This is a genomic window from Streptomyces sp. 147326 (assembly GCF_045000215.1).
Classification (GTDB): domain Bacteria; phylum Actinomycetota; class Actinomycetes; order Streptomycetales; family Streptomycetaceae; genus Streptomyces.
This window is the reverse complement of sequence record NZ_CP134201.1, coordinates 277,512-729,787: the sequence shown is the minus strand read 5'-3', so window position 1 is coordinate 729,787 and position 452,276 is coordinate 277,512. Positions and strand designations below refer to the sequence as shown.

The window sequence follows — 452,276 nt, the reverse complement described above, 5'->3', positions numbered from 1 at the left end:
CCTCGCGCGACAGGTAGAGCCTCTGCACGTCGGAGATGTGGCGCTCGTCCTCGACGATCAGCACGAGGCCCTTGGACTCCGAACCCGTCATCACTGCCTCTCACGTGCGGAAACACCGTCGATGCTAACCCCGTCGACTCGGCGTTCCGGCGGGCGCGCCGCCACCCGTACATTTCCCGAACAATCCGTCGGCCCGGCGCCGTCAGACCTCCGGGAACACCGGGGCGATTCCGAGCGCGGGCGCGATGGCCCGCCAGACCGTCGACTGGGCCGTGGCGAGGTCGACCCGGGGGTCGTCCAGCATCAGGCGGATGCCGAGGCCGTCGCACAGGGCCAGCACCAGCGTGCCGATCGCGGCGACGTCGCAGTCGGTGAACTCGCCGGACGCGATGCCCCGTTCGACGGTTCCGGTGACCCACGCGTGCAGCTGGTCGTACAGATCGACGGCGAGGGTCCGGGCCGTGCCGTCGCGCAACGCGCGCACCCACAGCTCCTGCCAGAGCTTCCAGTCCTGGCGGAGCTCCTCGTCCGTGGGCAGCATGCTGCGCACGATGCGGGCCAGGACGACCGCGGCCGGGTCCGTGCCGGTGTCGCTGCCGGTGTCCGTGCCGGTCCGGGCGAAGGAGTGCGTCATCGCCTCGGCGAAGAGCTTCTCGCGGGTGTCGAAGTGGTAGTGCAGCAGGGCCTTGGAGACGCCGGCGTGCTCGGCGACCTTGCGCATGCTGACGTACTCGAAACCGATGTCGGCGATCACCTCGCACGCGGCCGTGAGGATGCGTTCCCGTGTTTCGAGTGCGCGCTCGGCCTTGGTCACGTTGGCTGCTCCCGTGTCGGCGCCCATTGGGTCGGTGGGTGGGTGGTTGAGCGGGTGGAGGTTGCGCGGGTGGTGGGTGGAAGGTCCGGCGGCCGGGCCCGCCGGACCACCATCCTCCCGCATCGGGCCCCCGGGCCCCGGCCGTTGGACCGCGGCGCCGGGAAAGGTCGGAAATAGGGTGGGGAACAGGGTCAGGAATGCGGTCAGGAATGCGGTCAGGAATAGGTGTGGAAGCCCCGGCCCGTCTTGCGGCCGAGCAGGCCCGCGTCCACCATCCGGGCCAGCAGCGGCGGCGGGGCGTAGAGCGGCTCCCGGTACTCCGCGTACATCGACCGGGCGATGGCCTGGACGGTGTCCAGCCCGATGAGGTCGGCCAGGGCCAGCGGCCCCAGCGGGTGCGCGCAGCCCAGGGTCATCCCCTGGTCGATGTCCTCGGCCGAGGCGATCCCGGACTCGGCCATCCGCACCGCGGCGAGCAGGTACGGCACGAGGAGCGCGTTCACGACGAACCCGGCCCGGTCCTGGGCGCGGACGACCCGTTTGCCCAGCACCCCCGAGGCGAACTCCCGTGCGCGCCGGGCGGTTTCCTCGCCCGTGAGCAGGGAGGGCACCAGCTCCACCAGGGGGAGCACCGGAACGGGGTTGAAGAAGTGGAGGCCGACGACCTGGGCGGGCCGCGAGGTGGCGGCGGCCAGCCGGATGACCGGGATGGAGGAGGTGTTCGACGCCAGCACCGCGTCCCGGCGCTCCACCACCCGGTCCAGCCGCGCGAACACGTCCAGCTTGGCCCGCTCGTCCTCGGCCACCGCCTCGACGACCAGGTCCCGGTCCGCCAGCAGGGACATGTCCGTGGTCAGCGTGATCCGGCCGGTCGCGGCGTCCCGGTCGGCGGCGGTCAGCTTTCCGGCCGCCTCGGCCCGGGCCAGGGAGCGGACGATCCGCTCCCGGCCGGCGTCCGCCGCGCCCCGGTCCGCCTCCACCACCACGACGTCCCGTCCGGCGCGGGCGCAGACCTCGGCGATGCCGGAGCCCATCAGCCCGCAGCCCACGACCCCGACGCGCTCCACGTCGGTCACCGGGTCACCGGCAGCTGCAGAACGCCCGTGCCGCGCTTGACCAGTTCACCCGCGACGATCAGGCGCTGGATCTCGGAGGTGCCCTCCCAGATGCGGTCGACGCGCAGTTCGCGGTAGAGCCGCTCGACCGGGTACGAGCGGTCGTAACCGCGGCCGCCGAAGATCTGCAGGCACCGGTCGACGACCCGCCCGGACGCCTCGCTCGCCGACAGCTTGGCGATGGCTGCCTTGGCGTGCAGCGTCTTGCGGTCGATCCCGCCCTCGTCGACCTCCCAGGCGACCTGGTGGGTGTAGGCGCGGTTGACGGCGATGTCGACGGCGCAGTCGGCGAGCATGCCCTGGATCAGCTGGAAGTCGGCGATGGGCGAGCCGAACTGGCGGCGCTCCACCGCCCAGTCGCGGGCGAGTTCCAGGGCTCGCTCGGCCGCCCCGATCGTCCGAGCGGCGATCATCAGCCGCTCCTCGGTGAACCAGGAACGGGTGATGTCGTAACCGTTGCCCACCTCCCCGAGCACGGCGTCCGCCGGGACGCGCACATCGGTGAAGGTGAACTCGGGGTGCTCGTAGACGAAGGTGTGCATCCAGCGGGGCACCCGCGTCATCTCGATGCCCGGTGTGTCCTTGTCGACGAGGAACAGGGTCGGCGCCCCCTCCTCGCCGGCGGCGGCGAGCACGATCATGAAATCGGCGTGGTCGCCGACGGTGACGAACCACTTCTCGCCGTTCAGCACCCAGCCGTCCGCCGTCCGCGTCGCCGTGGTCTTCAGGCTCTGCGGGTCGGAGCCGGCCTCGGGCTCGCTCACCGCGTAGCAGTCGCGGCGCTGTCCCCGGATGACGGGGACGAGGTACCGCTCGCGCTGCTCGGGCGTGCAGAAGGACAGTGCGTTGGCGGGACGCCACACCATGTCCCAGAGGGCCCCGGTGAGCCGCCCGAGCTCGGCCTGGACCGTGACCTGCTCCAGGATCGTGAGGCCGGCGCCGCCCCACTCCGCCGGCATGTTGACGGCCTGCAGGCCGCTGTCGAGGACGGCGTCGCGGATCTCGGTGTGGGCCTGCGGGGGCAGGCCGTTGTTCTCCTCGCAGTCGAGCTCGTACTTCGTGATGAACTCGGTGAGGGCGCGCGCCGAGTCCCTGAGCTCTTCCTGACGGGCGGTGAGACGGAAGTCCATGTCTGTGGTCCTTGCGATCGCGGGGTGCGGTACGGGTGCGGTACGGGGGCAGGTCTGCGGCAGGAGCGGTCAGGAGGCGGGCAGGGCGAGGGCCCGGGTGCCGCGCTTGATCAGCTCGTTGGCGATGATCAGGCGCTGGATCTCGGAGGTGCCCTCCCAGATGCGGTCGACGCGCAGTTCCCGGTACATGCGCTCGACCGGGTACGAGCGGTCGTAGCCGCGGCCGCCGAAGATCTGCACGCACCGGTCGACGACCCGGCCGGCGGCCTCGCTCGCCGCGAGCTTCGCCGTCGACGCCTTGGCGTGCAGGGTCTTGCGGTCGGTGTGCGGCTGGTCGGCTTCCCAGGCGACCTGGTGGGTGTAGGCGCGGTTGACGGCGATGTCGACGGCGCAGTCGGCGAGCATGCCCTGGATCAGCTGGAAGTCGGCGATGGGCGAGCCGAACTGGCGGCGCCGCACCGCCCAGTCGCGGGCCAGCTCCAGCGCCCGTTCGGCGGCGCCGACGGTACGGGCGGCGATCATCAGCCGCTCGTCGGTGAACCACTCCTTGGTCAGCTCGTACCCGTTGCCGACACCGCCGAGCACGTCCTCGTCGGCGACGAACACATCGGTGAAGGTGAACTCGGGATGCCCGTTCACCGCGGAGTGCATGAAACGCGGGACCCGTGTCATCTCGACACCCGGTGCGTGCTTGTCGACGAAGAACAGGGTCGCGGCCCGCTCCGGGCCCGCATCCGCCTGCACCAGCAGGAAGTCGGCGATGTCGCCGCAGGTCACGAACCACTTCTCGCCGTTCAACAGCCAGCCTCCCGCGGTCCGGGTCGCGGTGCTCGTGCCCGAGCCGGGGTCGGAGCCCGCACCGGGCTCCGTGACCGCGAACGCGTCGAACCGCTCGCCCCGGATGACGGGCAGGAGGTACTTCTCCCGCTGCGCCTCGGTGCCGTACGCGAGGACGTTCGCGGGCCGCCAGGGGATGTCCCAGAGGCAGTTGGTGACCTTGCCGAACTCCTCCTCGACGATGACCTGGTCCAGCAGGGACAGGCCGGCGCCGCCCCAGTCGGCGGGCATGTTGATCGCGTAGACGCCCGCGTCCATGGCGGCGCGGGTCAGTTCGCGGACCGTGTCGGCCGGCAGCGGGCCGCCGGCCTCCTCGGACCGGTCCTCGTACCGCATCAGGAGCTGGGCGTAGGCGGCGGCGCGGGCCTTGAGGTCCGCCTGCTCGGGGGTGTAGCGGAAGTCCATGGTGCGGTGTCCTCCGATGGAAGGGGTGAGGGGGAGCGGGGAAGCGGGGGAGCGGGGACCGGCCGGGGTCAGCCGAGGACGGCCCGGGCGTCCAGGGCCAGGGCGCCGTCCGGGCGTACCAACAGGGGGTTGACCTCCAGCTCGGCGATCTCCGGATGGGCCGCGGCCACCGTCGTGATGCGTTCGATCACGGCGGCCGCGGCGGCCACGTCCACGGCCGGCCGGCCGCGGACGCCGTCCAGCAGCGCCGCGGTCCGCAGCCCGCGCAGCAGGGCCTCGGCCCGCCCCGCCGGTACGGGCGCGAGCGCGAAGGCCACGTCGCGCAGGGTCTCGGTGAGGACGCCGCCGAGCCCGACCATGGCCACCGGCCCGAACCGCGGATCACGGTTCACGCCCACGATCAGCTCGATGCCGTCCGAGAGGTCGGCCATCGCCTCGACCGAGTAGGCGGGGGCGCCGAGCCGGGCGTGCATCTCCCGGTACGCGGCGAGGAGCGCCCCCCGGCCGGCCAGCCGCAGCGCGACGCCGCCCGCGTCCGACTTGTGCAGGAGGTGCAGGGCCTTGAGCACGTACGGGCCCTCGAACTCCCCGGCGGCGGCCAGCAGTCCGGCCTCGTCGGTGATCTCGCGCGCGGCCGGGAACGGCACACCGGCGGCGGCGAGCAGCGTACGCACCCCGTGGTACCCGGTGTCCCGCAGCGGCGCGGCCGGAGCGGGCAGGGCGGGGAACCCCGGGAGCTCCCCTGCGCTGTCGGCCGCCGCCCGGCCGGTCATCGCCGACAGCGCGCGGGCCGCGTCCTCGGTGGCGGCGAACACCGGTACCCCGGCTCCGGCCAGCACCCGGCAGCTCGGCGACTGCGGATACATCGACTGCACGACCAGCGGCTTCGGTGCGGCCGCGAGGTGCGTGACGATCTTCTCCGCGGCCAGCGTCTCCCCTTCCGCGAGGACGGAGCCGCCGGATGCTCCGCTGCCGAGGCCGCCTTCCGAGGCGGCGTAGCCACCGAAGTAGCCCGTCATCAGGACGGCGTCGACCTCGTCGGCGGCGAGGAGCTCCGCCACCGTGTCCGCGTACGAGAGGGGCTGCTGCTCGCCCATGCCCGCCAGGTCGACCGGGTTGCCGACCGCGGACTGCTGCCACAGCACGGTCCGCAGCCGTGCCTGGGTGGCCGCGCCCAGTTCCGGCACGCCGAGTCCGGCGTCCTCGGCGGCGTCGGCGGCGATGGCACCGTGGCCTCCGCCGTCGGTGAAGACCGCGGTCCGGGCGCCGCTCGCGCGTGCCTTCGTACGGGGGTGGCCGGGTCCGGCACTCAGCGCGGCCAGGACCACCGTCATCTCCCTTGGCGTGCGCACCAGTTCCACGCCCGCGTCACGGCAGGCGGCGGCCACCACGTCGGCCGAGGTGGTGAGCGCCCCGGTGTGCGACTGGGCGCTGCGCGCGGAGGCGGTGCCCCGGCCGGCGGTGAGCAGGACCACCGGCTTGCCCGCCGCGGCGGCGGCCCGGGCGAAGGCCCTGCCGTCGCCGAAGTCCTCGGCGTACACGGCGATCGCCGTGCTGGCCGCGTGGCGGGCGCAGTCCTCGACGAGGTCGACCAGGGTCACGTCTGCCTGGTTGCCGAGCGAGACGAACCGGGAGAAGCCCAGGCCGTGCTGGGCGCCGCGGAGCTGGAGTTCGAGGGCGAGGTTGCCGCTCTGGCTCAGCAGGGCGACACCGCCGGGTGCGAAGCGGTCCGAGGCGAGGTAGAGCTCGGTCGTGTTGTCGGCGATGCCCAGGCAGTTGGGTCCGACGAGGACGGCTCCGGCTTCCCGGACGCGGGCGACGACCGCGCGCTGGCGGGCGCCCTCGCCGACGGCTCCTGCGAACGGACCTCCCTGCTCGCCGCCCTCCGCAAGCACGCCGCCGTACCCGCCACCGGCCACTACGAATACGAGGCGTGGGAGGGCCTGCGGGTCGCCGAGGGATCGGCGACCGTGGCCCTGCGCATGGCCGAGGGCCTCGGCGGACGCATCCGTACGGGCTCACCCGTCGAGGCGGTCGCGATCCGCCGGCCCGGCCACTGCACCGTACGCCTGGCCGGAGGCGAAACCCTGACCGCCGGCGCCGTCGTCAGCGCCCTCCCCGTCGGCCCGCTCCGCTCGGTCGCCGTCACCGGCGTGTCCGACGAACGCCTCGCCTCCCTGCACCACCAGCGCCACGCCCTCGCCGCCAAGTTCACCGCCGCGTACGACAGGCCCTTCTGGCGCGAGCGCGGCCTCAGCGGCCTCTCCGAATGCGAAGGGGTCCTCGGCAGCACCTGGCCGCAGAGCGAAGGCATCCTCTCCGCCCTCGTCCCGCCCGAACGCTACGGCGTCCTCCTCGGCACGCCCGCCCCGCTGCGCCCCACCGAACTGCTCGCCGACATCGCCCGCCTCTACGGCGACGAGGCCCACCGGCCGCTCGCCACGTACCTGCGCCTGTGGGGCACCGACCCGTGGACCCAGGGGTACGTCACCCAGTGGACCCCCGGCGACGTCATGGCCGTCGGCCCCCGGCACGGCACCCACGAACCGCCGTTCTACGTCTGCGGATCCGACCAGTGGGTGGCCGGATACATGGAAGGCGCCGTCCGCACCGGACGCGCCGCCGCCGAGGAGGCACTGCGCAATGGCTGACCCCCTGCACAACCACATCGGGGGAGCGGACCGCCCCGCCGCCTCGGGCGCGACGATGCCCCTGACCGACCCCGCCACCGGCCGGGTGCACCGCCACGCCCCGCGCTCCGGCCCCGCCGACACGGACGCGGCCTGCGCCGCGGCGGCAGCTGCGTACCCGCACTGGTCCGCCACCACCCCGGCCACCCGCCAGCGCGCCCTGCTCGGCATCGCCGACGCCATCGAGGCACACGCGGACGCCCTCACGGCCGCCGAGACCACGGACACCGGCAAACCCCCGGAACAGTTCCGCACCGAGGAACTGCCCGCGATCGTGGACGCCGTCCGCTACTTCGCCGGCGCCGCACGCAACCTCCCCGGCGCCGTCGCCGCCGAGTACACCGAGGGCCGCACCTCCCTGCTGCGCCGCGAACCGGTCGGCGTCTGCGCCCAGATCACCCCTTGGAACTACCCGCTGATGATGGCCGCGTGGAAGATCGCCCCGGCGATCGCCGCCGGGAACACCACCGTGCTCAAGCCCGCCGACACCACGCCCTCCTCCGCCGTGCTCCTGGCCCGGCTCGCCGCGGAACACCTGCCGGCGGGGGTGCTCAACGTGGTCTGCGGCGACCGGGACACCGGCCGGGCGCTGACCGCCCATCCGGACGTCGCCCTGATCGCGGTCACCGGCAGCGTCCGCGCCGGCCAGGAGATCGCGGCGGCCGCGGCGGCCGGCCTCAAACGGGTCCACCTGGAACTCGGCGGCAACGCGCCCGTCCTGGTCCACGAGGACGTGGACGTGGCGGCCACCGCCGCCGCCCTCGCGGCGGTCGCCTACTACAACGCCGGCCAGGACTGCACCGCGCCCACCCGGCTCCTGGTCCACCACCGGATCCACGACGCCTTCCTCGCGGCCTTCGCCGCCGAAGCGGCCGAGCTCCGAACCGGCGTCGACTTCGGGCCCCTCAACAACGCGGCCCAGCTCGCCTCGGTGCAGACCCTGCTGGACCGCCTGCCCGCGCACGCCGAGATCGTCACCGGCGGCGGCCGGCTGCCCCGCCCCGGCTTCTTCCACGCGCCCACCGTGGTCGCCGGGGTCCGCCAGGACGACGAGATCGTGCAGGAGGAGACCTTCGGCCCGGTGGTGACCGTCCAGCCCTTCGCCGACGAGGCCGAGGCCCTGCACCTGGCCAACGCCGTCCGCTTCGGCCTGGCCGCGAGCGTGTGGACCACCGGCCACGACCGGGCGATGCGCGCCACCCGCGCCCTCCACACCGGCATCGTCTGGGTGAACACCCACGGCACCACCGTCTCCGAGATGCCCCACGGCGGGGTCAAACACTCCGGCTACGGCAGCGACCTCTCCCTGTCCGGCCTCCTGGACTACACCCAGGCCAAGCACGTCATGCTCTGACCTCGGTGCTTCGCCCCCTGGCGTCCGACGTGCCCGTGCGCGGCCCGCGGGGCACCCTGGAGGCATGGTCCGAGCCAACGACCAGGTCGAGACTCTGCTCCAGGAGTACGCGGACCTCATCGCGATCCGGGGCGGGGAGGCCTTCAAGGCGCGCGCCTACGAGAAGGCCGCCCGGGCCGTCGGGGGCCACCCGGAGGACGTGTCCACGCTCGACGCCAAGGGTCTGCGCGAGATCCCCAACGTCGGCAGGTCGGTCGCCGACAAGATCCTCGAATACCTGCGGACCGGCCGCATGACCGTCGTCGACGAGGCCAGGGCGTCCGTGCCGCCCGGAGTGCGCGAGCTGATCACGATTCCGGGGCTCGGGCCCCGCAAGGCCATGGTGCTGTACGAGGAGCTGGGCATCAGCTCCGTCGACCAGCTGCTCGACGCCATCCAGCAGGAACGGCTGCGCGATCTGAAGGGCTTCGGCGAGCGGACCGAGGACAACATCCTGCACGGCATCGCGGTGCTGCAGAAGGCCGGCGAGGGCCGGATCCTCGTCAGCGCGGCCATGGACGTCGCCGAACAGCTCGTCGCCGAACTCTCGGAGATCCGCGGCTGCGTCCGGTGCACGTACGCCGGGTCCCTGCGCCGCATGAGGGAGACCATCGGCGACGTCGACATCCTGGTGGCGGCCCGCCGGTCGGCCCCGTTCATGGACGCGCTCACCGCCCTCCCCCAGACGGCCGAGGTCATCGCTCACGGGCAGAAGAAGACCTCCGTACGGACCGCCACCGGCCTCCAGGTCGATCTGCGCGTCCTGCCGCCCGCCTCCTGGGGCGCCGGGCTCCAGTACTTCACCGGATCCAAGGCGCACAACATCCGCACCCGCGAACTCGCGGTGCGCCAGGGCCTCAAGCTCTCCGAGTACGGCCTCTTCGACGCAGAGAGCGGCGAGAACATCACCTCCGAGACCGAGGAGGCGGTCTACGCCAGGCTGGGGCTGCCCTGGATCCCCCCGACGCTGCGCGAGGACCGCGGCGAGATCGCGGCCGGGCTGCGCGGCGAACTCCCGGACCTCCTCACGGAGAAGGACATCCGCGGCGATCTGCACACCCATACCGACCTCACCGACGGGCTGGCCCCGCTGGAGGACATGATCGCCGCCGCTGCCGCCCGCGGATACGCCTACTACGCGGTGACCGACCACGCCCCCAACCTCTCCATGCAGCGCATGACCAGCGAGAAGATCCTCGCCCAGCGCGAGCGGGTACGGGCACTGGACGGCGCACACCACAGGATGCGGCTGCTGCACGGCACGGAGCTCAACATCGGCCCGGACGGCACCCTGGACTGGCCCGACGAGTTCCTCGCGGACTTCGACATCTGCGTGGCCTCCGTCCACTCCCACTTCAACCAGAGCCGGCGGGAACTCACCCGCCGCCTCATCCGCGCCTGCGAGAACCCGAACGTCGCCGTCATCGGCCACCCCACGACCCGGAGGATCGGCAAACGCCCGGGCATCGACGCCGACTTCGACGCCGTCTTCGAGGCCTGCGCGCGGGCGGGCACCGCGCTGGAGATCAACGCGCATCCCGAACGGCTCGACCTGTGCGACGAGGACGTCCTGCGCGCGAAGCGGTACGGAGTGAAGTTCGCCGTGAACTCCGACGCGCACGCCACCACGCATCTGCCGTACATGCGCTACGGGGTGGCGACCGCGCAGCGCGGCTGGCTGACCGCGGACGACGTCATCAACGCGTGGCCCCTGACGCGGCTGCGGCGGTTCCTGAGCAAGAAGGGTGCCTGAGGCCGGCGGCCGCTGCCGAAATGGGCCGGTTACGCCGGAAGTACCGTCAGCGCGCGAGGACGGCCCGGGCGAGGAAGTGCTGTTCGGCGTCGTCGTACGCCGTGAGCCGCCAGCCCGTGGCGTCGAGCTCCGGCCGGAGGTTGGGGTCGGCGAGCGGGTCCTCGGGGCTGAGGGGCCGCCCGTGGCGGGCGGCCCGCTCGGCCCGGCCCGCCGGATGGAAGAGGACGAGGGTGCCGCCCGGTGCCCTGACGCGCGCCCATTCGCGCAGGGCGGTGCGCGGGCGGGGGAGGTGGTCGAGGAGCCCCGCCGCGAAGACGCCCCATGCAGGGGCTTCCTTGCGCCACGGCCGCCACGACTGCGAGAGCCGCAGGGCAGTCGAGGAGCGGGCGGCCGAAGCCGTGCCGCTCGTCCACGAGGTGGATTTCCAGGATCCAGTGGCAGATGCGCCTCGAGCGCTGGAGGGAGGTACCAGGGCGGCGGGCCGCGACAGTCACAGGACGCGGGAGGCGATGGCCCGCGCGCAGTCCAGGGACTCCGTGTGCGTGGTGTCGACCTGCATGTCGTAGACCACGCCGCGGTGGGCGAGCTCCGCCTGGGTGGCAGCCGTTCCCGGGGTCCGGTCCCCGCGGGCGATCTCGCGCCCTGCGGCGACCGTGCTCGCGCACGTGACGCCGACCCACAGCACGTCCAGACCGTCCAGGGCCTTCCGCCACCGCTCCTGGGAGGCCGCTCCGCCGAGGAAGACGTCGTCGACGATGATCCGGGCGCCCGCACGGGCCATCGCGGCGACTCCCGCCATCCACGCCGCTTCCAGCCGCCGGAACTCCGATCCGATCTTCACGCCGCCGTCCGCGGCGAACTCGATTCCCGCGACCGACGTCTGCAGGGAGGCGGGCATCGCCTCGATCAGCGAGTCGATGGCGGCGGCGAGCCACGGTTCCGGCAGGACCGCCTGCAGGCAGCGGACGATCCCGGACTTGCCCGAGCTGGACCCGCCGTTCAACACGATCACTTGAGTCGTCATCAGGTCACGGTAGGGGCGACCGCCGCGGCGCCCGAAGCGATTTTCGCCCGGGACGTCCCTCGCGGCGGCCGGCGGCCCGGACGGCTGACCGGCTACCGCGGGCCGGCGGGCGGGTACCAGCCGGGCCAGGTCACGGGAGGGAGGTGCCGCGCACGCTTCTTGTTGGCCTCGTGCGCGAGGGAAACGGCCCCGGAGACGAGTGTGGCGGCGAACGACAGGGCCGCGGCGGTCGGCTGCCAGTAGCCGGCGTCTCCCATCAGGGTCAGCCACATCCCTCCCGTGGCTGCCGCCAGTACGACCAGCAGGGGAATCCTGGCGCCGAGTGACAGCCGGCGGCTCACCGCGACGAAGAAGTATCCGACGGCGCCACCCGGCGCGACGGCGAGGAACAGGCCCACGACCAAGAAGACAACCAAGAAGATGATCACGTCGCACTCTCTCCGGGCGCAGAAGCAGCCCATGCCGAGGGGGAGTGGACCGTGCCCACGCGGCACCGCCCACCGGCTCCCCGCCGGAGATACTGCCAGAGGACTTGAACGCGTTCAACATCGGGGGGCGGTGGTACCCGGACCGGGGTGAGCGTCGTCGTCGAGCACCTGCGCCTGGGACCGGACGACACCGTCCTCGTCAACGGTGCGGGCGGGGGAGTGGGACACTGCGCGGTCCAACCGGCCCGACTCGCGGGCGCCGCCCGGGTGATCGCCGTGGCCTCCGGGCGCCACGAGGCGTTCCCGAGGGAGCTGGGCGCCGACCGGTTCGTGGGCCACACGCGGACCGCGGCCGCGGACGTCGTACGGGACGTGGACGTGGACGTGCTGATCGTCACCGTGGGCGGCCCGGACGGCCATCGGTCGCTGCCCGTGCTGCCCGTGCTGCGCCGCGGCGGCCGGACCGCCCCGGTCTTCCCCGGCGAGTACCACCCCGAACGTGCCGCGGCACGACCGTGCCGGGCGGGGGCACCTGCAGGGCGGGATCGTCCTGCAGGTGGGAGCTCCGTAGCCTCTCCGCAGCCCTCGTGACCACGCCGCTCCAGCGCCGGCGGTCAGCCGCGCACGTGCAGGCCGAAGCCCGTGCGGCCCGCGGGCTCCAGACCCTCCTTCAGGTGCAGCGAGGGGATCTCGTAGTCACCGAAGTTCTGCCGCCGGAACGCGATCGGCTCGGTCGACTCCAGGGTGAGCAGGCGTTGCTCCCAGGCCTTGGCGGCGACCGCGTAGTCCTCGCCGCTCATCCGGTCGGAGCCGTACAGCACGAACGGCGGCAGCGACTCGATGCCCGGGTAGTAGAGGATGCCGTGGTGGATCGGGAACAGCAGGTCCTCGATGGGGCCGTTGATCCCGCGGGCGGCGTAGTGCGACTCCGGGCCGCCGACGGTCACCGACAGCAGGGCCCTCCTGCCCGCGAGGGTGCCTTCGCCGAAGCGCTCGCCGTACTTGGTGGCGCTGTGCTCACCGACGCCGTACGCGAAGCGGTAGGTGAACACCCGGTCCACCCACCCCTTGAGGATCGCCGGCATCGAGTACCACCACATCGGGAACTGGAAGATGATCGTGTCGGCCCACAGCAGCTTCTCCTGCTCGGCGAGGACGTCCGGGGTGAGCGTCCCTGCCTCGAAGGCCCGGCCCGAGTCCAGGGCGACCTTCAGCGGACTCGAGGCGTCGGGGCCGTAGTCCGCGGCGTCCACGACCGCCTTCCAGTTCATCGCGTACAGATCGCTCACCCGTACCTCGTGCCCGGCGGCCTCCAAGGTGGACACCGCGAGGTCCTTCAGCGAGCTGTTGAGCGACTTCGGCTCCGGGTGGGCGTGGACGATCAGCGTCTTCACGGGAAACTCCTTCGGATCGGATGCCTTCGATCCTGGACGCCGCGGCGCCCGGCGTTCAGGGGCGCCTCTTCCGTAGGACGGGACTTCCTGGTACCGGCAGGACCACCTTCACGGGCGCCGCCGGGGCCATACTTGGGGCATGGATGATCTCGCGGGCTTCCTGCGGACCCGGCGCTCCCGGGTCGACCCGACCGCTGTCGGCATACGCACCGACAGCCGCCGCCGCGTCGAAGGGCTGCGCCGCGAAGAGGTCGCGCACCTGTCCGGAGTCAGCGTCGACTACTACGTACGCCTGGAGCAGGGCCGCGCGACCCAGCCCTCCGAGCAGGTCCTCGACGCGCTCGCCCGCGTCCTCGGCCTCGACGAGACCGAACGCGGGCACCTCTGCCGGCTCGCCCGGCAGCGCTGCCGCCGCGCGAAGGCACCGGGCGGGAGGGTCCGGCCGGAGCTGCTGCGCGTCCTCGACCTCGTCGTCGGCGCACCCGCGCTGATCATGGACCACCGCATGGACGTGCTCGCCGGGAACCGCCTCGCCGGGCTCCTCTACGGCCGGCCGGTGCCGGGCCTGAACACCGCCCGGCACATCTTCCTCGAGGAGGCCGAGCGCGGCCTCTACGCGGACTGGGAGACGTGCACCCTCGACGTGGTCGGGCACCTGCGCCTGGCCGCCGGCAAGTACCCCGAGGATCCCCGCCTGGCCTCGCTCATCGGCGAACTGGCGATGGGCAGCGAGCGCTTCCGCCGCCTCTGGGCCCGCGCTGACGTGCGCGCCCGCACCCATGGACGCAAGGCGTACCGGCACCCGCTGGTCGGACTGCTGGAACTGCACCAGGAGAACTTCGCACTACCGGACGAAACGAGCATGGAGCTGCTGGTGCTGTCCGCGGCCCCCGGCAGCCCCGCCGAGGACGGGCTGCGCCTGCTCGCAGGCCTGGGCGCGGACACCGGTGACGCACATGTGCACCCCGCAATGAACGCTCAGTTCCGCGGGTAAACCGACGACGCACGCCCCATTCCTTTGATGGCCGGAAATCCTCCAACCGGCCTGCATTTTGCGCTCTTTACCGGGACAAGGCGGGCCGGTAGCGTCCATCGACCGAAAGGTCACACCATGCTGCACCGGGGGAGCGGAACTGGTGTCGGACGCGTTGGACTTGCATGTTCTCGGACGGCTCGACGGACAATTGGCGGGGCGACAGGTCGATTTGGGATCGCCGAAACAGCAGTTGGTCCTCGTGGTCCTGCTCCGGCACGCCGGGCATGCCGTCAGCGTGGACCGACTCGCCGACGCCCTGTGGGGAGACACCCCGCCCGCCTCCGCGACCGCGAACATCCACCTCCACGTCCACCGGATCCGCAGAGCGCTGGGACCGGGCCGGCTGCAGACCGCGCGGCAGCGCGGATACGTACTGGAGGTGGCACCGGAGGAGGTCGACGCGTGGCGCTTCCTCACCCGCATGCCCGACATCCGCCGCGCCCTGGAGCGGGGCGACCTGGCGCGGGCCTCACGGCTCAACCGTGAGGCCCTCGCCGAGTGGCGCGGTCCGGCGTACGCCGACTTCGCCGACCATCCGGCCCTGCGCGACGCTGCCGCCTACCTCGCCGAACTACGGCTCGAGGCCATCGAGCAGCAGATCGACATCGACCTGGCCCTGCGCGACCACGCCCACCTCATCGGCAGGCTGCGGCTGCTGCTCGCCGATCATCCGTACCGCGAACGCTTCCACGAGCAGCTGGTCCTGGCCCTGTACCGCACGGGGCGGGCGGCGGAGGCGCTGGAACAGTGCCGCGACACCCGGCGGCTCTTCGCGGAGGACCTCGGACTGGACCCGGGCGCACTGCTGCGGGAGCTGGAGAAGCGCATTCTCGACGGGGACGAGGAGCAGGACCTGTAGGCGCGGCCGCGCCGTTTCCCTGCCGGAAATCTCGATTCCCCATTTAGGCCGGGCAGCCGCGAACGGGCGTCATCAGGTCCGGTGCCATGGGGGACGCATTGTCCTCCGTATACGCGTCCGCCACGGCGTCCGAATGAGCGGCGCGGCAATTCTCGGTGACACCGCCCGCCGGGCCCCATCAGCGCGCCGTGCTAGTGGGACCTGACCCAGGACTCGCCGGCCTGGGTCTTGTGCCAAGCCTCCGCGATTCCGCCCCAGTTGGCGGTGATGCTCACACTGCGCGACTCGTGGACCTCGTCGGACCACTGCCCGTTGGAGAACTTCACCCTCAGCCAGGCGTGACCGGCGCAGTCGCCCGAGTCCTTCCTGGTCCACGCGTACTCGTGGCCGGCCGAGAGGCCTCCCGTGTAGACGCATCCGCTGCGCTTCTTGTAGAAGGAGCCGCTGTGCGCGACGGCGGGCTGCACGGCAAGCGAGACGGCCGCGCCGACGAAGGCGAGGACGGCGGTGGCGTTCCGGAGGGTGCGGCTCACTGATTTCATGACGAGGCCTTCCGACGGCTCGAAGGAGGCGGCCACCCGGCGACACGCCGGCCGGCCCGATGCGTGCAGCCTCTCCGGCGGCCCTATATCCTCCCTACACGCCGGGATATGGACGGGCCCGTGAGAGCCTTCGGGGCATGAGCGCGATCACTCCCGCCGAGAACCCGGAACTCTGGTCGTTCCTGGAACTGCTGCAGCCGGGGGAGGTGCTGGCCGGCACGGTCGCGGCCATCGAACCGTTCGGGGTGTTCGTGGCGCTGGACGAAGGCCCCGAGCACCCCGTCTTCCCCGGAGTCGGGTTCATCGGCATCCCCGAGCTGTCCTGGCGTCGCTTCGAAGAGGCATCGGAGGTCGTCGAGGTCGGGCAGCGCGTCGCATGTGAGTTCCTCCAGTTCGACACGTGGAACGGAGAGGCCAGGCTGTCCCTGCGGGCGATGCAGCCGGACCCCTTTCCGGTGTTCGCCGACGCCGTTGCCGCGGGCCGGGTACTCGAGGGGAAGGTCACCAAGCTGGTGCCGTTCGGGGTGTTCGTCCAGGTCGCCGACGGCATCGAAGGACTGCTTCACCTCCGGGAATTCGCCGGAGAGCCCGTCGAATCCCCGGAGAACGCCGTTCGGGTCGGTGACCCGGTCAGGGTGGTCGTCACCGCGACCGACCGGGTGCGACGCACGGTCTCCCTGTCCCAGCGACAGGTGCCGACCGGCCTCCGGTGACGGTCAGGGGCCCTCGGGCCCCGCGCCGTTCAGGAGCCGGGTGCGGCGTGGGCCGGCGGGCCGGTAGGGGATCGGGTCGCCGAGGTGCTGGAAGTGGACGGCCGCCGGCCGCCCGGCCGCGTACGCGTCGAGACCGGCCCGGCAGTACGCGATGATCGGCTCGGGCAGGTCGTCGAGCCGGTACCAGCCCATCGCGTCGCACACCTCCGGCTCCCGCACCGCCGGCGCGCCCGCCCAGCGCCGGACCTCGAAGAACAGGCCGAGCCGGGCGTGGCCCCGCGGACCGCGGTGGTGGACGGTCACCGCCGACGCCACGTCCGCGAGGTCGATGAGGACGCCCGTCTCCTCCCGGGCCTCCCGGACCACGGCCTCGACCACGTCCTCGTGCGGGCCGTCGAGGTGCCCGGACGGCAGGTGCCACATCCCGGCCGCGTAGACCCGGCCCGCACGCCGCGACAGCAGGACCTCCGGCCCCCGCTCGCCGTCGCGGCGCAGGATCAGGTGCACGTCGACCGGGAGGGTGTACCGGCCCACGGCTCCCGGGTGCCCGGCGGCGGTCACAGCCAGCCCATCTCGGTGTAGAGCCGGCCCGCCCGGATGCCCTCGATCGCGGCCCGGGCGTACGGCACGATCGGTTCCGGCAGTGCGTCCGCCGGCCACCAGTCCCAGCTCACGCACTTGTCCGGCTCGCGGACCTCCGCCGTCCCCTCCCACCGGTGCGCGCGGAAGACGAGTTGCAGGCGCGGCCGCGAGCCCGGGGGGTCGACCAGGTGCATGACGTGCGCGAGCTCGACGTCCTCGGCCCGCAGCAACAGACCGGCCTCCTCCCGTGCTTCGCGGACCAGGCAGGCGATCGCGGACTCCTGCTCGCAGTGGCCGGCGAGGAAGTGGTGGTTCGACGCGCCGAAGGCCGAGTCGGGGTGGCGCAGTCCGAGCAGCACGCGGCCTTCGCGCTCCAGGTAGAGGTGGGCCCCGACGATGTTGAGGAGGGCCCGGCCGCCCGGTTTCCCGGCGGGCGCCGTGGCCGCCGTACGCGGGCCCGGTTCCGCCCCGTCCACCCGTGCCCGGTGCTGGTCGATGACCTGCTGCGTCCACGTGCACATCGTCAGGTGCGCCGTCGTACGGGCGTCGAACCAGCGCAGCATGATCCCCTCGCTGAGCGGGAGGGCGTCGGCATCGCCGTCCCAGGCGCCGAGATAGACCTGGATCCGGCCCGTGGTGCCGTCGGGGCCGTGGCAGTCGACGACCGTGAACGGTTCCAGCGGCACCGTCAGCCCGGTCTCCTCCTTCAGCTCCCGCGCGATCGTCTCCCGCGCGGTCTCGTTCCCCTCGCGGCCGCCGCCCGGGATGCTCCACGTCCCCGGATCGCAGATGTGGGGTTTGTTGGCGTCGCGCAGGTGGAGCAGGTACTGGCCGCGCGAGTTGACCAACAGGGCGGCTGTACCGCTCGGTTCGGCGGAAGGGGTGGACGACATGGCGGTCTCCTTCTTGTGCCTCGAATCCGGGCCCGTCCCGGGCGACATCCTGCCCCGCTGCCCGACGTCGAATGCGCGGCGGTCGGGTACGTCGACTTTCGGCGATCGTTGTGAGCGAATAGAGCTATTCGATTGATGGATCTTGACGCTCGGAATCTGGATTCATAGAGTCGGCGCGGCCTCACTCAGCCACAAGGAGCCCCAGATGCCCGTTCGCCGCCCGCGGACCCTGCTCGCGATGGCCCCCGAGCTCCGTTCCCGCCTGCTGGACGACCTCGCCGCCCGCCGGCTCCGGGAAGTGGCCGAGCTCGAACCGGAGCTCGTCGTCCACGACTTCGGCAGACCCGACGCCGCGCAGGCGCTCGCGGAGGCGGAGGTCCTGCTCACCTTCTGGGGCGCCCCCACGGTCGACGCCCGGGCGCTGGCGGCCGCGCCGCGCCTCAAAGCCGTCGTGCACGCGGCCGGCTCGGTCAAACAGCTGGTCACCGAAGCCTGCTGGGACCGGGGCGTCGTCGTCTCCTCCGCCGCGCTGGCCAACTCCCTTCCCGTGGCCGAGTACACCGTGGCGATGGTCCTCCTCTCCAACAAACGCGTGATGCAACTGCGGGAGGAGTACCGCCGCGTCCGGGGCAGCCACCACGACTGGCACCTGCGGTACGGCCACGTGGGCAACTACCGCCGTACCGTCGGCATCGTCGGCGCCTCCCGGATCGGCCGCCGGGTGATCGAGCTCCTGAGCCCGTACGATCTCGAACTCCTACTTCACGACCCCTATCTGAAGGAAAATCAGGCTCAGACAATCGGCGCCCGTGCCGTCGGGCTCGACGAGCTCTGCCGGGTCTCGGACGTGGTCAGCCTGCACGCGCCGGAGCTGCCGGAGACGCGCTCGATGATCGACCGCCGGCGGCTGGCACTGATGCGCGACGGCGCCACCCTCATCAACACGGCCCGCGGTTCCCTGGTCGACGGGGCCGCGGTCACCGACGAGTTGGTCTCCGGCCGATTGCACGGGGTCATCGACGTCACCGAGCCGGAGGTCCTGCCGGCCGACTCCCCGCTGTACGACCTGCCGAACGTGCTGCTCACCCCGCACATCGCGGGCTCCCTCGGCAAAGAACTGCACAGGATGGCCGATTCCGCCATCGACGAGATCGCCCGCTACGCCGCCGGGCTGCCGTTCGCGCACCCGGTGTACCGCACGGACCTCGACCGGACCGCTTGACCTGCATCGGTCCGCCTGACCTGCATCGGTCCGCCTGACCGGCAACGGACCGCCTGGCCGGAATCGGGCTACCTGACGGACCATCGGCGGCCGCCGAAATGATCGTATTGAGCAATTAGTCAGATGGTCTTGACCTTCAAGACACCTGAGCGAATGATTCACCCGTTCAGCCCACTCGCCAAGGAGCAGTTCACATGAAGGCCTGTACCGGGAGCAGTCCTCGGGGCTCGGGTTCGGCGGCGTCGAGCGCACCTTCGCCGGCCTCGCGAACTACTCGGCGGTGCTGGCCGATCCGGCGTTCCGCACGTCGTTCCTGAACGTCGCCGCGTACTGCCTCGCCTACATCCCGGTGATGATCGGCGGGGCGCTGGGCCTGGCCCTCCTCGTCGACTCCGCCTACGCCCGGGCCAGGCGCTTCTTCCAGCTCGCCTTCTTCCTGCCGCACGCCGTGCCGGGACTGATCGCCGCGATCATCTGGATCTACCTCTACACCCCCGGACTCAGCCCGGTGATCGAGTGGATCGACGGCGCGGGCGGCAGCTGGAACTTCTTCGCACCCGGCAACTCCCTCTCGTCGATGGTGAACATCGCCGTCTGGCAGTGGGTCGGCTACAACATGGTGATCTTCTTCGCCGCGCTCCAGGCGGTTCCCCACGAGGTCATCGAGGCCGCCACGGTCGACGGCGCCGGCGCCTGGCGCACCGCCCTCGGCATCAAGGTCCCGATCATCCGCTCCTCGGTGGTCATGACCGTCCTGTTCACCGTGTCGGAGCGATCCAGCTCTTCACCGAGCCCGAGCTGCTCTCCGAGAAGGCGCAGGCCCTCGGCAACGACTGGTCGCCCACCATGTACATCGTCAGCAAGGCTTCATCGACCAGGACTACGCGAGCGCCGCCGCCGCGTCGCTGCTGCTGGCCCTGGTGGCCGGGGCGCTGTCCTGCGCGGTGACCCGGATCGGGAAGCGGTGGCAGGAAGCATGACCACGGAGACCGTCCACCCCGGCGCCGCCGCCGACCCCGCTGCCGCGCCGCCCTCCCGCCCCACGGCGACGGGCCGCCGCCCTGACCGGACCGGCCCCCGCGCCCCCCGCGCCTGGGCCTCCAAGGCCGCCGTGAACACCGTACTGATCATGCTGACGCTCTACACGCTGATGCCGATCAGCTGGCTGCTCATCGCCGCCACCAAGAACCGCCGCGACCTCTTCGCCTGCTCCGCGCGCCGAACCGGACGTGTGGGCGGCGGAGTTGAGCCAGTCCGGGCGGCTGCGGCCGGTGCGCCTGGTGAGGGTGACAGTCGCTATGTAATGTCACATCGCATGATGTTCTTACGCCGCGCGGCATCGGCCGCCGCCCTTCTCGTCACCGTCCTCCCCGTGGTGGTCGCCTCGCCCGCGCACGCGGCCGACGGCGGGTCCGCCTGCCGCCCCCCGGCGTCCGTACCGCTCGACGCCGAACAGGCGCGGCTCGCGGACGCCCGTTCCACCGCCCTGGTCGAGCGAGCCGGGTTCGGGGACTTCGTACGGCGGTTCCCCGCCGCCCTGTGCACGACGCGCAGCCCCGCCGAGGCCGAACGGCTCCTCGTCTCCTGGGGGCAGGCCCTCTGGCAGGCCTCCGTACTGCGGGCCCAGGGCCAGCGGCCCGGCGGCGACCTCACTCCCGGGGACGACCGGCCGCTGTACTGGGCGCGGCTCGGCATGACCGCCGAGCTCGCACGCTGGCAGCCGAAGTTCACCGTCGATCGGGCGGCGCTCCGCGCCCGCTTCGAGGACGCCTCACGCGGCCTCACCGACAACGCCTTCCGGACGGCGCCCGGCGTACGAAGGATCTTCATCAGCGGGTTCGACCCCTTCGGGCTCGACGCGGAGATCCGCCGCGCCAACCCGTCCGGATCGGCCGCCCTGCAGCTCAACGGTCGGCGCGTGACCCTCGCCGACGGCAGCCCGGCCGAGATCCGCGCCGTCGTCCTGCCCGTCCGGTACGCCGACTTCGACGCCGGCATGGTGGAGCGGGCGTTCGCCCCGCGCCTGGCCGCCGGTCCCGCCTCGGCCGACATCATCACCACCGTCAGCCAGGGCTACCCCGGCATCTTCACCCTGGAGGACTGGGCGGGGCGGGCGCGGTCCGCCGACCCGTACCCCGACAACGCGCGCGCCCTCTCCGGCGGCACCCGCGAGCGTCCGGTGACGGCCCCCGGCCTCGGCCCGGGCCCGGAGTTCATCCGGACCACGCTGCCCGCCAACGCGGTGACCGCCGCCGTGCAGACCCCGTACCCGGTCCTCCTCAACACCGAGGTGACCGAGATCCCGGCGGGCGGCACGGCCCCCGTCGACCGGGCCGACGGCCCGACGCCGGGCTCGCGGGCCGTCGCGGGTGGCGGGGGCGGCTACCTGTCCAACGAGGTCGCCTACCGCTCCAACCGGCTGCGCGCCGAACTCGCCCCCCACCTGCCCGGCGGCCACCTCCACACCCCGGTGCTCACCGGTCTGCCGGCCGACCCCCAGCTGCTGACCGGCCCCGAGTTCGAACGCAACGAGAGCGCGATCACCGCGGAGGTCCGCGCCGTCCTCGAACACGCCGCCGTACGGCGTTAGCCGCCGCCCCGCCTGCGGTGCGTCACCCCGTCATGAGGCAGGATGGCAGCCCGTTCCGGATGCGCACACACGCCCGAACGCGGCTCACAGCACGACGAACTGACAGGTGACAAGGTGACGACACACCTCATACGACGGCCGGCAGCGCCCGCCGCCACGCCCCCGGGCCGGGGCCGCGCAGCGGAGGGGGTCCGTTGAACCGCGATCTCATCCTGCACGACTGGCTGGTCGCCGGCATCGCGTTGGCGGCGGGCGCCGCGGCCGGGCTGCTGCTGCGCGCCCTCCTGCGGTGGCTGGGCCGGCACGCCGAGCGGACCCGGTGGCGGGGGGACGACGTCATCGTCGACGCGCTGCGCACCATCGCGCCGGGCGCCGCGCTCATCGCGGGCGCCGCGGTGGCCGCCACGACCCTGCCGCTCACCGCGCGGGTCTCGGGATTCGTGAACCAGTCCCTGACCGCGCTGCTGATCCTCATCGCCACGCTCAGCGCGGCGCGGGTCGTCGCGGGCCTCGTCCAGTCCGTGGCGGGGGCGCGCACCGGGGTGGCCGCGTCGGCGTCCATCTTCGTCAACATCACGCGGATCGTGGTCCTCGTGATGGGCGTGCTCGTCGCCCTGGAGACCCTCGGCGTGTCCATCGCGCCGCTGGTCACCGCCCTCGGCGTGGGTGGTCTGGCGGTGGCCCTGGCACTCCAGGACACCCTCGCCAACCTCTTCGCCGGCGTGCACATCCTCGCCTCGAAGACCGTACAGCCCGGTGACTACATCCGGCTCACCAGCGGCGAGGAGGGGTACGTCGTCGACATCAACTGGCGCAACACCGTGGTGCGCAACCTGTCGAACAACCTGGTCATCATCCCCAACGGGCGTCTCGCGCGGACGAACATGACCAACTTCACCCAGCCGGAACAGCAGTTCTCGATCCTGGTCCAGGTGGGAGTGGGATACGAGAGCGACCTGGAGCACGTCGAGCGGGTGACCCTCGAGGTCGTCGACGGGGTGATGGCCGACATCAACGGCGCGGTCCCCGACCACGAAGGGGCCGTCCGCTTCCACACGTTCGCGGACTCCCGCATCAACTTCACCGTGATCCTGGGCGTCGGCGAGTTCAGCGACCAGTACCGGATCAAGCACGAGTTCATCAAGCGCCTGCACCGGCGGTTCCGTGCGGAGGGCATCTCGATCCCCGCCCCGACCCGCACGGTCGCCCTCCAACAGGACGAGCTCCCGGTGTCCTCGCCGCGCACACCGGTACCCCACCAGCGCGGGGCGTCACCGTCACCGGCGTCCGCAGACGCCTCGCCACCACCGGCAAGCAGAAGTGACGCCCTCACCCAGGTTCCGCGGCCCTGAGAGGGCTTCCGCTTTCCGAACGTGATCGCTTGGTTCGGGAAGGAGGGGCGTGAACTCTGTCTGTAGGCGGGAGAGCGGAGGCAGTTTGCCCGCTCATCTTGTCCGTGGAGGTGGCCATGCCGTCGGTGCTCGGGATGCTGGAGGCTCGGGAGAAGAAGGCCCGCGAGGAGGTCGCACGGTTGCGGGAGGAAGCCGAGCGGGTGCAGACCGCGCTCGCGGCGGCGGAGAACACCCTGACGAGGCTGGCCGATGCGCGGGAAAACGGTGGCCCATGTCCTTCGTGAACAGCCCGTTCAGGATGACGGGTTGACCCGCAGCGCGGTCGCCGGCTCGGTCGTTCCGCACCGGGCCAGGGACGCCGTCATAGAGGTGCTCGCGCCCGAGTATCAGCAGACGACGGGATGCGGGTGAAGCAGATCTTGGCGGGCTTGGGGTGGGATTCGGCGCCGGCCCGGATCGAGGGGGGCGCGCTCACGGTGAAACTGAACTGCCGGACGTTCCCCCTCTGCCGGAGGGCTATTCGATCCGAGCCCAGCATGACGAGGCCAACGCGACCGGCGCGTTCGAACCGGTCGGCACCCGTCCCGACCACCGCCGTCAGGGCCTGGCCCTGGCCGTCTGCACCGCGGTGCTGCATGCCTTCGCCCGTGCCGGTGGCCGGCGCGCCATCGTCAATGCGCGGGGCGATGCCGCCTATCCCGTCCCCAAGCGGCTCTACGAATCCATGGGCTTCACCACGTACGCCCGTACCCACACCTTCGTCGGCAGGCCTACGGACTGAGGTGTTCTGCCGACCGGACGGCACTCGTCTGCGCGACCGAACCGCGAACGCCTACGCGAACGTGCCGGCCATGGACGTGACGCTCAGGGGCCCCAGCGGGGTCGTGCGCAGCGTCGCGAAGCCGAAGTGGCGGTAGAGGGGGACGTTCGCCGGGTCCGCCGTGGTCAGGTACAGGCCTTGGGGGGCGGGTGTGGTGGCCAGGACGTGGTCCAGGAGGAGGCGGCCGGCGCCGCGTCCGGTCAGGTCGGGACGGACGCCGACGAACTCCAGCGTCCAGGCCCCCGGGGGTGCGCCCCCGTCGGTGGCGTGCAGGTAGCGCAGGGTCCGGCCGAGGGCGCGCGGCCCGCAGCGCAGCCCGGTACGGGCCGCCCAGACGGCGCGGGCGCCGGCCGTCGGGATCGCGCCCGGCGGGGTGAGGACGGCCGCTGCGAGGAGCCGGCCGTCCGCTCCCGCGAGCGCGGTACGGCGGGCCCCGTCGAGGCCGGCGTGAGTGCGCAGGGTGGCCCGGAACCAGTGGGTGCGTACGGGGGCCGAGTCGCCGCAGATCCAGGAGACGGCGGGCTCCCGGGCGAACGCGGAGGCCAGCAGGTCGGCGCAGGCGGCCGGGTCGGGCTCGGTGTCGATCCGCCAGGAACGCTCGGCCCCGGTCTCACGCATCCCGCCTCCGTTCCAGCGGCGCCTCGGGCACGAGGTGGCAGACGAGCAGCTTCAGGAAGAACAGCGGCGCGAACCAGGCGAGCGCGGCGGGCACCGGCAGCCAGAAGAGGTTGACCACCACGGCCGCCATCAACAGGGCCATCGCCACCACCCGCCTGAGGTGCACGGGCGCGAATTCCACGACCACTGCCCCGCCGAGCAGCAGCGCGGCGTTGGTCAGCGTCCAGGCGAGGTCACCGGACAGGACGACCAGCCCCATCGCGGCGAGGTGGATCAGGTGCGCGGAGACAAACAGCAGTCGGGCGCGCCTGGCTCCGGGGCCGGCGCGGTGGTACCAACGCTTCGCGGCATTGGTGGCGTTGGTCAGCACTCCGCCGATCAGGTCGAGCCCGGCCAGGGCGACCACGACGAGTTGCGCGGTGGACCAGTCGCGTGCGGCCCCCGAGGTCCACAGGCCGCCGGCCAGGAGCAGGGCGCAGCCGAGGAGGCCGAAGGTCTCCACGACGGACTCGGAACGGGACTTGCCGGGGCCCGTGAACCGCTCCAGGCGTCCCGCGAGGCCGGGCGGGGTGGCCGGTATGTCCCAGGAGATCCGCAGGTCAGCGCGCATCGGTCGACTCCTCTCCGGCAGCGGTGGCGGCCGTGGTGACCGCCCCGCCCCACAGGCCGTGCAGCAGGCTCCACAACTGTGCCGAGGTCTCGTCTTCCTGGAAGTCCGCGCCCTCGGCGAGGGGCTCGGCCCCGGTCGTCATGCGGGCCAAGGCCCAGGCATCGGCGGCCCGGATGACCGCCGCGGTCACCGACACCAGCAGCCCGTGGTCCACGTCGGTACGGATCACCCCGAGCCGCTGCCCGTCCGTGACGAGGGCACCGAACCAGTCGAACCACGGGCCCGCGTGGGTGCGCCCGATGGCGGCGTCGGCGAGGGCGAGGTCCTCGGGGTGGTCCCGCAGGTGGGTGGCGAGGGCGACGGAGCCGGAGGCGAACCGGGACCGGAAGTCGGCCTCGTCACGGGCCGGGATCCAGGGGCCGAGGGCGTCGAGCAGTCGCTCGAGCACCCCGTCGAGGACCGCGGTGAGCAGGTCCTCGCGGCCGTCGAAGTAGTGGTAGGCGGCGGTCTTGGAGACCCCCGCGGCTTCGATGATCTTGTTGTACGAGGCGCCTTCGGTGCCGTGCTCGGCGAAGTGCCGGCGCGCCACCCCGAGGATGAGCTCTCGGCGCTCTGCGGACAGGCGATCGAAACGGGGGAGAGGCATGACGGTACGGTACCACTGGAGTGTACTACTAGTACACCCCAGTGGTGCACCTGCCGCACGGGCTGCAGCCCCCGCCACCGCTGGCCGTCGCGGCGGTGGCGACCCCGCGGGTGCTCGCGGAGCTTGCCGGCACTGTCCTCGACGGTCGCCGTGATCGCGGCGAGGAACCTCCTGCCTCTCGCCGTGCGGCATTCGGGGACGTGCGCGTGGCCTGCTTGACCGGTCGGGCCGCCGCCCGCAGAGTCGGAACGCGATGTCGTGACAGCGCCGCCCGACCCCGTACTCCGGTTCACCCGTCCGAAGGCGGCAGACGGCCTTGGCCTCCGGGAGGGACTGCACTGATGGTCCTCGACCTGGTCGTGATCGGTATGGCCATCACCCTGGGGCCTCTGCACAACAGCGCCTTCATCCTGCTGCTCTCCTCGCGGCGTGGCGTCCGCAAGGGCCTGGCGTTCCTGTTGTCGTGGCTTGCCAACCTGGTTGTGGTGATCGCGTGCGTGGTGCTGCTGACCGGTGGTGAGCCCCCGGCCCGCCACACCGCGCCGTCGACCGCCGCGGCGTGTGTGAAACTCGCCATCGGCCTGGGCCTGGTGCTGTACGGCGCACACCGGCGCCGTCGGCCGCCCCGCCCGCACGGCCCGCCGCGCTGGACCGCTCGGGTGGACGGCGCCTCACTGGCCACGGCCGCCGGGCTGGCCTGGCTGCTGCAGCCTTGGGCGCTGGTCGGTGCCGGCGCCGCGACGGTCGTCGCCGCGGACCTTTCCTCCCTCACCGACTGGCTCGCACTAGCCGGCTACTGCCTGCTGGCCACGCTCGGCCTCATCGTCATGGAGACGTACACCGTCTGGGCGCCGGCGGCCGCGGGCGCCAGGCTGAACGCCCTGCGGATGTGGCTCGAGCAGCACCAGGAGCAGCTGATCGTCACGCTCTCGCTGCTCGTCGGCCTGTGGCTGACGGCCCGAGGCATCTATGAGCTGGTCGCCTGACCGTACGTGCGACTTGGGCCTGCGTGCCCTTCCGCGCCCCGAGTGCAGGACCGTCACCAAGCCGGACCCCCATGGACGTGCCGGCTCCGCCGAATGCCACCCGACTTGCCCGCTACCGGTGCCAGGGCGGCGCGTGAACCGTCAGGAATTCGTGCCGGCCCGGTCGGACTCGCTGCGCAGAACGCAGAATTCATTGCCTTCGGGATCGGCGAGGACGGCCCAGCCCGAACCATCGGGATTCCGGTGATCAGCGACAAAGGTGGCACCGAGGCCCAGCAGCCGGTCCACCTCCTGATCGCGCGAGGTCTCAGGGCACAGACACAGATGGATCCGGTTCTTGATCGTCTTCGCTTCGGGCACCTGGTTGAAGTACAGCACTGGGCCCTCCGCCAGCACCACCTGCGTCTCCCGATCACCCGGCCTGTCCTCCGGATCCAGCGGACGTCCTGTCACGCTGCTCCAGAACCGGGCCAGCTCGTAGGCATCCGCACAGTCAATCGCCACGTTCTGCAATACCGAGACCATGCGCGCGAGCCTTCCTGATCTCCACGCCGAACGCCACCGAATTGCGCGTCGAGACGCGCTGGCCGGGCATTAGCCGCTACGCAACCGCTACGCAACCGCCACGGGCACGACCCGCGCCGCAGCGGCGACGGGGCGACGGCGATCAGGTCGGGCCGTGGTCGTCGCCGGGACTGGTGCGGGCACGTTCGACGAACAGGCCGACCCCGACGGGCAAGGAGCACGGTGTGACGCCTCTCGACCGGCGACCCGTTGGGTTTCTGAAGGACCGTGTGCGGAGCGCGGTAGACGGATAGCTTGCGAGGACATGCCGTATTCGGAGAGTGAAGGCCTAGATGAAGAAGCTTCAGAGCGTGGTGCTTGCGGCAGCGGTCATGGTGGCGTTGGGAGCCTGCGACTCGTCGCGGAAGGAGAGTGCGCCCCAGCCCAAAGACGGCATGCCCTCCGCAACTGGTCAAACGGGGCCTTCGACGCCCAAGGCCGAGCAGGCGCAGGTTCCGCCCGCGTTCGACGGCAGCAAAGGGTGGGCCGTGATGCAGGCGGAGCGGTTAACCCAGCCGACCGTTGCCCCGCACTCTCAGCTGGTGCTGCTCCTCAAGTCCTACGAGGACGGCGCTGCGTTCGGTGTGGAAGCTCGCGACGCCAGTACTGGAGCCGTCCGCTGGTCGAGCGCTCCGTGGAAGCCGAGTGAGCGCACGGCCGAGGTCCAGGCAGACGACGTGAAGCTCTACGTGACCAGCAAGGACGGCAAGGACTATGCGGTCCTCGTGGCCGCGGTTCAGGAGGGGAAGGATGCGATCTCCCGCGGCAACGCCATCGCCAAGGCCTCGGTTTTCCCTGCTGATTCCTCTGGCAAGAACGTGGCTCCGGCGCGACAGGTAAGCGTTCCGGGGATGGGGAGCGGCGCCCACCCTCACGACGCGAACGGCACTCTCGCGTTCGGCAACGACAAGGAAGTCACAATCGTCGACGTGACGACCGGAGTGCTCTCCTCGCCCCAGGACTCACGCAGCCGGGACTACCGGCTGAGGATCAACGGGTCCATGAACGGAACCTTCCAGATGACCGACGCGTGGCCAGGGCAGGCAATCGTCCCCGCCGGAGCGCGAGAGTCGAGTGGGATCGAAAGCGGAACGTCGCACGGTGTGCGCGGCGGATACGTCGTGGCCCAGTGGCCGTCCAAGGACGAAGCGTATTCCGGGCTCGGACTGCCGATGAACCATGTGTGGGCACTGCATGACGAAAGCCGGGGCAACCCTGTGTACGCGCTGCCATGCAACGGCGTGAACGAAAGCGCGGTGGGATCGGCGAACCGGGCCGTACTCAGTGACAACGGGCGCTATCTCGTGACCGCGTACACGGCCTTCGACCTCCAGGCCAAGAAGGGCTACTGCTTCGGTGGCACCCAGGACACCGCCCGGGTGGACTTCATGGGGGTGGACAACGCCGGCACCGCATACGGCAAGGCCAGGACGCCGGGCGGAACGGGCATACCCGTCTCCGTCGACATAGCCACCGGGAGCCACGCCGAACTCAGCGGCGTCACCCTTCCCACCCGTGTATCCGGCGATGTGGCCCTGTACGTATCGACGCCGCAGAACGAGAAGGACCCTGCGGCTGACCTCGCCCATCACGCCGTCCTCAGCGTCTACCCCAAGCGCTGAACCGCTGGCCCACACCCCGAGCAGCACACGCTGTCTGGATGGGTTCGCCGTAGTCCGGAGAAACAGGTCCGTGGCAACCGCTAGCGCATCCCGATTGCGACGCGGCGGGGACCTCGTAGACGTCGATGGGGTCCTCGCCACCGGGCCACGTGCTGAGGAGTGCGGGTACGCGATATCACCCGGGCCGGCGGCACAGGTGCCGGGAGTGGCCCCGCAGGGTGCAGAAACGCGCTGGAGCCGGGATACGCGAGCAGGATCGCCCAGGGCTTCTCGGGCGGGATCGTCGTGACGGTGGTGCTGACCGTGGTCTTCCGCATGCCCTTCGCGCTGGGTGGTGCCGTCGGCCGGGCGGAGGCCGAACCGGCCCGGCTTCTACGGATGTTCTGCGGCGAAGCCTTCGGCTCGCAGCTGGGCCGGGTCGGGCAGCAGTTGGTGGTGCGCGCGCACGATGTGCACGGGCGCCGCGCGGTCGCGGCTCGCGTTCCGTGCTTCCACCGTCGCCGGCGGCACCTCGAAGAGGACGGCCACGGCCGCGCGCTGCCGGTAGCGTGCGCGGGCGATCAGTCCGTTCCTGACGTAGGCGTGCGCTTGGTCGAGTCCACCAACGTGATCAGCCCTTGGGCGAACCGGGCGTCCAGGAGCAGGTTCTGGATCTCGACGGCGACCGGGGCGGCGGCCTGATCGACCTCGGAGTCGGTGGCCACGAAATTCCGCGGGTCCATTTTCGATCCTTCCGGTGGGTGGGAGCCGCCGGGCTATCAGGGAGCGGGCCGGGCGGCCGGGCATCCGAGCCGGATCCTGGGTTGGACACGATCAGTTGCGTGCTCCAGGCCATGGCGCCCTGACCTGGCCCGGCCGCCCGCCCGGCCTCGCTCGGCGCGCTGCCGACAAATTCGATCATGCTCGGTGCAACCACCAGGAACGCCCTGTCGTCCTCGGCGACAGGGCGTTCGCGCGATCCGAAAAGATGTTCGTATCCATCACCGGTGTGTGTATGCTGAACGCGCTTCACTTTCTGAACAGGTTCAAGAACAAGGGGGGACCGGTGCAGCGTCACCGCGTCATGATTTCGGCTGCCGTCGTCGCGGCAGCCATCGGCTTCGTACCGAACGTGGCCCAGGCCTCAGACCAGCCTGCGGACCGTGCGGGCAGCGTGGCCGCCAAGATCGATTCCGCGAAGGCCGCGGCGGCGAGTTCCGCCGTCTTCCACAGCCCCGCCGAGCGCACCGTGCGCAAGGCCACCACCGCGCCCGCGGATGCGGGCAAGAACGGCAAGGCGGCCGCCGCTCCGCAAGCCGCCGGCGCCGTGAAGGACAACCCGGGCCTCGCGGTCGACCTGCTCGCTTCGGGCACCACCGCGCACGGCATCAGCCTCGCGTCCCAGATCAGCACCAGCGTCGAGTCCTCGATCCGGGTCGACATCAACTGGGGTGACGGTCAGACCGAGACCGCCCACACCACCAACGCCAAGCTCCTCAAGTCGAACCACAAGTTCGCCGAGATCGGGACCCACAAGGTCACGGTCACCCTGACCGACCTGAACAACAACGTGACCGCCACCAACAGCGTGGACGTCCAGGCTTACGGTTCGAAGTTCACCCCGCACGGCCCGACCCGGCTGCTGGACACCCGCGACGGCACCGGCGCCGCGGCCGGCCCGGTCCTCCCGTACGGCACGACCCGTGTGAAGGTCGGCGGCAACAGCGGCATTCCGGCCGACGCGACCGCCGTGGCCCTCAACCTGACCGTCACCAACGCCCGTTCCGGCGGTCACATCACGGCCTACCCGTCGGGCACGGAGCAGCCGAACACCTCGAACGTCAACTTCGTCGCGGGCCAGACCGTGCCGAACATGACGATCGTGCCGGTCGGCTCGGACGGCTACGTCGAGCTCGTCAACCGCAGCTACGGCGACGTGGACGTGATCGCGGACGTCACCGGGTACTTCACCCGTACCAACGCCAGCGGCTACACCTCGCTGGACCCGGCCCGCATCGTCGACAGCCGCGAGGGCCTCGGCACCTCGTGGGGTCAGGTCGCCGGGCAGAGCACGTTCCCCGTCCAGATCGCCGGCAAGGCCGGTGTCCCGTCCTGGGGCGTCACCGCGGTAGCCCTCAACGTCACGGTCACCAACCCGCGGAACGCCGGCCACCTGACGCTCTTCCCGAGCGGGCAGCAGGCCCCGTCCACGTCGAACGTGAACTTCACGCCGGGCCAGACGATCGCGAACTCGGTGATCGTCCCGGTGGGCTCCGACGGCAGGATCAACGTCCGCAACGGCTCCTGGGACCCGGCCGACGTGATCGTGGACGTCGTCGGCTACTACAGCCCCGACAGCAAGGCCGCCTACCTGCCCGTCAAGCCCACGCGGTTGTACGACTCGCGCGAGTGGTCCCCGGTGCCGGGCCAGGACTACAGCTACCTGCCGCTCGGGGACGGCAAGCCGTGGGTCACGGGCTACGTCCTGAACGCGACGGTCACCAACACCCAGGGCGACGGCCACCTCACGGTCGCTCCGGACTCGAACACCTGGGCCCAGTACATCGGCGGGACCCAGATCCGGCCGACACCGCCCAACTCCTCCAACCTGAACTGGACGAAGGGCGCGACCGTCCCGAACCTGGTCCAGGCGAGCACCGGCAAGCACGGGGTCATCGACCTCTGGAACCGCAGCTGGCAGCCCACCGACATGGTGGTCGACATGTTCGGTCTCTACGAGTACTGATCCGCCCGGCGGGCCGAGCCCTCACGACCGTGCCCCGGGAACAGCCAGTGCGGCTGTTCCCGGGGCACGTCCCTTTCCGGAGGGATCCGGGCCCCACCGAGAACCCGAGCGCCGACGGCGCGAGCGAGCGCGACCACCTGCCGGCTCCGCCGCGAGCAACGAGCAACGAGCAACGAGCAACGAGTAACCCCTGGCATCGTGTTCCGCATGGGTGAACTGGTTGACCGCGTTGACGAGCAGGACCAGGTGCTGGGAGTCGTCGACCGAGCCGAGGCGATCCGTCAGCGCTGGCTGCATCGCATCGCCGCGATCGTCTGCCGCGACGAGGACGGACGATTCCTCGTCCACCGCCGCCCGGACGACTCGTCCCGCTTTCCGGGCCGGTACAACTGGATGCTCGGCGGTGCCGCCGATGTCGGCGAGTCGTACGAAGAGGCGGCCGCCCGGGAGCTGTCGGAGGAGGTGGGCGTTCACGCCGCCCCGCGCTTCGTGCTCAAATTCCTCCGCACGGGCGCGATCAGCCCCTACTGGCTTGGACTGCACGAGGTCGTCATCACATCGCCTGTGCGGCCGAGCGCCGAGGAAGTCGCCTGGCACGGCTGGCTCACCGAGACGGAACTCGAAGCCCTTGTTCGGCAAGGGGAGTTCGTTCCGGACGCGCGCGAGGCATTCGACCGGTACCGCGACCTGAGCCGGGCGGAGCGACCCTTGCGTTAGGTCGTCATCGGGCCATCTCCCGTTGGGTTCGTGGGGATCACCTCGTCGGTATGTGTGAACTCACCGACCTTGCGCTCCATGCGGTCGGCACCGCCACCGACCAGCCCTTCGGCACCGGAGCCGGGGCCGCCGCGCTCGCAGCGGTAGCGGCACGGACCCGCGATCGTTCGTCGCCCATAACTGTCCATGGAATTGGCTGAATTCAAGCCGCTCATCGCAATTTACGCGCCCCGCCGGGAAATGCGGCCGCTTAGGCTCCGGCGAGGCTCGAGCGGCTCCGGGGAATACTGGGGAGCGGCCGGAACACCGGCCGTAATACCCCCGTGGCCGGTTTCGGCCGGCAGCGACGTGACTGAGTCGAACCGGACTTGCCGAGGTAGCGAGCAGAAGTCCCACGCGCTTGCCGCCGTACGGACGACCTCGCCATGCTTTCCGGGCCATCCGGTCGACAGACGTTCAGTGCACCTTCGGCTTTCCGCTTCCACATCCCGGGAGACTTGTATGTCCGACACCGCACGTACCCCCGAGACCGAACTCCACGACCTGGAGCTCGACCTCGGCGACCTCACCGTCACCTCGATGCGGGACACCGCCGCGCTGCCCGAGGGCGGGGCGTCCTGGGGCTCCTGCTCCTGCCAGGGCTCGTCGTCCTGCGCCCAGCCGCACGCCTCGGTCGCCCTCGAGGCCTGACCCCGTACACGAGAGGAAACCCATGACCGACAGCACGCAACCCTCCGGTTACGACCTCGACGACCTCGACCTCGGTGAACTCACCGTGACCTCCATGCGGGACACGGTCGCGCTGCCCGAGGGCGGCGCGTCCAACGGCGGCAGCTCCTGTTCCTGCGGCTCGTCCTCCTGCGCCCACCCGCAGATGCCCGAACTCCCCGTGTAGGGCTACGGGCGCACCACCGTACGACCGCACCCCCGCACCACCGCTCGGCAGCCGCTTCCCGCCGCGCCCCGCGCCCGGCGGGAAGCCCGCGCGCCGCCCCCACCCACAGGACGGGAACCCATGCCGCAGCCGCACCCCACCCCCGGCGCCGACGGCTACCGGGTACGGTCCGCGCCCTACGCGCTGGCCCGCGCCACCGTGCTCGCCCACCCGGCCCAGCATCCGGCCCCGGCCGCCTTCCGGGCCCTGCTGGCCCGCCTCCACCGGCTCGACACCCAACTGGCCCTGACCGCGGCACCGCTGTGCGACGACCTGTACGACGCCCGCGACGGCCACCCCGCCGACTTCCACCGCGACGTCGTCCTGCCACTGCGGCGGGCCCTGCACAACGGCCGCGAACCCCGCCCCGCCGTGCTCGCCCGCCTCGGCGACCTGCCGGCCCGCCTTCCCAGGCTCGACGCCTGGCTCACCCTGCGCGCCGACCGCGACGCCCTCCTCACCGCCCTCGACGCCGCCACGGGGCCCGCCCTGGACGCCGAACGCGCCGTGCTCGCCGCCCTCTGCCGCGAACCCGCCCTCGCCAAGGCCACGGCCCTGACCAGCGCCGACCTGCTGCGCGCCGTGAACCGTGCCGCCACCGGCGCGGCCGATCGCCGGGCCCGCAAGGAGGAGCCAACGGTGTTGCGCTACGCCCTGCGGGCCAGCACCAAGACCAGTCCGCTGTCGTGGTTCACGGCGGTCGGATGGGGCCTGCTGGCCGGCGCCCCCGCCGACGGTCCGGCCCGCCCGGTGACCTCCTGGGGTGCCGCACCCGTTCTCGACGGTCCCCTGCGTTCCGTCGTACGGGCCAACCGCACCCTGACGACCGCCCTGACCCTCGCCCTCCTCGACGCGCCGCACCGCCGCACCACGCTGCCCCACCGCATCACCAGCACCGCACGGACCGCCGGCGGACGGGCCGCGTACTTCCGCGACCAGCCCTCCTTCGCCGGCGGCCGCTACCTCGTGCCCGCCGAGGACGAGGCGGAGGTGGCCTCCGGAGGACCGCTGCGCCTGCTCACCGGCCTCGCCGAAAACCCGGTACCGCTCGCGGAGCTGACACGGCATCTGGCCGCGGCCCTCGGTCCGGTCGGCGGTGGCGGCGGTGGCGGTGACGGCGGTGACGGCGGTGACGGCGGTGACGGCGGTGATGGTGGCGATGGCGGCCGGGACGCGGCCGCCGCCTTCCTCGACCAGCTCGTCCGGGGCGGCCTGCTGGTCCCGCAGGACCCCGTCCCCCCGCAGGAGCCCGACCCCCTGCAACGCCTCGCCGCCTGGGTACGGTCCTTCGCCCCGGGCCACCCCGAGGACGCGGAACGCGCCGACCGGATCGCCGAACTCGGTGCGCTGACCGCCCGGTTCGCCGCCGCCCCGGCCGCCGAGCGCCCCGAACGGCTCACCGTCCTCACCCAGCGCTGGACCGCCGAGCTGGCCGCCGCCGGCCGGCCGGTCCCCCTCGCCTCCGCCCCGCTGACCGTCCTGTCCGAGGACGTGGTCGCCCCAAGCCCGCTGGCGCTCGACGGCTTCCTCGGCGCCGCCGACCACGAGGCGCTCGGCGAGGTGACCGCCCTCGCCGAACTCTTCGACCTCGGCCATCTCGTCCGCCGCGCCGTCCGGGACCGCTTCGTCGCGCGCTACGGCGCCGGCGGACGCTGCGCGCACCCCTGGGAGTTCGGCCCGGACGTCACCGCCGCCTGGGAGTCCGCCGGACGGATCGCCCTCCTCGATCCCGCCGACCGGGACGCGTTCCCCAGCGCAACCGAAACGCTCGCCCGGTTGCGTGCGGAGGTCGCCGACGCCCTGCGGGACCAGAACGGTCCCGCCGGCCGCGACACCTCCGATCCCCTCGACGCCCCCGATCCCGTCGACGTCTTCGACGCCTTCGAGCCCTCCGATGCCTTCGACGAGGCGGTGCTGCCCGCGGACATCCTCAAGACCCTCGGGGAGCAGCTCCCCGCCCCGACCGTCGAACGGCCCCTCAGCTACGCCTACTTCCTCCAGCGCGACCCCGCCGCCGGGCTGCTGGCCGTCAACCACGTCTACGGCGGATGGGGCCGGTTCGCCAGCCGCTTCCTGGACTCCCTGGACCCCCGCGCCACCGCCGAGGTGTCCCGGCAGATCAGGCGCGGCCTCGGTTCCGGCGCCCGGCCCGCCCAGATCCGCCCCGTCGGCGGGTTCAACGCCAACCTCCACCCCCTCCTCGTCCCGGACGAGATCGGCCCCGACCGTCGTCGCACCCCGATCGCCGAGGCCGACCTGGAACTCGTCCACGACGAAGCCACCGACCAGGTCCGGGTATGCCTGCGGTCCACCGGCGAGCCGCTCGACGTGCTGTACCCCGGCTTCCTCGCCCCCGTGCTGCTGCCGGCCCGTATAGCGCCCCACCTCGGCGACCACCCGGGCGGGGTCGTCGACTTCCGGCCCCTCGCCCCCCGCCGGGCCCTGGCCGCACCCGGCGGCAGGGTCACCGTCAGCTCCCGGCTCCGCCACCGGCACGTGGTACTCCAGCGCCGCCGCTGGCTGCTGCCGTCCGGCGTGGTGGCCCGGCTGCGCGCCGACCTTGCCGCCGACACCGGCCCCGGACGGGTCCCCGCGGCCGCCGCGGCCCACTGGCGGGCTCTGCTCGGCCTGCCCGAGCAGGTCTTCCTGCACCCGGTGGCCGGCGCCCCCACCGGCCGGGCCACCGAGGACTTCCTGAGCCGTCTGGCCCGCCCCAAGCCGCACCTCGCGGACCTCGGCAACGCCCTGCACCTGCGCTGCCTGGCCAAATGGCTGTCCCGGCACAGCGACGGCGTCGTCCTCGAAGAGGCGCTGCCCGCACCCGGCGGCCAGGCCACGCCCGTCCGGGCCGTCGAACTCGTCCTGGAGGTCTACCGGGACGGACGCCCGCGATGACCCGCCCGCCGAGTCCGCCGAGCCTGCCGAGCCCGTCGAGTCCGCACCACCAGGAGAGGAGCCTGCCGGACATGCCGTCGCCCGACCCCGAAGCCCCCGCAGGAGGCGACCCGCGCGACAGCAGCGCGCTGGACGTCGTCGCGTACTACCACCACCCGGTCAAGGCCCCGCTGCTGCGCGAGGTGATGCTGCCGCTCGCCGCCGACGCCTCCGCGGACGGGGCCGCCGCCCACGTGGAGCGGCACTGGCTGCACGGCCCGCACCTGCGGCTGCGCCTGCAGGGCACCGATCCCGCCCGGGTTGCCCACACCGCCGAGGCCGCGGCCGCGCGCGTCCGCGCCTGGCTGCGCGCGCACCCCTCGCACAGCGACCTCACCGAGGCCCAACTCCTGGAACGGGCCGCCGAGGCCGGGCGCGCCGAACTCGTCGCCCCGCCCTACGGGCCGGTCCTCCCCGACAACACGGTCCGGATCGAGCCCGTCGACCGCTCCTCCCTACGCGATCTCCTCGGAGCGGACGGGACCGCCCTGCGGGAGGACCTGCTGCGGTCCGGCCTGGACGCCCTGCGGGCCGGCGCCGCATTCCTCGGCCGGCACGGGGACACCGACCGGGCCCGGCTCCGCCTCGCGGTGACCGCCCTCACAGCCCACGCCTGCGCCCACCCCGGCGGGCTGACGGGCGGGCACTGGTCGTACGTCTCCCACCTGGAGGACTTCCTGCTCCACGACGACCCGGACGGAAGGCTGCGCGCCACCTTCGAGCGGCACGGGGAGCAAGCCGGGGACACCGTGACCGCTCTCGTCGGACGGATCGCCGACAGACGCACCGACGACTGGGAACAGGCCTGGGCCGGCTTCTCGCGGGGCGCCTGGCGGCTCGCTCAGCAGCGTTACGACGCCGGCGCCGACCTGCACGGAGACCCCCTCGCCTACCGGGTCCGGGCAGCCGCCACCGGGGACGCCGCCGCGCACGAGCGCTGGAACCAGGACATCCGCACCCGCTACAGCGAGTTCCACCGACTGCTGCGCCGTGCCGACCCGGAGGGCGCGATGTGGAGCCGTCCCGACTACCTCGTCCACCGGGCCTGCACGAACGCCCTGTACCGGCTGCTGACCGTCTGCGACGTCCGCCCGCTGGAGCGCTATCTCGCCGCGCACCTGGTCGTCCGCGCCGTGCCCGCCCTGACCGGCTGCGACTGGCGCACCGAGATCGGCGCCGTCATCGACGCGGTGGAGGCACGGACATGACCGGCGGGAACACCGGCGGGAACACCGGCGGGAACACCGGTGCGAACACCGGCGGGGGCCGCGGCGCGAGGGGCGGCGACCGGCTGCGCCCCGGCACCGCCGTCACCCCGTTGCGCGCCGGCCTGCACCTGCGGGGGCGGCGCGGCAGCGTCACGCTGGAAGGAAGCACCGCCGTGCCGGTGGTGTGGGGCCTGCTGGAGGAACCCCTGCGCTCCGGCCGCCTCGCGGAGTTCCGGGAGGGCCTGGAGCCCGGCTCGGCCGTCCGCATCGCCGTCGACACCCTCGTCGGCCAACTCGCCGACCACGACCTCCTCGTCCCCGGACCGCGAGCCGCCGCGAACCCGGACACCACCGCCCCCTCGAATCCGGACACCACCCGCGCAGTGGACCCCGCCGTCGCACGGTGGATCGACGCCACCGCCGGGCAACCCGCCGACGCGGCCGCCGCCCTCGCCACCGCCCGGGCCGAGGTGCTGGCCCGCGACCCCGCCTCCCCGCTCGCCGCCGCCGCCGTACGGGCGCTGGAGGCCGGCGGTCTGCCCGCCACCCGCACCCCCGCCCCGGGGCTACCCGGGGACCGGGTCCTGCTGACCGTCCGCGGTGGTGCCTGCCGGGACCGGGCGGTCGCGGCCGGACGGGGCGGCGCCACCGGATACGTGACCGCCCCCGGCAGCGCCGCCCAGGCGCGCGCCGACGCGGCGGCCCTGGAAGCCCGGCTCGCCGGCGGCGCGGGAGCCGACCAGGGCGGTACCGCGCTGCCATTCGACGGGGTCCCGGGCGCGTTCGCCGCGCTGCTGGCCGGAGCCGCCGCGCACCGGCTGCTGTGCGCGGCCGCCGGACTGCCCGACCCGGCCGCCGAGGGGGACGACCCGCGGCTGCTTCCCGGCATCCCCGCCGTCCTCCTCGCCGACGCCCGTCCCGCGCGCGCCGACCACCACAGCTGGCTCGGCCCCGAGCGGATCGACGCGGACCGCCACGTCCGCCTCGCGCCCCCGACCGGGCTCGGTGAGGCACTGCGGCGGATCACCGCCCTCGGGGAGCGCCGCTGCGGACCCCTGCCCGGACCGCTGCCGGGGGAGCTGCCCCAACTCCCGGTGCCCCTCGCCGCCTGCACCCTGTCCGGCCCCGCCACCGGGAACGCCGGAACGCCCCGTACGCTGACCGGCGGCGGGCCCCGGCTCGACCTGGCCCGGCTGGAACTGTTCTGCCGGGCTGTCGAACTGCTGCTCGGGGAAGCCGCGTTCACCGTCGGGGCCGACCCGGGGCACGCCCGCGGTCGCACCCTGCGCCACGCTGCCGCACGCCGTCTCGCCGCATCCGTTCCGGACGGCCGCACCGCGGTGGACCCGGCCCGGTGGTCCAACCACCCGCAGCTCCGCCACTGGTGGACGACCCTGACCGACCGGCTCGGCATCGCCGCGCGACTGGAGGTGCACCGGGCAGCCCCCCGCGCGGAGGCGTACCGGGCCGTGGTCCGCCGTACCTGGGCGGCGCCGGGGCGCGGGCCGGGCCCGGTGCTCGGCGAGGCCGTCGAGGCGACGCCCGGCGACGCCGCCTCCTTCGCCGCGCTGGCCGCCGTCACCGCCATCTGCACCGCCGCGGCGGGGGCCCCGGTCGGCCGACCCCGGCCCTCCGGCGGCGCGGTCGCCCCGCTGGCGGCGGCCGGAGGGCGCACCGCGGCCTGGGAGGACCTCGGCTGGACAGGAGGCTGGCTCGCCGACCTGGCCGGGCGCGAGGAAGCCTTCCAGCACACCCTGCACCGGCTGTCCGGGCCCGGCCCCGTGGTCACGCCGGACTCCGCACGGGGCCTCGCACCGGACCCCGAACTCGCCGACCTGCTGCGCTCCTTCGGCTTCACCGTGCTGCGCATCGCCGAGGAGGCCCGATGACCGCCCCTGCCGTCGTCCCCGCTGCCGCTGACGCTGCCGTCCCCCTACCCCTCCCCGTGCTGGACGCCGCCGAGGCCCTGGCGACGACCACCGGCCGGGCCGCGGTCCTGCTGACCCGGTGGACGCTCGGCCTCGCCGAGGAACTGAGCCGCCACGCCCTGCGACGGCCCGTGGCCCTGGTCCCGGTGCGCTTCGACGGGGCGTTGGCAGTGGTCGGGCCGGTGCTCCGGCCGGGCGGCGCGGCCTGCCTCGTCTGCACCGAGTACCAGCGCCTGGCCACCGCGGGCGGCCGGGTCCCGTGGCAGAGCCCGAAGCTGACCCTGGCCGGGGTGCCCTCACCGGCCCTGACCCCGGCCGTCGAGGCCCTCGTACAGGAGCTCCTCGACCAGCCGGACCCGGCCCCGGCCCCGGACCCGGCCCCGGCCCCGGACCCGGCCCCGGCCCCGGACCCGGCCCCGGAGCCGGCTGCGAACCCGGACTCGGCCGTCGTCCACGTCGTCCACCAGGGCCGCGGCACCTGGTCCACCCACCACGTCCGCCCCGTCGGCGGCTGCGACGTGTGCCACCCCCTGCCGTCCGACACCCGGACCCCGCTCCGCCCGCTGCCCTCGCAGCCACGCCCGCTGCCCGACCCCGCCGTCCTGCGCGGCCCCAACCCCCGTACGACCGGCGCCGCACTGCGGGCCGCCCTGTACGACGAGAGGTTCGGGCCGGTGCGGCTGCTGCGCCGCTCCGAGGACTCGGCGTTCAGCCTCACCAGCGCGATCGTCGCCGACGGCCGGTCCGTCGACGACGGTGGCCACGGCCGGGCCCGCACCTTCGCCGACAGCGAGCGCATCGCCCTCTTCGAGGCCGTCGAACGGTACGCGGGCATGCGTCCGACCGGCCGCCGCACCGATCTGCTGGCCTCCTTCGCCGAGCTGGGACCCGACCGCGCACTGGACCCCGAACGGCTCGGCCTCCCCGACCCCGCCCACCACGGCCACCCCGGCTCGCCCACCGTCCCCTACACCCCGGACCTGCCCCTCCACTGGGTGCGCGGCTGGTCCCTCACCCACCGCAGGCCGACCGCGGTCCCCGAGCACGTCGCGTACTGGGACGTGCCCGGACCGGACCGGCCGCGCGTCGTGTACGAGTCCTCCAACGGCTGCGGGCTCGGCAACTGCCCCGAAGAGGCCGCCCTGTACGGGCTGTTCGAGGTAGCGGAGCGCGACGCCTTCCTCATGGCCTGGTACGCGGCCACCCCGCTGCGCCGCGTCCGCCTGCCGGCCGACGACACCGACACCCTGCTGCTCGCGGACCGTGCGGCGGCCGCGGGCTACCGGCTCCTCCTCCTGGACGCGACCAACGACTTCGGCATCCCGGCCGTCCTGGCGGTCTGCCGCTACGAGGGCGGCCACCGGGACGCGCCGCGGATGTTCCTCGCGGCCGGCGCCCACCACGATCCGCGCGCCGCCATCCGCTCCGCCGTAGCCGAGGTCGTGACCAACGTGCTGGAGGCACCGCACCGTTCCTTCGCCGAGGGAGGGCCGCGCGATCCCGAGCGACTGCGGCCCATGCTGGAGCGCCCGGAACTCGTGCTCACCCTGGACGACCACGTAGGGCTGAGCGCCCTGCCCGAGGCCGCCCCCCGCCTGGGATTCCTCTTCGCCGACACCCCGGTCGTGCCGGTCGCCGAGGCCTGGCCCGGTGCACCCGCGCCGGTGCCCGACCTCTCCGACCTCCTGACGCGGACCGTCGACCGGCTGGCCCGGGCCGGCCTGGAGGTGATCACCGTCGACCAGACCGAGCCGGGACTGCGCGAGCGGTTCGGCCTGCACTGCGTGAAGGCCGTCGTCCCCGGCGCACTCCCGATGACCTTCGGGCACGTCAACCGGCGCACCCGCGGCCTGCCCCGGCTGCTGGAAGTGCCCCGCCGCCTGGGCCGTACCGGCCGGCCCGGCCGCCACGAGGAACTGCCCCTGCACCCGCACCCCTTCCCCTGACCCGACCCCACCGACATGCGACGACGAGGACCGGACGACGTGACGACGACCGACACCGACACGGACACCGACACCGACACGGACACCGACACCGACACCGACACGGACACCGAGACGGACACCGAGACGGACACCGACACGGACACCGACACGGACACCGACACGGACACCGACACCGGCACGGGCACCGCCGCCGGCACCTGGCAGAGCCACCACCTCTTCCTGCACTCCACCACCGAGGACACCGACCGCTTCCTGGTCCGTGCCGCGGCGCCGCTCCTCGACGGCCTCGTGGCCGCCGGCGAAGCCGCCGACTGGTTCTTCATCCGCTACGGGCAGGACGGCCCCCACCTACGGATCCGTGTCCGTACCACCGCGCAGCTCCCCGAACTACCGCACCTCCTGGCGCGGGAGGCGCGGCAGACGCCCGCCGTGCCCGGCCCCTGGCCCTCCCGGCACGGTGAGATCCGCGCCGTGCCCTACGTACCCGAAACCCGGCGCTACGGCGGACCGCAGGCGCTGCCCGTCGCCGAGGCCCTCTTCGGTGCCTCCACGCGCACCGCCCTCGACGTACTGCGGGCCCTGCCCGCCGGGAGCACGGCCGCGTCCCGGCTCACCGCGGCCGCGGACCTGGCGCACACGACGGCGTACGCGCTCGGCATGGACCGACTCGCCGCCGCACGCTGGCTGCGCGCGCACGCGGCGGGCTGGCGCTGGGTCACCGAGGTGCCGCTGCTGTCCGGCGCCGCCGTCCACAGCCGGGTCAACACCGTGCACGCGGCGCAGCGCACGGCCCTCAGCGGACGCGCCGCGGACCTGCGCGACCGCCTCCGGGCGGGCACGGCGGCGCCCTGGCTGGCGCACTGGGCCGAAGAGGTCCGGGAGGCCGACTCGGTGCTCGACGGCCTGGGGGAGCGGACCCGGGCCGGGGTCTGGGGCTCGCAGCTGCACATGCTGTTCAACCGGCTGGGCGTGACCCCCGACGAGGAACGAGCCGTGTGCCGGCTGGCCGCGCGCACCCTGCTGGACACGGACGGACCGGCCGGGTTCTTCCCGCCCGGCCACACCGCCCCCGACCTGCAGTACCTGGAGCGGAGCAAGTTCCAGATCGGCCGCGGCGAGGACGCGGCCCTGCGCCCGTTCGCCACGGCCGAGGACAACGGGCCGGCCACGGCCGCGGCCGCCGAAGTCCCGCTCCCCGCCGACCCGTTGCCCGAGGTGCCCCTGAGCGCCGTCCTCGCCGCCCGCTCCTCGCTCCGCGGCGCCCTCACCGGCCCGCTCGACGCCGGCACGCTCGGCGCCCTGCTGTGGCACTCCCTCGCCGAGAGCGGCCGCAGCGAGCAGCGTCTCGCGGACGGCACGACCCGTACCCTGGCCCACCGCCCCTACCCCAGCGCAGGCGCCCTCCACACGGCACGCGTCCGCCTGCTCGTCCTCGACGTGGCCGGGCTCCCGGCCGGCACCTACGACTGCCTCCCCGAGCGCCGGACCCTGCGCCGCATCGGCCCGGTGGCGCCCCTGGAGGACATCACCGCCCTGTCGACCTACCTCTCGCGCCCGTCGGCGGACCCGGACTGGATCGGCATCGCGCAGGCACCGGTACTCCTCGCCCTCTACGCCGACCTCGGCCTGCTGCGCCGCCGCTACGGACTGCGCGCGCTGCGCCTGGCCCTGCTGGAGACCGGCCACCTGGCCCAGACCCTGCTGCTCACGGCGTCGGCCCTGGGCCTGGGCGGGACCCCGCTGGGCGGCTTCCACGACGACCTGGCCCACGAACTGCTCGGACTCCAGGACCCGGACCAGCCCCTCCAGTACCTCCTGCCCCTCGGCCGTCGGCCGCACCCACGCGACAGCTGATCACGCCCCGGGCGGCACGACACGGGTGGGTGCGACCGGGCCGAGCCCGCCGTGGCGCACCGCGTCGGCTGCCGCCCGGACCGCGGCACTTGGACCGCCGGGGCCTGTGCTGACGGGTCGGGGTGGTGCATGCGACCATCCCGGCATGCGCCTGATAGCTGACGGGACCACGCCGATCGCGCGGTCGGTCCTGGTGGAGGACCTCGAAACCGACGACGGCTACGCCTTCGAGCTGGCGAGCCCGCTCTTCCTGACCGGAGGTGACCGCATCGGCTTCGAGGGCGACAGGCTCGTCGTCGTGCGGGTCGGCGCCGGGCGTCTGACCCTGCCCGGCGGCTGGGCCACTCGTTGAACGCCGAGCCGGTCATCGACATCGCGTTCATCGACGCCGACGAGGGCAGCTACCCGGCGTACTACGAGGAGATCGTGCGTCGGCTGCGCCCCGGTGGGCTGGTGGTCCTGGACAACGTGTTCCTCGGCGGCCGCGTCCTCGATCCCGCCTACCAGGAAGAGCACCACCTGGCGATGCGCGGCCCGAACGACCTGATCGCGGCCGACGAGCGGGCCCACCTCGCCCGTTGGCGGGCTGACCGGGCGGGCAGTCATCCGTTCTGGCCGGGCCGGCTTGCCCCGGGTCGAGGTGGGCGTGCCCCCAGACTGGGCGTGCCCCCAGACCACGTGCGTGGTGATCTGTCGCGAGGCGGCCGAGCTGGACGCGCCCCGTCGTGCGTAGGCGATTCCGGCCCCAGCGGTGAGGGCCGCGGCGGGGCGGTCCACGGCGCCGAGTGCGTTGACGTCCTTTGGGCGCCAGTCGAAGCGATGTGACGGGACGCCAGGTGTTGCGAGACGTCCGCCCTACGTCGCCTTCGGGCGGGGCACGGTGAGGTAGGTCGCGCCGGTGAGCGCCGGCTTGACCGTGACCGTGAGGACCGCTCCGTACCGGGTACGGAGGGCCGATACGGTGTCAGGCCGCTCCGGGCGGGTGTGGCACCGCGAGTAGATCGGCGGGGCCGGCGGGCACACGGACGCGTCCATGGCCCCGACCTGGCCCGACTCCGCCGGTTCTCCGGGCCGGGGCGGATGGTCCCATAGGATGCTGATGTCCCCGACCTCGGAACTCAGGAACGGGGTGGGCATCAGTCGTCCGTCCTGGAAGACGCCACCGAACCGGTGGTACTGCAGCGCGTGGTCGAGCGTGCCGGCGGACGGATACCCGGGGGCGTTGCCGTTGGGACGCCACTGTGTGATGGCCGCGCCGTCGATGCGTCGCAGAACGTCGGTGACGTCACCCTCCACGCCGTAGACGGCGCTCACACCCATCGAGCAGGTCATCAGGTGAACGGTGGCCTGCTTCTTGAAGCCCCCGTCACTGGGGCCGGTGCACCCGTCCTCGAGCACGTCGTACCCGTACCGCAGCCCCCCGACGCGGTCGAACCGCTCAACGAGCGCGCGGATGCGCGCCTCTTCCGAGTCCCGCTTCAGCTGTGCGCCGTCCGTGGTGGCCATGGCCCGCAGCTCGCCAACGTCGGGCAACGTTGAGCAACCGCTCGTCATGGCCACCACCACTGCACCCGCGACGGCCAGCACCCCGGCGCCCCCCGGGCCACGCCTCGATCCCATTGCCCACCCCACGCCACCCCACCCCGCCTGCTTGATCCTCCTCCCCCCACTCTCGCGGCTGCCCCGAGCGGAGACATGAGTACGCGTACTCATGCCACCCGGCGCCACCGAACCCGATCACCCGAGCCGGCGATCACGGCGGGGCCGCCGGGCGTGGTCGCCCGTGAGGCGGCAGCGCATTGGAGTGGCCCGCGCCGCCACCGATGGCGTGGCTCCGGACCGGCTCGCAGCCGCCGCCTAGGGTCGACGGAACCGAGCCGGCACGAACTACGGCCGGCCATTGCGGAAGAGGTGGCTCATCGTGGAACGCGTCCCGGCCGACCCGCACGGACAAGAGCCCCCAGCACCCGCCCGCCGGATCCGCCGACCGCTGCCCCGCCGCCTCGCCGCCATCACGGGACTGCTGCTTCTGTGCGCGCTGCCCGCGCGAGCGGTGGGCGTCACCCAGCCCCACGACGCGCGCCCGCACACGTCCTCGCCCGCTGTTCGTGTCCGACTACGGCAACGACCGCGTGGTCACGCTGCCCAACGGCGGCGGCCAGACCACCGTCCCCCTGGACGGCCTGGTACGCCCGACGGGCCTGGCCTGGGACCGTACGGGCAGCCTCTACGTCTCCGACACCGGCAACAACCGTGTGGTGCGGCTGCTCCCGGACGGGGGCGGCCAGACCACCGTCCCCACCGACGGCCTCTCGCGTCCCCTGGGCCTGGCCGTCGACCCCGTCGGCGACCTCTACATCGCCGACAGCTTCAACGACCGCGTGGTGAAGGTTCCCGCCGACGGCACCGGCCAGACCACCGTCCCCACCACCGGACTGCTGCACCCCTGGGGTCTGGCCCTGGAACCCGACGGGGACCTCTACATCTCCGACTTCGTCAACGACCGCGTGGTGAAGGTGTCCGCGGACGGCGGCGGCCAGACCACCGTCCCGACCACCGGCCTCTCGCAGCCCACCGGACTGGCCCTGAGCACCACAGGAGACCTTTTCATCTCCGACAGCGGCAACAACCGCGTGGTGAAGATCGCCGCCGGCACCGGCACTCAGACCACCGTCCCCACGACTGGCTTGAGCAGCCCGCTCGGCCTCGCCGTCGACCACCGCGGCACCCTCTACGTGGCCGACGCCTTCAACAACCGTGTCCTGCGCGTCCGTCCCAACGGGACCCAGAGCACCTTGAACTCCACCGGCCTCAACACCCCCACCGGCCTGGCTCTCCCCCCGGTCGCCCGGACCCCACACGCAGCCCCGGCGGAGTGACGCAAGCCCTCTTAGGCTGAGGCCCCTACCGGCCCCTACCGGCCCCTACCGGCCCCTACCGGCCGCCACGGCAGCCCGGTGCAGCTCCACCCGGCGCGCCGTGCCCCTCGCTGGGGCGTCTCTCAGCCCGTCTAGGCTCCGCCCATGGATGTGTGCGAGCGGTGGGCGGAGTGGAACAGGCTGCGCGGCCGGCTGCCTGTGTGGCATCCGGTCGGGTTGGTGGTCGAGGCCGACGGGCCGGTCGTGCGCCGGCACTACGGGACGCATGGCACGGCCGAGCACGCCCCCCTCGTGCCCGGGACGGACATCGCCCGGCTGGTGCGCTGCCAGCAGGAGGCCTTCGCGGAGCGCGGTGAGCCGGGGGAGTGGAAGGTGTACGGGCACGACTCGCCGGACCTGGGTCCGGCGCTGACGGCGGCGGGCTTCACCGGGGGCTGGGAGCGTTCCGTGCTGATCGCCGGCCCCCTGCGCGCCGAGGAACGCGGCTCCCTGCCCTCCGAGGTGCCCGAGCGCGCTGCGCAGCCGCCCCGGCAGGGGGTGCACAACCTGTATTCCGTCCGGGAGCAGGCCGAGCGGGCGTGGAAGGTCGCCGTCGGGTCCCCGGGCCCCCACGCCGTGCCCTACGCGGAGATGATCGCGGACGGTGCCTCGGATGACGGTGACGTGTCCATCGAGGTCCTGTTGGAGGACGGCCTCGTCGTCGCCGTCGCCTGGATGCACCCCGAAGAGGGCTGCCCCTTCGCCGTCGTGGGCGGTCTGACCCGCGACGAGGCGGATTTCGTCAGAGCCTGCACGGACGAATGGCGCAGGCGCTGGCGGGGCACGGCACTCCTCGCCGAGGCCGACGGGCCTCTGCGCGCGCGGCTCCTGGAAGCCGGCTTCACCGAGGCCACCACCGTCCGCTCCTACCACTGGCGCCCGCCGGGCACCCCCGAGACCACCCGCCCGGCACAGTTCCTCGACTGGCTCCACGACGACGGTCCGCTGTGGGACCGCTTCTACGCGGACTTCGACTTCAAGCCGAGCACCACCTACCGGCCCGCTATCACAGACCCCTCTCCGTCAGCCGTCTGGAACCTGCACTCCCACCACCGGCTGGTCCCGGACCTCCCCGCGGAGGTCGACGCGATCGTCCGCCGCGGACTCCTCGCCGCCACCAAGCCCGGGGAGTTCGTGTACTGGCTGGACTGGCAGCACAACGGCTACCGCTACGACCCCCGCCGCACCGACCTCCCCGGACGGCCGCCCCGGCCCGGCGAAGGCACCTGTCCCAACGGCGACTACTACCTCCACCTCACCCATGACCTGCGCCTGGGTACCTTCGGACACCCTTGGGAGCAGACCCTGACCGTCTGGGGAACCTCGCTGCTCGCAGCCGTCGGGGCCGAGCTGACCGACCTGCTCGGAGAACCGGTCAGGCACCGCCACTGAGCGCGACCCGGCTCCGCGGCCGGACACGATCACCACAGCAGTCCGGGAACGATGTTGCAGCGCGTCCCTGGACAGGGGCTCTGACACGGCCGGACCGGCCGGTCAGTACCGGAACAGCACTCCGCGCCAGGTCCATCCCGCGTTGAGGACCATGGTGCGCAGGGGCTCCCTCACGTCCCGCGTGTCGAAGCGCAACGTCTCGACCTTGTGCCGACGGCCGTCGGCACCACGCTGGAACTCCCACTGCCGGTACACCTTGAAGCCCCCACGGCCGTACTGCTGACCGGAATCGTGCGACGGCTCCCACCGCTCCTCCAGGACGAGCACCTCGTGCTTCGCCGGCACCAGGCGCATGCGGGTCATGAGCGTCAGCTTCGCCGTCGGGATCTTGCACTCCGCCACCAGGTCGGCCTTCTCCTTGGGGAAGGCATGGCGCACGGTGAACGGTACGTTTCGGCCGTTGAGCGCGAGCAGCGCTTCCCGGAGCTCCATGGTGGGCAGGGGGCTGACCCCGCCGGCGGGGTACTTGGTGCCGGTCCACTTGTCCCAGAGGCGGCCCATCGTCAGACCCCCGCCCCGGTGTCCGTGCGCACGAGGTCTCGGCGGTCGTCGTCGGCGACGGCCTCCTTGGACCCGGCGGGCGCGAACGGCACGAGCGGCCCGCTGTTCAACCGCAAGCCCACCTGCTGGTCCGCACGGCCCGCGCGCTCACGGTCCCACTGCTGGTCGAAATCTGCTGCCATGTCACATCTCCCCCGTCGGGTGCTGATCATATGCATGGCAACTGCACACGGAGCGGCGGACGGGTGATCGGGCAGAGGGCGCTGTCGGCTGTGGCGGCGGCGATGGCTCCGGCGTCGTGGCCCTGCCCGGCCCGGCACGCGATGTGCCCGGCCGGGCAGGCGTTCAGAAGTCCCAGCTCTGGCTCCGCGCGCCGTTGCAGCTCCAGCTCACCAGGAGCTGGCCGATGTCAGGCCGGCCGGCCAGGATGTCGAGGCACTTTCCGTTCACCCGGTTACGGATCTCGTTCCCGTTCCGGTACCACTGCTGGTTGGTGCCGCCGCATACGCGGGCGAACCCGTCAAGACAGGGCCGGCCAGCAGCCCGGTGACCGCCGCCAGCAGCATCGGGGCCGGCTTGGGCGGTCGGCCCGTAGGGTCGTGGTCATGGCCCGCACCACACCACCGCGTCCGTTCGCCCCGGAAGTCCTCTTTCCCGCTCTGGCCGCTCATCGCGGCACGACCACCCGGCTCCATCCGCGGCCGGGCGAGCCGGCCGTGACGGACAGCCATGTGGGCGGGCCGCTGCTCTGGCCCGCGGACGCACCGTGGCCGGTGTGCACGCATCCCCACCCGCGTGACCGGGGTCGGCGCCCGCAGGACATCCGGCTCGAGCGTTTCCTCGGCGAGTTCTGGCTGCGCGGTGGCGGCAGGCCGGCCGGCGAGGAGAAGCAGGAGCTGCTGCGCGCGCTCCAGGACGAATACGAGGTGGCGGGACTGGAGGACACCGAGCCGATCCCCCTGCTCGGCGTGGCCCAGTTCCATCGCAGGGACATCCCCGATCTTCCGGCCGGGCCGGACGGCTGCGACCTCCTCCAGCTGTTCTGGTGTCCCTTCGACCGCCACGGTGAGACCGGCTACGGAATGCACGTGGACCTGCGCTGGCAGCGCTCGCACGAGGTGACGGATCCGATCACCCGGCAGCCCGAGCCGGAGGTGGTCGGATACGACGGATACGTGCCCGAGCCCTGCGTACTCCATCCCGAGCAAGTGACCACGTACCAGTACGGGGGCCTGCTTCCGAGCGAACTGGAGGCCGCCATCACAGGCTGGGAGCGTCAGCCAGGGCTACAGGGCGGTGCCCGCCCCTGCTACCAGTACGAGCTCTCCATCCCCCCGGGCTGGAGGATCGGCGGCTTCGCGTCCTGGCACGTGACCGACCCGTACCCGATGGACTGCGCCTCCTGCGGACAGGCCATGGCGCTCGTCCTCACCGTCGACAGCTCCGAGTGGGACGGCGGCACGTACAGCTGGATCCCGCTCGAGGACGGGCCGTCCGCCAGAGAACTCATGGAGGGCACGCCGACGAAGGTCACCGTCGGGCGCTGGGGCGAACTGAACGTCTTCGGCTGCCCGGCCGACCCCGCCCACCCGCCCCGGTGGAGCGTCCAGTAGGCCGCCTTGCGCCCCACCCCCCCCGTTACCTCGTAAGGCTTCGCAATGAAGCCTCGGCCCTTCGGCCCGGCATGACTTCCCCCGTGCTGCTCATGATCCGCCGCCTTCCGCCTTCCGCCTTCCGCCTTCCGCCTTCCGCCTTCCGGCTGTCCGAGCGTGCCCGGATTACGGTCGTGTTCGGGGTGTGCTCGGCGAGCGTGCCGCGGGCCTGCTCATTCATTGCGCAGCTCGGCCTCTATCTCTTTGATCTGAGGCGTTGCAGCGCAGGGCCGCCTCCCGCGGCCGCAGCACCCCAACCCTGGCGGCACGGACACCGGCCTGCTTCGGCGGCCAACGAGTTCGCCGTCGAGGACAGGGCCGCCGGGCAGCTGCTCGCCGGCGGCGACCAGGTCGGGGGACGCCTCGTACTCCGGCTTCCCGATGACCCCGAGTTCGTACGCCAGCCGCTCGACCGCGCGCCGGTCCCGGTCCAGGCCGCGCGCACATGCCCGCCTCGCACCGTCGGCGCAGCAGCCGCCCGCCGCTGTCCCTGAGCCGCAGGGTGCCGGAGTCGATGCACGGTACGGGTACGTAGTTGCCGACGCGGTGGCGCCGTTACCGGGGAGGGTCTCGCCTTGGCTGGCGACGTCCTTCATAGCGGGCGGCGCCGGCGGCTTGGGCGGAGCCGGGCCAGCCCTGCTATTCGAAGGCGGTCCTGGCCGCGAAGTCGTCCAGGCAAACGGTGCCCCGGCTGGTGACCTGTTCGCCGTCCGGTGTCGTCGCCGTCCGCCAGAGCTGCGGCTGCCGCTGACGGGGGGCGGGAGTGCACAGGGCGCCGATGTCGTTGACCAGCGCCGGGGTCTTCGTGCTCTCGCGGGTCCACTTTCGGGCCTCTTCGAGGGGGTCAGCTGCCGCCTTCACGTTCTGCTGTCACGACTCGGTCTGCTCGTTGGCGGCCCCTTCCGGCAAGGGCTTGCCCGCCTCCTCCAGCGGAGACGGCCCGCCACAGGTTTTGGTCGTCGTCGGACTGCGTGCTCTCGCCGGTGACATGGTCTCCTTGCGATTTCCGCGCGACGCTCGTGGCGAACCCTGCATGGCCGAGTGAGTGACGAGGCGGTACGGCAGCGATGTACGGCTACACAAAGTAGCCGTTTGGCTGCCTTGGGTGAAGGTAGATCGATCGTTGCGACCGTGCCTGGTTCGTCCGTAGGGAGCAGTCGAACGGGCGCCGCGCGCAGTGGTACTGCCCATCCGGGGGTGCTCATGGCGCCCCGAGCGCGTTGTTGGCCACAGGGCGTCGCAACTCGGCTCAGGGGTCACACAGGCGTACGGCGAGGGCGGCGATGTCGTCGTCCAGGCGTCCCCTGCTGTAGCGGAGGAGGTCGCGGTGAAGAGCCGTGAGCAGTTCGCGGGGCGGTGTCGGGGGCTGTCGACGCATCCAAGCCGCGAGCGGGAAGAACTCGCCGTCGCGGGCGCGGGCCTCGGCGATCCCGTCGGTATAGAGGAGCAGCAGGTCGCCGGGGGTGAAATCGAAGGTGTCGACCGTGTACCGATCGCCGATCAGCTCCGCGAGGCTGAGCAGTGGCGAGGGGGTGGCCGACTCGAGGACGTGGAGTCTCCCGCGGTTCAGGAGCAGCGGCGGGGGATGTCCGCAGTTGAGGATGTCGATGCGTTTCCCCTCGTGCGGGATCTGGACGAGAAGGGCGGTGGCGAAGCGCTCCATCGGCCCCTCGGGTGGAAAGGCGGCGTTGTAACGCATACTGCTGGCGTCCAGCCTGCGCGCGATGTTGATCATGTCGGTCTCGCCGAAGGCCGCCTCCCGGAAGGCGTTGACGATCGCCGCGGCGGCTCCCACTGCCGGCAGGCCCTTGCCCCGCACGTCACCGATGAGCAGCCTGACCCCGAACGGCGTGTCGACCACCTCGTAGAAGTCCCCGCCGATCCGGGCCTCCGCCGCGGCCGCGAGGTACAGCGACTCGATCTCGACGTTCCCGATGCGGCGTGGCATAGGGCTCAGCACCACCTGCTGCGCCGCGTCGGCGACGAGTCGTACCTGGATGAGGGTGCGCTCCCGCTGGAGCCGGACATGGCTTCCGTACGCGGCGGCCACGGTGACCGCGACGATCCCCGCGGCCGTCCACCACGTTCCCAGATCGGGGAAGAGGAAGCCGAGGCCGATCATCAGGAAGAGGCAGACCGTCCCGAGCAGGACGGTGGGGAGGACCGGCCACATGGCGGCGGCCAGGGCCGGCGCCGCGGGCAGGAGGCGGCTGAAGGCCATTTCCCGCGGAGTGCCGTAGGCCAAGCTGGCGATCACGATGGTCAGGATGACCGGCGACAGCCGTACAAGCCTCCCCCGGCCGTATCGCCGACGGAGCCGCGGCCGTCCGGACTCGATCACACTTCCCAGACTATCTGCGCAATGAGGGCATAGCGCTCTGACGAACAGAGTCGGCTGCCTGTCCCTCCCGCTCCCCAGTCGGTGAGCGCGCCCCAGGGGTGCCGCCGGACCGGGGGCACACCTCGCTGAACCCGCCTCGATTGCGGACCAAAACTGTCCGCAAGTAGGAGGCACTCTGAGGGGGAGCGGCTGCTCTACGTCCCCTTGACCAGTACGGCCTGGCTCACCCCGCGCGCGGCCCGGATCGCCGGTCTCCACCTCTTGGAGGCCGTCCCGCACGCTGGGACCCGGCCGGCGTCACCGGCCAGGACCGAAGCGGCGACCCCGACGCCGTCCAGGCCGCCCTCCAGGGCTGGTACGGGAGGAGCTACCCCGACGCGATCCGGGCCCAGAGCGGAGCGCTCGGCCCGTCCCAGCCCGCATCCAACGGCGCACCGGCCCTCGACCGGCTCGCCGCCTCCTTCGGCCGGACGGTCTAACCCTCCGACCGGATGAAACCGGGGTCCGTCGCGGCGATGAGTCTGCGGGCACCCGCAGGTCTATCTCTTGACGGAGACAACCGACTCATCGGGAGTAAGCCATGGGCCTCATCGAAATCGAGCTGTTCGCGACCCTCGACCTCGTCGGGCAGGCGCCCGGCGGCCCCGACGAGGACCCGGCGGGGTTCCCGTTCGGCGGCTGGCAGGCGCCCCTGCTGGACGAGGTCGCCGGGGCGCAGGTCGATGCCGCGTACGAGGGCACCGACGCCCTCCTGCTCGGCCGGCGGACGTACGACATCTTCGCCGCCTACTGGCCTCACCAGGAGGGCGGCGAGGACGGTGAGTTCGCCACGCTCTTCAACAGCGTCCCGAAGTACGTGGCCTCTCGCGGCACGCCGGACCTTTCGTGGGCCGGGTCCACGCAGCTCGGCCCGGACCTCGCAGACGCGGTGCGTGAGATCCGTGACCGGCACGAGCACGTGAAGGTCGTCGGGAGCCTGAACCTCGTGCAGACCCTCCTGCGCGAGAAGCTCTTCGACCGTCTCGACCTCTGGGTGCACCCGATCGTGCTCGGCGTCGGGAAGAAGGTGTTCGACGATGGCGCGGTGCCCGCCAACTTCACGCTCCTCGCACCCCCGGCACCAAGCCCGAAGGGAACCGTGTACCTGCGCTACGGGCTCGCCGACGGCATTCCCGCGACGGGGGACATGAGCGCGCCCGATCGCGGTACCGGGAGCGCCGGCTGAGGCCACCCCGCGCCTGGGGTGATCAGGCGTGGACTGCGCAACGAGGGCTAACGAGGGCTAACGAGGGCCAACTAGGGCTACGGTCGGATGACGATCGTGCTGACGGTGCCATTGCCCCAGACGGTGGTGTTCATCATCATCCGGCCGTCCAGCGAGGCCACGGTGAACTCTGGAACAAAGCGGTCGGTGAAGACCCTCGCGAACCCACTCCTCAAAAGAGACACCTCGCTCCTCACCAGGTCCCAGGCATCGAGCAGCCGGATCCGGAACCAGAGCAGGTAGGGCTCATCCTCCGGATCGCCCCCGATGGCCTCCAGGGTTGTCGCGAGGAGAAACTCGCGGTCGTGGTCCAAGAGCCCGTAGTCCCTGGCCATCCGGTACCAGCTTGAGTTGACCATGTCGGCCATCTCCGAGGCAGTCACATCGGCTACCTCGTGCGGATGGGAGTCGAAGCGTCCGTGCTCGGGCCGGGCACTCGCGGGTGAGTGGTGCGGCGGCAGCGGTGGCAGCTGAACCTCTCCCTGGACCCGCTCGATCAATCGGAATCCGGCGGGCATGAGCAGGCTGCCTATCTCGGCATCAGTGAGCGTCACAGAGGCACAGTAGGCGCAGGTCACGTCGCCGTCGCCGGAATTTCGGTGCGGACCGCTGAGGCTGCGGAAGACGTTGCTCGGAGCCGAGGCACGTCCGTCTCCGCATCCTGCGCGGCGACGTCGGTAACGGGCCGCCTCGGCCGGAGCCGTCGACGCGATCCGCTCGGTGATCGCGAACCTCGCGGCCATCCCAGACCCCGCCGACCGTGACCGCGCGGTGGCCGCCGTCCTCGACGCCGTCCCCGGTCTCCAGGCCGAACTCCGCGCGACCAGACAGGCCGCCGTCGTCGAGCTGCGGGCCACTCACTCCCTGGCCGAGGTGGCCGACACCCTCGGTATTTCCATGCCGCGCGTCTCTCAGATCGCCTCCGGCGTCAGCCGCCGCCTGTGAGGAGAGCACCAGCATGACCACCATGACCTGTCCATCGGTGTGCGCAGCGGCGGCACACGACCGGCACGGTCAGGGTTCGAGCTCAGGTTCGGCACGGCTGCCCAGCGTGGCGATCTCGGCAGCAGAGGCGTTGCCTCCGGTGCACACCACGGCGATGCGCTGTCCGGCAAAGCCGTCAGGATCAGCCAGTACGGCTGCCAGCGCGGCCGCGCCGGCACCTTCGGCAAGGGTGTGTGCATGACTGGCCAGCAGCCGCTGGGCTTCGAAGATCTGCGCGTCGGACACCAGGCGAAAGTCGGCGAGGCCCGCACGCATGAGCTGCTGCGGCAGCGTGAACCCACGTCCCGTGGCCAAGCCCTCGACAGCGGTCCGGTTCGGACGCCGCACGCAGGCGCCACCCCGCCATGAATCATGTGCCGCGGGTGCGGCGGAGGACTGCACCGCGACGACCCGGCATGCCGGTGCGAGCTTCGCGGCGACGAGGCAGGCCGCGGCGGCCCCGGTGCCGCTGCCGACAGGTACCACTATGGCGTCGAGGTCGGGCCGAGCCTCCAAGACCTCCAGGTACGTGGTGCCGACCCCGGCCAGCAGGGCCGGGGTGTCGCCAGGGCTGACCAGGTGCTGACCGTCCTGCGCCGCCAACTGCTCGGCCCGCTCCTGTGCCGAGGCCATGTCCTCGCCGTGCAGAACCGCCGTGGCGCCGAGCGCGCGAACGGCACGCACCTTCTCCACGCTGGCCGTTACCGGCATCACAACCGAGCAGGGTGCCCCGAACACGGCACATGCGTAGGCCAGCGACAGCGCATGGTTGCCTGTGGAGTAGGTCATGAGCCCACGGGCTCGCTGCACGGGGGCCATGGTGGCGAGCAACGTGAGTCCGCCGCGCACCTTGAAAGCCCCAACCGGCTGCACGTTCTCATGCTTGACATGGACGGTTGCGCCGGTCACCGCATCGAGCGCCGGGTAGGACCACATCGGCGTGACGGGCAGATGCCCGATCAGGAGGTCCCGTGCGGCCAGGACTTCGGCAAAGGTGAGTTCGTGTTCCATGCCGCCATCGTGGGCCGGACCGTCCCATAGGTCCAATGCCATTCTTCGTTGAGACTCATCAATGGGATTGATACTTTCCATGGCATGCTCGACGTCACTCGTCTGCGGGTGCTTGCCGCAGTTGCCAGATACGGTTCGGTCACCGCCGCGGCCCGGGAACTGAGCTATGCCCAACCCTCGGTCAGTCACCACCTGGCCCGGTTGGAGGCCGAGACCGGCAGCAAGCTCGTCCAGCGGGTGGGCCGCGGCATTCGCCTGACCGACGCGGGCCGGATGCTGGCTGAGCGCGCCGAGGAGATCCTCGGCCGCCTCGACGCGGCAGAGGCCGAGCTTGCCGCGCACACGGGGCTGCGTGCGGGCCGGGTCCGCCTGGCCGCGTTCCCCTCCGCCCTGGGTACGTTCGTCCCGCGGGCCGCGGCCGCGTTCACCGCCGCCCACCCTGATGTCGAGTTGCGCCTGACCGAGGCCGAACCGCCCGATGCAGCACGGCTGCTGCGATCGGGCGAGGTCGATGTGGCGCTGCTGTTCACCTACCCGGACGCACCACCGGCCGACGACGGGCTACGCCGAACGCCGCTGCTCACAGAGTCGATCTACCTCGTCACCCCGACCAGCCTGCCCGGCGACACTCTCGCCGACCACGCCACGCGTCGGTGGATCGCGGGGTGCGAGCGGTGCCGGAACCACCTGGTGCGATCCTGCGCCGCTACCGGTTTCACGCCTGACATCGCCTTCACCACCGACGACTACGTAGCAGTACAGGCACTCGTCGCGGCCGGGCTGGGAGTCACCACGCTGCCGGCCCTGGCCCTGACCGGCCAACGCAACCCTTCGGTAAGGCTGGTACGCCTACCCGATCAGCAACGGTTGATCAACGCTGCCGTGCACGGAGAAGCACCCGACCCGCCGGCCACTGCGGCGCTGCTGGAACACCTCACGCAGGCCGCCGCGACGACACCTTCTCCGCACTGAACCCTCCCGGTGGCTACAGCTGGGAACACGGCGACAGCCAGCGGTATTCGGTCTGTGCCTCCTCCTCCAGCCATCCGTTCACGCTGGCCAGGCCACGCTCGTTGATTTGCGCGTCGTGGATGCCGATTGCCCGCTCCGGCCGGACTGCGCGCACGAAATCGATGGCCTCGCCCGTTCGCATCCAGGACGCCTGCAACGGCACCAGCAGGGTCTCCACCGGAACGTCGGGCACGTGGAGGGAGTCCCCGGGATGGTAGAGGCTGTCCTCGACCACGTACCCGAGGTTCACGCAGTCCGGCAGGTTTCCGTAGATGCGCGCGTGCCTGCCGCCGTGCGCCGTGATCCGGTACCCGGCCGCGGTGAAATGTTCCCCCGCGCTCACCTCGATGGTGTCGAGGCCGGGCAGGACCGCCCCCTTGGGGACGTACACGGGAACGCCGAGGCCGGCCAGTCGCAGAACGTCGATGTGGTCGACGTGCTCGTGGGTCACCACCACCGCGTCCGCGCCCCGCAGTGCCCGAGGCTCGCTCCAGATGCCCGGATCGATCACCAGGACTCCGAGGTCCTCTCGCTCCAACCGAATGCAGGAATGGGTGTATTTGGTGAGACGCATGCACCTGACGCTACGTCCGGAACAAGCGTCCGGCAACGCATCACCGGTCGCCGCGAAGACAGGCCGGGCAGCCCACGATTCGCGACTCCCCGAATGAACTGCCTTTTACGGTCGGGACAGTTGTCGGGACTGAAGCGTTCCCGGGCCGTCAGGCGGCGGGGCCTCGGCGGCCTCCCGTCGATCACAAACCGCACAGCCGGTAAAGCCTTGGCCCCTATGGAGTGAATCGTGCCAGAACCTCGTGACCCCTGGCCGGAACCCTCCATACGTTGGCCCCTCTTCGCTCATCACCACAACTGGGGGGCCGGTGCGCAACCACCGACTCGTAATGACCGCTGCCCTCGTGGCAGCCGGTCTCGGCATCATCCCGGGCACCGCGCAGGCCGCGGATCCCGTACCCGTCGCGGCCGGTGTGGCCGAGGCGATAGCCAAGGCATCCACCTCCGAGGGCTTCCACAGCCCGGCCGACCGCACGATCCGCACCACCCTGCCCGGCGCCGCCACGGCGAACGGCAAGGCGAACGCCAAGACCGCCGCACCGCAGACCGCGCAGACCGCGCAGACCGCGCAGGCCGCGGTGGAGGCGGCCGACGCGGGGGCCAACCCGGCTCTCGCGGTGGACGTCAGCGGCACCAGCTACACCGCGCACGGGATCGAGCTCACCGCCCTGATCACGAGCGCCGACTTCGCGCTCGGCGTCGTCATCGACTGGGGCGACGGGAAGACCGACACGGTCACCGCCCAGGGCAACGCCGAGCTGCACCACTCGCACACGTACGACAAGTCCGGCGAGTACCAGGTGAAGGTGACGGTGACCGACACCGCCAACGCCGTCCAGGCCGCCAACGGGGGTGCCTTCCTCACCCCCGGCTCCGACTTCACCCCGCACACTCCGACCCGGCTCCTGGACACCCGCAACGGCACCGGCGCGCCCGCGGTCAAGGTCGCCGGACTGGGTTCCGCACGGGTGAAGGTGGCCGGCAACGCCGCCGTCCCGGCGGGGGTCACCGCGGTCGCCCTCAACGTCACGGTCACGGAGACCGTCGAGAGCGGGTACGTGACCGCGTGGCCCGGCGCGGGCTACGAGCGCCCGGGGACCTCGAACCTGAACTACACGGCCGGCCGGTCCGTTCCGAACCTGGTGATCGTGCCGGTCGGCGAGGACGGGTACGTGGAGCTCTACAACGGCGGCCCGGAGCCGGTCGACCTGATCGCCGACGTCACCGGCTACTTCACCCGGGCCTCGGCCGGCGGCTACACCTCGATGACGCCCGCCCGGTTCGTGGACACCCGTGAGGGTCTCGGCGCGTCCCGGGGCCGGCTCCCCGCGCGCACGGCGTTCGCGACCCGGATCGGCGGCCTGCAGGGCGTGCCCCAGGGCATCACGGCCGTGGCGCTCAACGTCACGGTGACCGAACCCGGGGGGCCGGGCCACCTGACCGCCTACTCCGGCGAGGGGCCGGTCCCGACGGCGTCGAACCTGAACTTCGTGCCCGGTCAGACGGTGGCCAACGCGGTGATCGTGCCGGTGGCCGCGGACGGGACGATCAAGGTCTTCAACGGGTCCTGGATGCCGGCCCACGTGGTGGTCGACGTCGTCGGCTACTACAGCAAGGACAGCAAGGCCGCCTTCCTGCCCTTCACCCCGTTCCGGACGCTCGACACCCGCGAGGAGGCGTACGGCTGGCCCGGCGGCAGGTTCCGGGCCCGGGAGTACATCACACAGGGGTTCACACCCGGCGACGCGACGGGTGTCGAGGCCTACGTGCTGAACACCACCGTCACCGAGACCGGCGGCACCGGATACCTCTCGGTGGCCCCGAGCCCGTACGCGCTGCCGGCGGAGGGCGGACCCGCCGCGCCCGCCGGGCCGCGCCCAGGCTCCTCCACCCTGAACTGGACGGCCGGTACGACCGTCCCGAACCTGGTGCAGGCGAGCGACGGCGACCACGGCGTCATCACCTTCTGGAACCAGGGCTATCAGGACGCCGATCTGGTGCTCGACGTCTTCGGCGTCTACCAGTCGAAGTGATCCACCCGGGGGGTGGCGTGCGCGAGCGGGCCACCCCCCGGCCGGTCCGCCGGCTCCTGCAACCGGCCGAGGCGTCCAACTGTCGAAAAGCCGTCCGTGACCCCTATGGCCCCGGTTACGGTCTGTGCCCATGAGGTTCCTGCACACTTCGGACTGGCACCTGGGCCGCCGGTTCCACGGAGAAGACCTGATCGACGCCCAGCGCAAAGTCCTCGACCACATCTGCGACACCGCCCGCACCGAGCAGGTGGACGCTCTGCTGGTCGCGGGTGACGTCTACGACCGGGCCATTCCCAGCCTGGACGCGGTGCGCCTGTTCAGCCACGCCCTGCACCAGCTGGCGGACCTGGACATACCCACCATCATGATCAGCGGGAACCACGACTCCGCCCACCGCCTGGGCGTCGGCGCCGGCTTGCTGGCCCGGGCCCGGGTCCACCTGCGGACCGACCCGGCCGACATCGGCACCCCCGTCCTGCTCGAGGACGCCGGCGGCCCGGTCGCCGTCTACGCAGTGCCCTACCTCGAACCCACCCTCGTACGCACCCACCTGGACGCCGAGGCAGCCTCCCACCAGGCCGTACTCACCGCCGCCCTGGACCGCGTCCGCGCCGACCTCGCCACCCGCCCCGAAGGCACCCGCTCCGTCGTTCTCGCCCACGCCTTCATCACCGGCGCCGGCGCCCCCGCCAGTGAAACCGACAGCGAACGCAACATCAGCGTCGGCGGCATCGCGCACGCCGGGGCCTCCGTCTTCGCCGGCATCGACTACGCCGCCCTCGGACACCTTCACCGCCCCCAACGCGTCACCGACACGGCGCACTACAGCGGCTCCCCGCTGGCCTACTCCTTCTCCGAAACCGGGCACACCAAGTCGCTGACACTGGTCGACCTGCCCGCAGGCACGGCGCCCACCGTCACCCGCTCGGCGCTGCCCCCGGACCTGCGGCTTCCCCTGGCACGTCTGACGGGCCGATTGCAGGACCTGCTCACCGACCCGGCCCACGAGCCCCTGACCGAGTGCTGGCTGCACGTCACGCTCACCGACACCGCCCGCCCCTACGAACCGATGGCGCGCCTCAAGCAGCGCTTCCCCCACACCCTGCAGCTCGAACACATCCCCGCCGCCATCCCCGCCCAGGCCACCACCACCCCCACGTACAGCGAGCGGCTGCGCGGCCGCGGCGACCTCGACATCACCCACGACTTCATCGCCGCCGTGCGGGGCACCGAGCCCACCGAGGACGAACGCGCCCTCCTGCAGGAGGCGATCGACGACTCCCGCATCAGCGCCCAGAAGAAGGAAGCCGTCTGACATGCGCCTGCACACCCTGCACCTGCAGGCGTTCGGCCCCTTCGCCGGCACCCACACCGTCGATTTCGACGCCCTGACCCGTGACGGACTGTTCCTGCTCCACGGCGACACCGGAGCCGGCAAGACCACCGTCTTCGCGGCGATCTGCGTCGCCCTCTACGGAGAGCCACCCACCGACCGCAAACTGAAGCTGCGGAGCGACCACGCGCCCGCAGACCTGCTGACCGAGGTGGCACTCGAAGTCACCCTCGCCGGAAAGCGCCTGCGGATCCGACGTGTCCCCGCCCAGCCGAAGCCGAAGGTCCGCGGGGAGGGAACCACCCAGCAGGCGGCCGAGACCCACCTCAGCGAGTGGACCACGGACCCCTTCGGACAAGGCCGCTGGGAAGCGCTGAGCAGGTCCCACAGGGAAGCCGCGGACGAGATCAAGGAACTGCTGGGCATGAGCCGGCAGCAGTTCTGCCAGGTCGTCCTCCTGCCGCAGAACGAGTTCACCAAGTTCCTGCGCGCAGGCGCCTCCGACCGCAAGGAGCTGCTCGGCAAGCTCTTCCACACCCACCGGTTCGGATCCGTCGAGACCTGGCTGGCAGGGCGGAAGAACACCCTCGCCACACAGCGCGATGAGGCCCGCACGGCCGTCATGCGCCTGACCGAACGCATCCAGCAGCAAGCCGGGGACGACCTCGAACCCGAACAGGGCGCCCCTCTCGCCTCCGACCCCGCCACCCTCACCGGTCCCGCCGTTGCCTGGGCCACCGCCCTGCACGCCAAGGCAGCCGCTCACGAGCGCGACGCGGCCACCGCCGCCGTTCGAGCGGAAACGGAACTGGCCGCCTTCCGGGACAGCGAACGCGCCGTACGCGACCTCGCCTCCCACCAGGAGGCACACCGCCAAGCGCGCCACCAGCTCGCGACGCTGGACGAACAGACGGATCGGCAGGCCGACCTCGGCCGGCAGCGACAAGACGCCCTGCAAGGGCAGAAGGTCGCCCCGCTGCTGAAGGCCGCGACCGCCGCCGCAGATCGGAGCGTCCGTGCGCAGGAAGAAGAACGCCACGCCCGTACCCTCCTGGACCCCGAGCAGGCGACACTCGACGCCGCCGAGCTCACCCGCGCCGGACAGCACCTGCGCGCCGACATCGGCGCACTCCGCGCGCTCCTGCCCGACGAGGCGGCCCTGCAGCAGCACAGGACGGACTTGCGGAAACTGGATGACGAACGCCAGGAATTCGCCCAGGACCTGCGCGACGCCGAAACCTGGCTCAACGACGCGCCCCAGCGCCGTACGGAGCTCCGCGCCCGCCTCGAAGCAGCCCGCGCCGCCGAGGAAGCCAGCCGTGAACATTCCACCGCAATGACCCTGCTCGCCACCCGTATGGACGCGGCGAAACGCCGAGATGCCCACGTCGAACGGATCGGCAAGGCCGAGCAGGCACTCTTCGCGGCACAGACCGCGGCGAGCAAGGCCGCCCAGGAACACATCGACATCCGGCGCAGGCGCACGGACGGAATGGCCGCCGAACTCGCCCTCCAACTCGCCGACGGCGAACCCTGCGCGGTCTGCGGCTCCCCCGTCCATCCGAACCCGGCCGCCCCGCACCCCGACCAGCCCACGGCCGCCGACGAAAGGGCCGCCGAAACCCGCCACACGCAAGCCCAGGACACCCAGCGGACCCTCCAGGACGCACTGCAGCAGCTCCTCGAGCAGGCGGCCGCCGCCCGGGGCGAGGCGGGCGGAGACACCGCCCTGGCCGACCTCACCAGCGAACACACCGCGCTCGGAACCCGTCTGGCAGCAGCTCTCGACGCCGCGGCCGACGCCGGCCCGGCAACCGAGGAACTCCACTCCCTGGAGCAGCAGCACATCCAGACCGACGGTGCCCGAACCACCGCAGCCACCAGAATCGCCGCCGCCGACGCCGGCTACGACCTCCTCGCCACCCAAGTCCAGGAACTCGACCAGAAGCTCGCCACCGCCCGCGCCGGTGCCCCCAACCTCCCGCTGCGCATCACGCACCTCACACAGGCAGCCGATCGCCTCACCACCGCAGCCGAACACGCCGTCGCCGCCTTCCGCACGGCCGCGGAACACGGGCAGGTGACCGGGCAAGCGGAACAAGCCGCCCGCTCGGCCGGCTTCGACTCCCTCGACGCCGCCGCACGAGCGCTGCGCTCCGACGAGGAGATCCGCGCGCTGGAAGAAGAGATCAACCAGTGGCGCGAACGACGGGCGGTCGCCACGGCACGCCTTCAAGAGCCCGAGCTCGCCGCGGCCGCAGGCATGCCACCCGCCGACCTCGAGGAAGCCACCGCGCAACTCGACGCCGCCACCAGCCGTCACACCCGGGCCGCCGCCGAAGCCGCGCACACCGCCGAACGCACCCGCGCGCTCGCCGGCCTCCTCGCCCGGCTCGCGACCCACATCAAGACCCTCGAACCGCTCGAACACGCCTACCGGACCGTCGACCACCTCCATGGCCTGGTCAACGGCACCTCGCCCAGCAACCAGCTCCGCATGCAGCTCGAGGCCTACGTCCTGGCCGCCCGCCTCGAAGAAGTCGTGGCCGCCGCCAACACCCGCCTCACCCGCATGTCGGAGCACCGCTACACCCTCGTCCACTCCGACGACCGGGCCTCGCACGGCGCCCGCTCCGGCCTCGGCCTGAAGATCACCGACGCCTGGACGGGGAAGGACCGCGACACCGACACCCTTTCCGGCGGCGAATCCTTCTTCGCCTCCCTCTCGCTCGCCCTCGGTCTGGCCGACGTCGTCACCGCCGAATCAGGCGGCCGGGCCCTCGACACCCTCTTCATCGACGAAGGCTTCGGCACCCTCGACGAGGACACGCTCCACAAGGTCCTCGACGTCCTGGACGACCTGCGTGCGCACGACCGCACGGTCGGCGTCATCAGCCACGTCCCCGAACTCCGCCGACGCATCACCCACCGTCTCCACGTCCGCAAGACCACCACCGGCTCGACCCTCGTCCAGAAGACCGAAGCGGCACAATGACGCCCTGGCCGGTCCTGGACCGGCCGACCCGGGCGGACCGGACTCACGGCCGCTCCGCTCCCTCGCGCTGGGCTGACCCGGGGCTCAGCCCAGCGCGACCTCGGTCCGCTGGGTGGCCCCGGCCAGACCGGTGAGGTCCCCGAAGACGAGGGTGAGGGCCGAGCCGGTGGTGGCGGAGGTCAGCGCGGCCGGCCCGGACAGCACGGACGTCACCGCCCGGTGCCACGTCACCGTGAGAGCGGTCCGCATCCGCATCGGATCGGAGACGCACAGCGTGGCCCGGCCGTCGCCGTGCTCCCGTACGAGGACACACGCGGGGCCGTCGGCGGTGAGGGCCCCGACCGTCCCCGCGAACCGGAAGTTCACCGCGGTGACGCCCAGCGGGGCGACCCCGACACCCTGCTGGGCGTTGTCGTTGGCGAGGACGGTGGCGGCCGTGGTGGCACCCGGCATCAGGACGTAGGAGCAGGCGGCATCGACCGGGTCCACCCCGTGGTCGAACCAGAGGGTCAGATAGCGGCGGGTGACCGGGTCGGTGGTGCCCACGGTGTTGATGTCGTGGACGAAGCGGTCGACGGCCGCGAGGTGACCGGCGAGCTGCGCGGGGGAGAGCTGCCCGTGCAGGAGCGTGCAGATGTCCAGCAGCAGTCGTGGTGAACCGATCTGGAAGTCCCACCAGTTGCCGAACGGGCTCTTCGCCGGGTTGTAGACCTGCTGGTGGAGGTGGTCGAGACCGGCCATGATGTCGGCGGCCAGCCCGCCGTCGCCGGTCGGACCCGTACCGGGCTGCGCGTACGCCTGGGCCATGGTCCCCAGCCGGGCGTAGCTGGCGGTGATCGAGGCGGAGAGGGCCAGGGGCAGGTCGGGCCAGAGCGATCCGGCGGCGGCCGCCATGGCCGCGCGCTGCTCGGCGGCCTGGCTGCCCAGCAGGGCCAGCTTCCCGGCGAACGGCGCGGCGGCGGGGTCGAATCCGCCGCCCAGCAGCATCTCGCGCCACCTGTCGCGGAGTTGGTCGAACCCGTCGCCCGCGGCGGAGGCGGCACCGGCCGTCGAGAGGGTGAAGGCCGAGGGGATTCCGGTCACCAGGGCGGCGTTGCCGGAGAGGCGGAGGAAGGAACGGCGGGACCATGGAACGGACATGGAGCCTCCAGAGCTGGGGGATGCCCTGTCGACCGTTTCCAGCACGCGTGCGAAATGGCGCTCAAGAAGCGCGGAGGAGCGGACCGTCTTGACCGATCGGTCGCTCCGGTCACCTCTCAGGATCCGACGGCCTGCCCGAACGTGAAGAAGCCGTCCGGGTCCACCCGTCTCTTGATCTCGACGAGCCGCGGATAGTTGGCGCCGTAGTACGCCGTGCGCCAGTCCGGCAGGTCCGGGTCGATGAAGTTCTGGTACGCCGTCTCCGTCACGTACGGCGCCACCGCCTCCCGCAGCCCCGCCAGCCAGCGGAGGTTGGCCTCCACGGTCGCCGCGCTGTCGTGCCCGGACCAGGAGGTGTCCATGCTGACCAGGCACAGCGCGTCCCGGTGGACGAACGCGGTGTCGGCCGGGCCCACCCGGTTGATCGCGCCGCCCCACGTGTAGAGAGCCAGACCGCAGCCGTCGGGATTGGAACTGCCCGGCCTGCGCTGGAGCCACGCGAGGACGGTGGCGACGGCCTCGGCGGGCAGCGGCTCGGTGGCGAAGTGCGTCCGTACCGCGAAGGCCCCGGCGGAGGTCTCGTGCAGCAGGTAGTCCTGCGCCTCCCAGAACGAGCGGTCGGCGATGTCCGTGCGCACCGGGCGGGTCAGCGCGAGCGCCGGCGCGAGGAGCTCGCGCAGCTCGCTCGCGGGGCCGAGGTGCAGACCGACGGCCGACACCGTGGTCTGCGGTCCGCCGGCGGCGCTCACGCCGAGCCTGAGCGAGAACTCGTCCGGTGCCTTCCGTGCGATCTCCTGCATCACCGTGAAGACCTCGGGGGCGTCCGGCCCGTCCCACAGCAGCAGGCAGGTGGACACGTCGGAGACCGGGACGGCCCGGAAGGTGAAGGACAGGTTGATGCCGAAGTTGCCGCCGCCACCGCCGCGGCAGGCCCAGTACAGGTCGGGGTTCTCCTGGGCGTCGCAGGTCAGCAACTGCCCGTCGGCGGTCAGGAGCGTGGTCCGGACGAGCGCGTCCGCGGTCAGCCCGAGCTTGCGGGAGGTGGACGAGGAGCCCCCGCCGAGGGTGAGGCCGGCGATGCCCACCGAAGCTCCGTTGCCCAGCGCGAAGGCCATCTCGTGGGGCTGGACCGCGGCGCGGACGTCGGACATCCGCGCCCCGCCCGCAGCCGTGACCAGCCCGGTGGAACCGTCGGCGGACACGGTGTGCAGCGCGCTGAGATCGAGGACCAGGCCGGTGCCGGCCGAGTAGCCCGCGTAGCTGTGGCCGCCGCTGCGCGCGACGAGGCCGACGCCCGTCTCGCGCGCCCACTCGACGGCGCGGCGCACGTCGGCGTCGTTCGCCGCGGAGAGGACCCCGCTCGGCGTGTTCGCGGCGAAGCGCTGGTTGAAGGGGGCGCTCGACGCACGGAAACCGGGGTCGCCGGGGCGCAGCACGCGGCCCGCCACGCCCTTCTCCAGCCGCCCCCAGTCCGCCTCGGAGGCGCTGTGCGCCGCGCCCCCGGCCGCGCTCGTGTTCACTGGACCTCCTCGATGTAGGAGATGCCGGTGGCGGCGTGCGGGCCGTAGCGTTCCCAGACCTCACGCAGCCGCAGACGGCCGTCCTCGGCCACCTCGGGTGTGTTGACCGTGCGCCCGCAGACCACCTCGCCGCTCGCGAAGACGATGGTGTACCCCATGGAGAGGGTGCCGTCCGGCTCGCAGGTGCCGACGGTCCACCCGCGGCGCACCTCGCCGCCGATGACCTCTCCCCAGACGAGGTCTCCCTGCTGGTGGTAGACGGCGACGGTCCGGACGTCGCCCTTCGGCTTGCGGAACTTCCGCCCGTCGTAGTTGATCACAGGGCCGGGTCCGGTTGCCGGGCGAGGAACTCGGCGGACATGTCCGGGCCCCACCAGATCGCGTAGTAGGAGAAGTCCTCCTCGTGCTCGTTGACGATGTGGTGCTCCACTCCGGCCCTCATGACGGCGAGGTCCCCGGCCGCCAGCGCGTGCCGCCGGCCCTTGCAGACCACCTCGGCACGGCCGGACATGACGATGAAGATCTCGCGTTCGTGGTGCGCGTGCGCGTCCGTCACGTCGCCCGGGCGCAGGACGCACCAGGCGCCGCGAAAAGGGGTGTCCAGTCCGGGCCACGGATGGAGCAGCCTGAGGTCCAGCCCGTGGTCCCGGACCAGGTTTTCCGGCTCCCGGGGGCGAATGGTCACGTCGGCTTGCTGATGGTCGGTCAACGTCCCACTCCGATCGACGTCCTTCAATTCCGGCGGTGCGCGACGTCGATCAGGCTAGAAGCCGGTGACTCCCTTTCGACAGGGGAATCATTCCCTTGTCGAAAGGGAATTGGCGGTACGGGAGATTCCGGGGCCGGTGGATCAGCCGTGCCCGAGACCGGCGTCCCGGGCCAGAACGATGGCCTGTGAGCGATCGGCGACGCCCAGCTTGCCGAATATCACGGAGACCCGGTTGCTGACGGTCTTCGAAGCGAGCACGAGCTCACGGGCGATCGTGGAATTCGACTTCCCCGCGGCGATGCGTTCCAGCACGTCCCGTTCCCGGTTGGTCAGCTGCGGGAACGGATAGAAATACTGCTGCCCGCTGGTCGGGCGCATGAGGGCGCCGAGCCGGCCGGCGATCGATTTGTCGATGATCGCCTCGCCGGCCGCGACGGCCTGGATGCCGCGCAGGATCTGATCCGCGTCGGCTCGTTTGAACAGATAGCCGCGGGCTCCGGCCTGGAGCGCGGAAGTGATGGCTTTGTCGTCATCCGCGCCACTGAAGACGAGGATGCCGGTTTCGGGCCATAATCGGAGGATCTCGGGTATCACCCGTAACCCGGCCGATTCGTCCATCAGCGGGTCCAGTACAAGGACGCGGGGGCGGCAGCGGGACGTCTCCGCGATCACCTCGTCGGCCGTGGCGGCCTCCCCGACCACCGATATGCCCCCCGACCGTTCGAGAACGGAACGGACCCCGTGGCGGATCGCGGGCTGGGCGTCGGCGAGAACGACGGTGACCGTGGTGCGGACTCTTCGGACGACGGGGAGATCGTCCACCGTCAGAAGCGGCGCGTTCTCTCTTCGTGCATCAGCATGTGACGAAAGTGGCCAGAGTAATCTCGCGGTGTTTGTTTTCTGGTTCATTCGTACCTTCCCCCCACTCGATCGTGCAAGGCGGTCCACGCTGACCGGCCGGTACCCAGAATGGTCCAGACGTCAGTCCACCGCAACGGTGAGGAGGGATTCCGAGAGTGTGATAGTTATGTCCATCAAGGCATCACTATTCGCACCATATTCGTGCGCTTCGCATGTGCATCGGCGAGAGAAATCGAGCAATGTCACGCGCCGACGGATCCGACCACTCCGACATCCTGTGCACGGCGCAGGATCGCTTCCCGATCCCGCCAGTGCGCCCAGAATGCTCCGGTGTATCCGAGGCCGTTCAGACTCGTCAGGAACGGATTGTCCGCGTAGTTGTTGTCGTGCTCACTCGACCCGGCCAGCGTCGGCAGCATCACCCGGTGGTGGTCGGCGGGATCGACGAGTTCCCACAGCAGATCCACGGACCGGCTCCAGCGCCCGGAGGGATCGTTCACCGTACCGGCGTCCTCCAGGAGGTCCGGCGAAAAATAGCAGACCAGACGGAAGTTGCCCGACTCGTCGAACATGAACTGCCGCTCGTACTCCACCGGCCCGGAACACTTGGACCACGGTTTCAGGACGATCGGCCCGGTGGCGGTGTTGGACTGCAGTCCCGGCACCGTCCGGACCCCGTCGCACTCCTCGGCCATCGCCATGCCCAGCGGCGTGTGGGGGAAGAGCCGCAGTCCCAGCGAGAACCCGGTCACGGTCGCATCCAGCGCCATGAACGCCTCTACGCATTCGCGCATGGTCTGCGGGGTCTCGCCGGGCATTCCGAACAGCGCCTCGACCATGGTCAGCATGCCGTTGGCGTGGCAGAGCCGGACGAGGCGCTCGGTGTCGGCGAAGGTGTAGTAGGTGGTGCCCTTCTCCGTGATCTTCCAGCCGGTCAGCATGTCCTTGCGCACGTGGTCCGAACCGACGTTCACCCCGCGGCAGCCCGCCGCGGCCAGCAGCCCGGCGAACTCCTCGTCGAAGGGCGAGGGCTGGCAGTAGACCCACAGCCGCAGCTCGTTGAGGGGGTTGGCGGGGTCCGCGTGCTTGCGCCGGACGATCTCGCGCAGCAGGTTCTTGGCGTGGGAGATGGACAGGTTGAACTCGCTGTCGGTGGTGTGCTGGTCGAGGATCCCCTGCGCGGCCAGGGACTGCATCTCGTCCACCACGGCGGCGACGTCGCGCCGGCCGGTCCGGATGCCCTTCGCGTCCGGCTCCACGCAGTGCGAACAGCGGTAGGTGCAGCCGTTCTTGGTCAGGATGCCGGCCAGACCGCCGCGCTGGTAGTACAGCAGGTTGTCCACCTTGTGCGGGGCGCCGGAGCGGCGGACGTACGTCCCGGCACGGTCCACCTGCCAGGTCCGGTCCTCGAACTGGCCGGCGGGCCGCGGCTGCGCCGCGCGGCGGTTCGACAGGGTGAGCGCCGGCGGCGGCACCCGGGTGACCCCCTCCGGGGTGTTGCGGATGAGACCGCTGACCGTGTCCGTTCCCCGCCCGGTGACCAGTGCGTCGGCGAGATCGCAGATGATCTGCTCACCCGGCCCCTTGACGCCGAAATCGATGCCGAAGTAGTCGACCAGGGCGAAGGGCATGGAGGAGAAGCCGATGCCGCCCCCGACGATCGGGGCGTCCGTCAGCCGCTTGATCTCGGTGATGATCTCCTTGTGCTCGCCGACGAAAGGGCGCTGCTCGAAGGCGTACACGGTGTCGGTGTTGCGGATGGTGACACCGACGAGTACGGGGCTGCGCGCACCGAAGTACTCGGAGAGGCAGGTCTTCCAGTCCTCCCGGTGGAAGGTGAGGTCGACCACCTCCACCTCGAAGTCGGCGGCCTCCAGCGACGTGGTGAGCACGTCCAGCGCGTACGGTGCGATCGGTGGGTGCACCTTGTTCGGATTGACCAGCAGCACCAGGCCTCGGCCCATCGGATGTTCTCCCCCCTGGCCTGCACGCAGGCGAATTGCGTTACTTGACGATGCCGAGGCAGATCCCGAACTCGGGCTTTCCGCCCAGCAGATAGGCGCCGGCCGACTGGAGAATGCGGTCCTGCGCGGTGGCGTGCTGGCACATGGTCGTGGTGTCGCGCATCCAGCGGTCCATCGGCGACGACTGGTGGATCGACCAGGTCTGGAGCAGGTCGCAGAGCCTGCTCACGATCGACCGCGAGGTGCGGAAGGCGTGCACCCAGGCGATCGGGGACGCGGCGCGCTCCTCCGGAGCGAGGTCGTCCAGCGTGCCCCCGGCGGCCAGCACCTCCCACTGGCGGCGCTGGCTCCCGTACACCCCGTTGCGGGTGGCCAGGAAGTCCGCCTCGCACTCGGCGAGCGTCACCTGGGCCCGGAAGTGGTCCTTCCACGCCACCCCGGTCATCCGGTCGACCCGCGTCCTGGCGATCTCCCGGGCGTGGTCCAGGGCGGCCCGGGCCACCCCCAGGGCCACACCGCACATGCTGCGCGTGAACGCGTCCGGCTGCGCGAGCGGCCCCGGCCGGCCGCGCACCTTGCCGAAGCTGTACGTACGCTCCTCCGGCACGAACACGTCGGCCATCGTGTAGTCGCAACTGCCGGTGCCGCGCATGCCCATGGTGTGCCAGTTGTCGATGACCTCCACCTGCGCGCGGGGCACCAGGAACTGCCTCGACTCGTGCGGATTGCTGCCGTCCGGGCTCGCGTACGGCTTGCCGTCCTCATAGACGAACGCGCCCGAGGTCACCCAGTCGCAATGGGTGATCCCGCTGCCGAACGACCACCGGCCGGACAGCCGGAAACCACCCGGCACCCGTTCGGCGTGGCCCGTGGGCTGCAGCAGCCCGGCCATGATCGTGTCCGGGGTGGGGAAGACCTCCTTGGCCACCCTCTCGTCGAGGAAGGCGCTGAAGATCCCGCTGCTCGCGCCCATCACCGAGCACCAGGCCGCGGAGGCGTCCCCGTGGGCCAGGGTCTCGACGACCTCGGTCTGTTCCATCGTCGTCAGGGCCAGGCCGCCCAGCTCACGGCCGAAGGCCATCCGGAAGACCCCGGCGCCGCGCAGCATGTCCACGACGTCCGCAGGCAGCCGCCGCGCCTCTTCGATCTCCGCCGACCGCTCCCGCAGCAGCGGTGCCAGTTCCTTCGCACGAGCGAGGAGCTCCGCCGCGGTGGCGGGCACCCCGGCCCCCGGGGTCCGGGTCATGGTCATGTGAACACCCTTCGATTCGGCCCTACTTGACGATGCCGAGGCTCATCCGGAACTTCGGCGGCCGGCCCAGCAGGTAGGCGCCGCCCGACTCGAGGATCAGGTCCGAGGCGGCGACGTGCTGGCACATGGTCGCGGTGTCGCGCATCCAGCGGTCCATCGGCGAGGACCGGTTGATCGACCAGGACTGCAGCAGGTCGTAGAGCCGGTTCACGATCGCCCGCGAGGTCCGGAAGGCGTGCACCCAGGCCAGCGAGGACGCCGCCCGCTCGGTAGCGGAGAGGTCGTCCAGCGTGCCGCCCCCGGCCAGCACGTCCCAGTGCCGCTGCGAACTGCTGTGGACCCCGCTGCGGGTGGCGTTGAACTCCGCCTCGCACTCGGCGAGGGTGACCTGCACGCGGAAGGTGTCCGCCCACGTGGCGCCCGTCATCTTGTCCACCCGGGTCAGCGCGGTCTCCCGGGCGTGGTCCAGGGCGGCCCGGGCCACCCCCAGCGGTACGGCGCACAGGCTGCGCATGAAGGAGTCCGGCTGGGCGATCGGGGTGTCCGTCCGGCCCCGCACCTTGTAGAAGGTGTAAGTGTGCTCCTCGGGCACGAACACGTCGGTGATCGTGTAGTCGCTGCTCCCGCTGCCGCACAGACCCGTGGTGTCCCAGTTCCCGACCACCTCCACCTGGTCGGCCGGCACCAGGAACTGGCGCGACGCGTGCGCGTTGCTGCCGTCCGGGCTCGCCCACGGCTCACCGTCCTGGTAGATGAACGCGCCCGAGGTCACCCAGTCGGCATGGGTGATCCCGCTGCCGAACGACCACCGGCCGGTCAGCCGGAATCCCCCGGGAACGCGTTCGGCATGGCCGGCCGGCGCGATCAGCCCGGCGGTGATCATGTCCAGGTTCGGGAAGACCTCCTTGACGACGGCGGGGTCCAGGAAGTTGCTGATCGCTCCGGTCATCGCGCCGATCGCCGCGCACCAGCCGGCCGAGGCGTCCCCGTAGGCGAGGGTCTCCACGACCTCGGCCTGCTGCATCGACGTCAGTTCGGGCCCGCCCCACTCGGGGCCGAAGCACATCCGGAAGACCCCGGTGTCGCGCAGCATGTCCACGACGTCCGTGGGGAGCTGCTTCGCCTGCTCGATCTCCTGCGACCGCTCCCGCAGCAGTGGGGCCAGCGCCTTCGCCCTTTCGAGGATCTCCGCCGCGGTGGTGGGCGCCTCGGCCCCAGGGCTCCAGGTCGTGCTCATGGGTTCCCCCTCAAGTGATGGTGTGGTGACGGTCATGCGTCCACGTCGAGCAGCCCGGCCGGCATCTCGAACGGCGCGTCCGGCTCCGGCGGGCCGATCGGCTCCGCGTCCAGTACGACCAGTGCCTGCGCCGCGTCCAGCCGCTCCAGGCAGGTCTGTGTGTCGTCGGCCTCGCACACCACGAAGGAGTGGCGTGCCAGGTAGCCGCCCGGCGGCAGCCGCAGGGTGGTGCCCGGCTCGGCCATCGGCGCGGCCGTGACCAGTCCGGGCGCCTCGGTCGGCACCGTCACCGAGCGCAGCACGCAGTCCCGCTCCGGACAGCCGAACCGGATGCCGGCCACCGCCCGCCGTGTGGGCCGGGTGTCGGGACGCCGGCCGGTGGCCACGTCGAACAGCACCTCACCGGGCTCGATGCCGGTGGCGGTCCTGCCGAGGAAGGGGATCAGGTCCCCGCCGAGGCGGCCGTTGACCTCGATGACGAGTGGCCCGTGCGGGGTCAGCCGCAGTTCGCTGTGGGTGATGCCGTCCTCGATGCCGAGCGCCTGATGGGCCCGGGCCAGCGTGCCCATCAGCTCGGGGTCCGCCAGCAGCGGGTCGCCCGCGTCGACCAGGTGGCCGACCTCCTCGAAGTACGGCTGATCGCTGCTGTGCTTGCGGGCCACGAACATCGGGAGGTACTCGCCCTTGTGTACGGCGCCGTCGACGCTGATCTCCGGGCCGGGGGCGTACCCCTCGACCAGGGCGCTCGCACGGTACGGCCCCGGATCGACCTCGCTAGCGGAAAGGGCGATCCGGAACGCCGCCTCCACCTCGGCCGCGTCGGCGGCGAACACGACCCCGATGCTCGCGCCCATGGCCCGTGGTTTGACCACGACCGGATAGCCGATCCGCTCGGCCGCGGCCCGGGCCTGTTCGACCGTGGTGGTCAGCTCGAATCCCGGCTGGTACAGGCCCGCCGCGGTGAGCTCGGCCCTGGTGCGCTCCTTGTCCCGGCAGCCGCGTACGCCGGGCACGGACAGACCCGGCACCCCGAACTCGGCGGCGAGCAAGCCCGCGTCCAGGACCAGCGGCTCGTCCCAGCACATCAGGCCGGTGATCCGGCGCCGCGCGGCCACCTCGCGGGCCGCCGCGCCCATCGCCTCGGAATCGAAGACGTTGGCGACGATGATCTCGTCGAAGTAGTCGCGCTGCCAGGTGGGTCTGAGGTTGTTGAGCAGCACCATGTCCAGGCCGGCCGCGCGGGCGCGGCGGCGGATCGGCGCGATGAGGTACTCCCGGTACACCTTCAGCCCGCTGCCGACGACCAGCAGGGCGCCCTCGCCGGTCCCCATCACGCGCTCCTGGGTGCGGTGGCGGTTGCGCGGCGGGCGAGGAGGTCGGTGAGGATGTCGTGGGAGCGGTGGGCGAGGACGCTGATGAGGGAGTCGGCGATGCCGTGGGTTTCCTCGTTGACGCCTTGGAGGTAGACGGCGCCCCAGGCGGATTCGCCGAGGTCGACGCGGTAGTTGCGGCTCACGGTGACCTCGTCGAGTCCGACGCGCGCCGCCAGGTCCCGTACGAGGGCGGGCTTGCGCGCGTCGAAACCGGTGCCCAGCACCACCAGGTCGCACCGCAGCGGTTCGATCTTGCCGCTCAGCCGGTCCCGCAGATCGAGTACGACCTCCCCGCCCTCGGTCCGCGCCCCCACGACCTCCGTCATCGCCCGGACCTCGGAGCGCTGCGGACCCAACGCCCGCTGCCGGTAGAGCATCGTGTAGAGCTCGTCGAGGAACGGTGGTGCCAGGCCCGCGTAGTTGGTGAAGCGCATTTCGTCCAGCAGTTGCGCGCGTACCTCAGGCGGGCTGTCGTAGAACTCGTCGACGAAGGACGGGAAGAAGAGTTCGTTGACGAATTTGCTGGTCTGGTAGTTCTGCAGACCGATCGAGCGGACCACCATGGTGATCCGGCTCGCCGGCAGGTTCTCGTGCAGTGCGAAGAACATCTCTGCGGCGCTCTGTGCTCCGCCCACGACCACGGCGCGGACGGGTTCGTCTTTCGGGATCTGCGCGATCCGTGTCCGGTACTGGGCGCTGTGGATGAGCCGGTCCCCGGGGAGCGCGGTGAAGACATCGGGTACCCGTGGATCGCGTCCGCCGCCGATGACGAGGTCGCGGCAGCGGATGGTGTCTCCGCTGGTGAGCCGTACTTTCCAGCCTGATACCGAGCCGTCGGCCTCGTGCACGGGGTCGACTTGGGCGGCGCGGGCGTCGTAGCGGATCTGTACGCGTTCCAGGGAGGTGGCGACCCATTGGAGGTAGTCGGAGAATTCCCATCGGAAGGGGTGGAAGGTGCCCAGGTTCACGAACTCGTCGAGTCTGCCCTGGGAATGGAGGAAGCTGAGGAAGGTGAATCTGCTGCTCGGGTTGCGCAGGGTCACCAGGTCCTTGAGGAAGGAGACCTGGCTGCGTGCCCATGGCATCAGCAGGTCGCGCTGCCATTTGATGTCCGGGCTCTGTTCCAGCAGCAGTGTGCCGTCGGCCAGTTCGGCCGAGCCCGACTCCTCGATGGCCACCGCGAGCGCCAGATTCGCCGGCCCCGCACCGATCGCCAGAACACCGACTTCCCGGTCAGTCACTCTTCCCCCTCGATGTCGATTCGGACCATGCCGGCGGCGGTCTCGGCCCGCCGGAGCGCCTCGGCCGAGCTGTCCGCGGTGGCCATGACGATGCCCGCGCGGTCCCAGGAGTGGTGCAGCCCCGTGAACCGGTGACCCGGCCCGACGGTGACCGCGGCCAGGAACACGCCGTCGGCCTGCCGGGCCGCCTCGACGCCGTGCACGGCCGCCACCCGGCCCGGCCCGGCCGTGAGGAACCGGACGGCCGCGCCGCCCTTCGCCCGCCGGGGCAGTTCGCCCGGCGGATCCTCGCCCTTGAGCACCGCGTAGTAGCTGCGCAGGAGTTCCACCGGATAGGCCAGCTGGATGGTGTCGAGGATGCCCCCGCCGGGCAGCCGGCCCGCGCATTCCACGAGGTACGGGACGCCGTCCGAGACGATCCATTCGCAGTGGACGATCCCGTCCTGGAAGCCGACGGCCCCGACGAGCCGGGCCGTCTGCCCACCGAGCAGGCCCGCGAGCTCCTGCGGAATGTCGGCCGGCACGGTGTGGGCCATCTCCACCGGGTGGGCCCCGGGGAACAGCTGCTTGGCCGTGACGTTGACGAAGAGCGCGCCGCCGTCCCGTACGAGCATCTCGACGCTGTACTCGGGCCCCTCGACGTACTGTTCGGCCAGCATGGAGAGCTCCATGGGCCGGTCGGGCACGAAGACGCCCTCGTCCTGGACGAGGCAGTCCGCCCAGGCCCCCTCGACCTCGGCCGGGTCGTGGATCACCCGGGTGCCCACCGATGCCTGACGGTTCGCCGGCTTGAGCACGACCGGGCCCGGCCGACTGAGAAGGAAGGCCAGGACCTCGGCCGGGCGCCGTACGGGGACACTGGCCGGGTTGGGGATGCCGGCGGCGGCGCTGACCCGCCGCAGCAGCGCCTTGTCGCGCAGGATCTGCGCGGCGCCGAGACCGGCGCCGGGCAGGCCGTAGCGCTCCGCGAGCCGGGCGGCGAACGGCGTCGCGTACTCGATGGCGGGGACGACCGCGGCGGGGGCCAGCCCGGGGTGGGCGTTGAAGAACTCGTCGGCCTTTCCCGCGAGGTGGTACTCCCACTCGATGAGGCCGCGGACGAAGGCCACCCCGTCGATCTGGTCGCGGACCCCCCGCTTGCGGACGACGTCCGGCTCCTCGACGTAGACGACCGAGCCGTCCCCCTGGAACTCCCCGATGGCGGCCATCGTGACGCCCACGAAGCCGACGACCAGGACCGGCCCGTCCGTTGCGGGCCGCGCCCTCACGAGGCACCTCCGACGACTTCGGGCCTGCCCTCGTCCGCGTGCACCTCCGGGTCCTCCGTGGGGGCCGGTTCGGGCGGTTGCCGTACGCCCGCCAGCGCGAGCAGCCCGGCGATGGCGGTCACGATGCCGCACAGCAGCCAGAAGCCGCTGCCGAGCGCGGTCCAGGCGTAGACGCCGAACAGCGGGGCGACGGCGCCGGCCGCGCCGCCGACCGCCTGCATGGTGCCGATGTAGCGGGCCTTCACCGACGAGGGGAACGTCGCCGGGTGGGCGAACATGCTCGGCGCGGCGATCATGATGCCGGACACCACCAGCACCGCGCCCGCGATCGTGAACGCCCCGGACCGCGAGGACAGTCCGTAGACCGCGAGTCCGAGCGCCTCCACCAGGTGGCCGGTGATGACCCGGACGTGCTTCGGCAGTCTGCTGAGGTACGCGGTGATCTTGAGCTCGCACGTGATCAGTACGACGGACGACACGGTGAGCACCGTGCTGTAGAAACTGGTCGGGTAGTCGTCGGCGACCAGCTCCAGCGGAAGCGCGATATGGCCCTGGGCGTAGGTCAGCGAGCCGAGCAGAACGGCGGCCAGGTAGTAGAGGTACTTGCGGTCGCGCAGCATCGCCGCGTACGCGGAGCCGGTGCGCCGGGCCTCCTCGGCGTCGGCGCCCTTGCCGTCGCCCCCGCCCGCGGCCGCGTCGGCCGCTGCGGTCCCGTCCCCGGCCGCGCCCTCCTCGTCGGCCTCGTCCTGTGCGGTCTTCTTGGGGAGCAGGGCGAAGGCCAGCAGTGCGTAGACCAGCGCGGTCCCGCCGTCGATCCAGAACAGCAGGTCCCAGTTGACCAGGATCAGCCCGGCGGCGATCAGTGGCGCGAGGGCCGCGCCGATGTTCAGCGCGATCCGCATCATCGAGAACGCCATGACCTGGTACCGGTCCGGCATCAGATCGCTGAGCATGACGGCCGCGGCCGGCCGGTAGGCCTGGGTGAACAGGCCCGCCAGCCCGACGACGACGAGGAGCGGCCACAGCATCCCCGGCCCGCTCAGCCACGAGATCGCCGCCACCAGCGGCGCCGAACCGGCCATGGCCGTCACGATCGTGGCCCGGGGCCCGAACCGCTGGGTGAACTCACCCCCCAGCATGGTGCCGAAGATGGACCCCGCGCTGTAGGCGACCAGCGTCAGACCCGCGGCGGCCACCGACATGCCGCGGAAGGTCAGGTACAGCACGAGGAACGTCTGGACGAACGCGCCGAGCTGGTTGACCAGCACGCCCCCGAGGAGATACCGGACCGGTGCCGGGGTCGCCTTCAGCGCCTCGAACACACCGATCGGAGTGTCCTCCTTCTTCATGCCGCTCCCTTCGTCAAGGCATCGACGATCCGCCCCGCGACGAGCGGGGCCTGACTGAAACCGGAGCCGCCGCAGGCCGCCCGCGACCAGACGGCGGGACCCACCCGGGCGAGCAGCGCACCGCCGGTGTCCGCGGCGCTCACGTAGTGGCACGGTTTCACCGCCGCCACGGTGTAGCGGTCCAGGCCGGCCAGCGGCGCCGCCCGGGCCAGCCGGGCCACCCAGGGCGACTGGTCCTCGTCCGCGCAGTCCGCGGTGGTGCCCACCGCCCGGGACACGGCGTCGGAGCTGATCTTCAGGAGCGTGCCGTCCCCGGGCGGCATCGCCCAGGCCCGCCCGTCCGCGCCGAGGCCGCCCGCCGCGGGCGCCCCCGCCCACCACCGTGCCGCGTCCGCGGGCGGCCTCAGGTACACCATGGTCTGGCGGTGCAGTACGACCGGGTGTGCGACCAGATCGCGGGTCCACGGGCCGGCGGCGATCAGCACCAGGTCGGCGCCGAGTTTCTCCCCGCCGCTCAGCAGGACGTGGGCGGAGTCCACGTCCACGTGCGTGACCGTGCTGTACGGCCGCAGGGCCACCGCGGGATGTCCGGTCAGCCACCGGACCGCGGCCCGCAGGACCCGGTCCGCGAGCAGCACTCCGGCGTCGGCCTCCCGTACGCCCGCGGAGCCGGCGGGGAACTCCAGGTACGGCAGGTGCTCCGGCTCCACCGTTTCCACGGACACCCCCGCCGCGGCGGCCGCCGCGGCCACCGTGGTGAGCTGCTCCCGGGGCCAGGCGGTCACCACGCCGACGCGCCGGTAGAAGCCGGTGCCCAGCAGGGTCTGGAGTTCCAGCCACCGGCGCCGGGCGGCGGCCATCCGCCGGGTGGCGTCCGCGTCGTCCGGGCTGAAGGTACGGATGACCCGGTGCTGGTCCGCCGAGCTCGACTTCGGATTGGGGATCGGGCCCCGGTCCAGCAGGGTCACGCGGTGGCCCGCCAGCGCGCATTCCACCGCGGTGAGCAGCCCGGTGACGCCCGCTCCCACGACGACTACCTGCCGGGAGGCGGCCGCCGCCCTCACGGCCCCGTCTCCGCCAGCCGTGGCAACCGTACGGGCGTGACCCGAGTGACGGGAGCGGCGTCCGCGGCCCGCGGTGCGGCGGGGATCGCCGGGTCCGGGAAGGCCTCCCCGGCCAGATCGATCAGGACCGGCCCGGCGCAGCGCAGGAACACCTCCACCTCGTGGCAGAAGTCGCCCGCGTCATCGGGTCCCACCTCCCACTGGTCCAGCCGCGCCAGTTGCTCGGACAGGGTGAAGGCCACCGAGGTCAGGCTGAACCGGCGCACGTCGTAGGCGGCGGCGAAACGTTCCAGCATGAGTCCGGCCGCGGCCCTTGACCGCTCGGAGACCGGAAGCGGTCCCCGTCCCGTCCACGAGGCCACCTTGTCCGCCACCCGGTTCCACGGCCGCACGAGCCGTGCCCCGGTCACCTGCTCCAGGGCCTCGCGGGTGAAGTTCGTGCGCTGGAAATCGGGGCTGGTCGCGGCGAGATAGAACCGGATGAGGTCCCTCGGCACCTCGGCGGCCAGCTCCCGCCCGGTCACGACGTGACCGCGGCTGGTGGAGAACTTGTCGTGGTCCAGCTCGTAGAACTCGTTGGTGACGAAGTGCCCGGGCAGGACGTAGCCGCCCAGTGCCAGCAGCATCGCGGCCCCGACCACCGCGAAGGCGAAGCCGGCGTCGGAACCGAAGAAGTACACCACCTCGGAGCCCGCGTCGGAGAACCACAGCTCGTCCTCGGCGGCGAGCACCGCACCACGGTGCTCGGCGGCCAGCGCGGTGCAGTGCATGCTCCACGCGATGGTCTCGGCGTCCGCGTAGATCACCTGCCCGGCGACCTCCGGGAAGGGCGCCGGGATGCCCCAGGCGATCGGCAGCGTGACGGGATAGTCCGGGAGCGGCCGGGACAGGATCTCCTCGATCATCTGCGCCAGGCGCGGCCGCATCGTCGCGCTCTGCCCCGCGAAGTACTCCACGAGCGCCTCGCGGTGGTCCTCCAGCGGCAGCACCAGCACGTGCTGCTCGCGCAGTTCCACCGGATCGTCGGGATCCAGGGTGGAGCGCGGTCCGATCAGGTCGCCGGAGGCGATCCAGTGCCCGCAGTTCTCGCACAGCCCGGCGCAGCCGTCGGCGAGGCACACCGGGCAGCCGCCCCGAACGTACGCGTCCGTGAGGTACTCGCCCGTGCGCGGCGCGTACGGGAACCGCACCGCCTGCAGCCGGAGCTTGCCCGCGCTGTGCAGGCGCTCGAAGAAGTGCCGGACCGTCTTCACGTACCGGTCGCCGAACCGGACGAAGCCGTCCGGCCGGATCCCCGCCGCCGCCAGGGTCTCCTCGACCTGCCCGGCCGACCGCACGCGCAGGTCTTCCGGCTGCACGCCCAGTCTCCGCGCGGTCGTCACGATGTAGTTCTGCGTGAAGTGCACGCCCGTGCCGAAGAGCACGTCCCGGCCCGCGGCGCGCGCGTACCGCGCGCACACGTCCGCGGCCAGGAAGGGGCCGGCCAGGTGGCCCAGGTGCAGATCGCCGTTGGCGGTCGGGCCGGGGGCGATCACCAGCGTCCGCTTCATCGCGCGCTCCTGGGTTCGGTGGCGGTTGCGCGGCGGGCGAGGAGGTCGGTGAGGATGTCGTGGGAGCGGTGGGCGAGGACGCTGATGAGGGAGTCGGCGATGCCGTGGGTTTCCTCGTTGACGCCTTGGAGGTAGACGGCGCCCCAGGCGGATTCGCCGAGGTCGACGCGGTAGTTGCGGCTCACGGTGACCTCGTCGAGTCCGACGCGCGCCGCCAGGTCCCGTACGAGGGCGGGCTTGCGCGCGTCGAAACCGGTGCCCAGCACCACCAGGTCGCACCGCAGCGGTTCGATCTTGCCGCTGATCCGGTCCCGCAGATCGAGCACCACTTCGTCACCGTCGAGGCGGGCACCCACCACCTCGGTCATGGCCCGGACGGCCGACCGCTGCGGGCCGAGCGTTTTCTCCCGGTAGAGAATCGTGTAGAGCTCGTCGAGGAACGGTGGTGCCAGGCCCGCGTAGTTGGTGAAGCGCATTTCGTCCAGCAGTTGCGCGCGTACCTCCGGCGGGCTGTCGTAGAACTCGTCGACGAAGGACGGGAAGAAGAGTTCGTTGACGAATTTGCTGGTCTGGTAGTTCTGCAGACCGATCGAGCGGACCACCATGGTGATCCGGCTCGCCGGCAGGTTCTCGTGCAGTGCGAAGAACATCTCTGCGGCGCTCTGTGCTCCGCCCACGACCACGGCGCGGACGGGTTCGTCTTTCGGGATCTGCGCGATCCGTGTCCGGTACTGGGCGCTGTGGATGAGCCGGTCCCCGGGGAGCGCGGTGAAGACATCGGGTACCCGTGGATCGCGTCCGCCGCCGATGACGAGGTCGCGGCAGCGGATGGTGTCTCCGCTGGTGAGCCGTACTTTCCAGCCTGATACCGAGCCGTCGGCCTCGTGCACGGGGTCGACTTGGGCGGCGCGGGCGTCGTAGCGGATCTGTACGCGTTCCAGGGAGGTGGCGACCCATTGGAGGTAGTCGGAGAATTCCCATCGGAAGGGGTGGAAGGTGCCCAGGTTCACGAACTCGTCGAGTCTGCCCTGGGAATGGAGGAAGCTGAGGAAGGTGAATCTGCTGCTCGGGTTGCGCAGGGTCACCAGGTCCTTGAGGAAGGAGACCTGGCTGCGTGCCCATGGCATCAGCAGGTCGCGCTGCCATTTGATGTCCGGGCTCTGTTCCAGCAGCAGTGTGCCGTCGGCCAGTTCGGCCGAGCCCGACTCCTCGATGGCCACCGCGAGCGCCAGATTCGCCGGCCCCGCACCGATCGCCAGAACACCGACCTCCCGATCAGCCACACTTCCCCCTCGATCACAGTGATCCGACTCACGGACGGGCAGTAGCGAGGCTAGATTTCCGCCGTTCCCGATCGATAGGGGAACTTGTCCCTTCGACTGGGGAATCTCAGCGGGGAAAACGGTGCCGTCGGCTCAAGCGGTCTGATAAACATGGCTCGCTGCGCATCGGTCCCTGCACCGGTTCCCGCACCGGCCGTCGCAGCGATCCCCGCACCGACCGCCGTGGCGCCCGCCCGAGGCGCCCTTACGAGAGTCGCCCGCGCCCATGACGGATGACCACTACTGGCTCCGGCCCGGGATGGTGGCCGCCGTGCCGCTCGACGAACCTCCGGCCGTCGTGAGCATCGGGGTCGGACTGCACGGGGTCACCAGCTCCCTCGACGTCTTCCGGCTCCCGGAGCTGTGGCAGCTGCACCTTTACCGGTACGCCGCCGAACTCACCGTCGACGGGGTGCCGCACGCCATCCGGCCCGGCCATGTGAGCCTCGTACCGCCGGGCGCGGTGGTGCGCTACCGCTACCGGGGCCGCTCCGAGCACCTGTACGCCCACCTGCGGCTGCCCGGGGCCGACGAGGCCGGGCCGACCGAGCCGCGCCCCGGCGAGCGGCGCCCCTGCGGGCCGCGGGCCGTGCCCGTGGTCCAGGACGCCGGGGCAGGGACCCCCGCACTCTCCGAGCTCCTGCTGCGCGCCATCGCCGCCGCCCCGGGCGCCCCGCGCCGGGCGGACGCCGAGGTGTGGGGGGCGCTGTGGCGGGTCGCGGAGCTCGCCGAGCCCACCGGCCCCGGCGCCCGGCCGCACGCCTCGGCGGCGGCCGCCATCGCCTTCGTCGAGTCCCACCTGGCCCGGCCGCTGCGGGTGCCCGAAGTCGCGCGGGCCGCCGGGATCTCGCACAACCACCTCATCCGGCTGTTCCGCAGGGAGACCGGCGGCACGGTCGTGGCGTACATCCGGCGCCGCCGGATGGAGCGGGCCCGGCATCTGCTGCGCGAGTCCACCCTGGCGATCCCCGCGATCGCGGCGGCCGTCGGCATGCCGGACCTGCAGGCCTTCAACAAGGCCTGCAGGCGCGAACTCGGCGCGTCCCCCCGCGCGATCCGCACCGGTCCGGGCCCGCGAGCGGGTGCGGGTGCGGGTGCGGGTGCGGAGGCGGAGGCGGATGCGGAGGAGGCGCCGGCCTACGACCGGCCCGTGCCGCGGTAGAGCTCCAGCTCCCCGTCCAGTTCCACGGCCAGTACGGTCGTCAGGGGATCCGCGTCCGCCGCCGCGGGCGCGTCGATCCACAGCACGCCCGGTACGTCGTGCAGGCCGCCGGTGACCCGGTGGGCCGGCTCCGCGCCCGTGCCGACCACCCGTACCCGCTTCACCGCCGTGCGCAGTCCGCGTACCGACACGGTCTCCCGGGGCGGGCCGAAGCAGAAGTCGGTGAAGTGGCGCACGAGCTGGTGCACCGACTTGTGCCGGTCGTCGCCGCGCTGGAAGCCCCACGCATCGCTGACGGTCAGGCACAGCTCCCACGGCCCGTCCGGCGGCAGCAGCGGCACCCCCTGCTCGGGCGTGGCGTAGTCGCCGTGGCTCGGCATCCGCGCGGTGAGCACGGTGTCCGGACTGCCCCGCAGGATCCTCGCGGCGAGCGCTCCCAGACCCCACTGCAGGTCCGGCCGGAAGCGGTCGACCAGCTCACCGACCTGGCCGTCACGGTACGCGAGGTAGCGCGCCCAGGCCGCGGGATCCTCGACGCCACCCTCCGGCACGACCAGCGGATGCGTGGCCACGTCCTCGTTCGGCGGCTCGGGGTGGACCACGCTCGCGTAGTCCGGGTGGCTCCAGTCGGAGTGCGAGTACAGCCCCACCCGCAGCCCGCGCTCGCGCAGCGCCCCGGCCTACCCGCCCAGCAGCCCCCGCCCCGCGGGCGTGTTCCGCACCACGTCGAGGTCCCCGTACGAGGTGTCCCACAGCGCGACCCCGTCGTGGTGGCGGGCGGTCAGCACGGCGTACCGTGCTCCGGCCCGGGCGAAGAGGGCGGCCCGGCCCTCCGGGTCGTAGGCGGAGGCCGTGAACCGGTCGAGCTGCGCCATGTACGCCTCGCGCGACAGCTGCCGGGAATAGAACGACCAGGATTCCGGGACACCTTCCACCGCGTAGATGCCGTAGTGGACGAAGAAGCCCAGCTTGGCGTCACGGAACCAGGGCTGCATCGGCATGCGTTCACGTCCTCGTCGAGGGGATGGCGCGGCTCGGGTTCCGCCGCTCCCCGACGCCAGGCCGCGGTCCCCCGGACCGCGTGGGGCCGGATCACGGAAGTGGTCGGTTCCCACCCTGTGGCCGACGGGCTCGGCAGCGAATTGACGGATGCCGGAAGCGCGTTGCACCGGCCGTCTCGAACAGGACTCCGTCGAACTGCCCCACGGCCAGGGGGCTCCGATGCCTCCAAACGGGGGCCGCAGGGGCACCCCTTCGAGGGAACCGGCGGCCTGAACCACGGCGGGCGGCCCTCAGCTGCCGAATGAAAGGGGGCGGTCCCCCTCGGGGCCGCGCGGTGCTCCGGCATCGCTGAGCGGTTACAAGGAGATGTCACGTGTCGCGTGTTCTGAAGAGTGCGGGTCTCGCCCTGGTGATGAGCCTGGCGGTCATCGGCGGTGCGTCCTCGGCGTCGGCGGACGCCGACGCGAAGGGTGTCGCGATCGGCTCGCCGGGTCTCCTCTCGGGCAACGTGGTCCAGATCCCGATCCACATCCCGATCAACCTGTGCGGGAACAGCATCAACGTGATCGGCGCGCTCAACCCGGCCGCCGGCAACGTCTGCGTCAACGCCTGACGGTCGTGAAGCCCGGCTCATCCCGGTCGCGGACAGCACCGGGATGAGCCGCACGCGCCGCCGCCGTCAGGACAGGGTGCGGACCTGCTGGTCGCGCAGTTCGTAGCGGGCGGCGACCACCGCCAGTTCGCCCGCCGCCACCTTCCCGGCGAGATCGGGCTCGGCCGCCAGCCGGCGGCGCACCGCCCGTACGTGTGCGTTGATCGTCGCGTCGACGCGGGCGTCACCGTGCCGGCCGTGGTCGATGGACGGCCGTATCTGATCGGCCAGGTACTGGATGTGGGCGGGGAGCGGCTCGCCCGTCTCGTCCGCGTGGACCGCCGCGGCCACGGCTCCGCACGACTGGTGCGCCAGGACGAGCAGCAGCGGTACGCGCAGCTCCAGCACCCCGTACGCGATGCTCCCCAGCACCGCCTCGACGAGCACCCCGCCCGCCGACCGTACGGTCAGCAGGTCGCCCAGCCCCTGGTCGAACACCAGCTCGGGCGGCACCCGCGAATCGACACACCCCAGCACGATCGCGAACGGCTGCTGGCCCTCGACGAGCCGGCGGCGCAGGTACGCGGACTCGTGCGGGTGCTCCTGGCGCTGCGTGCGCCAGCGCTCGTTGCCGGCCGCCAGCCGGCGCAGCCCCTGCGCGGGGGTGGTGACGCGCTCGGCGCTCTCCTGGTCCCGAGAATCGGCGGAAGCCGGAAAGGCCGAACCGAGCGCCAGGCCCGCGCCGGCGGCGGCCGTGCCCGCCGCGGCGGTGCGCAGCAGGGTGCGGCGACTGCGCGGAACAGCGGCGGGGGTTCGTGTGTTCGAAAGCATGGCCGGACGGTAACCCGGCACGCAGGGGCGGGAGTTGGGCTGCAGGTGCATTGGCGGGATCCGCTCGGTGTCACTACGGGGCGTTCCCGGGGGGTTCGGGCGGTGCGGGAAGGGGGTCGTGGGCGGCCCGGCGGGCGGCGATCCGGCGGGCGGCGGCCTGTGCGCCCGAGGCCATCCGCCCCGCCTCCGCGCAGAGGGCTGCCTCGCCGCTGTCGGTGAGGCGGTAGTACCTGCGCAGTCGGCCCCGGTGCACCTCCTCGCGGTCCGGCACGATGAGCCCGTCGGCCACGAGCCGGTCCAGCGCCCCGTAGAGCGTCCCGATCCGCACCCGGACCTGCCCCTGCGAGAGGGCCTCGGCCTCCCGGACGATGCCGCCGAAGCCGCCACCGTTCTCGGCGTCCCCGGTCCGCGGGACGGGCCGGGCGCTGCTGCTGTCGTAGACCTCGACGACGAGGGCCTCCGGCCGGCAGGCCATCCGCAGGAGCCATCCGCAGTCCGTGTGGCGGACGGCGTTGCCCAGCAGCTCGCTGACCACGAGCAGGACGTCGTTCACATCGGCCCACGGGCACCTGGCCCGCAGGAAACGCACGGCGGCGCGTCGCGCCAGGGCGGTGTCCGCACGGGAAGAGTCGAGGACCAGCATGAGAAGCGACTCCTGCTCGGGAGGAAATGGCTGTAAGTGGGCCGAACGGCCATGTACCAGCGTCCCGCCCCCGGGCCCGCACGACCATCGGCATTTCGGCCGGGGAACGGGGGCTGATGGGCCGATGGGCGGCCGGGCCGTGCCCGCGCTCAGGACCGCGCCCCCGGGCGTGCGAGGCTGTGCCCCGGCACAAGGAGGAGACCACACCATGCACACGCCGAGCCGACCCGAAGACCTCGACCACCCCGAGCTGTTGTGGGCGAGAGCGGTGACCATGGCCATGGTCGACGCCGCATGCTCGACCAGCACCGAATTCTCCCTGGACGACGAAGGCCTGTGGTGCCACTCCACCGGCGCGGGCGGCTGGTGGCGACTGACCGTGCTCCACGGGGAACGCGCCGTGTTCTGCGGGCAGGACCCCGACGGCAGCCACACCCACGCCGCCGGCGAGCAGATCGACTTCCTGGCGGGCGGCCCCGCGTGGCTGCCCTGGGAGCTCCTCCGGGACGACGCCGCGGGGAACCTCTTCGGCTTCGTCTACTGGTGGGAGGGCGGTGCCTGGCACCGGATCCCGTACCCGGACGAGCTGAGGGAGGACGGGCTGGACGGGGCGGCCCCCTGGGTCGGCTCGCACGAGGAGTTCCTCGAACTCACCGTGGCCTCGTACGACGCTCCGTACGACCGGGCGCGCGGCCTGGGCGAAGCAGTGGCCCGCTTCGCGGCGCTGGCGCACGAGCGCAAGGCCGACGCGGACGCCGTGGCGGCCCTGCTGGCTCCCGGCCACGCCGAAGGCCGCCCCGCCCCCCGGCCGGAGGTGGCGCTCGACCTCGCCACTCGCGCGGGCATCCTCGCGTAGCACGCGAAGGGACCGCCGCGCGTCGTGTGCGGCGGTCCCGTGGGCCGTTCGGCGCGGCCACTCGAGTGCGGCTGCTTGAGCGCGAGTACCTGAGCGCGACTACTTGAGCGCGGCGAACGCCTTGGTGAAGGCCAGCGGCTGCTGGAGGATCGAACTGCACGTGGCGTCGGCGTAGTTGACGGCGCCCGCCGCGCACTGCTTGTCGCGCGTCGAGGACCACATGGCCAGCCGGCCGATCCCCTTCGATGCCGCGAACTGCACCAGCTGCGTCGCGTCCTCGACGGTGAAGATCTCGCTCGTGACGTCGTTCACGCCGATCATCGGCGTGACGGCCACGGCCTTCCACGCCGCGGCGTCGGAGAGCCCGAGCACACCCTTGATCTGGGCCTGGGTGGCCGTCGCGGCCTGGATCGCGTACTGCCCCATGTCCCCGCTGTACGCGGGCCCGTAGTCCATCGCCATGATGTTGACGGCGTCCACCCGCACACCGTTCTTCTTGGCGTCGGCCAGCAGCGCCACACCGGGCTGGGTCAGCCCCTCGGGCATCACGGGCAGGGTGAAGGCGACGTCCAGGCCGGGGTGGGACTTCTGCAGCCGGGCGATGGCCTGCGCACGGCGCGCGTTGGCCGCGGTGTCCGGCAGGGCCGCGCCCTCGATGTCGAAGTCGACCTTGGTGAGCTTGTACTGGTCGACGACCTTCCCGTACGCGGCGGTCAGCTCGTCCACGGTGGCGCAGTTCAGCGCCAGTTCGTGCCCGGCGGCCCCGCCGAACGACACCCGCACGTCGCCGCCCTCGGCGCGCAGCGCCCCGATCTGGGCGGCGACCTTGTCGCTCGCGAGATCCGTGACACCGCCCCACAGGGGTGCGCAACCGCCGCCGGAGGTGATGAAGGCGAGGTGGAACTCCTTCACGCCGGTCTTGGCCGCGGTGTCGACCAGGTCGTAGGCGGGGTAGAGGGAGGTGTCCACGTACGGGGCGAAGCGCGCGCCGCTGCCGCCGGGCGCGGGAGCCGGGGCGGTGGGAGTGGGCGTGGGGGAGGGCGCCGTGGTCCTCGTCGGCGCCGCGGAGGTGGCGGGCGCGGTCGGCGCCGTGGTCGCGGTGACCGTGGGACGGGCGGTGGGCCGCCCGCTCGGCTGGGCCGTCGCACCCTGATCGACCGAGCACTTCACCCCGTTGATCAGGCACCCGGTCGGGTTGCCGGGGGAGTCGGACCCGCTGGTGACGAAGCCGACGGTGACGGAGGCCCCGGCCGCGAGCTGCCGGTTCCAGCTCGCGGGCTTCACGGTGACGCGCCGGCCGGAGACCGCGTGGGTGCCGTTCCACAGGGAGTCGATCTTCGTGCCCGCCGGCAGGTCGAACTGGAGCGTCCAGTCCGACTGGACCTGGCCGGTGTGGTTGGTGATGACGTACTGGCCGGTGTAACCGCCGCTCCAGGAGCTGGACTTCGTGTACACGGCGCCGACGGAGGCCGCCTGGGCGGTTCCGGTGAAGGCGAAGGCCGCGCCTCCGATCACCGCCGCCGCCACGATCGCTCCCGTGACCTTCGCCCTGCGGCTCGTCCTGCGCCGGTGCCCGACTGTGCTGCCCATCGCGTGCCTGCCTCTGTGTTACTGGGGAGTTGGAGGATGCGGCAGCACGCTAGCCGCACCGAAACGGACATTCGTTCGTTTCGGTGCGCCCCCTGTGAGCCTTAGGTTCCGCTTAAGGCGGCGGTAAGGAGGGGCTGAGGAACCTATACTCCCCCTGCTCGGCCGACAGGCTGCACAAGAGAGCGCGGGGGAAGCATGGCGGAGTACGTGGAGATGTCGCTGGGCATGGGCGTCCTGGCCGTGGCCGGGCCGACGTTGGTGGTGCGGCTGGTGTCGCTGCCCCTGCTGGTGCGGGCCCAGCACGGGGTGCGTGAGCGGGTGTCGGCGGCCGGGGGCGCGACCGTTCCCCGGCCGGGGGTCTCGGCGGCGGCTCTCGGGGAGCTGGCGCTGGCGTTCGTCGGCGGCATCGGCCTGCTGCTCTGGATGACCTCCGACGTCATCCCCGGCTTCGACCTGCTGTTGCAGTCGATCGCCACGGGGAACGCGCGCACGCTGGCCCTCCAGTTCGCCCTCCCCCTCGCCACGGCGCGGCTCTGGTTCCTCGGCGCCGCGATCCCGGTTCTGCTGGTCTGGCTGCTGCTGTGGATCCTGACGCAGCGCAATCTGCTGACCGCCGGCCCGTCCGCGTCCGCGCAGGCCTGGGCCTCGCCCGCGGTGCGCCTCCGGCTGGCCGCCCTGCTCGCCCTCCGGATCGTGCTCGGAGTGTTCCTGCCGGCCGGACTGGTCATGGCTGCCCTGTTGTGCGAGATCGTCGCCCTGGTGGCCAGCGGGAGGAGCCGACCCGTGGGTGGCGGCACCACCGCGGTTCCGCTCCAGCCCGCGCAGCCCGCCCCCGACGCACGGACGGCCGCGGCCGCGCAACCCGTCCACGCGCAGCCCGTCCGAGTCCAGCCGGTCCACGCCCAGCCCGCCCACGCGCGGGCGGGCCACCTGCCGCCCGTCCCGTCCGCTCCGCCCGCGCAGCCGGTCGCGTACGTGCCGACGCAGGTCGACCGGGGCGTCGGCGCCGCCGGCAGTGCCGCTGCCGGGGTCGCGCCGCAGATCGCGTACCAGGAACTGCATCCGAACGAGCCGCGGACGATCGGCGGGTACCAGCTGCTCGGCCGGATCGGGGCCGGCGGGATGGGCACGGTGTACCTCGCCCGCCGCGAGGGGGCGGTGACCCAGGTGGCCCTGAAGACCATCCACCCCGAACTCCTCGACCACGCCGAGCTGTTGCAGCGCTTCGAGCGCGAGGCGGAGGTGCTGGCCATGGTGTCCGGCGCGTACACCGCCAGGGTGCTCGACTCCGGTGTGGACTCCGGACGGCCGTACCTGGCCATGGAGTTGCTGGACGGGCGGCCGCTCGACGTGCACCTGCGGGAGCAGGGGCCGATCCGCTCGCCCGAGGCGCTGAAGGCCCTGGCGCTCGCGCTGGCCGTGGCCCTGTCCGGCGTACACCGGCTCGGTCTGGTCCACCGGGACCTCAAGCCCGCCAACATCATGCTCACCACGGCCGGACCGCGCCTGCTCGACTTCGGCATCGCGGCGATCGTCGACGGCACCCGGCTCACCCGTACCGGCGGCGGCCCGGGCACCCTGACGTACATGGCGCCGGAGCAGTTCGGCGACGAGCGCGTCGGCACGGCCGCCGACGTCTGGGCGTGGGCCTGCTGCGTGGTGTGCGCGGCGCACGGCACCAGCCCGTTCTCCGCGACCAGTACGGGCGCCGTGATCCGCCGGATCGTGGACACCGGACCCGAGCCCGCCGCGCTCGCGGCCGTGCAGGCGCTCGACCCGGCCCTCGCGGCGGCCGTCGCGCGGGCGCTGACCGCCGACCCGGCGGCACGCCCGGCCGACGGCGCGGCCCTGGTGGAGCTGCTGACGGCCGACCGGGCGCAGGAGCGCCCGACGCCCGACGCGCACGCCGTCCGCGAGCAGATCACCCAGGGCTGGCGCACGCTGGCGCTCTGATCCGGGAAACGGGGCCCGACAGGACCCGGTTCCGGCCCCGGCCGGCGCTCACCCGTGGGTGGTGTCGATCACGCAGAAGCGGTTGCCCTCGGGATCGGCCAGCACCACGAAATCGGGGTCCTCGGGGTAGGAGTCCCAGTCCACGTGCCGGGCCCCCAGCGCCACCAGGCGCGCCACCTCCGCCTCCTGCTCCGCCGCGTCGGCCACGTACAGGTCGAGGTGGACGCGCGGGCGTTCCTGTACGGGCGTGACGCTGCGGCCCAGCGCCAGGCCGGGCCCGCCGCCGTCCGCGGGGACGAGGACGGTCCAGCCCTCGTCCACCTCGCCGTCGCGCGGGGCGTAGCCCAGCGCCCGGCTCCAGAATTCCGCGGCCCGCCGCACGTCCGCGGCGCCCATGACGATCGTTCCGATGGTCAGCATGATCCGATTCTGGCAAACCCCGGAACCGGTCCTACACGAGCCGCTGGATCGCCACCATCGCGGCGTCGTCGCCGAGGGTGTTGCCGGTCGCGTGGGCGAGCAGGTCCCGGCACAGGTGGTCCAGCAGGGCCTGGGGGCGCATGCCGGAGCAGGCGGCCACGCGCTCCGCGAGCGGGTAGAAGGTCCCGTCCCCGTCACGCGCCTCCAGGACGCCGTCCGTGTAGAGGAGCAGGACGTCACCCGCCGCGAAGGCGAACGTCTGCGCCGTGACGGGCGCGGCCACGAGCCCGGCGAGCCCCAGCGGCGGCCCGGGGTGGGACACCTCCAGGCCTTCGACCCCGCCGGCGCGGCGCAGGACCAGCGGCGGCGGATGGCCGCAGCTGACCAGGTGCAGCACCGGTTCCTCGTCGGGGACCTCCAGGACGGCCGCGGTCACGAAGCTCTCGCCGTCGTCACCCGGGGCGCCGGCGGGGCCCTCGTCCTCCGAGCCGTCCAGGTCCGGGGAGACCGCCGCCTCCAGGTAGTTCACCAGGCCCGGCAGCTCGGCCTCCTGGTGGGCGGCCGCCCGGAAGGCGCCCAGGACGAGCGCGGCGTCCCCGACGGCCTCCAGGCCCTTGCCGCGGACATCGCCGATGATCAGCCGCGTCCCCGTGGCCGTACGGGCGGCCGCGTACAGGTCGCCGCCGATCCGGGCCTCGGCCGCCGCCGCGAGGTACACGCAGGCGACGCCCAGCGGCCCCATCCGGTCGCGCAGCGGCCGCAGGACCACCTGCTGGGCGGTCTCCGCCACCGAGCGCAGCTGAACCAGCTCCTTCTCGTGCACCTCGCGCAGGTGGGCGAAGAAGGTCACGAACACCGAGATCATGACGAGCGCGATGATCTGGAAGGTGTGGTTCAGATCGGTCAGGCTGGTGCGCGTCGTCGCGACCACCACCTGGGCCAGCACGGCGACCAGGCCCACGAAGCCCGTCATCCGTGGCCCCGCGAACGAGGCCGTCACCGCGGGTGCGGCGACCAGGAACGGCCCGAGGTGGACGTCCGGCGGAGCGAGGACGTCGACCAGCGTCACGAGGGCGATCAGCGCGAACGGGACCGCCAGCTGCAGGTGGCTCACCTGCCGGGCTCGGTGGTGCGGTGGGTGGGACGGCCGGAGATCCATCCCACCTGCATACACCGCGAGGCGATCCCGGTACCCGAAGCCAGGCCGTCGGGGACCCCGGGGCCTGTCGTTCGGATCAGGCCGGTCCTACGGCCGACGGCGGGGCTTTCCGCTCTTGCCGCCCTTGCCCGCCTTCGCGCCGCCGGAAGCACCACGGGGGTTCTTGCCCGTCGGCTTCCCGGACGCGGTCTTCCGCTGGCCGCCGGAGCCGGAGCCGGAGCCCGTTTCGGGGCGCTTGTGCTTCGCCTTCGGCTGCGGCGGCGTCGGGGGCCGCCCCCGCGTGCTGTTCACGGTCCGGCCGCGGACGATCCCGATGAACTCCTCCACCAGATCGGTGGTCTCCTCCTGCGGCCACGACAGCGCGACCCGCGACTCGGGCGCGTCCGAGACCGGCCGGTAGGTGAGGTCCTTGCGGTGGTGCAGACGGGCCAGCGACTGCGGGACGACCAGTACGCCCACCCCGGCCGCGACCAGCTCGATCGCGTCCGCCGTCGTCGCGGGGCGCTCGATCGCGGGCCGCCCCGGCAGCTGCTCCCACACGAGGGTGTCGTCGAGGGGGTGCAGCACGATCTCGTCGGCCAGATCCTGGGTGGACACCTCTTCGGCCGTCGCCACCAGGTGGTCCTTGGGGACCACCACCACCGTGGTCTCGGTGTAGAGCGGGATCGCGCTGAGGTCCGTACGGTCGACCGGCAGCCGGACGAACCCCGCGTCGGCGCCGCCGCCCCGCAGTACGCCGAACGCCTCGCCGGGGGACACCGCGACAAGGGTCAGAGGGACGTCGGGCAGCCGCTCGTTCCAGATCCGCACCCACTTGCTGGGTGTCACCCCCGGGACATAAGCGAGCCGGAACGAATGGGGTACTTCCGAGCCTGTCACCCCGCCAGGTTACCGGTCGTGGTCGGAGGTAGCGCACACGCTCGATACTCTTGACACCATGACGTCGCACCAGAACACCCAGACGATGAAGCCCGCGACCGCGGCGAAGAAGCTGGGCGTGTACCTCGAGGCCACCCCCGCCGAGTTCCAGGAGGGTGTCGTCTCGCGCAGCGAATTGAGTGCGCTCCAGGCCGATCCGCCCCAGTGGCTGACGGAACTGCGCGCCAACGGTCCGCACCCCCGGCCGGTGGTGGCGGCCAAGCTCGGCGTGTCCATCGCCGGCCTCGCCCGCGGCGGGGTCACCGAGCCCCTCACCACGGAGCAGATCGAAGCGCTGAAGCAGGAAGCCCCCGAGTGGCTCCAGCGTGAGCGCGCAACCCAGGCCGAGGTCCGCAAGGAAACGGTCCGCATCAAGGAGAAGAACGCGGAGCGTGCCGAGAAGGCCCGCGAGCAGCACTCCTGACCCGCGGCTCCGGTTTCCGTCAGGCCTGGTCTCCCCCCGGGGAGGCCGGGCCTGACGCCTTTCTCCCGTTCAGGCGCAGTCGAAACGGTCCTTGTACGGGCGGCCCGGGCAGGTCCGGCACTCGAAGAGGTAGACCCCGCCCAGGTCTCCCAGCACCAGGCCGGGACCTTCGTACGCGACACCCTGATCCTCGACGGGAGTCCAGGTCAGCCGGGACGCGGCGTCCGCCTCGGTGCTCTCCACGGTCAGCAGATGATCCATCGGCTTCCCGCACCCCGAACAGTCCGGCCATTCCGGGTCCTGGCTCCAGCCGGGGAATCCGCCCAGCTTGATCCCCGGAGCGGTGGACAAGTGGTACTGGTAGTCCCACCCCGTCTCCGCCTCCACCTGCTCGAAACGCGGCTCCAACGCGTCCCAGAGCCCGTCGGCGAGGTCCCAGCTCGGGTACTCCGTGACCAGCTCCGGATGGACGACGCACGGCTTCGGTACATGTCCGTACGGTTCCTCGACGGGGAGCGGCGGCGCCTCGCGGATGTCCCCGACCCCCTCCGCATCCCGCCAGTGCACCTCGGGAACGACCCATCGGCCGTCGTGATCCCGCGGGCACCACAGCACCTGCAGCAGGTCACATCCAGCGGGGAACGGCACGATCCCCAGCGCGTCGGCGGCGTGCAGCTGGACCACCGGCACCATCGGGGAACGGTGGTGCTCCGGACACACCGGCCAGGCCTCGTGCGCGGGCCACAACAGCGGACCGCCCACCGAACTGTCCTGCCGCGCCGGGCCGCCCGCGCGGGGATGCAGCCGTAGCGCCTGCCTCCGCAGCGGGGCGACCTCGGGGAAGAGCCCCTCGACGTCCACGGGGCGGGGAGGAGTACGGCGGCTCACCGGCCCCCGCCCGTCGTCAGCCGGTGCAGGGCCCTGGTGAGGCGGGCCTGCCTGCTCTCCGGGGTGAGGGACTGGAGCAGCGGCAGGATCAGCTGGTAGCGCCCGGTCCTGTCGAGCGCCTCGAACGCCTTCCGGGCGCCGGGGTGCGCGTCGAGGGCCGCCGCGAGATCCGGTGGCACCGTCGCCGTCTTCTGCGACTCGTAGGCGCTCGCCCACCGCCCGTCCGCCTGCGCCCTGCGCACCTCGGCGAGCCCGGGCTCACGCATCCGCCCCGCGGCCGTCAGCGCCGCCACCTTGTCCACGTTCACCTGCGACCACAGGCTCTTGGGGCGGCGCGGCACGTACTTCTGCAGGTAGTACCGCTCGTCGAGGGCGCGCCGCTGGCCCGAGATCCAGCCGTAGCACAGCCCGACGTCGACCAACTCGTCGTCGGTGACCGACGGGATGCCGGACTTCTTCTTGGCCACCTTGATCCATACGCCCTCGTGGCGCGTGTGGTGCTCGGCGAGCCAGCCCTCGAACGCCTCGGCGTCCGCGAAGCCGACGATCTCCACCCCGCCCAGTTCGTCCATGCGCTCAGGCTAACTCCCGCCCCGGCCCGTGACCGCCCTCACCGGGGCGACCGTACCCCGGGCGCCGGCCGCGAGCTCGTGCAGCACCTCCTCCAACGAGGGCCTGCGGGTGTCGAGTTCGAGAACCACGATCCCGTGCTCGGTGGCGAGCGCGCCGACCCGCTCCGCCGTCATGCCGGTCACGGCGAGCCGCCCGGGCCCCGACAAGCCGGCCCGGACGGCCGTGGCACCCTCGGCCTCCAGTACGGCGGCCAGCTCCGCGCCGCGCGGAGTGCCCACCACGACCCGGGCCGCGGCGCCCCGCGCGGCGAACTCGTCCGCGGACTGCGCCGCGACCACCCGGCCCCGCCCGAGGACGACGATCCGGTCAGCGGTACCAGCCGCCTCCGCCGCGCGCTCGCCGGTGATCGCGACCGTACGGCCCTCCGCGGCCAGCGCGCGCAGGAGCCGGCGGGCCCACCGCACCCCCTCGGCGTCCAGCCCGGCCAGCGGCTCGTCGAGCAGCAGCACGGGCGGATCCCCGAGCAGCGCGGCGGCGATCCGCAGCCGCTGCCGCATCGCGGGGGAGTACGTCGCCACGCGCCGCCGCGGCTCCCGCGCCAGGCCCGTCTCCTCGAGCACTTCGGCCACCCGGCCGGACCCGATGCCGTGGGCGCGGGCCAGCGCCCGCAGGAAGGCCCTCGCCGTGCGCCGGCCGAGCAGCGCGTCCGGCTCGGGCAGGGCCCCGACCTGGTGCGGGCTGCGCGGGCGGCCGCGCAGCGGGACCCCGCCCACGGCGACCGTGCCCGCCGTGGGGGAGTCCAGCCCCAGGATCAGACGCAGTGCGCTGGTCTTGCCGGCCCCTGCGGGCCCGAGGACCGCCGTGACCGTCCCCGGACCGGCCGTGAGGGACAGCCGGTCGACTGCTGCGCGGTCGCCGTGCATCTTGGTGAGATTCTTGACCTCGATCACGTGGCCCACCCTGCCGGGAGACCCGGCCCGAGGGCATCGGGCCGTCGGCGGCAAGTGCGGGGGCACCACCACCCTGGGGTGTAAGCCCGGGGGCCGATGTCCGCACGTGGGCCCGCTGGTTACGGTCACGGCATGGACACCCCACCCAGAAATGCGAAGAGCACGAAGCGCGCCGAGAGCGCCGACCAGCGTGTGCAGGGCTCCGGCGGCCCCGCGCCGAAACCGGCGTCGGCCGCCGCGGCGTGGGGCGGAGCCGCCCTCTACCTCCTCATCCCGGGCCTGCTGATCGGCGGCGTCCCGTACGCGGCCGGGCCGCTCCTCGGGGCGGTGCTGCTGCTCGCCGTGACCCCGCTCTTCGGGCTCCTGCGACGTCGGCCCCTGGTGGCGCTGACCTTGACCCTTCTCGGGGGCGTGCTCGTCGCGGGGGCCAGCAGGGACCACACCCCGGGCCGGTTCCTGGTGTTCATGGCCTCGGACCTCGCGCTCGGCTTCATCGTCGCCACGCGCTCCCGGCGGGACGCGCTCATCGCCACCGCCATGGTGGTCGTCATCGAGCTCCCGGCCGTCGGACTGCTGTCGGTCGGGCCCTACGACATGATGAGCACCGGCCTGATCGCCTCCCTGTCCCTGGGCGCCGTCTACATGACCGGCCTGCGGTTCCGCGAGCGCCGGGAGCACACGGTGGAACTGCGGTCGAAGGAGGTCTCCGAGGCGGTGACCGCGGAACGGCTGCGCATCGCACGCGAGTTGCACGACATGGTCGCCCACAGCATCGGCGTGATCGCCATCCAGGCCGGCGTGGGCAGCCGGGTCATCGAGACGCAACCGGCGGAGGCCCGCGCCGCCCTGCAGGCCATCGAGGCCACCAGCCGGGAAACCCTGTCGGGCCTACGCCGTACGCTGGTGGCACTGCGTCAGGCGCAGCCGGACGGCCTCCACGGGCAGGCGCCGCTCGGCCCCGCCCCCGGACTGGCAGAACTCGGCGCCCTCGTGGCCACGACTGCCGCCGCCGGGGTACGGGTCAACGTGCGGCGGGAGGGGGAGGAGCGCCAGCTCCCGCCCGACATCGACCTGTCGGCGTACCGCATCGTGCAGGAGGCGCTGACCAACGTGGTCCGCCACGCGGGCACCGGGCACTGCCGGGTCACCATCGGATACGGGGAAGAGGAGCTGACCGTGGAGGTCGTCGACGGCGGGCGCGGGGCGCCCGACGGCATCGGGAGCACGGGATTCGGCATCACCGGGATGCGCGAGCGGGTCAGCCTGCTGCACGGCCGGTTCACTGCCGGGCCGCGTTCCACCGGCGGGTTCAGGGTCCAGGCGGTGCTGCCGCTGCCGGTCACGTCGGCGGCAGCCGTGGCCGAGGGCGAGGGAGCGGCCCGGTGAACGGGGTTCCCGCGCGGCCGGTCCGCGTACTGCTCGTGGACGACCAGCCGCTGGTCCGCTCCGGCCTGCGCGTACTGATCGCGGACACCGCCGACCTGGAGGTCGTCGGCGAGGCCGGGACGGGCGCGGAGGCGGTCCGCCTCGCCGCGGAACTGCGCCCCGACGTGGTCGTGATGGACATCCGGATGCCGGGGATGGACGGGATCGAGGCCACCCGGCTGATCACCGAGAGGAGCGGGGGGAACGGCGGCGCCGGGGGGACCGAGGGCGTCAGGATCCTCGTCCTGACCACCTTCGACGAGGACGACCACGTCTACGGGGCGCTGCGCGCGGGCGCGAGCGGGTTCGCCGTGAAGGACATGGCCCTGGAGGAGATCCTCTCGGCGATCAGGGTCGTCGCCGCCGGAGACGCCCTGATCGCGCCGGGCGTGACGCGCCGGCTGATCGCGGACTTCGTCCGGCGGCCGGGGCCCCCGGCGGCGGAGCCGGCCCTCAGGTCCGTCGCCGGCATCACCGAGCGGGAGCGGGAGGTCCTCACCCTGGTCGGGCGGGGCCGCTCGAACGGGGAGATAGCCGAGGAGCTGTTCATCTCGGCCGCCACGGCCAAATCCCACGTATCGCGGCTGTTCACCAAGCTCGGCGCCCGGGACCGGGTCCAACTCGTCATCACGGCCTACGAGATGGGGCTGGTCGCGCCGCCCCGATGAGGGGCCCGGGCGCCGGAGCAGGTCACAGCGGGTAGGAGCAGGTGGCGGAGAAACGATTCCTCAGGCGGCCACGGTGTCCGTGCGGGCCTCGTCCCGCCGCCCGGCGGACGCGGTCGGGCGCGAGGCGAACAGCCCGTCCACGGCGAGGGCGCCGGGGCCGGTGAAGACCAGCAGGAGGAAGGCCCAGCAGAACATCGCGGAGGCCTCGCCGCCGTTCTGCAGCGGCCAGAGCGCACCGGGCTGGTGAACGGTGAAGTAGGCGTACGCCATCGAGCCGGAGGCGACGAAGGCGGCCGACCGGGTGCCGAGGCCCAACAGCACCAGGACGCCGGCGACCAGCTGGATGGCGGCGGCGTACCAGCCCGGCCAGGTGCCGGTGGCGACCGTGCCGCCGCCGTGGGCGCCGCCGAGGACGCCGAAGAGGGAGGCGGCGCCGTGGGAGGCGAACAGCAGTCCCGTGACGATCCGGAACAGGCCGATGGCGTAGGGCTGGGCGTGCTGGAGACGTGTGTTCATGGGGGAGGTTCCTTCGGTTGGGGACGGGTCCCGAAGTCGTGCCGAGATGCTCAAGCGGAGCGAGCCAAAGGTTAGGTACACCTAACTGGCCTGGCAAGCGCGAGTTTCGGCCAGAGGCCGAGGGGATCCGACGCTACCCCGCGGGCGGAAGGCGGCGCCGGCGCCGCGCCCGGAGTTCCCCTCCCCGGCGGCACCTCACGATGGAGGCGGTCGCCGAGGGGCGCGGTCACAGGTCCGCAGGCCCAGTTCGCGGTCCAGCCAGCCCCGCGGTACGGGAACGGAGGGAGGACCGTGCGCAGCTCCTCAGGCTTCATCGTGGGTGGCGGGCCGGAGAGGGGGTTCTGTGGGTAGGGGCAGAGGCAGTCAGGTGACCGGGGCGCCGCAGGGGCGGTGCCGTGCGTGGGAGGAGGGGCAGGCGGGGGAGCGGCCGGCCACGCCGGGTGCGCAGGGGCTGGTCGCGGCGAACGCGACGATGCTCTCCCTGCAGACGCCCGAGGACGTGCTGGATACCCGGTTGCGGCGGGAGCTGTGGGACCGGACCGGCTGACAACCAGGCAGAATCGAACCGGCACTGAGCTCACCATCACCCACAGCTCCCGAGCAGACCCGTGCCGTCTCGGGAGGCAGGAACCTCAAGCAGCCGCTCCGGTCGCGGGTCAGGCACGGCGGCTCCACGGCGGCTCCGCCTGCGCCGACTGCGGCTGCACGCGGCCCGAGTGCACGGCCGCGGCACGCTGGGAGCCGCCCGGCGCACCAATGAGCGCCGGTACGGCTGTACGGCCTCGGCGCGGCGATCGGCAGGATGATGACCCGGCGCGGCCTGGTCGCCGCGGCCGCCGGCGGCGGCCGCGCGCACTCCGACGCCATCGTGGCCGCATCCGCATCCGTGCCCGGGTCGCGGACGCGTCCATGCCATCGCCTACATGGACACCGGCCGCCTGAAAGATCGTCCCGACGTCCCGGCCTGGGGCACGCAGCTGCGCTGGAGCACGCCGAAGCCGATCTCGGCGGCCGACGAGAAGGTGCCGAGCGCGAACGTACGCGCCGGGCACGTCCTGGCGCCCGCGCCCATGAAGGCCCTCGGCCCGGCGCCCCGCAGCCGTCCGCACGCGTCGTTGGTGCAGCGCCGGACACCGCCGCAGGGCTACCGCTGTGCGTTCGCAGCGCACCGCCAGTCAGGGCGGCCAGGACAACGGACTCTGCGCTTCACGCCGCCGTTGAGAGGCGGGTCCGGGAGGGCGTGCGTGAGCCCGAGACGCTCTTCGCGGATGGGCAGGCCGAGACGACCCCTCTGCGCGAGGAGGCAGGCCGGCAGCGCGCGAGCAGCTCGCCGTATGCGCTAGCCGTAGCCCGGGTGCGTGCCGGGAAGGCCGGACTCACCCCGCTGCCGGTGCCGTCGCTGTTCAGCTCTTGCGGGCCAGCGGTTGCCCGGCGAAGCTCACCCCTGCCAGGCCATGGGCCAGGAGGTTGCGGATGTTGCCGTGATCAGTGTCGTTCGGCGTTGCCAGCACACTGCGGTAATGCTCACCGAATGCCAGCAGAGCTTCCTGGTCGCTCAGCCCTTCCAGCAGGGCCAGTCCCAGTGTCTTGCAGGAACCCTCGTTCTCACCTGCGGCATTTTCCAGTTCCCCGTTGCGGAACGCCTGCGGCTGATACTCGTAATGCGCGGTGACGAAGGCCAGGGTGTCGGCGAACTCGTGTTCACCTGACGCGAGGCTTGCCCGCAGCGAGTTCAGATCCGTCATGTCGGTTCCTTTGGGTTGGACGGACGATCCGATTGCCGTCCGTGACCGGGGGACAATACCTCCCTTGAGGCCAGCCGGTGGGAATCGGGCCACATGTCGGAACGAGCGGCATCTCCGCAGGTCACGGTGTGCGTCTGTGTGATCCACCGGGAGCCGGTGAGAGCCACAGCTGCGTTCGAGGTTTCGGGCAACCTCACATGACTCACCAAGTGAGTGCGAGCGCGCCTGCGCCTACGCGGGCAGCGCAGGGAACACGACCACCGAGCCGTCCTTGTCGCGGGCAATCTCAATCGCCACGTCTGTCGTGCGGCTGTTGACCGTGACGCCGTCACCCAACTTGTGGATCCGGTGTGCCGCGCTCATGAGGCGATCGACTTCACCGGTCGTGAAGACGGGTCGCAAACCGTTCGGGCGTGCCAGTTCCAGTGCCGACAGGCGTACCAGGACACTGGCGATGCCCGCCTCCAGTTCGTCGAGGCGCTGCTGATCGCGCTTGAGTGCGCGGGTGAAGTTTTCGAACGGATTGCCGGCGTCGCTCTGGGCGTGCTCGACGGCCTGGAGGACGACCACCCGCCGCTTCAGCGCGATAGCCAGGGAAGCGAGTTCGAGGTGGGTGCGGAACGTGCCGCCATGGTCGTCGACGCCGGGGAACGACTTGGTCAACGTGCCGAGTTCGACGGCCTCGCTCTCGGGCAGTCCGTCCAGCGCGCTCTGCCATCGGGCAAGGCGGCGGTCGGCTTTGCCCAGCGCCGTGTTGATGGCATGCACCGCCGAGTCGAGCCCCAGCGAGACACCGAGCTTGCCCTGGTCGAGCAGAATGGCAGTGGCTTTGTCGATGGCGTCCCGGCAGCCGTCGAGTTCGCTGTGCTCGTCGTCGAGCTTCTCCTCCTGAAGTTGCTCCAGCAGTTTCGTGATGTGTTCGATGGCCTGCTGGCGCTTGTGGTCGGCGTGTGCGCTCACCCCCACCGCCACGGCCATGAGCACGAGCGGAGCGGCCACGGTGAGCGCCGTGCCGCCGGCGGCCGCGGCACCGGCGGTCGCACCGGCGCCGCCCACCGTGCCCGCCGCTGCCGCTCCTCCGACCGGAACGAACGTCGCTTTGGAGGCGATCCTGCCCGTCGAGTCCACCAGCTCACCGTAGATGCCGCCGGCCGCCCCCTTCGGCACCATCGGGCGAACGATGCCCTGCCCGAACTGGGCGGCGACCTTCGCCGGGACCACCATGCGATACAGACTCTCGCCGGAGACGGTCGCTCTGGCCACCGTAAGGGAACTTCGCGCCGATTGCGTGATGAACTGTGACAGGTGCTGCGCCAGGGGACTGGCGGCGTCGAGCGGGATGCCACGGCCGCGGTCGATCTTGTCGGGCAGCGGATGTACCTCAAGTGTGACGATCGGCTCGTCGGCCAGGACGGCCAGTACTCCGCGCAGTTCGGCCAGGCGCTCAGCCGTCATCAAGTCGCCGGCGGTCAACCCAGGCACTCGGACGTCAGCGGTCGCCAGCGTCCACACGGGCACGGTCGTTTTGCGGTCGTCAGTCATCGTCTCCCCCTCGTTCTCCGACAGCAGCCTACGTCTGACGTCGAACTCGAACGGCGCATGGTCGTCCTCTGCGGATCACAGCGCCCTACAGTCGCCCGCCGCACATCGGACCGCTCCGGAACCGGGTCGGCTCCCTCGCATGCCCGTAGCCGAGGTGATCCCATCACCGCGACTCCACCCACCCGTTCAGCTCCTCCAGATGCCGCGGCACCCGACTCCCGTGCCAGCCCAGCACCAGCCGCTGGGAAGCGGGGGCCATCCTCAATATTGTGATGGTATGTCAGATCTACTTCGCGGACTTGGACCATCTCCGCGGCCCTGGGCAGGGCGGGCAGATGACCGGGCCAGCCAGCCAGGCGGGCCAGGACGGAGGCTGTCTTGAAGGCCAAGTGGCCGTGCCGGGAACAGCTGGTCCGGTCGGCGCGGTTGCATCGACTGAGGGACCGGCGCCGCACGGGCGGGGAGCACACAGGCCACAAGATTGTCCGCCCCACCAGGACCCGGCCCCCAGGATCGCGGTACGCCCGCCGCGAGCTCGGACCAAGAAGTATTTCTGCAGGAGGACTGTTTCATGACTGACCGGCCCTTGACGCTCATGGCAGTGCACGCCCACCCCGACGACGAGGCCACCGGAACCGGAGGGGTCCTCGCGCGGTACGCGGCGGAAGGCATCCGCACGGTTCTCGTGACGTGTACCGACGGCCGTTGCGGTGACGGACCGGGGGGTGTCAAGCCGGGCGATCCCGGGCACGACCCGGCGGCCGTCACCTTGATGCGCCGTCAAGAACTCGAAGCGAGCTGTGACGTCCTGAAGATCAGCGATCTGGAGATGCTGGGCTATGCCGACTCCGGGATGATGGGCTGGCCGAGCAACGACGCCCCCGGATCCTTCTGGCAGACCCCCGTGGAGGAAGGCGCCGCCCGACTTGCGGAACTCATGCGGCACTACCGACCCGATGTGGTCGTCACTTACGACGAGAACGGCTTCTACGGCCACCCCGACCACATCCAGGCCCACCGCATCACGATGGCGGCGCTGGAGATGACCGCGCTGTCACCGAAGGTGTACTGGACGACGATGCCCCGCTCGGGGATGCAGCGGTTCGGGGAGATCATGCGCGAGTTCCATGAGGACATGCCGGAGCCGGATCCCGCCGAGGCCGCCGCGATGGCCGAGATCGGCCTCCCCGACGATGAGATCACCACGTGGGTGGACACCACCGCGTTCAGCGGTCAGAAGTTCGATGCGCTGGCCGCACACGCCAGTCAGGGCGAGAACATCTTCTTCCTCAAGATGGGCAAGGAGAGGTTCGGCGAGTTGATGGGCATGGAGACCTTCGTACGTGTCCAGGACGCGACCGGCGCGGCCGTACCCGAAAACGATCTCTTCGCCGGACTGCGCTGATCCGCCCGTCCGACCGACGGCCGGGAAAGCTCATCGGCCGCACGGCTCGATCGAGCGGGCCCGGGAGCTCCCGGCCGCCCGACGGCTCCCTGCGGGAGCGGTCGGGCGGCTATCGCTCCCGACCTCGCCGAGCACGTGGCAGCCGTCGGCTTCGCCCCGGACTTCGGCCGACCGTGTGCCCCGACTCATCGGCTGGGGCGACGAAGGCACGCCTGGAGCAGGCCTGCGTCGTGGCGGCCGCCAATGCTGCGGCGGGCCGTACGGTCGTGCGCGCCCGGCGGATTCTGCCTCCCGGCGCCCTGCCCGCACCCGCACCGGCCGATGCCGGCGCCCCGGCACGGCAGTCCCGTCCGAGCTGAGTCGGTACGCAAGTCTCGCCGGACGGCTATGGCCGCGTGATCGCCGCGCACCGTGAGGCTGCACCGGCCCGGTGGGAGGACACGGCCATGGCGGATGCGGTGGAGCGGCAGACTTGGGAGATGCGGGAGAAGTGGGAGAAGTGGCAGCCGCAGATCCGCGCGAAGGCCTGCCTGGCCGGGTCACTTCAGCGCTTGGGGGAGAGATCGGTGGTCTACACGGAACCCATGGCGCGAGCCGTCGTGGAGCCAGCCATGCAGGAGCTGATGCGCCTGTGCACCGACGGCCGAGAGCACTCCACGACGGTCGCCTTGGGCGGAGACGGCTTCACCATGTACGGCCACGTTCGCGTACGCCCAGGAGAACCCGGACATGCCGACGTTTCGCTCGCTTGCTGGACCGCCAATATGGACACGGCTCGCTATTGCGGCAGTGACCCTCCGAGCGAGGACGAAGCCCGTCTGCCCCCCGAGGGCACGGCCACGCCGGACGAGTCACTCACCAACCGTGTGATCGGCCATTTGGTCATCCGTATGAACGCCCTCGACGGTCCTCGTCCGGACCGTGACGGCCACCTCACTATCACCGTCCCCTTCGCTTCCCAGTAGCAGACCGCGGGTTGCGCTGCTCGATGACGGGCGCCGCGACGACCTCCTGGCCCCCGGGCAGCACGACCCGGATCGGCACGGGGACCGCAGGCTCGGCGGCGAGAGGGGGCGACGGCGGCCACGTGCCGCGAGCGGAAGAATCTCAGAACTCACCGTCGACACCTGTGACCGCCGGAGGTCCCAGGGGCGCGTCCTTCTCCGAGAACCCCAGCTCCTGGAGGGTGCTGGCCAGCAGCCGCACGGCGTCGTCCTCGGCGGTGGCCTGGTCTGAGGCCTCGACTTCGAGCCGGACGGAAAAGGTACCGCCCTCGTGGAGGGTGAGCAGTTCCACGTCTTCAGTCTCGCTCAAGTCGGTGTGGTACGAAGCCAGCCTCCTCGCCAGCCCGGAGCGTGCTGCATCGTCGACGTCCCTCAGGAACGTGCCGGGCACGGTGATGACGTAAGTGGTCACTGCTGTCTCCTGTCTGCTGGCAAAGGCCGGGTTGTGCGGATGCCCCGGTGTCGCACGTCAAATCCCCTTAAGCTCAGCAGAGCGGAGTGGCGGATATCGCCCCGCGGCCCCGTCCCGGCGAGTCTGGGTTTCTGGGCCAGGTCAGTGCTGCGACCGTTCACGCTCCTGGGACCTCCTCTCGGCGTGCCTGCGAGGGCCGTATCCGAGTCCACGCGGAGAAGCACCAGGCGCAGCCCGCCCCGAGGCTACGTGACGGGCAAGTCGCTCGGACGAGTGAGCGTGGAGGACACCGCTCCCGGTAGTCGGCCTCCCGCCCCCACGATCGCAGGATGGCAACCCCGACGCAGGGCCCCTCCTGAGCATGCTCTCGGTGACAACGACGGCCCTCGATATTCCGGAGGCATAGTGATGACCCAGGCTCCCGAGTCCCTCAGCATCCGCGTCCTGATCCACCACACCACCACGGACCGACTGCTTTCGGAGGTCGGCGTCGAGGCGGTGGCGGGCGACCAGGTCGTTGCCAAGGCACGGACCGACGGCGGGGGCTTCGCCGCCCTGGAGATCGGTGAGGACCTGTGGCGGGAGCCGCTCACCGTGCGGATCGACCACGGTGACCGGCGCGGCCAGGAGGTCCCGGTCACCAGGGAGGCACTGTTCGACGAGGAACCCATCAGAGTGGCCGTGTGTGGCGAGGACCATGTGGACCCGGGCCGTCTGGCCATACTGGCCGACCATCTGGTCGCCACGCGCCGGGTGCTCGCGGACAACCTGGCCGACGACCTGACGTGCCCGCCCCCCGACAGCATGATCCGCCTCCTGACCCCCGGCGAGCGGGCGCGGCTGCTCGACGACCTCAGCCGCGCCGACGGTCACGGGGGCGAGGGAGCCGCCACTGGCCTGGTGGATCCGGACGCTCTGCGCAACGGCACCGTCTCCTACCTCCCGCTGCCCGAGCTCGACACGCACTTTGACTTCGACACGATCGACCTGGACGACACCACGTGGCCCAAGCCGATCTGGGGACTCTTCCCCTGGGCGCTGCCCGACGACCAGGCCTACCGTGACTACCTCCGCGGCGTGTTCGTACTGTTCGCGCATCAGCAGAAGCGATACCGGCCCAGACCTCGACCCGTCGCTCGCTCACTCACTCACCCCTCCTCGCTCCGAACAGCCTGCCGTCGGCCCGAGGAACGCCTCGCTGTCATCTCCGTAAAAAGCGACTTGAGCGCACATCTCCATCAGCAGCCAGGGCGCCCCGGAGGGCCGGGCGGCCACTCCTCGGAAGCCACACCCAGCCCTCCCCGGCCGCCTTACAACTTACGGAGGACCATCAGGGCTCTGCGCGTCCCCGCTGATCAGCTTCAGGCGCGGCTCGGTGACCCCGTCGAGGAGCACGTCCAGCATCTCGTCCATGCAGGCAACAACGCCGGACCGCCCGTCGCCCTCGCGCCGGCCCGGTGCTGGAGGTGGGGGCGGCATCCGGGTCCGTGGGGCAGACAAAAGCCCCTGGGGCCCGACGGGCCCGGCAGGGGCTGATCAGTTGGAGGGTGGCTTCACCGTGTGTGCCGGTACCGGCACGTGGAGCTACGTTGCTGGGCTCAGGTTCAGCCGGAAGCGGCCGGGCTTGCCTCCACGGGGGCCTCCTCCGTGGCGGGGGCCTGCTCCGTGGCCGGAGTCTCCGTCGCGGGGGTTTCCGTCGCCGGGGTCTCGGTCGCGGGGGTTTCCGTCGCCGGGGTCTCGGTCGCGGGGGTTTCCGTGGTCGGGGTCTCCGTGGTGGGGGTTTCCGTGGTCGGGGTCTCCGTCTTCGGGGTCTCTGTCTTCGGGGTTTCCGTGGTGGGGGCGGGCTTTTCGGGCTTGTGCTCGCAGTACACCGTGCCCTTGTAGAACTTGCAGCCCGGCATGTTCTTGACGTCCTTGATCTTGCCGTGCTTCTTGCCCTGGTTCTTCTTGCCGTGCTTCTTGCCCTTGTTGCCCCGGTTGTCCTTCTTGCCCTTGCTCCCATGACCGCTCTTCGCGTGGTCGGCGACCAGCGTGACCGCCTCGCTGACCTGCGGCTTGGCCGGCGCAGCGAATGCACTGGTGGGCAGCAGCACGCCTCCCCCGACAATCGCGGCCGAGACGGCGAACATCGAGAAACGCTGCTTCCGAGAAGTGCGAGCCATGAGAATTACTCCAGTAAAAGGGGGGTGGGGGGAAGTTTCGAAGGATGATCGCTGTGGCGAAATGTCTGGTTTGTCCTTCTGCTAAAAGACTGGCCTCCGGACTTCACGACACTGTCCGCCGACTGTCACAGGCGCGTGACAGGCCCCCCTGGCCGGGCGGCGCGGGTGCGGCCACCACGCGAGGGCGAGGGCCCGCCGCGCAGCGCCAGGGAGTGCGGGTGCCAGGTGACCGGGCCCTGCCCGCCCCCGGCCGCGCCGCAGCGCGGCCGGGCACGGGCGTGTCGTGCCGGACTGCCGAGCCCGCCCAGTGCGGCGCGGCGGGAGGCAGTGGTGTGCGGGAGTCGCCGATACCAGAGCCGGTGCGGCCGGGGCCCGTGCCTGCCGGTGCATATATGGGGCGTGGGTTAGGTCGCGGGCGGCGGCGAAAAGAGCGTTTTCGCGCCGTGTATTGCCTTGCTGGCGTGTTTGGCGCTGGTGGCGGGCCGGATGGTGCCGGGCTCGTAGCGGGCGCGGGCTCGGCCGATGACCGCCTCGATGGCCAGGGCGTGGTCGTCGCCCGGGGCGAGGGTGAGCTGCTGGAGGCTTCGCTCGCGGGGCGAAGGTCGTGTGCGCGCAGGCTGATGGCGCGGACACGGGCGCGCTGGAGGGCGAGCAGGACGTAGAGCTCGTACGCGGTAGCGGCGATCGGCCGGCTGTGGGCCGTGGCTTCCGTGAGGGTGCGGCTGCGGGTGCAGACGCTGCGGTGGGCGTAGCGGACGGACAGGGCCAGTCCGCCTGCGGCTTGTTGCCCCGTCGCGCAGGCGGGCGGCGACCTCCTCGGCCAGATCGAGCAGGGTCCGGCGGTGTTCGGCCGACACCAGGACGTCGTGCTCGAAGGCCCGGTCGGCGGCCAAGGACTTCGCGATCGGCTGCGTCTGGACCGTGCGCGGGTCCTGGCCGCGGGCGTGGGTGTGCAGGGGGCGGCCGGCGGCGCCGAAGAGACGGACGAGGGTGGGCATGGGGGTCTCGGCGAAGTCGCCGATGGTGTGCCGGCCGTACGTGCGCAGCTTGCCCGTGGTCGCCGGGCCGACGCCGTAAAGGGCCGCGACCGGGCGCGGTCTCAGCCACCGCTCGACGTCCTTGGCGTCGATCACGGTGGTCGTGCCGGGCGGGGTGGCCGCGGCCGCCATAGTCGCCAGCATCCTATTGGAGCTCCGACGGGTTCCCGACCCTGCCGGGGCTGCTTGTTCTGCCTGTTCAGGCTGGTCAATGGCTCGATCTGGCAGTACACACCGTCGTGTGAAAATTCGCCCGTTTCTCCTTGATTCCAGGAGTTCTCCTCGTAATTTGCGTGCTTGTGGTGGATTCCGGAACTCGCCGCTTCACGCTGATCGGCGGGGGCGGTGCATCGAGCGAGCCGGCCGGGCTGGAGCCGGGGCTGGCGCCCAGGGGGACCCGGAGCGGGCCAGTCTGGAGTTGTCCCGGCGTGCGGTGCGCCGGCTGAGTGGGGAGGCGAGAAGCAGTGAAGTGGAATCCGCGGTGGGTGGCGGCCCAGCGGGACATATGGCGCGCCAGCCAGCTGAAGACCGCGTTCGAGGAGGTCGGGTTCACTCCGTCGCTGAGCAAGGTTGCGGCCCTGTGGTCGGGGATGCCGGTCACCCTGCGGCTGGACGACCTTGACATGATCTGCGCGGCCCTGGGCTGTGAGGTGGCCGACCTGCTGCAGGCGGAACTGGTCGCCGCCGCGGGCGCTGCGCCGGAGACGCTGAAGCCGGCGGTCGGCCAAGGCCCGCAGGCCGGCAGCGGGAGCCGCCCGGTCCCGCGGCAGCCGGGCACCGGCCCGGCACGGCGCGCGCTTCCGCCGAACTGATGCCGGTGGCGGTGGCGGTGGCGGTGGCGGTGGCGGTGGCGGTGGCGGTGTCGTGCGGGCTGTGCGCGACGTGGGGCGTGGTCACGAGCATGAGGGTGTGCCGGGAGTGCCGCCGGGAGACCTACGACGTCCCGGACGCGAAATCCAACGCGCACCTCACCGGCGCCCGCCGGCTCGCCGACCACGCACCGCCCCCGTTCCAGGAAGGCATCCACCGTTGGATCGACGTGCTCTGCGGCACCGCGTCCCGGCCGAGCTGGCCCCTGGCCCCTGGCCCCCTCCACCGTCCGCAGCTCCGTCCGCAAGGCCGCCCCCTGCCTGCAGGCCTGGCGCACCGCCGGCATCGACGACTTGCGCGCCATCATCACCGACCACATCCAGCAGCAGGCACCCCTGCTCGGCGAAGCGAGGAAGTTGCTCCTTGGAGCACTCCGATCCCTTTTCCGTGCACTCAAACGAGAAAAGCTGATCTTCCGCGAAGGCTCGTGGGGAGTCGGGGACAGCACCCGCAGCTCCTGCAAGCGCTTTAGTGGAACCGGCAACAAATGACCATTCAATAAAGCCTGGCTGGTCGAATTTCGGATGCACGCCTGAGGTGAAGGACGTAGTCTATAAGGGGTGGGCAAGCGGGTGCTACATGGCCGGATAAGCCGTTCCCAACCATACCGTCAGGGCCCGTTCTTACGGTGCCCTTGCGCACTCTACGTAAGTGGCCACTCGCATCGCAAACCGGGCGGGCGGGCTCGTCCCCCGGTAAGGAAGCTCTTCCAGGAGGCGCTTATGAGGCGCGCTGGACAAATTACGCTCACTCCTACCTGGACTCCCCAGACTGGTCAGATAGAGTTCCTATGGGACGACAGTCAAATCTCAGGCACTAATCCAAGAGACAAGTGGTTTGGGACGCTCGCTTTCATTGGTGGTGGGATCAGCCAAGAAGGAGAGTGGGATTGGGAACCTGTCGCGTAGACTTTGCACCTTTGGGTGCCCCAACCGAATGTTGAAGGGTTTCGGCACTTGGTTGTAAGACTTGATCAGTTCACGCTGCCGCTGGCCGCGGGCATGACTGGGCCCGGCATCCTTGCACCAGGTCTCGCACCAGTCACCGGAGAATTGGCTCTGACATGGCTGGGGTTCGTCCACTGAAATCTTTCAGTGTTGCCGTTCCAGGGTGAGGACCTTCGTATCCGCCGGGATGTCGTGAATGCAATCGGGAGCATTTTCCTGCAGGTGAGGCACGCACGCTGATCAGAATGGTCCCCGCAAGGTAGCCGCTGTCGCCGGCGGCGAGGTCGGGCGATACAGCACACGGTGCGCTGCATAGGCTGGAAGCCGCGGGATGTACAACTTCTCCTTCCGGCCCGAGCTCGATCCTCGCAGGCAGAGTCCGCAGGGTGACGCCAGCTTCGTACTTTCGAATCGAGCAGCGAATCCATTCGATCGATATGTGGAGGAGTCATGGCAGAGGGAGGAATGCTCGCCATCATCTACGGGATTACATCAGACGGCGATTTGCAGTGGTACCGCCATACCGGGTGGGAGGACGGCACGAATCGCTGGACGACAGGGGAAGGTGGAGAAAATGTCAGCGGAGGCTGGAACATCTACAGGACCGTCTTCGGCGGCGCCGGCGGAGTGATCTACGGAATCACACCAGGTGGGGATCTCCAGTGGTACCGCCACGACGGCTGGACAGATGGCACAAACCGCTGGACGGCAGGGGGAGGTGGAAAGAACGTCGGCGGAGGCTGGAACATCTACAACACCGTCTTCGGCGGCGGCGGCGGAGTGATCTACGGAATCACACCGGGTGGGGATCTCCAGTGGTACTTCCACGACGGCTGGTCAGACGGCTCAAACCGCTGGACGGCAGGGGGAGGTGGAAAGAACGTCGGCGGAGGCTGGAACATCTACAACACCGTCTTCAGCGCCGGCCGCGGAGTGATCTACGGAATCACACCGGGTGGGGATCTCCAGTGGTACTTCCACGACGGCTGGGCAGACGGCTCAAACCGCTGGACGGCAGGGGGAGGTGGAAGGAACGTCGGCGGAGGCTGGAACATCTACGACACCGTCTTCAGCGGCGGCGGCGGCGGCGGAGTGATCTACGGAGTCACACCAGGTGGGGATCTCCAGTGGTACCGCCACGACGGCGTGAAAGACGGCTCAAACCGCTGGACGGCAGGAGCCGGTGGAAAGAACGTCAGTGGGGGCTGGGACATCTACAGCACCGTCATGAGCGACACCGTTTTGCTCGTCGGTGACTTGTCCCCCTTGTCTATACCTACCGTTCAACACGTCCCCGTCGGCAAGCTCGATCCCAATGCCCCCGGTGTGATCACTTACAAGCGCAAGACTTTCGACGCGAACGGAGTCCTGAGAGTTAAAGAAGGGCTGGTAGCGGCTGGAACTCCTGTGCCGGTCGGCCCCCTGCACGTGCCTCGAGAGAGCTTCTCCTACCGACAAACCTTCGTCGACGAGTCTGGAGCGCTGAGAGCGCGTGCCGGAGACATAACGGTGACGGCTGACTTGCGACTGCAGATCGGCATCGTGAAACTTGAAGGCTCGGTCGACGGAGAGACTCTCACCGCAAAGGGTTACGCCGAAGTAGTCACGGTCAGGGTTGACGGTCAGGCCTCGTTTGGTGCTCCAGGTGCTGGGGGGAGCGCTACCGGACATGCCGTGGGGCCCAATGCCCATATGTCCGGGGAGGCCGGCCCGAATGGGGTGGGTGGGGAGATCGGCCTGTCCGCGGGCGAGATCGGCGGGCAACTCGGTGTAACGATCGGAGGCCAGCCCTTCGGCATCGGCGGTGAGATCGGACTCAAAGCAGAGCTAGGTCTGCACTGGGCGGCGACAAGCACTCTCAAGCTGCCTCTCATCACGATCAGCGGCCCGAATCCGCTGGCCGGGGTGACATCGTTCGCTGTAGGCGCCGTAAGCGACCTCGCTCGAGACCCGGTAAGGACCGTGGAGCAGGCGATCAGCGACATCGCCGGTGTTGGCACGGACGCGGTCGAGGCGGTCGGCCAGATAGTCGAAAGCATCGCCGGCATCTTCGGGGACGACGACGAAGACGAACACATTGTCACCACCGACCAGCCGCAAGGCCCGCGGCCGGACCTGCGGAATGCGCCGCCCGGCACAGTCATTGTTGACTGACACGATCGGCGCGGTCAAAGAGTGATGGGGCGATTTGAGAGGATCTTCTCCAAGCCAGCGGCGTGGTAGGTCTGCGTCGTGGACGGGTGGGCGTAGCCACGAACCCATTGCACATGGGTCAGCGGCAACTTGAGGTCACGCGCCATCCGTAGACGGAGGATGCCCTGACACGTCGGCGATCGCAGCTGCGGGCGGCAGGGCCTGGACCGTCAGGGTGAATCGCTGGAGGACTTCGACCAGCTCGTCGAACCCCCCAGGCGGCCGGAGCCGGATATGCAGCAGCACGGCGTCCCACCCTTCCTTCGATGCCCGGGGCTACGAAGGCCGTCGAACCCCCCTGTACGAAACAGGTTCAAGACCCGGCGAGCGGTGAGTTGGCCGCACAGGCCCTGCAGGAATCGTCGGACCCGTCGGACCCGTCGGATTCGGTACGGGGCGATGGCGCATGTCGTCTGCACACCGTGCAGTGCCAGAGTGCGCAGACGCAGGAGTGCCGCGAGTCCTTCGGGGTCGCGCTCGATTCTCTGGGGGGCGGAGGAGTTGCCGTGGAGTTAGTCTCACGTTGATGCAGCTCAGCGACTTGGTGGCTGAGTCTATGCATCACGACACCTGTGGTGCTAGCGCTCGATCCGGTGAGTACGTTGCCGAGGAAGCACGTTCGACGCGGTTCAGGACACCCCACACTCCGGGCAGGTGGCAGCCCTGTTACCTTGCACCGCCCGGGCCCTCGCGCCTGCCCGCCGCATCCGCCGCCAGTGCCGCGAACGGCACACCGAGGGGTTCAGCCGAGATACGCGCCAAAGGGGCAATGAGTTGATCTTGGTGTGACTCAATGCGTGGTCAGCGCAGTGATGCCGCAGTAAACGCGTACACCTCGCCCCGGCGGCCGGAATGGTCTGCCGCAGGTCGCGACGGTCACGGCCGGGGCTCCGTCGCAGTAGATCCGGCATTTACTGCGGCAGTTGCGAACGCGTCCCCGCGATCGAGCACCCGCCCTAATGTGCTTCTGCAATGCGGACTTGAGGTGAGGGGACTGTCAGTGCCCGACGTGGACCAAACCTGGCGCCAGGCTGTTTGCCTGGGTCATGCCCCCAGATCCTCCGTCACGGGCAGGCACTCGGCGAGCAGGTCGACGACGTCGCGCCAGGCTCGCTGCGCGTGCTGTGGGTGGTAGCCGACGCCGGGGACCGCGGGGTGGTCGACCGGCGGGTGGTGGAAGGCGTGCAAGGCGCCGGCGTAGACCGCGAGGCGCCAGTCGACGCCCGCGGCCTGCATCTCGGCGGTGAACGCGTTCCGTTGCGCGGGCGGCATGATCGGGTCTTCCGACCCGACCCCGGCCCACACCGGGCAGCGAATGCGCGCTGCCTCGCCCGGTCGGCCCGTGGTGGTTGCGTTGACTGTCCCGATCGCGCGCAGGTCGACGCCGTCGCGCCCGAGTTCCAGCGCGATGGCGCCCCCGGTGCCGTAGCCGACGGCGGCGATCCGGTCGGGGTCGGTTCGCGGTTCGGTGCGCAACACGTCGAGTGCCGCATGGCCGATGCCCCGCATCCGGTCGGGGTCGGCGAGCAGCGGCAGGCAACGGGCCAGCATCTCCTCGGGGTCGCCCAAATAGCGCCCGCCGTGAAGGTCGAAGGCCAGCGCTATATATCCCAGTTCGGCGAGCGCATCGGCCCGGTGGCGCTCGACGTCGCTGAGTCCCATGCCCTCTGGTCCGAGCAGCACCGCGGGCCGGCGGTCGAAACCGGCCGGGAGCGCGAGGTGCCCGATCATCGTCAAACCGTCCGCCGGGTACTCGACCGTACGCGTCGTGATCGTCGTCATGAGACTGGACTGTAGTGATCGTCGAGCCCGGTTCGGTCGGTGTTCCGCCGCTGGCAGAACAGCGTGCGTGTCCCTCGTGTCCCTCTGAAATACGGGGGCCGAGCGCTCAGGGCTTCAAGATCATCTCGTTGCCCCTTCGGCGCGTACCTCGGTCACACCCCACCGACGTGCAGAACACCGCCGCCTTCACCGTCGGCACCAATGGGTTACCACAGTCACGGCAGAGCCGCGGCCCGGGATCGTCGTCCGTGACCACGACCAGCCTCAGCCAGGGCGCTCCATCCCTGCCCACGGGACCACCATAGGGGCCCAGTCAAGGCAAGCCGAAATCCCGTGGAGCCCACCTGTATGGCGTGGAATGATCTTGGCGACTGCCGACGAAAGGGAAGGCTGAAAACGTGTACGTACCGTCATCTGCACGAGCTCTCGATCATGACGAGCGTGAGCTCGTGGAGCTGGCACGCCGCACCATAGACGCGCATACGGACGCCGGGCCCGACGAAGACGGGATCCACACGATGGGGGCTGCGGTCATGGCCGCCGACTACCGGATGTTCGCTGGCGTGAACCTCTACCACTTCACCGGCGGCCCCTGCGCCGAACTCGTGGCTCTGGGAGCCGCACGAGCCCAGGGTGCCCGCCAGATGCGCTGCATCGTTGCCGTGGGAAACCACGGGCGGGGGGTCATCGGCCCGTGCGGGCGCGATCGGCAGGTCTTCGTGGACTACTACCCCACCATGCGCGTCATCGTGCCCACGCCCGCGGGGCCCAGGTCCGTTCTCGCCGCCGACCTGATGCCGCTGACTCAGCGATGGACCCCGGAAGGCATGAACGGTCTCGACCCATCGCTCTACCAAGACCCCGAGACGGCCGGTCCCCCGATCATCCGGTTCAACCCCCGCTACCTAGAAGACGTCCGCTCTGGCGCCAAGACCAAGACCACTCGCTTCCGGGACCCGGCCCAGCTCGGGCCGGCACGGCTGGTGTTTGAAAGCGACCCCGAAGTCGTCCTGCCGGCAGAGGTGACCGGCATCAGGCACTGCCTGGTCAGCGACCTCACCAACCAGGACGCCCAAGCCGAGGGGCTGACGACCGCAACCGAACTCCGGGAAGGCCTCAAGGGCCACTACCCAGATCTGGCGGGAACCGACGAAGTCGACGTAATCACCTTCCAGATCAACGACAAGACAGGCGCCGCTTAAACCGCGGAGGCACCAGCGACGACTGGGACGACCGCAGCAGCGAAGAAGACGACGCCAGCGAAGAAGACGACGCCAGCGAAGAAGACTCTGAAGCTGGTCGACGCATGATGACGCCCGACCGGTTGGGGTGGGATGCGGCCAAGGACCATGCCAGTGAGTTCTCGCTGCGGGGGTGGTCGCCCCCGCAGAGCAATCCGGCTACCCGGATGCTGATGAGTTGAGGGCACGAGTCAGCTCTCGGTTGGCTGCGCGAGCGGCCTCCAGCTCCTCCGTTCGCTCGTTGAGCTCCCCTTTCGTGTGGGCGAGATCTTGTTCTAGCAGCGTGATGCGTCGTTGGAGCTGGTCGACGTCGACAGGTGCCCCGAGCCCGGAATCGGCCCAGACACTCTCGCCAAGCTGAGACGACGGTCGGTTCTCCAGCCGGCGAACCCGTGCTGCCAGTCGCTGGCCGCGTTCGAGCGCGTACGCGAGGTCGGTCTGGGAGCGAAACCCGGCTGACTGCTGCCATTCGTCCGTCCTCGACCGCGGTGCCAGCAGCGAGGTGGACACGTTCGAGCAGGTCCTTGTGCGGTAGAGGAAGGTTCGGTCGACGCGGGCCGCGCGGGCGAGCCCCGAGACGGTGATGTCACCCCCGGCCATCACCGCGGTATCGAGGGCCTTGAGGACGCGTGCGCGGCGTCGGACCGAGTCGGCGCGCTTCCCGTCGATCATGGGGTTGGCCATCCGGTGGGCCTTTCCGGGCGAAGATCCTCGGGCGGCCCGATACGGGGCAGTCCGAGGGCCACGACACGACGGGTTCGGCGGACTAGCGCGACCGCGTCCTGGATGTGGAGCTTGTCCTCGTCGGTCAGCTCTTCGAGGTCGACGCGGTGGACCAGGCGCCGGACCCGGGTGATTGTCGCATTCCCGGATGTCGGGAGTTCTGTGGCCCGCTGCCGCCCGGGGAGTGGGGACTGCGCGCCATCAGCGCGGTGTCGGCTCGCGGGGTCAGATGAGGGCGGCGGCCAGCAGGGCGAAGGCGGCGATGATGACGGCGACGCGGACGTAGTGGAAGCGGTCCCAGCGGTTCATCTGCTGCTTCCAGTCGGCGGGCCGGTTCTCGGGGGTCCACGTCTTGCTCCGGTTGTTGATCGGGACGAGCAGCAGGAGCGACATGATCACGCTGAGGATCAGCAGTGCGCCGGCGGTGACGACGAGGCCGGCGCCGGGGCGGTGCCATCCGGCGATGGCCCATACCGCGACGAGGGCGAGCGAGCCGATGTACCAGACCGGCATCACGGCACCGAGCATCCGGCCCCCGTGGGCGCGGCCGAGTTGGCCACTGTCCTCGGGGAGGGCGTTGAGGATCGGGTTGATGACGAAGGCGACGGAGAACTCCACCCCCACCATCACGCCGACGACCACGGTGGTGAACACCTCGAGCGCGTTGAGCATGATGACCCCTCCAGATATCTAGCGTTGCTAGCTGATGAGACAACGCTAGTACTACTGCCGCTCGATTGTCTAGCGATGCTAGGATCGAATCATGTCGGTACAGGAACGCAAGCAGCGCGAACGGGCGGAGCGTGAGCGCCTCATCGTGGCGACGGCCCGCGAACTCGCCGAGCGGCAGGGCTGGGACGCGGTCACCACCCGCCGGCTCGCCGAGCGCATCGAATACAGCCAGCCCGTCCTCTACAGCCACTTCCGGGGCAAGCGCGAGATCATCGGCGCCGTCGCCCTCGAAGGCGCCGCCGAAATGGCCGCGGCGCTGCGGGCCGCGGCCTCCGCCGCAGACGGCTCCCGCACCCGGGTCACCGCCCTCGCCCGCACCTACCTCGACTTCGCCGAACGCAACCCGGCGGTCTACGACGCCATGTTCCAGCTAGACGGCGGCCTGGCGTTCGCGCACGAGGACACCCCACAACCTCTGAAGGACGCCTTCGCCGCCCTGCTGGAGACTCTCAGCGAGGTCGCCGGCGACGGCGTCCACCCGGGACTGTTCACCGAGGTGTTCTGGGCGGCCCTGCACGGGCTGGCCACCCTGACCCGGACGGGACGGCTGCCGCCTGGAGACGCCGAGCGGAGGGTGGAACTGCTGGTGAACCGGCTCGCCATGGTCTGACACACCGTCCCGGCGGGCACGCAGTCGGGGGTCCTCTGGCCCCGTTGCCTGCCTGCGGCATCGCTTCCGGTCGCTCGCGCCCACACGGCGCAGCCGCAGATCGCCGGGCCCCCTACCCAAGGCGGGCACCCGCCCCGGAAGCCGCGGTACTCATGATCACGACCCGATACGCGCCCTAGAACTGGGCCCTGTCCCCGACGTCCCTCACCCTCTCGCAGGACCTGCCGGTCCGTTCCCCTGTGACGGACCGGCAGGTGCACGTCTCCCCCCGAGCCTAGGACCGGGCCGCGCCCCCGCATGTGCATCGTGTGCAGGCTCCGTTGATCTTCCGTGCAGACGGTCGAGCCCCGGAGCGGCGTGGCCCGCCGGTCGGCCCCGCCCGCTGGCGCCGCGCGCAGCGGTGCGGTCCGCTGGTGGCGTGAGCATCCCTCCCGGCCGCGGCTGGTGGACCGGACTCCCGCCCGCGGCGGGAGCCGCCGTCATGGCGGCCGGCATCATCTCCGTCGGCCTGCACCTGACCGGGTACGAGACGGCCTCGCTGGTCGCCCTCGTCCTCTCCGTAGCCCTGTGGCTCGTGCTCGCCGCCGACTTCACGGCCCGGCTGGTGGGCGACCACGGCCGGTTCCGCGCCGAGGCCGACACCCCGGCCGCGCTGACGGCCATCGCCGCCACCACGGTCATCGGCACCCGGCTCTCCCTGCTCGGATGGCAGACGATGGCGGCCGCCCTGCTCGCGATCTCCGCGGCGCTCTGGCCCGGGCTGCTGCTGAACGTCGTACGGCACTGGGGGCGGCGGATGCCGGGGGCGGCGTTCCTCGGCTGCGTGGCCACCCAGGGCCTGGCCGTCCTCGCGACGGCCGTCGCCGCCGGCGGCCACGACTGGCTGGACTGGGCGGCACTGGCCGCCTTCTGCCTCGGGCTGGTGCTCTACGTGGCGGCCTTCCTGCGCTTCGACCTCCGCGAGGTGGTGGGCGGCGCGGGCGACCACTGGGTCGCGGGCGGGGCGCTGTCCATCTCCGCCCTGGCCGGATCCAAGCTCACGGCGTCACCCGTATGGACGGGCACGGCGCACGAGGTCCTGCGCGACGTCACACTGGCGGTGCTCGCCCTGTCCCTCGTCTGGTACGTCGTCCTCCTCATCGCCGAACTGCGCCACCCGCGGCCGCGCTACGACATCCGGCGCTGGGCCACCGTCTTCCCGCTCGGCATGACCGCCGTGGCCTGCCTCTCCGTGGCCGACCCGGCAGGCGTCGGCTGGCTGCTCCCGCTGGGCGAGGTCCTGCTGTGGATCGCCGTGGGCGCCTGGCTGCTGACCTTCGCCGCGCTCGTCTCCTCCCACGCCAAGGCCCGCCTCGGCCCCCGGCGCCCGCCCGGCCCGGAAACGACGGCCCGATGACGACGCCTCACCTCCTGCCCGGGCACGAGCCGGAATGCACCTCGGCGGTCGCGAACAACACGCCTCCGTCGCGCACTGGTCCCGTACCGGACGTACGACCTGATCACCTGCGTCCACGGCAGCGCCGGCCCGGCCGTCGGGCCCGACTCCACCGGGCAGCCGCCTTCGCCTCGCACTACGAGGCCGTTCCGGTGGCGGCCGTGGGGGCCCCTCAGTAGGGTCCCGGCATGGCATACACGTTTCAGGTGACCATCGACTCGGCCGATCCGCACACGCTCGCCGACTGGTGGGCGGACGCCCTCGGCTGGGAAGTGGAGCCCAGCGACGAGAAGTTCATCCGCAGCATGGTCGAAGCGGGGCAGGCGACCGAGGCGGACACCGCCACCCACCGCGGCACCCTCGTCTGGAAGGCGGGCGCGGGCATCCGGCACCCGGAGGGCCTGCAGCGCGCCCCCCGCATCCTCTTCCAGTTCGTCCCGGAGTCCAAGACGGTCAAGAACCGGGTCCACCTCGACGTCCGCACCGGCGCCGACGACCCGCGGGCCGTGGTCGAACGTCTCATCGCCAAGGGCGCCCGGCACCTCCACGAAGGCAGCCAGGGCCCCAGCACCTGGACGACACTCGCCGACCCCGAGGGGAACGAGCTCTGCGTCTCGCGCTAGACGCCCCTAGGCTGCCCTCGTGAACGTCATCCTCTTCGGCGCGACCGGCATGCTCGGCCGGGGCGTCCTGCGCGAATGCCTGCGTGACGAATCCGTCGAGAGCGTCCTGGCCATCGGACGCACCCCGCTCGGCGTGAGCCACCCCAAGCTGCGCGAGCGTGTCCAGGCGGACCCGTCCGACCTGTCCGCCGCGGAGGTCGACCCGACCGCGTACGACGCCTGCTTCTTCTGCCTCGGGGTCTCCTCCGTCGGCATGAAGGAGGAGGAGTACCGGCGCGTCACCCACGACCTGACGCTCGCCGTGGCCCGGCCGCTGGCCGCCGCCAACCCCGGCCTCACCTTCGTCTACGTGTCCGGCGAGGGCACGGACAGCACCGAGCGGGGCCGTTCCATGTGGGCCCGGGTCAAGGGGAAGACCGAGAACGACCTGCTGGAACTGCCCTTCCGCGCCTACATGTTCCGCCCCGGCATCGTCCAGCCGGTGCGCGGCGTGCCCTCCAAGACCCGGCTCTACCGCGTGCTCTACGCGGTCACGGCGCCGCTGGTCCCGCTGCTGCGGCGGATCGCGCCGAACCTCGTCATCACCTCCGACACCTTCGGCCGTGCCATGATCGCCGTCGCCACGCCCGGCACCCAGGTGCCCGGCCACATCCTGCGCCCCGCCGACATCAACCGCCTGGGCGCTGCCCCGACCAGGCAAAACTGAGTACCGGACACACCCTTCCGCAGGTGAGAATGAGCCATCTCAATCCGGGAGGAACCCATGAGCCAGGAGACCCTGACTCTGCATGACCTGCTGCCCGCCCAGGCGCTGGCGGCCTCGATCGACGCCGGGTACGTGACCCGCAAGTCGCACCCCGAACTGCCGCTGTCCATCTACACCTACACGCGGACGGCGCAGTACGAGCGCGTCTGGGACCAGGTCACCACGCGCTGCCGCGGACTCGTCGCCGACGACACCACCGGCGCGATCGTCGCCCTGCCGCTGCCGAAGTTCTTCAACGTCGGCGAGCACGAGGCGGGCATGCCGTACGCGCCCGCCCTCCCGGACGAGCCGTTCGAGGTGTACGACAAGGTCGACGGCAGCCTCGCCGTGGTCTTCCACTACGCGGGCCGCTGGCGGGTCGCCTCCAAGGGCTCCTTCATCAGCTCCCAGGCGACCTGGGCCCAGCGGCGCCTCGACGGCAAGGACACCTCCGAGCTGCGCCCGGGCGTCACGTACCTCGCGGAGATCCTCTACCCGCAGAACCGCATCGTCGTGAACTACGGCGACCGCCGGGACCTCGTCCTCCTCGCGGCCTTCGGCCCGGACGGCGCCGAGGTCCCGCTCGCCGAGGCCGCGCCCCACTGGGAGGGCATCGGCTCCGTCGTCAAGGTGTGGCCCGCCATGCCCCTCGACGAGCTGATGGCGCTGACCGAGTCCAACACCATGCCCGGCGGCGCCGCGGCCACCGGCACCGACGCCGAGGGCTTCGTCCTGCGCTTCGCCTCCGGTGTGCGCGCCAAGGCCAAGCTGTCCGAGTACGTGCGGCTCCACGGGGTGCTCACCGGGGTCAACGAGCGGGACATCTGGCGCAGCCACGGCATCCAGCGGTTCGCCGGCCTGCCCGTCAACCGGCTCGCGCAGGGCCTCAACTGCACCGCCGCCGAGGTCGAGGCCTCGGGCGGCAAGCCGCTGGACGCGCTGCTGCAGCAGGTGCCCGACGAGTTCGACGCCTGGGTGCGCGAGGTGATCGCCCGCCTGGAGGCGCGGGCCGCGGCGCACGAGCGCGCCATCGACGAGGCCTACGCGGGCCTCGTGCACCTGGCCGCCGACCGGGGCGCCTTCGCCCGCGCCGTCAAGGAACTGCCGGACCGGGGAGTCCGCCCGGCGATGTTCCTGCGGCTCGACGGCCGGTCGACCGAGCTCACCACCTGGCGCCACGTACGGCCGGAGGTGGCCGACTCGTACACCACCGACGAGGAGGGCCGGGAAGAGCCGGAGGGAACGCGCCGGCCCTCGACCGGGGCCGCGCCGCCCGCCGCCGTACCGGCCGCCGCCCGTCCGGTGGCCCGTCCGCCGGCCCCGGCACCCGCCGTCCGGCAGCCCGCCGCGCGCAACGACGTCGCGCGGGAGACGGGTCCGCAGGATGCCGAGGGCGTGGCCGAGGAGGCCGTGCTGCCCGTCGTGCACGTCATGACGGGACTGCCGGCCTCCGGCAAGACGACCGCGGCCCGTGCCCTCCAGGCACGGTCCGGCGGCCGGATGCGCCGGGTCAACCTCGACGACCTCCGGGCCATGCTCGACCTGCCGGACCCCACGCGGAGCCGGTCCTTCGCGCACGAGCAGACCGTGCTGGAGGTCCAGGACGCGGCGGTCCGCGCGGCCGTGGACGGCGGCTTCGACGTGGTCGTCGACAACACGCACCTGACGAAGCACATCCCGAAGCGGCTCAAGGCGGCCGTCGGCGGGCTCGCGACCTTCGTCGTGCACGACTTCACCGACGTCCCGCTGGAGGAGTGCCTGCGCCGCGACGCGGCCCGCGAACGGCAGGTGGGCGAGGAGATCATCCGGATCCTGGCCGAGAAGCACGAGAAGGCCCGCAAGGGCGGCTGGCGGCTCACGGCGGAGTGGCTGAACGGGACGTCCGGCACGGCGGCCGTGCCGCCCGTGACCGCGTACGTCCCCGATCCGGCGCTGCCGGCCGCGGTGCTGTGCGACATCGACGGCACCCTCGCGCTGACGGGCGACCGCGGGCCGTACGACTTCTCGCGCTGCGAGCTCGACCTGCTCAACGAGTCGGTCCGGCACGCGCTGGACGCCTTCAAGCGGGCCGACGGCGACGCCATCGTGCTGCTGTCGGGGCGCAGTGAGGAGCACCGCCCGCAGACCGAGTCCTGGCTGCGGCGGCACGGCGTGCCGTACGACGAGCTGTGGATGCGGGCGGCCGGTGACACGCGCCGCGACGACGTGGTGAAGGCGGAGCTCTTCGACGCGCACGTACGCCACCGCTACGCGGTGCGGATGTCGCTCGACGACCGGGACCGCGTGGTCGCGGTCTGGCGCCGGATGGGCCTGCCCACCTGGCAGGTCAACTACGGGGACTTCTAGCCGTCATGCCGGGCGTGCTGATCGTGGACGGCGCGAACGTCGTCGGCTCGGTTCCCGACGGCTGGTGGCGGGACCGCCGGGGCGCGGCCGAGCGGCTGCGCGACCGGCTGGCCGGGCGGGGCGGCGACGAGGAGATCATCCTCGTCGTCGAAGGCGCCGCCCGGGGCGTCGAGTCCGTTCCCGGGGTACGCGTGGACGCGGCCCCCGGGAGCGGCGACGACCGGATCGTGGAGCTGGCCGCGGCCCACGCGGACCGCGGCTGCGTCGTGGTCACGGCGGACCGGGAACTGCGCGAGCGGGTCCGGGCGTACGGCGCGGAGTGCGTGGGGCCCCGTACCGTACGCCCGGCGGACTGACCCGGGGTCAGCGGCAGTACCTGACCTCGGAGAGGTTCTTGACGTAGCGCGCGGAGACCCAGCGCTCCTTCTCGTAGGCGGCGCGGCCGGCGCTGTCGGTGCCGTTCAGCAGGTCCTCGTCGTCGTACAGCCGGTACCAGATGCGGTTGCCGTCGACCTTCTCGCCGTACTTCTTGCACTCGAGCTCGAGCTTGTTGCTCGGGTACACGTGGCCGAGGGACTGCGACTGGGTGGTCGGCTTGCTGCGGACCTTCAGCGGGCCCTTGGAGACGACCTTGCCGATGGCGTGCCTGTAGTCGGGGTAGGTGCCGGGCTGGCCGTCACCGACGACGATCTCACGCGGCGGCACGCTGTCATCGTCGTCCGCGACGGCGGCGCCCGCTCCGGCCAGACCGAGAACCAGGCTTCCGGCGGCGAGAGCGAGGATGGTTCTGGTGGGCTTCAGCATGAGCCGGCTCCTCTACGAAGACGTCCGCCCGGCCGCGTCGCGCGGCGCGGTGGTGGCAACCAGGCGGTTGCCAGGGACGACTATGACGAGGGCGCGAGCCGTAGCCCCGCTGGCTCACCGAGCTTTAGCCCGATATGACCAATCTGTCCCGTCGCGGCGAGGCGGCCGTGCCCGCCCCCGAACGGGCACGGCCGCGCAGCGGGGCCCCGGGGGGACAGGGCCGGTGCCGGCCGGTGAACCGGCGCAGGCAAATCTACGGGCGGACCGCGCCCGGCCGCGCCCATCCACGGGGTGAGACCGGCCTACCACCTTGGGTGTCGACGCTATACAACCAAGGGTGTACACAAGGGGGGTTGATGTGCACTTCGTCAGACATCCGGCCGCGGTCCGGATCCGCGCCGGGCTTCCGGCCGCCGGCGAGATCGTCTACGCCGCCGGCCCGCTGCGCCCGCGCGAGGTCTCGGCCCGTGCCGCGACGGGGAGGGGGTGACGCGGATGCCGTCCGTACTCGTCGTCGATGACCAGTTCCTGATCCGGTCCGGACTGACCGCGCTGCTGACCGCCGCACCGGGCTACGAGGTCGTCGGCGAGGCCTGCGACGGCGAGGAGGCGGTCCGGCTCGCCGCCGAGACCCGGCCCGACGTCGTCCTCATGGACATCCGGATGCCCGGCACCGACGGGATCGCCGCCACCGAGCGGATCCTGGCCGGCCGGGAGGACCCCTCGGACGGCGGGCCCAAGGTGCTGGTCCTGACCACCTTCGACTCCGACGAGCACGTCTTCCGGGCGTTGCGGGTCGGCGCCAGCGGCTTCCTCGTCAAGGACACCCCGCCCGAGCGGCTGCTCGCCGCCATCTCCACCGTGCACGCCGGCGAGATGCTGTTCAGCCCCCGGGCCCTGCGCGGACTGATCGACACCTACGCCGCCCCGGCCGCCCGCGCCCCGCACCCCGGCCTGGACACCCTGACCCCGCGCGAGCACGAGGTGCTCGCCCTGGTCGGCGCCGGACTGTCCAACGCCCAGATCGCCGTACGGCTCGTCCTCAGCCCGGCCACCGTCAAGACGCACGTCCACCGGTGCATGAGCAAGCTGGCGCTGTCCAGCCGCGCCCAGGCCGTCGTCGTGGCCCACGAGTTCGGCCTCGCCGCCCGAATGCCCTGACCGCGCGGCTCCCCGGATGCGGGCGGCGGCGGCCCGGGCGAGAGTGGGTGCCATGGGTATCGAAGACTACGGCGGCGGGGCCGGGGCACAAGAGACCGGCGTACTCGTCGTCACGACCAACGACGTCCCCGGCTACCGGGTCGAGCGGGTCATCGGCGAGGTCTTCGGCCTCACCGTGCGCTCCCGCCACCTGGGCAGCCAGATCGGCGCGGGCCTGAAGTCGATGATCGGCGGCGAGCTGAAGGGCCTCACCAAGACGCTGGTGCAGACCCGCAACCAGGCCATGGAGCGGCTCATCGAGCAGGCGAAGGCGCGCGGCGCGAACGCCGTGCTGATGATGCGCTTCGACGTCACCGACGCCGCCGACGTCGGGACCGAGGTGTGCGCGTACGGGACGGCCGTGGTCCTGGTCCCCGCATCCACCTGACCCACCCCCTCCGGACGCTCCGCGCGCAGTTAAGTCCAGGACGGCGCTCCGCTTTGTCCATGGGCCTGCCCGGCCCCGGTCCGCAAGCTGGCAGATCAGTGAGCGGACCGCCCGGGGCTGCGTGCCGAGCGGTCTTCCGCCAAGGAAGCGCCGACTCCCGGAGGTCCGATGCGCACCCCCCTGTGGCCCGCCGCAGCCGCGGTGGCCGGTCTGGTCGCCACCCTGCTCGTGGCCGCGCCCGCCGCCCCCGCCGTGGCGGCCGCACCCGTGACGATCACCTCGCCCGAGCTGTCCGTGAGCGTGGACAGCGGTTTCCCCCGGGTCATCGGATACACCCGGCGCGCCACCGGGGACCTGCTGCACGGCAACGAGGACCCGCTGAGCGCCGTCCTGGTGAACGGGACCACCTACACCCCGGCCGTGACCTCGGTCCCGTCCGCCTCCGCCGTCGACTACGCGCTCACCTTCTCCGGCGTGACCATCAGGGCCCGCATCTCGGTGGCCGGTTCGACCGTGGAGTTCAAGGTCACCGCGATAGAGGACACCGCGGCCCTGCGCGTCCGCAGCCTCGCGATCCCCGACCACCACCTCGTCAGCGTCCGCAGCGACCAGCCGGGCGCCGCGCTCTCCACGGCGACCATGCACACCGCCACCACCGGCACCGGGGACACCTTCACCCCCGTGACCGCGAGCACGCCCGTCGAGGCCGCCGCGACCACGGTGATGTACGGACTGGTCAACACCGGCAGGCTGGCCGCCGCCATCGACTCCAACTCCCTCTACGACACGCCCTCCGGCTCCACCGCCCGCGAGAACGGCCGGATCAGCAAGCGGGTCACCGACAAGGGCGCCTACCGCCGCGCCGGACTGTGGAGCGGCGCCTGGCTCCACCGTCCCGCGGGCGCGGCCGACACCGACACCGAGCCGCTCCCGTACGCCCGTATCGCCGTCACCGCAGACCGGAACGCGGACTCCGTCGTGGACTGGCAGGACGCCGCCGTCGCCTACCGGGACATCTGGACCCCGCCCACCGGCTGGCAGGACACCGCCGACCGGGTCGTACAGCGGATCCCCTTCAACTTCGCCTCGCAGGCCACCCATCCCTTCGCCCAGACCCTCGACGAGACCAAGCGGGTCGGCCTGGCCACGGACGGCCTCGGGCAGTTCGTCCTCCTCAAGGGGTACGCCTCCGAGGGCCACGACTCCGCGCACATGGACTACAAGAACATCGGCTCCAAACTGGGCGGCGCCGCCGGCCTGAACACCCTCACCACCGCCGGTCACGCCTACAACGCCGACTTCGGCGTGCACATCAACGCCACGGAGGAGTACCCGGTCTCGGCCACCTTCGACCCCGCCCACCACAGCGGTGGACTCGGCTGGGACTGGCTCGACCAGTCGTACTACGTGGACACGAGGAAGGACGGCCAGTCCGGCGGGCGGCTGAAGCGCCTGCGGGACCTCAAGGCCGCCGCCCCCGCACTCGACTTCCTCTACGTGGACGTCTGGTACGGCGACGGCTACGTCTCCCGCCGACTCCAGCGCGACATCGCAGGGCTCGGCCTCCAGCTGGCGACGGAATTCCCCCACACCCTCACCGAACAGTCCCTCTGGCACCACTGGGCGGCCGACGTCGACTACGGCGGCAGCGACCTGAAGGGCATCAACTCCACCATCGCCCGGTTCATCGCCAACCACGCCAAGGACGACTGGATCGCCCGCGACCCGCTCCTCGGCGGCGCCGAGGTGACCGCCCACGAGGGCTGGCAGGGCAAGAAGGACTTCACCGCCTTCCTGAACACGACCTTCGCCGTCAACCTGCCGACCAAGTACCTCCAGGAGTCCCCGGTCGTGAAGTGGACCGCCGACACGGTCACCCTCGCGAACGGCACCACCGTCACCACCACCGTCACCACCACCGGCACCGAGCGCCGCGTCACCACGGCCGGCCGCACCGTCCTGTCCGGGGACGCCTACCTGCTGCCCCGCGGCGGCAAGCTCTACCACTGGAACGACAAGGCGGGCGCCACCACCTGGACCCTGCCCACGGGCTGGACCGCTCCCAAGCTCTACCGGCTCACCGACACCGGTCGCCGGCTGGTCGGCGACCTCGCCGTGAGCCAGGGTCAGATCACCATCGACGCCGCCGCCCGCACCGCCTACGTGGTCACCGACGGCGCCGCGCCCGCCCAGGCCGACCCGAAGTGGGGCGAGGGCACGCCCGTCAAGGACCCCTCCTTCTACGCGGGCGACCTGAACGCCTGGACCGTCACCGGAACCGGCGCCGCCGTCGCCCGCAACGCCCAGGGCCAGAGCGAGCTCACCTTCGCCCCCGGCACCACCCCGGCCGTCTCCCAGCAGCTCACCGGGCTCGCCCCCGGCACCCACGCCGCCTCCGTCTGGGTCTCCACCCCCGCCGGCCGGGCCGCCACCCTCACCGTCACCCCGGCCGGCGGCGCCGTGGCCTCCGTGTACGCCGACTCCTCACCGCTGGCCAACAGCCTCGGCGGCAGCGAGAAGAACGGCACGAAGATGCAGCGCATGAAGGTGTTCTTCGACGTCCCCGCCGGGCAGTCCACCGCCACCCTCAAGCTGTCCGCGGCCGCCGGATCCGGCACCGGCACCGTCTACCTGGACGACGTACGCGTGGTCCCCTCCGCCCGCACCCCGCTCGGCGGCCACTTCTTCGCCGAGGACTTCGAGGACGCCGACGCCGGCTGGGGCCCCTTCGCCTTCGGCGGAGCCGGCGGCTCCGCCACCGACCCGCGCACGCACATCGCCCAGCGCAACGCCCCGTACACGCAGGCCAGGTGGAACGGAAAGCCGGTCGACGACGTGATCGGCGGGCAGAACTCCCTCAAGTCGCACGAGGAGCGGACCGGGCTCGTCTACCGCACCCTCCCGCAGACCCTGCGGCTGACCCAGGGGCGCTCGTACAAGGTGACCTTCTCCTACGAGAGCGGCTTCAGCGGCGACTACCGGTTCGTCACGGGATCCGGGACCACCGAGACCGCCACCGCCCTCGACCAGGCCCGTACGCCCACCACCTTCACCCGGACCTTCACCGCCGGAGCCGACGCCTGGATCGGCGTACGGAAGGTCACTCCCGAGAACTCCCACAACGAGGCAGACCTGATCCTCGACGACCTGACGGTGGACGACCTCGGACCGGCCGGCGGCGGCGAACTCCTCGTGCCCCAGAGTCGGATGAGCGTCAAGGCGGTCGACAGCCAGGAGACCGCCGGGGAGAACGGAGCCGCCGCCCACGTCCTCGACGGCGACGCCGCCACGATCTGGCACACCCAGTGGTACGCCGCCACCGCACCCATGCCGCACGAGATCACCCTCGACCTCGGCGCCGCCTACGACGTATCCGCCCTGCACTACCTGCCCCGCCAGTCGCAGAGCAACGGACGCGTCGCCGGCTACCAGGTGTTCACCTCCACCGACGGGACCACCTGGGGGACGGCCGCGGCCGCCGGGACCTTCCCGGACACGACGGCTCAGCAGGACGTCTCCTTCACGGCGCGCACCGCCCGCTACGTCAGGCTCAGGGCCACCAGCGAGGTGGCCGGCAATCCGTGGACCTCGATCGCGGAACTCAACATCGGATACCGGCCGTAGAAGCGGGCTCCGGCAGGCAGACTGGGTGCCGTGACGACATTGCACAAAGGCGCCAACCTGCCCGTCGGAGCCACCTCCGTGCGGGCCGTGCTCTGCTGGTCGGCCGGGCCCGGCGTGCCGGACGTGGACGCGTCCGCACTGCTGCTGACGGCGGCCGGACGGGTCCGCTCCGACGACGACTTCGTCTTCTACAACCAGCCGCGGCACGCGTCCGGAGCCGTGCGGCACCTCGGCAAGCAGCCCGGCACCGACACCATCGGGGTCGACCTGGGAACGCTGGAGCCCGGCATCGAGCGCGTCGTGCTGTGCGCGTCCGCCGACGGCGGCACCTTCGGCCAGGTCCCCGGGCTGCACCTGCGGCTGCTGGACGCGGTGTCCGCGGCCGAGCTGGCCCGCTTCGACATGGAGGCCGGCCCGGAGACGGCCTTCCTGAGCGGCGAGCTCTACCGGCGGGCGGGCGTCTGGAAGTTCCGCGCCGTCGGCCAGGGGTACGCCAGTGGTCTGGCCGGGCTGGCGCGGGACTTCGGCATCACCGTGGACGAGGAGCCGCAGCCCGCCGCGCCGCAACCACCGCAACCGCCTGCCCCGCGGCCCGCCGCCCCGGCGGTTGCCTCCCCGGCGGTCCCCGCGCCGGTCGTCTGGCCCGCCCCGGCCCCGGCCGCGCCGGAACCCCCGCCCCCGCCGCCGGCCCCGATGGTACGGATGGCCAAGGGCGAGGAACAGCTGCCGCCCGCCGTGCGCGAACTCCTCTCCCTGCGCAAGCAGCAGGTCGCGGTCAGCCTGCGCAAACAGGGCGTCACGACCCTGACCGCCCGCGTCGTCCTCGTCCTCGACGCCTCCGGTTCGATGGCGGGCCACTACACCCGCGGCACCGTCGCGGGGGTCGCCGAGCGGATGGCCGCGGTCGCCGCACAGCTCGACGACGACGGGCAGATGCAGGCCTGGACCTTCGCCACGAACCCGGCCCGCCTGCCGGACCTGGAGATCGGCGAGCTCCCGGACTGGCTGCGTCTGCACGTACGCGTCGGCCAGATCGGGCTGTTCGGGCGCCGGAAACCGCCCAAGGGGCTGGTCCCCGGCCAGATCGACATGCGCGCGGTCGGCATCGGCAACGAGGAGCAGAAGGTCATCGCGCAGGTGCGCGCCTTCGTACGGGACCACCCGGTGCCCGCCCCGACGCTGGTGCTCTTCTTCTCCGACGGCGGCGTGTACCGCAACGCCGAGATCGAGCGGCAGCTGCGGGAGGCCGTCGAGGAGCCGCTGTTCTGGCAGTTCATCGGCCTGGGCCGGGCCCAGTACGGGGTCCTGGAGTACTTCGACACCCTGCCCGGACGGCGGGTCGACAACGTCGGCTTCTTCGCCGTCGACGACATCGAGCGGCTCTCCGACCCGGAGCTGTACGACCGGCTGCTGTCGGAGTTCCCGTCCTGGGTGCGCGCCGCCCGCGCGGCCGGCATCCTGCGCTGACGGCCCGCGGTCGGCAGGTCGGCACCGTACGCCTACCGGGCGGGCCCCCGCACCGACTGCTGGGCGCGGAAGCGTACGGGCGCCATGCCCACCCGGCGGCTGAACAGGCGGCTGAAGTAGGCCGGGTCCTCGTAGCCGACCCGCCGCGCGATGCCGGCGACCGGCAGGTCGGTGCGGGCCAGCAGCTCCTTCGCCCGGCTCAGCCTGATCCCGAGGAGGTACTCCTTGACGCCCTCCCCGGTGCTGCGCCGCACCGCCCGGCGCAGCTGCGGCAGCGGCATCCCGAGCCGGGCGGCGTGCTCGGTCACGGATATCGGCAGCAGGGCGTCCCGCGCCAGCGCGTCCATCACGGCGTCCCCGTGCCCGGACGTCTCGGCACGGGCGTAGCGCAGGGCCACGAGCAGCCCGTGCACGGCGGCCGCGGCCTCGACCTCCAGCAGCGGTCCGCCGCGCCGGGCGGCCCGGACGATCCCGTCGACGACGTGCTGCACTCCGGCCGTCGCGCCGAGCGGCACCAGCGGGCGGTCCGGGGTGACGTAACCCAGGTCGGTGTACGCCGCCACGGCGGGCCCGGCGAAGTCCACGAAGCACTCGTCCCAGCCGGTCAGCGGATCGGGCCCGTAGTGGTGTTCCACCCCCGGCACCAGCCACAGCAGCGCGGGCGCGGCCACCGGCTGCGGCGGCCGGCCCCCGTGGCTGAACCAGCCCCCGCCGCGGGTGACGACCACGGCGACGTGGTGGTCGAGCGCGCGCGGGCCGACCACCGGCAGCACGCCCTGCTGGACGCCCACCCCGAGGCAGACCAGGCCGAGTCTGCGGTGGTTGGCGGTGGGGGAGAAGTACCGCATCCAGCTGCTGTACGGGGGCGCGTGGCGAGCGGGCGTCGGCATCTGCGGATTGTGATCCACGAGTCAGGGCGCCCTCAAGGGGATGCGGCCGCCCGGTCACCGCGGGGCCGCGTCCCGGTCACCGTGCCGTGTCCGCCCGGTCACCGTGCCGCGTTCGCCCGGTCACCGTGCCGCGTTCGCCCGGTCACCGTGCCGCGTTCGCCCGGTCACCGTGCCGCGTCCGCGCGGGCATCGCGGGGCGTCCGTGCGGGCGTTGCGGCGGTCCGGCCCGGGCGCAGGCCCACGGCCAGCCCCGCGACCACCACCAGCAGGCCCAGCCACACCGCCGGTCCCGGGACCCCGCTGCCGGTCAGCACCCCGGCGCCGGCCGCGGCCACCGGCGCGACCCCGGTCAGCAGCCCGGCGCGGCCCGCGCCCACGGCGGCCACCGTGCGGTACCAGAGCAGGAACGCCACCGCCGTCACCATGACGGCGAGGTACCCCGCCGCCGCCCACTGGACCGGCCCGAGCGAGCCCAGGTCGGCGGGGCGCTCGAGGACCACCGCGAGACCCGCCAGCATCAGTGCCCCCAGCCACACCGCGTGCACGGACACCCCCCACGCGCCGTGCCGGCGCAGCACCGGCACGGCGAGCAGGGTGAACCCGGCCTCGCAGCCCAGCGCGAGCGCGGCCCAGCCCACCCCGGCGGCGTCCGTCCGGCCCGTCCCCTCGACCAGCACCGCCCCGGCCACCACCACCGGAGCCGCCAGCAGCACCTGGCGGCTGGGCCGCCGCCCCTCCAGGAACGGGCCGATCAGCCCCAGCAGGATCGGTACGGAGGCCACCGCGACGGCGATGACGGCCGGTTCGGCGTGCGCCACCCCGCGCACGACGGCCACGTTGAACAGCACCAGCCCGGTCGCCGCGATACCGGCCAGCCACAGCCACTCCCGCCCGCGCGGCCGCAGGACCGGCACCCGCGCGGCCCGGGCCAGGGCGAACAGCAACAGCGCGGCGGCGGCGTACCGGACGGCCTGCGTGGCGAACAGCGGGGCGTCGACGAGCGAGCGGGAGACGGTGACGCTGCTGCCGACCAGCGCCATTCCCGCGATGCCGGGGGCCAGGTCCCGGAAGGAGGTGGAGGCTGCTGTGGCGTTCGTGGCGGAGGTTCTCTGCATGAGATCCAGCGTGGCCGCACAATGGTCCGGTGAGCAGGTCCAATGAAGGCGTGATCCAGGGGTCCAAAAGCCCGAGCGGCTCGGACTTCCTCCAGCTCGACCTCGGCCAGGCCCCGCCGGGCGGCCGCACCGACTGGCTGGCGGGCCGGCTCCGCGAGGCCATCGCCGACGGCCGGCTGCCCGTCGGCAGCCGGCTCCCGGCCAGCCGCGTCCTCGCCGCCGAACTGCGCGTCTCCCGCGGGCTCGTCACCGAGGCCTACCAGCGGCTCGCGGAGACCGGCCAGGTCCGCGGCCGCGGCCGGGGCGGCACCGTGGTGGTCGCCGCCCCGCCGCCGGCGGCGGGGCCGACGCCGGCCCCGGACCGCGGCGGGCTGGTGGACGCCCTGCGCGCCGTGCCCTGCCGGATCGACCTCTCGCCGGGGGTCCCCGACCTCACCGCATTCCCCCGTGCGGCCTGGCTGCAGGCCGAGCGCCGGGTGCTCGCGGGTCTGACCCCGGCCGACTTCGGCTACGGCAACCCCCAGGGCGCGCCCGCCCTGCGCGAGGCGGTCGCCGGCTGGCTGGCCCGCAACCGCGGCATCCGCGCCGACCCCGGCGAGGTGGTGATCGTCGCGGGGGTAGCCCAGGCCCTGGGGCTGCTGGCGCAGGTCCTGCGCGAGGAGGGCGCGCACCGGGTCGCGGTGGAGGACCCCGGCTCGCTCGGGGCCCGGCAGCAGCTGGAGTACGGGCGGCTGGAGACCGTTCCCGTACGGGTGGACGAGGCCGGGCTCGACGTGGCCGGGCTCCGCGCCAGCGGGGCCGGGGCCGTGCTGCTCACGCCGGCGCACCAGTTCCCGACCGGGGTGGTCCTCGACGGCGAGCGCCGCCGGGAGCTGCTCGGCTGGGCGGCCGCCGGGGGCCTGGTCATCGAGGACGACTACGACGCCGAGCACCGCTACGACCGCGCCCCCGTCCCCGCGCTGCGCGCCCTGCACCCCGAGGCCGTCTGCTACGCCGGGAGCGTCTCCAAACTCCTCGCCCCCGCCCTGCGCCTGGGCTGGCTGCTGGTGCCGCCGCGGCTGCGTGACGCGGTGACCGCCGCCAAGCGCTACGCCGACCTGGGCAACCCGGTCCTCGCCCAGCTGGTCCTCGCCCGGCTGATGGACTCGGGCGAGCTGGAGCGGCACCTGCGCCACGTCCGGCGCCGCCACCGCCGCCGCCGCGACGCCATGCTCCGGGCTCTCGCCGGCCACCTGCCGGGGGCCCGGGTGCACGGCGCGGCGGCCGGCCTGCACCTGATGGTCACCTTCGACGCGGCCGGCTTCGAGGACACGGCCCTGGCCTCGGCGGCGCTGGCCCTGGGCGTCAAGACGCACCCGCTGTCCTGGCACCGCATCCGGCCGGGCCCGCCGGGCCTGATCCTCGGCTACGCGGCGGGCTCGGCCGGCGAGATCGAGGAGGGCGTCGCCACCCTGGGCACCGCCCTGCGGGGGCTGCCGGAAACCGGGCGATAAATTTCTTCGGATCGGCGGCAACCTCCCGGAGGGTCGCGCGTCGTGCGGGGGTGAAGGGCGCAGTCCCGCGTCCTCGACCCGACCGTGGAGAACCACCGTGAAGAACCTGAAGCGTGCCCTGTGCGCCCCCCTGGCCGTCCGCCGGACGGCCGTGATCGCCGCCGCGGCCGGAGCGGCCGTCTCCCTCGCCGGGCCGGCCTCCGCCGCGAGCGTCAGCTCGCCCGCTCCCGCTCCGTCGGTCAGCGTCCCGGCCAGTGCCTCTCCCAGCGAGAGCGGGGCCAAGCCGGTTCCCTCGGTCAGCACCCCGCCGAGCGCGGGCCCGGGCGCGAAGAGCGCGGCTCCCAGCGCGGCCCCCAGCGTCTCCGCGTCGGGCCCGGGGACGCCCGGTCCCAAGCCCAGCGCCTCCCCGTCCGAGGCGGGCCCCGCCGGCGAGGGGGCCGAGCTCGCGCATACTGGCTCCTCGGCGACCACCATGGCCCTCGGGGCGGGGGCCACGGGTCTGGTCCTCGCCGGCGCCGGAGCCCTGTACGCCGTGCGGCGCCGCGCGAACTGAGGAATTCCGTGCTCCACCTCGCACCACCCGTCGGCCCCCTCACGCCCGGCTTCGGCCGGGCGTGGCGGGGCCTGTGGTCGTTGCTGCGCCGGGAGCGTTCCGCCCCGCCGGCCTCCCCGCGCTCGCACGGGTCCCCGTACGGGCCTTCGTACGGATCCTCGTACGCCTACGGGCACACGGGCCACGGCGAACCGCAGCCGCCCACCGTCACCGAGCTCTACCACGCGCACCGGCTGCGGATGGTCCGCCTGGCGGTGCTGCTCGTCGACGACCTGGCCACCGCCGAGGACGTGGTCCAGGACGCCTTCACCGCCCTGTACCGGCGCCACGGTGAGCAGATCACCGAGGTCGACAACGCCCTCGGCTACCTGCGCACCGCGGTCGTCAACACCTCGCGCTCCGTACTGCGCCGCCGGCGCACCGTACGGGCCTGGACCCCGTCGCCGGAGGCCGACGTGCCGTCGGCCGAGGACCACGTGGTCCTGGACGAGGCGCACCGCGAGGTGCTCGCCGCGCTCGGCCGGCTGACGGCGCGCCGCCGCCAGGTCCTGGTGCTGCGCTACTGGGCCGACCTCAGCGAGGCGGAGATCGCGGCCACCCTCGGCATCAGCCGGGGAGCGGTCAAGTCCAATGCGAGCCGCGGCCTGGACGCGCTGGAACGGATTCTGGAGGGACGGATATGACGCGCGACGGCGAACGCCTCGCCGAACGCCCAGTCGAGCGGCGGCTGCGGCAGGCCCTCGACGCCCGCGCGGACAGCATCGACGTCCGCCGGCTGCGCCCCGCGGATCCGCCGGGACCGCAGGTGAGGCGGCTGCGGATGGAAAGGCTGCGGCGGTTCGCCCTGCCCCTGGCGGGCCTGGCGGCCGCCGCGGCCGCCGGGATCGGGTACCTGCTGCTCGCCCCGGATCCGGTGCCCGGCCCGACGCCTCCGGCCACCCCGCCGAAGGTCACGGGTCCCGGCCCGTCCCCGGAGTCCTCGCCGACGCCCTCGCCGAGTTCCGCCGGGTCGGCGCGGCCCAGCCCGGGCGTGGACGCGTCGGGGCGCCCGGTGGGATCGGAGTCCCCTGCCGCGTCGGTGCGCCCGCCGACCGCGCCCGCGTCGAAGGGTTCGGGGTCGGTGTCGCCGTCGGCGGTGCCGTCCACCCCGTCGGGCCGGGCGGTGACCTCCTCGCCGCCGGCCACCGGGGGTCCGCGCTAGGAGCCGGACGCGGCGCCGGTCTCCGGCGCCGCGGCCGCCCGGCTCAGCGGCGGAGGTTCTCCACGGCCGACACCAGCGGGGCGAGTTCCGGGTTGCGCGAGGCCTCGTCCAGAGCCTCGCGCAGTGCGGTGTCGTTCGTGGGCCGGGCCGCGGCCAGGAGGGCGAGGCCCGCCTCGCTCACGTCCGTGTAGATGCCCCGGCGGTCGGTGTCGCAGATGTAGCGGTTCAGCAGGCCGCGGTCCTCCAGCCTGCTGACCAGCCGGGTCGTCGCGCTCTGGCTGAGCACCACCGAATCGGCGACCTGGTGCATCCGCAGGTGCCCGCCCGGCCCGTTGTGCTGGCGGCTGAGGACGTCGAGGAGCGAGTACTCGCGCACGCTCAGGCCGTGCCCGGCCTGCAGGGCCCGTTCGATGTGCGTCTCGATCCGCCCGTGCAGGAGGGAGAGGGCGCACCAGCCCTGGGAAAGGGCGGTGAGCGCGCTGTCCGTGGCCGTCATGGGCTTCCTCCGTAGAAGCGTGCTGCCGTGCGGGTGTGTGGTCCCAGGATAGGACACGTCTGCAATAGCCCGCGCTTGCAAATATCCCGCGTCTGCAATTAATGTGGACGCACGTAAGCGGCGACCGCAATCGTGTGCCGCGTACGGCACCCGCACCACCACCTCCCCCTGAAGGGCACCTCCCCATGCCTCTCGCACTCCTCGCCCTCGCCGTCGGGGCCTTCGGGATCGGCACCACCGAATTCGTGATCATGGGCCTGCTCCCCGAGGTCGCCGCCACGTACGGCGTCTCGATCCCCACCGCCGGCTTCCTGGTCACCGGCTACGCCCTCGGCGTCGTCCTCGGCGCGCCGCTCATGACCGTCCTCGGCACCCGCATCCCCCGCAAGCGCATGCTGATGCTGCTCATGGGCCTCTTCATCGCGGGCAACGTGCTCTCCGCCCTCGCCCCCGCCTTCGGTGTCATGCTGGCCGGCCGCGTCGTCGCCTCCCTCGCCCACGGTGCCTTCTTCGGCATCGGCGCGGTCGTCGCCGCCGAGCTCGTCGCCCCCCAGAAGAAGGCCGGAGCCATCGCCATGATGTTCACCGGCCTGACCGTGGCCAACGTGGTCGGCGTCCCGCTCGGCACCCTCGTCGGGCAGACCCTCGGCTGGCGGTTCACCTTCCTGATCGTCGCCGCGCTCGGTGTCGCCGGCCTGCTCGGCATCGCCCGCCTGGTCCCCGACCTGCCCCGGCCCGAGGGCGGCGTACGGATCCGCCGCGAGCTCGCCGCCTTCCGCAACGTCCAGGTGCTGCTCGCGATGGCGATGACCGTCCTCGGCTTCGGCGGCGTCTTCGCCGCGATCACCTACATCACCCCGATGATGACCAACGTCGCCGGTTTCGCCGGCTCCTCCGTCACCTGGCTCCTCGTCCTCTTCGGCCTGGGCATGGTCGCCGGCAACCTGATCGGCGGCCGGTACGCCGACCGCGCGCTCATGCCGATGCTGTACGTGTCCCTCGGCGCGCTCGCCGTCACCCTGGCCGTCTTCACGCTCACCGCCCACACCAAAGCCGGCGCCGCCGTCACCGTGGTGCTGATCGGCGCCCTCGGCTTCGCGACCGTGCCGCCGCTCCAGAAGCGGGTCCTGGACCAGGCCGCAGGGGCGCCCACCCTGGCCTCCGCCGTCAACATCGGCGCCTTCAACCTCGGCAACGCGCTCGCCGCCTGGCTCGGTGGGCTCGTGATCGCCGCCGGACTCGGCTGGACCGCCCCGAACTGGGTCGGCGCGGCGCTGGCCGCCTCCGCCCTGGTCCTCGCCCTCGTCTCCGGCGCACTGGAACGCCGTACGGCCGGGAGCGCCGCCCGCGCCGGCCGGGTCGTCGCTGCGGCCGCGGCCCGTGAGGCGACCGCCGCCGCACCCGCCCGCCACTGATCCACCCCTCACCCCCGTACGCAACCCCCGCTAGGAGAAACCGGCATGTCCACCCCCACCCGCACCGCCGTCGCCGCCCTGACCACCGAGGATGCCGAGCTGCTCGTCGGCGTCGCCAGGTCCGCCGCGGAAGCGGCCGGGGCCACGGTCAGCGTCACCGTCCTCGACGCCGGCGGCCACCTGCTCGCCTTCCGCCGTGACGACCGGGCCGTACTGATCTCCGGCGAGACCAGCACCCGCAAGGCCTACACGGCCCTCCAGCTGAACGCGCCCACCGCCGACCTCGTCGACGCGGTCCGCCCCGGAGGCCCCTTCCACACGCTGCCCACGGCCCTGGACCGTCCCCTGCTGTTCATCGCGGGCGGGCTGCCCGTCCACCGCGACGGCCGGCTCGTGGGCGCCGTAGGCGTCGGCGGCGGAGCCCCCGACCAGGACCACGCCTTCGCCGCCGCGGCGCTCGACGCCCTGATCTGAGACCCCCGGGTCGCGCGCCCGTGTCCCCCGTGCCAGGTTGGGTACGGGGGACACAGGTGCATGATGCGGAAACCGAGGCTTCACAGGAGGGTCCACACCATCGCGACGGCAACGGCCGCCGCGCTGGTGACGCTCGCCGTCCCGAGCTGCACGGCCGCCTCGGACGAGGCGCGCACGCCCGCCGCCCCGGGCTCCTCGACGGCGACCGGCCCGGCCGAGGCCGCCCCGACACCGCCCACCCCCACCCCCGCCCCGACGCAGTCCTACCCGCTGTCCACCGCCCCGCGCACGATCCCCGCCGTACGGGAGCACGTGCCCGCCCGCGGCCCCGGCTGGAAGCCCGCCCCCGACGCCCGCGTGGTCGTCGCGCAGGGCGACACGGCCGCGCTGTCCGACGAGGCCCGACTGCTCGCCGGGGAACTGGGCCTCAAGTACGGCGACTCGGCGGCGCCGCGCGCCGGCGACGTGGAGCTCTCCCTGGAGGGCGCGGGCACCCCCGAGTCGTACACCCTCAACGTCAAGGACGGCACGGTCCGGATCAAGGGCCCCGACGAGGCCGGGGTCTTCTACGGGACCCGCACCCTCAAGCAGGCGGTGAAGAGCGCCGGTTCGGCCCCCGAGGGCACCGTGAACGACGCCCCGGCCAAGCCCCAGCGCGGCCTGAACCTCGACATAGCGCGCAAGCACTTCACCCCCGACTGGATAGAGGACCGGCTGCGCGAGATGGCCGACCTCAAACTCAACCAGCTCGGCCTGCACTTCTCCGACGACCAGGCCTTCCGCATCCAGTCCGACACCCACCCCGAGATCGTCTCGAATCCGCACCTCACCAAGGCGCAGGTCCGCGAGATCACGGCGCTCGCCGCCCGGCTGCACATCACCGTGGTCCCCGAGATCGACTCGCCCGGACACCTGGGCGCGGTGCTGCGCGCCCACCCCGACCTGCAACTGCGCGACGTACAGGGCAGGGCGGTCAAGGGAGCGGTGGACATATCCAACCCGGCCGCCGCGAAGCTCATCGACGAGCTGCTGCGCGAGTACCAGCCGCTGTTCCCCGGCGGAGCCTGGCACCTGGGCGCCGACGAGTACCAGGCGCTGGTCTACCGGGACCCGCAGGCCTCCTTCCCGCAGCTCGCCCGCGCGGCCCAGCAGCGGTACGGACCCTCGGCGCGTGTGCAGGACCTGGCGACGGGCTGGCTCAACGACCGTGCCGGCGTGGTCCGTCCGTCGGGCAAGGCGCTGAAGGCGTGGAACGACGGCTTCTTCGCCGGCGGGGTGACGAGCGCGGCCAAGGACATCCAGGTCGAGTACTGGACCGGCAAGGAGATCGGCGCCCGGCCGCCGCTGGAGTACCTGCGCGAGGGCCGCAAGCTGGTGAACCTCAACGACGAGTACCTGTACTACGTGCTCGGCGAGCCGAACCAGTTCACCTACCCCACCGGCCGGCGGATCTACGAGGAGTGGACCCCGCTCGTCCTGCGCGGCGCCACCGCCGTCCCGGCCTCGTACGGGAACCAGATCCTGGGCGGGCGCCTCGCCGTCTGGGCCGACCTGTCCGGCGCCCAGACCCAGGCCCAGGTGGCGGAGGGCATCCGGCTGCCGCTGGCCGCGCTCTCCCAGAAGGTCTGGGACTCCCGCGCACCCCAGCTGCCCTGGTCCGGCTTCCAGGCCCTCGCCGACCGGCTCTGAGCGGGGACGCAGGTCCGCGATCTGCAACAGTCCGACACCGGGCCGGTGACGAACGACTTTCGGCCATCGTTCCGGCCTGATCCCGGCGCTACGTTGACGCTCCGCTTCGACGTGGCAAAGGGAGACGACATGAGAGTGGTGCGCAGCCGGAGACGGGCTCGCGGGCGGGCCGGACTGACCGCCCTCGCGGTGTGCGGGATGCTGACGCTCACGGCTTGCCAGGGCGCTGACGACGCGGGCTCGTCCGGGGCCGGCCCGTCCGGCTCGTCGGCCACGGCCACGCCCTCCGCCGGCTCCTCCGCCACCGCCGCGACGCCCTCCGTGTCGAAGTCGCCCGCGAAGGCCACGGCGACCGCCACGTCGGCGAAGAAACCCACCTCCGCCGCTCCCGCGTCCAGTGCCACCTGCGACCACAAGATGCCGATCGCGCCCGACCTGATCGCCGTCCGCCGGTACACGCCCGAGGGCGCCGCGCACCATCTGATCGTCCATCACGGGAACTGGGGCTGCACTCCCGATGGGGGCGGGACGTACTTCGAGCCGGTGGGCAAGGAGACCTTCCTCCCGCTAGCGGACAACGCCGATATCACCGCCACCGCCCCGGTCGTCGAGGGCTCGGCGCCCGAGAAGATCAGCGTCCAGCAGCTCGTCGACTGGGTGGTCGCCCACCCCGACTCCGGGCTGCCGTTCCGCTACCACCTGGGCGCCGACGGGGCGATCGACACCCTCGACGAGGTCTACCTGCCGTAGGCCGTCCAGCCGCCGCCGGACGGGGCGGCCGCCGTGACGGCGGCCGCGCCGGGTCACCAGATGGAGCTGACCCACTCCGGGTGGTCGATGAACGGGTTGCGGTTGTGCTGGTAGGTGTCGAATATGACCTGGTTGCGACGCTGCTCGAAGGCGTCCGGCGGGTCCATCTGGTTCCACTGCTTCAGCAGGCTGATCCGGCCGAAGAGCGGCGCGGAGCCGTTGTTGACCTTGTCGTTCATCTCCAGGTCCGCGAAGCCGTCGTCGCCGTCGTAGCGGACGGCCATGTAGAGCAGCATCCGGGCCACGTCGCCCTTGACCGCGTCGCGCGGCTCGAAGGAGTCGGCGTCGGTCAGGCTGCCGGGAGCCTCGCTGACGGGGCTGCCGCCCTTGTCGAAGTCCTTGTTGCCCCGGGTGCTGTTGACGGTCACGTCCTCCGGGCGCAGGTGGTGCAGGTCGGTGCCCGGGCCGGTGGCGGTGCCGAATTCGCCGTGGCTCTTGGCCCAGACGTGCTCGCGGTTCCAGTCGTTGACCCCGCCCCCGTTCGTCGCCTTGGACTGGGAGCGGCCCGAGTAGACGAGGATGACGTTGTCGGAGTTGGCCGGGTCCTGGTCGGTGACCTTCAGGGCGTTCCACACCCCGTCGTAGGTCACCTTGGACTGGTTCTTGATGATGTTGTGCAGGGCGGTCTTCAGCGCGGCCCCGGTCTTGCCCTGGGCACTCGCGTAGTAGTCCGCGTACGGGTCCACTGCGGCGGCGGCCGTCGGGTGCTCGGCAGTGGTCGTGCGCTGCTGGCCGGCGGACGCGGCCGCCGGTATGGCGAACAGGGCGGCGGCGGCGAGGGCGGCCGCCCAGGGGGTCAGGCGCGAGATTCTCATCGGGTGGGGGGTACCTCTCCATACGCACCGTCCCCGCCCGGGGAATTGGCGGAGTGTCAGTGGCAGAGCGAGGGTCACATTGTCATGTGCCCAACAGGTGAAAACCACGTGTCGGTAGTGGGGGATCTTCGTGTGTGCCGGCTGTCCGCCGCGGGCAGGGTAGCGGTGGCCCCGGGCGGGGCCGGACCGACCACGACCAGCCCCCTCTGGAGCAGCCCATGGCAGTGAAGATCCTCATCGTGACCGGCGACGCGGCCGAATCGCTGGAGGTCCTGTATCCGTACCAGCGCCTGCGCGAGGAGGGCTACGAGGTCCACATCGCGGCGCCACAGGTGAAGAAGCTGCGGTTCGTGGTCCACGACTTCGAGGAGGGCTTCGACACCTACACCGAGAAGCCCGGCTACACCTGGCCGGCCGACCTGGCCTTCACGGAGGTGGTCACGGAGGACTACGCCGCACTGGTGGTGCCGGGCGGCCGGGCGCCGGAGTACCTGCGCAACGATCCCGAGGTGCGGCGCATCCTGGCGGCCTTCGCCGAATCGGACAAGCCGATCGCCCAGATCTGCCACGGCCCGCTCATCACCGCCGCCGCCGGGGGCCTGACCGGCCGCCGCGTGACCGCGTATCCGGCGCTGGAACTGGACATGAAGGCGGCCGGGGCGGAGTTCGAGGACTCCGAGACGGTGGTCGACGGCACCCTGGTCTCGGCCCGGGCCTGGCCCGACCACTCGCGCTGGATGAGGGAGTTCCTGACCGTACTGCGCAGCAAGGCCCCGGTGGTCTGACCACCGGGGCCGGGAGCGGGGCGGGGGAACGGCCCCGCCCCGCCTGCCGTCAGCTGACCGTGGTGATCGCCGGCGCGGGCTCGTACTTGTAGTTCGGGCCGAAGTTCTTCTTCACGGCCGTCTCCCAGGAGCCGTCCTGGACCATCTTCTTCAGCGCGTCGTTGATCTTGCGCTGGAGCTCCTTGTTGCCCTTCTTGACGCCGATGCCGTAGTTCTCGTTGCTGAGGTTCTGGCCCGTCAGCTTGAACTTGCCCTGGTTGCCCTTGCGGGCGGCGTACCCGGCCAGGATGGCGTTGTCCGTGGTCATGGCGTCGACCCGGCTCTCCTGGAGGGCGACGACGCAGTCCGAGTAGCCGCCGAGCTCCAGCAGGGCCGCCTTCGGGGCGAGGTTCTTCTTGAGGTTCTCGGCCGAGGTGGAGCCGGTCACCGAGCACATCGTCTTCGTGTTGAGGTCCTCGGCCTTGTTGATGGAGGTGTCGTCGGCGCGGGTCATCAGGTCCTGGTGCGCGACGAAGTACGGGCCGGCGAAGTCGACCTTCTCCTTGCGCTTCTCGTTGATCGAGTAGCTCGCGACGACGAACTTCACCTCGTTGTACTGGAGGAGCAGCTCGCGGTCGTTGCTGAGGACCTGCTTGAACTCGATCCGGTCCGGCTTGTAGCCGAGCTCCTTGGCCACATAGGTGGCGACGTCCACGTCGAAGCCGGAGAAGGTGCCGCCGGCCTCCCGCATCCCGATGCCCGGCTGGTCGAACTTGATGCCGATGGAGAGGGTCCCCTGGTCCTCGTCCTCGCCGAAGACACACCCGGAGGCGGTCAGGGCGATGGCGATCACTGCGGCGACCGCACCGGCCTGGGGAACCTTCATGCTGCACTCTTTCCTGGGGAAACGCGGGATGCGCCACCGGGATCACCGGGGCGCGTGGAACCGCGGAAACGCGGGTGACGTCGAGACGTGTGTACGAGGAAGCTAGGAAGCCCGCGGGCGCAGCGTCACTAGATTTGAGCGAAACTTGAGGATAACGATCCGGTTCAGCCGCAGATCCTGCGGTGGAACGGGGCCGGAGCGGGAGGAGGGGGCGGGCGTGGGAACAGGGTCCGTACGTGTGGACGGGAATGCGCTGCTACTGGGCGAAGGGGTGCAGATCAGGTTCATCCGGACGCTGAGACTCCCCGAGTCGGGTACCCACGCACTGCCGCCGGGGCTGGGGGAGTTCCCGCTGCGACGGGTGGAGGACCACCCGGACACGGTGCCGCCCGAGTGGCTGGCGAAGGGCGGCTTGATGCTGCCCGTGTACCTGCGCGAGGCGATGTGGCTCAGCTTCGGCGGGACCCGTGAGCCCGCCGCCCTCCAGGTCGGGGTCGGAAAGGTGTGCGCCGTCTCCGGCGAGCGCTGGACGGGAAGCCTGGCGCGCGACCCGCAGAACTACGTGGTCCTGCCCCGGCAGCCGTGGCTGGACGGGATCAACTCCGGGGACGGGACGGTGCGCCAGTTCGTCGCCGTCCCGCTGGGGCTCGGGGCCACGGTCGAGGGGCAGGTCACCGGCGAGGAGGCCACCGGCGGCGTCCAGCTCCAGACCTTCCCGCTCGGGGCGGCGGCGCTGGCACGGTGGCGCCGGGCCGAGCGGGCGCGCCTGGCGCCCCCGCGGCCGGTCGGCGCCGAGGGTCTCTACGGGGCTCCGCCCGCCCCCGGCTCCACGGGCTCCACCGGCTTCGCGGGCTACGGCGGCCCGGTGCCCGCGCCGATGGCGGCGCAGCCGGGCGCGGCTCCCGGCGCGCCCCGTCCTGTGGGCCGGACGGGGCCGCCCGCGGCTCCGGCGATGGGGCTCGGCGTCGGCGGCTCCATGCGTCAGGAGGTCTACCAGGACGAGCGGCCGCTGGCCGACTGGGCCGGGGAGCCGGCCGGGCGGGTCTTCGTCCACCTCGTGCCCCCGCCCGCGTGGCGCCGTATCACCGGGGAGGACGCCCCGCCCTCGCCCGTCGACCGGGCCGCCTACACCCGGGCCGGGCTGCCCTGGTTCGACTACTACGACGAGACCGCCGCCGACCTCGCGCCGGCCGGCGCCCTGAGCGGGGTCAGGCCGGTGGGGGAGTGGCTCGGCGCCGACCACACCCCGTGGGAGGAGCCGTCGGCCGGGCAGGTCGAGCCGCTCGGGAAGGCCCCGAGGCCGGGCAAACCCGTACAGGACGGCGACTGGTAACCGGCCGGGAACGTACGGTCCTCCGGATCACGGCGGGGTCCCGTGGGATCATGCGGGGGCAAGTCCTGGTGAACGAAGGGGGAGTTCGGTGACGGGTGTACGCAAGGGCCTGGCCAAGGTGGAGTTCGCGCTGCGGTGGGACCCCAGCCCCGCGGGCACGCCCGCGAGCGACCTCGACATAGTCGCCGCGGTCTACGCCGCCGCGGACCTCCACGGCACGCCGGCCCAGCTGGTTCATTTCGGCAGCCGGTCGCCCGACGGCACCATCACCCTGAACCGGGAGAGCCAGACCGGGCAGGGCTTCGGCTTCGACGAGGTGATGACCTTCGAGCTGGACCGGATGGGGTCCGATCTGCGCCGGGTGGTGGTCGGCGTGGTCATCCAGGGCGCGGGCACGGACACGGGCGCCGCGGGCCGCGCGAAGACCTTCGCCGACATCGCCGGCACGGGGTTCCGGATCCGCGAGGGCCACACCGACCTCGCCCAGAGCGACTTCGCGTCCGTGCCCTCCGCCACCGCGGCCACCGTCGTCGAGTTCACCCGCGACGCTTCGGGCGCCTGGTCGTTCGAGGTGCGGCTGCGCGGGTTCGACACCGACCCGGAGGAGTTCGCCCGGGTCATGGGCGGTGTCCGCTGAACACGGCCGCCGGGGCGGGCACGGTGCCGCACAGACCGGGCGGCGGCCACTCCTCGAGTGAGTGGCCGCCGCCCGGTCCGGGTGGCGCGCTGCCGCCGTCCCCACGAGGCAGCGCGGGCGGTTCGCCGTCAGGTCATCGGGACGGCGGCCCGCCGGTTCAGGGGGTCCGTCCGGCCGGGGGCCGGGCGGGGAGGGAAGGTGCGAGACCCAGGGACGGGAGCATGACCGCGTCGACGAACCGGACCAGGTAGTCGGCGTCCGCGTACCGTCCTTCCAGCACCGGCCGGATCCGGAGCACGCCCATCAGCTGGGCGGGCAGGAACTCGACGGCCGGATGGTCCGCGGCGATCTCGCCGCGCGCCACGGCCCGCCGCACCATCACGTCGAACGCGGCGAGCTCGGGCTCGACCAGCGCCTCGCGCAGGGCGGCCTGGAGTTCCTCGTCACTGAGCACGGCGTGCCCGAGGGCCTGTGTCAGCCGGGTGTCCCGGCCGGAGGTGCCGGCCGCGATCCGGGCCGCCTCGCGCAGGTCGCCCGCCAGCGTCCCGGTGTCCACCGCGACGAGGGTGCCGCGCCGGCCGGCGCGCAGGGCGGCGGCGACGAGCTGGGGCTTGGTCTTCCACTGGCGGTAGAGCGTGGACTTGCCGCAGCTGGCCCGGGCGGCGACGCCCTCCATGGTCAGCGCCTCGTAGCCGTGCTCGCGCAGCTGCTCCAGGACGGCGTCGTAGAACTCCTGCTCCCGCTCCGGGGTGATCTTGGAGCGGCGCGCGGGGGTCGGCGTCGACGTCATGGCTGCGGCTCTCCTCGGGGGCTCCTCGGCGGCGGTTCCACTACGGAAGTGTACGGGAACGCAACCGTATCGGTACACCAGCGTATCGATACGCCAATGTATCGATACACTGGCGTGTCGCAGTGCGCGTAAACAGGAAGAGAGACCGGGGGATGACCTCCCACACCACACCTGCCGGGCCGGAGGCCGGGCCAGCCGGACCGAGAGCCGCGCGCCGTCGCCTCATACGCGAGCTGCTGCTCGTCGCGGGTTTCTTCATCGTCTACAAGGCCGGCCGGCTGCTCTCGACGGACCGCACCGAGGAGGCCTTCCGCAACGCGGAGCGAATATGGGACGCCGAGCGAACCCTGCGCCTGCCCGGTGAAGGCGCGGTCCAGCGGCTGCTGCTGCACGGGGACGCCCTCGTGCACACCGCGAACACCTACTACGCGGTCGTCCACTTCCCCGCGACCGCGCTCTTCCTGATCTGGCTCTACATCCGCCGCCCCGCGCACTACCTGTGGACCCGCCGGGTCCTGGCCGTGCTCACCGGAGCCGCCCTCGTCCTGCACCTCGCCTACCCGCTCGCGCCCCCGCGGATGCTCGAAGCCGCGCAGCTCATCGACACCGGGCAGGTCTACGGGCCCACCGTCTACCGGGCCGCGCCGGACGCCGACACCCTGGCCAACCAGTTCGCCGCGATGCCCTCGCTGCACTTCGGCTGGGCGCTGATGCTCGCGCTCGGCGTGATCGCCGCCACCAGCGCCAAGTCCCCGGGCGGGAAGGCCCCCTCCCGGTGGCGCCTGCTGTGGCTGCTGCACCCGCTGCTGACCCTGCTGGTGATAGTCGGCACGGCCAACCACTACTGGCTCGACGCCGTCGTGGCCGCGGTCCTGCTCGGCGCGGCCCTGCTGCTGGTCCCGAGGCCGCGCGCGAGCGGTCCCCACGCCGACCCGGGTACGGACCCGCGCGCGGACGCAGACATGGACGCCGACGTACGGGGGCTGCCGGACCGGCAGGGTGCCGCGGCCGCCGTAGGGGCCGGGCAGTGAACGACACCGTCCTCGCCCTCGCGCTCTGCCTCGCCTCCGCCGTGGCCTACGCGGCCGGCGCCGTCGCCCAGGAGCGCCTCGCCCGCGCCGCCGTCGCACGCAGCGCCAAGGCCCTGATGGGCTCCGGCGCCTGGTGGTGGTCGGCCGGGCTGAACGCGTCCGCCGCGCTCCTGCACGCGTCCGCCCTGCGGTACGGACCCCTCACCCTGGTGCAGCCGCTCGGCGCGCTCACCCTGGTCGCCGCGGTCCCCCTCGGCGCGCGCCGCGCCGGACGGCGGGTGGCGGCCACCGAATGGCGGGGGACCCTGGCCACCGTCGCCGGGCTCGGCCTGCTGCTCCTCCCGGCCTCCGGGCCGGCCCCCGACGACACCCTCACCCTGGCCGAGGCGCTGGCCGTCTCCGGGGCGACGGCCGCCGTGATCCTGGCGCTGACCGCGGCCAAGGACCCGCGCTCGGGGCTGCGGCACGCGACGGCCTCCGGGCTGGCCTCCGCGGCGGCCTCCGCACTGACCCAGACCGTGGCCGTGGCGGGCGGCCGCGGCGGGGCCCTGCTCAGCTTCCGGGTCGTCGCGGTGGCCCTGCTCGTCGTGTTCTTCGCCGTGGGCGGGATGCTCCTGTCGCAGCGGGCCTACCGCGGCGGACTCGGAGCCCCGCTCGCCGTGGTGAACCTGGCCAACCCGCTGGCCGCGGCCGCCATCGGCATGGTCCTGCTCGGCGAACGCCTCCAGGGCGGAGCGCCGGGGATGCTGCTGGCCGCGGCCGGAGCCCTCCTGGCGGCCCGCGGGGTGGTCCTGCTGACCCGGACGCCCTCCGCCGGGGCGGTTCCCCCGCGGACGGTGCCCGACGTGGCGCCGGCCGCCGCCGAGCCCGTCGGACGCGTGGCGGTCTGAGCCGGAGAGAACCGTTTCGGCCACGGTCGCGTCCTCCCCGGTGAACCTCCGGGCGTAAGGAACGGCCGGACGGCGAGCGAACGACCGAACCACCGAACCACCGAAGCGGAGTGACTGGGCATGGGGATCGTCAGCTGGATCATCCTGGGACTGCTGGCCGGCGGCATAGCCAAGGTCCTGTTGCCCGGCCGGGACCCCGGCGGCCTGATCGGCACCACCCTCATCGGCGTCGCCGGCGCCTTCATCGGCGGCTGGCTCTCGGCGAAGGTCCTGGACAAGCCGATCCAGACGGAGTTCTTCGACCTGGCGACCTGGGGTTCCGCCATCGCGGGCTCGCTGGTCCTGCTCATCGGCTACCGCATCCTGTTCGGCAACTCCCGGGACTGACCCGGCTCCGCGGGCCGGGACCCGCACCACGACCCGTCAGGTTCCGGCCGATGTCCGGGTGCGGGCCGGGCACGGTATCCCTCGCCGCGCCGGACGAAGGCCTACCCTGGCCGGACCACGCGACGTACGAGAACGAGCAGCGAGGAAACCGGTACCGACATGAGCGTCACCCCCGTCCCCACGGCCGATCTGTACGACGAGTACGGCGAATCCCTCGGCATCTGTGCCACCGCGTTCCGCCAGTTCGGCGGCCGCCGCCTGTTCGCCGGTCCCGTACGGACCGTCCGCTGTCACGAGGACAACGCCCTGCTGCGCGGCCTCGTCCACACTCCGGGCGAGGGCGCGGTGCTCGTCGTGGACGGTGGCGGCTCGCCCCGGACCGCCCTGGTCGGCGACCTCCTCGCCGGCGCGGCCGAGAGCAACGGCTGGGCGGGCCTGATCATCAACGGCTCGGTCCGCGACAGCGTCGCCCTCGGCGGGCTCGACCTAGGAATCAAGGCGCTGGGCACGGTCCCGCGCAAGAGCGGCAAGACCGGCGAGGGCGCGGTGGACGAGCCCGTCACCATCGGGGACGTCACCTTCTGTGCCGGGGACACGGTCCACGCCGACGACGACGGCGTGGTCGTCCTGCGCGGCTGACGGCGAGAACAGGCCAGGGTCCGCGCACCGGCCCTGGCACGGCCGGGCCGTGCCGGGTTTCACTGCGGGTCCATGAGACGACACAGGATCACGGGCCTGCTCGGCGCGATCGCGCTGGCCGCCGGCACCCTGGCCGCCGCGGGACCCGCGTACGGCCTCACCCCGGCGGACCGGCCGCCCGCGCACGGCCTCACCCTTGCCGCCGCAGGACCCGTGCACGGCCTCACCCGGGTCGACCCGGCGTCCGTGCCCGGCCGGGCCCCGGCCGACCCGCCGCCCGCCGAGTTCGGCACCGACTGGCACGACCCCCTCACCCCCGGCCCGCCCGTCGCCCGGCCCGCGACCCGGTCCTGCGAGGTGACCCTCGCCGAGGCGCAGTTCCGCGACTTCACCCCGTACCAGGGCAGCTACGCGCCGGCCGCCGCCTGCGGCACCGGCCCCTGGGCGAAGGTGGTCCTCCGCCTCGACGGCAAGGTCAAGGGCCGCCAGTACGACCGGCTCGGCCACCTCTCCCTCGGCGGCGTCGAGATCCTGCGGACCTCCACCCCCCAGCCCTCGCCCGACGGGATCACCTGGTCCGTGGAGAAGGACGTCACCCGCTACCGCGACACCCTCGCCCGCCCGCAGCCCGTCGAGATGCTCATAGGCAACGTCGTCAACGACACCTACACGGGTGTCATCGACGTCAAGGTGACCCTGACCTTCTACGCCGCCGAGGGCGGCGCCGCGGCCCCCGACACCCCCGACCGCGTCCTGCCCCTCACCTCCCCGTCGGTCACCACCCCGCGCAACACCGAGCGCCTCCTCGCCGAGGTGTACGCCACCGGCTCCGGCGGCGGCTGCGAGGAGTACTGGTACATGACCGCCCCGGACGCGGCCCCGTACTCCTGCAAGGCCGCAGACGGCCCCCACCGCGAGGTCCGGGTCTCCGTCGACGGGCAACTCGCGGGCATCGCCGCGCCCTTCCCCACCGTCTGGACGGGCGGCTGGTCCAACCCCTTCCTCTGGCAGGGGTTGGGGAAACGTTCCCGCAGGTGAAAGGCTCGCAGCACGCGCAGTCGGGCATTGATCGGGCACATGGGCGCACCGGGTGCCCGCCGAAGTGATACGTGCAGGGCCGAAGCCGATCAGCCGAGTCGTCATGGCCCGATAGCCTGGCACAACCGGAGCCATCACCACACCTTCCGCAGTCAGTTGAGACATGATCAGGCCGCCGTCATGAAGTTGCCCATGACCTCCAGTCCCCGGACGCCGGCGTCGGGGATGAAGTGCGCGTAGGTCTCCAGCACGGTCTCCACGGTGTCGCCCATGTACTCCCCCACCGTCACCGGCGTCTCGCCTGCGCCGAGCTGCACCGAGGCGTAGGTGTGCCGCAAAGCGTGGAATGTGAACGGCGCCGTGCCATTCCAGGCATCCCGAGGCGTCCCGTCCGCCCGGTACAGCCGCTCCACCAGCCCGGCTTCCTCCAGAGCCGGATTCCAGTTGTCGGTCCGGAAGATGTTGCTGGTGATCGGGTTGCCGTACGCCGTAGTGGTGAGCAACCGGACCGTCACCTGCGGCCTCTGCTCCCATGCCATGGTGGGTTCGCTCGCGTCGACCCAGGGCAGCGTCACCTCTACGGATGGGAATGCCTCCATGTGGGCGAGCAGAGCCTCCTCCAACTCCGTCGGCACGGGCAGACGGCGGGTCTTGTCCCTCTTCGGCAGCTTGAACCAGTGCCGCGCCCCGATGCTCTGGAGCTGCCGGTCGACATACAGCCAGCCGTCCCGCAGATCGTCGGGGCTCCACGCGAGCGCCTCGCTGGGGCGCAGGCCAGCGGCGACGCCGAGATCAGCGAGGGCGCGGTACCGCGGGTGGAGGGCAACACGCACATCCCGGAACACCGACGGGCCCCACGCCTCCTTGTTCGTCGGCGGCCTTTTCGGCGGCCGAGCAGAATCCAGCCCCGGGAAGGGATTGCGGGGAATGCGGTTTGCCTCGCACGCGGCCTGGAGGATCTTCGACAGGTTCTGCCACGCCGTGCGGACTGTCCCCGACGCGACCTGCTTGCGCAGAGCGAGCTTCCAGGCGTTCAGTTCTTCCGTGCCGATGTCGAGCAGCCGCTTCTCCCCGAGGTAGGGCAAGATGCAGGACTTCACACGCTGTTCGGTGCGCTCCCGGGTACCGGGCAGGATCTCCGCATTCGGCCACCACACGGAGCCTTTTCCAACCTCATGGTGAGGCGTGGTGAAGGACGAGGACGGCCTTCACGATGTCGGTGATCCGGTTGGTGCTGCAGCGGAGCTTCCGCAGTAGGCGCCAGCCCTTCAGGGAGGCCATGGCCTGCTCGCCGACGCACCGGATCTTGGCGTGGGTGCTGTTGTGCCGTCGCTTCCATCGCTTGAGCCGGCGGCCCCGGAAGGGGACTCGGATGTGGCGGCCGGCGCCTTGGTAGGCCTTGTCCGCCCAGCACTTCAGTCCCGCGGCGGCGAGCGCGTCGACGATCCCGTGGCTGCGGGAGGCCGTCAGGTCATGGGTGGATCCGGGCAGGGCCGGTGACGCCCAGAGCAGTCGGCCGAACGGGTCGGTGAGGACCTGAACGTTCATGCCGTGCCGTTTGTGTTTGCCCGAGTAGTAAGGGGGGGTCGGCGGCGATCCGGTCGATCGGCAGCAGGGGGCCGTCCAGGATCACGAATGCCTTCGTGCGGGCGGTCTCCATCGCCTCGGCCAGGGTCGGTGCCGCAGAGGATTTCGCCGCCTCCACGGCAAGGCCCCTCAACCGGCCGGTGCACCGAAACCCAGCACCGCAGGCGCAGGCCGGCCAATCGGCATGAAGAACAAGCACCTTGCACGCGAACGCACCGTCGGGAAACAGGACCAACCGGACCTCACGGCAACCATCGCAAGCAGCAGAGCTGGATAAACGTCAAGCTTAGAGCTCGTAACAGGATCTTGTTGAGATGCCCTGGTCGGGCGTAACCAGTGCGATGATTCGGCCGTTCGTGAGTGCGTGAGCACTCGGCCGTGGATCGTGGACGACGACTTGTGGGCACTGATCGAGCCGCTGCTGCCGCCCTGGCCTACGAGGTCGCCAGGGCCGCGGCCGGTGGCAGACCGGTTGTGTCTGCAGGGCATTCTGTACGTCCTGCACAACGACATCGCCTGGCAACTCCTGCCGCCTGAGCTGGGGTTCGGCTCCGGACAGACCTGCTGGCGAAGGCTGGAGCGGTGGCAGCAGGCCGGAGTCTTCGACCAGCTGCACCGGATCCTGCTCGCCGAGCTGAACGCGGCCGGCCGGCTCGACTGGTCGAGGGCGTGCGTGGACGGCTCTCACATCCGCGCGAAAAAGGGGGAGCCGACACCGGTCCGTCGCCGGTCGACCGGCGGAAGACGGGCAGCAAACACCACTTGATCTGCGACGGACGCGGCACCCCGCTGAAAGTCATCACGACCGCGGCGAACGTCAACGACGTCACGCAAACCCTCGCCCTGGTCGACGGCATCCCGCCGGTGGCGGGCCGCCCCGGCCGTCCCCGCAGACGCCCGGACGCTCTGCTGGGAGACAAGGGGTACGACTCCAATCCCAACCGGGAATAGCTGCGCAGACGCCGGATCCTGCCCGTCATCTCCCGCAAGGGCGCCCCGAACATCAAGGGCATGGGCAAACTCCGCTACGTCGTCGAGCAGACCTTCGCCCTCCTGCACCAGTTCAAACGACTCGCGGTCCGCTGGGAACGCCGCACCGAACTCCACGACGCGCTCGTCTCCCTCGCCTGCAGCCTCATCTGCTGGAGACGCCTCAACAAGCCCGATTCATGATCGTGTTACAAACTCTGAGAGGGCGTTATATGACACCGTCTGGCGGTGACCGCATGGCTCAACTGCCTTGAGCGCTGCGACGGCGAACGCTGGAGCGGGGTGGTCCCCAGTGCGTCCACTCCTCCAGGTCCCAGTGCCTGCGCCTCTATCAGATCACCGGATCGTTGGCCTGGTTGTGTCGTTGACTGATGTGCAGTGGGCCTGGATCGAGCCGCTGTTACCGGACCGGACTCCGCAACAAGGCGAACGATGGAGGGATCACCGACAGGTGATCCCTCCATCGCCTGGAACTACCGGACAGGATCTGCGTTCTCCTGGGCGGCTCGCTCGGCGTCGAACAGCGCGGACCGCGCCGCGTAACGTCGTGTCGGGGAACCGGGCGCACAGCTCCCGGCCCTCCTGCGTCCAGTCATGCAGGTCCCGGCCCGGGTGCTGCGGCCTCCAGCTCAGCGGGCTCAAGTCACGCGCAGCTTCCGCACGTCGCCGACCCCGGTACAGCTGGTTTTGCCCTCCTTGTAGAGCTCCTTGATGGCTGCGCGGATGTGCTTCTCCCAGGCTTCGTGGAGTACCCCGGCCAGGACCTCGCCCAGGTGGCTACCCACGACGAAGCTGCCGTGCTTGTGGAGGAGGTCCTCCAGGTTCGCGCGGATCGTCTTGATCCACCCGAGGCGGCGGATCTCTTCCTCCTGGCGCGGCTGGCTGCTTCGTGGAAGAGCCAGAGGCCGTCCCTGTGACGGCTGAAGTAGACCAGCTTGTAGGCCACCTGGAGGTTCGCGCGGTTGCGGACGTCTACGGTCCAAGTGCCTGCGCCGACGGCTTCGCCGACCCGCTTGGCGAAGCCTTTAGTAATGCGGTCGACGGCTTCCGGGTTGTTCTCGGAGTCCAGGAACTCCTGCTGCCACCAGTCTCCACCGCAGGCGGCGTCCAGAGCTTTCAACTGGGCCGGCTTCCCGGGGGTGTCCTTATTGTTGGTGAGCAGGCCACCGATGCGGCGCACGGCGTTGGCGTTGAAGTTCAGGAGGACCTCGGTGGGCTGGCCGCCGGCGGGACGGCTCCCGAAGATCCGCTGGGTTAGGGCGTCGAAGGGGATACCAAGGCCGAAGGGGTCGAGGAAGGCAAACAGGGGTGACCCCTGGGCCGCTTCCAGGACGTGGTCCAGGTGCCTTTCGACGCGGCCCTGCAGAGCGTGGGCCGCCAGGCCCTGCTCGCAGGCTTCTGCTACGAGCGACGACAGGGACTGGTAGTTTTTGCGGTTCTTCTCGATGAAGTAGCAGTCGAGCTTGCGGAAGGCCGCGATGGCGGCAGCGGACTCGAGGATGAGGGCCGGTGAGCCAGGGGTGCCGTCGTCGTACTGGCCTGGGCCGGCATAGCCGTCTAGGTAGACGACCCGGCCGTCCGGGGCGTACTTGCCGACCTTGCTTGCGAAGGGAACCACGTACTTGTCGAGCACCGCTTCATCGGGTTCTTCCAAGATTCCGCCCCTCATCTCAGAATGTCTGGGACAAGTTTGCGGTGGGTGAACCCGGTGCACGACGACGGGGATCGGCATCTGGTCCCAGGTTCGTCCGTCCAGGGTTCGACCGCCGGCCTTGGGCGTGTGGCCGCCCCACTGCTTGAAGAAGAACGCGACCTGCTCGTCAATGCACAGATCGCGAATCTGGGCGGCCCAGACTGGGTCCATCGGCCGGTGGCGAGGCCCTGACTCACCACCGGCGATCACCCAGTGAATGCCGTCGAGCCTCAGGCCTTCGAGCGGGCCCAGCAGGGGCTCGCAGGAGAGAAACCGGACTGCAGCAGGTACCTGGCGCAGTTCGTCGACTCTCGGAAGTTCCTTCGCGGTCTCCACAGAGACGCCCATCCACACGTTGGTCGGCCACTCCAGGCGGTGCGCGACCTGACACAGTCGGCCGGCCCGCTTGGTGAGGACCTGGTAGGTGTGCTGGGGGGTGTCCGCCATGACCTCGAAGACACGGCGTACGAAATCCAGGGGCACTCGGGCGTGGAAGAGGTCCGACATGGAGTTCACGAACACCGTGCGGGGGCTCTTCCACCCGTAGGGAACGTCCAGGGCGTCCGGATGAACCGTGAGATCGAAGCCTGGACCTGAGGTCCGCGGATCACCGTCGTTCTGGTATGTGGCCGCTCCCATGGCCTTCAACCGCTTCGCCAGGGTCAGTGCGTAGCAGTTGTCGCAGCCCGATGAGACGCGGTCGCAGCCCGTCGTCGGGTTCCAGGTCGCCTCGGTCCACTCGATCGAACTTCGGTCACTCACCGGTTGCCTCCTGTCTGGCCGCACCCGGCTTCGGCGGGTCAACGAAGGTTGCCGGGAGCGTGGCATCCGCCGTCCAACCACCCTTATGCCCATGGTTCTTGGTCAAAGTTCCTTTCTGGAGCAGGGCAGCGAACGAGACGTCGTGCCAAACCATCTCCTCAGCTGGTCACGAACCGATGCCGTCGGTGGCGGCGTCCTCGAAGAGCTCGCCCTCGGCGATGTACTCCCAGAACACCGGTGAGTTCGGTGACCATCCGCCCTGGGTGCGGAGCTTCTCGACGCGCTTGCCGTTCTTGCGGCCGGTGGTGACCAGTCCGCGTCGGCCGGAGTGGACGGTGATGCGGCGGCCGGTCATGCCGGCGTACCGGGCGGCCCGGGCCATGGCGCGCCCGACCCCGTCCGGGGAGAGTCGGCGGGCGCCGAGGTTGCCCCACTGGTCGACGTAGACGAAGGCCGGGCCGCCGGGGTCTGCTCCGGCGGCGGTCTTGGCGTGCAGCCACGCGTTCCAGCAGCGGACCGGGCAGCTGTCGGGGTGCTCGCCGTAGGTGACGCGCACGGTGCGGCCGGGGCGGCCCTTGACCGGTGGAACGTGCACCTTCAGGCCCTCGTCGGTCGGCACGACCTGGACGTCGTCGAGCTCGGACATCTCCTCGTTGCGCCCGGCGACGGCGAACTTCAGGGTGTTGAGGGCCCGGTCCCGCAGCCGGGCCAGTTCCGGGACGAGGTAGGTCCGGCGGGGGCTCCAGGCGTCGGCTGCCCGGGCGGGTTCGCGCGGAGCGCTGTTCATTCTCCGCAGGTCGTCGGGGGAGAGGGCGGCTGCCTTGCCGCGGCCGCGGGCCTGCCGGCCCTTGTCGAGCTTGAGCGGCTTGAGGTTCCGGCGGGCGGCTTCGGTGGCATCCTTCGGCACGGTGTACTTCCGGCGGCGGGCCTCGGAGGTCACTCCGGTGATGCGGCGCTCGATGGAGTTGGGGGCGGCCTCGACCACCTCGTCGAGCCAGGTCACGAAGGCGACGAAGGTGCCGACCGTGACGGCGCTCAGCGGCAGGCGGACGCCCCGCTGTTCGGCCAGCCAGACGTGGAACTCCTCCCACAGCTGCCAGTCCCGGGCGTACCCGGTGCGGGTCTTGGACGGCCGGATCCGGCCGAGGTGCTCCTCGGCGTCCGCATCCAGCGCGGCCAGGACGGCAGCGGCCGGGTCGTACGCCGTGAGCGTGCCCGCGGCCGGAGCGTCATCGACGAGTTCGGCGTCGACCACCTCCACCAGCACGACCTCGCGCGAGGCGGGGACCGCCGTTCGCCCCGAGCCGCCGCCGGCTCCCTGGCCGTCGGCCGCAGCCTGCCCATACCGGCGCCCCGCCGGCGGGGTTTCCTGATCCGGTGGCGTGCTCACGGGGCCGTCTGCCGGATCGAGGCGGCCTTCTCTCGTTCCTCCAGGAGCCGGTAGACCTCCTGGAGTTCCCGGTGCCGGGCCTCGGCGTCCGGCTCGGCGTCCGCCCGGTCCAGCCGTTCGTACAGGTCGCGCAGGTGTTCCGCGGAGCGGCCCGCCTTTCGCCTGGCCGCCTCCGTGAGGCCGTCCTCCCCCTGGAGCCCTTGCGCGTGGGTGAGCAGAAGCTGGATCCGCTGGCGGGCGCCGTCAACCTCGTACCGGTCGCGGAAGGCGTCGAACCGCTGCTTGAGGGAGACGAGGTCGTCGTCGAGGGCCTCGGGCGTCAGGTGTCCCTCGGCGACCAGGGCCTGGGCGAGTCGGTCCTGGGCGCGGCCGAGTTGGGCGGTGGCTTCCTGCACACCGCGCTGGGCCTCGCGGACGGCGCGCATGGCCTCGGTGACCGACACCGATCCCTCGGCCCGGTCCGGACGGTACACCCGGAACATGCTGGAGACGTCGCTCGGCGGGCGTTCTAGACCCGCCCGGTACGCATCGGCGACGGCCACCGCCACGTCGTGATCCCTGTCCATGCTGGTCCGGGATCCGGCCATGCGCAGGGGCACCCGCCCGTCCGCCCGGGCGCTGTGCGACCACTCCTCGGCTTCGACCCTCTCCAACATCCTCAGCCAGCTGGAGACCTTCTCCCGAGGCGCGGCCAGCCGCTCGATGCCCCCTTCGATTTCGTGGTCGGGCAGCTGGAGCGTCTCGGGATGCGTCTTGACGGTCCACAGGACGTCCAGCAGCGACTCCAGCACGCCGGGGCTCGGCAGGCGGTTGCCGCTGAGGTAGTGGAACAGCGTCGACCTGGCCATCGGCACCAGCCGAGCGAGCGCGCCGGTGGGCGTGCCCTCGGGCAGGCTGAGCGCCACCAGCTCGCGCAGGTGGAGCGTGAACAGGCGTCGCAGCGGCGGCACATCGTCGGCGACCGGCTTCATCCTGCGGCCCGGGCGGTTCTCTTCGGACACCGAATTCTCCTTTCTGACCTGCACGTTAGGAAAGTCTCAACTGTTGTCTCATGCTCGTGAGACAATTAGCGGAGCGTGAGAGAACCGCTACCGCCCCGTCACTTCTCTTGCCCGGGAGTCCCCGTGCTCACTGTCGCCGTCGACGCCGCCGCCAGCGGCCCCTACACCGTGATCGCCGTCCTGCTGGGCGCCCTGATGGCCGTCGCGGTCTTCTTCGGGGTCCAGCAGCCCAAGCCCCGCGGCCTGGCGGCCGGGTTCTGGCTGGCGGTCATCACCGCCGGCCCGGTGGGGGCCGGTACCTACTACTTCGCCGTGTCGGTCATGTCGAACCTGAACCTGCTGTAGTCCGTCCCGCCCGACTCCCGGGCGACAGGACGTCCCCGTCCGCTGGGGCCCGGCCAGTTGGCCGGGCCCCAGCCGCGTTGCGCGCCGCGTCCGCCGCGGGCCGCTCACGCGCCCGGCTCCTGCGCTCCGTGTGCCGCGGGTGCACCGAGGTGGCGGGCGAAGCGCTGGTGGGCGGCCTGCTTGCTCACGCCGAGGGCCTTGCCGATGCCGGTCCAGGACTCCCCGCCGCGCTGGGCGGCGCCGGCCGCCGCGCGGCCGGCCTGCTCGGCGAGGGCCTCCAGCCGGGCCACCGCGCGCAGGGCGGCGAGCGGGCGTTCCTCGGCGAGTTGGGCCAGCAGGGTGCGGGCCTCGTCCAGCAGCGCGGCCGCCTCGTCGGGGACGGCGGCGGCCGTCGCGGGGCGGGCGTGCACTGCCTCCCACTCGGCGAACGGGCCGCGGCCGTCCTCCCAGTTCTCGGTCGTCTCGGTGTCGCCGAAGTCGACTGGGTGAACCATGGCGCCGCGCCACTCCGCGGCCGTGCGGCCCCGGCCGTCGCGGCAGTCGCAGCCCGCGCGGACGCCGACGGCGAGCGGGCGGCCGTCCCGGCCGTCGAAGCACCACCAGGCGGCGTTGCCCGTGCCGGGGTTGTCCGCGGCGGTGGCCTCACGGCCGTCGGCGAGGACCGCGACGGCGTACCCCTCGTGCCGCCCGTCCTCGGTGGCCCACCCCATGCGCGCACGCCTCCTCGCCTCGTGACCGACCGTCAAGGTTTCTTGACGGTCTTGACGTTCTCACACCCGGCGGACCATCGTCAAGGATCCTTGACGCCTCCGGGTGGTGCCCGTTTTATCGCCTCGGATATGGCACGTTATCCGAGGCGAGACGCACCGTGCCACCACATCACCCGGAACTGATGGAGAAGCCAGTTCCTCCGGGATGAAGGGAGGTTCGCGGCGGGCACCGGGGCCTGGCCGTCGCACCCGTGCACGCGGCCACCAGCGACCGGACCGGGTGGCCCGCAGTGAAGTGAAGGTGCACCACCTCGTACGGATACCAGTCCGACTGCCGGTACTCGCAGCAGGCCGGCGGCGGAAGGAGCGGATTGGCGACGGCAGCCCGCCGGGGTAGGGCCGATTGGCGGCAGCATCGGCGGTACGCTCATTCCCGCACGATGGGAGGGGACCCTGGTGATGCAGCCACTGGAGGCCGGTGATCCGGAGCGGATCGGCACGTACGAACTGGTGGGCCGCCTTGGCAGCGGCGGCATGGGGGAGGTGTTCCTCGGCCGTTCCGCCGACCAGCGGCTCGCCGCGGTCAAGGCCGCCCATGCCGAGTACGCACACGACGCCGAGTTCCGGCGTCGCTTCGCCCGCGAGGTCGAGGCCGCCCGACGTGTCGACGGCCGCTTCACGGCCGCGGTCCTCGACGCCGACCCCAGCGCCCCGCGGCCCTGGCTGGCGACCGAGTACATCCCAGGTGTCTCCGTCACCGAGGCTGTCGTCTCCGTCGGTCCGCTGCCGGAAGCCTCCCTGCGGGCGCTCGCCGCCGGCATCGTCGCCGCCCTGGAGGCGATCCATAGCGCCGGCCTCACCCACCGCGACCTCAAACCCTCCAATGTCCTGCTGGCCGACGACGGCCCGCGCGTCATCGACTTCGGCATCGCCCGGGCCGGCGACCACACCCAGATCACCACAACCGGCATGACACCGGGGACTCCCGGTTACATGGCGCCCGAGCAGCTCCGCGGCGGTGACGTGGGTCCGGCCGCAGATGTCTACGCGCTCGGCGCCACCCTGGTCTACGCGGCCACCGGCCACGGCCCGTACGGGCAGGGCGATGCGCTGGCGATGATGTACCGCACCATCGAGAGCGCACCACTACTGGACGACGTGCCCGCCGCACTGCGCCCGACCGTCGCCCGCTGCTTGGCCAAGGACCCTGCCGACCGCCCCACGGTCCCGCGGCTGCGGGCCCAGTTCGCGGTCGGCTCCACCCTCGGGCACGGAGGGTGGCTGCCAGCCCGGCACAGCACGATGATGCTGGGACGGAGGGAGTCGGCCCACGCGGCAGCGACGGCCATCCGGCCCTCCTCGCGCACCGGCCCCGCCGACGTGTCGGCGCCGGGAGTGTCACCCCGGCGGGGCCTGTCCCGGCGCTCCATGCTGCTCACCGGGGCAGGCGGAGCCCTGGCGGTCAGCGGCGGGGCGGTCGCCCTGTTGTTCTCGCTCGACGGCCAACCGGGCGGCAAGACTGGCGCAGCCGCCGGGAGTCCGAGCCCGTCTGGGGTCACCGACGTGAACGGGACGCGTTCCCCGGGCGGCTCGACCTCGCCGACAGGGGCCTCGTCGCCGGACGGCACGGCTTCAGCAGGCGGGCCCGCCGGGGTCGGGGCGCTGCCCGTGATCACCTCGGGCCAGGGCTTCGGTGAGAAGCCGACCCTCGCCGTGGGGAGCGGCCCGGCCCCCACCGAACTCGTCGTCCGGACCCTGGTCCGGGGCAGTGGTGCCACCATCGGCAAGGGCGACTCCGTAACCTGCCACTTCATTCTGCAGCCGTGGGACAGGGCCGAGGTTCTCGACAGCTCGTTCGCCCGCGGCGAGCCGTTCACCGCGCAGATCGGCGTCGGCCAGCTCATTGAGGGCTGGGACACCGCGCTCCTGGGCAAGCGGGCGGGCAGCCGCCTGCAGTTCGCGGTGCCGCCGGCACAGGGATACGGATCCCAAGGGCATGGCAAGATCAAGGGCACGGACACGCTGGTGTTCGTGGTCGACATCCTCGTGGTGAACAGGTCGTAGCCGAGCCGGTGAGTAGCTTCTCGTCCTTCAGCAGGCCCGATCGCCGGGCGGTGCTGATCGGGATGTCCACCCACCACCTGAATCGGTATTGCTGGACTTGCACCATGCGACCTCGCTGTCGAGTCCCTACTCAGCGATCAGCGTCGCAATCAGCAGCCGAGTCGTCGTCGGGTGCCGGGCGGCGAATCGTCTGAAGCCACGGACGGCAGAGGTCTGAAAGCCACACCCGGCACCCCTGGGTGAGCCAACCCTACGAATGGCTCGCTCATCCCGATCAACAAGGTAGGGAGGACTGACCCACCACCACGGTCGTCTACGAGCCGGCCGCGGCCCGGTGGCTGGGGCGGCGCCCGTACAACCGAACGCACTCCCACGCCTGTCAGGACTACCTCGCAGGGATGAGGTCTACGGCAAAGGCGAGGGTTGACCGATCCGCTCCGGTTCCAGCGGCTGCGCCTGGGCGTGGGGCCCGCTGCCGTACTCGGGTTCGGTGAGGGGTCGGCGGAGCGGCCGCCGGATGACCGGGCTCGGGCCGAGTCCAGGCGTTTCGCCGGTGAACCGGCGTGCCCGGGCGGGTGAACCAGGTGCCGTTGGCTTGTTGCTGACGGCGCGGAGTGGGGCTGGTCGCTGCATTCCGCGAGCGCGGCTGACGGTTTGCCAGCGGGCTGGGAGCCAAGCGTCCACGTGTCGGTGTGAGGTCTGGGCTGGGCCGGCACACCTGACGCCGCGATGTTGCATGCGATGCAACCGCCGCGCGTGGGGAGGCCTGCCGATCACGGATCCCTCGATCGCGCCGGCTTCTCTGCCCCGTCCTGCCGGTCCTTTTCGGCAGACCTAGACTGAGCTGCGAGAACCCGACGGGGGAACAGAGTCATGGGCGTGGACGTAGGTGCGAGCAGTGCAGCGGACGGTGAGCCGCCCCTGATCTCGGCGGTCCGGGCCGGAGACGCCGTGCTAGTGGATGCACGCGTGATCGACCGTCGGGATCGGACGGTCTGCGCCTGACGCCCTTGGCCGACTGGACCTCGCCCACCGGCCCCCGTCTCAGTTGCGGACCTGCCATGCCGGGTGCGGCCGGCGGGGGGCACGGCGCTTGTAGGTGTCGATCGTGAGGAAAAGGGCTCCCGAGGCGGCCGTCGCGGCGAACGACAGGATTGCGGCTTCCGTCCGCCACCCGGGAATCCCTACGAGCATCAGCCAGGTCGCCGCCGTGGCCCCGGCCGTGAACAGCAGCAGCGCGATCCTGGCCCTGAGCGACATGCTGCCGCTCGCCGCGACGCAGGCGTATCCCAGAACGGTGCCCGGGAGGAGGGTCACGATCGCACCCAGGATCAGGAAGACAAGAAGGGCGATGAGCACGGTGCACTGACCTCCGGACTGTATCCGCGTTCCCCGCCGGTGGGGCGGGGTCGTCGACCGCCATCCTGCCAGATGATTTGAACGTGTTCAATGCGTGTGTGGGGAGTGGAACTCCTGGCCCTTGCCGCGGCCTGACGACGCGCCAGGCCGAACGAAGCCATCAGCCGGAACAGCCTGGTCCTGGGGCTGGAGGTGTCGGGGGCTTCGCGGGTGCCCAACGAAAGCTGCCACAGGCGTGACGCGAAGACCTCGTGACGCGCTCACGAGAGGCCCGCCATGTCCTCCTCCGGTAGGGCCGGGACCGGAGGAGGCGGCCCCGGGGTCGGCGGTCGGTAGTGACACTCAGGGCGGGGCCAGTGCAGCGGCTCGGCGCGGCGGTGGCCGTCGTGGCGGTGGCGGCGCCGGCCGCTCCCTCCGCCACGGCGGCCCCGGCCTACAAGTGCGCCAGCAGCACGAAGGGCATTGACGACACGAGCTATGACGGGCCGTGGCCGGACAACTGGAAGGTGACGGTACGGACGTGCGCGGCCCGGACCGGGGGCGCCGTGTACGCGTACGCCGAAGTGCGCTGGGACGGGGCCAGCTTCTACCCCGTGGACGACCCGACGATCTTCGACGGGGCCAAGCTGCGCGTGCAGATCAAACAGTCCCGCGAGGGTGCCGATTTCGTGGTGGCCGAGAGGGATTTCCCTGGCCTGGAGGCGCGGCTGGAGGACAGCACGTCCAGCGGGGCGCGCTCCGGCACCTACCGGACCGCGACCATCAGCCACCGGGCCGGCGCAGCCGCGCTCGGTGACTCGGTGTTGTTCCTGGACTGGCACGGCGACGGACGTGGGTACCAACGCCACGACTACACCGCTTCCCCGACCGTTTGACCTGTGATCAGTCGCCGGGGGGCGGGTGCGTCGTTCTGGCCGTGGGTGAGGATCGGCAAGAGGGCCTCGGCGGCGTCGCACGCTGTGCAGGCGATGGTGCCGGGCCGTGCGAGCGCGTCGAGCGCTTGCATGGTGCCCAGTGGGTGCGCGCGGTCGGTGGCGCCGGAGCAGCCTTCGGAGTGGATGGTGGCGGGCCGGCCGTGGGTGCGGCCGTCGAGCAGCCACGCCCACCGGGTCGGCGTCGAGGTGCGGGTACAGGGGTGGGCGGGGACGTGCCCGAGGTCGACCCCGGGCAGCGGGCGCAGCTGCTCTCGGCGGTGACCCACGTGCCGTACTCGGCCGGCTCGACCCCGTCCCCGGCGGCTGTCTGCGACAGGGGGACGCCGATGCGGTACATCCATAGGCCGGAGTCGAGCTGCTGTCGCTCGTAGAGCCGTACCCGCTCGATGGCCTGCCCGTCGGGGAGGACCAAAGTGATCGGGGCCGACGGAGAAGCATCGGACACGGTCAGGAGCGGGCCGGCTGTTCCTGCCGGGCCTGCTGGCACTGCTTGCAGAGGGGATTTCTCTTGGGGTGGATCAGCTGTGGTGTGACGTGGTGTGAGGTGGGTTCGTTGATCTCCTGGGACTCGTTCTCGGGGGGTGTGGCTCTGCGGCGGGTCGTTGCACGGCTCGAAGCAGGAGTTGCGGATGCGGGCGTTTCCCGTGGTGATGCCGTCCGGGCAGAGGTACTGGACGGTCCTTGATGACGATCTGGAGGTCGTTGCCGTGGCCGATCGCTGGCTGCGGAACCTTCGGTTCGGGCGGGACCGGGCCGAGCTGACGACGAAGTCGTACGCCGGCGGGGTCGCCCTGTACTTGAGATGGTGCAGGGCGACGGGCCGGCAGTGGCCCGAGGCGGGCCGGGATCTGGGCCTGTTCATGGTCTGGCTGAGGTACACCCCGGCCGCCGTTCACGGGGTGGTGCCAGTGGTGCAGCCCGGCCCGGGGTCGGCGGCGGTGCGGGGCGAGCGGCGGATCAACCGGGTGCTGGTCGCGGTGCGGGGGCTGTTGTCGTACGCGGTCACTGCTGGTGAGGCACCGCGTGGGGTGTTGGGGCAGATCTACGAACTCGCCGACAGCCGGGATCTGCCGACGGAGGCCACCGGCGAAGACGGGGGCCTGTTCTACCGGATGCGACCGGTTCACCGCCTGCGGGAGCCGGTCGCCGAGGTGGACCGGGCGGCCGACGCCGAGCTGGTGGCGATGTTCGTCGCGTGCCGCAGCGCGCGGGACCGCCTGGTCGTGCTGCTGCTCGGGCGGGTGGGTTTGCGGCGCGGGCAGGCCGCCGGACTTCGCCGCAGCGACGTGCATCTGCTGCCGGACTCGTGGGGGCTGGGCTGCGAATACCCGGGGGCGCACGTGCATGTGCGGCGGAGGGAGAACTCCAACGGTGCCTGGTCGAAGTCCCGGCATTCGTGGGTGGCGCCGCTGGACTTCCTGACGGTGTCCGCGTTCGACCTGTACTACGAGGAGCGGCACCGGCTGCAAGGGGATAGTGGCAGCGACTTTCTGCTGGTGAATCTGTTCCGGGCGCCGCTGGGCGCGCCGATGTCGCCTGAGGCGATCGGGGAGCTCTTCGAGCGGCTCGGGAAGCGGGCAGCGCTGGGCCGGCGGGTGGGTCCGCACATGGCCCGGCGGGCGTTCGGGTCGAACGTCGCGGACGCGGGCGGTGCGCCGGACGAGGTGCAGGCCCTGCTGGGGCAACGGAGCCCGGACTCGTCGGGGCCGTACCGGTTTCCTGATCCGGGGCGGGTGCGGGCGGCTGTCGATCGGGTTCCGACGCCGCGGGCCGGCGCAGGGCGGGAGGGGAGCCGGTGACAGTCGGGACGGTGCCTATGTGGCCGGCGATCGAGACGCCTGCGGGTGAGGCGTGTTTCGAGGAGATCGTCAGCGCTCTCGATCCGAAGTTCCTGGAGGTGGTGGACTGGTGCTGGGAGCGTCGGGTGATCACCTTCCCGAGGGTGCATCCGGTGATCGGGCTGGCGGACTGCCCGGTACCGAACTGTCCTCTGGCCATCACGGTAGCCACCTGGCCGATGTGCCGGGGCTGCCTGGAGCGGTGGCGCAACACCGACCTGCCGTTGGAGGAGTTCCGCGGCATGCCGAAGCCCTTCTCCACGGGGGCTGGGCAGCAGCCGTGTGCTGTGTTTCGGTGCGAGCGGCCACGGGACACGGCTGCCGCCATGCTGTGCGTGGCGCATCGTCTGCAGCGGATGCAGCGGCTGGGCGGGATCGGGCTGGAGGAGTTCTTGGCCCACCCGCGGGTCGTGGGCCTTGCCGGGTTCGGCCCGTGCCTGATCGCTGCCTGCTACCTGGACCGGGTCGGCAGCAGATATCCGTACTGCAAGACCCACACGCAACGCCTGCGCGTGGTCCGTGAGGAACGCGGGTTCGACGAGGCGTGGTGGCGGCGGACGGAGAGGGCGGTCTGCTCCACGCGGGAGGTGAGCCTGCGGGGTCTGCCGGATCTGCTGGTCGCCGAGGCGTTGTACGCGTTGTGGTCCAGGGTCGAGAACGGGTACAAGCTGCGGCCGGAGATCCTGCGGCCGCTCTACGACCGGATGCGCGCCCTGCAGGTGTCCACGTTGGAGCAGTTGACCGCCCCGGAGGCGGCGGGGTTCGGCCGTGAGCACGCCACGATGATCCGTGCCGCGCAGGTGGCGCTCGTCCGTTTGAACAGCACGCCGGAGACGGAGCGGGTCAAGGACGTGTGGGACATGGCCGTGTTCGGGCACGCGAGCACGGTGCCGTTCACCGCGATCACGCAGTCGGCGCTGCGGGAGGCGATGAAGGTCTGGGTCTACGACGATCTGCCGCGTCGGCGGAACAAGAACGCCGTCCACCACGCCCGCGAGATCGTGGCCGCGGTGGCGATGCTGTCCGAGAGCCTCCTCGGGGCAGCGGGGCTGCTCAAGGGGCAGACCGCGACCACCCACTGGCTGGCGATGGACGACCTGGAGACGTTCGGTGCCACCTACACCGCGGAACGCGTCGTCCGGCACGACAAGATCATCACGTCGGCCGGGATCTCCGCCGGTATCGACCTGGCTCTTGGGCTGTGCACGTTGCTGAGCGACGAACTCACCGCCCGGGCCATTCAGCTCCTCACCGAGTACGACCCCCAGCCGCCGTACGACAGCGGCTCCCTGGCCACGGCGACGCCCGAGGTCGTGGCCAGGGCCCGGGAGCTCATCGGCGGCTGAGCCCGCTCAGCCCCAGCGTGCGCGCGGCAGCCCGGTTCGGGCCGTCAGCTCCCACCTCGCAGGACCCGCGTGCAGGGCCGTCCACAGGAGTCCGCATCAGAGTTCGCCGCTGACCGGCGACGGTGCAGCAGTGTGGATCCGGCCGTCGGCGGCGAGGACGATGAGCAGGCCGGGCTCGGGCTGCTCCCCGGCGACCGTGGGTGCGTCGGTGACGGGCTGGAAGGGGTGCGCGAGGGGGCCGGGCAGGGACGGCGCACGGCGTCCCTACCCGGCCCGGGGGTCAGCTCCTGCCGAGGAGCTTGTTCATCTGCTCGATCTCCGCGGACTGGGCGGTGACGATCGCGTCCGCCATGGTCTTGGCGTCGGGGAAGACGCCTTGGGCCTTCTCCGCCTTCGCCATCTCCACCGCGCCTTCGTGGTGCTTGATCATCAGCTCCATGAAGGCGGTGTCGAACGCTGCGCCCGAGGAGTTCTTCAGCTTCTCCATCTCCTGCGGGCTCATCATCCCGGCCATGCCGTGGGCGGAATGGTCCATCTCGCCCTCGGCGGGCACCTGCTCGCCCCAGGAGGTCAGCCACCCCGACAGGGTCTTGATCTCCGGGTCCTGGGCCTTCCTGATGTCCTCGGCGAGCTTCTTCACCTCGGCCGACTGCGCGCGCGAGGGCGCCAGGCCGGCCATCTCGATGGCCTGGCGGTGGTGGGGGATCATGCCCTTCGCGAACGCCACGTCGGCGGCGTTGTGCTGCCCCTGCGAGATCGGTGCGGAGGCGGACGGCGAGGTGGCGGTGTGGCCGTTGTGGCCGGCCGAGGCGTCGTTGCCGTTGCCACAGGCGGCCAGCACGAGGGCGGCCGACACGGCGACGGTCGCGGCGGCGCTGCGGCACAGGAGGGAACGCTTGCTGATCATGGTGGTGCTACTCCTTGCTGCGCGGCCCGGTCAGCGGGCACACGCGAGGAACGGATGAAGAGAGCTCGCAGCACGAACCCCGCCACCGGTCAGGGGGCATGGGGTCGTGCGGGCGGCTCTATATCCGCAGAAGCTGCAGCTCAGCCAGATCAGGCGGCGCCCGACCGCTCCACGCACCGGCTTCGGCGCCGCCAGGCAGGGCCGAGGGCGCCAGGGGCACGTCGAGCGCCGCGGCCAACGGCGGCGGCGCGTACGCAGAGCCGACACCCGCGGCCGCGCACGTCCCGTCCGCGTGGTCCAGGTGTTCCGTGCCCCCGGCCGAGTGCGAGCACGCCCCGTCCGTCACGGCCTCATGCACATGGGAGCCGGGGGCGCCGTGAGGCGCGTCGGCCGGTACGGCGTGTCGGGCCTGGGCGGGGTGGCCTGCGGCGGCAAGCACGGGGGTCGGGCCGAAGCCGTGCATGGCCAGGACGCCGGCCAGGACCGCCAGCACCAGCAGCACGAAGCCGCGCCCCGCAGGGCGGCGGCTCGGTGTGCGCTGAACGGCGGCGATCATAGGTTCATCGTAGGGGGCGGCCGGTGCCGCGCGTTCAGGAGCGGACCATCCGGGCGACCCCTCGCACGCCTCCCCACCCTGTCGCGGGCCTCGCCGCCGCGGCCATCGCCTTGGCGGCGGCGCAGGCGTGCAGGTCAGCCGCCGAGAAGTACGGCCAGCAGCCGCTGCGTGGTCGCCCCGGTGTCGGCGGTCCGTCCGGGGCTGCGGGTCATCAGCAGGTGGTGGGTCGTGCCGACGAGGGCGAGCGCGATGGCGCCGGTGTCGCTGCCTGCCGGGATCCGGCCGGCGTGCTGTTCCGCCTGGAGGTAGGTGGTGACGGCGTGCTGGATCGCGTCGAACGCCGGCGCGCCGGACTGGAACCCCTCCCGGGTGTGCAGTGCGGCTGCCGGGCGGGTCATCGCCAGCCCCACCACCGCCGCGGGCAGCGCCTCCATCAGGTTGAGGACGACCTCCTGGAGGTTGCCGGCGACCGTGCCCTCGCCCACCTTCGCCTCCAGCGCCTCGGCCTGGCGGGCGCTGCGTGCGAACCGGTCCAGGAGCAGCTCGGCGACGAACTCGTCCAGGCCGGCGAAATGCGTGTGCAGGACCCCCTTGCCGCAGTCCGCCTCCGCGGTGATCGCGCGGCTGGTCAAAGCCGCCGCACCGTCGCGGGCCACCACCCGCTCCGCAGCCGCGAACAATCGCTCGCGCAAATCCGGAATCGCCACTCCACGAGGTGACACAACCGCCCCTTCCCTCAACCCCATTGCAAGTATGGGCATCCGCCCATACTGTTTGGGCACTTGCCCATACTAGGGCCGGGGCGCCGTGCCGCGCCCCGGCGGGAGGGAGTCACCCATGGCTCATTTCGCCGACACCGCGCAGGCCGAGGCGTGGAACGGATACGAGGGCGAGCAGTGGGCCCGCAGCCAGGACCGCTGGGACGCCGTCAACGACGGCTTCAACCAGCCCCTCCTGGACGCCGCGGCCGTCAAGGAAACCGACTCCGTGCTGGACGTGGGCTGCGGGGCCGGACGCACCACCCGCCTCGCGGCCCGGCGCGCGGGCCGGGGCCGCGCACTGGGGCTGGACCTGTCCGGCCCGATGCTGGCGAAGGCCCGAGAGAGCGCCGTACGGGAAAGGGTGGAGAACGTCTCCTTCGTCCAGGGCGACGCGCAGGTCCACGCGTTCGATACCGAGGGCTTCGACGCGGTCATCAGCCGGTACGGCATGACCTTCTTCGCCGACCCCGCCGCCGCGTTCGCCAACCTCCACCACGCCCTGCGCCCCGGCGGCCGGCTGGCCTTCGTCTGCGCGGCCGAAGCCGAGGCCAACCAGTGGCTCGAGGCGATGGCCTCACTGGAGGGCATCGTGCCGCTCGGCGGCTTCGGCAAAGCTGGCGGCCCCGGCATGTTCTCCCTCACCGACCCCGACCGCATCCGCACCCTGGTCACCGCGGGCGGGTTCACCGACGTCGACGTACAGCGCATCGAGGTGCCGGGCAAGTGGGGCGCCGACGCGAAGGACGCCGCGGCGTTCCTGCTGGACTCCGGCCCCGGCCGCCATCTGCTCGGCCAGGTCGCCCCGAAGCAGCAGGCCCAAGCGCGCCAGGCGCTGACCGATGCCCTCAGCCGTTATGAGGCGGACGGGGCGGTGTGGCTGCGCAGCAGCTCATGGCTGGTCACCGCCGCACGCGGCGAGGCCACACCGCGCTGACCGTCGCCCGGCAGGTCGGTGGCGGCTCAGGAGCGGACCATGCGGGCGATCGGGACGCTTCGGCGATCTCGCCCTGCGCCTGATTGTCGCCTTGCACGATGGGATCGGCCATGCAGGACTCGAGGTGGTCCTTGTTGGCGGTGTAGCCCGCGACCCCGTCCCTTCACCGATTACCCCGACGGGATGCGGTGATGTGTTCCGCCGCTGAGCCCCGCGCCCGCAGCTGCCCCCGCCCGGCCACCAGGCGGGGGCAGCTGCGGGCGCGGGGCTCAGCCGGTACCCAAGGTCCCTCGATCCAGCGATGGCGCCACACCCGTCGCAATCGATACCGTCAGGCGCACCGTCGCTGAGCTGCACCAAGCCCTTGCAATACACCTCGCACCACACTTCCAGCCCCAGAGAAACCGCTTCCCGCCCACCCTGTAGCGGCACGTGGAGGTGTGGCTTCTCTGCACCAAGTCACGGGGGATCGGCGACTCTCCAGGAGACGGCCCTGGCCCATCCGCTCTACGCGAGCCCGGCGACGGCAGGCACCGCCAGGGCCAGGGCGATCCCGACCGGCGCCCAGGTCTCCTGCCCGCCGACGTCGACGCGCATCCCGTTCTCCGCAATGACCGTGGTCCGTACGCCCTGGCGGCTCAACTCCGCCTCGACGGCGGCCTGGGTAACGGTGGCGGACGAGCGGGATGCTGAGGAAGGCGAGCGCGATCAGGATCTGGAGAGCGGCGATCGTGGTGTTCATCGGGGGTCCTCGTTTCGGTGTTCCTGCCTGGCGACGACGTCACGATGACGCGCCGGGCTGACCGGACCGAACAGCTCACCGACAGCCCGCTGACACGCTCCCGTCGTCCTTACCGCGATCACGGGTTGCCGATCGGTGCCCCCTATTCGAATCAAATCCGATCGAACGCTTTTGTGGAGGTCAAACATGTTGATCATCTGTCGACCCGGAGCTCAGGGGAGGGAGGCACCGTGGGATACGCAGATCTCTCGGTGGAGGCCGAGCGGCTCAAGAGCCTCGCCCGCGACCTCGACGCGATGCAGGAAGTTCTGACGAAACAACTGCTGCGCATGGACGAGATCGTGGACGCCATCGAGGCGCGGTGGCGGGGGCCGGCAGCGGAGGCGTACCGCGCCCGGCATCGCGCGGCAGCGGAGGACGCCGTAACGATCAGGGGGACCATGAAGCTGCTCGCTAAGACCGTGTCCTATGTGGTGAGGCGGACGAGTCGCTTGTAGCAGCAGATGGCGGCGGCGAGGCCGAGAAATGCCAGGTAGTTGCGGGAGTGGCGCTCGTAGCGGTGGTTGAGCCGACGGTAGCCGGTCAGCCAGGACATGGTCCGCTCGATCACCCACCTGCGCCGACCGAGTCGTTCCGATGACTCGACGCCCTTGCGTGCGATACGGACCCCGATCCGTTTGCCGCGTACCCATTTCCGCAGGTGGGGAACGTCGTAGGCCTTGTCGGCGTGGAGGCGTTGGGGTTTGAAGTGGCGGCCGCGGTGGGGGTCGTGTCTCGTTTGGTGACCCATGATCATGGGCTTCAGTGCGAGGCCGTGGGTGTTGGCGGCGGTGACGCTAACAAGGAGGGGCAGTCCGTTCGCATCCGACAGGACGTGCATCTTGGAGCCCGGCTTGCCCCGGTCCACGGGACTCGGACCGGTGAGTTCGCCCCCTTTTTGGCCCTCACGTGGGCGGAGTCCAGGACGGCCCGGGAGAGGTCGAGCAGGCCGGCGTCGTCGAGCCGGTGCAGGATCTCCTCGTGCAGCCGGCCCCACACTCCGGCCCTCGACCAGATCAGGAACTGGCGGTGAGCCGTCGACTTCGATATCCCGAAGCACGGTGGCAGTGACCGCCAGGCGCACCCGCTGACCAGCACGTAGATGATCGCGGCGAACAGCGTTTCATCAGGCGTGTCCTGCGTGCCGCCACCCTGCGGCCGCACCTTCGACGGTGGGATCAACGGCTCCGCGATCTCCCACAACCCGTCCGGAACAATCCAACTCCACGTACCCCGCCCCATGACGGACTCAACGACCGCCTCACCACATAGGACACGGTCTTACTGCGGCATCATCCTTCTGGGCCGCCGACGAGTACAAATCCGATAAGTCGACCTCGAATCGGAACGACTGCTACCGCTATCCGCTGCACCGCCGGCCCTCGTGCCGACCGCAGACCTGAGCGTTACGCAGCGCTACACGCCACCTGGCCGTAGCTATGCGAGAACAGGGCCGAGTCGCCAGTAAGCTTAGGGCCCCGATTTCTCCCTCCATGGCAGCTCCATCCCCAAGCCGCTACGCCGCCTGGCCCAGCCGCCACAATCGTACTTATGGAAACTCGATGCCTCTCGTGCAACCGTTTCGGTTCTGTTGAAAATTGATGAACTCGTTGCGGCCCGCCGCAAGCACCACGTCGCAGACCGCATACCAGAGCGGAGAACGCGCCTCAACCCGCCACGTGCCCGCTTTCAGGTTCGACAGGTTAACTTGCGCGTTGCCGGATGTTGCCCCGGGTTGAGCTTCCCACCGGTCGGTTTGCTGGAAGGAGGTCTCTCCCATATCGGACGTGCCTGCTGGTGAAGTTAGCTGCCCACTGAAGGTGACAGAGCCGGTGGAAGGCTGCGTGCCGCCACCACCCAATGGGGTCCTATAGTTTATCGACACATAGGCCGGGGCCGTTGGCGTCGGCGCCCCGAGTCGATTGCAGTTCTTGGACCATTTCAAAGCAATACTGAAAAACTGCCAGCAATGCACAAGATGCGAGGATGTGGCCGTGTTGAACAGACCGAACGGGCTGTTTACGGGGACATTCGTACCTGCCGGGCCTCCGGTCAGGATCCATTCGGCAATCGGGGAATTTGACCACCCGAGGCTTATTCCTCCAAGGAACGAGCGCCTACGATATCGCAGGTACCCGCCGCCGTTAATCGCAATCGGGATCGCCTGTCCAAATTTGACTTCTACTCTTGGACTGAAAGGATCCCCGAAAGATATAGTCGCTCTACCACCATTGTCGGTCCACGCCAGGTCGATTGCGCTCCGGCGTTCAGCGTAGATGAGGTAGCGATTGATATGGGTATTTTTTAGATAAGCGTATATCGTCCCGGTGAACAACACGTTTCTACCGGCGCGTTCAATAACCCATTCTTCGAGGGGAGGCATGGCCGCTCCTAGCTTCCATGAGAATCCTAGGCTCATACCAGCGTGCCTCAGTCTCGTCAGATGTTCCTGACGGCACGGCCATGTGGGTGAACCAACGAAGGTGACCATGGGTGACAGACGATGACAGGGGCGGCGGTCGTCCGTCGAGCGGGGCCAAACGGGGGCCACACGAGGCGAACGCACGAGGATCGTCCTGGACGATCGCGGACGATAGTCCAGGCGAACGAGCAGGTCAGCGAGCAGCGGCCGGAGCTGGGGCTGGGGCGGCCCGCCGCCCGCTACACCCGCGCGGCGCTCGACTGGATTTCGGCGGATCGCGTGTGCCCAGGGCCTGACGTCCGTGCGGTACTCGGCCACAGGGGTCCCCCTCTTCAATATCGCCCGGGTCGACTTCCTCTCTGCGGTTGGTTGCGGGGGACCGGCTGGGGAGTCGGTCCTGGTGTGGGTGGGTTGAGCAACCCCGCCGCGAACCATCAGAAGAACCCACGAACGGGTGACCCGGCAGCAGGCCCGCGAGCCTCAGATCACCACCGCAGATCTACGGCACGTTTCCGGCGTATTCCGGCCGCCCTCCTTGCTGGTCGGGCCTGTCCGGGAACGGGTGCGGCCACCGGTGATCATCGGTGTGTGAAGACAGAAGATCAGTCGGTGGCCGCAGGTCACAGCATAGATCCTGCCCAGTGGCAGGAGACGTTCGAGGTCCTGATGAGCCGCATCGCGGGGCGGTTCGTCCGGGTGGAACCACGGCGTCGGGCACGGGAGTTCGTGCTCGGGTTGCTATCGGACCTGCCGCGCAAGAACTGCTGGACGCTCGCCGAGCACACAGGTGATGCGACCCCATACGGCCTGCAGCACGTGCTGTCGAGGGCCAAGTGGGACGCCGACGCGGTACGCGACGACATCCGCGACTTCGTCGTCAGGAAACTGCACGATGACACGGCGGTGCTGGTCGTTGACGAGACCGGCGACCTCAAGAAGGGCGCCGCCACGGTGGGCGTGCAGCGCCAATACACCGGCACCGCCGGACGTATCGAGAACAGCCAGGTCGCCGTCTACCTCGCCTACTCCACCCTGCGGGGCCACGCGGCGATCGATCGGGAACTGTACGTTCCGCGCTCCTGGACCGAGGACACGGCCCGCTGTCAGGCCGCCGGGATACCCGACACCGTCCGCTTCACCACGAAACCCGCACTCGCCTCCCGCATGATCGGCCGAGCACTCGACGCCGGCGTTCCCGCCTCCTGGGTGGCCGGGGACGAGGTCTATGGAGGCAACCCGCACCTGCGGAACGAGCTCGAGAGACGCGAGATCGGCTACGTACTCGCCGTCGCCCGTGACCACCAGATCACCACCAACGCGGGCAAGTTTCGCGCCGACGCCCTGGTCAAGAAGCTGCCGAGGCGGGCCTGGCAGAAACTCTCCGCCGGGGCCGGAGCCAAGGGCCACCGCTTCTACGACTGGGCCCTGGCCGACATCACCGACGACCGGCCCGGCCACCACTAACTGCTCGTCCGCCGCAACCGGCGAACCGGCGAACTCGCCTTCTATCGCTGCTACTCAGCCACCCAGGTTCCGTTGTCCGCCCTGGTGCACGTCGCCGGACGCAGATGGACTGTCGAGGAGACCTTCCAGTGCGGCAAGGGGCTGGCCGGACTGGACGAACACCAGGTCAGACGCTGGACGTCCTGGCACCGCTGGGTCACCCTCGCGATGCTCGCCCACGCCTTCCTCGCCGTCGTCCGTGCCGACGAACATTCCCGCCACCCCGGGCCGGACGACCTGATACCGCTTACCTGCAACGAGATCCAGCGCCTGTTCATCACGCTCGTCGTCCGGCTCGTCCACGACGTAGGCCACCGGCTTGACTGGTCCCAGTGGCGACGTCGCCACCAGGCCCGATCCCAGGCCAGCCATTATCAGCGACAAGCCGCTCAGGCATGAAGATCGCGATCTACAACTGGAGTACTAAGAGCGTGTCCTATGTGGTGAGGCGTCGTTGACGTCGGTATGGGGCGGGATACTTGGAGTTGGATTGTTCTGGACGGGCTGTGGGAGATCGCGGAGCCGCTGATCCCGCCGTCGAGGGTGCGGCCGCAGGGCGGCGGCACAGCGGATACGCCTGATGAGACGCTGTTCGCGGCGATCATCTATGTCCTGGTCAGCGGGTGTTCCTGGCGGGCCTTGCCGCCCTGCTTGGGGATATCGAAGTCGACGGCCCACCGCCGGTTCCTGATCTGGTCGAGGGCCGGAGTCTGGGGCCGGCTGCACGAGGAGATCCTGCACCGGCTCGACGACGCCGGCTTGCTCGACCTCTCCCGCGCGGTCCTCGACTCCGCCCACGTCAGGGCCAAAAAGGGGGCGAACTCACAGGTCCGAGCCCCGTGGACCGAGGCAAGCCGGGCTCCAAAATGCACGTCCTGTCGGACGCGGCCGGACTGCCCCTCCTCGTCGGGCTTTCTGCGGCCAACACCCACGACAGCCAAGCGCTGAAGCCCATGGTGCTCGGTCACCAAACGAGACACGACCCCCACCGCGGACGCCACTTCAAACCCGCCCGCCTGCACGCCGACAAGGCCTACGACGTCCCCCACCTGCGGAAATGGTTACGCGGCAAACGCATCGGCGTCCGCATCGCACGCAAAGGCGTCGAGTCCTCCGAACGTCTCGGCCGGCGAAGGTGGGTGATCGAGCGGACGATGTCCTGGCTGACCGGGTATCGCCGTCTCAACCACCGCTACGAGCGCCATCCCCGCAACTACCTGGCCTTTCTCGGCCTCGCCGCCGCCCTGTGCTGCTACAAGCGACTCGTCCGCCTCACCACATAGGACACGCTCTAAGGGTCGCGGTTCTGCCGCACTCGGCGTCCGCGGGCGACTCGGGGGGTCTCCTCCCGGGTCGTGGCATCTGGGAGAGCCGCGCAGGCCGGCGGAACTTCGTGTACTCGCGGCTGATGTGCTGGGTGGCACTGGAGCGGGCGATGCGGATGGCGAACCGCCGCGACCTGCCAGCCGACCTGCCCCCGCTGGCGGGAGTCCCGGGACGCGATCTACCGGCAGATCATGCGGCGCGGCTCGTGGGCTTCCTTGCTGGTCAGGACCTTGGGTCGTAGGTCGGCGTCTCGTTGTGAAGGTCAGCGCCGGGCATTTTGAGGATCGTCTTGTGGTATTCGCCGCGCCGGTCGTCGACGAAGGCATGCTCCGCGTTGTGGCTGAGCTGCTGCAGGAAGCCGGCGAGTTCTTCCCACAGGAGAAGCCATTCACCCTCGGGGTACTGACGTTTGAGCCAGGCGTCGAGGGCCCGGTCGCAGGCTCCCTTGTGTGCGGCGAAGAGCGGAGTCTGCTGCATGGGCTCGCCGTCTTGGCGGTTCGTGCGTCTGGCCCAGAGCAGCCAGGTTACACACAGTCATCATGATCCGGACCTCGGTCACGGACTACGCCACTCCGGTCACCTGTGCCATCGCAGCGGCCAGGCAGGCCAGGACGCCTGTCGGAGCGGCATTCACGCCCGTCGGGCCGCTGGCCCCGAACGTCGCTGACCCTGGCGGCCGGCAAGGGGGCTGAACCGGTCACGGCCGTGGGGCACCCGGCTGGGCCGTTAGGCCGGTCATGATCAGAGAGCACTCATGATGACCCTCGCGGCCGCCGCCACCCTTGGCGTCACCACCCTCCCAGCCACTGCTGAGACCTCCCCGCCAGGACGGCGACACCTGCGTGGGCGCCACTCTCGCGAAGAGCGCCACGCCACGTCTCCCCGATTCCACGAGAGCAGCTGGTCGGCAGCGTCGTCCGATGAGATCTCCCACCCCCTGACGGCTCTGGAGCGTCGTCGTGAGGGCTGAAGAGGCGTCCACGCTCGAGGGGGTGTTCGGCGGATCAAGGCAGGGGACGGCCCCATCGCAGAAAGGCCAGAATGGCCATGACGCGAGCGTTGACCACAGGCTTTCCCTGCTCGTCCTTGGGGAGTTCGGCGAGCTCCAGTTTGCGGTAGAGGGAGGTGATGATCCCCTCGACGGTTCTGGGAACGTAGGAGAGCGTCGAGGCGATGGCGGTGTTGCTGAGTCCCCCTGCCATGAGTTCGAGAACCCGCCGCTCGGTGGGGCTCAGCCGGTCGATGGGGTCATTGTGGCGTTTGCGCGCCAGGAGAGCCTTGACCAGTGTCTGGTCGATCCTGGTGCCGCCGCGGGCCACGTCCCGGATCGCCTGCACCAGGCTGTCCATGTCTTCGACCCGTCCCTTGAGCTGGTACCCCACCGGTCCGTCGAGGGCGGCAATCTCCTGGGCCCATGACACCTCCTGGTACTGCGAGAGCGCGAGAATCGGCAGGTCGGGATGACGGCGCCGCAGTTCACGCGCAGCCGTCAGCCCCGCGTCGCCCTCAGGAGGCTGGGAAGCGGTGGGAGGCATGGCGATGTCTATGATCACGATGTCGGGAGTGCACTGCTCGACGAGTTCCAGAAGCTCTGAGGTCGTCGCGGCCTGTCCTGTCACCTCGACGTCGCCGTAGTCGAGGAGGGCGCGGACCAGCAGATCGCGATAGAGGCCGCTGTCTTCTGCGACGGCTATACGCATGGCAGTACCACCTTGAGTGTCGTGCCACCCTGAGGGGGGCTGTGAATGGCGAAGGTGCCGCCGTGGACCGTGGCGCGTTCCTGCATGCCGCGCAGCCCTCTGCCAGCGGGACGGTGGCCGGCCCCGCCCCGTCCGTCATCGCGGACCTCCAGAGCGAGCCGACCCTCCGAGTCCGCGATGACCGCGATGATCTGACTGGCCGCAGCGTGCTTGTGGACGTTGCCCACGGCTTCGCTGATGATGAAGTAGGCCGTCAACTCCACCTCGGCCGGCCAGCGAGTGGGAGCCACTTTGAGGGTCAGCGGGATCGGGGAGTGCTGAACCAGCGGGTCGAGTGCGTCGCGCAGGCCACGGTCCAGTGCGGAGGGGTAGATGCCTTCGGTCACTTCCCGCAGCTCGTTGACGGCCATGTGCAACGACTTTGCGATGGCCTGCAGTTCCTGGACCACCGAGGCGTGGTCGTGGTGTTTGAGGGCCCGGCCGACCAGGTGCTGAAGTGTGCTGAGCCGGTGTTGTGATCCGTCGTGCAGCGCGAGACTGAGGGCGCTGCGCGCGGCCGCTTCGGCTTGCATGATGCCGTGCAGTCTCGCCCGATTGTCGGCCTGCAGACGGGCGTTGTCGAGGTGGAGTACCGCGGCGGCCACGACGGCGTTGAGAAGCTCGCGACGGATCGGTCGCTCCACGAGGAAGGCGTCGTGGACGAGATAGGCGAGGGGCTCACCCGGCGGCCCTACGGGAGTTCTCGCGCGCCCTTCCGACCACAGCGGCGGCGGAGAGGGGAGGCCGCTTTCGTTCACGTACTCGTTGGAGTTCGCGCGCCGGTAGTGGAGAGTGAGCGTCGGATCCTCCAACGCCTCGGCCAGCACGTCCCGCAGCGGCCTTTCCCTGTCCGAGGACAGCTGGGTGAGCATCCGGCTCACGCTCCGGTGCGCGATCTGCACGCGGAGGGATCCGAGGAGTACCGCGCCTCCCAGAACGAACAGGGAGCAGGTGTAGGCCAGCAGCATCGCGCTGTGGAAGGCGGCCGGTGCTCCGGCCACGGCTGCCAGGCAGCCTGCAGCGAACACCGCGCCGATGAAGGCGACGGCTGCCCAGAACAGTCCGCGTTCCCGCCGTGCGGGCGGAGGCTCGCACCGCCATCTCCGGATGACCAGTACCACGACGACACCGGCGAGAACGATCGCCAGTACGCTGCCCACAGGCGCCCACACCGAGTACTCGGCGTCGGGGTCGCCGGCCATCTGCGGTTGCAAGGGGTCTTCGGTGAGGGCGCGCAGGCCCTGGGTGACGAGGACGACCGCGTACAGAGCGACGACCGTACACCGTTCGGGACGGCGTCGCAGCCGGCCGTCGGGGTAGGCGAGCAGGAGATGAGCGAGCACGACCGCGTTCAGGTAGAACAGCCAGAACCCGATTCCGTTCAGTAGGGGGTACCCGCTGAACTGCAGGTCGCCCAGGTACCAGGTGAATCCCATGGCCACCAAGAGCTTCGCCATGCGCGACCCTCCGGGCTGGCGGGTCCATACGAACAGGCCGGCGGCAAGGAAGAGCACTCCGGCGACTTGCGCGGGGACGGCGACCCACCACGGATAGGGGGTCTTCTGCCAGGAGATCAGGATCGCCGCGACGCTGAACGCGGAGCCGAGCGCTCCGGCAAGGACCGGTTCCGTGAAGTCCGCGCCGGTGGCCGCGTTGTGCCATCGTCTGGAGGTCTGGGCACCGCCCGCTGCGTGCAGGTCGCCGCGATCGTCGAGATCCATATGTCAACTGTGCCGCCTCGCACCACTGTTGACCATGACATCAGAGCAACTGGCGGCGGTTCAAGGGATACCCCCGCGGCGGGCTCCAGGGTTATCCCTGTTCCGATCGTCGGGCTATGCCCGATGCAGGCTGCCCGGCCGGGTCCGCACACTGGAACCACGGAAGGCTGTGGAGCCTTCATCGTCGGAGTGGGGGAGTTCCCGCTGTGAGCCAGTTCGTGAAATTCCTCGAAGCCATGGCAGCGATTCTCGGCCTGTGGTCCTTCATCGGCGGAACCGAACAAGTGGTGGAACACGGCTGCTATTGCGTGGCACCGTGGGAAGAAGAGTACAAGTACTGGGTCACGGCCCGCTTCCGTCCGGTGGACCCTGCCAACGACGGCATCTGCTCCGGCCAGGCATGGGACAACGACTGCTATCCGTCGTACTACTACATGCCGTGAACTCCGAAGCGGCGTCTGCCTCGGGCCGGCGGGCCGGCGGGCCGGTTCGGCCGGGACTGAAGCCTGATGAGTACCCGGCCAGGGCCTGTCCGGTGGATCGTGGCAGCCGTTGGGTCAGCCATGCTGCGACCCGCCGGTCGCAGCCCGAGCTGGTCGTGCTCAGGTGGCCGTTTCGCTGGGCTCGAGGACGGCCTCGACGTCGACCATGACATCGACCGTAGCGCTGACGACCACTCCGCCGCGGTCGACCACATCGTTCCAACTCACCCCGAAGTCAAGTCGATTGATGCGCGTCGTGGCGACGAAACCGGCCCGTCGCCTGGGCCCGAGGTCCCGCCCCTCCTGACCGGGATCACGACGCGGAAACGCGACCAGGCCACCCACGCGCACCACAGCGACGTCCGTCGTCCGCCGATCTGCGGGCCCTCGCCCCAGTTCCACTGCAGCCATAGCCCCGGCTCGGTGATCCACGGCCGGTAAACGCGGCGCTGACCGGCCCTGAACTGGGCTTTTGCCTCTGCGGCCGTGCGGCGGGTGGTGCGTTCCCCACCCGTGAAGCCCATCGCCGTGATCCTTTTGTGGACCACGTTCGCGCGGATCCGCCCGTTCGAGCGGACCACCAGCTCCTCGATTTTCGGCAGGAAGACGTCGATGGCCCGGTCGCGGAGCCGGGGGGCGTCGGGATGCTGTCCAGCGGCCCGCATCTTCACATATCGGGCCACCGTGTGGTGGTCGCACCCGGCGAGCTCGGCCGCCGAACGGTAACTGCCCGTGAGGTCGTATGCCTCAAGGATTTCCATGATCTCCCTGCTGTTCTTCACCCGCTCGAGCTTCGCCGACCGGGTACGTCTGGGCCGAGCGGGGAGATATCTGGCCATCCGCGGGGAAACCCATGGCCATCAGTGGGGCCGTGCATGGCCGCCTATGGGGAGTATGTCGAGGCCACGGTCAGACGACGAAGACCGTCAGAGTCTGCTGGCCCATGCCGAGTTCCTGCCCGATTTGATGCGCCGGCCTGAACCGGTTACGGGGCCCAAGCCCGTAGCTGCAGTCCAGTCACCGAGGGGTTCAGGACGAGCGCGCCCGGAGCCCCGGTGCCTAGACTGGAAGAAGAGGACCGCACCGTGACGTCAGCCCGCATACGCAAGGTCGGCTACGGCGCATCGGTCGGCGTTCGACGAGACCGGAGAACCGCTTTCTCCTGTCGGCATCGGTTGAATCGGGTTCAGACGCGGATTCCGTGAAGTGGATCGAGTTCAACCGTCGCCGAGACCTCCGGGAGTCTCGTGCGGGCGGACCAGTGTCCTCCTCCGGCCGCCGTGGCCGAATCTGAGCCGGACAGCACGACCCGAGTCGGCGATGGCGCGAGACTGCGGTCCCGGCCGGTAACGGAGGCCTCACTGGCAGCTGTTCCCCAGCGGCGGATGTGTCCGGGGCAGAGTTTCCTCCTCGATTCGGACGAACCCCACGAGCTGCGCAACGCTGAAGGTACTCCTGCAAAGGGGGAGCAGATGGTTCGGGTGAGCAATGAGCAGATGCTCCGGTTCCACGAGGAACTCGACCAATATGTCGTCTACCAGCCCGATGGCCGAACCCGGGTGGATCTCAGAGCGATCGCGTCTTTGGTTCGGAACGACGGCGACGCAGCACGCCGCGTGATCGAACTCTACTGTGCCGCTGCCGCGGGCAGTCCTAACCTCCTGAAGTTGGCGGCGCTACTGGCCGGTGCCTGTGCTGTCGAGCTGGATGACCAGGAGCCGCTGCGCCAGGTGGAGGGCAGGGCGGCTTCCCTCGGTGCCGAGGAAGTTCTTCGCGACATGGAGCAGGAGGCGGGGCTCCAACGGGACTCCTCGCCCCGACAGGCCGCGGCGGCCTGGTGGGCTGAGCAACCGGACGGCACGGTGGCGCTCTGCGACGGTTGCGGCGATGGGTTGGCCCGCGGGCAGGGTTACGCCCTCGACTCGTTGCAGGAGCACCTCTTCTTCGACATCTGGATCGATCAGGGGGAAGTCCTGCTGTGTTCCCGGTGCTACCTGCGGCAACGGAGAGGCGTCGGCAGTGATGAACGACGTCAATGACCTGCTGGGTCTGTGGATGCGTGGAGAGCTGACGGAGAAGGAACTGCGAGGCTGGGCCGAGCGGGCGGCACCGCGGTTCGTACTGGACACAAGTGACCTCGACGCGTACGCGGAGTGGGAACTGCGTCGCCGGCGCTTCGTCAGCGGCCTCCAGTCATGGCTGGAGAAAGCCCGGGATGCGGACCTTGAGGAGTCGCTGCGCGCATACACCGGTGTGTGCGCAGTCGGCAGGGCCCTGGGGGTTCCGGCGATCGCAGGGTGGTCGCTCTGGCTCGGCCGCCATCTTCTGATGGCGAACCGCCCGGCTGCCGCCGTACCAGCGCTGGAGGACGCAGTCGCCGGGCTCTCGGAGCTGGTCGGCGAGGCCGACATGGAACTCGCCGCTCGTGACGCGCTCATCGACGCGCTCATGCATATCGGCAGGACGGAGGAGGCGTGGGCACAGACGGAAGCGTTCTCTGACCGCTCCCGTGCTCTCGGGTATCCCGTCTACGAAGCTGCCGCACTGCGCCAGCGCGGGCGGCTGATCGCCCGTCTCGGAATGAGTGACCCGCTTCCGGCGTTGCGCCAGGCCGTCGAGCTGCGCCGCGGGCTCGAACCGCCGCCCGAGTGGCTGACGCGAAGAATGGGTGAGTTTCTGGAGCCACTGGGGCGCCTCGCTCGTGAGCGAGGGAGCTACATGGAGGCGATGAACGCCTTCATGGAGTGGGCTGATCTGGATCCGGATCCGCTGATCCGCGCGCGGGTCACCAGCGAGCTGGGACACACCTGTCTCCGTGCAGGTGAGGATGTCCGTGGAGCCCGGTACTTGGAGCAAGCGGCGGAGCAGGCACGGGACGCCGGCTATGCGCGGGGGGCTCGCCAGTGGGAGATGCAGAGCGCGGTGGCGTTGGGCCGCCCCTTCGACGCCACTGTGATCAAGACAGCCGTGACCAGCGAGACGGAGGCCTACGAGGCGTCGGCACTTGCGAGCGCTCTGGCTGAGGCCAAGCGTGTGGAGGATGCGGCTCCGGTGGCACGCCGAGTGCTGGTGTGGGCCCAGCAGCACCACAATACCGAGCTGGAGATCAACATGCGTATGGTGCTCGCCGGGGACGCGATGTGGCGCGACGACCCGGCTACCGCGATCCGGCTACTGCACCGTGCTGTCTACCTCGCAGACCGCTTCGGCTGGCAGGCGCATGGAGTCCGGCTCCGCTACAAACTGACTCAAGCGTTCCTCCGCAACGGCAAAGAGGAGGACGCCTTCGAGGTGGCAAAGACCGGGATCGCGTGGAGCCAGACCCACCAGTCGACTGCGCCCTCCTCGGAGGAGCGTCAGCAGATCGCGGCGGCGGCCGTCCCGCTGTACGAGGTGTACGCGAGGCTGACCGCCGAATCACAGCCAGCGAACTTCATGGCCGCCACCGAGCACAGCCGTGCGGAGAACCTGCTGCTGTGGGCCGTCCAGAGCGATCTGACGGGTGGGGACGTCCCCGAAAAGGCGGACCGATTGCTGAACGACCTGCGCGCCTTGGAGGTAGAGCAGGAAGTCCTCCACATGGCTCGGACCGTCGAACTGGAAGGAAGCATTGAACGGGACGAAAGACGGCAGGAGCTGTTGGTCGCACTCCGCGGGCTTCTCGGTGAGACGGCAGACAGCGTGCTCCTGCCGCGAAGCCACCGTGCTCAACCTCTCGAATCGGCCGCAGAGCTGGTGGGGACCTCACAGCCCGCGACCTCGGTCGTCTACCTGTACTCCACTATCGAAGGGGTCTGCGTGGCCGTCATCGCGGACACCGCCGAGCCCGACCGCATCAGCGGACATTTCGTGTCCTGGCCTCGGGCCGAACGTGACGAGCTGTTCTCGGAATGGCACCAGAAGCTGCCGGACGGCTCCCGGAATCTCGAACAGCTGCTGAATGGCGGACCGCTCGACGCGCGGGGCCGCGCGCTGTCCGCCACTGCTGTTGAACAGATGGTGCGCGGGCTCGACCGGTACCTGGTGAAACCGCTGCATGATCTACTCGCCCCTCTCACCGGCCATGACCTGATCGTCATTCCGCACGGTGAGCTGACCCTCGCGCCGCTGTGGGGGCTGCTGGACACCGCCTCCCCCGGCCATGCACTGACCCTCGCCCCGAGCATGGCGTTGCTGCGTCAGTGCCTCGGCAGGGACCGGTCGGCCGAGGGCGGCGTTGTGACCGTCCCGGATGCAACTGGAACCCTCGACCATGTCCCCACAGAGCTCCGGGCCGTCTCGCGCTGGGCGGCCGACCTGCCAGGCGATTGCGCCGCCCGGTCTGTCGCAACGTTCGAGCAGCTGATCACGGCGGCGCGAGGAGCCCGGCTCCTCCATGTCTCCGCGCACGGTGTCCACGACGAGTCCAACCCCTACTGGTCCGGGCTGGTGTGCGCGGCCGATCAGGCGCCCTACCGCGTGATCAGCCGATACCTCAACAGCAGCGGTTTCTCCGACCGGAAGGACCCGGACGGCTACCGGCTGCTGACGGTTGCGGAGTGCATGGCCGAGCTCCGGCTGCGCGCTTGCCGACTCGCCGTCCTGTCCGCATGTCAGTCTGGCGTGTCACGCCTGCACGGCGCCGGCGAGATGACGGGACTGCCCGCCGCCATGCTGATCGGCGGCGCCCGCTCCGTGATCGCGACGCTCTGGCACGTCAGCGACTCGGCGTCCACGGTCCTCATGCACCACTTCTACTCGTATTTGGACTACTCCGCCGACGACTGGCACCCGGCCAAGGCCCTGGCCAGGGCGCGCCGACGACTGGCGACGACCAGCCGCGAAGAAGCCATCGAGATCCTGGGCGGGGAAAAGAGAGTCCCTACCGGCGATCCACCGTTCACCCATCCGGAGTACACCGATGCGTTCCAGTGCTACGGAGCGCCATAACCATGCGGAGGAGAGCATGTCGGACAGACTTGTACTGGCAGCGGGCCCGCCGCAAGACGTCGACGACCAGGTGCTTTTCAGGCTCGCTGAAGCCTTCGAAGCAGCCAGCCCAGAAGACAAGCGAAGAGGGGACGGAGACATCGACAACCCGTTCGATCTCGCTATCACCGCTCCGCGCGCCCTGGACATCTCCACACTCTATGAGCATGCCGGCCAGGCGGTACCGGCGAACATCCAGGCGGCTCTCGGCCCGAAGCGAGCGGTATTGCTCGTGCACAACATCACCCCGTTCGCACGTCCAGGCACCCGTCCTCCCCAGCTGTGGGGGCTGGGTTACATGGTCCGCTCCAGTAACGTCCAGGCCGCGACGGTCTCGTTGCTGCCGGAGGACGGGACCCGGGACAGGCTAGCCGTCGGGGCGAACGTCGCCGTCGGGCTCAGCACCTCGGGATCGCTGGCCATCCCCGACGAACAGCTGAATCTGCTCTCGCAGCTACCCGGTGTCACGGTGGAATCCGCGAGACTATCCGCCACTGCCGACGTCCGTTTCGCGGTGGCGCTCGACTGGCGGCTGACCGTCACCAGTGTCCAGAGCGGGCCCCTCGACTCGGGCGGAGCGCGGTGGAACCTCTACGAGAGCGACGGTGGCCTGCTCACCGAACACCACGTCCTGCTGCACACCTTGCTCTTGCCCGAGGACAGTAACGACATCACGGTCCACGTTGACACCTGGATGCGAACGTCCGCCCGATGGTACGGCTGGCGCAAAGGAAAGCACTGGGACTATCCACAACAAAAGTTCACCGTCGAACTGGGCTGACGGGCGGCCTGGCGCGGGCCGGGGGCCCACGAAGTCCTGCTCGCCGATCTATCCGCCGTCGTGGACACCGCCGCCCCACGACCCCCACCGAGGCCGCTACTTCAAGCCTCGACGGCTGCATGCCGACAAGGCTTACGACATACCTGAACTGCGGAAATGGTTGCGTGGCAAGAGGATCGGCGTCCGTATCGCCCGCAAAGGCATCGAGTCTTCCGAACGGCTCGGGCGTCGCAGGTGGGTGATCGAGCGGACCATGTCCTGGCTGACCGGCTACCGCCGGCTCAACCACCGCTACGAGCGCCACCCCCGCAACTACCTGGCATTTCTCGGCCTCGCCGCCAGCCTCTGCTGCTACAAACGACTTGTCCGCCTCACCACATAGGACACGGTCTAAGAAGCCATCTCATTTGGGTCGTTGGGTAGGCTGTCGGTCGTGGTGGGGATTGTTGAGCGGCTTGTGCCGGATGAGTTGTGGGCGCTGTTCCAGCGGGTGGTGCCGGAGGCGCCGTCGCGGCCGCAGGGCGGTGGTCGGCGCCGGCACGGTGACCGGGAAGTGCTGGCGGCGATCGTGTTCGTCGCCACCTCGGGTTGTACTTGGCAGCAACTGCCCGCGACCTCGTTCGGGCCGTCGGGGGCGGCGACCGCTCACCGGCGGTTCTCCGAGTGGAGCAAGGCGCGAGTGTGGGCCAAGCTCCACCGCCTGGTCCTCGACGAGCTCGGCGCCCGAGGCGAGCTGGACTGGTCCCGCTGCGCGATCGACTCCGTCAACATGCGGGCCCTGAAAAGGGGGATCTGACAGGTCCGAATCCTGTCGACCGGGGCAAGTTCGGGTCGAAGATCCACTTGATCACCGAGCGGACCGGTCTGCCCCAGTCCGTCGGAATCTCGGGGGCGAATCTGCACGACAGCCAGGCCCTCGAACCCCTCGTCCGCGGCATACCCCCCATCCGTTCACGTCGCGGCCGCCGACGACGCAAACCCGGCAAGCTTCACGCGGACAAGGGCTACGACTACGCCCACCTGCGACGATGGTTACGCGGACGCGGCATCAAGCACCGCATCGCACGCAGGGGCATCGAGTCCTCGCAGCGGCTGGGCCGCCACCGCTGGACCATTGAACGCACCATGGCCTGGCTCGCCGGCTGCCGCCGCCTCCACCGCCGCTACGAACGCAAAGCCGAACACTTCCTCGCCTTCACCAGCATCGCCTGCACCCTCATCTGCTACCGAAGATTAGCCAAATGAGATGACATCTCAGTACGAGGAACAGCATGTCGCCGTACCGCTCCAGCTTGGGCCGCTGATGCGCGTGCACGGCGTCCTCCACCGCCAGGGGGTGCAGGCCGAAGGCCTCGGCGACCTCCTGGAGCTGCTCTTCGGTGGGCTCGTACGGAGGCGCGGTGACGAAGACGGCCGGCAACCCCCGCCGCAGCTGCGCAGATCGTTTCACTCGTTCATGACGCCTCCATTCCGAGGTCCGTAAACGAACCTACGGGGCAGCCCCTTGGTCAGCATCCCGCTGGAGAGCCATATCAGCATGTAGCTCTTCAGGGGGACGAGACGCTTGTCGAGCAGGCCCACGACATGACGCCGCGCTGCCGCCCTGCGCCCCGGAGCCGATCAACTCCTGCCGACGGGCCACCGACGGCTGTGTGAACGCCCGGTCTGACCATCCGGGCGGACCGTGTGAGGCGCTGTCAGAGCCCCGTGTCAGGATCCTCCCCAGGTCGGTGACGTCGATGCCGTCCCCGGATGCGACCCATCGGGCGCACCCGGGGCAGCCTGGCGCCCGGCCCGGGCCACCCACCCGGGGCGGCGTGTCAAGAAGGGGTGCGGATGGACAACGACGACGTCGCGGAGGCGTGGCGCCCGGTCACACCGCTGTCACGGCTTCGGGAGCTGGCCGCGCAGGCTCCGGGGCCGGCCCGGATCGTGGCGTCCCGGATAGGGCTGCCGGCCGAGCTGGCCGAGGAGGTGGCCGTTCGGGCCGTCGCGGGCGGCCCCGACTGGTTCGGGGTGCTGCGCGCGCTCGCCGCCCACCCGGCCACCCCGGCCGAGCGGCTGGCCGAGTTCGCCGCCCACCCGGAGGAGTCGGTGCGCCGAGTGGCGGCGGTGCACCGTGCCACCCCCAAGTCGTCGCTCAAGGCGCTGGCCCGGGACGGATCGCCGGCGGTACGCCGGGCCCTGGCCGGACGCGAGAGGCTCCCGCGCAAGCTGGCCGCGTCGCTGGTCGCCGACACTTCCGGCGAGGTCCGGTTGGCCCTGGTCCGGCGGGTCGGCGCCTGGCCGGAGCACCTGCGGGCCCTCGCCACCGACCCGGACGCGCGCGTTCGCCGGGTGGTGGCCGTACTCGGCCACGCCGGGGACGCGGACCTCACCGATCCGGACCCGGGGGTGCGCCGTACCGCCGTCGGCAAGCGCGCGGCTCCGGAACTCGCGCCGTGGCTCGACGCCTTGGCGCGGGACCCGGACATCCGGGTCCGGGAGCTGACCGCCCAGCAGTACCACAACTGCACCCCGGCCGTGCTGGCCCGGCTCGCGGCCGACGCCGAACCGTGCGTCCGGGCGGCAGCCGCGGCCAACGCGTTCACCCCAGTTCGGCAGCTCACCGAACTGGCCGGCGATCCGAGCCTGGCCGTGCTCGTCGCGATCAGCCAGAACACGACGGCTCCGCCCGAGACACTCGCCCGGCTGGTCGAGACGATCACGCACTCGTTCGGTGACGGCCAGAACGTCGCCCCCTGGCAGGAGGAGGACGTCCAGCGCCTCGCGTACGCGGCACTGGGACACCCCGCCACCCCGCCCGAGTCACTGCGCACACTGCACGCACTGGAGCTGTGGCCGTACTTCCACCCCGGGAACGCGATGGACCAGCCGAACTGGCCGGCGGACCTGATGGTCGAGTTCGGGCTGACGTACTGCGCGGGCACCGTGTCGGGCAAGGCGGAAATCGAGAGCTTCGCGGCGATCGACGACGCGCGGGAGACCGAGCCCCCGGAAGACGTGCTCGCCGCCATGGTCCGCAGCCCCGTCTACTACCTGCGCCGCGCCGTCGCCAACCGGCACACCCCTTCGGAGGTGCTCGCCGAATTCGCCCGCGATCCCGCCCGCGCCGAGGACACCGGCCTCCTCAACGACATCGCCAAGAACCCGGCGACCCCGGTCGAGATCCTGCTGGCCTGGGCCCAGGCGGGCGTGCGCCAATACGGCATGCTGAAGAACCCCGCCCTGCCCGAGCCCGTGCTCGCCGCCATCGCGGCGGGCACGGACACCTCGGACGCCGCGCAGGCCCACTGGCTGCTGGAGGTCCGGGCGCTCCGGGCCGGAACGGAGACCCCGTGCTGACCCTGTCCTCCTGGCGGGCCCGGTTCGACCGGCTCGCCGACACCTCCGCGGTGATCGAGCGGCTGGGCTCCCAGGCGAACATGGCCGACTACCTCCGGAACACGAGCATCGGGTGGTACCACCACGAGGGCGACCTGGTGGTACCGGAGGACCTCGACCTCGACGTCGCGCTGGTCGTCGACGGTGACCTGATCGTGCACGGTTTTCTGGACGACTACGTCTCCGGCATGGGCATGCTGGTGGTGCTCGGCGACCTGGTGGTGCGCGACCTGGTCTCCCGGGGCTCGGTGTACGTCGGGGGCGACCTGCGGGCGGAGGGCATCGTCTACGGCTACTACAACGACTACACCTTCGAGGTGGAGGGCGCGGTACACGCCCGGGCGCTGGTGCTGTACGACAAGTCCGCCTCCTACAAGGCGGGTGAGCTGGAGGTGGAGGTGGAGTCCTACCACCCGCCCAAGGAGCAACTCCGGGCCGCCCGCGACATCTTCGTACCGCAGGTGTACGACGGCGGCGCGAAGCGCGCCAGGCAGGGACGGCCGCCGAAGCTCCGCCGCCCGAGCTACCAGCGGGTCTGCCGCCGACTGCGGGAGGGTAAACCGCTGTTCCGCAGCGCATAGAAGCGCCGCGTGCTCCGTGACGACAACCGTCCCCAGCGCGGCGCCGTCCTCATCCGGCCTCGGGGGTCGCTGGAACCGTGGTCGGCGCTGAGATTGATCATGCTGGCTGTGGTGGTCGGAGAGACTGGGTCGTGTCCTTCCCGCCGCCGTCCCCGTTGGTCGGGTCGACGCGTGCATCGGCTTGGACCCCACGTCGGGCCGATGCAGTCCGCGGCCCCAGATTCCGCGCTCTGGCATCGAGGCCGCGCCAGCTTGGCATACGACGGCCCTGATCCCCCGAGCGGTCAGGGCCTTCGTGCTGCCGGGCGTTGTCCGTACAGCCCGGCCGCCGGCAGACTGCTGGGGCTGCCGGACCGGGGCCCGATGCGCCACAGGCTCCAAGGGCTCAGGAGCAGCAGTCACAGCCCGACTTGCAGCCGCATCCGCCGCAATCTCAACAGGGTCTGGCGCGGCGGCCTGCGCAGTCGGTGCGCAGCAGTCCTTGCCCTGCCAGACGTCGCGGCCTTCCTTGAGGGCGATGGCAGCGATGACGAGGGCGGCAATCGGGTCGGCCCAGGTCCAGCCGAGGGTGGCGTTGAGAAGGAGACAGACGAGCAGGACGGCCGACAGGTAAGTGCACCGCAAGGTCTGCTTGGGGTCGGCGACCGCGCCGGCGGAGCCGAGTGCGCGGGCCGTGCGGCGTTGGGCGGCGGACAGGAAGGGCATGACCGCGAGGGAGAGGGCGGCGATGACGATGCCCGGCCGGCACTCGCCAGGCGGTCGGGGTGGAGGCAGCGGGGCCGAACACGTCGCGCTGGTCACGCAGTACGGCCAGGTCTCGGATTGCCTAGCCTCCGTCGGCGAGCATCACCGCCAGGTCCACCACGACGCGGCCCAGGTCGTGCCCGGTCCCGTGCGGCCGCAGCCGGTGCAGAGCGCTACTGAAAGCGCTGGTGGGCGTGGTGGCGTCGGCCGGATCCGCGAGCAGACGTGAGCTGGCGTGGTTGACCACCCCGTGCCCGTCGGCGCTGGCCATGGGCTGCGAAAAACTCGTTGGACGGGAAGGCCGGGCAATGCCACTGTCTGGCTGTGACCATGATCAAAAGCTATTCCGGAGCTGTTTCGCTGCCCGACGGCCTCGCCCTGCGACAGGCGAGGCCCGCAGATCTTGAGCAGATCGGCGCGCTCCTGTCCGAGCGCGGTGAGCCGGACGACGCCATCGACCACCGGCTGGTTGTCAGCGACCCCGACGCGGGCTTGTCCGCATGTGCCGTGGTCGTCGACGGCGACCGGGTCGTGTCCACCGCGACGCTCCTCGACGAGGAAGTGCGCATCGGAGGCGTCCGCCTGCCCGCCGGCCAGGTAGAACTGGTCGCCACCGACACCGAATACGAGGGACGCGGGCTCGTAAGGGCGCTCATGCACTGGGCTCACGAGCGTTCTGCCACCCGTGGCCACCTCGTCCAGGCCATGATCGGAATCCCCTACTTCTACCGGCTGTTCGGCTACGAGTACGCCATCGACATACCGCAGGCCCTGAACGTGAACGCCCTGCCGCCCGGCGATGGAACAGCCACGCTCCGTGCCGCCCGCCCCTCCGACATCCCCTCCATGGCAGCCCTGCAAGCCTCGGCCCAGAGCGGGTTCGATGTGACCATGCCGCACTCGGAGGCGTGCTGGCGATGGCTCCTGGACCACGAGGCGAGCAACCTCTGGGTTCTCGAGCACGCCGACACGGTCATCGCCACCGCGCGCACCACCCCTCCCGGCGAGGAGATGCTCCTGGCCGAGGCCGCGGCACGCGACGAGGCGGCGGCACGGGACCTCCTGAGCGGCGTCGCCGCCCTGGCACCCGGCGACCAGATGCGCATCGTCCATCGGGCCGGCACCGTGACGGGCAACGCGTGGCAGGAGTTCGTCGAGCACGAACCGCACCGGAACGCAGAGCAGTACTACATCCGCATCCCCGATGCCGCAGCGCTGCTCGACAAGCTGCGTCCGCTGTTCTGGCAGCGCCTCACCACGGCCGGGATCGACCGCACCGGCCGAGACATCATCATCTCCACCTTCGGCGCCCACCACCGGATCCCGGTTCTCGCCAACGGGCTCGGCGAGGTCGTCACCGGCGGCCCGATACAGTCGCCGGGATCTGTGGAAGGCGCAGGGGTGGCGCCCGACCATCTGGCCGCCCTGCTGTTCGGCCCGCACGGGATCGAGGGGCTGACCCGGATCCGCCCCGACGTCTACTCCGCGGACGAGGAGCTGTTCCAGGTGCTCTTCCCGCCACTCACCGCCGACGTACTCAGCTACTACATCCCGTACTAGTGTCCTGCGCCGGAAGTTCCTAGGTAGTTCGGCTCAGGCTCGAACGGCCAACGCGCCTGATCGACGTCCGGAAACCCCGGTCGCCGAGGCGCGGCAGATCTACCGACGGACTACTGACGCAGGTCACTGGGCCGTCTTCGTCTGATTATGGTCATGACCATGGACGAGATGATCGGCGTTGGCCCTGGTGACGAGGAGCTGGCCCACGAGGCGGCGGCGGTCGCTGTTTCCTGGGTTCTCGAGGGAGGGCTGACGGGGCAGCAGGATTCGCAGTTGATCAATGTGGGCCGGCACGGAAGCTCCCACGATTGGATGGGGGAGGCGATGTTTGTCGGCAGATGGGCGAAAGCCCTCCGCGACGCCGTCGACGGTGCCACCGACGACGAAGAGGGCCGACAGCGCGTGGCCGTGGCGAAGGACACCGCACTCCGGGAGCTGCGGGGGCACCTGCTCTTCCTTATCGACACGTGGTGGAATATGCCCAGCTCCAACCACCCCGGCGCCCGCGAATCCCTGCGCAGGATCGTCGCCGCCAACGGTTCCAAGAGCGGCCGACCCGACGGCCTAGTTGTGTTGTCCCGGGACGTTGGTGACACGCGTACTGGGTTCTTGAAATGAGTGAGGGCCTCCGGGTTCGGTGTGGATTGCGACATCTCCACCGATCCGAGGAGGCCCTCGTGGTCCACCGTAATGCCCCGCTGACCGAGACCGGACGACTTCGGCTGGCCCGCTGTGTCGTGGACGACGGCTGGCCCGTGCGCCGGGCAGCAGAACGCTTCCAGGTCAGCCACACCACCGCGGCCCGCTGGGCCACCCGCTACCGCACGCTGGGCGTCGCCGGAATGAGTGACCGGACCAGCCGCCCCCACCACCAGCCGCGACGGACCCCGGCCGCAGTCGAGGAACATGTGCTGCGGCTCAGGCGCGAATACCGGATCGGACCCCTGCGACTGGCCGCCCGCGCGGGAATCGCGCCCTCGACCGCCCACCGCATCCTCACCCGCCACGGTCAGCCGGCCCTGGCCGCCCTGGACCGGGCCACCGGCGAACCCATCCGCCGCTACGAACGCTCCCGGCCGGGCGAACTGATCCACGTCGACGTCAAAAAGCTCGGCAGGATCCCCGACGGCGGCGGCCACAAGACCCTCGGCCGGGCCGAAGGCAGGCGCAACAAGACCGGCACCGGCTGGGCCTACCTTCACACCGCCCTCGACGACCACACCCGCCTCGCCTACACCGAAGACCTGCCCGACGAGACCGCCCCCACCTGCGCAGCCTTCCTGACCCGCGCCGTCGCCTGGTTCGCAGAACGAGGCGTCACCGTCGAACGCGTCCTGACCGACAACGCCTGGGCCTACAGCAAGAACACCTGGCGCGACACCTGCCGTGATCTGGGCATCAGCCCGCGATGGACCAGGCCCTGGCGGCCGCAGACCAACGGCAAGGTCGAACGCTTCCACCGCACCCTGCTCGAGGAATGGGCCTACCAGCAGCCCTACACCTCAGACGCCGAACGACAGACCGCGTTCACCGACTGGATCGACTGGTACAACTACCACCGACCCCACACCGGCATCCAAGGCCAAACACCCGCCAGCCGCGTCACCAACCTGTCCGGACAACACACCTAGTGTCCTGCGCCGGAAGCTCCTAGTAGTGCTTTGTTAGGTGGTGTCGTATGGCTGCCATGGGACGGCTTGCTGGCAGGTGGGGCAGGTGCCGGTCCAGGTGGCGATGAGGTGTTGGAGGAGGTCCAGGGCCTGGTAGAGGATCAGGCCCTGGCAGGGGCTTTTGGGTTCCTCCGCTGTTCGGTCAGGAACAGGTGGGCGGCGGTGACGAGGGTGACGTGCCGGTGCCACCCGGTGAACGAGTGGCCCTCGAAGTGGTCCAGGCCCAGGGCCGTTTTCAGCTCGCGGTAGTCGTGCTCGATCCGCCACCGGGCTTTCGCCAGCCGGACCAGGTCCTTGGCGGGGATGTCCTCGGGCAGGTTCGAGATCCAGTACTTGACCGGCTCGTCGTGGCCTTCGGGCCACTGGGCGATCAGCCAGCTGAGCGGGATCGTGCCGTCGGCGGCGGGTTTGGGCCGTCGGCCGGCGAGGCGGACGCGCAGGAGTACGAAGTGCGAGCTCATCGCGGCCTTGGAGCCCTTGCGCCAGGTCAGGGTCCGGCCCCGGTCCCGGCCCGCGGCCATCACGTGTTCGCGTAAGGAGACCGGGCGGGTTCGGTAGCGCGGCAGAGGACGCGGCCCGAGGCCGCCGTATGCAGGCTGGTGCGGTTCGGCGTCCTGCCCGTGGGCGGTCATCTCGGCTTTCACCTGGAGGACCCAGGCCAGGCCGCGGTCTTCCAGGCCGTGGCGGAAGTCGGCGTTCGCGCCGTAGCCGGCGTCCGCGACCAGAACGGCGGGCCGCAGCCCAGTGCCGGCGAGTTCGTCGAGCATGTCCAGGGCCAGCTGCCACTTGGGCCGGTGGTGCTCGGTATCGGGGATCCGGCAGGTCCGTCGGCGGGCCTCGGCTTCGGGCCCGTCCCAGGTGGCGGGCAGGAACAGGCGCCAGGACAGCGGGCACGAGGCGGTGTCGGATGCGGCGTGGACGCTGACGCCGATCTGGCAGTTGCCGACCTTGCCCAAAGTGCCGGAGTACTGCCGGGCCACCCCGGGCGAGGAACGGCCGTCCTTGGGAAAGCCGGTGTCGTCCACCACCCACACCTGCGGCCGCACCGCCGCCACCGCCCGCCACGCCAGCCGGGACCGCACCCGGTCGACCGGCCAGGTCGAGGACGTCATGAACTGCTGCAACCGCTGGTGATCGACACCGAGCCGATCAGCCATCGGCTGCATCGACTTCCGCCGACCATCCAGCAGCAGCCCCCGCAGATACAAGGCACCCTTCGCCCGCTGGTCCCGCCGCACCAGCGGCGCGAACACGTCCGACGCGAACTCCTCCAGGCGAACCCTTAGAGCTCGTAACAGGATCTTGTTGAGATGCCCTGGTCGGGCGTAACCAGTGCGATGATTCGGCCGTTCGTGAGTGCGTGAGCACTCGGCCGTGGATCGTGGACGACGACTTGTGGGCACTGATCGAGCCGCTGCTGCCGCCCTGGCCTACGAGGTCGCCAGGGCCGCGGCCGGTGGCAGACCGGTTGTGTCTGCAGGGCATTCTGTACGTCCTGCACAACGACATCGCCTGGCAACTCCTGCCGCCTGAGCTGGGGTTCGGCTCCGGACAGACCTGCTGGCGAAGGCTGGAGCGGTGGCAGCAGGCCGGAGTCTTCGACCAGCTGCACCGGATCCTGCTCGCCGAGCTGAACGCGGCCGGCCGGCTCGACTGGTCGAGGGCGTGCGTGGACGGCTCTCACATCCGCGCGAAAAAGGGGGAGCCGACACCGGTCCGTCGCCGGTCGACCGGCGGAAGACGGGCAGCAAACACCACTTGATCTGCGACGGACGCGGCACCCCGCTGAAAGTCATCACGACCGCGGCGAACGTCAACGACGTCACGCAAACCCTCGCCCTGGTCGACGGCATCCCGCCGGTGGCGGGCCGCCCCGGCCGTCCCCGCAGACGCCCGGACGCTCTGCTGGGAGACAAGGGGTACGACTCCAATCCCAACCGGGAAGAGCTGCGCAGACGCCGGATCCTGCCCGTCATCTCCCGCAAGGGCGCCCCGAACATCAAGGGCATGGGCAAACTCCGCTACGTCGTCGAGCAGACCTTCGCCCTCCTGCACCAGTTCAAACGACTCGCGGTCCGCTGGGAACGCCGCACCGAACTCCACGACGCGCTCGTCTCCCTCGCCTGCAGCCTCATCTGCTGGAGACGCCTCAACAAGCCCGATTCATGATCGTGTTACAAACTCTAAGCCTGCCTAGCGCGATAAGTCCCTAGTTTCGTGAAACCGTTGGCTGTTCCAGCACCGTTTGCCCAGGGACTCGCGGCCAGCCCAGAGTTGCCTGAGTCGCCTCACCCCTTGTGCGTGTGCGCCGATGGAGACGGCCGGGTGGAGACACTCGAATGAGCGAACACCGATGTGCAGCAGCGGTTCACGCCAGGATGTCGCCCTATCGGGCGATACCACCACACCTGTCGTGTTGGCTAGCCTTGCCTCGGCTGGCCCTGAGCTGCATAAACCCTGAAGTCGGCGTCACCGCGACAGCTCATCCCCCAGAGAATCGACGTCCTCCTTGTCGGCCTGGACCATCGGGTACTGGCCGCCCGGGGTCGGCTGCACGGGCAGCCGGTCCAGCAGGCTCGAGTTGGAGAGGATCACCCCGCACGGGTGCATGGCGATGCCCCGCGGCAGCTTGTCCAGGCCTTCGGCCAGCTCCCACAGCGGCCCGAACGAGCTGGCCTCCGCCGCGAGCCGCTTCAGCTCTGGCAGCGTGGCCAGCGCGTCGCGGATGTCGCAGGCCCGGATGTGCGGGAACGACTTCGCGATCCGGTCGACCACCTGGGGTGCGATGCCCAGCGCGAGGCCGGTGTCGCGCAGGGCGTGCCGGGCCCGGTAGGTCTCCGGCATACCGGTCACCGCGACGCGCTGGGTCCCGAAGCGCTCGATGATCCGGTCGTAGACCTCCAGCCGGCGCGCGGACTCCACATCGACGTCGATGTCCGGCAGCGACGACCGGCGCTCCGACAGGAAGCGTTCGAAGAGCAGGTCGTGGTCCAGCGGATTGGCCGTCGCCACGAACAGGGCGTGGTTGACCATCGAGCCGGCGCCCGAGCCCCGGGCCGCGACCCGGATGCCCATCGCGCGGACGTCCGCCACCACCTGGGCGACCGCCAGGAAGTACGCCTCGTACTCCAGCTTCCCGATGACCCCGAGTTCGTACTCCAGCTGCTCGACCGCACGCCGGTCGCGGTCCAGGCCGCGGGCGAACATGCCCGCCTCGCACCGCTGGCGCAGCAGCCGCATCGCGCCGCCCGGCCCCGGCTCGGCCCCTACAACCTCCGGCTCGGGGAAGTGCGGCTGGCCCAGCCCCAGGTCCGCGACCGGATCTAGGACGCACTCCTCCCCGGCCCGCACCGTCTCCGCCAGCAGCGCCGCCGCGCGGCCTGCACCGCCGCCGGACGCCTCCGCGATCCGCTCCGCGTCGGCCCGCAGGGCGGCGGGGTCCTTCAGCCAGCGCTCGCCGCAGTCCAGCATCCGGCGGTCGATCGGCCGCAGCAGCCGGCCCGCATCCAGCACGTCAGCGATCCGGTGCTGCGCCGGATCGGCGTACCGGACCGCGTTCGTCAGCACCGCACGCACGCCGAGCTGGTCGGCGAGCCCGACAGTGCGGGCGGCAAGCCGCAGCGAGCCCGGCCCGGTGCCGGGCACACCCCAGCACACCGCCTCCAGCCGCAGGTTTGGCCCCGTCACCTCCCGCCACGGCGCGAGCAGCCGCTCGGCGAGGTCCGGCCGCCCCGCCGACAGGGCGCGTACCGGCTCCGAGACCGGCCCCAGCAGGACCAGCAGGCCCTCATCCGCGTACCGCCCGAGAGTCTCCCAGGACACCACCGGCGCTTCCCCGGCCGCACCGGCGTGCGCGGCCGATACCAGACGGCACAGCCGCGCCCACCCGGCGGCGCTCCGCGCGAGCAGCGTGACCCGCAGAGGGGGCTCCATCACGTGCGCGCCACCGCGCACCGGAGTGCGCAGGCGGGCTGCGGATCCGGGGCGGGCGGGGGCGTGGGGGGCGACGGCGACGTCGACGCCGAAGACGGGGCGGATGCCGGCGGCGGTGGCCGCCTTCGCGAAGCGCACGGCGCCGGTCACGGTGTCGCGGTCGGTCAGCGCGAGCGTACCGATCCCGCGCTCGGCAGCCTTGCGGACCAGGTCGCGGGGGTGGGAGGCGCCGTAGCGGGCAGAGTAGCCACTCGCCACGTGGAGGTGGACGCCGCTGATCATGCCTACCTCCTACGAATACACGATTTCAGCCGGTATGGCCGAAACCTCTCCCTCCAAGATATCGAACGGAAATCGAACAGCACGAATCGGTTACTCCGAAGTAGGGACGCGATCAGCGGTTGTGACTGTGCGCGATAGTTGGCGCTTGAGCACGCTAGTTGGCGGCTGCGCGCGATAGTTGCCTGGCAGGCTAGCGGGTGGAGCGGCCTGGGCAGGCGCTTTTCCACGATCTGCGGTCTGCATGACGTTCCGCGCGGTGTGCTGATGACATGACGGGTGCTGACCTCGGGTGCGTGTGGTCTCACTGCTGCGGGTTCGATGAGCTGGTGGTGCCGTACGTGGTTCCGGGTGGAGAGGCTGCGGATCCGAGGCTGGATTGGGCGGGACGCTGGGCTGTGACGTGGCGTGTCGACGGCGCCGAGGTCATCTGTGCGGTGCGTGATCTCGCCGCGTTTCCCTGGTCGCGGGCCCGGCCATGGTGGTCTGCGGCGTGCAGCGCCCTGACTACCCGGTGGCTCTGCCTGGTCCGGATCGCGCATGATTCAATCTCTGGTGGATTCGACGGGGGTGTGGCGTGGGGGACTGGCGGACCGATCCGACGTTCGCGATGTGCAGGGCTCTGGTCGACGGGGCGGATCTGGCGTCGTTCGCGGGAGGCCCGTTCGACATCCGGGCTGTGACGGCGACCATCCGGCCCGAGACCATCGACGGAGCCGTCCTCGACGGCCTTCCCTGGGGGAACTTCCCTCACGGGGAGGATGCCCGGGAGGCCGTTCGCCTGCTGCGGACCAAAGACGGATCGGCACGTAGCGCGATGGGTGTACTGATCGGCATGTGCGCCGACGACAGCCGGGCCGCCGCCGCTCTCGCCGTCCCGTTCCTGATCCGGATCGCCACCGACCCGCACCATCCACACCGCACCGCCGCCCTCGGCGGTCTCGCCGCCCCGGCCCGCGCCCGTTACTTCGGTGTCGCCTCCCGCGCCGAACTCCTCCTCCACCGCCCCGGCCCCCGGCACGACGACTACGACGACTACGGCGTTGAGGTGACCGGCTACCCGGCAGGCTGGTCGGTGGCCGCTGCCCGAGCCGCGATCACCGCCGGAACCCCCTTGCTCCTGCCTCTCCTCGATGACTTTGACCCTGCCGTGCGCATCGACGCCTCCTACGCTCTCGCCACCGCAGCCGACCCCGGCCATACGGTCCGAGCCGCGTTCGCTACCCGGTTCGCCAAGGAGCAGGACCCCATGGTCCTGGCCGCCATGATTCTCGCGACCGCAGAAACCACACGTGCCCACCCGCACCCACCGGCCACCGCGTGGATCCGCGAGGTGTGGCAGGACCCGGCGCAGGCCCCCGAAGTCCGTCTTGCCGCCGCGATCGGCTGGCTCTGCCTGACCGACGAACCCGCCCCCGACGCCCTGCACACCGCCATCGACGTCCTGGCCACCGAAGAACGCGCCCGCGCCATGGAGGCCCTGCCCTGGATGGCTGCCGTCGGCGGCAATGAGCCGGGGCTCCTGCGCTGCGTCCGCTGCATGCTCCACCCGGAACACCCCGAACCGTACAGCGACGACCCCTGGTCCCCAGGGCGCTGAGCGACGAGTGGCCGGCCCCCGACCACGTCGCCCGCACACCCGCTCGCGTTCTGTGCATCGCAGTTGTCCGTCGGGGCCAACTATCGCGCTCAGTCACAGCGGTTGTGACTGGTTCCTGCGGTAGTGGACTTTCGGCAGTGCCGCGGCGCGGCGGAGTTCCGTAGGGTCGCGTCCGTGAGAACAGTGATCATCGCCCGGGTGCCGGCACCGGTACTGTCCGCAGGCCTCTTCATCGGGGCGGTGGCGGCCGTTGGCACAGGTGTCGCCACTCTGTGGTGGGGCATACCGGCGGCGGTCTGCGCCTTCCTCGCGGGCTGGCAGCCGGGGCGGAACCGGAGCACGGGGGCAGCCTTGGCCGGAGTGCTCGCGGCCGCCGTGGTGGCTGTGCTCCTGGTGCCGGCGTGGCTGGGCTGGGCGAGCCAGTTCGTGGGGTTGCTGCTCGTGGCGGCGATGCTGCCGTGGTTCGCGGGCCGGTTCCTGCGCCAGTACCGCGAACTGGTCCGGGCCGGATGGGAGCGGGCCGCGCGGCTGGAGCGGGAGCAGCATCTGGTCGCCGAACAGGCCCGGCTGCGCGAGCGGACCCGGATCGCGCAGGACATGCATGACCTCCTCGGCCACGACCTGAGCCTCATCGCCCTGTCCGCGGGGGCACTGAAGCTGGCCCCTGGTCTGTCTGAGGACCACCGGGCCACCGCCCGGGACATCCGCGCCAGGGCGGGAGCCGCCGTCGACCGGCTCGGCGAGGTGATCGGTGTACTGCGCGAGCCGTCGGATCTGGCTCCGGGGCCCGAGCCCGGCGCTGGGCTCACCGAACTCGATGGCCTGGTGGACCGGGCGGCCGCGGCGGGGCTTGACGTCCGGCTGCGTGTGGAGGGCGAAGCGGCGGCCGGTGACGCGCTGCTGGTCGTCGAGCGGGCCGTGCTGCGCGTCGTCCAGGAGGCGCTGACGAACGTTGCCAAGCACGCGCCCGGGCACCGGGCGACCGTCGTCGTCCGGCACGCGGAAGGACGGACCGAGGTCAGTGTGACGAACGAGCCGGTGCCCACCGTGTCTGCGCCCCACCATGACCGCGCCGCTCGTACCGCACCAGGGTCCCGGGTCTCAGCACCCGGCGAGGGCCACCGCTTCGGGCTCATCGGCCTGGACGAACGCGTCCGACTGGCTGGTGGCACCTTCACCTCGGGCCCCGAGGGCGGTGGGTTCGCCGTCAGGGCCAGGCTTCCGCACCGTCCCGGGGCCGTGCCCCCGCCCCGCCGCGCCGAGCCCGGCGATCCAGGTGACGTGCTGCCTCCTGAGCACCGCAGTGCCCGTCGCCGGCTGGGCCGTACCGCCGCCGCGGCCGTCCTGGTGCCGCTGTGCACCTCCGCGTTGCTCATCGGCGGGGTGCGGGCGTGGGACACCGTGACGGCACGGCAGTCGGTCCTCGCACCGCAGGACTACGCCCTCCTGCACGTCGGCCAGCCACGCGCGGACGTGGCGCCGTACCTGCCCAAGCGCCAGACGACCCGCCGCCCGGCAGCACCCACGCCCGCACCACAAGATGCGGCCTGCGAGTTCTACGTACAGACCGGCGACCCGTTCGACGACCGCTCGGGGGACATCTACCGTCTCTGCTTTCGGGCCGGACGCCTGGTCTCCACCGACAACTACACCGGGAAGGCTGTCCGATGATCCGAATCCTGATCGCCGACGACGAGCCCATGATCCGCGCAGGCGTCCGCGCAGTCCTTGCCACCGACCCCGGCATCACCGTCGTCGCCGAGGCAGCTGATGGCCACCAGGCGGTGGAGCTCGTACAGCGCCACCGCCCGCAGGTGGCCGTCCTCGACATCCGGATGCCGGGGACCGGCGGTATCGAAGCCGCCGCCGAGATACGAAGGACCGTCCCCGAAACGGGGGTTGTGATGCTGACGACCTTCGGCGAGGACGAGTACATCCTGCGCGCCCTGAGCGAAGGTGCCGCCGGCTTCCTGATCAAGTCCGGCGAGCCGGAGGAACTGATCGCCGGTATCCGGGCGGTTGCCGACGGCGCCGCCTACCTGTCACCGAAGGTCACGGCCCGGGTCGTCGCGTATCTCGCCTCTGGCGGTGCGGGAGCCCAAGCCAACCGCCGTTCCGCGGCCCGCGCCCGCGTCGAGGCCCTGACCGCGCGGGAGCGGGAGGTGCTCGGCTTCCTCGGCAGCGGGTTCTCTAACGGGCAGATCGCGCGCCGCCTGCGCCTGGCGCAGGGGACGGTGAAGGCCCACGTCAGCTCGATCCTCGCGCGCCTCGGAGTCGACAACCGGGCCGCGGCGGCCGTGGTCGCGCACGAGGCCGGCGTGGTCCCGGTGTCGTCCGACCGGCTGCCGTACGTGGACAGCTGACACCGCCCGCATGGCAATCGGCCGTATGAGGAGCCGCACGGTCACCACGGCCGTCGCGCCGAGCGCCGCGGCCGCCAGGACGTCGTGCGGATAGTGCACCCCGACCAGCACCCGCAACAGGGCGGCCACCCCGGCCACCGGCAAGGCCAGGGCCGCGAGCCGAGGCCGTACCAAGGTCACGCCGACGGCCAGCGCGACGGCCAGGGTGGCGTGGTTGCTGGGGAACGACCAGTCGCCCGGCTCGGGACACGGCACGAGGACCGCGGCCCCTGGCAGGGCACGACACGGACGTTCCTCGTCGACAAGGAGTTTGACCGCCTCACTCAGTCCGTAGGCGACGACGGTCCCGGCGGCGGCCACAGCCACCCCGGCCAGCCCCTCCGCATCCCTGCGGCGCAGGGCGCTCCAGCCGACCCAGGCCAACAGCAGGCCCAGGAACAGCAAAGTGCCCTCACTCGCCGCTTCCAGGACGGTCTCAGCCCACGGCGGCCCGTCCGCCACTCTCCCGGTCAGCGCCCGGTATGCCCGCACCGAGAAGCCCGCAGTGACGTGCACCGGCTCGTTCGTCCCCAGCACACCACCGGGCGCCAGCCAGACCACGGCCGCTGCCCCTACCCCGGCCGACCCGACCGCCATCGGTAGCCGTCGACCCCATCCATATCGCTTGATCGAATCCATGCTGCCCACGGTAGGAACACCGCAGGCGGGGCACCCTGGCCGAATGACAGCCCGATACCCCGACGATCGTCAGGGTTGACCGGTACAGGCTGAAGAGACAGGACTAGGACTCCGGGGCCACTCCAGCACGGTCGCGCCGGGCGACTTCGTGCGCGAGGCCGCCGACCTGATCGGTCTCGCCGAGCACGTCCAGCGCCAGGCCGTCCTCCACGAGCGCGCCCGCGACACCAGCTGGGAGGAGATCGGCGAGGCCCTGGGCGTCACGCGACAGTCCACTCACACCAAGTTCGCCAACTACGTCAACGCGTTGCACGAACCGCTCGACAAGCCCGAGCGGTGCCACCCCGACGGCACCGCAGACGACAAGCGAATCCCCTACGGCTTCCGCTACGCCCCGAGCAGCGCCGTCCCGGCCAACGGCATTGCAGAGAAGACCGCCTGCACCCTGGACCGGTGGCTGCGCCAGCACAGCGGTCAGACGACACCTGGAGCGACCAGGTGCACCCGGTCAGCGACACAGGCACCACCCGTCCTCAGATGCCGGTGGGTGTGAACGCATCAGATGCGTGCGCTGGGGGCGCGCGCGATGCTGGTAGCAGGTGATCGTTGACTTGGGGACTCAATACCGCCGGAGCGAGTAATGTGCGCATTAATTTATCGCGTCTCGGATATGCAGATGTTTTTGCGTGAAGACGGTATCTTCAGCTCAGGGCCCAACGACGGTGATGAAGTTATCGATCTGTCAGAAGCCCCCGATTTGCTGGGAGTCGAGTACGTAGGCAGTCATATTCGTCAACTGGCACAGTTCCGATCAGGCGGCCTTCCCTACTATGAAGAGCCCTCCTATAAAGCTCTGAAAGAAGCATCCGACCTGGTTACCTTTGGGTCCAGCCTCTTTGAGCTTTTCACGGAGTTGAATAACTGGCTGTCCCACGCTCCTCCGCCCAAGGATCCTGCTCTTGTACTTCTGGCGCAATTGAACGCCAAGATGCAAGCCATTGAGGACTTTCAGCTGGCAAGCTGGGTCACATCGCGGGAGCAACATCTGGCCACGTTGCGCGCCTACTCGCACACCGCTATAGTCGCCGCGAGAGAATATGCGGAGGTGTGGTGGAATTGGCACGGAGATGGCGAGCCGTTGGATGAGCCGTACTGGGCAAACGTGATCCATTCCGCCTTGCACGATTCTGCTCTGGCGGTCAGTGAGTTGATGCAGCCAGCCTCCTGGATGCGCCCGCAGAGCCTTGCCGCAATTTCCAACAAGGGTGACCCGACCCCTTACCCAAAAGGTTGGATGACGAATCTTCCAGATCGTGCTGAAGCGGATGGCCTATTTCGTGTCTGGGATTACAGGTGGGCCCTGCCGGCTCTGACGTATGCCATAGCAGCAAGGATTATCGCCCTAAAAGCAAGATATTCTCCGGGCGCTCTGCCTGGCATCCCGGCGGTAGCGGCGGAACTGGAAGGGTACGCCCAATACCTCGGCGAAATATGGAAGCGCATGAACGCCGGTATCCGCCGTGGCCTCAGCTACGCCACTTGGCCTCATAGGCAATACTCGGACTTCGTCAACAATGGTTGGGTGCCAGCTTTTGTAGTAGACCTCAATGGGGGAGAATGGGTCGGAGGGGTAGCGTTCTGGCCCGACCTAGACAACCGAAACCTGTGGTGGTGGAATGGCCAGCTACCTCCAACCGAATACATCCCGAGCGGAGTTGGGCTCGGGACAGAGCAGTGGGTCGCGAAGTTCGTCACCCTCATCCAACATTGGGGATTCGGTCACCTGCAGGAGGCCACGGGGATGGGCGAGCTCATGATGTTTATTGGCGACATTTGGAACCTGCACGACGGGTACTATCGCAGCGCACCGTTCAACACCTGGCAGCGTTCCATAGACGACATCACCTCGGACGAGGACCTCCGAAAGGATGCCATTACAGCGGCCTTCCTTTCGGATGTAGATCCCACACTGCGGCTGAGCGAGAAGGACTCCAACGCCTTCTACATCTACAGCGCCCTACGCTCCCATCGCGGCGAAGCGGAGAAATCCGTCGAGCAGTGCGCAGAAGATCTCATTCGCATGGGCAGATCCCTTCAGGTGGGTGATAGCCGCAGACGTCCGGGATCTCCCACGTGTGATCGTATAACCTCTGGCGCCGCGCGGCGTACCGCTTGACCGAACGGTTTCGGTGCCCGCGATCAGGTGGCACCGCGAGCGGGTCCTTCAGAAACAGGCCGACATACCGCACGGTGCGCATTTGGAGCGCGAATCCGAAGAGTCGACAAGACCCGAGGCGCCGGCCTGCTCATCGCTCAGCAATTCCACCGGCACGAGCCGGACCTGTGTTCGCGAGGCAGCCCCGAGCGTCAGTCTGTGCATGACGCAACGGTCCTGTCAGATCGGTTGCGACAGAGCCTGAACGTCAGCTGTCGCCGGACAGTCACCCAGCAGCGGAGGGTATCCCCGCAGCCTCTCCAGGTGCGTGACTCAGCTCTGGGGCGAGGCCTCAACTGGGGTTCGGGCAGCGCGTATTCTCCGACGTGATCTTTCTCCGTCTGCCCGATCCCGAGTGAGGTACCTGTGCGTGTTCCTGTGCGGCCGTTAGCGCTCGCCCTGCCCCTGACCGTCGCTCTGCTCGCCGGATGCGGCCGGGCAGCCGACGACGCAAAGTCGAACAGCAGCACACCCCTGGCGGCCGCAGCCTCGTCGGCGCCGGCGAAGCAGACCCTGGCGCCGCACGATCCCCCGCAGTGGTTCGATGCGCAAGGGCAGGTGCCCTTGCCGGAGGCGGCCACGAAGGGCCGGACCAACCTGGCCGGGCAGGTCCGCGGCGGCGGTGAGGACCTGCCGGTGCTCCTCCACGAGGACCGGGCTTTCGTCGTCTCCCCCACGGGCGTTCAGGTCATCGACCTTGCCGACGGCCGCACCGTGGGCGAGGAGACCGCCCGCGGCGACGTCCTGGGACAGGACACCGACGGGTTCATCCTGCCGCCGGTCCTGGCCGGCAGCGAAGTGCTGGTGCCCTTCCTGCTGACGGTGCCCGCCTCCGGCACCCACACCGCGGGCGCGATGGTTGAGCTCGTCGCGGTCAGCACGGCGCCCCCGTACAAGGCCGCCTGGCGGACGACCGTCAAGCTGCCCGAGTGGGCGCTCCAGTCCTCCGGCAAGGTGCAGGCCGCGGCCATCGGTGCGGAGAATGGCACGGCCGTCGTCACCGTGACGGGCGGCGGCGACGCCGTGTCGTACGGCATCGACACCGCCTCCCACGCCCTGCGCTGGACGCAGCCCGGGCTGGAGACCGTCCAGACCGGCGCGGGTACGGCGGTGGGCCTGCTCCACGTCGAGCCGCTCACCTCCGTACCGCTCGCGGTCGACCTTGCCACCGGTACCGAGAAGTGGCGCGGGGTGAAGACGTACGCCGCGGTCATGAACGGGGCCGGGCCCGGCACGGTCCGGGTCGCGGGCCCGCAGGTCGGCGACAAGGGCGACCAGCTGCTGGACGTGACCAGCGGGAAGGCCCGCGCCACCATGCCGCCGGGGATGCGAGCGGTCGACTGCACCTACGACCGCGCCGCGACGCTGGTGTGCACGAAGGGGTTCGCAGTCGTGGCCGTGGACGCGGCCACCGGCAAGCTGCTGTGGGCCCTCAAGGACGGAGACCAGGGCCGCAAGCCCCCGACCGTGACCACCGTGTGGCACGGGCGGCTTACGGCCGTGGAGCGGGCGGCCCTGTCGTTCTCGACGCGCGGACCGGCACCGACATGCCCACCAAGCCCGAGGCCGCACCGCTTCTCGTGAACGAATACGCCGGGCTTGTGCTCGACGACAACTGCCTGTTCAGCTTTCCGGCCGGCGGCTGAACACTCCCACTCCTGCGCAGCGCGTCAAACGGCAGTACCAGTCCCGAGGCCGCCTACCGGCCCATGGCCTCGGAGAGTTGGTCCCAGCGGACGGTGACAGAGGTGGCCTCACGGCACCCGCACGGCATCCGCAGCCACACGGTCGTGTCCGCGCGGGCCGCGAGTTCCGTGGAGCCGTCACCGAGCATCAAGTCCAGCTCCCCGAACGCGAAAGCACCCCGCATCGCCCCGGCTGGGCAACGAACAACGCGTCTCGCGCTGACCTTGCGCCCGCACTCCAAGGTCCTGGCCGGCCATCTCGAAGTGGTCGACCAGTGGGAAGACAACGCCCTGCTCGGTGTGCTGTGATCTGCCCCTCACTCCGCGGGTGCTGTGGCTAGAACAACGAGTTTGTAGCAGTCCACGCCTGGGACGAGATCGATGAGGACGGCCTTCCAGTCCACCTTCTCTTTCGTGCCTGCGTTTTCGATTATGGCGTAGCCATCGAGCCCATTGCTAACCCACTGGATGACCGTTCCCCTCTTGCCAAGTACGCGCGGGTGAGGTGCGATAGCCAAAGCGGCATCCTTCAAGCATCCCACTGTTACTTCCGCCTTTTTCACTTCTTTCTTTTCGGCATCGGTCAGCTCATCTTGATTTCCTTCGATCTTATAGAACTCGCCGCAGAATCCGCCGCTCTCGGCCTCGGCCCAAGGCCGATTCGCCCTCTCGCATTCGCGCTGGGCTTCGGACTTGCCGGTGGTCGCGGTGCCCTGTTGCTGCCCGTCGATCTCGCTGTTTCCGTCGGTCTGGCCCATGCCGTCGCGCTGGGGGTCGGTCTTACTGGTGCCCTGCGGGTGCTGGCTGCCGGTGTCGGTGCCCTGCGGGTGGCTGCCATCCTGCTGGGAGCTCGTGTCGGTGCCCTGCGGGTGGCTGCCATCCTGCTGGGAGCTCGTGTCGGAACCGCTGGTGTCGGTCCCGGACTGGTCACTGCCGGGATCGTCCTGCGCTGGCATCGACTCCGCGACTGGGGCTTGAGAGGCTGCCGTAGCGATGGTTGCACCTGTTGAGAAGGCAAGTGCTGCAGCCAGGCATGATGCGCCGATACACGTAGGAATTCGACGGCGCCGCTGAGTGCTGCTCATGATGGTCCCCTGTTGTAAAAAAGCATGACGGGGGGTCCGGACTGACTCGCAGATTCCCGAGGAAACCACTTTCACCCCCCGGGGCGTGTGGACAGGAGCCAGTCCCCATACATGCCATCCTTCACCTCTTAGCTGTTGATGGCAAAGGAAGCAAGTGGCCGAATTTCACTGAACGTTCAACTGTGATGAATAGCAGCCTCCCGGTCCCGAGACGACGGCGCGGCCTGGGGTGCCCCCGACAAGGTACTAGCTGCATAACGAACGCATGTGCGAACAGGGGTGGGGTATAGATCCCGGCCTCGGAGGCGGTGCCGCTCCGCAGGAGGCTCGGCAGGAGTGGATTTCGTGGTGCCCCCGGGCGGTGCCACTCAGGTCATCGCCGTCCACGAGCGGCGTCAAGGGTCGGGCGTTGCCCCGGCCGGGAGAAGTGACAGCGGGCTCAGCGGGCGGCCTTCTTTTGCCTGTTCCGTAAAGTACAAGGTGCCTTCGGTCGCCTCCCCGCCCCCGACCGCGAGGAGGGGCGACCCGCCGACCGGTCTTGCTCGGCGATCTACTGCTTCGGCCGATGCAGCCGCAGGCCCTCTTCTACGCTCATCCCCTGACGCGTGGGGCGAGGCTGGGGGCAGGGTGCAGGCGAGGGGTGCGTGGGCGGGTTCGGCGGTTGCGGCCGCAGCGGCAGTGGCCGCCGCGGCGTCGGCCGTGGTGACGAACTACGTGACGGATGTGCTGCCGGGCCGGGCCGAGGACCCGTGGGTGGTGTGGCCCGCTTTCATCGTCTCCGTGGTCGTCGCGGCCGCGCTGGCCGTGGTAGGCCGTCGCATCGAGGGCGGTGGCGGGCCAGGGCCCGTGCGGCTGGTGCCGCTGGAGCGGGTCCTGGCCGGCGGGATGGAATCTCTGTCAGCCCCCCACGGGGACGGACCCGTCCGCGGGCGTACCGACGAGCTCGCGGCACTGCGGCGCATGCTGAAGCGGCCCGCCGAGCGACTGGCGGTGCTGTGCGGAGTGGGCGGGGTGGGTAAAACCACAATCGCCTCCGCCCTGGCCGACATCGCCCGCGCCGAAGGCGTGCGCGTGTTCTGGGTGCGCTGGCGCGGACAGGCCGAGCTCGCCGAGCAGATGGCCCGCATCGCCCTGAAGTGCGGACTCCCAAAGGACCAGCTGGAGGAAGCGCGGGCCGGGGGGGGGTGTCTCTATGTCCTTCGTCAAGGATGTGGCGCCGGGTTTGAGGCTGTTTGGGGCGGTCATGCGGCGAGAGTGACGCTGGGGGTCCGGGATTCGTAGAAGGTTCCGTCGCGGAGCATGGCGAAGAGGACGCTGATGCGTTGGCGGGCGAGGCGGAGGAGAGCCTGGGTGTGGGTTTTGCCGCGGGCTCTTTGCCTATCGTAGTAGGCGCGGGAGGCCTGGTCGGCGTTCATGCAGGCGAAGGCGGAGAGGAACATGGCGCGTTTGAGCTGCCGGTTTCCTCCTCTGGGTGCGTGTTCGCCGTGGATCGAGGTCCCTGACGACTTCGTCGTGGGGGCGAGGCCGGCGTAGGAGGCGAGGTGGGCGGCGGTGGGGAAGCCGGTCCCGTCGCCGACGGTGACCAGCAGGACGGCGGCGGTCCTGACTCCGACTCCCGGCATCGAGGTCAGGACCTGGTGAAGAGGGTGAGCCACCAGCAGGGTGCTGATCTGGGCTTCCAGGGCCCGGCGTTGGTCGTGGACCGCGGCGAGCGAGCGGGCCAGCGACGGGATGACCACGTCGAGGGTGCCGGTTCCCGGGACCACGACGGTCTGTTCGTCGAGGGCGTCGAAGACGTCGTCGATCAGCCGGGCCGCCATGCGGGGGGCCTTGGGACGGATCACCTCAACGAGTCTGCGGCGGCCGGCTTTCCGCAGAGCGTTCGGGGATCCGTATCGCTCGAGGAGCCAGGTGACGGCGGGGTGGTCCAGCCGCGGGCCCAGGACCCGCTCGAGGCTGGGGTGGAACTGGGTCAGCAGACCGCGTATCCGGTTCGAAGTGCGGGTGGCCTCGGCCGCGAGGTCCTGGTCGAAGCCGGTCAGCACCGTGAGCTCGGCGGTGATCTCGTCGGTCAGCTCCAGCGAACGCAAAGTGTGAGGCATCGTCCGGGCCGCGTCCGCGATCACCGCCGCGTCCTTCGCATCGGTCTTCGCCTCGCCTGGATAGAGGTCGGCGATCCGTCGCATCGCGAGTCCGGGCAGGTAGGCGACCTGGCAGCCGGCGTCGCGGGCGACGGTCAGAGGCAGGGCGCCTATGGATGCGGGCTGGTCCACGATCACCAGGACGGTGCCGAACTTGGCTTTGAGCTTGTCGAAGACGGCCCGCAGCTTCGGTTCGCTGTTGGGCATCGCCTTGTCGAAGACCTTCTTCCCGGCCGGGGTGAGCCCGTGGCCGTGGTGGGCGGTCTTGCCGACGTCCATCCCGAGGAAGACGCCCACGCCTTCGGTGTCTAACATCGCACCCTTCCCAGGTGTTGACCGTGCCGGCCTCGGCAATGGCACCGTGCTCGCGCATCCACGTTATGTAGACCTGCCGCCCACGTCTGTGCCCGGCATTGCGCCGGACCGGGCGGTGGCCGGGTCTCTCATCAGCGTCTCCGACGGCACCCCTCGGACCCGGCGACACCACCCCCCAGGTCATGCCTTCGACAGAGGGGACACAGTCATACCGGGCCCGGAGGCCAGCGGCCCCATTGCAGGACCGCGAAAAACATAACGGGGGGGGCGGGCCTCCCCGATGTCCGGCCTCGGGACTGGTGAGATCGCATGTTGAAGCGTCGCGTATTCCTCAGCGGTACTGCCTCACTGTCACGGTGAGTAGTGGGCGAGAGCCTTGGTGATGGGGAGGGAGCCAGGGCAAACGCCAGGTTCTACGCCGAGCAGCGATCGGTTTCAGCGGCGGGATGTCACGCTCAAGGCCTCTGTCTGCTTAAGGAACCAGACGCGGCCGCGTGGGGCGTGCCGCACACGGTGGAGGAGCTCGGGCATGGATCCGGTGACGGCATGGGGACTTGGGGTATGGCTGGCTAGCTACCTCGCACAGATCAGCTACCAATGGATGAAGGTTCGGGCAGAAGTCCGGCACGCTGAGCTGTATCACCACGGGTTGTCCGAGCGAATCCGTTTCCTGCCGTCTGGCAGCCGACTGTCAGAGAAGACGGGCGACAGTCAGGTCGAGATCACCGTGGGTGGGGTGGTCGCTCCTCATGAGGAGATGCGAAATGAGTGAACTCCCCGGTACGGCTGGGCAGATAGAGCCGACTGAGCAAAGTGACCTATCTCGACTTCTTTACGAGGAGGCGACTCTCCAGCGCCTCCTTAGAGTTTGTAACACGATCATGAATCGGGCTTGTTGAGGCGTCTCCAGCAGATGAGGCTGCAGGCGAGGGAGACGAGCGCGTCGTGGAGTTCGGTGCGGCGTTCCCAGCGGACCGCGAGTCGTTTGAACTGGTGCAGGAGGGCGAAGGTCTGCTCGACGACGTAGCGGAGTTTGCCCATGCCCTTGATGTTCGGGGCGCCCTTGCGGGAGATGACGGGCAGGATCCGGCGTCTGCGCAGCTCTTCCCGGTTGGGATTGGAGTCGTACCCCTTGTCTCCCAGCAGAGCGTCCGGGCGTCTGCGGGGACGGCCGGGGCGGCCCGCCACCGGCGGGATGCCGTCGACCAGGGCGAGGGTTTGCGTGACGTCGTTGACGTTCGCCGCGGTCGTGATGACTTTCAGCGGGGTGCCGCGTCCGTCGCAGATCAAGTGGTGTTTGCTGCCCGTCTTCCGCCGGTCGACCGGCGACGGACCGGTGTCGGCTCCCCCTTTTTCGCGCGGATGTGAGAGCCGTCCACGCACGCCCTCGACCAGTCGAGCCGGCCGGCCGCGTTCAGCTCGGCGAGCAGGATCCGGTGCAGCTGGTCGAAGACTCCGGCCTGCTGCCACCGCTCCAGCCTTCGCCAGCAGGTCTGTCCGGAGCCGAACCCCAGCTCAGGCGGCAGGAGTTGCCAGGCGATGTCGTTGTGCAGGACGTACAGAATGCCCTGCAGACACAACCGGTCTGCCACCGGCCGCGGCCCTGGCGACCTCGTAGGCCAGGGCGGCAGCAGCGGCTCGATCAGTGCCCACAAGTCGTCGTCCACGATCCACGGCCGAGTGCTCACGCACTCACGAACGGCCGAATCATCGCACTGGTTACGCCCGACCAGGGCATCTCAACAAGATCCTGTTACGATCTCTTAGCGAACACAATGACAGGCTCCTTAGCGACGTATACGTGGCCTGCTTGCGGGCCGGCATCTGCGGACGGCTACGGCCACAATCTTTCCGCCAGCATTTCGATGATCTGTATGAAATGCAGATGCCCTCTCTGATCGCCTTCCTGATGAACGCTGGCGCCAATTCGTACGAGGCGGCCGACGCCGCCTACGAAGCCTTCTGCGTAGTTCTCCCAGATAAATGGAGGACTCTGGAGCACCCGCGAGCGTATCTGCGGAAAGTTGCTTACCGCCTCTACCTTCGTCAGGCGGCCAGCCGCACGAGCCCGTGCGACCCGGTACCTGACCGTCCTGGTGGCAGGTGCCCAGTAGTGGAAGTGATCGCGTCCGAGGAGCGGCAGATGGTGCTCGATGCGCTCGCGCAGCTATCCCGGGCCGAACGGCAAGTGATGGCATACGCATTGGATGGATTTAGCCACCAAGAGACCGCTGCCATCCTCGGGAAAACCCCCGTAGCCGTCCGAAAGAACTACCAGCGCGCTCGCGCGAGCCTGATATCCCTTCTTGTGTCATACGAGATCTGGGGAATATCCCTCAGGCGCCCGGGCTGGCAACGCGCTCGGCAGACTGGTAGGCGCGCATGTTGAGGTGTCGCGTATTAGTCAGCCGAGGCGTGTGCACGGCCCGATGAGATGACCGACAGTGATCCGGGAGTCTCGTTCTCTGCTGTTGGACCTCGTCTTGTGACTGCGAGCTTCCGCTTACTCCAGATAGAGAGCTGCCAAGCGGGGCAGTCGGCGGGTCATTTCGTCGTGGTCATCGAAATCGAAGTTCCAGGTGGGGTCCAGCTCCCGGTAGCGGATGGTGGGTGGGCTCGCTGGGAGCTGATCACCGGTCGCCGAGATGTGTGCGTTCCAGGCGATGCCCAGCATGTCCTCACCCTCCAGGTCGACGCCGTCGGCTGCGGAGGCTTGAACGACGGGCAGTTCTGCCAGGGCATCGGGATCAGCGACTACGCGCTCGAATACTTCACAGCCCTGAGCGATCAGCCAGCCGCGGAAGTAGTCGAAGCCGTCGTCAGAGCACCCACCGTTGGCAAGGTAAGCAGCGGCCCAGAGAGGATTGCTGTAGGAGTCAACCATCAGGTCCCACAGAACCTGCTCAGCTGCGACGATCTCCTCGACCGGCCGGGAGGCCAGCAGCGAGGTCGCCTCGCGAGCGACCGCTTCGCCGTCGTTCGGGTTGGACGCCTGATTGCGGGCTGCCTCAATGAGCTGCCAGAACTGCTGCTTGTTCATGGAGGCAGAGCCTGCCACCTGGTACTGACATCGGGCCGGTCGCGGGAGCTTGGCTCACCAGAGCAGCCACGTCGCTCCTGTCAGCGTGTGTGGTCGCCAGGTGCATATCGACTCCAGGTTCCTCCGGCTTCGGTGACCAGGCGGGTGGCGGTCTTGTCGTGGTAGCCGAGTGCCTCCGCGATGATGGGTGCCGGGGCTTGGAGGACGAGCTGGCGGATTGCGGAGGTCCTGCCTCGTTGCGGCGGGACGCCGATCTTTCGCGTTCCACGCGTCGCTGCACCCGACCGTCGTCGTACGTCTGTCACGCTGATCGCGGAATCACCCTGTTCGCCAGACGCTGGCCCGATTCACTGGATGCCGGCTCGTCTGCGATCGATGTGCCGGCGCGGTCGGTGCCCGGCACGTCCTTGGCGAGCCGGCCTGCGAGTGCGCTCACCGGGCATCGACCGGGTGAGGACGCCGAGTGTGAGCAGAGCGAGCGCCGGCAGCACGGCGACGATGATTCCCATCGGCAAGGCGTCGGTGGCGCCACCCGCGCCGGCCAGCGGAGCAAGTGCCCCGCCGAACATGAACTGGCTGAAGCCGAGCAGAGCGGCTGCCGACCCGGCGTGTCCGCCGTGGTCGGCCAGGGCCTGGGCCGCGGCGTTCGGCATGACCAGGCCCACGCTGGAGACCAGGACGAACAGGCCAATCAGGAGCACGGGCAGGGGTGCCCGTGTCAGCACCGCGCCCAGGACCGTGGTGCCACCGGCTGTCGCGCCCAGCAGACCGGCGAGCAGCAGCACGCGGGCGCCGGCCCGGGCCACCAGCCGGCCGCTGATCTGGGCGGCCGCAATGAGTCCGGCGGCGTTGACGGCGAACACGGCGCTGTACTGCTGCGGTGACAGGCCGTGGATTTCCTGCAGGACGAACGGCGAGCCGGAGATGTAGGCGAACATCGCCGCGAAGACCAGGCCGTTGGCCAGGACGTACCCGGTGAAGACCCGGTCGCTGAGCAGCTGCCCGACGACAGCCAGCAGCGGCTGGCGTGACGCGGAGAACCGGGTCTCCGGCAGTCCTGCGGCGGAGGCCGCCAGCATCACGGCGCCGAGTACGGCCAGGCCCACGAAGATCCCCGGCCAGGCCGTGACGCGCAGTAGCTGGCCGCCGAGGACCGGCGCGAACACCGGCGCCAGGCCGGTGATCAAGGTCAGTGCGGAGAAGAGACGTGCGGTGCGGGTTCCGGAGGTGCGGTCGCGGACCATGGCGTTGGCGATGACGATGCCGAACGCCCCGCCGATGCCCTGGACCAGGCGTAGGCCGATGAGTGTCCGGACGTCGGGCGCCACCGCGCAGAGCGCGCTGGCGATCGTGTAGAGGGCGAGGCCCGCCAGCAACGGACGCCGCCGGCCGTAGGTGTCGCTCAGCGGCCCGGCGATCAGCTGCCCGATGGCCAGCCCGGCCAGACAGGCGGTGATGGTGAGCTGGGTGGCCGCGGCGCTGGCGCGCAGGTCGCCGGCGAGGTCCGGCAGTCCGGGCAGGTAGCCGTCGATGGACAGTGGTCCCAGGGCCACGAGCGCTGCGAGCAGGACGATGAATCGGGTGTGCCGGCCGGCGGCGTCGTTGCTCATGGCTCAGTACGCCACGGTGATGCGGCGGCGGATCGCGGTGCCGCTCTCGATCGTGTCGGCCAAGGCGATCGCGTAGTCGGCGTACGAGATGCGGCTGTTGCCGTCGTCGTCGGTGAGCAGGGTGTCCCCGGCGCTGCGGTAGGCCCCGGTCCGCTCGCCCGCTCCGATGACCGCGGCGGGCGACACGTACGTCCAGTCGAGGTCGTGCACGCCGCGGTAGAGGTCGAGCGCTTCGGACTGGGCCTGGGCGTTGGCCTTCCACAGCGCGGGGAAGTCCGGGTCGTCCATGACCCGGGAGCCGGTCGGCGTGCGCAGGCTACCGGCACCGCCGATGGTGACCAGGCGGGTGACGCCGGCTCGGCGGAGTCCGTCGATCAGCGCACGGGCGGCACCGACGATCGTGGCGCGGTCGCTTTCCTGGCCGATCCGGGGGCCGACGGCCGACAGTACGGCGTCGTGGGAGGCGGCGAGGCCGGCGACCGCCGCGGGGTCGGTGACGTCACCGGTGGTCACGGTCAGGGCCTTGTGCTTGAGTCCGTCGACGTGGCCGGCTCGGGTGACCGCGGTGACGGTGTGGCCGCGACGCAGTAGTTCCTCGGTGGTGGGCCGGCCGATGTTGCCGCTGGCACCGAACAGGACGATCTTCATGTGTTGCTCCTTGTTTCTGATGGTCAGAGGACGGGCTGGCCGTCGGCGATGATGGCCGCGGTGATGCCCCGCTCGTTGGCGGCGTGCTGGAAGCGCTGCTCGATGTCGGGTTGTTCGGTGTAGAACGGCGGGTTGTGGAACAGGCCGTAGTGCATGGCGCAGACGGTGCCGGCGCCGAGTGCGACGGCGGCCTCGACGCCCTGCTCGGGGGTCATGGTCGCCGGGACGTTGGCCGCGTAGCCCTCGAAGTGGGCGATGACGCCGTTGACCGGGACGAACGCGACGTCGAACGGGCCGTGGTCGCGGGCGATCTGCCACCAGCTGCCGTGCCACTGGGTGTCGCCGCAGTGGATGACCCGCCGGCCGGCGCCTTCGACGACCCAGGCGACCTGGTCACAGTCGTTGCCGCGCCAGTCCAGCGAGGTCACCGGGGTGACGGTCAGCTTTCCGATGCGCCGTGACTGGCCCAGGTCCTGGGCAACAGGGGTGATGCCCGCCTCGCGCAGCCCGGCCGCGCTTGGGGTGTGACAGCCGATCGTGCCGGTGGCCGCGATCCGGGCGATCAGGTCGTGGTCGTAGTGGTCGGGGTGCAGGTGGGTGATGAGGGCGTGGGTGCCGGGCGGGGTATCGACCGGGTCGACCGACCGGTGCGGCGGCCCCATCACCGGCGCCAGCGGAGCGACGTTCTCGAGCGGGTCGATCAGCAGGCGGGTGTCGCCGAGACGGATCTCGACGCCGGCCCAGGCCAGCCGACGCACGGAAAGGGTGGTGGTCATGGGCAGCGACGCTAGACCGACGTTGTTGAGAAAGTCAACAAGAGAGTTTTGAATCTCAACACCACGATGTAGGGTGGTGGCATGCGCACCTACGGGCAGTACTGCGGCATCGCGAAATCACTGGACACCATCGGCGACCGATGGACCCTGCTGATCGTCCGCGAACTGCTCGCCCTGGGTCCGTGCCGGCACACCGACCTGCGCAACGGGCTGCCCGGGATCGCCAGCAACCTGCTGGTCGACCGGCTCCGCGAACTCGAGGAAGCCGGCCTGATCCACCGCGAGGCCGCCCCGCCGCCGGTGGCCACCACCCTGTTCTCCCTCACCGAGCGTGGCCGCGAGCTGGAGCCGGTGCTGCAGGAACTGAGCCGATGGGGAATTCCGCTGTTGCGTGAGCCGGCCGGCAGCGACACCTTCCGCACCCACTGGCTGGACATGCCCGCCCGGGCACTGACCGACCACTGCCCCGACCAGCCGGCAATCGCCCTGCAACTGCACGCCGACGGCAACGAAGACCTGGTCATCGAAGTCAAGGACGGCTCGGTGCACACACACGCCGGCCGGGTCGACCACCCCACCGCGTCACTGACCGGACCGCCGCACCTGCTGGCCGCGACCCTGCTCGGCGACCTCGATCTGAGCGCCGCAGTACAGCAAGGCCTGCGGCTCAGCGGTGAACGCGAGGCAGTACTGCGCATCCTGCCCCGCTGATCCGGGTGTGAGACTGGTAGATGGTAGGCCCGCATGTTGAGGTGTCGCGTGTTCCAGCTTGGACGGCCCTCGTTGGTCACTCTGGGTGGCGAGGCCGGTGTTCGTGGTCCGTCCTCGGACGGATAGGTTCACCGTGGTGTGTTCGAGCCACTTCTGAAGGGGTCACCGGCGGACATTGTCGCGATCATGGAGGCGCTGGCCGAACAGGGCATAACCGTGCTGTTCAAGGCAGATGCTGAGCGGATGGCAGAGAGGCGGAAGCCCTGGACGTTCGTGGCCAGTGGCGCCCCGTTGCGTGACGACATCCTCGTGCGTACCGATGCTGCGTCGGTGGAGCAGTGCCTCGAAGCCTGCCTGCCCCGCCTGCGCGAACTGGGCTTCACTTTCCCCGAGTGACGAGACATGCCAGCTGGAGTGGAACGAGAACTCACCGTGTGTGGTCACCGGAGGCGTATCGGCTCCAGGTTCCGCCAGCCTCGGTGACCAGGCGGGTGGCGGTCTTGTCGTGATAACCGAGTGCCCTCGCGCCGTAGTGTCCGTCTCGTCCAGCATGTGTTGCGCAACGGCCGCCAACTGGCTCGGGCTGTTGCTCATCCACCGCCGCTCCAGGAAGCGTGCGACGTCCTCGGGCACGGACTCGTCCTTGCTTCGCACGAACGGCCAGATGTCGGCCAGGGACATCGATTCCACAACGGAGAGCAGCAGGTGCAGGCGTTCCCGCTGCCAAGAAGAGACTGCGCCGGGACCGAAGTTCATCAGAGTGACCGACGCCCAGAGAGGGGTCCCCCTGAGTTGCGATGACCGCCGCGCGGACGAGACTTCCCCCGTACGAATGGCCCAGCAGATGCACCGGGCCCGCGCCCAGGGAACGGGTAACGGCTACCAGATCGCTGGCCAGGTCGTCCTGGGAGTACGAGGGCGTCGGCGAGGCGTCGCCGGTCTCGTACTGACCTCGGCAGTCCACGGCCAGCACACGTACGCCGTCGGCGCTCAGGGCGGGCAGCATGGGGAGGAAGTCCTCTTTGCTGCCCATGAAGCCAGGTACGAGCAGGGCCATCCCCCGCACGGGGGCGTGCCCAGCAGTGGGACATCCAGGGTGGCGAAGGCACCCCGCTCCGTTCGAAGACACACCGGGCGCGCGTGGTCCGGGGTTTCTAGGCTCAGCAACTGGCTCATGAACAGCATGATAGGCACGGCCGCCGAGCCGACGAGCCACTGTTTCGAGCGGCGGCGGACACACAACCTGACTGCCCCGAGGTGCAGTTCGAGGGTCGTTCTACCCTTCGGATTCTCCGCGTGGTTCAGGTATCCTCACGTGCGGTTCATCGCGATGCCAGCCACCGAAGCGCCCGAGGGCCTTCCAGAACCTCTTCTCACTGTTCCGCTCGGTCTGCCTACTGGACTCCCAGGTGAGGATCTCCCGCCAAGCACTACCTCGACTCCGGCTACCCCTGGGCCGACCTGATCACCGCCACCGCCGGGCAGTGCATCACCATGGTCACTTCGCTCCTGGCCGACAACTCGCCCCAGGCCAGAGCTGCCGAGAGCTTCGACGAGAGCACCTTCTGGATCGACTGGAAAGCCCGTCAGGTCCGCTGTCCCGAAGGCTCCACCAGCTCCGGCTGGTGTCCGGCCACCCGACACGGCCGTGACGCCATTGTGATGGACTTCGCCTGCGCCGACGGCCGCACCTGACCCTCCCGGGACAAGTGCACTAAGAGTTGTCGTCAAAGTGTCACGCCCACATCAGGAGTGATGCGAGGGTGACGGCTGCTTGGTAGGACTGGGCGGTCTTGTCGTATCTGGTGGCGATGCCGCGCCACTGCTTGAGTCGGTTGAAGCACCGTTCCACGACGTTGCGGCGTTTGTAGACCTGCTTGTCGAAGGCCGGCGGGCGGCCTCCTCGGCTTCCGCGCCGGGCCCGGTTGCGGACCTGGTCGGACCGCTCCCGGATGGTGTGGGCGATGCCGCGGCACCGCAGCCAGGCCCGGATCGCCTTCGAGCTGTAACCCTTGTCGCCGATGACGTGGCCGGGCCGCACGCGTGGCCGGCCCGGCCCGATTCGGGGCACCCGTATCGCCTCCATCACGGCGGTGAACTGGGTGCAGTCGTTGGTGTTCCCGCCGGTCAGGACGAAGGCCAGAGGTTGGCCCGCTCCGTCGCAGGCCAGGTGGATTTTGCTGGTCAGCCCGCCGCGGGACCGCCCGAGCGCCGGGCTTCGAAGCCCCCTTTTCGGGCCCCGGCAGCGTGCTGATGAGCCCGGACGATGCTGGAGTCGACCGACACCAGCCACTCGATGTCACCCGACGCGTCGGCGTTCGCCTGCGCGGCCTGGAGCATCCGCTCGAAGGTCCCGTCACCCGCCCACCGGCGGAAACGGGTATGGAGACTGGCCCACAATCCATATCGCTCGGGCACGTCGCGCCACGCGACCCCGGTCCGGAACTTCCAGACGATCCCGTTCAGGGCCGTCCGGTCATCAAGCCGCGGCCGCCCCAGCACGGGCCGGGGCAGCAACGGCTGCACGAGTTCCCACTCGGCGTCGGACAGTTCATGGCGACGTATCACGACTCCATGATCCACAATCCAAGATCACTTTGACGGCAGACCCTAGCTCCGTCCGCGGCACCCGCATGCTCACCCCTGCAGCCCCGCGAACTCCACGAACGCACCGCCGCGGCCCGCGCCGAACGGGACACCGAGTCCTGGAGAACCAAGTACGCCCTCCGCGCGCGTGTCGAGGGCACCGTCAACCAGGCCCTCGACGTCGCCGGCATCCGCCGGGCCCGCTACCGCGGCCTGCCGAAAGTCCGCCTTCAATACGCTTTCCCCGCCACCACGCTCAACATCGTCCGGCCCGACGCTTGGTGGGCCATCGACCCACTACGTACAGCCCGCACCAGCAGACTCGAACGCCTCAGCCACCGACTCGCCCGCTGACGCATTCAGCAACGGAGTCTCTAGTGCGTTGTCCACGAACGTTCGCCGGGGTTGGTCAGGCGGCTTGAGGCCGTGGCCGTCCCCAGCGTTGTTGGCGTTCGCTTCGGACCTTGGCGCGTTCGCGGCGTTGGGCGGCCAGGACGTCGGGGTGGCGGGCATTCGCGTTGCGCCATCGCAGGTAGTCCTGGAGCTTCCGGGCGAGTGCCGGGTGGTTGGGGTGGTTGGAACCGCCCGTGACGAAGTTGCGCAGTGGCCCGAACTGGGCCTCGATCGGGTTGGCCCACGACGCGCTGGTCGGGGTCAGGCATAACTCGACCTTGTGTTTCCTTGCCCAGGTCCGGATCGCCGGAGTCTTGTTCGCCGAGAAGTTGTCCATGATCACGTAGATGGGGGGCGCCGTCGGGCCTTGCGGCACGGATCGACTTCAGTGCCGCGAGGCTGTGGTCGCCACCCTTGCGGCGGCGGGTCACACCCCACAGCTGGTCGTCGCCGATGGAGTAGCAGCCGTGGAAGTAGCGGATGCCGTGGGTGCGGTGGTAGGTGGCCGGCAGCCGGTCCGGTTTCTTCTCCTGGGCCCAGGCGGAGCCGTGGCAGGGGCGGATCGACAGGGGGCCGAACTGGTCGAAGGCGAAGCACCGGTCCAGGAAATGCCTGGTCACGTGCTCGATACGGTCGAGTCTGGCGTCCTTGTCGGGGTCCTTGGACTCCTTCCAGGTGCGAGTGCGCTGGAAGGAGATCCCGTGTTCGCGCAGGATCTGCCGCAGCCGTTCACGGCCGATCTGGACCTTCCTGATCCGGTTGCGGGACAGGTAGTCGGTGAGCTTGCGAAGACTCCAGTGTGTGAACGGACGTCCCAGCTTGGCGGGGCGGGTCTTGGCCGTCGCGATGATGAACTCGCGTTCGTCATCGCTGATCAGGCGGGGACGGCCTCCCGCCCACCGAGGGTCCAGCGCGGCCAGGCCCTTCTCGTTGAACGCGTGGATCACATCGCGGACGGTGTCCTCATGAGCGGCGACCAGCCGGGCGATCGCCGTCACCGGAGTGCCCGACGCCGACGCCATGATGATCAGAGCCCGTCTGACCCGCACCGACTCATGTCTGCCCCGCCGGACGATCCGCTGCAGTCTCTGTCCCTCTTCATCGGTCAACCGCCTTGCCCTGACCGGCTCCGCCATTCACGACCTCACCCTCAACAACGGTCACGTTGCCATTAAGAGTGAGGCTGGCAGACCCCCGGCGCGAACACCAACCACCCCCTTCACCCGACCCGGCCAACGTTCGTGGACAACGCACTAGGGACCGCAGCGGCCCCATCGGGGCGGCATGAGGACGCGCCCCTTGGTTCTGACGCACCGTCGGATTCCGGGCACTCCCGGGCACCTGGCGGTGCGCAAGATCGGGGAATCCACGGGGTGACCTGGGGCTACTCCGGGCACACCAAGTATGGTGATATCCCGAGGGATTGCTGTGAAACCGCAGGTCAGACGTGCTCCCCTAACGCCACACAACCCCTTCCTCTGGTACGTCACCCCCGGCCCGCGCGCCTTCGACGTCCAGCCGGTCCGCTACGACCTCACCCCCTATGCCGCCCTCCTCAACGACGGCCGCCCGCACCGGATCGAGGTGTCGGTCGCCGGGGTTCCGGCCGGCCAGAGCGGCTGGAGCACCCCCACCAACCTGCTGCTGTGGCAGGACGAGGCCCGGCAGGTCGTCACCGGCGCCCTCACCCGGCACGAGCAGAGCGCCCCGGAGGGCCACTCCCGCTGGACGCCCGCCGCACCCGGCGGCCAGCACCGCCTGGACACCGAGGGCAGCCACCGGCTGACCGTGGCCGGGCACCTGAACACCTCCCACGGCCGGGTGGCCACCACCGTCACCCGCACCGTGCGGGGCACCTCCGTCCACCGCTGGACCGAGGGCGAGAACCTCGACGCGCTCGACGCCACCTGGACCGACGAGGAGAGCGTCACGCACGGGCCGGTCACCACCCGGACCGCCCGCACCTACACCATGGACGGCGAGACCACCCTCGGCGCCGGTGACCGGCTGCGCACCGTCCTCGCGCTCGGCGACCGCGCGGACACCGTCACCCTGCGCGGCGGGCGGCCGGTGGACTCCTCCCGGCTCGACGACCAGTACACGGGTGACGCCACCTACACGGCGAACGTCCCGCGCGACCAGCGCCACGCGGTCGCGACCACCTCCGCCCGCTACCGGCTGTACGGGTCGAAAACCCCCGGCGGGTGCTACGACCGCACGGTGGACACCGTCCAGGGAACGGTCGTGGTGGACCGCCGACGCTGCTGACGGTGGCGGCGCCTACGATGATCCGCCATGGACACGAGTGAGGCCGGCAGACAGCTGATCGACGGGCGCTTCGAACTGGTCGCGCCCCTGGGCAGCGGTGGCATGGGTACCGTATGGCGGGCGCGCGACATAGCCCTGCACCGAGAGGTCGCGCTCAAGGAAGTACGCCCGCCGGACCCGGCCACCGCCGCCGCCCAGCCCGGCCTCGCGGACCAGCTGCGCGAACGCGCCGTCCGCGAGGCCCGCGCCCTCGCCCGCCTCGCCCACCCCCACGTCGTGACGATCCACCACATCGTCGAACCGCCGGAAGGCGCCGACGGGCACCCGTGGATCGTCATGGAGATGGTCAGGGGCGGCTCCCTGTACGACCGCCTGGAGTCCGGACCGATGCCGCCCGTGGAAGCGGTGCGGCTCGGCCTCGACGTCCTGTCCGCGCTGCGCGCCGCGCACGCGGAGGGCATCCTCCACCGTGACGTGAAGCCCGCCAACGTACTGCTGCGCCCCGACGGGTCGGCCGTCCTGACCGACTTCGGCATCGCCGCGCTGCACGACTCCACCGGGCTCACCGCGACCGGAGTGCTGATCGGCTCACCGGAGTACATCGCACCCGAGCGGGTCCGCGGGGAGGAGGGGCTGGCCGCCTCGGACCTGTGGTCGCTCGGCATGCTCCTGTACGTGGCAGCCGAGGGGGCCAATCCGCTGCGCCGGGCCACCAGCCTGGCCACGGTCGTCGCCGTGCTCGACGAGCCGATCCCGGCGCCGGTTCGCTCCGGCCCGCTGGGGCCCGTACTGGAACGGCTGCTCGTACGGGACCCGGCCGCGCGGCCCGACGGAGCGCAGCTGGAACAGCTGCTCCGCGACGCGAGCGCTGCTCTCGGTACCGGCCCCGGCCCCGCGCCCGTCGTCCCGCCGTCCGTCGCCTCCCCGGTGGTGCCGGGCCCGTACGGGCAGTTCGGTCCGTACGCGCCGGCCGGCACGCCGCACACCCCGCCGCCCTACGGTTCCGGTGGCTCCCCGTACGCGGCGGCCACGACGCCCGTTGCGGTGGCGTCCGCCCCGCGCAGGCGCCCGGCCCTGATCGGCGCCGCGATCACCGCGGTCCTGGCGGCCGGCGTCGTCGGCATCGTCCAGCTCCTGCCCGACGGTAACTCCGGCGGCGACGACGCGAAGGGCGGCGCCGCGAGCAGCCCGGCCGTCGCCACCCCCGCCGCACCGTCCGTGCGGGACGCCTCCTCGGCCCCGTCCCCGAAGGGGAGCGCGCAGAAGGCGGACGCGCCCCGGGGCAGCATGATGACGCCGGAGAACGTCCGCACCGCCCTGGACGCGTTCAAGAAGCAGGCGGGGACGACCACCTTCGTCGACATGACGCTCTACGACGGCTACATCCTCGCCTCCATCCCCACCGCCGCCGGCGCCGAGACCGTCGACTCCTGGCAGTACCGGGACGGGGCGGCCTCGCGCACGGGCCCGGACGGCACGGTCGAGGAGGGGGAGCCGCTGATCGACATGGCCACGGTCAACTGGGACGCGCTGCCCGGCATGCTGGAACAGTCCAAGAAGGACCTGAAGATCGAGAAGCCGACCTCGCGCCACGTCATCGTCGACCCATGGATGATGGACCAGGTCCCCTCCATCCGCACCTACCTCAGCGACGAGTACGGGCGCGGCGGCTACGTCCTGTGGAAGACCGACGGCAGCCTCAGGAAGGTCACCGTCACCTGACCCCGCGTGCCCGCACGCACAGGGCCGCACGGAGCCGAGCGAGGGCGCTCACGCGACGCGCGCCCTCCCATCCGCCCACGCGTACACCGAGGAGCTCGACCACCATGCCCAGCTGGCGCACCACCCTCACGGCGGCCGGGATGTCCGCCCCCCGGCTGCGGGACGACTACACGCATGCCGCCCGCCGGGTGCTCCGCCGCGAACCCGCCCCCTACCTCGCGCTCCGACTGCTGGCCGCGCCGCCGCTGGTGCCGTACCTCGCCGCGGGGCTCGCCTTCATGAACCTGGTCGACGACGTGGCCGAGACCGGCACCCCACAGCAGCGGGCCGCCGGACTCGCCGCGCTGACCGAGCGGACCGAGGCGGCCCTGACGTCCGGGGACAGCCCCGACCCCGTGCTGCGCGCCTACGCCCACGCGGTGGACTCCCGCGCCCTCCCCGCGCACTGGGTCTCCCGCTTCCTGGAGGGCGCCGCCACCGCCGAGGCCGCCTTCGACGGCTTCGCCGCCGAGGAGGACTTCCAGGACTATCTCGACGCCTACGCGTGGCCCGGCGTACTGGTCTTCACCGGACTGCAGTACCAGGGCGGCCCCGACCCCGAACAGGCCGCCGGCTGGCGGCGGTTCGTCGACGCCGCCCAGCGCGTCGACTTCCTCGCGGACCTCTGCGGGGACCTCGCGGAGGGCCGGCTCTGCATTCCGCGCGAGCGGCTCGCCGAGCACTCCGTCACCCGCGCCGACCTGGAACAGGCCCGTGACACCCCGGGCGTGCGCGCCCTCCTCGCCGCCGAGAGCCGGCGTGCGCGCACGGCCCTCGACGCCACCCACGGCATCCTCGGCCTCGTCGAACCCGGACTGCGTCCTGTCGTCGAGACCATGAGGGAGCTCATGGAGCACCAGCTGACCCGCGTGGAGCGGGCGGGCGTGGGTGCCCTGCGCCGGGACGTCGGCTACGGCCTGGCGGCGCCCCTGCGGATCCTCGTCCGCGCCGCCCGCCGGTCCGCGCCGCCCGTCACCGAAGCGGGTTCTAGTAGGGCCCGTTGACGTTGTCGATCGAGCCGTAGCGGGCTGCCGCGTAATTGCAGGCGGCGGTGATGTTGGCGACCGGGTCGTAGGAGTTCTGCGAGGTGCCGGGCACGTGGTAGGCCCGGAAGGTCGGGTCGATGACCTGGAGCAGACCCTTGGACGGGATCCCGTTCTGGGCGTTGATGTCCCAGTTGTTGATCGCCATCGGATTGCCGGAGGACTCGCGCATCACATTGCGGTGAATTCCGTTGTAGCTACCGGGAATTCCGTGCTTGGCCATGACGTCGAGGGACTCGCGGATCCACCCGTCGAGGTTGTTCGGGTAGGCGCTGGCGGGCTTGGCAGCGGGCTTGGCAGCGGGCTGGATGGCGGGCCGGGCGGCGGACCTGCTCGCACGGACGGTCTCCGCCTGGGTGCCGAGCTGCAGTTTGATGCCGGGCCGGATGATCGACGGGTTGTCGCCGATGACGCTCCGGTTCGCCGCGTAGAGCTGCTTCCAGCCGCCGCTCACGGAATGCTCCGCCGCGATCTCGGAAAGAGTGTCTCCGGCGACCACGGAATACGTCGTGGGAGTGGCGGCGCGGGCCGCGGGGGCGGCGGTCTGGGCCGCGGGAGCGGTGGCCGTAGGCACCGCACCTGCGGTGGTCGCGCTGATCAGCGGCAGAGTGAGGGCCGCGCCACCAGTGCCGGCCAGGGCCAGCTTGCGGGTGATCGGGTGGTGCTTCGGCCGACGGTGCTTACCCTTTGCAGGCATGGGGGAATTCCTCGCGTGGGGGGACGGGAGAGCCCGGGCGGGCGGCCTATTCGGCGAGCGGACCACCTGGAGTGAGGTGACCGTAAGTGAGCCCTGAGGGCGGGAACAAGCCCCGAATTCCACCCATAGATCGACATCCCGCTATCAGCCCGTTAAATGACCATGAAGGCTCCTCGGTGAAATAGCCGATTCCCTTTCCGGGAAAAGGGAATCGGCTGTCCTGCGGAAATGATGTTGGCCCCTCCGGCGTGACTCACATCACGGGCCGGGGCGCCTTGCTCAATACGGGCAAGTCCAGTCTCGATGCGGCTTATTCGGGCTACAGGCGCTTAGGTGGCGAATCGCCCATCACGGACTCTTTCCGGCATGAGCCGCCTGCTGCGGCGGGCCGGCGGGAAGCTCGCCCAGCCGCTCCAGGGTGGCCGCCACCGCCGCCTCCGAGGCGGGCGGCAGTGGAAGCCGTACGCCGGGGCTCGGAATGCGGCCCTGCGCGTGCAGCACGCCCTTGACCACCGCCGGATTGGGTTCGGCGAAAGCCGCCGCCGACATCCGGGCCAGCGCGTGCCCCAGCGGCCGCGCCCGGGCCACGTCACCGGACCGCCAGGCCGCGGCGAGCTCCACGAACCGCTCCGTCGCCAGATGCGCCGAGGCGAGGATCCCGCCCGCCGCGCCCAGTGCCAGCAGCGGAGACAGGTACGCGTCGTCGCCCGCCAGCACCACGAACCCGGCCGGCAGGTCCCCGAGCAGTGCCACCGCGTCCTGGTCGATTCCGCCGCCCGCGTACTTCATCCCGGCGACCCCGGGGAGCGCCCCGAGGGCCCGCAGCGCGGCCGCGTCCAGCGGCTGCCCGGTGCGATAGGGGATGTGATAGACGATCAGCGGTAGGGGCTCACCTCCGCCAGTCGCGCGAAGTGCGCCAACACCCCCGGCGCGGAAGGCCGTACGAACGCGGGCACGGTCACCAGCGCCGCCCGCGCCTGCGGCCACCGCGCGAGCCGGGCCAGCGAGGCCTCGGCGGCCCGGGTGCCGCTCGCCCCGGCCCCGACCGTCAGCAGTGCACCCCGCTCCCGGCAGACCTCGGCGCACACGCCGGTGACGAGGTCGCGCTCCGCCTCGTCGAGGGAGGCCGCCTCCGCGGTGGTGCCGAGGGCCACGATCCCGGTGGCGCCCGCGTCGAGCACCTCGTGCGCGAGCGCCTCCAGGGCCCCGGCGGCGATCTCCCCGGCGGGGGTGAAGGGGGTGACGAGCGGTACGTGGATCCCGTGGAGCGGGAGGTCTTCCGCGATGTGCCGTGTCGTGTGCCGTGCCATGTCCTGTGCCATGTCCTGTCCCATGACGAAGAGCCTCACCCGCCCGGAGCGTCAAATCCAGTTCGCGTTCCTTACCCGAACCGTAAGCTGAACCGATGCTCGATGTACGACGCCTGCGCCTGCTGCGCGAACTCGCCCGCCGCGGCACCATCGCCGCAGTCGCCGAAGCGCTCGCCTTCAGCCCTTCGGCCGTCTCCCAGCAGCTCGGCGTGCTGGAACGGGAGGCCGGCCTGCCCCTGCTGGAGCGCACCGGCCGCCGGGTGCGGCTCACCGCGGCGGGGGAGAACCTGGTCCGGCACGCCGAGGCTGTCCTCGAACGGCTCGAACAGGCCGAGGCCGACCTCGCCAGGGCCCGCGGCGGCCTGGCCGGAGCCCTGCGGATCGGTGCCTTCCCCACCGCCACCCGGGCCATCGTCCCGGCCGCCCTGGCCGACCTCGCCCGGCACCACCCCGCCCTGGAGCCGATGGTCTCCGAGACCGACCCGGCGGCGGTGGCGGACGCCCTGCGGGCCGGCGACCTGGACGTGGCCCTTGTCCACGAGTACGACTTCGTCCCCGCCCTCCAGGAGCCGGGACTGGCCACCGAGCCGCTCTACGCCGAGGCGATGTACCTGGCCGCGCCCGCCGGGGAGACCGCCGAGCCGTCCGAGGGGCAGCCGGCCGAGGGGCACGACCAGGGCGCGGCCCTGCGCACCCACGCGCGGGCGCCCTGGATCACTGCCACGCCCGGCACCCTCTGCCACGCCATGACCGTACGGGCCTGTCAGGCCGCCGGTTTCACGCCGCGGGTCCGCCACCAGGTCGACGAGTTCGCCACCGTGCTCGCGCTGGTCGCGGCCGGCCAGGGCGTGGCCCTCGTACCGCAGCTCGGGGTCACCGGCCCCGCGGATCCGGCCGTGCGCCTCACTCGTCTGCCCGTGCGGCGCCGTACCGGCCTCGCCTTCCGCAGCGGGGCCGGCGCCCATCCCGCCGTGGCCGCCTTCGGTGCGGCACTCCGGGCCGCCGTACCACCGGATCTGGTCGGGTCGCGTGCCGAAACGTGACACAACTCCCTTACCGCGTGCCGCCCGTGTACGTTCGTTGATCCATACCGATTCGATCAGAGCGGGGTACGACGTGACGCATCGCGTACGAGGGGTCATCGCACGGAGCAAGGGCGCACCGGTGGAGACGACGACGATCCTCGTGCCCGACCCGGGACCCGGCGAGGCGCTCGTCAGGGTCCAGGCCTGCGGGGTCTGCCACACCGACCTGCACTACCGCGAGGGCGGGATCAACGACGAGTTCCCCTTCCTGCTCGGCCACGAGGCCGCCGGGATCGTCGAGTCCGTCGGCCCGGACGTCACCTCCGTGGCCCCCGGCGACTTCGTCGTCCTCAACTGGCGCGCGGTGTGCGGCACCTGCCGTGCCTGCAAGCGCGGGCGGCCCTGGTACTGCTTCGCCACGCACAACGCCACCCAGCCCATGACCCTGGAGGACGGCTCCCCGCTGTCCCCGGCCCTGGGCATCGGCGCCTTCGCCGAGAAGACCCTGGTGGCGGCCGGCCAGTGCACCAAGGTGGACCCGGCCGCGGCCCCCGCCGCCGCCGGACTCCTCGGCTGCGGGGTGATGGCCGGCCTCGGCGCCGCCCTGAACACCGGCAACGTCGGCCGGGGCGACTCCGTCGCCGTCATCGGCTGCGGGGGAGTGGGCAACGCGGCCGTTGCCGGGGCCCGGCTCGCGGGCGCGTCGAAGATCATCGCGGTGGACCTGGACGACCGGAAGCTGGAGTGGGCGCGCGGCCTGGGCGCCACCCACACCGTCAACGGCCGCACGGAGGACGTGGTCAAGGCCGTTCAGGGCCTGACCGGGGGCAACGGCGCGGACGTGGTCATCGACGCCGTGGGCCGCCCCGAGACCTACCGGCAGGCCTTCTACGCACGCGACCTCGCCGGGACGGTGGTCCTGGTCGGCGTGCCGACCCCGGAGATGAAGCTCGAACTCCCGCTCCTCGACGTCTTCGGCCGCGGCGGCGCCCTGAAGTCCTCCTGGTACGGGGACTGTCTGCCCGAGCGTGACTTCCCGCTGCTGATCGACCTCTACCTCCAGGGCCGGCTCGACCTGGACGCCTTCGTCTCCGAGACCATCGCGCTCGACGGGGTCGAGGACGCCTTCGCCCGGATGGAACGCGGCGAGGTGCTCCGCTCGGTCGTCGAGTTCTGACACGGCGCCCGCTGGCCGGGCCGGACCCCACCGGAGACCCGACAGGGCCGGCCCGGCCGGCAGGGCACCCCATAGACTCGGCGGACCGCCACAACCGCGCCCCCGCCGCCACCCGGCCGGGGCGCGGAATTCCGTACCTCGTACCCCAGGGGGCCGCCCGTGACCATCGCCCACAGCTACCGCCAGCCCGGCACGGTCCTCACCGACCACCGGTTCACCGTCCCCCTGGACCACGCCCGCCCGGACGGGGAGCGGATCGAGCTGTACGCCCGCGAGGTCGTCGCCACCGGCAAGGACCCCGAGACACTGCCGTGGCTGCTGTACCTGGAGGGCGGTCCGGGCTTCGGCGCCCGCCGTTTCATCGGCCGCCAGGCCTGGCTGGAGCGGGCGCTGACCGAGTACCGGGTACTGCTGCTCGACCAGCGCGGAACCGGCCGGTCCACCCCGGTGAACCGGCAGACCCTGCCCCTGCGCGGCACCCCCGCCCAGCAGGCGGAGTACCTCTCGCACTTCCGCTCCGACTCCATCGTGCGCGACGCCGAGGCCGTCCGCCCCGGCCTGACCGGCGGCGCGCCCTGGACAGTGCTCGGCCAGAGCTTCGGCGGCTTCTGCGCGACCCACTACCTCTCCACCGCACCCGAGGGCCTCAGCGCCGCCCTGATCACCGGCGGCCTGCCCTCCCTCACCGCCACCGCCGACGAGGTGTACGAGGCCGCGTTCCCCCGCATCGAGCGCAAGAACCTGGCCCACTACGCCCGTTACCCGATGGACGTGGAGCGCGCCCGCCGGATCGCCGCGCACCTCGCGGACCACCCGGCGGAACTCCCCGGCGGCCACCGCCTCACCGTCGAGGGCTTCCAGTCCCTCGGCATCCTCCTCGGCGGCGGCGACGGCAGCCACCAGCTCCACTACCTGCTGGAGGACGCCTTCGTGCCGACCCCGGCCGGCCCGGCCCTCTCCGACGCCTTCCTGGAGGGCGCCCGCGCCCTGCTCTCCTTCGCCGGTCACCCCCTCTACGCGCTGGTCCACGAGGCGATCTACGCCCAGGACCCGGCCACGCCCACCGCCTGGGCGGCCGAGCGGGTCCGCGCGGGCCACCCCCGTTTCGACGCGGCGAAGGCCCTCGCGGGCGACGAGCCCGTGCTCTTCACCGGCGAGACCATCCACCCCTGGCACTTCACCACCGACCCGTCCCTCGTCCCGCTCCGCGAGACCGCCGAGCTGCTGGCCGCCCGTACCGGCTGGCAGCCGCTCTACGACCCGGCGCGCCTCGCGGCCAACGAGGTACCGGTGGCGGCCGCCGTCTACCACGACGACATGTACGTGGACACGGCCCACTCGCTGGCCACCGCCCGCGCCGTACGCGGCCTGCGGACCTGGGTGACGGACGAGTTCGAGCACGACGGCGTCCGTGCCGGCGGCCCCCGCGTCCTGGACCGCCTGCTGTCCCTCGTACGCGACGAGGCGTGAGCCGTTGTCCGCGCAGGCCAAGACGTCGAGAGCCGTCTCGCTGGCCCTGGGCGGACCGGCCGTGTCCGGTGGAATGGCCGGAACGGCGACGACCGCCGCCGCCGCGCAACCGGCCGGGTCGGCACCTGCGTTCAGCAGGGCCGGCCCGGTGACGCTTCCCCGGGCGGTTCCACGAACGCGCGGGTCAGGTGCGCGGTGGCCACCAGGGCGCCGTGCTCCCGGGCCCGCGCCAGCAGGGCTTCGCGCGAGGCCCGGGCGGTTTCCCGGTCGCGCTCGTGGGAGTACGGCACCGACGGGTCGCCCAGCTGCACGGCGTGCACCAGTACGTCCCACCTCGTGCAGCCGGCCGGCCGCCCGCAGAACCTCGTGAAGGTGGGTCAGGACCACGGCCTCCACGCCGGCCGGGTCGATGCCCGCCGCCGCGAGGGCGTCCGGCAGCCGCCCCGGCACCGGCGCCCACGCGGCGGCGGGGGACCGGGCCGGCCCGACCCCGGCGTCCACCGGCACCCAGCGGCCGCCGGGCCGGGCGATCGCGAAGCACCGGAAGTCCAGCCGCCACGCCCCGTCCGGTCCGGCCGCGCCCGGATCCAGCAGCGCGGCCCGGGCCCACGCGGCCTCGTCCGCCCCGGGGAAGGCGGTGCGGACCGGCTCGAAGAAGATCCCCGTGGCGTCGAGCAGCGCCACCACCTGCCCATGACGGTCCATTCGCCTATTGTGCGAGACATGACCGAACAACCTGATCTGCAGCCCGCCTTGCAGCCCATGCCCACCGACTGGACACGCGCCCTCGCGGTGGTCGCGCACCCCGACGACCTGGAGTACGGGTGCGCGGCGGCCATCGCGGACTGGACGGACGGGGGCCGGGAGGTCGTCTACCTCCTCGCCACGCGCGGCGAAGCGGGCATCGACAGCATCGCCCCCGCCGACTGCGGTCCCCTGCGGGAGGCGGAGCAGCGGGCCAGCGCCGCGGTCGTCGGCGTGTCCGAGGTGGAGTTCCTGGACTACCGCGACGGCATCGTCGAGTACGGCCTCGACCTGCGCCGGGACATCGCCGCGGCCATCCGGCGGCACCGGCCCGAACTGATCGTCACCCTCAACCACCGTGACACGTGGGGCGGCGCGCAGGGCGGCGGCTTCTGGAACACCCCCGACCACAAGGCCGTCGGCCGGGCCGTCCTGGACGCTGCCGGGGACGCCGGGAACCGCTGGATCTTCCCCGAGCTCGTCGAACGCGGCCTGGAGCCGTGGAACGGCGTGCGCTGGGTCGCGGTGGCCGGATCCACCACCCCGACGCACGCGGCCGACGCCGGTCCCGGGCTGGAGCGTTCGGTGAAGTCCCTGCTGGAGCACAAGGCGTACATCGAGGTGCTCACGGACCAGGACCCGGAGGAGTACGTCCGTACCTTCCTCACCGGGAACGCCCAGCAGGCGGCGGCCCGTTTCGGCGGCCGTCCGGCCGTGCCGTTCGAGGTCTTCCCCCGCTGACCGGCCACCCCTAGTCTGACGGTTCGTCAGTTCATCAGGTCGTCAGCCATCGGGCCGGGGGTGCGGGACACGGTGATCGACACCATCTCCACGGAGATCGCGGAGGGTGAGGAGCGGATCCGGCTGGAGGTCGCGGACGGCCTAGCGGTCCTCACCCTGTGCCGCCCGGACAAGCTCAACGGCTGGAGCTGGGAGTCCACCCGCCAGCTCGGCCTGCTCGCGGACCGGATCCGCTTCGACGCGTCCGTCCGGGTGGTGCTGCTGAGGGCCGAGGGCCGGGCCTTCTGCGCGGGCATCGACGTGACCGCCCCCGGCGGCGGCATCACGGGCGGATCCGCCGCCGAGCGCACCCGCAACTACTACGAGGGCATCCGCTGGGTCCACGAGCGCTTCGGGGTCCTCGCCCGCCTCCCGCAGCCGGTGGTGGCCGCCGTCCAGGGCTACTGCCTGGGCTTCGGCTTCGAGCTGGCGCTGATGGCCGACGTCCGGGTGGCCGCCGAGGACGCCGTCTTCGCCCTGCCGGAAGCCCAGTTGGGCGTGGCGGTGGACGCGGGCGGCGACCTCCGCATCGCCCGCGAGGCGGGCGCGGGCTGGGCCAAGTACCTGGCCCTGACGGGCCGCCGCATCGACGCCGCCACGGCGCAGCGGCTCAACCTGGTCCAGCTGGTCGTTCCCGGCGAGGACCTGGACTCCGCCTCCCGCGCCGTGGCACGGGAGATCGCCGCGAACGCGCCCCTCGCGGTCCAGGGCATCAAGCGGGCGGTCGACGGATACGCCGACGCCGCCCTTCCCGCGGCCCTCGACCGCGTGGCGATGACCGCGGCCCTCACCCTCACCTCGGAGGACTGCCGGGAGGGCTACACCGCCAAGGCGGCCCGCCGGCCCCCGCGCTTCAGCGGAGGCTGAGTACGGGCCGCGTCGAGAACTCCTCGTACATGCCCTCGCCCTCCGGCCCGTACACGAACTCGGCCATGTACGGGTTGCGGTTGGCGGTGGCCAGCGGCAGCCAGGCGAGCAGGTCGCCGTATCCACCGCAGACGGCCTCGCCGCCGTCGCCGCCGTGCACCGCGGCCGGGTCCCCGCTCAGCTCCGTGCCGTAGCTGTCGTAGGCGATGTGCAGTCCGAAGGCGTTCGGTTCGTGCCGCGCGCCGCCACTGCCCCCGTACGACGGCTCGTCCAGGGGGCACTCGTTCCCCCACCGGAACAGGGTGCCGGCCCCGGCCCCGCACGCGTGCTCCCACTCGTCGGCGCCGGGCATCCGCAGCCCGCGCGCCGCGAGGGCGCCCGGCATGCCGGAGGGGTGATCGGTCAGGGCCTCGTCCTCCACGGCCATGAGCACGGTGGCCAGCGTCGCGGTGCGCAGCGGGCTGAGCACGCCGGCGAGATGGGACTTCAGGTCGGGCTGCCCGTACCCGTACCCCTCCTCCACGCTCTCCGCGAAGTCGGCGCTCTGCGCGGGGGTCGCCGTGAAGGCGTCCGGGTCGAACCCCAGCCACACCGTGCCGCCGGGTATGAGGGCGAACTCCTGCCCCGCGCGCTCGATGCGGACGCGGTGCAGGGGCCCGCCCAGGTGCTCGACGGCGTCGAGCAGCACCACCCGGCCGCCCACCTGCGCGGCGGCCTCGTGTGCGATGCGTCCGGCGGCGGCCGGGTCGAGCGCACGCCAGCGGTCAAGGGTCAGATCGGCGAGAGACATGGTGCGATCCTCGCACCGGCCACTGACAACCGGCCTCAGGGGACGAACGGGCCGCGGCCCAGCTGGGTACGGACCGGGACCACCGCGGGGTTGACCAGCGACCGGCGCTGCCAGTTCGCCCCGTCGACCACCAGGGTGTGGCCGGTGACGAAGCGGGCGTAGGGCGAGGCCAGGAAGGTGGCGGCCCAGCCCAGTTCACGCGGGGCGCCGACCCGCAGGGCGGGCTGCCGGGCGTCCTTGGAGTCGGGTGCGGCCCGCTCCAGGCCGCCGCGGATGTCCTCGGTCATGTCGGCGTGCGGGAACAGCCCGGGCACCAGCCCGTTGATCTGGATGCCGTACGGGCCCCACTCGACGGCGAGCGTCTCCACCAGGTTCTTCACCCCGGCCTTGGCGGCGGCGCTGTGGGCGAAGCCGGGCCCGCCCGTCCAGGCGTACGAGGCGCCGATGTTCACGATCGACCCGGGGGTGCCGGCGGCCAGGTGGCGGCGGCCGAACTCGCGGGTCACGAACCAGGTCCCGGTCAGGGTGATGTCGACCACCGCCCGCCAGGCGTTCGGCGACAGGTCCTCGGCGGGGGAGGGGAAGTTCGCGGCCGCGTTGTTGACCAGGACGTCCGGCGGCCCGAGCGCCGCCTCGGCAGCGTCGAAGACCTCCGCGACCCGCTCGGGATCCCTGATGTCGCAGACCGCGGCCGTCACCCGGCCCGCGCCGGGTACGGCCGCCAGCTCCTCCTGCGCCGCCTCGAGCTGCCCGGAGCGCCGCCCGGCGATCACCAGATCGGCGCCGAGCCGCGCGAACTCGGCGGCGATGGCCTTGCCCAGCCCGGTGCCGCCGCCGGTCACGAGGACCACCTGCCCCGCGTACGTACCGGGGGGCAGGGCGGCGGCGCCGAGCGGCGGGGGCGCGGGCAGGCCGCGCGGAATCTCGTCCGTCATGGGGCATCGATAGCGCGCGGGCGCCGAGATCACCATGCCCAGGACGGGATCAGCTCTTCGGCGCGTACGCCTGCTTGCTCGCGCAGGTCCAGATCACGGCGCTGCTCGCCCCGGTCTCCCGGTCGCTCGCGGTGCCGCCGACCCGGTCGTCGTCGGTGGCGGCGAAGGCGCGGCTGAGCGGCACGGCGCCCGGGGCGCCCGCCGGGAAGGGGAGCGCCAGCGGAGCGCCCTTCCCGGGCCAGTAGACGGCCTGGAAGTAGCTGGGCCAGCTCTCCTCGAAGTTGGTGGCGGTTCCGACGGCCACGTTCGTGGTGGGGCTGGTGCCCGAGAGCTCCAGGTCGTGGTAGCCGTTCAGCCGGCCCGGGTCGGCGGGCAGGGCGTCGTACGGCTTCTTCCAGACGGCCGGGGTCAGCTTCGGGTCGTTGCGGTAGTAGTAGTCCTCCAGGCCGACGACGCGGCCGCGGTCGTCGATGTCCCTGCCGATCGTGGAGAACGAGTGGTGATAGCCGTTCCACACCTGGAGGCCGTAGGGCGGGTAGCCGCCGCCGGCGGGCCAGACCACCGGGAAGGTCTTGGTGACCTGGATGTCGTTCTCGGCGTCGAAGTAGGAGCCGGTGGCCGTGCCGACGATGTCGCCGCGCTTGTTGATGCCGTTCAGCGAGGTGATCCTGGTGCCCGGGATCTCGCCCGCGGGAACCGGCAGTTCGCGCACGACCTCGCCGTTCACCCACTCCTTGGCGACGCCGTTGTCCACGGCGACGACCCGGCCCGACTCGTTGACGTCGACGCCGACGTCCTGCCACTCGGGCAGGGGCGTGGTCAGGGCCTCGGAGGTCGCGGAGCCCAGCTGGTGGGTGAAGGCGATGCCGGCCCGGTCCGAGTCGCGGGTGGCCGTGCCCACCATCAGCCCCTTGGCGCTGACGGCCTTCACGCGGCCCCGGTCGAAGCCGGCGGGCAGCGGGACGGCGTGGACCGTGTGCTCCGCGCCGGTCCAGTAGGCGGGCCGGCGGCCGCTCTCGCCCACCACGAGTCCGCCGGTGCCGAAGCCCGCCACGGCGCCCCCGCTCAGCCCCGGCAGGGCGGGCAGCAGCTCGATGGCGGGGCTGCACGCCGCGGTGCCGGCGGCCGAGGCCGGTCCGGCGGCGGTGATCAGCCCTGCGAGGACGGCGGCGGCCCCCGCCGCGGCCGTCACGCTTCTCATCCCGATTCCGTTCACGGTGCGAGTCCCCCCGATGGTGCGGGTCATATGCGCTGCGGCATCTGCCTGTTGATCGATGTCGATCACTGTTGATCTACGGGACACATGCTGCACGACAAACAGGCCCCACGCCCACACCTTCGGAGGCGATGGGTTCACAGAAGGGCAAGCGACCGCTTAGTATGCGCGCGGAGCGTGATTCCTCGACGGCGGCTGGAGGCCCCGGATGCAGGCATGGCGAGTACATACCCCCGGTGAGCCCCGTGAGGCCATGCGCCTCGAAGAGGTTCCCGAGCCGGTGCCCGGTGAAGGCGAGGTGAGGCTCAAGGTGCTCGCGGCGAACGTCAACTTCCCCGACGCGCTGCTCGTCCGCGGGCAGTACCAGATCCGGCCCCCGCTGCCCTTCACCCCCGGCGTCGAGATCTGCGGCGAGACCGAGGACGGCCGCCGCGTCATCGCCAACCCGAGCCTGCCGCACGGCGGTTTCGCCGAATACGTCACCGCCCCGGCGCGCGCCCTGCTCCCGGCCCCGGACACCCTCGACGACGCCGAAGCCGCCGCCCTGCACATCGGCTACCAGACCGGCTGGTTCGGCCTGCACCGCCGGGCCCGCCTCCAGAGCGGCGAGACCCTCCTCGTGCACGCGGCCGCAGGCGGGGTCGGCAGCGCCGCCGTCCAGCTCGGCAAGGCCGCCGGGGCCACCGTCATCGGAGTCGTCGGAGGCAAGGCCAAGGCACGCACCGCCGAGGAGCTCGGCTGCGACCTGGTGATCGACCGTACGGCGGAGGACCTCGTCTCCCGCGTCAAGGAGTTCACCGGCGGGCGCGGAGCCGACGTCGTCTACGACCCGGTCGGCGGCGACTCCTACACCGCCTCCGCCAAGTGCGTGGCCTTCGAGGGCCGGATCGTCGTCGTCGGCTTCGCGAGCGGCACCGTCCCGGCCCCCGCCCTCAACCACGCACTCGTGAAGAACTACGCCATCCTCGGCCTGCACTGGGGGCTCTACGCCACCAAGGAGCCCGCCGCCATCCTCGCCTGCCACGCCGAGCTCACCCGGCTCGCCGCCGAAGGCGCCGTCAAACCGCTGGTCAGCGAGCGGGTCCCGCTCACCGCTGCCGCCGACGCCGTGCAGCGCCTCGCCGACGGGACCACCACCGGCCGGCTGGTCGTCGTACCGGCACTGGACGGAGGCCCGCGATGACCGCCGCGGTCACCACCGCCGAGGAGCTGCGCGCCCGGGTACGGGACCTGCTCGCCGCGCACCCGCCCCGGGACACCGACCGCACCGACTTCCTGCGGGCCCGCTTCGACGCCGGACTCGCCTGGGTCCACTACCCCGAGGGCCTCGGCGGACTCGGCGCACCCCGCACCCTCCAGGCCGTCGTCGACGCTGAACTGGAGGCCGCCGGCGCCCCCGACAACGACCCGCGCCGGATCGGCATCGGCCTCGGCATGGCCGCGCCCACGATCCTCGCGTACGGCACCGAGGAGCAGAAGAACCGCTTCCTGCGCCCCCTGTGGATCGGCGAGGAGGTCTGGTGCCAGCTCTTCAGCGAGCCCGGCGCCGGATCCGACCTCGCCGCGCTCGGCACCCGCGCGGTCCGCGAGACCGGCTCCGGCGACTGGATCGTGGACGGCCAGAAGGTGTGGACCTCCAGCGCCCACACCGCCCGCTGGGCCATTCTGATCGCCCGCACCGACCCCGGACTCCCCAAGCACCAGGGCATCACCTACTTCCTCTGCGACATGCACGCCCCCGGTGTCGAGGTCCGGCCGCTGCGCCAGATCACCGGCGAGGCCGAGTTCAACGAGGTCTTCCTCACCGGCGTCCGCATCCCCGACAGCCACCGCCTGGGCGCGGTGGGCGAGGGCTGGGCCGTCGCCCGCACCACCCTGATGAACGAACGGGTCTCCATCGGCGGCATGCGCATCCCGCGCGAGGGCGGCATGATCGCGCCGGTCGCCGCCGCCTGGCGCGAGCGCCCCGGGCTGCGCACCCACGCCCTCCACCAGCGGCTGCTGGAACTGTGGGTCGAAGCCGAGGTCGCCCGCCTCACCGGGGAACGGCTGCGCCAGCAGCTCGCCGCCGGACAGCCCGGCCCCGAGGGATCGGGCATGAAGCTCACCTTCGCCCGGCTCAACCAGGAGATCAGCGGCCTGGAGGTCGAACTCCTCGCCGAGGAGGGCCTCCTGTACGAGGACTGGACCATGCGCCGGCCCGAACTGGTCGACTTCACCGGCCGCGACGCCGGCTACCGCTACCTGCGCGCCAAGGGCAACAGCATTGAGGGCGGCACCAGCGAAATCCTCCTCAACATCGTCGCCGAACGGGTCCTCGGGCTGCCCCCCGAGCCGCGCGACGACAAGGACCTCGCGTGGAAGGACCTCTCCCGATGACAGCACGGACAACGCCGGCAGCGCCGACCACACCGCCGGCACTGCCGACGGCACCCACCGACCTGCTCTACTCCGAGACCGAGGAGGAGCTCCGCTCCGCCGTACGCGCCCTCCTCGCGGACCGCTGCGACGCGAAGAGCGTCCTCGCCCGGGCCGAGACCGGCCGGCCGCACGACCCGGCCCTGTGGCACACCCTCGCCGTCGAGATCGGCGCCGCCGGGCTCCTCGTACCCGAGAAGCTCGGGGGACAGGGCGCGAGCCACCGCGAGGCGGCCGTGGTCCTGGAGGAGCTGGGCCGGGCCGTGGCGCCCGTCCCGTACCTGACCAGTGCCGTACTGGCCGCGGAGATCCTGCTCGGCTGCGACACCCCGGAAGCCGCCCCGCTGCTGCGGGAGCTGGCCTCCGGCCACACCGTGTGCGCACCTGCCGTGCCGCTGACCCTCGCCCCCGGGGCGCCCCTCCCGCCCGCGGTCCGGGACTCCGGTGGCGGGGCGCTGACCGGCACCGTCACCTCCGTCGCGGACGCGGTGGCCGCCGACGTGCTGCTCGTGCTCGCCGACACCGGGCTGTACGCCGTCCCGGCCGCCTCCGCCGAGCTGACCCCGCAGGTCCCGCTGGACCTGACCCGCCCGCTCGCCACCGTCACCCTGCGGGCGGCCACCGGAACGCGCCTCGCCGACCCCGCGACAGCCCGGGCAGCCGTGGCCGGAGCCCTGCTCTCCGGGGCCGGACTGCTCGCCTCCGAGCAGCTCGGGCTCGCCGAATGGTGCCTGACGGAGACCGTCGGGCACGTCCGCACCCGCCACCAGTTCAACCGGCCCGTCGGCTCCTTCCAGGCCCTCAAGCACCGCCTCGCCCGGCTCTGGCTCGACGTGGCCTCCGCGCGGGCGGCGGCGAGGGCCGCGGCCGACGCCCTCGCCACCGCGGCCCCCGACGCACCCCTCACGGTCGCCGTCGCCCAGTCCTACTGCTCGGGCGTGGCCGTCCGCGCCGCCGAGGAGTGCGTCCAGCTCCACGGAGGCATCGGCATGACCTGGGAGCACCCGGCCCACCTCTACCTCAAGCGGGCCAAGGCCGACTTCCTCGCCCTCGGCACGGCGGGCCACCACCGCGGCCTGGTCGCGGACTTCGCCGAGCTTCCGGCGCCGTAGCCCTACCAGAGGTGGGGTACGGGTACGACCGATGACGGGTCCGCCGGCCATTCCCGATAAGGCGGAACGCTCTGTTCCGGGCCGGCGGACAGGGTCGTCACGCGTTTGGCGATCTTCCCGTCGTGTTCGCCGCCGATGTAGTGGAAGGCTGTCTCCAGCAGTCCGCCAGTCTCGGGGTCGATGACCAACCGGACGCGCGAACGACGGGTGTCCACCTCGACGGCCGTTCCGGCACGCCCCGTGCTGTCCTTCACCGGTCCGACCAGCCGCAGTCCCGGCATCTCCGCGAGGACCTCGTACACGGCGGCCCGCTGGGGTGGCGCGAGAGGCGCGTACCGGAGCAGGTTCTCCATGGAGTGCAGGCGGTCCGCGCCCGGGTCGTGCGCCGGCTCGGACCGGGGGCCTCCTGGGGCGTACCGCGCGAGGACCACCTTCAGGGCGGCCGGGTCCGCGGGCAGCTGCTTCACCTCCTCCCAGGTGAGTCCCGGGAACCCGTGGGGGGACTGCGGCCACCGGTACTGCTTCACGGCGGTCTTGAAGATCTCACCGTCGCCGTCCTGGAGGAAGAAGGAGTCCGGCCCCGCCCAGGTGCTCCGGTCGTGCACCTTCGGCGTCTCGGAACGTCCCGTCTCCGGGAACGCCGGCTCGCCCCAGACGGTCGTCGACGTGTGGACCTTCCAGTACGGCGCGTCCTCGGCGGGGCCCTTCGCCTCCGTGGCGGCGACCTGGCGCAGGAAGTCGGCGGCACTGGCAGTGGCCACCGGAGGCGAACCCCGCAGACTGCTGACCGGGTAGACGCTCACGCCCGCGGCAACGGCGGCTATGGCCACGGCCGAGACCAGCAGCCTGCGGGTCCGCAGGCGCCGCGGCGCCGCGACCGGGCCGCTCTGCTCGGTGGCCGCCGCCGCGCGTACGGCCAGCAGCGCGGCCTCCACGACCGCCGGGCCGGGACCGGGCACCTCGCCGGCCGCGCGCAGCCGGCCGGCGTCGGGGAAGTCCAGGAAGTCCGTCGTACGGTCCGTCATGCCATCTCTCCAGACAGATGAAGGGGGTGGGAGGAGCCGAGGGCCGTCCGCAGCCGCGCGCGGGCCCGATGGAGCCGGGAGCGGGCGGTGCCGGCCGGGACGCCGACCACCGCCGCGGCCTCGGTGGGCGTGAGCTGCTCCCAGGCGACGAGCAGCAGCAGGTCCCGCTCCACGGCCGGCAGCCCGGCGAGGGTCTCGCGCAGCAGCGGCCCGCAGGCGGCGGCGTCCAGCCGCTGGTCCACGGAGTGCCAGGGATCGCTGCGGTCCGCGTCGAGCGGATGCCGATCGGGCCGGTCCCGGGCGGTCCGATGCCAGTGACCCGCCAGGACGTTCCGGGCCACCCCGAACAGCCAGGCCCTTGCCGTGCCCCGAGCGGCGTCGAATCCGGCGCGCCCCGCGAAGGCCTGCAGCCACACCTCCGCCAGCAGGTCGTCCGCCGCGTCCGGCGCTCTGCGCGCCAGATAGCCGTGCAGGTGTGCCGACAGCCGGACGACCAGCGCCTCGAAGGCGTCCGTGTCCCGGGCCGACCTGGTCAGCAGTTCGTCTTCGTCCGCGTTCACACGCGTTCCCCTCCCCGGCCGCGTGTCGTAGCGGCCTCACCCCGGCACCCTGCGCGACCTCATCCTCGACCGGCACCCGCTCTACTGGACGCACGACCGGGTGCTGCTCGTCCTCATCGCCTCCGTGGCCGTCCTGACCATGGTCTACCTGCGCCGGCGGGAGCTCCCGCACCGTGCCCTCATGCTCGTCGACGCCGTCGGGCTCGCGGTCGTCACCGTCATCGGGCCCGCGCCGCCTTGGACGCCCAGGTCACCCCCGTCGCCGTCCTCATCCTCGCCGTCCTCAGCGGAGTCACCGGCGAGGTCGTCCGCGACGTGCTCTGCGGGGAGTTCCCGCCGCTGCTGCTGCGCGAGGAGGTGTACGCGACAGCCGCCCTCGCCGGCGCCGCCGCCTACCTCGGCCTGCACTGGGCCGGAGTCCCGGACACGGCCAACACCGCCGTCTCCGCCGCCCCCGTGGTCACCCTGCGCCTGGCCGCGGTCTTCCGCGACCTCCACCTGCCCCGCCTGCAGCGCGTCGCCAGGTGATCCCTACGCTCACCGCATGACGAAGACCATCACCGCGCTCGACGCGGCCGGACTCCGCGCGCACCGCGACGAACTCGCCGCGCTCCTCCTCGCGGTGGTCGAGGGCGGCTCCTCGCTCGGCTTCCTCGCCGGCCTCGACCACGACGGAGCCGCCGCCTGGTGGGACTCCCTGCTGCCCGCCGTCGAGGAGGGATCCCTCGCCCTGTGGGTCTCCCGCACGGGCGACGACGGGCGCATCGACGGCACGGTCAGCTGGTACCGGGAGTCCAAGCCCAACGGCCGCCACCGCGCCGAGCTGCGCAAGCTCATGGTCCACCCGGCCGCCCGCGGACGGGGCACCGCCCGCTCCCTGCTCGCCGAGGCAGAGACCGCCGCCGCCCGCGCCGGGGTGGTGCTGCTGTTCCTGGACACCGAGACGGGCAGCGGGGCCGAGCGCGTCTACCGCGCCGCGGGCTGGACGGAGGTGGGCACCATCCCCGACTACGCCACCGATCCGGCCGGCCGCCTGCACCCCACGACCCTCTACTACAAGCGGCCGTGCGGCACTCACGGGTGACCTCGTCCGCCGCGCGGCGTTAGACCCGTAGCCGCCGGCCACCGAGCGAGGGAGACCGTATGTCCGCTGCATCCGCCGCCGCACCACTGACCCGCCGCGCGGTCCTCCGTACGGCCTTCACCGCGGCCGTGCTCGCCGGTACGGCCGCGGCCCTGGCGCCCGTCCTGCGCGCCCGGCGCCCCCGGCAGACCCTCACCCCGGCGCCGCTCGCCGAGGAGGAGACGTACCGCGGCAGGCACATCGCCGTCGACGTCGCCGGGGTCCGTATCGACGGCCGCCCGCTGCACGTCATGCGCCGGGCCGACGGCAGCTACCTCAGCGGGATCAACCACTTCCAGTCCTACGCGACGCCGATGGAACTGGCCCGTGCCGCCGTCGACGAACTCGGCACGGCCCAGCTGGCGTTCGCGGCCGCCCCGCACCACGGCTGACACACCCACGGGAACGGGAGGAGCCCCGCATTGCACACCCGGCAGAACCAGAAGAACCTGACCAGTGCCCAGAAGAAGCGGTTCACGACCGCGGTGCTGGAGCTCAAGCGCAACGGCACCTACGACGCGCTGGTGCGCACGCACGACAAGTACTTCGTGCCCGACCGCGACCGCAAGCTGCGCGTCGGGCACATGTCACCCTCCTTCTTCCCGTGGCACCGGCTGTACCTGCTCGATTTCGAGCGGAAGCTGCAGGCGCTCGACCCGGCGGTGTCCATCCCGTACTGGGACTGGACCACCGACACCAGCCCGGTCTCCTCCCTCTGGGCCGACGACTTCCTCGGCGGCACCGGCCGGGCGAGCGACCGCAAGGTGATGACCGGGCCGTTCGCCTACGACAAGGGCAACTGGACGGTGACCGTGGGCATCACGGAGTCCGCCTTCCTCACCCGCAACCTCGGCCGGCCGCAGAACCCGATCAAGCTGCCCACCGCGGCCGAACTGCAGTGGGCGATCGACGACCCGGTCTACGACACCTCGCCGTGGGACTCGACCGCCGGCGCGGGCGGCTTCCGCAACAAGCTGGAGGGCTGGGCCGCCCCCAAGAGCGAGCGCTGGCGCAACCACAACAAGGTCCACCAGTGGATCGGCGGCCACATGACGGGCGGCACGGCGCCCAACGACCCGGCTTTCTGGCTGCACCACGCCTTCGTGGACCTGATCTGGGACCGCTGGCAGCGCAAGCACCCCACCGCCGGCTACCTGCCCGCCGCCCCCCTCGCCCGCGGCGACCTCCAGCAGGGCCGGGTGATCTCCCTCGACGAGCCCATGCCGCCGTGGAACATCACCCCGCGCGAGATCCTCGGCCATCAGAACCTCTACCGCTACGAGTGAGACGGCGGGGGGCGGCCTGCGAGGATGCCTTCGGTACCCGTCCCGTGGCGCTCCGCCACGGGTGGAACACCACCAAGGAGTCCCGATCATGAGGGTCCGCCCCTACGACGCCGTGCTCTGCGACATCGACGGCGTGCTCCGGCACTGGCCCGCTCCCGGCCTCACCGACCTCGACCACGTCCACGGACTACCCGCGGGCACGATCGCGGCGGCCGCCTTCGCGCCGTCCCGCCTGCACCCCGCGATCACCGGGGAGGTGACCGATGAGCAGTGGCGCGCCGCGGTGGCCACGGACCTCGCCGACGCATGCGGATCGGCGGACCGCGCCCGACGCATCGTCAGCGCCTGGTCCGCATTCGTGCCCCGTGTCGATCAGGAGGTCGCATCCCTCCTCACCAGGGTCCGCGAGGTCGTGGCCGTCGCCCTGGTGTCCAACGCGACCACCCGATTGGAGTCGGATCTCGCCCGGCAGGGCCTGAACGGCCTGGCCGACGCCGTGGTGAACACCTCCCGCATCGGTGTCGCGAAGCCCGATCCGCGCGTTTACCGCACGGCCGCCGCGCGGGTCGGAGTCCCCGTCCACCGCTGCCTGTTCATCGACGACACCGCCGACAACGTCGTCGCGGCCCGCGAAGTGGGGATGGCCGCCGTCCACTACCGCCGGATCGAAGACCTCGAGGACGCCCTGTCCGCTCTCCTCCCCACGTGAAAGGGCCCCCGCCGGTCCGGCGGGGGCCCCTTCGCCGATCAGGCGATCAGGCGATCAGGCGATCAGGCGATCAGGCGATCAGTGGCCGTAGCCCTCGCCCTCGGTGTGGTGCTTGTCGTCGTGGCCCGACGCGTTGACGCAGGTGTTGCCGAACGCGGGGTTCAGCAGACCGATCACGTTCACCGTGTTGCCGCAGACGTTGACCGGGACGTGCACCGGAACCTGGAGCAGGTTGCCCGACAGGACACCGGGGGAGCCGACCGCCGCACCGTGCGCTCCGGCATCGGCGACGGCCAGACCGGCACCGGCGACCACGGCGCTACCGGTGACAGCGGTAATGGCGAATGCCTTCGCGATACGCGACATCAAGATCTCCTCGTGAGATGGGGGGCGCCGCAGAATCTGCGGCATTTGACATGGCATACAACGCAGGGGCGGCCGAGGGGTCACGGCCGCTGGGCCTACCCGGTGACGGGAAAACGCACCGAGGCGAAATACGGCCGCACCTGGCTGACGTCGCCGGGCCGCAGCACCCCGACCACCCGGCCCGCGCAGCCCGGGTCCCGGTAGAGGGTCGCCGTGCCCCGGGTCCCGTTCGTGACCGCCCGGGCGCCGCCGCCCTCCGCCTCGACACAGCCCCTCGGCGCGGTGAGTCCGTGGACCTGGTCGTCCTGGCCGACGTACTGGAAGTCCGGCCCGGTGGCGGCCAGGGCCGGGCCGCCGACGAGCGTGGCGCCCGCGAGCAGCAGGACGGGCACCGTGGTGTGGTGGATACGCAGAAATCGCATGCCCGTCCAACCTGGGCGGGCCCGGGCACGGTCACGCCTTGTCACCCGTTGGACGGCTGTGCGACCGTGCGCGCAGCACCAGGGTTCAGGAGGACGGGATGAGCGCAGTGGGCGACGCCGGAGCCGCAGCCGGCGGCCGGCCGAGGGTCAGGACCGCGGCCGGCGTGGTCGAGGGCCGCACCGCGGCCGACGGCACCGCCGTCTTCCGGGGCGTCCCGTACGCCGCCCCGCCCGTCGGCGACCTCCGCTTCGCGGCGCCCCGGCCCCCGGCAGCCTGGGACGGCGTGCGGGACGCCGCCGCCTTCGGCCCCACCGCGCCCAAGGTCCCGTACCCGGACACGTACGCGGCCCTGCTGCCCGACCCCGAGATCCCCGGGGACGACTGCCTGACCGTGAACGTGTGGACCCCCGATCCGGCGCCCGGAGCCCGGCTGCCCGTCATGGTGTGGATCCACGGCGGGGCGCACACCCGCGGCTCCTCGGCCGTCCCCGTGTACGACGGCTCGGCCTTCGCCCGCGACGGGGTCGTGCTCGTCTCCTGCAACTTCCGCCTCGGCGTCCTCGGCTACGGCCTCTTCCCCGACGCCCCCGCCAACCGCGGCCTCCTCGACCAGATCGCCGCCCTGGAATGGGTCCGCGACAACATCGGAGCCTTCGGCGGGGACCCCGCCCGCGTCACCGTCTTCGGTGAATCAGCCGGAGCCATCAGCATCGGCGCCCTCCTGGCCGCCCCGCGCGCGGCCGGGCTCTTCGCCCGGGCGGTCCTGCAGAGCGGAGCCCCCGAGGTCCTGCCGCGCGACAAGGTGCGCATCATGGTCCGGCGGATGGCCTCGCTGCTCAAGGTGGAAGCCACCGCCGAGGCCTTCACGGCCACCGCCCTGCCCACCCTGCTCGCCGCCCAGGCGGCCGTACTGCGCCGCTCGGGCCCGCTCCTCGGCGGCCCCGCCTTCGGCCTGGTCGCCGATCCCGCCACGGTCCCGGGGGACCCGCTCGACGCCTTGACGGGCTCCGGCGCCTCCGGCGACGTGCCCCTGCTCCTCGGATGGACCAGCGACGAGTACCGGCTCTGGCTCGCCCCCACCGGTGGGATGCGGCTGCTGGACCGCCTGGGCCCGCTCGCCGTGGCGCTGGCCCGGGCCCGCGCCGGCAAGGACCGGGCCGACGTACGGGCGCTGCGCACCGCCCTGCCCGGGGCGGGTCCGGCCGAGCTCGCCGGCCAGCTGCTCACCGACCGGCTGCTGCGCGACCCGCTGCGCAGGCTCGCCGGGGCGCGGCGGGCGGCGCCGAGCTACCTGTACGAGTTCGGCTGGCCCTCCGGCGTCCCGGGCCTCGGCGCCTGCCACGCCCTGGAGATCGGCTTCGTGTTCGACACGCTCGCGGCGCCGGAGGCCACCTGGCTGGCCGGGCCGGGCGCCCCGCAGGCGCTGGCCGACGAGATGCACGCGGCGTGGGTGCGGTTCGCGGTGACGGGCGACCCGGGCTGGGCGGCCTGGGACGGCAACGGCCCGCCGAAGGCGTTCGGCGGGCCGGAGCCGGAACCTGAGTCGGTGCCGGAGGGACGGACGTCGACGCTTACTCGACGGGTCCTTCCATGACCTTGCTGATGAACTGGACCGGTCCCTCACCCATGTTGGGGACGTAGGTCTTGGCGTTGTGCTGGCCGCCCTTGATGACCCTCAACTCGGAGTGGACGGGCCCCTTGTTGCCGTAGGTGGCGATGAACTTCTGCACGTCCGGCAGGGTCTTCTTGTTGTTCTCGCTGTCGCCGACCTGGAAGGCGAGGTAGACGTCCGGACCCTTGCTGTCGATCAGCTGCTTCGCCAGCACCTCCGGGTTGTTCTCGGCCTTCTCCTTTTCGTGGCCCTTCCACAGGGAGGAGTCCGGGACGATGTCCGGGCCGGAGGCGATCACGGCCTTGAACTTGTCCGGGTGCTTCAGCACGGCCTTCAGACCCGCGAACCCGCCGGTGGAGGAGCCCATGAAGGCCCAGCCGTCACGGGACTTGACGGTGCGGAAGTTCGCCTTCACCAGGTCCGGGACGTCCTCGGTCAGCCAGGTGCCCATCTTGGGCTGGCCGGGTATGTCGGAGCCGTCCCAGTAGATGCCCTTGTCGTCCGGCCCCGGGTTGAGCACCGGCATGGCCAGGATGAAGGGCTTGCTCTTCCCCTCCGCGTACCACTTGCTGATGCTGTTCTGCAGACCGAGGTCGGTGCCCATCCAGTAGTTGCTGGGGTAACCGGCACCGCCCGGGAGGGCGATCATGACCGGGAAGCCGCTCTTGGCGAACTTCGGGTCGTTGTACTCCTTGGGCGCCCAGACCCAGACCTTGCCCTTGAAGCCGGACTTCTTGCCGTCCAGCGTGGTCACGGCCACGTGGGTGCCGTCGGGCAGGGTCATCGTGTTCTTGAACTCGGCGGCCGGGCCGGTCGGCATCAACATCTTGGAGTTCGCCGGCTGCTGAGGTGCGTCGTGCTTCTTGCCGCTCCCACCCGCGGGCTGCTGCCCGAAGGAAACGGCGGACCCCTTGTCGGTGAAGGGGGGTATCTCGAAGTGGTTCATCACGAGCGCCGATATGCCCGCGAGCGCGAGGACGGTGGCCCCCGCGATCGCCCAGCGCCGGCCCCGGGACTTCCGGCGCGGGGGCTCGGGCTGCTCGTGTTGGTCCTGCGGCTCGTACTCGTACTGCGGCTGCTGCCCGTACGGAGGCTGCGGCCGGCCGTGGGGCGGCTGCTGCGCGCCCCCGGCCTCGTACGGCTGCTGTCCGTACGGCTGGCCGTACTGGTCGCCGTAGGGCGGCTGCGGGGTCTGCCCTTGCGGCCGGTACGGCTGGTACTGCTGCCCGTCGGGTGCGTACGACATGTGCGGTGGCTCTCCGGCTGGTGCTGCCCCAGAGGGGCGGGGTGGTCTGGAAGCTGGATCCTTCCGTTCGAAGGATGAACGAAAGCATGTCAGGGTTCCCCATTTTGACTTTTCTTGGGGTGCCCTGGGGGAGGCCATTGCCTGCCGCCCGCACGGCACATGGAGTTCCCCTGCCCGCCTCCGTACATCCCTGGCTCATGCAGGGGCCGCTGGGTATGGTGCCCCCGCCCAGCCCCGGACCCCCCACCCCGCCCGGAGTCGCCCCATGACCTTCCAGCGTCGGATCCTGCTGCTCGCCACCGCGGTACTCCTGCTCGCCGCCGTGGGCATGCTCGCCGTCCTGCGGGCATCGTCCCGGGCCGAGGAGAAGGACCACGCGCAGGCGGGCGGGCCGCGGATCTCCGGAGGCGCCGTCTCACTCGACCCGGGCCGGGGCGGCCGCCGGATCGCCTTCCGGAACATGGCCTGGGGCCCGCACCGCGACGAGCTCGCCACCGTCCCGGCCGGTGCGCCGGAGGGAGCCCGCACCGCGTCCGGGGTGAGCTGCTTGCGCTTCCATGCGGCCGGCGGCTCCGGGATCTGCCTCCGGGTCGACCGCAGCGGGGTCCAGGACGGCTACAAGGCCGTGGTGCTCGACGCCCGGCTGAAAGAGGTGTCCGCGCATCCGCTCAACGGCGTGCCCACCCGCGCCCGGGTCTCGCCCGGCGGACACCTCGCCGCCTGGACCGTCTTCGTCGGCGGGGACTCGTACGCGGGTACGAATTTCTCGACCCGGACCTCGGTGCTCGACCTGCGCACCGGCAGGCTCGACGTCTCGCTGGAGGACTTCGAGATCCTCAAGGACGGCAAGCCGTACCGCGCCGCCGACGTGAATTTCTGGGGTGTCACCTTCGCCGCCGACGAGCGGACCTTCTACGCGACGCTGGCGACCGGCGGCCGGACCCACCTGGTCCGAGGGGACCTGGGCTCGCGCACGGTGACCACCCTGCGCGAGAACGTCGAGTGCCCGTCACTGTCGCCCGACGGGACCCGGCTGGTGTTCAAGAAGCGGGTGCCGGACTTGCCGGCCGAGGCGCCGTGGCGGCTGTACGCACTGGACCTGGCCTCCGGGGCGGAGACCCCGCTCGGTGAGGAGCGGAGCGTGGACGACCAGGTGGTGTGGACCGACGACCGGAACGTCGTCTACGCCCTGCCGGGGGACTTCGGAGCCGACCTGTACTCCGTACCGGCCGACGGGAGCGGCACCCCCACCCGGCTCATGGACTCGGCCCTCGCCCCGGCCTTCCTCGGATGAGGAGGCCGCGGCGGGGGACGTGAAGCCCGCCCCGGCATCCGGCCGATGGCAGGCCGGAGCCGGGGAGGACCGTTTTTCCGTTTGTCTGTTCCGGCTAGGCCGGGACCAGCGTCTTGCGGCGCCGCTTGCGCTGCGCGCCGGCCGACAGCCTCAGCTCGATGATCGACCGCACGGCCGGCCACTCCTCGTCGAGGATCGAGTAGAAGGCGGTACTGCGGACGGCGCCGTCCAGCCCCCGCGAATGGGCCCGGCGGACCCCCTCGCAGGTGAAGCCGAGACGTTCCATCGCGACTCGCGACCGGCCGTTGCGCGCATCGGCGCGCAGCGAGATGCGCCTCACACCCCAGGTCTCGAAGGCATGGCGGAGCATGAGCAGCTTCGCCTCGGTGTTGATGCCGGTTCCCTGGGCCGCGGGGGACAGCCAGGTATTGCCGATCTCGGCGGCATCCGGGATCGCCGTCGCCGGATCGCCGAACGGGACGCCCGGCACGGCGGGCCACACCAGCGGCCCCTGCCAGTAGTCGAGTTCCAGGAACCGGGTCGAACCGACGACGCGCCCGTCAGTGGCTCTGACGATGGCGAAGGGGAGCGATCGACCCGCCGCCTGATCGGCGAGGGCACGGTCGATGTACTCGTGGGACGCCTGCACCCCATGGGGTACGGGGGTGAAGGCGTAAGTCGTACGATCCTCGGCCCCGGCCACGGCCAGAGCCTCGGTGTGGTGGGGGGCGAGGGGCTCGAGCCGCACGGTGCGGCCCGCGAGATGTACGGGTACGGGCACGGAGCCTTCGGTCCTTCTGGGCGGTGGGGTGGTTGCACAGTCTGCGTCCATGACGTCGCCCCCCGTGCAAAACACGAGTGAAAGGCAACCGGCTGTCAGGTGAACGCGAGTGGCTCAATGTAGCCCCTTAATGTCCTCTCATGAACCCCCAATTTGGCAATGGTGTGACGCTGATTTTCGATGACTTGGGTCCCCGCGGCGGAGCGCCCGTAATCCTGATCCACGGACATCCCTTCAACCGCACGATGTGGGCCCCCCAGACGGCCGCGCTCACGGCCGCCGGATACCGCGTGATAGCCCCTGACCTGCGGGGATACGGAGAGAGCCCGGTGCTGCCGGGCAAGGCCCTGCTCGCCGATCTCGCGGACGATCTCGCCTCCCTCCTCGCCTCGCTGGGCATCGAACAGGTGGTCGTCGGTGGTGTGTCCATGGGCGGTCAGATCGCGATGGAGTTCCGACTGCGCCACCCGGGTCTGGTACGGGCCCTCGTGCTCTCGGACACCTCCCCGGTTCCGGAGACGGACGACGGCAAGAAGCTCCGCCGGGAGACGGCCGAACGGCTGATCGCCGAGGGCCTGCGGCCGTACGCCGAGGAGGTCATTGACAAGATGCTGGCGCCCTACAACGTGACCGGCATGCCGGAGGCCGCCGCACGGGTGAGCGCCATGATGTGCGCGACCGACCCGCAGGGCGCGGCCGCCGCCCTGCGCGGCCGGGCCGAGCGCCCCGACTACCGGCCCGTGCTCGCCGAGACCACGGAGCCCTGCCTGGTGCTGGTCGGAGCGGACGACGTCTACACCCCGGTCGCGGAGGCCGAGGCCCTGCACGCGCTGCTGCCGAACGCGGTGCTCACCGTCATCGAGGGAGCCGGGCACCTGCCCGGGGTGGAGCAGCCGGAGGCCTTCAACCGGGCGCTGCTGGAGTTCCTCGCCGGGCTCTGAGCCGTCCGCCGCAGTACGTCCGCTGTACGTCCGCAGTACAGCCGCACGCGCTCGGCCCGGCCGGGGGATCACCCGGCCGGGCCTGAGATCATTGCGGGCATGGACGACGTACTGCGGCGACTGGCCGCCGTGGGGCCCTTCTTCGCCGTCCCGTACGGGACGGAGCCGCCCGGGCCCGGCTTCCGGCCGCTGACGGCGCTGTACGGGGAGCGGCTCGGGCCGTACGTGACCGAGGTGGGCCGGCGGATCGGCAGCGGGCCCGGCCGGGTGGCCGCCTCGACCGCGCAGCTCGGCATCGCCTCCCGGCTGTGGTCGCTCGGGCTGGGGTGCGCGGCGCTGGCCGGGCGGGTGCCGGACCTGGCCGCCGACCGGGTGTGGTGGCGGCTGCCGGCCGCGGGGTCGCTGGAGCTGTGGCTGCCCGAGCCCGCGGACCGGCCGGCCGAGACGCTCGGGGACACGGTCCTGGGGAACCTGGCCGTGCTCGACGCGGGTCTGCGGGAGCGGTTCGGGGTCTCGCCGAAGGTTCTGCGGGGGAACGCGGCGTCCGGGCTGGTCGGGGCGCTGCGGGTGCTGAGCGACCGGGTTCCGGGCGGCGCGGCCGTGGCGCTGGCGGGCGCTCTGCTGGCCGAGGGCGGGCCCCTGGCGGGTACCGGCACCTTCATCCACGAGGAGGGGCTCGGGGTGGCCTTCGTACGGCGCAGCTGCTGCCTCTACTACCAGGTGCCGGGCGGTGGGCTCTGCGGGGACTGCGTGCTGCGGACCCGGTAGACGACCCGGCCGCGCGGCCGTTCGGATGAGCGCAGGGTGTGGCAAGCTGCGGGGCCCCCGGGGCTGCTCCTACGGTCCGCTGCATGACTGCTCCCTCACCGCACCAGCCATCCGAGCTGTCCCGCCGCGCCGCGCTCACCGGACTCGCCGCCGGCGCCGGCTCCCTCGCCCTGGGCGGTGGCGCCCCGGCGGCCGCCGCCGAGCCCCGGCCGTCCGGCTCGGCCGAACCGTCCGCCGCGGACCCGGACCCCGCGCCGGGGGCGATGAAGCTCTTCGCCGACCCGGGCTTCAACTTCGCCGGCCTGCTCGCCCTCGGCGGGGCCGGCATGCGCTCCTCCGAGGTCGGCGAGGTGCTCACCGCGGTCAACGCGATCAACGCCGCCGGCCTGTCGGAGCAGACCTTCAGCGACACCTTCCGCTCCTGGGGCGACAAACTCGCCGCGCCGCCGGCCCTCGGCCGGGGCGGCCACGAGACCCCCTCGCAGACCCGGCGCTTCCGCTCCCTGCGCGCCGCCCAGTACTACGCCCAGGCGCTGTTCTACGTCCTCGGCACCGACCACCCCGGCGACGAGAAGGCCGTGTACCAGGCCGGACGCGCGGCATGGGACACCTTCGCCCAGCTCTGCAGCCCGGCCGCCGTGCGCGCGAAGGTCCCGTACGGCAGCACGCACCTGCCGGTCTGGTTCTTCCGCCCCGACGGGCCGGAGACCCCCCGCCCGACCGTCATCCTCACCAACGGCAGCGACGGGCAGAACCTCGACATGTGGACCTACGGCGTGTCCGCGGCCCTCGACCGCGGCTGGAACGCCCTCGTCTACGACGGCCCCGGCCAGGGGCAGCTGCTCTTCGTGGAGGAGACGCCCTTCACCACCCGGTGGGAGAAGGCCGTCGGCCCGATCGTCGACTGGCTGGACGCGCGCAAGGACGTGGACAGCGCACGGATCGCGCTCACCGGCCTCAGCATGGGCGGCAACCTCGTGGCCCGCGCCGCCGCCTTCGAGCACCGGCTCGCGGCGGTGGCCTGCCAGCCGGGCTGTGTGAGCCCCTGGCTCGGCTTCGACAAGGAGCTGCGCGACATCGTCACGGCCGACAAGGAGGAGACCAACCGGATCTGGAACGAGGAGGTGGTTCCGGAACTGACCCCGCAGCTGGCCTTCACGGTCAAGAAGCGCTTCGAGATCTTCGACCGCCAGGCCCTGCTCCAGGCCCGCGCGGGCAAGGTCCTCACCGACGTCTGGACCCCGTCCCAGGTGGCCATCGGACTCGACGTCACCAAGGTCGTGCCGCTGATCAAGGCACCGGTGCTCGTCCTGGACTACGACTTCGAGACGTTCTACCCGGGCCAGCCGCAGCAGATGTACGACCTGCTGACCTCGCGCAAGGAGTACGTGAAGATGACGGAGGCCACCGGGGCGCAGTTGCACTGCTCCCCGATGGCCCCCCAGCAGCACTGCGAGGTCGTCTTCGACTGGCTCGCGGATGTGCTCAGGTCCTAGGACCGCCTTCTCAGAAGGTCAGGTTCCAGGCGTCGATCTTGCCGGTGTCGCCGCCGGCGTTGTCGTTCACACGGAGCTTCCAGGTGCCGTTGGCGACCTCGGAGGAGGCGTTGACGGTGAAGACCTGGTTGATGTTGTCCGTGCTGCCGCCGGCCCGGTTGTGGACCGTGTAGACGGTGCCGTCGGGAGCGATCAGGTCGACCTTCAGGTCACCGATGTAGGTGTGCACGATGTTCACGCCCACCTTGAGGGCGGCCGGGGCGTTGCCGGTCACCCCGCTGACGGTGATCGGGCTCTCCACGGTGGTGTTGTCGCCGATGGCGAAGTCACCGGGGTTCTCGAAGTACTTGCCGGGCGGCGGGGTGGAGCCGACCGCCTTGAGGGCGTCGACCTGGCCCTCGCCGAAGAAGCCGTTCTTCGAGGTGGTGCCCTTGCACCGGCTGTCCGACGGGCAGGCGACGTCGTTGGCCTGGGTGGCCAGCTTGTCGCGCAGCTGCGCCGGGGTGATGCCCGGGTTGGTGCTGGCCAGCAGCGCGGCCACACCCGCGACGTGCGGCGAGGCCATCGACGTGCCGCTCATGCTGCCGTACTTGCCGCCCGGCAGGGTGCTGTAGATGCCGGTGACGTCGCCGCCGGGGGCCGTCACGTCGACGACGTTCAGACCGTAGTTGGAGTACGAGGCCTTCGCGGTGGTGCCCATCGCCGACACCGTCACCACGCCGGGGAGTTCGGTCGGGATGTCCAGGCAGGCGTTGGTGATGGTGCGGGTGACCGGGGTCGAGTCGTTGGGGGACTCGGTGTCGGTCGTCTTGTTGGCCAGGTCGATGTTGGAGTTGCCGGCCGCCGCGACCTGCAGCGAGCCCTTGCCCTCGGCGTACTCCTGGGCGCGCTTGACGCCCTCGATGATCGCGGCCTGGTCGGCGTTGTCCGGGCAGTTGAACTGCCACGGGTCCGTGTAGTAGCTGTTGTTGGTGACCTTGAAGCCGTGGTCACCGGCCCACATGAAGCCGCAGACGGTGTTCTCGGCGAAGAAGAGCGAGGAGTTCGGCTCGGCGATGCGCACCGAGGAGATCTTCACGCCCGGCGCGACGCCGATGACGCCCTTGCCGTTCTTGGCTGCGGCGACCGTACCGGCCACGTGCGTGCCGTGGCTGCCGACGTCCCGCCAGGCGCCGGCACGGGTGTCCGGCTTGCCGTAGGCGCAGGATGCGGAGTCCGCCGCGTTGAAGTTCGGCGCCAGGTCCTGGTGCTGGTCGTCCACACCGGTGTCCAGGATGCCGACCTTGACGGAGGCGGAGCCGGTGGTGACGGCCCAGGCCTGGTCGGCCTTGATCTGCGTCATGTCGGCGCGGACCGGCTCGCCCGAAGGCGTCGTGGACTGCGCCGGGTTGGCGGGCAGCGCCGGGTTGTAGGCGTCCGCCGGCACGTCGGAGGTGCGGGTGGCGCCGACCTGCTGGACCCCGCCCACACCGCGCATGGTGGTGGCGAAGGTGCTGGACGCGGAGTGGGCGACGATCACGCCGATCGCGTCGTAGTACTGGAAGACCGTACCGCCGTTGGACGTGACGGCGCCCCGCACCGCCGTGGTGTCACCGGGAGCGGTGATCACGAGGTAGGCGCGGGTGCCGGCAACCCAGGTCGCACTCTGGGAAGTCGGGGCCGAGGCCTGGGGCGCCGCCGCAGCGGGGGCTGAGGCGGGGGAGCCGGAAGGGGAGACCGGGGCGGTGCCGGCGAGCGCGGCGGGAGCCCCGAAGGCGAGTGCCGCGCCGAGCGTGGCGGCCAGCACGAGGGTGCGTCGAGGTCGGCTGGATATGTGGGGTATCAATGCGTCCTCCGAAGACCCGGTGGTCATGCCGGGTCGTACGAAACAAGTGGTGGACGCAAGATGTCATGCACACAGCCTGCTGCGGAAGTACCTTTTGCAGCATGGGGGTTCGTTTATCGGTGGCCGAATTCCGACTATGGGTGCAACTGTGCGAAATGCGGCGGGCCGGCCGGGCTGGGCACCGTGGGGGCGAGCCCTGCCCGGCCGGCCCGTGCGGGCGGACCGGCTAGACCGGTACGCCGTCCTTGGGAACGTGCGAGGGGACCGGTACGGCGGCCGCCGCCGGCTCCGGCTCGGCCGGATCCGTCCGGTGTCCGTCGTCGACCAGCGTGGTCTCGTCGAACGGCATCCGCCCGGCGAGGACTTCGGCGGCCCGCGCGTGGTCGAACTCCTTCGTCCACGTACCGATGAGCACCGTCGCGACCGCGTTGCCCGCGAAGTTGGTCAGGGCCCGTGCCTCGCTCATGAACCGGTCGATGCCCACGATCAGGCCGACCCCGTCCACCAGCTCCGGCCGGTGCGACTGCAGTCCGCCCGCGAGGGTGGCCAGGCCCGCGCCGGTCACCCCGGCCGCGCCCTTCGAGGCGATGATCATGAACAGCAGCAGGGAGATCTGCTCGCCCAGGGCGAGCGGCTTGCCCATCGCCTCGGCGACGAACAGCGAGGACATCGTCAGGTAGATCGCGGTCCCGTCCAGGTTGAAGGAGTACCCGGTGGGCACCGTGATCCCGGTGACCGGCCGCGACACCCCCAGGTGCTCCATCTTCGCGATCAGCCGCGGCAGCGCCGACTCCGACGAGGAGGTCGACAGGATCAGCAGGAACTCCCGGCCCAGATAGCGCAGCAGCGCGAAGACGCTGACCCCCGTACACACCCGCAGCAGCGTGCCCAGGACCACGAACACGAACAGCAGGCAGGTCGTGTAGAAGCCGATCATGATGACGGCGAGGGACTTCAGCGCGTCGATGCCGGTGGCCCCGACCACCGCCGCGATGGCCCCGAAGGCGCCCACCGGAGCCACCCACATGATCATCGCGAGGACCCGGAACACCAGCTTCTGCACGTGCCCGATGCCCCGCAGCAGCGGTTCCCCCGCCGTGCCCATGGCCTGCAGCGCGAACCCGCAGAGCAGCGCCACCAGCAGCGTCTGGAGCACCTCGCCCCCGGTGAAGGCGGACACCAGCGTGGTCGGGATGATCCCGAGCAGGAACTCCGGCGTGCTCTCGGCGCCGCCCGCCTTGGCCTGCGCCTCGCCCGCGCTGCGCGCCGCCTCGGTCAGGTGCAGCCCGCTGCCGGGCTCCAGCAGGTTGCCGACCAGCAGGCCGATGGCCAGTGCGACCGTGGACATGACCATGAAGTAGCCGAGTGCGAGCCCGCCCACGGCGCCCACCTTGGCGGCCTTGCGGACGGATCCGATGCCCAGCACGATCGTGCAGAAGATGACGGGCGAGATCATCATCTTGATGAGGTTGACGAAGCCGGTGCCCAGTGGCTTGAGCTCCACGGCCACGCCGGGTGCGGCGAAACCGACGGCGATGCCGAGCAGCACCGCGCCGATCACCGCGATGTAGAGATAGTGCGTTCTGTCGCGTCTGGCGGCCACGATGCCTCCCGGTGGTGAATGCGTTCCGGGAGACCATCGCCCAGGGCTGTGACCCCGGTCACCCTTGCGTTCATTGAGTTCACGAGCCGGTGCACACTGAGCGGCATGTTCCGCTTCCCCCGACCGCCGCGCAGCCTCGCCGGACAGCTCTTCGCCATGCAGGTGCTGCTGGTCGCGCTGGTCGTCGCGGGCTGCGCCGTCTACGCGTACGTCACCGCCCGGGGCCAGGCCGAGGACGCCGCCCGGCGGCAGGCCGGCGCCGTGGCCCACGCGGTTGCCGACTCACCCTCCGTACGGGATGCCGTTCGGGGAGCGGCCCGCGGCAGCGACCCGTCCGTCGAGCTCCAGCCCTACGCGCAGAAGGTCCGCGCGGACTCCGGGGTGGACTTCGTGACGATCATGGACCTCGACGGGCGGCGGTGGACCCACCCCGACCCGCGCCGGATCGGCGAGCCCTTCATGGGCAACACCGCCCCCGCGCTGCGCGGCGAGACCTTCAGCGAGACCTACACCGGCACCCTCGGCCCCTCCATCCGCGTGGTCACCCCGCTCGAGGACGACGGCCGGATCGTCGGCCTCGTCAGCGCCGGGATCACCGTCCGCGCGATCAGCGACCGGCTCGGTGCGCAGCTCTCCGCCCTCGCCTGGGTCGCGGCCGCCGCCCTCGCCCTCGGCGGGGTCGGCACGTACGTCGTCAACGCCCGGCTGCGCCGCCACACTCATGGCATGAACGCGGCCGAGCTCAGCCGGATGTACGACTACCACCAGGCGGCCCTGCACGGGGTCCGCGAGGGGCTGCTCATGCTCGACGGGCAGCGCAGGATCACCCTGATCAACGACGCCGGACGGGAACTGCTGGGCCTGCCGGGCGGGGAGATCACCGGCACCGGCGTCGCCGACCTCGGTCTGCCGGCCCCCCTCACCGGAGCCCTGCTCGCCGACCGGCCCCGGGTGGACGAGGTGCACCTGACCGCCGACCGGGTGCTGGTCGTGAACAGTTCGCCGGTCGCGGGCGGCGGCCGCCGGGGCACCGTGGTCACCTTGCGCGACCACACGGAGCTGCAGGCGCTGACGGGCGAGCTGGATCACGAGCGGGGTTTCACGCAGGCCCTGCGCTCCCAGGCCCACGAGGCGGCCAACCGGCTGCACACCGTGGTCTCGCTCATCGAACTGGGCCGTGCGGACGAGGCGGTGGACTTCGCCACCGCCGAGCTGCAACTGGCCCAGGCCCTCACCGACGAGGTGGTCACCGCGGTCGGGGAGCCGGTGCTGGTCGCGCTGCTGCTGGGCAAGGCCGCCCAGGCGCACGAGCGGGGAGTGGAGCTGGTCGTCACCGCGGACAGCCGCAGCCTCGCCGACGGGGGCGGGCTGCCGCCGGCCCGTGACCTGGTCACGGTGCTGGGCAACCTCATCGACAACGCGGTCGACGCCGTGACCGCCGTGCCGGGCGCCCGGATCGCGGTGACGCTGCGGCCGGAACGGGACGAGCTGCTGCTGCGGGTCGCCGACAACGGACCCGGGCTGCCCGAGGGGGTGGACGTGTTCCGCCGGGGCTGGTCCGGCAAGGGGGAGGGGCGCGGCCTCGGTCTCGCCCTGGTCCAGCAGGTGGCCCAGCGCTACGGCGGCACGGTGACCGCAGCGCAGGGTCCGGGCGGCGGAGCGGAGTTCACGGTCCGCCTGCCGGTCGCGTCCCCGCAGGGCGCGGCGGCTGCGGATCCGGCCGCCTTCCCGCGGGGCGGGGCGGCCACGGATGCGGCCGCCGGGGGTCCGCGGTGAGCGGGGGCGACGTACGCGTCCTGGTGGTCGAGGACGATCCGGTCGCCGCCGACGCGCACGCGCTCTACGTGGGCCGGGTGCCCGGCTTCAGCGCCGTCGGCGCCGTCCACTCCCTCGCCGAGGCCACCCGGGTCCTGGAACGGACCCGCGTCGACCTGCTGCTGCTCGACCTCGGGCTGCCCGACGGACACGGCCTGCGCTACGCACGCGGGCTGCGCGCCGCCGGGCATCCCGTCGACGTGATCGTGGTGACCTCGGCGCGGGACCTGGCCGTGGTGCGCGAGAGCGTCTCACTCGGCGTGGTCCAGTACGTACTGAAGCCCTTCGCCTTCCCGACGCTGCGCGAACGGCTCCTGCGCTACGCCGAGTTCCGCGCGACCGCGGGCGAGGCGGCCGGCCAGGACGACGTGGACCGGGCGATGGCGGCCCTGCGCGCGCCCCGCCCGGCCGAGCTGCCCAAGGGGCTGAGCGCGCCGACCCTGGACCGGGTCGCCGCCCTGCTGCGGGCGGCGCCCGAGGGGCTGACCGCGGCAGGGGCGGCCGAGGCGGCCGGGATCTCGCGGATCACCGCACGCCGCTACCTGGAGCACCTCGTGGACACCGGCCGCGCGGACCGCACTCCCCGGTACGGCCAGGTCGGCCGCCCCGAACTGCACTACCGCTGGCTGGCGGCGGCCGGTTCGGTGTCGAACGTGTAGAACTTCCGGTGGTCCAGCATGTCGGCCGGGGTCACGTCGTTCCACGGCCGCATCGTGTCGTTCAGGTCCACGACGTTCGCCGTGCCGGCGGCCGGCAGGTAGGTGGACTGCGGATGGCGCGCCTGCCAGTCGGCCCACAGCTTGTCGATGAAGGCGTGGTGCATCCAGAAGACCGGGTCGTTCGGGGAGACCCCGGTGGACATCTGCCCGCCGACCCACACGTGCACCCGGTTGTGCAGGTTGGCGCCGCGCCAGCCCTCCAGGTGGTTGCGGAACCCGTTGGAGGAGCTGTTCCAGGGAGCCATGTCGTAGACCGGCATGGCGAGCACGGAGTCCACCTCGGCCTTGGTCGGCAGCTGGGCGACGCCTGTGCCGAGGGCGCGCCGCAGGTACGCGCGCCCGTCCACCCGTACGTCTATGTTCCACTTGCCCGTCGCGTAGGCGAAGGGACCGTCGAGGACCTGTCCGTCGCGGGCCCGTCCGGTGCCGCCGAGGAAGTCGGGGGCCCAGAGCGAGGAGCGGGAGGTGCGGTCCACGGTCCAGTCCCAGTAGGGGAGCGAGACGTTCGCGTCCACTTTCTGCAGCGCCGCCTCGAATTCCAGCAGGAAGCGGCGGTGCCAGGGAAGGAAGGACGGGGAGCGGTGGCCGACCCGGTCGCCCGAGTCGGTGTCGCTCATGATGAAGCCGTTGTGGGTGGTGACGAAACGGTCGTAGCTGCCGGTGCGCTTGAGCTCCAGCAGGGCCGAGGTGAAGGCGCGCTTCTCGTCGGCGGTCAGCGTGGCCTGGTTCTTGCGGACGGTCATGCCGCACCACCGAAGGGGGCGAGGGCGGCGCCCTGGAGATCGCGCACCGCGGCGCGGGCGAGCAGGGTGGGGTCCGAGAACGTCTCGTAGTGGTTGATCACGCTGATCCAGGTTCCGTCGGCGTTGCGCATCACGTGCAGTTCGCGGCCGTCTATTCGTACGGTCGGCTGGCCGGGGGAGTGGTGGCCGCCGTGGTGGCCGCCCTCGCCCGGGGTGATCTGAATGCGGCGGCCCTTGTAGACCTCGTCGACCGTGCCCGGGGGTGTGGACGCGGTGGGGGTCGCGGCGGCGCTTGTGGCGACGCTCGCGGCGGTAGCGGTGAGGCCTAGGACGGTGAGTGCACCGGCAGTTGTACCCAAGGCCTGACGGCGGGTGATCTTGTTCATGGCCTGAGAGGTATCAGGGCAAAGGAAACGGTGGGCCGGTATCAGGACATCCGCGGATAAGTTGCCCGTAGAACAAGTTGGATGATCTTCCCGTATGAATCGGCTCCTGAGGTTCGAACGGGAAGATCTGCGGGATCGAGTCTACTGGACAGTAATTTCTTCGTGTGTCCAGGGCCTGTATGCGGAAGGTCACACCGCAGAGTCGGCTGGAAGCGGAGCGTCATCTGCCGTTCGCGTCGCTTCGCTCTCATCCCGGATCGATGGGGTTTGTCACCTATAGTCCCGATATGGCTCTTCATGAGACGAAGGACACGCGCTCCCGTGACGCCGATACGGACGTGTTCGCGTCCGCGCTGAGCGGCGAGGTCCTCCCCAAGTACCGGATGCCCGAGGACCACTCGCCCACCGAGGTCGTCTACGAACTGCTCCGCAACGAACTCCTCCTGGACGGCAACGCCGCCCAGAACCTGGCCACCTTCTGCACCACATGGTCGGACGAGGGCGTCCACCGGCTGATGAACGACTGCCTCGACAAGAACATGATCGACAAGGACGAGTACCCGCAGACCGCCGAGATCGAGTCCCGCTGCGTCAACATCCTGGCCGACCTGTGGAACGCCCCCGCCGGCGCCACCGCGACCGGCTGCTCCACCACCGGTTCCAGCGAGGCCGCCATGCTCGGCGGCCTCGCCCTCAAATGGCGCTGGCGCGAGCGCCGCCGCGCCGCCGGCCTCCCCACGGACCGCCCCAACCTGGTGTGCGGTCCCGTTCAGGTCTGCTGGGAGAAGTTCGCCCGCTACTTCGACGTCGAGCTGCGCCAGGTCCCGCTGGAGTCCGGCGCCAACGGCCTGCTGCCCCATCAGCTCGCCGCCTACGTCGACGAGAACACCATCGGCGTCGTCGCCATCCTCGGCGTCACCTACACCTGCGTCTACGAGCCCGTCGCAGAGATCGCCGCCGAACTCGACCGGATCCAGGCCGAGCACGGCTGGGACGTCCCCATCCACGTGGACGGCGCCAGCGGAGGCTTCGTCGCGCCCTTCCTCCACCCCGACGTGGTGTGGGACTTCCGGCTGCCGCGCGTCGCCTCCGTGAACACCTCCGGCCACAAGTACGGGCTCACGCCCCTCGGAGTCGGCTGGATCGTCTGGCGCACCGCCGACCTGCTGCCCGCGGACCTCGTCTTCGACGTCGACTACCTGGGCGGCGACATGCCGACCTTCGCCCTCAACTTCTCCCGTCCCGGCGGCGAGATCATCGCCCAGTACTACCTCTTCCTGCGCCTGGGCCGAGGCGGCTACCGGCGCGTCCAGCTGGCCTGCGCCGAGACCGCCCAGTACCTGGCCCGGGAGATCGCGCAGATGGGCCCCTTCACCCTCCTCTACGACGGCGAGGGCGGCCTCCCGGCGGTCTCCTACAGGCTCGCCGATCCGGAAGCGGCCGGCTTCACCCTCTACGACCTCTCCGACCGGCTGCGGATGAGGGGCTGGCAAGTGCCCTCGTACCCGCTGCCCGCCGACCGCGAGGACACGGTCATCCAGCGGGTCCTCGTCCGGCACGGCGTCACGCGTGACCAGATCGCCCTGCTCGTCGACGACCTGCGCCGGGCCGTGGAGCACCTGAAGGCCTCACCCCCGCCCGTACCGACGGCGGCGCCCCGCTCCGGCTTCCACCACTAGCCGCCGCATGGAGGAACGGCCGTCCGACGTGTGGGCGGAGGGGGACGCCTACGAGCGCTACATGGGCCGGTGGAGCCGTCAGGTAGCCGAGGTGTTCGTGGCACGGCTCGGCGGCCCGGGCGGATTGCGGTGGCTGGACGTCGGCTGCGGCACCGGAGCGCTGACCACGGTGGTGACGGCTCGGTGCCGGCCACGCACCGTGGTGGGACTGGACCGGTCCCCCGGATTCCTGCGCGCGGCCCGGGCCACCGCGCCCGCGCCGGCCTCCTTCGCGGTGGCCGACGCGTCGGCGCTGCCGTTCCGCGACGCGGTGTTCGACGCGGTCGTCAGCGGACTGGCCCTCAACTTCCTTCAACCGCCCGGGGCGGCGGCCGCCGAAGCCGCCCGGGTGGTCAGGCCGGGCGGGCTGGTCGCGGCGTACGTGTGGGACTACGCCGAGGGCATGGCCCTCCTGCGCCGCTTCTGGGACGCCGCGGCCTCGGCCGATCCGGCGGCCTCCACGCGGGACGAGGGCCGGCGGTTCGCGCTGTGCCGCCCCGGTCCGCTGCGCGCGCTCTGGACCGGGGCGGGGCTGGTCGACGTGACGGTCGCCCCGATCGAGGTACCCACCGTCTTCAGCGGTTTCGCGGACCTGTGGGAGCCCTTCCTGTCCGGCCAGGGACCGGCTCCCGGCTACGTCGCGACCCTCACCCCCGCCGCCCGGGACCGGCTGCGCACCCGGCTCGCCGCGACCCTCCCCACCGGCCCGGACGGCTCGGTCTCCCTCGTCGCCCGCGCCTGGGCGGTCCGGGGCCGACGACCGTGAGGCGCGCACGTCCCGGTCGCCGCAGAAGAGTGACCCGGGTCACATCGCAGGGGTGTCACGTACGGCGGCGGCAGCTTGTCCCATGGACATGAACGAGAAGAAGAACGTACTGCTGGCCGGCGCGAGCGGGGTCCTGGGACGCCACATCACCGAGGCGCTCACCCGCGCCGGCCACACCGTGATCGGCCTCGGCCGCGGCGCCGACGCCGATGTGCGGGCCGACCTGATGGACCGCGACCGCCTGCTGCGCGCGGTCGACGGGCTGGCGGTCGACACGGTGGTGCACGCCGCGACCGCCCTGCGCAAGGCACCCGCGCGCCACCGGGACATGTTCGCCACCGACGACCTCCGGGTCACCGGGACCGGGCACCTGATGGAGGCCGCCCGCGCGGTCGGCGCCCGCCGCGTCATCGCCGAGTCGATGGTCTTCGGCTACGGCTACCGCGACTTCGGCGACCACGTGATCACCGAGGACGCCGACGTGTTCGGCCCGACCGGCGACCCCGCCGTGGAGCGCCACCTCGAAGGCATGCGGGTGAAGGAGGCGCTGATGCTCGGCGCCGAGGGGATCGAGGGGATCGCGCTGCGGTTCGGGCTCTTCTACGGGGCAGGGGCCACCGAGAGCCTCGTCGAGATGCTGCGGGGGCGCAGGCTCCCGGCGGTCGCCGACCACGGACGGGTCCTGCCGTGGGTCGACCTCGCGGACGCCGGGCGAGCCGTGGCGCTCGCCGTCGAGGGCGGCCGCCCGGGGCAGGCGTACAACATCGTCGACGACACCCCGATGGGTTTCGGCGCCCACGTCCGGACGACCGCCGAGGCCTTCGGAACCCCGACGCCGATGAGCGTCCCCGCCTGGCTGATGCGGCCCGCCTCGTACGCGTACAGGATGGTCAGGACGAACATGCGGGTGTCCAACGCCAGGGCGAAGGCCGAGCTGGGGTGGACCCCGAGCCGTCCGGGCTGCGCCGAAGGACTGCGCGTGCTCGCCGCGAGGTGACCGCTCTTGATCGATCGGCACGCCGATGTCACGGTGGCGATCATGACCGATCATTTCGAGGAGCACCGGCGCGTGCTGTTCGCCGCCGCGTACCGCATGCTGGGCAGCGTCGCCGACGCCGAGGACATCGTGCAGGACGCCTGGCTCGCCTGGAACCGCACCGACCGGACGGCCGTCGAGCACCCCAGGGCCTACCTGGTGCGCACCGTCACCAACCTGAGCCTGAACCGGCTGAGGTCGGCCCAGGCCGTCCGGGAGGCGTACGTCGGGCCCTGGCTCCCCGAACCCCTCCTCACCTCGCCCGACATCGCCGAGGAGGCCGAACTGACCGACACCGTCTCCATGGCGGTCCTGGTCGTACTGGAGACCCTGACCCCGACCGAGCGCGCGGTGTTCATGCTCCGCGAGGTGTTCGGGTACCCCTACGCGGAGATCGCGGAGGTCGTCGGGAAGTCCGAGGCGAACGTCCGCCAGTGCGCGCACCGGGCCCGCGAACACGTCCAGGCCCGGCGCCCCCGCTTCACCGCCGGCCCGGCCGAACAGCGGGAGATCGCCGAGAAGTTCCGCGCGGCCTGCTCGGGCGGAAACCTGGGCGAGGTGCTCGAACTCCTCGCCCCCGACGTCGTCACCTGGTCGGACGGAGGCGGGGTCGTCACCGCCGCCCGCCGTCCGCTGTACGGCGCCGACCACGTCGCCCGCTGGTGGCTCGGCGTCCTGGCCAAACCGCAGGCCGGCGAGGGGGAGATGCGCGTCGCCGAGATCAACGGCGAGCCCGGCCTCCTGCTCGTGCTCGACGGCGTGAACGTCGGCGCGATGACCTTCGAGGCCGTCGACGGCCGGATCACCGCGTTGCGCATCATCGTCAACCCGGAGAAGCTGCGCGGCATCCAGGGCCGCCCCTGAACGGAGGCGGCGCCCCGCGGGGCGCCGCGCCCGGTTGCCGTCGCGCCCGGCGGCCCCCCGGGGTTACCGGGCGCCGAAGTTCTGCGTCCACCAAGGGCCGCCGGCGCCCTGGTGGATGCCCACGCCGAGGTCCTTGAAGGAGCAGTTGAGGATGTTCGCGCGGTGGCCCGGGCTCTTCATCCAGGAGTCCATGACCGATTGCGCGGTCTGCTGGCCCTTGGCGATGTTCTCGCCGTAGGTCGACCAGCGGTAGCCGGCCGAGGTGGTCCGCTGCCCCGGGTCCGCGCCGTCGGGGTTGGTGTGCGAGAAGAAGTCCCGTGCCGCCATGTCGTCGGAGTGCCCCTGAGCGGCCGCACGCAGCTGCGGGTCCTCCTTGAGGGGGCCGCAGCCGGCGGCGGCCCGCTCGGTGTTGACCAGGGCCAGGACCTGGCCGGCGATCCCCGGCGGGGCGGGCGCCGGCTTGGGCGCCGAGGGGCGCGGGCTGGGCGAGGTGCTGCGGCTCTGCGCCGGACTGGGGCTCGCGGACGGGCTCGGCGAGGCGGAGGCCGACGCGGAGGGCGAGGGGGACGCCGAGGGGGACGGGGAGGCCGACTCCGAGGGGAGCGCGGACTCGGTCGCCGACAGCGCGGCCAGCGGGGCGGCGGGCGTGGCCCCACCGTCCGTCGGCTCACCGGAACCGGGGAGTCCGCCGAGGTACACCAGGCCGCCGCCCGCGACACAGGCGGCCAGCACCGCGCCGCCCACCACCCGGCGGCGGCTGCTGCGCCGCCGCTTGCGCAGCTCGCCCCGGCCACCGCCCGCACTGTCGACCGGAGTGAGCTGGGTCGCCGTGTCGGCGAAGTCCCCCTCGGCTCCGTCGGCGAAGGCCGCGGCGACGGGGGCGAAGCCTGCCGCCCCGGCCGTCCGCACCCCCGCCAGCAGGGCCGCCGAGACCGGTACGAGGGCCAGGCCGGCCAGCAGTCCCTCCGCCGGAACCAGTCCGCTCCACAGGCCGGAGCACCGTACGCATTCACGCGCGTGCCGGGCTATTCGCTTGCGCCACAGAGCAGAGGGCCGGCCGTCCCAGCCCGCCATCACGGCCCGCAGCTCCTCGCACGGCGGATTGGCCTCCAGCGCGCGCTCCACCACCCGGGCCGACTCCAGCTGCGCCTTCATCCGCTGGACCCGGACCGCCGTGTGCTGCGGGGACAGCTCCAGCGCGGAGGCCACCTCCGCCCGCGTCAGTTCCCCGGCGCACTCCAGCCACCACAGCGACAGCAGCGCCCGGTCCTCGGGCTCCAGCCAGCGCGTGGCCCGGGCCGTCTCGCGCCGCTGGCCCGCCAGGTTGAGGCGTACGACGGTCAGGTCGACGAAGTCGGCGCCCGGGTCGGCGACGTCGTAGGCCGCCTCCAGCGTGCTCTCGCCGAAGCCGCTCTGCCGAGCCTGCCAGTGCGCCCGCACCCGGTTCATCGCGATCGCCACCAGCCAGGACCGGAAGCTCTCGTCCGCGCGCAGGCCGCCCAGCCCGTCGAGCGCCCGCAGCATCGTGTCCTGCACCACGTCGTCCACGTCGCAGGAGCCGCCCAGGGCCCGACCGACGATGTTGTAGACGAGCGGGAGATGGGTGCTGACGAGCTCGTCCTGCGCGCGGGGGTCGCCCGCGCGAGCCGCTGCCACCAGCGCTGCCGTGTGCTGAGTACTCATGTGATGTTCCCTGTCCGTACCGGCGGTCGATGATGCCCGATACCTGGGAGACCGTCGAAGGGGGCCTCGATAACACTTCTCCCGAAAGTTTTTCGGGAAGTCGTCTCCCCGGCCTCCGGAGCGGGCCGTGCGGGCGAAGGGACGGGACGCGGAACCACATGGAAGCACGGCCGGGGGCGGAGGCCGCAGCCGGGGTCCGGGCCGGAGCCGGGCGTCTGAGCGCCGCCCTCGGCCCGTTCGGGCAAGGGCGGCGCTCGGGTCGCGTACGGATCTGCCAGGTCCTGTCTCCTTGGCCATGGCACGGTCGCAAGGAGCACTCTCGCAGCCGCCCCTATGAGGTCGTAGGTTCCCCACACAACTTGGGCTCGGTAGACCTGTCCCCACAGACAAGGGAGACAGCCCATGCGTCGTACCTCCGTCGTCAGGCTCTTCCGCCTGGCGGTGATGTTCTTTCTGACCGCTGCCCTCACCTCTGCAGCAACCTTGAACGCGCATGCCGAGGACGAGGGCGGCGGCAGCGGAGGAAGCAGCACCAAGGTCTCTGCATACATCGACGGCGATTGGTTCGGTGAGGAGAGGCCCTATTACTGCGGGCCGGCAGCAGTTCAGACCGCGCTACAGCGCCGCCTGAAGACCGTTCCCCCCAGCCAGAACCAGATCGCTTCCGTACTGACCACGAACACCGGTGGAACGGACTCGTCCCGCCAGATCATGTGGGGTCTCAACAGCTTCGGCAACACCGACTGGTACCACGCCATGTCCATCAGCGAGCAGATCACGCCGTACGAGCGGGAGTCCTGGCGCAACGACGTGGTCTACAACATCGACCACGGCTATCCGGTGGTCGTGAACCTCATCGGGCGCAGCGGCGCGCACCCGCCGAAGTGGCCGGACCGCCTCGTCTACCACTACGTGACCGTGGTCGGCTACCTCGACAACGGACGCCAGCTCCGCGTAGTCGACAGCGCCGCGGGGGGCGGGGGTGGGCTGAGCAGCGATTGGGCTCAGGTGGACAAGGAGTGGACCGCTCCCACCGATGACGTCGCGCGCTGGATGCAGGGCAAGGGCTACGCCGCGCACCCGGCTCCCGGCTCGGCTGCGGGCCGTGGTCCGGAGACGGGGCCCGTGCTGCCTTCCGCCGGCAGCTACGTGATGTGGGGCGACAGCGCCAATGTCCGCAAGGACCCCGGGACCGGCGGGGCCGTCGTGACCACGTTGCGGCGCGACACCATCGTGCGGGTCCAGTGCCAGCGGCACGCCCAGTTGGTGTCCGCAGAGGGCACCAGCAACGATGCCTGGTCCTACCTCCCGGAGTACCAGGGCTGGATCACGAACATCTACCTCTACGGTCCGGCGTGGCTTCCAGGCGTGTCCGAATGCCCGCCGTCCATGGGCGGCGGCGGGGGCAGTACCTACCGGACGTGGGACACGGTCAATGTCCGCACTGCTCCCGGCTCGTCGGCCTCCGTCGTGAAGACCCTACCCGGCGGGACGACGTTGAAGATCCAGTGTCAGAAGCACGCTCAGCTGGTGTCCGCGGAGGGAATTGGCAATGACGCCTGGTCCTACCTCCCCGACCACGGCGGCTGGATCACCAACATCTACGTCCAAGGCCCCGCCTGGCTGCCAGGCGTGGCCGAATGCGGCGCGGACGTGGGCGGCGGAGCCGGCGGCACCGTACGCACATGGGGCTCGGGCACCAACGTCCGCTCGCAGCCGAGCACCGCGAGCAATGTGCTGCGCACCCTGTCCGGCGGGGTCAGGCTGAACGTCCAGTGCCAGAAGCACGGGCAGTCGGTCTCCGCCGAGGGAACGGTCAACGACGCCTGGTCCTACCTGCCGGAGCAGAGCGGCTGGATCAGCAACATCTACATCGAAGGTCCGGCCTGGATCCCCGGCATCCCCGAGTGCGCCGGAGCAATCGGCGGACCCAGCGGCGGCAGCTACCGCACATGGGGCGACGGCGCCAACGTCCGTACGCAGCCTTCCTCGGCTGGCGGCCTCGTGAAGAGCGTCCCGGGCGGTACGACCCTGTTCGTCGCCTGCCAGGTCCACGGCCAGTCGGTGACCTCGGAAGGGACGACCAACGACGCCTGGTCCTACCTGGCGGAACACGGCGGCTGGATCACCAACATCTACATCGAGGGTCCTGCCTGGATCCCCGGGGTCCCGGACTGCGACACCCTCGCGGTCAACAAGCTGGAACCCCGCCCTTGAGACCCCTTCTCGACCGACCTCTCACACAAACCCCATGGAGGAACCGATGGACCGACAGAGCACCGTCCGCAGAAGCCCCCGCAGCAAGGCTGCACTGGCCCTAGCCCTGCTGGGCCTCGCCTCGGCGCTGACCATGGTGGCGCCGGCGACGCCCGCGCAGGCGGCAGGCTGCGGAGTGAGCGGCGGAACGCTCTGGTGCGGCAACCGTCCGGTCGCCATGCACTTCGGCCCGGGCTACAGCAGTGAGGTCGGCGACTGGCTGACGTCCACCTACAGCTGGTTCAGCTGCTGGACGTACGGAGGGAACCACGAGGGTGGGAACAACACCTGGTACGGGACCCAGGGCGACGGCGTCGGCATGTTCGGCTACGTCCCCGCCGTGGCACTCAACACCAGCTCCCAGTTCGACGCGAACCCCGGAAACTACGGGCTTCCCTACTGCTGAGTCGAACGCAGGCGCCCGAGCCGTGGTCTCTCGGCTCGGGCGCCTCCCCGTCCTGCTCGTCCCACCAGCCTGGACTAGGGAGAAGTGTCCGTGCAGACAGGCACCTTCGGATCGTCCCGTGTCCGGACAGCCGGCAGCCAGGCGCGCCCATCCGGGGTCGAATCGAAGCGGACGCGGTACCAGCGAGGCGTGCCGATGCCCAGCTCGTCCTCCACCCGGTCGCCGTCATTGACGACGCAGTCGGTCCTCAGCACGTCACCGTGCCAAACCCTTTGAGAGACCACGTTGCCGGCGTCGTACTTGCGGTGGGGGTCGCGTGCGAGCCCGAGACTGCACGCACGCAGCCGCTCCGTCTGCTCTTTGCACTTGCCGTCGATGTTGAACACGTGGATCTCGACGCCGGCGGGCCGGCCCGGATCACCGTGCCAAGGCCAGCCGAAAACCGCGAGGCCCAGAACTGCGGCGGAGACCGTCGCAGCGGCCGCCGCCGCCACCGCCACCCTCCGCCGGGGACGGAGGCGTACGGGCGCCGTCGCCTCGCCGGCCGCGCGGATACCTGGAAGCAGCGCCCGCATCGTTGTGGCCGCACGAGTCTCGGGATCGGCCGCCAGACACGCTGTGACGATCTCCTGCCAGGCCGGTGACAGGTCCGAAGCGAGGCGCAGCCGGCTGCGACCGGCAGCGTACTCGTGGACTGCCGCTGCGCGGGCGGCTGGTGTGGAGCCCGGGAAGGGGAAGGCGCCGCCGGTGAGCATCTGGTGCGCGGTGACGCCGAAGGCCCAGATGTCGGTCGCAGGCCGGGTGATGACACCCCGTTCACCCAGCTGTTCGGTCCGGCGTTCCGGCGGCAGATAGTCCGGGGAGCCGAGCGGGGGCGCGTAGCCGTGGGTGCCCTCCATCTGCGAGACGAGCCCGAAATCCGCCAGGCGTGCGGTTCCGTCCGCCATCAGGAGGATGTTGCCGGGCTTGAGGTCGCCGTGCACCCAGCCGGCTTCATGGAGGTAGGCGAGCGCCTCCGCGACCTGGAGCAACAGGACGCCGAGCACGGCCTGTCCGGCCGCGTTCGCGTCCGCACCGGAACTCCCCGACAAGACGTCCAGCAGGCTGCGGGACGCCCGCTCCATCACGAGGGCGACGGCGCCGTCGAGTGCGGGCGAGCCCGGATCGGAGACGACTGCCGTATCCAGCAGACGAATGAGGTACGGGTGGTCGGTCGCGTGGCTGAACTCGACTTCCCGACGGGCGGTCTCCGCGAGTTCCCTGGCCTGGCGCGGGGCGAGACCAGCCGTGGACATGAACTTCACTGCGGCCTCGACCGGCTCACCGCCGTGCTCCGGGCCCGCGAACCGGGCCAGGTACACACTTCCCCAGCTGCCGGCGGCGAGAAATCCCCCGATCTCCCACTCCCCCACCCGGTACCCCGCAGGAACGGGTACGTCACCCAGCGGGAGGGGACTGCCCCCGGGCTGGTGAGGCCCGACGCCGGTCACAGCTCACCTGCGCTATGAGTGGCACGGGAGGACAGCAGGTTCAGGTGTTCCTCACGCACGAGTCCGAACCTGAGGGCGAGGGACACGAGAGCATCCCGCTTCCCGTCCATCCGAAGACCATCCGAAGCAGGCTCACGGACACGAAGCTTCTTCCGGGCCAGATAGTCGATGTGAAAGGCGATCCCGGCCTCGGTGATGTCCTGGCACATGGGATGGCCACGTAGGCGTTCGATCAACTGCCGTGTCGTGGGGATCGCGGAAACCGACACGTCGCGCAGCCTCGGTTCGCACAGTGCTATCAGAACCAGGAAATACGTGGCGCTCGTGTCGAGCGGAAATGCCGTGAGCGTCGCGGCCCCGGCAGGCGAGGTCGGAGCCGCATCGCAATACATGTGGGCAGGGGCGAATACCTGAAAGCTCTGAGCACTCCCTTGGGTCGGCAACACCACTCGCGCGAACTCGAAGGGGACGGGCGCACCGAGACGCCGGGGAGCGACACGAAAATATTCGCCGGCGCCTTCGGGATTCTCGACGATGTAACTCGCTGAACTGCTGAAATTGCTGATCTGCCAGTGATCGTCGCATGCCAGTATCTCTCCGGCCAATCGCGGAACAGCGGAATCCGCCAGCATGATCTCAACCGGCTGATCCACCGCACCGCGACCAAAACGTGCGACTGCTCCCGGTCCCAGCTCTAGGGTGACGGGAGCATAATTTTCGCCCGAAGTGTGCACAAGAATACTATTCACCCATGTCCCCCAAAATTTGCGAAATGCGGTGGTCGGCCCGCTGGGCTCCAGGCTCATAGAGCGCCTCTAGAATCAACATCGCAACAGAAGATGGCAAGGTGATGCACGTCACGAAGTGGATGAAGTGCACGAAAGTTATAGACGGGGGGCGTTTCGCCCGCTTCCGGCAGGCTGCATCTACCACCGGCTTTCACAACGGCGGCGGGCCGGCTGCCAGTTGGAGAGAAGGCGCCCGCCAAGAACCCTACCGAGGGTCCGCGAGCGTTTGTGGCGGCCACTGGCCCCATCCTCCGCCGGTCACGGTTACCCTGCCCGTGACCCCCGCACGCCCTGGAGCGCGTGGGCGCTCTCAGCCTCCTCGCCCGTGAACGTCCGGGCGTGTCCGGATCGATCAGGAATCGAGAAGCGCGGTTCACGGAGCCGCCTCTAGCCTGCTCACCATGGACATCACCATTCACACGACTTCTCTTCCGCACGACGACCCGGACGCGTCGCTCGCCTTCTACCGCGACGTCCTCGGCTTCGAAGTCCGCAGCGATGTCGGGCAGGGCAGGATGCGCTGGATCACGGTCGGCCCGGCCGGTCAGCCGGGCACGTCGATCCTTCTGGCGCCGCCTGCCGCCGATCCCGGCATCACCGAGGACGAGCGCCGCACGATCACCGAGATGATGGCCAAGGGCACCTACGGCTGGATCCTGCTGGCCACCCCGGACCTCAACGCCACGTTCGAGAAGGTGCAGGCCGGTGATACGGAGGTCGTCCAGGAGCCGACAGAGCAGCCGTACGGCGTCCGCGACTGCGCGTTCCGCGACCCCGCGGGCAACCTGGTCCGCGTTCAGGAGCTGCGCTGAGCTGTGCGGGTCGGAATCGCGACGAGGCGTAAGGAACGCGGCGGCGCACCAGAGCGGAAGCGCCTGCCCCGACGCTCGAAGACGTCGATGGAAATGGAAGACGAAGGGGAGGGTTCTCATGTGCAAGCCTGAATGGCGGCGTGCCCGCGTCCAGGCGCAGCGTCTGGCTGATCTCGCGCGGCTGCGCCGCGTCCGCGACCGGATCGACAGGGAATACGCGCAGCCGCTGAACGTGGAGGCGCTCGCCCGCGATGTGAACATGTCCGCCGGGCACCTGAGTCGGCAGTTCCGGGCCGCCTACGATGAGTCGCCGTACGCGTACCTGATGACGCGTCGCATCGAGCGGGCGGCAGCGCTTCTGCGGCGGGGCGACCTCAGCGTCACCGAGGTCTGCTTCGCGGTCGGCTGCGCGTCGCTGGGAACGTTCACCACCCGGTTCACCGAGCTGGTCGGCATGCCGCCCGGAGCCTTCCGGCGCCAGGCGGCGGATGCGGCGGCCGGCCGTGCCGATGCTGCGGGTACGGCCCGCGATGCGGGGTCGGCGATCAAAGTGGAGGGGATGCCGGCGTGCGTGGCGAAGCAAGTCTCAAGACCGGTCAGGAATCGAGAAGCCCCGGCCGCCACACAGCCCCTAGCGTGATGGTCATGGCAACCACCACTTCCACCGCAGCCAACACGTCCCTCGCGTCCGTCACCCTTGAGGTGGCCGACCCCGAGGCCGCCCGCCGCTTCTACAGCGACTTCGGCGTGGACACGTACATACGCCTGCGGGCGTCCGAGGCGCACTCCACCGGATTCCGCGGCTTCACCCTGGCGCTCACGGTGTCCGGGCCGGCCACCGTCGACGGCTTCGTCGGCGCCGCCGTGGACGCCGGCGCCACGGTCCTCAAGCCCGCCGCGAAGTCGCTGTGGGGCTACGGCGGCGTGGTCCAGGCCCCGGACGGGACGATCTGGAAGATCGCGACCTCGGCGAAGAAGGACACCGGCCCCGCCACCCGCGAGATCGACGAGGTCGTCCTGCTGATCGGCGTCGAGGACGTGAAGGCCACCAAGCAGTTCTATGCCGGCCGGGGCCTGACCGTGGCCAAGAGCTTCGGCGGCAAGTACGCCGAGTTCGCCCCCGGTCAGTCCAGCCCCGTCAAGCTGGCGCTGTACAAGCGCCGCGCCCTGGCCAAGGACCTCGGCGTCCCCGCCGACGGCACCGGCTCGCACCGCATCGTCCTCGGCAGCACCGCCGACACCTTCACCGACCCGGACGGGTTCGCCTGGGAGGCTGCCGCGTCGCTGGCCCCCACGCCGTCCTGACTCCCGGCCCTGTCATACCGATTGACCGGCGAACACGCGCCGATGTGACGTCCGGGCCCTGGCCCGGACGTCCGGCACGCGTACCTCTACAGCGCAAGGAGTACGACATGAAAGCGCACGTCAGCTCGATCCTCCTCGGCGTCCGGGACATGGACCGGGCCAAGCAGTTCTACACCGAGGGGCTCGGCTGGAAGATCAAGAACGACTACGGCATCTCGGTGTTCTTCGAGTCGGACGGCGCCTCGCCGGTCGGCTTCTACGGTCGCGAGGGTCTGGCCGACCAGGTGGGCACGGACCCGGAAGGCAGCGGTTTCAGCGGGCTGGTTCTGACCTACGTCGTCCGCAGTGAGGCACGGGTCGCGGAGATCATGGCGGAGGCCCAGAAGGCCGGTGCCACGGTCCTCAAGCCCGCCGGTGCTCTGCCGTGGGGCGGGTACGGCGGCACCTTCGCCGACCCGGATGGCCATGTCTGGAGTCTCGGCTACAGCGCCTCGGGAGCCGACCAGCCCTACGCCGAGTAGCCGCCATCTCTTGCCTCACAGCCGTCCAGGACGTTTTGGGCCCACGTCGAGCCACCCGAGCCCATGCGGGGCCTGAAAGTTCCGCCCGAGGTGATAGCAGCGCTCGGCGGGGGCACGCGGGCACGCGCGTGTCCGATGCCCGCCCGTACGCCTGCTGCTGCCGGATCCTTACCTGTGCTTACGGGGGTTTCATGTCCATCGAGGTCCCACCGCCCGGCCCGCGGCCGCCGCCCGGATATGTCTACCTGCCGCCTCCGCCTCCGCGGAAGGAGCGCGTGGCGAGGGCTCAGGCACGGACCTGCACCACTCACGTGTGGCTGTCGGCAGAGTGGGCACGACAGGGGGCCGGTGCCTCCAGCACAGCGCCTTCCCGGGGACCCCTGCAGGACCGCCCCGCCGGGCGGGACGCGGCCAGACCTCCCCGCCCAACGTGCTCACGGAGTGGGGCCGAGGCCTGTCTGCAGCCGTCGGCGGTCGGGCCGGCCGACGGCGTCCGCGTCGGTCAGCGGGTGCGGAAGCTGCCGGTATATACGTCCGTACGGTTCTGTGGTGCGTCGGAGTTGGTTTCGGTGAGCACCGCCCGCACTCCCTTGCCGTCTGCGACCAGGCCTTGGTAGTCGCCGAGGAAGTAGCCCCCGGCGAACGGCGCCTGCAGCCAGTCGAAGACCCGTGAGATCCGTCGTTCGGTCCGGAGCTCCGGGTTTCCGTGCGGCAGTGTGGCCAGCTGATAGGCGGTGGGCAGGGTGGTGGTGTCGCCGGGCTCGAGGAAGCGCAGGTCGTAGTAGGTGAGCGCGACCGTGCCCCGCTCGTCGACCGCGATCGACGGGGAGAAGGCCGGCACGCCCTGCGGGCTGATCAGCTCGGGGGTTCCCCAGGTACGTCCGCCGTCGGTGGAGCGCACGAGCTGGACGGAGTCGAAGCTGCCGCCGGAGAAGTCCGAGCCCTCGTAGGCCATGTACAGCGTGCCTGTCTTGGGGTCGACGGCCGGGCTGGGCAGGGTGGCCGCGGCGCGCAGCAGCTTGGTGGGGTCGTTCGGGTCGACCTCCGGTACGGAGGTGTCCCGGGCCACGGTGGCCGGGGCGCTCCAGGTTTCTCCGGCGTCGGTGGAGGTGACCACCTCGTAGCGGGCTTCGGTGACGGTGCTCAGGTCGTCGGAGTAGGTGATCCGGTCGAAGAAGTCGTACAGGGTGCCGGTGCGCCGGTCGGCGACGATCAGATGGCCGATGGTCTGGGTGTTGGGCACGGCGCTGGTGTCGACGAACGGCCGGGCCTTGCTCCAGGTGCGGCCGCCGTCGCGGGTGAGGGAGATGTAGCCGGGACCGTCGAGGGAGCTGGGGCCGGGCGGGTCGTTGTCGAGGCGGTTCCAGACCTGGTAGGCGGTGCCCTTGCGGGTCGGGTCGGCGGTGAGTGAGGGCTTGTCGTTGAAGAACGGCTGCTCGTCGACGTGCGTGGTGGTGAGGTTCTGCCAAGTGCGGCCGCCGTCGCGGGACGTGACTGCCAGGAGGGCGCTGCGCGTGCTCTTCGTGAAGTCGACGCCTTCCCCGCTCGCGTAGACGGTGCCGTCCGGGCCGGTGCTCACCCAGGGGTCGGATGCCCGTTCGTAGTCCGCGCCGCCGGGGGCGCACAGGCTGAACGGCAGCGTGCTCCGGTGGAAGGCCTGGCCGTCCGTGGTCCAGGAGGCCGCCAGGCCCCGGGCGCCGCCGTCGTTCCAGCGGTCCTGCTGGAACACGGTGACCACGCGCTTGGGGTCGCGCGGATCGACGGACAGGTACGGCTCGACCTCGGTGGCCGGGTAGACGATGCTGTCGGGGGACCTCGCTCCGATGGTGCAGTCCGCGTACGGGTCGCCGTGGGACACCTTGAGCAGTGGTGTGCCCTCGGGGTTGCGGTCTGCTGCGGCGGGAGTTGCACCGGTGACCGTGACGAGCAGGAGCGCGGCGGTGGTGACGGCCGTCAAGGGCAGGAAAACGCGCATGCGGGATCTCCTCCGGGCCTGTCGGCCGGGGCACGGGACCGCCGTCATCGGGGCGGCCTGGGGCGCGGAGGTGTACCGGAACGCGAGGGTGGGGCGACTCCGCTTTGTCCTTTTCGGCGTTGCAGCCGGTGCCCTTGATGGGCCGAACGACGGAGTCATCCCCGAGGTCGTCGAGGAGCACGGCGGAGCCGACCGGCGGGTGCACCGTGCCGGTCGGCTCCTTGGTCGTGCTGTTACGGCGCCGTCTCGTAGGTCCCCGGAGAGGGCCGTGGGCCGCGAGCCGGTTGGCGATGCCGGCGTGGTCGGCCTTGGCTCAGACGGAGCGGCGCGATCACCGCCCGCGCCAGAAGGAAGACTCCGTCACCGTCGGCACATCCAGGCTCGAGGCCGGCGGGACTGCTCGTTCTTCTGCGCCTGTGCGAGACCTGCCGAGTGTCAACAACACTCGTGATCAATACAGCCAAAAAATGCGAACGACCTCGTCGGTCACTGTATGACGACATGGCCGGCCGAGGCCGTTCAGGACGGCGGCGAGCGCGGTGTTCAGGACGGCGCGGACCGTCTCGAAGCGGTGACGTCCTTGGCTTCGAGACGGTCGGCGTCCACCATCGCGAGTGCCGCGGTGTCGAGACGGGCGCGGGCGATCCACCCAACGGTGGACCGGGGGCCGTCACCCCATACGCACCGCGCCGGGTGCACCGGCCGGACTGGTTGCCCAGCCGTGCGCCGACCGGTCAAGTGATCGCCGGCTTGGTCCCGTCAGGCAGCGCGCAGGCGTCGCCGGCGTAGGGGCGTGAAACGATCTGTCCGCCAGCGGCCGTGCACTCGTCTCTGGAGATGTTCGGAGACGAGGCGGCCCCGGCGCTGACAGCGCCGACGGCGCTCACGCCGGCAAGGGTTGCCGCGGCCAGGGCGAGGCCCAGGATTCTTCGCATGCGCATGACTTCCTCCTCCTCTCAGGCGCCTTCGTTCGGCCCTCGGGAAGGACAAGTCTCAAGACGACGGCGCCCTCCTACTCAACATGGGCGCTCCGCATGAGGCCCGCGAGGCGAGGCTGGGCGCCGCGTCCGGGCGGTGACTGCCCGGCCCCGGAGAGGCATGACGTCACCGGCCTCGACCGGCCGCATCGTTACGCCGCGTGCGCGTCGGTAGAAGCGGGGCGACGTCGATGTCCTTGGCGTCGAGACTGCCCACCGGCGCCGCGTTGTGTCCGGGCAGGCCGGGGGTTGGGGAGGAGACGGGCCGTACCTGCCTCCGACCGGTGCCGGCGGGCGGCTGCCGCGCGTGGTCCTCTAACGCGGTTCGTGGGCCGCCGCCCGGCAGGCACCGGTCGCGGCGCCGCCCGCCACTCCGGCGCCGGTCAGCCCGGTCACACAACTCTGCAGGTCTCCGACCACGCCACGGCTGCAGGCCGCTGTGACGGAGTCGGAAGCGGTGGCACCGGCCAGTTCGGCCATCTGTGTGCAGGCGGGGATGTCCGCCCGGACCGCGGGAGCGGCGAGGACCGCACCGCCGAGGGTGAGGGTCAGGCCGGTGAGGGCACCGGCGATACGGGTCGACGTGCGCATGGGACGCACCTGCCTTCCGGGTTGGTCGCGCGGTCCTGATCCGGGCGGGCCGCATACACGCGGTAAGGCCGCCTGGCGACGCTCGGTGAGTGGTGCCCCCGGCCGGCGGGCTCACACACTGACCGACGATTCTGCGTCGCTTCCATTGAGCCGCACCGGGACGTGGTCGCCAGGCCGAAGGAGAGGGCCGCGGACCGGATGGGACGCAATCGGACCTCCACTCGCGGGCCCCTCACTCCAGCGTCGCATCTTCTCCCGCGCCCGTCCTGGGCACCCGGGGGCGGCCGCGCTGAGTAACTGCGATTGTGCGAAGCGCGGTAGCCGGCCCGTCCGGCCGACCAGGGGGATCGGACGGCCCAGGGTCCCGCCCGGCCTGCCCCCTGCACACCGCCGGGCGCGGCTCGGCCGGGGAGGCGGCCGGCCTTCGCTTCCCCGCGAGGTGCGCCGCGGACCAAGCGACGTCCTTGCGAAACGACTACGGACGGGTGTGTCCGAGGCCGGTGTCGCGTTCTGGGTTGACGACACCGGCTTTCCGGACCCGCAGAGAAATTCCCGGCTCGACACTGACCCGGCAAGCCATGCTCAAGCGGGTCCATCAGCGTGCGACTGCACTGCGTCGGCTCATGCCGCAGTTGCTCGGTGCCGAGGGCTGGCGGCTCATTGCCCGTTGTCGCCAAACGTGAGCCGGCATGGGCGCACCTCGACCTCGTTCACCTAACAGGCCATCTCGTTGGGCATGTTCGCCAAGTTGCTGCGGTGATCGTTGAGCGGCTGGTGCCGGATGTGCAGTGGGGTGACCGGGAGGTGCTGGCTGCAACGACTGCAACCACGTGCGACGACGGTTACGCAGCCGCTAAATCACGCTCGGATCGCCCGCAAGGGCAATCTCCAGCGAACGGCTGGGCGAGCACCGCTGGACCGTTGAACGCACCATGGCCTGGCTCGCCGGATACCGACGTCTCCACCGCCGCTACGAACGCAAGGCGAGCCACTTCCTGGCCTTCACCGGCATCGCCTGCACCCTCATCTGTTAGCTGGTCGAGGGCTTCGGGATGCGCCGCCAGCTCGGTGTACCCGACTTCGCCTACGAAGGCCGCCCGCGTCCTGGCAATGGACGAGCCAGCGCGGATCCTGCCAGGCGTGGAAGCCAGGGGTGCGGCGGGTGACCTCATGCAAGACGTCCTCGCTGACACCGTCGAGTCCGTAGGAGTCGGTGAATTCACCCGCGAAGCGTTCAGCAGCGCGTCCCGTCTGCGATGCACCAAGGACAGAATCGTCAGCTGACGTCCTGGGCGGTGTAGAAGATGGCCGTGTGGATCCAGCCCGTTTTTGCGCTTGCAACAGGCGCACGTCTCGGGGGCCGCCCGGACGGACCCACTCGCGAGGTGGTCTGGGTGACAACGAAAAAGGGCAGGTCGGGCTCCCGACCTGCACCCTGATGGCCATGCATACGGACCTCATAGTGTCGGACTCCTCCTGGCCCAGCTAGTTGAGACAGCTTGTACGGGCGCGTTTTCGCAGGTCAACACGGCTCTTAGCATGGGGCCGGTTGCGCACGCTGCCCCCTCCGGAACAACGAAGGGACCACCCATCCGGCCGGGGTGGTCTCTTCGTCCAGGGCCTGTCCGACGGGTCGCGTCACCGGCCCCGCACCCGACAGCGCCGTCACACCCGAATGGCCCAACATGACGTGCCACCCACATGGGTGAGAAGCTGACTAGTGCCCCAATCGAGGCAATCCGTGAAAGGGGAACCAAATGCGCATTCGACGAATCTTCGCCGCCGTCATTGCCACGGCAGCCCTCGCCGGACTCGGTCTGACAGGCGCCGCCACCGCCACCGCCCAGAGTGCCCCATCCGTCGTCACCCCTTCTGAGTGCAAGCAGGGCGGCGGAACGCCCGCGATCAATGAGGCGGGCAACTACTGCAAGGGCGGTACGTACGACGGGGAGCAAGTCGACTAGTTCGTTTCCTTCGGATCATCTGATCGTTGGTTGATGTGTGTCGTTGACTGACGCCCAGTGGGCGAGGATCGAGCCGTTGCTGCCGGGCCGGTCTCCCAAGCGGGTGGGCGGTGGCGTGATCACCGGCAGGTGATTGACGCGATCGCGTTCAAGTACCGCACCGGCACGCCGTGGATGGACCGGCCCGAGCACTTCGGGTCGTGGGAAGGCGCCCACAACCGGCTGCGGAAGTGGGCCGCCGACGGCACCTGGGAGAAGGTCGTCACCGCCCTGCTCGCCCAGGCCGACACGGAAGGCGACCTCGACTGGGTCGTCGCAGTCGACTCCACCATCGTCCGTGCCCACCAGTACGCCGCCGGGGCCCGCCCAAACGGGCCCCGGCCGGCGAGCCGGACGATTACGCCCCCGGACGGTCCCGCGGCGGGGACTGACCACCAAGATCCACCTCGCCGCCGACCGCCGCTGCGGCCGCTCGCGTTCGTCCTGGTGCCGCGGCCAATCGGCCGCCCCAGAACCACGCCTGACGTGGTCCTGGCCCACAAGGCCTACTCCTCCCGCGCGATCCGAAGCCATCTGCGCCGGCGCGGGACCCGGGCGGTGATCCCTCAGCCCTCCGACCTGGTCGCCAAGCGCAAGAAGCGAGGCCGATCTGGCCAGCCGCCGCCCTCCGGCGTTCGACCGCGAGGCAGACCAGCGGCGCAACACCGTCGAGCGGTGCATCAACAAGCTCAAGCAGTGGCGCGGTCTGGCCACCCGCTACGACTGTGAGGATGTTCGGGTGCCGCTTCGGGCGGTGGCCTGACCCGCGATACGACTGGCCCTGGTGCCTTGGTTTTGATCTGTCGGCCACTGTCCGGAGCGGTACTCGCTGCCGCTGGACCGGCGGGCGTGTCCCGATAGGGGCCTTCGCGAGAGGCACCGTCACAGTCCTGACCGCCCTGACCCCGATCCAGCGATGGCCGCCCCGCTTCCCCATGGCTGCAGGAGACAGGTGACCGTGACCAGGATGACCCAGCCCACCCCTCTGGACCCAGGCAGCCCTGACATCGTGCTGGGTGTCGTCACGCACAAGGACGTCCACGTTGCTGCCGTGGTCACGGCCGCTGGCGCCTTCGTCGAGAGCCGGAGCTTTCCGACGACCGCCCAGGGCTACGAACAGTTACTGGACTGGGCCCGGACACTGGGCCACCTCAGCCAAGCCGGCGTGAAGTGCACGGGCTCATACGGTGCCGCACTCAGCCGATATCTGCAGGGTCAGGGCATCACCGTCTTCGAGGTGAACCAGCCCGACAGAGCCACCCGCCGACGCCGCGGCAAGAGCGACATCGTCGATGCCGAGGCCGCAGCCCGCGCAGTGATCACCGGCAGGGCGACCGCGACCGCGAAGGCCCGGCGACGGGCCGGTGGAGATGCTCAGGCTGTTCAAGATGGCCAAGGCTTCCGCGATCAAGTCCCGGGCTCAGGCGATCAACCAGCTCAAGTCCGTTCTCGTTGCCACCGACCCCGAGCTCCGCGAGTCTCTGGCCGGCCTGAGCAACCCCAAACTGATACGCGCTTGCGCCGTGCTCGACAGCTTGGCCTCCCGAACAGCCGGTGCCGCCGCCCACACGCTCAAACTGCTGGCCCGGCGGATCCAGCACCTCACCGAGGAGATAGAAGACCTCACCACGCGGATCAGAGACGTCATCACTCAGCACAACCCGGAGCTCCTCAAGTGCTACGGCGTCGGCCCCGACACTGCCGCGACGCTACTGATTGCAGCGGGTGACAATCCCGAGCGCTTGCGCAGCGAGGCCTCGTTCGCAGCCCTCTGCGGCGTCAGCCCAGTCGAGGCCTCCTCCGGGAAAACCCAGCGTCGGCGCCTCAATCGGGGCGGAAACCGGCAGGCCAACTCCGCCCTCGACACCATCGTGCTGGCCCGTCTCCGCTGGGACACCCGCACCCGCGGCTACATCGACAGGCGCGTCTCCGAAGGCAAGACCCGCCGCGAAGCACTCCGTTGTCTCAAACGCTACGTCGCACGCGAGGTCCACCGGCTCATCACCCGCACCACCACCCACGTCCTGGCCGCTTGACTTCCATAGGGGCATCAACGGGGCTGTGCGGGTGCAGGTCTGTGTGGTGAGATGCGGATATGGAGGCTGTGCTAGCCAGCTTGATCGCTGTCTCGGGAACCCTGTTGGGTTCGATCGTCACCTTTGCCATCCAGCGTCGTACGAGTGCGCAAGCAGAGGTCTTCGCCCGTTCCCAGCAGCTACGACAGGAACGTCTGACGACTTACAGTGCCTACGCAGGAGCTGTTACAGCACTCAAGCAAGCCACCATCGCCCTCTGGCTCCGCCTGCAGGAAGCCCCCGACAGCCCCGAGACGCGACACGCCTTCACGGAGTGCGACCGACTTGGCGCCGCCACAGAGAACGCCCAGTTCCAAGTCCGTCTCCTCGCCGAAGACTCCACGCTCGTCGCTCTTGCCGCCTCGGCCTTCGATGCCATCACTCCAATACGAACGGCATCCACCAGAACCGAACTGGCCACCCGCGAGCAAGACCTGCAGGACGCCCTCAACGCCTTCATCGCCGCAGCCACTACCCAAATCCGTTGATCCACAAGACCTGGGGCATCCACGACAGCCCGCTGATCACTCCACCGAAGGCGTTGACCTCCCAGTACGGGGCCGCTGTTCGGGAGGCCCTGCCTTCATGCCCCGAGCACAGGAAGATCACCCAACTGGGAACCCGCGTTCGACCGCCGGACGAACCTTGCGATACGACAACGGCTTCTCAGGGCTGCCGGGCGCCGAGCAGTATGTGTGAGACTCCCTCTGAATGATCACTCGGGGGGAGTTTCGCGTTGAACGCGCTGTTGAAGAGGGTGTGGATCGGGCTGGCCGCGACCTTGATCGTGAGTCTGGCCGCCGCGGTCATGCCGGACCACATCCAGATAGACGACGACGGGCGCATCCACCTGGGCGCGCCCGCGCCCACGCCGTCCCCATCCACGGCCGCGCCCACACCGGAGTCCACGTCACCGCCACTCACACGGGACGCCGTGGACGAGGTGATCCGGACCGCGGTCAGCGCGGCGGGCCTCGACCCGGCGCAGGGCCGCCCGCTCGGCGCGGCCGGCGCCAACTCGAACAGGACTGGCTGGACGGCCGTCCGTGAGAAGACCGCCGCACAGTCGGAGATGAACGCGATCTGCGCCGACCTGGAGCGCCAGGGCTGGACGCTGAACCCGAACGGCGACCGCCCCGACGCCTCCCGCAGCTACAAGCGCGGGGGCTGGCACCTGCTGGTGAGCACGCGCGGGAAGACCCAGGCGCCGTCCACCACCTCCGCCTTGACCGACTCGCAGACCTACCTGACCCTGGCCGGGCTCCAACTGAACCTTTCCGACATACCCCTCCCCGAGATCACGGTCCGCATCGGCTGACCCCTCACAGAAGCCCACCCCGTCTTTCCGGGACACCCAGGCGCCCTGCGCCCGGCCGAGTTGGCCGGCCCTGCGCGGGAGCACTCGTCCCACCTGTAGCCGCGCCCGACATGGCGACGTCGCTGCTTTCGTCGCCGCGGCTGCCTGAGGGGCCAACCTGGAGGGCGCGCAGGAGCCAGCCCACCAGGTAATGGACCTATCGACACCAGTCAGCAGAAAGCGCCAGCCCGTCCGCACCGGCCCTCTCAGTCGAACAGGCCGAGAACTGCCAGCTGCTTCCGCTGCTCCTCCGGGAGTGATCCCTGCCGGCTGCGCATGTTGCTGCGCCACACCCCCAGCCGTACTTCGACGTCCTTCCCGTCGTAGCGCACGACTTCAACATGCGAGCGCGGAATCCTCGCCGGCGAGACTTCCCGCGCGATGTACTGCTGGAGGGCTTGGAGGCCTTTCTGGAAGGCCTCGCCGCCCGCAAGCGGCCTTACTGATCGTTTCAGAATGAGTTGAGCTGCGCCTCTTGTGCTCGACGATCTTGCTCGGCAGGGTGTGCGGGTGCGTGCTGATCTTGTGCCCGATGACCTGTGGGAGCGCATAGCTCCACTGCTGCCTTCGACTCCCGAGCGGCGCCATCGTTACCCAGGGCGCCTGCGTGTTCCGGATCGGGTGGCGCTCGCGGGCGTCATGTATGTGCTGCGGACAGGTGTCGCATGGCGTGACGTTCCCGGGGCTGTCGGCTGTTCCGGGGTGACTGCATGGCGTCGGCTTCGGGACTGGACCGAGGCCGACGCCTGGCCGCGCCTGCATGCCGCACTACTGACCGAGTTGCGTCGCGCGAGCCTGCTGGATGTGGACGACTGCGCTGTTGACGGCTCGCACGTGCGGGCCCTCAAGGGGGGATCATGTCGGTCCTTCGCCCGTGGATCGTGGTCGTCCCGGCTCCAAGCACCATCTGATCGTCGACCGACACGGAACCGTCACGCTCACCGGCGGAAACCGTCATGACGTCACCCAGCTCCTCCCGCTGCTGAACGAGGTCCCGCCGATTCGGGGCCGGCGACGGCGGCCCCGCCGCAAGCCCCGGCGTCTGTATGCCGACCGTGGCTACGATCGACAAGTACCGCCGTCTGCTGTGGAAGCGCGGTATCAAGCCGGTGATCGCTCGACGCGGTGTCGCCCACGGTTCCGGACTCGGCAAGGTGCGCTGGGTCGTCGAGCGCACCTTCGCCTGGCTTCACCACTTCAAGCGCCTGCGAATCCGCTACGAGCGCCGGGCCGACATCCATCTCGGCCTGCTCCAACTCGCGTGCAGCATCATCTGCCTGCGTCGGCTCCGCGCCTCAGGATGAAGAGGTGGCTGGGACGACAGGGTCCGATGGCCAGGTGAGAACGGTCAGCTCAGGCCACTGCTGTAGCCAGCGGGCCGCCTTGGCCTCGTACACCTCGCGCGGGGCAAGCACTGGGTTGGGGCGCACGACGAGGTTGAACACGTCGGAGAGCCCGTGCGGCGCATAGACGCGCCATCGGCCGCCCGGCTCCAGGCGCACGCCCAGGCAGCAGGTGGTCGCAGCGAAGCTGTCGATGGCCGCCTCCGTGGAGGCATGAGGAGCGCACGCGACGCCGAACTTCTGCTCGTACCAGAGGTGGACGCGGGCCTCGTTGCGGACCTCGACCTCCGCCGGTAGCCCTGCGAACGCTTCGCCGGCGGCCTTGATCACCGTGTCCTCCGCCTCCCATGACAAGTCGCGGTCGTCAAAGTAGAAAACGTCGTAGTCCTTGATCCCGCTGGTGGGATGCCTGTCCGTGACCACGTTCCAGACGGTCTGGAACAGACAACCCGCCGTCACGTACCAGTTGGGCAGCCCCAGTCCTGCCGTGCGGTTCAGCACCTCCATCAGTACCTCGTTACGGGCCAGCGCAGACTTCAGGGCGGCAAGCTGCTCGTCGAGCGGGAGGCGACCAATCATTGCCCATGCCTACCACGTGACGGGCCTAAAACCCCGCAGCCCCTTGTGCGGGGCCCTCCCGAAGGACCTGATTCTGAAACGATCAGTTAGTCGGGGGCCACCTTGCAGGCGCTCACCGCGGTCCCGTTGGTCACACTGCTCGCGGTCAGGCCGGTCACACACTTGGCGTGGTCGCCGGACTGGGCGTCGTAGCACGCCGTCCGGATGGCGGCCGAGGCTTCACCGCCCTGCAACTCGCGTTCGACCTGGTTGATGCAGGCCGAGACGTCCGCGTGGGCGGCGGGGGCCACGAGGGCCGCGCCACCGAGGGCGAGGGTCAGGCCGGTGAGGACACCTGCGAAACGGGTCGACGTGCGCATGGGATGCACCTGCTCTCCGGGGGTCGTCGTCGCGCGGCCCAGGACTCTGGTGTGCCGGATCCGCGCTGGAGCGGCGCCGAGCGCACGGGGCCGGTGTACGGCCGCTGTGCCCGGGCCCCCGCACCGGACCGGCTCGGCAAAGCCTCCCCTTCCACTTTCGACGCTAGAGCAGCCCCCCGCCGCACGCACCCGCTGGCGTCCTCTTCCGGACCGGCCGCAACGGGGCTTCCCTGCGGCTTCCGTGAACGATCGCCTTGGCGTCACAGCAGCGGAGTCAGGGCCTCCGTGGCCGCCCGCAGGGCGGGTGCGTACGCCTCGATCTCCTCGCGTGAGACCAGGAACGTGACGGTGGTGATGCTGACCCCGCCGACCGGCCGGCCCGACGGGCCCAGGATCGCGGCGCCGATGCAGCGGATGGTGGGCTCGTTCTCCTCGTCGTCCAGCGCGTAGCCCCGGGCGCGGACCTCCGCCAACTGCGCGTGCAGGGCCCGCGCGTTGGTGAGCGTCCGCGGTGTGCGGCGCGGCAGGCCGGTTGCGGCGATCAGGTCCCGCACCTCATCGGCGGGCAGATGGGCCAGGATGCTCTTGCCGATCGCGGTCGTGTGCAGCGGCATGCGCATGCCGACGCGCGAGGCCGTCCGGAAGGGCTGGTCGCTCTCCAGCTTGCGGATGTAGGTGATCGTCTCCCCGCTGTGCAGGGCGAGATGGACCGTCTGGCCGGTGTTCTCCCGGAGTTCGCCCAGGATGCGTCCGATGCTCGGCGGCTCCCCGCCGCCGACGAGGGCGGCCAGGCCGCGCAGCCGCGCCCCCACCCCGTACCGGCTCTCGGCCTCCTGGCGTACGAAGCCCTGCTCGACCAGCGAGGCCAGGATGCGGAAGGTGCTCGACTTGGGCACCGCGGCCGCCGTCGCCACATCGGTCAGCCGGTGCGGGCCGCCGGGCGCCGCGACCGCCTCCAGGACGCGCAGGGACTTCTCCAGCGCGGAACCGGCCGCGGAGGTCCGCCCGCGTCCGCCGGGCGCACCCTCGGGGACTTCGTCCACATCCGTTGACACGGGAACTCCCGACGTGGGTAGGGTCTAGACCAAACAGTTCCGTTGTACGGTACGTCGTTCCGCTACGTGGAACAAGCGGGAGGTCTTCCTTGTCCAGCCACCCGTACGAGGTGCTAGCGGCCCAGCGGCTGCTGCCGGTGCTGCGCGACGCCGACGCCGACCAGGCCGTCCGCCGCGCCACCGCCCTGCTCGCCGCCGGCTGCCGCGCCGTCGAACTGACCACCTCCACCCCCGGCTGGGCCGAGGCCCTCACCCGTACCGCTTCGCTCGACGACGCCCACGGCCGCCCAGCCCTCATCGGCGTCGGCACTGTCACCACCGCCGCGCAGGCCGGTACCGCCCTGGACGCAGGCGCCGCCTTCCTGATCTCCCCCTACCCGGCCCCCGAGGTCCGGGAGGTCGCCCGCCGCCGCCGAGCCGTCTTCATCGAGGGCGGGTTCACCCCGGGCGAGATCGCCGCCGCCGTCCGCGCCGCGGGCGCGGCCAAGGTCTTCCCGGCCCACGTGGGCGGCCCCGGATTCGTCCGCTCCCTCAGGGCCGTCCTGCCCAGAGCGGTGATCATCCCGACCGGCGGCATCCGGCCCGCCGAGGTCCCCGACTGGCTGGCCGCGGGCGCGACGGCCGTCGGCATCGGCAACGGCCTGCCGGCCGACCCCGTCGAACTGGCCGCCGTATTCGCCGGGCTGGCCTGTCCGCGCCCCGCGTACGGCGACGGCGACACGCATGCGGATGCGGGTGCGGGTGCCGACTTCGGCTCGGACGCGGTCGGGGAGCGTTGACCGTGTCCCGGCGATCCGACCCGGCCTACGACGTCCTCGTACTCGGCGAGGTCCTCGTCGAGATCCACGCGGGCACCGCCCTGCGCGAGGCCGCCGACGGCACCCCGGCCCGCATCTCCTACTCCGGGGACGTACTCAACGCGGCGGCCGCCGCGGCCGCGGCAGGGGCCCGGACCGCCCTGCTCGCCGTGGTCGGCGACGACGAGCTCAGCACCCCGCTGCTGCGCCGGGCCGCCGAGCTCGGCGTGGACGTCTCCCACGTGCGCCGCGCCCCGCACCCCAACGGCGCCTACCTGCTCTCCGCCGACACCGACGGCGACCGTGAGTTCGTCTACTGGCGTACCCGCAGCGCCGGTTCCACTCTCGCGCCCGCGCACATCGACTCCTGGCGCGAGCTGCTGACCCGCTGCGGATCGCTCGTCACCAGCGGCATCACCGGCGCCCTGTCGCCGAGCAGCCGGAGCGCCGTACTGGCCGCCGCGCACCTCGTGCACGGGGCGGGCGGACACCTCTCGTACGACCCCAACTTCCGCTCCCGGCTGACCGGTCGGGCCGAGGCCCGGGAGCTGCTCGCCCGGATCGCCCCGCTGACCGGGCTGCTCAAGGCCTCCTGCCCGGCCGACGCGCGGGCCCTCGTGGACACCGCCGATCCGCGCACCGCCGCGGCCCGCCTCCGCGCGCTCGGCGCCCGTACGGTGGCGGTCACCGCCGGCGCGGACCGGCTGCTGCTGGACGACGGCACGCGGGCGGCCTACCACCCCGTGCCCGTGAACCCCGCACCGGTCGACGCGACCGGTGCGGGCGACTGCTTCACCGGCACCACCACCGCCCGGCTCGCCCTCGGCGACACCCTCGCGGACGCCGTGGCGTACGGCACGGCCGCGGCCTCCCTCTCGGTCTCCGGCCGCGGCGGCACCGGGCACGTCCCCTCCTTCGAGGAGACGGCGGCCCTGGCCGCCGCCCACCGGGCCGGGACTTAGGCCGTCTCTTTTGGATCTTGCCTGACCCGCGCCGCTCCCCCAGCTACCACTGGGAGGTACCCCCAGGCACCGCACCTCGCCGCGTTGTCGGGGCACCCAAGTACGTCCAGTACTCGGGCACCCCTCCGCCTTGCGATGCACGGCACCAGACGACGCGGGCTTAACCGACAAGATCCAAAAGAGACGACCTAGCGGGAGTCGGGCTCGGCGACCCACCCGGCCGCCAGGACCAGCCGCGATGTCCGGTGGACGGTCAGGAACCCGAACGGCCGGTCGAAGCGGACCTCGGCCCGGCGCGCCCGGTACCGGGGCCGCGTCGCCGCGCAGCCGGCCGCGGCCCCGAAGGCGGTGACGGCCGCGGCCTCGAAGCCCTCGGCGTGGAACCGGGCCAGTGCGGACTGCCGGGCCGAAGCGATGGCCAGCGCTTGGGAGCTGATGCCGGGGAAGTGACCGTGGTCCCTGTCGGTGGCGGCTTCCAGCCCGAACAGCCGGGCGTGGTCCAGGAGGTCGTGCTCGGACCGCACCTCGAAGGTCACCGTCTCGATGTCCAGCCGGGGTTCGGGAGAGTGGTCGGCCACGGTGCCGACGGCCAGTCCCGGACCGGGGCTCCCGTCCGGGAGCAGGCTCGTACCCGTGGCGGGGAGGGCCCTGGTGACGGCGGCGATCGCGGTGGTGAGCGTGTCACCGACCGGCGCTCCGGGCTCGCCCAGCACGAGGTGGACGTCGACTCCCGCCGCTCCGACGACCTCCAGGAGGGTGACCGCACCGGACGGGCCGTGCGCCACCCGGGCCCGGTCGAGCAGGGAGGTGCTCCGGAGCAGCGTGCGCACGGGCCGGCCGGCCCACGGCCCGGCGGACGGCTCTCCGTACGCCTCGTCGAACGGCTGGATCCACCTCAGCCGCAGCGTGAGCGCGGAGGCGAGGACCAGCAGGCTGTCCTCGTCGAGGGGCACCGGCATGCGCTCGATCAGCCCGCCCGTACGGTCCGACGCCCACGCGTCGAGCGCCTTGGCGTCGGCGTCCGGGTCCCCGGTCAGCGTGCCACGGGCGCCGGCCGGGAGCTTCGCCGACCAGTCCTCCGCCAGCGGGAGTCCGGCCTTGGCCCACAGCCCGGTCGCCGTCCGCAGACCCCGTACGCGGCCAGCGCGGCCGGCAGCTCCCAGGCGGCCCCGGCCGCGGCTTCGGCGGGTATGCCCACGGCGTGCGCCAGTTCGGCCCGGGCCGGACCGCCCGATCCGTCCGCGAGCAGGGCGAGCAGCGGCCAGACCCCGGCCGCGGTGAACACGGTGCCCGTGTCCCCGGCCGGGGCCTGGGCGGCGGCCCAGCGCGTGGTCAGGTGGTTGACCGCCCGTACCGTCGAGTTCCGCATGCGGGGGAGCGTACGTGGAGGGACACCGCCGGGCCGGATGGATTTCCGCGGCCCGGCGGCGCCGGTCAGCGTCCGCGCAGCCCGCGGTCGACGGCCGTCATCAGCTCGCCGTCGGAGGTGTCCGCGTCGAGCGACCAGAACATCGCGCCGCCCAGGCCGTGTTCGCGGACGTAGGCGGTCTTGGTACGCAGCACCTGCGGGTCGTCGTAGGTCCACAGGGTGGTGCCGTCGAACAGCCAGGCATGACCCCCGCGCCGGTCCCGGTGGACCTGGTAGGTGCCGGAGTCGGCCAGCTTCTTCAGTGCCTTGTAGTCCTCGTACCCGGCGGACCAGGTGGCCGGCGCCGGGCCCGTGGCGGGCTGTCCCATGCCGTCCCCGCCGCCGCTGACGCCGGTCCAGCCCTGCCCGTAGAAGGGCATGCCCATCACCAGCTTGTGCGCGGGCGCTCCGCGCAGGCGCCAGGCGTCCACCGTGCCGTCGACGCTGAAGTCGCCCCGGGCGTAGAGCGCGGACTGCTGGGCGGTCCTGGACTCGCCGGAGACGTGGAAGTCGTAGCCCTGGAGGGTCACGAAGTCGAGGTCGCGCATGATCCGGCGGACGTCGAAGCCCGCGTCGATCTTGGCGGGCGCGGTCGGGACGAAGGCGGTCAGCTCGTACTTCGTCTTCCTCCGCTGGCTGTTCGCGTACGCGTCGAGCTGGGTGCGGAACTCCTTGACGAGCTCGGTGAAGTTGCGCTTGTCCTCCGGCCGGAACTTCGTGTCGGTGTCGCCCGCGGATCCGGGCCACTCCCAGTCGAGGTCGATCCCGTCGAACACGCCGGCGGCCGCTCCCGCGCCGCCGCGGCTGCCGTTCTGCGGGAGGTTGCCCTTGATGTAGAGGTCGATGCAGGACTTGACGAAGGCCTTGCGGGAGGCCGGGGTGAGCGCGGCGTCCGAGAAGTGGGTGGACCAGCTCCAACCACCCAGCGAGATCAGCACCTTGAGGCCGGGGTGCCTGGCCTTGAGCTCGCGCAGCTGGTTGAAGTTGCCGGCGAGCGGCTGCTCCGGGGTGTCGGCGACCCCGTCGACGGAGTTCCCGGCGTCCAGCGGGCGGACGTAGTCGGCCCAGGCGTCGGCCTCGCCGGGTACGTTCCCGGTGAAGCACGTGCCCTGCGGGCTGACGTTGCCGAACGCGTAGTTGATGTGGGTGAGCTTGCCGGCGGAGCCGTTCGCCTCGAGGTCCTGGACCTGGAAGTCCCGCCCGTAGACGCCCCATTGGGTGAAGTAGCCGACCTTCCTGTACGAGCGGCCGGGTCCGCCCGCCCCGCCGCCGTCCGCACCGGAGGCGGGTGCGAAGGCGGTGAGCAGGGAGAGGGAACAGGCGGCGACGGCCAGCCTGCCGAGCATGCTGCGGCGCATGGGCTTCCTTTGCGGAGGCGGGGAGTGGGCGTGAGCGCGTGCGCGGTGCATGCCGGAAACTATTGGTCTGGACCAGAGCGGTCAAGGGGGGTGGCCGAAACTCGCTCCCCGGGGCCCGGGAGGCACGCTCTACGGGCGTGAGTCCGAGCGCGGGTCCGGGCGCCGGACCACGCTCTACGGGCGTGAGTCCGGGCGCGGGTCCTGCGGGAGGCTCCACTGGCCCACGTCGTCGGCGAGGCCGCCGTTGAGGGCGAACTGGACCGCGGCCAGGCCGGCGTCCTCGGGGAGCCGGAAGGTGATGAAGCCCTCCGTCGTGCCGCCGGGGTCGAGTGTGACGGTGTCGGGGAAGTTCGGGCCTGCCGTCGTGGGGACGTTGAGCCCGGTGAACCGCTGCCCGTTGCTGTCGAGGAGGTGGGCGGACGGCGCGGGGGAGTCCCGGTAGACGGCGGTTCCGGTGTTCTCCAGCCGGAACCGGGCGGCGACGAGCCGGTCGGATCCGCCGGGCGGGGGTGTGGGCGCGAGCTCCGGATCGGGCTCCGGGTTGGGCACAGGCTCCGGCTCCGGTTCGGGGTCGGCCGGGCTCGCCGGGTCGACCACCTGCGTGAGGGTGACGTCGAGCCGCTGGCCGGGCTCGTTCCCGGCGAGCGAGATCGTCTCGCCGGAGCCGCCGGGGGCCGCGCCCAGCAGGGCGGGGGCGAGGAGGGCGAGCGCCACCAAGGAGCCGCGGAGGCGGCCGCGACGCCGCGGCGCACAGCCCGGACTGCGGCCCGGCTCCCGGCTTCGGGGTGCGGACGAACCCCCCGTCGCACGGTTCACCCTGCTCACGATCCTCCGCGCCCTCGGCTCCCGCCACCCACGGCCCGCCGCCCCGGGCCCGTAGGGTGGGCGCCGGACGCGGGAAGGGCTTGAGGAAGAGCTGGGGAAGGGCTGGGGAAGGCTCATGGAAGAACGCCTCGTGCGGTCCCTCGAATCCGGCGATCCGCTCGCCGTCGCCGTCACGGCCGCGATCCGCGGCGGCGACCTGCCGGGTCTGCGGGACCTCCTCGACGCGCACCCGGGACTCGCCTCCGCCCGGATCGTCAAGCGCGGTGCGGCGGCCGGCGAGCGCAGCCTGCTGCACATCGCCACCGACTGGCCCGGCCACTACCCCGGCACGGCCGCGGTCATCCGTACGCTCGTCGCCGCCGGAGCCGACCCGGCGGCCCGGTTCGCGGGGGCGCACGCCGAGACCCCGCTGCACTGGGCGGCGAGCAACGACGACGTGGCCGCCGTCGACGCCCTCGTCGCCGCCGGGGCCGACGTCAACGCCCCCGCCGCCGTCCTCGGCGGCGGCACCCCGCTCACGGACGCCTGCGGCTTCGGCCAGTGGCGGGCCGCGCGCCGGCTGGTCGCCCGCGGAGCCCGCCCCGACCTGCAGGACGCCGCCGCCCTCGGTCTGCTCGACCGGGTCGAGGAATTCCTCGCGGTCGGCGCCGCCCCCGAGGACATCACCAGCGCCTTCTGGCAGGCCTGCCACGGAGGGTGGCTGTCCACCGCACGCTGTCTGCTGTCTCACGGAGCGGATATCGACTGGATCGGCTACGACCGGCTCACCCCGCTCGACATCGCCCTGACGAGTGAGAACGCCGAACTGATCGACTGGCTGAAGAGCTCCGGCGCCCACACCGGCGAGCGACTCGCACCCGGTTGAGCGAGAAATAGAGTGGATCTCCGGGTCGGACCGTGCCAAGGTTGGTCCCACCGAAGGGGTGTAGCTCAGCTGGTCAGAGCGCCGGTCTCCAAAACCGAAGGCCGCAGGTTCAAATCCTGCCGCCCCTGCCACGCCGAACCGCGGGTTCGGGAAAACGCCCGGACGAGAGCTCGACTCTCGTCCGGGCGTTGCCGTTCGACGGCGTCTGCGACTGTCCCTGCTTTCCCGCAGCCCCCCACCCTCGGCGTGCCGGACTCCCCGCTGCCAGGCAGGCTGGATGCATGGCCGAGCAGACGAAGGTCACCGGACCGATGACGCCGACGGTGCGGGAGGCGAGCCGGATGCCGAAGCGTGACGCATCCCGGCACTGGGGCGTGCCGCCACAGCCGCCGGACGGCCTGCTCCCTCCCGGGGACGGCCACCCCGTGGACGCCGCTCTGCGCACGGCGATCCTCGACTGGACGGTGGGCCAGTACGTCGTGACCGGCTGGCGGGTGGAGTCGCGCTCCCCGACCCAGGCGGTCCTCGTGCGCGGACAGCCCGTGAACCACGTGCTCCACGCCATCCTGACCGTGTTCACCTGCCTGCTCTGGGGCATCGTGTGGATCGCGCTGGCCGTCGGAAACCGGGTCGAACGGGTGGCGCTCACCGTGGACCACGACGGGCAGGTGCAGGTCATGCAGGGGCCCGGGTGATCCGTGGTCGCCGAACACGTCTACCTTTTCGTGGATGGAGAGCACGCGGGGAACCGAGGACGAGTGGGCCGGGCTGAAGTACGGGACGGTCGTCGCGGAACGCGTCCGTGAGGCATTGCCCTGGAACCGCGCCGTACCCGAGCGGATCCTGGTGCGGCTGCTGGACACGACCCCGGGCCACCTGCTCTGGCGCCGTGACCTGCCCGAAGCGGTGCTGGACGCCGCCGTGGACCACCCGGAGTGGTCGGTGCGCGCCCGGCTCGCGGAGACATGGGTCCAGCGGGGGATGTCGGCGGAACGCTGGGCCCGGCTGCTGCTGGCCGAAGAGCCCGGGCGGCGGCGGTACGCCCTCCTCACGGTCGCGGCCGCGGCAGGGGCCCGGCTCACGGACGAGGCGTACGAGGTGCTCGCCAGTGCCGTCCGGTGCGGTCCGGGAAGCACTTCTCGAACTGCCCGCCGTGCCCGCGGCGGCGGCGGTGGCCCTGACCGCCGACCCGGTGCCCGCCGTCCGGGCGGCAGCCTGCCACGCGGCCTGGCCGGACCTCGATGCCGTGGTCCGGGCGCGGCTGGCCGCGGATCCGGTCGAGCGGGTGCGGGTGGCGGCCGTGGTGGCCCGGCAGGACGAGGAGCCGATCACGGAGGCGGACTTCGAGGCGGTCAGCGCTGCCCATGACGTCGCCGCCCTCCGGCTGGACCGGGACCTCGCCGCACGTCTCTGCGCCGACGCGGGCCCGGAGGTGCGCCGGCGCCTCGCCGAAAACCCGTACCTGGACCGCGACTTGGTCGAGCTCCTCGCCGCCGACCCGCAGGACGACGTACGCCTCGCGGTGTCCCTGCGACCCGAGCTGACGGAGGAGCAGCGGGCAGCCGTGGAGGCGGACATCGACCCGAGGCGGATGCGCCGCCCGATCCCCTGGGTGGTGGCGCTGCACGAGGACGAGGAGGCCATGCGCCGCCTCGCGGCCTCTAGTCACCTGCTGCTGCGCAGCAGTGTCGCGACGGCCCGGCGGCTGCCGCCGGACGTGGTGGAACGGCTGGCCCGCGACGAGGACCGGGTCGTACGGCTCTTCCTCGCCGAGCGGTGCGACGACGCGCCGGCGGACATGCTTCTGGAGGTGTGGCAGTGGTGGAACGGCAGCCTCTCCACCCCCGACCGGCCCTACGGACATCCGAACTTCCCGCGGCGCGACCTGCTCCGCTACGCCGAGGACCCGCATCCGCGGCTGCGGCAACTGGCGCTCGACGACCCGGACTCGACGCCCGGGCTGGTGGAACGGTTCAGCCGGGACGAGGACCCGGAGGTCCGGCAGCGCGCCGCGGCCGACCCCCGGCTGTCGGTGGACTCCGCGGTGCGGATGCTCGACGACCCGGACAGCGGCGTCCGTGCGACGGCCGCCCGGCATCCGCGGCTGCCCGTGCCGGTCCTGATCGGGCTGCTCGGTGAGGAGGAGACGGCGGGGGCGGCGGCGCTGAACCCGGCGCTGCCGGTGGCGGTCATGGAACGGATGGCCGCCACCGGCTCATGAGGCGGGTGTGGTGATCCCCCGGTGTGGTGGTGGCCGGATCAGCCGTTCGTGCCCGGTTCCTGGTAGCCGTACGGGCGCGTGATGATCTCCATCCCGTGCCCGGCCGGGTCGGTGAAGTAGACCCCGCGGCCCCCGTCGTTGTGGTTGATCTCGCCGGGGTGCTTGCCGTGCGGATCCGCGAAGTACGGGACGCCCGCCGACCGGATCTTCTCGAAGGCCGCGTCGAACTCCTCCTCGGAGAGGAGGAACGCGTAGTGCTGCGGGGTGATGGACCCGGCCGGGATGGTCGCGAAGTCCAGGGTGACGCCGTTGCCGGTCTCGACGGGGATGAAGGGTCCCCACTCGCTCCCGACCTGGAGGCCGAGGACGTGCGCCAGGAATTCGGCGGACTCCCGGTTGTCACGGGAGTGGATGATCGTGTGGTTCAGCTGTACGGACATGAGTGAATGCCTCCGAAAGGCACATCACGGGCGCCTCCATGCCTCACCCAGCCGGTGACCGACACGCGATGCCGTGATCACGATCCTAGGCACCCCGTCCGGACGAAGTCCACCCCTCACCTCCGCGTCCCCTCCGCCCCTCCGCCCCGGATCCACTGGTCTCAGGAACCCCCGTACACGGCCTTGACGTTGTCCTGCGCCGGGTGCGACCGGCCGGCCGGCCCCGCCGCGAAGACCCGCAGGAGGTTCTCCGTCACCCGGGTGGTCAGCGCCCCGGACCGCGCGTCCAGTCCGTGGTTGCTGCCGCTGCGGCCGTCACCCGTCGCGTCCAGGGCCTCCACCCACCGCATCGTGCCGGTCGCGAACACCCCCGCCCCGCTCGCCACCGTGTAGTACGCCGTGTCCTGGTGGCTGGGGCGGCCCTCGCACACCACGGGTGAATGGGCCAGTATCTCGATCGGCCGGGGCGTCGGGAAACCGGTGTTGACCTTGTCGTACTCCACGCCGACCAGGTGCTCGAAGCGGTCGCCGGACCGCGCGCCGGTGCCCTCGAACAGCCAGTGGCCCGGGTTGGTCACCACGTACGGGGCGTCCACCGGATAGCCGTCGTAGATCACGCCGAGCAACGAGCTCTCCGGGTCCGCCCCGGGCGCCGAACGGAAGTCCACCGTCGCCGGATGGCCCCGCTTGAACCCCGGGTCCTGGTCGTAGGAGGACTTGTAGCAGACCAGTGTGCGCTCCGGTCCCAGGTCGGAGGCCTCCAGCCGGATCCGGCGGAAGCAGCAGTTCGCGCCCAGGACCGCGATGTTGGTGCCGGCGTCGCGGGCGGCCGTGAAGTGGGCCCGCTGCTCCGGGGACCAGTACTCGTCGTGCCCGAGCGAGAGCACCGCCGCCGCACCCTCCAGCAGCCGCTTCTCCCGCGCCACGTCGGTGGTGGTCGCGTACGCGAGGGGTATGCCGAGCCGCTCGGCCAGCGCGATCAGCGGGGCCTCGTACACCAGGAACAGGCCCGCGCCGTCGTCGTACTCGTACGGCCGGTCGAAGGTCACGCACAGCGAACGCGAGGCGTAGCCGCCGCTGGGGCCGTCGTAGCTGCCGTAGCCGCCCCACCGGTTGTACGCCTGCCAGGTGGCCACCGCGTTGACCACGACCGTACGCCCGGCCGTAGCCGCCGACCGGACGGTCACCGGCACGAAGCGCTGCCCTTCGCCGCCCTGTGCGTCGAGCCGCAGCAGGTAGCAGCCCTCCGGCCAGTCCTTGGTCTCGACCGTGGCGGTACGGGCCCACCGCGTGCGGACCATCCGGGTGCCCGTGTCCACCGTGTGTTCCGGCTGGCGCGCCCCCGGCAGGGCCTCGGAACGCCACACCAGCCGGGCGCGGGCCCCGCCGTACCAGCCCATCCGGTAGGCGGAGACGGTGAACCGGGGCGCGGTGGTCGACACGTGCAGACCGAAGGACTCGCCGGGCAGGACGCTTACCTTGTCCGCGAAGCCCTCGATGGCACGCGCCGGACCGGCCTTGGTCACCGGCCAGTCGGCATGGCCCTGCTTCGCGTTCTCGGCCGTGACGTCGAAACCGTGCGCACCCGCCGCCGACGGCTTGCCGCCCGGCGCCGCGGGGCCGCCGGCCCGCTCTCCGCCCTGCCCACCGGCACCGCCGTCCCCGCCCGCGCAGCCTGCCACCGCACCGAGCCCCGCAGCCGTGGCCGCCCCCGTCGCGATCGCGAGGAACCGCCGCCTGCCTGCGCCTTCGCCGTCCCCTGTCGGCCCGGCTATGTGCTCCTGATCCATGCTGGGCACGTTATGTCACCCTTGGGTCCCCACCCTCACCACCCCCTCCCGCCCCTCCTGACCTACGCTGACCTCTTGTCGTTTGTGCACCAACCGACCCCGGGGGAAAGCGATATGACGTACAGCGCCGCACATGAACCGGGTACGGTCCGGCAGCTGTGGCAGCTGCTCGAACCCGTACACGCCATCGTCTACTTCGCACCCGAGGCCTACGAGGAGGCCGGCGCGCTCGGCTACGCCACCGACGACCGGTGGCCCATGTACTTCGCCTTCCGGGCCGCCCCTCTCGGCCCGGCCGCATCGGAACTCGTGAACGCCCTCTTCTTCAGGTTCAGCCCCACCATGGTGGAGCGGTACCTCGCGCAGACCTGGCACACCGCCCCGCCGGCCCGGGTGCTCGCGGCCCGGGCCGTCGCCGCGGACCGCTCCCTGCGGACCCTCCTCGGCGCGCGGACCGCCTCCCCGGAGCTGGCCGAGGCGGCCCGGCTCGCCCGGCGCGCCGCCGAGGCCGCCGTCACGGCGGGCCGCCCGCTCGGCGCCGCCAACGCGGCCCTGCCCTGGCCCGACGCCCCGCACGCCGTGCTCTGGCACGCGGCGACGATCCTGCGCGAGCACCGCGGAGACGGCCACCTCGCGGCCCTCCAGGCCCACCACCTCGACCCGGTCGAGTCGCTGGTCCTGCACTCCGGCGCCGGAGCCGCCCCGGCCGAGTGGTTCGAGAGCCGTCAGTGGTCCGCCCAGGAGTGGAACGCCGGCCGAGCCCGGCTCGCCTCCCGGAACCTGCTGGCCGAGGACGGCACGGCCACCGGAGCCGGACTCGCGATGCGCACCGCCGTCGAGAAGCTCACCGACGAACTGGCCTCGGCCCCATGGTCGGCGCTGAGCCCTCAGGAAGTGGCCCGGCTCGCGGAACTCCTCCTCCCGCCGGTCCTCGACATCGTCGGCGCCGGGATCCTCCCGACCCAGAGCACCCTGGGCATCGGCATGAAGTACGACTACGAGGGCTGATCCACCACCCGCTCCCTCCGTCCGCTCAGTCCACGTGCTTGCGGTAGCGCTCGATCACCTCCCACAGCACCTCCGTACCGTCCCGGACCCACAGAGCCGGGCTGAAGATCTCCACCTCCACCGGGCCCCGGTAGCCGGCCGCGTCGGCCAGCTGCCGGAAGCCCCGCAGGTCGATGGATCCGTCGCCGAGCTGTCCCCGCCCCAGCAGCACGCCCTCCGGCAGCGGGGTCACCCAGTCGGCCACCTGGACGGACACGATGCGCCCGCCCCCGCCGGCCCGGAGCAGGTCGGCGGGCAGCCGCTCGTCCCACCACAGGTGGTACGCGTCGGCCACCACCCCCACCTGCTCCGCCGGGAACTGCTCGGCGATGTCCAGGGCCTGGCCGAGGGTGGAGACCACACAACGGTCCGAGGCGAACATCGGATGCAGCGGCTCGATCCCCAGCCGAACCCGGTGCGCGGCGGCCCACGGCGCCAACTCGCCCAGGATCTCGGCTATTCGCCCGCGCGCCCCGGCCAGGTCCCGGTCGCCCGCGGGCAGCCCGCCCGAGACCAGGACCAGCGTGTCGGCGTCCAGCTCGGCGGGTTCCTCCACCGCCCGGCGGTTGTCGGCCAGCGCGGCCGCCCGGCCGGCCGGATCGGCCGCGGTGAAGAACCCGCCGCGGCACAGCGAGCTGTCCGTCGCCGGCTTCGACGACCTGCCCATCTGCGCGGACACCGCCCCCGCGCTCACCACCGTCCGGGTACCCCTGCGCGAGGCCGGCGCGCTCGCCGCCCAACTGGTCACCGGCCGCCGGCCGCAGCCGCCGGGCGGTATCACCACGCTGCCCACCGAGCTGATGGTGCGCGCCTCCACCGCGCCGCCCCCGACCGTGGCGGGCCGCCCGTGAAGTACGCCTTCTCCACACTCGGCCTGCCCGGCGCGCCGCTCGACCGCAGCGCGGCCCTCGCGGCCTCCCATGGGTTCGACGGCCTCGAGCTGCGGGCCCACCCCGAGGAACCCCTGCACCCCGACAGCCCGGCCGCCGAGCGCGATGCCGGACTGCGGACCCTCAACGCCGCGGGCATCTCCGTCCTGGCCGTCGCGGGCTACGCCAGGGTGGCCGCCCCCGGCGCGGACGAGCCGGTCCTCGCCGAACTGCGCGCCCTGGTCCGCCTCGCCGCCGATCTGGAGGCCCCCCACGTCCGGGTCTTCCCGGGCGGGGCCGGCCTGACCGAGGCGGCGGCCGACGCCCACGCCGTGCGCCGCCTGCTGACAGCGGCGCCGTTCGCCGAGCGCCACGGAGTACGGCTCCTGCTGGAGACACACGACTCGCACCGCACCGCCGCCGCGGCCGCCCGGGTGCTCGACCGCGTCGCGCACTCGGGCGTCGGCGCCCTGTGGGACGTGCTGCACACCTGGCTCGGCGGGGAACGCCCGGCCGAGTCCCGGCGGGCCCTGGCCGCGCACCTGGGCTACGTACAGGTGAAGGACGTACGGTCGGCGCAGGACCTGACCCCGACCGGTCTCGGCGCCGGAGTCCTGCCCCTCCCCGAGGTAGTGGCCGCGGCACCGACGGACGGCTGGCTCTGCTGGGAGTACGAGAAACGCTGGTACCCGGCGGCCGCAGACCTGCCCGGACAGCTCACGCGGGGCCGGGAGTACTTGCAGAGCCTGGTGACCGGACAGTCCGCGGAAGGCGGCCCTGAGGGCGCTTCCTTCGGATCGCGTTGACGGCCGGATGAAGGTGGCGGCGAGGTGGAGGCGGCGATCCGTGCGCATGCGGCCGGAACTGGGGCCTCCGCCGCCCAAGGGCCGGCCGGATCGGATGAAGCCGGCTCGGGCGCAGTGGACGGCATCGACGGGATTCTGCATCGGGTGCGGACCGGTGTGCAGTGGTGTGACCCGAACGGTTCGGCCCGTGGAAGACGGTCTATGAACGCCACCGGTTGTGGTCGGCCAGCAGTACCTGGGAACGCCTGCTCCAACAGGTCCAGGCCGCAGTTGCCCCCGCAGCCACCCGGGTTCGAGGACTTCCCCCGCGGAGCTCGGCGACGCGCGGACGGACCGCGGACCACTGCCGGTTTGGGTTCGGCAGGGTGGACGCAGCCGAGCAGGTCGTGGTGGGGGCAGAGCCCCGCGCGGGCGATGCCGGCTCCCCGGGCGTTGGCCGAGACGCCGGCTGCGGCGCGAGAGCGGGTCCGGTAACCCGTCGTCGTGGACCGGGCCCGGGAGGGTGCGGGGTCGCACTGCGTCAGGTCAGGTACCGGCCGGCCTCCGAGGGCGCGCCGCCGCATACGCCCGCCCCCGTGGACGATGGATCAAGAGAGGGGTTGGGGACGAAGCGTCAGCCCGATCGCGGCCTTGCGGAGGTCCTTGACAGTCTCGTCCAGAATCTCAGCGATCACATGGCGGGCGGACCAGTCGTCCGCTCCCAGGCGTACCGCGTCCGGGTGGACGGACGTATGAGCGCGGACGCGATCGCCCGCTGCAGGGGCTACTCGTCCGCTTGTGCCGGGGCGAACCGCACCGAGCGTAGTTCCCCTCGTGCTTGAGGCTCGCCATGTGGCTGGAGAACGACATAGTCGCCGGCACAGTCGGGCTCCGTCCAAGCGGTCGCGACGGCGTTCGTGTTGTTGGCCGGCGCGAACGCTGGCGAGGAGGATCCCGGATCCGCGACCTCGGGAAGTGTGATGCACTCCCCGCGCGGAGGGTCCACGAGACTCACGCGCAATGGCCTACCGTCCAGCCCGATGACGGCGTACGAGAACTCGCCGCGCGCTACACGATCCGATGCGGGCACCGAATCCCCTTCCCCTGAGATGAGCCGAGTAATGCGCACATGCCATCTCAAAACTTCGCATAACCGAGACGGCCCTGCCGGCACCCCGCGCTGACCGCACGGCACGGCGGCGACTTTCACCCGTCCGGCCCGTCCGGCCCGTCCGGCCCGTCCGGCCCGCAGGGGTCCAGGCGTGGAGCAGGCTGAGGGGGCCTTCCTGGTCGCTGCCGGTTCCTTCGTACCACCAGTAGTGCGCCGGCCGCCGAGGCCAGCCGCTCCTTCGGCTACCCCGCGGTCGGCGACGGTGGGCCGACGGGCCAACCCGAAAGAAGCAGCCGTCTCACTGCCTGACCCAAGGCCGCCCCGTCGGCTGCCCAGGTCGCCCGGCCTGGCACGACTGCGCGGTTCAGTCGGCGAACCAGCAACCGAGGCGCTGCTCGCATCGCGGTGAGGTCCTCGGTGGTCAACCGGGGCGCCCGGCCGTGCCGACCCGCGTAGGTTGCTGGTCCAGCTTGGCGCGCGCAGATGGGATGCCGGATCCACGGCTGCCGGGTGGTGCCGGTGCGGTCAGACCTTGGCCCGGAACCGGATCACTCCCGTTCGGCGAAGCCCCCAGAGCCTCCGTGCCGTGGAGTCGACGTCCACAGGAGTTCGTCGGGCCTCGTTGAGCCGACGGTGGAGGTCCCCTCCTGTGGACTCTCCGTCGACGAGTGCCAGAAGCTGCATGTTCTCCAACGGCACGCTCTGCGTCCTGATTCCCCACGGCGTGGGCACGCTGAAGGAGAGCGTCGAGCGCTGGTCGGGAACAGTGACCATCCGCCCGTCCGGCAGCGGAACGCCCAGGTCGTAGCCTGTGGCGGCCATGACGGGCACAAGACCCAGCACGGATCGGAACGCCGGGGCCGGCCCGCAGAGCAGTTCCGGGTCGGGCTCGATGAGGAGATCCTCCAGGACCAGGAAGTCGAGACCCAGCTCGAGCATGGTCCAGACGGCGTCCTCTGGGGTTTCCACGATCGGCTGGCCGGGGCCGTTGAAAGACGTGTTGAGGAGCATGGGGATGGACGTATGCGTCTCGAACCGCCGGATGAGCCCGTGGAAGAGCGGTTCGCTCGCCGCGTGCACCGTCTGGACGCGGGCGCTGCCGTCGACGTGCGACACGGCGGGAACCCGCTCTGCTGCCGCATCGCGGAACGGCCATGTGCGCAGCATGAACGGGCTGTCCGTCTGCTGTTCGCGCACGTGGAACCAGTCGCTGACGTTCTCGGCGGTGACCGCGGGGGCGAAGGGCCGGAACTCCTCGCGCCGCTTGATTTCCGCGTTGAGTCGTTCCTTGATTCCGGCGCGGCGGGGATCGGCCAGGATGCTGCGGTGGCCGAGTGCGCGAGGGCCGAATTCGCTGCGCCCCTGGAACCATCCTCCGATGTCGCCGTTCGACAATCGGTTTGCGGCCATGTCCAGGGTCGTCTCGGCCGAGCGGGCCCGGAGCCGGATTCCCGGAACGGAGTGTGCGACGCGGTCTGTTTCCTCCTCGGAATAGGGCCGGCCCAGACCGTCCGCCCGCAGTCTGACCGCGGTGTGCGTACGGGTGAGCTCCCACAGTCCGTGGTAGGCGGCGCCGACCGCCGGTCCGCTGTCCTCGGCGAAGGGGGGAACGAAGACCTCGTCGAAGCCCGACTCCTGCCAGAGTTGCTCGTTCACCACGCAGTTGAGGGCCACTCCGCCGGCGTAGCACAGGTTCCGTGACCGGCTGCTGGCCCTGATCCGGCCGAGGATGCCGCAGATTGCGGTCTCAAGTGCGGCCTGAACGGATGCGGCCAGGTCGGCGTACTCTTCGCGCCGCTGCGGCCAGCGGTCGTCATGGGGGAAGGCGCGGGGCACGGTCCTGCTGAACTTCACCGTCGGGCCGTCGACGGAGAGGAAGTCCTCGGGAGCGAACTTGGCCCGGCCAAAGGGTGCAAGCCCCATTACCTTGCCGGCGTCCAGCGCGTGTCCGAAGATTTGCTGGGCGACTGCCGAGTACATGCCTCCGATGCTGGCGAAGTCCAGCATTCCGATGCCGTCGCGCAGCAGCCACCTTCCATCGGGCACCAGCTGTTTCTCCACCGGGGCCACGGAGGTGCCGGACATCTCGTAGACGGAGACGATCTCCCATCCGTCGAGCGGGCCGACTACGGCCGCGCGCTCCGCGGCGGAGAGGTCCTCGGCGGGGGAGCCCACGCCGTCCACGACGAGTACCACGGCCTCGTTGAACCCGGACACCGCGTAGGCGCTGAGCGCGTGTCCGAGATGGTGTGAGATGTGGGTCCACCGGACGCCGTTCGCGACGACTTGGAGCTGTGGGTTGAGCGTGATGTCGTTTTCGGTTGAGTCGGCCGGGCCCTGGGCGCACAGCACGACGAGATCGAGTTCCCTCGGCGTGATTCCCGCGTGCCGGAGGCAGTAGTCGATGGCGAGACTCGGCCTGGAACCCGCGATGCGGTCCCTCTTCGTGCCGGACAGACGTTCTTCCTGGACGGCCACGACGATCTCATCGCCGTGGAGGAGGCACGCGCCTCCATTGTGCGAGGCGCTGATTCCCAGAACCCACGGTTTCCCGGTGATGGTCTTCTCCCTCCTGCGTTCGTTCCGGGCGGATTCAGCGGCACTTGGTGGCGCAGCCGTCACAGCGGCGACATAGCACGAGATCCGCGCACCGGAGACCTCCGAATGCTACCTTCTGGGCATTCTTCGCGAAGGTCATGAAAAGGTGGTCATGCAACAGAGAACTGCTGAAAGCGTCTCAGGTCACGCCGTTCGAGAGGTCACTGCCTTCACCGCCGACGTGTCCGCCGCCATCACTCGTGACTGGGACCGGGCCGGCAAAGCCCGTGAATCCTTCGCTGCTATCGCCGCCCGTGCTTTGGCCGAGGGATTCGGACGCCACTCCATCAGCCGTGCCGATGTGGCGCACTGGGGCCTCACCGCGGACAACCTGCCCTACCAGGCCAGGTTGGACCACACGTTCGGCCAGCCACCGCTGACTCTCTTCTGGAACGGCGAGTTCCATATCGACGCACTGTTCTGGCTCGACAGCAGCACCGCCGTCCACAGCCACAGCTTCTCGGGCGCCTTCGGGGTCCTTGCCGGACGCAGCCTGCACACCCGCCACGTGTTCACCCAACAGCGTCGCTTCTCACCGCACTTCGCCCTCGGCGAGCTCCAGCCGACAGAGGTGGAGGTCCTGGTCCCCGGGGAGGTACGGCAGATTCTGCCCGACTCCAGCCTCATTCACTCCGTCGTCCACCTCGGCCTGCCCAGCGTGACCATCGTGGCCCGCACCTGCGCGAAAGCGCAGGCAGAAACGGAGTTCGCCTACTTCCCGCCCACAGTGGAGCTGGATCCAGCCCGCACCAGCCCACAGCGCACGCGCCGCACACAGCTCCTCGCCATGCTGGTCCGGTCGGGCGCGGCCGGTCTGATGGACACGACCGAGGCCTTGCTGCGCGCCTCCGACCCCCACACCGGCTTCCTCGCGGCGGCGGAATTCGCACGCTCGAGGGAGGGTGCGGCACGTCTGCCCGAGGTACTGGCCCTCTGCGAGAAGCAGTGGCCGGGAACGGGGGAGCCGTTCGCGGCCGCGCTGACCACCGACATGCGTCGCAAGCGGGCGGTGCAACTCCTCTCCAGGGAACGGGACACGGAATGCCGTCTCCTGCTCGCATCCCTCGCCGCGCTGGACGATCGGAGGTGGATCGACACGGCCCTGCGCTGCGCCGCCCCGGACACCACCGCCGACGCGCTCATCCAGCGGTGCGTGCGCAGTTGGGGCGAGCGGGACGTGCTGCGTGCTCCTGACCAGGACGGAAGTCCCTATGACAACCCGGTCCTGCGCCCCCTCGCTTCCCTCCAACGGACCCCTCTACGGTCACAGCAGGTTCCCGCTTGACCCCTGGTCATGCCATCGGAGAGAGTCATGCAGGTACCGAGCTCCCTCTCGCCCGAATCCGGCGGGAGTCACGTCCTGGCCTTCTTCGCGCGCTCGGCCCTCGCACACGCGCACAAGCCCGCTGTGCGGGAGGACCACGGGCGTACCCTCACCTACCTCGAACTCGACCGAGCGGCCAACGGGCTCGCCCACGAACTGACCGCCCACGGTGTCGGTCCGGAAGACATCGTCGGCATCCTGTTTCCGCGGTCGGCCGATTGGGTTGTCGCCGCCCTCGCCGTACTCAAAGCGGGCGGCGCCTTCCTGTCCCTCAACGCGGAGGATCCCGTCGACCGGCTGCTGTTCACGATCCGTGACGCGCAAGCGCGTGTACTGATCGGCGAACCGGACGCCGAGCGCCTCGGTCAGCTATCGGATCAGGCCGTGGTCATTTCTCCCCGCAGGGCAGTGCCTGCGGCCGCACCGCCCCCCACCGTTCCGGACCCGCCACCCGGCCGGGCCGCATACGCGATCTACACCTCCGGATCCACGGGCCGGCCCAAGGGAGTGCTCGTCGAGCACGAGGCGTTCGCCAATCAGCTCGGCTGGCTCCGGGCCGAGCACCCACTCGGTCCGGACGAGTGTGTTCCCTTCAAATACACCGTCGGCTACGACGCCGCCCTGTGGGAAGCCTTCGGCACCCTGGTCTGCGGGGGCACACTCGTCGTCGCGGACTCCGGCGCCGAGCGCGACGCGGGATACCTGCTCGATCTGTGCCGACGCCACGCGGTGACCGTGCTCAACCTCACGCCGACTCACCTCCATGCCCTCCTGACCCACCCTCGGTTCGACGGACTGGGCAGCGTACGGCGCATCCACTGCGGGGGCGAGGAACTCACGGCCGCGACCGCACTTCGTTGCCTGCGGACGACGCGGGCCGCGCTGTTCAACATGTACGGCCCCACCGAGACGACGATCACGGCCACGTCCCACCGCGTCGAACGAGACTCCATCGGGACAGCGGTCGCGCTGGGCCGACCAGCGGCGCACACCCAGGTGTACGTCCTCGGCCCACAGCTGGAGCCCCTGCCACCCGGAAGCGTGGGGGAGATCTGCATCGGCGGAGTACAGGTCGCCCGCGGGTACCTGGGCCGCCATCGTGACGGTGCTGAGAGCGCGCGATTCGTGCCCGATCCCTTCCGTGGCCAGGGCAGCGGCCGGATGTTCCGGACAGGGGACCTCGGCCGGTACGCCCCGGACGGAACGCTCTGGTACCACGGCAGGAGCGACGACCAGGTCCAGCTGCGCGGGCAGCGCGTCGAGCCACGAGAAGTAGAGCTGTCCCTCATGGAGCACCCGGACGTCCGCGAGTGCGCGGTGACGCCCGTGGAGCGGGACGGAAGACCTCGAGCACTCCAGGCACACGTGGTGTGCGTTCCGGGCCGCCGGCCGACGTTCGCCGGGATCCGCTCCTTCCTGGCTGAACGGCTCCCCGCGTCCATGGTGCCCGCCCGCTTCACGGTTGTGGGCGAACTCCCGCGGAACGCGGCGGGAAAGCTGGACCGCGCGGCACTCGCCGGAGCCGGGGAGAGCGTCCTCCTGCCCGGCGCCGACGAGGAGCGAGGACCCCTCAGCCCTACGGAGGCCGTCGTCGTTGCATGTTTCCGGCACGTTCTGGAAGACGACACCGTCTCGGTCGCCGATGACTTCTTTCACCGCGGTGGGGACTCCGTAGGCGCCGTCGAACTGGTCACACGGCTCGGCAGGATGCTGGGACGGACACCTGAAGTCCGTGACGTCTTTCTGGCGCCGACGCCCAGGAAGCTCGCCGACCGGCTCCGCGGGGCCGGCGGCCCCCGAACCGGTGACCCCCTGCCGGGCGGCCTCCTTCCGAGCCCCGGTACGGCGGAGTCGCCCCCGTCATCCACCCAACGAGGGTTCCTGGAATCACGCGCAGCCCATCCGGCGCATCCGGTGCACCACGTGCGTCTGGCCGTCCGCCTGACCGGCCCCTTCGACCCCGCACAGTTCGCCTGGGCCGCCGAACAGGTGCTCTCACGGCACAGTGCACTGCGCACCGCTTTCCACCGCACCGATGACGGCTGGCTGCAGAGGGTCCACGAAGGCGCCGGATCGCTCTTCTCCCTCAGGAGCGTGACGACCGAGGTACAGCTCCGCTCGGAAATCGCCGAAGAGACGGAGCGGGAGTTCGACCTGGGGCGGCCGCCACTCGCCCGGGTGACCGTCTTCCGGCGCGCGCCGCATGACCACGTCCTCGTCCTGGTCGCTCACGGAGCCGTCGCCGACGCGTGGTCGCTGGAACTTCTGCTGCGGGACCTGAGCCGCTACTACTTCCACCGCGTGCAGGGCTGCATGCCTCCTGCGCCACTCCGCGCCGGCTATCCCGAGTACGCGGAATGGCGCCGCAGCAACGCCTTCCGTGAGGCGGTCCGGCCGCAGGCCGACCAGTGGCGGGAACGGTTGCGCGCCTGCCCTCCGCCGGCTGACCTGGCAGATCTCACGCCGCCTGCCGCCCGGTCCTTCCGTACGACCACCGTCGGCGCCGTGATCGGGCGGCAGGCTGCCCAAGCCGTGGAACTCACCGCCAAGAGGTGCGGCGTGACCTCGCAGTCCGTGCTCCTGGCGGCATTTCAGCTGACCGTGGGTGTCCACACGCAGACACAGGACGTCCTGACCTGGATGCCCGACACCGGAAGGCTGGGGATGCCCGGCCTCCAGACGATCGTCGGACCGCTGGCGCAGATGCTCCCTCTGCGCTGCGTGTGGTCGGGCGAGGACACCTTCGAGAAGGTGGTGCGCGCGGTGGGAGCGCGCGTCGCGGACGCACGGGCCAACCACCTGGGGACCGCACACCTCTGGACGCCCGAACAGATCAGCGTGGCGTTCGATCACCAGGGTCCGGCGGTGCTCCGGCCAGGCACGGTGACCCTCACGCCGATGCGACTCCACGCGGGTCTCGCGCCCAGACCGGTGAGCATGCTCACCAGTGAGGTCAACGGCACCGTCCGCACACAGCTGGTCGCCGACCGGGAACTGGTGAGCCTGACGACCCTGCACGCGCTGTCAGAGGACTACACCCGGCTCGTCGGCCTGCTCTGCCGCGAAACGGGCCGGCAGGTCGGTACGCTGCTCCCGACGTCGGGCGCTCACCCGCTGTCAGCGTTCCGGAAGTAGCTCCAGGAGTCCCCGCTCGACCAGCCCTTCCACGAGTTTCAGCCTGGTTTCGTCCGTCGGACAGCCCGGCAGCTCGGCCACGGTGAAACTGCCGCACGTCTCCAGGTAGCGCAGGACCTCCTCGGCGACTCCAGAACCCTCCAGGCCCGATCCCGCGAACGACATCCGCAGTCCGCCCGGATACCGGAGCAACACAGGCAGCGCGTCCTGGCGGACCCTGACCACCGACGTCCGCCGAACGTCGGGCCGTCCCGCCAGTGAACCCGGGCGCTGCGAGGGCAGCGGGGTGATCCACTGCAGGAACTCCTCGACGAACGCGTTGCACGTCGCGCCCAGGCTCTCGACGCTCGGCACACGGTTGAGCCGGTCCGCGAGACCCTCCCGCAACGCTCCGTGGCTCTCCGGCGACCACACTCCGGCCGGCAGCGCCTCACGCAGCTCGGTACGGTCACGCAACACCCGAGTGGCGAGATCGAGCCAGGTGACCGGATACAGATCGACCGTCAGGTGGATCGAGGTGCTCTCCTGGCATTCGGCCTCGTGCACCCAGCCACGCGGAACGTACAGCACATGGCCCGGTTCGAGCAGCACCTCGAGGTGCGGCTCCCCGAGCCGGTCGTTCCGCAACGCACCGCGCTCGATGGGGAACTCCAGCTCCGGAGCCCAGATCCGCCACAATTTGCTTCCCGCCACCTGCAAGGCCAGGACGCTGTGGTCGTCGTAGTGCGGCCGCAGTCCCACCGAACCCGCGGGAGTGAGATACAGATGCGATCCGGCATGCCGGGACAAGGGGACACGGTTCTGCAGGAAACCGTGCTCCACCGCGCGGCACAGTCGGGCAGCTGCGGGGTGCCGCTTCTGGACCTTCGCCAACTGCAAGGTGTAGCCCTCCCGCACCGCGGCGAGCACCGCGGGCAGGGAGGGCGAGGCGTCACGGGTGGTGAACGCGCCGGGTTCGACCGAGCGGCCGCCCTTGACCAGCCGGATCCAGTCAGGGTCGCCGTGGCCCAGCGAGGCGACGAGGAACTCGATGTCCGAGCAGGAGATCAGCTCCCCCACCCCCGGCACGGGGCCACTGTGGAGGACCTCCCGGTCCCAGTGGTGGCCGAAAAACGTGTCCAGGGGCATCGGCGCAATGAGGTCCGCCAGGCCGAGCGTGTCGGTCATTGCCGCTCACGCCGCGGACCGGCGGGCACTTCGGACGGTTCCCCGCTCAGCAACTGGGCCCTCCGGGAGTGCTGATGCAACCCTGCCCGCACGACTCGAGCATGTCCCTGCTCTGGTCGAACAGCTCGGGGAGGCAAAGGCCCTCCAACCGGATCACGAACTCCGGGTCGACGGCCATCGCGATCGACTCACCGTCGACTTCGATCTCCGCCGTGGGCACGGAAACCGTGATGTTCTCCGGAACGGAACCCGTACCGGCTTCGCCGCTGCCTTCGATGCGGTACTTCTTCTCGGGAGACTCGCTCATGTCAGTCCTCCTTCACCGGCCCCGTGGGCCGTTCCGAACGAAGCGACAAGATTTCGGTACTTGTCGCGCTTCTTGTCCGGCGTGCACGTGGTGAGCAGCCGGGACCCCGTTGCCCGCCCCGCCAGCACCCGGCAGCTTCCACCGCACAGGTAGCGGATCTCACACGTTCGACACCCCTCGACGTGATCGACGTCGACCTGCCGGGCCAGCCCGGCCAGGAGCCGTGTGATGTCCGTGAGCGCCATGTCATCGAGATGGCAGACGGCACCATCCAGCAGGTGACAGGGATGCACGGAGCCGTCGGGCGCGACCACGATCTGCTCGCCGTAGCCACAGCCGGAGGTGTGCCGGGTGATCTGGGGCGGGCTGTCCCCGTTGACGGCGTTCAGAAAGGCATCCACCTCATGCTTGGGCGCGATCTCGGTGTTGTCGACCTCGACCCCTCGCCCGTATGCCATCACGCCGTAACTGAGCCTGAACGACACGCTCGGGGCGCCGGCGTAGCGTTCCCGGATCCGGTCGAACTTCTCAACCCACTCCGCCCAGGCGGACGGCACGATCGTCATGCCGACCCGGGTCTCCGTCCCGCGCTCAGCGAGGGCGTCGAGAGCGCGGATGACATGATTGAACGTGTTCTTGCCGCGGACCACGTCGTTCGATCCCGCGTCCGGTCCGTCGAGGCTGATCTGGACCTGGTCGACCTTCGCGTGGATCTCGTCGGCCAGCCGGGGCACTTGAATACCGTTGCTGAACAGCGTGACGTGCAATCCGAGGTCCCGTGCGTTCCCCATCAGCTCCAGGCAGCCGTCGTGCAGAAGCGCCTCGCCTCCGGTGAACAGGACACGCTCTCCGCCCTGTGCGGCGAAATCCCTTACGAATCGCATCCACCGGGACGTCGGAAGCTCGTTGCTACGGTCGACCCTCGGGCTGGAATCCGCATAGCAGTGGACGCACTCCAACTGGCAGGAGCGGGTCAAGTGCAGCCGGGCGAATCGGGTGACACCGAGGCGTGTGCGATCGCGGTAGCCGGTGAGGCCGCTGACGAGGCCGGACGCGGAAACGACGGAGATGGTCCCGGAGACAGCCTCCCACCCGACGGACGCCGCCACATGACCCGGCGCCTCGCCCTCCACCAGCCGGCACATGATTTCGTGCTGGGCCTCGTCGAGAACCGCCAGGGCTGCTTCCTTTACACCCACCCACGCATGGCGGTCCCCGACTGCCTCATGATGCAACTCGCTGACGAACGGCATGGCGGACCGGAGAGGAAGGCGCAACTCGAGAGGGGAGTCAGAGCCGCACTCGACCTCATCCGCCCCTTCCGCCGCAGCGCGTCGGACGAGGTCGTGAAGCTCTTGTCGAAGCCCCTGAGCAGGCAGAGCGGTGTTCGCCGGCTTTCGTGAGGGGCATGCCCCACACGATGACGCCGTACCCGACGGAATAATGGTCAGTTCCCTCATACCGGACCTCCACGGTCTCGTGCCGATGGGAAGCTAGCACCGCCGAGATGCCTCGATCGTCCACGCATTCGCCTGTTGGGCCGGATTGATGACTGCATTCCTCCGAACGGTTCAGTGGCGCCAGGCCTGCGCCCCGGGCGTCGGGTGAACGGGCGCAGTCGGGGGACCTCCGATCGGTGGTTTCCGCTCCGCCCATCACCCCGTCCTCCGGATGCCGCGTTCGCGGAGCCCGCTGCGCGGAGTGCTGCGCCGCTAGGCTCGTGACCAGTCCGGCCTGGTGCGTCTTGCCGAGTCACGCTTCCGGCGGGGGTTCCCGAGGTTGCCCGACATCGTGTGCCGCCCTCCGCGGTCCGTCGTGTACGGACGCCCCTGTGCCGCGCCGTCCCTCCGGGCGCGGCGCCGCGCCTTGCCCCAAGGGCCAGCCGCACACAGAAAGAGGCCTGATCATGCAGCTCACCCTCCTCGGCGCCGCAGGAGCCATCGGCCAGTAGGTACTGCGGCAGGCCCTCGAGGCCGGGCACCGGGTCACCGCACTCGTCCGTGACGGGGCCCGGCTGCCGCAGCGCGACGAGGAACGCGTTGGCGTCGTCATCGGCGACGCCGCCACCGCCGCGGACGTCGAAGAGGCGCTCGGGGCAGCCAGGCCCTCATCTGTGCCCTGGGACCGGGCAAGGACTGCAAGTCCACTCTCGCCACCCGCACCGCCCGTCCCGTCCTGGAGGCCATGGCCGCGGCCGGCGTGGAGCGTCTCGTCTGGCTCTCGGCTCCCGGCTCGGGCGACACCGCCCGGCGCCAGTCCCTCTTCCAGACCGCGGCGTCGAAGCTGCTGATGGGCACGCTCATGGCGGACAAGGGCATCGCCGATGAGACCGTCGCGCGCAGCGACCGTGAATGGACCATCGCCCTGCCCGTGATGTTCGGCAACCGCCGGACCACGGCCGGCTACAAGACGATCCCGCTGGACGGAACCCACGGACGCGTCGGCGGGAGGATCAGCCGCGCCGACGTCGCGGACTTCCTGCTCTCCGCCGCGACCAGCGACCTATGGGTCCGTCGGCGCGTCATCCTCACGCGCTGAGCCGTCCGAACGGCCGGACCGCCCGGGCCGACGTCTCGGAGGCCGTCGGCACACGCGTCCAGGATCGCGACGAGCAGGTCGAGCGAGCAAGGTGCCCCGTTCTGGCGTTCGTTCCGTATTCCGGTCAACGACTCGGTGCCGGCCGCCCGCACCCCTCCGCGATTCTGTTCCACCCCGCCGCGTCCCTGGGACACCGCCGGCGGCCGAACGAGGCCGTGGCCTTTGAGGCGGGAGGCGATCGACCCGCGTATTGGCACGAAGCTGCGCTGGGACCCGGCCGCCGATGAAGCCGAGCGGGCGTCGCGGTCGTCCCCGGGGTTGCACTGGGCACCGCGCGGCCTCGACGCAGCCTTCCGCGGTGGACCGATAGGTTGTGCGCCGCGGCCAGGCTGACTTGATCCTCCTGCAGAAGCGCTCGGACACGGCCTGGGCGCGGGTCCGGCGGATCCAGGACGGGCACGGCCGGCCGACCCAGGCGGGAGGCGGGTCGCACGCGGCAGACGTCGAGGGCGCCTCAGAGGGGAAGTCCGAGGAGGGAAGGACCTGCAGGTCTGGCCTGAGGCCGCCCCGCATTGACCGGGCTTGTCCCCACAGGACCTGATTCGGACGGACCCGTTCGCGAAAGCGCGTGGCTATGTCGTCACGGGTTCGAGCCGCAGCCGCCGGGTCGGCCAGGGGGGTGACTCCGGCGGGCCGAACCAGACCCGGACGTCCTCCCCGGTGCGGACGGGCAGGAGAGGGTAGTCGTTCTCGGCGTGCTCGGTGCGGTGCAGCGCATGGCCCGGGCCCAGGTGCCGGGCGGCGTACGAGTCGAAGGCGTCCGCGTCGGACGGATGGCAGACGGTCGCGACCACCTCACGGGTGCCCGGCTCCGTTGTGAAGCCCGGGCCGCGCAGCAGCAGGACGTCGTCGCTGTCGATCATGGTGGCGTTGGCCGCGTCCCGGTGCTCCCGCCAGACCGGGCCGGTGTAGAAAGCCTCCAGCGAGCGCCGGCGGCGCGTCATGTCGGGGAACGCGCGCAGCCAGACGAAGCGGTCCGGGTCGTCCAGGTCGCGGAATCGGCCGCCGACGGTGATGCCGACCGACTGCTGGCCGAACACGAACTCGCGCTCGAACAGGTCGATCAGCGTCTCCCGGGCTCCGGGGTGCAGCGTGTACTGCCGGAGTTCGACGATGCTCATGCGCCAGCGCACCCGGTGCGGGTGAGGTCCATGGTCCAGTTGAGCTCCCAGGTGCGGCCGTCGTCGGAGGAGAACTCCTGCTGCCAGCGGGCGGTGTCCGGGCCGAGGCGGTACCAGGTGAAGTGCACCCGGATCGGGCGGCCGTCGTAGGTGTCCTCGCCGTGGAAGTCCCCGCGGTCGCCGGTGAAGCCGCCGACCACCGGCGGATCCAGGCGGCCCATCCGGCTGTCGGACCAGTGGATCGACCAGCGCCCCGTCTCGCGGTCGAACAGCCGCAGGGTCACGCCTTGGCGGCCGAGCGTGGGGAAGGTGATCTCGTCGATGTTGCCGGCGCCCCCGAACAGCGGCCGGACCACCGCGTGACCGGGGAACTCTTCCCAGGTGGCGGGGCCTGGGCCGAGCGGTGCGGTGAGACGGCGGTTGGCCACGTCCCAGGAGCCGTGCAGGAAGTCGAAGTCGTCCATGTGTCGCAGGCTAGGGCGCTTCCCCTGACATCCACTGTCAGTGGATACTGTGCGGAATGCGCGCGAGCCGACTGGTCACCCTGCTCCTACTGCTCCAGAACCGGGGCCGGATGACGGCCCAGGAGCTGGCCGGGGAACTGGAGGTCTCCGTCCGTACGGTCTACCGGGACGTCGAGGCGCTCGCCGCCGCCGGCATCCCGCTGTACGGCGCGGCTGGACACGAGGGCGGCTACCGGCTGGTCGACGGCTACCGGACCCGGCTCACCGGACTGACCGCGGACGAGGCGCAGGCCGCGTTCCTCGCCGCGCTCCCCGGGGCCGCCGCCGAGCTCGGCCTCGGCGAGGCGCTCGCCACCCCCCAGCTCAAGCTGCGGGCCGCCCTTCCGACCGAGCTGCGCGAGTACTCCGGGCGGATCCAGGAACGCTTCCTGCTCGACGCCCCCGGCTGGTACGGCGATGCCGACCGTACGCCTCACCTCGCCTCGGTCGCCGCCGCGGTGTGGGCGCGGCGGGCGGTGGTACTGAGGTACCGGCGCTGGCGGGCGCCGGAGGAGATCGAGCGGCGGGTGGAGCCGTACGGGCTCGTACTCAAGGCCGGCCGCTGGTACTTGGTCGCGGGCGGGCCGTCCGGGATCCGCACCTACCGGGTCGACCAGATCCTCGGACTCCGGCCGCTGGAGGAGCAGTTCGTCATTCCGGACGGGTTCGACCTGGCCGGGCACTGGCACAGCCATCTGGCCGACTTCCGGGCACGGCTGCACACGGGGGAGGCCCTGGTGCGGCTTACCCCGGAGGGCGCCCGCCGCCTCGGCGTGACACCCACGAGTGACGGATGGACGGAGGCCCGGGTGCCCATCGAGTCGATCGACCATGCCCACGGAGAGTTCCTGCGCCTGGGCACCGATGTCGAGGTCATCGCGCCGGCCGAACTGCGCGACCGCATCGCCGCGACCGCACGGACCCTGGTTACCCGCTACGAGGGTTGACCCTGGGCAGGGGGTTCGCCCGACCGGGGCGCCGCTCCCGCAGGACCTCATCGGCCCGGACGCCGCGCCGACGGAACCTGCGACGGACTGATGGCCGGATCCCAAGACCGTCAGACCGGCCTCATAGCGTCGAAGGCGAGGGTCAGGAGCCGCCAGGCCCCTGAAGAACGCGGGAGTAGGTCATGGGTGAGATCAGTGTCGGCAGGCAGCACCTTCACCGGCTGCCGGCCGACAGCACAGGCGCATACGGAGCCCCGTACCAGCAGCCCTTCGCCGAGCTTGCCAACACACCCCGCGGCGGCCGGTCACCTGAACCGCCGCGAGAGCGGCCAGGCGGAAGCCGGCGCCTCAGACGACTGATGCCCTGAAGGGGTCGGTGGGAATGATCCCTGCCTCTTCGAAGCGCTGCTCCAACGCCTCGTGACCCTGGCCCCTGCGGAACTCGATCTCGGCGGCCGTCACGGGCAGGGTCCACAGGATCCGGACGTGTCCCTGGGGCAGCGGGCAGTGTTCGAGATCGGGCCCGTGGAGATAAGGAAGGCTGATCAGCAGGTGGTCGCAGGTCGAACCCGGCACCCACGGTTCACCGATCGGCATGCTGTGCTCCAGGTCGAGCCGATGCCCTCCACAGTGGTAGTAGGCGATCATCGCCATGAGCTCGATGAACCGCTGGTCACGGACGTGGGCGGTCATGACGAACTCGAGCCCGTGCCCGTCCTCCTCCATCGCGGCCCAGCACCCGGCGGTCACATAGGCCCAGCTGTCGCTGCGGGGGCCGGGCGCTACGACGAGAACGCGCAGGTCGGCTACGACCTCTCGCCGTTCCGGCCCGAGGTCGTACTCGACCACCTCAACGGAATGCCCCTCGAAGAACGCCCGGACATGTGACTCAACGGCCTCCGCGGCCTGCCCCCTCGCATCACTCACCGAACGATCATCCCAGATCACTTACAGCGCCCTGGAGCGGCAGACGTCAGCGGCGAATACGCCGCACAAGGTGGTCGACGGCCTGCGCGCCTCCCAGGCGCCGAATGGCGCAGTATTCGGACCGGCGACGCCCGCCGTCACCCGCCGCCATGGTCGTGGGGGAGCCCTCGGCGCGCTGGGGTGAGTCCCGGATGCCGTGCTGGCGGGTCCGCTGCACTCTGGGTTCATGGCGGACCAGACGGAGATCGTGATTCACCCCGTGTCGGCGCAGGGCGGGCGGAAGGTCACGGTGCACGCGCTCGGCGTGGACGCGGACCTGGGCCGGGCGTTCACACTGGGGGACGTGGCGGAGTTCTTGCGTCGGGCCGGGCTGGAGGATGTGGAGCTGTCCGAGGACGGGCCGATCCGGTGGGAGGGGGGCGGCCCTGAGGTGTGGAGCGGCGACATCTGACGACGGCGGGCGCCGCGGGGTCCGGGGTCTGGGGTCAGGGGATGCGGAGGTCGTTGAGGAGCCGCTCGTGCAGGGCCTTCAGTGCCTTCTCGTGGGTTTTGGGGCCGAGGGTCAGGGCCTGGACGAGGTGCGTGTCGTCGGCTATGAGGCGAATGAAGCCGGCGAGAGGCTCACCGTCTGTCTCGGAGGTCAGTCGCGCGTCGAGGGCAGGACGGCCGTCGAATGTCACTTTGTGCACGTTACTGCTGGTCAGAGGTTCGGCGGTGTTCTGCATGTACGACTCGAGAACGCGCTGGAGATTGTCCTCGAGCGGGTACTGGTCGCCCGGCATGTCGTGGACGGCGAAGCCGACCGCCCCGTCCGGGGTGTCCACGAGGTACACGCGCGCGTCGACCTCCTTGCCTTCGATGGAAACGGTCGCCTTCCGGACGGTGGCCTTCCCGGGAAGCTCGGCGGTGATGCCGCTGGGTGGATCGGTGGTTTCCACCCATTCCACGGCGGGCGCAGCGGGTAGGGCCGTGACGTGCAGCGGCGCTGGGGCGGAGGGGGCGGCGAACGCGGTGGCGGAACCCGGCACACCTCCTGCGATCAGGACCACGGAGACCGAGAGCGTCACAAGGCGCGGTGTCCGAGAACGGTGAGTCATGCCGATCACTTCCCCTGCGTGCTCGCTGACCGTCGGCTCGGTCGCCGGCTCCCGAGCCCTCTCCCAGCGTCCATCCCGATCACTGCGGATGCACCCGGACGACATGGATGGCACCCGACTCCCGGCCAGGCGCGGACGGCACCGTGCCCGGGGCGGGCATGGATCCCCGATGCCTTGGAGACGGTCGAGCGCATCGTTCAGGGGTGCGTGACGGCGACGATGCGGCCATCCGTACTCTGCCGGCCGAGCTGTCCGTGGTCGCGGGGACACCGCTGCTCCTGCTGGATCTGCGTGAGCGGCTGTATCGGCCGCGGTGAGGTGCACAGCTCAGGCGCGGCGGAACACGTGGCCGATATTCGTCGGCGGCGCCACGACGTGCCTGGCCCGGCGGGGTACTTCACGGCCCCTGGTCGAGCCGCTGCCGCTCCACGGCGTCGTAGATCGGCTATCGCATACCTGCGGTATTCGCCACCCGCTGCGCTGGAGGTGCTTGCGTCTGGACGTGACCGCCTACGCGCCGGGCTCGGGGAGGGTGCGGCTGCGGCTGCCGGCTGAGAGGTTGGGCGGGCGAGTCTGCGATATGGACGTACGAGCGGACCCCTATGGTTCGGTCGCAGGAGCGGGCGGTGTCGGGGTGCGGCCCCCGTCGCGGCCCTGATGGCCAGAGCCGCACCCCGTACAACCGAACGTACCCGCAGCTGACCCGTCCACGTACACGACGGGGCAGCCGGTCGTGCCGAGCGGAATCTCGGGGCTGCAGTACGGGCACGGCTCGATGCCCTCGGTGAGCACCCGGCGGGCTTCCTCGCAGCTGATCGGCTCGCCGGGACGCCCGGAGCCGTCGGCGTCTTGCCCGGCTCCCGACAGGGCACGACTGCTTCCTCGGCATGATCGCCCGTGCAGCTCAAGGAGACGGCCCGGTGAGGAAGCGAGGAAGCGCGGACGGGTGGCTTTGTCACGGGTCGTGGGTGCAGGAAGACATTGCGTGAGGGCTATCGGCAGGGTTCGGCCTCGGTGGCACATCGTCTCCGAGGCCGTCGTCGAGGTTCAGTTCAGGACGGGGTTCTCGGAGCGACCCTTGTTCGTCGATGAACACGGTGGGCCTCGACAGGAACGCGTCGGCGTTCACGGGTCCGTCTTGCTCAGGTCTTCCCGGCTGTCATTCGGCTTGAAGCCATCACGCTCATGCATGCGAATCGCATGGGCGAAGGAGGCCGCATCGTGCGAGAGAGCGAAGCCGACCGGGGCCGCGTTCCTGCGCGAGGCGGCCTCTCCTCCCCGGGACTCCTTCGTCCAGGACGTCCGTATCCACTGGACGGTGATCTCCATGTGCGTACCCCCGTCGAGTCGTCGAGGGACTCACTCTCTGCACGCCCGGCCCCGTCCCGGACGGCCCCACCGCACCCCTGCCGGTCAGCAGGTCGTCCACGCCGTCCTCCGCGAATTCCGGCGTGACCGGGGTGAATGTCCGTCCCCTGCGCGGCCTTCGAGCCCAAGCGGTGCACGGTCGTCTCGTGGGGCCGCCGCGCCTATGAGGTCGGAGACAACGGGATCAGGTCGGCTGGTCCTTGGCGGCGGCCGAGTTCGTTGGCGCGGACCACTGCGAGGAAGGCGTGGGCAAGCATCGCGAGGGTGACCCAGCGGGCCCAGGAGGGGTAGCGGCGAGCCTGATGCTCGTCGAGCCCCGCCAGCCCCTTCTCGCTTGGGAAGGTCTCTTCCACCCGCCACCTTGATCCGGCTACCTTCACCAGGGTGGTCAGTGGCGCTGGCCGGGTGGAATGACAACGGTAGTAGGGGAGTTCGCCGGTGGTGCGGTTGCGGCGGATCAGCAACTGGCGGTGGCCTGGTGTCGGGTTGGCGAGCTCGATGACAGCCCAGTCGTAGAACCGCTGTCCCTTCGCGCCGCGTCCAGCGGACAGCTTCTGCCAGGCACACCTGGGCACCTTCTGGACCAGCGCGTCGGCCCGGATGATGCCCGCGCTGGTGGTCACTTCGGTCGAGCAGGCCACCGCCGGGACGTACCCCATGCCGCGTTTTTCCAGCGCGGATCGCAGCTTCGGGTCGCCTCCGTAGACCTCGTCTCCGGTCACCCAGTCCACGCGGTGTCCGGCGTCCATGAACCGTTCGATCATCGTGCGGGCCAGCTCCGGCTTGGTTGCGAAGACGGTTTCCTCGCCGAGCCCTGCCGCCCGGCAGCGGTCCGGGTCGCGCGTCCAGGAGCGCGGGACGTACAGCTCCCGGTCCACCGCCGCGTGTCCCCGGGCGCCGGCGTAGATAAGGTAGACGGCGACCTGGGAGTTCTCGATCCGTCCCGCGGTGCCTGTGTACTGGCGTTGGACCCCGACGGGGTGGGTGCCCTTCTTCACGTCGCCGGTCTCGTCGACGACCAGCACCGCGGCATCGGCGTGGAGGTGCTCGACGACGTATTCGCGGACGTCGTCGCGGACGGCATCGGCGTTCCAGGACGCCCGGCACAGCAGGTGCTGCATGCCGTGCGGGGTTGCCTCGCCGGCCCGCTCCGCGATCGTCCTGCAGTTCTTGCGCGGCAGGGCCGACAGCAGGCCCAGCACCAACCGCCCGGCCCGTAGGCGAGGTTCATAGCGGGCGAACCGGCCCGCGATGCGCCCCATGGCCACCTCAAACGCCTCCCGCCAACGTGCGGGATTTATGCTGTGACCAGTGGTCACCGTCTCGTCGTCGGTCCACACACCCACGATGATCAACGGCTGCCGCATCTGTTCCCGTAACGGCCCCACCAGCAAGATCACAATCCACACAGCTGGAGCACTGCAGTCCGCTTACGGCCCCGCGGGCCTTTGAGAGCGCTCTGCATCGTCCCGCGAACCCCTCCTTCAAGGGGCGCGGAAATCCGTGGACGGACCCGCGGAAGATCACGTACTGTGTGGCTTCACGCCCTGAGATGGATGGAAGGAGGCGAGTGCCGTGCAGTTCACACCTTTCCAGCGCTCCCTCTTCCGCTATCCCGGCGTAGCTCGTCAGTTCTGACCGGGAGCGCTCCTAGCAGCCTGTATCCCGGAGGAATCCATGACCGATACGGTCATCCGCGCGCTCTCCGCGAGCGACGCACATCTTTTCGACGCACACCCCGACCCCCTCGGCGCTGGTGAAGGCCACCGGCGTACCCGGTTCCGCCCCGACTGGAAGCGCGTCGCCCTGCGCGACGGCGAGGTCGTCGCACGCGGTGCGTGGTGGGGCGGCCCCGACGACTCGGAGCCCGTCAACATCAACTGGTTCGACGTGGCCGAGGGCGAGGAGGAGGCCGGGGCCGAACTCCTGCGCTCCGCTCCCTGGCAGGTCGAACTCGAGATCAACCTGCCCGGCGGCTGGCGGGAAAAGACCCACCTGCGCGCCGGAGCCGAGGCGCGCTTCGCCGCCGCACGAGCCGCAGGGTACGAACTCCTGGTGGAACGATTCCTGTACCGCTGGACCCCCGAGCGAGGTCTGCCCGAGCGGCCCGGACGCCTGCGCTTCAGCGCCGAACCCGACGACACCGTGTTCTTCGACGCGTTGCGCCGCATCCACTCCGCCACCCTGGACGCCCACGCGCTCAGGGCCATCGAGGAGGGCGGCCTCGACCAGGCCGCCCAGGAGGAACTCGACTTCTTCCACTGGTGCCCCTCCCCACGGGAATGGTGGCAGATCGCACACACGCCGGAGGGCGACCTGGCCGGCATCCACATCCCGGCCCACAACCCCTCCGGCCCGACGATCGGCTTCATCGGAGTCGTCCCGGAACAGCGCGGTCGCGGCTACGCCTACGACCTCCTCGCGGAGTGCACCCACCTCCTCGTCGAGCAGGGCGCGGAGTTCGTCAGCGGAGCGACGGACCAGGCCAACTTCCCCATGGCCGCGAACTTCGCCAAGGCTGGCTTCCCCGTCGTCCGTGAACGCATCAACTTCCACCCGGCGGGCCAAGCGGCCTAGCGAGGAGTAGCACGCGGTGAGCGGTCCGGTCCGAGGGCAGGTCCGGACCGCTTGCTGGTGCCCGACGGCATGCCGGCCGACAGTGAACGTGCAGGATCTACGCTGCGGAGTGGCCACCGTCTCGTCGTCAGTCCACACCGACGATGATCAACAGCGGCCGCGCGCGTTCCCTTACAGGCCCCACCAGCAAGATCACGATCTACAGCTGGAGTATTAGGCGCAGCGATCCACTCGACGGAGATTCCGCAGGAACAACTGGTTGGGAGGTGGGCCAGTCCTGACGGTACGTCCCTGACCTTCTTGAAGGAGCACACCTTCGCCGGATCGGGTTTCGACAAGGTCGAGGCGGCCCTGGCCGCAGCGCGTGAGAGCGGCGACCAGCTCCAGGTCGGCTGGGCCCTGGGCTACGCCGCCGGCGCGCTCCACCGGCTCGGACGAACCAGCGAATCCATCACCTGGCTCGAAGAGGCCGCCGACCACCTCAGCAGGCAGACCGGCCCACAGAGCCGCCTCGCCGAACTCACCGTCCTCAACACCCTCGGCCAGCACCTGCGCCAGACCGGCCGCGCCGAGGAAGCCCTGACCATCCACCGACGCAGCGAAGCCATCTGCCAAGCCGGCGTCCCCGGAAAGCCCCAGGAACTGATCGGCCTCTACCTCGCCGTAACCCGCCAGCACATCGGCAACGACCTCGCCGCCCTCCACCGATGGAACGAAGCGGAACGCCCCCTGAGCTACGCACTCACCCACTTCCAGGCAGCGCAGATGCCCGCCTGGAGCGAACCGGCCCGCCTCGACCTCGGCATCGTCCTGCGCCACCTCACGCGCCACCACGAAGCCCACGCGGCCCTGACCGCCGCACACGACTCGCTCGTCCGGCTCAACAACCCACGCACATCCGAAGCCGCCGACCACCTCCACCAACTCAACCGGACACTTGACGCTGCAGGTCACTCAACCGACTGAGGGGGGCGAAGACTGCACACCCCTCGGCGGTACTGCCGCCGTCATCCTGCCTGTGCCCGCTCCGGCCGCTGTCCCCGGCCAGCCCGGCGATGTCGAGCGCGGTTACTGGTGGGGCAGGAGCGCGCGGAAGGCCACCGACCCTCGGTGCCAGCGAGGGCCGACCACCAGCCCCGCGGCAGGTACACCATGTCCACTGCCTAGGTGTGTTGTCCGGACAGGTTGGTGACGCGGCTGGCGGGTGTTTGGCCTTGGATGCCGGTGTGGGGTCGGTGGTAGTTGTACCAGTCGATCCAGTCGGTGAACGCGGTCTGTCGTTCGGCGTCTGAGGTGTAGGGCTGCTGGTAGGCCCATTCCTCGAGCAGGGTGCGGTGGAAGCGTTCGACCTTGCCGTTGGTCTGCGGCCGTCAGGGCCTGGTCCATCGCGGGCTGATGCCCAGATCACGGCAGGTGTCGCGCCAGGTGTAGCCCGTAGACCGTCTGCCAAGGACCGTACTCGTCCGGCAAGTCCCGCCACGGGGCCCCGGTCCGCACCCGCCAGCGGATCCCGTCGATCACTCGTCGTCGCTGGAGCTCAGACCGATGGAGGTGTCCCTGTTCCGGCAGCCGGCGACGTCGATTCCGGAACGGCGCCTCGGTGCACCCCGAAGTCGCTCGTAGCGGGGGACAGCCCGGCAGCGCGGACCCGTTGCCGCCTGAGAGCCGGGACACCCAACAGCCCGAAGCCAAGGGCCGCCGCTATGAGATGGCCGATCGTGGTGAAGTCAGGCAGCGGCCCGGTCCAGTCGGCGCCGCCGAGAGGCCATGCGAGAACGAAGACGGCCCAGGGGAGGCGCCCACGGCGCGGGAAGGCGAGCGTGCCGACCGCCAGCACGGTCTGGGCGCCGTAACTGACCCCGTAGTCCAAGGCCTGCCGCACGCCCGCTGGATACCAGCCGTGCTGCAGTGCGACGGTGATGACGACGGCGGTGAGCAGGGTGGCCGCGACATGCCCGCCGAGGAACACGGCTACGGCGCGCGGCTTTCCCCACCGGCGCTCCGCCCAGGCCAGGAAGCAGCAGACCCCGAGGCCCAGGGTGATCAAGGTACCCACGAAGTCGGTTGAGGTGACATCCGTGAGCGTGCCGTCGAAGAACAGCGCGCTGCCGAGCAGTGCGGACAACGGATGATCTTGGAGGTTGTCCAGGTTGGTGCTGAGGTAGCCCAGCACGGTGGCCGCCCGATCGGCGGACAGTCCTTGGCTGACCCAGGCGTGGCTGACCAGGAGCAGGCAGACATAGGCGAGGGTCAGCGGCGCACGGCGCGGGTACCCCCGAACGGCGCGGAGAGGTCTGCCCAGAGGACCCCACAGTGACTGAGAGTTCATACCGTGGCATTCTCCAGGTCGAGCCGACGGTGGGGATCGGCGGGTGACGGCAGCCATCCCGGCCGGGGCCGTGCCACCAGCCCATCCCCGGTCGGTCGGCCGCGGACCGGATGACGGAGGCATGGGGCACGCCGTTGCCGAGGCGCCGGCCGCGCGTGACACCGGCCGCGGTCGGCCATCTGGCCCGGGCCGGACTCCACTACGGTGCCGCTGTACCTCGCCGAGGACGGCGCGCTGCTGCCGATGGTCCGGCCGCTGGTGGACCGGGGCACGGTGCGTACCGCCCGCGCGGGCCGGCGCTCCCCGCTCGCAGGCCTCGACCTCGTCGTCTCCCGGGCCAGGGCCGGGTGCTGCTGACGGGGGTCGGGTAGATCGCCAGGCGGGGCGGCCGCGGACGTTGCGGAGCGCGCGGGCGTCACGGGCCCTCCCGAGTGGCCTGTTGACGGATGGTCAAAGGGACTGGTGGGAGGGGGTTTCCCGGAGGTTTCCCGTTTCCCGTTGCGATGGGCGACGCGTGCTTCCTCGACACGGAGGGGTGGCGGGGCACAGTCTCGGAGTGCCCGACGGACGGCCGGTACGTGCTCCGTACGACGAGCAGGCCGCGAAGACAACGACGAGCATGACGCCCCGCGGGACACCGCGTGGCAGGGACGGGGGACCCGGACATGGCGATGCGGAGAACGGCGGTGGCGGCGGTGGCGGCGCTCACCCTCCTGGCCACGTGGGGAGGTGCCGGCAGCGTCACGGCGGCCTCGGCACCGAAGGCGGCGGGGGCGGCGGGGGCGTGCGGCGTGCTCGCGCCCGGGGCCTCCGCCGTGGCGGAGAGGGCCGTAGGAGCCGCGTGCGAACAGATCGGCGTCTGGTACACCTGGGGAGGCGGCCACGGGCAACAGCCGGGGCCCACGTACGGCCAGGTCGACCCGAGCGATCCGGACAGCGCACACGACCCGGAGCGGCTGGGCTTCGACTGCTCGGGACTGGTCCGCTACGCCTACGCCCGCGCGGCCGGCGGCGACCCGCTGTCCGGCAACGCGTACCACCAGTTCCATTCGCCGCAGGTGGAGCAGCGTTTCACGGCTGCCCAGGGGACCGGGCCGCTGCTCCCGGGGGACCTGCTGGCGTGGGGGTCGGGGGGCTCCATCCACCACATCGCGATCTACCTGGGCGCGGGGAAGATGGTCGAGGCCCGGGAGTCGGGCACCCGGATCACCGTCAGCGACGTACGGCTGGGCGGGGACTACGCGGGAGCGGTCCGCATCGCGCCGGCGGCGGCACCCGGCACGTTCAGCACGTGGGGCACGGATGTGTGGACCCACAAGGAGCCGTCCACCACCAGCCCGCGGGTACACCGGTTCCCCGGCCCGACCACGGTGCGCATCGAGTGCCAGAAGCACGCCGAACCGGTCACGGCGGAGGGCTACACCAACGACGCCTGGTCCTACCTGCCCGACTACGGGGCATGGATCACCAACATCTACATCAAGGGCGCCGCATGGCTGGACGGCGTACGCACCTGCCCCTGAGCACTCTCCGTACCACTGATCACGCACGCACACCCATCACCCGGCTCCCGAGGGAGCCCTTTCGAGGAGGAAGCATGTACGCAGGCAGGAAGATCGCCCTGGGCCTCGCCGCCGCAGCACTGGCGGGCGGCATGGCCGCCGTGACCGGGCCCGCCGCGGCGACGCCCACCACCGGGAAGAGCGCGGCCGCCGAATGCGGCGTCCGCGCCGACGGCAAACTGTGGTGCGGCAATCGGGTCGGCGCCAAGGGCTACGAGCACCGCCGGTACAACTCCGCGGTGCGGGGGCCGCTGAACACGAGCCCCAGCTGGTTCCAGTGCTGGGGCCGCGGTGACCAGCACGCCGGCGGCAACAACGTCTGGTACTGGACCCAGCTGGACAACGGGCAGTGGGGCAACGTCGCGGCCGTCGACGTCCACACGTCGGTCGACCCCGCGCCGGGCTTGCGCGAGTGCTGACGCACTGAAGGCCGCCACCGGCCGGACGCCGGCTGCGTCAACGATGGTGGGGCCCTCCTCGGCTAGGCCGAGGAGGGCCGGGGTTCGTCGCTGCCGCCCGGCCCGACCACACCGGCGAACCCCTCTCCGGCACAGCCGTGCTGGAGTGCGTGCTGCGAGCCTCGACGGCCGAGGTGGCGACGTGGCCCGCATCCTCACCGACGCCGCACGCGGCGGGGGTCGGCGTCGACCGGTGGCCGCCGGTCGCCGGCATCGTGCAGAGCCTTCCATGCGGCCCAGCGTCCCCGGGGTGCTGCGTTCCGGCGGAACCGGCTTCGCCACAGCGGCACCCCCGTCTGGTGAACCGTTCGCCCACGCAGAAAAGCCTGACGGGCAGGAAGGCCGTGCTCGGCGAGGACGCCGAGAAGCTCGCTCCGGGCTGATCGGCCGAGCGGCCGAGCGGCTGCGCGGCTGAGCGGCGTGCTCGGCGAGGATGTCCTGGGCGAGTTGAGTGGCAGGGGCGGACTGGCCGGTTCCGGAGGCGCTCAGGCCGTGATGCCGCACAAGCGGCCAGCGGTGCGACGACCGCCGGTCCGCTGACCGCGGGCCGGATGGATCATCCCGTCGCCGGGTCCGAACTGCTCAAGCAGGTGGAAAGGTTGCGGGAAGCGCTGGCGCCGGTCTGTGGCCCGCGGGCCCACGGCGCTGGCCCCGGGGCCGGCGTCCGTCAGCCGTGCTGGTGCTGTTCGGGCAGTCGGCTCTCGGGGTGGGCCCACAGCAGCACGTTGTCGGGCCGCGCGTCGCGGAAGAAGTCGAGCACGTCCTGGTCCGAATGGCGCAGGCTGAAGTGGGTGAGGACGAAGAGGGTGTCCGGGTGGGCCTCGACGACGGGCTTCAACCGGCTCCACACGGTGTGTCCGACCCGGTCGGCCCGGGCCAGCTCGGCGTCGTCGAGGAACGTGCACTCGGTGATGATCACCGGATATTCGAACAGCCACGGGTTGTCTTCGAAGACGCTCACGTGGGTGTCCCCGAGGAAGGCGAACAACGGTCTGAGGAGCTCTCGTTCGACCTCGGCGCCCTCCTTGCGGCGCAGCGCGAGGATACGGCCGAACTCCGCACCCCGGCCCTGTTCCGCGAGGCCGCGCCGCAGTTCCTCGTACTCGGGCAGCAGTGCCTTGCGGCGCTCGGAGAACGCGTAGCCCACGCACGGCACCTTGTGGACGCACTCCACCACCCGCACGTGGTGGCCGCGGCGACCGAAGGTGAACTCGTCGCCACCGCGCACCCCGTGCAGCCGGCAGCCCGTGGCGAGCGAGGGGTCGTAGGCGGGGCCGTGGTTCAGTTCGGCGGAGGCCCGGAGGAAGGTCTCCACGTAGGGCGCCGACGCGGCGGGCAGGTGAATGTCGACACCGTCGGGCCGGGCGGCGAGGTAGTCGAGGTCCTTGGAGTGGTCGTGGTGGGTGTGGGTGAGGAAGACGGTCTCCGGCTGACGCCCTTCCGCCAGTCCCGCGTCGAGCGCGCAGCGCAACTCGGGGATGTGGAAGAACGTCTTGTCGTTGGCGCGCGAGTACCCGGTGAGAGTGAGCTCGGTACCGGGTATCCGCCAGGTCTTCCACTGGCGGAACGGGTGTCCTCGCTCCAGCCGTTCGGGGTGGGAGGGTGTCCGCGAAGGGGCCAGGGTCATCGGTGCCTCCGTCGGACCGCCGTGATCAGGTGAGGGGCCGATCGTAACGGGCGGCCCGCTGGTGCGGCCCGTGGTTTTCCCGGCACGCTCGCGCGCGGACATGCCTCACGGACCGTCACCGTACGTGTCGGCTGGGGCGTACCCTCTTCCCCGTCTCGCACGAGCCTGACCGCCTCGGATAGCAGCGTACTCACGCACGTACCCCCCTCCGCCGTACGCTCACCATCACCGCTGCGACCAGCAGCACCCGCAGTGCGCCGGCGAGGACGAGCGGGTCCACAAGGGGATCAGCCCGCAGCCTCTGAGCCACGCTCGCTCGGGGTCGGCCCGGCCCGGCCCGATTCGGGGCATGCGCATCGGGAGCCACAATGCCTGGGTGGCATCAGGAGAGTTCGGATTCGATACGGCGTGGCGGGCGGCACCGGAAGCGGTACGTAGGGCCCTCGGGCTCGCATACGAGGCGCTGGTCGCCGATGGCCTGGCAGTGGGCGCGGTGCTCACGGACGCGGCGGGCACGGTGCTGTGCGAGGGGCGCAACGAGGCGTATGAGAGGGGGCCGGGAGCGGGTCCGCTGCGCGGTACGCCGCTGGCTCACGCCGAGATGAACGTGCTCGGCTCCGCCCGGACGGGCTGGGAGTTCGGCTCCGCGGTGCTGTGGAGCACGCAGGAGCCCTGCAAGATGTGCGCGGCGGCGGCGGAGTTCACGGGGGTGGCAGATGTGCGCTACCTGGCGCCGGACCCGTGGGCGATGGCGGACGGCTCCGCTGGTTCCTCCGGGGCGGCTCCGTTCGGCGGGGCGGTGTGGCTCCTGGCGGCGAACACGATGTTCCTGCGCAGCGTGGTGGTGGCCGCGCCGGGCCCTGCCGAGCCGGAGATTCTGACCCACCACCGTTGCGTCGAGCCTGAGACGGCGGCCCTGCACGGCGCCGTCCGGCCAGGCCTGCCGACGGCGGCCTCGGTGGGGGAGTGGCTGGAGGAGATCTGGTCGGCCCTCTCGGCGGCGGCGGCGGCGAGCCGGGCACTGCTCACGGGTTGACGCGGCGGCAGCGCCGGCCGCGCACTACTGGATCCCCCGACGGATCCCCCGACGGATCCCCCGACGGAGTGCCCGGCCGAACCGCTGGCCGGCGTGGGTGACAGGCGGTGGAGGGCGGGTTCTCGCCGGCGACGTCGCTGCGCGCGCTCGCTTTCGCCGATGGGAGCCGGCTGCGGCAGCAGCGAGGGGAAGAGAATGTTGCAGCGCGGCATCAACGCGGCGGAGGATTTCCGGTGGGGCTGCTGGAGCATCCAGCCCCGGCGACTACGGCGCCGACGGACTGACACCGCCCGGTTCATCGCGGCATTCGTGATAGACGTACTGATCGATGTCGAGCGATGCCCGGGCCGCACCCATCCAGGACATCAGATCGGCGCTGAGCACAATGCCCTTTTGCTGTGGGTCGTCGAGGTCGCTGATCTCCTGGACGATCTCCAGGAAGACGGATGCCTCTCCCGCGTCGGCGAGTCGCCCGAGGGCCGTGGCGAGATCCGTGCCCCACCCGAGGACCGCCGGCTCCAGATCCTCCGGCCTGCCCCGGCCTTCCGGCGCACCTGCGCGCCGGAACCAGGTCGAGTGGGACCGCGGAGGCGACTGCGGGCGCCTGCGGCTCCCGATGGACGTCGACTCGTCGGGTTCCGCGCCCAGCCTCCTGGAGATCTCCTCCGGCTGCAAGGACTCGCTGACGACTCTCAAGTACATGCGGAACGCGCTCACGGCCGGTACCTGCAATGCGTCGGAACCAAGATCCTTCCGTCCTTGCTCATGAGAATGATCCGGTTGTTGATCTTCGCAGCGGTGCCGTCGGGAAACCAGTTCGGTGGACGGCTCGCCGATCGCGTCGGTGGGGGTGGGGGGCGGCGCGGACGGCCCGTCCAAGGAGGGGTTCAGGGACGGGCCGTATGGAGCAGCCGGGGTCAGGAGGACTGGGGCGGCTTCGTGGCGCCGGGCACCGGGCCGACGAGCTTCGGGTTGTCCTCCCAGGCGGGTTCCATGGGCTGGATGTCGACTACGGTCACGCCGGTACCGGGCCGCTGCTCGCCGATCAGTTCGCCGCGGTGCTGGATGACGAACGGGACGGTGAGGGGTTCGGCGTATACGGCGTCGTTGACGTAGACGTCCTCGGTGTAGTCGTAGCGGGCCGAGGACCAGCACCCTTCGCATCCGGCTTCGGGCTTGCCCTCGTACGTCCACCGCAGGGTGACGCGGTAGGTGATGGGGTCGTTGATGTCGGACGCGGAGGTGAAGACCAGCTTGCCGCGGCCGGTGCGGTGGTCGGTGGCGCACAGGTTGAGGGTGACGGTGCCGTACCCGGGGACGCTCTCGGGGGTGGGGAGTTGGGGCACGGGGTGCGGGCAGCCGGGCGCGGGGGTGGCGGTCCCGCCGCCGGTCGGGCGGGGGCTCGGGTCGTCGCCTCCGCCTCCGGGATGGCCGGTGGGGGTGTTGCCGGGACGCGGGGCGACGGTGGGGATCGGGGTGGGGGTGCCCGACGGCATGACCGTGGGGCGTGCGGTCGGTGAGGCGGACGGCCCTCTGGTGGGCTGGACGCTGGGCAGGGGACCGGGGGTGTCGTCGGCGTTGACGGGCCCGGCGAATAAGGCGAGGACGGCAGCCGCGCAGGTGGCGACGGCGGCGGCCGGTATCAGCTTGCGGTTCACGGTTTCCATTCGGGTTGGGGCGGCCCCCGCCCCGGGCGGGGCGGGGCGGGGGAAGTCTGGTCACGACGCGCGAGCGGCGCCGTTCCGGTCGTGGCGGCCGGCTCGCAGCCCCCGGGCGTTGTGGTGACCGAAGTGTTCGCGCGCTTGATCCTGGAGGCACCTGCGGGGCAGGTCTCGCGGCACGGCTCGATGAACGGGGGAGCGCAGGCGAGCGCGCTGCAGGGCGTGGATCCGGGGTCGCCGGATCGCGGGGTGTGCGGACCGTCCTACGAGGGGGTGCGGATCCGGAGGGCCTTCACAGGCGGGACACCCCACCGCGAGGGAGGGTCCGGCATCTTGGTGTCGCCCCGCAGGGCGGCGAACGGCGCGTCCATCTCGCCGGTATCGGCGACCACGGCCACCGGGTAGGCCGGGTGGCCGCGCCGTCTGGCCACCGCCAGGACGGGTTCCCACCGCTCCGGCCAGAGCATCCAGACGTGCCTCCCGGCGAACCGGGGCCCGAACACGGCAAGCTGCTTACGGGCGTTGTCCGGGCCGGTCAGGCCCCGGAGCAGCCCGTGGACGCCGTACCACTTGCCAGACCTCCAGAAGGTCGAATGCAACATCGGACAAGGTCTTGCAGTGGCCAATATGGCCGAGGTGACGGCCGCCGCAACGCCCCACCAGCACAACGGACCGTGACGGGCCCACAAGATCAGTGCCGGAGCCCGGAGGTGTGAGTGGCCGACGGCACGTCGTGTGTCAGAGCTGATCCCGCCGCAGCTCCACGTATGTCCGCTCGCCGTGTGCGTCCGTGAGGTCGATGGTGATGCTCTCCCACTCTTCGGCGGGTTCCTCCGGTACCTCGCCCGTCTGGTACTCGGCGTCCGCCAGCAGTTCCGCGGTGACCCGTACGCCTGTGAGGCGCTCGGTCAGCGCGAATACCGCCGCCTTCCTGTCGACGCCGGGGTCTTCGTCACCCGTTGGGTTGAGCCCGACCTCCCTCATCACGGCGTTCAGATCATCGGGAGTGCTGCCGGTCCTGTCCGCCGGCCACTCGAAGGTGGTCCGCAACTCCCCGTCCTCGTACCAGTGGAAGAAGTCCATGGGCTTCCCCCCGTTGCTCGAATGGGAGACGGCCCGCGTCCCGGTGGAGAGGGCCTCCATGATGGTCGGCCGTGTTCCCAGATCGCCGCCGAACTCCAGAGCGAGGGTCCAGTCCCCTCCCTCGCCGGGGACCGTGAACGCTCCCGCGAGGAAGGACTCGGGCGAGCCCTCGTACCCGAACCAGATCTCCGTGTGCTCCTCGATCAGTTCGCTGACCCCCTCACACACATCTCGTGGCTCGGCCCCCGCCACTCTGAGCAGTTCCGCCGGCGAGACTCCCCGCACCAGCGTCAGCGTGTACCCGAGCTCCTCCATCGCGTACTTGAACAGGGAGGACGAGGAACGTATCCAGCCGTAGTCGGCTGCGGTGGCTCGGGTCATACAGCGCATCCTGCCAGCGCCCACTGACACCACGGCGCGCTGCGGGGCGGCTGAGGAGGGGGCCTGGGGCGCCGGGTCGGGGTCGCGTCGAGCTCGCGTGCCGTTCCTCCTCGACACCCGTTCGGCCTATCACTTCACAGAGGGGCACCCCGTCGACGGCTGTTGATGCCGGGACAGGTGTGCGCGCCGTGGTACGGGATAGCAGAGGCCAAATCGGGCCATGATCGCGAGAGGTGCCGCCTGTGTCTCAGGAGCAACGCAAACAGAGGCAAAGGCTGCGGCTGCCCGTGAAGGCGGCCCTGCCCGGCCGCCACCCGCACGAGGACAAGGCGGCCGTCACCGACCGGGTGGTCTTCGGCGTGACGGCCGTGCTGACCCTGGGCTTCGTGATCTGGGGCGTCACGGCCACCAGCTCGCTGGAGAGCGTCTCCGACATCTTGCTGAACGGCCTGATGCACAACGCCGGCTGGGCGTTCGTCCTGGCCGCCTCGGGGTTCGTCGTCTTCGCGCTCTGGCTCGCCATCAGCCGGTACGGACGGATCGAGCTGGGCCAGGAGCACGAGAAGCCGGAGTTCAGCACCGTCTCCTGGGTCGCCATGATGTTCAGCGCCGGCATGGGCATCGGCCTGATGTTCTACGGCGTCAGCGAACCCCTCGCGCACTACACCACTCCGCCGCCGGGCACCGACCCCGCCGACTCGGCGGACGCCATGCAGACGGCGCTCGCCACCACGCTCTTCCACTGGACGCTGCACCCGTGGGCCATCTACGCGGTGGTCGGCCTGGCCATCGCGTACAGCACCTTCCGGCGCCGCAGGCGGCAGACGATCAGCGCCGTCTTCGTCCCGCTCCTCGGCAAGAAGCGCGCCGAGGGCGCTCCCGGCCGGGTGATCGACATCCTGGCGATCTTCGCCACGCTGTTCGGCTCCGCCACGTCCCTGGGACTCGGCGCGCTCCAGATCGGCAGCGGCATGCACGAGGTGGGATGGCTGAGCAAGGCCGGGACGGGGCTGCTCGTCGCCATCATCGGCGTGCTGACCGTCTGCTTCGTCTTCTCCGCCGTCTCCGGCGTGGAGAAGGGCATCCAGTGGCTCTCCAACATCAACATGGTGCTGGCCGTCACCCTGGCGGTCTTCGTGTTCGTCGTCGGCCCCACCATCCTGGTCCTCGACCTGATCCCCACCTCCCTCGCCGCGTACTTCGAGGAGCTGCCCCAGCTGATCGGCCGCACCGAGGCGTCCACCGGCGGCGGTGACGTCGCCGACTGGCTGAGCAGCTGGACGGTCTTCTACTGGGCCTGGTGGATCTCCTGGACGCCCTTCGTCGGCATGTTCATCGCCCGTATCAGCCGGGGCCGTACGATCCGTCAGTTCGTCGGCGGCGTCATCCTGGTGCCCAGCACCGTGAGCCTGGTCTGGTTCGCCGTCTTCGGCGGTACGGCCATGCATCTGAAGGAGCAGGGAAAGCTGGGCGCCGCGACCACGCCCGAGGCGCAGCTGTTCGGCGTGCTCCAGGAGTTTCCGATCGCCGGAGTGATGAGCCTGCTCGTGATGGTCCTGGTCGGCATCTTCTTCGTCTCCGGCGCCGACGCGGCGTCGATCGTGATGGGCACCCTCTCCCAGAAGGGCACCTTCGAACCCGCCCGGTTCGTCGTCGTCTTCTGGGGCGTGGTGACCGGTGGCGTGGCGGCCGTGATGCTGCTCGTCGGCGAGGGCAAGGGCGACGCCCTCGCGGGCCTGCAACACTTGACGATCCTCGTCGCGGCCCCGTTCGTCCTGGTGATGATCGGCATGTGCTGCGCCCTCTTGCGGGACCTCCGCCAGGACCCGCTGATCGTCCGCAGCGAACTTGCCGAGGAGGCGGTGGAGGAAGCCGTGATCGCGGGCCACGAGAAGTACGCGGGCGGGTTCGAGATCCGCATCGGCCCGGCGCAGGACGAGGCACCCGGGGAAACGAAGGGCGACCGCGACCGCAAAGACCCGGGAGCCGCGCCCCCGGCCCCCTGACGGGCACATTCGCCGTACGCCGTACGCCGTACGCCGTACGCCGTACGCCGAGCGATGGGGTGCCGGACGCGCCGCGCTGCAACAGGTAGCCGGTCGGCATGGAGGCTCGGGAGCGCTGGTTGCGGCGGGTGCGGGTTCGCGCGGGGCTGGCCCGGGGGAGCCTGCGGCAGGGCCTAGTAGCGTTTGTCCACCTTGATGAAGGTGCCCTGGCCGCTCCGCCACATCTTGTGGGCGCCGGAAGCGTAGCTGCTGGTGCCGGGGTCTCCGGGGCCGATCATTCCTTCGCCGCCGGTGGCGCCGGCGGTCGTGGCGTTGACGGAGTGCGGCGCTGCCGGGGCGGCGGATGCGCTGGAGGACACCGAGACGGCTCCTGCGGCCAGGGCGGTCGTGGCGGTGAGCAGAGCAATACGTCGGGTGCGGCTGCGGATCACGGTGATTCTCCTAGGGGGCGGTCGGCCCGATGGGGAGGGCGCCCTTTCCTGCTGGGCCCGTGGCTCCATTGAGCCCCAGAGGCCGAGGCGCGTCATGCCGCTGAATGTCGGGACTTGACACCTCGCTCGCCGGGGGTGTCGAGGAGGACGCCGAGTCGTTCCCGTGGACGCCGGGGAGGCGGTCTGTGGAGACATGCGGCGAGGGTCCGGAGCCGCGCGTACGGCGGGCCGCGCCCCGCCCGCGCCCGTTACCGGTGTGCCACCCCGCCTCGCGGCGCCGCTGCGCGCTGGGCGACACGTCACCGGGCCCCGGTTGAGTCTCCCGTGGGGGGAGAGAGCAAGCTGGGGGCATGGACAGCGACGTGCTCTATTCCATCGGAGAACTATCCCGCAGGACCGGCCTGACGGTGAAGACCATCCGGTTCTATTCCGACACGGGCATCGTCCCGCCGACCGACCGGAGCCCGGCGGGCTACCGGCTCTACGGCCCCGACGCACTCGCACGCCTGGACCTGGCCCGCACGCTGCGCGATCTCGGGCTCGATCTGGCGACCGTGCGCAAGGTGCTGGACCGGGAGGCATCCGTCGCGGAAGTCACGGAAGCGCACGCCAACGCCCTGGACGTGCAGATCGAGACCCTCCGCCTGCGCCGGGCGGTACTCCGCGCAATCGCCAGACGCGGCCCCACCACCATGGAGATGGATCTCATGCGCCGACTCGCCACGCTTTCCCAGGCCGAACGACGCCGACTGGTGTCCGGCTTCATCGACGACGCCTTCGAGGGCCTTCATGCCAACCCGGAGTTCGTGACCCTGATGCGCTCCGCCCTGCCCGAGCTCCCCGACGATCCCGCGCCCGAACAGGTCGAGGCCTGGGTGGAACTCGCCGGACTCTGCCAGGACGCCGACTTCCGCGTGATGTTGCGCCGCACAGCCGAGGAGCAGGCGGAAGAGCCTTCCCGGCAGGACGTCGGCGCTCTGCACGACGCTCTCGACCGGGCGATGCGTGAACGCATCGACGAAGCCGTGTCCGCCGGTCTCCTGCCGGCCTCCGCTCGAGGTGCGTCCCTCGCCGACTCACTGGGCAGCCTCTACGCCCACGCGTTCGAGCGTGCCGACGCGAGCGATCTGCGCCGCTGGCTCCTCGCCCGCCTGCAGACGACCGCCGACCCGGACGCGGCGCGCTACTGGCAGCTCCTGGCAACGATCAACGGATGGCCCGCCTCACCCACACTCGCTCCCGTCCGCTCCTGGTTCACCACCGCCTTCGCCACGCGCGATGACGACCGTCAGAAGGCTCTGATGCGATGAGGACGCGCGACCTGAAGTTCGGCTTGTACGCGGACGAGCAGGGGCTGGCCTGGGTCAGGCAGCTGGTTGAGGACGTCGTCGGCTCCCGGAGCGCCCGGATCATCAGTGAGACCGCCGCACACACTCTTCCCGGGAGCGGGCTGGCGACCGCTGACGTCTACGACCTCCTGGCGGAACAGTGGGCCGTGGAACATCCCGCTCAGAGCAGCGGCGCACGGCAACCGATCGAACTGCGCGTCCACTTGGTGTGTTCCCTGCGGACCAGGCGGGCGATCCGCAAGGAAGTGATCAAGGCTCTGTGTCCAGAGGGAACGGCTCCCCACACCTGCCGTGTTCCCTGGATGGCTGCCTGACCTCGGTCACGAGCGGATCGTGAGGCGGGGGAGGAGGTCCAGGTGCTGGCGGGGGGCGGTCTCCGGGGTGGCGGCCGAGAGACGGTCCAGCAGGAGGGCGGCCGCCCGCGCGCCCACCTCGTGCTTGGCCGGTGCCACTGCCGAGAGGGGGACGTCGGCCATGCCGGCCACCTCGTCGTCGTAGGTGATCACCGCCAGGTCCTCCGGCACCCGCACTCCGCGCGCCTGGAGCCGCGGGATCAGCATGATCGCGTCGGTGTCGCTGTGGACGAGGGCGGCGGTCACCCCGCCCGCCGTCACCGCCTCGCAGAGGTAGTCCAGCGTCCGGGCGAACAGGTCCGCGTCCGAGAGCGGGCCCGGACCGGCCGACGGCCACGGCGGGGCCGGTTCCAGTCCGAGCGCGGACACCGCGGCTTCGTATCCGGCCCGCAGCCGCGCCGTGGTCGGCGTCGCCCGGCTGGCGAGGGCGATCCGCCGGTGACCGAGCTCCACCAGGTGCTGCACCGCGCGGGCCGCACCGTGCGCGTGGTCGGAGGCCACCCGGTCCAGCGAGGCCGCCGGATGCCCGGGCGGTGCCCAGCGCTCCACCAGTACCGTCGGAACCGGGAGTTCGGCAGTCCAGGCACCCTCACCGGGCCCCGGCGACCCGGCCTCCCAGTTCGGTGTCAGCAGCAGCCCGTGCGCCCCCGTGGACAGCAGCCGGTCCGCCTGCGTCCGGTCCTCGCCCGGCAGGTACCGGGTCAGTCCGACGGTCAGCCGCGCACCCCGTGCCTCGACCGCTTCGCGGGCCCCGCGCACGACATCGGCGTAGTAGTACTCGGTGGTCGGGACCACCATGCCGACCACCAGGCCCTCGGCGGCGCCTCCGCCTCCGCCTGCGCCCGCACCGGCAGCGGCCGAAGGAGCCGGAGCCCGGCCCGGGTCCACCCGGCTGATCCCCCCGTGCATCCGCTGGATCTCGCCCCGCGCCGCCATCGCCTCGATGTCCCGGCGCAGGGTGACGGGGGAGATGCCGAGCTCCCGGGCCAGGTCCGCCACGCGCACGGTGCCGCGTGCCCGGACGAGTTCGAGCACCTGTGCCTGACGCTGGTTCACGTGTCTTCTCAAGGTGTCCCCCTGCGGTCGTCCGGAGTGGCTGGTGGCTGGTGTCAGCGACATCATAGGGAATCGAATCGATCGATTCGATCGGATCCGATCAATTGGTCATTGACGGCCCGCTCGGCGCGTTCATATATTCGGCGGCGTTCCGTACTTCTCGGCATCTCGACCTCTCCCGGGAGTCAGCGCATGCTCACGTACGACCAGGACGGATTCCGGCGCGCGGGCCGCCCCCACCGCATCGTCTCGGGCGCCCTGCACTACTTCCGGGTCCACCCGGACCTCTGGGAGGACCGGCTCACGCGCCTGCGCGCCCTGGGGGCGAACACCGTGGACACGTACGTCCCCTGGAACTTCCACGAGATCGCCCCCGGCAAGGCCGACATCACCGGCTGGCGCGACCTCGGCCGGTTCCTGCGCCTCGCGCAGGACCTCGGCCTCGACGCCATCGTCCGCCCCGGCCCGTACATCTGTGCCGAATGGGACTTCGGCGGCCTGCCCGCCCGCCTCCTCGCCGTCGACGGGCTCCACCTGCGCTGCTCCGACCCGCGCTTCGAGGCCGAAGTGGACGGCTGGTTCGACCTCGTCGTCCCGGAGCTGCTGCCGCTGCTCGCGAGCCGGGGCGGCCCCGTCGTCGCCGTGCAGATCGAGAACGAGTACGGCTCCTACGGCAACGACACCCGCTACCGCGCCCACGTGGAGCAGGCCCTCGTCGAACGCGGCGTGGACTGCCTGCTGTTCACCGCCGACGGTCCCGAGGACGCCATGCTCCAGGGCGGCATGCTCCCCGGCCGGCTCGCCACCGCCACCTTCGGAGCCCGGCCCACCGAACGCCTCGATGTCCTGCGCCGCTACCAGCGGACCGGCCCGCTCGCCGCCATGGAGTTCTGGATCGGCTGGTTCGACCACTGGGGCGAGGACCACCACGTCCGCGCCGTCGATGACGTGGCCGGTTCACTCGACGAACTCCTCGCCACCGGCGCCTCCGTCAACCTCTACATGGCCCACGGAGGCACCAACTTCGGCTTCTGGGCCGGCGCCAACCACACTGGATCCCGCCCCGGGGACGCCGGCTACGAGCCCACCGTCACCAGCTACGACTACGACGCACCCATCGGCGAGGCCGGCGAACTCACCCCCAAGTTCCACGCGTTCCGCGAGGTCATCGGCAAGTACCTGCCGCTCCCCGACGCACCCCTTCCCGAGCCGCCGCCCCGGATCGCCCCCGCCCTGGCCACCCCCGCCGGCACCGCGGACCTGCTCGACCGCCTCGACCTCCTCGCCGGGCCTCCGGTGCTGCGGCCCGCCCCCGAGCCGATGGAGCGGCTCGGACAGAGCCACGGCCTGATCCACTACCGCACCGCCGTCACCGGCCCCCGGCCCGCCATGCCCGTCAGGATCGACGGACTCGGCGACCGCGCGTACGTGTTCGCCGACGGAGTGCCCCTCGGCGTCCTCGACCGGAACAGCCCCGACGAGGGGCTCGACCTGGCGGTCGGAGAGGGCGGGGTGGTCCTCGACGTACTCGTCCGGGCCCAGGGGCGGGTCAACTACGGCCCGCTCCTCGACGACCGCAAGGGCATCTGGCGCGGCGTACGCCACGGCCACCAGCAGCTGTTCGAGTGGGAGATCCGGCCGCTGCCGCTCACCGGCACGACCGGACTCGACCGGCTCGACTGGTCCGGGAACCGCGCCGCGGCCCCCGCAGCGGACCGGCCGGCCGGACGTCCCGCCTTCCACCGCTTCACCCACGGGCTCGCCGACGGGCACGGGCCGGCCGACGCCTTCCTCGACATGTCCGGCTGGGGGACCGGCTTGCTCTGGCTGAACGGCTTCCTGCTCGGCCACTACGACACCCCCCGCGGCCCGCAGCGCACCCTCTACGCCCCCGGACCCCTGTGGCGCGACGGCGAGAACGAGATCGTCGTTCTCGAACTGGAGCGCCCCGGCACCGAACTGCCGCTGCGCGACCGGCCCGACCTCGGCCGCACGACGGTCGTCACGCTCCAGTAGCCGTGTCCCCCACCGGGCCGAGGCAACCTGCGTCCCCCGATGTCCCTCCTCCCTGACAGAACGGTCAGTCGAGACACGGGGAGTTGGGGACGTGAACAGCCGGATCACTCGGATCAAACGGATCAGCCGGATCGGCCGGCCCCGCGGGATCGGCCGCACCGCGCCCGCGGCCGCCTTCGTCGTATGCGCCGCGGCCCTGGCGGTCGGGGCGGCGGCCGCGCCGTCCTGGGCGAGCGGGTGGGCCGCCACGGAGCAAGGCGGCCGAGCGGGGGAACTCGTACCGGTGATGGCCAAGGACGATCCGCAGCACCAGGCCCGCGTTCCCAAGGGGCGGCAGCTGCGCGTCGTCAAAGTCACCAGCCCGGTCCTGACGGAGGAGCCGGAGGACCATCAGATCGGTTACAACGGCCGGTCCTACCTGGGCTGGGCGCGGATCAAGGCCGGCGCGCGGCCCGGCGAGTATCCCCTCTCCGTCACCTTCGACTACGTGAACCCGCTCGACTCCGACGACACCGAGGGGAGCCGCCCGTACGTCGCCGGAGGCGGCACGATCACCGTCGTGGCCGGGGCCGGGGCCGGGGCCGGGGCCGGGGCCGGAGAAGGCGACGAGGAAGGCGGCGCCGGCCGCCCCGAGGTCTGGGCCCTGGCCGGCGCCGCGGTCGCCGGGCTCGCGACACACGGTGTTCACGTCGCTCGGCGCCGACGCCGTACCGCCGCCGAACCGGGCCGCCTAGACTGACCACTTGGTTGATCATGTACCCGACGAGTCTGAGGAACGAAACGCATGCGCTATCTCCCCCTGGGCAGTTCAGGTCTGCAGGTCTCCGCCGTCGGCCTCGGCTGTAACAACTTCGGTGGCCGCCTCGACGCCCAGGCCACCCGCGCCGTCGTCGACGCCGCCCTGGACGCGGGCATCACCCTCCTCGACACCGCCGACATCTACGGCAACGCGGGCGGCTCCGAGGTCCACCTCGGGCAGGCCCTCAAGGGCCGCCGCGACCAGGTCGTCCTCGCCACCAAGTTCGGCTACGACGGCGTGGACATGAAGTACGGGCCCGCCGCCGGATCCCTCGGCGGCCGCGCGTACATCCGGCGGGCCGTCGAGGAATCGCTGCGCCGCCTCGACACCGACCACATCGACCTCCTCCAGCTGCACAGCCCCGACCCGGCCACCCCGATCGCCGAGACCCTGGCCGCGCTCACCGAGCTCGTCGCCGAGGGCAAGGTCCGCTACATCGGCCACTCCAACCTCTCCGGCTGGCAGCTCGCCGAGGCCGCCCACGTAGCCCGGGAGACCGGCTCGGTCCCCTTCGTGTCGGCACAGAACGAGTGGTCGCTGCTGGAGCGGTCCGTCGAGCGCGAGCTGGTCCCGGCGGCCCTGCACTACGGCGTCGGCGTGCTCCCGTACTTCCCCCTCGCCAACGGCCTGCTGACCGGCAAGATCCGCCGCGGCGCGCCCGTCCCGGCCGGCTCCCGCCTCGAAGGCCGCGACGCGTACCTCACCGACGAGCGCCTCGACGTGGTCGAAGCCCTGGCCGCGCTCGCCGAGAAGCACGGCCGCACCGTCCTCGAACTCGCCATCGGCTGGCTCTCCGCCCAGCCCGGCTGCGCCTCCGTCATCGCGGGAGCCACCTCCGCCGAGCAGGTGCGCGCCAACGCGGCCGTCGCCGACCGCCCGCTCGACGCCGAGCTGCTCGCCGCGATCGACGCGATCCCGGGGGCGCGGAAGCCGGAGTGACGGCCCGCGGGGTCAGACGGGCGCCCCCGTCAGGACGTCCACCTTGCCCGTGTCCAGCGAGTAGTACGCGCCGACGACGGCCAGGGCGCCCTTCTTCACGAGGGGCGCCAAGTCGGCGTCGGCGCGCAGCTCGTCCACGGTGATCCTGATCTGGTCGTGGACCATGGTGTCGACGGGAAGTCGGCGCCCGGGTTCTCGACGGTCAGCCGGTAGGCCGGCTCCACCGCCTTCACGATGGCCTGGAGGTTCCCGGGCAGCGGCGCGCCGTCCTTCAGCGCCTCGTACGAGGCCTCGATGGCGCCGCAGCGCCGGTGCCCGAGCACCATGATCAGCGGAGTGCCGCCCGTCATGGGCCCGTACTCGACGGAACCGGTGACCACCGGGCCGATCGCCTGCCCCCGTTCACCCGGCGCGCGTACGCGGCCTCGGGCGCGGCCGGGCGCGGCTCCGGGGCCGCGGCCGTCGCCCTCGAGGCCGCCGGTCAGCACGGTCCTGCGGCCCGGACGTCCTGCTGGGTGCATGGACGGCATCCCTCGGTCGTGATGACCGCGATGGTCCGGGGCGCCGGGGGTGAACGGACCGCAGCCACACGCGTGCGCCGCCGCATTGCCCACGTACGGCTCACGGCGGCTCACGGCGGCGGTCCGCCGCGCGGGCTCAGGACACGATGTCCTTGCGCGAGAACCCGCGGAATGCGAGGGCGAACAGCACCAGCGCGTACGACACCGACACCACCGCCCCCTTGACCATCCCGCCCCACTCCAGGTGCGGCTGCAAGGCGTCCGCCCACGCGAACTGCCAGTGCGCCGGCAGGAACTCGCGCCACGATCCGAGCGCCGTCACCGCGTCCAGCACATTGCCGACGATCGTCAGACCGACGGCCCCGCCCACCGCGCCCAGCGGCGCGTCCGTGCGCGTGGACAGCCAGAACGCCAGGCCCGCCGTCACCAGCTGCGACACGAAGACAAAGGCCACCGCCAGCGCGAGCCGCGGCACGGTGTCCGCGGCCGCCAGCGCCCCGCCCGCCGGGAGCTTCAGCGGCCCCCACCCGTACGCGGCCGTGCCCGCCGCCAGCGCGACCACCGGCAGCAGCACCATCGCGGCCAGACTGAAGCCCAGCGCCACCACCAGCTTGCTCCACAGCAGCCGCATCCGCGGCACCGGCGAGGCCAGCAGATAGCGCAGCGAGGACCAGCTCGCCTCCGAGGCCACCGTGTCCCCGCAGAACAGGGCCACCGGGACCACCAGCAGGAACCCGGCCGAGACGAACAGACAGGTCGCGGCGAAGTTCGCGCCCGAGGCCGTGGCCGTGTCGATCAGGGTGACCCGGCCGTTGCCGCCGTCCCGGCTGCCCGGACCGCCGCCCACGGCGAAAGCGATCATCAGGATGAACGGCAGCGCCGCCAGCACCCCGCCCATCACCAGCGTCCGCCGCCGGCGCCACTGCCGCAGCGCCTCCACGCGCAGCGGCAGCGTACGGCTCGCCCGGTAGCCCGGGGCCACCTCCTGTACGGCGCTCACGCCGAACCTCCGATCAGGGTGAGGAACGCGTCCTCCAGTCGCCGGTGCGGCCCCACTCCGGTCACCGGCACCTCCAGCCGTACGAGTTCGGCGATCAGCCCCGCGGCCGTCGCGCCTTCGAGCCGTACGAGCAGCCCGTCGTCGGCGGCCACCACGGAACCCACTCCCTCCAGCGCCGCGACCTTCTCGAGGCCCACCGCGTCCACCGGCTCCGCCAGCGTCACCAGCAGCGTGTCCCCGCCACCGGTGATCTCGGCGACCTCGCCCGCCGCGACCCGCTGTCCGCGGTCCATGACCACCAGGTGCGTACAGGACTGCTCCACTTCCGACAGCAGGTGGCTGGAGACGATCACCGTCCGCCCGCCGGCGGCGTAGCGGATCATCACGTCCCGCATCTCCCGGATCTGCGGCGGGTCCAGACCGTTCGTCGGCTCGTCCAGGATGAGCAGGTCCGGCATCCCGAGCATCGCCTGCGCGATCGCGAGGCGCTGGCGCATGCCCTGCGAGTACGTGCGCACCGCGCGCTCCAGCGCGTCGCCCAGCCCCGCGATCTCCAGGGCCTCCGCCATGTGCGAGTCCTCGGCCGGACGGCCGGTGGCCTGCCAGTACAGCTCCAGATTGGCGCGGCCCGTCAGGTGCGGCAGGAACCCCGCACCCTCCACGAACGCCCCGACCCGAGACAGCACCGGAGCGCCGGGCCGCACCGCGTGCCCGAACACCCGGATCTCCCCGGCGTCCGGCGAGATCAGCCCCATCAGCATCCGCAGGGTGGTGGTCTTGCCCGCCCCGTTGGGGCCGAGCAGCCCGAGCACCTGCCCCTTCTCCACCCGGAACGACAGGTCCCGCACCGCGTACCGGTCCTGCGCCTTCGCGTACCGCTTCGTCAGTCCGGTGATCTCCAGGGGTACGTCGGCCAGCGCGGCCTCCGGCTGCGCCGGGCCCGGCCGCGTCCCCGCGGCACCCCGGCCGGTGCGCCGGATCCCGAGCAGCCCCGCGGCCAGCGCCGCCGCGCCCAGCGGCAGCCACCAGGTCCAGGCGGGCAGCCCGGCCGAGGCGGTCCGTACCCCGCTCGCCACGGGCACGGCCAGCGGGCCCTCCACGGAGACCGTGTAGGCGGCCGGCGCGGCCGGGGTGGCGTAGCCCAGGTCGGTGGCGGCGACCACGAGCCGCAGCCGGTGCCCGGCCACGGCGGAGTGGTCGATCGCGGGCAGCCTCAGCTGCACGCTCACACCCTGCTGCGCGTTCTCCACGCGCACCGGGGCGACGAGCTGACCGGGCAGCACCTGCTGCCGGCCGTCGGGCCCCACGTCGTACATCTTGCCGAACAGCACGGCCGACCCGTCCGCAGCCGTCGACCTCACGTTCAGGGTTACGGTCGGGGTCCCGGTGACCCGGACGTCCTCGGTCAGCGGCGCCGACTCGAACCGGGCGTTCTGCCCGGGGAAGTCCAGCGAGAGACCGGCCCCGAAGGCGGCGAGCTGCCCGCCGATACCGGGCAGCGAGGACAGGGCCGGAGGCGCGCCGCCCGCCGGATTGGCGAAGGTCTGCTCCCGCCCCGTCAGGGCGAACTGCCGCGGGCCGGAGACCAGCCCGGGGTAGCGGTCGCCGCTCGCGCCGCGCAGCGTCACCTGGCCGTCGGTGGAATCGATGCCGCCGGAGCGGGAGACCCGGAACGCCGGGCCGGTGTCCGCGCCCTCGTCCCCCTTCAGGTGGCGGTCGAACCAGGCCGCCACCCGGTCCTCGACCCGGTCCGCTTCGCGCATGCCGCCGTCGTGCCCGCCGGCCGCCCAGTCCACGGAGACGGGGGCCCCGTTCGCCGCGATGGCCCGGGCCATGGCGTCGGCCTGGTCCAGCGGGAAGAGGGAGTCGTCCTGGCCCTGCACGATGAGGGCCGGCACCTTGATCCGGTCGCCGACGGCCGAGGGGCTGCGCTGTTCCAGCAGGGCACGCGCCTCGGGGTCGGGCTTCCCGGCCACCGCGACGCGTTCGTACATCGCGCAGAGCTCGGGCTGGAACCGGCCGCAGCCGGGAGCGGCCGACGCGTCCGGCCGCCCGGGCCGGGCCTGCTGCATCCCGCCGGTCGAGCCGGTGGTGAAGAAGATGCCGGACCACAGCTTCTTGAAGACGCCGTTCGGGAAGAGGGAGTCCGCGAGGTTCCAGTAGGTGATCTGCGGAGCGATCGCGTCCACCCGCCGGTCGTACCCGGCGGCGAGCAGCGAGATCGCCCCGCCGTACGAGGCCCCGGACACGCCGACGCGCGGATCGCCGTCCGCGTCGAGCCGCACCTCCGGCCGGGCCGCGAGCCAGTCGATGAGCCGGGAGACGTCCTTGACCTCGTGCTCGGGATCGTTCAGCCCGATCCGGCCGCCGGAGCTGCCGAAGCCGCGCGCCGACCAGGTCATGACGGCGTACCCGTCGCGGGCCAGCCGCTCGGCCTGCGCGCGCACGTCGTCCTTGCGGCCGCCGAAACCGTGCCCGAGGAGCACGGCGGGACGTTTCTCCGCACCGCCGCCCGCAGTGAAGTAGGAGGTGTCGATTCCGGCGCCGGGCATGTCCAGGACCTGGTCCTGGCGGTGCACGGCCGGAGCGTCGCCGGCCGCCGACGCGGCAGACCAGGTACCGGCGCCCGCCACGACGGCGAGCGCGGCGGCGCCCGCGAGGAGGCGGTCTCGGCGGCGCCGGGGCATTCGGAGCTTCATATTGGCACCCTAAAGGGCCGGTACGCGGGCTCCGAGCACCCACAGGCGTAACCCCAGACCTTCTCAAGGACCATGCCGCGCCCCGGGCGTACCGCACCTGCGGTATGCGCCCCCGACCTGCGCGGTACGAAGGGGGGCGGGAGGATGGCCCCATGCTGCTGGCCGAGGTCGCGCGCGTGTCCCGGGAGGTCGCCGCCGCCTCCGCCCGCTCCCGCAAGACGGCCCTGCTCGCGGAGCTCTTCGCCGCCGCGCCGCCCGACGAGGCCGGTCTGGTCATCTCCTACCTCGCCGGGCGCCTTCCGCAGGGCCGCCCGGGCATCGGCTGGCGGGCCCTAGCCCAAAAGACCGCACCGGCGCCGGAGCCCACCCTGACCGTCCGCGCAGTCGACGCGGCGGTCACCGAACTCGTCGCCGTCGCGGGCCCCGGCGCGCAGGCGGAGCGGCGCCGGATCGTCGGCACCCTGCTGGGCGCGGCCACCGGGGCCGAGCAGGCGTTCCTGCGCAGCCTGCTGTCCGGCGAGGTACGCCAGGGCGCGCTGGACGCGGTGGCCCTGGAGGGCGTGGCCGCTGCCGCCGGAGTACCGGCCGCCGACCTGCGCCGGGCAGTGATGCTGGACGGCTCGCTGCCCCGCGTGGCGGCCGCGGTACTCGCCGAAGGGGCGCAGGCGCTGCGCTCCGTCACCCTGCGCGTCGGCCGGCCCGTACAGCCGATGCTGGCGGGCACCGCCAAGTCGGTCGCCGAGGCGCTGGCCGTGCTCGGGCCGTGCGCGGTGGAGGAGAAGCTCGACGGGATCCGTGTGCAGGTCCACCGGGACGGGGACGACGTACGGGTCTACACGCGCTCCCTGGACGAGATCACCGGGCGGCTCCCGGAGGTGGCCGAGCTGGCCCGGTCGCTGCCGGGGGAGCGGTTCATCCTCGACGGGGAGGTCATCGGCCGCGCGGCGGACGGCCGCCCCGTCCCCTTCCAGGAGATCGCGAGCCGGGTCGGCTCCCGCGTCGACGTCGAGGCCGCGCGGCGGACGCTTCCGGTCGTCCCCCACTTCTTCGACGTCCTGGCAGTCGGTGACGACGTCCTCCTCGACCTCCCGGTCCGGGAGCGGTACGAGGCCCTGGCCGCCCTCGTGCCCGAGAACGCCCGGGTCCGGCGCCTTGCCGTGGAGGATCCGGGCGCGCAGGCGGCCGAGGCCGAGGAGTTCTGGTCCGATGCCCTGCGCCGCGGCCACGAGGGGGTGGTGGTCAAGGCCCTGGACTCGGCCTACGCGGCCGGCCGCCGCGGCAGGCACTGGCTCAAGGTGAAACCGGTGCACACCCTGGACCTCGTGGTCCTCGCCGCCGAATGGGGCCACGGTCGGCGCGCCGGACTGCTCTCGAACCTGCACCTGGGGGCGAGGGCCGCCGACGGCACGTACGCCATGCTCGGCAAGACCTTCAAAGGGCTCACGGACGAGATGCTGCGCTGGCAGACCGGGGCGCTGCGCGCACTCGCGACCTCGGACGACGGCTTCACCGTGCGGGTGCGGCCCGAACTGGTGGTGGAGATCGCCTACGACGGCCTGCAGCGCTCCCCGCGCTACCCGGCCGGAGTGGCCCTGCGCTTCGCACGGGTACTGAGGCACCGCCCGGACAAGGAGGCGGAGCAGGCCGACACGGTGGAAACGGTGCTCGGGGAGGGGCGCGAGCCCTGACCGTCGGCCGGGGGCCGCGGGCAACCGGAGAGGATTTGCCTCAGAGGCAAGGCGGATTGCCAGGAAGGCAAGACTCTGGCTCAATCGGGGCATGAAACCCGGTCCTGCCCCCGGCCCCGAAGACGCGGCCGACGAGTTGCCCGCCGTGGCGCCGCAACTGCGCGAACTGCGCCGCCGCGCCGGACTCACCCTGGAGGCCGCCGCCGCCCGGGCCCGGCTCTCGCCCGCCCACCTGTCCCGGCTGGAGACCGGCCGGCGCCAGCCCTCGCTGCCGCTCCTGCTCGGGCTCGCCCGCACCTACGGTACGACGGTCTCCGAGCTGCTCGGCGAGACCCCCGCCGTCGCCGACCCCATCGTACGGGCCGGCGGTCCCGGCGCCCGCGAGGCCGACGGGTGGACGTACTGGCAGGCGGGCGGCTCCGGCCGCGGCATGCAGGCGCTGCGCGTGCACGTCCCTCCCCCGGACTCCGTCCGGGGGCACCCCCAGGGCCGCGGCCAGGGCGAGCTGGTCCGCGTACACCCCGGCGAGGAATGGCTGTACGTCCTGGACGGGCGGCTGCGGCTGCACCTGGGCGAGGCCGAGTACCTGCTGGAGCCCGGGGACAGCGCGCACTTCGACTCGCTCACCCCGCACCGGATCGCCGCGGCCTCCTCCGGGGGCGCCGACCTGCTGTTCGTCCACACCCTGCTGCAGAGCAGCCTCGCCGGGCTGTGCCTCGGCGGGACCTCCACCACGCACCACCGATAGCCGAGGAGCCGTACCCATGTCCCAAGGAGAGAACCCCGGCACCGTACGGGCGCGCATCGAGGCGAAGTTCCCGCGCGGCCTGGTGATCCGGCTGATCGCCTACTTGTTCGTCGGCCACCTCTTCGCCTTCTTCGTCTACCTCCTCTTCGTCCTGGGGGGCCAGAACCAGTAACCCGCACGCAAGAGGGACCACGAGGGCACGGCGCGAGACGGCGCCGCGAGACTCTAGGAAGTTGCAGGTCCTGTGGCTACCCTCCGCGCATGATTTCCACGGTTGTCTGGGGTACCGGCAACGTCGGCCGTCTGGCCATCCGCGCCGTCGAGGCCCATCCCGCGCTGAAACTCTCCGCCGTCATCGTCCACAATCCAGCCAAGGCCGGCCGCGACGCGGGCGAACTCGGCGGCCTCGACCGCCTGTTGGGGGTCGAGGCCACCGATGACATCGAGGCCGTGCTGGCCACCCGCCCCCGGGCCGTGGTGTACGCCGCGTCCGGGGACATCCGCCCCGACGAGGCCCTCGCCGACATCACCCGGGCGATCCGGTCCGGGGCGGTCGTCGTCAGCCCCGCCCTCTATCCGCTCTACGACCACCGCAGTGCCCCGCCGGAGTTCCGCGATCCGGTGCTCGCCGCCATCGCGGAGGGCGGCGGCTCCCTCTTCGCCTCCGGGGTCGACCCCGGCTGGGGCAACGACGTGCTCCCGCTCCTGCTCAGCGGACTCGGCACCACCATCGACGTCATCCGCTGCCAGGAGATCTTCGACTACTCCACCTACGACCAGCCGGACTCCGTCCGCCACCTCGTGGGCATGGGCCACCCCATGGACTACGAGCCGATGATGCTCATGCCCTCGATCCCGACCATGGTGTGGGGCGGGCAGATACGGATGATGGCCCGGGCCCTCGGCGTCGAACTCGACGAGATCCGCGAGACGTCGGAGCGCCGCGCCCTCGACACCACCGTGACCACCCGGACCATGGGCGACTTCGAGGCCGGCACCCAGGGCGCGATCCGCTTCGAGGTACAGGGCATCGTCGAGGGCGAGCCCCGCATCGTCATCGAGCACGTCACCCGCATCCACGCCTCGTGCGCACCGGACTGGCCCGTGCCGCCCGACGGCGGCGACGGCGCCCACCGGGTCGTCATCGAGGGCCGGCCGCGCATCGAGGTCACCATCGAGGCCACCGACGAGGGCGAGAACCGCTCGGCCGGCGGCAACGCCACCGCCGTCGGCCGCCTCGTCGGCGCCATCGACTGGCTCGCCGAGGCGGAACCCGGACTCTACGACGCCCTCGACATCCCGCTGCGCCCCGCCACCGGCAGACTCGGAAGGAAAACGTCATGAGGATCGACATCCCCGAAGGCCAGCACCCGATCGAGTACGTGTGGGGCGACATGGTCCCCGGCATCGGCATGGCCGCCGCGAACTTCTCCCTGTCGGTGTACGCCCACACCACCCTGGGCCTGCGCGAGTTCGAGGCGGCCCGGCTGCGCGTCGCGCAGATCAACGGATGCGTCTTCTGCCTGGACTGGCGTACCGAGCGGGAGGGGGAGAAGGTCGAGGAGGAGTTCTCCGGGGCCGTCACCGAGTGGCGCACCACGGACCGCTTCGACGAACGCACCCGGCTGGCCGCGGAGTACGCCGAGCGGTACACCCTGGACCACCACGGCCTCGACGACGAGTTCTGGGACCGGATGACCGCGCACTACAGCCAGTTGGAGATCGTGGAGCTGACGATGAGCATCGGGTCCTGGCTGGCCTTCGGCCGGCTCAACCACGTGCTCGGTCTCGACAGCGTGTGCGTGCTGCCCGGCCACTGAGCCGAGCGGGGCGGAACGGGGAATGACAAGGGGCCGTTCGGTGAATCCGAACGGCCCCGGCCGCTGGGGGGAGGACGCGGCCCTACCGGAGGTCGGTTGCGATGATCTTCTCGATGTTGCGCTCGGCGAGTGCCGTGATGGTGACGAACGGGTTGACGCTGGCGTTTCCGGGGATCAGCGCTCCGTCGATCACGTACAGGCCGGTGTAGCCGTGCAGGCGCCCGTAGTTGTCGGTGGCCTTGTTCAGGACGGCGCCACCGAGCGGGTGGTAGGTGAGGGTGTCGTTCCAGATCTTGTTGCCACCGAACAGGTCGGTCCGGTAGATCGTCCCCTCCTTCGAGTTGATCTTGTCGAAGATCGTCTTGGCCATGCTGATGGACGGCTGCTTCCAGGCGGTCTGCCAGCTCAGGTCGGCTTTGCCCGTCGCGGCGTTCCAGGTGAATTCGGCGCGGTTCGGGTTCTTCGTGATCGACAGGTAGAAGGAGGCGTACGTCTCGATCCCGGTGGGGAGCGGTGCGACCTCGGCGAAGGCACCGCCGGCGTCCCAGTTGTCGATGCCGGAGCAGGGGATGGTCGACTGGAGCTTGCCGGTCGGGTCCCACAGGTGGTTGGCGCGGCCGCACATGACGTTGCCGTTCTCGCCCCAGCCCTTGCCGACCTCGTTGTTGAGGTTCGGCAGCGCCCCGGTGGCCTTCAGCTTGACCAGGAGCTTGCTGGTGCCGACGCTGCCGGCCGCGAAGAACACCCGGTCCGCGGTCACGGACTTGGTGGCGACGGTGTCGCCGGTGGTGTTGATCTGGTCGATGGTGACCGTGTAGCCGCCGCCCGCGGCGGGGGACACCGAGGTGACCTTGTGCAGCGCCGAGATGGTGACCTTGCCCGTCGCCCTGGCCTGGGCGAGGTACGTCTGCACCAACGACTTCTTGCCGTGGTTGTTGCCGTAGAGGATCTCGCCGGCCAGGGCGGACTTGGTGGCGGTGCCGGCGGCCTCCCGCTTCATGTAGTCCCAGTCGTACACGTCGGGTACGAAGGTCCAGGCGAAGCCGGAGCGCTGGGCGTGCTTGCGGCCGACGCGGGAGAACTGGTAGCAGTCCGCGGTCTCGAACCACGCCGGGTCGACCATGCCCACCCCGAGACCCGCGTTGGCCCGGGGGTAGTAGGTCGCGTACATCTCGTCGGCGTCCACGGACGGGAGGACGGCGGCGAAGTTGGCGCGCTTGGGCGTGACCGCCATACCGCCGTTGACCAGGGAACCGCCTCCGACGCCGCGACCCTGGTAGACCGTGATGCCGGCGAAGTCCTCGGCGTCCAGGATCCCCGTGTACTTGGGGACGTCCTTGTCGATGGGGAAGCCGAGGAAGTTGCTGAGCGGCGCCTTGGTCCGGGTGCGGAGCCAGAACGACCGGTAGTCCGGGCTGGTCACCTTCGGGAAGATCTTGCCGTCCGAGCCGGGAGCGTCCCAGGACATGCCCATCTCGATCATCTGCACGTCCACACCGGCCTGCGCGAGCCGCAGCGCCGCGACCGAGCCGCCGTAGCCGGTGCCGATGACCAGGGCCGGTACGCGGGCGCCGTCGGCGATCGGGGCGGCCGCGGAAGCCGCCCGGGCCGGAGCGATGTGACCCGCCAGGGCCACGGCCCCGAGAATAGAACTCGTTCTACCGATGAATCCACGACGGGAAATTCCTCTGGGGCCATTTCTGGGCAGGGTTTTGTCACTCATGTGACGTTCCTCACTCTCGGTGGAATGGGAACGAGTTCTACTGCCGGGTGCATGTGAAGTCACTACATACGTCTAGGTAACTTTCGGTCATCGTGCGGCCGGGGAACGGTTTCCGGGCGCCGTACCCAGCCCAGGACGAGCACGGACACGACCGCGGCGACGGCGCACCAGGTGGAGGCGAATTCCAGCCGCCACGGCGCTGAGCAGGCCAGCGCCCCGGGGCCAGCACCGCACCGAGGGCCCGCAGCCGCCTGTCCCGGCGAGCAGCAGGGCGCCGAGCGTGGCGAACGGATGGCCCGTCAGTACGACTGGCATCCACGGAACATTCACGCCGTAGCCGATGGTGCGGCCCCGGACCTCGGCGGTCACCGGCCGGGTCGCGAGGCAGTACGCGAGCACCGCGGCGGTGGCGAGACCCACGGCCACCGGCCCCCACAGGAGCAGCGGCAGGGCGACCGCGGCCCAGGCCGCGGCGGCCGCGGAGCAGCCGCCGCCCGAGCTCCAGACGGCGGCCCCCACCAGCACACGGGGATCAGCCGGACCCGACCCGGACTCAGTCGAGTCCCCGCTTCTCCTCCCGCGGGGATTCGAGCGGCGGGGCCGTCACCGCGCAGTACGTGTGGCACTGCGGGTGGCACGCCTCGGGCGCGGGGGAGCGTACGGTCGCCCAGGAGACGGCGGCGCCGGCCACGAACGCCCCGGTGCACCAGAGCATGGCCCGCCCGAAAGCGGCGTCGAACTGGGTCGCCGAGCGGTACGACTCCGGGCCCATCCCGGACAGCAGCGGCAGCGCCGCCACCGCGAGCAGCCCGGCGACGCGCGCCGCCGCGTTGTTGATGCCGCTGGCCAGGCCCGCCCGGCCGGGGTCCACGGAGGCCAGCACGGTCGACGTCAGCGGGGCCACCAGGGCGACCAGGCCCATGCCCATCACGACCATCGCGGGCAGCACGTCCTGTACGTACGAGGCCTCGGGCCCCACCCGCAGCATCAGCAGCGTCCCGGCCGCGCACAGCAGCGGCCCCACCGTGAGCGGGATGCGCGGCCCGATCCGCTCCCCGAGCTCACCCGAGCGGGCCGACAGGAGGAGCATCAGGAGGGTCGTGGGCAGCATCGCGGCCCCGGCGGCCAGCGCCGAGTAGCCGGACACCACCTGGAGCTGGAGCACGACGAGGAAGAAGAACCCGCCGATGGCCCCGTACACGCACAGGGTGACGAGGTTGACGGCGGTGAACAGCCGGGACGCGAAGATGTCGGGCGGCACCATCGGGTCGTGCCGCCGCCGCTCCACGGAGACGAAGGCGATGCCCAGCAGGACCCCGAGCACCGCCGCGATGACCACCGCCGCCGTTCCCGACCGGGCTTCGATCAGTGCGTAGGTGACCAGCCCCAGCGAGGCCGCACCGAGTACCGCCCCGGCCACGTCGAACCGCCCGTGCGCCTGCGGGTCCCGTGATTCCGGTACGTGCCGCAGTGCGACCGGCACGCACACCGCGGCGAGCGGCACGTTCAGCAGGAACACCCACCGCCAGCCCGGCCCGTCCACCAGCCAGCCGCCGAGAAACGGTCCCACCGCCGCGCCCACCCCGCCGAACCCCGACCACAGGCCGATCGCCCGCCCCCGGTCGTCGGCGCGGATCGACGCCTGGATCAGGGCCAGGGAGCCGGGCGCCAGCAGCGCCCCGCCGATGCCCTGCAGGGCCCGGGCGGCGATCAGCACCCCGGCGTTCGGCGCGATCCCGCACAGCAGCGAGCCCACCGCGAACCACACCACGCCGAGCACGAAGATCCGGCGCCGCCCGAAGCGGTCACTCAGTGAGCCGCCCACCAGGATCAGCCCGGCCAGGGTCAGCAGGTAGGCGTTCACCGTCCACTGCAGCACCGCCAGATCTGCGTCGAGATCCTCCCCGATGCGCGGCAGCGCCACGTTCACCACGGTCCCGTCCAGCATGGCCATGGTCGACCCGAGCACCGTGGTCAGCAGGATCCAGCGGCCACGCGCGGACGCGATCGGGACACCGGCTCCGGACGGCTCGGCGGGCGCAGTCATGTCTTCAGGCTGGCCCGCGCGGCCGGGAAGGGCCAGCGGGAGGGCGTTGTCCGAGGCCGGGGACGGCTCGATCCGGCTCAATAGGCCCTCTTGTAATGAACATGACCTCTCCTTCACCATGACCCGCGCACGTCACGCGCACCCTTCCCGCACAACCCGCACACGGCGTACGAGGAGACACCACGTGGCCCAACGCAACAACCGGTCCTCACGAGCCTTAAGGCCCACAAGGTCGACAAGGCCCGCACGGTCCTTACGCGCGGCGCTCGCCGCCCTCACCTCGGTCCTGCTGCTCCCGCTCGGCGCGGGCGTCGCCGCGGCCGCGCCGGACCCCGGTCCCGCCGCACCGAGTGCGGCCGAGCGCAAGATCGAACCCAAGCTCCGCGCCCAGCTCGACGGCTCGGCCAAGGCCGTCTTCTGGGTGTACCTCGACAGCGCCGCCGACCTCACCGCCGCGGGTAAGCAGCAGACCCGCGCCGGCAAGGCAGAAACGGTTCTGCGGACCAAGAAGGACCACGCCGCGCGCAGCCAGGCCGGGATCCTCAAGGCCCTGGAAGGCGCCCAGGCCGAGTACACCTCGTACTGGATCGTGAACGCCGTCCGCGTCGTAGGCAGCGAGAAGCTCGCCGGAGCCCTCGCGGCGCGCCCCGAGGTCGCCCGGATCGACGCCGACGACAAGGTCGAGCTCCCCAAGCCCGCCGAGGGCAAGCGGGAGAAGGTGGCCGCCGACGCCGTCGAGTGGAACATCGACCGGATCAAGGCCCCGCAGGTCTGGGACCAGCTCGGTGTCCGCGGCGAGGGCATCGTCGTCGCCAACATCGACAGCGGCGTGGACTACACGCACCCCGCCGTGAACAACCAGTACCGCGGCAAGAAGGCGGACGGTACGTACGACCACGCCTACAACTGGTTCGACCCGGCGGGCGTCTGCTCCACCGCGGCCCCCTGCGACAACAACGACCACGGCACCCACACGATGGGCACGATGGTCGGCGACGACGGCGGCGCCAACAAGATCGGCGTGGCCCCCGGCGCCAAGTGGATCGCCGCCAAGGGATGCGAGTCCAACTCCTGCTCCGAGGCCTCCCTGCTCGCCTCGGGCCAGTGGATCGTCGCCCCGACCGACCCGGGCGGCCAGAACCCCCGCCCCGATCTCGCCCCGCACATCGTCAACAACTCCTGGGGCGGCTCCGGCGGCGACACCTGGTACCAGGAGATCGTCAACACCTGGCGGGCCGCCGGCATCTTCCCGGCCTTCTCCAACGGCAACGCCGGCCCGGGCTGCTCCACCAGCGGCTCCCCGGGTGACTACGCGAGCTCCTACAGCTCCGGCGCCTTCGACATCAACAACGCGATCGCGTCCTTCTCCTCGCGCGGCGCGGGCCCCGGCGGCATCATCAAGCCGAACATCGCCGCCCCCGGCGTGAACGTGCGCTCCTCCGTACCCGGCGGCGCGTACGAGGCCTTCTCCGGCACCTCCATGGCCTCGCCGCACACCGCCGCCGCCGTGGCCCTGCTCTGGTCCGCCGCGCCCACCCTCGAAGGCGACGTCGCGCAGACCGAGTCGCTCCTGGACGGCACCGCCCAGGACACCGACAGCAGCCAGTGCGGCGGCACGCCCGCCGACAACAACGTCTTCGGCGAGGGCAAGCTCGACGTCCTCGCCGCCGTGAACGCCGCCCCGCGCGGGGCGATCGGCGCGCTCGGCGGCACCGTACGCTCCGGCGGCCAGCCGCTCGCGGGCGTGAAGATCACGGCCGACGGCCCGATCGACCGTACGGCGACCACGGCCGCCGACGGCAGCTACGCCTTCCCCTCCCTCTCGGTGGGCGACTACACGCTGACCGCCGCCAAGTTCGGCTACGGGCAGCAGACGGCGACCGCCACGGTGACCGAGAACGGCACCGCCACGGGCGACTTCACCCTCACCCAGGCACCCTCCGGAAAGCTCACCGGCACCGTCTCCTCGGCCGCCGGACCCGCCGCCGGCGCCTCCGTCGCCATCGCGGAGACCCCGGTGACCGCGACCGCCGACGCGCAGGGCCGCTTCGAGGTCACCCTGCCGCACGGCACGTACGACGTGAACGCCACGCACGCCTCCCGGTGTGTCACCGGCGGCACCGCGAAGGTCACCGTCGCCGGCGACGCCACCGTCGCGGTGAACCTCCCCGAGCGCACCGACGGGTACGGCTACGCCTGCGCCACCGCCGGCGACCGCCCGTACGCCGAGGGGAGCCGGCAGCTCGCGCTGACCGGCGACAACACCACCGAGCGCGTCGACCTGCCGTTCCCGCTGCCGCTGTACGGGAAGACCTACGGCCAGGCCTGGATCGGAACGAACGGCACGGTCAGCTTCGGCGGCAACAACACCGGTGACATCAACGGGGACATCCCGAGCACGGCCACGCCCAACGCGGCCCTGTACCCGTTCTGGGACGACCTCGTCGTCGCCGCCGCGGGCAGCGGCTCGGGCGTCTTCACCGGCGTCACCGGCACCGCCCCGCACCGCAGTTACGTGATCGAGTGGCGCCAGGTGTCCCACTGGTCTGCGCAGGCCGACAAGTTCTCCTTCTCGGCGGCGATCGGCGAGGACGGCACCGTCTCGTACTCCTACAAGGGGACCGGCGGCACCGGCATCAAGGGCGGCTCCACGGCCACGGTCGGCGTGGAGAACGCGGCCGGCACCGACGCCTTCAAGTACTCCTTCAACACCGCGGTCATCACGGACGGCCTGTCCATCGAGTTCCGGACCACCAAGAGCGGTGTGGTGGCCGGCCGGGTGCTCGACGCCAACGACGGCAACGGCGTCGCGGGCGCCACGGTCACCGTCGGCACCGGCGACACGGCGGTGTCGGCGACCACCGCGGCGGACGGCGGATACGTCGTCCAGAGCCCGTCGGGCTCGCTCCCCGTCTCGCTGGCGGCGCCCCAGTACGAGTCCGCCACGGCGACGGTGAACGTCAAGGCCGCCGACGTCACGGCGGTGACGCAGTCCCTGCGCACCGGCAAGGTGACGGCGTCCAAGCCGTCCGTGGAGATCGTCCTCCCGGCGGACCAGAAGCGGACGCGGACCCTGGACCTGACCAACCCCGGCCTCGGCACGGCGTTCACGGTCTCCGAGGACGCGGCCTGGCTGACGGCCGCACCGGCCGGCGGTGACCTCCCGACGGGCGGGAAGATCCCGGTCACCCTTTCGGTGGACACGACCGGACTCACCCCCGGTACGGTCCTGACCGCCGACCTGAAGATCACCTCGGCGAGCGGCCGCACCCCGGTCCTCACCGTCCCGGTCAAGGCCGTCGTCCCGCGCTACCAGGTCGGCGTGGACGCGGGCTCCGGCTACGGCAGCACGGACGCCCTGGGTGACGCCTGGTCCCCGGACCGCAAGTACACGGCCGGCTCCTACGGCTACCAGGGCAACGGCTCGGTCCAGTCCACCGGCCGCACCGTCGCGGGCACGGACGAGCAGCGGATGTTCCGCAACGCCCGTGAGGGCATGTACGAGTACCGCTTCGACAACGTGCCGAACGGGACCTACACGGTGGAGTTGGGCTTCGCGGAGCTTTCCTCCACCAAGCCCAACAAGCGCGTCTTCGACGTCCTGGCCGAAGGCACCCAGGTCCTGCCCTCCCTGGACATCTCCCTGGAAGCGGGCACCTACAAGGCCCTGACCCGCGAGTACACGGTCAAGGTCACGGACGGAGTGCTGAACATCCGCTTCGTCACCCACAACGGATTCGGCAAGCCCCTGCTGAACACGCTGCGCGTGACCGACCGCCCCGACAAGAGCTGACGCTCTGAGGGGGCGGGGCGCTCACGGGCGCCCCGCCCCCTTCGCGTCCCCCGCCCCATTCGGGTGGCGGGGGACGCGAATGCGCCACGACGTGCCGGGAGGCCCGGCCGGGCTCGATAACGTGGGGGACCATGACGCTCCTGAGCGACCAGGCAGACGACATCCGGGCTCTCGTCGAGTCCGCCGACCCCGGGGCGGTCTGGGCCGTCGGCGGCGCCGAAGGCGTCCACGCGGGGTCCGACTCCGCGGGCGCGGCCACCGGAGACGCCCGGGGCACGGTCTTCGACGTCGGCGGGCTCGCCGCCGTCCTCGCGCTCTGGCCCGTCGTCGGGAGCCTCGTGGACGAGGGCGCGCTCCACTTGCACACCCCGCTCGCCGTCTACGGGGACGAAGCCGCCGTCGGCGCCCCCGCCGGCACCACCACCCACCACCTGCTCACCCGCCCCGGGGGGACCGCCGCCCTCACCCGCCTCGCCGAACACGTCTGCGGCAGCCCCCTCGCCGACCTCGCGGTCACCCGCGTCTGGCACCCCCTCGGCATGGACGGGACCCGGTTCGCCGAAGGCACCCTCCGGGCCCCCCTCGCCGACCTCGTCCGTTTCCTGCGCCACCTCCTCGCCCCGGCGGACACCGGCGGCTCCCCGGGCACCGCCCACGGCATCACCCGCGCCTGGACCGCCGAGTCCCTCCGCATCCGCACCGGCGAACTCACGCCCGCGCGCGGCCTCCTCTGGCACCCCGCCCCGCACGGCGTCTGGACCCACCACGCCCCGCAGGACGGCGGCCCCGCGCTGTGGGTCTCCCCGCGCCACGGCCGTTGGGCGGTCCTCCTCCCGGCCGGCGCCCGCGGCCCGCTGCGCACGGCCTTCCGTGAGGCGGTCTTCGCCCCAACTGCGCTGAGATGACGGCCCGTTGTATGCGATCCTGGGTGCCGCCCCAGCAGGAGGTCCCGGCCGCATGAAGAAGACCCGCCAGCGCGACCGCGACGTGCCCGGGCCGCCGCCCACCCCGTGGGACGAGATCGCGCCGGGCCTGTGGATGGGCGGGCACTACTGGACCGACCCGGCGGGGGAGCTGCACCCCGTCGTGGTGGCGGACGAGTTCGACCTCGTGATCAGCCTCTTCGCCCGGACCGGGCACGGCCCCGGCCCGCGGGCCGAGCACGTCGTGGCGGAGATGCCGGACGCCGGACTCACCGCCGCCCAGCTCCGCACCGTCCAGCGCCTCGCACGCACCGCCGGACTCGCCCTCGACAGCGGCCTCACCGCACTGGTCCGCTGCCACTCGGGCTACAACCGGTCCGGTCTCGTCGTCGCCCAATGCCTCGTCGACCGGGGCCTCGCACCCGCCGAGGCCATCGCGCTCGTGCGCCGCCGGCGCTCCCCATGGGCCCTCCACAACGAGACCTTCACCTCCTACCTCACCGCCGGACTCGACGCCGCGGCGCTGCTCGTCGGGCTGGACCCGCTGGCGTAGTCGGGGCGCGGAGTGCGCAGGCGGGACGTACGGTGATGCCGATGTCACCGACCGTTGTCGGTCCGGCTGCGGAGGTACACGGATGCGTACGGTCCAAGGGGTCGCCCTGGACGGGCTGCGGGCCCGGATGCGGGCCCTCGCGGAGCGGACCGGGCTGCCGGTGCGGTCCGCTCCCTTTGCCGCGCGGGCGGCCGGAGCGGGCGCCGCCCGCCGCCGCACCGGGCGCGTCGGCCGGTCGCCCCGGGGCGGGATGCCGCTCGCGGACCGTGGTCCGGCCGGGAAGGGGCTCGGCGCGGGCACCGCCGACCGCCGGACATCCGTAAAGGAATCGTTTCGGCATCCGGCCGCCACCCCCTCCGCGCCCTCCGCCCCCGCCATCCCCGGTGTCCCCGGTATCCTCCGTGGCCTTCTGGGCGGCCTCGCCCCCGCGCGCCCGCTCCGCCGCCCGGGCGCCGTCCGCGCGTCCGCCGCCGCGCTGCGCGCCCTGCGGGCCCGGCACGGAGACGCGCCCGCCCTCGTACGCACCCGCTCCGGCCGGACGGTCCTCGTCCTCCTCGACCCGCAGGACCTGCGGCGGTTCTACGAGGAACCCGTCAGCGTCCTCGCGGCCGACCCGCCCGAGAAGTGCCGGGGCCTGGGCGCGGCGGAGCCCGCCGGCACCGGCTGCTCCCGCGCCGAACTGCGCACGGAACGGCGCCAGATCAGCGCCGAGGTACTGGCCGCCGACCTGCCCGTGCACCCCTCCTGCGGACCCTTCCTGGCAGCCGTCGCCGAAGAGGCCCGGCACCTGACCGCCACCGGCACCCTCGACCTCGCCCGCGCCCGGCACGCCGTGAACCGGGCCGCCCGGCGGATCGTGCTCGGCGACGCGGCCGCCGCGGACGAGGAGCTCGCCGGCTGGCTCACCCAGCTGCGCGCCGAGGGCAAGGGCCTGCGCGGCGGCCGGGTGCGCTCCGCCCGCACCACCCGCTCGGTGCGGGACAAGGCCCGCGCCCGCATTCAGGAGTACGCCCGGCACGCCGACGGCGGCACCCTCGTCGGGCGGGCCGCCCGCCGCGCCGACCCCACCGGCACCCTGGACACCGTGGGCGAGGCCGAGCACTGGCTGCTGGCCATGGGCGCCGTCCCCGAGACGCTGCTGCGCACCCTCCTGCTGCTCGGCGCGCACCCGTCGGAGCAGGACGCGGCCGCGGCGGAGGCGTTCGCCGAACCCGCGGACGGCCCGGCCCGGGGCGAACTGCCCAGGCTGCGGGCCTGTGTACGGGAGACCCTGCGCCTGTACCCGGTGGTGCCCGACCTGATCCGCGTCACCCGCGCCGAGACCGAATGGCGGGGCGTGCGCTACCCGGCCGGCACCTCGGTGCTGCTGCCGGCCGCGTTCCACCAGCGCGACCCCGAACGGGTACCGGCCGCGCACGTGTTCGTGCCGGGCCGGTGGAAGAACCCGCGTGCCGACCAGGACATCCGGATGGCGCCCTTCAGCCATGGCGGCGGCCGCTGCCCGGGCGGCCAGCTCGGCCTGATGATCACGGCCGCACTCTGCGCCGAGGTGCTGCGGGGCCATCGGATCGGCGCCGCCCGGCCGGTCCTGGACCCGGTGGGACCGCTGCCCGCGACGCTCGACCCGCGCGGCATCCGGCTCACCCTCACCCGCCGCTGACGGCGCCGCACGCATCCGCGGCATCGCCGCCCCGCTGCCCGACCGTGCTCGCCGCCCGCTTCCCGAACTTCCGCGAACCTCCCGAACCTCTCCCGAGCCCGCCGAACTTGCCGAACCCCACGAGGATCCCATGTCCGACGCCGCGACCTCCGCGTCCACCGACCCGGACGCCGACCTGCTCGACGCCCCGTGCCGCACACTTGCCGAGGCCGCCGATGCGGTCGGCGAAGCCGCCCGCTACGCCTCCGGTCTGGCCCTCGGCGCCCGGCTGCCCGCGGCCGCCCTCGCCCGCGGCGGCAGCGCCCGGCGCGGCTGGCGCACCCTGCTCCGTACGCTGACCGACCCGGCGGGCCTCGGCTGGGCCCCGCGCGGCCGCGGCGTGGCCCGGGCCGGCCGGCTCGCCGGAATCCTGACGAGCCGGGAGAGCCTCGCGATCAGCATCGCCGTCTGCGGACTCAGGGCCCGGATCCGGGCCGCGAGCGCGGGCCGTCCCGGGCTCCTGGACGATCCCGGTGCGGCGGCGGTCCTGCGGGCCGTCGGGGCGGGCCGGCAGGCCGAGGCCGTCCGCCTGTTCCGCACGATCATGCGCGACCAGGGGGCCGAGCACGCCTTCTCCCTCCTGGCCCCGTCCTTCGCGGACATCCTCGCCTGGAAGGCCCTGACCGACGCCAACCCCTTCAACGACCACGCCGGCTGGCAGGTCGCCACCGGCCGGGCCGAAACCGCCGAACCGCTGCTCGGGCTGGGCGCCGCCTTCTGGGCCCTCTGCGACCGCGGCCAGGGCCTGCCCGAACGACCCCCGACCGGAACCGCGTCCGCCCGCGGACCCGCCCGGCGCCGGGTCACCGGCCCACCGCTCCGGCCGGCGCCGCGACCGCCGGACGGCGGCCTGCGGGGCCACGCCACCGCGCTGCGCACGCACGCGGCCCGGCTGAGCGGTGCGGCCGCCGCTCCGGACTGGCACGGCCCGGAGGCCGAGGTCCTGCGCGCCGAGGTCACGAACCTCGCGACCCGTTGCGAGACGGCGGCGGACGGCCTCGCCCTCGCCGCCGCCCAACTGCAGGGCCGGCTAAAGGACCAGTGACAGCAGCAGGACGCAGCCCAGGCCGACCACCGAGATGATCGTCTCCATCACCGACCAGGTCTTCAGGGTCTGACCGACGGTCATCCCGAAGTACTCCTTGACCATCCAGAAGCCGGCGTCGTTGACGTGGCTGAAGAACAGCGAGCCCGACCCGATGGCGAGGACCAGCAGCGCGGTCTCCGTAGTGGACATGCCGGCCGCGAGCGGGGCGACGAGGCCGGCCGCCGAGATGGTGGCCACCGTCGCCGAGCCCGTCGCCAGGCGGATGGCCACGGCGATCAGCCAGGCGAGCAGCAGCGTCGGAATGGCCCAGCCCTTCGACAGGTCCAGGATCATCTGGCCCACGCCCACGTCGATCAGGGTCTGTTTGAAGCCGCCGCCGGCGCCCACGATCAGCAGGATGCCCGCGATCGGTCCCAGGGACTTCTCCACCGTGACCGACAGCTGCCCCTTGGTGAAGCCGGCCGCCCGGCCGAGGGTGAACATGCCCACCAGTACCGCCGAGAGCAACGCGATCAGCGGGGAGCCCGCGACGTCGGTCACGCGCTGCACCGGGTCGGCGGGGTCGTTGACCACGATGTCGACCAAGGCCTTGACGAGCATCAGGGCCACCGGCAGCAGCACGGTGAAGACCGTTGCCCCGAACCGCGGGCGGTGCTCCACGTCGGCCGGGCGCTGCGTGACCATGCGCTCCGGCGCCGGGATGTCCACCCAGCGCGCCGCGTACCGGGAGAAGAGCGGTCCGGCGATGATCACGGTCGGGATCGCGACGACCACGCCGAGCGCGAGCGTGACCCCCAGGTTCGCGTGCAACGCGTCGATGGCGACGAGGGGTCCGGGGTGCGGCGGTATCAGCCCGTGCATCACGGACAGGCCGGCCAGCGCCGGGATGCCGATCCGCATCAGGGAGTGGTTCCCCCGCTTGGCCACCAGCAGCACCACCGGGATCAGCAGCACGATGCCGACCTCGAAGAAGAGCGGCAGCCCGATCACCGAGGCGATCAGCACCATCGCCCAGGGCATGGCCCGGCCCTTGGCCCGGGCGAGGATCGTGTCCACGATCTCGTCCGCGCCGCCCGAGTCCGCCAGCAGCCTGCCGAGGATCGCGCCGAGGGCGATCAGTACGCCGACGCCCGCGACGGTGGCGCCGAGCCCGGCGGTGAAGCTGGCGATCGTCTTGGCCAACGGCGCGCCCGCGAAGACCCCGAGGGCCAGCGAACCGACCGTCAGGGCGAGGAAGGCGTGCAGCTTGAGGCGGGTGATGAGCAGGACGATGATGGCGATGCCCGCGAGGACGGCGATCCCCAGCTGGGTGTTCCCGGCCGAGGTGATCGGACCGGTGGCGGCCGCTGCCAGTGTCTCGGCACTGAGACTGGTCACGGTGACGTTCTTCCTTCTTCTGTTCTGCGTCAGTTCTCGGGGGTGTGGTGTCCGGGGGCGCCGTGTTCGGCCGTGCCGAGCCGGCGCAGGGCGGCCAGGGCGCGTTCGGTGATCTCCTCGGGGGATCCGGACACGTCGACGACGACGCCGAGTTCGTCGTCCTGGAGCGGTTCCAGGGTGGCGAACTGCGAGTCCAGCAGGGTCGTGGGCATGAAGTGGCCCTTGCGGTCGGCCATCCGCTTCTCGATCAGCGGGCGCTCACCGGTGAGGTGGACGAAGAACGCCCCGGGGGCCGCGGCACGCAGCCGGTCGCGGTAGACGCGCTTGAGCGAGGAGGCGGCGACCACGCCGCCCCGCAGCCCGGCGCAGTTGCGGATCCACTGGCCGATGGCGTCTAGCCACGGCCACCGGTCCGCGTCGTCCAGCGGGGTGCCGGCCGACATCTTCGCGACGTTGGCCGCCGGGTGGAACGCGTCGCCCTCCGCGTACGGAATGCCGAGCGACGTCGCGAGCAGCCGGCCCACGGTCGTCTTGCCCGTGCCGGCCACGCCCATCACCACAATGACGCGCTGGGTGCTCACGCCTACCTCGCTGTCCTCGTCGACATCGGTTCGTGCGGCACCACTGAAGCGCATTAAGTACTACTTATTCAAGGGTTGCGTGGCAAACGTCGCATCTTTTGTTGGCGGGGGCGTCACCGTACGCTTACGCCATGACCACCGAAGGCAGTCCTGGGCAGGGGCTCCACTCCCACGTGCTGGACACCCTCGGCCTCGCGATCACGGCGGGGGAGTACCCGCCCGGCAGCGTCCTGCGCACGGACGAGATCGCCGAACGCTTCGACGCCTCCCGCACGGTGGTACGGGAGGTCGTCCGCGTCCTGGAGTCGATGCACCTGGTCGAGTCGCGCCGCCGGGTCGGCGTCACGGTCCGCCCCACCGACGAGTGGAACGTCTACGACCCGCAGGTGATCCGCTGGCGGCTGGCGGGCACCGACCGGCCCCGGCAACTGCGCTCCCTCACCGTGCTGCGCTCCGCGATCGAGCCGGTCGCGGCCGGGCTCGCCGCGACCCTGGCCACGCCGGAGCAGTGCGCCGAACTCACCGAGGCGGCCCTCGGGATGGTCCGCACCTCGCGCGGCCACCAGCTCGAGGGGTACCTGCGCCACGACATCGCGTTCCACCGGGTCGTGCTGAACGCCTCCGGCAACGAGATGTTCGCCCGGCTCGGGGACGTCGTCGCGGAGGTCCTGACCGGACGCACCGAACACGCCGTGATGTTCCACGATCCCGACCCGGCGGCCGTCACCCTGCACGTCCAGGTGGCCGAGGCGGTACGGGAGGGAGACGCGGCACGGGCGGAGGCGCTGACGCGGCAGATCGCGGTGGGCGCGCTGGAGGAGCTGGACGTCCTGGCCCCGTAGGGGCCCGGCGGTGCGGCCGCGTCGCCGCGTCACCTGGTCGCCGGAGACGCCCGCCGGCTGGGCCCGCCCGGTCTCCTCACTCCGCGCCGAGCCGGCCGCCGATCCATTCGAGGGCAGGCGGAATCTCGCGGTTCCAGGTGTTGAAGCTGTGCCCTCCGCGGTCGAGCGTGATCGACGAGACGCGCGCCGGATCCTTCACCGCCTTGACGAACTGCTGGGTCGGTTTGTAGTTCGCCTCGCCCTGCAGTGAGGTCGTCACGAGGAACGAGGACGCGCCCTGCGGCCGGTTGGCGAGATGCCACAGCAGGTCGGATCGTTTCTCCTCGTCCTTGTCGCCGTGGAAGAGGTCGCCGGAGTACTGGTCGATCTCCGGCTTGTAGTCCGCCGAAAGGCCCACGCCGGCCGCGTAGGTCTCCGGATGCTGCACCGTCATCTTCAGGGCGCAGTAGCCGCCGGTCGAATCGCCGATGATGCCCCAGCTCCGCGCCGAGGTGCCTGTGCGGTACGTGCTCGCTATGGCCCGGGGGACGTCCGTACCGAAGAAGGTCTCGCTCTGCGGGCCGCCGCCGCGGACGTCGACGCACTGGGTGTTCTCGGCGGAGACGGTGGGCCGCATCATCACCAGGATCATCGGCTGCGTCTTCTTCTCCTTGGCCAGGGTCCAGGCCGTCTTCGGGTAGCGCAGCCCCTTCAGCAGGTTCTCCGCCGTGCCCGGGTAGCCCGTCAGGACCACGGCCGCGGGGAACTTCCGCTGCTCGTTGCCCTTCTGGAAGTACTCCGGCGGCAGGTACACGTAGGCCTGGGCGGCGCTCCTGGAACGTTCACCGTGCAGGGTCACCTTCTCGATCACGCCGCTCACCAGCGGATTGCCGCCGCCGGGTACGTTCGGAGCCTGCCGCCCCAGCACCTCCACGGCCACCCCGCCGCGCACGGCCTCCTGACGCGCCCGTCCGGCCAGGTCCGCCCAGGAACCGTAGATCAGCAGGCTGCGGTTCGCCGCGAGCGCGACCGACGCGAACAGGAACGCCTGCACGAGGACGATCAGCCCCATGCGCCCCAGCACCCGTGTCCGGCTCCCCCGTGCCAGCCGCGGCCAGAGCCAGACGGTGACCGCGAAGGCCAGTGCCGTGCCCAGCACGGCACACAGGAGGAGCGCACTACTTGTCAGACCCATGGATCAGCGGAACCTCTGCGACGTCTCGGTCTGGACGCACCGGTCCAGAGCACCGCCAACCGGTGCGCATCAGGCTAGACAGGTACCGGGGCCAAAGCGTTCCACCGAGCGGCGGGGGGTTCGCAAGGTCCCGTCGCCGAAGGCGCGTCGGCCCACCACGCGCCCGGGGTCACCCGCAGCCGCAGCCGCCGCATCCCCCTCCGCAACCTCCACCGCCTCCGCATCCACCGCCGCAGCCGCCCGCGGCGGAGTCCGGGCTCCTCGACTCCTTGCGTTCCCGCTCCCGTTCGCGCCTTCTCTCCTCGGCCAGGCGCGCCGCCTCCCGGACGGCCTCGCGGTACGAGCGGCCGGCCGGCTTCCAGCCGCCCAGCCCGTGCCGGCGGCGCGGGAGCAGCGAGGCGGCCGTGACGTAGGGGACGAGGCGCGTGCCGCCGTCGTAGACAGCGCTCTCCAGGACGACCTCGGCCCCCTCGTACACGGCTCCGTACACGACCGCCTCGAAGGGTTCCGCGCGGGCGTCGATGTCGTGGTGGTCCGTGCGCAGGGTCCGTTCGGAGCCGGAGAGGAGGATCCGCCGTCCGGTGAGGATGTCCCGGGCCTGTGGCCGTTGGGCGATCAGGGGAGGCCCGGCCGGGGTGTCGGCGTCCGGGTGGAGCCAGTGGTGTCCGGACGCGGAGACCCGTACGCCGACCAGGAGCGCGGGCTGCGGCCGACTGTTCAGGCGACGTGCGGCCCGGCGGCGGGCCAGGCCCCGGCCGAGCACGGTGGTACCGGGGACCAGGAGCACCAGGGCGAGCATCTGCAGGCCCCACGGGTCGTACGGGTGCGCGCTGCCCGAGGCCCGCACTTCCAGGAGGGCGCCGCCGGTGAGGGCCGCGGCGGCCCCGAGGCAGAACGCGGAGCCGAGCCGGATCGCCGTCCGCCCGCGGCGCCGGTGTGCGGCCGGAAGCGGGTCGGGCAGCCGGAAACGGGCGGATCCGGCCGCAGCCAGGGCGAGTTCGCGCTGGCGGCGGCGGGCGTGGAGGCGGACCAGCGACCCGGCGAACGCCCACGCGGCGAGGGCGAGGACCAGGCCGCGGCCGATCCCGCCCGCCGCGTCGGCGGTGACGGGCAGCGCGAGGGCGGCGTCCGCCGCGATGACGGGTGCGGCCAGCAGGGTGGCCACGGGTAAGTGGCGGAACCAGAACGGCAGCGCGATCAGCAGGACGCCCAGGGCGTAGCCGCGCCAGTCTTCGCCGCGCCCGGCTTCCGCGTCGCCGAGGGCGGTCAGGACGATCGAGAGGAGGACCAGGCCGCCGAGGAGCCGGCCTCCCGCGACGGGTGCGAACGCCGCCGGGACGCGGGCGCGGAGCCAGCGCTGGGCGTCCTCGACGCCCCACGCCGCGACCCCGCCCTCCGGTATCCCGGCGGTCGGCAGGTGCTTGACGTAGTCGGTCACGGCGCCAGTATGGGAGCGCCGTGCCGCGGCCCAGAAGAGGCGGCCGCGGCACGGAATCGCTACGGCCGCTTCCGGGCCGACGGCGGGATCGAGGCCCGGGTCGGGACCGGTGTCAGGCGTCGAGCACGGCGAGTTGCAGCTCGTCGAGGCGCTCCGGCTCCGCGACGATGTCGATCTCGGTGATCAGGCCGTCCTCGACGGTGAAGTTGAGCACCAGGAACAGTCGTCCCAGCGGTGCCATCGCCAGGCCGACCACACCGTTGACCAGGGCGGGCTGCGTGGACTGCGCCCGCTGCATGGCGGCCATCGCGCCCGTGGCGACGGTGACGGCGCCGCTGAAGAACAGGGGTTGGGGGGTGGGGCCGACGGCCCGGTCGGCGCGGAGCACCACATCGGGGTGGAGCAGCGAGACCAGTGCGTCGAAGCTCCCGCCGCGGGTGGCGGCCAGGAAGGCCTCCACGACGCCGCGCTGGCGGCTCAGATCGGCTGCGGGCACCAGCGGGGCCCCCTTGACCCGGCGGCGGGCGCGGCTCGCGAGCTGGCGGGTCGCGGCCGGGGTCTTCTCGATCAGCGGGGCGATCTCGTCGAAGGGCACGGCGAACAGGTCGTGCAGGACGAACGCCAGCCGCTCGGCCGGTGCGAGCGTGTCGAGCACCACCAGCAGGGCCAGCCCGACGGAGTCGGCCAGTACGGCCTCCTCCTCGGGGTCGACCGTGTCCTCACGGCTGACGACGGGGTCGGTGGGATAGGCATCGATGGAGTCCTCGCGCCGGGAGTCGCGCGAGCGCAGCATGTTCAGGCACACGCGCGACACGACCGTGGTCAGCCAGCCCCCGAGGTTCTCGACCTCGCTGATGTCGGAGCGGTTGAGACGTATCCACGCCTCCTGCACGGCGTCCTCGGCCTCGGCGAGCGAGCCGAGCATCCGGTAGGACACCGCTCTCAGATGAGATCGGTGCTCTTCGAACTGCTCGGTCAAGCCGGAACTGTCGTCCACGGGACATTCCTTCCTCACGGCGGATCCTCAAAATAGATCATGAAGAAATCGCCCGAGTCAGGGGGGAGTTGGGCCCGGGGCCTGGCACCGACCCGCCGGGACCGGCCGGGTCGGGCGGCGCCGGCATCCGCCGCTGCTGGATAATGGCGCCGAACAGCAGAAGCACCGGAGACGCCGGGGACACGTGGTGGCCCGGCAGGAGAGGGAGCCCCCGATGGAAGCGCAGCACTTCGAGCGGATCACCGCGTTCATCGAGGCACGGCTCACCCCGCTGTTCGACGCCGAGACGGGCAGCGAGTACGGCTTCGGCATGGACGACACCTCCCGTGCGCTGCGCGCGCTGCGCAACTCCGTCCTGGAGGCGTCCGCCATCAAGGGCCTCATCGAGCAGCGGGCCACGGCCGAGCCGGCCACGCGCCGCGTCATCGACCAGTCGATCGAGCACAACTGGGACGTGCTGCGCGGCATCGCCCGCCAGTGGGAGGACCACGCCGACTTCCGCCACGAGTTCAAGCACCACGCGTGGGAGCTCGACCACCACCACGCCGCCGCGGACGCCTGAGCCCCTCCGCCCTCACCCCGGCGGCGTGCGGATTCCGCGTGCGGCGATGGCCGTGCGCAGGCGGGCCGCCGCGGCTGCCGTCTCCTGCGGCGACGGCGACAGCACACCGTGCTCGGTCATCAGGGCGTGGAACTGCTGCCGCTCGTACGGCACTCCGGGCGGCAGGGCCGCGATGTGCCAGTGGAGGTGGGTGTTCCCCTGCTGGCTGCCCAAGGAGTAGAGGTAGGTCCGCTCGGACGCGTACACCTCCTCGACCGCGAGGGCGACCTCCCGCACGACGAGCATGATCCGGGTGTAGGCCGCCGCGTCCAGATCACGGACGGCGTGCTCGACGTGTGCCTTCGGTGCCACCAGGACCTTCCCGGGGAGCGTGGGCCACCGGTCGAGGAAGGCCACGTGGTGCTCGTCCTCGAAGACCGTCTCGTGCGCGTACTCCGGGTCCCCGGCGAGGAACGCGCAGACGAAACACGGCCCGCCGCGCGTCCGCTCGACGTACCGCCCGAGATCCATGGCCGCGCGTTCCACCGGTCCCGGCGCGGCTTCTCCGGACAACACACCTAGCCCGCCGTCTTGCGCGGGGTGGTCTGCTGGACCGCCCAGCCGTTGCCGTCCGGGTCCGAGAAGTAGACGAAGGAGCCCCACGGCAGGTCCTGGATCTCCGTCACCTCGACACCCCTGCCGCGCAGGCCCTCGTACGCCTCCTCGATGTCGGTGACGACGACCTGCATGTTGTCCAGCGATCCCGGGGTCATCCGGGTCAGCCCCTTGCCGATCGCGATCGAACAGGCCGAGCCCGGCGGGGTCAGCTGTACGAAGCGGATGTCCTCGCTGACCGTGACGTCGTGGTCGGCGTTGAAACCGAGCTTCTCGTAGAAGGCCTTGGCGCGGTCGACATCGGTGACGGGGACGGCGACCAGTTCGAGTTTGATGTCCATCACAGCATCATGCTCCCGGCACCGGTGCCGCGCCGCCCGAAGCCAGGTCGGCCGGCGTGTCCGCCGCCGCGAACTGGGTGCGGTACAGCTCCTCGTACCGGCCGCCCGCGGCCAGCAGCTCGGTGTGCGTGCCCCGTTCCACGATCCGGCCTTCCTCGACCACCAGGATCAGGTCCGCCGCCTGTACGGTCGACAGCCGGTGCGCGATCACCACCGCGGTCCGGCCCGCAAGGGCCTCACCCAGCGCCTCCTGCACCGCCGCCTCCGAAGTGGAGTCCAGGTGCGCGGTGGCCTCGTCGAGGATCACCACCCGCTGCCGGGCCAGCAGCAGCCGCGCGATGGTCAGCCGCTGCCGCTCCCCGCCCGACAGCCGGTAGCCGCGCTCCCCGACCACCGTGTCCAGCCCGTCCGGCAGCGAGGCGACGAGCCCGTCGAGGCGCGAGCGCCGCAGGGCCTCCCAGATCTCCTCCTCGGCGGCCTCCGGCCGGGCCAGCAGCAGATTGGCCCGTACCGACTCGTGGAAGAGGTGCCCGTCCTGGGTGACCATGCCGAGCGTCTCGCGGATCGAGTCGGCCGTGAGGTCCCGTACGTCGATCCCGCCGAGGCGCACCGCACCCGCGTCGGCGTCGTACAGCCGCGGCAGCAGCTGGGCGATGGTCGACTTGCCGGCGCCGGACGAGCCGACCAGGGCGATCATCTGGCCGGGTTCGGCGCGGAAGGACACCTCGTGCAGCACCTGCGTACCGCCCCGGGCATCGAGGGTGGCGACCTCCTCCAGGGAGGCGAGCGAGACCTTGTCGGCCGAGGGGTAGCCGAAGGAGACCCCGTCGAACTCCACGGCCACCGGACCCTCCGGCACCCGGCGGGCGTCCGGCTTCTGCGCGATGAGCGGCTTCAGGTCGAGGATCTCGAAGACCCGCTCGAAGCTCACCATCGCGCTCATCACCTCGACGCGGGCTCCGGCGAGCGCGGTCAGCGGGGCGTACAGCCGGGTCAGCAGCAGGGCGAGGGCGACGACGGAACCGGCGTCCAGGGAACCGCGCAGGGCGTAGAACCCGCCGAGCCCGTAGACGAGCGCGAGGGCCAGGGCCGAGACGAGGGTGAGGGCCGTGATGAAGGCCGACTGGGCCATCGCCGTACGGATCCCGATGTCCCGCACCCGCGCCGCCCGGGCCGCGAACTCCGCGGACTCGTCGGCGGGCCGTCCGAACAGTTTGACCAGGGTCGCGCCGGGGGCCGAGAACCGCTCGGTCATCTGGGTGCCCATCGCGGCGTTCAGCGCGGAGGCCTCCCGCTGCATCGCCGCCATCCGCGCCCCCATCCGGCGGGCCGGCAGCACGAACACCGGCAGCAGCACCAGCGCCAGCAGGGTGATCTGCCAGGAGATGCTCAGCATCACGGTGAGGGTCAGCAGCAGGGTCACGGTGTTGGCGACCACCCCCGACAGGGTGTTGCTGAAGGCCCGTTGGGCGCCGATGACGTCATTGTTGAGCCGGCTCACGAGGGCCCCGGTCCGGGTACGGGTGAAGAAGGCGACCGGCATCCGCTGCACGTGGTCGAAGACCGCCGTCCGCAGATCCAGGATCAGTCCCTCGCCGAGGGTGGCGGAGAGCCGGCGGGTCAGCAGCCCCAGCCCGGCCTCCGCGACCGCGATCAGCGCGATGAGCAGGGCGAGCCGGGTGACGGCGGCACTGTCCCGGCCGTCGACGATGGCGGTGACCACCCGGCTGGCGAGCACCGGGGTGGCCACCGCCAGCAGCGCGGTCACCACGCTCAGCAGGAGGAAGAGGGTGAGCCCGCGGCGGTGCGGGCGGGCGAAGGCGGCGACGCGGCGCAGGCCGGCCCGGGAGAGCGGGCGGCGGTCCTGCTGGGCGTTGATCGCGCTGTGCAGCGAGGTCCAGGCGGTGACTTCCATGTCCATGACCCGAACGCTAGGACCTCAACTTAACCTGAGGTCAAGGTTTCGGTGCCGGACCGCCCGCAGGTGTCGCCAACTCCTGCCCGTACGAAGGATTTTCGCCTTCCCCGTCCACTGTCGGTGCCCGGTGGCATCATCGGTTTATGACGCAGGGATCCGAGTCTGTACGCTTCGGCAAGCGAACCGCCGACACCGTCCTGCAGCGCTTCGATCGGTGGGCCCGCGACACTCCCCGGGCCCACGCCCTCATCGCGGGCTCCGAGAGCCTCACCTACGGGCAACTGGACGAGCGGGCCGACCGGCTGGCGCAGCGTCTGCTCGCCTCCGGCCTGCCGCCCGGCGGCCTCGTCGCCATCGGCACCGCCCGGCAGGCCGAACTGGTCATCGCCCTCCTCGCCACCCTCAAGGCCGGCGGGACGTACACCGTCGTCGACACCGAGACCCCGCGCACCGGGCAGCGTCAGCTCACCGTGGCCGAGCCCTTCGTGCTGCTCACCACACTCGCCCACCGGGCCGCCCTCGACAACGGCAGCGGGGTGAAGGTGATCAGGCTGGGCGCGGAGGCCGCCGCGATCGCCGGACAGCGGAGCGAAGAGCCCGCGGACCGGCCCTCTGGGCGGTCCGCCGACCAGCCCGCCGACCAGCCCTCCGCCCGGCCTTCCGGACAGCCCGCGGCTCAGGCGGCCGCGTCGCCGCCGCCCCCGGCGCCCGGCCGTACCGCGGCCCTCCTGTTCACCGGGGCGGCCGAGCCGCGCGCCGTCCCCGTCAGCCACGGTCTGCTGCTCGCCGCCCACGACAGCTGGGCCGAGGTCGCCCGGCTCACCCCGGCGGACCGGCACCTGATCGCGGCCGGGACGGACGTCACCGCCTTCGCCGCGGGTTGGACCCGGGCCCTGTGCTCGGGCGGCGCCCTCGTCCTTCCCCGGCGTTCCCCGTGGAACCGCGAGGACATCCGCGCGGCGGTCGGAACCGAGCACGTCACCGTCCTGCACACCGACCCGGCCACCGCCCTCGAACTCCTGAAGGGGGAAGAGGAGCCGGGCACCGCCTTCCGATCGCTGCGGCTGCTCGCCGTCTCGGGCGACCGCCTCTACCTCGACGACCAGGCGGCCCTGCAGGTCCTGCTCCGGCCCGGCGCACGGGTGCTCAACGTCTACGGGCTCGCGGAGAGCGCGGGCATCGGCACCTGGTTCGAACTGCCGCAGCTGCCCCGGCCGCTCGACGACCCGGAAGAGCTCTCCCTGCTCGGCACCCCGTTCCCGGGCTGCCGCGCCGAGGTGCGCGACGGGCAGATCCGCCTCACCCCGCCCGGCGCCGGTGACGCGATACCCACCGGTGACCTGGGCCTGCTCCGCGAGGACGGGCTGCTGGAGTTCGGCGGCCGACTGGGGGACCGCATCACCCTGCCCGGCGGGCGCTCCGTCGACCCCCACCCGATCGAGTCCGCGATCCGCAGCCACGAGGGCATCGGCTCGGTGATCGTGAACGGTGTGGACAGCGCGCGCGGCCCGCGCCGACTCGTCGCCTACGTCGCCCCGCCCGCCGGAGGTTCCACCTCGCGCGCGGCAGTCCCGCTGCCGGACATCGAGGAACTGCGCGACCACCTGGCGGGGAAGGTGCCCAGGGAGGAGACCCCGCGCACCGTGATCCGGCTGCGCGCACTGCCCCGCAACCGGGCCGGACGGGAGGACCGGGCCGCCCTGCCGCTGCCCATCCTGCCCGCCGCCAAGGCGGTGGGCGGTGGTGGGAGCACGTCCGGGAAGTACGGGGCCGCCCCGGGCGGCGAGGGACTTCCGGCCTCCTGTGCCGGCGGCTGCGGGGGAGTCGGCCTGGGCTTCGTCGCCCTGATCATCACGAACCTCCTCTGGCCCGGATCCACCGACCTCACCGGGGTGCCACAGCCCTGGGCGTTCTTCTTCTCCGTCCTCTACCTGTTCGAGTGCGCCGCCTTCGGCGTCGGGGTGGTCTTCCTCTTCGGGGGCCGCGCCCGGATGCGGAGCCGGGGCCGCGGCCGTCGCATCACCGCGGCCGCCCATCTGGCGGTGTCCTACCTCCTGCTGGCCTGGTGGCCGCAGGACAACCTCTACCGGCTGGCCGCCAAACAGGACTGGCCGCGGCAGGCCGCGCTCGTCTACACCTTCAACATCCCCCTGATGATCGCGGGAGCCGTCGTCGCCGCCTACCTCGTCGCGAAACCGGCCGATCCCTTCGACTTCGACGAGGACGAGGACGAGGACGACTGACCGATCAGGGGCCGGCGGGCGGAGCGGGCCGGGTGGGCCGACGGTCTACCGGGTGAACGCGGTGAACTCCGCCCCGACCGCCCGGGCCCCGGCCCGCACCAGGGCCTCGGCCGCGTCCAGCGTCTCCCCGCGGTGCGCGGCCACCAGCACGCCCAGCCACGGCGCGGGCTCGAACGCCCCCGTCGGGATCGCCGGGACGAAGACGGCCCCGAGCTCCGCACAGCCCCGCGCCAGGGCCGCGCACAACTCGTCCAGCTGCGCCTCGGGCAGCCGCGCACCGAGCTCCACCCGGTCGACGATCCGTACGAGGTGCCCCGCGCCCCGCAGCGCGTCGAGCCGGGCCGCCACCATGAAGGCGGCGGACGGTCCCGTCAGCCGCAGGTTCGTCTCCGTCGGCGCGAGCCGGCCCGCGCCGTCGGCGACGAAGTCCACGTCGAACCAGCCCCGGTAGCCGGACTCCGCCAGCTCCCGGCCCACCGCCGCCCCGAAGGCGGCGATCGGCTTCTCCGCCCACGCGGGCACCACTCCCGGACCCACCGTGGCGCCCTGGTAGCAGCCGTCCTTCACGTCCATCACCGCCCCGCCGACCTCGTGCACCCGCCCCGCCCCGTCCACGAAGCCGTCGTAGGTGAGATCCCGCGGGCCGTCGGCCTCCGCCGGACCGGCCACGTACTCCTCCACCAGCAGCGGCCCGCGCGGCAGCCGCCGCAGCACGGCGCGGGCCCCGCCCGCGGCCCGGACCCGATCGGGGGTGACCACCGTGGTGCCCGAACCCCCGACACCGTGCTCCGATTTCAGAACACTGCTCTCGCCAGCCCTGGTCCGGGCCGCGAGCAGCCGGGCAGCCGCCCACCGGCCGGCGGCCCGCCACTGCGCGGGAAGCACGATCCCGGGATGCCCGCCGTCCGCCAGGATGCGCCCGAACAGCGCGTGCGCCGCGGACTTCGACTCGTAGCGCAGCTCCCCGGCCCGCCACGGCCGGCCCGCGAGCCGCCCGAACGGCCGGGTGCGCCCCCACGGTACGAGGGGCAGCCCCGCCCCGGTCAGCAGCCCGGCCAGCGCCGGCCGGGCCCGTACGGCCTCGCACAGCCCGGGATCCCGTTCCGCCAGGCCGTCGTACACCTCGACCCCCGACCAGCCGAGCTGGCGGCAGACCAGGTCGGTCCAGCCCCTGGGGACGGGCCGGGGCAGGACCAGGGCCGCCGGGTGCGGGCTGTAGAAGGCGGCCAGGCAGGCGTAGTGGTGCGCGGCCGACTGCTCGCGGTCGAGGGAGGCGTCGGCGAACTGCGCGTTGAACTCCGCCACGTTGCCCACGTGCACGGCCCGCCCGCCTCCGGTCCATGCCCGCGCCCAGCCGGCGAGCGGGACGGGAGCCGCCTCGAACCGCACCAGGGCCGCGCCCGTCCGGTCCGGCGGCGCGGCCGGGGCCACCGCCCCCACCGACCCCGTCGCCACCGCCCCCATCGCCCGGTAGAACCCGGCGGCGTGCGGGTCGGCGTCGATCACCAGCCTGCGCACCCCCAGCTCCACGGCCCGGCGCAGTACGTCCCGGTACAGCAGTTGCCCCACGCCCTGCCCGATGGCCGTCGGCTCGACGAAGAGCAGCCCCAGCGCCGCCAGCGGGGGAGCCCCCTCCAGGGAGGCCAGCCCGAGCACCGTCCCCCGCCCGTTCTCGGCCACGACGATCCGGCGGGCCGTCACCTCGTCGGGCCGGATCCGCAGTTCCGGCGCGCACGCGGCGAGGAAGCCGGCGTCGTACCCCCAGTGGGCCTTGGACCGCATGACCAGCCGGGTCAGGGCCTCCGCCTCGGCCGCCCGCGCCGCCCTGACCTTTACCATCTGCTGACCTCCCCGTGGTCCGCCGGAGAGCCGTGCGATAGATTCGGCCTCTCCACGGCACATACTTTCCCACCCACGCGGAGACAGGCTTCTCAATGAGCGACATCATCAACGGACTTGGCCGCACCAGCGCCTACGGCGCCCTCGGCCTGGTCCTGCTGATCCTCGGCATCGTCCTCGTGGACGTGCTGACGCCCGGGAAGCTTCCGAAGCAGATCTGGGAGGAGCGCAACCGCAACGCGGCCCTGTTCCTCAGCTCCGCGCTCCTCGGCATCGGCGGCATCGTCTTCACCTCGATCTGGACGACGTACCAGGACTTCGGCAAGGGCCTGGCGTCGACCGCGGCCTTCGGCGTGCTCGGCCTGATCCTGATGGCGGTCGCCTTCCTGGTGCTCGACCTGGTGACCCCCGGCAAGCTCGGCGCCATCGTCGTCGACCCGGAACCCCACCCGGCGGTCTGGGTCTCGGCCGCCTGCAACCTGTCCGTGGCGGCGATCGTCGCAGCCTCGATCGCCTGACGCGGAGCACCCGTACGCGACGAGAGCGCCGCTCCCCGGAGGGAGCGGCGCTCTCGTCTTCGTATGCGGGGGCTACGCGAGCCCCAGTGCGAACACCGCGAATCCCGCCGCAAGCAGCCCCGCCACGGTCCGGCGCAGCGCACGGCCCCCGCGCACACCCTCCGGCGGATGTTCGAACCGGCGCGCGTACCGGGCGATGCCCACCAGCAGCGCCGCGAACACCGGCATCCACGCCACCCGCGCCGCGATCCAGCCCAGGCTGTCCGGGGCCGTCGTCAGCCCGGCCAGCTCACCCGCGAAGGAGCCGGGTACGGCCGCCGCCAGCATGGCCGTCTGGTGCCAGCACAGGATCGTCATCGCGCACAGGTTGATCACGACCACCGGAGCCCACAGGGCGGGCCGGGCCAGCAGCTTCGCCAGCCGGTCGCGCAGCAGGATCGCCGCACCCGACTGAGCCGAGGCCAGGGCCAGTACCAGGAGCGACGGCGGATGCGAGTTGGTCCGCGCCGCACCCGGTACGCCGACCATCGACGCGGGATAGTGGAACACCGCCAGCAGGGCCGCGAACAGCAGCGTCCCGCCGGCCAGCAGCAGCCAGGCCCCGCGCCGCCCGATCCGCCGCTCGCCCCACGAGACGCCCAGCTGGTACGCGAACAGCCAGCCCGGCAGGATGTTCACCAGGGACAGCCAGGACGGTACGGAGCCGGCGAGCGGCCCGTAGCGCAGGAAGTCCACCACGGCCACCGAACCGAGCAGGGGGACCGCGGCCCAGCCGCCGAGGCGGCCCGCCGCCCGCACGCAGTACGGGGTCAGGGCGGTGACCACCACGTACACCCCGACGAACCAGAGCGGCTGGATCACCAGCTTCGCCCCGGTGCGCAGCGAGGCCTCGGGCACCCCGGCCGCGTACAGGACCGGCGCGGCCAGCGCCCACACCGCGGTGACCCCGAGCACCGGCCGGCCCAGCCGGACGATCCTGCCCCTCAGCCAGGCACCCGTAGAACCGGGCCGGCGCCGGTAGGAGAGTGCCGAGGCGTACCCGCCGACCAGGAAGAAGACACCGAGCATCTGCAGCACCCAACTGGCCGGAGCCAGCCCGCCGAAGGCCGACAGCGGGCTGGCGTTGTGCAGGCCGCCGTCGGAGTCGAGGGTGAAGCCGCCGAGCAGCCAGTGGCCGGTCGGCACGGCCAGCAGCGCCAGGGCGCGCAGCCCGTCGACCGCCCGGTCGCGGTGGGCGGGGGTCTGCCGGTCGATCCGCCGGGCGGCGTTCCTCAGCGGGGCCAGGGCGGCGGACGCGCTCATCGGGCCTCTCCGTTCGCGATCGCGGCGAAGGCCGCCAGGGACTGGGTGCCGGGCGTGAAGTAGCCGGTGTGGCCCTGGACATCGGCGGCGGGCACCCGGCGGGCGCCGAAGGCCGCTGAGGTGGGGTCGGCGCCGTGGCCGATCCCGGCGAACTCGACGTTCGGGACGTCCGCGATCCAGTCGGAGGGGCCCCGGGCCGCCCAGACGCGGGCGCCGGTGCGCAGACCGGCCGCGGTGTCGGCGCGCATCCCGGGGGAGCCGAAGGCCACGATGTCGGAGGCGTCCGTGTGCCGGGCCGCCAGCCCGCACACGACCGACCCGTAGCTGTGGCAGAACAGCACCGGATCGGGCGCGCCGACCGCGTCGAGTCCGTCCGTGAACCGGGCCAGGCGGGTCGCGCCGGCCGTGGCCAGCCGGCCGTCGGCCGCGTCCAGGCCGACGCCGACCGGAGTGGTGTAACCGATCCACGCGACGACGGCGGTGAACCCGCCGGTCGCCTCGCGCAGTGCCCGCGCCATCCCGGCCGGGCCGGTGCTCGGCTTGCGCCGGGCGTCGTAGGCGGTGGCGTCGTTGTCCGACCCCGGCACGATCACCGAGACGTGCTCCGTGTGCTCCAGGTCCCCGAACACCTCGGCGACCTGGCCCCGGCCGCGCGGGTCGAAGGCCAGGATCTGGCGGTCCGGCGCGGCGAGGGAGGCGTACCGCGCCTCGCCCGTGGCGGCGATCGCGATCCGGTTGGCCTCGTACCGCAGGGGGAGCGGGGCCCCCTCCAGGTTGCCGACCACCAGCGGGTGGTCGCGCAGGAGTTGCCGGCGCGCCGCCTCGTCGAGCCCGGCGAAGAACCGGGCCACCTCGTGCGGCGTCGCGGTCGCCGGATCGGGCAGGGCCCGGCCGGACGCCGTACCGGCCCGCCAGCCGGCGGTGCCGGGCGGCGGCCCGGTGACCGCGGCCTGGCTCTCGCCCGAGGCCCATCCGGCGGTCCCCCCGACGACGGCCACCGCCAGCGCGGCCGTGACCAGCGTCCTTCCGAAGCGGCGCATGCCCCTTCTCCTCTCCTCGTGACGAGGAGGAAGGTAGGAAGGAGGTACCGGCGCGTACGTCGCACCGTGGTGCCAAGTCGGATGTCATACCCCGGTAGGGGGTGGAGGAGACGGGCTACCCCGCCGGGAACCGTCCGGCTGCCCGGCCGTCCGGCCGTTCCGTCAGCCGGAGTCGCCCGGCCGGACCAGTCCCGCCTCGTAGGCGAAGATCACGGCCTGGGCCCGGTCCCGCAGGTCGAGTTTGGCCAGCACCCGTCCGATGTGGGTCTTCACCGTCTGCTCCGCCAGCACCAGATGCCCCGCGATCTCCTGGTTCGACAGGCCGCGTGCGATGAGTTCCAGTACCTCGGTCTCCCGCGGGGTGAGGCCGTTCAGCCGCAGCGCCGGGTCTTTTCGGGGAGCCGGCCGCTGCTGGACGAAGTCCGCGATGAGCCGCCGGGTCACCGACGGCGCCAGCAGCGCCTCGCCCGAGGCGACGACGCGTACCGCCGCGATCAGATCGGCCGGCGGGGCGTCCTTCAGGAGGAAGCCGGAGGCGCCGGCGCGCAGCGCCTCGTACACGTAGTCGTCGATGTCGAAGGTGGTCAGCATGAGCACCTTCGGCCGGTGCACCACCCCGGGTGGGGGATCGAGGATCTCCCGGGCCGCCGTCAGCCCGTCCATCTCCGGCATCCGCACGTCCATCAGCACCACGTCGGGGTGCGTGGAGCGGGAGACCAGCACCCCCTGCCGGCCGTCGGGGGCCTCGCCCACCACGTCGATGTCGGCCTGCGCCGACAGCAGCGCGGCGAACCCGGCCCGCACCATCGCCTGGTCGTCGACGATGATCACGCGGATGGTCAATTCCCCTCCTCGTTCAGATGGGCCGGCTCGCTCGGGGCGTTCAGGGGCAGGCGGGCGGCGACCCGGAAGCCGCCGTCGGGCAGCGGACCGGTGTCCAGCGTCCCGCCGGTCAACCGTACGCGCTCCCGCATCCCCACCAGGCCGTGCCCCGTGCCCGAACTCTCCAGCGCCACCACGGCGTCCCGGGCCGGACCGTTCACCACGAGCACCAGCACCTCGTCCGCGTCTACCGTCACCGAGACCCTGGTGCGCGCCCCCGGCGCGTGCCGCACCACATTGGCCAGGGCCTCCTGCACGATCCGGTACGCCGACAGGTCCACCGCCGGCGGAGCCGCCCCGGCCGCCCCCGCCGCCAGCGACAACTCCACCGGCTGCCCGGCCCGTACGGTCGCTTCCACCAGCTGCTGCAGCCGGTCGATCCCCGGCTGCGGGGCCCGCTCGCCCTCCGCACCGCCGTTCGCCCCGTCACCGCGCAGCACGGTCAGCAGCCGCCGCATCTCGCCCAGCGACTCCCGGGCACTGGCCGCGATCGCCGCGAACTCCTCCTGTACGGGCTCGGGCATGCCCGGCAGCCGGTACGGCGCCGAATCAGCCTGGACGGTGATCACCGACATGTGGTGGGCCACCACGTCGTGCAACTCGCGCGCGATCCGGGCCCGTTCCTCCAGCAGGGTCCGCCGGGCGCGCTCCGCCTCGCTGATGCTCTCCTGCTCGGCGATCCGCTGCTGCGCGTCGCCCAGACCGCGCAGCGCGCCCGTCAGCACCAGCATGACCCCGCTCAGCACGAAGAGCAGGGCGGCGGAGTTCATCACGCCCTTCGGCTGGAAGAAGCCCAGCACCGCGCCCAGCCCACCGGTCACCAGCCATACCCCGACCAGGTTCCGGACGGATTCGCGCAGCCCCAGACAGGCCATCAGCAGCAGGTAGCCGACGATGGTCATCGGCGGCCACGGCCAGGCGTGCCCGGCCACGTTGCCGGCGCCGATCAGCAGGACCGCGCCGACGAGGTCCGCCCCCAGGACGAGGCCCCAGGCGGGCAGTGGCCGGACCACCGCGAGCAGCAGCGGCACGGTCTGCGCCACCCCGAGCGCGCCCGCCCAGCCGCCGTCCACCCCGTAGTCGTTGGTCAGCACGGCGATGGTCACCGGCAGCAGCGTCACCACGAAGATGCCGACGACGGCGTACGGCAGCATCCGCTGCCAGCGCTTGGGCGCCTGCCCCAGCAGGGGCTGCGTCGCCCGGGCGGGCGTGCGCAGCACCACGGCGAGCTGTCCGAGCGCGCCGGGCACGCGGGCACGGGGTGATCCGGCCGCAGGGGCGCGGGTGCGGTCGCGGTTCCGTCCGAACAGCCGGGTGCGGGGTGTGTCGCTCATGATCGGACCAGCCTATGCGCCGACGGGCCCCGAGCCGGGGTACGGGTAGGCTGCTCGCCGGGCGATCATGGGGGAAGACAGACATGGGTGGGGCAGCCGCGCTGGAGAAGCTGGTGCCGGTGCTGCTGGCCTTCGGCGGCGGGGTGGTGCTCGCCCGCCGCAAGATCGTCCCGGCCGAGGCCTCGAAGGTCTTCTCCGACTACGCCTTCCTCTTCGCCGTCCCCTGCTATCTCTTCGGCAACATCTACGCCAGCGACCTCGCGGCCCTCTTCAACTGGCGGGCGATCGGCGGCTACGCCGGGTCGGCGGCCCTCGCGGTCGTGGCGGTCGCCGTGGCGGCCGTCGTCCACGGCATCCGGGAGCCCCGCGTCGTGGCGCTGCGGGTGATGGCCGGGGTCCAGGTCAACACGGCCTACTTCGCCGTCCCCGTCTTCATCACCGTGTTCGGGACGGCGGCGCCGATCTTCCCGATCCTGCTGTTCCAGGTCTGCGTCCTGTCCCTGGTCGTCATCGCCCTCATGGAACTGGGCCGCGCGGGCCCGGCCGCGGGCGGCCCGGCCCGGCGCCTTGCCCGCGCCGTCGGTGCCTCGCTCACCACTCCGGTGGTCCTCGCCTGCAATGCGGGGATCCTGCTCAACCTCCTGTCGGTGAAGGTGCCGGGCGTGGTCCTGGACGGCGCCGCCTTCGTCGGCGACAGCGCCTCGCCGGTCGCCCTGTTCGCCCTCGGTCTCCACCTCGGCGGCCTCGGCCTGCACCTGCGGGGCACCACGCGCGAGGAGCTGGCCCTCGTAGGCTTCAAGTGCCTGGCTTTCCCGCTGCTGACGTGGGCGGTGTGCGGGATGCTCTTCGGCGTCCGGGGCGAGTGGCTGGCGTACCTCGTCCTGATCGCGGCGATGCCGACCCCGCAGAACCTCTTCATCTTCGCCCAGCGCTACGACGTGGGCGTCGACCTCTCCGCGTCGCTCGTGATCAAGAGTTCGCTCGTGTCGCTTCTGCTGCTGCCCTTGTGGCTGCAGACTGTTGCCGCATGAACGCATTCCCGATACCGCGCGGCGCCGTCACCCTCGGACTGCTCGCCGCCTGGACCGTGCACGACCTCGAAGAAGTGGCCGCCATGGGGCGCTGGACCCGCACCCGGGTCCCGGTGCTGCGCGAGCGCCACCCCCGCGTCCCCGACCGGGTCTGGCGGAGCATGGAAGCCGTGGACGGCCGCGAGTTCGCCACCGCGGTCGGCGTCATGGCCCTCGTCGTCGCGGCCGCCTCTGCCGACGGCCACCGCACCGGCGGGCGCTCGGCCTTCTACCAGGCCTCCCTGAACGGCTTCGGCCTGCACGGGCTCGTCCACCTCGCGCAGGCCGCCGCGACGCGCGGCTACACGCCCGGCGTGGTCACCTCGCCGCTGCTCGTGATCCCCTTCACCCTGTGGGCGCGCGGCCGGCTGCGCCGCGACGGGGTCCTGCGGCCCACCCGGGCGCGCGACGTGGTCCAGGGCCTGGCGCTCGCCGGGGCGGCCACCGTGGCCTCGCACGCCGTGGCCCACCGGATCCTCCGGGCCACGACCGCACGCTAGACCGTCCCGCGGGGCGGGCCGGTGCACCGTGCGGGACGCCCCGCCGTGCACCGGCTCGCCCCGCGGGCATCCGGTCGTACCCCCGGGCGGGACCGGCTCGTTGACCCGGCATGGAACTGCCGACCATCGCGGCGCCGGGCGTCGGGGAACGGGCCGACGCCGTGGCCGATGCCGCCTGCCACCTCTACGACACCATCGCGCCCTGGGGCATCGGAGCACCCGGAGGCTGGAGCCGGACCGCGGCCGAGGACGCCGCCGAGGCGATCGAGACCACCGCCCACGCCCTCGCGTCCATCGACCCGGGCGCGGAGGTCGTCCTCGCGCCCGTCCACGCCGCCCTCGCCGACCTGCGCCGCCGGCTCGGCCTCGCCACCGCCGACGTGGCCACCGGCGACGGGCTCCCGGCGATGCCGCGTACGGTCGGGAACCCGCGCAGGACCCGCTGGGTGCGGGTACTCACCGCACCTTCGCCCCGGCTACCGCCTTCTCGTACAACTTCCTGATGTCCGTGCCGAAGTAGGAGCTGTACGAGGTGTCGGCGGTGTCCCCGCCCGTCTTCCAGCCGCCGATGACGCCCACCACGTCACCGGTCCCCGTCTGTCCGTTGTAGCGCAGCAGGAAGGGGCCGCCGCTGGTCCCGCCGGGGTAGCCGGTGCAGCCGATGCGCAGGAACGATCCCGGGATCCGCGCGTCCTTGCTGGTGAACTTCGTCGTCCGGTTGACGCACAGGCGCGGACGGGCGGCGGAGGACGGGTAGCCGATCAGCGACACCTTCGCGTGCGCGTAACCGGCGCCGGTGACCAGCCGGTTCCCGCCGACCACGTCCTGCACCGGGAAGCCGCGCGCGTCGGGTCCCACCTGGGCGAAGGCCACGTCGAGGGCGGCGGCCCGGTCGGGTCCCTGGGAGCGGTAGCGCGGGTCGATCCAGATCCTGGAGCGCCCGGCCGCGTCCCGCAGGACGGGGAACATGCCGTACGGCTGCGGTTTCGCCTTCGTGTACCGCGGTACGAAGGCCACCTGCTGGGTGTCCGAGCCGAGCAGGCAGTGCGCCGCGCTGAGCACGAGGTTGCGGCCGGGGGAGGCGACCACGCTCGCGGTGCAGAAGTAGGATCCGCCGCCCTTGACGAGGAACATCCGGCCGACGACCGGGATGCCGTCGAAGTTCTGCCCGATGCCGGGGTCGGTGACCGGCACCCGGGGCACGACGGGCCGCGCGGGGGCGGGAAGCAGGGACGGCTTCGGCGTCGGCCTGGGCGTCGGCTTCGCAGTCGGCGTCGGCGTCGGCGTCGGCTTCGGAACGGGCAGTGGCAGCAGGGTCGGAGTCGGTGTCGGAGTGGGAGCCTCGGGGGTGGGGACGGGGACGGGGACGGGGACGAGCGGCGACGGGGCCACGGACGGCTCCGTCGCGTCCGGGACCGGGACCGGGACCGGGAGCGGGACCGGCATCGGGGTCGGCGTCGGGATCGCGATCGGCGCCGGGGTCGGGGTCGGGGTCGGCGTTCCGACAGGCGTCGGATCCACCGGTTCCAGTGGTTCCCCCGGCTCCAGCGGGGCGAGGGGCTCCAACGGCGGTTCGGGCGCCACCGGTTCGGGGGGCTCCGGTGTCGCGGGGGGCAGCGGGGCGGCGGCGGCCATCCGTTCGGGCGTCCAGAAGGTCTCGGCCTCGCGGGCGGACCAGCGGCCCGCGCTCACGGAGGCAGTGGCAGTGCTCCCGGCCTCGGCCACCGGCAGTGGACCTCCGGGCACCAGCAGCGCGGCCGCCAGCACGGCCATCGTCACCATACGTCGCATTCCGGACACTCCCTAAAGGGCCTGGGGGAAACGGAAGAGCCGGTCCGGGTCGTAGGCACGCCGGACCTCCTGCAGGCGGGCGAGGTTCGGGCCGTAGTAGGCCTCGCGCCAGCCGGTGAGTTTCGGGTCGGTGTAGTTCTGGTAGGCGCGGCCGCTGGCCCAGGGCCGCAGGTCCTGCCAGAGTCCGTCGAGCCAGGCCTCGTGGCGGGCCACCTCGGCGGCCGGCGCGGACTCGGGCCAGCGGACGAGGTACTGGGCGAGGAAGGCACTGTCGCGGTGCGCGAAGGCGGTGTCCGCGACCGCGACCCGGTTCAGCGCGCCACCGCAGACCCCGTCGAACTGCACCACCGCGAGCCCGCCCCGGGGAACTCCCGCCTCGGACCCGTACCCCCGCACCGCGTCCAGGACCGTGCCGATCGCCGCGTCGGGCAGCCCGGCGCCCGCCCAGAAGTCGGAGCGGGCGGCGTAGGAGTGCCGGTCGAGCCGCCCCTGCGGGTCCCGGCCGGGCAGGGTGCCCGGCAGCCGGCACTGGGCCGCGGTCAGATCCAGGCAGCCCGACATCGCCCGCAGGGTGTCCGCGTGACTGCGTACGACGGTCCAGTCGTCCCGCGGCGCTCCGCCGACCAGGTCCGCCAGCCGGGTCAACTGCCGTTCCAGCTCCCCGCGCCCGTCGAGGCACACCACCCGGACCGCCGGGGGCGCCACGGCACCGGCCCCCGTACCGGCACCGGAACCGGAACCGGCTTCGACGGTGAACTCCACCTGGCTCCAGAACGGGTCCGGCAGCCCGGCCAGCCAGCGCTGCCAGCCGCGCAGGACGTCCGCGGAGTCGCCGCCGGGCCAGTGGAGTTCGGCGAAGGCACAGTCCCGGGGCGCGGGGTGCGGGCGGAAGCGGAACTCGGTGACCACGCCGAAGTTGCGGCCCCCGCCGCCGCGCAGGGCCCAGAAGAGTTCCGGATCCCGGTCGGCGGCGACCTCGCGCACGCGCCCGTCGGGCGTCACCACCCGGGCCCCCGTGAGCCGGTCCGCGGTGGTCCCGTACGCCCGCGAGGCCAGCCCCAGACCGCCGCCGAGGGTGAGCCCGGCGATGCCGACGGAGGGGCACAGCCCGGTCGGGACGGCCAGTCCCCGTCCGGCCAGGGCGGCGTGCACGTCCCCGAGCCGGGCCCCCGCGCCGATCCGTACGCCGTCCCCCTCGACCGCCACTGCCGCCATGGCCCCGGTGTCGACGACCAGGGCGCCGGCGCGGGTGGACCAGCCGGCGTAGCCGTGCCCGCCGCCGCGCGGGACGACGGCCGCGCCGGAGCGGCGGGCGAAGTCCAGGCAGACGGCCACGTCCGCGGCGTGCGCGGGGTAGGCCACCGCGGCGGGCGCGACGGCGTCGTAGCGGGGCTGGAACAGCCGGCGGGCCTCGGCGTAGTCCCGGTCGCCGGGGAGCACCACCCGCCCGTCGATCCCGCGGGCCAGCGCACCGTAGTCCGGGCCCCGGGCGGCCGCGCCGACGGTGGCGAGGGCCGCCGCGGCGGCGCTGCCCAGGACTTGGCGGCGATGGAGGCTCATACCTCCTTCCTGCCACCGCCCGACCCGATCCCCGCGAAGGCGGGCCCACACACACCCGGCAGCCCCCCGAACGGCTCATGGCCGAAACGGTTCGGCTTGACGTATGGACGGACCGGTCCGGACGGCATCGGCCCCCTAGGCTGCGCCCATGCCCCTCGTCGACCTCAGCGCGCACACCGAAGACTTCAACGCCGACCCGTACCCCTTCTACGCCGCGCTGCGCACCGCCGGCCCCGTCCACGAAGTGGTGCTGGGCGGCGAGCGGACGTGGCTGGTCGTCGGCCACGAGGAGGCCCGGCAGGCCCTGAGCCACCCGGCCCTGTCGAAGAACTGGTTCGGCACCGGGCTGTTCGGGGACGCAACCGTTCCGGCGGTCGCCACGAGCATGCTGGACGCGGACCCGCCCCACCACACCCGGCTGCGCGGCCTGGTGGCCCGGGAGTTCACCGCCCGCCGGATCGGATTCCTGCGCCCCCGCGTCCAGCAGATCACCGACGAACTGCTCGACGCGATGGCGGCCCGGCCCGACCGGCGGGCCGACCTGATCGGGTCCTTCGCCGTACCGCTGCCGATGACCGTGATCTGCGAACTCCTCGGCGTGCCCGGCCTCGAGCGCGCGCGGTTCCGCGCCTGGTCGAGCGAGATCGTCGCCCCGCTGGACGGTGTGGGCGCGGACGGGCGGGTCCTGGAGCAGATGACCGCGTACCTCTCCGAACTCGTCGCGGCCAAGGCGGAGGATCCCGGCGAGGACCTGCTCAGCGCCCTGATCCGCACCCGCGACGAGGACGGCGACCGGCTCTCGCCGGACGAGCTGATCGGGATGGCCTTCCTGCTGCTGGTCGCGGGCCACGAGACCACCGTGAACCTGGTGGGCAACGGCGTGCGGGCCCTGCTCGCGCACCCCGACCAGCTCGCCGCCCTGCGCGCCGACCCGGACGGTCTGATCGACGGCACCGTGGAGGAGATGCTGCGCTACGACGGCCCGGTCCAGCAAGCCACGTACCGCTTCGCCCGCACCGGCCTGGAACTCGGCGGCACCTTCGTCCCCGCCGGTTCCTCCGTCCTGGTCGCCCTCGCCGCGGCGGACCGGGACCCGGCGCGTTTCGCGGGGCCCGGGCCCGACGTGTTCGACATCCGGCGATCCGGCCCGGGCCACCTCGCCTTCGGGCACGGCATCCACTTCTGCCTCGGCGCCCCGCTCGCCCGGATGGAGGGGCGCATCGCGATCAGGGCCCTGCTGGAGCGGTTCCCGGACCTGGCCGAGGACCCGGACGCGGGGCCGCGGGACTGGCTTCCGGGCGGGCTGATGCGGGGCGTGACCCGGCTGCCGCTGCGCTGGTGAGCGAGGGCCGTCCGCAAGCCGGGCGGCCGCCCCCGGGTCACCCCTTGCGCGCCAGCAGGAAGCCCTGCGGGGACTCCTCGAGGGCGTCCGGCTCGCGGACCAGACGGGCCACCTCGGCCAGTTCGGCTCCGGCCAGCAGGTCCGCGACCAGGTCGGGCGGCGTCCAGTACACGTCGAGTTCGAACGGATGCCCGTAGGCGTGCTCCAGCCGGATCCTCTCGTCGCCCGCCTTGAAGGCGATCAGGACGTAGCCGCCCGGCGCCAGCACCCGGGCGAACTCCGCGAACACCGCGGGCAGTTCGGCGGGCGGGGTGTGCACGGTGGAGTACCAGGCCAGGACCCCGCCGAGCACCCCGTCGGCGACGTCCAGCGCGGCCATCGAACCCACCTCGAACCGCAGCCCCGGGTACGTCCGGCGGGCCACCGCCACCATCGCCGGTGACAGGTCCACGCCGAAGGCCCGTACGCCGAGCCCGTCCAGATGCGCCGTCACCCGGCCGGGGCCGCAGCCCAGGTCGGCGACCGCCCGGCCACCGCCGCCCCCGTCCCCGCGCACGCCGGCGCCGCGCACGTACTCGGCGAAGGCGGCCAGCACGGCCCGGTCCAGTGGCTTCCTGGCCAGCTCCGTGCCGACGAGCCGGGCGTAGTCGACGGCGACGGCGTCGTACGACGCCCTCACCGAGGTCAGGTCCGAGGTGTCCGTCATACCCCTGGACAGTAGCCGCCCGCATCAGTCCGGGGGACCCCCGGCCGCGGTGCTCCGGCTCACCCTCCGGCCAGCGGATTGGGCAGTTCCGCCCACTGATCGCCGGGGATGCCGGGGCTCAGCCGCATCAGGGTGAGCGCCTTGGTGGGCAGCGGCCCGGTCAGCAGGGCCTCGGTGTCGGCGGTCGCCGGCAGCGTGGTGACCTCGGCGAAGGCTTCGGCGAAGGCGCCGGCCGAGCCCGCCGTGGCGCCGAGCGCCCCCGTCAGCAGGGACCCGAACAGCTTGCGCCGCAGCACGGTCACGTCGTCGGTGATCAGTCTGCCGGACAGCGGCGGCACCGGCAGGCCGTGCCGGACGAGCCGGGCCGGGCTGATCCGGATGTCGGCGAGGTCGCGGTAGACCAACCGGAGCGGGGCACCGGTGGCGGACAGGACCACGAGGAGGTTCTGGCCGTGGGCCTCCAGGGCCACCCCCAGCTCCAGCACCCGCAGGCACACCGACAGCGCGAGCCGGGCGAAGTCCGCCCGCCAGGCCGCCGAGCGCGCGGGCGGGAACGAGGCCAGGGCCGCGACCGGGAGCACCCGCTCACCGGCCGCGGCGTCCGCGTGGACCTCCGGCGGCTCGCGCAGCACGGCCGCCAGGTCCGGAGCGTGCGCCGTCGCCGCGCCCAGGGTGCGGGTGATGTGCAGCCGGCCGTCGAGCCGCTCGGACAGGCCCTGGGCGAAGGCGGACACGGCCGCCGCCGTCTCGATGGAGTAGACGGAGATGTCCCGTACGGAGGAGGTCAGCCGGGCGCTCAGCGCCGTCTTCACGTGGGGGCCGCCGTCGGCGGGCGCCAGCGTGCGCAGGGCCATCAGCGGGTGCGCCGCGAAACCGGGCCGCACCCGCTCGTGCCGCAGTACGTGCGCCGCCTGCCACGGATGCACCGGGACCAGGACCCGCCCCGCGCCCCGCAGCGACTCCGGCCAGTCGCCGGTGACCAGGCACTTTTCAGCCGGTACGGCGACCAGGCCGAGCTCCACCACCGGGCGGTGCTCGGGCGCGTACGCCAGCTCCTCGGCCACCGAGAAGCCCGGCCGGGAACGGCAGTTCGGGTGGTACGGATGGCCGTCCACCACCCGCTGCTCCCACTCCCAGGTGGCCCCCGGGGCGGCATCCTCCCCGGCGGGCGCCTGGCCGGCCCGGGACAGTGCGAGGGAGGCCGTACTGCCGTCGAGTTCGGCGGCGAACTCCTTCCCGTGCACCGGCTCCAGCGCCGTGACCAGCGCCGCGGCCTGCCCGTAGGCCCGGCCGTCGAGCAGCAGTTCGCTCACGTACGGCTCGGTGGCGTACGGATCCGGCAGCGGGCCCTCCAGCCGGGCGCCGCCGGCCAGCAGGAGCGCCAGGCCGTCGGGCCCGCGCTCCCGGCCCATGACCCAGGGCAGCGGTTCGAAGGCCAGCGCCCGCCACAGCCGGGTCAGCACGGCCGCCCGGGCACCGCTCAGGGCGGCGGCGTACCCGGGGCCGAGCGAGGGCCGCACACCGGCCAGTTCGGCGGCGAGGGCCTCTTCGGCCGGGGAGGAGGGAAAGTACATGCTGGGCTCCGGCATCGGAATATCGCTTTACGGGATGATCAAGTAATCATTGCGGATACCGACGATCACGACCGGTGGTTACGCCTCGCGGACCCCCGGCGCACCGGATGGACCGAATGGAATCAGTGGACCTCAACGCCGCCGCCGACGCGTACGCCGCCACCCCGCTCCTCAACTGCCTGCTGCGGGAGACGGCCGACCCCGTCGCACCCACCGGGAGCGGCGGCCCCGCCGAAGAGTACGGCGCGGGCGGGGCGGTGGGCGTGGGAATCCACCGGCTGCGCGGCAGCGGGCGGCTGCTCCGGGTGCGCGGCGGACGCCGGCCGGTGCGCCCCGAACTGCGTACGGCCGCGGGCTGGCATCCGCTCGGCCACGCCGAACTGGTCAAGCTCGTCTCCGACGAACTGGGCCGGTACACCGGCGTCCCCAACGACGAGCTCCCGGTCGAGATCACCGACAGCCGCGACGCGATCGCCGCACTGCTGGCCGCCCGGGCCGGGGCCGAGGCCCCGGAGGACCCGTACGTCCTGTCCGAGCAGTCCCTGGTGATGGGCCACCCGCACCACCCCGCCCCCAAGGCCCGGGGCGGCGCGCCGGCCGGAAGCTGGCTGCCGTACGCGCCGGAGGCCCACGCCCGCTTCCCGCTGGTCTTCCTCGGGCTGCGCGAGGACCAGGCCGCCGAGGAGGGCGGCCCGGCCGCCACCGAAGCGATCGACTCCCTGGCCGACGCCCTCGACGGGCCGCGCGCCCCGGCCGGCTACCGGCTGCTGCCCGCCCATCCCTGGCAGCTCGACCTGGTGGGCGACCGGCCCGCGGTGCGCGAGGCCCTCGCCGACGGGCGGCTGCTGCGGCTCGGAGAGGGCCGCCGGCCCGTCTGGCCCACCGCCTCCATCCGGACCCTGTACGTACCGGACCCGGCGGCCGACCTCTTCGTGAAGTTCAGCCTCGACGTCCGGATCACCAACGACGTGCGCCGGCTGTGGCGGCACGACCTGCTGAAACTGCGCCGCACCGACGCGGCCGTGGAAGCCGGTTTCGCCGCGCTGCGCCGGACCGGTTCGGACGCGGCCTGGCTGGCCGACCGCGGCTACCGCACCGCCTCCTTCGCCTTCGAGGAGCTCGCCGTCCTCGTCCGCGACGGCCTGCACGCCCACACCGTGCCCGGGGCCACCCCGCTGCTGGCCGCCGCGCTCGCCGAGGGCTGCGCGGGGAGCCCGCCGGCCGGCGCCACCGACCCCGCCCGCTGGTGGCGGGCGTACCTGCGCCAGGTCGTGCCGCCCGTACTGGAGCTGTTCGCCCGGCACGGAGTCGTGCTGGAGGCCCACCTGCAGAACACCTTGGTCGCCGTCGACGCGGAGGGCATGCCCGTGCAGGCCCTCTTCCGGGACGCGGAAGGGGTGAAGCTGCTGCCGGACCTGCCGCGCGCGGACGCCTGGCAGCGCCTGGTCTACTGCCTGGTCGTCAACCACCTGGCGGAGGTCGCGGGGGCGCTGGCCGAACGGTATCCGGACATCTCGTCGCTGTTGTGGCCGGCGGTACGGGAGGAGCTCCTGCGCTACGACGCCGCGCGCGGGCTGCCCGAGATCGCGGAGCTGCTCGCCGCCCCGACCCTGCCGGCCAAGACCAACCTGCTGCTGCGCTGGACGCGGGCGGACGGTGCGGACGCCCGCTACCTGCCCCTGCCCAACCCGCTGCGGGAGCGAGGGTGATGTACGGATCCGGCCAAGGTGGGCCGCGTTCCCGGATCCCCCCTCACGAAAGGTATAGACCAATGCTAGGTTGGTCGGGCAGACCGCGCAGTCCTTGACCACCCGTCAGAGGAGAAGCCATGCCCTCCCCTTCGCGGGGCGGCGGCCCGGCCGCCGTGCCCAAGTACCAGCGGATCGCCGCAGCACTCCGCCGCGATCTCGAGCGCGCCGCACGCACCCCCGGCGGCAGACTGCCCTCCGAGCGCAGCCTCGCCGCCCGTTACGAGGTCAACCGGCAGACCATCCGGGCCGCCCTCCAGCACCTGCGCGAGGACGGCCTGGTCGTCACCGGCCGCCGCGGCACCCGGCCCGCCGTCACCGCCGTGGTGGTCCCCGTCGCGGCCGGGCGGGAGGGCGGGCCCGCGGTCGAGCCGGCGACCGTGCGGCCCGCCTCCGCCGTGCCCGCCCTCACCCGGGTCCGGCTCACCCTGGTCGCCGTCCCGCCCTCGCTCGCCGGTCTGCTCGGCATGGCCGGCGGGGACCGCACCCTGGTCCATCACCATCGCGAACGCGGCCCGGCCGGGGAGACCCTCCGTGACGCCGTCACGTACTTCAGCCCGGGCGCCCTCGCGCGCGACCCCGAGCTGACCGGCTACCGCAACCGGGTGGCGACGCTCCGTGACGACGAGCTCATCCCGCTGCAGCGCTGGCTCGACCGGGCCGCGGCGGGCGGCCGCGTCGCCGAGACCCTCACCATGACCCGCACCACCCACCCGCCGGCCGTCTCCCCGGCCTGCGGCCTCACGGTGCGCCGCACCCTGCACGACGCCTCGGGGCGGCTGCTGGCCGTCACCGACCTGGCCTTCCCCACGTGGGACCGCCTGACCTTCCACCGCGACCGCCGGGACCCCGCGACCACCGGCTTCCGGGTCACGTAGGTCACACCCCGGGCCGCCCGGGCCCCGGCTCACCCGCCGGACGTGCGGTGTGTGCTCCGACACGCCGCGGGCGCCGGCGCGCCGGGCCCGGCGGGAGTTCCGGTCGCCGGGCGTCCGCCCCAACTCCGTCCCGGTGGCTGCGCGTCGCCGCCCGGCCCGTGCCGCGGCCCCGCGCGCCGCGGTTCCCCGCGCGGCAAGTGACCTGAATCACGCTGGTGTTTGCGCTGGTGAATGCGGGGCATCGTGGACTGCTGGAGCGGAACCACGTCCTCCGGCCTTGGTGCCGGAGGCGGGGCGCACACGGGCCGATCCCGTCCCGCTCTACGGCCCGCCGGTCCGCCGGCGCGCGCCGTCTCCGTACGACCCGTGAGGTTCATGTGTCCACGCTCCGAGCCGAGCACGTCTACAAGGTGTTCGGAAGACGACCCGGCGACGCGGTCCGCGCACTCGAAAGCGGCACCGACCGCAACGAATTGCGCGCCGACGGCACCACGGCCGCAGTGATCGACGCCTCGTTCAGCGTCGAACCCGGCCAGATCTTCGTCGTCATGGGTCTGTCGGGGTCCGGCAAGTCCACGCTGCTTCGCATGCTGAACGGACTGCTGGAGCCCACCGCGGGACGCATCCTCTTCGGCGGCCAGGACCTCACCGCCCTCAGCGCGGGCGAGCTGCGCCGCGTACGGTCCACGAAGATCTCCATGGTCTTCCAGCACTTCGCGCTCTTCCCGCACCGCAACGTCCTGGAGAACGCCGGCTACGGCCTGGAAGTCCAGGGCGTCCCCCGCGCCGAGCGCGACCGGCGCGCCGCCGAGGCCCTGGCCCTGTGCGGCCTGGAGGGCTGGGAGAAGTCCTGGCCCGACGAGCTCTCCGGCGGCATGCAGCAGCGGGTCGGCCTCGCCCGGGCCCTGGCCACCGACGCGGAGCTCCTGCTGATGGACGAGTCCTTCAGCGCACTGGACCCGCTGATCCGCCGTGACATGCAGGACCAGCTGCTGGAGCTCCAGCAGCGCTTCAAGAAGACCATCGTCTTCATCACCCACGACCTCAACGAGGCCATGCGCATCGGCGACGGCATCGCCGTCATGCGCGACGGCCGCATCGTCCAGCAGGGCACTGCCGAGGACATCCTCATCCGCCCCGCCGACGACTACGTCGCCTCCTTCATCCAGGACGTCGACCGCGCGCGGGTGCTCACGGCCGACGCCGTCATGGACGCGCCCGACGCGGACGCGGACGCCTGCGGCTGCCCGACCGTCCATGGCGACACCCCCCTCGCCGACCTGTGCGCGGTCAGCGCCCGGGTCCCGCACGCGGTCGCCGTCACCGACGCGGAAGGCGCCGTCGTCGGCTCCGTGCCGCAGGACCGGCTCATCGCCTTCCTCGGCGACGAACAACGGCCCCCGATGGCCTGCGCGGAGGTGGCAGCCTGATGCCCCGCCTGCACCTCGGCGCCTGGGTCGACAGCGGTGTCGACTTCCTCCAGCGCCACCTGTCCTGGCTGTTCGACGCCATCAGCGCGCTCGTGACCGGCCTCTACGACGGCATCGACGCCGTCCTCTCCGCCCCCGCCCCGCTGCTCTTCGCGGGCATCCTCGCGGTCGGCGCCTGGTGGCTGCGCGGGCTCCTCGCGGGCCTGCTGGCCTTCGCCGGCCTCGCGCTCATCGACTCCGTCGACCTGTGGTCCGACGCGATGTCCACGCTCTCCCTCGTCCTGGTCGCGACCCTCGTCACGCTGGTCTTCGCGATCCCGCTCGGCATCTGGGCCTCCAGGTCCGACCGGGTCAGCGCCCTCCTGCGGCCCGTCCTGGACTTCATGCAGACCATGCCGGCCATGGTCTACCTCATCCCCGGGATCATCTTCTTCGGGGTGGGCGTGGTGCCCGGCATCATCGCCACCATCATCTTCTCTCTGCCGCCGGGCGTACGGATGACCGAGCTCGGCATCCGCCAGGTCGACGCGGAACTGGTCGAAGCCGCGGAGGCCTTCGGCACCACCCCGCGCGACACCCTCGTCCGCGTGCAGCTGCCCCTGGCCCTGCCGACGATCATGGCGGGCATCAACCAGGTCATCATGCTCGGCCTGTCCATGGTCGTCATCGCCGGCATGGTCGGCGGCGGCGGACTCGGCGGCGCCGTGTACCGCGCCATCGGCAACGTCGACATCGGCCTCGGCTTCGAGGCGGGCATCTCCATCGTCATCCTGGCCATGTACCTCGACCGGATGACCGGGGCGCTCGGCCGCCAGGTCTCCCCGCTCGGCCGGCGCGCCCTGGCCAAGGCGAGGGCGGCGGCCACCGGCGCGGCCAAGGTGTGGAACCACCGCCCCCGGCCCGCCTACGCCCTCAGCGGCGTCGTCGTGCTCGCCCTCGTCGCGGGCGGCCTCAGCACCTTCGGCGGCTCCACCGCCGAGGACGGACCGGCAGGCGCCGCGAACATCGGCAAGGGCCGCACGGTCTCCGTCGGATACATCCCCTGGGACGAGGGCATCGCCTCCACCTTCCTGTGGAAGGAGCTGCTGGAGCGGCGGGGCTTCAAGGTCGACGCCCGCCAGCTGGAGGCCGGCGCCCTCTACACCGGCCTGGCCGGCGGCCAGCTCGACTTCCAGACCGACTCCTGGCTGCCCGTCACGCACGCGCAGTACTGGGAGAAGTACGGGAACAAGCTGGAGGACCTCGGCTCCTGGTACGGACCCACCTCGCTGGAGCTGTCCGTGCCCTCGTACCTGAAGGACGTCCGCTCGCTCGCCGACCTCAAGGGCAAGTCCGGTCAGTTCAAGGGCCGCATCATCGGCATCGAGCCGAGCGCCGGAGCCATGTCCATCCTCAAGGACAAGGTCCTGAAGGAGTACGGCCTCGAAGGCGAGTACCAGGTCGTCGACGGCTCCACCCCCGGCATGCTCGCCGAGCTCAAGCGGGCCTACGAGAAGAAGGAGCCCGTCGCGGTCGTGCTCTGGTCCCCGCACTGGGCGTACTCCACGTACGACCTCACCAAGCTCGAGGACCCGAAGGCGGCCTGGGGCAAGGGCGACGGGATCCACACCCTGGCCCGCAAGGGCTTCGCCGCCGACGAGCCCGAAGTGGCCCGCTGGCTGAGCTCGTTCAAGCTCACCGAGGAGCAGCTGACCAGCCTCGAGGCGAAGATCCAGGAGACCGGTAAGGGCAAGGAGCAGGAAGCGGTCCGCGCCTGGCTGGGGGACCACCCCGAGGTCGACCAGCTCGCCTGAACCGACGAGCTCGCGTGACACCGAAGGCGCCGGCGCGCGCAGGACCGTAGGAGGCCCTGCACGCGCCGGTGCTTTCGTGTGTCCGCGCGGTGGTTCAGCCGACCAGGACGCGGTCCGGGGACTCCTTCGGACCGGCGCCGGCGCGGGCGCGGCGCGGCCGTACCGGCCACCAGACGGCCCGGCCCAGAAGGGCGGCCAGCGCGGGCACCAGCACGATCGACAGGACGAAGGCGGAGAGCAGGATCCCGAGGGCGGTCGCGAAGCCGATCTGCTGGGTGGACGGAGCGGGGGTGACGGCCAGGCTCCCGAAGGACGCGGCCAGCACCAGCCCCGCCGTGGCGATGGCGGGCGCCGTGTGCCGCACCGCGCGGCCCACCGCCGCCCGCGCCGGACCCGGTCGCTCCATCTCCTCCCGGATCCGGTCGCTCATCAGGATGTTGTAGTCGGTGCCCAGCGCGACGACGAACAGGAACAGTACGAGCGGGAGGGTGAAGTCCACCCCGGGCCGGTCCAGCGCGCGCTGGAACACCAGGGTCGCGGCGCCGAGGGTCGCGGCGAAGCCGAGTCCGACCGCGGCCAGCAGGATCACCGGCGCCAGCAGGCTGCGCAGCAGGGCGAGCAGGATCAGCGCGATGAGCACGGCCGCCACCGGGAAGACCACCTTCAGGTCCTTGTCCACCGCGGTCGAGATGTCGGCGAAGAGCGCCGGCGTACCGCCCACGTGCGCCTCGGTACCGGCCGGCGCGTGGGCCCGCACCGCGGCCCTGACCGGGCCGGTGACCAGGTCCCGGGCTTCCTTGCGCTGCGGGTCGGCCGTCAGGAACAGGTCGATGCGGGCCGCCCGCCGGTCCTGGCTCAGCACGGTGTCCGCGACCTGGCCCACGCCGCCGACCCCGGCGAGGGCCCTGGACAGCCCGCCCAGGCGCTCGACGGTGAGCGTGCCGCCGTCGGAAGCCGTGACGAACACGCTGGTCGGGTCCGACACCCCGGCCGGCAGGGCACGTGAGATCTCGGCGGCGGTGACGACCGCGGCCGTGCGCTCCGCGCCCGCCCCGCCCTGCCCGTAGTCCATGCGCATCCCCATCACACCGGCGGCCAGCGTGCCGAGCAGCGCCACCGAGGCCAGGACCAGCGCCAGCGGCCGACGTGCCACCCGGTCACCCAGCCGGGCGGCGGAGCCCGCGCGGGGAGCGTGCTGCAGGGCCCGGGAGGGCCAGAACATCCTGCGCCCGGTGACCGCCAGCAGGGCCGGCATCAGGGTCAGGCTGCCCAGCAGCATCACCAGGACCGACAGGGCGATGGCCGGCCCGAGCACCCGGAACTGGCCGAAGGAGGCGACCCCGAGCGTGGCGAACGCGGCGACGATGGTCAGCGCCGCGGAGGTGATGGCCGTACCCACCCGTCCGGCGACCTCGGAGGCCGCTTCGCGCCCGGACTGTTCGGGATGTTCGCGCAGCTGCTCCCGGAAGCGGAACAGGAGGAAGAGGAAGTAGTCGATGCCGATGCCCACCAGCACCACACTGATCAGCCCCGGCGTGGAATCGGCCAGTCCGGTGCCGGTCAGCAGCGCCGCGCCGACCACGACGCCGGCCGCGGCGCCACCGATGACGGAGACCGCGAGCAGCGGCAGCAGCGCCGCCAGGACGCTGCGGAAGACCAGCACGTGCAGCAGGACGATGACCCCGAGCATGACCGCCCCGACCACCTTCGTCCTGGTCTTCTCGGCGTCCGCCGTGTCCACCCGGTCGGCGATCCCGCCGGTGAAGCCGGTCCGCAGCCCCTCCTCCGCGAACCGGTCCCGTGCGGAATCCCGGAAGGCGCGGTAGGTGTCCTGCACGCCGGGATCGGCGGGATTTCCGGTCAGTTCGACGGAGAGCAGGCGGAAGGAGCGGTCGGGCGCCGTCATGGCCGGGCTGACCCGGGGGATCTGCGAATGGTCCTGGGCGAGGGGCATCGTGTCCTCGGTCCTGGGCATGGTGACCCGCGTCCGGGCCAACTGCGCGGCCTGCGCGTCGATACGCTCCTCGTCGGCGGCGCCGAGCGGCGCGTCGTCCGAGCGGGCCACCAGCAGGGTCAGGAGGTTGGCGTCCGGCTTCACGCCGAACCGGTCCTCCGCGATCTTCAGGGCGGCCGCCGAGTCGTAGTGCGCGGGCAGGAACCCGCCGTTGCCGGGCTGGGTGGCGCGGAAGACGAACGCCTGGCCCGCGATGGTGGCTGCGATACCCAGGACCGCCCACAGGGCGATGACCTTCCATGGACTTCGCGTCGAGAATCGGGTCAGGGCGCGGATCACTGGACTCCTCCGGTCTGTGCGGTGCCGGCCGGGGTTCCCGGCCTGACTCCAGACCATCAGCGGGGAGCGGGGAAAACGTCGGGGCAGGGGAGGATCCGGACCGCGGGACCAGGGTCCGGCCGGGGGCGCCGACCAGGACCGGAGTCCTGGTACGGGCCCACACCGGGGACGGGTGGCAGGGGGCGCGGCCGGTGCCAGAATGGATCACCGGAGAGCGCGGCCGCGCGAGCCCGGCACCTGCCGGGAGGGGCGGCCGGCGGGGGGAGGACCGGCAGCATGGGTGTGGGTGTGGGTGTGGGTGTGACGGTGGGGGCGGAAGGGGGCGGCGTCGTCGCGCGTGCGGGTGCGGGCCGCGCCACGGGCCGGGAGGCGGACCGCGACGCCGGCCGGGCAGGCGCCCCGGGTGTGGAGCCGGGCGCGGACCGAGGCGCCGACCGCTCACCGTGGACGCGCAACGACGCACTCGTGGCGGTCGCGGCCGGCACCATCGACCTCGTCGGATACTCCCTGGGCATGCAGACCGAGGGCCGGGTCCTGAGCGTGACCGCGGCCGTCTCCCTCGTCGTCTCGGCGATGCCCCTGATCGCCCGGCGCGCACGGCCGGTGACCGTGCTCGCCGCCGTACTGGCCCTGGGCGTGCTGGTGAACCTGACCACCCCGCCGACCCCGCACTTCACCCTCACCCTGATGGTGGCCCTCTACACGGTGGCCCGGTTCAGCCGCCCCGCCGTCGCCGTGGCAGCGGCGGTCGCGGCGGTGCCGCTGATCTCCGCCGGCCAGGGCGGCTGGCCCCTGCCCTTCGGCTGGTCGGGTCTGGTCGCGAACGCGATCGGCACCCTCGGCGCCGTCGGCGCGGCCGCCGTGGTCAACCACCGGCAGCGGGAGGCCGAGATCCACCGGACCCTGCTCGCCGACCGGGCGGTGGCCGAGGAACGGCGCCGGATCGCCCGCGAACTGCACGACATCGTCGCCCACCACATCACGACCATGCAGCTGATGGCCGGCGGAGCCCGGGCCAACCTGGCGCACGATCCGGAGGTCGTCCGGGAGGCCCTCGTCACCCTGGAGGACTCCGGGCGGATGGCGCTGCGCGAGATGCGCCAACTCCTCGACGTACTACGGGCCGGAGAGGAGCCGGAGCACACCCCGCCGGCCCCGCAGCCCGGGGCCGGCGACCTCGACCGGCTCATCACCGAGTCCCGGCTGGCCGGCACGGAGACCGAGTTCACCGTGGACGGACCGGTCCGCCCGCTGCCGCCGACCGTGGGCCTCACCCTCTTCCGGATCGTCCAGGAGGCCCTGACCAACACCCGCAAGCACGCGGGGCAGGCGCGGGCCCACGTACGGCTCACCTACCGGCGGGACGAGGTGGCCGTGGAGGTGCGCGACGACGGGGCGCGAGCACAGGCGCCGGCCTCCCGGCCCGGGGCGCGCCCCGGGTACGGTCTGATCGGAATGCACGAGCGTGTCGCCCTGCAGGGCGGAACCCTGGAAGCCGCCGCACTCGACGGCGGGGGCTTCCGGGTGGCGGCCCGCCTCCCGGTCCCGGTCCCGGGCGCCGGGGAGGGCGAGAGAGAGGAACGGCACCGATGATCCGCGTGCTCATAGCCGACGACCAGCCGCTGGTGCGGCGCGGCCTGGCCCTGATCCTGGGCCCCGACCCGGAGTTCGAGGTCGTGGGCGAGGCCGAGGACGGGGCCCGGGCCGTCGCCCTCGCCCACGAGCTGCTGCCCGACGTGGTCGTCATGGACATCCGGATGCCGGTCCTCGACGGAGTGCAGGCCACCGAGGAACTCGCGCGGACGCTCCCCTCGACGCGCGTCCTCGCCCTCAGCACCTTCGACATGGACGAGTACGTGGTCGCCGCCCTGCGCGCCGGCGCGTACGGCTTCCTGCCCAAGGACATCTCCCCGGAGGAGCTGATCGCCGCCGTCCGCATCGTCCACACCGGCGAGGCCGCCGTCGCGCCGCGGCTGCTGACCCGGCTCATCTCCGCCTACGTACGGACCCCCGTGCGGCCGCGGTCGTGGGCCGCCGAGACCCCGGCCGAACTCACCCCGCGCGAGCTGGAGATCTGGCGCCTGCTGGCCGGCGGCCGGGGCAACGCCGAGATCGCCCTGGACCTGGACATCAGCGTCTCCACGGTCAAGAACCACATCACGGGCATCTTCGGCAAGCTGGGCGTCCGTGACCGTGCGCAGGCGGTGATCGCGGCCTATGAATCGGGCCTGGTGGCGGCCGGTTGCACGAGCGGTTGATCACCAAGTGCCCGCAAGAGCACCGGAATTTTCCTGGTGACCACACCTCTGACCAGCCAAAACACTGGATGATTCGCCCGTGCGGAGACGGGCACGTCCATGGCACAGTGCGATCAGCCAGACCGCACGCACGACCAGGGAGCCTCCATGCGCGATCCGCACGCCACGCCGCTCGTGGCCGCCCCCGACCGCGTGCCGGAGGCGGAGCCCGGCCCGCTGCCCCGCTGTCCGGTGTGCGACGGCCCACCGGAACGCATCTCCTGGCGCCAGCGCCCCGGTCGGCCGGTGACGCTGGTCTTCGACCCCTGCGGCCACCGCTGGTCCTCCCCGGCCCCACCGGTCCTGGCGGTCACCCCGCCGCCGGGCCCCGGACGCACCGCCTGAGGACGCGCGCGAGCGGCGCTACGCCGGCGTCCCGCCCTCGTCCACGTGACGGGCGCCGAGCCAGGCCGTCTCGAACGCGCTCCGGCCGATCTCCATCCCGACCAGATCGGGATCGAACAGGTCCACGACGGGCGGGTTGAACGGCCAGTCGTCCGGGCCGCTCCTGACGCCGGTGCCGTCCGGGGCCGACTCGACCTGGCGCAGCCTGCGCCCGTCGGATCCGACCTCCATCAGATGGACCGTCGGGTCCTCGCCGTCCTCGCCGTCCCACTGGCGCCGCAGCCACACGACCTCCCTGCCGGCGAGCGCGCCGAACCCCTCGCGTCCGCGCTGGGCGTCCCGTTTGGCCCGGAAGTCGTCCAGGGCGTCGGACATCCCCGTCCCGTCGGCCGCGACCTCGTCCAATCCCCAACTCTCTGCCCGCTCGATCGTGCCCGCGTCATCGACGACCTCGACGTCCGCGAACGTTTCGAGCACGTGGCGGGCCGATGTCGCGTGGACCCACCACCACGAGCCGCCCATGCCGTAGTCGTGCAGAACGAGAAAGCGCGACGTGGGCGCCAGATGATCGGTCACGTGGGCCGACGTTAGCCGAGCGTGCGTCGTGGCCGTTGGGGTGGGTGGGTGCGTGGGTGGGTGGTTGGGTCAGCGGAGCGGGTCCGTCGCCAGCCGGGCGTGCAGTTCCACGTCGTGGCGGACGCCGTCGTAGGCGAGCTTCTGGCGCTGCAGCCCCTCGACGGTGAAGCCCGCGGCACGGGCGACGCGACAGGACGCGGGGTTGTTCACCCGATGCCCCAGTTCCAGCCGGAAGAGCTCCGCGTCGTCGAAGGCCCACTGCGCGAGGGCCCGGCAGGCCGCGGAGGCCACGCCCCGGCCACGGGCCGCGGCGGTCGTCCAGTAGGACACCCATCCGGTGGCGTGCTGCCGGTTCACCGAACCGACCGAGGCGTTGCCGAGTACGGTCCCGTCACCGTCGACCACGGCGAAGGCGAAGGCAGAGCCCTCCGCCCAACGACCGCCACGGTCGGCGATCCACAGCCCGGCAGCCCGAACCGATTCCACCGGCTCACTGCTCTGACTGCGCATGAGGGGGTCCGCGAACGCGGCCCTCACCGCTGCGGCGTCTCCCGGTGCCCAGCGTCGCAGCACCAGGCCTGATGAGGTTTCGACATGTTCTCGCACGGGACGAGTATTCCTGCCCGGTGCCCGGTGCCCGGTGCGTGCCCGGCACCTCCCTTGACATTGCCCTCATGTTCACCGTCCTGATGTTCAAAGATGCGTGATGTCAGCCGACTTCGAGCATCATCCTTCATTCGGAGGCGGCGGACCGCTATCTTGCCGGGAGCATGCCAAAGAGCTGTGTCCGCGACGCGGACCGCACGAGGAGCTGCCCCATGAGACTGCCGAGCATCCGCAGGAGCCAGCGCCGACACGACCGGAACGACGGGCAACGCCGGTTAGGGGCCCGGGCCCGCCCGGCCCGGCGGCGGAGCCGCCGCACCCCGGGCGCCGCCCTGCTCGCCGCCGCCCTCACCGTCGCGGGCCTGTCCGCCGCAGGCCCCCTCGCCCCGCCCGCCACCGCGGCCCCCGCCGGGGCCACGGCCACCGCGGGCGACGTCACCGGCTTCACCCGGTCCGGGAACACCTTCACCGTCACGGCCTCCGGCGGAGCCAAGGCCCGCGTGGTCGTCGCCCGCGCCGACATCTTCCGCCTCTGGCTCTCGCCCGACGGCACCTTCACCGACGACCCGGCCGGCTCCGACCTCGCCACCACCACCGACTTCGGCTCCGTGGCCACCTCCTACTCCGACGCCGGCACGTACTACCGGATCACCACCGGAGCCCTCTCCATCCGCGTCAACAAGGCACCCCTCCGGTTCTCCGTCTACCGCGCCGACAACACCACCCCCGTCTGGCAGGAGACCCAGCCCACCAGTTGGACGGGCAGCCAGACCACCCAGTACCTGGCCCGCGGCGCGGACGAGCAGTTCTACGGCACCGGCCTGCGCCTGGGCGAATGGGCACTGCGCGGCAAGACCGTCCCGATCGCCGTCGACAACAAGTGGCGCGAGAACGACAACGCCAGCCCCGCCCCCTTCTACATGTCCACCAACGGCTACGGCGTCATGCGCAACACCTGGGCCCCGGGCTCCTACGGATTCAACGCCCCCACCACCCTCACCCACGACGAGAAGCGCTTCGACGCCTGGTACTTCACCGGAGACTCGCTCAAATCGGTGCTCGACGCGTACACCGACGTCAGCGGAAAGCCCTTCATGGCGCCGATGTGGGGCTTCGAACTCGGCAACGCCGACTGCTTCAACGCCTCCAACCCCGACTACCAGGGCGACCACGACCGGCCGCGCCACCAGACCACGCCCGACGTCGTCGGCTACGCGACCGACGCCCGCGCCGCCGACATGCCCTCGGGCTGGTTCCTGCCCAACGACGGCTACGGCTGCGGCTACACCGCGCCCCTCAAGTCCACCGTGGACGCCCTGAAGGCCAAGGGCTTCCAGACCGGCCTGTGGACCTCCACCGGTCTCGGCTCCATCGCCGACGAGGTGGGCACGGCCGGCAGCCGCGGGGTGAAGACGGACGTGGCGTGGATCGGCAGCGGCTACAAGTACGCCTTCGACGGTGTCCAGCAGGCCGTGGACGGGATCGAGAAGAACTCCGACGCCCGCCGCTACGTCTGGACCGTGGACGGCTGGGCGGGCACCCAGCGCAACGCCGTCGTCTGGACCGGCGACACCCACGGCACCTGGGACGACATGCGCTGGCACGTCCCCGCCCTCACCGGAGCGGGCCTGTCCGGCCTCAACTACGCCGCCGGCGACGTCGACGGCATCTTCGGGGGCAGCCCCAAGACGTACACCCGCGACCTCCAGTGGAAGGCCTTCACCCCGGCCTTCATGACCATGTCCGGCTGGGGCGCGGCCAACCCCTCCGCCGGCTACCAGGACAAGCAGCCCTGGCGCTTCGCCGAGCCCTACCTCTCCATCAACCGCAAGTACCTGCAGCTCAAGATGCGGCTGATGCCGTACCTCTACACGATGAGCCGCGTCGCCCACGAGAGCGGCGTGCCCAGCACCCGTGCCATGGTCCTGGAGTACCCCGACGACCCGGTGGCCCGCGGCAACGCCACCAGCGGCCAGTTCATGGCCGGCGACTCCCTCCTCGTCGCGCCCGTCGTCTCCGACACCTCGGTCCGGGACGGCATCTACCTCCCCGCCGGGACCTGGACGGACTACTGGACGGGCAAGACGTACGCGGGCCCGGGCCGCCTCAACGGCTATCAGGCACCGCTCGACACCCTCCCGCTCTTCGTCAAGGGCGGCGGCATCGTGCCGATGTGGCCGAAGATGAACCACACCGGGGAGAAGCCCGTCTCCACCCTCACCTACGACATCCACCCGCGCGGCAGCTCCTCCTTCAGCCTCTACGAGGACGACGGCCGCACCCGCGCCCACCAGTCCGGCGCCTACGCCCGACAGCAGGTCGACGTCAGCGCCCCGACGGTCGGCTCCGGCACGGTCACCGTCAACGTCGGCGCCCCCAACGGCAGTTACGCCGGCAAGCCGGCCTCCCGGGGCTACGAGTTCACCCTCCACGTGGCTTCCGCGCCCACGGCCCTCACGGTGGACGGAGCCGCCGTGGCGCGCCTGACCTCCAAAGCCGCCTACGACTCCGCCGCGACCGGCTGGTTCTTTGACCCGGCGGACCGCTCCGGCGTGCTCTGGATCAAGACCGGCTCCAAGGCGGGCGCCTTCAGCGTCTCGGCCACCGGCACCCGCCTCCCCGCGGCCGAGACCCTGCCCTCCTCCGCCCCCATCGACCGGTCGGCCTGGTCCCTGGCCTACGCCGACAGCCAGGAGACCGGCGCGGAGAACGGCGCCGCCGCGGGCGCCTTCGACGGGAACCCGGCCACGCTCTGGCACACCGCCTGGTCCGGCCCGAAGCCCGCCGCGCTGCCGCACGAGATCCAGATCGACCTCGGCGCCCGCTACGCGGTGGACGGCCTCGGGTACCTGCCCCGCCAGGACGGCGGCGTCAACGGCCGGATCGGCGGCTACGAGGTCTACGTCTCCGACACCACAGCCGACTGGGGGCCACCGGTCGCGAGCGGCACCTTCCCCGACACCGCCGCCGCCAAGACCGCCGCCCTCTCCCCGAAGACCGGCCGCTACCTCCGCCTCAAGGCCCTCACCGAGGCCGGCGGGCGCGGCCCCTGGACCAGCGCCGCCGAGATCAGCCTCACCGGCCGCCCGGCCCCGCTCCCCGCGGACGCCACCCTCGTCAACGCGGCCTCCGCAAGCTGTCTGGACCTGCCGCACAGCTCCACCACGCCGGGCACCGAACCCACCCTCTACACCTGCCACGGCGGCCCCAACCAGCGCTGGACCCTGCAGAGCGACGGCCGTCTCACCGGCCTCACGGGGGTCTGCCTCGACGGCGCGAACGCCGCCCGCGTCACCCTCCGGACCTGCGACGGCAGCGCCGGCCAGATCTGGCAGGCCGGACCTCAGAGCACGCTGCGCACCGCCGGCCGATGCCTCACCCCGGCCGGCTCGGGCACCGCCAACGGCACCCCTCTCACCCGCGCCGCCTGCGACGACACCCCGGCCCAGCGGTGGACCTTCACCCCCTGATTCCCTCAGCCGCCGAGCACGGCCTGGCAATCCCGCCAGGCCGGCTCGCTCAGCAGCCCCCGGAACCGGCCGAACAGCGAAAGGAGTTCGGCTCCCCACGCCTCACGGAAGGCGGGATCGATACGCGCCAGGTCGAGCTCGTTGGCCGCCGACAGCTCGGCGAGGTCCCGCCGCAACTCCATGGCGGGGGAGTGGACGCGGCCGGTGAACCGGTCCCGGAAGGCGGCCTCCTCGCGGGCGAGCGTCGGATACGAGGCCGGCCGGTCGCAGGCGGCGTAGAGGTACACGATCCCCTCGGCCTCCTCGCCGATCACCCCGGCCAGTTCGGCCCGCCGGGCGAGCGGCAGCAGGGCGGTGGGGAATCCGTCCGTACCGTAGAAGGCGTGGCACAGGCCCGCCCGTTGTAGGGCGGGCCGCGCGCCCCAGGACGCGAGCAGCGCCCGTACGCGCTCCAGGTGCGCGAGCAGGGTCCCGCCCGGGTGGGCGAGGTCCTGCGCACCGAGCTCCCGCAACCACACGACGGCGCGGTCCGGCATCGGTACCCCCTCGGGGTCGTGGTGGTGGGTCGGCACCCGTCCACACCTTTCGCCGGGGGTCCGGACCCCGTGGCGAAGGCGGGGACGGGTTGCCGCCCGGGCCCTGCATCGATCTTGATCCAGCCGAAACCCCAAGTCAATCCTCCGATTTACTCCCCACATCCAAGCGATACCTTGGGTCTCATGACCCTCGACGATCTCCGTGTGTTCGTGGCCGTCTGCCGTGCCGGCAGCCTCAGCGGCGTCGCCCGCGACCTCGGCTGCACCCAGTCGGCCGTCAGCCAGCACGTCCGCCGCCTGGAGAAGCAGACCGGCGCGAGCCTCCTGGAGCGCCACGCCCGCGGTGTCGTCCCCACCGAGGCGGGCCGGATCCTCCAGGCCGCCGCGGCGGACGGCATCGCCGGTCTCGACGGTGCCCTGCGCCGGGTGGACGACCTCGTACGGGGCGGCGGCGGCTCGGTGCGCGTCACCACCGGCGCGACGACCGTGCGGCACTTCATGTCCGAGGCCGTCGTCACCTTCCGCCGCCTCCACCCCGGGGTGAGCCTGGAGTTCCAGACCGAGAACTCCAGCCGCAGCTGCTTCGACGCCCTCGCCGCCGACGACCTCGACCTCGCCTGGATCACCATCGGCCGACCGGTCCGCGGCATCGAACAGCGCCCGGTCATGGAACTGCCCTGGGTGCTCGCGGTCGGCGCCGACGACCCCCTCGCCGCCCGCCCGTGCCTCGATCCCGCCGACCTCGCCGGCATCCGACACATCCGGCTTCCGGAGAACTCCGCCTCCCGCGCCCACCTCGACGCCGCCTTCGCCGAGTCGGGCATCCACGTACGCTCCGACACCAGCGTGGCCGACTGGGACACCGCCCTGCTGCTCGCCGAACTAGGCCTGGGGCACGCCGTCGTGCCCGCGCTGCCCGGCTGGCAGGTCCCCGGCTCCGACGGCCCGCTGCGCCTCGTGCCCATCCCCGCCCTGCCACCCCTCGCCGTCGGCTGGGCGGTCCGCCGATGGGCCGCCCTCGCCCCGCCGGCCCTGGTCTTCGCCGACGAGGTCGCCCGCAGCTGCCGGGCGCGCGCCGCCGGGCAGCAGTGACGCCGCGACCAGTCCCACGGCGGCCAGCGCGGCCAGGGCCGGCAGCGACGGGCCCTGCACCCCGGCGCTCGCGGCCACCGCGATCCCGAGGGCCGGGCCGACGTTCATGGCCGTCTGCTTGAGCCCGCCGACGACCCCGGCGTACCCGGCCGGGGCTTCGCCGACCACCGCCCCGGTGGCGGTGACCATGACCGTGGTGAACCCGGCGCCGAGCACCGCGAAGGCCACCCCCGACGCGGAGCCCAGCCCCGCGATCCCGGCGACCACCAGCCCCGTACCCGTGAGCGCGGTCCGCCGCGGCCCGAACCGGCGCAGCGCCGCCCCTGCCACCGGCGCCCCCGCCACCATCAGCGCGGTCAGCGGCAGGACCCGCAGCCCGGTGTCGAGCGGGTCCAGCCCCTGGACGTCCTGGAGCCGGAAGGTGGCCGTGAACAGGGCCCCGAACATCCCCGCGGAGACCAGCAGCAGCAGGGCCATCGAGGCCGTCACCGCCCTTGTCCGGGCCACGGCGCGCGGTACGAGGGGAAGTTCGGAACGCCGCTCGCGCCGTACGAACAGGGCCGCGAGCACGGCGGCCGCCCCGAACCCGAGCACGGTCGGCGTACCGGTCCATCCGTACGCCGGTACGCCGACCAGCGCGTGCACGAACACCGCGAGGGCCGTCGCCAGCAGGGCCGCACCGGCCATCTCCAGCCGTCCGGTCTCCGTACGCGGCGGCGCGGGCGCCCGTACGGCGAGCGTGAGCGCGGCGATCACCACGGCCACGGGCACATTGATCACGAACACGGCCCGCCAGTCCCAATGGGCGACCAGCAGGCCCCCCAGCAGCGGGCCGGCCGCCGCGGCCACCCCGATCGCGCTGGTCCGCACGGCGACCGGAGTGGCGAGCCGGTCGGGCGGATAGGCCAGTCTCAACAGTGCCAGCGTCGCGGGCTGGAGCAGCGCACCGAACACGCCCTGCACGGCGCGCAGTCCGATCACCCAGCCCACGCCGGGCGCGAGGACGATGCCGGCCGAGGCCGCGGCGAATCCGAGCACGCCGACGAAGAGCAGCCGGGCATGCCCGTACCGGTCACCGAGCCGCCCGGCGACCACCAGGAACGCGGCCACCGAGAGCAGGTAGGCGGTACTGGTCCACTGGACCTGCGTCACGCTCGCCCCGAGGTCGCGCCCCAGGCTCGGCTGCGCCACCGTCAGCACGGTGCCGTCGAGAGCGACGATCATCGCGCCGGCCACGCTGACGAGGAGTGAGATCCGCTGCCTCACGCGGGTGCACCCCCGAGGTGCGCGTCGACGGCGGCGCGGACCATGCGCTCGACGCCGGCGGCCCGGTCCTCACCGAGGACCAGCGGCAGGCTGCCCCAGCGCCACAACTGCGCCACGCCGTGCAGGTTGGCCCACAGCGCGGCCGCGGTGACGGAGGGCTCGGCCGCTCCGCAACGGGAGACGAGCGCGACGAGGAGGTGGAACAGCGGCAGGGTCGCATCCCGCAGCCGGGGCTCGTCCGAGGGAGCCTGGTCCGTGCTGTCCAGCAGGTCGTGCCGGAACATCAGCTCGAACATCCCGGGTCGCTCCAGCGCGTAGCCGACGTAGGCGCACCCGATCGCCCGAACCTGCTCCCGGGCCGAGGACTTCACGGCGTCGGCGTCGGCGTCGGCGTCGGCGTCGGCATTGGAGCCGGAGCCGGCTTCGGCGGTCACGGCCGTGATCCGCGCGCCGAGATCCGCGAACCCGCGCCGGGCGATCGCCGACAGCAGGGAGTGGTGGGTGGGGAAGTACCGGCGGGGTGCGCCGTGCGAGACGCCTGCCCTGCGCGCGATCTCCCGCAGCCCCAGTGCGCCGGTTCCTTCGCTCGTGACGAGCTCCGCACCTACGTCGATCAGCCGTTCCCGAAGGGGTCTCTCCTGGTCCATGCGCCCTTGTCTACCAGCTGGAGTAGACAGTGTCTACCAATTTTGGCCGTGGCGGAGACGGCTGACGGGGACGCACGGCGCGGCGCGGAGGATGATGGAGTGGCCGGGGGTGAAGCCCGAGCGTGAACCAGCCGACCGGCGGAGGAGGTGCACGTGCCATGACGGAGCACGACGGCGGTCCGGCGGCGCGGAAGCTGGAGGAGGGCAGGCTGCTCAAAGAGCTGGAGGCGATCCACCGCACGCGCCACGAGACCCTGCTGCACGGGTCCGACGACGCGCTCGTCACCCACACGAAGCGGATGAACGAGCTGGAACACGAGTACGTACGCCGCCACCCGCAGCGGGCCCAGACCCCGGGACGCACCCGCTCGGGAGCCCGTGCCCGCGGGGGCGAGTAGTCGTCGCGGGCCCGGCTGGTACCCGGCGGCCGGCCCCGTACGGGCCGGACCGCCGGAGTCCGGCTCACCGCGCGGCGTAGGGGAGCAGGGCCATCTCGCGGGCGTTCTTGATCGCGGCGGCGAGCCGGCGCTGCTGCTGGGCGCTGACCCGGGTGACGCGGCGGCTGCGGATCTTGCCGCGGTCGGAGACGAACTTCCGCAGCAGGTCGGTGTCCTTGTAGTCGATGTGCGTGATCTTGGCGGCGTCCAGCGGATTGGGACGGGCCTTGACGGGCTTGCGGGGGTCCAGGCGGCGGGCCATGCGGATTCCTTCTTGCGGGGCGGGTGACGGTACGCGTTTGCGGGACGGTGACGCTCTACGAGACGGGGTCGAGCAGCGCGCCGAAGGCGGTCGGCAGGCGCTTCCACGCCTCCCGCCCGGCGGTGTATTCGGCGTCGGTCAGCAGGCACGAGTCGAGGAGCCGCGCCAGCCCTTCCCGGTCGAGGCCGGGTGAGGTGAAGACCAGGTGCTGGCAGCAGTCGCCGTGCTCGGGATGCCAGCCCAGGGCGGCGGCCGCCCTGCGCACCGGAGGCACCATCTCCCAGGCGGCGTCCGGCAGCGAGGCCAGCCACGGACCCGTGTTCTCCACGCAGAGCGCGCCAGCCGCGGCCTCCCAGGCCAGCAGGGTGTCGGGCCGGTCGGCGAGCCAGAAGCGGCCGCGGCTGCGCGCGGCCGCACAGGCGAGGTCCTCCAGAGCCTCGTAGAGCCGCTCCGGGTGGAAGGGGCGGTGGCGGTGCCAGACCAGGGTGGCCACTCCGGCCTCGTCCGCCTCCTGGGGAAGCAGTGCGCAGGCCGGATGCTGGGCGGCGGCCGCCGCCTCGGTGTCGAATCCGGCGAAGGCGAGCCGCGCCAGCTCACCGGACCCGGTCTCCACCCGGCGGGCGGTGGGGTGGAGCTGGGCGAGCAGGGCGCGGTCCTCGTCGTCCGCGTCCGCACCGTCGACGAGCGCGAGGACGGGCGCGTACTCCAGCTGCCGGGCCCAGGTGTCCCCGACGGTCCGCTGGTCGGTCGCCGCCGAGGCGAGCCCCGCCTCCGTCAGGTCGTCCCCGTTGGCGAGGTACGGCAGGACGAGGGCGGGCTCGACGGCGGTGATCACGTTGGTCAGCTCCAGTGCCCCGCCGCCGTGCGCGGCGACGACCTCGGCCATCGCGCGGGGCTCGACGGAGTCCCACAGCTCGACGACGGCGAGCCGGGTCCGCCCGTCCGCGGCCAGCCGCCGCAGTTCCGGGACGAGGTCCTCGCGCAGGGCGCAGCACGCGCAGCCGTTGACGAGCGGGGCCTCGCCCCGGGACAGCTCGCCCGAGGCGTCGCGCACCAGGCGCCGTACGGTGCCCCCGGCCGCCGTGGCCAGGTCGTGGTGCAAGGAGACACTGCCGGGCACGGTGGTGAGCAGTTCCCGCACCGCGCTCCGGCGGGCGTCCGTGTGGAGCCCGCCGACGATGACGACGGGCAGGGTCACGGCTTGCTCCCGTACCGGCGCTGGAAGCGCTCGACGCGGCCGGCGGTGTCCAGGACGCGGGCGGTGCCGGTGTAGAAGGGGTGGCTCTGCGAGGAGATCTCGACGTCGATGACGGGGTAGGCGTTGCCGTCCTCCCACTCGACCGTCTTGTCGCTGGTGGCGGTCGACCGGGTCAGGAAGGCGAAGTCGGCGGCCTTGTCGCGGAAGACGACGGGGCCGTAGGCGGGGTGGATTCCAGGCTTCACGGGTGCTCTCCGAGGGCTCAGGGGGTGGGGTCAGCGCTCTTCGCGGAAGTCGACGTGCCGGCGGACCGTCGGGTCGAATTTGCGCAGCACCAAGCGGTCGGGGTCGTTGCGCCGGTTCTTGCGGGTGACGTACGTGTAGCCGCTTCCCGCGGTGGAGCGGAGTTTGACGATCGGGCGTACTTCGTTGCGTGCCATGCGGCTAGTATATGGCAATGGTTTCCATTATCAATAAAGTCCTCGACGAGGGGCGCCACGTGCGGCTCACGCTCAGGGCGAACGCGATCAAGGTCATCGATGTCATGGGCGTCGCGGATGCCGAGGGCGCGGTGGCCCGGGTCGGCGTGAGCGGGGAGAAGGCCTGATGGCGAAGAAGAGCAAGATCGCGCGGAACGAGAGGCGCAAGGCGGTCGTCGAGCGGTACGCGGCCCGGCGGGCGCAGCTGAAGGAGGTCCTGTGGCGGCCCTCCTCGACCGAGGCCGAACGCGCCTCCGCGCGTGCGGAGTTGCGGCGTCAGCCGCGCGACGCGAGCGCCACCCGGGTGCGCAATCGCGACAGCGTGGACGGGCGGCCGCGCGGGCACCTGCGCAGGTTCGGCCTGTCCCGCGTACGCATGCGCGAGCAGGCGCACGCGGGATTCCTGCCGGGGGTCACCAAGTCGTCCTGGTGACGGCCCGGCGACGGGACCGGCCCGCACCCTTCGAGGGGGTGCGGGCCGGCCTCGTTCGTCCACGGCCTACGGGCCGCGGGTAGAAGAGCAGCCAGTCGAAGCCGGCGAACACGTGCGTGCCGAAGATGGAGACCCATCCCCGGCGCGAGCTTAGCGCCGCGCGCGGCGAGTCATCTTTGCCTTGAATGAGACAATCTTGTATCGTTCGAGGCGAAGGAGGCTCACGATGGTGCACGAAGAAGAACTGCTGGACGGCGCGGCCCGCGTCCTCGCCGGCGATCACAGCGCCTCGATGGTGCAGATCGCCGCCGGCATCGGGACCAGCCGCGCCACGCTCAGCCGTCGCTATGCGACCCGAGAGGCCCTGCTGAAGGCCGTCGCGGTCCGCGCGATCGAGGTGGTCGACGGGTGCCTGGCCCCGCTCGACCTGGCCGAGAGCGCCGACGGGCCCGCCTTCGACGCCGCGCTCGAGGAGCTGGTCCTCGCCCTGATGCCCGCCGCGCACCTCTACGGCTTCACCTCGCGCGACGCCACCGTGCTCGCGGACCCGGAGTTCCGGGCCGGCGTGGACCGGCAGGACCGGCGGGCCCTGGCCTTCCTCGCCCTCGGCCAGCGGCTGGGGCGGCTGCGCGCCGACCTGCCGCCGTACTGGATCTGGTACTCGCTCTGGGGTCTGCTCGACGCGGCCGCCGAGGGCGTGCGCGACGGCCACCTCGCCCCCCGTCAGATCGGACACCTGGTCCTCACGTCCTTCCTCAGCGGGACGCGGCCGGCCGCGCAGCCCCCCGCCGGCGACCCCGCACCCTGACCCGCGCGCCACCGCGCGCACTCCTGAACCACCCTGAACGGAACCCGATGCACACCCCCGCGCTGGACCCCCGCAGGTGGATCGTCCTGGCGATCCTCTCCGGCAGCCTCCTGCTCATCTCCATGGACACCACGATCCTCAACGTGGCTTTCCCCTCGCTCGTCGGCGACCTCCAGCCCGGCGCCGTGCAGCAGTTGTGGATCATCGACGTCTACGCGCTCGCCCTGTCCGGCCTGCTGGTCACCGCGGGCGCGCTCGGCGACCGCTGGGGGCGCAAGCGGCTGCTCATGGCGGGCTTCGGCATCTTCTCGCTGGCCTCGCTCATAGCCGTGTTCTCCACCGAGGCCTGGCACGTCATAGCCGCCCGCGCCCTGCTCGGCATCGGTGGCGCGGCCATCATGCCGTCCACCGTGTCGATCCTGCGCACCGTCTTCACCGACGCCAAGGAGCGCGCCTTCGCGTTCGCCGTCTGGGCGGCCGTCTTCGGTGGCGGCATGGCCTTCGGACCGGTGGTCGGCGGGCTCCTCGTCCAGGACCACGGCTGGCACTCCGCCTTCCTCCTGAACCTCCCCGTCGCCGCCGTCATCGTCGCGGCCGGCCTGCGCTACCTGCCCGAATCGCGTTCCCCGCGCGGCACCGGCACCTGGGACTGGTGGGGCGTGGGCCAGTCGGTCGTCGGCATGCTCTCCCTGGCCGGGGGCATCAAGCAGCTCGGCAAGAGCGGGGTCGCCGACCCGCTGCCCTGGGCCCTGCTCCTCGTCGCCGCCGTCACTCTGACCGTCTTCGTGCGCCGCCAGCTGCGCCTGGACAACCCGCTGCTGCAGGTCCGGCTGTTCGCCAAGCCCGCCTTCAGCGTCGCGGCCACCGCGATCTTCCTGCCCATGGTGGGCATGGGCGCGATCCTGTTCCTGGTCACCCAGTGGTTCCAGTACGGCGAGGGCTACACCCCGCTGCAGGCCGGAGTGCGCCTGCTGCCCGCCCCGCTCGCGCTCATCGTCGCCTCGATGGTGGCCCCCTCGCTGATGCAGCGCTTCGCGATCCGCCACGTGCTGGGTGCCGGGCTGGTCGTCCTGGCCCTCGGCATGGCCCTGCCCTGGACCCTCCAGCAGTTCACCGACCTGGGCTACCCGGCCTTCGCGGCCGCCCTGACCGTGATGGGCGCAGGCGCCGGCCTCGCGACCACCGTGGCCTCGGTGACCCTGGTCTCCGCCGCACCCGCGGCCGAGGTCTCCAGCGCCGCCGCCATCGAGGAGACCTGCTACGAGCTCGGCTCGGCCATGGGCGTCGCCGTCCTCGGCTCCACCGCGGCGGTGCTCTACCGGGACAACCTGCCCGCCCTCGACCTGGACGGCCCCACCGCCGCCGCCGTACGGGACTCCGTCGGCGAGGCCGCGCACACCGCCGAACGGCTGGGCGGCACCGTCGGCCAGACCCTGCTCGACACCGCCTCGCAGGCCTACACCCTGGCGATCACCCCGGCGTTCCTCCTGGCCGGCGGCCTCGCGGTCGTCGCGGCGGCCACGACCTGGGCGCTCATTCCGCGCGACCTGCGGCCCACCGAGAACCACTGAGCCGGGCGGGCCGGAACGCGGGCGCGGCAGGCGCCGGGCCCAGGGTGGTGGTGCCCGGCGCCGCCCGGTGGCCCAGCCCCGTGCGGTAGGCGTCCATCGCCGCCTCCACCCGGCCCGTACGCCGCATCAGGTCGCCCAGCAGCCGGCACAGATCGGCGAGGTCGCCCGTCGCCCCGCTGCGCTCCAGCAGCGCCAGCGCCTGCACGTAGTGCTCCTCGGCGGACTCGGTGTCACCGCGCTCCTCGGCCATCAGGCCGAGGAGCCGGTGCGCGCCGCCCGCGTGCACGGCGCCGTGGCGGTCCCCCAGGTCCAGCAGCGCGGAGAGCAGCCCGGCCGCTTCCTCGTACCGGCCGAGCTGCCGCAGTACGTCGGCCAGTTCGACCTCCACCTGGGCCGTGTAGAGGCCCGCGCGCCGGGCCGACAGCATGTCCCGGGCCGTGCGCAGCTCCCGCTCCGCCGAGGCGAGCTCCCCGTTCTGGGCCTGTACGTAGCCGCGCATCCAGTGGCAGTGCGCCAGATCCGTCCGCAGCCGCAACTGCCCGTAGATCGCCTGGGCCTTGGCGAGGGAGGCGTCGGCGTCGGCCACCCGCCCCTCGGCGAGGAGGGTCCGGGCCACCTGCCGGTGCATCCCCGCCACCAGCGCCGGATCGTTGACCTGCGGAGCCAGTGCGAGCGCGAGCTCGGCGGCGTGGGCGGCGCGGGCATGGGCCCCCATGTCGATGTACGGCCCGATCACCGCGGCGTGGAGCAGCACCAGTGCGTCCGGATCGGACAGTCCGCTCGCGCCCAGCTCGTCGATGGTGGACTCGAGGAGGTAGCAGGCGTAGCGCAGCTCGCCCGCGAGCAGGTGCGCCACGGCGCGGCCGCGGATCGGCCGGGCGCGGCGGGTCAGCGGCTGGTCGGCCAGCAGGCGTTCGGCCGTCTCGAAGTGGGCGATCGCGTCCGGCAGCTCACCGGCCTCCAGGGCGCATTCGCCGAGCCCGAGCCGGGCCTCCGCCTGCTCGGGGACGAGCCCGAGGTCCTCGGCCTCGGTGAGCAGGTGCCGGTAGCGCACGGCGGCCTCGGCGGCTTCGCCCGTGGCGAGCGTCTGCTGCGCGTCGGTGAGGGCGAGCCTCAGCTCGGTGGCCAGGTGGGCGGGACGGCCGGTGGTCAGCTCCTCGTACGAGGTGCCCAGGCGCGCGGCGAGGAAGCGCAGCGCGGTCTCGGAGGGGCGGACCTTGCCCGACTCCAGGGTGGAGATATAGGCCGAGGTGTACGCGGTATCCGCCAACTGCCGCTGGGTCAGACCGAGTTCACCGCGCATGCGCTGAACCCTGCGGCCGATCAGAGCCGGTTCGTCCATGAAGTCCCCCTTGTTGCTCGAACTCCCCAGTATTCAGGGGGAGCAGGCATTGCGCACCTCTCGCGCGCCACCTAGTTTAAGCAATCACTTCACCAGATTTATCAGAGTGCTTAACTTCCGTTTCCGGGGGAGGACTTCATGGTTCGAGTCAGACGTCCGGCCGTCCGCACGGCGCTGCGCGCGGCCGTCGCGACGGTCTGCGCGACCGCAGCGCTGGTGGCCGCCGGGCCCGCGGACGCGGCCGACCCGCCGGCCGCCAAGAGCCGGGTGGAGGTGGAGATACCGGGACCCGAGCAGGGCGGCGACGCCGGATCCGGCCACGCCCGGGTGCCGGTCGCGGGCAGCCCCGCGAAGAGCGCGGGCCGGCTCTCCCCGGCGCAGCGGGAGGCGGACGGCGCGGTCACCAAGCTGATCGACAACGGCTCTACCGCCGACCGGCTCGACGTCGTGGTCATCGGTGACGGCTACACCGCCGCCGAGCTGGCGCGCTTCCACGCCGACGCCGAGCAGAAGTGGGCCGAGGTGACGGCCGTCGAGCCGTACACCACGTACCGGAACCTCTTCAACGTCTGGACGGTCGACGCGGTCTCCGTAGAATCCGGCGTCTCCGGCGACCCCGACGCCGCCACCGTCCGCGACACCGCCCTCGGCTCGTACTTCTGGTGCGAGGGCATCGAGCGGCTGCTCTGCATCGACCAGCCCAAGGTCGACGCGTACGTGGCGAAGGCACCCGCGGCCGACCTGGTCGTCGTCCTGGCCAACAGCGCCAAGTACGGCGGGGCCGGCTACAACGAGCCCAGCGCCACCCTCGGCTACGAGGGGATCTCCACGGCCTCGGCGGGCCATCCGAAGTCCGGCCAGGTCGCCATCCACGAGACCGGCCACTCGCTGGGCAAGCTCGCCGACGAGTACTTCTACCCGGGCGTCCCGGACTACGAGAAGTACACCGGCCCAGAGCCCGCCGAATCCAACAGCACCGCCCTGACCACCGATGGGATGACCGCGCAGCGGGCCAAGTGGTACCGCTGGCTCGGCGAGCAGTCACCCGACGGAGGCACGGTCGGCGCCTACGAGGGCGGCAACTACTTCGTGACCGGACTCAACCGGCCCACCGACAACTCGCTCATGCGGGTCCTGGGCAAGCCCTTCAACCTGCCCGGCGTGGAGTCCATGATCGCCGGGTTCTACCAGCACGCGCGGGTCGTCACCCCGCTCACACCGACGGACCGCACCCTGCGGATGCGGCACACGGCGAAGGCGGCCGTACCGCGGCTGAACGGGGCGGACGGCCGGCAGCTGGTGGTCCGCTGGTACCTCGACGGCCGGGAGCTGAAGCGCTTCGAGGGCCGCACCGAGGTGGCGGTGGCGGAGCTGTGGCTGTTCGACCTCCGGACGCACCGGCTGTCGGTCACGGCCGAGGACCGTACGCCCTCGGTCCGCGACCCGAAGATCGCCCGTACGCTGCGGTCCACGGCCACCTGGACGGTCAGGCTCTGAGGGGCATCCCACCCGTCACCCTCACACCCGGCGCCAGCAGGCCAGCGCCCAGGAGAACAGCCCGAACAGCACGAGCCCGGCGGCGATCAGCACGAGGAGCCATGGTCCCGCCGGGGTCTGGGCGAAGGCCCGGAGGGTGTCGTCGACGCCCTTCGCCTGCGAGGGGTCGTAGCGCACCGCCGCGTAGACGATGAAGGCCCCGGCCGCCGCGAAGAGCGCGCCGCGGGCCATGCCGCCGGTGACGCCGAGGAACTCGACCGCCTTGCGGGCGCCGTCGGGCATGCGGTCCATCGCCAGCTGCTTGCGGAACGAGCGCCGGGCCGCCTGTACGGCGATCACGATGCCGCCGACGGCGATGGCCGCCCCGGCCGCCCCCACCCACCACGGGCCGCCCGGCAGGTCCATCACCTTCGACGTCACGTCGCGCGACTGCTCGTCGCTGGAGCGCCCGCCGCCGGAGCCCGCCGCGAAGGACAGCACCGAGAACGCGACGACCCCGTAGAACACGGTCCGGGCCGCCGCCGCCAGCCGCTTGGAGGCCTTGTCGCCGTCGGGACCGGCGGCGCCGAACACCGCCTCCGACAGCCGCCACAGCATCATGCACACGAAGCCGATGCCGACCGCCCACACGAGGAAACCGCCGAGCGGCTTCTCCGCTAGCTCCTGGAGTGCGCCCGAACGGTCCGCCTCCTGGCCGCCCGCGCCGAACGCCACACGGATCGCGAGCACGCCGATCAGCACGTACAGCACGCCGCGTGCGACCAGGCCGCACCGGGCGACCACCTCCCGGCCCGTACCGCCCCGGGACCCGGTCCGGGCGCCCTCTCTCGCCGCTCGGCCGACCATGGGGATCAGCCCCCCTTCCGCTCGGTCCGGCGCGGCTCGCGGACGCGTACGCGCCGGACGGCGTGCCGGACATCTCTCCGTGCGGCTACCCGCGCGCCACCCCTCCATGCGGGCGGCCGAGCCACCGCGCGACGGGAACGCACCGGCCGGCGGCCGCGCGACGGATCGCGGCGGCCACCGGCCGGGGTGCGGGGGACAGGCGCGGGGCGCGGGCTCAGGGCTACATGGGGTCCATACCGCGGTCGTCCATCCGGCCCTCCTGCTCGCTCTGCTCATGGAGGCGGCGGGCCTTCTCCTTCAGCCGCTGGCGCTCATCCGGGTCGGTCGAACGCTCGGCCGCGTCGTCCAGCTCCTTGGCCTTGGCGCGCATCTGCTGGGACCGTCCGCGGGATTCGCCTGAAACACTCATGATCGCTCCTTGGATCAGTGGGGAGAGCGGGCGGATTCAGCGAACCAGCACTGCCGCGCGCCCGCATCTCGAAGCGTCACCGAGCGTGATCCACAACCCATGGCCCCCCGGCCGCGCGCGAACGGCTGCCCGCGGTCGGCCGCGCGCGAACGGCCCTCCACGGATGCCGGACCGCCGACATTCGGCGAACCTGTGGTCGTGAGCCGAACCGACCCGGCGCAGCACGCCGCCCCCGCCACCCGCACCCCGATCACGTTGCGCGTCAACGGCACGGACCGCGCCCTGCGGCCCGACCACCGCGCCACCCTCCTCGACACCCTCCGGGAGGAACTGGACCTCACCGGGGCGAAGAAGGGCTGCGACCACGGCCAGTGCGGCGCCTGCACCGTGCTCCTCGACGGGCGCCGGGCCTACAGCTGCCTGCTGCTCGCCGTCGCGCAGGACGGCGCGGAGGTCACCACGGTGGAGGGCCTCGCCGCCACCGTGCCGGGCGGCGGCCCGCACCCGCTCCAGCGGGCCTTCCTCGCGCGGGACGCCCTCCAGTGCGGCTTCTGCACACCCGGCCAGCTCTGCTCCGCCGCCGGAGCCCTCGCGGAGGCCGAGGCCGGCCACCCCTCCGCCGCGACCCCGGCCGAGGCCCTGGCCGCGCCGGGCCCCGTGACCCTGACCGCGGAGGAGATCCGGGAACGGCTCAGCGGCAACCTCTGCCGGTGCGGTGCCTACCCGGCCATCGTCCAGGCCGTGACGGACGCGGCCGGCGGGGCGGACGCGACGGGCGCGGCGGGCGTGACGGGCGCGAAGGGCGTGACGGACGCGACGGGCGCGAAGGGCGCGGCGGCCACGGCAGGCGGGGCCGGCGCCGCGGGAGTGATCGCGTGAAGCCCTTCGGCTACGTCCGGGCCGCCAGCCTCCAGGAGGCCACCGAGGCCCACGCGGCCCACCCCGGCTCCCGCTACCTCGGCGGCGGCACCAACCTCGTCGACCTGATGAAACTCGGCGTCGAGACCCCCGCCACCCTCATCGACATCTCCCGCCTCCCGCTGCACGCCATCGAGGAACTGCCCGGGGGCGCCCTGCGCATCGGAGCCACGGCCCGCAACAGCGACGTGGCAGCGCACCCCCTCGTACGCGCCCGGTACCCGGCCCTCGCCCAGGCCCTGCTCGCCGGGGCGTCGGCGCAGCTGCGCAACATCGCCACCACCGGCGGAAACCTGCTGCAGCGCACCCGGTGCACCTACTTCCAGGACGTCTCCAAGGCCTGCAACAAGCGCGAGCCGGGCACCGGCTGCGCCGCCCGGGACGGCATCCGCCGCGACCACGCCGTGCTCGGCCAGTCCGCCCACTGCATCGCCACCCACCCCTCGGACCTGGCCGTGGCCCTCGCCGCGCTCGACGCCGGCATCGAACTGTACGGAGCCGGGGGCGCCACCCGGACCGTGGCGGCCACCGATTTCCACCGCCTCCCCGGAGACCGCCCCGAGCAGGACACCGTCCTGCGCGACGGGGAGATCGTCACCGCGGTGCTCGTGCCCGCCGCCGCCCCCGGCGCCGTCTCGCTGTACCGCAAGGCGCGCGACCGGGCCTCGTACGCCTTCGCGCTGGCCTCCGTCGCCGCGGTCCTCGACCTCGACGACGACACGGGCCGCATCCGGCGGGTCGCCCTCGCCTTCGGGGGGCTCGCCCACCGGCCCTGGCGGGCCACCACGGCCGAACGGGCGCTGACCGGGGCCGAGCCGACCACCGACGCCTTCCGGCAGGCGGCCGAGGCGGAGCTGGCCGGGGCCCGGCCCTCGCGCGACAACGTCCACAAGGTCGTGCTCGCCCGCAACCTCGCCTGCGACGCGCTCGGCACCCTCCACGCACGCGCCCGCCGCAGCCCGTAGCCACACCCCACAGCCGCACCCCGAAGAGGAGCCGGCCATGCCCGCGCACACCGCACTCGGTACGCCCACCGTCCGCGCCGAGGGCCCGGACAAGCTCACGGGCGCCGCGCGCTACGCCGCCGACCACACCCCGCCCGGCTGCGCACACGCCTGGCCCGTGCCCGCCACCGTCGCGCGCGGGCGGGTCACCGCCGTGGACGTCGCCGCCGCGCTCGAACTGCCCGGCGTCCTCGCCGTCCTCACCCCGTACGACGCACCCCGCCTGGGCCCGGCGGACGACCCCACCCTGCGGGTGCTCCAGGACACCGCCGTCCCGCACCGCGGCTGGTACGTGGCCCTGGCCGTCGCCGACACCCCGGAGGGCGCGCGCGCCGCCGCCGAGGCGGTACGGATCCACTACGCGCCCGAACCGCACGACGTCGATCTCCGCGAGGACCACCCCGGCGCGTACGTGCCCGAGGAGGTCAACGGCGGCTATCCCGCCGAGCGGGAACAGGGCGACCCCGACGCGGCGCTCGCCGCCGCGCCCGTCCGGATCGACTGCACCTACAGCGTGCCACCCCTGCACAACCACCCCATGGAGCCGCACGCCGCCACCGCCGTCTGGGACGCCGGGCCCCGGCGGCTGACCGTGTACGACTCCAGCCAGGGGGCCGACCTGGTCGGCAGGACGCTGGCCACGCTGTTCGGCCTGCCCGAGGACCACGTCCACGTGGTCTCCGAGCACATCGGGGGCGGCTTCGGATGCAAGGGCACCCCGCGCCCCCACGTGGTCCTGGCGGTCATGGCCGCCCTGCACACCGGGCGTCCCGTCAAACTCGCCCTGCCGCGCCGCCAGTTGGCCGCCACCGTCGGATACCGGTCGCCGACCCTGCACCGGATCGCGCTCGGTGCCCGCCGCGACGGCACCCTCACCGCCCTCACGCACACCGTCACCACCCAGACCTCCCGCGTACGGGAGTTCGTCGAACAGGCCGCCGTACCCGCCCGGGTCATGTACGCCGTTCCGGACATCCGCACCACCCACCGCGTCGTCGCCCTCGACGTGCCCACCCCGTCCTGGATGCGCGCCCCGGGGGAGACCCCCGGCATGTACGCCCTGGAATCGGCCATGGACGAACTGGCCGACGCGCTCGGCATGGACCCCGTAGAGCTGCGGATCCGCAACGAGCCCACGAACGAACCCGACAGCGGCCGGCCCTTCAGCAGCAGGAACCTCGTCGCATGCCTGAGGGAGGGCGCGGACCGGTTCGGGTGGGCCGCCGCGCGCACGCCGCGCGCCGAGGGGCCGCTGCTGGTCGGCGCGGGCGTGGCCGCCGCCACCTACCCCGTGTGGATCGCCCCCTCCACCGCCCGGGCCAGTGCCCGGCCCGACGGAACCTACCTCGTCGAGATCGACGCCACCGACCTCGGGACCGGCGCCCGGACCGTCCTCGCGCAGGTGGCCGCCGACGCCCTCGGCGTGCCGCTGGCGTCCGTAACGGCGGCCATCGGCCACACGGGCCTGCCCGCGGCCTCGCTCGCCGGGGGTTCCGCCGGAACCGCCTCCTGGGGCTGGGCCGTGCACGACGCCTGCACCGCCCTGGCCGCGGCCCTGGCCCGGCACCGGGGGCCGCTGCCGCCCGAAGGGCTGTCCGCGTTCGCCGACACCACGGCGTCGGTCCGGCAGAAACCCCCGTACGCCCGCCACGCATTCGGCGCGCACTTCGCCGAGGTGCAGGTCGACACGGTCACCGGCGAGGTGCGCGTACGCCGCCTGCTCGGCGTGTACGCGGCCGGGCGCATCCTCAACCCGACGACGGCCCGGTCGCAGTTCATCGGCGGCATGGTCATGGGCCTCGGCATGGCCCTGACCGAGCACAGCTCCGTCGACCCGGCCCACGGCGACTTCGTTGAGAGCGACCTGGCCGCCTACCACGTGCCCGCGAACGCCGACGTCCGCGCCGTCGAGGCGCACTGGATCGACGAGGACGACGCCCACCTCACCCCGGTGGGCGGCAAGGGCATCGGCGAGATCGGCATCGTCGGGGTCGCCGCCGCGATCGGCAACGCCGTCCGCCACGCCACCGGGCGCCGGCTGCGCGAACTCCCCCTCACCCCGGACCGGGTACTGGCCGCACTCGGCTGACAGCCCAGACCGGAGTGGACCGGAGCGGACTGGACCGAAGTGGAGCGGGCCGGGCGGTCAGCCGAGGTCCGTGTCCGCGCCGAGCAGGGTGGTGAGGGTGAACAGGGCCCCGTCCGGGTCGCGGAGCGTCACCCACCGCTCCACCGCGTTCGAGGTGATGTCCGAGACCGTGCGTCCGCCCAGCGCGACGGCGGCCTCGATCGCCGGCCGGAGCCTGGGCACGCGGAAGTGGACGTGCCAGCGGGGCCTGGTGTGCGGGGAGTAGGAGGCGAGCTCGACGGGGCCGCTGTTCAGGCGGGCCACGGGCTCACCGTTCTGCCGCAGCACGACCTGGTCCTCCTCGTAGGAGACCTCGCAGCACCCGGGGCGTTCGGTGGCCCATTCGAGCACCGCGCCGTAGAAGATCGCCGCGTCGAGGGCGTTCCGGGTGCGCAGTTCCAGCCAGGCCGGCAGCGGTCCCTTGCCCGCCCGCCAGTCCGCGGCCACGGCGCCCTCCCAGATCCCGAAGACGGCGCCGTCGGGGTCGGCGACGAGCGCGGCGCGGCCACCGGAATCGAAGGAGACCGGGCCGACCGCGATGGTGCCCGTCCGCTCCCGGATGCGGTCCACGGCCACGTCGGCGTCGTCGACGGCGAAGTACGGGGTCCAGGCCGCCGCGACCCCCAGATCCGCGGCCAGCGCTCCGATGCCCGCCACCGGGACCCGGTCCAGGTACGCCACCGAGAAGGCCTCGCCGAGGCGGGCCGGCCGGAATCTCCAGCCCGCGACCGCCCCGTAGAAACGCTGGGCCGTCTCGAGATCGCGGGTCATCAGGCTCACCCAGCAGGGCGCCCCGAAGACCTCTCTCGTAGAAATCTCCACCGCTTGCTCCGTCCCTGAGGGGCCCCTCGGTACATTCTGGTCCTTTTCGTCCCGTTCCTCGCGGTCGGTGGTGAAGGACGCACACGGAAGGTGTCCGAGAACCACGCTCCGTGTCGGTCCCGGTGGGTGGCGTCCGACGATAGCCTCGGTGCCGGACGCCACCCCGCAGCACCGGAAGGCAGGTCTCCCATGGCCGGTTCCCAGGTCCCCGTGATCGATCTCGGGCCGTGGCGGTCCGGCGGAGCGCAGGACCGCGCCCGTACGGCCGCCCGCGTCGACGAGGCCCTGCGCGCGGCCGGCTTCCTGCTCGTGACCGGCCACGGCGTGGACCCCTCACTGCCCGCGCGGATCCGGGAGGCGGCGCGCGCCTTCTTCCGGCTGCCGCCCGCCGCGAAGGAGCCGTACGCCGTCACGGTCGGCGGCCGGGGCTGGCTCGGCCCCGGCGCGGAGGCGAACAGCTACGCCGAGGGCACGGCCTCGCCGCCCGACCTCAAGGAGTCCTGGTCCCTGGCGGCGGACGATCCCACCGGCGACCCCGCCGTGGACGCCGAGTGGTTCCGGCCCAACGCCTGGCCCGCCGAGGTGCCGGTGCTGCGGCCGCTGGTGACGGAGTACCTGGGCCTGATGCGGGCCCTCTCCGACGAACTGCTGGAACTCCTCGCCACCGCCCTCGGCCTCGCCGAGGACCACTTCACGCGCCACACCTCCCACCCGACCTGGGGGTTCAACGTCAACTGGTACCCCGGCACGGAGACCGTCGGACCGCCGCTGCCCGGCCAGTTCCGCATCGGGGCGCACACCGACTTCGGCACGGTCACGGTCCTCGACCGGCAGCTCGGCGCGGGCGGTCTGCAGATCCACACCGACGCCGACGGCTGGCAGGACGCGCCCTACGATCCGGCCGCCCTCACCGTCAACATCGGTGACCTGATGGCCCGCTGGACGGGCGACCGCTGGCGCGCGGGCCGCCACCGCGTACTGCCCCCGCCGGCCGACACCCCGGCGGAGGAACTGATCTCGCTCGTCTACTTCTACGAATGCGACGCGCACACCCGGGTGGAGTCCCTCCCGGCACCCGTCGGCCGGGTGGTGCACGACCCCGTCGACTCCCACACGTACCTGCGCGGCAAGCTCGACGCGATCAGCGTCACGGAGGGGGGCGAGACCTGAGGCGGAGGCGGAACCCTGTTCGGTCGGACTCCCCGCGGCCTATCCCTCGTCCGCATCGTCGGGCACCCAGCGCAACACATCGCCGGGCTGACAGCCGAGCGTGCGGCAGATCGCGTCGAGTGTGGTGAACCGAACCGCCTTCGCCCGGCCGTTCTTCAGTACCGCGACGTTGGCGGGACTGATTCCGACGGCGGCGGCGAACTCGGCGACCGAGAGCTTGCGTTGGGCGAGTTGCACGTCGAGGTCGACGATGATGGCCATCAGACCACCTCGGCGAGTTCACTCTTCATGTCGTTCGCCTTGCGCAGCAGATTGCGCATGATGACGATGAGCATGACCAGGCAAGCCCCGATGCCGGTGGCCGCGGCCGCGGCGGCCAGGGCGCCGATGAGCTCCATGCCGTCATCGGGGGAGGGGATGCCGGCGTGGCAGGTGGCAGGTGACGGTGAGAGCCAGCAGCGTCGCGGCGATGGTGGAACCGATGATGGTGTCGACCCACCGGAAGGCTGCCGACGAGAAGATCGCATCACGTTCGACCATGGTGAGCAGCTTCCACGCCGCAGCGAGGACGGCCTGGACGCAGGCGACTCCCGCGATGGCGGCCACCGTGTAGGGCAAGGCGTACGGGGCGTACGGGGGGAAGCGGTCGACCTCGTCGGCTGCCGTCGTGGGGATGATGACGAGCTGACCGAAGAGGCCGAAGAGGATCGCCATGGCGATGCCACCGCGAAGCGCCGTGATGAAGAAGCGATGCATGCATCGATAATCGATCGATAGTGATCGATAGTCAATAGATCGTCGTCGCCGTCGATCGAGCCGGGGCGTGGTCAGTCGGTGTCGGTGGCGGCCAGCACCACGATCTCCGGGCCGCCGGGCCGCAGGGCCGCGACGGCGAGATCCCAGGCGACTTCGTGGAACCACATGGACGAGACGGCGTCGGGGCAGAACCAGCGCGTCTGCCGGACGAGCTCGGCCGTGTGCGTGATCGGGGCGTCCGTCGGAGCTCCGGCGAGGCCGCCGAGGGAGCGCCGGGCGGCAAGCCTTCCGTACGCGCCGCCGGGGCCGAGGCCGTAGGCCGGGGCCCGAACCGCGGCGGTGAGAAGGATCCGCAGCACCTCGCCCGGAGTCGACGGATGCAGCCGCGCAGGGGCTCCGTCCGCGGGCCAGGGGATGAGAGGCAACTGCTCGAAGACGGCGGGAAAATCCTCAGGCGCGACCGGATCCGGCGACCAGAACTCCTGTGCGGCGATCTCGCCGTTGGACTGATCGCGCCAGTGCCGTACGACCGCGCCCACGGTTTCCGCGAGTTCCGGAAGGCTGGTCTCCGTCATGTCGATGCCCGCCGCGCGCTGACGCATCTCCGGTGTGGTGTGCAGTTCGGCCGCCTCGTACGACACGACGGGCGAAGGGTGAACCGTCCAGGTCCAGTCGTCCGCCGCGTCGGCGGGCCGGCGTAGCCCCTGCTGCTCCTCGGGCAGGAGGTGCGAGGGCGGTTCCGCGAGGGGATGTCCTTCGGAACGGAGCGTCCCGGCGAAGGACACCATCGCGGGATGCTCCTCGACCCGGTCCGAAACGAGTACGAGTTCGTGGAGCAGGCATGCGGCGAATTCCCGGGAGTGCACCGACCCCGATTCCCGGGCGAAGACCAACCGCGCGATGTCCTCGATGCGGTGGCCATGGGCCACGAGCGAGGCCAGGCGCCGTTCGGATCGAATCCGTCCGGAGTTCTCGGCATACGGTGATGCGGGCACCCGCAGCAGGGTGCGCAGGCTTTCCGGTCCCGGGTGGGCGGCCAGAGCCTGGTGTGCGTAGGCGAGGATGGTTTCGCACCGGCCGCTCGCGTCCTGCCCTGCGGCGGTCCTCGCAGAGGCCGCCACTGCGAGGTCTCCTACCCAGCGAACGCGCCGGCGGATACCTGCGCGTCGATTTGCCTGTGCCACGTGGAGCGGTCCGTGTCATCGGCTGCGTTCAGAGCCGCGGCTCCACGGGCGATGTCCTTGCTCATGACCGGGGAATTCCTGTTTTCGGAGGGTGGAACGGGATGCCGGTGGCGCCTGCACATCCTCACGAGTGCTGTGACCGCACCTGGCCGGCCGTCCGCCGGCCGATGCCGTGAAGCCCGGCTGGGGCCGTGGGGCCGTGGGGCCTACGGCTGGTAGCCGCCGGAGACCTCGACGTCCTGGGCGGTGATCCAGCGGCTCTCCTCGCCGACCAGGGTCGCGATCAGCGAGCCGACGTCGTCGGGCTCGCCGACCCGGCCGAAAGCGGTCTTCGCGGCGAGGGCCGGTACGACCTCGGGGAAGCGGGTGAACGCGTCGTCGGCGAGCCGGGTGCGGGTGGCCCCGGGCGAGACCGCGTTGACGCGGATGCCGCGCGGACTGAATTCCTTGGCCATGTAGCGGGTCAGCACGGTCAGGCCGCCCTTCATCGATGCGTACGCCGCGTAGCCGGGCTCCAGCCCGGAGGTCGCGGCCGCCGCGTTGCCGCTGACGTTGACGACGGAGCCGCCGTCGGCCATCAGCGGGAGGAGCCGTTCGTATGACCGGGTGAGGGCTCTTCCAGTGATTGGCGGGCGCTTGCGAGCCGAGTACCCGGCGGGCGGGGTACGCAGTCTTTCGCAGCGACGACGCCGAGCACTGTTGAGGGGACCAGCCATGTACGCAGCAGTCCGGAGGTACGAAGGCGTGACCGACCCGGCCGAAGCGGGACGCCTCGTCGACGAGGGGTTCGTGCCGATCATGCGTCAGGTCCCCGGATTCGTGGCCTACTACTGGGTCGATGCCGGCAACGGGGTGATGGTTTCGACCAGCGTGTTCCAGGACCGTGCGGGCGCCGACGCATCGGTCGAGAGGGCGGCGCACTTCGTGCGGGAGAACCTCGCTTCGCTCCTCCCCAACCCGCCGCAGGTTACAGCGGGCGAGGTCGTTGCCTCCGCGTAGCGGCGTCGGGCGCGCGCACCCGCTTCAGAGCGCGATCGGCCGGGTCCGAGGGGCGGAAGGCCAGGTCCGCTCGGGGGGTGTGCCACGTTCGCCTCCAGGAGCCGAAGCGGAGCGGCAGATGCCGCTGCCGGGAGGCGGGCTGGGGCCGCGCGCGGCCGACCTGCACCTGCCGGAGGCCGTCCTGCACGGCCGGCACCTCGCCGGCGTTGTGCGCTGCCGTGCGGTGCCCTTCTCTCGCCCGGCCCGGCCGGCCCGGAATTCCCTGGCACGAGCTCTTCGCCGCCGACGCAGCCGCCCGCCGCGGCGTCATGCAACGCATGTACGCCGACGGCCTGGTCCTTTCCGAGCGGGACGGAGCCGCCAGTTGCATCAAGCGGCGCGCCGAGGACGCGCTCCGTGAGGGCCCTGGCGCCCTGGCCCCCGCCACGGTCGAGAGCCGGCGCTACGCCCTCACCGATGCGCTCGACGACCTCGCCGACGCCACGGACGTCGTCGAGCGCCTCGCCGTGGCCGGCGTCGTCCTCAACACCGCCGCCGACCTCCTCTTCGACCACCACCGGGCCTGGACAGGCGGCGGCAAGTGGCTGCCCCGCCGCCTGCTGCAGGCCGACCCCCAGCGCGGCGGAGCTCTCCTCGACGGCTACTGCCGCCTCTGCGAGAACGGCGAATCCGAGGACCTCGCCGACGCCGCGGCAGAGATCCTCATCCTCGCGGGCGGTCCCCTCCGCGAGGGCTACGCTCGAACCTGGCACGCCGCCGCCGAGCCCCAGCCGGGATAACGCACCTGGGCCGGTGGTCAGGGCTGCAACGGGAGGGGGGCTTTGGCGTCCGGTGTGTCTGGGCTCGCGAGGTGGAACGACCTCCCCCGAAGCCAGTACGAGCGGGCCGCGATGGTCAGGGCGATGCCGTATACGGCGAAGGCGACCATCCCGATCCAGCCGACCAGCAGCGCGTCGCCCGAGGAGTGGAAGTCGCCGCGCCGCATCGTCACTGCGCCGGCCGTTGCCAGGGCCAAGTATCCGACCCCCAGGACGCCGTACGGGGCGAGGGTGGCGGCGCCGAGCAGAGCCGGGGCGAGCGGGAGCCAGCGCGGCACCCGTCGGCCGCGGAGGTACGGAGTCCAGCGTGGGAAGACCTGCCCCCACGGGCGGACCAGGCCCCAGAGCAGGAAGACGCCGAGTACGGCCAGCAGCGCGGTGGGGTCCAGGCCCCAGGACTCCAGGGTGAGGAAGATTCCCGAGGCGCCGTTCCGCTCCGAGACCGCGAGCATCTCCTCACCGGTGATCCCCGCGAACGTGCCGCCGGACGCCCAGAGCAGCTTCATCGCCGCGTACGGGACGAAGGCCAGCGTCCCCGCCCAGGCGGCGAGTTGGACGAGCCGCGGTGCAGGGGACGGTGCTCGTACGGCCGTACCGGCAGGCCGGCGGCCGGACCGGGCCGTGGCCGCGAGCAGGACCGCCCCGACCGCCGCCAGGGCCTTGTTCGCGGCGGAGACCTGGCTGTCCACTCCCTGACCGAGCATCAGCGTGATCACATCCATCAGCAGACTGAACGCGGTGATCCCGGCCAGCCCACAGGCGACCCAGAGCAGCACCCGTAGGGCCGGCCCCAGCCCGAACCACACCACCGCTCCGCTGACGAGCGCCGCCACCGCACCCACGGCCAAGACCACCCAACCCAGCCCGGAGGCCCCGGAGTCGCCGCCGTGGAAGAGCAAGGGGGTACCGCTCAGCGCGCACGCCAGGCCGAAGCCGGCATAGAGCACCGCCCACAGCATCGTTGCCCGGGCCACCCAGCTCGGCCATCGCTGCCACCAGCTCCAGAGCGCCTTCATCGTCCATTGAACACGGGTCATGTTCCGAACAGTGCAGCGACCGCGGCGGGGTGGCGTCAGCTGCCGGAACGATCTCTCTCCCCCGGCCGGGGGAGGGGTCCCTGGAGGGCGGCTGCTCTACGGACTGGTGCGGGAGGCCAGCGGGCGCGACCTAGTCGATCTGGAGCTCGCCCATGCGGCTCCAGCCGGTCGCGCCCTCGATGGTGGTGCTGACGATCTCGGGCGTCCGGGTCACCATCGGCCGCATGGTCTCCAGCGCGGCGCGGAAATGCTCGGAGGTGACGTGCGCCTCGGCAGCGTCGTCCTGGAAGGCCTCGACCAACACGAAGGTGTTCGGCTCCTCCAGGCTGCGCGACCACTCGAACCAGAGGTTCCCGGGTTCGGCACGGGTGGCGTGAGTGAACGGCGCGACCTTGTCGGGCCACGCGTCGACATATTCGGGCTTGACGGAGAATTTCACCACAATGAAGATCACATGGGCATTCTATGCAGGTTGCTTCGCAACCTACGCCTGCAGTACAGCCTGCGGCGCGGCCGGTTGGCGTACGACGATGACGCAGGGCCGCCGCTTCGAGGAGAAATGACATGCGCACCAGCGAGGAGTACCTCGTCGAACTCATCCGGAGCAGCGGCCTCGAAGTGGTCACGGCCCAGGGCAACGACCCCGGACCTTCGGTCGAAACGGCCTGGCGGGCCATGGCGGGTTTCGGCGTGGAGCCCAGTGCCTCCTTCCCCTTGAAGGGAGACCTGGGTGGAGTCCACCGGCTGTGGCTCGAACACGCCCGCCGAGCCGGTGTCATCGACGAGGACGGGACGTTCCTCCTCACGGCGGTCGTGACGGGGAGTTCCGACGTCGGCTGGGTCCGGGTGCGTCTCACGGACGGTGCCGACGTCGCCCGCCTCGTGGATGACCAAGGGCGGATCGAGTTCATCGCCCGGTCCGGCTCCGGCGACCACATCTGCGGCGTTACCGCGGAGGAGTACGACTACTGGATCGTCAGCCTGACCCTCACCCATGCAGTGATCACATGGATCCCGGGCGACACCACGGTCCGGTGGAGCGGTCCCGCCGGGACCGTCGAGAAGTCGTACGAGCGTCCGCCGCGGGCCGTCATGGCGTGGCGGGAGCACGGCGAGACGCTGGTGCTGGTGGTGGAAGCGATCAACGGCGCACCGTTCACCCCGTCGGACAACGCGGTGGTCTACCGGGCCGACGGCTCGGAGTTGAGGAGAACTCGTCGTTCTCCGGGTCGACGGCAAGCTCCGACAGGTCCAGCAGCGCCGTCTGCTGCCCTGTGCCGAGGTCGTACGCCGCCAGCCCGTCGCGGTCGTCGTCGGGGAAGGTGCTCGGGCTCCAGCGTCGGCGCGACGACGCTCACCATCCGTCCGTCCGGGCTGACGGCCGGCGCGGAGGGTGCCCGGGCGGCGCCGTGCCACGCGTCGTGGAGAAGCTCCCATCGCGGGCCGCCGTCGGGGCCCAGCGCCCGCACCGATGCCACCCCGGCCACCACGATCTGCCGTCGGGCGTGGGAACCGCCCGCTCCTGTTCCTCCGTCCGCAGGGCGGCGGTCGCGCCTCCGGTCCTCCCCGCAAGGAACTCCTCGCGGTCGTGGACCTCCGCCAGCCCCGGCGTGCGAACAAGGAGCCGCCCTCCGGCGACCGCCTCGACCGTGCCCGGCGCCCGCGTCGTGCCGAGCGGTACCACGTCGATCCGTCCATCCCCCGTCGTGTTCATGAGGTGCATGCTCGCAAGTGCCGCGCGGGCGCCGCCAGCCGTTCCTCGTGCCGAGGGCCCGGGGCGCCCGGTCTTCCCGCGGGTGTTCATACTTCGGGGTGACCGGGGGTGAGAAACCCTCCTCCGGTGGGACGGGCAGATCCTCCGCAGTGGTGACGATCGGTCAGGCGCCGGTGCATAGCGTCGGTTCCATGAATCGACGCAGAGCAGTCGCCTCAGCCGCCTTACTCGCCCTCCTCCTGCCCCTCCCGTTCGCCGCCGCCGGCACCGCGGCCGCGGCGGACGCCCCGTCCGCTGCCGCGCCGAGCCGCACCACGGTGGAACTCCCGCGCCCCACCGGCCGTTTCGCGGTCGGCCGGGAAGACCTGCACCTGGTGGACCGCAGCCGCACCGATCCCTGGGCCGGGTCCGGGCCCCGCGAGCTGATGGTCACCATGCGCTATCCGGCGCAGCGTGCCACCGGCGGCGCCGCGCGCTACCTCACCGACGAGGAGGCCCGGCTGCTGCTGGTCGACCGCAAGCTGGACCAGGTCATTCCGGTCGAGGCCCTGACCGGCACGGTGAGCGCCTCCCGGACCCACGCCCGTCCCGTCGCCGGACGGTACCCGCTGATTGTTCTCTCCCCGGGCTTCACCGCCCACCGCGCCACCCTCACGGCGCTCGCCGAGGACCTGGCCTCCCGCGGCTACGTCGTCGCCGCGGTCGACCACGCCTACGAGAGCGTCGGGACGGCCTTCCCCGGCGGGCGGGTGCTGGAGTGCCTGGCCTGTGAGAAGACCGAAGCGGGGACCGGCATGCAGACGGTCAGCGACACCCGCGGCCGCGACGTCTCCTTCCTGCTGGACCGCCTCGCCGGACGCCACCCCGCCTGGCGCCACGCCGGCCTCATCGACCCGAACCGCATCGCGATGGCGGGCCACTCCATCGGCGGCGCCTCCGCGGTCGCCGCGATGGCGATCGACCCCAGGATCCGGGCCGGGGTGAACATGGACGGCGGGCTCCACACCCCGGTCCCCGAGGCCGGGCTCGGCGGGCGCCCCTTCATGCTGCTCGGAGCGCAGGACAGCGGCCCCGGGGGCATGACGTCCTGGGACCGCGACTGGTCCAGGATCGACGGGTGGAAGCGCTGGATCACCTTCGCGGACTCGGGCCACTTCACCTTCACCGACTTCCCGGCCATCGGCGAACAGCTCGGCCTGCCCGACCAGGGAGCCCCGTTGCCCGGAGCCCGCTCCGTCGAGCTGACCCGGCGCTACGTCGCGGCCTTCTTCGACCAGCACCTGCGGGGTACCCCCCGGCCCGTCCTCGACGGTCCGTCCGCCGACGCGCCGGAGGTCGGGTTCCACACCCCCTGAACCGGTCCTCAGACCACGGTCACCGGGTGCCGCACGACCGCGTCGAAGAGGTAGCCCTGCGTGTTGTGGACCGAGGTCTCGGGCTGCGTCCGCCCGCTCGCGTCGGTCGCCCGGGCCAGCAGCGCCGTCGCGCCCGTCGTCCGCGGGGTCCACGGCACCGACCAGCGCACCCAGCCGCCCCGGCGCGGGGCATCGTGCGTCCGGGCCCGCCGCCAGTGGCCGCCCCCGTCCGTGCTGACCTCGACGCGGGTCACGGGGGCCGCCGCCGACCAGGACCGGCCGGTCAGCAGCCGGGTCCGGTGCACGGGAAGGACGGCTCCCAGCTCCAGCTCGAAGGCGCTCTTGAGGGTCTGCCGGGTCAGCGGGGCGCCGCCCTGCGCCGGGTGCTCCGGCCCGAACAGCCGGTACATGTCGGTGTTCCACGGCGAGTACAGCGGCTCGTCGCTCACCTCGATGTCCCCGACCCACTTGATCGAGGAGATCCCGACCCAGTCCGGTACGACGAGGCGCACCGGACCGCCGTGGTCGGGCGGCAGCGGCTGCCCGTTCATCTCGTAGGCGAGCAGGACGTCGTCCAGCGCCTTCGCCACCGGCAGCGGGCGGCGCACCCGGCCCAGGTTCACCCCGTTCGCGATCACCTCGTCGTCCAGCCCGCTCGGCAGGACGTCGACGGCCCCGCGGGTCACCCCGGCGAGCCGCAGTACGTCCGACAGCCGCGCCCCGCGCCAGCGCGCGACCCCGATCGCGCCCAGGGTCCAGGCGGTGCCCGTCACCGGCTGCCCCTGCTGGGTGGTGTAGAAGCTCCGGCCGTTGCCCGCGCACTCGATGAACAGCGTCCGCTCGACCGCCCGCAGGGCCCGCAGCCGCTCGTACGAGAACTCCACCGGGCCGCCCGCGAGCCCGTCGCCCCACACCTTCAGCCGCCACCCGCCGGCATCGACGCGCGGGGTGGAGGTGTGATTGCGCACGAAGAACCGGTCGATCGGGGTGAGCGGGCCGGTGCCGCGCAGCGCCGCGAAGTTCGTCTCCGCGTTCGTGCCGCGGAGCGTGAACAGCTCGGGCGGCAGCGGCTTCACGGTGACCGGGCCCGCGGCCGCCACGGGGCCGGCCGGGCCGGGCGGGACCGCGGCCGCGACCGGTGCACCCGCGGCCGCGGCCGGTGCACCCGTGGCCAAGCCCAGCGACCCGGCCGCGGCACCCACCGCGAACAGCTTCATCAGATCGCGGCGGTCCACCCCGGCGGAGCGGGCGCGGCCGCGGGCCCACTGCCGCAGGCGCGTGCGGTCGTAGTGGCTCTCGTCCGACAGATCGAGCGGCATGGCAGTGCACTCCTTGGTCGCGGTTCCCGACGGACCGTAGAGGTCCGGGGCGAGCCGCGGGAACCTTCCCACCGGGATGGCCACGCACTCGAAACACTGCCGCAACGGCCGATTACCGCTGGTCGGCGGATTTTCGGCAGGATGTGGGGCATGACCGAGATCCGTACCCCCCGCCTCCTCCTCCGCCGCTGGACCGACGACGACCTCGTCCCGCTGTCGGAGATCAACGCCGACCCGGAGGTGATGCGCTGGATCGGTGACGGTTCCACCCTCGGCCTGGACGAGACGGCCGAGGAGATCGAGCGCTGGGAGGAGGAGTGGGACGACGAGGGCTTCGGGCTCTTCGCCGTCGAGCTCCTCGGCTCCGGCGAGCTCATCGGTGCCGTGGGTCTCTCGGTGCTCGAGAACCTGCCGGACGCCCGGGCGGACGTGCAGATCAGCTGGCGCCTCGGCCGCCAGTACTGGGGCCAGGGCTATGCCTCCGAGGCCGCCCACGCCACCTTGGAGTTCGCTCTGCAGGACCGCGGCCTGGACCGGGTCGTCGCGATCAACCGGATGAGCAACGCCGATTCCGAGAACGTGATCCGCAAGCTGGGCATGGCGATGGAGCGCGACACCACCGACCCCCGGTACGGGACCTCCGTGCGCGTCCACGGCATCGACCTCACGGAGTACGAGGCCTGATCCCGCCCTGCCGCATGAGCCGATCGGCCGACCCCGGGGTCGGCCGGACCGCTCCCGGGCTCCGTCCACCGGGCGGACCGGCCGAGGGCTCCGGCGCGGCGAGCATGGACCGGGGGAGCGGGAAGTCGTACGCGGCCCTCCCGCCCCGGAGCCGAGAGGGACACCATGAACGCGCACGACCGACTGCTCCTCGACGGCGTCCGCGCCGGTGACGCGGCGGCGGTGAGCGCCGCGCTCGCCGCGGGCGCCGCCGTGGAAGCCCGCGACGAACAGCTGCACACACCGCTGCTGCTCGCCGCGCTCGGCGACCACGTGGCCGCGGCCGCGGTGCTGCTCGCCGCCGGAGCCGATCCCGAACTGGCCGACCAGGACGGGGTGACCTCGTACGAGCACGCCGTGCGCCGGGGCTTCGAGGGCATGGCGCGGATCCTGCGCGCGGCCGGGGCGGCCGGGGACGAGCCGGGAAGCGGGTACGAGCGGGAGGCCGGCCGGTGAACCGCCGCGCACGCGGCACCCGTACCGCCCTCTCGGCGCTCGCCGCGACCCTGCTGCTCGGCGCCTGCACACAGGCCGGGACCTCGGCGACCTCTGCGAACCCGGCGAGCTCCGCCTCCTCCGCGGCGCCGAGCCCGGCGCCGTCCGCGGCCTCCCCGCTGCCGGCCACCGCGCCGGCCCCGCAAGGGCTGCTCCTGACCGCCGACTTCGGGGCCGACACCGTCACCTTCGTGGACCCGGAGCGCGGAGCGGTCGCCTCCGTCGTCGTGGGCAGGGCCCCGTACGGGCTGGCCGTCGGCGCCGACGGCCGCGCGTGGGTGGCCACGGCCGAGGGCCTCGCCGTCGTCGACACCCGCACCCGCGCCCGGCTGGCCCGCATCCCGTACCGCACCGACGCCGGCCCGGTCACCGACGGCGAGTACCGCGGCGGCGGCATGGGCATCGCGCTGTCGCCCGACGGCGCGCACGCGTACGTCGGGGTCAACGTCCCCGGCACCACCGGCGTCCTGGAGGTCGTGGACACGGCGGCGCGCCGGGTCACCGCCGTCGTACCGGTGGGCCGGCGCCCCTTCGACGTGGACGTGTCGGCCGACGGCGCCGAGGTGTACGTCACCGGCCACGACTCCTTCGACGTCACCGTCGTGGAAGCCGGCTCGCTCCGGCCCCGCCGGATCGAAGTCGCCCCGTACGGCACCGACGGCGGGCTCGACTCCTGGCTGAAGCCGCACTACGCGGCCGTCCGCCCGGCCGACGGGAAACTGCTGCTCCCCTTCGAGGGCGAGCGGCTCGCCGTCGTCGACCCGCGCAGTGGCCGTACCGCCATCGAGCCGATGACCGCCGACACCCACCAGCACGGCGCCACCGTCACCGCCGACGGCCGCCTCCTGGTGGTCGGCACCGCAGCGGTGGAGCCCGGCACGGGCAAGGGCCCGTCACTGACGGTCCGTTCCCCGGACGGCAGCGAGCGGGTGTACCCGCTGGAGGGCCCGCACGAGGACGTGGCCGTGACCCGGGACGGCCGGACCGCGTACGTCACGGGCGGCTACACCCGTGACGGCCACTGGAACGGCCTCACGGTCGTGGACCTGGAGACGGGCGCCGCCCGCCGCCTCCCGGCGGGCGCCAGACCGCTCGGCATCGCCGTCCTCTGAGCCCCGCTCAGGCGGGCGCGGTTCCGGGGGCCCGTGCCGCGCCGCCCCGGCGGACCGCGGCGAGCGCGGCGGCGTGCAGGGCGGCCGGATCGCCGTGGTGGGGGAGCGGGCTGCCGGTGAGGGTGTACCACTCTTCGGCGCCCTCGTACTGGACGTCGAAGCGGACCAGGTCCCCGGCCACGGCGGTGGTGCACAGGGTGAGCGGGCCGGTGATGACGCCCACCTCGTCGGTCATGGCGCCGCCCGGCCCGGCCGTCACCCGGTCCTGCCACCGGCGGTGGTCCGCTCCGCTCATGAGGCGCAGGTGTCGAGCATCGTGGTGAGCATCTTCTTCTCCGGTTCGGTGACGGTCAGCCCGTACGTGGACTTCACGGTGGTCCAGGCCCGCCCGTACTGGCACCAGCTCGACTTGTCCGGCGGCTGCCACAGGTCCGGGCTCTGGTCACCCTTGGAACGGTTCGAGGCCGCCGTTACCGCGAGCAGCTGAGGGTTGGTCAGGTCGTTGGCGAAGGCCTTGCGCTTGGCGGGGTCCCAGCCGGCCGCGCCAGAGCGCCACCCCTCGGCAAGCGGGACCATGTGGTCGATGTCCATCTTCGCGGCGTCGGTGACGACCACCCCGTCGTACAGGCTCTTCCAGGTGCCGGACACCGCCCGGCACTCCGCGTCCCGTGAGACGCCGGTGCCGTCGCGCTCCAGGATCACCTCGCGGGTGTCGCACTTGTTGCCCTGCTGGGCCCAGTGCGTGAACTTGTCCCGGCTGTAGCCGGCCATCGTGCCCACCGGCGCCACCCTCAGCGCCGCCAACTGCGTCCGGGCCACGGCGGCGGCGACCATTCCCGGCAGCCCGTCCCCGCCGGCCGGCTTGGAATCCGGCTTCGAGTCCGGGGGCTGTGCGGTCCGCGTCGCGGGCGGCTTCGCGCCCCCGGCACCCGGCGCGTCCGCACCGGAGCAGCCGGCCGCGGCCGCCAGCAGTACGGCCGCCAGGACCGCACCGGGCACACCTATCTGACGTCCCATAACCCCACCCCGAGTCGGCTCCGCTGCGCAACTGTCCCCGGAAGACTACCCAGAACCGGACATAAAACCGGCCACGGACCCTCAGGCGGGCGTTGTCAGTGGGGCTCGCTAGTCTCCCGGCATACCGCAGCTCAGGGGGTCTGTTCCCCCCTGTCAGGGCTGCGCGGAACCGTAGGTGACAGGCGGAGGGGCACGGGCTGATGGCATGGCTGGCGGCGGGCGAGGGGTACGAGATCGCCCTGGTGGAGGGACGGGTGGCGGCGAGGTCCACCACCGGCCGGAGTGCGGGACGGCAGTTGAAGACGCTGCCGAAGGCGCTGAAGGACCATCCCGAGGTGGACCGGCTGCGCCGGCTCGCCGAATGGCTCGACCGGCACGAGGCCGCCTGCGTGGCGCAGGTGGACGGCTGGATGGTGTCCTCGCTGCCCGTACCGACCGGACTGCTCGCCCGGGTCTGGCCGGACGAGGCCTGGCAGCACGCCCTGCGCGACATGGCCGTCGTCGGCGACGACCCGGACGAGGTGGGCTTCCTGCGGGACGCCACCGCCTCCGGTGAACTGAAGGTGGTCAACCTCGACGGCGAGACCGTACGACTCGCCCCGCGCACGGTGACCCTGCCCCACCCCGTGCTGCTCCCGGACCTGGACGACGTACGGGACTTCGCGGCCGAGCTGGGCATCGTCCAGCGGGTCGAGCAGATCCACCGCGCGACCTGGCAGAAGCCGGACGGGCTCACCGCCACCGCCACCGAGGTCCGGGACTACGCGGGCGGGGTCTTCCCCACCCGCTTCAGCCTCGCCGCCCGGGCCACCGGCCTCGGCTACCGCGTCTCCGGCGGCTACGCCACCTGCAAGGTCCGCGACTCCGGGGCCGGGGCGGAGGCGGCCGTGTGGATCGGCGAGCCCTACTACGAGGACGAGACCACCACGGGCGCCCTGAGCTGGCACGACGAGAACGGCCGGACGGTACCCCTGGCCGCGGTCGGACCGGTGGCCTGGTCCGAGGGCATGCGGATGGCCGCGGCGCTGTACGCCGGGCGCAAGATCGAGGAGGGCGGGAACGCATGAGCACCAACCAGAAGGACACCGCGATGAACACGGCCGAACTGCTGCTCAAGGCCGGCGCCGTACTGCCGCACGACGCCACGGGCACCGGCCCCACCGCCGTCCCACTGACCGCCCGCTCCTACCGCCACCCCGGACTCGGCGACGACCGCGTCGTCGTCCGCCTCGCGCCCGCCGAACTGGGCCCGGCCGAGGACCTCGCCGCCGGCTTCCTGGGACTCGTACGCGACGGGGGCGAGCCCCCCGTCGTCGGCCTGAGCCGGCGCCAGGCACTCGGCTTCCCCGAATGGGTCCTCGTGCACCACCCCGAGGACGGCCACCACGCCCTCGCCGTCGTCCCCGAACTGGACCGGGTCGCCCGGCAGGCCAAGACCAAGCCCAAGGCCGCCCTCGACGCCTGCCAGGAGCTGGCCGACCGCCTCGCCGCGTCCGTCCCGCACTTCCTGCCCGTCTTCCACGAGCAGGCGGCCCGCATCTTCCTCGCCGTCGAGAACACCACCTACGCCGCCCAGCTGTTCGGCCGCGCCCGCACGGCCGAGGCCCAGCACGGCCTCGCCATCGACGAGGACCGCCTCGACTCCGTCTTCCTCGAATTCGCCCTGGCCGGCGCCCTGCCGGTAAAGGTCCTCACCGGGTACGCCAAGGCCCTGGCCGGCCGCGTCACCCCCGCCGAGGCTCACGAGCGCTTCCGCCGCCTGTGCGTGCGCCGCACCGCCGGCGGGCTGCCGCCCTCCGCCCAGGCCGCCGTCGAACTGCGCCGCCTCGCCCGCGCCGCGGGCCTGACCGGAACCGAGGCCGAGCAGGACTACCTCGCCGAACTGCTGCCCCTGCCCGCCACCCTGCGCGCCGCACTCGGCTGGTGGAAGGCCCACCGGGCAGCCCTCGTCGCGCTCGCCCACCGGGTTCCCGCCGTACGCGGCACGCTCCTCGGGCTGACCCCGCCCGGAGGCGGTGACGAGCTCACCACCCTGTGGCTGGAGATCCTGGAGGAGTCCGGCGCGACCGCCGGGCTGGCCGGCGAGGAACTGCCCGCCGAGCAGCGGTGCGCCGACGGCGCCGCCGGCTGGCTGGAACGCTTCCACGCGGCCCGCCACGCCGGCTGGGGCGTGCGCCCCGCCCTCGACGTGCTCCTCGACGTGGTCGAGCGCTGCGCGGAGCAGCTGCGCACCGAACTCGCCCGGCCCGGCCGGGAAACGGGCCTGCGCGTCGGAGTCGAGGACGCCGACCTCCTCGACCTGCTGCTCGCCCTGGAGATCCCGGTCGCCGACCCCGACCCGGACCCCGAGAACAAGCGGCACCGGCACGACCAGCTGAACCTGACCGGCTGGGCCCGCTCCGAGCAGCGCCGCGACCTGCTCGCCCTCGCCGCGGACCAGCGGTTCCACCCCGCCTTCCGCCGGGCGCTGAACGCCCTCGGCGGCAACGGCGAAGGCGTCCAGGTCATCCGGCGCGTCGCCGGGTCGCCCGGCGGCCGCCCGCTGCTGACCGAGTGGATGCGCGAGGTCGCCCGCGCCTCCACCGCCGCCGGGCTGCCCGGCGTCCCGGACGCCATCCAGCGCCTGACCTGGCTGCCCACCGAAGCCCTCGAACTCGCCCCCGAGGAAGTGGCCGCCGCGGCCGCCGCCGACCTCGCCGAAACCCTCGCCCGCACCCTGCGCGGCGGCCTCTTCGAAGAACTGGCCTGGCCCTCCTGGGAGAGCGCCCTCGCCGAACTGGGCCCCGGCCAGAACCACCGCAACGGCCTCACGGTGATGGAAGCCTGGCCGTACCTCATCGTCGCCAACCAGACCGAGGTCCGCGTCATCGACGCCGACTCCACCGTCCTCACCCACGACCTGCGCGTCCCCACCGGGTCCGAGTACCGGCACGGATTCCACTACGTCGACGGCGACCTGCTCGTCTTCTGGTCCTCCTGGAACACCAACCGGACGGAGGGCTACTGGCACTCCGCACCCCAGACCGTCTTCACCGTGGAAACCGACCGCAACCACTGGTCGCCGCGCAGCGAGCACATCTCCCTGCCGCTCCCCGGCGGCGGCCGCGCCACCGGCGGCGGCGTCCTGCACCGCGGCGACACGAAGCTGCCCGACGAGCGGCCCCTGCTGTCCGACGGCACCTCGTACTGGGTGTGGCAGCGGCGCGACGAGAAGAACGAGGCCGGCTGGCTCGAGTACGACCCCGCCGGCGCGGCGTACGGCCGGAGCTCCCTGCCCGGCTTCTTCGCCGACGCCCTGCGCGCGCACCCGGAGAACGCACGCCGCAGCGGGTACTCCAACTGGCTGCGGCCCACGCCCACCGTGGCCGGCTCCGTGCTCGGCGCCCCCGCCGGCGGCCTGCTCGGCTGGAGCACCGTCCGCATCGCCGGCCACGGCTGGCAGGGGACCGACCCCGGCGGCCGCACCGTCACCGTGCCCGAGGGCCGCGACATGCCCGTCGCGGCGCTCGCCTTCCCCGGCGACGACCGGCCGCGCGCCCTGTCGCAGCACTGGCAGGAACTCAGCATCAGCGACCCCGACGGGGTGATCACCGCCCGCTCGCGCGGCGACCACCACCGCCGCTCCGCCTTCGGCACGGGCAGCGTGGACCTCCCGCCGCTGTCGCACTGGTACGCCCTGCGTCCCCGCGACCCCGAAGGCTCGGCCGCCCTGCGCGCCGCCGACCGCGAGACCCTCGCCACGCTGCTCAAGGCGGCCGCCGCGGCCGAGAAGGTCACCGACCTGCCCGGCCTCGTCAGCGCCGCCCTGCCCCAGGTCACCGCCCCGAAGCTGATCGGCGGCATCGTCGAGGTGCTGCGCTTCACCCTCACCCAGCAGCAGGCCCTGGACGCGGTCGCCGCCCGGCTCCACCCGGACGACGCCCCCGCCGAGGAGCGCGAGCACGGACCCAGCGACCGGCTGCTCGGCGACGCACTGCGCGGGCTGACCGGCTCCGGGTACTACCGCTGGGGCGGCGACGAGGACGGCGCCCACCACTTCCTGAGCGAACTCCGTGCCGCCTGTGCGCGGACCGACACCACCGGGGTGCCCGGCAGGCTCCACTTCGACACGCCCGCGCTGCCGCACTCCACCTTCTCGTGGACGCTGTTGCTCGACGAGCCCGCCGCCGTCGCCTACCGCGCCACCACCGTGTCGGCCACCGACGAACAGCGGGCCGCCCTGGTCACCCTGCTCGGCGCCGTCGACGCCCTCGGCCTGGCCTCCGCGGAGGGCTCCGCCGCCCGCTGGCGCCGGGTCGTCCTCCACCTCGACCGCGCCCACCTGACCGGCCCCGACGGCCATTCACGCAACCTCCACCACCGCGGCGTGCTGCCGCTGGGCGGCGGAGCCGTCCTCGCCCTGACCGAGCACAGCGAATCCGTGCCCTACGGCCACGAGTTCGGCGCCCTGCTGCACGACCCCGACGGCCGCTTCACCGTCCCCGGCCCCTACACCGTGCGCGGCGAGACCCCGCTCGGCGACCGCGAACGGGGCGCCGGCTGGCTGGCCGACTTCCTCGGCGCGGCCGCCGAACACGGCCCGGCCCCCTTCAGCCCGGAAGCCGCGGAGGAGTTCTCCCGGCTCACCGGAGTCCCCGGCGCCCTCGCCCGCCTGGTGATCGCCGGACTCCCGTACACCGACACCTACGAGCGCAACTTCCTGCCCGCGGAGCTGCGCACCGCCCTCGGGGTCAAGGCCACCGACGCGGCCCACGCCCGCGACGAGCTCAAGAACCTCGACGCCGAGGTACGCCGCGCCGTGGTCGCCGCCCTGCTGCCCGCCGATCCGGCGAAGCTGTGGAGCGAGGGACCCGACGTGGCCGCCGCCGCGGAGGTGTGGAACCGGCGCGTGGGCCGCCGTACCCGCGTACCCGACTGGCTGGCCACCGAGGTCGCACGCGCCGTCGGCCGCGGCTGGGCCGCACAGCGGGCCCTGGGCGCACTGCTCGACCCGGAGGCCTCGCCCGAGCTCTCCGTCGACGTGGCCTGGACGGTGAAGGGCGACCACGTGGAGCCCCGCGATCCGGCCACCCACCCCTTCACCGCGAGCGTCCTGACCGGGACCGTGGTCACCGCGGGCTGGCTGGCGCACCGGCTGCCCGCCGGAGACCCCGTACGAGCGGCCCTGCCGCCCGCGCTGACCGCCGTACGGCAGCGGCTCACCGCGCCCGAACTGCTCCTGGAGATCGGGCACTACACCAGCCTCCCCGACTTCCGGAAGGCGGCGGGCACACCGACCGAGACCGGCGAGGGATACGAGCGCTACGGCGCGGTCGTCATGGCCACCCACGACGACCAGCCCAAGCCCGCGCTGCGCCCGGCCCTGCTGGACTCCACCGGCTCCGACCCCTACCTCCCGGCGCTGCGCGGCGCCGAACAGCGGCCCTCCGCGGTCGAGACGGCCCTGCGGACCGTCCACGACCCGCGCTTCGCGGCACTCCTCGCCGACCCGGGCGCCCCGGCGGCCGGGTCGGCGGACGCCGACGGCACCTGGTGGCCGCAGGACCCGAGCCGCTCCGTCCCCGAGCTGGTCGAGGAGGTGGGCGCCGCGTACGGTCTCGGCGCCGACGCGGCCACCGTGTACCTCGTCCTGCTCGCCATGCCCGACCCCACCGACCGCAACACCGCGCGGTGGACGGGCTGGAAGCCCGCCCGGCTCAAGGCCGCACGGGCCGAACTGGCCGCCACCGACCTGGTGGTGTCGGCCGGCCGCACCCGGGCCGGGCGCTCGCTGTTCCTGCCGGGCGGATGGGCCGAAATGGCCTCGCCGACCCTGCCGGTGGAGCAGTGGAAGCTGCCGATGTACGGTCTGGGCGCCGGTGACCGGCCGCTGCTCGGCGTGCTGACCCCGGCCGAACCGGCCGCCGACCTCTACCGCCGGGCCTGGCAGCGGGTCCAGGAGGGCGACGTGCCGCGCTTCGAGGAGCTCAAGGTGAAGCGCACCCGCGCCCGCCGACGCTGACCCCCGGCCGCCCGGGCCCTTTCGGCGCGGCGCACCCCTCCGCAGGGGTGCGCCGCGCCCCGGGCCACCCGGCACACCTCCCGTTCCAGTTCCCGGTTTCCTGATCCGTTCCCTCGTTCCCCCGTTGCCCGTTGCCCGCTCTCCGTTCCAGAGGACCCCGATGACCGTCACCGCACCATCCGTCCCCGCGCCCCGGCAGGTGCTGCCCGCCGAGGAGCGTCACGCCGCCGAGCTCGACTTCCTCGCCGCCCAGGACCCCGGTCCCCGGCCGCCCGGCTGGGCCCTGACCCCGCGCGCCGTCGTCACCTTCGTCTGCGGCAGTGACGGAGCCGAACTGGCCCTGCCGAAGCGGCGCGCCGGGCTCCCCGCCAAGCTGGCCGTCGCCCCCAAGTTCGTCGGCGAACGCGCCCTGGTGGAGCGGTGCGTCGTCACCCTCGCCGGAGAGCGCGGCCTGCTCCTCACCGGTGAGCCGGGCACCGCCAAGTCGATGCTGTCCGAGCTGCTGGCCGCCGCCGTCAGCGGTACCAGCGCCCTCACCGTCCAGGGCACGGCCGGCACCACGGAAGACGCCTTCCGCTACGGCTGGAACTACGCGCTGCTGCTCGCGCAGGGGCCGAGTTCGGGCGCCCTCGTCGACTCCCCGGTGCTCTCCGCCATGCGCACCGGGCGCGTGGTCCGCGTCGAGGAGATCACCCGCTGCCTGCCCGAGGTGCAGGACGCACTCGTGTCGATCCTGTCCGACCGGCGGGTCAGCGTGCCCGAACTGACCGCCACCGAGGACGCGGTGGTCTCCGCGGCCCCCGGCTTCACCGTCATCGCCACCGCCAACCTGCGGGACCGCGGAGTCTCCGAGATGTCCGCCGCCCTCAAGCGCCGCTTCAACTTCGAGACGGTCGCCCCGATCGCCGACGCGGACGCCGAGGCCACGCTGATCCGCCGGCAGGCGGTCGCCGCCGTCGAGCGGGCGGGCGCGGCCTTCGGGGTCGACGACGCCGTGCTCGACGCGCTCGTCACCGTCTTCCGCGACCTGCGCTCCGGGCGTTCCGCCGAGGGCTGGGACGTGGAACGCCCCGGTACGGTCATGTCCACCGCCGAAGCCGTGCAGGTGGCGGCCTCGCTGGGGGTCGCGGCCGCGTACCTGCCGGGCGGGGACGTGCTGGACCTGCTGCCGGGGCACCTGCTGGGCGTGGTCCGCAAGGACGACCCGGCCGACCACGGCCGCCTCCTCGGCTACTGGGACGGCCCGGTGCGCCGCCGCGCCGAGGACGGCTCCGCGATGTGGCGCCGCCTCTGGGACCTGCGCGGGAGCCTGCGTTGACCTCCGACCCGCGCGCCGCCGTCGACGCGCTCGCCGCGTCCCGTACGCCGTACCTGCTCGGCGTACGCCACCACAGCCCCGCCCTGGCCGCGGTGGTGCCCGAGCTGCTGGACGCCTCGGGCGCGGACGCGGTCTGCGTCGAACTCCCGGCGGACTTCCAGCCGTGGCTGGAGCACCTGGCCGACCCGGAGACCCTGGCCCCGGTCGCCCTCGCGGGCACCGACGGCGACGGCCGCCTGGCGTTCTACCCGTTCGCGGACTTCTCCCCGGAACTGGCCGCGATCCGCTGGGCCCGCCGCACCGGCGCGACCGTCCTCTGCTGCGACCTCCCCCTCCCGTCCCCCGGCTGGACGGCCGAGCCCGCGGTGCCGGCCCCGGCCGGTCCTACGGGCCCGGACCCTGACCCGGCGGTCCAGGCGGGGCCGATCCCGGGCCAGACGAAGCCCGTCGGCTCGGCCCCGAGTCCGACCCCGGCCGGCCCGCACCTGGCCTGGCCCGCAGGGCCGGTCCCCGGTCAGCCCGACCCCGCGGGTACGACTCCGACTCCGGCTCCCGTTCCGGCAGAGTCGGGTTTCGAGCCGGATGCGCGGGCGCCGCGGGGGAGTTCCTACGCGGCCGCGCTCACCGCCGCCGGCACCGGCCGTGACGGTGAAGACCTGTGGGACCGCGCCGTCGAGGTGCTCGCACCGGGCTGTTCCCCGGAGGCCGTGCGCCGCGCGGCGCTCGGCGTCGGTTGGGCGCTGCGCGCCGACTCCACCCCACCGGCCAGGGACCTGGCCCGCGAGTCCCACATGCGCTCCGTCATCGCCGGCGCCACCGCCGCCGGCCACCGCGTGGCCGCCGTGATCGGCGCCTTCCACGCCCCGGCCCTCCTGGGCGCGGGCGCACCCGCTGTGGATCCGGCGTCAGCGGGCGTGACCGCGGGCACCGGCCCGACGGCTGCTGTCGATGCCGCTGCTGCTGCCGCCCTCCCCGGCGCGGGCGCCGGTACCGGACCGTCCGCTGCAGGCCCCGCGGTCTCGGGGGTGGAAGCCGGCGCCGGAACGGTCGGCGTGGACCGGTCCCGTGTGGGCGTGGGCGTGTACGCAGCGGCCGGGCCGACCGATGTCGCCCCGGCGCTGGTCGGCCCGGGCGCCGGTAACGGCCCGGCCGCTGCCGTCCCCGCCCTCGAGGGCGCGGATGCCGGGAGCGGGACGGCCGCTGTTGACCCGTCTCGTGCGGGCATGGAGGCGGGAGCCGGACCGGCTGCGGTAGACGCGGACCGCGTGGGCGGGGATGCGGGGAATGGGCTCGCCGCTGTCGCCCCCACCCTCCCCGGCATGGATGCCGGGGCCGGGCCCGCCGCCTTGGACACGGCTCCCCTCGGCACGGGAACCGGCTCCGGGCCCGCCGATGTCGCCCCGGGCGTCCCGGGCGTGGGGGCCCGGCCCGGCGGTGTCCTTCCGGGGGCGCCCGCCGGGGAGCCCGGCGGCTCGGTGCAGGCACCGAGGGCGGGTGCCGTGCCGGGGCACCGGCCCGCAGGGCCCGCGCGCCCCGTCACGGGCGCCGGCGCAGGGGCGGAGGGCGCCGTCACCTCCTTCGTGCCGTACTCCTTCGATCTGCTCGACTCCCGCTCCGGTTACCCCGCCGGGATCCGGGATCCGCTCTGGCAGCAGGCCGTCCTGGAAGCCGGCGGGGACCCCGGGCGGGTCCGGGAGGCGGCCTCCGTCGCCGTCACCCGGCTCTGCCGCGAGCTGCGCCGCGCCGGCCACACCGCCGGCACCGGCGAGGCCGCCGAGACCCTGCGGCTCGCCTGCGACCTCGCCGTCCTGCGCGGGCTCCCCGCGCCCGGCCGCGGCGAGATCCTCGAGGCCGTCACCACCGTGCTCGGCCAGGGCGAACCGCTCGGCCGGGGCCGGGCGCTGGCCCGCGCACTCGAGGCCGTGTTCGTCGGCACCGCCCGCGGGCGGATCACCCCGCACGCCCCCCGCTCCGGTCTCGGCCCCTCCGTCGAGGCCGAGCTGACGGAAGTGCGCCTGCCGGGCCCCGACGAGCCCGCCTCCCGCGAGGTCCGCCTCGACCCGCTGCGTTCCGCCCTCGACGGCCGCCGCGAGGTCCTGCTGCAACGGCTCCTCGTGTGCGGTGCCTCCTACGGGGAGCCGCTCACCGTCGCCGCCACCGGCGACGGGGCCGCCCTCGGCACCAAGTGGCGGCTGTCCTGGACGCCTTCCGTCCCGGCCCGCCTCGATCTCGCCGGAGTCCGCGGCGTCACCGCCGCCCAGGCCGCGGCCGGAACCCTGCGCGACACCGCCCGCCGGGCCGCCGCCGACGGCGGGCCGACCCCGGCGCAGATCCTCGCCGGGCTGGCCGCCGCCGCGCGGTGCGATCTGCCCGATCTGGTCGACGTACGCCTCCACGAGGCGGCCACCGCCCTGCCGCAGACGGCTACCCTGCCCGAACTCCTCGACGCCCTCGACCTCCTGGAGGCCCTCCACCGCGGCCACCTCCCCGGCACCTCGGCCGGATCGCGTGCCACGGCCGCCGACCTCACCGCCGACCTGCTCGAAGCGGCCGTACGGTCCCTGCCCGGCCTCGCCGGGAGCGACGACCCCGCCGACGCGGCCGCCCTCGTGGCCCTCGCCGACCGCGCCGCCGCCCGCCACCTCGGCCTGCGCACGGACGACGCCCTCGCCGAGCTGGCCGCTTCTGCGTCCCCGCTGATCCAGGGAGCGTCCCTGGCCGTACGGGTCCTCCTGGACCTCGACCCGGCCGCCGGGCTCGGCAGCCGCGCCGCCGGGTGGATCGACGCCGCGGCCAGCCCCGACAGCCGGCGCGCCCTGACCCGTCGGCTCGCCGGACTCCTCACCGCCGCGGGACCGTTGCTGCAGTCCTCCCCGGCTGCCCTGACCCCGCTCCTCGACCGCGTCGAGCGCCTCGCCGACCAGGACTTCCTGGACCGCCTCCCGGCCCTGCGCGGCGGCTTCGACGCCCTCTCGCCCGCCGCCCGCGACCGGCTGCTGGACACCGTCACCGAGCGGCTCGGCGACCGGCTCGACCTCGCACTCGACGCCTCGCCCGCCCTGCTCACCCTCTGGGCCGCCGCCGACGCCGCCGGACTCGCCGCGCTCAAGGCGCTCCCGCTGCCGGCAGCCGGGGCGGACGCACCCGCCCCGGCCCCGGACCTTTCCGACGCCCCGCTCGCCCGGACCCCCGAGGCCGGGGAACACCGGCTCGCCCCGGCCGACCGCTGGCGGCTGCTGCTCGGCCGCGAGCGCGACCGGCTGCCCGCCGGCGCCCGCCGCTATGCCCACGCACTGGACGAGCTGTACGGCGCCGGGCGCGGCGAAGGAGCGTCCGACCTCGACTCCGGCCAGGGGGGCGGCCAGGGCGGTGGCCAGGAGGCATCCTTCCCCACCGCCCGGGAGTGGTCGCAGGAGCTGGAGGCGCTGTTCGGCGCGGACGTACGGGAAGAGGTGCTCGCCGACGCCGCCGACGCCGGCCGCACCGACGTGCTCGCCCAGCTCGACCCGGCGGCCGTACGGCCCTCCGTGGAACTGCTGAGCTCCGTACTGTCCCTGGCCGGCGGGCTCCCGGAGGCCCAACTCGCCCGCCTGCGCCCCCTCGTCAAACGGCTGGTCGACGAGCTCGCCAAGGAGCTGGCCACCCGCCTACGCCCCACCCTCTCCGGCCTCGCCACCCCGCGCCCCACCCGCCGCCCCGGCGGCAGGCTCGACCTGGCTCGCACCCTGCGCGCCAACCTCGCGCACACCCGGCGACGGGACGACGGCACGGTGGTCGTCGTACCCGAGCGGCCCGTCTTCAGCACCCGCGCGAGCCGCGAGGCCGACTGGCGGCTGATCCTGGTCGTCGACGTCTCCGGCTCGATGGAGGCTTCCGTCATCTGGTCGGCCCTCACCGCGGCCGTACTCGGCGGCGTACCCACCCTGTCCACCCACTTCCTCGCGTTCTCCACGCAGGTCGTGGACTTCACCGACCGCGTGGACGATCCGCTCTCGCTGCTGCTGGAGGTCCGCGTCGGCGGCGGTACGCACATCGCCGCCGGTCTCGCGCACGCCCGCACCCTGATCACCGTCCCGAGCCGCACCCTCGTCGTCGTGGTCAGCGACTTCGAAGAGGGCGCCCCGATCGGCGGACTCCTCGGCGAGGTCCGCGCGCTGGCCGCCTCCGGCGCCCACCTGATGGGCTGCGCCGCGCTCGACGACGCGGGGACGCCCCGGTACTCGGTCCCGGTCGCACGGCAACTCGTCGCGGCCGGCATGCCCGTGGCCGCCCTCAGCCCCCTCGCCCTCGCCCGCTGGGTGGGCGACCGCCTCCGTGGAGTGTCCCGTTGAGCACCGAACTGCCGCCCGTCGCACCCGAGGTGCTCGCCGAAGCGGTCGAGAACCTCACCGCCCGCCTGCGCAAGAAGCTGGACGCCGCCACCGAGAGCTGCGCGGAGGGCGCCACCCGCGCGGCGGACGGCAGCGTTACCGTCAGCTTCGGCGAGGACGCCCTCGTCACCCTGCGCCCCGGCCCGGAGGGCACGGTCACCGAGGCCGGACAGGCCACGTGCAGCTGCCTGCTGGCGCCCCGCTGCCTCCACCGGGCCGCCGCCCTGGGCGCGGCCCCGCTCGCGGACGCGGCCCCTGCCCAACCGCCCGCGGAGCAGCCCGGGCCGGAACCCTCGGCGGAGCCGGGGCCCGAGGAGTCCACCGACCCGGCGCCGGCCCTCACCGAGGCCCAGCTCGGCGCCGCGGCCGCGCTCTGGCACGCCGCCGCCGAAGCCCTCGCCGCCGGAGTGACGGCCGGCGGAGCCGTGGTGCAGGCCGAGCTGCTGCGCGCCGCGCACACCGCCCGCCTCGCCGGGCTGCCGCGCGCCGAGGCCGCCGCCCTTCGGGTCGTACGCGGCCTGCGCGCCGCCCGGGAGCGCCGGGCCACGCAGCGGCTCGGCGCCCTCACCGGAGCCTTCCGCGAACTCCTGCACACCGCCGGACTGCTGGCCTCCGGAGCGGCCGACCCCGTGCTGACCGGCACCGTCCGCCGCGCCTACGCGCCCGGCGGCAGCCTCCAGGTCCACGGCCTGTGCCGGGAGCCGGTGCTCTCCGCCACCGGCTACGGCGGAGTCGTCACCCACCTGCTGGCCCCCGACGGTTCCCGCTACTCGGTGTCCGATGTCCGACCCGGCGGCCTGGCCCGGGCCCGCGGAGCCGGCTCCGCCTCCGTCGCCCTCGGCGGCGCCACCCTCGACCACGCCGGTCTCGCCCGCGGGGGCCTGCGCATCGTCGGCGCGACGGTCTCGGCGGAGGGCAGGCTCGGCGCGGGCCGCGGGGTCAGGGCGACCCCGCTGCGCGGCACACCCTGGACCGAGCAGCCCGCCGCGCCGCTCTTCGCCCGCCCGGCCGCCGAGGCCGTCGCCGAGCTGCTGGCCGATCCGGAGGCGGCCGAGTCCGCACTGCTCGGCTGCGATGTCACCGTCGTCGGCGCGGCCGGCGAACACCTCCTCGTCCGCGAGACCCGCCCGGACGCACCACTGCTGCGGCTGCTGCCCGCGCACCCCCACCCGGAGCTGCCGCACACGGCGAACCTGCGCCGCATCGCCGCGTACCCCGGACTCCAGCTCCGGGTCCTGGGCCGCCCCGACCTCGACCGCGCCGCCACGCTGCGCCCCCTCGCCGTCGGCCCGGTGCCCGGGGCGCCGTACACGCTGCGGCTGCCCGAGGAATGGCTGGGCCGCGCCGACCTCGGCTACGACCGCCTCCAGGGCATCCACTTCCCGCCGCAGGCCGAAGCCCCCGGGGCGGTCCCGGCGGCCGAGGGCCCGGACCCGCTGGCCGACTCCCCGCTGTGGCGGGTGCGCCGCCTCCTGGAGACCGGGGTCGCGGGTGGCCGCCGCGCCGTCGCCGAAGCGGCCCGCGGTACGGAGCCCCTCGCCTCGTACGGCCCGCTGCGCCGGGCCGGGCTCACCGCGGCGGCGGAGCTGTCGGCCGCCCTCGCCGCCGAGGCCGACCGCCGCCCCCGCAACGCCTTCGGCCGCCTCACCGACCCCTCGCCCGACGGCTACGCCTGGGCCTGGCTGGCCGCGGCCACCCACCTCGCGGCGGCGGAACGCTCCCTGGTCGCCGCGTCCTGGGCGGCCATCCCGGACGCAGCCATGGCCACGCCCCTCCGACCTGGGGGGAGACCAGCGCTGAACGAGCCGTAACCGAAGGGGCCGTGCTCGGTGGACGAGCGCCGTGTGCCACCGCGATCACGTAGGACCGGCCCTCGGCCATCCGCGTCCTGTCGTCGTCCGCGTACACGACGCTCACCGTCACCGAGGACGGCGGCGCGGCCTTCAACGTGATTGCCGGGCCCGCCGGTGCAGGAACGCGGCGGCACCGGTCAGGACGACGGCAAGGCTTGCCAGCACGCAGACGAGCACGTTGATCGACACGGAGACGTATTCCACCGTTGAGCCATCGGAGTAGACGCAGGCGCTGCGAAGAGGCCAGTACTCCTGTTTCATGCTTGCCCATTCGGCACCCGCGGCGTTCCGGTCTTCGCACAACTGCGGGAACGGGCCCTCCATGGTGACGGAGTACCAGCCGTAGCAGTACACGGCTGCTGCCGAAGAAGAGAAGACCAGAACGAGAACCCCGCAGAGTTTGGACAGAGGCAGGGGTGGGTTGTTCAGCAGGAGAACGACGGTCACGATGCCCCCTCCAGCCGTGACCACACTGAGGAGCAGCAGCATGCCCATCAACGGCACCGGCACCGTGTCACCTTCTTCCTTCGGCCTTCAGCCTTCAGCGGAATCGGGTGTTCTGCGTGCGGAGATCACCAAGGACGGACCAGCGAACGGGTCATGATCCCACCGTAGTACCGTCATGCCGGTGGCGGAGAACGTGGGCGTGACAGACCGGTTGTGGCGATACCCGATCAAGTCGACCGGCGGCGAACTGCTGCGCTGCGTACGGGTCGACGAGCGCGGCCTGGTGGGCGACCGGCTGTACGCGGTACGGGACGAGGACGGCAAGTTCGGCTCGGGCAAGAACACCCGGCGCTTCCGGCGGATGGACGGCCTGCTCCACCTGAGGTCCCGCTACGCGCCGGGCGACCACGAGCCGAGCCTGCCCGAACTGCTCGACCCCCACGGACGCGTGGTGGCCGCCCCCACGGCCTACCTCCGCACTCACCTCGGCCGCGATGACCTCGAGCTGGCCCGCGAGGGCGAGGTCTCGCACTTCGACCAACTGCCGCTCAGCGTCCTCACGACGGCCACCCTCGACTGGATCCGCAACGAGGTGCCGGGCGTTCCCGTCGACGAACGCCGCTTCCGCCCCAACATCCTGCTGCGCACCCCGCCCGGCACCCCGCCCTTCGTCGAGGACGAGTGGATCGGCCGCAAAGCCCGCCTGGGAGACGCCCTCCACATCGAGTTCCTGCGCTCCAGCGAGCGGTGCGTGATGCCCAACCAGGCCCAGCACGACCTTCCGCACTCGCCGCTGATCCTGAAGGCGATCGCCGGGGCGCACGACAACCGGCTCGACGTGCTCGCGCAGGTCCTCACACCCGGAACGGTCCGGGTCGGGGAACCCGTCGTGCTCGAATAGCGGCCCCGACCAGGTGGGTGCGAGGCGGAACCGGGACGGCCGCGATCGCCTCTTGCTGACCAAAGGGGGATGGCCATGGCAATCGCAGTGAGGTCCGTGACGGGACGCGTGATGGTGGCGGGGCTCCTGTGCGCCGTTCTGGCGGGGTGCGGGACCACCCGGGCGGGGCAGGCCGCGCCGCCCGCCGGCGTGCCCACGCTCGCGCCGGCCGAATGCGACCTCGACGTGCCGACGGACGAGGACACCGGCGGGGACGCCGGGCCGCCGACGGACGAGGGCACCGGTGCCCCTGCCGGTCCGCCGACCGACCAGGAGACCGGCGGATACGTGGGACCGCCCACCGACGGCGAGGTGGGGAACGGCGGCGGCCCCTGTGGTCCGGCCGACTGGTTCGACATGACCCGGGACTTCAACGCCTACTACGACAAGCGCCGCACCGACCAGGACAGCGACGTCCGCGTCAGGGAGACCCGCGTCCGCAAGGTCCGCACGGTCAGCGAGGCACGCATCACCTTCACCACCAGGGAGGTGGGCAAGGGCGCCGCCGAGGACGCCCGCCGGATCGCCGCGGTGTTCACCGCATGGCGGCGCCAGGTCTACGGCGACACGGGCACCCTCACGCTCCGCACCGACGAATACACCGTCATCACCCAGAAGTGGTGACCCCCGGCCACTGCGCGTCCCAGAGCGCGCAGTGGTGTTCGGCCCGCGCGTCCACCGTACGGATCCCGCCCGCGCCCGGCGCCAGGGAGAGCACCGCCGCCGCCGATCCGTGGCGCGCCCATGGCGGCGCTCCCGGCGAGGCCGGGACGCCCGTGCGGGCGAATCCGGTCCAGTAGCCGGTCATCCGGTCCGCGAGCTGCTGCTGGGTGCCGTTCAGCGTAGCCATCGTGAACAGGTAGGGAAGTTCGAAGCCGTGGGCCGCGCCGAACGGAAGCCCCGGCACCTCCGGCAGACCGGTGAAGTTGGGCGCGTCGCGGTCACTGAACCGGTACTCGTACGTCGGCACGTGCCGGGCCAGTGCCCCGCCGTCCCGCAACGCCGGGCAGATGAACGACGCGTCCGTCAGCAGGGTGGCCCAGGCCACCGCCGGGGTCGGGTAGGCCGACACCGGATAGCGGGCCTCCACGGCACGGGCGGCCGGGACGCCGAAGGACAGCTCCAGCCGGGCCCCGTACGCGGCTTCGTCGCCGATCGGATACGCGGCCAGGGTGTGCGCGAGGAAGAGGCGCATCTCGTCCTGGGTGGCGCCCTGCATCACCGGCACCCGGTGGAACCGCCCGGCCTCCAGCGCCCGCCGGGGCTCCAGCGGCAGCGTGCCGTTGCCGTAGGAGACCAGGGAGAAGCGCTGCATCAGTTCGGCGGTCGCGAGGGTGCCGGAGTCCAGGCGGCGCAGGCAGTCCAGCACTCCGGTGGGCCGGCCGCAGCCGAGCCGGGCCGCCGCCAGGGCGCCCTCCTCGACCGTGCGCCGCTCGGGCACGAAGGGCTCGTACGTGCCCAGGCCGGGCAGCAGCGACCGGGGAGGCATCGTGGTCGAGCACGACCCGCTCTGCACGATCGCCTTCTGGAAGAGGCCCGCGGAGGCCGGGGAGGTGAGGTGGGCACACACGCTGAGGGCCCCCGCGGATTCACCGAAAACGGTGACGTTGCGCGGGTCCGCGCCGAAGGCCGCCGCGTTGGCCCGCACCCAGCGCAGCGCCGCCCGCTGGTCCGCCAGGGCGAAGTCGGGGGCCCCGCCGAGCTCCGGATGGGCGAACAGGCCGAAGACGCCGAGGCGGTAGTTGACGGTCACCACCACGGCCCCGCCCCGCACGGCCAGACGGTCCGGCCGGTAGGAATCACCCGCGCCGCTGAAGAAGCCGCCGCCGTGGAACCAGACCATGACGGGCCGGAGCCGGCCCCCGGCATCGCGGACGCCCGCCGGAGCGGTGACGTTGAGGAACAGACAGTCCTCGGAGCCGATCGGCGCGCCCGGCTCGAGGACCGGCAGCTGCACACAGCGCGCCCCGGGTGCCCCCGCGTCGCGTACGCCCTCCCACCGGGGCGCCGGCTCCGGGAGCCGCCAGCGCAGTGCGCCGGTCGGGGGAGCCGCGAAGGGGATCCCCTCGAAGGTGCTGTACGCGCCGTGCGCCCGGCCGCGTACGAGCCCCCGGTCGGTGCTCACGACGGGCCCCGTGTCAGCGGCCGGCCGCTCCGGCGGTGCGGCCGCGCCCAGCAGGAGCAGCACCACCGGCAGCAGCAGCGCGCACCGGCGACGGAACCGGCGAATGTCGGTCACACCGACGACCTTTCCCCCGGGCCCCGGGGCACCCGGGCGGGCCGGCGTGGAGACCCCCGTTTGCCCGCCCCGAATGGCGCAGTGAGCAGAACTGGCACTCAATGTAACAAAGCGTGCGCTTCCCATGACGCACGATGACCGGCGCGCGATGTGCAGACCCGCGCGTCGGCGAACGGAGCTTTCCATGAATGACCCCATCACCCTCGCGACGACGCCACACGAAGACCGCCGCGGGACCCCCGCCTCCACCGCACCGGACGCGCCGGACGCGCCGAACACACAGCGCATGCGGACCCTGCTGGACACGGCGGCCACCTGCCATCCCCTCGAGGAGGTCACCGCCCTGGTGAGCCTCCTCAAGGAAGGCGGCCGGCTGCCCGATGCCGGACACGAGGCGCTGCGCACGGCCGCCGTGACCCGGCCCGTACAGGACGTACGACGGATGGTCGCCCTCCTGGGCGAGCCCCCGCACGAGGGGGTCGAAGCGGACATCACGCTGCGCGCCGCCGCCGTCGGGCGGTCCATCGAGGACGTGGCCCTGCTGGTCACCATCCTCGGGAAGGACGAGCCCGGCACGGCCGGCCGGCAGCGCCGCGCCGGTCCTCCCGGGGCCCCCGAGCCGGACGACGGGGAGCGCCACCACGAGCCCGAGGACGAGCCGTACGACGAGCGGTTCGAGGAGCCGTACGAGCTGCCGTACAGGGAGCCGTACGACGCGCCGTACCAGGAGCGGCACCAGGGGCCGCGCCGGCGCACCGCCCCCGTCGACGGACCGGCCGGCTCCCCGGCGCTGCGGCACGTGCTGCGCTGGCCGGTGGCGCTCGCCCTGCTGGTCAGTGGCGCCCTGCACCTGCCGGCCGACCTGACGGCCCTGCCGTCCGCGGCCCCCGCCGACTTCCTGCCCCTCCTCGTCACGGTGCTCTGCCTGGGAATCGGCGCCCTCGTGGCGCTCCGGGACACCCCCGGGGTGTGGCGGGCCGGCGCGGTCACGGGCACCGGAGTCGTGGCCCTGCACGTGCTCGGCGGATCGGCGGGCTTCGACCCGCTGACCGGCGCCGTGGGTGGCACCCTGGCGTGGGCGGGCGTCACCGTCGTGCTGTGCGCGGCGGCCGGCGCGGTCCTCGCCGGACTGGCCCTGAGGAACCGTCAGGAGAACTCGGCCTGACCCGCGGCCCCCTCCGCCCGACCGGCACCCCGCGCCCCGTCGCGGGGTGCCGTGTCATGCGAGCAGGTTCACCGCCCCCGTGAACACCCGCGGCAGCCGGGCGGCCAGCGGAACGATCCGCGGTGCGAGCCGCGGCTGGTGACGGGCCCAGAGCAAGGACGCGGTGAGGGTCCGGTAGCTGCGCGACAGGTCACGCCAAGCCTGCTCGTACGCCTGCGGCCGGCCCGCCCGTACGCAGCGCACCAGCTCACCTGCCGCCGTCACGGCCAGGGTCAGGCCCTCGCCGGTCAGCGCGTCCACGTACCCCGCCGCGTCCCCCACGAACAGGACGCGACCCGCCACCCGTACGCGGGCCCCCTGGCGCAGGGGCCCGGCCCCGCGCACCGGCGTACCGGCGGCGCCCGCGCCCAGCCGCTCCGCCAGCAGCGGGAAGCGGGCGAGCTGTACGTCGAACGGGGCCTGCTCGGCGGTCAGTACGGCCACGCCCACCCGGTCGGGCCCCAGCGGGGTGACGTACGCCTCGCACCGCGCCGACCAGTGCACCTCGACGAGGTCGCTCCACGGGGCGACCTCGTAGTGGCGGCGCAGCCCGTAGCGGGCCGGCCTGCGGGGCGCGGCCGGCGCCGACAGGCCGAGCCCGCGCCGGACGGGGGAGTGCAGGCCGTCGGCGGCCACGAGGTAGCGGGCGGTGAGCCCTGCCGCGCTGACCTGGTGGACGTCCTGGTGCACCTGGTCGACGCGCTGCCGGACCACCCGTACGCCGAGCTGCGCGGCGCGTTCGGCCAGGGCGGCCTGCAGCACCGTCCGCCGGGCGCCGAGGCCCGGGCCGGACCGGAAGAGCCCCTCCGCGTGCCGGCCGTTCACGCCGTCGACGTAGCGGATGCCGCGGAACGGCTGCCCGGCCACGGGGACGCCCAGCTCCAGCAGCCGGCGTACGGCGCCGGGCATCAGGCCCTCCCCACAGGCCTTGTCGATGGGCGTGGGCCTCGGCTCCACGACCACCACCTCCAGGCCGGCGAGGGCGCCGTGGATGGCGGTGGCCAGCCCGGCCGGACCGCCGCCCGCGATCAGCAGGTCGATCACGGGGCGGCCCCCGCGGACGGGACGGAGGCGGGCGCCCGCAGCCGGCCGCCGTCCGTCAGGGCGGCGTCCTCACAGCCGATCCGGACGCGCAGCAGGAGCAGGTTGAGCACGGTGAAGCCCAGCGCGGTCAGCCAGGCCGTGTGCACCAGCGGCAGCGCGACCCCTTCCGCGACCACCGCCACGTAGTTGGGATGGCGCAGCAGCCGGTACGGCCCCGCCTCCACGAGCGGCAGACCGGGGACGACGAGCACCCGGGTGTTCCAGCGCCGTCCGAGGGTGGCGATGCACCACCAGCGCAGGCCTTGGGCGGCCACGACGACGGCGAGGGCCGACCAGCCGAGCAGGGGGACGAACGGCCGGCCGGCCGCCCAGGGTTCCACCACGCAGCCGACCAGCAGCGCGGTGTGCAGGGCGACCATGGCCGGGTAGTGGCCGCGGCCGTACTCGCGGCCGCCCCGGGCCAGGCTCCAGGCGGTGTGGCGGCGGGCCGTGATCAGCTCGGCCAGGCGCTCGACGACGACGAGGCCGATGAGCAGGAGGTACGGGACCAGGGAGGCAGGCACGGCCAAGGAGCCCGGGAGGGTCACCCCGGTCGGGAGGGTCACGTCGGCCGGGAGGGCCACGGAGGTCATGGAGGGCATGAGGGGCATGGAGTCCATCGCGTTCATCGGGGTCCCCAGCGGAGGAGGACGAGTTCGGAGGCGAAGCCCGGACCGAAGCCGAGCATCAGCCCGACCGAACCGGGCGGTGGCGGCCCCGCGCTCTGGACGCCGTCCAGGATGTGCAGGACCGAGGCGGAGGAGAGGTTGCCCACGGCCGCCAGGGAACGCCGGCTCGCGGCGAAGGCCTGTTCCGGCAGGGCGAGCGCGTCCGAGAGCGTGTCGAGGATCTTCGGGCCGCCGGGATGGCAGATCCACGCGTCGACGTCCGCGGGCTTCAGGTCGTGGGCGGCGAGGAAGGTCTCGACCTCCTCGGCCACGTGCAGCCTGACCAGGTCGGGGAGTTCGCGGCCGAGCACCATGCGCATACCCCAGTGGCCGATGTCCCAGCCGAGGAGGTGCTCGGTGCCCGGATAGAGCCGGCTGCGGGCGGCCACCACCTCGGGCCCGGCACCGGTGGTGTGCAGGGGATGGCCGCGGCCCACCGCCAGCAGGGCGCCCGCGCCGTCGCCGAAGAGGGCTCCGGCCACCAGGTTCGCCATCGAGGTTTCCGTGGACTGGAGGGTGAGCGAACACAGCTCGGTGGACAGCAGCAGGGCCGCGTGCCCGGAGCGGCCCGTCAGATGGTCGTGGAGATGACCGACCCCGGCGGCGCCGGCCGCGCAGCCGAGGCCGAAGAGCGGCACCCGCCGCACGTCGGGCCGGAGCCCGGCGCGGGTGGCGAGGCGGGCCTCCAGAGAGGGCGTCGCGAGCCCGGTCACCGTGGTCGACATGACCAGATCGAGCTCGTGTGCCGCCAGGCCGGCATCGGCGAGGGCCAGTTCGAGGGCGCGGGCGCCGAGTTCCAGGGCCGTCTCGACGAACAGGGCGTTCGTCGTGCCGAAGTCGTTCGCCGGCCCGTAACGCTCCAGCGGGAGCGCGAGATGGCGGCGCTCCACGCGCACCGAGGCGTGGACCCGGCGCAGCAGGGCGGTATCGGAGCCGGGCGGCATGAAGCGGGCGAGCGCCTCCGTGATCTCGGCCTGGTGGTGGAGATGGGGTGGGAACACGCTGCGCACTGCCAGAACACGTGTCATTGATTCACCATAGGAAACAACTGACACATCGTTATGAATGAGGCGAACCGGGCGCGGCGCCGCATAGCGTGTCGCCGTGCCCGCGCGAACCCCGCAGACCCCCGAGACGACCGCCCCCACCGAGCCGGCGCCACCCGGGACCCGCCGCCCGGCCGGGTCCGGAAGTACGGTGACCGGCCTGTTCGCGGCATGCCACCCGCTGCCCGCGACCGCCGTGACCCTCTTCAGCGCCGCCCTGGCGGCCGCCGCGGGCCGCAGCCTGCCGGGGGCGGCCGCCACCGTGGGCGCGGTGGCCGCCGGACAGCTGTCGGTGGGCTGGTGCAACG

General features: G+C 71.9%; 414 protein-coding genes, 1 tRNA gene and 32 pseudogenes (2 of these 447 cut by a window edge). 233 read left to right on the top strand and 214 right to left on the bottom strand.

Annotated features, from left to right (window positions below; all coding sequences use genetic code 11):
* The 6 genes from RIU97_RS03640 to RIU97_RS03615 all read right to left on the bottom strand — a co-directional run.
* Positions 1-91: the start of a response regulator transcription factor gene (locus tag RIU97_RS03640; protein WP_404953294.1), read on the bottom strand. Its footprint begins 602 nt before the window's first position; the window shows 91 of its 693 coding nt (coding positions 1-91); it begins with the start codon at positions 89-91; its stop codon lies off the left edge, out of view.
* A 111-nt stretch (positions 92-202) separates the two neighbouring features.
* Positions 203-814: a TetR/AcrR family transcriptional regulator gene (locus RIU97_RS03635; RefSeq protein ID WP_404953293.1), complete on the bottom strand. Its 612-nt coding sequence runs from the start codon at positions 812-814 to the stop codon at positions 203-205.
* A gap of 215 nt (positions 815-1,029) precedes the next feature.
* Positions 1,030-1,890: a 3-hydroxybutyryl-CoA dehydrogenase gene (locus RIU97_RS03630; protein ID WP_404953292.1), complete on the bottom strand. Its 861-nt coding sequence runs from the start codon at positions 1,888-1,890 to the stop codon at positions 1,030-1,032.
* Positions 1,887-3,059 (bottom strand): acyl-CoA dehydrogenase family protein, encoded by a 1,173-nt coding sequence (locus RIU97_RS03625; RefSeq protein WP_404953291.1) that lies wholly within the window; start codon positions 3,057-3,059, stop codon positions 1,887-1,889. Before RIU97_RS03625 ends, RIU97_RS03630 begins: the two co-directional genes overlap by 4 nt.
* Before the next feature lie 69 nt (positions 3,060-3,128).
* Positions 3,129-4,301 (bottom strand): acyl-CoA dehydrogenase family protein, encoded by a 1,173-nt coding sequence (locus tag RIU97_RS03620; protein ID WP_404953290.1) that lies wholly within the window; start codon positions 4,299-4,301, stop codon positions 3,129-3,131.
* Positions 4,302-4,369: 68 nt separating this feature from the next.
* Entirely contained in the window at positions 4,370-6,196 is a 1,827-nt protein-coding gene (locus RIU97_RS03615) for an acetate--CoA ligase family protein (protein WP_404953289.1), read from the bottom strand.
* Here RIU97_RS03615 and RIU97_RS03610 point away from each other — a divergent pair.
* The 3 genes from RIU97_RS03610 (at position 6,131) to polX (ending at position 10,137) form a co-directional block, all read left to right on the top strand.
* Entirely contained in the window at positions 6,131-6,952 is an 822-nt protein-coding gene (locus tag RIU97_RS03610; protein ID WP_404962742.1) for a flavin monoamine oxidase family protein, read from the top strand. The two genes, RIU97_RS03615 and RIU97_RS03610, sit on opposite strands and share 66 nt — an antisense overlap.
* Positions 6,945-8,345, top strand: a complete 1,401-nt coding sequence (locus RIU97_RS03605; RefSeq protein WP_404953288.1) for an aldehyde dehydrogenase family protein — start codon at positions 6,945-6,947, stop codon at positions 8,343-8,345. The genes RIU97_RS03610 and RIU97_RS03605 overlap by 8 nt, the downstream gene beginning before the upstream one ends.
* A 64-nt stretch (positions 8,346-8,409) precedes the next feature.
* Complete coding sequence (gene polX / locus RIU97_RS03600; protein ID WP_404953287.1) at positions 8,410-10,137, top strand: DNA polymerase/3'-5' exonuclease PolX; 1,728 nt, start codon at positions 8,410-8,412, stop codon at positions 10,135-10,137.
* Positions 10,138-10,627: 490 nt separating this feature from the next.
* Here polX and cpt read toward each other — a convergent pair whose 3' ends face one another.
* The gene (gene cpt, locus RIU97_RS03595) at positions 10,628-11,161 is read right to left on the bottom strand and encodes a chloramphenicol phosphotransferase CPT (protein WP_404953286.1); all 534 of its coding nucleotides are present in this window, start codon (positions 11,159-11,161) and stop codon (positions 10,628-10,630) included.
* A gap of 92 nt (positions 11,162-11,253) precedes the next feature.
* Positions 11,254-11,589, bottom strand: coding sequence for a hypothetical protein (locus RIU97_RS03590; protein ID WP_404953285.1), 336 nt, complete (start codon positions 11,587-11,589; stop codon positions 11,254-11,256).
* A 147-nt stretch (positions 11,590-11,736) separates the two neighbouring features.
* Here RIU97_RS03590 and RIU97_RS03585 point away from each other — a divergent pair, with 147 nt between their 5' ends.
* Complete coding sequence (locus RIU97_RS03585) at positions 11,737-12,180, top strand: zinc-binding dehydrogenase (protein ID WP_404953284.1); 444 nt, start codon at positions 11,737-11,739, stop codon at positions 12,178-12,180.
* Between the two features lie 23 nt (positions 12,181-12,203).
* Here RIU97_RS03585 and RIU97_RS03580 read toward each other — a convergent pair whose 3' ends face one another.
* Positions 12,204-12,983, bottom strand: coding sequence for an NAD(P)H-dependent oxidoreductase (locus RIU97_RS03580; RefSeq protein ID WP_404953283.1), 780 nt, complete (start codon positions 12,981-12,983; stop codon positions 12,204-12,206).
* Positions 12,984-13,122: 139 nt separating this feature from the next.
* On the opposite strand from RIU97_RS03580, the gene RIU97_RS03575 reads away from it, so the two are divergent.
* On the top strand, positions 13,123-13,977 hold the full coding sequence (locus tag RIU97_RS03575) for a helix-turn-helix transcriptional regulator (RefSeq protein WP_404953282.1): 855 nt from the start codon (positions 13,123-13,125) through the stop codon (positions 13,975-13,977).
* A 142-nt stretch (positions 13,978-14,119) separates the two neighbouring features.
* Positions 14,120-14,878, top strand: coding sequence for a BTAD domain-containing putative transcriptional regulator (locus tag RIU97_RS03570; RefSeq protein WP_404953280.1), 759 nt, complete (start codon positions 14,120-14,122; stop codon positions 14,876-14,878).
* A gap of 191 nt (positions 14,879-15,069) precedes the next feature.
* Here RIU97_RS03570 and RIU97_RS03565 read toward each other — a convergent pair whose 3' ends face one another.
* Positions 15,070-15,420, bottom strand: a complete 351-nt coding sequence (locus tag RIU97_RS03565; RefSeq protein ID WP_404953279.1) for a hypothetical protein — start codon at positions 15,418-15,420, stop codon at positions 15,070-15,072.
* A 137-nt stretch (positions 15,421-15,557) separates the two neighbouring features.
* On the opposite strand from RIU97_RS03565, the gene RIU97_RS03560 reads away from it, so the two are divergent.
* On the top strand, positions 15,558-16,133 hold the full coding sequence (locus RIU97_RS03560) for a S1 RNA-binding domain-containing protein (protein WP_404953277.1): 576 nt from the start codon (positions 15,558-15,560) through the stop codon (positions 16,131-16,133).
* Positions 16,134-16,136: 3 nt separating this feature from the next.
* On the opposite strand, the gene RIU97_RS03555 is transcribed toward RIU97_RS03560, so the two are convergent.
* Both RIU97_RS03555 and RIU97_RS03550 read right to left on the bottom strand, forming a co-directional pair.
* Positions 16,137-16,694 (bottom strand): NUDIX domain-containing protein, encoded by a 558-nt coding sequence (locus tag RIU97_RS03555; protein WP_404953276.1) that lies wholly within the window; start codon positions 16,692-16,694, stop codon positions 16,137-16,139.
* On the bottom strand, positions 16,691-17,608 hold the full coding sequence (locus RIU97_RS03550) for an NUDIX domain-containing protein (protein ID WP_404953275.1): 918 nt from the start codon (positions 17,606-17,608) through the stop codon (positions 16,691-16,693). The genes RIU97_RS03555 and RIU97_RS03550 overlap by 4 nt, the downstream gene beginning before the upstream one ends.
* A 205-nt stretch (positions 17,609-17,813) precedes the next feature.
* Here RIU97_RS03550 and RIU97_RS03545 point away from each other — a divergent pair, with 205 nt between their 5' ends.
* The 6 genes and pseudogenes from RIU97_RS03545 to RIU97_RS03520 all read left to right on the top strand — a co-directional run bounded on the left by RIU97_RS03545 (position 17,814) and on the right by RIU97_RS03520 (position 23,553).
* Positions 17,814-18,830 (top strand): hydroxyacid dehydrogenase, encoded by a 1,017-nt coding sequence (locus RIU97_RS03545; RefSeq protein ID WP_404953274.1) that lies wholly within the window; start codon positions 17,814-17,816, stop codon positions 18,828-18,830.
* Positions 18,831-19,032: 202 nt separating this feature from the next.
* Positions 19,033-19,810, top strand: a pseudogene (locus RIU97_RS03540) (carbohydrate ABC transporter permease).
* The gene (locus RIU97_RS03535; protein ID WP_404953273.1) at positions 19,807-21,420 is read left to right on the top strand and encodes a pyroglutamyl peptidase; all 1,614 of its coding nucleotides are present in this window, start codon (positions 19,807-19,809) and stop codon (positions 21,418-21,420) included. Before RIU97_RS03540 ends, RIU97_RS03535 begins: the two are co-directional and overlap by 4 nt.
* 194 nt (positions 21,421-21,614) lie before the next feature.
* Positions 21,615-22,772, top strand: a complete 1,158-nt coding sequence (locus RIU97_RS03530; RefSeq protein ID WP_404953272.1) for a mechanosensitive ion channel family protein — start codon at positions 21,615-21,617, stop codon at positions 22,770-22,772.
* A gap of 116 nt (positions 22,773-22,888) precedes the next feature.
* The gene (locus RIU97_RS03525) at positions 22,889-23,056 is read left to right on the top strand and encodes a hypothetical protein (RefSeq protein WP_404953271.1); all 168 of its coding nucleotides are present in this window, start codon (positions 22,889-22,891) and stop codon (positions 23,054-23,056) included.
* A 149-nt stretch (positions 23,057-23,205) separates the two neighbouring features.
* A complete protein-coding gene (locus tag RIU97_RS03520) occupies positions 23,206-23,553 on the top strand; it encodes a GNAT family N-acetyltransferase (RefSeq protein ID WP_404953269.1) in 348 nt (115 codons plus the stop codon).
* A 51-nt stretch (positions 23,554-23,604) separates the two neighbouring features.
* Here the strand turns inward: RIU97_RS03520 and RIU97_RS03515 are convergent, their stop codons facing one another.
* The 3 genes from RIU97_RS03515 to RIU97_RS03505 are packed head-to-tail and all read right to left on the bottom strand — an operon-like array spanning position 23,605 to position 25,466.
* On the bottom strand, positions 23,605-24,210 hold the full coding sequence (locus RIU97_RS03515; RefSeq protein WP_404953268.1) for a GNAT family N-acetyltransferase: 606 nt from the start codon (positions 24,208-24,210) through the stop codon (positions 23,605-23,607).
* A complete protein-coding gene (locus RIU97_RS03510; RefSeq protein ID WP_404953267.1) occupies positions 24,203-24,820 on the bottom strand; it encodes a hypothetical protein in 618 nt (205 codons plus the stop codon). The genes RIU97_RS03515 and RIU97_RS03510 overlap by 8 nt, the downstream gene beginning before the upstream one ends.
* Positions 24,810-25,466, bottom strand: a complete 657-nt coding sequence (locus RIU97_RS03505) for a TetR/AcrR family transcriptional regulator (RefSeq protein WP_404953266.1) — start codon at positions 25,464-25,466, stop codon at positions 24,810-24,812. The genes RIU97_RS03510 and RIU97_RS03505 overlap by 11 nt, the downstream gene beginning before the upstream one ends.
* Before the next feature lie 341 nt (positions 25,467-25,807).
* Here RIU97_RS03505 and RIU97_RS03500 point away from each other — a divergent pair, with 341 nt between their 5' ends.
* Entirely contained in the window at positions 25,808-26,452 is a 645-nt protein-coding gene (locus tag RIU97_RS03500; RefSeq protein ID WP_404953265.1) for a GAP family protein, read from the top strand.
* Positions 26,453-26,593: 141 nt separating this feature from the next.
* Here the strand turns inward: RIU97_RS03500 and RIU97_RS03495 are convergent, their stop codons facing one another.
* A complete protein-coding gene (locus RIU97_RS03495) occupies positions 26,594-26,977 on the bottom strand; it encodes a VOC family protein (RefSeq protein ID WP_404953264.1) in 384 nt (127 codons plus the stop codon).
* Between the two features lie 332 nt (positions 26,978-27,309).
* On the opposite strand from RIU97_RS03495, the gene RIU97_RS03490 reads away from it, so the two are divergent.
* Positions 27,310-28,638 (top strand): hypothetical protein, encoded by a 1,329-nt coding sequence (locus tag RIU97_RS03490; RefSeq protein ID WP_404953263.1) that lies wholly within the window; start codon positions 27,310-27,312, stop codon positions 28,636-28,638.
* A 372-nt stretch (positions 28,639-29,010) separates the two neighbouring features.
* Here RIU97_RS03490 and RIU97_RS03485 read toward each other — a convergent pair whose 3' ends face one another.
* Positions 29,011-29,166 carry a hypothetical protein gene (locus RIU97_RS03485; RefSeq protein WP_404953262.1) on the bottom strand — a complete coding sequence of 52 codons (156 nt, stop codon included), beginning with the start codon at positions 29,164-29,166 and terminating at the stop codon, positions 29,011-29,013.
* A gap of 32 nt (positions 29,167-29,198) precedes the next feature.
* Positions 29,199-29,360, bottom strand: a complete 162-nt coding sequence (locus tag RIU97_RS03480) for a hypothetical protein (protein WP_404953261.1) — start codon at positions 29,358-29,360, stop codon at positions 29,199-29,201.
* A 341-nt stretch (positions 29,361-29,701) separates the two neighbouring features.
* Here RIU97_RS03480 and RIU97_RS03475 point away from each other — a divergent pair, with 341 nt between their 5' ends.
* From RIU97_RS03475 to RIU97_RS03425, 11 genes are all read left to right on the top strand, one after another.
* A complete protein-coding gene (locus tag RIU97_RS03475) occupies positions 29,702-31,363 on the top strand; it encodes a hypothetical protein (protein ID WP_404953260.1) in 1,662 nt (553 codons plus the stop codon).
* 207 nt (positions 31,364-31,570) lie between these two features.
* Entirely contained in the window at positions 31,571-32,080 is a 510-nt protein-coding gene (locus tag RIU97_RS03470; protein ID WP_404953259.1) for an NUDIX hydrolase, read from the top strand.
* Between the two features lie 501 nt (positions 32,081-32,581).
* Positions 32,582-32,770 (top strand): thiazolylpeptide-type bacteriocin, encoded by a 189-nt coding sequence (locus tag RIU97_RS03465; protein ID WP_404953258.1) that lies wholly within the window; start codon positions 32,582-32,584, stop codon positions 32,768-32,770.
* A gap of 22 nt (positions 32,771-32,792) precedes the next feature.
* Positions 32,793-32,975 (top strand): thiazolylpeptide-type bacteriocin, encoded by a 183-nt coding sequence (locus tag RIU97_RS03460; protein WP_404953257.1) that lies wholly within the window; start codon positions 32,793-32,795, stop codon positions 32,973-32,975.
* Positions 32,976-33,095: 120 nt separating this feature from the next.
* The gene (locus RIU97_RS03455; RefSeq protein WP_404953255.1) at positions 33,096-35,909 is read left to right on the top strand and encodes a lantibiotic dehydratase; all 2,814 of its coding nucleotides are present in this window, start codon (positions 33,096-33,098) and stop codon (positions 35,907-35,909) included.
* A 71-nt stretch (positions 35,910-35,980) separates the two neighbouring features.
* Complete coding sequence (locus tag RIU97_RS03450; RefSeq protein ID WP_404953254.1) at positions 35,981-37,156, top strand: lantibiotic dehydratase C-terminal domain-containing protein; 1,176 nt, start codon at positions 35,981-35,983, stop codon at positions 37,154-37,156.
* Positions 37,153-39,045: a hypothetical protein gene (locus tag RIU97_RS03445; RefSeq protein WP_404953253.1), complete on the top strand. Its 1,893-nt coding sequence runs from the start codon at positions 37,153-37,155 to the stop codon at positions 39,043-39,045. Before RIU97_RS03450 ends, RIU97_RS03445 begins: the two co-directional genes overlap by 4 nt.
* On the top strand, positions 39,042-41,030 hold the full coding sequence (locus RIU97_RS03440; RefSeq protein ID WP_404953252.1) for a TOMM precursor leader peptide-binding protein: 1,989 nt from the start codon (positions 39,042-39,044) through the stop codon (positions 41,028-41,030). The genes RIU97_RS03445 and RIU97_RS03440 overlap by 4 nt, the downstream gene beginning before the upstream one ends.
* A 39-nt stretch (positions 41,031-41,069) precedes the next feature.
* Positions 41,070-42,887, top strand: coding sequence for a thiopeptide-type bacteriocin biosynthesis protein (locus RIU97_RS03435; RefSeq protein WP_404953251.1), 1,818 nt, complete (start codon positions 41,070-41,072; stop codon positions 42,885-42,887).
* Between the two features lie 145 nt (positions 42,888-43,032).
* On the top strand, positions 43,033-43,239 hold the full coding sequence (locus tag RIU97_RS03430; protein WP_404953250.1) for a hypothetical protein: 207 nt from the start codon (positions 43,033-43,035) through the stop codon (positions 43,237-43,239).
* Positions 43,236-43,712 carry a hypothetical protein gene (locus tag RIU97_RS03425; RefSeq protein ID WP_404953249.1) on the top strand — a complete coding sequence of 159 codons (477 nt, stop codon included), beginning with the start codon at positions 43,236-43,238 and terminating at the stop codon, positions 43,710-43,712. The genes RIU97_RS03430 and RIU97_RS03425 overlap by 4 nt, the downstream gene beginning before the upstream one ends.
* A 30-nt stretch (positions 43,713-43,742) precedes the next feature.
* Here the strand turns inward: RIU97_RS03425 and RIU97_RS03420 are convergent, their stop codons facing one another.
* Positions 43,743-44,393 carry a hypothetical protein gene (locus RIU97_RS03420; protein WP_404953248.1) on the bottom strand — a complete coding sequence of 217 codons (651 nt, stop codon included), beginning with the start codon at positions 44,391-44,393 and terminating at the stop codon, positions 43,743-43,745.
* A 602-nt stretch (positions 44,394-44,995) separates the two neighbouring features.
* Here RIU97_RS03420 and RIU97_RS03415 point away from each other — a divergent pair.
* Positions 44,996-45,766 carry an SMP-30/gluconolactonase/LRE family protein gene (locus RIU97_RS03415; protein WP_404953247.1) on the top strand — a complete coding sequence of 257 codons (771 nt, stop codon included), beginning with the start codon at positions 44,996-44,998 and terminating at the stop codon, positions 45,764-45,766.
* 144 nt (positions 45,767-45,910) lie between these two features.
* Complete coding sequence (locus tag RIU97_RS03410; RefSeq protein ID WP_404953246.1) at positions 45,911-47,197, top strand: DUF2716 domain-containing protein; 1,287 nt, start codon at positions 45,911-45,913, stop codon at positions 47,195-47,197.
* A 102-nt stretch (positions 47,198-47,299) separates the two neighbouring features.
* Here the strand turns inward: RIU97_RS03410 and RIU97_RS03405 are convergent, their stop codons facing one another.
* The 3 genes and pseudogenes from RIU97_RS03405 to RIU97_RS03395 form a co-directional block, all read right to left on the bottom strand.
* Positions 47,300-47,758 (bottom strand): hypothetical protein, encoded by a 459-nt coding sequence (locus tag RIU97_RS03405; protein WP_404953245.1) that lies wholly within the window; start codon positions 47,756-47,758, stop codon positions 47,300-47,302.
* 2 nt (positions 47,759-47,760) lie between these two features.
* Positions 47,761-47,940: a hypothetical protein gene (locus RIU97_RS03400; protein WP_404953244.1), complete on the bottom strand. Its 180-nt coding sequence runs from the start codon at positions 47,938-47,940 to the stop codon at positions 47,761-47,763.
* Between the two features lie 163 nt (positions 47,941-48,103).
* Positions 48,104-48,247, bottom strand: a pseudogene (locus tag RIU97_RS03395) (RICIN domain-containing protein); the annotation flags it as partial.
* A 116-nt stretch (positions 48,248-48,363) separates the two neighbouring features.
* Here RIU97_RS03395 and RIU97_RS03390 point away from each other — a divergent pair.
* Positions 48,364-49,371, top strand: coding sequence for a hypothetical protein (locus tag RIU97_RS03390; RefSeq protein WP_404953243.1), 1,008 nt, complete (start codon positions 48,364-48,366; stop codon positions 49,369-49,371).
* Between the two features lie 678 nt (positions 49,372-50,049).
* Here RIU97_RS03390 and RIU97_RS03385 read toward each other — a convergent pair.
* Positions 50,050-50,271 carry a hypothetical protein gene (locus tag RIU97_RS03385; protein ID WP_404953242.1) on the bottom strand — a complete coding sequence of 74 codons (222 nt, stop codon included), beginning with the start codon at positions 50,269-50,271 and terminating at the stop codon, positions 50,050-50,052.
* Between the two features lie 388 nt (positions 50,272-50,659).
* Positions 50,660-51,751, bottom strand: a complete 1,092-nt coding sequence (locus RIU97_RS03380) for a PP2C family protein-serine/threonine phosphatase (protein ID WP_404953241.1) — start codon at positions 51,749-51,751, stop codon at positions 50,660-50,662.
* A 580-nt stretch (positions 51,752-52,331) separates the two neighbouring features.
* Here RIU97_RS03380 and RIU97_RS03375 point away from each other — a divergent pair.
* Positions 52,332-52,976 carry a dihydrofolate reductase family protein gene (locus tag RIU97_RS03375; RefSeq protein ID WP_404953239.1) on the top strand — a complete coding sequence of 215 codons (645 nt, stop codon included), beginning with the start codon at positions 52,332-52,334 and terminating at the stop codon, positions 52,974-52,976.
* A 77-nt stretch (positions 52,977-53,053) separates the two neighbouring features.
* Here RIU97_RS03375 and RIU97_RS03370 read toward each other — a convergent pair whose 3' ends face one another.
* On the bottom strand, positions 53,054-53,569 hold the full coding sequence (locus RIU97_RS03370) for a hypothetical protein (protein WP_404953238.1): 516 nt from the start codon (positions 53,567-53,569) through the stop codon (positions 53,054-53,056).
* A gap of 166 nt (positions 53,570-53,735) precedes the next feature.
* Here RIU97_RS03370 and RIU97_RS03365 point away from each other — a divergent pair, with 166 nt between their 5' ends.
* The gene (locus RIU97_RS03365; RefSeq protein ID WP_404953237.1) at positions 53,736-53,960 is read left to right on the top strand and encodes an RNA polymerase subunit sigma-70; all 225 of its coding nucleotides are present in this window, start codon (positions 53,736-53,738) and stop codon (positions 53,958-53,960) included.
* Between the two features lie 69 nt (positions 53,961-54,029).
* Here the strand turns inward: RIU97_RS03365 and RIU97_RS03360 are convergent, their stop codons facing one another.
* A complete protein-coding gene (locus RIU97_RS03360) occupies positions 54,030-55,010 on the bottom strand; it encodes a threonine/serine dehydratase (protein ID WP_404953236.1) in 981 nt (326 codons plus the stop codon).
* Positions 55,011-55,094: 84 nt separating this feature from the next.
* On the opposite strand from RIU97_RS03360, the gene RIU97_RS03355 reads away from it, so the two are divergent.
* Positions 55,095-55,982: a LysR family transcriptional regulator gene (locus RIU97_RS03355; RefSeq protein ID WP_404953235.1), complete on the top strand. Its 888-nt coding sequence runs from the start codon at positions 55,095-55,097 to the stop codon at positions 55,980-55,982.
* Positions 55,983-55,995: 13 nt separating this feature from the next.
* On the opposite strand, the gene RIU97_RS03350 is transcribed toward RIU97_RS03355, so the two are convergent.
* Positions 55,996-56,595, bottom strand: coding sequence for an MBL fold metallo-hydrolase (locus RIU97_RS03350; protein WP_404953234.1), 600 nt, complete (start codon positions 56,593-56,595; stop codon positions 55,996-55,998).
* 328 nt (positions 56,596-56,923) lie between these two features.
* Here RIU97_RS03350 and RIU97_RS03345 point away from each other — a divergent pair, with 328 nt between their 5' ends.
* The 3 genes from RIU97_RS03345 (at position 56,924) to RIU97_RS03335 (ending at position 62,955) form a co-directional block, all read left to right on the top strand.
* Positions 56,924-58,627, top strand: coding sequence for a PKD domain-containing protein (locus tag RIU97_RS03345; protein WP_404953233.1), 1,704 nt, complete (start codon positions 56,924-56,926; stop codon positions 58,625-58,627).
* A 130-nt stretch (positions 58,628-58,757) separates the two neighbouring features.
* On the top strand, positions 58,758-59,942 hold the full coding sequence (locus RIU97_RS03340) for an exonuclease SbcCD subunit D (RefSeq protein WP_404953231.1): 1,185 nt from the start codon (positions 58,758-58,760) through the stop codon (positions 59,940-59,942).
* Position 59,943: 1 nt separating this feature from the next.
* Entirely contained in the window at positions 59,944-62,955 is a 3,012-nt protein-coding gene (locus RIU97_RS03335) for an AAA family ATPase (protein WP_404953230.1), read from the top strand.
* A gap of 84 nt (positions 62,956-63,039) precedes the next feature.
* On the opposite strand, the gene RIU97_RS03330 is transcribed toward RIU97_RS03335, so the two are convergent.
* The 15 genes from RIU97_RS03330 to RIU97_RS03260 all read right to left on the bottom strand — a co-directional run bounded on the left by RIU97_RS03330 (position 63,040) and on the right by RIU97_RS03260 (position 80,766).
* Positions 63,040-64,095, bottom strand: coding sequence for a polysaccharide lyase beta-sandwich domain-containing protein (locus tag RIU97_RS03330; RefSeq protein ID WP_404953229.1), 1,056 nt, complete (start codon positions 64,093-64,095; stop codon positions 63,040-63,042).
* Between the two features lie 116 nt (positions 64,096-64,211).
* Positions 64,212-65,615 carry an FAD-binding oxidoreductase gene (locus RIU97_RS03325; RefSeq protein ID WP_404953228.1) on the bottom strand — a complete coding sequence of 468 codons (1,404 nt, stop codon included), beginning with the start codon at positions 65,613-65,615 and terminating at the stop codon, positions 64,212-64,214.
* On the bottom strand, positions 65,612-65,935 hold the full coding sequence (locus tag RIU97_RS03320) for a hypothetical protein (RefSeq protein WP_404953227.1): 324 nt from the start codon (positions 65,933-65,935) through the stop codon (positions 65,612-65,614). Before RIU97_RS03320 ends, RIU97_RS03325 begins: the two co-directional genes overlap by 4 nt.
* Positions 65,932-66,300, bottom strand: a complete 369-nt coding sequence (locus tag RIU97_RS03315) for a cupin domain-containing protein (RefSeq protein WP_404953226.1) — start codon at positions 66,298-66,300, stop codon at positions 65,932-65,934. The genes RIU97_RS03320 and RIU97_RS03315 overlap by 4 nt, the downstream gene beginning before the upstream one ends.
* 165 nt (positions 66,301-66,465) lie before the next feature.
* Positions 66,466-67,233 carry a response regulator gene (locus RIU97_RS03310; protein ID WP_404953224.1) on the bottom strand — a complete coding sequence of 256 codons (768 nt, stop codon included), beginning with the start codon at positions 67,231-67,233 and terminating at the stop codon, positions 66,466-66,468.
* Between the two features lie 194 nt (positions 67,234-67,427).
* Entirely contained in the window at positions 67,428-69,149 is a 1,722-nt protein-coding gene (tsrT, locus tag RIU97_RS03305; protein WP_404953222.1) for a tryptophan 2-C-methyltransferase, read from the bottom strand.
* Positions 69,150-69,189: 40 nt separating this feature from the next.
* A complete protein-coding gene (locus tag RIU97_RS03300; RefSeq protein ID WP_404953221.1) occupies positions 69,190-70,401 on the bottom strand; it encodes an acyl-CoA dehydrogenase family protein in 1,212 nt (403 codons plus the stop codon).
* A 22-nt stretch (positions 70,402-70,423) separates the two neighbouring features.
* Positions 70,424-71,638 carry an acyl-CoA dehydrogenase family protein gene (locus RIU97_RS03295; RefSeq protein ID WP_404953220.1) on the bottom strand — a complete coding sequence of 405 codons (1,215 nt, stop codon included), beginning with the start codon at positions 71,636-71,638 and terminating at the stop codon, positions 70,424-70,426.
* Between the two features lie 32 nt (positions 71,639-71,670).
* The gene (locus tag RIU97_RS03290; RefSeq protein WP_404953219.1) at positions 71,671-72,969 is read right to left on the bottom strand and encodes an ATP-grasp domain-containing protein; all 1,299 of its coding nucleotides are present in this window, start codon (positions 72,967-72,969) and stop codon (positions 71,671-71,673) included.
* A complete protein-coding gene (locus tag RIU97_RS03285; RefSeq protein ID WP_404953218.1) occupies positions 72,969-74,252 on the bottom strand; it encodes a lysine N(6)-hydroxylase/L-ornithine N(5)-oxygenase family protein in 1,284 nt (427 codons plus the stop codon). Before RIU97_RS03285 ends, RIU97_RS03290 begins: the two co-directional genes overlap by 1 nt.
* Positions 74,249-75,520: an ATP-grasp domain-containing protein gene (locus tag RIU97_RS03280; protein WP_404953217.1), complete on the bottom strand. Its 1,272-nt coding sequence runs from the start codon at positions 75,518-75,520 to the stop codon at positions 74,249-74,251. Before RIU97_RS03280 ends, RIU97_RS03285 begins: the two co-directional genes overlap by 4 nt.
* On the bottom strand, positions 75,517-76,869 hold the full coding sequence (locus RIU97_RS03275; protein ID WP_404953215.1) for an MFS transporter: 1,353 nt from the start codon (positions 76,867-76,869) through the stop codon (positions 75,517-75,519). The genes RIU97_RS03280 and RIU97_RS03275 overlap by 4 nt, the downstream gene beginning before the upstream one ends.
* Complete coding sequence (locus RIU97_RS03270) at positions 76,866-77,933, bottom strand: FAD-dependent oxidoreductase (RefSeq protein ID WP_404953214.1); 1,068 nt, start codon at positions 77,931-77,933, stop codon at positions 76,866-76,868. Before RIU97_RS03270 ends, RIU97_RS03275 begins: the two co-directional genes overlap by 4 nt.
* Positions 77,930-79,483, bottom strand: a complete 1,554-nt coding sequence (locus RIU97_RS03265; RefSeq protein WP_404953213.1) for a class I tRNA ligase family protein — start codon at positions 79,481-79,483, stop codon at positions 77,930-77,932. Before RIU97_RS03265 ends, RIU97_RS03270 begins: the two co-directional genes overlap by 4 nt.
* Positions 79,480-80,766, bottom strand: coding sequence for a lysine N(6)-hydroxylase/L-ornithine N(5)-oxygenase family protein (locus tag RIU97_RS03260; protein WP_404953212.1), 1,287 nt, complete (start codon positions 80,764-80,766; stop codon positions 79,480-79,482). The genes RIU97_RS03265 and RIU97_RS03260 overlap by 4 nt, the downstream gene beginning before the upstream one ends.
* Positions 80,767-81,031: 265 nt before the next feature.
* Between RIU97_RS03260 and RIU97_RS03255 the strand changes: the two genes are divergently transcribed.
* On the top strand, positions 81,032-81,967 hold the full coding sequence (locus tag RIU97_RS03255; protein ID WP_404953211.1) for a helix-turn-helix transcriptional regulator: 936 nt from the start codon (positions 81,032-81,034) through the stop codon (positions 81,965-81,967).
* Here the strand turns inward: RIU97_RS03255 and RIU97_RS03250 are convergent.
* Positions 81,943-82,968: pseudogene (locus tag RIU97_RS03250) on the bottom strand (alpha-L-fucosidase). The gene RIU97_RS03255 and the pseudogene RIU97_RS03250 sit on opposite strands and share 25 nt — an antisense overlap.
* Before the next feature lie 374 nt (positions 82,969-83,342).
* Between RIU97_RS03250 and RIU97_RS03245 the strand changes: the two are divergent.
* A complete protein-coding gene (locus tag RIU97_RS03245) occupies positions 83,343-83,582 on the top strand; it encodes a chaplin (RefSeq protein WP_404953210.1) in 240 nt (79 codons plus the stop codon).
* 66 nt (positions 83,583-83,648) lie between these two features.
* Here RIU97_RS03245 and RIU97_RS03240 read toward each other — a convergent pair whose 3' ends face one another.
* Together RIU97_RS03240 and RIU97_RS03235 are read right to left on the bottom strand one after the other, a co-directional pair.
* Entirely contained in the window at positions 83,649-84,392 is a 744-nt protein-coding gene (locus RIU97_RS03240; protein WP_404953208.1) for a carbonic anhydrase, read from the bottom strand.
* Between the two features lie 73 nt (positions 84,393-84,465).
* Positions 84,466-85,035, bottom strand: a complete 570-nt coding sequence (locus RIU97_RS03235) for a helix-turn-helix transcriptional regulator (RefSeq protein WP_404953207.1) — start codon at positions 85,033-85,035, stop codon at positions 84,466-84,468.
* Positions 85,036-85,243: 208 nt separating this feature from the next.
* On the opposite strand from RIU97_RS03235, the gene RIU97_RS03230 reads away from it, so the two are divergent.
* Entirely contained in the window at positions 85,244-85,891 is a 648-nt protein-coding gene (locus tag RIU97_RS03230) for a hypothetical protein (RefSeq protein ID WP_404953206.1), read from the top strand.
* Positions 85,892-85,990: 99 nt separating this feature from the next.
* On the opposite strand, the gene RIU97_RS03225 is transcribed toward RIU97_RS03230, so the two are convergent.
* Positions 85,991-87,481: a cellulose binding domain-containing protein gene (locus tag RIU97_RS03225; RefSeq protein WP_404953205.1), complete on the bottom strand. Its 1,491-nt coding sequence runs from the start codon at positions 87,479-87,481 to the stop codon at positions 85,991-85,993.
* Between the two features lie 195 nt (positions 87,482-87,676).
* On the opposite strand from RIU97_RS03225, the gene RIU97_RS03220 reads away from it, so the two are divergent.
* On the top strand, positions 87,677-89,434 hold the full coding sequence (locus RIU97_RS03220) for a serine/threonine-protein kinase (protein WP_404953204.1): 1,758 nt from the start codon (positions 87,677-87,679) through the stop codon (positions 89,432-89,434).
* Positions 89,435-89,482: 48 nt separating this feature from the next.
* Here RIU97_RS03220 and RIU97_RS03215 read toward each other — a convergent pair whose 3' ends face one another.
* From RIU97_RS03215 to RIU97_RS03205, 3 genes are all read right to left on the bottom strand, one after another.
* Entirely contained in the window at positions 89,483-89,854 is a 372-nt protein-coding gene (locus RIU97_RS03215; RefSeq protein ID WP_404953203.1) for a VOC family protein, read from the bottom strand.
* A gap of 31 nt (positions 89,855-89,885) precedes the next feature.
* Positions 89,886-91,013 carry a PP2C family protein-serine/threonine phosphatase gene (locus tag RIU97_RS03210; RefSeq protein WP_404953202.1) on the bottom strand — a complete coding sequence of 376 codons (1,128 nt, stop codon included), beginning with the start codon at positions 91,011-91,013 and terminating at the stop codon, positions 89,886-89,888.
* A gap of 87 nt (positions 91,014-91,100) precedes the next feature.
* The gene (locus RIU97_RS03205) at positions 91,101-91,892 is read right to left on the bottom strand and encodes a LysR substrate-binding domain-containing protein (RefSeq protein ID WP_404953201.1); all 792 of its coding nucleotides are present in this window, start codon (positions 91,890-91,892) and stop codon (positions 91,101-91,103) included.
* 58 nt (positions 91,893-91,950) lie between these two features.
* Between RIU97_RS03205 and RIU97_RS03200 the strand changes: the two genes are divergently transcribed.
* Complete coding sequence (locus RIU97_RS03200) at positions 91,951-92,355, top strand: DUF5997 family protein (RefSeq protein ID WP_404953200.1); 405 nt, start codon at positions 91,951-91,953, stop codon at positions 92,353-92,355.
* Positions 92,356-92,424: 69 nt separating this feature from the next.
* On the opposite strand, the gene RIU97_RS03195 is transcribed toward RIU97_RS03200, so the two are convergent.
* The 3 genes from RIU97_RS03195 to RIU97_RS03185 are packed head-to-tail and all read right to left on the bottom strand — an operon-like array spanning position 92,425 to position 94,766.
* The gene (locus RIU97_RS03195; RefSeq protein WP_404953199.1) at positions 92,425-93,216 is read right to left on the bottom strand and encodes a DUF1963 domain-containing protein; all 792 of its coding nucleotides are present in this window, start codon (positions 93,214-93,216) and stop codon (positions 92,425-92,427) included.
* A 23-nt stretch (positions 93,217-93,239) separates the two neighbouring features.
* Complete coding sequence (locus RIU97_RS03190; RefSeq protein ID WP_404953198.1) at positions 93,240-93,815, bottom strand: YdeI family protein; 576 nt, start codon at positions 93,813-93,815, stop codon at positions 93,240-93,242.
* Between the two features lie 9 nt (positions 93,816-93,824).
* On the bottom strand, positions 93,825-94,766 hold the full coding sequence (locus RIU97_RS03185) for an ABC transporter ATP-binding protein (RefSeq protein ID WP_404953197.1): 942 nt from the start codon (positions 94,764-94,766) through the stop codon (positions 93,825-93,827).
* Between the two features lie 132 nt (positions 94,767-94,898).
* Between RIU97_RS03185 and RIU97_RS03180 the strand changes: the two genes are divergently transcribed.
* Complete coding sequence (locus RIU97_RS03180; protein WP_404953196.1) at positions 94,899-96,152, top strand: sensor histidine kinase; 1,254 nt, start codon at positions 94,899-94,901, stop codon at positions 96,150-96,152.
* A complete protein-coding gene (locus RIU97_RS03175) occupies positions 96,149-96,859 on the top strand; it encodes a response regulator (protein WP_404953195.1) in 711 nt (236 codons plus the stop codon). Before RIU97_RS03180 ends, RIU97_RS03175 begins: the two co-directional genes overlap by 4 nt.
* 60 nt (positions 96,860-96,919) lie before the next feature.
* On the opposite strand, the gene RIU97_RS03170 is transcribed toward RIU97_RS03175, so the two are convergent.
* Positions 96,920-97,375 (bottom strand): DoxX family protein, encoded by a 456-nt coding sequence (locus tag RIU97_RS03170; RefSeq protein ID WP_404953194.1) that lies wholly within the window; start codon positions 97,373-97,375, stop codon positions 96,920-96,922.
* A gap of 343 nt (positions 97,376-97,718) precedes the next feature.
* Between RIU97_RS03170 and RIU97_RS03165 the strand changes: the two genes are divergently transcribed.
* Complete coding sequence (locus tag RIU97_RS03165; RefSeq protein ID WP_404953193.1) at positions 97,719-97,922, top strand: hypothetical protein; 204 nt, start codon at positions 97,719-97,721, stop codon at positions 97,920-97,922.
* Positions 97,923-98,778: 856 nt separating this feature from the next.
* On the opposite strand, the gene RIU97_RS03160 is transcribed toward RIU97_RS03165, so the two are convergent.
* Together RIU97_RS03160 and RIU97_RS03155 are read right to left on the bottom strand one after the other, a co-directional pair.
* Complete coding sequence (locus tag RIU97_RS03160) at positions 98,779-99,120, bottom strand: HopJ type III effector protein (protein WP_404953192.1); 342 nt, start codon at positions 99,118-99,120, stop codon at positions 98,779-98,781.
* 231 nt (positions 99,121-99,351) lie between these two features.
* Positions 99,352-100,662, bottom strand: coding sequence for a hypothetical protein (locus tag RIU97_RS03155; RefSeq protein ID WP_404953190.1), 1,311 nt, complete (start codon positions 100,660-100,662; stop codon positions 99,352-99,354).
* A 571-nt stretch (positions 100,663-101,233) separates the two neighbouring features.
* On the opposite strand from RIU97_RS03155, the gene RIU97_RS03150 reads away from it, so the two are divergent.
* Entirely contained in the window at positions 101,234-102,067 is an 834-nt protein-coding gene (locus tag RIU97_RS03150; RefSeq protein ID WP_404953189.1) for a PIG-L family deacetylase, read from the top strand.
* A 446-nt stretch (positions 102,068-102,513) separates the two neighbouring features.
* Positions 102,514-103,032 (top strand): hypothetical protein, encoded by a 519-nt coding sequence (locus RIU97_RS03145; RefSeq protein WP_404953188.1) that lies wholly within the window; start codon positions 102,514-102,516, stop codon positions 103,030-103,032.
* Positions 103,033-103,174: 142 nt separating this feature from the next.
* Here RIU97_RS03145 and RIU97_RS03140 read toward each other — a convergent pair whose 3' ends face one another.
* Positions 103,175-103,483 carry a hypothetical protein gene (locus tag RIU97_RS03140; protein ID WP_404953187.1) on the bottom strand — a complete coding sequence of 103 codons (309 nt, stop codon included), beginning with the start codon at positions 103,481-103,483 and terminating at the stop codon, positions 103,175-103,177.
* Positions 103,484-103,891: 408 nt separating this feature from the next.
* Between RIU97_RS03140 and RIU97_RS03135 the strand changes: the two genes are divergently transcribed.
* Positions 103,892-105,019 (top strand): hypothetical protein, encoded by a 1,128-nt coding sequence (locus RIU97_RS03135; protein ID WP_404953186.1) that lies wholly within the window; start codon positions 103,892-103,894, stop codon positions 105,017-105,019.
* 68 nt (positions 105,020-105,087) lie between these two features.
* On the opposite strand, the gene RIU97_RS03130 is transcribed toward RIU97_RS03135, so the two are convergent.
* A complete protein-coding gene (locus RIU97_RS03130) occupies positions 105,088-105,645 on the bottom strand; it encodes a hypothetical protein (protein ID WP_404953185.1) in 558 nt (185 codons plus the stop codon).
* Between the two features lie 103 nt (positions 105,646-105,748).
* Positions 105,749-106,408, bottom strand: coding sequence for a hypothetical protein (locus tag RIU97_RS03125; protein ID WP_404962741.1), 660 nt, complete (start codon positions 106,406-106,408; stop codon positions 105,749-105,751).
* Between the two features lie 738 nt (positions 106,409-107,146).
* Between RIU97_RS03125 and RIU97_RS03120 the strand changes: the two genes are divergently transcribed.
* The 3 genes from RIU97_RS03120 to RIU97_RS03110 all read left to right on the top strand — a co-directional run bounded on the left by RIU97_RS03120 (position 107,147) and on the right by RIU97_RS03110 (position 110,653).
* Entirely contained in the window at positions 107,147-107,494 is a 348-nt protein-coding gene (locus RIU97_RS03120; protein ID WP_404953184.1) for a helix-turn-helix domain-containing protein, read from the top strand.
* A 351-nt stretch (positions 107,495-107,845) separates the two neighbouring features.
* The gene (locus RIU97_RS03115; protein WP_404953183.1) at positions 107,846-108,043 is read left to right on the top strand and encodes a hypothetical protein; all 198 of its coding nucleotides are present in this window, start codon (positions 107,846-107,848) and stop codon (positions 108,041-108,043) included.
* Between the two features lie 906 nt (positions 108,044-108,949).
* A complete protein-coding gene (locus RIU97_RS03110) occupies positions 108,950-110,653 on the top strand; it encodes a tachylectin-related carbohydrate-binding protein (protein ID WP_404953181.1) in 1,704 nt (567 codons plus the stop codon).
* A 1,083-nt stretch (positions 110,654-111,736) separates the two neighbouring features.
* On the opposite strand, the gene RIU97_RS03105 is transcribed toward RIU97_RS03110, so the two are convergent.
* Positions 111,737-112,474, bottom strand: a complete 738-nt coding sequence (locus tag RIU97_RS03105) for a dienelactone hydrolase family protein (RefSeq protein WP_404953180.1) — start codon at positions 112,472-112,474, stop codon at positions 111,737-111,739.
* A gap of 449 nt (positions 112,475-112,923) precedes the next feature.
* Here RIU97_RS03105 and RIU97_RS03100 point away from each other — a divergent pair, with 449 nt between their 5' ends.
* Complete coding sequence (locus RIU97_RS03100) at positions 112,924-113,676, top strand: ASCH domain-containing protein (RefSeq protein WP_319724179.1); 753 nt, start codon at positions 112,924-112,926, stop codon at positions 113,674-113,676.
* A 198-nt stretch (positions 113,677-113,874) separates the two neighbouring features.
* Here the strand turns inward: RIU97_RS03100 and RIU97_RS03095 are convergent, their stop codons facing one another.
* Together RIU97_RS03095 and RIU97_RS03090 are read right to left on the bottom strand one after the other, a co-directional pair.
* Positions 113,875-114,399: a hypothetical protein gene (locus RIU97_RS03095; RefSeq protein WP_404953179.1), complete on the bottom strand. Its 525-nt coding sequence runs from the start codon at positions 114,397-114,399 to the stop codon at positions 113,875-113,877.
* Positions 114,400-114,663: 264 nt separating this feature from the next.
* Positions 114,664-115,110 carry an anthrone oxygenase family protein gene (locus RIU97_RS03090; RefSeq protein WP_404953178.1) on the bottom strand — a complete coding sequence of 149 codons (447 nt, stop codon included), beginning with the start codon at positions 115,108-115,110 and terminating at the stop codon, positions 114,664-114,666.
* A 91-nt stretch (positions 115,111-115,201) separates the two neighbouring features.
* On the opposite strand from RIU97_RS03090, the gene RIU97_RS03085 reads away from it, so the two are divergent.
* From RIU97_RS03085 to RIU97_RS03060, 6 genes are all read left to right on the top strand, one after another.
* Positions 115,202-115,780, top strand: a complete 579-nt coding sequence (locus RIU97_RS03085; RefSeq protein WP_404953177.1) for a TetR/AcrR family transcriptional regulator — start codon at positions 115,202-115,204, stop codon at positions 115,778-115,780.
* A gap of 418 nt (positions 115,781-116,198) precedes the next feature.
* Complete coding sequence (locus RIU97_RS03080) at positions 116,199-117,176, top strand: tellurite resistance/C4-dicarboxylate transporter family protein (protein ID WP_404953176.1); 978 nt, start codon at positions 116,199-116,201, stop codon at positions 117,174-117,176.
* Positions 117,177-117,403: 227 nt separating this feature from the next.
* On the top strand, positions 117,404-117,838 hold the full coding sequence (locus RIU97_RS03075; RefSeq protein ID WP_404953175.1) for a VOC family protein: 435 nt from the start codon (positions 117,404-117,406) through the stop codon (positions 117,836-117,838).
* 19 nt (positions 117,839-117,857) lie between these two features.
* Entirely contained in the window at positions 117,858-118,544 is a 687-nt protein-coding gene (locus tag RIU97_RS03070; protein ID WP_404953174.1) for an epimerase, read from the top strand.
* Positions 118,545-118,601: 57 nt separating this feature from the next.
* The gene (locus RIU97_RS03065; protein WP_404953173.1) at positions 118,602-120,929 is read left to right on the top strand and encodes an RNA ligase; all 2,328 of its coding nucleotides are present in this window, start codon (positions 118,602-118,604) and stop codon (positions 120,927-120,929) included.
* A 5-nt stretch (positions 120,930-120,934) separates the two neighbouring features.
* Positions 120,935-121,285, top strand: coding sequence for an NTP pyrophosphohydrolase (locus RIU97_RS03060; protein ID WP_404953172.1), 351 nt, complete (start codon positions 120,935-120,937; stop codon positions 121,283-121,285).
* A 7-nt stretch (positions 121,286-121,292) separates the two neighbouring features.
* Here RIU97_RS03060 and RIU97_RS03055 read toward each other — a convergent pair whose 3' ends face one another.
* Positions 121,293-121,733 (bottom strand): hypothetical protein, encoded by a 441-nt coding sequence (locus tag RIU97_RS03055; RefSeq protein ID WP_404953171.1) that lies wholly within the window; start codon positions 121,731-121,733, stop codon positions 121,293-121,295.
* Between the two features lie 358 nt (positions 121,734-122,091).
* Between RIU97_RS03055 and RIU97_RS03050 the strand changes: the two genes are divergently transcribed.
* The 5 genes from RIU97_RS03050 to RIU97_RS03030 all read left to right on the top strand — a co-directional run bounded on the left by RIU97_RS03050 (position 122,092) and on the right by RIU97_RS03030 (position 128,412).
* Positions 122,092-122,223: a hypothetical protein gene (locus RIU97_RS03050; RefSeq protein ID WP_404953170.1), complete on the top strand. Its 132-nt coding sequence runs from the start codon at positions 122,092-122,094 to the stop codon at positions 122,221-122,223.
* Between the two features lie 5 nt (positions 122,224-122,228).
* Positions 122,229-122,894, top strand: coding sequence for a response regulator (locus RIU97_RS03045; protein ID WP_404953169.1), 666 nt, complete (start codon positions 122,229-122,231; stop codon positions 122,892-122,894).
* Between the two features lie 52 nt (positions 122,895-122,946).
* Positions 122,947-123,321 (top strand): YbjQ family protein, encoded by a 375-nt coding sequence (locus RIU97_RS03040; protein ID WP_361766478.1) that lies wholly within the window; start codon positions 122,947-122,949, stop codon positions 123,319-123,321.
* Positions 123,322-123,489: 168 nt separating this feature from the next.
* Positions 123,490-126,945 (top strand): endo-alpha-N-acetylgalactosaminidase family protein, encoded by a 3,456-nt coding sequence (locus RIU97_RS03035; RefSeq protein WP_404953168.1) that lies wholly within the window; start codon positions 123,490-123,492, stop codon positions 126,943-126,945.
* Positions 126,946-126,975: 30 nt separating this feature from the next.
* Positions 126,976-128,412 (top strand): VWA domain-containing protein, encoded by a 1,437-nt coding sequence (locus tag RIU97_RS03030; protein ID WP_404953167.1) that lies wholly within the window; start codon positions 126,976-126,978, stop codon positions 128,410-128,412.
* Between the two features lie 32 nt (positions 128,413-128,444).
* On the opposite strand, the gene RIU97_RS03025 is transcribed toward RIU97_RS03030, so the two are convergent.
* Together RIU97_RS03025 and RIU97_RS03020 are read right to left on the bottom strand one after the other, a co-directional pair.
* Positions 128,445-129,302, bottom strand: a complete 858-nt coding sequence (locus tag RIU97_RS03025) for a helix-turn-helix domain-containing protein (RefSeq protein WP_404953166.1) — start codon at positions 129,300-129,302, stop codon at positions 128,445-128,447.
* Between the two features lie 164 nt (positions 129,303-129,466).
* On the bottom strand, positions 129,467-130,417 hold the full coding sequence (locus RIU97_RS03020) for a DMT family transporter (protein WP_404953165.1): 951 nt from the start codon (positions 130,415-130,417) through the stop codon (positions 129,467-129,469).
* A gap of 29 nt (positions 130,418-130,446) precedes the next feature.
* Here RIU97_RS03020 and RIU97_RS03015 point away from each other — a divergent pair, with 29 nt between their 5' ends.
* From RIU97_RS03015 to RIU97_RS03000, 4 genes are all read left to right on the top strand, one after another.
* Positions 130,447-131,910, top strand: coding sequence for a PLP-dependent aminotransferase family protein (locus tag RIU97_RS03015; RefSeq protein ID WP_404953164.1), 1,464 nt, complete (start codon positions 130,447-130,449; stop codon positions 131,908-131,910).
* Between the two features lie 97 nt (positions 131,911-132,007).
* Positions 132,008-132,463, top strand: a complete 456-nt coding sequence (locus RIU97_RS03010) for an LPXTG cell wall anchor domain-containing protein (protein WP_404953163.1) — start codon at positions 132,008-132,010, stop codon at positions 132,461-132,463.
* A gap of 8 nt (positions 132,464-132,471) precedes the next feature.
* The gene (locus tag RIU97_RS03005) at positions 132,472-133,146 is read left to right on the top strand and encodes an RNA polymerase sigma factor (protein WP_404953162.1); all 675 of its coding nucleotides are present in this window, start codon (positions 132,472-132,474) and stop codon (positions 133,144-133,146) included.
* Positions 133,143-133,664, top strand: coding sequence for a hypothetical protein (locus RIU97_RS03000; RefSeq protein ID WP_404953161.1), 522 nt, complete (start codon positions 133,143-133,145; stop codon positions 133,662-133,664). Before RIU97_RS03005 ends, RIU97_RS03000 begins: the two co-directional genes overlap by 4 nt.
* 43 nt (positions 133,665-133,707) lie before the next feature.
* Here RIU97_RS03000 and RIU97_RS02995 read toward each other — a convergent pair whose 3' ends face one another.
* Entirely contained in the window at positions 133,708-134,160 is a 453-nt protein-coding gene (locus RIU97_RS02995) for a MarR family winged helix-turn-helix transcriptional regulator (protein ID WP_404953160.1), read from the bottom strand.
* 185 nt (positions 134,161-134,345) lie between these two features.
* Here RIU97_RS02995 and RIU97_RS02990 point away from each other — a divergent pair, with 185 nt between their 5' ends.
* From RIU97_RS02990 to RIU97_RS02975, 4 genes are all read left to right on the top strand, one after another.
* Positions 134,346-135,575, top strand: a complete 1,230-nt coding sequence (locus RIU97_RS02990) for an MFS transporter (protein ID WP_404953159.1) — start codon at positions 134,346-134,348, stop codon at positions 135,573-135,575.
* A gap of 45 nt (positions 135,576-135,620) precedes the next feature.
* Positions 135,621-136,049, top strand: coding sequence for a heme-binding protein (locus RIU97_RS02985; RefSeq protein WP_404953158.1), 429 nt, complete (start codon positions 135,621-135,623; stop codon positions 136,047-136,049).
* A 63-nt stretch (positions 136,050-136,112) separates the two neighbouring features.
* The gene (locus RIU97_RS02980) at positions 136,113-137,738 is read left to right on the top strand and encodes a beta-N-acetylhexosaminidase (protein WP_404962740.1); all 1,626 of its coding nucleotides are present in this window, start codon (positions 136,113-136,115) and stop codon (positions 137,736-137,738) included.
* A 129-nt stretch (positions 137,739-137,867) separates the two neighbouring features.
* Positions 137,868-138,488: a hypothetical protein gene (locus RIU97_RS02975; protein WP_404953157.1), complete on the top strand. Its 621-nt coding sequence runs from the start codon at positions 137,868-137,870 to the stop codon at positions 138,486-138,488.
* 53 nt (positions 138,489-138,541) lie between these two features.
* On the opposite strand, the gene RIU97_RS02970 is transcribed toward RIU97_RS02975, so the two are convergent.
* Positions 138,542-139,363 (bottom strand): endonuclease I family protein, encoded by an 822-nt coding sequence (locus RIU97_RS02970; protein ID WP_404953156.1) that lies wholly within the window; start codon positions 139,361-139,363, stop codon positions 138,542-138,544.
* A 218-nt stretch (positions 139,364-139,581) separates the two neighbouring features.
* On the opposite strand from RIU97_RS02970, the gene RIU97_RS02965 reads away from it, so the two are divergent.
* A complete protein-coding gene (locus RIU97_RS02965; RefSeq protein WP_404953154.1) occupies positions 139,582-140,148 on the top strand; it encodes a DJ-1/PfpI family protein in 567 nt (188 codons plus the stop codon).
* Between the two features lie 49 nt (positions 140,149-140,197).
* On the opposite strand, the gene RIU97_RS02960 is transcribed toward RIU97_RS02965, so the two are convergent.
* A complete protein-coding gene (locus tag RIU97_RS02960) occupies positions 140,198-141,013 on the bottom strand; it encodes a glutamate ABC transporter substrate-binding protein (protein WP_404953153.1) in 816 nt (271 codons plus the stop codon).
* A gap of 217 nt (positions 141,014-141,230) precedes the next feature.
* On the opposite strand from RIU97_RS02960, the gene RIU97_RS02955 reads away from it, so the two are divergent.
* Entirely contained in the window at positions 141,231-142,346 is a 1,116-nt protein-coding gene (locus RIU97_RS02955; protein ID WP_404953152.1) for a hypothetical protein, read from the top strand.
* A gap of 88 nt (positions 142,347-142,434) precedes the next feature.
* The gene (locus RIU97_RS02950) at positions 142,435-142,983 is read left to right on the top strand and encodes a TerD family protein (RefSeq protein ID WP_404953151.1); all 549 of its coding nucleotides are present in this window, start codon (positions 142,435-142,437) and stop codon (positions 142,981-142,983) included.
* A gap of 157 nt (positions 142,984-143,140) precedes the next feature.
* Here RIU97_RS02950 and RIU97_RS02945 read toward each other — a convergent pair whose 3' ends face one another.
* Positions 143,141-143,773: a TetR/AcrR family transcriptional regulator gene (locus tag RIU97_RS02945; protein WP_404953150.1), complete on the bottom strand. Its 633-nt coding sequence runs from the start codon at positions 143,771-143,773 to the stop codon at positions 143,141-143,143.
* A 152-nt stretch (positions 143,774-143,925) separates the two neighbouring features.
* Between RIU97_RS02945 and RIU97_RS02940 the strand changes: the two genes are divergently transcribed.
* The 5 genes and pseudogenes from RIU97_RS02940 to RIU97_RS02920 all read left to right on the top strand — a co-directional run.
* Complete coding sequence (locus tag RIU97_RS02940; RefSeq protein WP_404953149.1) at positions 143,926-144,804, top strand: phosphatase PAP2 family protein; 879 nt, start codon at positions 143,926-143,928, stop codon at positions 144,802-144,804.
* Positions 144,801-145,694 carry a hypothetical protein gene (locus RIU97_RS02935; RefSeq protein ID WP_404953148.1) on the top strand — a complete coding sequence of 298 codons (894 nt, stop codon included), beginning with the start codon at positions 144,801-144,803 and terminating at the stop codon, positions 145,692-145,694. Before RIU97_RS02940 ends, RIU97_RS02935 begins: the two co-directional genes overlap by 4 nt.
* Before the next feature lie 120 nt (positions 145,695-145,814).
* Positions 145,815-146,081, top strand: coding sequence for a GlsB/YeaQ/YmgE family stress response membrane protein (locus RIU97_RS02930; RefSeq protein WP_030390536.1), 267 nt, complete (start codon positions 145,815-145,817; stop codon positions 146,079-146,081).
* A 159-nt stretch (positions 146,082-146,240) separates the two neighbouring features.
* Positions 146,241-146,720, top strand: a complete 480-nt coding sequence (gene rraA / locus RIU97_RS02925) for a ribonuclease E activity regulator RraA (protein WP_404953147.1) — start codon at positions 146,241-146,243, stop codon at positions 146,718-146,720.
* Between the two features lie 213 nt (positions 146,721-146,933).
* Positions 146,934-147,728 (top strand): annotated as a pseudogene (locus RIU97_RS02920) (peptide-N4-asparagine amidase); the annotation flags it as partial.
* Positions 147,729-147,925: 197 nt separating this feature from the next.
* Here the strand turns inward: RIU97_RS02920 and RIU97_RS02915 are convergent.
* Together RIU97_RS02915 and RIU97_RS02910 are read right to left on the bottom strand one after the other, a co-directional pair.
* Positions 147,926-148,915, bottom strand: a complete 990-nt coding sequence (locus RIU97_RS02915; protein WP_404953145.1) for a tyrosine-type recombinase/integrase — start codon at positions 148,913-148,915, stop codon at positions 147,926-147,928.
* A 16-nt stretch (positions 148,916-148,931) separates the two neighbouring features.
* Positions 148,932-149,517 (bottom strand): annotated as a pseudogene (locus RIU97_RS02910) (transposase family protein); the annotation flags it as partial.
* Between the two features lie 192 nt (positions 149,518-149,709).
* Here RIU97_RS02910 and RIU97_RS02905 point away from each other — a divergent pair.
* Positions 149,710-150,518: pseudogene (locus RIU97_RS02905) on the top strand (IS5 family transposase).
* A 460-nt stretch (positions 150,519-150,978) separates the two neighbouring features.
* On the opposite strand, the pseudogene tcmP reads toward RIU97_RS02905, so the two are convergent.
* From tcmP to RIU97_RS02885, 4 genes and pseudogenes are all read right to left on the bottom strand, one after another.
* Positions 150,979-151,956, bottom strand: a pseudogene (gene tcmP / locus RIU97_RS02900) (three-Cys-motif partner protein TcmP); the annotation flags it as partial.
* Between the two features lie 96 nt (positions 151,957-152,052).
* Positions 152,053-152,790 (bottom strand): annotated as a pseudogene (locus tag RIU97_RS02895) (DUF5131 family protein); the annotation flags it as partial.
* Positions 152,791-152,956: 166 nt separating this feature from the next.
* Positions 152,957-154,180, bottom strand: a complete 1,224-nt coding sequence (locus RIU97_RS02890) for a hypothetical protein (RefSeq protein WP_404953144.1) — start codon at positions 154,178-154,180, stop codon at positions 152,957-152,959.
* The gene (locus RIU97_RS02885) at positions 154,177-155,181 is read right to left on the bottom strand and encodes a hypothetical protein (protein ID WP_404953143.1); all 1,005 of its coding nucleotides are present in this window, start codon (positions 155,179-155,181) and stop codon (positions 154,177-154,179) included. The genes RIU97_RS02890 and RIU97_RS02885 overlap by 4 nt, the downstream gene beginning before the upstream one ends.
* 123 nt (positions 155,182-155,304) lie before the next feature.
* Between RIU97_RS02885 and RIU97_RS02880 the strand changes: the two genes are divergently transcribed.
* The gene (locus RIU97_RS02880; RefSeq protein ID WP_384341433.1) at positions 155,305-155,526 is read left to right on the top strand and encodes a hypothetical protein; all 222 of its coding nucleotides are present in this window, start codon (positions 155,305-155,307) and stop codon (positions 155,524-155,526) included.
* A gap of 104 nt (positions 155,527-155,630) precedes the next feature.
* Here RIU97_RS02880 and RIU97_RS02875 read toward each other — a convergent pair whose 3' ends face one another.
* Positions 155,631-156,236 carry a hypothetical protein gene (locus RIU97_RS02875; protein WP_404953142.1) on the bottom strand — a complete coding sequence of 202 codons (606 nt, stop codon included), beginning with the start codon at positions 156,234-156,236 and terminating at the stop codon, positions 155,631-155,633.
* Positions 156,237-156,695: 459 nt separating this feature from the next.
* On the opposite strand from RIU97_RS02875, the gene RIU97_RS02870 reads away from it, so the two are divergent.
* Complete coding sequence (locus RIU97_RS02870) at positions 156,696-158,300, top strand: protein kinase domain-containing protein (RefSeq protein WP_404962739.1); 1,605 nt, start codon at positions 156,696-156,698, stop codon at positions 158,298-158,300.
* 1,044 nt (positions 158,301-159,344) lie between these two features.
* Here the strand turns inward: RIU97_RS02870 and RIU97_RS02865 are convergent.
* Positions 159,345-159,659 (bottom strand): hypothetical protein, encoded by a 315-nt coding sequence (locus RIU97_RS02865; protein WP_404953141.1) that lies wholly within the window; start codon positions 159,657-159,659, stop codon positions 159,345-159,347.
* Positions 159,660-160,015: 356 nt separating this feature from the next.
* Between RIU97_RS02865 and RIU97_RS02860 the strand changes: the two genes are divergently transcribed.
* On the top strand, positions 160,016-160,534 hold the full coding sequence (locus tag RIU97_RS02860; RefSeq protein ID WP_404953140.1) for a hypothetical protein: 519 nt from the start codon (positions 160,016-160,018) through the stop codon (positions 160,532-160,534).
* On the opposite strand, the gene RIU97_RS02855 is transcribed toward RIU97_RS02860, so the two are convergent.
* The gene (locus RIU97_RS02855) at positions 160,510-160,860 is read right to left on the bottom strand and encodes a DUF6233 domain-containing protein (RefSeq protein ID WP_404953139.1); all 351 of its coding nucleotides are present in this window, start codon (positions 160,858-160,860) and stop codon (positions 160,510-160,512) included. The genes RIU97_RS02860 and RIU97_RS02855 overlap by 25 nt on opposite strands.
* A gap of 363 nt (positions 160,861-161,223) precedes the next feature.
* Here RIU97_RS02855 and RIU97_RS02850 point away from each other — a divergent pair, with 363 nt between their 5' ends.
* Together RIU97_RS02850 and RIU97_RS02845 are read left to right on the top strand one after the other, a co-directional pair.
* Positions 161,224-162,393, top strand: coding sequence for a tyrosine-type recombinase/integrase (locus RIU97_RS02850; protein ID WP_404953138.1), 1,170 nt, complete (start codon positions 161,224-161,226; stop codon positions 162,391-162,393).
* 17 nt (positions 162,394-162,410) lie between these two features.
* Positions 162,411-163,778, top strand: a complete 1,368-nt coding sequence (locus RIU97_RS02845; protein ID WP_404962738.1) for a DJ-1/PfpI family protein — start codon at positions 162,411-162,413, stop codon at positions 163,776-163,778.
* A 280-nt stretch (positions 163,779-164,058) separates the two neighbouring features.
* Here RIU97_RS02845 and RIU97_RS02840 read toward each other — a convergent pair whose 3' ends face one another.
* The 3 genes from RIU97_RS02840 to RIU97_RS02830 form a co-directional block, all read right to left on the bottom strand.
* Positions 164,059-164,685, bottom strand: a complete 627-nt coding sequence (locus RIU97_RS02840; RefSeq protein WP_404953137.1) for a DUF305 domain-containing protein — start codon at positions 164,683-164,685, stop codon at positions 164,059-164,061.
* A 118-nt stretch (positions 164,686-164,803) separates the two neighbouring features.
* On the bottom strand, positions 164,804-165,241 hold the full coding sequence (locus RIU97_RS02835; protein ID WP_404953136.1) for a DUF6153 family protein: 438 nt from the start codon (positions 165,239-165,241) through the stop codon (positions 164,804-164,806).
* A gap of 134 nt (positions 165,242-165,375) precedes the next feature.
* Positions 165,376-165,963 carry a TetR/AcrR family transcriptional regulator gene (locus tag RIU97_RS02830; RefSeq protein ID WP_404953135.1) on the bottom strand — a complete coding sequence of 196 codons (588 nt, stop codon included), beginning with the start codon at positions 165,961-165,963 and terminating at the stop codon, positions 165,376-165,378.
* A 115-nt stretch (positions 165,964-166,078) separates the two neighbouring features.
* On the opposite strand from RIU97_RS02830, the gene RIU97_RS02825 reads away from it, so the two are divergent.
* The gene (locus tag RIU97_RS02825) at positions 166,079-166,936 is read left to right on the top strand and encodes a class I SAM-dependent methyltransferase (RefSeq protein ID WP_404953133.1); all 858 of its coding nucleotides are present in this window, start codon (positions 166,079-166,081) and stop codon (positions 166,934-166,936) included.
* Positions 166,937-167,695: 759 nt separating this feature from the next.
* On the top strand, positions 167,696-168,175 hold the full coding sequence (locus RIU97_RS02820) for a WXG100 family type VII secretion target (protein ID WP_404953132.1): 480 nt from the start codon (positions 167,696-167,698) through the stop codon (positions 168,173-168,175).
* Here RIU97_RS02820 and RIU97_RS02815 read toward each other — a convergent pair.
* Positions 168,145-168,959, bottom strand: a protein-coding gene (locus RIU97_RS02815) for an IS5 family transposase (protein ID WP_404953131.1) whose coding sequence is annotated in 2 segments (ribosomal slippage) — positions 168,145-168,617 and positions 168,617-168,959 — 816 coding nt in all. Because the reading frame shifts where the segments join, the coding sequence is not laid out codon by codon here. The genes RIU97_RS02820 and RIU97_RS02815 overlap by 31 nt on opposite strands.
* A gap of 307 nt (positions 168,960-169,266) precedes the next feature.
* Positions 169,267-170,100: a hypothetical protein gene (locus RIU97_RS02810; protein ID WP_404953130.1), complete on the bottom strand. Its 834-nt coding sequence runs from the start codon at positions 170,098-170,100 to the stop codon at positions 169,267-169,269.
* A gap of 705 nt (positions 170,101-170,805) precedes the next feature.
* On the opposite strand from RIU97_RS02810, the pseudogene RIU97_RS02805 reads away from it, so the two are divergent.
* From RIU97_RS02805 to RIU97_RS02795, 3 genes and pseudogenes are all read left to right on the top strand, one after another.
* Positions 170,806-172,041, top strand: a pseudogene (locus RIU97_RS02805) (IS701 family transposase).
* A 66-nt stretch (positions 172,042-172,107) separates the two neighbouring features.
* A protein-coding gene (locus RIU97_RS02800; protein ID WP_404953129.1) for an IS5 family transposase occupies positions 172,108-172,925 on the top strand; the annotation gives its coding sequence in 2 pieces (ribosomal slippage) (positions 172,108-172,450 and positions 172,450-172,925; 819 coding nt in all).
* Positions 172,926-172,990: 65 nt separating this feature from the next.
* A pseudogene (locus tag RIU97_RS02795) lies at positions 172,991-173,171 on the top strand (glycoside hydrolase family 15 protein); the annotation flags it as partial.
* A gap of 19 nt (positions 173,172-173,190) precedes the next feature.
* Here the strand turns inward: RIU97_RS02795 and RIU97_RS02790 are convergent.
* From RIU97_RS02790 to RIU97_RS02780, 3 genes are all read right to left on the bottom strand, one after another.
* Entirely contained in the window at positions 173,191-173,445 is a 255-nt protein-coding gene (locus tag RIU97_RS02790) for a hypothetical protein (protein WP_404953128.1), read from the bottom strand.
* Between the two features lie 527 nt (positions 173,446-173,972).
* Positions 173,973-174,668 (bottom strand): response regulator, encoded by a 696-nt coding sequence (locus RIU97_RS02785; RefSeq protein WP_404953127.1) that lies wholly within the window; start codon positions 174,666-174,668, stop codon positions 173,973-173,975.
* Positions 174,659-176,428 carry a sensor histidine kinase gene (locus RIU97_RS02780; RefSeq protein WP_404953126.1) on the bottom strand — a complete coding sequence of 590 codons (1,770 nt, stop codon included), beginning with the start codon at positions 176,426-176,428 and terminating at the stop codon, positions 174,659-174,661. The genes RIU97_RS02785 and RIU97_RS02780 overlap by 10 nt, the downstream gene beginning before the upstream one ends.
* Positions 176,429-176,634: 206 nt before the next feature.
* On the opposite strand from RIU97_RS02780, the gene RIU97_RS02775 reads away from it, so the two are divergent.
* Positions 176,635-176,871 carry a hypothetical protein gene (locus RIU97_RS02775; protein WP_404953125.1) on the top strand — a complete coding sequence of 79 codons (237 nt, stop codon included), beginning with the start codon at positions 176,635-176,637 and terminating at the stop codon, positions 176,869-176,871.
* A 159-nt stretch (positions 176,872-177,030) separates the two neighbouring features.
* On the opposite strand, the gene RIU97_RS02770 is transcribed toward RIU97_RS02775, so the two are convergent.
* Both RIU97_RS02770 and RIU97_RS02765 read right to left on the bottom strand, forming a co-directional pair.
* A complete protein-coding gene (locus RIU97_RS02770) occupies positions 177,031-177,321 on the bottom strand; it encodes a YceI family protein (RefSeq protein ID WP_404953124.1) in 291 nt (96 codons plus the stop codon).
* Positions 177,216-177,692: pseudogene (locus tag RIU97_RS02765) on the bottom strand (IS21 family transposase); the annotation flags it as partial. The gene RIU97_RS02770 and the pseudogene RIU97_RS02765, both read right to left, overlap by 106 nt.
* 699 nt (positions 177,693-178,391) lie before the next feature.
* Here RIU97_RS02765 and RIU97_RS02760 point away from each other — a divergent pair.
* The 5 genes and pseudogenes from RIU97_RS02760 to RIU97_RS02740 all read left to right on the top strand — a co-directional run bounded on the left by RIU97_RS02760 (position 178,392) and on the right by RIU97_RS02740 (position 183,904).
* Positions 178,392-178,949 carry a hypothetical protein gene (locus RIU97_RS02760; RefSeq protein ID WP_404953123.1) on the top strand — a complete coding sequence of 186 codons (558 nt, stop codon included), beginning with the start codon at positions 178,392-178,394 and terminating at the stop codon, positions 178,947-178,949.
* On the top strand, positions 178,933-181,839 hold the full coding sequence (locus RIU97_RS02755) for a CHAT domain-containing protein (RefSeq protein WP_404953122.1): 2,907 nt from the start codon (positions 178,933-178,935) through the stop codon (positions 181,837-181,839). The genes RIU97_RS02760 and RIU97_RS02755 overlap by 17 nt, the downstream gene beginning before the upstream one ends.
* A 16-nt stretch (positions 181,840-181,855) precedes the next feature.
* Entirely contained in the window at positions 181,856-182,659 is an 804-nt protein-coding gene (locus RIU97_RS02750) for a hypothetical protein (RefSeq protein ID WP_404953121.1), read from the top strand.
* A 76-nt stretch (positions 182,660-182,735) separates the two neighbouring features.
* Positions 182,736-183,041 (top strand): annotated as a pseudogene (locus RIU97_RS02745) (transposase); the annotation flags it as partial.
* A gap of 60 nt (positions 183,042-183,101) precedes the next feature.
* A protein-coding gene (locus RIU97_RS02740) for an IS5 family transposase (RefSeq protein WP_404962737.1) occupies positions 183,102-183,904 on the top strand; the annotation gives its coding sequence in 2 pieces (ribosomal slippage) (positions 183,102-183,440 and positions 183,443-183,904; 801 coding nt in all).
* Between the two features lie 7 nt (positions 183,905-183,911).
* On the opposite strand, the pseudogene RIU97_RS02735 reads toward RIU97_RS02740, so the two are convergent.
* A pseudogene (locus RIU97_RS02735) lies at positions 183,912-184,049 on the bottom strand (CorA family divalent cation transporter); the annotation flags it as partial.
* A gap of 446 nt (positions 184,050-184,495) precedes the next feature.
* On the opposite strand from RIU97_RS02735, the gene RIU97_RS02730 reads away from it, so the two are divergent.
* Both RIU97_RS02730 and RIU97_RS02725 read left to right on the top strand, forming a co-directional pair.
* The gene (locus RIU97_RS02730; RefSeq protein WP_404953120.1) at positions 184,496-186,004 is read left to right on the top strand and encodes a hypothetical protein; all 1,509 of its coding nucleotides are present in this window, start codon (positions 184,496-184,498) and stop codon (positions 186,002-186,004) included.
* Positions 185,998-186,624, top strand: a complete 627-nt coding sequence (locus RIU97_RS02725; protein WP_404953119.1) for a hypothetical protein — start codon at positions 185,998-186,000, stop codon at positions 186,622-186,624. Before RIU97_RS02730 ends, RIU97_RS02725 begins: the two co-directional genes overlap by 7 nt.
* Before the next feature lie 385 nt (positions 186,625-187,009).
* On the opposite strand, the pseudogene RIU97_RS02720 reads toward RIU97_RS02725, so the two are convergent.
* Positions 187,010-187,365: pseudogene (locus RIU97_RS02720) on the bottom strand (cation transporter); the annotation flags it as partial.
* Positions 187,366-187,369: 4 nt separating this feature from the next.
* Positions 187,370-187,624, bottom strand: a pseudogene (locus RIU97_RS02715) (IS1380 family transposase); the annotation flags it as partial.
* 74 nt (positions 187,625-187,698) lie between these two features.
* Here RIU97_RS02715 and RIU97_RS02710 point away from each other — a divergent pair.
* The 3 genes from RIU97_RS02710 to RIU97_RS02700 all read left to right on the top strand — a co-directional run bounded on the left by RIU97_RS02710 (position 187,699) and on the right by RIU97_RS02700 (position 190,559).
* Positions 187,699-188,928, top strand: coding sequence for a GNAT family N-acetyltransferase (locus RIU97_RS02710; RefSeq protein ID WP_404962736.1), 1,230 nt, complete (start codon positions 187,699-187,701; stop codon positions 188,926-188,928).
* A 159-nt stretch (positions 188,929-189,087) separates the two neighbouring features.
* Entirely contained in the window at positions 189,088-189,546 is a 459-nt protein-coding gene (locus RIU97_RS02705; RefSeq protein WP_404953118.1) for a hypothetical protein, read from the top strand.
* A gap of 59 nt (positions 189,547-189,605) precedes the next feature.
* Positions 189,606-190,559 (top strand): IS481 family transposase, encoded by a 954-nt coding sequence (locus RIU97_RS02700; protein WP_404953117.1) that lies wholly within the window; start codon positions 189,606-189,608, stop codon positions 190,557-190,559.
* A gap of 140 nt (positions 190,560-190,699) precedes the next feature.
* On the opposite strand, the gene RIU97_RS02695 is transcribed toward RIU97_RS02700, so the two are convergent.
* Positions 190,700-191,899, bottom strand: coding sequence for an IS701 family transposase (locus tag RIU97_RS02695; RefSeq protein ID WP_404962735.1), 1,200 nt, complete (start codon positions 191,897-191,899; stop codon positions 190,700-190,702).
* A 59-nt stretch (positions 191,900-191,958) separates the two neighbouring features.
* Here RIU97_RS02695 and RIU97_RS02690 point away from each other — a divergent pair.
* A protein-coding gene (locus RIU97_RS02690; RefSeq protein ID WP_404953116.1) for an IS5 family transposase occupies positions 191,959-192,767 on the top strand; the annotation gives its coding sequence in 2 pieces (ribosomal slippage) (positions 191,959-192,291 and positions 192,294-192,767; 807 coding nt in all).
* A 318-nt stretch (positions 192,768-193,085) separates the two neighbouring features.
* Here RIU97_RS02690 and RIU97_RS02685 read toward each other — a convergent pair.
* Positions 193,086-194,813 (bottom strand): annotated as a pseudogene (locus RIU97_RS02685) (PHP domain-containing protein); the annotation flags it as partial.
* Positions 194,814-195,387: 574 nt separating this feature from the next.
* Here RIU97_RS02685 and RIU97_RS02680 point away from each other — a divergent pair.
* From RIU97_RS02680 to RIU97_RS02670, 3 genes are all read left to right on the top strand, one after another.
* On the top strand, positions 195,388-196,410 hold the full coding sequence (locus RIU97_RS02680; RefSeq protein WP_404953115.1) for a hypothetical protein: 1,023 nt from the start codon (positions 195,388-195,390) through the stop codon (positions 196,408-196,410).
* A gap of 174 nt (positions 196,411-196,584) precedes the next feature.
* Complete coding sequence (locus tag RIU97_RS02675; protein WP_404953114.1) at positions 196,585-198,081, top strand: histidine kinase; 1,497 nt, start codon at positions 196,585-196,587, stop codon at positions 198,079-198,081.
* A complete protein-coding gene (locus RIU97_RS02670) occupies positions 198,078-198,773 on the top strand; it encodes a response regulator (RefSeq protein ID WP_404953113.1) in 696 nt (231 codons plus the stop codon). The genes RIU97_RS02675 and RIU97_RS02670 overlap by 4 nt, the downstream gene beginning before the upstream one ends.
* 45 nt (positions 198,774-198,818) lie before the next feature.
* Here the strand turns inward: RIU97_RS02670 and RIU97_RS02665 are convergent.
* Positions 198,819-199,409 (bottom strand): annotated as a pseudogene (locus RIU97_RS02665) (phosphatase PAP2 family protein); the annotation flags it as partial.
* 190 nt (positions 199,410-199,599) lie between these two features.
* Here RIU97_RS02665 and RIU97_RS02660 point away from each other — a divergent pair.
* A complete protein-coding gene (locus RIU97_RS02660) occupies positions 199,600-200,004 on the top strand; it encodes a hypothetical protein (RefSeq protein WP_404953112.1) in 405 nt (134 codons plus the stop codon).
* 1,519 nt (positions 200,005-201,523) lie between these two features.
* Here the strand turns inward: RIU97_RS02660 and RIU97_RS02655 are convergent.
* Complete coding sequence (locus tag RIU97_RS02655) at positions 201,524-201,709, bottom strand: hypothetical protein (protein ID WP_404953111.1); 186 nt, start codon at positions 201,707-201,709, stop codon at positions 201,524-201,526.
* Between the two features lie 335 nt (positions 201,710-202,044).
* On the opposite strand from RIU97_RS02655, the gene RIU97_RS02650 reads away from it, so the two are divergent.
* Both RIU97_RS02650 and RIU97_RS02645 read left to right on the top strand, forming a co-directional pair.
* Complete coding sequence (locus tag RIU97_RS02650) at positions 202,045-203,250, top strand: hypothetical protein (RefSeq protein ID WP_404953110.1); 1,206 nt, start codon at positions 202,045-202,047, stop codon at positions 203,248-203,250.
* A gap of 164 nt (positions 203,251-203,414) precedes the next feature.
* On the top strand, positions 203,415-203,660 hold the full coding sequence (locus RIU97_RS02645) for a hypothetical protein (protein WP_404953109.1): 246 nt from the start codon (positions 203,415-203,417) through the stop codon (positions 203,658-203,660).
* A gap of 8 nt (positions 203,661-203,668) precedes the next feature.
* Here the strand turns inward: RIU97_RS02645 and RIU97_RS02640 are convergent, their stop codons facing one another.
* Positions 203,669-204,436 carry a hypothetical protein gene (locus tag RIU97_RS02640; protein WP_404953107.1) on the bottom strand — a complete coding sequence of 256 codons (768 nt, stop codon included), beginning with the start codon at positions 204,434-204,436 and terminating at the stop codon, positions 203,669-203,671.
* A 699-nt stretch (positions 204,437-205,135) separates the two neighbouring features.
* Here RIU97_RS02640 and RIU97_RS02635 point away from each other — a divergent pair.
* Positions 205,136-205,717: a hypothetical protein gene (locus RIU97_RS02635; protein ID WP_404953106.1), complete on the top strand. Its 582-nt coding sequence runs from the start codon at positions 205,136-205,138 to the stop codon at positions 205,715-205,717.
* Here the strand turns inward: RIU97_RS02635 and RIU97_RS02630 are convergent.
* Positions 205,678-206,892, bottom strand: coding sequence for an IS110 family transposase (locus RIU97_RS02630; protein ID WP_404953105.1), 1,215 nt, complete (start codon positions 206,890-206,892; stop codon positions 205,678-205,680). The genes RIU97_RS02635 and RIU97_RS02630 overlap by 40 nt on opposite strands.
* A 529-nt stretch (positions 206,893-207,421) precedes the next feature.
* Here RIU97_RS02630 and RIU97_RS02625 point away from each other — a divergent pair.
* The gene (locus tag RIU97_RS02625) at positions 207,422-207,664 is read left to right on the top strand and encodes a hypothetical protein (RefSeq protein WP_404953104.1); all 243 of its coding nucleotides are present in this window, start codon (positions 207,422-207,424) and stop codon (positions 207,662-207,664) included.
* 107 nt (positions 207,665-207,771) lie between these two features.
* On the opposite strand, the gene RIU97_RS02620 is transcribed toward RIU97_RS02625, so the two are convergent.
* A protein-coding gene (locus RIU97_RS02620; RefSeq protein ID WP_404962734.1) for an IS5 family transposase occupies positions 207,772-208,562 on the bottom strand; the annotation gives its coding sequence in 2 pieces (ribosomal slippage) (positions 207,772-208,247 and positions 208,247-208,562; 792 coding nt in all).
* On the opposite strand from RIU97_RS02620, the gene RIU97_RS02615 reads away from it, so the two are divergent.
* Entirely contained in the window at positions 208,538-209,281 is a 744-nt protein-coding gene (locus tag RIU97_RS02615) for an RNA polymerase sigma factor (protein WP_404953103.1), read from the top strand. The genes RIU97_RS02620 and RIU97_RS02615 overlap by 25 nt on opposite strands.
* Positions 209,282-209,395: 114 nt before the next feature.
* On the opposite strand, the gene RIU97_RS02610 is transcribed toward RIU97_RS02615, so the two are convergent.
* From RIU97_RS02610 to RIU97_RS02595, 4 genes are all read right to left on the bottom strand, one after another.
* Positions 209,396-209,932: a DUF4240 domain-containing protein gene (locus RIU97_RS02610; RefSeq protein ID WP_404953102.1), complete on the bottom strand. Its 537-nt coding sequence runs from the start codon at positions 209,930-209,932 to the stop codon at positions 209,396-209,398.
* A gap of 347 nt (positions 209,933-210,279) precedes the next feature.
* Entirely contained in the window at positions 210,280-211,542 is a 1,263-nt protein-coding gene (locus RIU97_RS02605) for a multidrug effflux MFS transporter (RefSeq protein ID WP_404953101.1), read from the bottom strand.
* 3 nt (positions 211,543-211,545) lie between these two features.
* A complete protein-coding gene (locus RIU97_RS02600) occupies positions 211,546-212,190 on the bottom strand; it encodes an NAD(P)-dependent oxidoreductase (protein WP_404953100.1) in 645 nt (214 codons plus the stop codon).
* A gap of 23 nt (positions 212,191-212,213) precedes the next feature.
* On the bottom strand, positions 212,214-212,966 hold the full coding sequence (locus RIU97_RS02595) for an MBL fold metallo-hydrolase (protein ID WP_404953099.1): 753 nt from the start codon (positions 212,964-212,966) through the stop codon (positions 212,214-212,216).
* Positions 212,967-213,047: 81 nt separating this feature from the next.
* On the opposite strand from RIU97_RS02595, the gene RIU97_RS02590 reads away from it, so the two are divergent.
* On the top strand, positions 213,048-213,677 hold the full coding sequence (locus tag RIU97_RS02590) for a winged helix-turn-helix transcriptional regulator (protein WP_404953098.1): 630 nt from the start codon (positions 213,048-213,050) through the stop codon (positions 213,675-213,677).
* Positions 213,678-213,815: 138 nt separating this feature from the next.
* A complete protein-coding gene (locus RIU97_RS02585; RefSeq protein ID WP_404953097.1) occupies positions 213,816-214,073 on the top strand; it encodes a hypothetical protein in 258 nt (85 codons plus the stop codon).
* Positions 214,074-214,104: 31 nt separating this feature from the next.
* Here the strand turns inward: RIU97_RS02585 and RIU97_RS02580 are convergent, their stop codons facing one another.
* Positions 214,105-214,683: an alpha/beta fold hydrolase gene (locus tag RIU97_RS02580; RefSeq protein ID WP_404962733.1), complete on the bottom strand. Its 579-nt coding sequence runs from the start codon at positions 214,681-214,683 to the stop codon at positions 214,105-214,107.
* A gap of 488 nt (positions 214,684-215,171) precedes the next feature.
* Between RIU97_RS02580 and RIU97_RS02575 the strand changes: the two genes are divergently transcribed.
* Complete coding sequence (locus RIU97_RS02575) at positions 215,172-215,372, top strand: hypothetical protein (protein WP_404953096.1); 201 nt, start codon at positions 215,172-215,174, stop codon at positions 215,370-215,372.
* Positions 215,373-215,412: 40 nt separating this feature from the next.
* On the opposite strand, the pseudogene RIU97_RS02570 reads toward RIU97_RS02575, so the two are convergent.
* Positions 215,413-216,179: pseudogene (locus RIU97_RS02570) on the bottom strand (IS5 family transposase).
* 141 nt (positions 216,180-216,320) lie between these two features.
* On the opposite strand from RIU97_RS02570, the gene RIU97_RS02565 reads away from it, so the two are divergent.
* A complete protein-coding gene (locus tag RIU97_RS02565; RefSeq protein WP_404962732.1) occupies positions 216,321-216,617 on the top strand; it encodes a transposase in 297 nt (98 codons plus the stop codon).
* A 55-nt stretch (positions 216,618-216,672) separates the two neighbouring features.
* On the opposite strand, the pseudogene RIU97_RS02560 reads toward RIU97_RS02565, so the two are convergent.
* Positions 216,673-217,792 (bottom strand): annotated as a pseudogene (locus tag RIU97_RS02560) (IS630 family transposase).
* 331 nt (positions 217,793-218,123) lie between these two features.
* Between RIU97_RS02560 and RIU97_RS02555 the strand changes: the two are divergent.
* The 3 genes and pseudogenes from RIU97_RS02555 to RIU97_RS02545 all read left to right on the top strand — a co-directional run.
* Positions 218,124-218,924: pseudogene (locus RIU97_RS02555) on the top strand (peptide-N4-asparagine amidase); the annotation flags it as partial.
* Between the two features lie 27 nt (positions 218,925-218,951).
* Positions 218,952-220,646, top strand: a complete 1,695-nt coding sequence (locus tag RIU97_RS02550; protein WP_404953095.1) for a serine/threonine-protein kinase — start codon at positions 218,952-218,954, stop codon at positions 220,644-220,646.
* A gap of 104 nt (positions 220,647-220,750) precedes the next feature.
* Positions 220,751-221,689 (top strand): phytoene/squalene synthase family protein, encoded by a 939-nt coding sequence (locus RIU97_RS02545; RefSeq protein ID WP_404953094.1) that lies wholly within the window; start codon positions 220,751-220,753, stop codon positions 221,687-221,689.
* Here RIU97_RS02545 and RIU97_RS02540 read toward each other — a convergent pair.
* Together RIU97_RS02540 and RIU97_RS02535 are read right to left on the bottom strand one after the other, a co-directional pair.
* Positions 221,673-222,425 carry a transglycosylase SLT domain-containing protein gene (locus RIU97_RS02540; protein ID WP_404953093.1) on the bottom strand — a complete coding sequence of 251 codons (753 nt, stop codon included), beginning with the start codon at positions 222,423-222,425 and terminating at the stop codon, positions 221,673-221,675. The two genes, RIU97_RS02545 and RIU97_RS02540, sit on opposite strands and share 17 nt — an antisense overlap.
* Before the next feature lie 348 nt (positions 222,426-222,773).
* Positions 222,774-223,735: pseudogene (locus RIU97_RS02535) on the bottom strand (dihydrodipicolinate synthase family protein).
* A 95-nt stretch (positions 223,736-223,830) separates the two neighbouring features.
* On the opposite strand from RIU97_RS02535, the gene RIU97_RS02530 reads away from it, so the two are divergent.
* The 3 genes from RIU97_RS02530 to RIU97_RS02520 all read left to right on the top strand — a co-directional run bounded on the left by RIU97_RS02530 (position 223,831) and on the right by RIU97_RS02520 (position 227,407).
* Positions 223,831-224,778, top strand: coding sequence for a LysR substrate-binding domain-containing protein (locus RIU97_RS02530; protein WP_404953092.1), 948 nt, complete (start codon positions 223,831-223,833; stop codon positions 224,776-224,778).
* A 73-nt stretch (positions 224,779-224,851) separates the two neighbouring features.
* The gene (locus tag RIU97_RS02525; RefSeq protein WP_404953091.1) at positions 224,852-225,937 is read left to right on the top strand and encodes an S-(hydroxymethyl)mycothiol dehydrogenase; all 1,086 of its coding nucleotides are present in this window, start codon (positions 224,852-224,854) and stop codon (positions 225,935-225,937) included.
* Between the two features lie 165 nt (positions 225,938-226,102).
* Entirely contained in the window at positions 226,103-227,407 is a 1,305-nt protein-coding gene (locus RIU97_RS02520) for an alpha/beta fold hydrolase (RefSeq protein WP_404962731.1), read from the top strand.
* Between the two features lie 131 nt (positions 227,408-227,538).
* Here RIU97_RS02520 and RIU97_RS02515 read toward each other — a convergent pair whose 3' ends face one another.
* Positions 227,539-227,727 (bottom strand): hypothetical protein, encoded by a 189-nt coding sequence (locus tag RIU97_RS02515; RefSeq protein ID WP_404953090.1) that lies wholly within the window; start codon positions 227,725-227,727, stop codon positions 227,539-227,541.
* Between the two features lie 89 nt (positions 227,728-227,816).
* On the opposite strand from RIU97_RS02515, the gene RIU97_RS02510 reads away from it, so the two are divergent.
* The 3 genes from RIU97_RS02510 to RIU97_RS02500 all read left to right on the top strand — a co-directional run bounded on the left by RIU97_RS02510 (position 227,817) and on the right by RIU97_RS02500 (position 229,798).
* On the top strand, positions 227,817-228,104 hold the full coding sequence (locus RIU97_RS02510) for a hypothetical protein (RefSeq protein WP_404953088.1): 288 nt from the start codon (positions 227,817-227,819) through the stop codon (positions 228,102-228,104).
* A gap of 26 nt (positions 228,105-228,130) precedes the next feature.
* On the top strand, positions 228,131-228,892 hold the full coding sequence (locus tag RIU97_RS02505) for a PIG-L deacetylase family protein (RefSeq protein WP_404953087.1): 762 nt from the start codon (positions 228,131-228,133) through the stop codon (positions 228,890-228,892).
* A 72-nt stretch (positions 228,893-228,964) separates the two neighbouring features.
* Complete coding sequence (locus tag RIU97_RS02500) at positions 228,965-229,798, top strand: enoyl-CoA hydratase/isomerase family protein (protein ID WP_404953085.1); 834 nt, start codon at positions 228,965-228,967, stop codon at positions 229,796-229,798.
* Here the strand turns inward: RIU97_RS02500 and RIU97_RS02495 are convergent.
* Genes RIU97_RS02495 through RIU97_RS02485 form a run of 3 tightly spaced genes read right to left on the bottom strand, consistent with a single transcriptional unit; the run spans position 229,785 to position 232,724 of the window.
* A complete protein-coding gene (locus tag RIU97_RS02495) occupies positions 229,785-230,588 on the bottom strand; it encodes a hypothetical protein (protein WP_404953084.1) in 804 nt (267 codons plus the stop codon). The genes RIU97_RS02500 and RIU97_RS02495 overlap by 14 nt on opposite strands.
* A 35-nt stretch (positions 230,589-230,623) precedes the next feature.
* The gene (locus tag RIU97_RS02490) at positions 230,624-231,523 is read right to left on the bottom strand and encodes an SDR family oxidoreductase (RefSeq protein ID WP_404953083.1); all 900 of its coding nucleotides are present in this window, start codon (positions 231,521-231,523) and stop codon (positions 230,624-230,626) included.
* 49 nt (positions 231,524-231,572) lie between these two features.
* Complete coding sequence (locus RIU97_RS02485) at positions 231,573-232,724, bottom strand: hypothetical protein (RefSeq protein WP_404953082.1); 1,152 nt, start codon at positions 232,722-232,724, stop codon at positions 231,573-231,575.
* Between the two features lie 223 nt (positions 232,725-232,947).
* Here RIU97_RS02485 and RIU97_RS02480 point away from each other — a divergent pair, with 223 nt between their 5' ends.
* From RIU97_RS02480 to RIU97_RS02470, 3 genes are read left to right on the top strand one after another with little or no spacing between them, the layout of a single operon-like run.
* Positions 232,948-233,922, top strand: coding sequence for an NADPH:quinone oxidoreductase family protein (locus tag RIU97_RS02480; protein WP_404953081.1), 975 nt, complete (start codon positions 232,948-232,950; stop codon positions 233,920-233,922).
* Positions 233,919-235,118, top strand: coding sequence for an acyl-CoA dehydrogenase family protein (locus RIU97_RS02475; protein WP_404953080.1), 1,200 nt, complete (start codon positions 233,919-233,921; stop codon positions 235,116-235,118). Before RIU97_RS02480 ends, RIU97_RS02475 begins: the two co-directional genes overlap by 4 nt.
* The gene (locus tag RIU97_RS02470) at positions 235,115-236,269 is read left to right on the top strand and encodes an acyl-CoA dehydrogenase family protein (protein WP_404953079.1); all 1,155 of its coding nucleotides are present in this window, start codon (positions 235,115-235,117) and stop codon (positions 236,267-236,269) included. Before RIU97_RS02475 ends, RIU97_RS02470 begins: the two co-directional genes overlap by 4 nt.
* Before the next feature lie 2 nt (positions 236,270-236,271).
* Here RIU97_RS02470 and RIU97_RS02465 read toward each other — a convergent pair whose 3' ends face one another.
* Together RIU97_RS02465 and RIU97_RS02460 are read right to left on the bottom strand one after the other, a co-directional pair.
* A complete protein-coding gene (locus RIU97_RS02465) occupies positions 236,272-237,294 on the bottom strand; it encodes a CU044_5270 family protein (RefSeq protein ID WP_404953078.1) in 1,023 nt (340 codons plus the stop codon).
* Positions 237,291-237,854 carry an RNA polymerase sigma factor gene (locus tag RIU97_RS02460; protein WP_404953077.1) on the bottom strand — a complete coding sequence of 188 codons (564 nt, stop codon included), beginning with the start codon at positions 237,852-237,854 and terminating at the stop codon, positions 237,291-237,293. The genes RIU97_RS02465 and RIU97_RS02460 overlap by 4 nt, the downstream gene beginning before the upstream one ends.
* Before the next feature lie 237 nt (positions 237,855-238,091).
* Between RIU97_RS02460 and RIU97_RS02455 the strand changes: the two genes are divergently transcribed.
* The 5 genes from RIU97_RS02455 to RIU97_RS02435 all read left to right on the top strand — a co-directional run bounded on the left by RIU97_RS02455 (position 238,092) and on the right by RIU97_RS02435 (position 240,972).
* Positions 238,092-238,382: a TRIC cation channel family protein gene (locus RIU97_RS02455; RefSeq protein WP_404953076.1), complete on the top strand. Its 291-nt coding sequence runs from the start codon at positions 238,092-238,094 to the stop codon at positions 238,380-238,382.
* 16 nt (positions 238,383-238,398) lie between these two features.
* Positions 238,399-238,938 carry a GNAT family N-acetyltransferase gene (locus RIU97_RS02450; RefSeq protein WP_404953075.1) on the top strand — a complete coding sequence of 180 codons (540 nt, stop codon included), beginning with the start codon at positions 238,399-238,401 and terminating at the stop codon, positions 238,936-238,938.
* 59 nt (positions 238,939-238,997) lie between these two features.
* Positions 238,998-239,369 (top strand): tyrosinase family oxidase copper chaperone, encoded by a 372-nt coding sequence (locus tag RIU97_RS02445; protein ID WP_404953074.1) that lies wholly within the window; start codon positions 238,998-239,000, stop codon positions 239,367-239,369.
* A gap of 30 nt (positions 239,370-239,399) precedes the next feature.
* Positions 239,400-240,263: a tyrosinase family protein gene (locus RIU97_RS02440; protein ID WP_404953073.1), complete on the top strand. Its 864-nt coding sequence runs from the start codon at positions 239,400-239,402 to the stop codon at positions 240,261-240,263.
* 88 nt (positions 240,264-240,351) lie between these two features.
* Positions 240,352-240,972, top strand: coding sequence for an HAD-IA family hydrolase (locus RIU97_RS02435; protein ID WP_404953072.1), 621 nt, complete (start codon positions 240,352-240,354; stop codon positions 240,970-240,972).
* Positions 240,973-241,050: 78 nt separating this feature from the next.
* Here the strand turns inward: RIU97_RS02435 and RIU97_RS02430 are convergent, their stop codons facing one another.
* Positions 241,051-241,338, bottom strand: coding sequence for a chaplin (locus RIU97_RS02430; RefSeq protein WP_404953071.1), 288 nt, complete (start codon positions 241,336-241,338; stop codon positions 241,051-241,053).
* A 95-nt stretch (positions 241,339-241,433) separates the two neighbouring features.
* Positions 241,434-241,760 carry a hypothetical protein gene (locus RIU97_RS02425; RefSeq protein WP_404953070.1) on the bottom strand — a complete coding sequence of 109 codons (327 nt, stop codon included), beginning with the start codon at positions 241,758-241,760 and terminating at the stop codon, positions 241,434-241,436.
* Positions 241,761-241,858: 98 nt separating this feature from the next.
* Between RIU97_RS02425 and RIU97_RS02420 the strand changes: the two genes are divergently transcribed.
* Entirely contained in the window at positions 241,859-243,355 is a 1,497-nt protein-coding gene (locus tag RIU97_RS02420; protein WP_404953069.1) for a carboxylesterase/lipase family protein, read from the top strand.
* Here RIU97_RS02420 and RIU97_RS02415 read toward each other — a convergent pair.
* Entirely contained in the window at positions 243,333-244,619 is a 1,287-nt protein-coding gene (locus RIU97_RS02415; protein WP_404953068.1) for an alpha/beta hydrolase, read from the bottom strand. The two genes, RIU97_RS02420 and RIU97_RS02415, sit on opposite strands and share 23 nt — an antisense overlap.
* A gap of 265 nt (positions 244,620-244,884) precedes the next feature.
* On the opposite strand from RIU97_RS02415, the gene RIU97_RS02410 reads away from it, so the two are divergent.
* On the top strand, positions 244,885-245,913 hold the full coding sequence (locus RIU97_RS02410) for a TolB family protein (protein WP_404953067.1): 1,029 nt from the start codon (positions 244,885-244,887) through the stop codon (positions 245,911-245,913).
* A 94-nt stretch (positions 245,914-246,007) separates the two neighbouring features.
* Here RIU97_RS02410 and RIU97_RS02405 read toward each other — a convergent pair whose 3' ends face one another.
* The gene (locus RIU97_RS02405) at positions 246,008-246,694 is read right to left on the bottom strand and encodes a GNAT family N-acetyltransferase (RefSeq protein ID WP_404953066.1); all 687 of its coding nucleotides are present in this window, start codon (positions 246,692-246,694) and stop codon (positions 246,008-246,010) included.
* A gap of 140 nt (positions 246,695-246,834) precedes the next feature.
* Here RIU97_RS02405 and RIU97_RS02400 point away from each other — a divergent pair, with 140 nt between their 5' ends.
* From RIU97_RS02400 to RIU97_RS02390, 3 genes are all read left to right on the top strand, one after another.
* Positions 246,835-247,635 carry an alpha/beta fold hydrolase gene (locus RIU97_RS02400; RefSeq protein ID WP_404953065.1) on the top strand — a complete coding sequence of 267 codons (801 nt, stop codon included), beginning with the start codon at positions 246,835-246,837 and terminating at the stop codon, positions 247,633-247,635.
* Between the two features lie 99 nt (positions 247,636-247,734).
* Complete coding sequence (locus tag RIU97_RS02395) at positions 247,735-248,403, top strand: (2Fe-2S)-binding protein (protein ID WP_404953063.1); 669 nt, start codon at positions 247,735-247,737, stop codon at positions 248,401-248,403.
* An 83-nt stretch (positions 248,404-248,486) separates the two neighbouring features.
* Complete coding sequence (locus tag RIU97_RS02390) at positions 248,487-249,899, top strand: alpha/beta hydrolase family protein (protein ID WP_404953062.1); 1,413 nt, start codon at positions 248,487-248,489, stop codon at positions 249,897-249,899.
* Between the two features lie 10 nt (positions 249,900-249,909).
* Here RIU97_RS02390 and RIU97_RS02385 read toward each other — a convergent pair whose 3' ends face one another.
* Together RIU97_RS02385 and RIU97_RS02380 are read right to left on the bottom strand one after the other, a co-directional pair.
* Entirely contained in the window at positions 249,910-251,685 is a 1,776-nt protein-coding gene (locus RIU97_RS02385) for a S8 family peptidase (RefSeq protein WP_404962730.1), read from the bottom strand.
* A 265-nt stretch (positions 251,686-251,950) separates the two neighbouring features.
* The gene (locus tag RIU97_RS02380; RefSeq protein ID WP_404953061.1) at positions 251,951-253,327 is read right to left on the bottom strand and encodes a cation:dicarboxylate symporter family transporter; all 1,377 of its coding nucleotides are present in this window, start codon (positions 253,325-253,327) and stop codon (positions 251,951-251,953) included.
* A gap of 105 nt (positions 253,328-253,432) precedes the next feature.
* On the opposite strand from RIU97_RS02380, the gene RIU97_RS02375 reads away from it, so the two are divergent.
* Both RIU97_RS02375 and RIU97_RS02370 read left to right on the top strand, forming a co-directional pair.
* Positions 253,433-255,103: an ATP-binding protein gene (locus RIU97_RS02375; RefSeq protein ID WP_404953060.1), complete on the top strand. Its 1,671-nt coding sequence runs from the start codon at positions 253,433-253,435 to the stop codon at positions 255,101-255,103.
* A complete protein-coding gene (locus RIU97_RS02370) occupies positions 255,100-255,801 on the top strand; it encodes a response regulator (RefSeq protein WP_327411939.1) in 702 nt (233 codons plus the stop codon). The genes RIU97_RS02375 and RIU97_RS02370 overlap by 4 nt, the downstream gene beginning before the upstream one ends.
* Here RIU97_RS02370 and RIU97_RS02365 read toward each other — a convergent pair.
* Both RIU97_RS02365 and RIU97_RS02360 read right to left on the bottom strand, forming a co-directional pair.
* Positions 255,759-256,604, bottom strand: coding sequence for a tyrosinase family protein (locus RIU97_RS02365; RefSeq protein WP_404953059.1), 846 nt, complete (start codon positions 256,602-256,604; stop codon positions 255,759-255,761). The genes RIU97_RS02370 and RIU97_RS02365 overlap by 43 nt on opposite strands.
* Positions 256,601-256,990: a tyrosinase cofactor gene (locus tag RIU97_RS02360; RefSeq protein WP_404953057.1), complete on the bottom strand. Its 390-nt coding sequence runs from the start codon at positions 256,988-256,990 to the stop codon at positions 256,601-256,603. Before RIU97_RS02360 ends, RIU97_RS02365 begins: the two co-directional genes overlap by 4 nt.
* Before the next feature lie 287 nt (positions 256,991-257,277).
* Between RIU97_RS02360 and RIU97_RS02355 the strand changes: the two genes are divergently transcribed.
* The 4 genes from RIU97_RS02355 to RIU97_RS02340 all read left to right on the top strand — a co-directional run bounded on the left by RIU97_RS02355 (position 257,278) and on the right by RIU97_RS02340 (position 261,374).
* The gene (locus RIU97_RS02355) at positions 257,278-258,669 is read left to right on the top strand and encodes a glutamate decarboxylase (RefSeq protein WP_404953056.1); all 1,392 of its coding nucleotides are present in this window, start codon (positions 257,278-257,280) and stop codon (positions 258,667-258,669) included.
* Between the two features lie 7 nt (positions 258,670-258,676).
* The gene (locus RIU97_RS02350) at positions 258,677-259,474 is read left to right on the top strand and encodes a class I SAM-dependent methyltransferase (protein ID WP_404953055.1); all 798 of its coding nucleotides are present in this window, start codon (positions 258,677-258,679) and stop codon (positions 259,472-259,474) included.
* 82 nt (positions 259,475-259,556) lie between these two features.
* On the top strand, positions 259,557-260,471 hold the full coding sequence (locus tag RIU97_RS02345; protein WP_404953054.1) for an NAD-dependent epimerase/dehydratase family protein: 915 nt from the start codon (positions 259,557-259,559) through the stop codon (positions 260,469-260,471).
* A 42-nt stretch (positions 260,472-260,513) separates the two neighbouring features.
* Positions 260,514-261,374 (top strand): RNA polymerase sigma-70 factor, encoded by an 861-nt coding sequence (locus RIU97_RS02340; protein ID WP_404953053.1) that lies wholly within the window; start codon positions 260,514-260,516, stop codon positions 261,372-261,374.
* Between the two features lie 63 nt (positions 261,375-261,437).
* Here the strand turns inward: RIU97_RS02340 and RIU97_RS02335 are convergent, their stop codons facing one another.
* Entirely contained in the window at positions 261,438-263,057 is a 1,620-nt protein-coding gene (locus tag RIU97_RS02335) for a sigma-70 family RNA polymerase sigma factor (RefSeq protein ID WP_404953052.1), read from the bottom strand.
* Positions 263,058-263,459: 402 nt separating this feature from the next.
* On the opposite strand from RIU97_RS02335, the gene RIU97_RS02330 reads away from it, so the two are divergent.
* Entirely contained in the window at positions 263,460-265,274 is a 1,815-nt protein-coding gene (locus RIU97_RS02330) for a C39 family peptidase (protein WP_404953051.1), read from the top strand.
* A gap of 46 nt (positions 265,275-265,320) precedes the next feature.
* Positions 265,321-265,719 (top strand): hypothetical protein, encoded by a 399-nt coding sequence (locus tag RIU97_RS02325; protein WP_404953050.1) that lies wholly within the window; start codon positions 265,321-265,323, stop codon positions 265,717-265,719.
* Positions 265,720-265,793: 74 nt separating this feature from the next.
* On the opposite strand, the gene RIU97_RS02320 is transcribed toward RIU97_RS02325, so the two are convergent.
* Complete coding sequence (locus RIU97_RS02320) at positions 265,794-267,131, bottom strand: serine/threonine-protein kinase (RefSeq protein WP_404953049.1); 1,338 nt, start codon at positions 267,129-267,131, stop codon at positions 265,794-265,796.
* Positions 267,132-267,205: 74 nt separating this feature from the next.
* On the bottom strand, positions 267,206-267,958 hold the full coding sequence (locus RIU97_RS02315) for a serine/threonine protein kinase (RefSeq protein ID WP_404962729.1): 753 nt from the start codon (positions 267,956-267,958) through the stop codon (positions 267,206-267,208).
* 440 nt (positions 267,959-268,398) lie between these two features.
* Here RIU97_RS02315 and RIU97_RS02310 point away from each other — a divergent pair, with 440 nt between their 5' ends.
* From RIU97_RS02310 to RIU97_RS02295, 4 genes are all read left to right on the top strand, one after another.
* Complete coding sequence (locus RIU97_RS02310; RefSeq protein ID WP_404953048.1) at positions 268,399-268,809, top strand: VOC family protein; 411 nt, start codon at positions 268,399-268,401, stop codon at positions 268,807-268,809.
* 118 nt (positions 268,810-268,927) lie between these two features.
* Positions 268,928-269,449 (top strand): helix-turn-helix transcriptional regulator, encoded by a 522-nt coding sequence (locus RIU97_RS02305; protein ID WP_404953047.1) that lies wholly within the window; start codon positions 268,928-268,930, stop codon positions 269,447-269,449.
* Complete coding sequence (locus tag RIU97_RS02300) at positions 269,449-270,114, top strand: glyoxalase (RefSeq protein ID WP_404962728.1); 666 nt, start codon at positions 269,449-269,451, stop codon at positions 270,112-270,114. The genes RIU97_RS02305 and RIU97_RS02300 overlap by 1 nt, the downstream gene beginning before the upstream one ends.
* 107 nt (positions 270,115-270,221) lie before the next feature.
* Positions 270,222-270,635: a VOC family protein gene (locus tag RIU97_RS02295; protein ID WP_404953045.1), complete on the top strand. Its 414-nt coding sequence runs from the start codon at positions 270,222-270,224 to the stop codon at positions 270,633-270,635.
* Between the two features lie 502 nt (positions 270,636-271,137).
* Here the strand turns inward: RIU97_RS02295 and RIU97_RS02290 are convergent.
* From RIU97_RS02290 to RIU97_RS02280, 3 genes are all read right to left on the bottom strand, one after another.
* Positions 271,138-272,610: a sialidase family protein gene (locus RIU97_RS02290; protein WP_404953044.1), complete on the bottom strand. Its 1,473-nt coding sequence runs from the start codon at positions 272,608-272,610 to the stop codon at positions 271,138-271,140.
* A 734-nt stretch (positions 272,611-273,344) separates the two neighbouring features.
* Positions 273,345-273,551, bottom strand: coding sequence for a hypothetical protein (locus tag RIU97_RS02285; RefSeq protein ID WP_404953043.1), 207 nt, complete (start codon positions 273,549-273,551; stop codon positions 273,345-273,347).
* A gap of 351 nt (positions 273,552-273,902) precedes the next feature.
* Positions 273,903-274,178 carry a hypothetical protein gene (locus RIU97_RS02280; RefSeq protein WP_266548680.1) on the bottom strand — a complete coding sequence of 92 codons (276 nt, stop codon included), beginning with the start codon at positions 274,176-274,178 and terminating at the stop codon, positions 273,903-273,905.
* Positions 274,179-275,043: 865 nt separating this feature from the next.
* On the opposite strand from RIU97_RS02280, the pseudogene RIU97_RS02275 reads away from it, so the two are divergent.
* A pseudogene (locus tag RIU97_RS02275) lies at positions 275,044-275,212 on the top strand (transposase); the annotation flags it as partial.
* Here RIU97_RS02275 and RIU97_RS02270 read toward each other — a convergent pair.
* The gene (locus RIU97_RS02270) at positions 275,202-275,624 is read right to left on the bottom strand and encodes a CbrC family protein (protein ID WP_404953042.1); all 423 of its coding nucleotides are present in this window, start codon (positions 275,622-275,624) and stop codon (positions 275,202-275,204) included. The pseudogene RIU97_RS02275 and the gene RIU97_RS02270 overlap by 11 nt on opposite strands.
* Before the next feature lie 311 nt (positions 275,625-275,935).
* On the opposite strand from RIU97_RS02270, the gene RIU97_RS02265 reads away from it, so the two are divergent.
* The 5 genes and pseudogenes from RIU97_RS02265 to RIU97_RS02245 all read left to right on the top strand — a co-directional run bounded on the left by RIU97_RS02265 (position 275,936) and on the right by RIU97_RS02245 (position 279,574).
* Positions 275,936-276,142 carry a hypothetical protein gene (locus RIU97_RS02265; protein WP_404953041.1) on the top strand — a complete coding sequence of 69 codons (207 nt, stop codon included), beginning with the start codon at positions 275,936-275,938 and terminating at the stop codon, positions 276,140-276,142.
* Positions 276,143-276,179: 37 nt separating this feature from the next.
* Positions 276,180-276,905: pseudogene (locus RIU97_RS02260) on the top strand (IS5 family transposase); the annotation flags it as partial.
* 243 nt (positions 276,906-277,148) lie between these two features.
* A pseudogene (locus RIU97_RS02255) lies at positions 277,149-278,217 on the top strand (IS110 family transposase).
* Between the two features lie 80 nt (positions 278,218-278,297).
* Entirely contained in the window at positions 278,298-278,744 is a 447-nt protein-coding gene (locus RIU97_RS02250; RefSeq protein WP_404953040.1) for a hypothetical protein, read from the top strand.
* A gap of 248 nt (positions 278,745-278,992) precedes the next feature.
* Positions 278,993-279,574: a hypothetical protein gene (locus tag RIU97_RS02245; RefSeq protein WP_404953039.1), complete on the top strand. Its 582-nt coding sequence runs from the start codon at positions 278,993-278,995 to the stop codon at positions 279,572-279,574.
* A gap of 245 nt (positions 279,575-279,819) precedes the next feature.
* On the opposite strand, the gene RIU97_RS02240 is transcribed toward RIU97_RS02245, so the two are convergent.
* Positions 279,820-279,945 carry a hypothetical protein gene (locus RIU97_RS02240; RefSeq protein WP_404953038.1) on the bottom strand — a complete coding sequence of 42 codons (126 nt, stop codon included), beginning with the start codon at positions 279,943-279,945 and terminating at the stop codon, positions 279,820-279,822.
* Positions 279,946-280,123: 178 nt separating this feature from the next.
* Here RIU97_RS02240 and RIU97_RS02235 point away from each other — a divergent pair.
* Positions 280,124-280,917, top strand: a pseudogene (locus RIU97_RS02235) (IS5 family transposase).
* On the opposite strand, the gene RIU97_RS02230 reads toward RIU97_RS02235, so the two are convergent.
* The 3 genes from RIU97_RS02230 to RIU97_RS02220 form a co-directional block, all read right to left on the bottom strand.
* The gene (locus RIU97_RS02230) at positions 280,909-281,535 is read right to left on the bottom strand and encodes a nucleotidyltransferase family protein (protein WP_404953037.1); all 627 of its coding nucleotides are present in this window, start codon (positions 281,533-281,535) and stop codon (positions 280,909-280,911) included. The pseudogene RIU97_RS02235 and the gene RIU97_RS02230 overlap by 9 nt on opposite strands.
* Before the next feature lie 86 nt (positions 281,536-281,621).
* A complete protein-coding gene (locus tag RIU97_RS02225; RefSeq protein ID WP_404953036.1) occupies positions 281,622-281,894 on the bottom strand; it encodes a hypothetical protein in 273 nt (90 codons plus the stop codon).
* Between the two features lie 260 nt (positions 281,895-282,154).
* Complete coding sequence (locus tag RIU97_RS02220; protein ID WP_404953035.1) at positions 282,155-282,949, bottom strand: IclR family transcriptional regulator; 795 nt, start codon at positions 282,947-282,949, stop codon at positions 282,155-282,157.
* An 89-nt stretch (positions 282,950-283,038) separates the two neighbouring features.
* Here RIU97_RS02220 and RIU97_RS02215 point away from each other — a divergent pair, with 89 nt between their 5' ends.
* Positions 283,039-283,728 carry a bifunctional 4-hydroxy-2-oxoglutarate aldolase/2-dehydro-3-deoxy-phosphogluconate aldolase gene (locus tag RIU97_RS02215; RefSeq protein WP_404953034.1) on the top strand — a complete coding sequence of 230 codons (690 nt, stop codon included), beginning with the start codon at positions 283,039-283,041 and terminating at the stop codon, positions 283,726-283,728.
* 2 nt (positions 283,729-283,730) lie between these two features.
* Positions 283,731-284,708, top strand: a complete 978-nt coding sequence (locus tag RIU97_RS02210; RefSeq protein WP_404953033.1) for a carbohydrate kinase family protein — start codon at positions 283,731-283,733, stop codon at positions 284,706-284,708.
* A gap of 188 nt (positions 284,709-284,896) precedes the next feature.
* On the opposite strand, the gene RIU97_RS02205 is transcribed toward RIU97_RS02210, so the two are convergent.
* The 4 genes from RIU97_RS02205 to RIU97_RS02190 all read right to left on the bottom strand — a co-directional run bounded on the left by RIU97_RS02205 (position 284,897) and on the right by RIU97_RS02190 (position 288,188).
* The gene (locus RIU97_RS02205) at positions 284,897-285,667 is read right to left on the bottom strand and encodes a serpin family protein (protein WP_404953032.1); all 771 of its coding nucleotides are present in this window, start codon (positions 285,665-285,667) and stop codon (positions 284,897-284,899) included.
* Between the two features lie 74 nt (positions 285,668-285,741).
* A complete protein-coding gene (locus RIU97_RS02200; protein WP_404953031.1) occupies positions 285,742-286,077 on the bottom strand; it encodes a hypothetical protein in 336 nt (111 codons plus the stop codon).
* Positions 286,078-286,142: 65 nt separating this feature from the next.
* Complete coding sequence (locus tag RIU97_RS02195; protein ID WP_404953029.1) at positions 286,143-287,474, bottom strand: glycoside hydrolase family 18 protein; 1,332 nt, start codon at positions 287,472-287,474, stop codon at positions 286,143-286,145.
* Between the two features lie 174 nt (positions 287,475-287,648).
* The gene (locus RIU97_RS02190; RefSeq protein ID WP_404953028.1) at positions 287,649-288,188 is read right to left on the bottom strand and encodes a hypothetical protein; all 540 of its coding nucleotides are present in this window, start codon (positions 288,186-288,188) and stop codon (positions 287,649-287,651) included.
* 226 nt (positions 288,189-288,414) lie between these two features.
* On the opposite strand from RIU97_RS02190, the gene RIU97_RS02185 reads away from it, so the two are divergent.
* The 4 genes from RIU97_RS02185 (at position 288,415) to RIU97_RS02170 (ending at position 291,385) form a co-directional block, all read left to right on the top strand.
* A complete protein-coding gene (locus RIU97_RS02185) occupies positions 288,415-289,164 on the top strand; it encodes an ankyrin repeat domain-containing protein (protein ID WP_404953027.1) in 750 nt (249 codons plus the stop codon).
* 54 nt (positions 289,165-289,218) lie between these two features.
* Positions 289,219-289,295, top strand: a tRNA-Trp gene (locus RIU97_RS02180).
* Between the two features lie 150 nt (positions 289,296-289,445).
* Positions 289,446-289,859 carry a hypothetical protein gene (locus RIU97_RS02175; RefSeq protein WP_404953026.1) on the top strand — a complete coding sequence of 138 codons (414 nt, stop codon included), beginning with the start codon at positions 289,446-289,448 and terminating at the stop codon, positions 289,857-289,859.
* 413 nt (positions 289,860-290,272) lie between these two features.
* Entirely contained in the window at positions 290,273-291,385 is a 1,113-nt protein-coding gene (locus RIU97_RS02170; protein WP_404953024.1) for a PE-PGRS family protein, read from the top strand.
* Between the two features lie 38 nt (positions 291,386-291,423).
* Here RIU97_RS02170 and RIU97_RS02165 read toward each other — a convergent pair whose 3' ends face one another.
* The gene (locus tag RIU97_RS02165) at positions 291,424-291,825 is read right to left on the bottom strand and encodes a VOC family protein (protein ID WP_404953023.1); all 402 of its coding nucleotides are present in this window, start codon (positions 291,823-291,825) and stop codon (positions 291,424-291,426) included.
* Positions 291,826-291,986: 161 nt separating this feature from the next.
* Positions 291,987-293,615, bottom strand: coding sequence for a N,N-dimethylformamidase beta subunit family domain-containing protein (locus RIU97_RS02160; RefSeq protein ID WP_404953021.1), 1,629 nt, complete (start codon positions 293,613-293,615; stop codon positions 291,987-291,989).
* A 114-nt stretch (positions 293,616-293,729) separates the two neighbouring features.
* Between RIU97_RS02160 and RIU97_RS02155 the strand changes: the two genes are divergently transcribed.
* The gene (locus RIU97_RS02155; RefSeq protein ID WP_404953020.1) at positions 293,730-294,623 is read left to right on the top strand and encodes an SCO6745 family protein; all 894 of its coding nucleotides are present in this window, start codon (positions 293,730-293,732) and stop codon (positions 294,621-294,623) included.
* 25 nt (positions 294,624-294,648) lie between these two features.
* Here the strand turns inward: RIU97_RS02155 and RIU97_RS02150 are convergent.
* Positions 294,649-295,299, bottom strand: a pseudogene (locus tag RIU97_RS02150) (sugar phosphate isomerase/epimerase family protein); the annotation flags it as partial.
* Between RIU97_RS02150 and RIU97_RS02145 the strand changes: the two are divergent.
* The 3 genes and pseudogenes from RIU97_RS02145 to RIU97_RS02135 form a co-directional block, all read left to right on the top strand.
* On the top strand, positions 295,187-295,513 hold the full coding sequence (locus RIU97_RS02145) for a substrate-binding domain-containing protein (protein ID WP_404953019.1): 327 nt from the start codon (positions 295,187-295,189) through the stop codon (positions 295,511-295,513). The pseudogene RIU97_RS02150 and the gene RIU97_RS02145 overlap by 113 nt on opposite strands.
* Complete coding sequence (locus tag RIU97_RS02140; RefSeq protein WP_404953018.1) at positions 295,510-296,337, top strand: sugar phosphate isomerase/epimerase family protein; 828 nt, start codon at positions 295,510-295,512, stop codon at positions 296,335-296,337. Before RIU97_RS02145 ends, RIU97_RS02140 begins: the two co-directional genes overlap by 4 nt.
* A gap of 123 nt (positions 296,338-296,460) precedes the next feature.
* Positions 296,461-296,603 (top strand): annotated as a pseudogene (locus RIU97_RS02135) (transposase); the annotation flags it as partial.
* A 1,349-nt stretch (positions 296,604-297,952) separates the two neighbouring features.
* Here RIU97_RS02135 and RIU97_RS02130 read toward each other — a convergent pair.
* Entirely contained in the window at positions 297,953-300,049 is a 2,097-nt protein-coding gene (locus RIU97_RS02130) for a carbamoyltransferase (RefSeq protein WP_404953017.1), read from the bottom strand.
* 157 nt (positions 300,050-300,206) lie between these two features.
* Between RIU97_RS02130 and RIU97_RS02125 the strand changes: the two genes are divergently transcribed.
* Positions 300,207-301,310 (top strand): hypothetical protein, encoded by a 1,104-nt coding sequence (locus RIU97_RS02125; protein WP_404953016.1) that lies wholly within the window; start codon positions 300,207-300,209, stop codon positions 301,308-301,310.
* Positions 301,311-301,337: 27 nt separating this feature from the next.
* A complete protein-coding gene (locus RIU97_RS02120) occupies positions 301,338-304,484 on the top strand; it encodes an amino acid adenylation domain-containing protein (protein ID WP_404953015.1) in 3,147 nt (1,048 codons plus the stop codon).
* Here RIU97_RS02120 and RIU97_RS02115 read toward each other — a convergent pair.
* Genes RIU97_RS02115 through RIU97_RS02105 form a run of 3 tightly spaced genes read right to left on the bottom strand, consistent with a single transcriptional unit; the run spans position 304,467 to position 307,211 of the window.
* Entirely contained in the window at positions 304,467-305,651 is a 1,185-nt protein-coding gene (locus RIU97_RS02115) for a JmjC domain-containing protein (RefSeq protein WP_404953013.1), read from the bottom strand. The two genes, RIU97_RS02120 and RIU97_RS02115, sit on opposite strands and share 18 nt — an antisense overlap.
* A 46-nt stretch (positions 305,652-305,697) precedes the next feature.
* Positions 305,698-305,958 carry a hypothetical protein gene (locus tag RIU97_RS02110; RefSeq protein WP_404953012.1) on the bottom strand — a complete coding sequence of 87 codons (261 nt, stop codon included), beginning with the start codon at positions 305,956-305,958 and terminating at the stop codon, positions 305,698-305,700.
* The gene (locus RIU97_RS02105) at positions 305,955-307,211 is read right to left on the bottom strand and encodes a radical SAM protein (RefSeq protein ID WP_404953011.1); all 1,257 of its coding nucleotides are present in this window, start codon (positions 307,209-307,211) and stop codon (positions 305,955-305,957) included. Before RIU97_RS02105 ends, RIU97_RS02110 begins: the two co-directional genes overlap by 4 nt.
* 701 nt (positions 307,212-307,912) lie before the next feature.
* Between RIU97_RS02105 and RIU97_RS02100 the strand changes: the two are divergent.
* Positions 307,913-308,496, top strand: a pseudogene (locus tag RIU97_RS02100) (NAD(P)-dependent oxidoreductase).
* A gap of 632 nt (positions 308,497-309,128) precedes the next feature.
* Here RIU97_RS02100 and RIU97_RS02095 read toward each other — a convergent pair.
* Both RIU97_RS02095 and RIU97_RS02090 read right to left on the bottom strand, forming a co-directional pair.
* Positions 309,129-309,677 carry an NIPSNAP family protein gene (locus RIU97_RS02095; RefSeq protein ID WP_404953010.1) on the bottom strand — a complete coding sequence of 183 codons (549 nt, stop codon included), beginning with the start codon at positions 309,675-309,677 and terminating at the stop codon, positions 309,129-309,131.
* Complete coding sequence (locus tag RIU97_RS02090; RefSeq protein ID WP_404953009.1) at positions 309,674-310,141, bottom strand: hypothetical protein; 468 nt, start codon at positions 310,139-310,141, stop codon at positions 309,674-309,676. The genes RIU97_RS02095 and RIU97_RS02090 overlap by 4 nt, the downstream gene beginning before the upstream one ends.
* Positions 310,142-310,197: 56 nt before the next feature.
* On the opposite strand from RIU97_RS02090, the gene RIU97_RS02085 reads away from it, so the two are divergent.
* On the top strand, positions 310,198-311,127 hold the full coding sequence (locus RIU97_RS02085) for a helix-turn-helix transcriptional regulator (RefSeq protein WP_404953008.1): 930 nt from the start codon (positions 310,198-310,200) through the stop codon (positions 311,125-311,127).
* Between the two features lie 348 nt (positions 311,128-311,475).
* On the opposite strand, the gene RIU97_RS02080 is transcribed toward RIU97_RS02085, so the two are convergent.
* Positions 311,476-312,054, bottom strand: coding sequence for a suppressor of fused domain protein (locus RIU97_RS02080; protein ID WP_404953007.1), 579 nt, complete (start codon positions 312,052-312,054; stop codon positions 311,476-311,478).
* A 226-nt stretch (positions 312,055-312,280) separates the two neighbouring features.
* On the opposite strand from RIU97_RS02080, the gene RIU97_RS02075 reads away from it, so the two are divergent.
* Positions 312,281-312,505: a hypothetical protein gene (locus tag RIU97_RS02075; protein WP_404953006.1), complete on the top strand. Its 225-nt coding sequence runs from the start codon at positions 312,281-312,283 to the stop codon at positions 312,503-312,505.
* A 34-nt stretch (positions 312,506-312,539) separates the two neighbouring features.
* On the opposite strand, the gene RIU97_RS02070 is transcribed toward RIU97_RS02075, so the two are convergent.
* From RIU97_RS02070 to RIU97_RS02055, 4 genes are all read right to left on the bottom strand, one after another.
* The gene (locus RIU97_RS02070) at positions 312,540-313,151 is read right to left on the bottom strand and encodes a hypothetical protein (RefSeq protein WP_404953004.1); all 612 of its coding nucleotides are present in this window, start codon (positions 313,149-313,151) and stop codon (positions 312,540-312,542) included.
* A gap of 600 nt (positions 313,152-313,751) precedes the next feature.
* A complete protein-coding gene (locus tag RIU97_RS02065) occupies positions 313,752-314,174 on the bottom strand; it encodes a DUF6233 domain-containing protein (protein WP_404953002.1) in 423 nt (140 codons plus the stop codon).
* 102 nt (positions 314,175-314,276) lie between these two features.
* Positions 314,277-314,480: a hypothetical protein gene (locus RIU97_RS02060; protein WP_404953001.1), complete on the bottom strand. Its 204-nt coding sequence runs from the start codon at positions 314,478-314,480 to the stop codon at positions 314,277-314,279.
* A 200-nt stretch (positions 314,481-314,680) separates the two neighbouring features.
* Positions 314,681-315,781: an IS701 family transposase gene (locus RIU97_RS02055; protein ID WP_404962727.1), complete on the bottom strand. Its 1,101-nt coding sequence runs from the start codon at positions 315,779-315,781 to the stop codon at positions 314,681-314,683.
* Between the two features lie 415 nt (positions 315,782-316,196).
* Between RIU97_RS02055 and RIU97_RS02050 the strand changes: the two genes are divergently transcribed.
* Both RIU97_RS02050 and RIU97_RS02045 read left to right on the top strand, forming a co-directional pair.
* Entirely contained in the window at positions 316,197-317,096 is a 900-nt protein-coding gene (locus tag RIU97_RS02050) for a GNAT family N-acetyltransferase (protein WP_404953000.1), read from the top strand.
* Positions 317,097-317,396: 300 nt separating this feature from the next.
* Complete coding sequence (locus RIU97_RS02045) at positions 317,397-318,062, top strand: tetratricopeptide repeat protein (RefSeq protein ID WP_404952999.1); 666 nt, start codon at positions 317,397-317,399, stop codon at positions 318,060-318,062.
* Positions 318,063-318,259: 197 nt separating this feature from the next.
* Here the strand turns inward: RIU97_RS02045 and RIU97_RS02040 are convergent.
* The 3 genes and pseudogenes from RIU97_RS02040 to RIU97_RS02030 form a co-directional block, all read right to left on the bottom strand.
* Positions 318,260-318,466, bottom strand: a pseudogene (locus RIU97_RS02040) (integrase core domain-containing protein); the annotation flags it as partial.
* A gap of 64 nt (positions 318,467-318,530) precedes the next feature.
* A pseudogene (locus tag RIU97_RS02035) lies at positions 318,531-318,623 on the bottom strand (transposase); the annotation flags it as partial.
* Positions 318,624-318,633: 10 nt separating this feature from the next.
* On the bottom strand, positions 318,634-319,425 hold the full coding sequence (locus RIU97_RS02030; RefSeq protein WP_404952998.1) for a rhomboid-like protein: 792 nt from the start codon (positions 319,423-319,425) through the stop codon (positions 318,634-318,636).
* A 204-nt stretch (positions 319,426-319,629) separates the two neighbouring features.
* Here RIU97_RS02030 and RIU97_RS02025 point away from each other — a divergent pair, with 204 nt between their 5' ends.
* The 3 genes from RIU97_RS02025 to RIU97_RS02015 all read left to right on the top strand — a co-directional run bounded on the left by RIU97_RS02025 (position 319,630) and on the right by RIU97_RS02015 (position 321,406).
* Positions 319,630-319,782 (top strand): hypothetical protein, encoded by a 153-nt coding sequence (locus RIU97_RS02025; RefSeq protein ID WP_404952997.1) that lies wholly within the window; start codon positions 319,630-319,632, stop codon positions 319,780-319,782.
* Positions 319,783-320,090: 308 nt separating this feature from the next.
* On the top strand, positions 320,091-320,948 hold the full coding sequence (locus RIU97_RS02020) for a C40 family peptidase (RefSeq protein ID WP_404952996.1): 858 nt from the start codon (positions 320,091-320,093) through the stop codon (positions 320,946-320,948).
* 74 nt (positions 320,949-321,022) lie between these two features.
* Complete coding sequence (locus RIU97_RS02015) at positions 321,023-321,406, top strand: hypothetical protein (RefSeq protein ID WP_404952995.1); 384 nt, start codon at positions 321,023-321,025, stop codon at positions 321,404-321,406.
* A gap of 706 nt (positions 321,407-322,112) precedes the next feature.
* On the opposite strand, the gene RIU97_RS02010 is transcribed toward RIU97_RS02015, so the two are convergent.
* Entirely contained in the window at positions 322,113-323,072 is a 960-nt protein-coding gene (locus tag RIU97_RS02010) for an MBL fold metallo-hydrolase (protein ID WP_404952994.1), read from the bottom strand.
* Between the two features lie 376 nt (positions 323,073-323,448).
* Here RIU97_RS02010 and RIU97_RS02005 point away from each other — a divergent pair, with 376 nt between their 5' ends.
* Positions 323,449-324,108 carry a nucleoside deaminase gene (locus tag RIU97_RS02005; RefSeq protein WP_404952993.1) on the top strand — a complete coding sequence of 220 codons (660 nt, stop codon included), beginning with the start codon at positions 323,449-323,451 and terminating at the stop codon, positions 324,106-324,108.
* Positions 324,109-324,372: 264 nt separating this feature from the next.
* Here RIU97_RS02005 and RIU97_RS02000 read toward each other — a convergent pair whose 3' ends face one another.
* From RIU97_RS02000 to RIU97_RS01985, 4 genes are all read right to left on the bottom strand, one after another.
* Positions 324,373-324,825: a DUF4279 domain-containing protein gene (locus tag RIU97_RS02000; RefSeq protein WP_404952992.1), complete on the bottom strand. Its 453-nt coding sequence runs from the start codon at positions 324,823-324,825 to the stop codon at positions 324,373-324,375.
* Between the two features lie 200 nt (positions 324,826-325,025).
* Positions 325,026-325,766: a hypothetical protein gene (locus RIU97_RS01995; protein WP_404952991.1), complete on the bottom strand. Its 741-nt coding sequence runs from the start codon at positions 325,764-325,766 to the stop codon at positions 325,026-325,028.
* Positions 325,767-326,032: 266 nt separating this feature from the next.
* The gene (locus tag RIU97_RS01990; protein ID WP_404952990.1) at positions 326,033-326,371 is read right to left on the bottom strand and encodes a hypothetical protein; all 339 of its coding nucleotides are present in this window, start codon (positions 326,369-326,371) and stop codon (positions 326,033-326,035) included.
* Positions 326,372-326,507: 136 nt separating this feature from the next.
* On the bottom strand, positions 326,508-327,233 hold the full coding sequence (locus RIU97_RS01985; RefSeq protein ID WP_404952989.1) for a DUF6461 domain-containing protein: 726 nt from the start codon (positions 327,231-327,233) through the stop codon (positions 326,508-326,510).
* A 281-nt stretch (positions 327,234-327,514) separates the two neighbouring features.
* Here RIU97_RS01985 and RIU97_RS01980 point away from each other — a divergent pair, with 281 nt between their 5' ends.
* Positions 327,515-329,239 (top strand): BCCT family transporter, encoded by a 1,725-nt coding sequence (locus RIU97_RS01980; protein WP_404962726.1) that lies wholly within the window; start codon positions 327,515-327,517, stop codon positions 329,237-329,239.
* Between the two features lie 173 nt (positions 329,240-329,412).
* Here the strand turns inward: RIU97_RS01980 and RIU97_RS01975 are convergent, their stop codons facing one another.
* Positions 329,413-329,670: a hypothetical protein gene (locus RIU97_RS01975; RefSeq protein WP_404952988.1), complete on the bottom strand. Its 258-nt coding sequence runs from the start codon at positions 329,668-329,670 to the stop codon at positions 329,413-329,415.
* A gap of 350 nt (positions 329,671-330,020) precedes the next feature.
* Here RIU97_RS01975 and RIU97_RS01970 point away from each other — a divergent pair, with 350 nt between their 5' ends.
* Entirely contained in the window at positions 330,021-330,980 is a 960-nt protein-coding gene (locus RIU97_RS01970) for a MerR family transcriptional regulator (RefSeq protein WP_404952987.1), read from the top strand.
* The gene (locus tag RIU97_RS01965) at positions 330,977-331,333 is read left to right on the top strand and encodes a hypothetical protein (protein ID WP_404952986.1); all 357 of its coding nucleotides are present in this window, start codon (positions 330,977-330,979) and stop codon (positions 331,331-331,333) included. Before RIU97_RS01970 ends, RIU97_RS01965 begins: the two co-directional genes overlap by 4 nt.
* 6 nt (positions 331,334-331,339) lie before the next feature.
* On the opposite strand, the gene RIU97_RS01960 is transcribed toward RIU97_RS01965, so the two are convergent.
* Positions 331,340-332,440, bottom strand: coding sequence for a substrate-binding domain-containing protein (locus RIU97_RS01960; RefSeq protein WP_404952985.1), 1,101 nt, complete (start codon positions 332,438-332,440; stop codon positions 331,340-331,342).
* 180 nt (positions 332,441-332,620) lie between these two features.
* Between RIU97_RS01960 and RIU97_RS01955 the strand changes: the two genes are divergently transcribed.
* The 3 genes from RIU97_RS01955 (at position 332,621) to RIU97_RS01945 (ending at position 336,182) form a co-directional block, all read left to right on the top strand.
* A complete protein-coding gene (locus RIU97_RS01955) occupies positions 332,621-334,444 on the top strand; it encodes a glycoside hydrolase family 35 protein (protein ID WP_404952984.1) in 1,824 nt (607 codons plus the stop codon).
* A 91-nt stretch (positions 334,445-334,535) separates the two neighbouring features.
* Positions 334,536-335,183 carry a hypothetical protein gene (locus RIU97_RS01950; RefSeq protein ID WP_404952983.1) on the top strand — a complete coding sequence of 216 codons (648 nt, stop codon included), beginning with the start codon at positions 334,536-334,538 and terminating at the stop codon, positions 335,181-335,183.
* 45 nt (positions 335,184-335,228) lie between these two features.
* Positions 335,229-336,182, top strand: a complete 954-nt coding sequence (locus RIU97_RS01945) for an aldo/keto reductase (RefSeq protein ID WP_404952982.1) — start codon at positions 335,229-335,231, stop codon at positions 336,180-336,182.
* A 12-nt stretch (positions 336,183-336,194) separates the two neighbouring features.
* Here RIU97_RS01945 and RIU97_RS01940 read toward each other — a convergent pair whose 3' ends face one another.
* The 4 genes from RIU97_RS01940 to RIU97_RS01925 form a co-directional block, all read right to left on the bottom strand.
* Complete coding sequence (locus RIU97_RS01940; RefSeq protein WP_404952981.1) at positions 336,195-336,320, bottom strand: hypothetical protein; 126 nt, start codon at positions 336,318-336,320, stop codon at positions 336,195-336,197.
* Positions 336,278-336,703 (bottom strand): carbonic anhydrase, encoded by a 426-nt coding sequence (locus RIU97_RS01935; RefSeq protein ID WP_404952980.1) that lies wholly within the window; start codon positions 336,701-336,703, stop codon positions 336,278-336,280. The genes RIU97_RS01940 and RIU97_RS01935 overlap by 43 nt, the downstream gene beginning before the upstream one ends.
* 136 nt (positions 336,704-336,839) lie before the next feature.
* The gene (locus RIU97_RS01930; RefSeq protein ID WP_404952978.1) at positions 336,840-337,703 is read right to left on the bottom strand and encodes an ABC transporter permease; all 864 of its coding nucleotides are present in this window, start codon (positions 337,701-337,703) and stop codon (positions 336,840-336,842) included.
* Positions 337,700-340,402: an alpha/beta fold hydrolase gene (locus RIU97_RS01925; RefSeq protein ID WP_404952977.1), complete on the bottom strand. Its 2,703-nt coding sequence runs from the start codon at positions 340,400-340,402 to the stop codon at positions 337,700-337,702. The genes RIU97_RS01930 and RIU97_RS01925 overlap by 4 nt, the downstream gene beginning before the upstream one ends.
* 152 nt (positions 340,403-340,554) lie before the next feature.
* Between RIU97_RS01925 and RIU97_RS01920 the strand changes: the two genes are divergently transcribed.
* From RIU97_RS01920 to RIU97_RS01900, 5 genes are all read left to right on the top strand, one after another.
* Positions 340,555-342,090, top strand: a complete 1,536-nt coding sequence (locus tag RIU97_RS01920) for an ATP-dependent DNA ligase (RefSeq protein ID WP_404952976.1) — start codon at positions 340,555-340,557, stop codon at positions 342,088-342,090.
* Positions 342,091-342,181: 91 nt separating this feature from the next.
* On the top strand, positions 342,182-342,838 hold the full coding sequence (locus RIU97_RS01915; protein WP_404952975.1) for a helix-turn-helix domain-containing protein: 657 nt from the start codon (positions 342,182-342,184) through the stop codon (positions 342,836-342,838).
* A 16-nt stretch (positions 342,839-342,854) separates the two neighbouring features.
* Positions 342,855-343,010 (top strand): DUF6126 family protein, encoded by a 156-nt coding sequence (locus RIU97_RS01910; protein WP_404952974.1) that lies wholly within the window; start codon positions 342,855-342,857, stop codon positions 343,008-343,010.
* Positions 343,011-343,099: 89 nt separating this feature from the next.
* Positions 343,100-344,182 carry a dihydrodipicolinate reductase gene (locus tag RIU97_RS01905; protein ID WP_404952973.1) on the top strand — a complete coding sequence of 361 codons (1,083 nt, stop codon included), beginning with the start codon at positions 343,100-343,102 and terminating at the stop codon, positions 344,180-344,182.
* The gene (locus RIU97_RS01900) at positions 344,179-344,658 is read left to right on the top strand and encodes a carboxymuconolactone decarboxylase family protein (RefSeq protein WP_404952972.1); all 480 of its coding nucleotides are present in this window, start codon (positions 344,179-344,181) and stop codon (positions 344,656-344,658) included. Before RIU97_RS01905 ends, RIU97_RS01900 begins: the two co-directional genes overlap by 4 nt.
* An 82-nt stretch (positions 344,659-344,740) precedes the next feature.
* Here RIU97_RS01900 and RIU97_RS01895 read toward each other — a convergent pair whose 3' ends face one another.
* The 4 genes and pseudogenes from RIU97_RS01895 to RIU97_RS01880 all read right to left on the bottom strand — a co-directional run bounded on the left by RIU97_RS01895 (position 344,741) and on the right by RIU97_RS01880 (position 348,428).
* A complete protein-coding gene (locus RIU97_RS01895; protein WP_404952971.1) occupies positions 344,741-346,381 on the bottom strand; it encodes a GMC oxidoreductase in 1,641 nt (546 codons plus the stop codon).
* A 62-nt stretch (positions 346,382-346,443) separates the two neighbouring features.
* The gene (locus RIU97_RS01890) at positions 346,444-346,569 is read right to left on the bottom strand and encodes a DUF6629 family protein (protein ID WP_404962725.1); all 126 of its coding nucleotides are present in this window, start codon (positions 346,567-346,569) and stop codon (positions 346,444-346,446) included.
* A 124-nt stretch (positions 346,570-346,693) separates the two neighbouring features.
* Positions 346,694-346,750 (bottom strand): annotated as a pseudogene (locus RIU97_RS01885) (hypothetical protein); the annotation flags it as partial.
* A 184-nt stretch (positions 346,751-346,934) separates the two neighbouring features.
* Positions 346,935-348,428, bottom strand: a complete 1,494-nt coding sequence (locus RIU97_RS01880; protein WP_404952970.1) for an MFS transporter — start codon at positions 348,426-348,428, stop codon at positions 346,935-346,937.
* A 184-nt stretch (positions 348,429-348,612) separates the two neighbouring features.
* Here RIU97_RS01880 and RIU97_RS01875 point away from each other — a divergent pair, with 184 nt between their 5' ends.
* The 5 genes from RIU97_RS01875 (at position 348,613) to RIU97_RS01855 (ending at position 356,441) form a co-directional block, all read left to right on the top strand.
* Positions 348,613-352,221 (top strand): S8 family serine peptidase, encoded by a 3,609-nt coding sequence (locus RIU97_RS01875; RefSeq protein WP_404952969.1) that lies wholly within the window; start codon positions 348,613-348,615, stop codon positions 352,219-352,221.
* Between the two features lie 131 nt (positions 352,222-352,352).
* Positions 352,353-353,126: a hypothetical protein gene (locus RIU97_RS01870; RefSeq protein ID WP_404952968.1), complete on the top strand. Its 774-nt coding sequence runs from the start codon at positions 352,353-352,355 to the stop codon at positions 353,124-353,126.
* Positions 353,127-353,178: 52 nt separating this feature from the next.
* Positions 353,179-353,697 (top strand): protein phosphatase, encoded by a 519-nt coding sequence (locus RIU97_RS01865; protein ID WP_404952967.1) that lies wholly within the window; start codon positions 353,179-353,181, stop codon positions 353,695-353,697.
* An 82-nt stretch (positions 353,698-353,779) separates the two neighbouring features.
* Complete coding sequence (locus RIU97_RS01860; RefSeq protein ID WP_404952966.1) at positions 353,780-355,357, top strand: cytochrome P450; 1,578 nt, start codon at positions 353,780-353,782, stop codon at positions 355,355-355,357.
* Between the two features lie 130 nt (positions 355,358-355,487).
* Entirely contained in the window at positions 355,488-356,441 is a 954-nt protein-coding gene (locus tag RIU97_RS01855; RefSeq protein ID WP_404952965.1) for a hypothetical protein, read from the top strand.
* Here RIU97_RS01855 and RIU97_RS01850 read toward each other — a convergent pair.
* Positions 356,427-357,821 carry a gluconate:H+ symporter gene (locus RIU97_RS01850; protein WP_404952963.1) on the bottom strand — a complete coding sequence of 465 codons (1,395 nt, stop codon included), beginning with the start codon at positions 357,819-357,821 and terminating at the stop codon, positions 356,427-356,429. The two genes, RIU97_RS01855 and RIU97_RS01850, sit on opposite strands and share 15 nt — an antisense overlap.
* A gap of 29 nt (positions 357,822-357,850) precedes the next feature.
* Positions 357,851-358,402, bottom strand: a complete 552-nt coding sequence (locus RIU97_RS01845) for a gluconokinase (protein WP_404952962.1) — start codon at positions 358,400-358,402, stop codon at positions 357,851-357,853.
* A 131-nt stretch (positions 358,403-358,533) separates the two neighbouring features.
* Between RIU97_RS01845 and RIU97_RS01840 the strand changes: the two genes are divergently transcribed.
* The gene (locus tag RIU97_RS01840; RefSeq protein ID WP_404952961.1) at positions 358,534-359,244 is read left to right on the top strand and encodes a FadR/GntR family transcriptional regulator; all 711 of its coding nucleotides are present in this window, start codon (positions 358,534-358,536) and stop codon (positions 359,242-359,244) included.
* A gap of 76 nt (positions 359,245-359,320) precedes the next feature.
* On the opposite strand, the gene RIU97_RS01835 is transcribed toward RIU97_RS01840, so the two are convergent.
* The 3 genes from RIU97_RS01835 to RIU97_RS01825 form a co-directional block, all read right to left on the bottom strand.
* Positions 359,321-360,418 (bottom strand): alpha/beta hydrolase, encoded by a 1,098-nt coding sequence (locus RIU97_RS01835; RefSeq protein ID WP_404952960.1) that lies wholly within the window; start codon positions 360,416-360,418, stop codon positions 359,321-359,323.
* A 169-nt stretch (positions 360,419-360,587) separates the two neighbouring features.
* The gene (locus RIU97_RS01830; RefSeq protein WP_404952959.1) at positions 360,588-361,856 is read right to left on the bottom strand and encodes a hypothetical protein; all 1,269 of its coding nucleotides are present in this window, start codon (positions 361,854-361,856) and stop codon (positions 360,588-360,590) included.
* A gap of 112 nt (positions 361,857-361,968) precedes the next feature.
* Positions 361,969-362,853 carry a sigma-70 family RNA polymerase sigma factor gene (locus RIU97_RS01825; RefSeq protein ID WP_404952958.1) on the bottom strand — a complete coding sequence of 295 codons (885 nt, stop codon included), beginning with the start codon at positions 362,851-362,853 and terminating at the stop codon, positions 361,969-361,971.
* Positions 362,854-363,067: 214 nt separating this feature from the next.
* On the opposite strand from RIU97_RS01825, the gene RIU97_RS01820 reads away from it, so the two are divergent.
* The gene (locus RIU97_RS01820; protein WP_404952957.1) at positions 363,068-363,415 is read left to right on the top strand and encodes a hypothetical protein; all 348 of its coding nucleotides are present in this window, start codon (positions 363,068-363,070) and stop codon (positions 363,413-363,415) included.
* 12 nt (positions 363,416-363,427) lie between these two features.
* On the opposite strand, the gene RIU97_RS01815 is transcribed toward RIU97_RS01820, so the two are convergent.
* The 3 genes from RIU97_RS01815 to RIU97_RS01805 are packed head-to-tail and all read right to left on the bottom strand — an operon-like array spanning position 363,428 to position 366,271.
* A complete protein-coding gene (locus RIU97_RS01815) occupies positions 363,428-363,925 on the bottom strand; it encodes an HIT family protein (protein WP_404952956.1) in 498 nt (165 codons plus the stop codon).
* Between the two features lie 47 nt (positions 363,926-363,972).
* Positions 363,973-364,350, bottom strand: a complete 378-nt coding sequence (locus RIU97_RS01810) for a VOC family protein (protein ID WP_404952955.1) — start codon at positions 364,348-364,350, stop codon at positions 363,973-363,975.
* 7 nt (positions 364,351-364,357) lie between these two features.
* Complete coding sequence (locus RIU97_RS01805) at positions 364,358-366,271, bottom strand: ABC transporter ATP-binding protein (RefSeq protein ID WP_404952954.1); 1,914 nt, start codon at positions 366,269-366,271, stop codon at positions 364,358-364,360.
* 140 nt (positions 366,272-366,411) lie between these two features.
* Between RIU97_RS01805 and RIU97_RS01800 the strand changes: the two genes are divergently transcribed.
* A complete protein-coding gene (locus tag RIU97_RS01800; RefSeq protein WP_404952953.1) occupies positions 366,412-368,511 on the top strand; it encodes an AMP-binding protein in 2,100 nt (699 codons plus the stop codon).
* Positions 368,512-368,556: 45 nt separating this feature from the next.
* On the opposite strand, the gene RIU97_RS01795 is transcribed toward RIU97_RS01800, so the two are convergent.
* On the bottom strand, positions 368,557-370,350 hold the full coding sequence (locus tag RIU97_RS01795) for a GNAT family N-acetyltransferase (protein WP_404952952.1): 1,794 nt from the start codon (positions 370,348-370,350) through the stop codon (positions 368,557-368,559).
* Positions 370,351-370,445: 95 nt separating this feature from the next.
* On the opposite strand from RIU97_RS01795, the gene RIU97_RS01790 reads away from it, so the two are divergent.
* Entirely contained in the window at positions 370,446-370,868 is a 423-nt protein-coding gene (locus RIU97_RS01790) for a DUF350 domain-containing protein (protein WP_404952951.1), read from the top strand.
* Between the two features lie 72 nt (positions 370,869-370,940).
* On the opposite strand, the gene RIU97_RS01785 is transcribed toward RIU97_RS01790, so the two are convergent.
* The 4 genes from RIU97_RS01785 to RIU97_RS01770 all read right to left on the bottom strand — a co-directional run bounded on the left by RIU97_RS01785 (position 370,941) and on the right by RIU97_RS01770 (position 375,426).
* A complete protein-coding gene (locus RIU97_RS01785; RefSeq protein WP_404952950.1) occupies positions 370,941-372,170 on the bottom strand; it encodes an acyltransferase in 1,230 nt (409 codons plus the stop codon).
* Positions 372,167-373,210, bottom strand: coding sequence for an alpha/beta hydrolase (locus tag RIU97_RS01780; RefSeq protein ID WP_404952949.1), 1,044 nt, complete (start codon positions 373,208-373,210; stop codon positions 372,167-372,169). The genes RIU97_RS01785 and RIU97_RS01780 overlap by 4 nt, the downstream gene beginning before the upstream one ends.
* A 162-nt stretch (positions 373,211-373,372) precedes the next feature.
* On the bottom strand, positions 373,373-374,053 hold the full coding sequence (locus tag RIU97_RS01775; RefSeq protein ID WP_404952948.1) for a response regulator: 681 nt from the start codon (positions 374,051-374,053) through the stop codon (positions 373,373-373,375).
* Positions 374,050-375,426: a sensor histidine kinase gene (locus RIU97_RS01770; RefSeq protein ID WP_404952947.1), complete on the bottom strand. Its 1,377-nt coding sequence runs from the start codon at positions 375,424-375,426 to the stop codon at positions 374,050-374,052. Before RIU97_RS01770 ends, RIU97_RS01775 begins: the two co-directional genes overlap by 4 nt.
* 83 nt (positions 375,427-375,509) lie before the next feature.
* Between RIU97_RS01770 and RIU97_RS01765 the strand changes: the two genes are divergently transcribed.
* The 3 genes from RIU97_RS01765 (at position 375,510) to RIU97_RS01755 (ending at position 377,499) form a co-directional block, all read left to right on the top strand.
* Entirely contained in the window at positions 375,510-376,457 is a 948-nt protein-coding gene (locus tag RIU97_RS01765) for an AEC family transporter (protein ID WP_404952946.1), read from the top strand.
* Entirely contained in the window at positions 376,454-376,996 is a 543-nt protein-coding gene (locus tag RIU97_RS01760; protein ID WP_404952945.1) for an HXXEE domain-containing protein, read from the top strand. Before RIU97_RS01765 ends, RIU97_RS01760 begins: the two co-directional genes overlap by 4 nt.
* Positions 376,997-377,106: 110 nt before the next feature.
* Positions 377,107-377,499 carry a hypothetical protein gene (locus tag RIU97_RS01755; protein ID WP_404952944.1) on the top strand — a complete coding sequence of 131 codons (393 nt, stop codon included), beginning with the start codon at positions 377,107-377,109 and terminating at the stop codon, positions 377,497-377,499.
* Here RIU97_RS01755 and RIU97_RS01750 read toward each other — a convergent pair.
* Together RIU97_RS01750 and RIU97_RS01745 are read right to left on the bottom strand one after the other, a co-directional pair.
* The gene (locus RIU97_RS01750; RefSeq protein ID WP_404952943.1) at positions 377,453-378,787 is read right to left on the bottom strand and encodes a hypothetical protein; all 1,335 of its coding nucleotides are present in this window, start codon (positions 378,785-378,787) and stop codon (positions 377,453-377,455) included. The two genes, RIU97_RS01755 and RIU97_RS01750, sit on opposite strands and share 47 nt — an antisense overlap.
* Positions 378,788-378,799: 12 nt before the next feature.
* Positions 378,800-380,347, bottom strand: a complete 1,548-nt coding sequence (locus tag RIU97_RS01745; protein ID WP_404952942.1) for an FAD-binding oxidoreductase — start codon at positions 380,345-380,347, stop codon at positions 378,800-378,802.
* A 148-nt stretch (positions 380,348-380,495) separates the two neighbouring features.
* Here RIU97_RS01745 and RIU97_RS01740 point away from each other — a divergent pair, with 148 nt between their 5' ends.
* On the top strand, positions 380,496-381,689 hold the full coding sequence (locus tag RIU97_RS01740) for a cytochrome P450 (protein ID WP_404952941.1): 1,194 nt from the start codon (positions 380,496-380,498) through the stop codon (positions 381,687-381,689).
* Between the two features lie 37 nt (positions 381,690-381,726).
* Here RIU97_RS01740 and RIU97_RS01735 read toward each other — a convergent pair whose 3' ends face one another.
* Both RIU97_RS01735 and RIU97_RS01730 read right to left on the bottom strand, forming a co-directional pair.
* Positions 381,727-382,395 (bottom strand): class I SAM-dependent methyltransferase, encoded by a 669-nt coding sequence (locus tag RIU97_RS01735; protein WP_404952940.1) that lies wholly within the window; start codon positions 382,393-382,395, stop codon positions 381,727-381,729.
* 59 nt (positions 382,396-382,454) lie between these two features.
* On the bottom strand, positions 382,455-383,969 hold the full coding sequence (locus RIU97_RS01730) for an IucA/IucC family protein (protein ID WP_404952939.1): 1,515 nt from the start codon (positions 383,967-383,969) through the stop codon (positions 382,455-382,457).
* Between the two features lie 107 nt (positions 383,970-384,076).
* Here RIU97_RS01730 and RIU97_RS01725 point away from each other — a divergent pair, with 107 nt between their 5' ends.
* From RIU97_RS01725 to RIU97_RS01710, 4 genes are all read left to right on the top strand, one after another.
* Positions 384,077-385,678 carry an IucA/IucC family protein gene (locus RIU97_RS01725; RefSeq protein ID WP_404952938.1) on the top strand — a complete coding sequence of 534 codons (1,602 nt, stop codon included), beginning with the start codon at positions 384,077-384,079 and terminating at the stop codon, positions 385,676-385,678.
* A gap of 119 nt (positions 385,679-385,797) precedes the next feature.
* Entirely contained in the window at positions 385,798-386,595 is a 798-nt protein-coding gene (locus RIU97_RS01720) for a GntR family transcriptional regulator (protein ID WP_404952937.1), read from the top strand.
* Positions 386,596-386,972: 377 nt separating this feature from the next.
* Positions 386,973-388,025: a glycine betaine/L-proline ABC transporter ATP-binding protein gene (locus tag RIU97_RS01715; protein WP_404952936.1), complete on the top strand. Its 1,053-nt coding sequence runs from the start codon at positions 386,973-386,975 to the stop codon at positions 388,023-388,025.
* A complete protein-coding gene (locus RIU97_RS01710; RefSeq protein WP_404952935.1) occupies positions 388,025-389,818 on the top strand; it encodes an ABC transporter permease/substrate binding protein in 1,794 nt (597 codons plus the stop codon). Before RIU97_RS01715 ends, RIU97_RS01710 begins: the two co-directional genes overlap by 1 nt.
* Before the next feature lie 94 nt (positions 389,819-389,912).
* Here RIU97_RS01710 and RIU97_RS01705 read toward each other — a convergent pair whose 3' ends face one another.
* Positions 389,913-392,111: an MMPL family transporter gene (locus tag RIU97_RS01705; protein WP_404952934.1), complete on the bottom strand. Its 2,199-nt coding sequence runs from the start codon at positions 392,109-392,111 to the stop codon at positions 389,913-389,915.
* A gap of 276 nt (positions 392,112-392,387) precedes the next feature.
* Between RIU97_RS01705 and RIU97_RS01700 the strand changes: the two genes are divergently transcribed.
* The 3 genes from RIU97_RS01700 to RIU97_RS01690 all read left to right on the top strand — a co-directional run bounded on the left by RIU97_RS01700 (position 392,388) and on the right by RIU97_RS01690 (position 394,753).
* Positions 392,388-393,704, top strand: coding sequence for a sensor histidine kinase (locus RIU97_RS01700; RefSeq protein ID WP_404952933.1), 1,317 nt, complete (start codon positions 392,388-392,390; stop codon positions 393,702-393,704).
* The gene (locus RIU97_RS01695; protein ID WP_404952931.1) at positions 393,701-394,369 is read left to right on the top strand and encodes a response regulator; all 669 of its coding nucleotides are present in this window, start codon (positions 393,701-393,703) and stop codon (positions 394,367-394,369) included. The genes RIU97_RS01700 and RIU97_RS01695 overlap by 4 nt, the downstream gene beginning before the upstream one ends.
* 147 nt (positions 394,370-394,516) lie before the next feature.
* Positions 394,517-394,753 (top strand): hypothetical protein, encoded by a 237-nt coding sequence (locus RIU97_RS01690; protein ID WP_404952930.1) that lies wholly within the window; start codon positions 394,517-394,519, stop codon positions 394,751-394,753.
* 18 nt (positions 394,754-394,771) lie between these two features.
* Here RIU97_RS01690 and RIU97_RS01685 read toward each other — a convergent pair whose 3' ends face one another.
* Both RIU97_RS01685 and RIU97_RS01680 read right to left on the bottom strand, forming a co-directional pair.
* Positions 394,772-395,329 carry a hypothetical protein gene (locus RIU97_RS01685; protein ID WP_404952929.1) on the bottom strand — a complete coding sequence of 186 codons (558 nt, stop codon included), beginning with the start codon at positions 395,327-395,329 and terminating at the stop codon, positions 394,772-394,774.
* Positions 395,330-395,398: 69 nt separating this feature from the next.
* Positions 395,399-395,902 carry a GNAT family N-acetyltransferase gene (locus RIU97_RS01680; RefSeq protein WP_404962724.1) on the bottom strand — a complete coding sequence of 168 codons (504 nt, stop codon included), beginning with the start codon at positions 395,900-395,902 and terminating at the stop codon, positions 395,399-395,401.
* 245 nt (positions 395,903-396,147) lie between these two features.
* On the opposite strand from RIU97_RS01680, the gene RIU97_RS01675 reads away from it, so the two are divergent.
* Complete coding sequence (locus tag RIU97_RS01675) at positions 396,148-399,405, top strand: TIM-barrel domain-containing protein (RefSeq protein WP_404952928.1); 3,258 nt, start codon at positions 396,148-396,150, stop codon at positions 399,403-399,405.
* Between the two features lie 5 nt (positions 399,406-399,410).
* Here the strand turns inward: RIU97_RS01675 and RIU97_RS01670 are convergent, their stop codons facing one another.
* Positions 399,411-399,941 (bottom strand): DUF6817 domain-containing protein, encoded by a 531-nt coding sequence (locus tag RIU97_RS01670; protein ID WP_404962723.1) that lies wholly within the window; start codon positions 399,939-399,941, stop codon positions 399,411-399,413.
* Positions 399,942-400,124: 183 nt separating this feature from the next.
* Between RIU97_RS01670 and RIU97_RS01665 the strand changes: the two genes are divergently transcribed.
* Entirely contained in the window at positions 400,125-401,033 is a 909-nt protein-coding gene (locus RIU97_RS01665) for a LysR substrate-binding domain-containing protein (protein ID WP_404952927.1), read from the top strand.
* On the opposite strand, the pseudogene RIU97_RS01660 reads toward RIU97_RS01665, so the two are convergent.
* Both RIU97_RS01660 and RIU97_RS01655 read right to left on the bottom strand, forming a co-directional pair.
* A pseudogene (locus tag RIU97_RS01660) lies at positions 400,995-402,257 on the bottom strand (MFS transporter); the annotation flags it as partial. The gene RIU97_RS01665 and the pseudogene RIU97_RS01660 sit on opposite strands and share 39 nt — an antisense overlap.
* 38 nt (positions 402,258-402,295) lie before the next feature.
* Positions 402,296-402,946, bottom strand: a complete 651-nt coding sequence (locus tag RIU97_RS01655; protein ID WP_404952926.1) for a TetR/AcrR family transcriptional regulator — start codon at positions 402,944-402,946, stop codon at positions 402,296-402,298.
* 158 nt (positions 402,947-403,104) lie between these two features.
* On the opposite strand from RIU97_RS01655, the gene RIU97_RS01650 reads away from it, so the two are divergent.
* Complete coding sequence (locus tag RIU97_RS01650) at positions 403,105-403,344, top strand: DUF6158 family protein (RefSeq protein ID WP_404952925.1); 240 nt, start codon at positions 403,105-403,107, stop codon at positions 403,342-403,344.
* A gap of 64 nt (positions 403,345-403,408) precedes the next feature.
* Here RIU97_RS01650 and rpsR read toward each other — a convergent pair whose 3' ends face one another.
* From rpsR to rpmG, 4 genes are read right to left on the bottom strand one after another with little or no spacing between them, the layout of a single operon-like run.
* Positions 403,409-403,645 (bottom strand): 30S ribosomal protein S18, encoded by a 237-nt coding sequence (gene rpsR / locus RIU97_RS01645; RefSeq protein WP_404952923.1) that lies wholly within the window; start codon positions 403,643-403,645, stop codon positions 403,409-403,411.
* Between the two features lie 55 nt (positions 403,646-403,700).
* Positions 403,701-404,843, bottom strand: coding sequence for a CobW family GTP-binding protein (locus RIU97_RS01640; RefSeq protein ID WP_404952922.1), 1,143 nt, complete (start codon positions 404,841-404,843; stop codon positions 403,701-403,703).
* Entirely contained in the window at positions 404,840-405,088 is a 249-nt protein-coding gene (locus RIU97_RS01635) for a type B 50S ribosomal protein L31 (protein ID WP_404952921.1), read from the bottom strand. Before RIU97_RS01635 ends, RIU97_RS01640 begins: the two co-directional genes overlap by 4 nt.
* A 30-nt stretch (positions 405,089-405,118) precedes the next feature.
* Positions 405,119-405,283 carry a 50S ribosomal protein L33 gene (rpmG, locus tag RIU97_RS01630; RefSeq protein WP_404952920.1) on the bottom strand — a complete coding sequence of 55 codons (165 nt, stop codon included), beginning with the start codon at positions 405,281-405,283 and terminating at the stop codon, positions 405,119-405,121.
* 17 nt (positions 405,284-405,300) lie between these two features.
* On the opposite strand from rpmG, the gene RIU97_RS01625 reads away from it, so the two are divergent.
* The 4 genes from RIU97_RS01625 (at position 405,301) to RIU97_RS01610 (ending at position 408,134) form a co-directional block, all read left to right on the top strand.
* Positions 405,301-405,450, top strand: a complete 150-nt coding sequence (locus tag RIU97_RS01625) for a hypothetical protein (RefSeq protein WP_404952919.1) — start codon at positions 405,301-405,303, stop codon at positions 405,448-405,450.
* Entirely contained in the window at positions 405,450-405,755 is a 306-nt protein-coding gene (gene rpsN / locus RIU97_RS01620; RefSeq protein ID WP_404952918.1) for a 30S ribosomal protein S14, read from the top strand. Before RIU97_RS01625 ends, rpsN begins: the two co-directional genes overlap by 1 nt.
* A 226-nt stretch (positions 405,756-405,981) precedes the next feature.
* Entirely contained in the window at positions 405,982-406,563 is a 582-nt protein-coding gene (locus RIU97_RS01615) for a TetR/AcrR family transcriptional regulator (protein WP_404952917.1), read from the top strand.
* 47 nt (positions 406,564-406,610) lie between these two features.
* Positions 406,611-408,134: an MFS transporter gene (locus RIU97_RS01610; protein WP_404952916.1), complete on the top strand. Its 1,524-nt coding sequence runs from the start codon at positions 406,611-406,613 to the stop codon at positions 408,132-408,134.
* Here RIU97_RS01610 and RIU97_RS01605 read toward each other — a convergent pair.
* On the bottom strand, positions 408,097-409,476 hold the full coding sequence (locus tag RIU97_RS01605; RefSeq protein WP_404952915.1) for a tetratricopeptide repeat protein: 1,380 nt from the start codon (positions 409,474-409,476) through the stop codon (positions 408,097-408,099). The two genes, RIU97_RS01610 and RIU97_RS01605, sit on opposite strands and share 38 nt — an antisense overlap.
* A 138-nt stretch (positions 409,477-409,614) precedes the next feature.
* On the opposite strand from RIU97_RS01605, the gene RIU97_RS01600 reads away from it, so the two are divergent.
* Complete coding sequence (locus RIU97_RS01600) at positions 409,615-410,973, top strand: M64 family metallopeptidase (protein ID WP_404952914.1); 1,359 nt, start codon at positions 409,615-409,617, stop codon at positions 410,971-410,973.
* 21 nt (positions 410,974-410,994) lie between these two features.
* On the opposite strand, the gene RIU97_RS01595 is transcribed toward RIU97_RS01600, so the two are convergent.
* Together RIU97_RS01595 and RIU97_RS01590 are read right to left on the bottom strand one after the other, a co-directional pair.
* Positions 410,995-411,819, bottom strand: coding sequence for a DUF1206 domain-containing protein (locus RIU97_RS01595; protein WP_404952913.1), 825 nt, complete (start codon positions 411,817-411,819; stop codon positions 410,995-410,997).
* Positions 411,820-412,039: 220 nt separating this feature from the next.
* The gene (locus RIU97_RS01590; RefSeq protein ID WP_404952912.1) at positions 412,040-412,228 is read right to left on the bottom strand and encodes a DUF6381 family protein; all 189 of its coding nucleotides are present in this window, start codon (positions 412,226-412,228) and stop codon (positions 412,040-412,042) included.
* A gap of 99 nt (positions 412,229-412,327) precedes the next feature.
* On the opposite strand from RIU97_RS01590, the gene RIU97_RS01585 reads away from it, so the two are divergent.
* From RIU97_RS01585 to RIU97_RS01575, 3 genes are read left to right on the top strand one after another with little or no spacing between them, the layout of a single operon-like run.
* On the top strand, positions 412,328-413,107 hold the full coding sequence (locus tag RIU97_RS01585; RefSeq protein WP_404952911.1) for a (2Fe-2S)-binding protein: 780 nt from the start codon (positions 412,328-412,330) through the stop codon (positions 413,105-413,107).
* Positions 413,104-414,111: an FAD binding domain-containing protein gene (locus RIU97_RS01580; RefSeq protein WP_404952910.1), complete on the top strand. Its 1,008-nt coding sequence runs from the start codon at positions 413,104-413,106 to the stop codon at positions 414,109-414,111. The genes RIU97_RS01585 and RIU97_RS01580 overlap by 4 nt, the downstream gene beginning before the upstream one ends.
* Positions 414,112-414,148: 37 nt before the next feature.
* The gene (locus RIU97_RS01575; RefSeq protein ID WP_404952908.1) at positions 414,149-416,239 is read left to right on the top strand and encodes a xanthine dehydrogenase family protein molybdopterin-binding subunit; all 2,091 of its coding nucleotides are present in this window, start codon (positions 414,149-414,151) and stop codon (positions 416,237-416,239) included.
* Between the two features lie 57 nt (positions 416,240-416,296).
* Here RIU97_RS01575 and RIU97_RS01570 read toward each other — a convergent pair whose 3' ends face one another.
* Positions 416,297-417,049, bottom strand: coding sequence for a VOC family protein (locus tag RIU97_RS01570; protein WP_404952907.1), 753 nt, complete (start codon positions 417,047-417,049; stop codon positions 416,297-416,299).
* A 240-nt stretch (positions 417,050-417,289) separates the two neighbouring features.
* Here RIU97_RS01570 and RIU97_RS01565 point away from each other — a divergent pair, with 240 nt between their 5' ends.
* Positions 417,290-418,270: an isopenicillin N synthase family dioxygenase gene (locus RIU97_RS01565; protein ID WP_404952906.1), complete on the top strand. Its 981-nt coding sequence runs from the start codon at positions 417,290-417,292 to the stop codon at positions 418,268-418,270.
* 39 nt (positions 418,271-418,309) lie between these two features.
* On the opposite strand, the gene RIU97_RS01560 is transcribed toward RIU97_RS01565, so the two are convergent.
* From RIU97_RS01560 to RIU97_RS01540, 5 genes are all read right to left on the bottom strand, one after another.
* On the bottom strand, positions 418,310-418,531 hold the full coding sequence (locus tag RIU97_RS01560) for a helix-turn-helix domain-containing protein (RefSeq protein ID WP_404952905.1): 222 nt from the start codon (positions 418,529-418,531) through the stop codon (positions 418,310-418,312).
* Positions 418,531-418,668 (bottom strand): hypothetical protein, encoded by a 138-nt coding sequence (locus tag RIU97_RS01555; protein WP_404952904.1) that lies wholly within the window; start codon positions 418,666-418,668, stop codon positions 418,531-418,533. Before RIU97_RS01555 ends, RIU97_RS01560 begins: the two co-directional genes overlap by 1 nt.
* Before the next feature lie 4 nt (positions 418,669-418,672).
* Positions 418,673-419,026: a DUF2975 domain-containing protein gene (locus RIU97_RS01550; RefSeq protein WP_404952903.1), complete on the bottom strand. Its 354-nt coding sequence runs from the start codon at positions 419,024-419,026 to the stop codon at positions 418,673-418,675.
* A gap of 71 nt (positions 419,027-419,097) precedes the next feature.
* Complete coding sequence (locus RIU97_RS01545; protein WP_404952902.1) at positions 419,098-420,210, bottom strand: DUF6183 family protein; 1,113 nt, start codon at positions 420,208-420,210, stop codon at positions 419,098-419,100.
* Positions 420,211-420,416: 206 nt separating this feature from the next.
* Positions 420,417-420,926: an SDR family oxidoreductase gene (locus tag RIU97_RS01540; RefSeq protein ID WP_404952901.1), complete on the bottom strand. Its 510-nt coding sequence runs from the start codon at positions 420,924-420,926 to the stop codon at positions 420,417-420,419.
* Between RIU97_RS01540 and RIU97_RS01535 the strand changes: the two genes are divergently transcribed.
* Complete coding sequence (locus RIU97_RS01535; RefSeq protein WP_404952900.1) at positions 420,925-421,209, top strand: hypothetical protein; 285 nt, start codon at positions 420,925-420,927, stop codon at positions 421,207-421,209. The two genes, RIU97_RS01540 and RIU97_RS01535, sit on opposite strands and share 2 nt — an antisense overlap.
* A 218-nt stretch (positions 421,210-421,427) precedes the next feature.
* Entirely contained in the window at positions 421,428-421,988 is a 561-nt protein-coding gene (locus RIU97_RS01530; protein WP_404952899.1) for a nucleotidyltransferase domain-containing protein, read from the top strand.
* A 17-nt stretch (positions 421,989-422,005) separates the two neighbouring features.
* On the opposite strand, the gene RIU97_RS01525 is transcribed toward RIU97_RS01530, so the two are convergent.
* The 3 genes from RIU97_RS01525 to RIU97_RS01515 form a co-directional block, all read right to left on the bottom strand.
* The gene (locus RIU97_RS01525) at positions 422,006-423,064 is read right to left on the bottom strand and encodes a hypothetical protein (RefSeq protein ID WP_404952898.1); all 1,059 of its coding nucleotides are present in this window, start codon (positions 423,062-423,064) and stop codon (positions 422,006-422,008) included.
* A gap of 130 nt (positions 423,065-423,194) precedes the next feature.
* Positions 423,195-423,518, bottom strand: a complete 324-nt coding sequence (locus RIU97_RS01520) for a putative quinol monooxygenase (RefSeq protein ID WP_404952897.1) — start codon at positions 423,516-423,518, stop codon at positions 423,195-423,197.
* 511 nt (positions 423,519-424,029) lie between these two features.
* A complete protein-coding gene (locus tag RIU97_RS01515) occupies positions 424,030-424,209 on the bottom strand; it encodes a hypothetical protein (protein WP_404952896.1) in 180 nt (59 codons plus the stop codon).
* Positions 424,210-424,969: 760 nt separating this feature from the next.
* On the opposite strand from RIU97_RS01515, the gene RIU97_RS01510 reads away from it, so the two are divergent.
* Positions 424,970-426,133, top strand: coding sequence for an alpha/beta hydrolase family protein (locus RIU97_RS01510; protein ID WP_404952895.1), 1,164 nt, complete (start codon positions 424,970-424,972; stop codon positions 426,131-426,133).
* Positions 426,134-426,141: 8 nt separating this feature from the next.
* Here RIU97_RS01510 and RIU97_RS01505 read toward each other — a convergent pair whose 3' ends face one another.
* Positions 426,142-427,452, bottom strand: a complete 1,311-nt coding sequence (locus RIU97_RS01505) for a sulfite oxidase (RefSeq protein WP_404952894.1) — start codon at positions 427,450-427,452, stop codon at positions 426,142-426,144.
* Positions 427,453-427,602: 150 nt separating this feature from the next.
* Here RIU97_RS01505 and RIU97_RS01500 point away from each other — a divergent pair, with 150 nt between their 5' ends.
* From RIU97_RS01500 to RIU97_RS01490, 3 genes are all read left to right on the top strand, one after another.
* The gene (locus tag RIU97_RS01500) at positions 427,603-428,136 is read left to right on the top strand and encodes a GNAT family N-acetyltransferase (protein WP_404952893.1); all 534 of its coding nucleotides are present in this window, start codon (positions 427,603-427,605) and stop codon (positions 428,134-428,136) included.
* A gap of 165 nt (positions 428,137-428,301) precedes the next feature.
* The gene (locus tag RIU97_RS01495; protein ID WP_404952892.1) at positions 428,302-428,631 is read left to right on the top strand and encodes an ankyrin repeat domain-containing protein; all 330 of its coding nucleotides are present in this window, start codon (positions 428,302-428,304) and stop codon (positions 428,629-428,631) included.
* Positions 428,628-429,782: a YncE family protein gene (locus RIU97_RS01490; protein ID WP_404952891.1), complete on the top strand. Its 1,155-nt coding sequence runs from the start codon at positions 428,628-428,630 to the stop codon at positions 429,780-429,782. Before RIU97_RS01495 ends, RIU97_RS01490 begins: the two co-directional genes overlap by 4 nt.
* A gap of 7 nt (positions 429,783-429,789) precedes the next feature.
* On the opposite strand, the gene RIU97_RS01485 is transcribed toward RIU97_RS01490, so the two are convergent.
* Entirely contained in the window at positions 429,790-430,077 is a 288-nt protein-coding gene (locus RIU97_RS01485; RefSeq protein WP_404952890.1) for a hypothetical protein, read from the bottom strand.
* Positions 430,074-430,799 carry an HNH endonuclease family protein gene (locus RIU97_RS01480; protein WP_404952889.1) on the bottom strand — a complete coding sequence of 242 codons (726 nt, stop codon included), beginning with the start codon at positions 430,797-430,799 and terminating at the stop codon, positions 430,074-430,076. The genes RIU97_RS01485 and RIU97_RS01480 overlap by 4 nt, the downstream gene beginning before the upstream one ends.
* A gap of 200 nt (positions 430,800-430,999) precedes the next feature.
* On the opposite strand from RIU97_RS01480, the gene RIU97_RS01475 reads away from it, so the two are divergent.
* The 5 genes from RIU97_RS01475 (at position 431,000) to RIU97_RS01455 (ending at position 444,299) form a co-directional block, all read left to right on the top strand.
* Positions 431,000-431,866 carry a DUF4132 domain-containing protein gene (locus RIU97_RS01475; RefSeq protein ID WP_404952888.1) on the top strand — a complete coding sequence of 289 codons (867 nt, stop codon included), beginning with the start codon at positions 431,000-431,002 and terminating at the stop codon, positions 431,864-431,866.
* The gene (locus RIU97_RS01470; protein WP_404952887.1) at positions 431,863-436,800 is read left to right on the top strand and encodes a DNA-binding protein; all 4,938 of its coding nucleotides are present in this window, start codon (positions 431,863-431,865) and stop codon (positions 436,798-436,800) included. Before RIU97_RS01475 ends, RIU97_RS01470 begins: the two co-directional genes overlap by 4 nt.
* A 160-nt stretch (positions 436,801-436,960) precedes the next feature.
* A complete protein-coding gene (locus RIU97_RS01465; RefSeq protein ID WP_404952886.1) occupies positions 436,961-438,118 on the top strand; it encodes an AAA family ATPase in 1,158 nt (385 codons plus the stop codon).
* Complete coding sequence (locus RIU97_RS01460) at positions 438,115-442,449, top strand: DUF5682 family protein (RefSeq protein WP_404952885.1); 4,335 nt, start codon at positions 438,115-438,117, stop codon at positions 442,447-442,449. The genes RIU97_RS01465 and RIU97_RS01460 overlap by 4 nt, the downstream gene beginning before the upstream one ends.
* Positions 442,446-444,299 (top strand): hypothetical protein, encoded by a 1,854-nt coding sequence (locus tag RIU97_RS01455; RefSeq protein WP_404952884.1) that lies wholly within the window; start codon positions 442,446-442,448, stop codon positions 444,297-444,299. The genes RIU97_RS01460 and RIU97_RS01455 overlap by 4 nt, the downstream gene beginning before the upstream one ends.
* Before the next feature lie 132 nt (positions 444,300-444,431).
* Here RIU97_RS01455 and RIU97_RS01450 read toward each other — a convergent pair whose 3' ends face one another.
* The gene (locus RIU97_RS01450) at positions 444,432-444,851 is read right to left on the bottom strand and encodes a hypothetical protein (RefSeq protein WP_404952883.1); all 420 of its coding nucleotides are present in this window, start codon (positions 444,849-444,851) and stop codon (positions 444,432-444,434) included.
* 118 nt (positions 444,852-444,969) lie between these two features.
* On the opposite strand from RIU97_RS01450, the gene RIU97_RS01445 reads away from it, so the two are divergent.
* Positions 444,970-445,689 carry an MOSC domain-containing protein gene (locus RIU97_RS01445; protein ID WP_404952882.1) on the top strand — a complete coding sequence of 240 codons (720 nt, stop codon included), beginning with the start codon at positions 444,970-444,972 and terminating at the stop codon, positions 445,687-445,689.
* Positions 445,690-445,764: 75 nt separating this feature from the next.
* A complete protein-coding gene (locus tag RIU97_RS01440; protein WP_404952880.1) occupies positions 445,765-446,352 on the top strand; it encodes a hypothetical protein in 588 nt (195 codons plus the stop codon).
* Here RIU97_RS01440 and RIU97_RS01435 read toward each other — a convergent pair.
* The gene (locus RIU97_RS01435; RefSeq protein ID WP_404952878.1) at positions 446,336-447,967 is read right to left on the bottom strand and encodes a carboxylesterase/lipase family protein; all 1,632 of its coding nucleotides are present in this window, start codon (positions 447,965-447,967) and stop codon (positions 446,336-446,338) included. The two genes, RIU97_RS01440 and RIU97_RS01435, sit on opposite strands and share 17 nt — an antisense overlap.
* Before the next feature lie 184 nt (positions 447,968-448,151).
* On the opposite strand from RIU97_RS01435, the gene RIU97_RS01430 reads away from it, so the two are divergent.
* The gene (locus tag RIU97_RS01430; RefSeq protein ID WP_404952877.1) at positions 448,152-449,132 is read left to right on the top strand and encodes a hypothetical protein; all 981 of its coding nucleotides are present in this window, start codon (positions 448,152-448,154) and stop codon (positions 449,130-449,132) included.
* 54 nt (positions 449,133-449,186) lie between these two features.
* On the opposite strand, the gene RIU97_RS01425 is transcribed toward RIU97_RS01430, so the two are convergent.
* From RIU97_RS01425 to RIU97_RS01415, 3 genes are all read right to left on the bottom strand, one after another.
* The gene (locus RIU97_RS01425; protein ID WP_404952876.1) at positions 449,187-450,215 is read right to left on the bottom strand and encodes an NAD(P)/FAD-dependent oxidoreductase; all 1,029 of its coding nucleotides are present in this window, start codon (positions 450,213-450,215) and stop codon (positions 449,187-449,189) included.
* Positions 450,212-450,766 carry an isoprenylcysteine carboxyl methyltransferase family protein gene (locus RIU97_RS01420; RefSeq protein WP_404962722.1) on the bottom strand — a complete coding sequence of 185 codons (555 nt, stop codon included), beginning with the start codon at positions 450,764-450,766 and terminating at the stop codon, positions 450,212-450,214. Before RIU97_RS01420 ends, RIU97_RS01425 begins: the two co-directional genes overlap by 4 nt.
* A 113-nt stretch (positions 450,767-450,879) precedes the next feature.
* Complete coding sequence (locus RIU97_RS01415) at positions 450,880-451,950, bottom strand: type III polyketide synthase (protein WP_404952874.1); 1,071 nt, start codon at positions 451,948-451,950, stop codon at positions 450,880-450,882.
* Between the two features lie 76 nt (positions 451,951-452,026).
* Between RIU97_RS01415 and RIU97_RS01410 the strand changes: the two genes are divergently transcribed.
* Positions 452,027-452,276 carry the 5' portion of a UbiA family prenyltransferase gene (locus RIU97_RS01410; RefSeq protein WP_404952873.1) on the top strand. The gene runs 644 nt beyond the window's last position, so the window shows 250 of its 894 coding nt (coding positions 1-250); it begins with the start codon at positions 452,027-452,029; its stop codon lies beyond the right edge, outside the window.

Excerpts from the sequence above, each read along its gene's own strand:
- RIU97_RS01970 (WP_404952987.1), top strand. The coding sequence starts at position 330,021 with ATGGACAGCGACGTGCTCTATTCCATCGGAGAACTATCCCGCAGGACC.
- RIU97_RS03575 (WP_404953282.1), top strand. The coding sequence starts at position 13,123 with ATGGATGATCTCGCGGGCTTCCTGCGGACCCGGCGCTCCCGGGTCGAC.
- RIU97_RS01725 (WP_404952938.1), top strand. The coding sequence starts at position 384,077 with ATGGACCGAATGGAATCAGTGGACCTCAACGCCGCCGCCGACGCGTAC.
- RIU97_RS02840 (WP_404953137.1), bottom strand. The coding sequence starts at position 164,685 with ATGATCAGCAAGCGTTCCCTCCTGTGCCGCAGCGCCGCCGCGACCGTC.
- RIU97_RS02325 (WP_404953050.1), top strand. The coding sequence starts at position 265,321 with ATGGACCGACAGAGCACCGTCCGCAGAAGCCCCCGCAGCAAGGCTGCA.
- RIU97_RS01600 (WP_404952914.1), top strand. The coding sequence starts at position 409,615 with ATGGTTCGAGTCAGACGTCCGGCCGTCCGCACGGCGCTGCGCGCGGCC.
- RIU97_RS02310 (WP_404953048.1), top strand. The coding sequence starts at position 268,399 with ATGGACATCACCATTCACACGACTTCTCTTCCGCACGACGACCCGGAC.
- RIU97_RS01840 (WP_404952961.1), top strand. The coding sequence starts at position 358,534 with ATGACCACCGAAGGCAGTCCTGGGCAGGGGCTCCACTCCCACGTGCTG.
- RIU97_RS01710 (WP_404952935.1), top strand. The coding sequence starts at position 388,025 with ATGCCCCGCCTGCACCTCGGCGCCTGGGTCGACAGCGGTGTCGACTTC.
- RIU97_RS03040 (WP_361766478.1), top strand. The coding sequence starts at position 122,947 with ATGGGTATCGAAGACTACGGCGGCGGGGCCGGGGCACAAGAGACCGGC.
- RIU97_RS01860 (WP_404952966.1), top strand. The coding sequence starts at position 353,780 with ATGCGTACGGTCCAAGGGGTCGCCCTGGACGGGCTGCGGGCCCGGATG.
- RIU97_RS03180 (WP_404953196.1), top strand. The coding sequence starts at position 94,899 with ATGGACACCCCACCCAGAAATGCGAAGAGCACGAAGCGCGCCGAGAGC.
- RIU97_RS03060 (WP_404953172.1), top strand. The coding sequence starts at position 120,935 with ATGCCGGGCGTGCTGATCGTGGACGGCGCGAACGTCGTCGGCTCGGTT.
- RIU97_RS01665 (WP_404952927.1), top strand. The coding sequence starts at position 400,125 with ATGACCCTCGACGATCTCCGTGTGTTCGTGGCCGTCTGCCGTGCCGGC.
- RIU97_RS01615 (WP_404952917.1), top strand. The coding sequence starts at position 405,982 with ATGGTGCACGAAGAAGAACTGCTGGACGGCGCGGCCCGCGTCCTCGCC.
- RIU97_RS02445 (WP_404953074.1), top strand. The coding sequence starts at position 238,998 with ATGTCCGCTGCATCCGCCGCCGCACCACTGACCCGCCGCGCGGTCCTC.
- RIU97_RS03265 (WP_404953213.1), bottom strand. The coding sequence starts at position 79,483 with ATGAAGCGGACGCTGGTGATCGCCCCCGGCCCGACCGCCAACGGCGAT.
- RIU97_RS02020 (WP_404952996.1), top strand. The coding sequence starts at position 320,091 with ATGGCGATGCGGAGAACGGCGGTGGCGGCGGTGGCGGCGCTCACCCTC.
- RIU97_RS01605 (WP_404952915.1), bottom strand. The coding sequence starts at position 409,476 with ATGGACGAACCGGCTCTGATCGGCCGCAGGGTTCAGCGCATGCGCGGT.
- RIU97_RS02295 (WP_404953045.1), top strand. The coding sequence starts at position 270,222 with ATGAAAGCGCACGTCAGCTCGATCCTCCTCGGCGTCCGGGACATGGAC.
- RIU97_RS01870 (WP_404952968.1), top strand. The coding sequence starts at position 352,353 with ATGACGCTCCTGAGCGACCAGGCAGACGACATCCGGGCTCTCGTCGAG.
- RIU97_RS03210 (WP_404953202.1), bottom strand. The coding sequence starts at position 91,013 with ATGGATCTCCGGCCGTCCCACCCACCGCACCACCGAGCCCGGCAGGTG.
- RIU97_RS01900 (WP_404952972.1), top strand. The coding sequence starts at position 344,179 with ATGAGGATCGACATCCCCGAAGGCCAGCACCCGATCGAGTACGTGTGG.
- RIU97_RS02780 (WP_404953126.1), bottom strand. The coding sequence starts at position 176,428 with ATGGATCTCGACGATCGCGGCGACCTGCACGCAGCGGGCGGTGCCCAG.
- RIU97_RS02590 (WP_404953098.1), top strand. The coding sequence starts at position 213,048 with ATGCGCACCTACGGGCAGTACTGCGGCATCGCGAAATCACTGGACACC.
- RIU97_RS01585 (WP_404952911.1), top strand. The coding sequence starts at position 412,328 with ATGGCCCCCCGGCCGCGCGCGAACGGCTGCCCGCGGTCGGCCGCGCGC.
- RIU97_RS02710 (WP_404962736.1), top strand. The coding sequence starts at position 187,699 with ATGATCAAAAGCTATTCCGGAGCTGTTTCGCTGCCCGACGGCCTCGCC.
- RIU97_RS02750 (WP_404953121.1), top strand. The coding sequence starts at position 181,856 with ATGTCGGACAGACTTGTACTGGCAGCGGGCCCGCCGCAAGACGTCGAC.
- RIU97_RS02300 (WP_404962728.1), top strand. The coding sequence starts at position 269,449 with ATGGTCATGGCAACCACCACTTCCACCGCAGCCAACACGTCCCTCGCG.
- RIU97_RS03000 (WP_404953161.1), top strand. The coding sequence starts at position 133,143 with ATGACGCGCGACGGCGAACGCCTCGCCGAACGCCCAGTCGAGCGGCGG.
- RIU97_RS01540 (WP_404952901.1), bottom strand. The coding sequence starts at position 420,926 with ATGGCTGGTCCCCTCAACAGTGCTCGGCGTCGTCGCTGCGAAAGACTG.
- RIU97_RS02085 (WP_404953008.1), top strand. The coding sequence starts at position 310,198 with ATGCGCGCGAGCCGACTGGTCACCCTGCTCCTACTGCTCCAGAACCGG.
- RIU97_RS01510 (WP_404952895.1), top strand. The coding sequence starts at position 424,970 with ATGAATCGACGCAGAGCAGTCGCCTCAGCCGCCTTACTCGCCCTCCTC.
- RIU97_RS02450 (WP_404953075.1), top strand. The coding sequence starts at position 238,399 with ATGACGAAGACCATCACCGCGCTCGACGCGGCCGGACTCCGCGCGCAC.
- RIU97_RS03230 (WP_404953206.1), top strand. The coding sequence starts at position 85,244 with ATGCACACGCCGAGCCGACCCGAAGACCTCGACCACCCCGAGCTGTTG.
- RIU97_RS02200 (WP_404953031.1), bottom strand. The coding sequence starts at position 286,077 with ATGCGGAACTCGACGGTACGGGCGGTCAACCACCTGACCACGCGCTGG.
- RIU97_RS03090 (WP_404953178.1), bottom strand. The coding sequence starts at position 115,110 with ATGCTCAACGCGCTCGAGGTGTTCACCACCGTGGTCGTCGGCGTGATG.
- RIU97_RS03135 (WP_404953186.1), top strand. The coding sequence starts at position 103,892 with ATGACCCAGGCTCCCGAGTCCCTCAGCATCCGCGTCCTGATCCACCAC.
- RIU97_RS02770 (WP_404953124.1), bottom strand. The coding sequence starts at position 177,321 with ATGGCTGCAGTGGAACTGGGGCGAGGGCCCGCAGATCGGCGGACGACG.
- RIU97_RS02990 (WP_404953159.1), top strand. The coding sequence starts at position 134,346 with ATGCCTCTCGCACTCCTCGCCCTCGCCGTCGGGGCCTTCGGGATCGGC.
- RIU97_RS02595 (WP_404953099.1), bottom strand. The coding sequence starts at position 212,966 with ATGACCACCACCCTTTCCGTGCGTCGGCTGGCCTGGGCCGGCGTCGAG.
- RIU97_RS01990 (WP_404952990.1), bottom strand. The coding sequence starts at position 326,371 with ATGTTGCATTCGACCTTCTGGAGGTCTGGCAAGTGGTACGGCGTCCAC.
- RIU97_RS02980 (WP_404962740.1), top strand. The coding sequence starts at position 136,113 with ATGCGGAAACCGAGGCTTCACAGGAGGGTCCACACCATCGCGACGGCA.
- RIU97_RS03510 (WP_404953267.1), bottom strand. The coding sequence starts at position 24,820 with ATGCGCGCTGACCTGCGGATCTCCTGGGACATACCGGCCACCCCGCCC.
- RIU97_RS01415 (WP_404952874.1), bottom strand. The coding sequence starts at position 451,950 with ATGACACGTGTTCTGGCAGTGCGCAGCGTGTTCCCACCCCATCTCCAC.
- RIU97_RS03450 (WP_404953254.1), top strand. The coding sequence starts at position 35,981 with ATGCCGTCGCCCGACCCCGAAGCCCCCGCAGGAGGCGACCCGCGCGAC.
- RIU97_RS01915 (WP_404952975.1), top strand. The coding sequence starts at position 342,182 with ATGAAACCCGGTCCTGCCCCCGGCCCCGAAGACGCGGCCGACGAGTTG.
- RIU97_RS01810 (WP_404952955.1), bottom strand. The coding sequence starts at position 364,350 with ATGGACATCAAACTCGAACTGGTCGCCGTCCCCGTCACCGATGTCGAC.
- RIU97_RS03045 (WP_404953169.1), top strand. The coding sequence starts at position 122,229 with ATGCCGTCCGTACTCGTCGTCGATGACCAGTTCCTGATCCGGTCCGGA.
- RIU97_RS02945 (WP_404953150.1), bottom strand. The coding sequence starts at position 143,773 with ATGACGTCGACGCCGACCCCCGCGCGCCGCTCCAAGATCACCCCGGAG.
- RIU97_RS03340 (WP_404953231.1), top strand. The coding sequence starts at position 58,758 with ATGAGGTTCCTGCACACTTCGGACTGGCACCTGGGCCGCCGGTTCCAC.
- RIU97_RS01500 (WP_404952893.1), top strand. The coding sequence starts at position 427,603 with ATGACCGAGATCCGTACCCCCCGCCTCCTCCTCCGCCGCTGGACCGAC.
- RIU97_RS03620 (WP_404953290.1), bottom strand. The coding sequence starts at position 4,301 with ATGGACTTCCGCTACACCCCCGAGCAGGCGGACCTCAAGGCCCGCGCC.
- RIU97_RS03335 (WP_404953230.1), top strand. The coding sequence starts at position 59,944 with ATGCGCCTGCACACCCTGCACCTGCAGGCGTTCGGCCCCTTCGCCGGC.
- RIU97_RS01670 (WP_404962723.1), bottom strand. The coding sequence starts at position 399,941 with ATGCCGGACCGCGCCGTCGTGTGGTTGCGGGAGCTCGGTGCGCAGGAC.
- RIU97_RS01430 (WP_404952877.1), top strand. The coding sequence starts at position 448,152 with ATGAATGACCCCATCACCCTCGCGACGACGCCACACGAAGACCGCCGC.
- RIU97_RS03525 (WP_404953271.1), top strand. The coding sequence starts at position 22,889 with ATGCCGTCGGTGCTCGGGATGCTGGAGGCTCGGGAGAAGAAGGCCCGC.
- RIU97_RS01925 (WP_404952977.1), bottom strand. The coding sequence starts at position 340,402 with ATGAAGCTCCGAATGCCCCGGCGCCGCCGAGACCGCCTCCTCGCGGGC.
- RIU97_RS02345 (WP_404953054.1), top strand. The coding sequence starts at position 259,557 with ATGGACATGAACGAGAAGAAGAACGTACTGCTGGCCGGCGCGAGCGGG.
- RIU97_RS03330 (WP_404953229.1), bottom strand. The coding sequence starts at position 64,095 with ATGTCCGTTCCATGGTCCCGCCGTTCCTTCCTCCGCCTCTCCGGCAAC.
- RIU97_RS02490 (WP_404953083.1), bottom strand. The coding sequence starts at position 231,523 with ATGACGGACGAGATTCCGCGCGGCCTGCCCGCGCCCCCGCCGCTCGGC.
- RIU97_RS02265 (WP_404953041.1), top strand. The coding sequence starts at position 275,936 with ATGCGCATTCGACGAATCTTCGCCGCCGTCATTGCCACGGCAGCCCTC.
- RIU97_RS01765 (WP_404952946.1), top strand. The coding sequence starts at position 375,510 with ATGGGTGGGGCAGCCGCGCTGGAGAAGCTGGTGCCGGTGCTGCTGGCC.
- RIU97_RS02065 (WP_404953002.1), bottom strand. The coding sequence starts at position 314,174 with ATGTGCCACCGAGGCCGAACCCTGCCGATAGCCCTCACGCAATGTCTT.
- RIU97_RS01700 (WP_404952933.1), top strand. The coding sequence starts at position 392,388 with ATGGGTGTGGGTGTGGGTGTGGGTGTGACGGTGGGGGCGGAAGGGGGC.
- RIU97_RS03505 (WP_404953266.1), bottom strand. The coding sequence starts at position 25,466 with ATGCCTCTCCCCCGTTTCGATCGCCTGTCCGCAGAGCGCCGAGAGCTC.
- RIU97_RS02420 (WP_404953069.1), top strand. The coding sequence starts at position 241,859 with ATGAGCGCAGTGGGCGACGCCGGAGCCGCAGCCGGCGGCCGGCCGAGG.
- RIU97_RS01795 (WP_404952952.1), bottom strand. The coding sequence starts at position 370,350 with ATGGTAAAGGTCAGGGCGGCGCGGGCGGCCGAGGCGGAGGCCCTGACC.
- RIU97_RS02610 (WP_404953102.1), bottom strand. The coding sequence starts at position 209,932 with ATGAACAAGCAGCAGTTCTGGCAGCTCATTGAGGCAGCCCGCAATCAG.
- RIU97_RS02985 (WP_404953158.1), top strand. The coding sequence starts at position 135,621 with ATGTCCACCCCCACCCGCACCGCCGTCGCCGCCCTGACCACCGAGGAT.
- RIU97_RS02995 (WP_404953160.1), bottom strand. The coding sequence starts at position 134,160 with ATGACGGCCACGGACAGCGCGCTCACCGCCCTTTCCCAGGGCTGGTGC.
- RIU97_RS03095 (WP_404953179.1), bottom strand. The coding sequence starts at position 114,399 with ATGGCCAACCCCATGATCGACGGGAAGCGCGCCGACTCGGTCCGACGC.
- RIU97_RS01965 (WP_404952986.1), top strand. The coding sequence starts at position 330,977 with ATGAGGACGCGCGACCTGAAGTTCGGCTTGTACGCGGACGAGCAGGGG.
- RIU97_RS02575 (WP_404953096.1), top strand. The coding sequence starts at position 215,172 with ATGGTCACTTCGCTCCTGGCCGACAACTCGCCCCAGGCCAGAGCTGCC.
- RIU97_RS03200 (WP_404953200.1), top strand. The coding sequence starts at position 91,951 with ATGACGTCGCACCAGAACACCCAGACGATGAAGCCCGCGACCGCGGCG.
- RIU97_RS01855 (WP_404952965.1), top strand. The coding sequence starts at position 355,488 with ATGTCCGACGCCGCGACCTCCGCGTCCACCGACCCGGACGCCGACCTG.
- RIU97_RS02110 (WP_404953012.1), bottom strand. The coding sequence starts at position 305,958 with ATGAGCGAGTCTCCCGAGAAGAAGTACCGCATCGAAGGCAGCGGCGAA.
- RIU97_RS02120 (WP_404953015.1), top strand. The coding sequence starts at position 301,338 with ATGCAGGTACCGAGCTCCCTCTCGCCCGAATCCGGCGGGAGTCACGTC.
- RIU97_RS01985 (WP_404952989.1), bottom strand. The coding sequence starts at position 327,233 with ATGACCCGAGCCACCGCAGCCGACTACGGCTGGATACGTTCCTCGTCC.
- RIU97_RS01550 (WP_404952903.1), bottom strand. The coding sequence starts at position 419,026 with ATGCATCGCTTCTTCATCACGGCGCTTCGCGGTGGCATCGCCATGGCG.
- RIU97_RS02410 (WP_404953067.1), top strand. The coding sequence starts at position 244,885 with ATGACCTTCCAGCGTCGGATCCTGCTGCTCGCCACCGCGGTACTCCTG.
- RIU97_RS02485 (WP_404953082.1), bottom strand. The coding sequence starts at position 232,724 with ATGAGAAGCGTGACGGCCGCGGCGGGGGCCGCCGCCGTCCTCGCAGGG.
- RIU97_RS02095 (WP_404953010.1), bottom strand. The coding sequence starts at position 309,677 with ATGAGCATCGTCGAACTCCGGCAGTACACGCTGCACCCCGGAGCCCGG.
- RIU97_RS03360 (WP_404953236.1), bottom strand. The coding sequence starts at position 55,010 with ATGGAACACGAACTCACCTTTGCCGAAGTCCTGGCCGCACGGGACCTC.
- RIU97_RS02400 (WP_404953065.1), top strand. The coding sequence starts at position 246,835 with ATGAACCCCCAATTTGGCAATGGTGTGACGCTGATTTTCGATGACTTG.
- RIU97_RS01755 (WP_404952944.1), top strand. The coding sequence starts at position 377,107 with ATGGAACTGCCGACCATCGCGGCGCCGGGCGTCGGGGAACGGGCCGAC.
- RIU97_RS02975 (WP_404953157.1), top strand. The coding sequence starts at position 137,868 with ATGAGAGTGGTGCGCAGCCGGAGACGGGCTCGCGGGCGGGCCGGACTG.
- RIU97_RS03465 (WP_404953258.1), top strand. The coding sequence starts at position 32,582 with ATGTCCGACACCGCACGTACCCCCGAGACCGAACTCCACGACCTGGAG.
- RIU97_RS03405 (WP_404953245.1), bottom strand. The coding sequence starts at position 47,758 with ATGGGCCGCCTCTGGGACAAGTGGACCGGCACCAAGTACCCCGCCGGC.
- RIU97_RS01570 (WP_404952907.1), bottom strand. The coding sequence starts at position 417,049 with ATGACCCGCGATCTCGAGACGGCCCAGCGTTTCTACGGGGCGGTCGCG.
- RIU97_RS01505 (WP_404952894.1), bottom strand. The coding sequence starts at position 427,452 with ATGCCGCTCGATCTGTCGGACGAGAGCCACTACGACCGCACGCGCCTG.
- RIU97_RS03625 (WP_404953291.1), bottom strand. The coding sequence starts at position 3,059 with ATGGACTTCCGTCTCACCGCCCGTCAGGAAGAGCTCAGGGACTCGGCG.
- RIU97_RS02480 (WP_404953081.1), top strand. The coding sequence starts at position 232,948 with ATGCAGGCATGGCGAGTACATACCCCCGGTGAGCCCCGTGAGGCCATG.
- RIU97_RS02415 (WP_404953068.1), bottom strand. The coding sequence starts at position 244,619 with ATGTCGTACGCACCCGACGGGCAGCAGTACCAGCCGTACCGGCCGCAA.
- RIU97_RS01780 (WP_404952949.1), bottom strand. The coding sequence starts at position 373,210 with ATGCGCCGCTTCGGAAGGACGCTGGTCACGGCCGCGCTGGCGGTGGCC.
- RIU97_RS02465 (WP_404953078.1), bottom strand. The coding sequence starts at position 237,294 with ATGACGGACCGTACGACGGACTTCCTGGACTTCCCCGACGCCGGCCGG.
- RIU97_RS02655 (WP_404953111.1), bottom strand. The coding sequence starts at position 201,709 with ATGCGCACCGTGCGGTATGTCGGCCTGTTTCTGAAGGACCCGCTCGCG.
- RIU97_RS01820 (WP_404952957.1), top strand. The coding sequence starts at position 363,068 with ATGGAAGCGCAGCACTTCGAGCGGATCACCGCGTTCATCGAGGCACGG.
- RIU97_RS01805 (WP_404952954.1), bottom strand. The coding sequence starts at position 366,271 with ATGGACATGGAAGTCACCGCCTGGACCTCGCTGCACAGCGCGATCAAC.
- RIU97_RS01485 (WP_404952890.1), bottom strand. The coding sequence starts at position 430,077 with ATGAGCGGAGCGGACCACCGCCGGTGGCAGGACCGGGTGACGGCCGGG.
- RIU97_RS03350 (WP_404953234.1), bottom strand. The coding sequence starts at position 56,595 with ATGCGTCTCACCAAATACACCCATTCCTGCATTCGGTTGGAGCGAGAG.
- RIU97_RS01770 (WP_404952947.1), bottom strand. The coding sequence starts at position 375,426 with ATGAGCGACACACCCCGCACCCGGCTGTTCGGACGGAACCGCGACCGC.
- RIU97_RS02340 (WP_404953053.1), top strand. The coding sequence starts at position 260,514 with ATGACCGATCATTTCGAGGAGCACCGGCGCGTGCTGTTCGCCGCCGCG.
- RIU97_RS03400 (WP_404953244.1), bottom strand. The coding sequence starts at position 47,940 with ATGGCAGCAGATTTCGACCAGCAGTGGGACCGTGAGCGCGCGGGCCGT.
- RIU97_RS03055 (WP_404953171.1), bottom strand. The coding sequence starts at position 121,733 with ATGCTGAAGCCCACCAGAACCATCCTCGCTCTCGCCGCCGGAAGCCTG.
- RIU97_RS02730 (WP_404953120.1), top strand. The coding sequence starts at position 184,496 with ATGGACAACGACGACGTCGCGGAGGCGTGGCGCCCGGTCACACCGCTG.
- RIU97_RS03130 (WP_404953185.1), bottom strand. The coding sequence starts at position 105,645 with ATGGCTCGCACTTCTCGGAAGCAGCGTTTCTCGATGTTCGCCGTCTCG.
- RIU97_RS03150 (WP_404953189.1), top strand. The coding sequence starts at position 101,234 with ATGACTGACCGGCCCTTGACGCTCATGGCAGTGCACGCCCACCCCGAC.
- RIU97_RS03605 (WP_404953288.1), top strand. The coding sequence starts at position 6,945 with ATGGCTGACCCCCTGCACAACCACATCGGGGGAGCGGACCGCCCCGCC.
- RIU97_RS02470 (WP_404953079.1), top strand. The coding sequence starts at position 235,115 with ATGACAGCACGGACAACGCCGGCAGCGCCGACCACACCGCCGGCACTG.
- RIU97_RS01595 (WP_404952913.1), bottom strand. The coding sequence starts at position 411,819 with ATGGTCGGCCGAGCGGCGAGAGAGGGCGCCCGGACCGGGTCCCGGGGC.
- RIU97_RS03065 (WP_404953173.1), top strand. The coding sequence starts at position 118,602 with ATGAGCCAGGAGACCCTGACTCTGCATGACCTGCTGCCCGCCCAGGCG.
- RIU97_RS03445 (WP_404953253.1), top strand. The coding sequence starts at position 37,153 with ATGACCGGCGGGAACACCGGCGGGAACACCGGCGGGAACACCGGTGCG.
- RIU97_RS01480 (WP_404952889.1), bottom strand. The coding sequence starts at position 430,799 with ATGGGACGTCAGATAGGTGTGCCCGGTGCGGTCCTGGCGGCCGTACTG.
- RIU97_RS02825 (WP_404953133.1), top strand. The coding sequence starts at position 166,079 with ATGGCTCATTTCGCCGACACCGCGCAGGCCGAGGCGTGGAACGGATAC.
- RIU97_RS03460 (WP_404953257.1), top strand. The coding sequence starts at position 32,793 with ATGACCGACAGCACGCAACCCTCCGGTTACGACCTCGACGACCTCGAC.
- RIU97_RS03535 (WP_404953273.1), top strand. The coding sequence starts at position 19,807 with ATGACCACGGAGACCGTCCACCCCGGCGCCGCCGCCGACCCCGCTGCC.
- RIU97_RS03490 (WP_404953263.1), top strand. The coding sequence starts at position 27,310 with ATGAAGAAGCTTCAGAGCGTGGTGCTTGCGGCAGCGGTCATGGTGGCG.
- RIU97_RS01730 (WP_404952939.1), bottom strand. The coding sequence starts at position 383,969 with ATGTACTTTCCCTCCTCCCCGGCCGAAGAGGCCCTCGCCGCCGAACTG.
- RIU97_RS02075 (WP_404953006.1), top strand. The coding sequence starts at position 312,281 with ATGGCGGACCAGACGGAGATCGTGATTCACCCCGTGTCGGCGCAGGGC.
- RIU97_RS03440 (WP_404953252.1), top strand. The coding sequence starts at position 39,042 with ATGACCGCCCCTGCCGTCGTCCCCGCTGCCGCTGACGCTGCCGTCCCC.
- RIU97_RS03215 (WP_404953203.1), bottom strand. The coding sequence starts at position 89,854 with ATGCTGACCATCGGAACGATCGTCATGGGCGCCGCGGACGTGCGGCGG.
- RIU97_RS01800 (WP_404952953.1), top strand. The coding sequence starts at position 366,412 with ATGACGCAGGGATCCGAGTCTGTACGCTTCGGCAAGCGAACCGCCGAC.
- RIU97_RS03515 (WP_404953268.1), bottom strand. The coding sequence starts at position 24,210 with ATGCGTGAGACCGGGGCCGAGCGTTCCTGGCGGATCGACACCGAGCCC.
- RIU97_RS02545 (WP_404953094.1), top strand. The coding sequence starts at position 220,751 with ATGCCCAGCTGGCGCACCACCCTCACGGCGGCCGGGATGTCCGCCCCC.
- RIU97_RS03020 (WP_404953165.1), bottom strand. The coding sequence starts at position 130,417 with ATGCAGAGAACCTCCGCCACGAACGCCACAGCAGCCTCCACCTCCTTC.
- RIU97_RS03025 (WP_404953166.1), bottom strand. The coding sequence starts at position 129,302 with ATGCCGACGCCCGCTCGCCACGCGCCCCCGTACAGCAGCTGGATGCGG.
- RIU97_RS02625 (WP_404953104.1), top strand. The coding sequence starts at position 207,422 with ATGGATCCGGTGACGGCATGGGGACTTGGGGTATGGCTGGCTAGCTAC.
- RIU97_RS02755 (WP_404953122.1), top strand. The coding sequence starts at position 178,933 with ATGAACGACGTCAATGACCTGCTGGGTCTGTGGATGCGTGGAGAGCTG.
- RIU97_RS01565 (WP_404952906.1), top strand. The coding sequence starts at position 417,290 with ATGGCCGGTTCCCAGGTCCCCGTGATCGATCTCGGGCCGTGGCGGTCC.
- RIU97_RS02030 (WP_404952998.1), bottom strand. The coding sequence starts at position 319,425 with ATGAACTCTCAGTCACTGTGGGGTCCTCTGGGCAGACCTCTCCGCGCC.
- RIU97_RS01935 (WP_404952980.1), bottom strand. The coding sequence starts at position 336,703 with ATGCACCCAGCAGGACGTCCGGGCCGCAGGACCGTGCTGACCGGCGGC.
- RIU97_RS03500 (WP_404953265.1), top strand. The coding sequence starts at position 25,808 with ATGGTCCTCGACCTGGTCGTGATCGGTATGGCCATCACCCTGGGGCCT.
- RIU97_RS03345 (WP_404953233.1), top strand. The coding sequence starts at position 56,924 with ATGACCGCTGCCCTCGTGGCAGCCGGTCTCGGCATCATCCCGGGCACC.
- RIU97_RS02845 (WP_404962738.1), top strand. The coding sequence starts at position 162,411 with ATGTGGCCGGCGATCGAGACGCCTGCGGGTGAGGCGTGTTTCGAGGAG.
- RIU97_RS03105 (WP_404953180.1), bottom strand. The coding sequence starts at position 112,474 with ATGACGACGATCACGACGCGTACGGTCGAGTACCCGGCGGACGGTTTG.
- RIU97_RS03295 (WP_404953220.1), bottom strand. The coding sequence starts at position 71,638 with ATGAGCACGACCTGGAGCCCTGGGGCCGAGGCGCCCACCACCGCGGCG.
- RIU97_RS02365 (WP_404953059.1), bottom strand. The coding sequence starts at position 256,604 with ATGACCGTCCGCAAGAACCAGGCCACGCTGACCGCCGACGAGAAGCGC.
- RIU97_RS02785 (WP_404953127.1), bottom strand. The coding sequence starts at position 174,668 with ATGCGTATAGCCGTCGCAGAAGACAGCGGCCTCTATCGCGATCTGCTG.
- RIU97_RS02475 (WP_404953080.1), top strand. The coding sequence starts at position 233,919 with ATGACCGCCGCGGTCACCACCGCCGAGGAGCTGCGCGCCCGGGTACGG.
- RIU97_RS03300 (WP_404953221.1), bottom strand. The coding sequence starts at position 70,401 with ATGACCATGACCCGGACCCCGGGGGCCGGGGTGCCCGCCACCGCGGCG.
- RIU97_RS01465 (WP_404952886.1), top strand. The coding sequence starts at position 436,961 with ATGACCGTCACCGCACCATCCGTCCCCGCGCCCCGGCAGGTGCTGCCC.
- RIU97_RS03075 (WP_404953175.1), top strand. The coding sequence starts at position 117,404 with ATGGCATACACGTTTCAGGTGACCATCGACTCGGCCGATCCGCACACG.
- RIU97_RS01590 (WP_404952912.1), bottom strand. The coding sequence starts at position 412,228 with ATGAGTGTTTCAGGCGAATCCCGCGGACGGTCCCAGCAGATGCGCGCC.
- rpsR (WP_404952923.1), bottom strand. The coding sequence starts at position 403,645 with ATGGCCCGCCGCCTGGACCCCCGCAAGCCCGTCAAGGCCCGTCCCAAT.
- RIU97_RS02160 (WP_404953021.1), bottom strand. The coding sequence starts at position 293,615 with ATGGATCAGGAGCACATAGCCGGGCCGACAGGGGACGGCGAAGGCGCA.
- RIU97_RS01740 (WP_404952941.1), top strand. The coding sequence starts at position 380,496 with ATGCCCCTCGTCGACCTCAGCGCGCACACCGAAGACTTCAACGCCGAC.
- RIU97_RS01835 (WP_404952960.1), bottom strand. The coding sequence starts at position 360,418 with ATGGGTCTGACAAGTAGTGCGCTCCTCCTGTGTGCCGTGCTGGGCACG.
- RIU97_RS03235 (WP_404953207.1), bottom strand. The coding sequence starts at position 85,035 with ATGCTGGTCCTCGACTCTTCCCGTGCGGACACCGCCCTGGCGCGACGC.
- RIU97_RS03155 (WP_404953190.1), bottom strand. The coding sequence starts at position 100,662 with ATGACTGACGACCGCAAAACGACCGTGCCCGTGTGGACGCTGGCGACC.
- RIU97_RS02115 (WP_404953013.1), bottom strand. The coding sequence starts at position 305,651 with ATGACCGACACGCTCGGCCTGGCGGACCTCATTGCGCCGATGCCCCTG.
- RIU97_RS02290 (WP_404953044.1), bottom strand. The coding sequence starts at position 272,610 with ATGCGCGTTTTCCTGCCCTTGACGGCCGTCACCACCGCCGCGCTCCTG.
- RIU97_RS02965 (WP_404953154.1), top strand. The coding sequence starts at position 139,582 with ATGGCAGTGAAGATCCTCATCGTGACCGGCGACGCGGCCGAATCGCTG.
- RIU97_RS02105 (WP_404953011.1), bottom strand. The coding sequence starts at position 307,211 with ATGCCGTTCGTCAGCGAGTTGCATCATGAGGCAGTCGGGGACCGCCAT.
- RIU97_RS02425 (WP_404953070.1), bottom strand. The coding sequence starts at position 241,760 with ATGCGATTTCTGCGTATCCACCACACCACGGTGCCCGTCCTGCTGCTC.
- RIU97_RS01650 (WP_404952925.1), top strand. The coding sequence starts at position 403,105 with ATGACGGAGCACGACGGCGGTCCGGCGGCGCGGAAGCTGGAGGAGGGC.
- RIU97_RS02285 (WP_404953043.1), bottom strand. The coding sequence starts at position 273,551 with ATGCGCATGCGAAGAATCCTGGGCCTCGCCCTGGCCGCGGCAACCCTT.
- RIU97_RS03110 (WP_404953181.1), top strand. The coding sequence starts at position 108,950 with ATGGCAGAGGGAGGAATGCTCGCCATCATCTACGGGATTACATCAGAC.
- RIU97_RS01815 (WP_404952956.1), bottom strand. The coding sequence starts at position 363,925 with ATGGATCTCGGGCGGTACGTCGAGCGGACGCGCGGCGGGCCGTGTTTC.
- RIU97_RS02070 (WP_404953004.1), bottom strand. The coding sequence starts at position 313,151 with ATGACTCACCGTTCTCGGACACCGCGCCTTGTGACGCTCTCGGTCTCC.
- RIU97_RS02335 (WP_404953052.1), bottom strand. The coding sequence starts at position 263,057 with ATGAGTACTCAGCACACGGCAGCGCTGGTGGCAGCGGCTCGCGCGGGC.
- RIU97_RS02930 (WP_030390536.1), top strand. The coding sequence starts at position 145,815 with ATGGGGATCGTCAGCTGGATCATCCTGGGACTGCTGGCCGGCGGCATA.
- RIU97_RS02375 (WP_404953060.1), top strand. The coding sequence starts at position 253,433 with ATGTTCCGCTTCCCCCGACCGCCGCGCAGCCTCGCCGGACAGCTCTTC.
- RIU97_RS01865 (WP_404952967.1), top strand. The coding sequence starts at position 353,179 with ATGAAGAAGACCCGCCAGCGCGACCGCGACGTGCCCGGGCCGCCGCCC.
- RIU97_RS01735 (WP_404952940.1), bottom strand. The coding sequence starts at position 382,395 with ATGACGGACACCTCGGACCTGACCTCGGTGAGGGCGTCGTACGACGCC.
- RIU97_RS03495 (WP_404953264.1), bottom strand. The coding sequence starts at position 26,977 with ATGGTCTCGGTATTGCAGAACGTGGCGATTGACTGTGCGGATGCCTAC.
- RIU97_RS01920 (WP_404952976.1), top strand. The coding sequence starts at position 340,555 with ATGCTGCTGGCCGAGGTCGCGCGCGTGTCCCGGGAGGTCGCCGCCGCC.
- RIU97_RS01905 (WP_404952973.1), top strand. The coding sequence starts at position 343,100 with ATGATTTCCACGGTTGTCTGGGGTACCGGCAACGTCGGCCGTCTGGCC.
- rpsN (WP_404952918.1), top strand. The coding sequence starts at position 405,450 with ATGGCGAAGAAGAGCAAGATCGCGCGGAACGAGAGGCGCAAGGCGGTC.
- RIU97_RS02230 (WP_404953037.1), bottom strand. The coding sequence starts at position 281,535 with ATGATTGGTCGCCTCCCGCTCGACGAGCAGCTTGCCGCCCTGAAGTCT.
- RIU97_RS03275 (WP_404953215.1), bottom strand. The coding sequence starts at position 76,869 with ATGAAGAAGGAGGACACTCCGATCGGTGTGTTCGAGGCGCTGAAGGCG.
- RIU97_RS02355 (WP_404953056.1), top strand. The coding sequence starts at position 257,278 with ATGGCTCTTCATGAGACGAAGGACACGCGCTCCCGTGACGCCGATACG.
- RIU97_RS01675 (WP_404952928.1), top strand. The coding sequence starts at position 396,148 with ATGAGACTGCCGAGCATCCGCAGGAGCCAGCGCCGACACGACCGGAAC.
- RIU97_RS02175 (WP_404953026.1), top strand. The coding sequence starts at position 289,446 with ATGGCCGAGCAGACGAAGGTCACCGGACCGATGACGCCGACGGTGCGG.
- RIU97_RS02305 (WP_404953047.1), top strand. The coding sequence starts at position 268,928 with ATGTGCAAGCCTGAATGGCGGCGTGCCCGCGTCCAGGCGCAGCGTCTG.
- RIU97_RS02225 (WP_404953036.1), bottom strand. The coding sequence starts at position 281,894 with ATGCGCACGTCGACCCGTTTCGCAGGTGTCCTCACCGGCCTGACCCTC.
- RIU97_RS01720 (WP_404952937.1), top strand. The coding sequence starts at position 385,798 with ATGCCCTCCCCTTCGCGGGGCGGCGGCCCGGCCGCCGTGCCCAAGTAC.
- RIU97_RS03375 (WP_404953239.1), top strand. The coding sequence starts at position 52,332 with ATGGGCCTCATCGAAATCGAGCTGTTCGCGACCCTCGACCTCGTCGGG.
- RIU97_RS02055 (WP_404962727.1), bottom strand. The coding sequence starts at position 315,781 with ATGGGGCGCATCGCGGGCCGGTTCGCCCGCTATGAACCTCGCCTACGG.
- RIU97_RS01880 (WP_404952970.1), bottom strand. The coding sequence starts at position 348,428 with ATGACTGCGCCCGCCGAGCCGTCCGGAGCCGGTGTCCCGATCGCGTCC.
- RIU97_RS03430 (WP_404953250.1), top strand. The coding sequence starts at position 43,033 with ATGCGCCTGATAGCTGACGGGACCACGCCGATCGCGCGGTCGGTCCTG.
- RIU97_RS01760 (WP_404952945.1), top strand. The coding sequence starts at position 376,454 with ATGAACGCATTCCCGATACCGCGCGGCGCCGTCACCCTCGGACTGCTC.
- RIU97_RS02270 (WP_404953042.1), bottom strand. The coding sequence starts at position 275,624 with ATGGCCATCAGGGTGCAGGTCGGGAGCCCGACCTGCCCTTTTTCGTTG.
- RIU97_RS01945 (WP_404952982.1), top strand. The coding sequence starts at position 335,229 with ATGCGCTATCTCCCCCTGGGCAGTTCAGGTCTGCAGGTCTCCGCCGTC.
- rpmG (WP_404952920.1), bottom strand. The coding sequence starts at position 405,283 with ATGGCACGCAACGAAGTACGCCCGATCGTCAAACTCCGCTCCACCGCG.
- RIU97_RS02705 (WP_404953118.1), top strand. The coding sequence starts at position 189,088 with ATGGACGAGATGATCGGCGTTGGCCCTGGTGACGAGGAGCTGGCCCAC.
- RIU97_RS02390 (WP_404953062.1), top strand. The coding sequence starts at position 248,487 with ATGACTGCTCCCTCACCGCACCAGCCATCCGAGCTGTCCCGCCGCGCC.
- RIU97_RS02550 (WP_404953095.1), top strand. The coding sequence starts at position 218,952 with ATGGACACGAGTGAGGCCGGCAGACAGCTGATCGACGGGCGCTTCGAA.
- RIU97_RS03310 (WP_404953224.1), bottom strand. The coding sequence starts at position 67,233 with ATGAACCAGAAAACAAACACCGCGAGATTACTCTGGCCACTTTCGTCA.
- RIU97_RS01555 (WP_404952904.1), bottom strand. The coding sequence starts at position 418,668 with ATGGAGCTCATCGGCGCCCTGGCCGCCGCGGCCGCGGCCACCGGCATC.
- RIU97_RS03170 (WP_404953194.1), bottom strand. The coding sequence starts at position 97,375 with ATGAACACACGTCTCCAGCACGCCCAGCCCTACGCCATCGGCCTGTTC.
- RIU97_RS02605 (WP_404953101.1), bottom strand. The coding sequence starts at position 211,542 with ATGAGCAACGACGCCGCCGGCCGGCACACCCGATTCATCGTCCTGCTC.
- RIU97_RS03420 (WP_404953248.1), bottom strand. The coding sequence starts at position 44,393 with ATGGCCACCACGGACGGCGCACAGCTGAAGCGGGACTCGGAAGAGGCG.
- RIU97_RS02970 (WP_404953156.1), bottom strand. The coding sequence starts at position 139,363 with ATGAGAATCTCGCGCCTGACCCCCTGGGCGGCCGCCCTCGCCGCCGCC.
- RIU97_RS02835 (WP_404953136.1), bottom strand. The coding sequence starts at position 165,241 with ATGATCGCCGCCGTTCAGCGCACACCGAGCCGCCGCCCTGCGGGGCGC.
- RIU97_RS02510 (WP_404953088.1), top strand. The coding sequence starts at position 227,817 with ATGCCCGCCGCCGCGAGGGCGTCCGGCAGCCGCCCCGGCACCGGCGCC.
- RIU97_RS02350 (WP_404953055.1), top strand. The coding sequence starts at position 258,677 with ATGGAGGAACGGCCGTCCGACGTGTGGGCGGAGGGGGACGCCTACGAG.
- RIU97_RS03550 (WP_404953275.1), bottom strand. The coding sequence starts at position 17,608 with ATGTCGTCCACCCCTTCCGCCGAACCGAGCGGTACAGCCGCCCTGTTG.
- RIU97_RS02435 (WP_404953072.1), top strand. The coding sequence starts at position 240,352 with ATGAGGGTCCGCCCCTACGACGCCGTGCTCTGCGACATCGACGGCGTG.
- RIU97_RS03240 (WP_404953208.1), bottom strand. The coding sequence starts at position 84,392 with ATGCTTTCGAACACACGAACCCCCGCCGCTGTTCCGCGCAGTCGCCGC.
- RIU97_RS03225 (WP_404953205.1), bottom strand. The coding sequence starts at position 87,481 with ATGGGCAGCACAGTCGGGCACCGGCGCAGGACGAGCCGCAGGGCGAAG.
- RIU97_RS02870 (WP_404962739.1), top strand. The coding sequence starts at position 156,696 with ATGCAGCCACTGGAGGCCGGTGATCCGGAGCGGATCGGCACGTACGAA.
- cpt (WP_404953286.1), bottom strand. The coding sequence starts at position 11,161 with ATGACGACTCAAGTGATCGTGTTGAACGGCGGGTCCAGCTCGGGCAAG.
- RIU97_RS02195 (WP_404953029.1), bottom strand. The coding sequence starts at position 287,474 with ATGCGCCGCAGCATGCTCGGCAGGCTGGCCGTCGCCGCCTGTTCCCTC.
- RIU97_RS03455 (WP_404953255.1), top strand. The coding sequence starts at position 33,096 with ATGCCGCAGCCGCACCCCACCCCCGGCGCCGACGGCTACCGGGTACGG.
- RIU97_RS02395 (WP_404953063.1), top strand. The coding sequence starts at position 247,735 with ATGGACGACGTACTGCGGCGACTGGCCGCCGTGGGGCCCTTCTTCGCC.
- RIU97_RS01690 (WP_404952930.1), top strand. The coding sequence starts at position 394,517 with ATGCGCGATCCGCACGCCACGCCGCTCGTGGCCGCCCCCGACCGCGTG.
- RIU97_RS03255 (WP_404953211.1), top strand. The coding sequence starts at position 81,032 with ATGACGGATGACCACTACTGGCTCCGGCCCGGGATGGTGGCCGCCGTG.
- RIU97_RS01610 (WP_404952916.1), top strand. The coding sequence starts at position 406,611 with ATGCACACCCCCGCGCTGGACCCCCGCAGGTGGATCGTCCTGGCGATC.
- RIU97_RS03545 (WP_404953274.1), top strand. The coding sequence starts at position 17,814 with ATGCCCGTTCGCCGCCCGCGGACCCTGCTCGCGATGGCCCCCGAGCTC.
- RIU97_RS01475 (WP_404952888.1), top strand. The coding sequence starts at position 431,000 with ATGGCATGGCTGGCGGCGGGCGAGGGGTACGAGATCGCCCTGGTGGAG.
- RIU97_RS02580 (WP_404962733.1), bottom strand. The coding sequence starts at position 214,683 with ATGCTGCCCGCCCTGAGCGCCGACGGCGTACGTGTGCTGGCCGTGGAC.
- tsrT (WP_404953222.1), bottom strand. The coding sequence starts at position 69,149 with ATGGGCCGAGGCCTGGTGCTGCTGGTCAATCCGAACAAGGTGCACCCA.
- RIU97_RS02010 (WP_404952994.1), bottom strand. The coding sequence starts at position 323,072 with ATGACCCTGGCCCCTTCGCGGACACCCTCCCACCCCGAACGGCTGGAG.
- RIU97_RS02630 (WP_404953105.1), bottom strand. The coding sequence starts at position 206,892 with ATGTTAGACACCGAAGGCGTGGGCGTCTTCCTCGGGATGGACGTCGGC.
- RIU97_RS02090 (WP_404953009.1), bottom strand. The coding sequence starts at position 310,141 with ATGGACGACTTCGACTTCCTGCACGGCTCCTGGGACGTGGCCAACCGC.
- RIU97_RS03480 (WP_404953261.1), bottom strand. The coding sequence starts at position 29,360 with ATGGACCCGCGGAATTTCGTGGCCACCGACTCCGAGGTCGATCAGGCC.
- RIU97_RS02430 (WP_404953071.1), bottom strand. The coding sequence starts at position 241,338 with ATGTCGCGTATCGCGAAGGCATTCGCCATTACCGCTGTCACCGGTAGC.
- RIU97_RS03475 (WP_404953260.1), top strand. The coding sequence starts at position 29,702 with ATGATTTCGGCTGCCGTCGTCGCGGCAGCCATCGGCTTCGTACCGAAC.
- RIU97_RS01440 (WP_404952880.1), top strand. The coding sequence starts at position 445,765 with ATGGCAATCGCAGTGAGGTCCGTGACGGGACGCGTGATGGTGGCGGGG.
- polX (WP_404953287.1), top strand. The coding sequence starts at position 8,410 with ATGGTCCGAGCCAACGACCAGGTCGAGACTCTGCTCCAGGAGTACGCG.
- RIU97_RS01525 (WP_404952898.1), bottom strand. The coding sequence starts at position 423,064 with ATGACCCGTGTTCAATGGACGATGAAGGCGCTCTGGAGCTGGTGGCAG.
- RIU97_RS03355 (WP_404953235.1), top strand. The coding sequence starts at position 55,095 with ATGCTCGACGTCACTCGTCTGCGGGTGCTTGCCGCAGTTGCCAGATAC.
- RIU97_RS01910 (WP_404952974.1), top strand. The coding sequence starts at position 342,855 with ATGTCCCAAGGAGAGAACCCCGGCACCGTACGGGCGCGCATCGAGGCG.
- RIU97_RS02600 (WP_404953100.1), bottom strand. The coding sequence starts at position 212,190 with ATGAAGATCGTCCTGTTCGGTGCCAGCGGCAACATCGGCCGGCCCACC.
- RIU97_RS03560 (WP_404953277.1), top strand. The coding sequence starts at position 15,558 with ATGAGCGCGATCACTCCCGCCGAGAACCCGGAACTCTGGTCGTTCCTG.
- RIU97_RS01625 (WP_404952919.1), top strand. The coding sequence starts at position 405,301 with ATGGTTTCCATTATCAATAAAGTCCTCGACGAGGGGCGCCACGTGCGG.
- RIU97_RS02155 (WP_404953020.1), top strand. The coding sequence starts at position 293,730 with ATGACGTACAGCGCCGCACATGAACCGGGTACGGTCCGGCAGCTGTGG.
- RIU97_RS03035 (WP_404953168.1), top strand. The coding sequence starts at position 123,490 with ATGCGCACCCCCCTGTGGCCCGCCGCAGCCGCGGTGGCCGGTCTGGTC.
- RIU97_RS02790 (WP_404953128.1), bottom strand. The coding sequence starts at position 173,445 with ATGCAGCAGACTCCGCTCTTCGCCGCACACAAGGGAGCCTGCGACCGG.
- RIU97_RS02850 (WP_404953138.1), top strand. The coding sequence starts at position 161,224 with ATGCGGGCGTTTCCCGTGGTGATGCCGTCCGGGCAGAGGTACTGGACG.
- RIU97_RS02670 (WP_404953113.1), top strand. The coding sequence starts at position 198,078 with ATGATCCGAATCCTGATCGCCGACGACGAGCCCATGATCCGCGCAGGC.
- RIU97_RS01895 (WP_404952971.1), bottom strand. The coding sequence starts at position 346,381 with ATGAGTGACAAAACCCTGCCCAGAAATGGCCCCAGAGGAATTTCCCGT.
- RIU97_RS02640 (WP_404953107.1), bottom strand. The coding sequence starts at position 204,436 with ATGAGCAGCACTCAGCGGCGCCGTCGAATTCCTACGTGTATCGGCGCA.
- RIU97_RS01745 (WP_404952942.1), bottom strand. The coding sequence starts at position 380,347 with ATGAGCCTCCATCGCCGCCAAGTCCTGGGCAGCGCCGCCGCGGCGGCC.
- RIU97_RS03390 (WP_404953243.1), top strand. The coding sequence starts at position 48,364 with ATGGCCCGCACCACACCACCGCGTCCGTTCGCCCCGGAAGTCCTCTTT.
- RIU97_RS02540 (WP_404953093.1), bottom strand. The coding sequence starts at position 222,425 with ATGCCTGCAAAGGGTAAGCACCGTCGGCCGAAGCACCACCCGATCACC.
- RIU97_RS02495 (WP_404953084.1), bottom strand. The coding sequence starts at position 230,588 with ATGTCTCTCGCCGATCTGACCCTTGACCGCTGGCGTGCGCTCGACCCG.
- RIU97_RS02530 (WP_404953092.1), top strand. The coding sequence starts at position 223,831 with ATGCTCGATGTACGACGCCTGCGCCTGCTGCGCGAACTCGCCCGCCGC.
- RIU97_RS01495 (WP_404952892.1), top strand. The coding sequence starts at position 428,302 with ATGAACGCGCACGACCGACTGCTCCTCGACGGCGTCCGCGCCGGTGAC.
- RIU97_RS01785 (WP_404952950.1), bottom strand. The coding sequence starts at position 372,170 with ATGAGCGCGTCCGCCGCCCTGGCCCCGCTGAGGAACGCCGCCCGGCGG.
- RIU97_RS03410 (WP_404953246.1), top strand. The coding sequence starts at position 45,911 with ATGGATGTGTGCGAGCGGTGGGCGGAGTGGAACAGGCTGCGCGGCCGG.
- RIU97_RS02940 (WP_404953149.1), top strand. The coding sequence starts at position 143,926 with ATGACCTCCCACACCACACCTGCCGGGCCGGAGGCCGGGCCAGCCGGA.
- RIU97_RS02280 (WP_266548680.1), bottom strand. The coding sequence starts at position 274,178 with ATGCGCACGTCGACCCGTATCGCCGGTGCCCTCACCGGCCTGACCCTC.
- RIU97_RS03145 (WP_404953188.1), top strand. The coding sequence starts at position 102,514 with ATGGCGGATGCGGTGGAGCGGCAGACTTGGGAGATGCGGGAGAAGTGG.
- RIU97_RS02960 (WP_404953153.1), bottom strand. The coding sequence starts at position 141,013 with ATGAAGGTTCCCCAGGCCGGTGCGGTCGCCGCAGTGATCGCCATCGCC.
- RIU97_RS02185 (WP_404953027.1), top strand. The coding sequence starts at position 288,415 with ATGGAAGAACGCCTCGTGCGGTCCCTCGAATCCGGCGATCCGCTCGCC.
- RIU97_RS01470 (WP_404952887.1), top strand. The coding sequence starts at position 431,863 with ATGAGCACCAACCAGAAGGACACCGCGATGAACACGGCCGAACTGCTG.
- RIU97_RS01655 (WP_404952926.1), bottom strand. The coding sequence starts at position 402,946 with ATGGACCAGGAGAGACCCCTTCGGGAACGGCTGATCGACGTAGGTGCG.
- RIU97_RS03160 (WP_404953192.1), bottom strand. The coding sequence starts at position 99,120 with ATGACGGATCTGAACTCGCTGCGGGCAAGCCTCGCGTCAGGTGAACAC.
- RIU97_RS03290 (WP_404953219.1), bottom strand. The coding sequence starts at position 72,969 with ATGGGGACCGGCGAGGGCGCCCTGCTGGTCGTCGGCAGCGGGCTGAAG.
- RIU97_RS02165 (WP_404953023.1), bottom strand. The coding sequence starts at position 291,825 with ATGTCCGTACAGCTGAACCACACGATCATCCACTCCCGTGACAACCGG.
- RIU97_RS01575 (WP_404952908.1), top strand. The coding sequence starts at position 414,149 with ATGCCCGCGCACACCGCACTCGGTACGCCCACCGTCCGCGCCGAGGGC.
- rraA (WP_404953147.1), top strand. The coding sequence starts at position 146,241 with ATGAGCGTCACCCCCGTCCCCACGGCCGATCTGTACGACGAGTACGGC.
- RIU97_RS02060 (WP_404953001.1), bottom strand. The coding sequence starts at position 314,480 with ATGGAGATCACCGTCCAGTGGATACGGACGTCCTGGACGAAGGAGTCC.
- RIU97_RS02330 (WP_404953051.1), top strand. The coding sequence starts at position 263,460 with ATGCGTCGTACCTCCGTCGTCAGGCTCTTCCGCCTGGCGGTGATGTTC.
- RIU97_RS03220 (WP_404953204.1), top strand. The coding sequence starts at position 87,677 with ATGGCGGAGTACGTGGAGATGTCGCTGGGCATGGGCGTCCTGGCCGTG.
- RIU97_RS02050 (WP_404953000.1), top strand. The coding sequence starts at position 316,197 with ATGACCGATACGGTCATCCGCGCGCTCTCCGCGAGCGACGCACATCTT.
- RIU97_RS02505 (WP_404953087.1), top strand. The coding sequence starts at position 228,131 with ATGACCGAACAACCTGATCTGCAGCCCGCCTTGCAGCCCATGCCCACC.
- RIU97_RS02015 (WP_404952995.1), top strand. The coding sequence starts at position 321,023 with ATGTACGCAGGCAGGAAGATCGCCCTGGGCCTCGCCGCCGCAGCACTG.
- RIU97_RS02205 (WP_404953032.1), bottom strand. The coding sequence starts at position 285,667 with ATGCCGGTGCCCCTCGACGAGGACAGCCTGCTGGTCCTCGCCTCCGCG.
- RIU97_RS01955 (WP_404952984.1), top strand. The coding sequence starts at position 332,621 with ATGCTCACGTACGACCAGGACGGATTCCGGCGCGCGGGCCGCCCCCAC.
- RIU97_RS03565 (WP_404953279.1), bottom strand. The coding sequence starts at position 15,420 with ATGAAATCAGTGAGCCGCACCCTCCGGAACGCCACCGCCGTCCTCGCC.
- RIU97_RS01750 (WP_404952943.1), bottom strand. The coding sequence starts at position 378,787 with ATGCGACGTATGGTGACGATGGCCGTGCTGGCGGCCGCGCTGCTGGTG.
- RIU97_RS02810 (WP_404953130.1), bottom strand. The coding sequence starts at position 170,100 with ATGCCTCCCCTCGAAGAATGGGTTATTGAACGCGCCGGTAGAAACGTG.
- RIU97_RS01560 (WP_404952905.1), bottom strand. The coding sequence starts at position 418,531 with ATGGCCATCATCGTCGACCTCGACGTGCAACTCGCCCAACGCAAGCTC.
- RIU97_RS03470 (WP_404953259.1), top strand. The coding sequence starts at position 31,571 with ATGGGTGAACTGGTTGACCGCGTTGACGAGCAGGACCAGGTGCTGGGA.
- RIU97_RS02360 (WP_404953057.1), bottom strand. The coding sequence starts at position 256,990 with ATGAACAAGATCACCCGCCGTCAGGCCTTGGGTACAACTGCCGGTGCA.
- RIU97_RS03085 (WP_404953177.1), top strand. The coding sequence starts at position 115,202 with ATGTCGGTACAGGAACGCAAGCAGCGCGAACGGGCGGAGCGTGAGCGC.
- RIU97_RS02875 (WP_404953142.1), bottom strand. The coding sequence starts at position 156,236 with ATGGGGTGGGCCACCGAGGACGGGCGGCACGAGGGGTACGCCGTCGCG.
- RIU97_RS01790 (WP_404952951.1), top strand. The coding sequence starts at position 370,446 with ATGAGCGACATCATCAACGGACTTGGCCGCACCAGCGCCTACGGCGCC.
- RIU97_RS01535 (WP_404952900.1), top strand. The coding sequence starts at position 420,925 with ATGTACGCAGCAGTCCGGAGGTACGAAGGCGTGACCGACCCGGCCGAA.
- RIU97_RS03190 (WP_404953198.1), bottom strand. The coding sequence starts at position 93,815 with ATGGACGAACTGGGCGGGGTGGAGATCGTCGGCTTCGCGGACGCCGAG.
- RIU97_RS01695 (WP_404952931.1), top strand. The coding sequence starts at position 393,701 with ATGATCCGCGTGCTCATAGCCGACGACCAGCCGCTGGTGCGGCGCGGC.